Genomic DNA, 461,373 nt, shown 5'->3' with positions numbered 1-461,373 from the left:
TAGTTTTGAAAATGATGATATGGTTTTTGAGAAACTTTGCAAAATAGGGCTTGAGGAAAGATTGAAATTTATTGATGTTGGTAAACATGATGAATATAAGCAAAGACTTGAAACTGAGATTGATATTATTAAAAATATGAAATTTTCAGGTTATATGCTTATTGTTCATGATTTCATTAAAGTGGCCAAAGATAGAGGTATTCCTGTAGGACCTGGGAGGGGTTCAGCAGCAGGTAGTTTAGTTTCTTATTGCTTAAGAATTACAGATTTAGATCCTATTCCTTATAGTTTGCTTTTTGAACGTTTTTTAAATCCTGAACGTGTAAGTATGCCTGATATTGATGTTGATTTTTGCCAAGATAGACGTGCTGAAGTAATTGATTATGTTATTGATAAATACGGAGCAGATAAAGTTGCGCAAGTTATTACTTTTGGTAAGCTTTTAGCTAAAGGTGTGATACGGGATGTGGCTAGGGTTTGTGATATGAGTATTCAAGATGCTGATGAACTTGCTAAACTTGTGCCTGAAGAACTTAAAATTACTTTAGATACAGCTTATGAAAGAGAGCCAAAAATTAAAGAATTTATTAATCGTCATCCTAAAGGATCTGAAGTTTGGGAGTATGCAAAAGCATTAGAAGGTTTAAATCGTAATGCAGGTATGCATGCAGCAGGTGTAGTAATTTCTAATGAAAGTTTATGGAAAAAAACTCCCCTTTTTAGGCAAAGTAAAAATGATGAAAAGCATTTGGTGACTCAGTATTCTAAGGATCATTTAGAAGATGTGGATTTAATCAAATTTGACTTTTTAGGACTTAAGACTTTAACAGTAATTAATAATGCTATGAAGCTTATTAAAAAACGTTACAATAAAGATATTATTTGGGAAACTATTGATGTTAATGATGCTAACGTTTATAAGACTATACAAAGTGGCAATACTTTAGGAATCTTTCAAATTGAATCAGATGGTATGCAAAGTTTAAATGCACGATTAAAACCAGAGCGTTTTGAAGATATTATTGCGGTTTTAGCACTTTATCGTCCAGGCCCTATGGAATCAGGAATGCTTGATGATTTTATTGATAGAAAACATGGTATAAAAAATATAGAATACCCTTTTGATAGTTTAAAAAAAGTTTTAGAACCAACTTATGGAGTAATTGTTTATCAAGAACAAGTTATGCAAATTGTTCAAATTATAGGTGGTTTTTCTTTAGGAGGTGCTGACGTAGTACGTCGTGCTATGGGTAAAAAAGATCCTGAAAAGATGAAAAAACTTAAAAGTGAATTTGCTGACGGGGCTCAAAAGCAAGGTTATGATAGAAGTAAGGCTGAAGATTTATGGGAGTTAATTGTTAAATTTGCTGGATATGGTTTTAATAAATCTCATTCTGCTGCTTATGCACTTATTACTTTCCAAACAGCTTATTTAAAAACTTATTATCCTAGTGAATTTATGGCTGCTCTTTTAACGAGTGAAGAAAATAATGTAGATAAGATTGCAGTTTATATTGATGAAATGAAAAAAATGAATATTAAGCTTTTACCTCCATCGATCAATAAGGCTATGCGTGAGTTTAGTGCTTTAGAGCAAGATGGCAAAGATGCTATTTTATATGGTTTAGGAGCTATTAAAAGTGTAGGAATTCCAGCGGTTGAAAATTTGCTTGAAGCAAGAGAAAATGGAGAATTTAAAGATATTAATGATTTTTTGGGTAAGATAGATCCAACGAAAATTAATCGTAGGACTTTGGAAAGCTTTATTAAAGCAGGATCATTTGATGAGTTTGGTTTTACTCGAAAAACTTTATTTAATAACATGGATAATCTTAGTGAAGCATCGCGTAAAATGGCAGAGTTGAGAAAAAATGCAGCAAATTCTCTTTTTGATCAAGATGATTTAACTTCAGGAATTCAAGTAGATTTTGTCTCTAAAGATGAGGAATTTGAGTTAATGGAAAAATTAGCTTATGAGAAGGAAATTTTAGGAATTTATGTTTCAGGTCATCCATTGGATAGATTTTATGAGCAAATTAATGCTATAGATTATATAAAAAGTTTAGATTTTGAGAATTTAAAAAATAATGGGGAAATTTTAAGTATAGGAAAAATTGAAGATTTTAAATCTATGATGAGTAAAAATAATAAACGTTATGGAAGAATTGAAATTTTAGATTATTATTCTTCTTTTGATGCTATTGTTTTTGAATCCAATGTCGAAGAAATAGAAAATATTTTTAAAGATGAGAAGCTAAGGAATTATGCTTATGGTTTTATTTTAAGTTTTAAAACGCAAGGAGGTGAAAAGCCAAGCTTTTTTTTAAGAGCTATTAAAAAATTAGAAGACCTTGAAAATGGAGAAATTAAAGCTATAAAAAAAATGAGCATGAAAAAAGAATTAAAAAATAAAGACAATCAATTTATCGCAGATCCAAAAGAATTTGAAAAAAATATTATAGAATTAGATCTTAGTCGTTTAAATAGAGAATTGATATATGAAATTCATGAGATTGCTAGAAATGCACATAATCCTAATGAAAAAAACAATAAAAAGCTTGTTTTAAAAGTTATTAGTGCAGGTTCTTGTTTATTATATCATACTGATTTTGTTATTTCTGATAGTGTGGGAAAAGAAATTGCTAGTAAGTATGCTTAAAATATTTTTTATTTAAATTGATCAAATAAAATTTTTCCAAGTCTTATCATATTAGAACCACATTGTATAGCGAGTTTAAAATCACTGCTCATCCCCATTGAGCAAATTTTAGCTCCGTATTTTTGCAATTTTTCATAAATGTTAAAAGTATGTTCAAAACTTTTAATAATTTCATATGTATTTTTACTATGGCTTCCTATGCTCATTACGCCACAAAGATTTAAATTAGGGCATTCTTCTTGAATCTTTAAGTATTCTTCAATAGCAATATCAGGATTTAAACCGCTTTTACTGTATTCATTAGCGCTATTAATTTCTAATAAGGTATCCAGTTTATAATTAAGTCTTTTATTTACAGCTTGGGCTATTTTTATTCCATTGCAAGAGTGCCACAAAATAGGTTTTTGTTTTATAAGTAAGTTAATTTTATTACTTTGTAAAGTTCCTATAAAATGCCATTTTATATTTAAATTTTTATTATCAAGAATATATTTTTTTTGAGCTAAGGCTTGCACTTGATTTTCCCCAAATTCTACAATACCTTGTGTATAGATTTTTTCTATAATATTTGCATCAACATATTTGCTTGCAGCAATTAATCGAATATTTTTTGTTTGTTCTAAAATTTGTTGTACGGTCATTTTAAAAGTCCTTTATTTTTTATATTTAATATATTTGTTTTATTTATATTAAGATTATTATAGCCTATTGTATTTGTAATTTAAGTATTTATTTTAAATTTTATTGTTCGAATTTTAGATGCATTGTATTTAATATATCTTGTAAAATATTTGTAATATTATAGATTGTTATATTGTAATAATACGGATTTATCAATTGTTTTATAGCATTAAAAGGAAATTTTATTTGTTAAATTAGCAGGATTGATTGTTTTTGAAGTATCAATGGTATTTTTTCTAAAATATTTTATTAAGGGTATAATGTAAATAGGTTTTTTATTTGTATACCCTTAAAGATTTCTTAAATATTTATTGAGTATTTTTTATATTTTTAAAGTTTAAAAAATATAAAAAAACTTGCATAATTAAAATGATTTTTATAACAGTTTCGCTTGCATTATGTATACTTATAAATTTTTGTTCATTTATAATTTGTTCTCCTAAATTTTGAAAGTCAATGATGGTATAAGTGAAATAAAAAACAAATATTAAGCTTAAAATTAAAATAAGTATACTTAGCATGAGTTTTGAAAATTTTATATAAAATGGAAAATCATTTTTTATATAAGAATAAAGTTCAAACAAAAAATGAATAGTTGAAATGATAATCAATGAATATCCCATTTTGACAAAGATTTGAGTCATGATTAAACCACTTTGATAATGATTTAAAATTCCTTCTCCTATAAATTTTTGTGGATAAAAAATTGCTGGTGCAACAACTATACCAAGTATTATTTCTATCCCTACCATAGCAGCAAGTAAAAATAAATTAATAGCTTTCAATATTTTTTCCTTTTTTTAATTTTTATCATAACATATTATTTTAGTTTTTGAGCCACAAAAGCGCGATAATAACCTTGTTCATCTTTAAAAAATTCAGCTTTAAATTGATGTTGATCTAAAATTTTTTTTAAAATTTCTTTTTGATCATAACCAAATTCACATGCTAAAAACTGTGCTTTTCTATTTATAGAAAAATTAATAATTTGTTCTAAAATTTCATACCCTTTCTCTCCGCCAAACAAAGCTTCTTTGGGTTCTTGTTGTACCCAAATATCTACAGGATATGATGTTTGAATATAAGGAGGATTTGAAAAAATGAAATCATAATTTTGTTTTATTTGTTTAAAATCGCAAAGTTTGAAATCAATTAAATGATCAACTTGATGTATTTTAGCATTTTCTAATGCTAATTTTAAAGCTTTGGGGTTAATATCGCATGCCGTGATGTGAATCCCAAGTTCTTTGGCTAAAACTATACTTAAAATTCCACTTCCAAATCCTATTTCTAATATATTATTAAAAGTGTGTATTTGACATAATTTTAAAATTTCAAAAAGTAAAATTTGACTATCATAGCGAGGTATTAATACACCTTTTTTTATTTTAAATTCCAAACCATAAAAGTCTGTTTTTTCAAAAATATATTCAAAAGGTTCTCCAAGTTTAAATCTTTCAATCAGTTTAAAATAAGCTTGAAAATCAAATTTTAAATCTTGATTTAAAAAAAGCCAAGCTTTATCTTTTTGCAAATATTCGCAAAGTATAAACACTGCTTCATTTTCGTATTCTTTGAGCATGGCTTTGGCTTTTATAAGAGCATTTTTTATGGTCAAGTAAGAGCCTTAAGTCTATCGCTAATGCTTGGATGTGTAAGATAGAAAAAAGTATATATTTTACTTGTTTTAATAAAAGCTTTATTTTCTTTTGCTAGGCTTATAAGTGCATTTTTCATATCTTCCTTGCTGGTCATTTTAGCGCCATGTCTATCAGCTGCGTATTCATTTTTTCTGCTTAAAGCATTAAGTATAGGAGAAATAAAAAAACTAAAGATATTAGAAAAAATAAATAAAAGAGCAAATACTCCGCTTTTAACACCTTCTAAATGACTTTCTAAATAAACAAATTCAGGTAAATGAGCAAAAACAAAAAAAAGTAAAAATATAGTAAGTGCACTATTGAATAAAGTTTTAATAATATCTTTATGAACAAAATGTCCAAGTTCGTGAGCTAAAACAGCCAAAAGTTCTTTTTCATTTAAAGCTTGCAAGAGTGTATCAAAAAGTACAACTCTTTTGCTTTTAAAAAGTCCTCCAAAATAAGCATTTAAACGTTTATCTCTTTTGCTTGCATCCATAATATAAATTCCATTAGCATTAAATCCACATTGTTGCATTAGTTTATTTATTTTATTAAGCAAGTTTTCATCATCAAGTTTTTGCATTTTATTAAAAATAGGTGTAATCAAAGTAGGATAAATAAGATTGATAATAACAATAATACTAAAACTAAAAATGAATGCTCCAATCCACCATAAATTACCAAAAAAATCATAGCAAAAAAGCAAAGCATATAAGATTAAAAATCCAAAAATTAAAGTTAAAACAAGGTTTTTAAGTGAATCTTTAATAAAAAGTTTTATGGTCATATTTGAAAAACCATGGGCTTTATCTTTAATAAAACTTTCATAGATATTTAAAGGTAGATTTAAAATACTTGTAAGAATTAAAAAAGTAAGCAAAAATAAAGTGTTTTCAAGGAGGGAGTTAGTGGAAATAAATAATTCTTTAAGATAAAAAAATCCAAATCCTATCCATGCAATATTGACTATTAAGGTGTAAAAATTTGAAAAAAGTTTAAATTTTTCATTTTCTATGGCAATATTTGCTGCTTGTTTATAATCTTTCTCGTTTAATATTTGTGCTTTTTCTTGTTTTTCTTTTTCTAAAAAATGAATTTGATTATAAGAAATCCAAGATACAAGTGCTGTGTAAAGACATAAGATTGCAATTAAAGTCATATAATTTCCTTATTAATATTTTTTGTCAATTCTAGCTTAGAAATGATGAAATAAAGTTAATAATTACATAAATTAAAAAATAATTTTCTTTTCAGTAATTTTAAGGTATATTTTGTGATAAAAGGATGAAAAATGTTTTTTTAAAAAAGAATACCTATAAACAAAACAACTTATCTAATTATAGCCAAACTATGTTAGATTATAGATTGTATGAATTTAAAAATAAAATTAAAAAATAAGCAAAGAGGAAGCATCAGCCTATTTACTTGCTAAGTAATTAAGTAAGCTTATTAAGGCTGATAAATTTTAATTTATTTTTTCTTAGGGCGAAAAACTTTGATGATTTCACTATTTTCTTGTATATAAGATCCGCCTATTAAGTCTATACAATAAGGTATTGCTCCAAAAATAGGTTCTAAGCATTCTTTTATAGCTTTAGGATTTCCTGGTAGATTGATAATTAAAGATTGCTTACGAATTCCTGCTGTTTGTCTTGAAAGTATAGCTGTGCTAATAAATTTCAAACTTTCTAAACGCATTAATTCTCCAAAACCAGGCATGAGTTTTTCGCATACGGCTTGTGTAGCTTCTGGGGTTAAATCTCTAGGTGATGGACCTGTTCCTCCGCTTGTAATGATAAGATCGCATTTCTTTTCATCTGATAAGTAAAGTAGTTTTTCAACGATTAAATCATATTCATCGGGTATTAATTCTTTATGATAAAGTATTTCATTTTTAATGTAAGAATTTAAAACCCTTTCTATTTCAGAAGTAGCCTTATCTTCATATATTCCATTGCTTGCTCTATCGCTAAGTGTTAAAATTCCTATTTTAATTATATCCATTTTTTCTCCTTAAATGTTTTATAACCAACCTTTCTTTTTAAAAAAAATAACAGGTAGTATTATGGAGATAATCATAACACCAAGTACTACAGGATAAGCATAATGTAATTCAAGTTCGGGTATAAATTTAAAATTCATTCCATAGACAGTGCCGATTAAAGTAGGTGGCATCATGGCAACAGTTGCGACAGTGAAAAGTTTAATAATTTTATTTTGTTCTATATTTATCTGACTTGCTAAAATAGTTTGTATATTATCTAAAATATTAAGCTGAGAAACACTAAATTCTACTAAAGAATTTAAATCTTTTAATACTATGGTTAAATTTTGTTTAATATCTTTATCAATTTTATCACTTTTTAATAAAGAGGTCATGGTTCTGCGTTTATCAAATAAAGAATCTCTAACTCGCATATTAAGTTCTTGTAAACTTGAAATATCTTTTAACATCGTATCATAATTATATTCGTCTTTTTTTTCTAATACACTTGTTCTTAATCGTCTTGCTTCTTTATCTATCCATTCAAGCAAATCCGCATCTTTTTCTACTCGTACTTCGAACATTTTATCAATAATATCAAAACCGTCTTCAAAATTTTTTGGGCTTGCAAGTATTCTAGCTTGGATTTCTTCAAAGGTATTAAATTCGTTATATCTTATGGTAAATAATATATTTTTTGCTGTAGCAAAGGTGATAATTTCAGAATAAAGTTTAATAGAATTTTCATTAAGATCTTTAATTAAAAAATGAGCATTGATGGTTATAGTTAAATTATCTTCCCAATATTTTGCACTTAGTTCAATTTCTTCTCTTTCTTCTTTTGTTGGAAATTCAAGATCAAATTCATTTGATATAAAAGCAATTTCAGTTGCACTTGGATGAAGTAGATCTATCCATAAAATATTTTGCGGTAATTCTTGGCTATCAAGATTAAAATTGATTTTTTGCACTAAAGCATTTTTGGTTTTAACATAAATATAAAGCATGTTTATTCCTTGTTTTAACTTTAAGATTATACCTTGATTTGCTAAAAAATAGCTTGTATCTAAAATGTTTCCAAAACTTATTAAATTTCTAAAATATTCTTAAAATAAGGAGTTTAATATGAAAGGAAATATTTTTTTTAATTTAAGTATTATGGTTTTATTGTTTTCAAATTTATATAGCATTGATGCAAATTTAGTTCAAGCCGCACAAGAAGAAGGTAGAGTAAATTCTTTAGCTATGCCTGATACTTGGGCAAATTGGAAAGATACTTGGGAGGATCTTGAAAGAATTTATGGTATTAAACATAGTGATACAGATATGAGTTCAGCTCAAGAGCTTGCTAAATTTAAAGCCGAGAAAAAGAATGCTAGTGCTGATATAGGAGATATAGGGATTTCTTTTGCAGACATTGCTTTTAAACAAGGGTTAACTCAGGCTTTTAAAACAAGTTATTGGGATGAAATTCCTTCTTGGGCAAAAGATCAAGAAGGACATTGGATTTTAGCTTATACTGGTACTATTGCTTTTATTGTTAATAAAGAAGTAGTTAAACATATACCTAAAACTTGGAAAGATTTGCTTAAGGGAAATTATAAAATAACACTAGGAGATGTAAGCTCGGCAGCTCAAGCAGTAAATGCGGTTTTAGCGGCAAATTATGCTTTAGGTGGTGATGAAAAAGATCTTAGTTTGGCTTTAGAATTTTTTAATATTTTGGCTAAACAAGGAAGACTTGTTAATAATGATGTTAGTATAGCAAATCTTGAAAAAGGAGAAATTGAAGTAGGTTTAGTTTGGGATTTTAACGCTTTATCTTATAGAGATAAAGTAGGTAAGGAGCGTTATGAAGTTTTAATTCCTGGTGATGGCAGTGTTATTTCAGGTTATACAACTATTATTAATAAATATGCAAAACATCCAAATGCAGCTAAATTAGCTCGCGAATTTATACTTTCTGATAAAGGGCAAATTAATCTAGCTAAGGGTTATGCAAGACCTATAAGAATTGATTATATTATCTTGCCAGATGATATACAAGTTAAGCTTTTGCCAAGTGAACAATATAAAAATGCAAGAGTAATTAAAGATCAAAAAGCATGGGAAAAAAGTGCTAAATCATTACCACGACTTTGGCAAGAAAAAGTTATAGTGGATATGAAATAAAGGAAGATAAATGAAAAAGGTTATTTTAATAAGTGCTATGTTTTATAATATTTTATTTGGAGTTGAAAAATATCAAGCAAATTTAGCAGGACATATTGTTATAGATTCAAAAACTATGGTTGAAATTCCTAATGATGCTCCTGAGTTTTTCAAAACTTATGGAAAATTTTCAAATTTTACAAGAGAAGAAAAAATCGGTACTTTTAAATCCAAAGGCAATAGAGAAACAGATTTTTATTTGCCTTTGAAAAATCAACCCATACAAGGACATAGCGGGATAAAATATATTCCTAATGAAGGTGTTTACTGGGTGCTTAGTGACAATGGTTTGGGTAAAAAACATAATTCTTATGATGCTATGCTTTATGTTCATAAATTTAAATTTGATTTTGAAAATTCAAAATATGAACTTTTAAAAACAGTTTTTTTAAGGATGGTGATAAAAAATATCCTTATCCCATAAGTTCTGAAACAAGCAAAGAAAGATATTTAAGTGGAGCTGATTTTGATTTAGAGAGCATACAAATTATTAATGAAGAATTTTACATAGGTGATGAATTTGGTCCTTATTTGCTTCATTTTGATAAAAATGGGAATTTGAAAGAAGTTTTTGATGTATATGTGGAAGGTAAAAAACTTATTTCTCCTGATAATCCAAGTTTAAAATTGAATGATAAACCTAATGGAGAAAATCCAAAATTTAATGTTAAGCGTTCTAAAGGTTTCGAAGCTATGGCAAGTTCTAAAGATTATTCTAAGCTTTATTTGCTTTTAGAAGGAAGTATTTATGATAACAATGTTTATGAAAATGAAAAGGGTAGAGAATTTTTAAGAATTATAGAATTTGATCTTAAGGCAAAAAAGTTTACAGGTAAAAATTATAAATATTTTTTAGAAAATAATAATCACTCTATAGGTGATTTTAATATGATAGATGATAAATACGGCATTATTATAGAAAGAGATCAAAAAGAAGGTATTAGTAACAAGGCTTGTAAAGAAAACAATATTAAGAATTGTTTTAATAAAATAGCCGAATTTAAAAGAATTTATAAGGTTGAATTAGATGATAAGAATCATGAAGCTCGAAAAATTTCTTATATAGATCTTTTGGATATTAAAGATAAAAATAAAATTTCTAAGAAGCCTTTAGTAAATGATAAATTTGTTTTCCCATTTGAAACGATAGAAGGAGTGGATGTAGTGGATAATGCTCATATTGTAGTGGAAAATGACAATAATTTTCCTTATTCTTCAAGTAGAGAGCCTAATAAAACCGATGATAATGAATTTATTTTACTTGAAGTTAAAGATTTTCTAAGGAGTAAGTAATGTCAAAAGTGATTTTGGTTGTGCTTGATGGTTTAAATTTTATCAGTGCTAAATTTAATATGGGATATTTAAATGCTCTTTGTAAAGAGGATAAGGGTCAGCTTTATGCTTCCTAGCATATCTCGGCCCTTGTATGAATGTTTATTAACAGGAATTAAACCTGTTTTAAGTGGTATTGTAAATAATGAGCTTAGTTTTTCAAAACAAATTAGTATTTTTGATCTTTGTAAAAATCAGGGTTTAAAAGCAGGATCCGCGGCTTATTATTGGATTTTTGAACTTTATAATAAAAAACAATTTCAAGCTTGTTTACATCGTCACGTAGAAGATGAAAATTTAATTTTACCTTATGGACATTTTTATTATGAAGATGATTATTTAGATTCCCATTTATTTGCTGATGGAGAGCATTTAAGAAAAAAATATAATTTGGATTTTACTCTTATACATACTATGAATATAGATGATGCAGGTCATAAATTTGGATCGTATTCTAATGAGTATATTAATAAAATAAAAAAAGCAGATTATATTATTTCTCAATACTTACCTTTTTGGTTGGAACAAAATATCAATGTTGTTATAACAAGTGATCATGGAATGGGAGTTGGTAAAAGTCATGGTGGTTTGAGTGAAGATGAAATTTTAGTCCCATTTTTTACTTTTGGTTCAATTTTTTCTTGTGCTCAAAATATAAAAATAAAACAAGATGAAATTTGTGGCACTATTTGCGAAATTTTAGGTCTTTTGCATGATAAAAAATATAATCAAGAGCTTTTAAAAGGTTAAATAATGAAAAAAGTATTTTTTTTAATTTTAAGTTTAATAAGTTTTGTTTTTTCAAATGATAAAATCATTATAGCTCATAGAGGGGCTAGTGGGTATTTAGTTGAGCATACTTTAGAAAGTAAAACTTTAGCTTATGCTATGGGTGCTGATTATATAGAACAAGATTTGGTCATGAGTAAAGATGATAAACTTATTGTCATTCATGATCTTTATTTAGATCATATTAGTGATGTAGCCCAAAAATTTCCAAAAAGATCTAGGTTAGATGGGCATTTTTATGTTATAGACTTTACTTTAGCTGAGTTAAAAACTTTAAACATGAGTGAGCCTTTTGTGTTTAAAAATGGAATTAAAACTGCTAAATATCCTAAGCGTTTTCCAATTGATAAGGCTCAATTTAGTATTCATACTTTTGAAGAAGAAATAGAGCTTATACAAGGTCTTAATAAGGTATTTAATCAAGAAATAGGACTTTATGTAGAAATAAAAAAACCTTGGTTTCATAAACAAGAGGGTAAAGATATAGCTAAAGCTACTTTGGAAATTCTTAAAAAATATGGTTATACTCAAAAAAATGACAAGGTTTATTTGCAAAGTTTTGATTATCCTGATTTAAAACGTATAAAGAGGAATTATTTCCTATTATGGGTATGAATTTAAAGCTTATTGCTTTGATTGCTGATAATAATTCTAAAGAAACTTTCCAATGGATAAATGGTAAATTAAAGGCTTATGATTTTATGCCTTTTATAGAAGCTAAGAATTTTAATGAAATTGTTAAAGTGGTTGATGGAGTAGGACCTTCTTATAATATGCTTTTTAATGTACAAAAAAGCCAAAAAGGAAACTTAGTTTTTACAGATTTTGTTAAAAAGGCTCACAAAAGCGGTTTGTTAGTCCATCCTTATACTTTAAGAATAGATGCTTTACCTCCTTATGTGAGTTCTTATCATAAGTTATTTGATGCTATATTATTTAAAATTAATGCTGATGGTGTTTTTACAGATTTTCCAGATATTGGTAAGAAATTTTTAAGGTTTTGAGAATGAAGGTAAAAATTTTAGCCTTTTTAAGTATCTTACCCTTCTTTATGGTATTTATTTTTTTTATAGCAGCACCTTTAGTTTGGATAATGATTAATGCTTTTTATATAGAGGATAAGGGATTTTATTCTTTGGATAATTTTATAAGAATTTTTGAGTCTAAATTTTATTTACAAAGCATTGTTAATTCTTTACAAATTAGTTTTGTTTCTAGTATTTTTGGACTTTTAATAGGATTTTTAGCAAGTTATTCTTTTGTTTGTTTTAACTCCTTGTAAAATATGTAAATTTCTTTTTTCTTTAAATACTATGATAAGTAATTTCTCAGGAGTTCCTTTAGCTTTTGCTTTTATTATTATTCTTGGAAGTAATGGTGTAATTAATGTATTTTTAAAAAATTTAGGCATAGAGCCTTTTATTAGTATTTATGCTAATTTAGGTATTAATCTTGTCTATGTGTGTTTTCAAATTCCTCTAGCAATTTTACTTTTATTACCTGCTTTTAAAAGTCTTGAAAATTCACATTTAAATGCTTGTAAGACGCTAGGAGGAGGTAATTTTTTACTGGGTAAAAATAGCTTTACCTTTACTTTTTCCTGCTTTATTAGGTGTTTTTTTAATTTTGTTTGCTAATGCTTTTGGGGCTTATGCTACTATTTATGCTTTAAGCTCTGGGAATTTTAATATTGTTCCTATAAGAATTGCTGCTTTAATTGCAGGAGATATTAATCTTGATCCTTATAAAGCTAGTGCTTTAAGTATTATCATAATTATTATTATGATAATACTTACTTTTATAGTTAATTTTCTTTCTAAAAAATATAATTTTAAAGGTGTTTTAGATGAATGAAAATTTAAGTTTAAAAGTTAGAATTTATCATTATACTGTTTTATTTTTAGTGTTTTTATTTTTAATTTTACCCTTGCTTGCTACTTTTATATATTCTATTTCTAGCTCTTGGGGAGTGAGTGTTTTTCCTGATGGTTTTACACTTAAATGGTATTTGCAGCTTTTTAATGATGAGAGGTTTTTGGTTGCTTTTTATCATTCTTTGTTTGTTTGTGTATCTAGTATTGTATTTTCTATTTTTCTTATCTTTCCTTTGGTTTTTGTGGTAAATTATTATTTTTTAAAGTTAAAATTTTTTGTAAATATACTTATTATTATGCCTTTTGCTATACCCCCTATAGTTACTTGTATAGGACTTTTACAAATTTATGCTAATAGCATAGGAGGTACAGTTTGGATACTTATTTTTACTTATTTTACTATAATTTTACCTTTTATTTATAGGGTTTTAGATAATGCTATATCAAGTATAAAATTAAATGAACTTATTGCATCAAATGCTGTGCTTGGAGGTTCTTTAGTGGGTGCAATTTTTAAACTTATTTTACCTAATCTAAGAAATGGAATTTTAATAGTAGTATTTTTAAGTTTTTCTCTTTTAATAGGTGAATTTTTATATGCAAATATTCTTGTTGGGAGCACTTATGAAACTTTGCAAGTTTATCTTTATAGTATTAAAAATCAAAGTGGACATTATTCTAGTGTTTTGGTGATTGTGTATTTTATCTTGATTTTTATAGCAACTTTCATAGTTTGTTTGATTAAGGAGTGAAAATGGCTTATTTAGAGATTAAAAATTTTAAAAAAACTTATGAAGACAAGGTTGTTTTTCAAAATATTAGTTTTAATGCTAAAAAGGATGAATTTATAACTCTTTTGGGTCCTAGTGGTTGTGGAAAATCAACACTTTTAAGATGTATAGCAAGTCTTAGTCGTATTAATGAAGGTAAAATTTTAATTAATGATAAAGATATTACTAAATTAAGTCCGCAAAAAAGAAATATAGGTATGGTTTTTCAAAATTATGCCCTTTTTCCTAATCTTAATGTTTTTGAAAACATAGCCTTTGGTTTAAAAATTAAAAAAATGGACAAAAAAGATATAGAAAAAAGAGTAAAAAAGATGCTAAAATTAGTTGAGCTTGAAGAATACATAAAAACTTATCCACATAAGCTTTCAGGCGGTCAAATGCAAAGAGTAGCTTTATCAAGATCTTTAATAATTAAGCCCAATTTTACTTTTATTAGATGAGCCTTTATCGGCGCTTGATGCTAAAATTCGGAAACATTTAAGGATGCAAATTAAGGAAATTCAAAAAGAATTGAATTTAACTACTATTTTTGTTACCCATGATCAAGAAGAAGCATTGGAGTTATCTGATAGGATTATTTTAATGAACAAAGGTAAAATCATGCAAAATTCAAGTGCAAATAATCTTTATCTTTTACCAGAATGTCATTTTGTTGCAAGTTTTATAGGAAGTTATAATATTTTAAGTCCTAAAGAATTGGATAATTTGGGTTTACAACATAATTTCAAAAAAGATATGGCCTTGCGTCCTGAAACTATAGAAATTTCTAATAAGGGTTTAAAAGCTAAAATTAAGCAAAAATTACTCCTTGGCAATGTCATACGCTATTTGGTTAAACTTCAAGAAATTGAACTTAAGGTGGATACATTAAATTTTAGTATCTATAGCACTTTTGAAGTGGGCGATAAAATTGCTTTAAGATTTAATCTTTCTTTGGCAAAAGAGTTGAAATGAAGCTTATTTTGTTTGATTTAGATGATACTTTAATACAAGGTGATAGTGCTAAGCTTTGGCTTGAATTTTGTGTAGAGAAAGGTTTTTTATCCAAAGGATATTTAGAAAAAATTGATTTTTATCAAAAACAATATCATGAAAAAAAGCTTAATATGGATGAATTTATGCTTTTTTTCTTGAAAGTATAAAAGGATGAGATGAGGGAAAAATTTCTCTTTTGATAGATGAATTTATTAATAAATATATTAAACCTTATAAAAAAGCCAAAGATCTTATAATAAAATATCAAAATCAACGATGTATTATAATTTCTGCTACAGCCGAATTTTTAGTGAAAAAAATTGCTTCTTATTTAGGAGTAAGGGAAAGTATAGCTATAAAATGTGAACTTGTTGATAAAAAATTTAGTGGAAAAACAGAAGGTATATATAGTTTTAAAGAGGGTAAAGTCTTAAGACTTAAAGAGTATTTAGGAAAAGATTATGAAAAATGGATGAAAGAATCCTATTTTTTTAGTGATTCTATTAATGATTTACCATTATTGGAATGTGTTACCAAAGCTTTTGCATGTAATGGTGATCAAAAACTTTTAAAAGTCGCAAAAGAAAGAAAATATAAAATTTTAAATTTTTGAATAAAGTATAAAATTTATACTTTATTCTAGGTCATATTTTTGAATTAATATATCATAAAAACCATTAGCTTTAATTTCATCTATGCCTTTATTAAATTTTTCTAATATTTCTTTTTGTTTATCTTTATCAAAAGCAAAACTTAAGCCTTCTGCGTTATCCATTTCTTTGTAAAAATCTATTAGTTCTGGATTTTCTTTTAAAAAGCCTTTGGCAGTATCTTGATCTGCAATAATAGCATCGATTTTATTATTTTTTAGTGCTAAAACAGCTATATTTAGATCTTTATTGCTTTGAACTTGTGCATTTTTGATAGCTTTTGCTGTATTTTCTTGCACACTTCCTAATTGAACTCCTATTTTTTTACCTTCCAAGTCAGTTTTTGTTTGAAGAGTTTCATTACTTTTAAGTTTGATATAAAGATTTTTACTCATATAATAGGGTTTAGTAAAATCTACACTTTGTTTTCTTTCATCTGTAGCACTCATGGCTGAAGCAATCATATCGATTTTTCCTGCTTTTAAAGCAGGGATTAATCCATCAAAATTAGTTTCAATCCAAACAATTTCAATACTATTATTTTTAGCAATTTTTTCAACTAAATCAGTATCAAAACCTGTAAGTTTAGAATCTTGCTTATAATTAAAAGGTTTGTAATTAGGAGCAGTTCCAACTTTAAGCTTTATATTTGAATTTGATTTTGAGTTTTCAATATCACTACAAGCATTTAAAAATAAAGTTATTAAATTTAATAAAACAATATTTAGTATTTTTTTCATTATTTTTCCTATAAATATAGTATTTTTATAAAAATATACTATATTTATACTGATATTTAGTTGAATTTAAACTCCAAATCCACACTCAAAGAACTCATACAAAAAGGTCTTTATGTGGTAGTAAGTTCAAGAGTATTATGCACTCATGTTGTACTCAATCAAACAGATTCTCAATCAGGTTTTATTAGTGCTAAAGATTTAAGTCCGCAAAAGGCTAGAGTATTATTAATGCTAGCTCTTACAAAAACCAATGATGCTAAAATTATTCAAGAATATTTTTTAAAATATTAATTTAAAAATATATTGAAAATATTTGGATTAAAAAAATTTTTGTATGCATTTAATTGATTTAATCCAAATATTAGTTTAAAAATCTTTGATTTTAAATCTTTATTTTATCTTTGATTTTAAATCTTATAAACAAACTTTATCTTAAAAAAACCAAGTATAGTAAGTTAATAAAATATATACTTACTATACATTAAAATTATACTAAGTAAATTACAATTACAATTACTAAATTATTAAATTACTAAATTTAAGTTTTTAAATATTCAATCAATGATTTAATATATACTTTTAAAAAATTATTGTTTTAATGATTAAAATAAGTGTTTTAAAAATTATTATTTTTTATAAAAAATACATTATAAGATTAAAAAAATATATTCTTATGAAATCTAAATATAGTGTTTTTATATTTTTAAGATTTAAAATATTGCATTGATTATTATTTTAACATTATCATTCAAATAATTTTAAAAGAAAAGTTTAAATTAAAAAAATAAGATTTATAAAAAAACTTTAAAAGATAAAGCCTAATTTATAAAATCTAGCTGATTGAATTTAATTTAAAAAAAAGAATATGATTTAAAATAATATTTTTAATCATTTTAGTTTTAATAAGTCTTTATTTTCTTTAATTCCTCTTTAAGCTTAATTAGTTATAATTTCATTTCCTTTTTTAAAAAAAGGACTTAAAATCTTTTAAATTATAAAGTTTCACCAAGCTAGATTTTATAAATTAGGCTTTATCTTTTAAAGTTTTTTTATAAATCTTATTTTTTTAATTTAAACTTTTCTTTTAAAAATGATTTTTTGTTTTTGTTCTTGTTCTTTATAATTTAATATTGTTATTTCAATTCTTATGAGTCAATCTTTAAAATCTAAATAAGTGATCGATTGAGCCAAAAAAGATTTAGGCATAAGCAATTATGTAAAATCTATCAATCTAATATTAAGAATAAAAATAAAATTTTATTCTTTAAATATACTTTTTCTTTGAAGAAAAAGATTAAACTATCTATAATTATTATGGAGAGTTTGATCCTGGCTCAGAGTGAACGCTGGCGGCGTGCCTAATACATGCAAGTTGAACGATGAAACTTCTAGCTTGCTAGAAGTGGATTAGTGGCGCACGGGTGAGTAAGGTATAGTTAATCTGCCCTACACAAGAGGACAACAGTTGGAAACGACTGCTAATACTCTATACTCCTACTTAACACAAGTTAAGTAGGGAAAGTTTTTTCGGTGTAGGATGAGACTATATAGTATCAGTTAGTTGGTGAGGTAATGGCTCACCAAGACTATGACGCTTAACTGGTCTGAGAGGATGATCAGTCACACTGGAACTGAGACACGGTCCAGACTCCTACGGGAGGCAGCAGTAGGGAATATTGCGCAATGGGGGAAACCCTGACGCAGCAACGCCGCGTGGAGGATGACACTTTTCGGAGCGTAAACTCCTTTTCTTAGGGAAGAATTTTGACGGTACCTAAGGAATAAGCACCGGCTAACTCCGTGCCAGCAGCCGCGGTAATACGGAGGGTGCAAGCGTTACTCGGAATCACTGGGCGTAAAGGGCGCGTAGGCGGATTATCAAGTCTCTTGTGAAATCTAATGGCTTAACCATTAAACTGCTTGGGAAACTGATAATCTAGAGTAAGGTAGAGGCAGATGGAATTGGTGGTGTAGGGGTAAAATCCGTAGATATCACCAAGAATACCCATTGCGAAGGCGATCTGCTAGAACTTAACTGACGCTAAGGCGCGAAAGCGTGGGGAGCAAACAGGATTAGATACCCTGGTAGTCCACGCCCTAAACGATGTACACTAGTTGTTGGGGTGCTAGTCATCTCAGTAATGCAGCTAACGCATTAAGTGTACCGCCTGGGGAGTACGGTCGCAAGATTAAAACTCAAAGGAATAGACGGGGACCCGCACAAGCGGTGGAGCATGTGGTTTAATTCGAAGATACGCGAAGAACCTTACCTGGGCTTGATATCCTAAGAACCTTATAGAGATATGAGGGTGCTAGCTTGCTAGAACTTAGAGACAGGTGCTGCACGGCTGTCGTCAGCTCGTGTCGTGAGATGTTGGGTTAAGTCCCGCAACGAGCGCAACCCACGTATTTAGTTGCTAACAGTTTGGCTGAGCACTCTAAATAGACTGCCTTCGTAAGGAGGAGGAAGGTGTGGACGACGTCAAGTCATCATGGCCCTTATGCCCAGGGCGACACACGTGCTACAATGGCATATACAATAAGACGCAATACCGCAAGGTGGAGCAAATCTATAAAATATGTCTTAGTTCGGATTGTTCTCTGCAACTCGAGAGCATGAAGCCGGAATCGCTAGTAATCGTAGATCAGCCATGCTACGGTGAATACGTTCCCGGGTCTTGTACTCACCGCCCGTCACACCATGGGAGTTGATTTCACTCGAAGCCGGAATACTAAAATAGTTACCGTCCACAGTGGAATCAGCGACTGGGGTGAAGTCGTAACAAGGTAACCGTAGGAGAACCTGCGGTTGGATCACCTCCTTTCTAGAGTACAAAGTAACTAGTCTCACAACAGTTGCTTCAATATAAACTCAATCATCCTTGTTTAGATTTTAAAGATTGATAAAACAATTAAGAGCAGATGAGTATATCATCTTCCTAATGGGGAATTAGCTCAGCTGGGAGAGCGCCTGCTTTGCACGCAGGAGGTCAGCGGTTCGATCCCGCTATTCTCCACCATACAAAGGGCCTATAGCTCAGCTGGTTAGAGTGCACCCCTGATAAGGGTGAGGTCACAAGTTCAAGTCTTGTTAGGCCCACCATAAATGTCAATCTTAGGCATAAAACTTAAAGCAAGTATATTTATTGCTTATAAAGATAAGTCAAATTCATATATAAGTTTATTTAAAACTTATTGTTTAATTTTGTAATGTATATTTTCTTTAGGTTTTACCTAAATGCAATACTTATAAATTAGAAATTTCTAAACAATAATCTTAAATTTTAATTTTTGAAAATCTTTTAATATTAATTCATTAAAATATTTATAATAATAATTTGTATTGATATGGGTTTAATACTAAATAATATTTATATTTCCAAATAAATTAAATTATAAATTCAATATAAAATTGTAAGATGTAAAATATATAGATAATGTATTAAAATAAAACATAAGATTTATTAAAACCATTCACAAGTTAAAAAGTTATTATGATTTAAATCTTTAAATCTTTAAATCTTTAAATCTTACATGATAGAGAATAAATGAAAAGATTTTTGGTTTGATCAACTGTGGGTAGGATCAGTTGATCTTTGAGAGATATTTTTTAAGTGTATAGTTTTTCTAAACTTTCTTTTGCGATTTGAGTGATTTTATCCCATTGTTTTTCTAAAATTAATTCTTTTGGACTTAACCAAGATCCACCTACGCAAAGGACGTTATTTAAATTTAAATAATCTTTCATGTTGTTGATATTAATACCTCCAGTAGGACAAAATTTAACATTATGAAAAGGTGAGGCAAAAGATTTTAACATATTTATTCCTCCACAAGCTTGTGCTGGAAAAAATTTTAAATTTGTATAACCGCATTCAAGAGCTAGCATTATTTCACTTGCCGTTGCTACGCCTGGAATTAAAATTATATCTATATCTTTAATCTCTTGTGCAAAGATAGAATTAAAACCTGGACTTATGGCAAATTTTGCACCAGCATTTTTAACTTCTTCTAGCATTTTAGAATTTAAAACAGTGCCTGCACCTACAATCATTTGCGGAACTTCATGAGATATGAGTTTGATTGCTTGTATTGCATCTTTTGTTCGTAGAGTAATTTCTAGAATTCTAATTCCTCCTTTTAATAAAGCTTTAGCTAATTCAACACTCGTATTTAAATCATAAATAGTAATTACTGGAATAATCTTGTTTATTTGTAAAATTTGTTGTGCTTGCATTTTTTTCCTTAATTAAAATATCCACCAAAGCTCATTGCACCTGTTTCAGCACTAGAACTTTGTGATCTAAAGCCTGCGAAAAGTTCTCTACCGCAACCAAAAATTTCTTGATTTTTAAATTCATTTATTTTTCTATTTTTCCATTCTTTTTCATCGAGTAAAACTTCAAGAATACCATTTTTTGCATCAAATAAAATCATATCCCCGTTTTTTATTTTTGCTATATTTCCTCCAAGTAATGCTTCTGGACTCATATGTATGGCTGCTGGTATTTTGCCTGAGGCTCCTGACATTCTACCATCTGTAATAAGAGCTACTTTAAAACCTTGATCTTGTAAACTTCCTAAGAGCGGAGTAAGTTTATGTAATTCTGGCATACCGTTAGCTCTAGGTCCTTGATAAGGTATAATGGCAATAAAATCTTTTTGAAGTTCTTTGTTTTCAAAACTTTTGATAAATTCTTGTTGAGAATTAAAGACTAAAGCTGGAGCTTTTATAATTTGATGTTCTTCTTTTACGGCTGAAATTTTTATTACTGCTCTACCTATGTTTCCTTTTAAAATTTTAACTCCTCCATCTTTTAAAAAAGGGTTTTTTATGCTTCTTAATATATTTTCATTTTTACTTTTTTCAACCCCATTTTTATAAACAATTTTATTATCAATGAAAAATGGATTTTGAGTATAGCTTTGCATGCCCTTACCCATAACAGTATCTACATCATCATGTAATAAACCTTCTTTTAAAAGCTCATGAATGATAAAAGCTATGCCTCCAGCTGCTTCAAATTGGTTAATATCTGCTTTACCATTAGGATAAACTCTTGCTAAAAGAGGAATAATATTAGAAATAGCATTAAAATCATCCCAATTTATAATAATACCTGCTGTTCTAGCAACAGCTATTAAATGAATGGTGTGATTGGTTGATCCACCTGTTGCCATAAGTCCTATCATAGCGTTGACAATATTTTTTTCACTTAATAATTCTCCTATGCTTTTGATTTGATTTTTGACCATATGTAAAGCTGCCTGTTTTACTAAAGCTTCTCTTAAAGTGGTATTTGGATTAATAAAAGCTGAGTTGGCTAAATGTAGTCCCATAAATTCGATCATCATTTGATTTGAATTAGCTGTACCATAAAAAGTGCAAGTACCAACATCATGATAAGATTTCATTTCACTTTGAAGTAATGCGTCACGAGAAATTTTACCCTCGGCGAAAAGTTGTCTAGTTTTAGATTTTTCATCATTAGATATCCCGCTAGTCATAGGTCCTGAAGGTATAAAAATACTAGGTAAATGCCCAAAGCTTAAAGCTCCTATTAAAAGACCAGGAACAATTTTATCACAAACTCCAAGATAAAAAGCTCCATCAAAAACATTATGAGAAAGAGCTATAGCTACACTCATAGCAATAACATCACGCGAAAATAAACTCAATTCCATGCCTTCATAACCTTGGGTGATTCCATCGCACATAGCTGGAGTACCGCCTGCAAACTGAGCAAAAGCATTATGTTTAAAAATTTCTTTTTTAATAATATCGGGATAATTTTTAAAGGGTTGATGTGCTGAAAGCATATCATTGTAAGCTGAAATGATGGCATAATTTAGTCCTTCATTTTCTTTAATTTTTTCTTTAATATGTTTTGGAATACTTGCATAAGTATGAGCTAAATTGGCACAAGCTAAATTTTTTCTTTGAATTTTACCTTTATATGTTTGAATACGCTCTAAATAATTTTCTCTTGTTTTTTTGCTACGATCTATAATGTTTTGTGTGATTTGTTTTAGTTTTATTTGTGCCATTATTTAATTCCTTGAAAATTTTTTTAGATTAAAATTTCTTAATCATTGTAATAATTATGCTATATTCTAAATAAAAATTCTAAATAATAGCTTTAATGTTAAGCTTTTATTTGGTGATGAAATTTTTAATATTTATGATATGTACAAGGAAAAATGATGCAAAATTTTAGATTTGTTTTATTTGGAGCTACTGGGGATTTGGCCATGAGAAAAATTTTTCCATCATTATATCAAGCTTTTTTAGATGATTTATTGCCTTCTATGGGAAGAATTATTGCTACAAGTAGGAGTAGTTTTAATACAGAACAATTTATAGGGGAACTAAATAATCGTTCTAAAATACATATTAAAAATTATAATGATAAAAAATGGGAAGAATTTACACATATTATAACCTATTTAAGTATTAATTTAAACAATATGGAAGATTTTTATTATTTGCAAAAAGAGCTTGGCCATACAAATCAAAATATTGTAATTTATTTTTCTGTTTCACCTGAATTTTTTATGAAAGCTTGCAAGAATTTAACATTAGTTCATCTTAATCAAGCTAATGTAAAAATTATTTTAGAAAAACCTTTAGGTATGGATTTGCAATCTTGTCAAGCTATTAACAATGAAATTGCTAAATACTATAATGAAAATCAAATTTATAGGATTGATCATTATCTTGGAAAAGAAAGCATACAAAATCTTTTGTTTTTAAGATCTTATAATCCTATATTTACATCTTTGTGGAATAAAGAACATATTGATTATATAGAAATTAGTGTTTTTGAAACTTTGGGGGTTGAAAGTAGAGGAGAATTTTATGATAATACAGGGGCTTTAAGAGACATGGTTCAAAATCATATTTTACAAATCCTCTCTTTAGTCGCTATGAAAATTCCACAAAATTTTGATGCACAATCTATAAGAGAAGCCAAATTAAATCTTTTAAAAAACTTAAAACCTTTAAGTGATGAAGATATGAAAAATAATGTAATTAGAGCTCAATATATTAAATCAGGTGAATTTAAAGCATATTTGGCTGAAGATAATGTAAAAAATAATAGTCAAACTGAAACTTTTGTGGCTATTAAAGCTGAACTTTTAGAAGAAAATTGGGAAGGGGTTCCTTTTTATATAAGAACAGGTAAAAGAATGGCAGATTCTTTTGCACAAATTGTTATTTATTTTAAAAATAAAGAACTTTTAAATTTACACCCTAATAAACTTATCATACGTTTACAACCAGATAATGAGATTTCTTTAAATTTAAAAGTTAAAAAAATTGGCAAAACTATGGAATATGAAGAAAAAAATCTTATTTTAAATCTTAATAATTCTTCTATTATGCAGCCTTATGAAAGATTAATTTTAGATGCAATAGAAGGAAATCAAACATCTTTTAATCACAAAGAAGAACTTGAGGCAGCTTGGATTTGGATTGATCCTATTTTAGAAAATTGGAAGGCAAATAAAACCCCTTTATATTTTTATCTTGCAGGTAGTTGGGGTCCTAAAGAAGTTTTTGATTTTATTAAACAAGATGGTCATGAATGGCATAATTATTAATTAAACTTTGTTTGTATATTAGTGTTTATTTTTAATGTTTTATATAAAATAAATGTGAAAATTTGAAACAATAATCTTGGTATTTTATTTAAATATAAATAAAACAAATAAAGTTATTAAACAAAGCTTTGCTAAGCTTTAATTATATATTTTAATCAAGGTGTATTAATGGCATTTAAATTATATAATTTTGATAATGCATTAGAATCCAATATTGCATTAGTTAAAGCTATTGTTTCATCACTTGAAAAATATCTATCTTTTAAAGATAGGGTTAATCTTGCTTTTTCTGGAGGAAAATCTCCTATTGATTTTTTAGAGTTATTAAGTAAAGAAGATTGTGCCTGGCATAGATGTAATGTTTCTTTAGTGGATGAAAGAATTGTTGATTTAAATGATGAAAATAGTAATGCTAGATTAATCACAACACATTTTTTAAAAAATTTAGCTCAAAAATCTTATTTTCAAACTTATTTTGAAAATCCTAATATTGCATTAGATAAACTTGTTTGTAAGGCAAACATTTATTATCAACAACCCGATATTGCTATTTTAGGTATGGGGCTTGATGGACATACAGCTTCACTTTTTTGTGATGCTCAAGAATTCCAACAGGCTTTAAAAACACATCAAAATATTGTTTTAATGAGTCCTAAAAATGCACCTTATAAAAGATTATCTATGTCTTTATCTGCTCTTGAAAAATGTAAAGAATTGTTTTTATCAATAAGCACAGAAGAAAAATTAAAGGTTTTAAATAAAGCTCTTGAGGCAATTGATCCAAAATTGCCTATCTCTTATATACTTCATTCAAAAAAGGTAGTATGCAATGTCTATTTCTCAAAATAAAAAAACTTATCCTAGGCTTTTGGCTGATATTGGAGGGACAAATGCTCGTTTTGCATTGGAAGTTGAAGCAAATATTATTGAAAATATAGAAGTATTAGCTTGTAATGATTATAACACTGTTGTTGATGCTGTTAAAATGTATTTAAGTAAAGTTGGTAATCCTGTAGTTAAGTATGCTGCTTTTGCTATAGCAAATCCTGTAGTGGGAGATTGGGTGCAAATGACAAATCATCATTGGGCTTTTTCTATAGAAACTACAAGACAAGCTTTGCATTTAGAAGTTTTAATTTTGATTAATGATTTTACAGCACAAGCTTATGCAATTTCTAAGATGTCTACTGCAGATCTTATTCAAATAGGTGGTACTTCTTGTGAAATAAATGCTCCTAAGGCTGTTTTAGGTCCTGGTACTGGACTTGGTGTAAGCGGATTAATTCCTTGTTATAATGGAGGTTATATTGCTTTAGCAGGAGAGGGTGGACATACTAGTTTTTCGCCTTTTGATGATACTGAAGTAGCTATTTGGCAGTATGCTAAGAAAAAATATGGGCATGTATCAGCAGAACGTTTTTTAAGCGGTTCAGGGCTCGTTTTAATTTATGAAGCTTTAGCAGATAGAGAAAAGGTAAAAAGTTTAAATATGACACCTGAGCTTATTAGTGAATATGCTTTAAGTGGTAAATCACCTTTGTGTCGTTTGACTTTAGATATTTTTTGCGCAATGCTTGGAACTGTTTCTGCTGATTTAGCTTTAACTTTAGGTGCTAGAGGTGGAGTTTATCTTTGCGGAGGAATAATTCCTCGATTTATTGATTATTTTAAAACTTCTCCTTTTAGAGTACGTTTTGAAAATAAAGGGAGATTTGATGCTTATTTAGCAGCTATTCCTATATATGTTGTTTTAGCTAAATATTCTGGGATTTATGGTGTAGCTGTAGCACTTGAAAATCATTTAAGGGATTATTTTTTAAAAAACCGGAGTTAGTGATGAAAACTTTGACACAACTAAAATCTTATAAAGCATTGCAAAGCCATTTTTTGGATATTAAAGATGTGCATATGCGAACTTTATTTGATGAAGATTTAAATAGAGGGTTAAGATATTTTTTACAACTTGGAGATTTAAAACTTGATTATTCTAAAAATCGCATGAATGATAAAACTTTAAAGCTTTTATTTGATTTAGCACATGAATGCTCATTGAAAGAAAAAATTGATGCTATGTTTGAAGGTAAAAAAATTAATAATACCGAAAATAGGGCGGTTTTACATACAGCTTTAAGAAATAAATCAGGCTATGCGGTTATGATTGATGATATGGATATTATGCCAAATGTAAGAGAAGCTTTATTTAAAATGCAGAATTTTTCTGATTCTTTAAGAATAGGTTCTTGGCTTGGTTATACTAATCAAGTTATTACTGATGTTGTAAATATAGGTATAGGAGGTTCTGATCTTGGGGTTTTAATGGTGTGCAAGGCATTAAAAAATTATGCCCATCCAAGACTTCATATGCATTTTGTTTCTAATGTAGATGGTATACAATTACAAGAAGTTTTAGAAAAAGTTCATCCTGAAACAACTTTATTTATTATAGCTTCTAAAACTTTTTCTACTCAAGAAACTTTAACTAATGCTTTTACAGCCAGAAGATGGTTTTTAGATCACGCTTTAGATGAAAAACATATTGCAAAACATTTTGTAGCAGTTTCAACAAATAAAGAAGCTGTTAAGGAGTTTGGTATAGATCTTAAAAATATGTTTGAATTTTGGAATTGGGTAGGTGGACGTTATAGCCTTTGGTCTGCTATAGGTTTAGCTATTATGATTTATTTGGGTAAGGAAAATTTTTCTTCTTTGCTTGAAGGAGCTTATTTGGTTGATGAGCATTTTCATAATGAACCTTTTGAGAGTAATATGCCTATAATTATGGCTTTAATAGGAGTTTGGTATATTAATTTTTTTGATGCAGGTAGTCATATTATAGCTCCTTATGATTCTGTATTAAGACATTTTCCTAAGTTTATACAGCAACTTGATATGGAAAGCAATGGCAAGCAAATAAGAAAAAATGGTAAAAGGGTGAATTATGATACAGGTCCTATAGTTTGGGGAGATGTGGGTATTAATGCTCAACATGCATTTTTTCAGCTTTTACATCAAGGAACGCATTTAAGTCCTATTGATTTAATTGCATCTTTGAGAAAAAAAGGAAATTTTTCCCAGCATCATGAAATTTTGCTTAGTAATGTTTTTGCTCAGGCTGAAGCTTTTATGTTAGGTAAAACTCTTAAAGAAGTGCAAGAAGAAATGACAAAAAGAGGTTTTAGCGAGGATCAAATTGATAAACTTGCTCCTCATAGAGTTTTTTCAGGTAATAGACCTAGTAATGTTCTTTTGCTTGATGAAATTCATCCAAGAAGTATAGGATCTTTAATAGCTTTATATGAGCATAAAATTTTTGTTCAAGGGGTTATTTGGGATATTAATAGTTTTGATCAATGGGGTGTAGAACTTGGCAAAGACCTTGCTAAAACAATTTTAGCAGAATTTCAAGGTGAGATAATAAAAAAGCATGATAGTTCTACACAGCATTTAATTCAAGTTTATAAAAAATTTAATTCAATTTAAGGAGATAATATGCAAACAAAATCGAATAATTTTGCATTGATAACATTGACTGCTTTATTTTTCGCCATGGGATTTATTACAGTATTAAATGATATTTTAATACCACATCTTAAGGCTATTTTTGAACTTAATTATTTTGAAGCAGCTTTGATACAATTTTGTTTTTTTGGTGCTTATTTTATAACTGGAGGTTTTTTTGGAAAACTTTTAGAGAAAATAGGATATCCAATTGGAGTGGTTTTAGGATTCATTTTAACGGCTATAGGTTGTATTTTATTTTATCCTGCTGCTTCTACAGCTTCTTATCCTATATTTTTAGGAGCTTTATTTGTTTTAGCTAGCGGGGTAGTTCTTTTGCAAACCGCGGGAAATCCTTTTGTTACTTTACTTGCACCAGGAAAAGAAGCTAGAATGTTAACTTTGGTACAAGCATTTAACTCTCTAGGAACAACTTTAGGACCAATTTTTGGTGCTATTTTTATACTTTCAGGAACAGCCCAATATGTAAGCAAGGCTCAAGAAGCTCAATCAGTTCAAATCCCTTATTTGATTATAGCGGGTGTTTTAATACTTTTAGCTATTTTAGTTTATCTTTTAAAACTTCCTGATGTAAGAGAAAGAGCTGAGAAAATTAGTGAAGAAAATCATGATGGAAAAATTACTATATTTGAATATCCTCATCTTGTTTTAGGTGCTGCAGCTATATTTTTTTATGTTGGAGCTGAAGTATCAATTGGTTCATTTTTAATTTTAACCATGAAGCAATTTTCTAATGTAGAAGAATTTTTAGGTGCAAAATATATAGCATTTTATTGGGGTGGTGCTATGATAGGAAGATTTATAGGAAGTGCTATAATGAGTGTTATAACCCCAAATAAATATTTAGCTTTTAATGCCATTGTAAGCATTAGTTTAATTATATTAGCTGTTTTAGTGGGTGGAAAAATTGCAATGGCAGCTTTAATAGCTATAGGATTTTTTAATTCTATTATGTTTCCAACTATTTTTTCTTTAGCTACAAAAAATTTAGGTAAATTTACAAGTCAAGCTTCAGGACTTATTTGTATGGCTATAGTTGGAGGAGCTCTTATACCACCAGTTCAAGGTTTAGTAGCTGATTATTCTAATTTGTTAATTTCTTACATAGTTCCTATGTTGTGTTATTTTTATATTTTATTTTTTGCACTTAAAGGATATAAAAATTAGAGATTTTTTTAGCTCAATATAAAATTTTTATATTGAGCTTATTGTATTTCATCTTCCCTTAAGCTTATTCTTGTATAATTTCAACTTTCACTTCTTAAAAATCAATCAATAAAACTTTTTAAGAATATGTTCTTTAACTTATCATTGTTAAGAGTCACAAGCAAGTTTTAATAAAAACAATTTTACTAAACTTGTTAAAGCATAAAATGCTTTTATCTTTTCTTTAGTTAGTACTATTAAGTATTATTAGCTAAATACTTATATAAATACTTATTGAAATTAAATACTTAAATATTTCTATAATTTATAGCAAATATTTCTATATTTATAGAATATATAATTATATGTATTTAAATTAGGAATTAAAATATTTCTATATTTAAATTAAGATTTATTAAGTTAATGCTAATACTATCAAAGAACTTAAACACTAAAGATAAGTTTCAAATTCACAGCTTATATTCTTTGCTTGATTATAAGTATTTGAATGCTTTCCGTCTTAAGATAAAAAACATTTTATTTAAATTATTTAAAAACTTTAACAAGGAAGTGATGCGTTTTAGAATAAAAAAGCTCAAAATAATATTTATATAATCTTTATATATAATCTAATGCTTATATATAAATATGCTTATATGAATCTATTTAATAGCTTTTATGCAAAAACTTTTTTAGTGAATTTAAAACTAAAAAAGATAAAAAGGTAAGCTACTAAGAGCGAATGGTGGATGCCTTGACTGGTAAAGGCGATGAAGGACGTACTAGACTGCGATAAGCTACGGGGAGTTGTCAAGAAACTTTGATCCGTAGATTTCCGAATGGGGCAACCCAATGTATAGAGATATACATTACCTATATAGGAGCGAACGAGGGGAATTGAAACATCTTAGTACCCTTAGGAAAAGAAATCAATAGAGATTGCGTCAGTAGCGGCGAGCGAAAGCGCAAGAGGGCAAACCCAGTGCTTGCACTGGGGGTTGTAGGACTGCAATGTGCAAGAGGTGAGTTTAGCAAAACATTCTGGAAAGTATAGCCATAGAGGGTGATAGTCCCGTATGCGAAAAACAAACCTTAGCTAGCAGTATCCTGAGTAGGGCGGGACACGAGAAATCCTGTCTGAAGCTGGGTCGACCACGATCCAACCCTAAATACTAATACCAGATCGATAGCGTACAAGTACCGTGAGGGAAAGGTGAAAAGAACTGAGGTGATCAGAGTGAAATAGAACCTAAAACCATTTGCTTACAATCATTCAGAGCACTATGTAGCAATACAGTGTGATGGACTGCCTTTTGCATAATGAGCCTGCGAGTTGTGGTGTCTGGCAAGGTTAAGCAAACGCGAAGCCGTAGCGAAAGCGAGTCTGAATAGGGCGCTTAGTCAGATGCTGCAGACCCGAAACGAAGTGATCTATCCATGAGCAAGTTGAAGCTAGTGTAAGAACTAGTGGAGGACTGAACCCATAGGCGTTGAAAAGCCCCGGGATGACTTGTGGATAGGGGTGAAAGGCCAATCAAACTTCGTGATAGCTGGTTCTCTCCGAAATATATTTAGGTATAGCGTTGTGTCGTAGTATAAGGGGGTAGAGCACTGAATGGGCTAGGGCATACACCAATGTACCAAACCCTATCAAACTCCAAATACCTTATATGTAATCACAGCAGTCAGGCGGCGAGTGATAAAATCCGTCGTCAAGAGGGAAACAACCCAGACTACCAGCTAAGGTCCCCAAATCTTACTTAAGTGGAAAACGATGTGAACTTACTTAAACAACCAGGAGGTTGGCTTAGAAGCAGCCATCCTTTAAAGAAAGCGTAATAGCTCACTGGTCTAGTGATTTCGCGCGGAAAATATAACGGGGCTAAAGTAAGTACCGAAGCTGTAGACTTGCACACAACTTAGATTATTTAAGTTTAAAATATAAAACAAGGTAAGTTATATTTTTACTGATTTTTATAGAATTAAAAACAGAAATAAAATTTAAGTCATAATATACTTAAAGCTAAGTAGTTTAAGTTGTGTGCAAGTGGTAGGAGAGCGTTCTATTTGCGTTGAAGGTATACCGGTAAGGAGTGCTCGAGCGAATAGAAGTGAGCATGCAGGCATGAGTAGCGATAATTAATGTGAGAATCATTAACGCCGTAAACCCAAGGTTTCCTACGCGATGCTCGTCATCGTAGGGTTAGTCGGGTCCTAAGTCGAGTCCGAAAGGGGTAGACGATGGCAAATTGGTTAATATTCCAATACCAACATTAGTGTGCGATGGAAGGACGCTTAGGGCTAAGGGGGCTAGCGGATGGAAGTGCTAGTCTAAGGATGTAGGAGCTTATACAGGCAAATCCGTATAAGAATACTCTGAGATCTTAAAGGCTTTTTGAAGTCTTCGGATGGATAGAAGAACCCCTGATGCCGTCGAGCCAAGAAAAGTTTCTAAGTTTAGCTAATGTTGCCCGTACCGTAAACCGACACAGGTGGGTGGGATGAGTATTCTAAGGCGCGTGGAAGAACTCTCTTTAAGGAACTCTGCAAAATAGCACCGTATCTTCGGTATAAGGTGTGGTTCGCTTCGTATTAGGATTTACTCCAAAAGCGAAGAAACTTACAACAAAGAGTCCCTCCCGACTGTTTACCAAAAACACAGCACTCTGCTAACTCGTAAGAGGATGTATAGGGTGTGACGCCTGCCCGGTGCTCGAAGGTTAATTGATGGGGTTAGCATTAGCAAAGCTCTTGATCGAAGCCCGAGTAAACGGCGGCCGTAACTATAACGGTCCTAAGGTAGCGAAATTCCTTGTCGGTTAAATACCGACCTGCATGAATGGCGTAACGAGATGGGAGCTGTCTCAAAGAGGGATCCAGTGAAATTGTAGTGGAGGTGAAAATTCCTCCTATCCGCGGCAAGACGGAAAGACCCCGTGGACCTTTACTACAGCTTGACACTGCTATTTGGATAAGAATGTGCAGGATAGGTGGGAGGCTTTGAGTATATGACGCTAGTTATATAGGAGCCATTGTTGAGATACCACTCTTTCTTATTTGGGTAGCTAACCAGCTTGAGTTATCCTCAAGTGGGACAATGTCTGGTGGGTAGTTTGACTGGGGCGGTCGCCTCCCAAATAATAACGGAGGCTTACAAAGGTTGGCTCAGAACGGTTGGAAATCGTTCGTAGAGTATAAAGGTATAAGCCAGCTTAACTGCAAGACATACAAGTCAAGCAGAGACGAAAGTCGGTCTTAGTGATCCGGTGGTTCTGTGTGGAAGGGCCATCGCTCAAAGGATAAAAGGTACCCCGGGGATAACAGGCTGATCTCCCCCAAGAGCTCACATCGACGGGGAGGTTTGGCACCTCGATGTCGGCTCATCGCATCCTGGGGCTGGAGCAGGTCCCAAGGGTATGGCTGTTCGCCATTTAAAGCGGTACGCGAGCTGGGTTCAGAACGTCGTGAGACAGTTCGGTCCCTATCTGCCGTGGGCGTAAGAAGATTGAAGAGATTTGACCCTAGTACGAGAGGACCGGGTTGAACAAACCACTGGTGTAGCTGTTGTTCTGCCAAGAGCATCGCAGCGTAGCTAAGTTTGGAAAGGATAAACGCTGAAAGCATCTAAGCGTGAAGCTCACTCTAAGATGAATCTTCTCTAAGCTCTCTAGAAGACTACTAGTTTGATAGGCTGGATGTGTAATGGATGAAAGTCCTTTAGCTGACCAGTACTAATAGAGCGTTTGGCTTATCTTTATAAAGCATCACTTCCTTGTTAAGGTTTTTAATAAAGCTTTAAATATTTTTATATGAAATCTTTTAGAAAAATTATATTTTTAAGCTTAATAGAAATCTTACAAGTAAAGTTTATATTAGAACTTGCTCTTAACATTGTTTTTTAAATATTCTAAAATAAAAACTTATTAAAGATAATAATAAATTTAAAAAATAAAAAAGAAGAAAAGAAATAAAAAAGAATAAAAACTAAAAAATAAAAGCTTTATTCTAAACTAGATTTTTCAAAGAATATTTAAATAACAATGTCCGTGATTATACAGATGTGGAAACGCCTTGCTCCATCCCGAACCAAGAAGCTAAGCACATCGTGGGTGATGATACTACGCCTTACTGGCAGGGGGAAAGTAACTCATTGCGGACTTGTTAGACTGCTTTATTATTCTTAGTTTTTCTTTCTTTTATTTCAATCTTTTAAATTATTATTGTGTAGAGGCTTATGGTTTATTTTATAGTATTTATACTTGTATAATATATTATTTATATTTTTAATATTTATGCTTATAGTATTTTTTATTTTTAAATTGAAAAATTAATTTATTTATTAAATAAGTTTTATGTATTGATAGAATTAAATGGTAATGATGAGAATATGAGTTGAATGGTTTTTAGCTTTAAGATTTTTTAATTTATATATTCTAACTTATTGGTTTTTTAATTTATTATAATTTTTAGTATCACTAAAATAGAATTCTTATATATTATTATTGTGTTGTTACTTGTTTATATATTCTTAGCACTTATAATTTATCATGCTTTGGTTTTAATATTTTAGTAAGCATGTTTAAAAGTTTATAGTGTTTTTAAATTTAAATTATTAAATGAGGATTTATAAAGTGTCTTGATAAAATATGAAAATTTATAATTTAAATTTTAAAGTATTTTTACTTGAAGCAAGGAGTAATAGTTTGATTATTAAGGCTTATGATTCTTGTGAAATAGTAGAGTTTAATAAAGAAATGATTGAAGGTTGAAGATAGGTAAAAGAATTATAGAAAAAAAGAAATGCATTGAGTTTAATTTCATCTTTTAAATCATTGGTTAAGGTTTTTAGTATTAATATTACTAAAAGATAGAATTCTTTTGAATTATTTCTTATTGCTTTTATAATAGAGTTAGAATACTTCTTTATTTTTAAAATTATTTTAGTTTTTGTATTTTATGATCAAAATAGTATTAATAATTTATATAAGTTAATAGATAAAAAAGTATTATTATAAATTATATATTTATTATAAAAGTAGAATAAAATTTATCACTTAAATTTTAAACAATGTTTAAGCTTTATTTTTAAAATTTCAATCTTTTATATAGTATATATTTATAAAAGAATGATCTTATAATATTTTGATTAATGGCTTTATTTTTAAATAATTAAAAGATTTCATTCATATAAGCTTTAATATGTTTTTAATAAAATAATATAATAATTTGTATTTTATATTTTTTAATCTTTTAGAAAAAGGCTTAAAGTATTTTAGGCTTAATGATGTTTATTTGGTATTATTTAAAAACAAAAATTATATAAAGTTTATAATGATATTTTTAATGTTTAAAGGTATATTTATTAAGTAAAATAATAATTGCAATATTAAGTTTACTTAATTAAAAAGATAATCTTTATATTTTTTATAAAAAATTTTTATATTATTTTTTAGAATTAAAATTAATAATAAATTTTTAAATATAAAGATTTATTAAAATAAAACGCTTAAATTGTTAATTTATAGTTATTGATAAAATAAAAGTATATATGATTTTATATCCACAAAGGAATTATAAGAAAAGATATTTAAAAATAATAATTTTTTAAATTAACAGATTTAAAGTCTATTCAATAAAAATATTAAAAAAATAATTATGATTTAATTTAAAGTTTTAGATTTAAAGATGAGGATTAATTAGAATATATGATGAAATAAAAATTAAGATTATGATTATATTTTCTTATGATTGATAATGAGCTATTATTAAAAAGATGTTGAATGAAGGGTTTTATAAAGATTTGTGCGAGTGAAAAATATGAAAATAAAAGATGAAATGGTATAAAAAAACAAACTTTAGTCTTATAGACTAAATAAAATTAAGTTATTTTTTTATATTTATACTTGACAAAATAACACTCAAAGTTGTATAATACCTTTAGCAATCTAAAAATAGAGTGCTAAAATTTCAAGGAAATAGTGATGAAAAGCCAAAATAAAAAGGATTTGATTTTAGATTCTATCATTCAAACTTATCTTTTGGATAATGCTCCTATTGGATCTAATGAACTTAATTTAAATCTTTGTATTCCTGCATCAACTATACGTGTTTATCTTAAAAGACTTAGTGATGAAGGCTTAATCACTCAACTTCATATAAGTAGTGGTAGAATTCCTACTATTTTAACAATGCAAAATTATTGGCAGAGTTTTTGGGAGGGTGAACAAAATAAAGATATTTATATAAAAAATGAAGATTGTTTAAAAGAACTTAGTAAAGAATTCGAAATTTATTGTCTTGTTTATGGAGGTAGAAGTTTAGTGCTTACAGAAGTACTTGAACTTAATACTAAATTTATAATACTCGATTTTAAAGAAGAAGAACTTGTTTTAAAATATGAGAAAGAAGCTTGGAATTTTTTGCAAAGTCTTGTAGGACTTGATCTTTTTAGTATAGAAAATATAGCTTTGAAAGTTCATTTTATAGAGCTTATAGAAAAAATAGCTAATTTAAGACAAGGTTTGATTTATTATAGAACTAATGAAGAAAGAGCTTATCAAATTTATCAAAATGATGAATTTGTTAAGCTCTTAGATTGTAGAGTTCATCATTGTTTTAAGGATAGTCTTGAATTTGAACCTTTATTTAAGGAGGGCTTTATGGGACTTAAGATGGATGCGGAATTTTTGGGCGAAGATGTAAATATTATCTTAGCAGGTAGTGTTTATACTGATTATAAAAAGATATTACAGTATTTAAAGGAGGCAGCATGAGCGATCAAAAGCAAGAAATTGAAAGTGAAAATATGGATAATTGCGAAAATTTTCAAGATGAAAATTTACAAAATATTGAAGATAGTGATCAAGATAAATTACAAAAAGAATTGGATGAATTAAAAGATAAATATATACGTGCAAACGCCGAGTTTGAAAATATTAAAAAAAGAATGGAGAAGGAAAAACTAAGTGCTATGGCATATGCAAACGAAAGTTTTGCTAAAGATTTATTAGATGTTTTAGATGCCTTAGAAGCAGCAATAAATGTCCAATGTGATGATGAAATCAGTTTAAAAATTAAAGAAGGAGTGCAAAATACTTTAGATTTATTTCTTAAAAAACTTGAAAAACATGGGGTAGGTATTATTAATGAGGAAAAAGATTTTGATCCTAATTTGCATGAGGCTATGTTTCATGTAGATAGTAAAGATCATCAAAGTGGCGAAGTAGTTCAAGTACTTCAAAAAGGTTATAAAATAGCCGATCGTGTGATTCGTCCAACAAAAGTTAGTGTAGCAAAATAAATTTTTAATAAAAGGATAAAAAAATGAGTAAAGTTATAGGTATAGATTTAGGAACAACCAATTCTTGTGTTGCGGTATATGAGCGTGGTGAAAGCAAGGTAATTCCAAATAAAGAAGGTAAAAATACAACTCCTTCTGTTGTGGCTTTTACAGATAAGGGTGAGGTTTTAGTAGGTGATAGTGCAAAGCGTCAAGCTGTAACTAATCCTGAAAAAACTATTTATTCTATTAAAAGAATTATGGGTTTGATGGTTAATGAAGATGCAGCTAAGGAGGCTAAAAATAGACTTCCTTATCATATTACTGAAAGAAATGGTGCTTGCGCTATAGAGATTGCAGGAAAAATTTATACTCCACAAGAAATTTCAGCAAAGGTTTTAATGAAATTAAAAGAAGATGCTGAAGCTTTTTTGGGTGAAAGTATTACTGATGCAGTTATTACTGTGCCTGCATATTTTAATGATGCCCAAAGAAAAGCAACAAAAGAAGCAGGAACTATAGCAGGTCTTAATGTGTTAAGAATTATTAATGAACCTACTTCAGCAGCTTTAGCTTATGGACTTGATAAAAAAGACAGTGAAAAGATTGTAGTTTATGATTTGGGTGGTGGAACATTTGATGTTACTGTACTTGAAACTGGAGATAATGTTGTAGAAGTTTTAGCAACTGGTGGTAATGCTTTTTTAGGTGGAGATGATTTTGATAATAAGCTTATAGATTTTTTAGCAAATGAATTTAAAGATGAAACAGGTATAGATCTTAAAAATGATGTAATGGCTTTGCAACGCTTAAAAGAAGCTGCAGAAAATGCTAAAAAAGAATTAAGTTCTGCTAATGAAACTGAAATTAATTTACCATTTATTACAGCAGATGCAAGTGGTCCAAAACATTTAGTGAAAAAATTAACTCGAGCTAAATTTGAAAGTATGATTGATTCTCTAGTCGCTGAAACTATTACTAAAATTAATGAAGTCGTAAGTGATGCAGGTCTTAAAAAAGATGAGATTAAAGAAATTGTAATGGTTGGAGGTTCTACGCGTGTTCCTTTAGTGCAAGAAGAAGTAAAAAAAGCTTTTGCTAAAGATTTAAATAAATCAGTAAATCCAGATGAAGTAGTAGCTATTGGTGCTGCAATTCAAGGTGCTGTTATAAAAGGTGATGTTAAAGATGTGCTTTTACTTGATGTTACTCCACTTTCTTTAGGTATTGAAACTTTAGGAGGTGTGATGACTAAAATTATTGAAAAAGGTACAACTATTCCAACTAAAAAAGAACAAGTTTTCTCAACTGCTGAAGATAATCAAAGTGCTGTTACAATCAATGTTTTGCAAGGTGAGAGAGAATTTAGTCGCGATAATAAATCTTTGGGTAATTTTAATCTTGAAGGGATTCCGCCAGCACCACGCGGTATGCCACAAATTGAGGTAACTTTTGATATTGATGCTAATGGTATTTTAACTGTTTCGGCAAAAGATAAAGCTACTGGCAAAGCACAAGAAATTAAAATTACAGGTTCAAGTGGACTTAGTGAAGAAGAGATAAATAATATGGTAAAAGATGCCGAACTTCATAAAGAAGAAGATAAGAAACGCAAAGAAGCAGTAGATGCTAGAAATTCAGCTGATAGCTTAGCTCATCAAGTAGAAAAATCTTTAAATGAGCTTGGAGAAAAAATTCCTCAAGTTGATAGAGAAAATATACAAAAAGCACTAGATGATTTGCGTGAAACTTTAAAAAATCAAAATGCAAGCAAAGAAGAAATTGAAGCTAAAATGAAAGTTTTAAGTGAAGTTTCTCATAAATTAGCTGAAAATATGTATAAAAAAGATGAAACAAATACAGCTAATGATAAAAAGAAAAAAGATGATGATGTTATTGATGCTGAAGTAGAATAAGCTTTTAATTTCTTCAAATCAAGCCAAAATAGGCTTGATTTTTCTACATTTTATCTTTACTTAGTGGTTTTTTAAATGTTTTTTTAGAGTAATTTATATAATATATTTAATACATTTTTATAGAACATTAAGGAAAGATATTTATGGATGTAAACCAGTTTCAAAGTATTGTGAATTTTATATGGAGCGTAGCAGATGATTTGCTCCGTGATGTTTATACAAAGAGTAAATACCGTGATATTATACTACCTATGACGATTATAAGAAGAATAGATGCTCTTTTAGAACCTAAAAAAGATGAAGCCATAAAAATTTATAATCAATATAAGGATCAAATACAAAATTTAGATACTTTTCCAATTGTAAAAGAACTATGGGGGGGGGGGAATTAATTATTCTCAATTTACCTTGCAAACTCTTTTAAATGATCCAAAAAATATAAGAATAAATTTTGAAAATTATCTTGATTGTTTTACTGGTAATATCAAAGATATAATCTCTAAATTTAAATTTAAAAATCAACTTGATACCTTAGAAGAAGCAAATATACTTTTTGGTGTTATAGAAAGATTTTGTTCTCCTAAGGTAAATTTTAGTATAAAAGATATCTTAGATGAAAAAGGTAATATTATTCATAAAGGTTTAAGCAATCTTGGTATGGGATATATATTTGAAGAGCTTATTCGTAAATTTAATGAGGAAAATAATGAAGAAGCTGGAGAGCATTTTACACCAATAGAAATTATAGAGCTTATGACTCATCTTGTATTTTTACCTGTAAAAGAGCAAATCAAACAAGGAACATATCTTGTTTATGATAATGCTTGTGGAAGTGGCAGAATACTTGCTGAATCGAAAGAATTTATCACAGATTCTAATGGTTTTATACAATCAAATGCAAATATTTATCTTTATGGACAAGAAATTAATCCAGAAGCTTATGCTATATGTAAAGCAAATATGCTAATAAAAGGCGAAGATCCAAATCATATTAAATTTGGTTCAACGTTAAGTAATGATCAGCAAAATTTGAAATTTGATTTTATGCTTAGCAATCCGCCTTATGGTAGGTCTTGGGAAAATGATCAAAAGATTTTAGGTGTTGAAAAAAAGGGTTTTAATTCAAGTTGCAATGATCCAAGATTTAACGTGGGTATTACAAGTAAAAGTGATGGGCAAATGATGTTTTTGCTTAATATGCTTAGTAAAATGAAATTTGATACTTCTTTGGGTTCTCGTATTGCAAGTGTGCATAATAGTTCATCGCTTTTTAATTCAGATAGTGGTATGGTAGCTATAAGAAAACATATTATAGAAAATGACTATCTTGAAGCTATAATCGCTTTACCTACAAATATATTTTACAATACGGCAATTCCTACTTTTATATGGATTATTACTAATAAAAAACCAGAATATAAAAAAGGTAAGGTTCAGCTTATAAATGCTGCAAATGATAAATATTTTTCTAAGATGAAAAAATCTTTAGGTTTTAAACAAAATGAAATGAGTAAAGAACATATAGGAGAAATTACTAAATTATTTTTAGAAAATATTTCTAATGAAGATTGTAAAATTTATGATAATGAAGACTTTGGTTATACTAAAATTATTATAGAAAAGCCAAAAAGTATAGAAGTTTTAAAAGATGATGAAAAATTCAAAAAACTTAAAGATAAAGAAAAAATTTTAGAAAAACTAAAAATTTTAGAACAAAATGCACAAGATTTCAAAAATAGAAAAGAGTTTATAGATTTTTTAGGAGTAAAACTTAAAAAAAGCGAAGAAAATCTTATCATTGACAGTGATAAAAATAATAATACAGAAAAAATTCCACTTAAAATAAATATACAAAGTTACTATGATACAGAGGTAAAACCTTATATTAAGAACTCTTGGATAGCTTGGGATAGTACGAGCGTGGGTTATGAAATTTTATTTAACAGATATTTTTATACTTATACTCCATTAAGAAAATTAGATGAGATAAATAATGAATTAAAAGAATTAGAAAAAAAAATACAAGATCTTTTGAGTGAAATTATGTAATGAAAAATTTGAAAAATAGTAGCATAAAATGGCTTAGGTGAAATGCTAAGAGGCGTAAAGACTAAAACATATTACTTTTTTAAAAATCAAAAAAAAGTAATGATGTGAATTTTAGAATCGGGTTTGAAAATATAAAGAGTAGAACGGGTAAATATTTTTAACAAATAAAGTCGCGTTTAAAAGAGACAGGGTAAGATTTCAAAAAAAATATTTTTATGTCTTTATCTTACAAAAATATTTTTTGTTCTTAAAGATCGAGTTTGTGTTAGTAAATTTTTGGCTTTAAGAGTAAAAATGGGAAATGATAAATTTTTAAAGTTTTTAATACTTCTTTTTTATTTATAAATATTGCAAATAGTTCAACTTAGATATAATAATACAACGAATTTTTGAGAAATCTTAAAATTCCTTTTTTTACTACTAAAAAAGTAAGAGCAAATTACAAATTTTTAGATGAAAAATGTAAAGAAAATCTATTTATTAGTCGTATGTAGCACAATTAATTTATAAAATAATAAAATATGAAAAAAGATAGTTTAAGAAATATAAAATAAAATTTTTAATTTATTATTTTGATGATAGTTTTCATTCAATGAATGCTTTTGTTTGTAAACTATTGAATTGAATTAGTGAAGTTTGAAGAATGCTAAATATTGATATATAGTTAGATGGCGAAGTGAAAAGGAAAGTGTTTTAATTTAATATGTGGTGGCGCATTTATATATCTTAAACTATCCATAAAATAAAATTTAAATTATTATTTGATAGATGGAATAAATTTTATGAGTAAAATTGCTATATAGTATTTGAAAATCTTTTGGAAAAGAAAATTGAAGATATTTTTGAATTTAATTTTGGACTTTTTAAATAATTTAATAAAAATAATGAAATTAAAAATAAAATATCAAATATTATATTTAATATAATTTGTAATGATTTTGAAAAATATAATTTTCATATTGAGTATTGAATAAAAAATAGAATTTGAATGTAAGATTTTTTAATAAAACAATGTTTGAAAACTAAGAAAATGAAAACTAAAATAGGGGGTTAATACTTAATGCTTGTTAATTTTTATAAAAGAGAGTTTGTTTTTTGTTGTATATTTGATTTTAAAGTGATGAGATATTTTGTAAAAAATAGTTAATAAAATTTTTATTTAAAATAAGAGTAGAATTAACATAAGTTTATAGTCTATATTTTACTTTTTGTTACAATTTTATAAAAATAAAAAGGAGATTTGATGGAAATGATTCAATGGAACAAGGTTCAATTTATTCCTAAAGAAGTAAAAATCAATGTTTTAATTGATGATGAATACAGTAAAGAAATTCAAATTTTGCTTGCTAAAGATAGCATAATGAAAGAACATAAGGCTCCATTTGCCATTCGTATCCAGGTTTTAAGTGGGAAAATTTGGCTTGAAGCAAAAGATCAAAGATTAGAATTGAACACTTTAGATATGATAAGTTTAAAAGCAAATGTGCCACATTCTTTAGGTGGATTAGATGATACTATAATAAGACTTAGTTTAAATAAACTAGATAAAATTCAAAGAATTAATACAGTACTTAAAAAAAATTAATTTTTATTGTATTTTTTATAATCTTAGCTTTTAAAAAGCTAAGATTTGGGTTTTAAATTTAGAATTATTTATAATTTTTAATAAAATTACTGATTCTTTTTATACCTTTTTCAATAAGCTCATCACTTGTAGCATAAGAAATTCTAAAGTATCCATCCATTCCAAAACCAATACCTGGAACAAGGGCAACTTTTTCTTGTTCTAGTAATTTTTTACAAAATTGCATTGAGTCTTTTTCAATTTTTTGTATATTTACAAAAAGATAAAAGGCTCCTTCTGGTTTATAGACACTAATATTTGGTATTTTATTTAATAAATTTAAGGCTAAATTACGACGTTTTTCAAAAATTTGACGCATCTTTTCTATGTCCTCATCACATTCTCCATTTAAAGCAGGTATAGCAGCATGTTGTGTGATGGAACAAATATTTGAAGTGCTTTGCCCTTGAAGTTTTTTTATAGCTGAAATTAAAGCTTTGTTTTTACTTGCCATATAGCCAAAACGCCATCCTGGCATAGCGCAGCATTTGCTTAAGCCATTTATAGTTATGCTACGTTCAAGTGCATCTTTACTTACACTTGCAAAAGCGGTAAAATGAAAGTTATCATAACAAAGCTTTTCATACATTTCATCACTTAAAACTGTAATATTTGTATTTTTTAAGACCTTAGCAATTTGCACTAATTCCTCTTTAGAATAAATCGATCCTACGGGATTTGAAGGGGAGTTGAGTATTAACATTTTTGTTTTACTTGTAATAGCATTTTGTAGTTGCGTAGGAGTAATTTTAAATCCATTTTCTTCTAAACCTTCTATAAAAACAGGTATTCCTCCAGCAAATTTTACCATTTCAGGATAGCTTACCCAATAAGGACTAGGGATGATAACTTCGTCATTTTTTTCAATTAAACATTCTATGCATTGAAAAAGTGAATGTTTTGCTCCTACATTTGTAATGATTTCGTTAATTTCATAATCGAGTTGATTGTCTTTTTTGAGTTTATTTTGTATGGCTTTTAAAACTTCATTTATTCCTGCAACTGCAGTGTATTTACCACAACCTTTTTCTATGGCAGCTATAGCTGCATTTTTGATAATTTGTGGAGTATCAAAATCAGGTTCTCCTGCTGAAAAACTGATAATATCTTCTCCTTTAGCCTTAAGTTCATTAGCAAGAGCTGTGATAGCTAAAGTAATAGATTCTTCTAAAACCTGAGATCTTTGTGCAAGCATTTTATAATCCTTTATTTTTTTGCTTAATTCTAGCAGAAAAACACATTTTGTAATATAAAATCAAATTAAAATTTCAATTATTGTTTTAATAGTGTAGAGATTTGTTAATAATCAATTATACATAAAATTTTATGTATAATTAAAAATATTCTTTAAAATTAGGTCATCTTATATTTTAAATTAATATAGTGTAAAAATCTCTTTTTGAAAGAGATTTTAGGGAGTTTTATTGTTGTGAGATTTATTTTTTAAACTTCTTTTTTACCTATATTTTTTAAATATCCATTGTCATTTAAAAAAAGATAAAGTTCACCTAAAATATGTTTTTTTTGTTTTTCATTAACCAATTTGGAATTGCCTATACGTTCATTAAGTTTATTCATGATAGTATGAATATCATAGTCTAAATCTTCGAGTGTATCAAGTATGGATTGTGCCTCTATAATACCTTCAATTTCATAACCTTTTTCATTAATGCTAATAATAGCTTCTGTAGGATGAGTAAAAAGATTGTGCTTCATTCCAAGTACTTCTTGATAAGCACCTACAAGAAAAAATCCTAGAAAATAATTTTCTTTTTCTACATCTATATCATGTAAAAATAAAGGTTTATTTTTAGAATATGAAATTTCTCCATCGCTATCACAAGTTATATCCCAAATGCTTGCGCTTCTATTAGGTTTTTCATCTAAACGATCAAGTGGCATGATAGGGAAATTTTGTTCTAATCCCCAAAAATCAGGTATGCTTTGGAAAAGTGAAAAATTCACTAAATATCTTTCTTGTACTTCATCTTGTATAGCGAGTAAATCTGCAGGATTTTGTTTATCACCTAAGAGTAAAATAGCTTTTTTTGTAATTAAATGGGTTAAGATTTCTGCATTTGAACGATCTTGTAAATCGACATAGCCTAAATCAAAAAGCGTTAAAATACTTTCTAGGTGATCTATGCTATCGTGTAAATATTCTAAAGCATTTGAGGGTTTAATGCTTTTATAAAGATCATAAAGTTCATCAATAAGTTTAGGATTTTTTTCTTTAAGTAAAAGTTTATTTTCTGCATATTCTTGTGAGAAGAGTTCTAATACAGGTGCTACTAAAACAGCATGATTTGCTGCAATAAAACGTCCACTTTCTATAAAAATATCAGGTTCAAGATCTTTTTTTTGTTCTGCAATATTTTTTAAGATAAAAACTACATCATTAGCATATTCTCTTAGGGTATAATTTCTATTTTTTTCATTTTTAAATTGTGAATATTCTACGGCTAAACCGCCACCAAGATTAATAGCTTTTAGATTTTTAGCTCCCATTTTTCTAAGTTCTGTATAAATATTACCCGCTTCATTTAAAGCTTTTTTTAAGGGATGAATTTCTGTAATTTGAGAACCTAGATGGAAATGTATCATGGTAAATTGATCTAAGAGTTTATTTTTTTTAAGCAAATTAACTGCTTCTATAAGTTCAGTTGAAGTAAGTCCAAATTTAGAATGTATCCCACCACTTTTAGCCCAAATACCAACACCAGCAGAATGTAAACGTATACGTAAACCTATGTTTGGTTTAGGTTTAAAGCGTTCTTTAGCTATATCAATAATGGCTTCAAGTTCATTAAGTCCTTCTATGGTTAAGGTGATATTATGCCCCATTTCAGCGGCTATGAAGCCTATATTTATAAGTTCTCTATCTTTAAAACCATTAACGCTAATAGGTGCACCTTCGTTATTATAAGCCATAGCAAGTAAAAGTTCTGCTTTTGAACCTGCTTCAAGCCCATAATTATAATCTTTTCCAAGTTTTACTAGATTTTTTACAAAACCAGGATATTGATTTACTTTTAAAGGGTAAACTGCGTTAAAACCACCCTTATAATTAAATTCCTTTCTTGCTTTACTAAAATTTCCATAAATATTTTCAATTTGTTGTTGAATAAGATGAGGAAATCTTAATAATAAAGGACCTTTGTAGCCATCATCTCTTAATTCTTTTACTATATCTATAATAGCAGGTTTTTTTTCATGATTTATGCAAACCTTACCATTTTTAATGATAAAATTGTTATTTCCCCAAATATTAATACCATAGTCCATTATAAAACTTTCTCTAAATCTGAAATTTTAATTATTTGTTCTCTTTTATGTTCTAAATTCTTATAAAATAAAGTTTCATTTTTTGCTTCATTTTCTCCCATACAAAGAAAAATTTGAGTATGATTTTTATCAGCATATTCAAGATGTTTAGTAAGTTTTTTTGCTTCATAACTTAAGATAACTTGATGTTTTTTTCTCAGTTTTGTAGCTATATTAAAAATTTTATTGATATAAATTTCATCTAAGGAACAAAGATAAATTCCTAATCGTTTTTGTTTTTCTTCTTTTTGTTCTAAAATAGCAATAAGTCTTTCTATACCCATAGCAAAACCGATTCCAAACCCACTTTTTCCTCCAAGGTGTTCAATAAGTTTGTCATAACGTCCACCTCCTGCAATAGCAGCTTTTGCTCCAATTTCATCACTAATAAATTCAAAAGCTGTTTTAGAATAATAATCAAGCCCTCTAACTAATTTTGTATCAATTTGAAAATCAATTTTATTTTCTTTTAAAATATTTTGTAAAATTTTAAAATCTTGTTGACAAGAGAAGCATAAATTGTCATTTAAAAGAGGAGCAAGGGTGAGTAAATTTTGACATTGTTCATTTTTGCAATCTAAAATACGAATAGGGTTTAAGTTTTTTCTACGTAAACAATCTTCACAAAAACCTTCTTTAGTATCTAAAAAAAGTAATAATTTTTTACGATATGCTTGCATGCATTGTGAGCAACCTAAAGAATTAATTAAAAGTTTAAATTTAATATCTAAGCGTGAAAAAATTTCTACTAATATCAAAATTATGCTTGCATCTTCATAAACGCTTGCATTTCCAAAACTTTCAACACCAAATTGATGAAATTCTCTTAAACGTCCTTTTTGTGGTCTTTCATAGCGAAACATAGAACCATGATAAAACCAGCGTTTTTGCATGTTTGTTTTATCCATTTTGCTTTCTATATAAGCGCGTACTGCTCCAGCTGTACCTTCAGGACGCATGCAAACATGATTTTCTCCTTTATCAATAAATTCGTACATTTCTTTACCAACTATATCAGAGCTTTCTCCTACACTTCTTTTGAAAAGTTTACAAAGTTCTAAATGAGGTATGTTAATAAAACTAAATCCATAATTTTTTACTACTTCTTCAGAGATTTTTATTATTTTTTCATAGTAGTACGCATCTTTATCTAATAAATCTTTCATTCCTTTTAAGGCTTTTATCATTGTAAAAATTCCTTTATTTCTTGATGTAAAATTTCTTTGTTTTGATTGGCATTTAATTTTAAAATTTTTATTTGAATATTTTGATTTAAGAATTCTAAAACCTTTTCAAGTTTGTTTTGTACGTTTAAAAAATACTCCACCCCACGTTTTTCTATATTATCTAGTTTTTTTTGACCTAAGCGTTCTTTAATGAGTTTTTTATCGGCTTTCAAAAAGATTATTTTTTGTGGAAAAAATTCTTCTAAAACAAAACGATTTAAAGAAAAAAGTAAATGATTATCAAAATCTTGTGCATAAGCCATACCTGAAATAAAACTTCTATCACTAATGATAAGCTTGTTTTTATTGGGTTTTAAGACTTCTTCAAAATGTTGTGCACGATCTGCTAAAAAAAGTAAAAGTTCACTTTTTTTACTGATTTTATTATTCTTATTTAATAAAATTTGACGCAGATATTTTCCAAGTTCTGTTCCACCGGGTTCAAGTGTAAAAATACCATCTTTATAGGTCTCTTTTAAAAGAGTAATTTGTGTGCTTTTACCTACACAATCTATGCCTTCAAATGCTACATACAATTTTCATCCTTTAAAAAAGGTAAAATTTCTTTTGGAACAAGGGAGCTTACATCTCCATGGTGTGCTACTATAGAACGTACTATAGAGCTTGATATGAAAGCATTTTTTAAATTAGGCATTAAATAAATGGTTTCAATTTCATCCCAAAGTGCATGATTTGCATAGCCAATTTGTAATTCATATTCAAAATCACTTACTGCTCTAAGTCCTCTTATAATGGTATTAGTTTTTAATTCTTTAGCTAAATCTATAAGTAAATTATCAAAAGTTATAATTTCAACCTTAGTTAAATTTTGTGTAGCAAGAATAGTTAATTGCTTGCGTTTTTCTAGTGTGTAGCAAGGTTTTTTATATTCGCTTTTTGCTATAGCTATGATCACTTTATCAAAAATTTTTAAAGCACGTTTGATTACATCTAAATGTCCATTTGTAATAGGATCAAAAGTTCCAGGATATAAGCAAGTCATTTTGGCTCCAATTTTTTTTAAAAATATAGCAAATTTAAACTAAAAATTTTGCCATTTTTTATATAAATCATGTTTTATTTCTAAAAGATCTAGCCATTTACCTATAATAAAATTTTCTAAATCTTGCAAATTATCTATTTTAGAATAGCTTGCAAATACAGGGGGGGCTATAATAACATTCATTTGGCTAAGTTTTAGCATGTGTTCTAAATTAAGTGTTGAAAAAGGCATTTCGCGTATAGCTAAAATTAATTTTTTTCTTTCTTTTAAAGCTACTGCTGCTGCACGCATTAAAAGTGTATCAGCAAAGCCTGCATGAATTTTAGCTAAGCTTGAAATAGAACAGGGCGCAATAATGGTTTTTTCTATACCAAAAGATCCGCTTGCTACGCTTAAACTTAAATCATTATCATTTAAAAAATGAGTATTTTTGAATTTTTTTTGGCAAATTTCTTCTAAGTTTGTTTTGTTTTCAGCTTGAAAACTTATTTTTGATCCTTGGGTTAAAATACAATAAAGTTCGCATTTATTTTCTAAATGTTTTAGCAATTTAAGACCTAAATAAACACTGCTTGATCCAGAAATACCCAATAAGATTTTCATTGTAAAATCATCCTATTTTTTCCTATAATAATACCTTGCATGACTTTACCTTCTTTATTTTTTGCACGAATTTTTTCTCCCATATTACCATTTTGTAGAGCTATAAGTTCGATTAAAACATCGACATTTCCTTCACTTAAAACTCCTATAATAGGATCGTTTTTGTGTATTAAAGCGGTGATTTTAAACATATTTGTTTTTAAAATTCTATTTTTATTGATATTGCTTTTAGCTGTAAGATTATTTGCATCATCTAAAGTTAAAGCATTTAAAGGAACTTTATTAAAATCAATTAAGACATTTTTATAATCAAAAGGTTTAAGTTTATCTCCTTTTTTGATTATGCGTTGGCTTTTTAATACTTCTAAATTTGCTTGGATAAAATATCTAAAAAAAATATTTTTTTGGATGTTTTGAGGAGTTTTAAATTCGGCTCTTAAAAAACCTTGAGCTTGGTTAAAACGCCCATTAGCAATTCTTAATAAAGTGTATTGTTCAAAGTCTTTTGGTAGGGATTTTGCTTTTAAATCAATTTGTGAAATGATAATTTTGGGAAAGTTATTTTTAAATTCTTTTTCTAGGGCTATTTTTACTAATTCTAAATTTGATGCTTGAGAGAAATTTAATAAAGTAAAGAGAATTAAAAAAATAATTTTCATTTATATTCCAATGGTTTAAATAATGAAGTATTTTACTTTTATAAACTTAATAAAGTACTTAAAAAGATTTTTTGTATACTTAAAAGATAATGGTAAAAGTCTTGTTATATAATTTTAATTTAAAAATAAATTAATAAAAATATAAATTTATTATAAAATAATAAATTTATAAGATAGTTTTAAATGTTATTTATGATTTTTTAGAAAGTTTGGATTTTGTTATTTATGATATTTTATTGGTTCGAAATTTTTAGTGCCATTATCATAAAGATTGCAAGAAAATTAAATTATTTATAATAATGACATTGATTTTTTAGGTTTATTGAAATTTTAAAAAGCGGGAATTAATATATCTTTGTAATATTTATCAATAATAGCTTTAAATTTATCACTTCTTAAAATTTCATCAATAATTTGAGTTTTAATGCTATTTTTATCTTCTGAGCGTACTACAACATAATTTACATAAGGGCTATTTTTATCTTCTCGAAAAAGAGTATCTTTGCTTGGATTAAGTCCTGCATCAAGAGCATAATTGGAATTAATAATAGCTATATCAACATCATCTAAAGATCTTGGAAGTTGAGCGGCTTTGAGTTCTATAAATTTAAGATTTTTAGGATTTTTATTGATATCAAGTAAGGTTTTTAATGAGTTTTGATTTAAATTGATTAAACCAGCTTTTTCTAAAAGTTCTAAAGCTCTATTTTCATTGGTAGCATCATTTGGTATAGCAACTTTAGAACCTTTTTTAAGGTCTTGTAAATTTTTAATTTTTTTACTATAAATTCCTATGGGTGCTATGATTACAGGTGTTGTTGCAATTAAATTTGCATTTCTTTTTGCATTATATGCTTCTAAAAAAGACTTGTGTTGGTATAAATTAGCATCAAGTTCTTTTTCTTCTAAAGCACGATTAGGTAGTATATAATCTGAAAATTCTATTATTTTTAGCTCATATCCTTTGTTTTGGAAATCATTTTTCATGAGTTCTAGTAAATTGGCAAAAGGATTTGGTGTTACTCCTATAGTAATACTTGCTGCTAATAAATTAGATAAATTTAAAATACAAATAAATAAGATAATTTTATACAATTTCATAAAAATTCCTTAAATTATAAATAAAAAGTCTTAAATGAAGTTAAAAAGCAGGTATAATTGCACCATTATATTTTTCTATAATGAATTGTTTTACCTTATCGCTTTGTAAGGCTTTTGCCAAAGCTTTAATTTTTTCATCATTTTCATGTCCTATTCTTACAACTAGAATATTTGCGTAAGGACTTTGTTTATCTTCTATAAATACGCTATCTTTTGCTGGATTTAAATTTGCAGAAAGGGCATAGTTTGAGTTAATTACTGCAAAATCTACATCATCTAGAGCTCTTGGAAGTTGTGCTGGTTTTAATTCTACGAATTTAATTTTTTTGGGATTTTTAGTAATATCAAGAGGGGTTTTTAAAGCTTTATTATTCAGCTCAATTAAGCCTTTTTTTGCAATGATATCTAAAGCTCTACTTTCATTTGTTGGATCATTAGGAATAGCGATTGTAATGGCTTCTTTAATATTATCTAGGCTTTTATATTTTTTTGAATAAACAGCCATAGGTTCTATATGTACGTTAACAACTTTAATTAATTTGGTATTTTTGCTTTTGTTAAATTCTTCTAGATAAGGGGTATGCTGAAAAAAATTTGCATCTATTTCTGCATTATCAACTGCCAAATTAGGGAGTACATAATCTGTAAATTCTTTAATTTCAAGTTTATATCCTTCTTTTTCTAATTCAGGTTTTACTTGTTCTAGAATTTCAGCATGAGGGACAGGAGTAGCTGCAACTGTGATGGTCTGTGCTGCATTTAAACTAAGACTTAGAGTTAAAATACTTGTTATAATTATAGATTTAATTTTCATTTTTTTCCTTTTTTAGTCATTTTGTGCTTGCTTTATCTTATAAAATCACTCTGACTATCAGGAAGATATAAAATATTTACATTGATAGTCAGACTAACGCATCTGAGACATCATTTTGTTAATCCTTAAAAATTTTTTAAAAATTAATTTTACTTAAAAAAACTTATATTTAGTTTAAAAAAGTGACATTTTTTTATTTTTTAAGTAATTTATAAATAAAATACAGTGAAAAAATACTAAAAATAATAATTTGCCAGAAAAAATTCTTATCATTATTTATAATAATATTTATTCCAAATAAAAATAGTAAAATAGCAAGAATATATGAACTTTTATTATTTTTAGTCCAAGTATAAAATAAATTACCTAGAATTTGGACTATTTGAACTAATATAAGTAAAATAATTACTGTTTGAATCATAATTTCTTTATTAAATCTCTCATAACCATAACGAATGGCAACATCTCCTAAGCCACCACCACCTACAGCTCCAGCAAGTGCTGAAAAACCTATAGTAAAAATCAAAGTTAAAGTAATGCCATTAATTATAGCAGGAAGGGCTTCGCTAAAAATAACTTTAAAAATAATTTGTATATTACTAGCTCCATAGCTTTTTGCTGCCTCTATGACGCCTTGATCTATTTCTTTAAAAGCACTTTCAAGCATTTTAGCTAAGTAAGGAGCTATTCCTATGGCTAGAGGAACTATGGCAGCATTTGTGCCTATGCTGGTACCTACGATGATTTTAGAAAGAGGCAAAAGTACTACTATAAGGATTAAAAAAGGGAAAGCACGTAAGATATTGGTAATAAAATCTAAAATTCCATAAGCTAATTGATTTTCTTTAATTCCATTTTTATTCCAAATAGCAAGTAAAATACTTGGAATGATAGCTAGTAAAAATCCAAAAAATACAGCCATTAAACTCATATAAATGGTTTCATGAAGCGCAGGTTTTAAAATATTTTCATAATTTTGACCAAAGCTTGTGATAGAGTTTAAGCTTATTTCTTGTATATCTTGCCAAGAAAAATCTTTTATAAATTGAGAAATTCTATCATAAAGTGCATTAAACGCAGAGATATTTTCTTTATTCATGATGCTATCTCCCATAATACCCCGCTTTTTTCTATATATTTTAAAACTTTATCTTTGTCTTTTTTATCTATATTTATAACTAAATTACCTAAAGCTTTGCCATTTAGTTTTTCGATTTTACCCCAAACTATATTGCAATCAATATTTAACGTTCTTGCCATGTGGGTAATAATGCTATTTTGTGCAACTTCTTTTGGAAAATAAAGTTTAATATTAAGTCCATGTTTTGGTAAAAAATCATTTTCACCTAAAAATTTTTTCATTTTTTCATTGGGTTTTAAAAAAAGCTCATCAATAGCACCACTTCCTATAATTTGTCCATGTTCTAACAATAAAGCCTTTTGTGCTATATCTTTAACTACATCCATTTCATGTGTTACCAATACAACAGTGATTCCAAATTCAGCATTGATTTTAGAAATAAGTTCTAAGATATTTTTTGTTGTATTAGGATCAAGAGCTGAAGTTGCTTCATCGCTAAGTAAAATTTTTGGATTTAAAGATAAGGCTCTAGCTATAGCAACGCGTTGTTTTTGCCCCCCGCTAAGTTCTTTAGGATAAGCTTTATTTTTGTGATCAAGCCCTACAATTTCAAGTAAAGTATTAACTTTTTGAGTGATTTCTTTTTCACTCATATATGCTTTATTGAAAAGTTTAGCATGAAATTTACATTGAGTATAATGTGTTCTTAAAGGCATGGCAACATTTTCAAATACATTTTTACGTTCCATTAAGGCAAAATTTTGAAAAATCATGCCTATATCTTTTCTTAGCATTCTAAGTTCTTTTGGCTTTTCTTGTCTTAAGTGTTTAATTTCATAATCAAAAACTTTTAAACTTCCTTCTTGATAATTTTCAAGTCCATTAATACATCTTAAAAGTGTAGATTTTCCAGCTCCACTATGTCCTACAATGGCATAAATCTCTCCTTGTTTAATTTCTAAGGAAACATCATTAATTACCAATTCTTTGCCATAATATTTTTTTAAATTTGTTATTTTTATCAAAGTTTCAACCTCTTAAATTTTGAAGTTCAGATGATATTTTTTCAAGTTGATTTTTTATGTTATTTAGGGCTTGTTTATTTTGTTCTATTATATTTTTAGGGGCATGGGCAATGAATTTTTCATTTAAAAGCATAGATTCAAGCTTGATACTTTCTTTTTCAAGTTTATTTTTTTGATTTTCAAGTCTTATTAAAATACCATTTAAATCAACATTCTCTAGCGCTATAAAAATTTCTAAATTTTCACTAAGATCGCATATTGCTTTTGGTAATTTATCTTGAATAAATTCTATTTGTTCACATTTGGCTAACATGGTTATAAAAGCTATATAAGGCTTAAGGATGTTTTGCATTGTTTCATCATGTAATTTAATATAAGCTTTTTCTATCTTAGAATTTCCAAGCTCTATTAAACTTTTAGCACGACGAATGCTAATAATGCTTTCTATTAGTAAAGAAAAAACTTTTTCTATATTTTGATCTTGCTTATTAAATTGGGGATATTTGCTTATCATTATAGAATCATTTGTTTGCAGTTTTGTCCCACTTAATTTGTGATATAAATATTCGCTAATAAATGGCATAAAAGGATTAAGAAGTTTTAATGCTTCTTTAAAAATACTTCCAAGTTCTTTGACGCTTGATTTTTCTGCTTTACTAAGCTCTATACCCCAATCGCAAAAATCATCCCAGAAAAATTTATATAAGGTAGTTGCTGCGTCATTGAAGCGATAGTTGTCTAAATTATCTCTTACATCTTTAACACAAGTTTGAAATTTAAAGTAAATATATTTTGCAAGTTCTGATTGAAGTTTGATGTTTTCTAGATTTTCAAATTGAGTTTCATTTAAAAGTAAATAATTTGTTGCATTATAAATTTTATTAGTAAAATTTCTTATTTGTAATAATTTATCATTACTGAGTTTAATATCGCGCCCTTGTATACAAAGCAACGCTAAGGTAAAGCGTAAAATATCTGCACTATATTCTTCAATGCTTTGATTTGGATCAATAACATTTTGAAGGCTTTTGCTCATTTTTCTACCTTGCTCGTCTTTTATAAGAGCGTGTAGATAAATGTCTTTAAAAGGAAGTTTATCTAAGGCATTAGTACTTTGAAACATCATTCTAGCTACCCAGAAGAATAAAATATCAAAACCAGTAATTAATAAAGAATTAGGATAGAATTCTTTTAAATCATCTTCAAACCAAAATTCATTTTTACCCCAAGTGTTGTTTCCCCAGCCTAATGTACTCATAGCCCAAAGTCCTGATGAAAACCAGGTATCAAGTACATTTTGATCTTGTTTAAAATTTTGACTTTGGCATTTTGGACAGTTTTTTGGTGTGTCTTGGCTAGCCCATTCATAAGAACATTCACAATAATAAACAGGAATTTGATGCCCCCACCATAATTGCCTTGAGATGCACCAATCTTTTAAATCTTTCATCCATGCATTAAAACTATTAATCCAGTGATTTGGATAAAATTTGCTTTCTTCTTGAGATACTTTTTTTATAGCATCTTGTGCAATCTCTTTTTTTACAAACCATTGTTGGGAAATATAGGGTTCTACAATATTTTTACAACGGTAGCAATATCCTATTTGATTATTATATTCTTCTATTTTTTCTATAAAGCCTAGATCTTGTAATTTTGATACAATTTTTTCTCTTGCTTGCAAACGTTCTAAACCTTGAAATTCTAAACAGTGTTCATTTAAAATACCTTTTTCATTAAATATGGTGATAAATTCTAAATGATGTTTAAGTCCTACTTCATAATCATTCATGTCGTGTGCAGGGGTAACTTTAACAACTCCTGTTCCAAATTCTTTTTCTACATGTTCATCAGCTATGATTTTAATTGTTTTTTTGCTTAAAGGTAAAATAACTTCTTGATTGATTAGATGCATATAACGTTCATCATCAGGATGTACCATAAGGGCACTATCACCAAAAAAAGTTTCAGGGCGTGTTGTAGCTACAACTAAAAATTTATCACTATTTTTTAAAAAATATTTTATATAGTAAAGTTTGCTTTTATTTTCTTTATATTCAACTTCTATATCACTTAAAGCTCCATCGTGGGTACACCAATTTATCATATAATTTCCGCGTACAATAAGTCCTTTATTATAAAGTTCAACAAAAGCTTTTTTTACAGCATTGATTAAACCTTCATCCATAGTAAAACGCAAGCGACTCCATGCAGGAGTGATCCCCAATGTTTTCATTTGATCTAGAATTTTTTTACCACTTTGTTCTTTCCATTCCCAAACTTTTTCTATAAATTTTTCCCTGCCTAATTCTTCTTTTTTAATACCTTGTGCAAGAAGTTGTTTTTCTACAATATTTTGTGTAGCAATACCAGCATGATCAAGTCCTGGCTGATAAAGAACTTTATAACCATCCATTCTTTTATAACGGGCTATAATATCTTGTAAGGTAAAGGTTAAAGCATGCCCTATATGTAACACTCCTGTTACATTAGGAGGGGGCATCATGATACAAAAATTTTTACCTTTTTCTTGTATGGCTTTATTGCCATAAGTTTCAAAATATCCTCTTTTTTCGCAAATATCATAATATTCTTTTTCTAAATTTTTATCGTACATTGAATTTATCTTTAATTTGGTTTTTATTAGGTGGTTGTAATTTCTATGATTTCACAAAAAGGAAAAAAATATTGAGCTGTATTAAGTCCAGTTTTTAAGCTTTTTATGTGTTTATAAAATTCACTTCCTTGACCACTTTTTTTAATTTTAAATCTTACTCTTTCTACAATCTCTTCGCGTTCTAAATGTTGGGCTAATTCTTTTGGATTGTTAAGATATGGGCTTAATTGTTCTAATCTTACATATTTATAAGCTTGTTTCATATTTGAAAAAATAATTTCTTTATTGTAGATGGTAAGTTTCATTTCACCTTTTGGCAGCATTTTAACAAAAACACTTAAGCGGTGGTCTTTAGAATTTTTATCTATAATGTTTAACATATCTTTTAAAAGATTTATTCTATATCGACTTAAAAATTTTCCATCTAAAATATAAACTTTCATATTTTCTGTACTTAGTTTTGGTTCTAAGCGGCTGTCTTTTCCTAAAGTTAAATATTCTTGAGCTGGATTTAATTTTTTAATTTTTTTAGTTTTATTGGCTTGAAGTTCTTTTTTTTGCAATGTTTCTTTTTTAAAGATTTTTTCTGTTTTATTGGTTTCTTTTGTTAAGGTTTTCATTTGGGTTTGTTCTAAATTATTTTTATCTTCAAATATTTGTCCATTTTTTATTGTGCTAATATTATTGTCATTTTCTAAATTTTGCTTATTGTCTTTTATTGTTATATTATTATCTTGTTTATCATTGTCTTTTAGCGATGATATATTTTGATTATAGGTAATATTACTATCATATGATGTTGCATTATTAATTATATTTGTAGATGAATAAGAATTATTAAAATCCTTTGAATAAGAGTGATGTTCTTCAGAATAAGTATCAGAATTTAAGGTGTGGCTTTTTGGTTTTGAGTATTCAAAAAGATAAAAATAAGTCCCGCTAAGTATTCCAATTATAATAATTAATACACCAACAATAATAGAAAAAACTTTAAAATTCATTTGTTATGCCTTTAAATATAGAATGTAAAATATTCATGATTATACTATAATGTAATATAAAGTAAATTTAAATTTTTATATTTTTAAGTATTTTTTTTCTATAATTTAAATTTTTTCAAGGTGTAAAATGCCATTTTCAAAATTAAATCATGAACAATACCTTGCTGCTACTGCAAATTTTGGGCACAATCTTATTATTGCAAGCGCAGGAACTGGTAAAACATCTACTATTGTTGCTAGAATTGCTTATCTTTTGCAACAAGGTGTTGCACCAAAAAATATTATGCTTCTTACTTTTACAAATAAAGCTAGTAAAGAAATGATAGGTCGTTTGGGGAAATTTTTTGATAAAAATATCACAAATAAGATACTTGCAGGGACTTTTCATAGCATGGCTTATACTTTACTTAAAAATGCTAATAAAGATATTGCTTTAAAACAAGCAAGTGAGCTTAAAACTTTATTAAAAAGTGTCTATGAAAAAAGAACTTTTAGACATTTAAGTGATGTAAAACCTTATCAAGCAAGTTATTTATATGATATTTATTCTTTATTTCAAAATAAGGCTTATAATCAAGATTTTCATACTTGGTTTTGCCAAAATTATAAAGAACAAAGTATTTATGCTGAAATTTATGAAGATATTTTAAAAGAATACGATAGTGAGAAAAAACGTTTTAATTATTTAGACTTTAATGATTTGCTGATTTCTCTTAAAGAGTTTTTAAGAGAAAAACAATATGAATTTGATGAAATTTTAGTTGATGAATATCAAGATACTAATACTTTACAAAGTTCTTTAATTGAAGCTTTTGAAAGTAAAAGTCTATTTTGTGTGGGTGATTATGATCAAAGTATTTATGCGTTTAATGGAGCAGATATTAATATTATTGGAGGTTTTAAAGATCGTTTTAAAGATGCCCAAATTTTTTCTTTAAATAAAAATTATCGTTCATCAAAAAGTATTTTGGCTTTAGCAAATAAGGTGATTGTGAATAATGAAAGATTGTATCCTAAAGAACTTATTGTAACTAGAAATGATGAATTTAAAGTACCTTCTTTACTTGCTTTTGGGGAATTATTTGATCAATATCAAAATATAGCTAAAATTATACTTACAAGCGGGGTAAATTTAGAGGAAATTGCTGTTATTTTTCGTAATAATTCTAGTGCGGATGGTATTGAAGTGGCATTAAGGGAGCAAGGTATTGCAAGTGTGAGAAAAGGCAGCGGGAGTTTTTTTGAAAGTTTAGAAGTTAAAGCTTTTACTGCTATGTTAGCTCTTGTTATAAATCCTAAAGATATTATGGCTTTTATTCATTTAGTTCAATATACTAAAGGTGTTGGAGGGGTTTTAGCAAAAGAAATTTTTGATGCCCTTTTAAAATTAGGACATGGAAATTTGATAAAGGGTTTTTTAAATCCAGATAAAAGTGTGAATTTACAAAACCATCAAAAGAGAAATTATCAACTTGGACTTTTTGCTGATTTAGAAGAATTAGCAAATGAAGACCGTTTTAATTTAGAAAGTGAATTTAATATGCATCCTATTTTAAAGCTTTCAAAAATTAATGATGCGTGTGCTAAAAATTTAGAAAAAATTTATTTTTTTTTAAAAAAAGCAACAATATTACAACATTCTTTAGCTTTGATTACTTTAATTTATGAAAATTCTTTTTATCAAGAAATCTGTGAAGAACTTGCTATAAAAAGATCAACAAATAAAGCAGGGCAGGTTGATTTATTGAAAAAAAGTGAAAATTTAGAAAAAATATATACTAAATTTAGCGTTTTAAAAGAACTTGCAAAACGTTATAGTGATATTAATAAATATTATAATTTTTTAACTTTAGGTGCTAATGAGATGAGCAGCGGCAAAGGAGTAAATTTATTAAGTGTGCATGCAAGTAAAGGTTTGGAATTTGATCTTGTTTTTATTATAGATCTTATGCAAGGGCGTTTTCCAAATCAAAAACTTATGAGTATGAACGGGAGTTTAGAAGAAGAAAGAAGACTTTTTTATGTTGCAGTAACTAGGGCAAAAAATATACTTTATCTTAGTTATGCAAAGTATGATAAAAATAAAAAAATTTTTTTCAAGCCATCTTGTTTTCTTTTGGAGGCAGGATTTTGTAAAGAAGAATAAGTTTTGTTATTAATACTATTGATTTTATGATATTAATTTTTAAAAAATAAGATGTAGAAATTAAAGATTAAAATAAAAAATCAATAGCTTAAAAATTACTATTTTTTAATTATTTGGTCTTATTTTTTCAATATAAAGCTAAGGTTTGAAAATATAATTTATCAAGGAAAAAGTAAAATAATATTCAAAATTAAAATTGAAAAATAATTAATACTTGTCGGGTATAATTCATTTAAACATTAAATGTAAATTAATGTTTAAATTATGATTAAAAGGAAATAAAATGAGTTCAGTAAATTTTAAAGGAAGTCCTGTAAAACTCAAAGGACATTCTATAGAAGTTGGAGCAGATGCTCCTAAAATAACACTTAAAGCTAAAGATTTAAGTCCAATTGAAGTTGCTGTTTCAGGTAAAACCCAAATTATTTTAAGTCTTCCTAGTTTAGATACACCAGTTTGTGCTACTGAGGCAAGAGAATTTAATAAAAAAGTAGCAAGTTATGATGGGGCTGAAGTACTTGTTGTGAGTATGGATTTGCCTTTTGCTATGGGTAGATTTTGCAGTACAGAAGGTATAGAAAATTTAAGTGTTGCAAGTGACTTTGTAGCAAAAGAATTTGGTGAAAAATATGGTGTTTTAATCGGTGATGGCGCTTTAGAAGGACTTTTAGCTCGTGCTGTATTTGTAGTTAAAGATGGCAAAATAGTTTATAAAGAACTTGTTGATGAGATAACGCAAATGCCAGATATTGAAAAACTTGATGCTTTTTTAAACGGTAGTTGTTGTGGTGGTTGTGGTTGCCATTAAATAAAGCCCTTTAAAAAAGGGCTTGATATTTTTTATAATTTAGCTTTTATTATTTCTTTAAAATATTATTAAATTGATTCTTTAATATTATTCATAATAATAAAAAAGGACAATAAAACTCCTATAATATAGACATTTAAAATTATTATTTTTAATTAAAAAATTTCAAGATATTTTTATTTTTTATTTCTTATAATGAAATGATTTTTTATCTTGGAGGAATAAAAATGAATAGAAGGGATTTTATTAAAAATACCGCTATTGCAAGTGCTGCTAGTGTTGCAGGATTGAGTATTCCAAATTCTATGCTTGGGGCGCAAGAAGATTGGAAATGGGATAAAGCTGTTTGTAGATTTTGTGGGACAGGATGTGGGATTATGATAGCTAGAAAAGATGGTAAAATCGTGGCTACAAAAGGTGATCCTGCAGCACCTGTAAATCGTGGGCTTAATTGTATAAAAGGTTATTTTAATGCTAAAATAATGTATGGTGAGGATAGGCTTGTTATGCCTTTATTGCGAATGAATGATAAAGGTGAATTTGATAAAAAAGGTAAATTTCAACAAGTTTCTTGGCAAAGGGCTTTTGATGAAATGGAAAAACAATTTAAAAAAGCTTATAATGAATTAGGTGTTAAAGGTGTAGGAATTTTTGGGAGCGGTCAGTATACCATTCAAGAAGGTTATGCAGCTTTAAAACTTGCAAAAGCGGGTTTTAGAACAAATAATATCGATCCTAATGCAAGGCATTGTATGGCTTCTGCAGTTGTTGGTTTTATGCAAACTTTTGGAGTAGATGAGCCCTCAGGTTGTTATGATGATATAGAATTAACAGATACTATTGTCACTTGGGGAGCAAATATGGCTGAAATGCATCCTATACTTTGGTCAAGGGTGAGTGATAGAAAATTAAGTAATCTTGATAAGGTAAAAGTTGTCAATTTAAGTACTTTTTCTAATAGAACCTCAAATATTGCAGATATTGAAATTATTTTCAAACCTAATACAGATTTAGCTATATGGAATTATATAGCAAGAGAAATTGTTTATAATCATCCTCAAGCAATGGATGAAAAATTTATTAAAGAACATTGTGTATTTGCAACAGGCTATGCTGATATTGGTTATGGTATGAGAAATAATCCAAATCATCCTAAATTTAAACCAAGTGAAAAAGATACAGTTGAGAAAGAAAATGTTATAACTTTAGATGAAGAAGAAGCTATAGCTCTTTCTTATCTTGGTGTTAAAGCAGGTGATAAATTTGAAATGAAACATTCAAAAGTGGCTGATTATAATTGGGAAATTTCTTTTGAAGAATTTAAAAAAGGATTGGCTCCTTATACTTTAGAATACACAGCTAAAGTTGCTAAAGGTGATGATAATGAATCTTTAGAAGATTTTAAGAAAAAACTTCAAGAATTAGCTAATTTATACATTGAAAAAAATCGCAAAGTGGTTAGTTTTTGGACTATGGGTTTTAATCAACACACAAGAGGTTCATGGGTAAATGAACAAGCTTATATGGTGCATTTTTTACTAGGAAAACAAGCAAAACCAGGTAGTGGAGCTTTTTCTTTAACGGGTCAACCAAGTGCTTGTGGTACTGCTAGAGAAGTGGGTACATTTTCGCATCGTTTACCTGCAGATATGGTTGTTGCTAATCCAAAACATAGAGAAATTGCAGAAAAAATTTGGAAAATACCTTCAAAAACTATTAATCCAAAACCAGGTTCTCCTTATCTTAATATTATGAGAGATTTAGAAGATGGAAAAATTAAATTTGCTTGGGTGCAAGTTAATAATCCATGGCAAAACACCGCAAATGCAAACCATTGGATTGCAGCTGCTAGGGATATGGATAATTTTATTGTTGTTAGTGATTGTTATCCTGGAATTTCAGCTAAGGTGGCTGATCTTATTTTGCCAAGTGCTATGATTTATGAAAAATGGGGTTCTTATGGTAATGCTGAAAGAAGAACACAGCATTGGAAACAACAAGTTTTACCAGTGGGTGCTGCAATGAGTGATACTTGGCAAATTTTAGAATTTGCAAAACGTTTTAAACTAAAAGAAGTTTGGAAAGAACAAAAAGTAGATGATAAGCTTACTTTGCCTAATGTTTTAGAAGAAGCAAAAGCTATGGGTTATAGTGAAAATGATACGCTTTTTGACGTTTTATTTGCTAATAAAGAAGCTAAAAGTTTTAATGCTAACGATTTTGTTGGAAAAGGTTTTGATAATACTGATGTTAAGGGTGATGAAAGAAAGATTGAAGGCAGCGATGGAAAAGAATTTAAAGGTTATGGCTTTTTTATTCAAAAATATCTTTGGGAAGAATACCGTAAATTTGGTTTAGGTCATGGTCATGATTTAGCTGATTTTGATACTTATCATAAGGTTAGAGGTTTAAGATGGCCAGTAGTTAATGGTAAAGAAACGCAATGGAGATTTAATACTAAATTTGATTATTATGCTAAAAAAGCTGATCCTGATTCAGATTTTGCTTTTTATGGCACATTTAACAAAATGCTTGCAAAAGGTAATTTAAAGGCGCCTAAAGATGATAAAAAATATAGTATTGAAAATAAAGCTAAAATTTTCTTTAGACCATTTATGAAAGCTCCTGAAAGACCAAGTAAAGAATATCCATTTTGGCTTGCAACAGGAAGGGTTTTAGAACACTGGCATAGTGGAACCATGACTATGCGTGTGCCTGAGCTTTATCGTGCAGTGCCTGAGGCGCTTTGTTATATGAGTGAAAAAGATGGAGAAAAATTAGGTCTTAATCAAGGGGATTTAGTTTGGGTGGAATCTCGTCGTGGTAAAGTTAAAGCAAGAGTGGATATGCGTGGAAGGAATAAACCACCTATAGGTCTTGTTTATGTACCATGGTTTGATGAAAATGTTTATATTAATAAAGTTACTTTAGATGCAACTTGTCCTTTATCTAAACAAACTGATTTTAAAAAATGTGCAGTGAAAATTTACAAAGCTTAATTATAAGGTTTTAATTGCAATGAAAGATAGAAGAGAATTTTTTGTTGATATTTTTAAAACTTTATGTTTTTGTACAACAAGTGGATTTTTAGTTAATTTTGCGTTAAAAGCTGATGATAATTATATTTTACGTCCACCTGGAGCTGAAAATAAGGCAAGATTTTTAAGCAAGTGTATCCGTTGCGGACTTTGTGTAAAAGCTTGTCCTTATAATACTTTAAAGCTTGCTACTTTACTAGATAGTCCTAAAAATGGTACACCTTTTTTTCAAGCAAGAGAAATTCCTTGTTATCTTTGTGAGGATATGCCTTGTATTAAAGAATGTCCAACGGATGCTTTGGATAAAAAACATTTAAAAAAAGGTATAGAATCTTTAAAAATGGGCATTGCTATTATTGATAGTGCTTCTTGTGTTGCACATTGGGGAATTCAGTGTGATGCTTGTTATAGAGCTTGTCCTTTGATTGATAAGGCCTTAAAACTTGATCTTAGGCGTAATGAACGCACTGCTAAACATGCTTTTTTGTTACCTAGTGTAGATCATGAAGTGTGTGTAGGTTGTGGACTTTGTGAACTTGCTTGTATTACTCAAAAACCTGCTATTCGTGTTTTGCCTCAAGAATACGTTTTAGGTAAAGCAAGTCCTCATTATGTTAAAGGTTGGGATCAAAAAGATGAAGAGCGTATTAAAGATTCTGATACTTCTAAGCATTTTAATTCTAATAAAGCTACTAATTATTTAAATGCAGGAGAGCTATGATGAGGTATTTACTTGCTAGACGTATTGTTCAGTTTGGAATTTTAGCTCTTTTTAGTTTTGAAAGTACTAATTTTATTTTGCAAGGAAATTTAAGTTCTTCTAAACTTTTTAATACTATACCTTTAAGCGATCCTTTTGCTTTTTTGCAAATTGTTTTAGCAAGTTGGAGCATAGATTTCATGGTTTTAATTGGAGCTTTGATTATCTTTTTTATTTATGGTTTGCTTTTAGGAAGGGTTTTTTGCTCTTGGGTTTGTCCTGTAAATTTAATTACTGATTTTGCTGCTTTTATAAGAAATCGTTTTGCTTTTAAAAATAAATTTTTAATTTTACCTAAAAATTTACGTTATTTTGTTTTAGCTTTGGTTTTAATCCTTTCTTTTGTATTTTCTTTGCCTGTATTTGAGAGTTTTTCTTATATAGCCATAATTCACAGGGGGATTATTTTTGCTACAAGTTCTTGGCTTTTTGTAGCCTTTATACTTTTTTGTATTGATGTTTTTTTAAGCCCTAGAGCTATTTGCTCGCATTTTTGTCCACTTGGAGCTTTTTATGCTTTTATTTCTTATTTTGCTTTGCTTAAGATAAAGCATAATAGTGATAAATGTACTCAGTGCTATAAATGTATTCACATTTGTCCTGAAAAACAAGTTTTATGGATGATCGGTAAAAAAAGTGCTAGTGTAACATCAGGAGAATGTATAAGGTGTGCAAGATGTATAGAAGTTTGTAATGATGATGCTTTAAATTTTAATATATTTGACTTAAGGAATAAAAAATGAAAAAGAAATTGATTTTATTTACAAGTGTTGTAATGGCTTATGCAATAAATAATGGAATAAGTTCAGAAGAAATTGGACTTAGAAAAGCGAGTTTAGAAAATGAAAATAAAGTAAAATTAGTAGAAGCAAATTTTACAAGTTTACAACCTGGAGAATCAACACGTTTAGAGCGTTCTTATGAAAATGCACCCCCGCTTATACCTCATGCTATTGAAGACTTATTGCCCATCACTAAAGATAATAATATGTGTTTAACTTGCCATGATAAAAGTGTAGCAGCAGATACTGGTGCAACTCCACTTCCTGCAAGTCATTATTATGATTTTAGGCATAATAAAACTACAGGAAATGTAATTAGTGATGCGCGTTTTAATTGTACTCAATGTCATGTTCCTCAAAGTGATGCAAAACCTTTAGTTGGAAATAGTTTTAAGCCTGAATTTAAAAATAAACAACTAAAAAATAACTCGAATTTACTAGATGTAATTAATGAGGGTGTTAAATAAAATAATGAAAAAATTTCTTTTTATTTTTAATCTTTTATGTGCTATGTCTTTTGCTTATGAATTAAAAATCAACTCAAACCTTACAACATTAAAATTTTATAAGCAAAAATTATATATAGGTACAGATAAAGGTGAAATTTTGGAATATAGTGTACAAGATAAAAGTTTAAAAGAGCTTTTATCTTTACCTAAAATAGAAAATTATTATGGCAATGATTTTGCTAAAATTTATAGCATTGATGTATTTAAAGATATGCTTTTAATACTTAGTGAGGGTAATTTTGGATCTAAAAATTTAAGTTTTTATGATAAAAATTTGCAAACTAAAAAACTTGAGGAAAATAGTATAAGCAAAGCATTTTTTATAAATTCAAATACCTATCTTTTGGTTTCTATAGGTTCTGAAATAGAATTAGTTGATAGAAATTTAACCCATATTAAAAGATTTAAATTTTCTCATTCTAGTCTTAATGATGCAGTATTGAGTGAAGATAAAAATAAACTTGTTGCTGGTTTTGAAAGTGGAGAAGTTGAGCTTTTTGATTTATCAAAATGGAAAATACTTAAAAATTATGATAAAATACATAAAGATAATATTTACCAAGTAGATTTTAAAAACAATACTATTTTAAGTTGCGGGACAGACAGACGCATAGGTTTAATTAAAAATGAAGAAGAAAATTTTTTACAAAAAGATTTTTTAATTTATACTTGTGCTTTAAGTCCTAATGGTAATTTAGCCATTTACAGCGATAATGAAGCTGGTATGAGTGAAGTTTTTGATACAAATAGTCTTAAATTAATTAAAACTTTTAGTAATGAAAAAATAATGAGTGAATTTATTATTTTTTTAAATGATAAAGAATTTGTTCTTTCTGGTTTTGGAGATAAGATAATATTTAGGAGTATTGATGAATAATCTTTCTAGTGTATTGATTTTAACAAAAGAAGAATATATTAATGATTTAAAAAAAGCTATTTCTAAAATTCCTTTATGCTCGGTAGAACTTTGTGAAAATGGAAAAATGATAGTTGTGATTGAAAGTGAAAATTTAGAAGATGAATTAAATTCATATAAAATGCTTGAAACATTACCTCATATTATTAGTATTAACATGGTATTTTCTTATCAGAATTTAGATAAAGATATGCAACAAGCGATTAATAGTGGGGCAATACAAACTATAACAAAGAATGAAAATGCTAAAGATATACGTTATTATGGAAGTATTTTTAATCATTTCACTTAAGTAGATTTATGATATTTTTGATTCCTTTTTTATTGATAATAGCTATTATTTTTGGAATTGATTACATATATTTTAAAGATCAAAATGCTTCAATTCAAAGTAAAATAGAGCAAGTGGATTTAAATTCTAGTTTAGAAAAAGAAAAAAGGCAATATATAAAAAATTTATTTAAAATACAATAATATAGAATTTTATTTTTTCTTAAAGATAAGTTAAAATGCTTTTTGATAAAATCAAAAAAAATATTTAGGACTATTAAAATGAAAAATACAGTCACTGAAGCTTCTATTTATGAAGCTCAAGGGCTTAAAGATGAAGCTTTAGAGATTTATAAAAATATCTTAAAAGAAAATCCTGATAATCAAAATGCCATTGATGCAATTCGCCGTCTTAGCGGATTTCGATCAAAACATAAGGATTTAAATACCCAAATGTTGGATTTTTTTATCAATATGAAAAGTGATGAAGAAATTAATGAATTTAAAAGGTGGTTGATAAAAATATGAATTTGGAAGATTTGGCTAAAAAAACTATTAGTGAAGTAAGTTCTATAATGGAAGAACAAAGAAAACAAAATGAAATTTTAAAAGATCAAGATCAAAAAATTACAATAAAAGATGAGTTTATTTGCGAAGAGATTGAAAATAAAGAAAAATTGTCAAATATCATTTCTTTAGAAGAATTACAGGAAAATCAAATAATACAAAATGATACTATTAAAGATGAGAATATACAACAAAAAGAAATAAAAGCATCTCATTTAAATTTTACAACACAAGTTTCAACTATAAATGAAGATATATTTTTAAAAAATCTTAGAGAAAGAATTTTAGTACTTTTTGAGGGTTTAAATAGTATAGAACAAGATCAAATTGAAAATAGAGTAAATTTAACCATAAACTTTTTAGAGTTTTTGCTTGCAAACATTGAAGATAAACTTAAAAAATAATCCAGATTTAAAATTTATTGCTGATTTTTTAAAATCTTATACTACAAGAGCTTATTTGGTTGGAGGTAGTGTTAGGGATTTGTTTTTAGGTTTAAAACTTTATGATTATGATATAGAAATTTATGATATTAAACCTAGTGATTTTGAAAAAATTATGCAAAAATTAGGAGCACAGGGTTTTGGTAAAAGTTTTTTTGTATATAAATTTAAAAATTATGATCTTGCTCTTGCTAGAACAGAAAATAAAATAGCTTACGGTCATACAGGTTTTAAGGTAGATATTTGTAATGATGAAAAAATAGGTGCTAAAAGACGTGATTTTACTATTAATTCTATGATGATAAATCTTTTTAATAATGATTTTTTAGATTTTTATGGGGGTTTGAAAGATTTAAAAAATGGTTTATTAAGACATATTGATGACCAAAGTTTTCAAGAGGATAGTTTAAGGATATTAAGAGCTGTGGTTTTTGCCTCAAAATTCAATTTTAAAATAACTCAAGAAAGTTTTAATTTAATGCAAAATATGTCTATAAAAGATCTTAGTAAGGATAGAATTAATGAACAATTATATAAATTTTTTAAAAGTCCTAGACTTGATATAGGTTATAAATATTTTCAAGATCTTGGTTTAGAAAAGGAAATTTTTGGTTTTGAAAATTCTTTTTGTACTGTAAAATTTCAAAATTTACTAAAAAAAAGTAGACAATTTGTTCAAGATGAGACTTTATTTTTATATTTATATTTGAATTATTTTCAATTAAATAAAGAAGAATTTTTTAAAAGAACCAAACTTAAAAAAAAATATTTGAAAAAAATTAATCAAGCCTTTTATTTTGATGATATAAGTGATTTTGAATTGGCTAAAATTGCTTTAGAAATACCTTTAAAAGATTGGCTTGGGCTTTGGGATAAAAAGCGTATTATGCAAGCCAAAAGATTAAAGCTTTATGAAGATAAATTTCAAAGTAAAATTAGGGCAAAAGATTTTATAGACTCTGGAATTTGTGGTAAAATATTGGGTTTAGAACTTAAAAAAGCTAAAGAAAATGAACTTCAAATATATATTCAAAGGTTAAATTCATGATTTTTATATTAAAAATTTGCACTCAAGATCAAAAAGGATTGATTTATAAAATTTCTAATGTGATTTTTAAATATTGTATTAATATAGTTAAAAATGATGAATTTGTAGGCGAGGGGATGTTTTTCTTTCGCGCAATTTTAGAGGGTGAATTTGATAAAGAAGAATTTCTTAAAGCACTTAAAGTAGCATTAGGACAAGAAGCTTTAATTGAGCTTTGTGAAAAAAGAAAGAAAAATGTTATTATTTTTGCTACCAAAGAAAGTCATTGTTTGGGTGATTTGCTCATAAGATATTATAGTAATGAGCTTCAAGCTCATATTAAAGCTGTAATTTCAAATTATGATTTACTTAAAGATTTGGTAGAAAAATTTAAAATCCCTTATCATTGTATTAGTACACAAAATTTAGATCGAAAAGAACAAGAAAACCAAATTTTAAATTGTTTAAAAAAATATGATTTTGATTATTTAATTTTAGCAAAATATATGAGAATTTTATCTCCTGACTTTGTTGCATGCTTTAAGGGGAGAATTATTAATATTCACCATTCTTTTTTACCTGCATTTATAGGTGCAAATCCTTATAAACAAGCTTTTGATCGAGGAGTTAAGATTATTGGTGCTACGGCACATTTTGTAAATAATAATCTTGATGAGGGTCCTATTATTACTCAATCAGTTTTACCTGTAGATCATGAATATACTTGGCAAGATATGAAGCAAGCAGGTAGAAATATAGAAAAAAATGTTCTTTCAAAAGCACTTGATTTGGTTTTTGAAGATAGAATTTTTATACATAATAATAAAACTATAATATTTTAATGCGATAATTTATGAATTGTTTGATTTAAGGCTTTAAAAAAATAATCAATATCTTCTTTTTCATGGGTATAATGTAAACTTATTCTTAGCCAACCTGGTTTGGTTTTTAATTTTTCATTGTCTTTTAATCCTAACAAATCATGTCCATAAGGACCAGCACAAGCACAACCTGCACGTGTTTCTATGTGATATTTTTTACTTAATTCGTAAGCGATATCAAAAGGGGAGAGTCCTTTAATATTTAAAGCAAAAATAGGTAAGCGTTGTTTTAAATTTTGTGCATATAGTATTAAATGAGGTATTGTTTTTGCTTTTTTAAAAAAATAATTTTTTAAAAGATCTTCTTTTTTTTCTATTTGTTTTACTCCTATGGCGTCTTTAATTTTAAAGGCCAAACTAGCACGAATGAGTTGTAAAATTCCAGGGGTACCTCCTTCTTCTAAGGCTTCTTCATTACAAAGATAGCATTGAGAAGTACGAGAAACATAACCTACAGTACCTCCAGCAGCAAAACTAGGTTTAGATCCACAAAGATCTTTTTTTATTATTAAAAGACCTGATCCTCCTATTCCACCTATTAATTTATGAGAACTTATAAACAAAGCATCATAATATTTACAAGCTATATTTTTATAAGGGATAAAGCTAGATGCATCAAAGGCAACTATACCTTTAAATTTACGTATCATTTTAAAAATACGTTTGTAATCACTTAATATTCCTGTGACATTCGAGCTTAAGGTGAAACTAGAAATGATTTTTCTTGTTTTATTTTTTTTTAAAATTTTTTCTAAAAAAAGAAAATCGATTTCACCATTTTTATTTAAAGGAATTCTAATACATTCACATAAACCTTCTCGAAAAGAAAGTTCATTAGAATGATGTTCATAAGGACCTATTATAACTAAAGGAAGGGAATTTTTATCTATTTGATTAAAATATTTTTCTTTTACAAGGGGTGGAATATAAATTCCTAATAATTCTTGAAATTTTTTAATAGCACTGCTTGAACCTGATCCACAGGCTATAAGAGCAAAGCTTTCATCAAGCGATAAACTTTTTTTTATATTTTGTCTTGCTTGTTCATAAATTTTTTGGGTTTTAAAGGAATTTAAAGAGCTATCAGAATGTGTATTTGCATAACTTGGAAGAATTTTAGCTAGTTCTTTTTCTACACATTTAAGGGCTAGTGCACTTGCTGTGAAATCAAAGTGTAAAACACCTTTTTTTAAAATAATTTCTTTTTTTAAATCTGAAATTTGCAATTACAATCCTTTAAAATTTTGGTAAAATTATACTATAAAAATACTTTACAAAAAGGAAAAATATAAATTTTAAAGACTTTTCAAGCTTATATAAAAATATTCATTTAGCTCAAATTTTTGATTTTTATAGTGTTTTTGATGGATTTGATCAATTAAAAGAATTGAATCTAGAAAAAGATATTTTTGAAAATATTCAAGAAAAATTGTTAAAAAATTATTTATTTGTAAAGAATCAATTTGATTTTGATGATATCATCTCTTATGCTTTAATTTTGCTTGCTAAAAACAATCGTAAACGTTTTTCTATTAATAAGAAAATACAGCATTTTAAAGCTTTATCTGCACTTCAATTTCTTTTAAAACAAAATATTTTAAAGCTTGAAGTTAGCAAAGAGACTAAGCCAAACAAAGATAAAAAACAAAAAATTAAAAAAGAACTAAGATCTTATGTTATTCAAGATAAACTTATGTTTACTAATCATTTTACACGTTTTTTCTTTTATTTTCTAAAACCTAATGAAAAATTGATTTTACAGGGAAAATATGAAGAAGTTTTAAAAAAAATTAAAGATAAATTTAAACTTTATCAAAGTTTTTGTTTTGAACAACTTTGTCGTGAGTTTGTAGAATATTTTTTTAAAATAGATGGAGTGCAAAGTTATTGGAATAAAGATATGGAGGTTGATCTTTATTATCAAGATGAAAAATTATGTCTTGTGGGCGAGGTTAAATTTAAAAATAAAAAGATTTGTAAAAATATTTTTAATCTTTTAAAATTAAAAGTAAGAAATTTAAAAATAATTCCTGATTATTATATTATAATTTCAAAAAATGGTTTTAGTCAAGAAATGTATAAAATTTGCAAATCGGGTGTATTTTTATTTGAATTAAATGATTTTAGAGGAATGATTAATGAATGAAAGTATTTTAAGAACTTTAGATTCTCATGAAAAAGAAACTTTGCAAAAAGGTCTTGAAAGTTTGATTGAACAAACTTATGTTATAGAAAATGAATATAAAATTTTAAATGAAAATTATAATTTTTTGCGTGCTATGGTTGATGAAATTATAGAAGTGCTACCTAGCGCACTTTGGATTTTAGACAAGGAAAAAAATATTATTTTACAAAATCAAGAAGCTTTAAAAAATCCTAAATTGTTAAATATTATTAGCTTAGATAAGATGCGAGATGAATTAGAATTTGAGGGAAGTTTTTATGCCATTAAAATCATTGATCATAATGAAAAAACAATTATTTCTGCTATTGATATTAGTGATGAAAAACGTAATGAAAGGCTTGCAAGTATGGGAAGTGTTGCAGCGCATTTAGCGCATGAAATAAGAAATCCTATAGGTTCTATTTCTTTATTAGCTTCTACTCTTTTTGCACGCAGTGAGTTTAAAAACAAACATATAGTTCTTGAAATTCAAAAATCTATTGCTAGGGTTGAACGCATAGTTAAATCTACTTTGTTATTTACTAAAGGTGTGCATATTAATACTGCTTGTTTTAATATTTTAGAATTAAAAGAAGAATGCCAAAGTGCTATTAATGCTTATAATTTTTCTGCTTCTATTGACTTTGTAATTGATTTTTTAGATATGAAAATTTGTGCTGATAAGGCTCTTTTGAGTTTGGTGTTGCAAAATTTGATTTATAATGCAATTGATGCTATAGAAGAAAAAGAAGTTGAAAATCCTTATATTCGTATTATAGCTACTTGTGAAAATGATCTTTTGTGTATACGTATTTATGATAATGGTTGTGTTATTAAAGATAAAAATAGAGTGTTTGAAGCTTTTAAAACAACAAAGCTTAAAGGAAATGGTCTTGGTTTATCTCTTTCTAAAGAAATTATTGATGCACATAAAGGAAATTTAGGATTTGAACTTGATCCTAAGAATTTTTATTTTACTTTACCTATAAATTGTTAATTTAAAAATAGCTAGGAGCATCGTTAGAAAAAAGTATTAAATCTCCATCTTTTGTTTCTTTGGCTAGGGTTTGTATTAAATCATTTTTTTCTTTTAATATAATTGTTTTAATTGTTAATTCTTTTTTAAAAATTGCTGCATTAATATGAGCACTTATGATAGCTAGATCAAAACATTGGTTGATAATTTGGCATAGTTTTTGGTTTTCTTCTTGATTGACTTCTAATATGCCAGGAGTGATTAACACTTTTCTACCTTGATAATTTTTACAAAGTTCATAACTTTGACTCATGCCTTTAAAATTTCCATTAAATCCATCATCAATAATTAATTTAGGTTCTTTTGAGATAATACAAAGGCGATGTTCTACAGGAGTGATTTTTTTTATATTTTCTTTGATTTTATTAAGTGTAATTCCTAGAAAATCTGCACAAAATATACAAGCACAAAGATTTTGTGCATTAAAAGCACCTAAAATTTGACTTTTAAATATTTCTTTTTTATTTTGGAATAAAATTTCAAATTTTAAACCTTCAAGATTTGCTTGTATATTAGAAATTTTATTATCATAAATACTTATAGCATCATTTTCTTGTTTTTGTGTACTAGAATGTAAAAAAGCTTTTATAAGTCTTTTTGAGTTTAAAGCTTCTAATTTTGTATTTTTAATATTTTCAATACTTTTAAAATACTGTAAATGAGAATTCCCTATTTCTCCTATAATACAAATATGAGGATTTAAAAAATTGGTAATTTCTAAAATATCACCTCTTGCTCTAGCTCCAGCTTCAACTATATAAATTTGAGTATTATCTTTTAAATTTTCATTAATGTCTTTAATAATGCCCATAAGAGTATTAACGCTTCTTGGAGTTTTGTGGCATAAAAAATCATCTTTTAAGAGTTCATATAAAAAATTTTTCATACTTGTTTTTCCAAAACTTGCACTAATAAGTATGATTTTAAGATTTACATTATTAAAAATCTTTTTTTTAGCTTTATTTTTAAAATATAAATTTGTTATAAAATCGTAAATTTTTAAACTTAATAAACTCGTAGGTAAGCAAGCAAGATTAAAAAGAAAAGAAATTTGTAAGGAAAGTAAAGAAAAAATTGTATTATAAATAAAAACAAAAATAAAAAACCATTTTATTTTTTGTGTTATAACAAGTTTTTTATCAATTTTTTTATTCCAAAAAAACAAAATACTAGTATGAATAAAACAGAAATAAATTAAGCTTATCCATGAAAAACCAAAAGATGAAATATAAATAAAATAAGGAATTAATAAAAAATAAATATGCCAAGAGTATTTATGGTAATGAAATATAACGCGTTTAAGTTTATAAGAATACCATTGTAAAGCACTTATAAAATAAAAAGTTATACAAATATTAAAGATTAAAGTATTAATAAAATATAAAAGATTTAACATATTTTCCCTTGCGATGAAAGTTTTTGACTGATAAAAGCACTGTGTTTTAAAAAGAAAAAATGATCGCCTTCTAAAGGATAAAAAGTGCTATTTTTTATAAGTTTATGTATTTGATATCCACAATATAAAGGTGTAGCTTGATCATCTTTTCCCCAAAAAATTATACTTTTTGCTTTTTGTTTAAGAAAAATCTCGCTAAAATCTTCATCAACTACTTTTTTAAAGGTTGCATACATAATAGGATTGAGATTAGCAGCATCTTTGCTTGCAAAATAATGGTAGAATTTTCCTAAACCGCATAATTTTAATATCTTGAAAATATAAATTTTTAAGCGAATTTTAAAAGATTTTTTATGCAAAATTCCAGCACTTGAAAGTAAAATTAGTATAGTATCTTCTTTGGCAAGTAAAGTGCTTATTTTTCCTCCAAAAGAATGTCCCATAAAAAAACGAATATTCATTTTTTTATTTTTTAAAAAAAGTTCTATAATATTAGCATAATCTTGAGTGTTTAAAACTTCTGCAATACTTGAATTTCCAAATCCAGCTAAGTCTAGATAAATTTGACAAAAACCTTTTAAACAAGGAGCAAAACTTTGTTTCATTAATTCTTTATTAGCACCCCAACCGTGTAAAATTAATATTTGAGGTAAACAAAGATCCCCTATGATTTCATAAGCAATTTGATAGTTTTTATTTTTATATGTTAGATCTGTTAGTGCCATTTTATACCTTTTGATTTTTGTATATATTTTCTAAAAGTTGCATGGCATTTTGTAAGCGTTGAAATTCTTTCATATTAAGCATTACAGCTTCAAATTTATTATTTTTTAAGATCACTATCTTACCGGATTGGCTTTGTTTAAGTTTTTCCATAATAGGACTGAAATTTCTTACTATTTCTGTAGCGGTATAAATTTCATCTTCTTTGAAAGAGAGCATTTTTTATCCTAAATACGTTAAATTTTATGTAAAATTTAACGTATTTTAACTTAAAAATTTATAATTTCCCCTTTTGTCCATGAATAGAATGTAAAAAATTATAATGGATTTGGATTTTATTTTCTAGTGAAATATTCTTAGCTAAAGCATCTAAAGTAGAATTAAAATTATCAAAAAGATAATGTGCTAAAGATCCAGGAGCAGGATTGATTTCGTTTAAATATACTTCATCATTTAATATAAAAAAATCACAACGTATTAAGGCGCCTTTAAATAAAGGATTATAGATTTTACGAAAATTATCTTTTAATTTGATTTTTAATTCAGGATTTAAATTTGCTTCTATTAATCTATCGTGTCTTGAAAAACTAAGGTATTTTTGCTCAAAATCTAAAAATTCTTTCTTTTTAGGTTCTTCTATTATAGAAAAAATAAATTCATCTTTTATCATACAACCTGCAAGATTATATTCTTTGATATCATTTTTAAATTCTTCCACAATAAGTTCATTATCAAATTCGAAACCTACATCTTTAGCATATTCTAAATCTTTTTTATCTTTAACAACACTAATTCCTATGCTACTACCTAATCTTACAGGTTTTATAATGCAAGGAAAGGAAATATTTTCATTGGTGTCTTGTGTTTTGTTTAATATGGTATAATCTAATGTTTTTACCCCTACGCTTTGTGCGTAAATTTTAGTTAATGCTTTATTAAAAGATAATACACTTGCTTCAAGCCTAGGTCCTATAAAATTAATGGAATAAAAATCAAATAAAGCGGCTATTTTTCCATCTTCTCCATCTCTACCATGAATAAGATTAATAATGCAATCAGTTTTTAATTTATTTTCCTTAAAAAATTTTTTATAAAAAAATCCACCTTGTTTTAAAAAAAGTTCCTTTTCTTTTTTATAAGCTTTAGTGCTAAAAGTTTTAGAATTCATTTTTTGTTCTGGGATATGATAAAATTTTCTTTCTTCATCGCAAAAAATAAATTCTAAATGTGTATGGATGACTTTTTTAAGTACTATAGCACTCACTATACTGATTTCATGTTCGTAAGAATTTCCGCCAAAAAGTATTGCATAATTCATATTTTTCCTTCATCCTAGTTTTTTAAGAGCTTCTTTAATCAATTCGCTAGTATTTGTTTGTTTACAAGTTGTTAAAACATTTATAATTTTATCTTGTTTAAAGCCTAGGGTTAATAAAGCAGCTAAAGCTTCGCTTTTATCTTCACTTATATTATCAAGTTTAGTTTTAACATCTGAAAGTTCCACAATAATGCGTTTTGCACTTTTAGATCCTATTCCAGGTACTTTTTTTAATAGATTTTCATCACCTAAACTTAAGGCCCTATAAAAAGAATTGATGTCTAAGCTAGAGCAAATAGCCATAGCAGTATTAGCTCCAATTCCATTAACTTTTAATAGCATTTCAAATATTTTTTGTTCTTCTTGATCTAAAAAACCATAAAATTTATTAGAATCTTCTTTAATGATTTGAGTGATAAATAATTCATATTTTTCTTGAATTTGGAGTTTAGATGAGCAAAAAAGTGAAACAAAAACTCCATAACTTAAACCACTATTACATTTGATAATAATAAAAGTAGGTTCTTTTTTTGTAATTATTCCTTCGATGGCGACAACCATGCTATATCCTTTTGTTCATAATCTGATTTTTTGTTTATTTTTATGTTTTCTTGATTATTTTGTATAATTTTTTCAATACCTATGTATTTAGCATTTTCATTTATGGATGAAGAATATGAAAAATCTTCTTTGGGTGTTAAAAGTGAAAATTTAATTTCATTTGTATTGGTCCATTTTCCACTTTTATTGATAACATTTGCTTTAAAAAGTAATTTTTGTAATTGTGTTAGTTCTAATATTAGAGATTTTTTGTATTCTAAAAGTTCTTTTTCTTTATTTTGTAATTTATTTAATTGCATATTTTGCAAAGAAAAGTTTTTAAGAATTTTAGTATATTGAACAGGGACATTTTGTCCTTGATTTTTAAGTTCTTCAATTTTTTTTTCAATATTTGTGATTCCATTTTGGCTAGATAAAATATATTGTTTTATTGTATTAATCTTAAGATTAAGTTTAGAAATTGTTTCCTCTAAATTACTTAATTCTTGGTCATAATCTTTATCTTCAACTTTAATTTTAGCGTGAAATTTATTATTCTCCCCATTTATATGTTCTATAGTAGTATTTTCAAAAAAGATACAAGAATTATTGCTTTCTAAATTTTCTATGTAAATTTTATCTGCTTGTATATTTCCGCCTAGGCTTTTTTTAATTTTTACTTCTTTGGCTTTAATTGTTCCACCTTCAAGTAAATCTACATTTACGCTTTGTCCTTGTACAAAACCTCTGTGGGTTTTTATATAAGCTTGTTCGGATTGAATTTTGGCTTTAGAATGTGTTGCTCCCTCAATTTTGATTATTTTAGCATGAAGTTGGGTATTGCTAGCTACATTTCCAATTATATTCAATTCTTCGCATTCTATTCCTACTCCAGAATTTACTGCATCTTTAATTTCTGAAGATAATTTTATATTGATTTTAACATTTTTGTCTATTCCTGCTTTCAAGATCCCTATGCTTTTAAAATCAACTCCATTAAATTCTAATTCATTAGCAATATCAAATTTATCACCATCTTGTACAATATAACCTTTTTTTAAGGCTAAATATTCTATATAACCATCTTGTTTTATTTCTTTGAAAGCTTTAGAACAAGAAAAATTAACTTTGTTTTCATTTCCAGATAAAACTTCAATAGTATGCAAATTTAAATCTTTACCTTCTTTACCTTCTTTAAATTGCATATGTTTTAAAACCACTTCATTTTCATCAACGCTAATAATTCCTGATCGTTTTTCATCGATGGAATAATTTTGAGTTTTTTCTTTGTAAACTAATATTAAAGACTCATCTTGGCTTAAAATAGGTTCAATGCCTTGTGCAACTGTAAGTTGTATGGTTTGATTTAAGGGCTTATTTTTGTGTTGATTACAAAAAGATATCAAATCTTTTTTAAAATTAAAAGTGCGAATTCCTATTAAAAATTTAAGCTTTAACATTTTTTTATAGATTGTTTGTAAGAGTTCTAATGCTAATTTATCATGAAAATCTAGATTTTTAAAATCAATTTGAGCTATAATTTTAGTTAAATTTCTATTAGCAATTAATTTTACTGCTTTAGATATTTGATTAGCGTTAATATTATGGAAAATTTCAATTTTATATTTTTGTATAATTTGAAGATCGCTTTTTAAAAAAATTGTATCTTGTTCAAAAAGTATTAATTCTTTTTCAGAAATTTTAGTCCATTTTAAATCTGCAAAACGGTATTGTGTAGAAAATGCTAGGATGTTAAAATCAAGTTCATTTAAGCTAATATGTGTTTGTGAAGATATTTTTAAAAGTTCACGAGCTAGGTTATCTGTGTAGACAATAATTTTTTCATCTAAAGCCAAAATTTTCCCTTTGTTGTAAAAAATTAAGAAAATTATTATAGTAAATTTTTAATCAATTTTAGTTAAAATAATACTTTATTATAGTTTAATTTTTATGAAAAATTTTAATGAAGAGTTTAATATTTAAAAATTTTATTATTAATGCCTTGGGGATTTTATTTTCAAGGATTTTAGGACTTATTCGAGATATTTTAATAGCGCTTTTTTTAGGAGCAGGGCTTTATAGTGATATTTTTTTTGTAGCATTAAAAATGCCTGCTTTTTTTAGAAGAATATTTGCCGAAGGAGCTTTTGGGCAGAGTTTTTTACCTAGTTTTGTAAGGGCAAGAAAAAAAGGAGCCTTTTGTTTAAATGTGATAATACAATTTAGTATTATTGTGTTTTTATTTTGTTTATTGGTAAGTTTTTTTTCTTCTTTTTTTACCAAACTTTTTGCTTTAGGTTTCACTAAAGATACTATAGCTTTAGCTGCACCTTTAGTAGCAATTAATTTTTGGTATTTATTTTTTATTTTTTTAGTTACTTTTTTGGGTGCAATTTTAAATTATAGACAAAAATTTTTTATCACTTCTTTTTCAGCATCGCTTTTTAATTTAAGTATAGTTATAGCTGCTTTTTTTGTTGATAAAAATATGCCTGAAGATACTCTTTATTATTTTTCTTATGCTACGGTTTTAAGTGGTTTTGCTCAATTTGTTTTACATTTATTAGTTTTAAAAAATAATTCTGTAATACGTGCTATGGTTTTAAGTCTTAAATTAAGGAGATTTAAATCAAAATTAAAAGATTTTTATGGTCATTTTTTTCATGGAGTTTTAGGTTCTTCTGCAAATCAGTTAAGTTCTCTTTTGGATACTACTATTGCTAGTTTTTTAGTCAGTGGAAGTATTTCTTATCTTTATTATGCAAACCGTATTTTTCAACTTCCTCTTGCACTTTTTGCAATTGCTTTAACCCAGGTTTCTTTTCCTAAGATTTTAAAGCACTTAAAAAGTGGGCAAGAAGCTTTGGCTTTGCGTTTTATGCAAAGAGTTTTAGTGTTTTTGAGTATTTTGCTCATAGTATCTAGTATTATAGGTTCAGTTTTTGCTTTAGAGATTGCAAAACTTTTATTTGGAAGAGGAAATTTTACAAGTGAAGATAGTACTATTACAGCTTATGTTTTAATCGCCTATCTTGCAGGACTTTTACCTTTTGGTTTGCAAAAACTTTTTTCTTTATGGCTTTATGCTAAATTTAAACAAAAAATAGCAGCTGTTATTGCTTTAAAATCTTTAGTGATTAGCACTTTGTGCTCCATAGTTTTTATTTTTTTAATTCAAGAAGAAAATTTAAAAGTTATTGCTGTAGCACTTTCAAGTTCTATAAGTGCTTTTTATTTGCTTGGAGCAAATATTAAAGAATTTGGTTTTAAGAATTTTTTTAATTTAATATCTATTAAAATTTGTTTTTTAATGATAATAGTTTTGTTTATTTTTGCTGTTTTACTTTTTTTAATTAAGCCTTATATTTTAAGTTTTTTTATGTGGATTTTTGGAAATTTTAAAGGAGTTTTTTAATGAGATTATTAGATAGTGCAACAAAAGAAAAAAAAGAACTTGATAAAAAAAATATTAATATTTATTTATGTGGTCCTACAGTTTATGATCATGCACATTTAGGTCATGCTAGAAGCAGCGTTTGTTTTGATCTTTTACGCAGAGTTTTACTTGCTTGTGGGAATCAGGTTAAATTTGTTAGAAATTATACAGATATTGATGATAAAATTTTAAAAAAGATAGCTCAAAGTGGAAAAAGTATAGACGAACTTGCACAATTTTATATACAAAGTTATGAAGAAGATATGAAAGCTTTAAATGTTTTAGATCCTGATTTAAAACCATGTGCAACTCATTATATACAACCAATGCTTGATTTAATTAAAAAACTTGATAAAAATGGTTTTGTTTATACTTTAGAAGATGGAATATATTTTGATACAAGCAAAGATAGTCAATATTTTACTTTATCTAATCAAAACACTCAAAATCTTTCTCGTCTTAATGTTAAGATACAAAAGAAAAATGAAAGTGATTTTGTGCTTTGGAAATTTGATGAAAAATTTTATAAAAGTGAATTTGGAATAGGGCGTCCTGGTTGGCATACTGAATGCGTTGCCATGATTGATTATATTTTTAAGGATACTCTTGATATTCATGCTGGAGGTATGGACTTATTTTTTCCTCATCATGAAAATGAGGTTGCTCAATACCGTTGTGCTTGTGGTAAAAATTTAGCAAAAATTTGGTTGCATAATGGTTTTGTTAAAATTGATGGCGAAAAAATGAGCAAGAGTTTAAATAATAGTTTTTTTGTAAAAGATGCATTAAAAGAATTTATGGGTGAAGCTTTAAGATTTTATCTTTTAAGTTCTCATTATAGATCTCATTTTAATTATTCTTTAGCGGATTTAGAAAATTCTAAAAAGCGTTTAGATAAATTTTATCGTCTTAAGAAAAGATTGGGTGTGGGTGTAATTTGTGATTTTGATATTTTAAATAATATTTGTATTAAAAGTAAAATTTCTATGCAAATTCTTGATGTTTTAAAGGATGATTTAAATATTTCTAAAGCTTTAGCGCTTTTAGATGATTTTATTAATTATGCTAATTCAAAACTTGATAAAGAAGGTAAAAATAAAATTTTAAAACAAAATATAAAAGAAACATTAGGGGAATTAGCTAGTATTTTTGGTTTTGGTTTTATGGATACGACTTTATATTTTCAATGGGGTGTGAGTCAAAAAGAATGCGAGGAAATTGAAAAATTAATCTTGCAAAGAAATGAAGCAAAAAAAAATAAAGATTTTATCAAGGCTGATGCTATAAGAGAGCAATTAAATCATAAAAAAATTATACTTTTAGATACTCCAAATGGTACAATATGGGAGAAAGTTAATGCATAAAGAAATGAATTTAAAAGAAGTTTTAATTCGTTTTAAACCTTTTTATAAGAGATATTGGAAACAATTTGCTGTAGTTATTTTTGGTATGATTTTAGCAAGTGGAGGAACTGCTGGAAGTTTTTATGCTTTAGAACCTATTTTAAATTATATTTTTGTAGAAAAAAATGAATCTTTGCTTTATACAGTGCCTTTTTTGCTTGTATTGATGTATTTTTTTAAAAATCTTGGAACTTATTTGCAAAGTTTTTATGTTTCTTATATAGGAACAGATATGTTAAGAGTCTTGCGTGCTAAAGTTTTAAAAAATATCTTGCGTTTAGATATGGATTTTTTTAAACGCTATAGAAATGGTGAACTTGTAAGTCGTTGTACTAACGATATTAATGCGCTTCAAAGTATAGTGGCAAATATTATTCCTGATTTTTTTAGAGAATTTTTAACTGCCATTGGTTTACTTATAGTTGTTTTGTATCAAAGTCCTACTTTAGCTTTTTTAGCTTTAGTTATTTTGCCTTTAGCTATTTTTCCTTTACTTTGGTTTGCTAAAAAACTTAAAAATTATGCAAGAAATATACAAGAAACTAATTCAGATTTACTTTCATATTTGGGAGAAATTTTTGCAAATATTGAACTTATTAAAGCTAATGATAATGAAAAAAAAGAAAGTGATAAATTTGCCAAACATAATGATACTTTGTGCACCTTAAATCTTAAATCTGCACGTATTGATGCGCTTACAAGTCCTTTAATGGATATGATGGGTTCAATAGGTGTAGCAGTTGTAATTATTGTAGGGGGTAGAGAAGTTATTAATGGAGTTATGAGTGTGGGGAGTTTTATTAGTTTTGTTTCAGCGCTTTTTGCTATTTATACTCCTTTAAAGCGTCTTTCTTCTTTATACGGGAAACTTCAAGGTGCGGTTGCAGCTAGTGAAAGAACTTTTTATTTATTAGATTTGCAGCCTCAAATTAAAGCGGGTGATAAAGTATTGAAAAAAATTGAAAAAATTATTTTTGAAAATGTTGAATTTTCGTATGAAAACCCTCATAAAAGTGTTTTAAAGGGCGTAAGTTTTGAATTTAAAAAAGGTGAAATGCTTGCTCTTGTTGGAGTAAGTGGAGGTGGGAAATCTTCAATTATTAATTTATTAATGTATTTTTATGAAAAACAAAAAGGTAAAATTTTACTCAATCAAGAAGATATTAGTAATTTTACTATAGAAAGTTTGCATTCTAAAATAGGGCTTGTAACTCAAAATATTTATTTATTTAATGATAGTTTTGCTGCAAATATTGCCTATAGTGAAGAATTAGAAGAAAAAAAGATTATTCAAGCTTTAAAACTAGCCAATGCTTTGGATTTTGTAGAAGAAATGGGTGGAATTTGGGCTGAGATTAAAGAACATGGTAAAAATTTAAGTGGGGGACAAAAGCAAAGAATTGCTATTGCTAGAGCTTTATATAAAAATCCTGATGTATTAATTTTTGATGAAGCTACTTCAGCTCTTGATAATGAAAGTGAAAAAGCTATAGTGAAAACTATAGAAAATTTAAAAAAAGATAGACTTATTATGGTTATTGCCCATCGTTTAAGCACTATAGAAAATTCTGATAAAATAGTGGTTTTAGATAAGGGTAAAGTTTTAGCTATAGGAAAAGATCAAGAACTTTTGCAAACTTGTTCTTTGTATCAAAAATTTAAAAGTAGGGAAAAAACAAAGCCTAACTTTAGTTAATTTTAGTTAGAATTTTAAAAAGGATTAAAAAATGGCTTATAAATTAATAAAACCTTTGCTTTTTAAACTAGATCCTGAGTGCGCTCATACTTTACTTGAATATAGTTTAAGAGCTTTAAATACTACTTGTCCTGGAATTTTGAGTTTTTTGGCTTATCAATATATGATTGATGATGAAAGCTTAAAGCAAAAATTATTAACTTGTGAATTTAATAATCCTGTGGGTTTAGCAGGAGGTTTTGATAAAAATGCTACCATGATAAGACCTTTAAGTGCTTTAGGTTTTGGTTTTTTAGAATTAGGAACTTTTACTCCAAAATCACAAAAAGGTAATGATAAACCGCGTTTATTCAGACTTGTAGAACAAGAAAGTATTCAAAATGCTATGGGTTTTAATAATGAAGGTGCCCAAAAGATTGCTTTGCGACTTGCTAAAATTTATCCTTTTGTATTGCCTTTAGGTGTAAATATAGGCAAAAATAAAACCACCCCAAATGAGAAAGCTTTAGAAGATTATCTTGTTTTATTTAGAGATTTTAAAGACTTATGCGACTATTTTGTAGTTAATATTTCTTCTCCAAATACAAAAAATTTAAGACATTTGCAAAACGATGAGTTTTTAAATATCTTGCTTGAAGAATCTAAAAAAATTACTTCTAAACCTATTTTAATTAAAATTGCTCCTGATATGTCACTTGATAGTGCTTTAAAATTATGCGAAAATGCTTTAAATAAGGGTGCAAATGGTTTTATATTTGCAAACACAAGTACAGATTATTCTTTATTAGATAATAATAGGACTTTTGGAGGAATTAGCGGAAAGCTTATCAGTGAAAAAAGTGGAATTTTTTTTAAAGAAATGGCTAAGGTATTGTTTAACAAGGCTTTGTTAATAGCAAGTGGCGGGATTTATAATGCAGATATTGCTTATGAGCGTATTAAAAATGGTGCTAATCTAGTACAAGTTTATACTGCTTTAGTTTTTCAAGGTCCATCTTTAATAAAAAATATTAATCAAAATATTAGTGAACTTTTAAAAAAAGATGGTTTTTTACATATTAGTGAAGCTGTTGGAGTAAATTTAAAATGATAAATTATGAAAAAATACAACTTGAAAATAAACTTGAAGTTTATACTTTACCTGTAAATAAAAATAGTGATGTTATTAGTGTTGATATTTTTTATAAGGTTGGTTCAAGAAATGAAATTATGGGAAAAAGTGGCATAGCACATATGCTTGAGCATTTAAATTTTAAAAGTACTAAAAATTTAAATGCTGGTGAATTTGATGAAATTGTTAAAGGTTTTGGTGGTATAGATAATGCAAGTACAGGTTTTGATTATACGCATTATTATATTAAATGCGCAAAGAAAAATTTAGATAAGGCTTTAGAGCTTTTTGCAGAGCTTATGGCTAATTTAAATTTAAAAGATGAAGAGTTTCAACCTGAAAGAGCAGTGGTATTAGAAGAACGTAGATGGAGGACAGATAACAATCCTTTGGGATTTTTGTATTTTAGACTTTTTAATCATGCTTTTATGTATCATCCTTATCATTGGACTCCTATAGGATTTTTTAAAGATATAGAAAATTGGAGTATTGAAGATATTAGAGAATTTCATAGTATTTATTATCAGCCTAAAAATGCTATTTTGCTTGTAAGCGGTGATATTGAGAGTCAAGAAGTTTTTAAACTTTCAAAAAAACATTTTGAAAAAATTAAAAATACTCAATCTATACCTAAAATTCATACTAAAGAGCCTAAGCAAGAAGGGGCTAAAAGAATACATTTGTGTAAAAATTCCGATACTGAACTTTTAGCTCTTGCTTATAAGATTCCTAATTTTCAACATAAAGATATACCAGCTTTAAATGCTTTAGCTGAACTTTTAGGAAATGGAAAAAGTTCTTTAATGAATGCAATTTTAGTTGATAAATTAAATTTAATTAATGATTATTATGCCTATGTTAATGATTGTATTGATGAAAATTTATTTATTTTTATTTGTAATTGTAATTTAAATGTGGATGCAAATAAAGTAGAAAGAGAGCTTTTAAAAATTATTGATAAGGTTAAAAAGGGTAAAATTTCTCAAAAAGATTTACAAAGAGTAAAAAATAATGTTAAAAGTGATTTTATTTTTTCATTCAATAATGCTAGTGCAATAGCAAATATTTACGGTTCATATTTGGCAAGAGGTGATATAAAACCTTTGTTGAATTATGAACAAGATATACAAAATCTCAAATTAGAAGATTTAATTTTTTGTGCTAAAAAATACTTTGTTGAAGATAATTCTACCACGGTGATTCTACGAAAGGATGCAAATGGATAAAAATATCATTATTGGAGCAATGACTGCGCTTATTACACCTTTTAAGAATGGTAAAGTGGATGAACAAAGTTATGAAAGATTAATTCAAAGACAAATTCAAAATGGTATTGATGCTATAGTTCCTGTTGGGACCACAGGTGAAAGTGCGACTTTAACCCATGAAGAACATAAAACTTGTATACAAATAGCTGTAGAAGTATGTAAAAAAACTGAGGTTAAGGTTTTAGCGGGTGCTGGAAGTAATGCTACTCATGAAGCTGTAGACTTAGCTAAATTTGCACAAGATCATGGTGCTCATGGCATTTTAAGTGTAGCGCCATATTATAACAAACCTACCCAACAAGGTCTTTATGAGCATTATAAATTTATTGCACAAAGTGTGGATATTCCCGTGCTTTTATATAATGTCCCTAGTAGAACAGCTTGCGAGATTGCAACAGATACTATTATTAGACTTTTTAAAGATTGTGAAAATATTTACGGTGTAAAGGAGGCTAGTGGAAATATTGATAAATGTGTAGATTTGCTTGCACATGAAGATAGAATAATTTTAATTTCAGGAGAGGATGCTATTAATTATCCTATACTTTCTAATGGTGGAAAAGGTGTAATTTCGGTAACTTCAAATTTATTACCTGATATGATTAGTGATTTAACACATTATGCTTTAAAGGAGAATTACAAAGAAGCTAAGAAGATTAATGATGAACTTTATAATATTAATAAAATTTTGTTTTGTGAAAGCAATCCTATTCCCATTAAAACTGCTATGTATATAGCAGGATTGATACAAAGTTTGGAATTTAGACTTCCACTTTGTCCTCCAAGTAAGGAAAATTTTGCAAAAATTGAAAAGACAATGAAAAAATACAATATTAAAGGATTTTAATGAATACAGAATTTCAAGGCAAAACTTTAGTCATTAGCGGCGGAACCCGCGGTATTGGCAAAGCTATAGTTTATGAGTTTGCTAAAGTAGGGGTGAATATAGCCTTTACTTATAATTCTAATGCACAAATTGCTCAAGATATGGTAAAAGATCTTCAAAGAACTTATAAGATTAAGGCAAAAGCTTATGAGTTTAATATTTTAGAACCTCAAACTTATAAAGAGCTTTTTGAAAAAATTGATATAGATTTTGATAGGGTAGATTTTTTTATTTCAAATGCAATTATTTCAGGTCGTGCAGTTGTGGGTGGTTATACTAAATTTATGAAACTTAAACCAAAGGGAATAAATAATATTTTCACTGCTACGGTTAATGCTTTTGTTGTAGGCGCTCAAGAAGCGGCTAAAAGAATGGAAAAAATAGGAGGTGGGAGTATTATTTCTATTTCTTCTACAGGTAATTTAGTTTATATTGAAAATTATTCAGGACATGGTACAGCAAAAGCTGCAGTAGAAGCTATGGCAAGATATGCTGCAACTGAACTTGGAGAAAAAAATATCCGTGTGAATGTAGTAAGTGGAGGACCTATTGAAACAGATGCTTTAAGAGCTTTTACAAATTATGAAGAAGTAAAACAAGCTACTATCAATTTAAGTCCTTTAAATCGCATAGGTCAACCTCAAGATTTAGCTGGAGCATGTCTTTTTTTGTGTTCAAATAAGGCAAGTTGGGTTACAGGCCATACTTTTGTTGTAGATGGAGGAACTACTTTTAAATAGATAATTAAAGAAAAATCTATAGATTTTTCTTGCAAAAATATTTTATGTTTTAAGTTTCCAAGCTAAAAATGCATTTAAAAGAGTCATAAAAAAAATCAAATTAATATTTAAATTACCAAACCCTATGAGTCCTATAGAAAGCACACTATAAAAAAATCCTCCTATGCTTGAGTAAATGCAAACTGTACTTAAATATCCTTGCTCTACCATTTTTTTACATGGACAAATTTTGTAAAATTGATTATATTTTATTTCATTTGTTTTGTTTTTTGTTAAAAACAAACCTAAAAGAGCAAAAATATTTAAAATAATATAATAATATAATAATACAAAATCTAAATCCATTTAAATACTCCTTAAAAATATCTAAGCCAAGAAGGTAGGTGTATTTGTTCAGCTTTAAGACTTGTTTCTTGACCATGTCCTGGTAAGAGCTTATAATCTTGTTCATAAGTCATTATTTTTTCTAAACTTTGTTTCATTAAATTAGCATCAGAATAAGGAAAATCCCATCTTCCTATGCTTCTATAAAATAAAAAATCTCCACTAAACATTATGTTTTCACCTATGATTTCTATCATAGTGCATCCTGGAGTATGTCCAGGTAGAAAGTGGAATTTAAAATTACATCCTACTATATTTATTATTTCTTCATGGTTGATTAAAATATCGGCTTTACTAGGTTTAAAACCTTGATTAAAAGGATCATTTAACATAAAAGCATCGTTTTGATGTATATAAATAGGGATATTATATTCTTCTTTAATTTTTGCATTATCCCATACATGGTCATGATGTCCATGAGTATTTAAAATTGCTAAAGGGTTTTTTACATGTTGCTTAACAAAATCAAATGCATTAAATCCTGGATCAATAATAAATTCTCCTTGTGTGCTAAATAAAATATAACAATTTGTTTCATAAATTCCACAAGCTTGTTTTATAATTTGCATTTTTTTCCTCTTTAAATAAAAATTTGTCTTAAATAAAATATAATTATACATTAAATTTGAATAAGGAAAGCTTTATGCATTGGCAAAAAATTACAGAAAAAATATGCAATTTTATACAACAAAAAATAAAACATTCTCAGACAAAAGGTGTTATTTTAGGTCTTAGCGGAGGTATTGATTCCGCACTTGTAGCAACACTTTGTAGTAAGGCATTAAAAGAAAATGTTTTTGCTCTTTTAATGCCAAGTAAAATTTCAAATCAAGCTAATTTAGAAGATGCTTTAAAACTTTGTCAAGATTTAAATCTTGATCATAAAATTCTACCTATTCAAAATATTTTAGACGCTTTTTTAAAACAGAGTGAAAATACTAATCAAATTGCTATAGGTAATTTTGCAGCACGTATTAGAATGAGTTTGCTTTATGATTATTCTGCTTTAAAAAATTATCTTGTTGTAGGTACTTCTAATAAAAGCGAATTACTTTTAGGTTATGGAACAATTTATGGAGATTTAGCTTGTGCTTTTAATCCTATAGGTGGACTTTATAAAAGTGAAATTTATGAATTTGCAAAATATCTTTGCTTGCATGAAAATTTTATCAAAAAACCAGCTAGCGCAGATCTTTGGGAAAATCAAAGTGATGAAGCAGAATTAGGTTTTACTTATAGTCAAATAGATCAAGGATTAAAAGCTTTAATAGCAGATGATAAAAAAGTTTTAAATTCTCTTGATGTTTCTTTATTGCATATGCTAAAAGATAGAATGCAAAAAAATACTTTTAAAAGACAAATGCCTGAAATTTTGGAAATTTAAAATTATGAAAGAGGAGAAAAAATATCAACTTTGGCTGGATAATTATTTTTTTAAACCTAATTTTTGGCAAAAAATTTTGGCCTTTATACTTTTACCTTTGAGTATTGTCTACACTTTTTGTGCGATTTTAAATACTTTTTTTTACAAGAAAGTTGATTTTAAAAAACCTATAATTAGCATAGGAAATCTTAGTTTTGGTGGAAATGGTAAAACTCCACTATGTAAAGCTATTGCTAGAGAATTTGATGGGGTGTTTGTAGTACTTAGAGGTTATAAAAGAAAAAGTAAGGGTTTGATAATTGTTAAAAAGCAAAATGAAATTTTATGTCATGTCTCTCAAAGTGGTGATGAGGCTATGGAGTACGCTTTTGAACGTAGTATTCAAGGTGTAATTGTAAGTGAAGATAGGGTAAAAGGTATTCAAAAAGCCTTTGATTTGGGCGCTAAAATCGTTTTACTTGATGATGCTTTTTCAAAATTTTATATTAAAAAATTAGACATTTTACTTGAGAGTAAAATTAAGCCTTATTTTAATTTTACTTTACCTAGCGGTGCTTATCGTTTGCCTAAATTTTATGAAAAAAAAGCTCATTTTATTGCACTTGAAGGTAGAGATTTTATACCTTATTCTTTTGTAAAAGAAAATCCAAAAGCCATTTTAGTGAGTGCTATTGCCAAACCTTTTAGATTGCATGAACATTTTGTCAAGGCTAGGGCTTGTTATTTTTTTAAAGATCATTATGAATTTAAAAAAGAAGAATTAAAAAATTTGCTAAAAAAACATAATTGCGATACACTAATGCTTACTTTTAAAGATTTCACAAAAGTTAAAGATTTTGGTTTTAAGTGTCAAATTATAGAATTAAATATGGAATTAAAAGATAGTTTAAAAGATAAAATAAAAACTTATATTCAGGAGTTTGATTATGATGCTAGTTGATAGTAGGAATATAAATAATAAGGTTAGTTTTAAACAAGCTTTGATCGATCCTATGCAAGGTGGACTTTATTCGCCTTTAATATTGCCTTTTTTTGATGGTCAAAAATATGTTCATTTATCTTATAAGGACTTTGCTTTAGAGCTTATAAAAAGTTTTGATTTTGGCGAGGAGGAACTTTTTAGACAAGCTTTAAAAAGTTATGAAAATTTTGATGATAAGCATTTGCCTATTTGTTTGCAAAAAATCGATGAAAAGACTTATATTAATGAACTTTGGCATGGTCCAACAAGAGCTTTTAAGGATATGGCTTTACAGCCTTTTAGTGTGCTTTTAAAGGAATTTTCAAAAGATAAAAATATTTTAATTATTTGTGCAACAAGCGGTGATACTGGTCCTGCTACTTTAAAAAGTTTTGATAATGCTAAAAATATAAAAGTTATTTGTATGTATCCAAAAGGAGGCACAAGCAAGGTACAAGAATTACAAATGCATGCTTTAAATAAAAATAATTTAAAAGTTTTACCTATAGATGGAGATTTTGATGCAGCTCAGAGTATTTTAAAAGAAATGCTCTGTTCTAAAGATTTTCAAGAAAAAATTAAAAATTTAAATTATCAGCTTTGTGCAGCAAATTCAGTGAATTTTGGACGTATTTTATTTCAAATTATTTATCATTATTATGTAAGTGCAAAACTTTATCAAGATTTTAAAGAAGAATTAGAGATTATTATTCCTAGTGGTAATTTTGGTAATGCTTTAGGGGCTTTTTATGCTAAAAATATGGGAGCTAAAATTTCAAAAATTAAAATTGTTTCTAATGCTAATAATGTTTTAAGCGAGTTTTTTAACAAAGGGATTTATGATTTGCGTCATAGAAGTCTTGAAAAAACCATTTCTCCGGCTATGGATATACTTCTTTCTTCAAATATTGAGAGACTTTTGTTTGCAAAATTTAAAGATATTAGGACTAATGAGCTTATGAATTCACTTAAAAATGGGAAATATTTTGAACTTACAAAAGAGGAATTACAAAGTTTACAAGAAGATTTTGAAGCAGATTTTTGCAAAGATGAAGAGTGTATAAAATTTATTAAACAAAGTCAAATTTTAATTGATCCACATACTGCAACTTGTTTTAAAATGTTAGATAAAAAAAAGCTTAGTATTATAACTTCAACAGCTGAATGGACTAAATTTACTCCAAGTATGATTAAGGCTTTATATAATAGAGATTGTAGTGATGAAAAAGAAGATTTAAAATTACTTGCTAAAGAATTTGATGTTGAAGTTAAAGAAGATATTTTATCTTTATTTGAATTAAATGATAAAGAAGAACAAGTCTTTAAAATAAAGGACATAAAAGAAGAAATTTTAGCTTGGATGCAAAAATGATTATTATACCTGCAAGATTAAAATCAAGTCGCTTTCATGAAAAAATTTTATGTGATATAGGAGGTGTTCCTATGTTTGTAGCAACTGCAAGAAAAGCAAACAAAGTTGATGAAGTATGTGTAGCCTTGGATGATGAAAAAGTTTTAAAACTTGCTCAAAAATATCATTTAAATGCTGTTTTAACAAGTAAAGAACATGAAAGTGGCACAGATAGAATTTATGAAGTTTGTCAAAAATTAAATTTAAAAGAAGATGAAATTATTATCAATATTCAAGCTGATGAACCTTTTATAGAATGCGAAAATTTACTTCAATTTAAAAAATTTGCACATTTTTGTTTAAAAAAAGATGCTTTTATGGCGAGTTGTTATAAAAAAATCACTCAAGAAGAAGCTAATGATCCTAATTTGGTTAAAGTACTTTGTGATAAAGAAGGTTTTGCTTTATATTTTTCAAGGGCTAAAATTCCTTATGAAAGAGAAGATTATAAAGATAGCTTTAAAGGTCATTTGGGTATTTATGCTTATAGTGTAAAAGCTTTAAAGATATTTTGCTCATTAAAAAATTCCGCACTTGAAAATGCTGAAAAATTAGAACAATTAAGAGCTATAGAAAATGGTAAAAAAATTAAAATGCTTGAAATTGTAACTGAAAGTATGGGTATTGATACTCAAGAAGATTATCAAAAGGCTATAAAAAAATTTCTTAATTAAATTAAGATATTTTTGATTTATATAATATTAAGAATTATTAAAATTGCAAACCTTAATTAAGTAACAAAACTTTCTACTAATCTTTGTACGAGTAAATTCCAACCATCAACAAGTACAAAAATTAAAAGCTTAAAAGGCAAGGAAATTACAATAGGTGGAAGCATCATCATACCCATAGCCATTAAAACTGAGCTTACAACCATATCTATAACTAAAAAAGGCAGATAGATTAAAAAGCCTATTTCAAAAGCAGTTTTGAGTTCTGAAATCATAAATGCTGGAACTAAAACTGTAAGCGGGACATCATCTATAGTTTTAGGATTGGCTAAATTGCGCATGCGATAAAATAAAGCTAGATCTTTTTCACGAGTATTTTTAAGCATAAAATCTTTAAAAGGTTTCATTCCTTTAGTAAAAGCTTCTTCATAACCTATTTTTTCAGCTAAATAAGGTTTAATTGCTTGATCATAAGATTTTGTTGCTACAGGTTCCATGATAAAAAAAGTTAAAATGAGAGCTAAGGTTACTAAAATAGTATTTGGAGGCATACTTTGTGTACCTACAGCTTGGCGTAAAAAAGAAAATATTACTATAAGACGCAAAAAAGAAGTCATGACAAAGATAATACTTGGGGCAAGGGTAAGTATGGTTAAGACTATAATGATATTTAAAGTGGTAACAAGTTGGTTGGGAGTATTGGGTGCATTTAAGCTTAAATTAACTGTTGGTATAGTTGCTTCAGCAGCAAATAAGCTTATATTAAAAATTAAAAATAATATTATTTTTTTCAAAATTATTAAGACCTTTTTTGAGGGATTTTGATTTTTGTATGAAATTTTATCTATTGATGACTAAAAACTAGTTTAAGGAACTAAAATTTTAACTTTAAATTGTTAAAATAATCTTTTTTAATTTTAGCATTATTAGGGTAAAAAATGAAAGCTTCTGTTTTGATTTTAGCAGCAGGATTTGGCACTAGAATGAAATCTAAAAAACCAAAAGTTTTGCAAGAAATTTGTGGAAAAAGTATGATTTTGCATATTTTAAAAAAAGCTTTTATGATAAGTGATGATGTGAGTGTGGTTTTATCATATCAAAAAGATTATATTGAAAAAGAAATTTTAAAACATTTTCCAAAAACACAAATTTTAGAACAAGATTTGCAAAATTATCCAGGAACTGCGGGGGCTTTAAAAGGTTTTAAAGCAAAAAATGAAAAAGTTTTAATTCTTTGTGGTGATATGCCTTTAATAGAATCAACCAGCTTAGAAAATTTATTAGAAATTAAATCAAGTCTGGTATTAGCAGTTTTTAAAGCAAAAAATGCTAAAACTTATGGTAGGGTGGTTATAAAAGAAAATTGTGTTGAAAAAATTATTGAATTTAAAGATGCAAATGAACAAGAAAGAGAAATAAATACTTGCAATAGCGGAGTTTATGTTATAGATTCAAAACTTTTAGTAGAGCTTTTACCCTTAATCGATAATAATAATGCAGCAAAAGAGTATTATTTGACAGATATTGTTAAATTGGCTAAAAATAAAAATATTAATATTCAAGCGGTTTTTGTAAATGAAGATGAATTTATGGGAATAAATGATAAATTTGAACTTAGTTTAGCTGAATATTTTATGCAAGAAAAAATTAAAAAATATTGGATGCAAGAAGGTGTAATTTTTCATTTACCGCAGAGTACTTTTATAGAAGTGGATGTTGAATTTGTTGGAGAATGTGAAATTTATGAAAATGTGAGGATAGAAGGAAAAAGTAAGATTGTAAATTCTATTATTAAAAGTTCTAGTGTGATTGAAAATTCATTAGTGGAAAATAGCAGCATAGGACCTTTAGCTCATTTGCGCCCAAATTGTGAATTAAAAAATTCTTATATAGGTAATTTTGTTGAATGTAAAAATGCTAAGTTAGATACAGTAAAAGCAGGACATTTAAGCTATTTAGGAGATTGTGAGATACATAGTGGGACTAATATAGGTTGTGGAAGTATTACTTGTAATTATGATGGGATAAAAAAACATAAAACTTTTATAGGTAAAAATGTTTTTGTAGGGTCGCATACACAATTTATAGCTCCTGTAAAAATTGAAGATGAAGTGGTTATAGCAGCTGGAAGTACTGTAAATGTGAATGTAAAAAAGGGATCTTTATTTATCAATAGGGCAGAGTATAAAATGGTTAAAGATTATTATTATAAGAAATTTAAATAATGAAAACCATACTTTTAGCTATTAGCGGTAGTATTGCTTTTTATAAGGCTTATGAACTTATTTCTTTGTTTAAAAAAGAAGGTTTTAAAGTTAAGGTTTTACTCTCTAATGGGGTTTTAAAATTTGTTAGCAAAATAAGTTTTGAAGCTTTAGCGGATGAAGTTTTATGTGAAGAAAATGAAAGCTGGAGTAATACAAAAAATCATATTCTTTTTAGTAAGGATGTAGATATTATTTTATTGGCTCCTGCAAGTGTTAATTCTATAAATAAACTAGCTTTTGGCATAGCGGATAATCTTTTCATACAAACTTTAATAGCTGCTAATAAACCTTTGCTTATTGCCCCTGCGGCAAATACTAATATGTATTTTCATTTTAGCACGCAAAATGCTTTGAAATTGCTTAAAAAAAATAAAGCTTTGATTATTGAGCCTGTGTGTAAGGTTTTAGCTTGTAAAGATCAGGGTTTAGGTGCTTTAGCAGAACTTCAAACTATATTTAATACAGTAAAAAGAGAACTTTTTAAACAAAAATTTTGGTGTGATAAAAATATAATCATTACAGGTGGAGGAACAAGAGAAAAAATAGATGCTGTGCGTTGTGTGAGTAATTTTTCAAGCGGTAAAATGGCAAAAGCTATTAGTGATGCTTTTTATTTTTTAGGCGCTAAGGTAAAATTTTTAAGTTCTATAGATTTTAATACGCCTTATGAGCTTTGTAAATTTGAAAATTCAAAAGATCTAAAAGATTTATTAAACCAGAATTTAGAGAATGATTTTTTAATTATGGCAGCTGCTGTTAGTGATTTTTTACCACAAAATATTAAAGGTAAAATTAAAAAAAGTGAGCATTTAGATGGTTTAAATTTACATTTATCTTTAAATGAAGATTTGCTTGCAAATTGTAATTTTAAGGGTAAAAAAATAGGTTTTAAAATGGAATTAGAATCTAATAATGCCTTAAAAAATGCTAAAAAAGCTTTACAAGATAAAAAATTAGATATGATTTGTCTTAATATTATCAATCAAAATAATTATTTTGGAAGTGACAAGAATGAGCTTTATTTTATCACTTCTAAAAGTCAAAATAAAAGCCTTTTACAAGATAAAAAAACCTTAGCTTTTGAATTAGCTAAAGAGTGTGAAAAATTATGAATATTATTAATTCCACCCTACCTTTGCAAATAAAAGTTTTAGCTAAATCAACTTATGGTCATTATACTCTTTTATTAAATCATAAAAAAATTCAAACTAAAAGTATGATAGAACTTGAAGTTGGTGCACAGTATTTGGCTGAACTTTATATGCAAAATAATGGAGTAATGCAATTTAAACATCTTTGTAAATGTCCTAATTTAGAAGTTTTTGAAGAAGGTTTAACTTTAATTATTGCACTTTTGGAGGATAAAATTTCTTATAAAAAATTTCTTATAAAAAATTTATTAGAATGTAAAGATGCAAGACGTTATCAAATTTTAAAAGAAATGCTTTTTGCAAGTTATGAAAATATTTATCATATTCCCTTTATTTTTGACAATAAATCTTGTTTGCTACAAATGTGTAAAAAATCTAAGTATTTAGAAATTTATTTATATTTTAGTGTTTTTGGAGCTTTAAAAATTTTAATAGATTCTCAAGGAGTAAGTATTTTTACACCTTTTGCAAAGGTGCAAAAATTTTTAAATAAATATTTAGATTTTAATATAACGCAAGAAAATGATATTAAACCTTTATTTGTTTTTAAAAAATTTTTTGATTTTAAAGGATAAAAATGAATCAATTAAAACATCTTGCTGTTGTTATGGACGGGAATAGACGTTGGGCTAGATCGAAGGGATTTTTAGCTAAATTAGGCTATTTTCAAGGTGTTAAAACCATGCAAAAACTTATGGAAGTTTGTGTAGAAGAAAAAATTTCTAATTTAAGTCTTTTTGCTTTTAGCACAGAAAATTGGAATCGTCCTAAAGATGAGATTGATTTTATTTTTGAACTTTTAGATCGTTGTTTAAATGAAGCTTTAGAAAAATTTGAAAAAAATAATGTACGTTTAAGAGCTATAGGCGATTTATGGCGTGTAGATCAAAAAATAAGAGATAAAATTGCCTTGGTTGAAGAAAAAACAAAATATTGCAATAGGCTTTGTGTGAATTTGGCTATAAGTTATGGATCAAGAGATGAGATTGTAAGAGCAGCTAAACGTGTACTTGAAAAAGGTCTTGAATTCAATGAAGAAAATTTAACTCAAAATTTAGATTTACCTTTGGATGTGGATTTAATATTACGTGTAGGAAATGCTAAGAGGCTTTCAAATTTTTTACTTTGGCAATGTTCTTATGCAGAAATTTGTTTTAGTGAGACTTTATTTCCATCCTTAACTAAAAGAGAATTTAAAAAAATTATTAAAGAATTTCACAATAGAGAAAGAACTTTTGGAAAATGATTATTTTTATTATAATTTTAGGAGCTTGTATTGGATCTTTTTGTGCAAGTATAGCTAGTAGAATAATAGAAAAAAAATCTTTATTATTTCCTTATTCTTTTTGTTTTTTTTGTGATGCAAGATTAAAATTTTATGAACTTATTCCTATTTTTTCTTATATTTTTCTAAGGGCAAGATGTAGTCATTGCGCACGTATTTTATCTTTTTCTTTAATTTTAAATGAAATTTTAGGGATAATTTTACTTGTTTTGGTATATTTTTTAAGTTATTCTTTATATGATTTTTTATTTTTATCTTTATTTTTATTTAATTTTTTATTACTATCTTTGATAGATTTTAAATTAAAAGCTGTGCCTCAAAGTTTACTTTTAAGTGCTTTTATATTTGCTTTATTTTATGGCTTTAAAAATGGTGAAATAGAATATCTTTTAATTTTTAAAGAATTTAAAGAAGGTTTTTTTCTTCATGCTTTTGGTTTTGCAGGATTTGTATTTTTACTCAAAAGTTTTGTATTTTACTTAATGCATTTTCAAAAAAAGAATGAAATTTTAGATAATTTAGGAGATGCTGATATAATTATTATGGCATGTATAGCTGGAATTTTAGGTTTTGAATATGCTTTTTTAACACTTTTTTTAGCTTCTTTGTTTATTTTACCTTGTTTTATTTTTTTAAAAAATAAAACAAGTAAAGAACAAGGACTTCCTATGATACCTTTTTTAAATACTGCATTTGTGTTTGTTTTATTTTATAAAAATTCAGGATTATTTTTATGAAACTTAGTTTAAAATACATTTTAAATCAGTTTTTAAGTACTAATTTATCTATTTTTTTTGTACTTTTTAGTATTGTTTCTATGGTGTTTTTTATCCAGCTTGCTAAGCTTACTTCAAGTATAGAAATTAGTTTTTTAGATCTTTTGAAACTTTATGGTTTTATGTTGCCTAGAATTTTAATTTTTACCCTACCTATTTCTTTTTTCATTTCCTTGACCTTGGTTTTATATAGGCTTTCTAAAGAAAATGAAAGTATAGTACTTTTTACCTTAGGTTTTTCTCCTGTAATTTTAGCTAAATTTTTTATTAAAATTGCAAGTTTAATTAGCGTTTTAATGCTTATTGTAGCTTTGGTTATGATACCTATAGTTTTTGAACTTCAGAATAATTTTATAAATTATAAAAGTACTCAGGTGAAGTTTAATTATAAAACAGGAGAGTTTGGGCAAAAATTTTTAGATTGGATGATTTTTATAGAAAAGCAATATAATAATAAATATGAAAATATTATTATGTATCATCCTAAACGTAAAATAGATGATAAAGAACAACTCATTATCGCCAAAGAAGCTTATGTGCAAAGAAAAGATGATGGCCTTGCTTTTAGTTTAAATCAAGGTAAAATATATAATTTTGAGCAAGGAGAGGATATTTTTAGTGGGGAATTTGATACTTTGGTAGTTAATACTCAATTTAATATAGACAATCTTAAAACAAAAAAATTTTATGAATACTGGAATGATTTAAATGAAGACTCTCAAAGGGCGCGAGAATTTGTAATTTATGTAACCATAGCTTTGTTTCCACTTGCTAGCACACTTTTTACACTTTGTTTTGGTTTGGTAACTTATCGTTATGAAAAAGGTTATGTATATTTAGGTATGTTTGGGGTTATTGCTGTATATTTTGGCCTTTTAAGCTCTTTTTCTCAAAATCCTATTTTGGTTTGTTTTGGAATTTTTTCTTTAAGCTTTTTTATTTCTTTTTTATGTTTTAAAAAAATGATTTTAAGCCGTTATTGATGAAACTAAAACTTATTTTTTCTTATGATGGATCATCTTTTTTAGGTTCTGCTATGCAAATTCATAAAAAAAGTGTTCAAGATGCTTTAAGCGAAGCTTTATCGCATTTAGGTATTTTTTCTCGTGTTTTAATGGCTTCAAGAACTGATAAAGGAGTGCATGCAAGTTATGCTGTAGCAAGTGTTGAATGTGGAGAATATTTTAAAGATTTTATATATTTGCAAAAGCAAATTAATAAATTTGCTCATCCTTTTATTCATATTAAAAAAATTGAGAGAGTAAAAGATGATTTTGAAGTAAGATTTGATGTTAAAGCTAGAGAATATCGTTATATTTTTTCTCATGCTAGATATAATCCATTTATGTCATCTTATGTTTATTTTTATCCTCGATTTGATATTATTAAAGCAAATAGACTTTTAAAACTCTTTATAGGAAAAAAAGATTTAAAATTTTTTTGTAAAAGTGGAGGAAATTATAAAACAACTATAAGAGAAATTTTTTCTACAAAGGCTTATGTATATAAAGATTTGAGTATATTTTGTTTTAAAGCTAATGGTTTTTTAAGGGGTCAAATTAGATTGAGTGTAGCAAGTATTTTAAAAGTTTTAGAAGGAAAAATGAGTGAAGAAGAATTAAAAGAGCAAATTGAAGGCAAAAAACGATATCATCACTCTTTGGTTCCTCCAAATGGACTTTATTTAAGTCGCATTTTTTATTAAAAACTTTCATAAAAATTAAAGGTTTTTTGAGTGAGTATTTTTCTTATTTCTTCTTGATGCTCTTTACCTTTTGTTTCTAGGGTAATAAAAATCATAGCATCTCCATAATCAAGTTTTGTAGAAAATCTATCATAATCAATTTTTACTATATTAGCATTTGCTGATTTTAAGCTATCAGTAAGATCTAGTAAAGCACCTGGTTTATCAATTAAAGTAACATGAATTTGCATTTTTCTATAGGCTTTAAAGAGTCCTTTTTCTATGATAATATTTAGCATTTGAACATCAATATTACCTCCACTTAAAACCACGCCAATTTTTTTATAATTTTGAGTATATATTTTTTGATGAAGTAAAGCAGCTACGCTTGCAGCACCAGCACCTTCTACAATGATTTTATGTTTTTCAAGTAAAAATAACACAGCATTAGCAATTTCTTCATCATTAACTAAAACAAAATCATCAACACATTTTAAAATAATATTAAAATTAATAGGATTTACATCGCGTACTGCAATACCATCGGCTATGGTACGCACGCTTTTGGAATTTTTTATTTTTTTTGCATGAAAACTTTCATACATGGCTGGGGCACCTTTTGCTACAACCCCTATAATTTTAATCTTAGGATTAATTTGTTTAGCAGCACTTGCAATACCACTTATTAAACCTCCGCCTCCAACTGGGACAATTATCATATCAAGATCATTAATTTCATCAAGCATTTCAAGCATTAAAGTTCCTTGTCCTGCTATGATAAATTCATCTTCAAAAGGATGGATGAAATTTAAATTATTATCTTTGGCATAAGTTATGGCAAAAGCATAAGCTTCGTCAAAATTGTTACCTTTAAGTATGACTTGTGCGCCTAAAGCTTTAGTTGCAGAAACTTTTAAAAGAGGAGTAGATTCTGGCATAACAATAATGGATTTAATACCAAATTTTTTTGCACTAATGGCTACACCTTGAGCATGATTTCCTGCACTTGCTGCAATAACCCCATGTTTTTTTTGCTCTTTACTAAGATTGGCTATTTTGTTGTAGGCTCCTCGGATTTTATAAGCTCCTGTTATTTGTAAATTTTCATTTTTAAGATAAATTTCGCTTTTACAAATTTCACTTAAACAAGAAGAATATATAAAAGGAGTTTTGTTAATAAAATTTGAAATTTGTTGTTTAGCTTTATAAATTTTATTGAGTTCTAGCATAGTTTATCCTTTATTTTAAAGTTTTATTGTTCTATATAAATTTTGCAATTTTTATATTTTTAAATACATGATTTATTTTATTTATCTTTTACAAAGAAATACTCCACATTCAAGATGCGGGGTGTTTACAAATTGATCAAAAAGAGCAAATTGATGTATTTGATGAGTTGAATTTAATTCTTTTAAATCCTCTTTTAAGCTAAGAGGGTTGCAAGAAATATAGATAATATTTTTGTAATTTTTTATTAATTCAATCACACTTTTATCAAGTCCACAACGTGGTGGATCAACAAAGACATGAGAAAAGTTAAAATTATCCAATTGAATGTTTCTTAAGCGAAAAAATTCCCTTTCTTTTTTAAGAGCTGAACTTAATTCTTGACTTGATAGTCTTATAAAATCAATATTTGAAATATCATTTAATATACAATTTTTTAAAGCAAAATGAATATTATTTTTTGAAATTTCAGTAGCTAAAATTTGATTAAACAAATGGGCTAAAGCTAAGGTAAAATTTCCATATCCACAATACAGTTCAAGTAAATCCATTCTTTTTTGAGTGTTTAAAATTTCACAAGTCCATTCAATCATTTTTTCGTTGATAGCGGTATTAGCTTGTATAAAACAATCATTACTGATTTCATAAAATATTTTTTTATTGTGAATGTTTAAAATTTGTTTTAAAATTTCTGTTTTAAAAATCAGTTTTTTGCCTTTACTTCTTGCAATAAGATTAATATTAAGAGCAGTGCTTAGCTTTTCTAAATCTTGTTTAATATCTTGTATATTTTTATGATAAAGTAAAGTAGTGCTTAAGTCTTCTTTCGTGGCTAAAAATTCAACCCCAAAGAGTTTTTCTTTTAGAGAATGATGAGAGCGTAAATATTCTAAAAGTTTTGGCATTAATATGCAAATTTTTTCATCTGCAAATTCTAAATTTTTAATTATAATTTTTTTTTTAGTTTGAGCATTAAACATGGCATAAAAAAGTGTGTTGTTTTCATGGTAAAATGAAAGTTCAATTTTTGTACGATAATGTTTATTTTTTGAAGCAAAGAGTTTGAAATCTTCTTTATAAAGTTCTTTAAAATATTCTTGCATAAAAGAAGCTTTTTCTTCTAAGCTTAAAAAATTTCCAAATTTTTCAAGACTCATGGAATTTTCTTTCCTATATATCTTAGCAAAATGGCAATAAGTATAAAATTTAAAGGTAAAACAAGCCAAACATTAAGTCCTAAAGATACAGGAATATAGCCTGTAATTAAAGAAATAATACAAATAAATAGAGCATAAGGAATTTGGGTTCTAACATGCTCCATATGATCACATTTGGCACTCATGGATGAGAGAATAACATTATCAGAAATTGGTGAGCAGTGATTACCAAAGATTGCACCTGTTAAAACACAACTGATATTAATAACCATATAATGATGCATAGTATTTGCATCCATGCCGTTAATTTTAGCAATTTCATGGGCTAAAGGTACTGCAAGAGGCATTAGTATACCCATAGTTCCATAACTTGTTCCTATGGCAAAAGAAATAGCTGAAGCAAAAGCAAAGATAGTAGCAGGTAGGATAAATTGCGGTAATTTATCTGCAAGTAAACTTGTGATAAATAAAGAAGTTCCAAGATCTTTAACTATACTTGAAAGTGACCAGGCAAATAAAAGTAAAACGATAGTAAAAATCATAGTTTTCCAACCATAAATCCATGTTTCTACTGCTTCTTTAAGATTAAAAATTTTACGACGCACTCCAATGAAAATTGCCACAATAGCAGCAAATAAAGCCGCTTGAAATAATACTACTGAAGAATCTGCATTTCCAAAAGCTATTCTAAAAGTTTCAAAAGATAAAGGATTTTTATTAGCTTGTAAAAGTTCTTCTCCTTCTAGGGTACTAATTCCATTAAAATAAAATCCTAATATGGCTAAAATAATTAAGGTAAAAATAGGAATAATAGCATCTAATGATCTAATTTTTATATTTTCTTTTGGTGCTAAAAATTGATCTTCTAATTCTGCGGTATTTAAAGTACTTGATTTTGATAAAGGTGCAATTTGTCCTGTAGTTTTTGCACGTATTTGAGCTTGATACATAGAACCAAATTCTCGTCCCATAATTGCTGTCATGATAACAAAAAAAAGCATGAAGATATTATAAAAACGGTAGGGTAGGGTTTCAACAAAAATACCAAAAGCACTAATATTATTAATACCTATATGTCCATAAGCAGTTTTTATTAAAGAAACCTCTAAACCTATCCAAGTTGAAATCACAGCTATACCAGCAACAGGTGCAGCAGTAGAATCAATAATAAAGGCAAATTTTTCACGTGAAATTTTAAATTTATCTGCTAAAGGACGCATGATAGGACCAACAATAAGTAAATTTGCATAATCGTCAAAAAAGATTAAAAGTCCTAAAAACCAAGTATTAATTTGAGCTGATAAAGCTGATTTAGAGCGTTTAGCAAATTTTAATGCTAAAGCTTTGGCTCCGCCCATTTTTGTGATAAGTGCTACAAGACCTCCTATACACAGTATTTGTAAAATAATACCTGCATTAACAGGATCAGAGGTAGAATTTAAAACATAAGAGATAATTTTTGAAAAGGATTCTATAGCAGTGTGATAAAAATTACTAAAAGCTAGATATTGCGCTTGAAAGATGTTTGCCGATAAGCTAAGAAGAAAGGTTCCGCTTAAGACTCCAGCAAAAAGAGATAAGATAACATCTTTTGTGATAAAAGCTAAAGTAATAGCAACTAAAGGAGGTATAATGGTAAATGCACCAAATAAATTAGCATTTACAAGAGCTTGTGAAGAATTGGCAAATGCAAATAAAGGTAATAAAAATAAAATTAAAATTTTTTTCATCGTGTTCTTTCTATATAAAATCCATTCCATGTTTGAGTTATGGGCATAAGTTCAATTTCATTAACATTAATATGTTGTGGTAAATTGATAATAGACATAACTACTTTAGCAATATCATTAGCACTAATAAATTGAGTATTTTCATAAAGAGCGTTTGCTTTTTGTATATCTCCTTTAAAACGTACTTGGCTAAATTCGGTTTTACAAAGTCCTGGGGCAATATTGGTAACTTTAATATTACTTCCTCGAAGATCATTTCTTAAAGCTAGTGAAAATTGTCCTACAAAGGCCTTAGTCCCGCAATAAACATTGCCTCCAAAATAAGGATTACGTGCTGCAACGGAACCAAGATTAAAAATATAGGCATTTTTTTGTTTTCTTAGTATAGGTATAAGAGCTTTTGCGATATATAAAAAACCTTTTATATTTGTATCAACCATGGTATTAATATCTTCAAGAGAAAGTTTATCAAATTCATCTGTACCTAAGGCTAACCCTGCATTATTAAATAAAATATCAATGTTTTTAAATTCTTGAGGAAGTTTTTCTATATTTTGTAAAATGGTATCTTGATTTCTTATATCTATACATAAAGTATAAATTTGATCTTTATATTTTTCTTTGAGTTCTTCTAGACGTTCTTTACGACGCGCAAGAGCGATGACTTTATAATTTTCTTGTATAAAAGCATCTACACAAGCTTTTCCAAAGCCTGAACTTGCACCTGTGATGAATGCAGTTTTCATTTTTGTTGCCTCCATAAAATATTTTTTATCTTTAAAATTTAGAAATTTATTTATATTTTTATATATTTTAATTTTATTTTAAACTAAGATATTTTAAAAAATATTTTTTAAAATCAAATATAAACCAATAAGGTGTATTAATAAAATATCTAATAATACATTCTTGCTTAATAGCTTGTTTGCTAATATTTTTAAAAATAGTTTTATTATATTGAAAAGCTTTAATTTTATAATAAAAAGATATTTTATTTAAATTATAAGTGAAATAATTTTTTATATTTTTTCTAAAATGATTTATGTTTTTATCAGCATGATATAAAAAATATATTTTTAAAATATTATATTTTTTGATTATGTTTTTAATAAGTTTAAGATGAAGATTAAATTGAATCATGATTTTTACAAATAAAAGATTAAGCTCCCTAATTTTATAAATATTTTTTGATATTTTATTAAAAAAATAATTATTTTTATCAAAAAATATTTTATAATTTTTATTATAGCTAATAATGCGATTAATTGTAAAATAAAAAAATGAAATAAACAATAATTTCAATATATTCCTTTAAAAAATTTAATCTTCAAGTTCAAAATTTTCAATTTCATTAAAATTTAAATATTTATATATATTTGCTTTATAATCATCATTTAATTTGTCATTAACAATTTGCAAATATTCTTCTTTGCTTGGAATCTTTCCTAAAATTGCACAAACTGCTGCAAGTTCAGCACTTCCTAGATAAACTTTTGCACCCATCCCCATACGATTGTCAAAATTTCTTGTGGAAGTTGAAAATACTATAGCATTATCAGCTACTCTTGCTTGATTGCCCATACATAAAGAACATCCTGGGACTTCTATTCTAGCTCCTGCAGCACCAAAAATACTATAATACCCTTCTTTAATAAGTTGTGCTTTATCCATTTTAGTTGGTGGAACTACCCAAAGCCTAGTTTGTAACATACCTTTATTTTTTAAAATTTCACCTAAAGCTCGGTAATGCCCTATATTGGTCATACAAGATCCTACAAAAACTTCATCTATATTTTTTGGACGTTTTTCATCAGCTAAAATTTCACTTAAAGTTGCTACATCATCAGGATCATTAGGACAAGCTAAAATAGGTTCTTTAATATCATTAAGATTGATATCAAGAATATAGGCGTACTGAGCATTTTTATCTGCTTTTAAAAGAGTAGGGTTTTTAAGCCATTCTTTCATTTTTGTAGCTCTTCTAATAAGAGTTTGTTTGTTTTCATAGTTTGCTTTTATCATAGCTTCAATTAAAGAAATATTTGATTTAATATATTCGCTTACACTTTCTATGCTTAATTCTACACTGCAAGCAGCTGCTGATCTTTCAGCACTAGCATCACTGAGTTCAAAAGCTTGTTCTACCTTTAAGTTAGGCAAACCTTCAATTTCTAAAATTTTTCCTGCAAAAATATTTTTTTTATTTTTTTTCTCGACACTAAGTTGCCCTTGTTTGATAGCATAATAAGGTATAGCATTTACAAGATCTCTTAAAGTAATTCCTGCTTGTAATTCTCCGCTAAAACGTACTAAAATACTTTGGGGTACATTTAAAGGTATGGATCCTGTTACTGCGGCAAAAGCTACAAGTCCACTTCCTGCTGGAAATGAAATGCCTATAGGAAAGCGAGTATGAGAATCTCCACCAGTTCCTACTGTATCAGGCAGTACAAAGCGGTTAAGCCAGGAGTGAATAACTCCATCTCCTGGTTTTAAGCTTACTCCACCTCGACTTGTTATAAATTCAGGTAGAGTTTGGTGGAGTTTAGAATCGCTTATTTTAGGGTAAGCTGCAGTATGGCAAAAGCTTTGCATAACAAAATCTGCATTAAAACCTAGGCTTGCTAGTTCTTTAATTTCATCTCTAGTCATAGGACCTGTAGTGTCTTGAGAGCCTACAGTGAGCGTACGCGGTTCTATGTACATATCAGGAAGTACTCCTTCAAGATTACAAGCACGACCTAATATTTTTTGAGCTAAGGTGTAATTTTTATTGGAATTTTGAGGTTGTTTAGGTTTAGTAAAGATGTTTTCATTTTCTAAACCTAAAAATTCTCTTGCCTTGGTACAAAGTCCGCGTCCTATGATTAAAGGAATTCTTCCTCCAGCTTTAACTTCATCAAAAATGGTATTAGGATTTAATTGAAATTCTGCTATAACTAATCCATTTTTTACAATTTTACCTTCATAAGGATAAATTTCAAACTCATCACCCATTTCTAAATGAGATGTATCGCAAACAATAGGTAAGGCACCACTATCTTGTGCGGTATTAAAAAAAATAGGTGCTATAGTAGAACCTATGATAATGCTTCCACTGTGTTTATTAGGAATACCTTCTATTTCTTTGCCTAAATGCCATTGTATGGAATTAATAGCTGATTTTCTACTAGATCCTGTTCCTACTACATCTCCTACATAAACCACTTCGCGACCACTTTTTTTGAGTTCTTTAATCTTTTCTAAAGATCCTACTTGTCTTATTTTAAGCATAGCATTAGCATGTAAAGGAATATCACTTCTTGTAAAAGCATCACTTGCAGGGCTTAAATCATCAGTATTTGTTTCACCTGAGACTTTAAATGCTATACAAGAAATCATTTGAGGTAATTTTTCTTTTTTAGTAAACCATTCTGCATCAGCCCAACTTTGTAAAACTTCTTTAGCATAAGGGTTTGTTTTACTAAGTTGAGCTATAGTATGAAAATTATCATGCACAAAAATAATATTTTTTAACATTTGTGCTGCATCTTTGGCTATATTTTCATCTTTTAAAGCATCAATTAAAACTTTAACATTATAACCTCCTAGCATAGTACTAAGCATTTTTAAGGCATGTTTTTTATCTATACTTGGAGTAGTGATTTTATCTTTTAATATAGAATCTAAAAATTCGCATTTTATTAAAGCTGCATCATCCACACCCGGGTTAACACGGTTTTGTAAAAGATTGATTAAATTTTCATCATTTTGGATTTTTAAAAGTTCGCATAATTGTTTAGTTTGTTGTGCATTTAAAGCAAGAGGTGGAATACCTAAAACTGCTCTTTCTTTGACAAGTTTATCATATTCTTGTATAAAAGACATTTTTAACTCCTTGAGTATCTTATTGATATAATTTTAACTTTTTAGAGGATAAAAAATGTTTAAAGTTTATTATAAAATGTCTTTGTGTTACCTATCTTTACACAGTGATGGAAAATTTTTAACTAGGATTGATTTTTGCAAGAATAATGATAATGATTTTAAAACTTGTGCTTTACTTGATTTAGTAATAAATGAACTTGATTTGTATTTTGCACATAAGCTTAAGAAATTTAGTATTCCTATTTTATTACAAGGTACGGAATTTGAGTTAAAAGTATATAAAGCTTTGATGAAGCTTCCTTATGGAAAAGTTGCTTCTTATAAAGAAATAGCTAAGCAAATTGATCATCCTAAAGCTTTTAGAGCGGTTGGAAATGCTAATTCTAAAAATCCTATTCCTATTATTATACCTTGTCATAGAGTTGTTTCAAGTAGGGGTATAGGTGGATATAATGGTGGGTTAAAAATAAAAAAATTTTTACTTAAAAATGAAGGGATTGATTTAAAATAGACTTGGAATTTGATTTTCTTTGTTTTCAAATTCTTGTTCAAAAGTATCATAATTTTCAAAAATTAAACAATATTTAAAATCTTTTATTGTTTTAAGATCTGATATATTATTGTATGTAAAATCGCATAATAAAGAATTTTTAACAGCATATTTGAAACCTTTTATGTTTTGCAATTGTTCTTTCCAAAAGTTAAAAGTATGTTCATTATTGCTGATAATAAATGCTTGAGAGCTTGTTCCAAAAGGAATAATTTCAAATTGATTATTGATAAAATAAATTTTAAAATCATCAATTTTGCTAAAATCAAAATTGATTTTTTGTTTTTTTTCTTTTAAAAAAGCAATGATTTTTGAAAAACTATGAGCATAAAAAAAGGGCAAATTAAGGTTTTTAAAATAGAGGTTTTGGCAAATTAAACTTGTAAAAAATAAGCTAGAATGAGATAATAAAGTAAAATTATTTTTTTTTAAATAACAAGGGTTGGCACACAATTTATTTAAATAATCTTCATCATAGTAACAAAAAAAATCATTTTTTTTTGCTTTAACGAGTTTTTCAAAATCAGCGAAAATATTACCTTGTAAAATATTTAAAGAGAAGGCTTTGCAAAGGCTTAGTTCATAAATTTTAAAAAGTAGAAATTCGCATTCTTGATTTTGACAAAGAAAGCGCAATAATCTTGTTAAAGCTTGTTCTAAATTTTCAACTTTAAAATAAAAAATTTCTTTATCATTGATATTAATATGGTTTTGTGTAATAATGGCATAAGCACCTTTTTTTATAGCTTTGTCAATTTCTTTTTCATCATTATTAAAAAAAGCAAAACCTTTTTTTATATGATTTAAATTTATAGCAAAACCTTCTACGCTTAAGATGCTGCCTTTATGGATTAAAGTTGCATTAAGAAGTTCTCCTAGATTACTAATGTGCATTTTTAACCTATTAAAGATCCATTTTTAACGAGTTCTTCAGGTGTAATTAATATAAGCTTGTCTTCACTTTTTGCACAAAGTATCATACCATCACTTTCATATCCAAAAATTTTTGCTTTTTTTAGATTGCTTAAAATACAAACTTGTTTACCAATTAAATCTTCTGCTTTATAAAATTTAGCTATGCCTGAAAGGACTTGACGTATTTCTTTATTATCTAATTCAAGTTGAAATTTTAGAAGTTTTTCACTCCCTTTTATATTTTGACAATCAAGTACTGTAGCAATTTTAATTTCAATTTTAGCAAAATCATCGATTTTAATTCTAGGGTTTTGTTTTTCTTCTTTTTTATTTAAAAAGTTTTGTTCTATTTTTGGAAATAAAACTTCGCAAGCACTTATTTTAAAATTTAAAAGTTCATTATCGATAATTAATTTTTTATAATTTATCGAAGAAAGTTCGAAATTTAAAGCTTTGGCTACTTTTTGACAAGATTTAGGTAAAACAGGGCTTAATAAAAGACTTGTTTTAGCTAAAATATTTGCACAAAGTCCCACAAGAGCATTAGCTTGTTCATATTTATTTTCTTTAATAAGATTCCAAGGTTCGTATTTACTTATAGCTAAATTGGCTATACTTAAAGCTTTAAAAAGTTCTTCTAAATACCGATTGCATTGTAAATTTTCTAAAAAATCTATAGCTAGGTTTAAATGTTTTTGTGCTTGATTGAGTTCAAGGCTGTAAAATTCTAAAATACCTTCTTTAGAAACATTTTTTTGGAAATATTTTTCACTCATTCCTATAATACGATTTAGTAAATTTCCAAATTCATTACTTAATTCAGTGTTTATGCGATTAATTAACATATGCTCACTAAAATCTCCATCATTTCCAAAAGGCACTTCTTTAAGTAAGAAATATCTAAAAGCTTCATCTCCATAAGCATTGATAAGATCTTTAGGTTTTATAACATTGCCTTTAGACTTACTCATTTTTTCACCTTCTTTAGTCCACCAACCATGAGCTCCAATAAATTTAGGTAATGGTAAATCTACACTCATTAAAAAAGCAGGCCAATAAACTGCATGAAAGCGTAAAATATCTTTACCCACTAAATGTATATGTGCAGGCCAAAATTTTCGATTTTTGTTTTCACTATTATAATCAAGTGAGCTTACATAAATAAAAAGCGCATCTAGCCAAACGTAAATAATGTGTTTATCATCGTGAATTTCTTTGGGTAATTTAATTCCCCAATCAAAGCTTGTTCTAGTAATAGAAAGATCTTTAAGTCCACTTTCTACAAAATTAATCAATTCATTTTTTTTATTTTTTGGTAAAATAGGATCTTCTTTGTTATACCATTGTAAAATTTTATCTTGATATTTTGAAAGTTTAAAAAAATAACTTTCTTCTTTTAAAAGGGTTGTGTTTTTACCACAATCTGGACAAGAATATTCATTAATAAGCTGGCTTTTTGTAAAAAAGCTTTCACAAGAAACGCAATAATGTCCTTCGTATTCGTCTTTATATATATCGCCTTTTTTCCACATTTTTAAAAACATGGCTTTGACAAATTCTATATGTTTAATATCGGTTGTTCTTGCATAAATATCATAGCTTATTTCAAATTCATCCCATAATTTTTTAAATTCAAGACTAATTTTATCAGCATATTCTTTAGGAGTAGAGTTTTTTAATTTCGCTACCTCTTCAATTTTTTGTCCATGTTCATCAGTTCCTGTTAACAATAAAGTTTCATGTCCTTGTAAACGATAAAATCTAGCTAAGGTGTCAGCAATGATAGTTGTATAAGCATGACCTAAATGAGGTACATCATTGACATAATAAATTGGTGTTGTAATATAGCGCATTTTTTTCCTTTAAAAATCAAATCCTCCCTCGGTTTTACCCTTGGACATGCTATTATAAACAGCATCTACATAGTTTTTTCTAATTAAACATGTGAAAATTTCATTGCAATTATAACAAGATTTTAAACCTTTTGAGTTTTGACAAGAAAGTAAATCGTCTTTTTTTTCATCTAAATCTTGTTCAAATTCATCTTTATTTAATAATTCACTCATTTATAAGCCTTTAGAAGTTTTGTAATTTCATATTCTGATCCAAAAAAACAAGGTGTTGTAGCATGAATATTGTTAAATTCAAGATCAAGTAAAGATTTATTGTTTCCATTACTTGTTTTGCCACCAGCTTTTTCTACAATAAAGGCTAAAGGGAATACTTCAAATAAAGCTCTAAGTTTTCCTTGTGGAGCATCTTTAGTGGCAGGATAACTAAAAATTCCACCGCCTTTAAGTAAAATTTGATTAATATCGCTTACCATGGCACCTGAATATCTTAAGCGATAACCTTCAAGAAAAAGTTCTCTGATAAAAGAGGCGTGTTTGGTATCCCAAAATTGTTGAGTTCCTCCTGTGGCATTAATTTTACCTTTTTGATTCATTTTAAGATCCTTTATAAAGGTGAAATTATTATTTGCATCAAGACGGTAAAGTTTTGGGATATCTTGACAAATTACAAGTTCTAAACGTGATCCATACATACTATAAATAGCGGCTTTTAAATTTTTAGCATGTGCTTGCTTTTCATAAATAGCAAAAATAGAACCTATGCTAAAATTTACATCCATTAAACTTGATCCATCTAAAGGATCGTAAGCGATAATAAATGGCGCATCTTCATTAAGTGTTAATATTTCATTTTTTTCTTCGCTAATAAGAGCTTTAATACTAGAACATTGACTCAGGGTATTTGTTATGATTTCATCACTTAAAATATCTAATTTTAATTGAGTATCTCCTGTAAAATTGTGACTTTGATTATAGTTAAGATCTGGAAATTTTAAGGCTTTAGAAATTTGTATAACTGCTTTTTGCACATGATAAATAAGATCTTGCATTTTATAATTCTCCTTTTAAATTTTTAGCGTTTTTAAGTATATATTTGCAAATTTTTTCTATATTATTTAAATCAAGCCAAACTAAATTTGAAGATGTAATTTTTTTATAGCTTGCAATGGCATTAGAATAATTAAAATAGCTTTCATCTATTTCTTTACAAAATACACTAATTCTTGGTAAATTAAGAGTTTTTAAACCTTCTACTAAACAAATATCAAAATCAGAAGCTAATTTTAAAGCCTCTAAAATACTATTTTCTTTGTGTGAAAATAAGGTAGTCCTACTAGGACTTAATACCATTACTTCAGCTCCACTTTGAAAAAAAATAAAGCTATCTTTACCATTATGATCAAATTGAGCTTTATTAGCTGGATCATGTTTAATGATAAGAACTTTTAGATTTTGTTCAATAAATCTTTTAGCTATTTGTTTTATAAGTGTGGTTTTACCTGAATTTGAAGGTCCGCTAAATGCCATAATAAGTTGTTTCATGGAGCACACTCTTAATTTTTTAATAAATTATATCTTTTTAAACTAAAAAATAGGGTTAAAAAGTTACAATAATTATAATAAAAATATAGGAAAAAAATGAAGTTTTATATTTTAGTTTTTAGTATTTTTTTAATGAGTTCTTGTTCATTAAAAGATCAATCTATTGTAGATATGAATTTAAAGTCACAAACTTTAATGTTTACGCAAAAATATAAAATTACTCAAAATAAGATGAATGCTATTGTTAGTATGTCTTATTTAAATCCTGTTTTAGATTATACAAGTCAAGATGATATTTTTGCTCTATCTTTAACTCCAAATACTTTTAAAATTGAAAAATTGGAAGTTTTTATTAATAATAAAAAAGCTAAAATAGAGCAATTAGACAAATCTTATTTAAAGTATCTTATACAAAATCATTATACCCATTATTTTAGGGTATATCTTTCTGAAATGAAAGAAAAAACTAAATTTATAGCTAAGATTTGTTTAAATGATTTGCCTTGTTTTGAATTAAATTTTCAAAAATATCCGAAATCTTTATACTATCGTTCAGAAGATATCGATACACAATATAATTAGCTAGAACTTTTTTTCCATAAATTCTACTTTCTTGATAAGGAACTAATTCCATGGATAAAAAAGGTTCAAATTTACCTGCTTTAAACATGTCTTCCCTTGCAAGCATACGGCTGGTAAATCCTATGCCACCATTATAAGCATAAGCTGTAAAGAGTGGAGATTTTAAGCGTGTTTCTAAATAATTTAAATGATGGTTTCCAAAATAATACGCCATTTCAGGTTTAAACATAAAATCTTGATCAAAATTTGGAATTTTGAGTTCTTTTTCTCCTATGTGATTTGCTAAAAATGGCATAAATTGCATCATACCTAAAGCATAAGAGACTGAAATAGCAGTTGGAATAAAATGACTTTCTTGTCTAGCAATAGCTAAAATTAAAGCTTGTCTTGTTGTATTATAATCTTTTATATTTTCATAATAAGGCATGATAAAATAATGTTTTTTGAAATTATTTTTACGTTCTAATATATAAGTATAAATGGGTAAGGTTTCTTGGGTATTAAATTCTTTTGCTAAAGCATCTAATTCACTTGCATTAGCATCACGGATTTTTTTGTGAAGTTTTTGCCAAGCAAAAGGATCATGTATATTAAAATCATTTTTTTTTCTACTAGGGTTTAAATTTTCTATTTTTGGAAAAGGTGTGTTAGTAAGTTCTTTTGCATAAAGACTATAGATATTTAAAGAAGGGCTTTGGGATAAGGTTTTTAAATCCTGTTCATTATGATTAAGAAACCACATCCAAAAAATGGCGTTATCTTTTTTACTTTGAACTTTAAAAGTTTTAGCTGCTTGTTTGAAAAAATTATAAGCAAGTTCTGTTTTATCATAAGTTAAAGCATTTACTCCTAGGTAAAAAGCACTATCTTCACTTACAAGTTCAGGGTTTATTTGTAGCATAGCATATCTAAAATGAGGGTTTTCTTTTTTAATAATAGTGTTTTGTATAAAATTTTTAAAACCAACATGATAAGATAGTTTATTAATGAAATTAGCATTTAAATCTAAATCATATTTTTTAGAATAATTATAAAGTTTAAAAAAACTATTAATATCTTCTTTTTGTATGATATAAGCCATAGGATTGGGAGTATTAAAAGCAAGTAATAAATTAGCTAAATCAGGTTTTTGTTTTTCAAAAATTTGAGCTAAACTTATTCTATGTTTAGCGTCTAAATCTGCTATAAAAACAAGAGAATTTAAACGTATACTTTGACAAGTTAAATTAGCATCTAAAATAGTTTTTGTAGTGTAAGTATAACATTTAGCATATTTTGGATTGATATAAGGTTTTAAAGGAATGATTTTTTCAAATTCAGTTTTAATTTTTCCTATATAGCGAAAAATATGAGAATTTAAATTTTGTGCCTCTTTTTCACTGATAGCTTTTTTTTCTAAAAGTCTATAAATATAATAATCTTTAGCTAAAGAATTTTCTTCTTTTTTAAGTTTTTCTATATCATATTGTACAGCATTTAAATAAGAAAACACAAATAAAAAAACAAACCATTTATTTTTCACAATATACCCTTTAAAATATTTTGAAGAAAAATATCAAGAAATTTTAATATTAGCACTATGATTAAGGGAGCAAGATCTATACTTCCTATACGAGTTGGAATTTTTCTTACTAAATTATAAGCGGGATAGCTTAATTTATATAAGATTTGTACTATGGGATTATAAGGATCTGGGTTGACCCAACTTAAAAGAGCGGTGATAATGATAATCCAAATGTAAATATTAATAATAATTTGAACAATTTGAAAAATTGAAATAATAAAAGAATCAAAAAACATAATTAAATCCTTGCTAGTTCATGAATAAATTGTTTTATATAAGGATAAAGATCACTAAGTTCTGGACCATAGGTGTTTCCTGTAAGAATAATCCTTAAAGGCATAAAGAATTTTTTACCTTTTAAACCACTTTGATTTAAAAGTTCTTTTTTAAAATCTTCATAATTTTCAAACAATGTTATTCTTTTTAAAATATCTTTTAAAATCGTACATTCTGTTTGAAATTCTTGATAATCTTTAATTTGAAAAATAGTTTGTATTTTTTCTTTAAGTTCTTTAGTGGTGCTTGCTTCTTGAGTATAAAATTTAGCAAGTTCTGCTAGGTCTTTATTAAGATTAAGAAGCTGGTTGAGTTTTTCATTGGGCATTCTTTTGATATGTTCTCGATTAATTTGTAAAAGTTTTTTAAGATCAAATTTAGCAGGGGCTTTAGAAATTTTAGTAATATCAAACCATTCAATTGCTTCTTCTAAAGTAAAAATTTCACAAGGAGTTTTATTGCCTAGCATGATAAGATAATTAGCAATAGAACTAGGTAAAATTCCTTGATCAAGTAACCATTTTACAGAAGAATGCGCTTCTCTTTTACTCATTTTTGTATTTTCTTCATTTAAGATAATGGGTAAGTGTGCATAAGTTATAGTATTAGTATAAGCTAGACTAGCACGAATATGTTCTTGTTTTGGGGTGTTAGAAACATGATCTTCCCCGCGTATGATACAAGTTATATTTTCAAGCATATCATCTACTGCACAAGCAAAATTATAAGTTGGAGTTTTATCAGTTCTCATGATTACAAAAGAATCTATATCTTGAGGTTTGAAATCGAGTTCGCCTTTTATAAAATCTTTAAATTTTATATTATGGTTAGGTTTTTTAATGCGAATAACAAAGGGTTTTTCGCATGTTAAAATATCAATATTGCTTAAATGCTCGCAAGTGCCATCATAGCGGTAAGGTTTGCCTTGTTTTTTGGCTAATTCTTTTTTGCTTTGAAGTTCTTCTTGAGTACAAAAACAAGCAAATGCTTTTTTTTCGTTTACAAGTTTTAGGGCCATTTGACGATGAAATTTTAAATTTTGACTTTGTATATAAAAATGTTGCCATGAAATACCAAAAATATTTAAAATTTCTTTGATTTCTTCTTCTTTACCTTCTATATTTCTTATTTGATCTGTATCTTCAATACGTAGAATAAAATCTGTATGTTTTTGTTTTGCGCAAATATAATTAAATAAAGCTGCGCGTAAATTTCCTATATGCATATCGCCTGTTGGAGAAGGTGCAAAACGATACATTTTATAACCTTTAATTTTATTAAAAAGTTTTATTATAACAAAAAAATTTATATGGATATTTAATTTTTGCTTTGTTATAATGCTTTCATGATATTTTTCATTTTTTCTTTGGGCATATTATTGATTTTTGCTTTGGCTAATGTTTATATTTATAAAAGATTTATTAAAAAAATCATTATTTTTAAACATTTGCACCAATTTTTTGCTTTTATTTTTATTTTACTTTTTTTAGCACAAGCTGTATTTTTAGCTTTTCGTAAAGAAGATTATTTAGGTGATATGGAGTATGAAATTTTGGCTATGCTTTATGCACCTACTTATTGTTTGTTTTTTATAAGTTTAATATTAGATTTAATAAAGTTGATTTTGTTACTTAAAGGAAAAGTGTATGAGAAATACCATTTCATCGCACGTTTATCTTTTGAATGTATGCTTATTTTTATAGGATTTTTTTTAACTTATATAAGCATTAATAATGCTTTAAAAATACCTCAAATTCATAATGTAGATATTAATATAGCTGATTTAGAAAAAAATTTAAAAATAGCTATGCTTACAGATGTGCATTTGGGTAAGAATTTACATGAAGATTTTTTAGAGAAATTAATTACTAAGGTAAATTCAGAAAAACCTGATATGGTAGTTATAGTAGGTGATTTAATAGATACAGATCCTAAAAAATTACATTATATTTCCAAACTTAATCATTTGCAATCTTATTATGGAACTTTTTATGCTTTAGGTAATCATGAGTATTATCATGGAGTTAATCAAGTATTAGATTTGCTTAAAAAGCATACTAATATGAAAATTTTAGTAAACCAAAATTTAGATTTAGATGTGATTAATATTGGAGCAATTGCAGATTTAGCAGGTCTTAATAAGGGTTTTTTGGGTCCTGATTTAGCAAGAGTAAAAGTAGATTTAAACACGAGTAAACCTAGTATTTTGCTTACTCATCAACCTAAAGCAGCTTTGCTTTATGATTTAAGTGATTTTGATCTTGTTTTAAGTGGACATACTCATGGTGGACAAATCTTTCCTTTTATGTTTTTGGTTAAACTCCAACAAGGTTTTATTCATGGACTTTATGATTTAGGAGGAAAAACCAAGCTTTATGTTAGTAGTGGGGCAGGATTTTGGGGTCCAAGCCTTAGAGTCTTTGCTCAAAGTGAAATTGTAATTTTAAATTTAAAAGGAAAAAAATGAGTTTTTCAAAGCAAAGTTCAAGATTATTTGGTTTTGTATCAAAATGTAAATTTCCAAAATTTATACAAAAAATAATTAATGAAAAATATGTAAATTATTTTAAAATTGATATGAGTGAATTTAAAAATTCCTATGAATATGACAGTTTAAATGCACTTTTTACAAGATCTTTAGAAATTCCAAGAAAACTTGATGAAGGCTTTATTAGTCCTTGTGATGGTAAAATTTTAGAATGTGGTCATACTTTTTTAGCTAAAGAAGAGCATTTTGCTTTTTCTATTAAAGGCTGTACTTATAGTGTTGAAGAACTTTTAAGGGACAATTTTGAAAAAGAAGAATTAAAAAATGGACTTGATTATGTTAATATTTATCTTTCCCCAAAAGATTATCATCGTTATCATAGTCCTTGCAATATGCAGATTTTAAGTGCAAGTTATATAAGCGGGATGCTTTATAGTGTAAATGAAAAATCTTTAAAACATGTTGGTAATTTATATGTAAAAAATGAAAGAGTTAGTTTAAAATGTCAGACTCAAAAAGGTATTTTTTGGCTTGTTTTTATTGGGGCACAAAATGTGGGTAAAATGCGTTTTAATTTTGATGCAAGCATACAAACTAATGCAAAAATTTCTCATAATTTTACAAGGAAATATACAGATTTGATGATTAGTAAAGCACAAGAATTGGGTAATTTTGAATTAGGATCCACCATCGTTTTGATTTCTCAAAAAGGTCTTTTTGATTATAAGCTTAAAATAGAGCAAAATGTAAAATTTGGAGAAAAAATTGCTGATTAAGTTTTAGGTGTTTTATTTGCCATTTGATAAATAAAAGCAAAAATTTCAGCTACAGCTTTATACATATTAGGTGGAATTTCATCACCTAAATCAAGTTTGCTTAAAATTTCTATTAAGTCTTCATCTTCTTTAATAGGCACACCATGTTCTTTGGCTAAAGCAATGATTTTAGCCGCACTCTCACCCTTGCCACTAGCTAAAACTTTAGGTGCTGTATGTTTTTCTTTTTGATAGGCTAGGGCAACTGCTTTTTTTACTGATTTTTTAATTTCATTCATACTTTTTTATCCATGCCTATTTCAAGGTCTAAATTTTTTATATTTTTAGCATCAAATTTATTTTTAATAATATCTCCTATAAAGAAATTTCCACTTAAAAGCCCTGCTTTATTAATATTTCTTTTAAGAGTATGCGCATTTTCATAAATGGTTTTTCTAAATTCAATATTTTCAGCCATGATATTAATATCTATATATTTTTCATTATTAAGAGAAAGAAGAATTTCTAAATTTCCAAGTTTTGCAAATTCAAGTTTAATTTGAGCAAAAAATTTATCTTTTTTGCCACGTCTAAATATAATTTTAGAATCGTTTAAATCTTCCCATGAAAAAGGTAAATAAGTATTAATAGAATCATTAGCTAAAGACATGAGTTGATTGATTTCAAGTTGAGCTAAAAGGCGATTTGCTTGATTATATATGGCCTCATTATTTTCATTTTTAGCTAAATTAGAAATTTGTAAAAGTGTAGATTTAACATCATGATGTAAAGAATCTGCTATATCTTCATTAGTCTTGGATTTAATTTGTGCTAGATCTTTAAGGGAGTGATTGAGTTTGTGTTCTAAGTGTTTTAATTCTATTTGATTTGATTTAGCATTTTGACTTTGAGGATCAAGTTCTAATAAACTTTTATTAATTTTTATAAAAAGATGATTTAAATGTTTGCTTAAATCTTGTGCTTGATTTAAGTCAAGATTTTCTGTGCTAAATGCTAAATTTTTTATTATATTTTGTTGTATAAAATCTTGATTTTTTAAAATATTTTGATTATTAGATGTATTTTGTTGCATATTTTGTATATTGTTTGTTTTAGGATATTCTTTGTTATTTGGAGTAAAATCTTTGTTTATTTGATGACTTTCTTTGAAATTATTTTTTAAATCTTTAACTTTATTTTCTATATTTTTTTCATTTTCTTGTTTTGTATTATTTTCTTTAATATTGTTTGATTCGTGATTATTTTTTTGGTATTTTATTTTACCATCATTGTCTTTATTGTCTTTTTTTTCTGTTGAAGTTATTTGTTTATTAGGATTTATTTCGTGATTTTTTTCATCAGGTTGTGATGAATTTTTTGTTTTATTTTCTATAGAATTCTCTTTTATGTTTTGATGTTTATATTTTGAAGGATTTTGCTCATGAATAGAATTTTGTGTTAAATGAATTTTATTTTGGTTTTTTAAATTGCCACGTTCTAAGATATTTTTTAAAGTATTTTCAAGTTTTTCAAAAGCATTAGCAACTTGCTTTAAAATGGTTGTATCTTTAATAAGAAGATTTTCTGATTTATTTAAAGTTTTAGAAAAATGATGTTTTATAGAATTTAATTCTTTTGATATTTTATGAGCCAAAGGGATAATTTTTTCTTGAGCGTGGCTTGGATTTTTACTGATGTAATTTTTAAAATTTTCTAATTTAGTGCTTAATTGTAAAAGTATTTTAAAAGAACTTTTATTTAAGATTGTTTTATTTTGGTTTTGATAATGATCAATAATATTTTTTAGTTCTTTTAAGGCATCTTTTGGACTTAAGTTAGTATCAGCAAGTTGAGCTATTTTATTACTAAGTTCTTTATTGCTAAGTCCTTTAATAGCACTTAAAAGAGAATGAAAACTTTTAGGTAATAATTCTTCATTTAAGGCGTCTTTTAACTTAGCTTCTAAAAACACTCCCGAGTTTTTTAATAAAGGGGCAAGATTATCATTTTTAATTTCACTAGCAGGTTTTAAAATAGTATTGAGTTTATTTAAAACTTGTGTAAAAATATCATTTTTTGCAAGTTCTGTGCTTAAATTTTTTAATTCATTTGCAAAATTGGGTGCTAAATTTAAATTTTTTCCTTGTTTAAGCATAGGTGAATTAGGATTTTTTTGAGCATTAATTTGGTTTAGAAGTTTATTGATAAGTTCTTTTAATTTTTCGTTAATTTGATTTGAGCTAAAATTAGGTGTAATTTCTTCTTTATTTATATTTTTGTTTGAAGTTAAATTTTCTTTTAAAACTTCTGTAAGACTTTGTTTTGAACTGTTTTTTGAACCAGTTTTGTCCTTTAGGGTATTATTATCTGTTTTTGAATCATTTTTTTGTAGATTAGAAATTTGACTTGTGATTTGAGTATTAATCATTTAATAAAACCATGTTTCTAGGTTTTTTTCTTAAATTTTTATTAAGTATATTTGGTTTATTTATGGCAAAGAGAATTAAAAATCCTAAACAAACTATATAAAACCAAATAAAACCTTGAGTTTGAAAATATTGCATTAAAATTCCTAAAATTAAAGGACCAAATAAAGAACCTAAAGAATAACAAAAAAGAACTCCTCTTCCTAATTCTACACTTTTATTTTTATTAATGAGCATATCATTAGCTCTAGCAAGTGCTAAAGCATATAAACAAAAAACTCCTACGCCTAACAAACTTCCTAAAAAGTATTGAAAATATAAATGAAGTTTAAAAAAAGCAAAAATTAACATGGTAAAAAAGGCTATGCTAGAACAAGTAATAATAGCAAATTTTCTTCCTAGTTTATCTGAAATAATTCCCATAATGGTTTGAGCAAAAAAGCCTCCTAAAACTCCACAAAACATAAAATAAGATACAGATTTAGCATCAAAACCTTGCAAAAGTATAAAAACAGAAGCCATGGAGAAAAAACCATTAATAAGCATTCCTGCTATAAAGCTTGTAGTTATAGCTAAGGGTGCGATATCAAAAATTTTTGGTATGGAAATAGGGCTTGGTTGTGGTAAAATAGGTTCTTTGATTTTGATGAGATTTAAAGGTAAGGATGAAAGTAAAATTAAGCTTGCACTTAAAATAAAAACAGTATGCTGGCTTAAATTTAAAGCTATGATTAAAATACCTAATCCAAAAGCAAGATAAAAAACAATTTCATAAAATCCTAAAATTCTTGAACGTACAGCATTTTTACTTTTTTCATTAAGCCATGATTCTATAACCATTAAAAGCCCATAATAACAAATTCCTATAAAAAATCTTAAAAGAGCCCAAAAGATTAAACTATCGCTTATGGTATGAAGCATGGCTGAAATTCCAAATACTGCGCCAAATAAACCAAAAGATCTTATATGTCCTATACGAGAAATAATCTTATGCGCACTTATAGTACCCACAAGTGCGCCTATGAAAAAACAAGAACTTATTATACCTACGGCTAAAGAGCTTTCACCTTTTTCTTTTAGTATAACTCCTATTGAGCTTACTATTAAAGCATTGCCTGCAAATAAAAATACCATACCAGCAAAAAGTGCTGTCATTGATTTAATAATTTTTTTTGGACTCATGTTTTTTTATATATAAAAGAAAAATAAATATACAAACTAGCAAGGATGAAATTCCACAAATATAAGCTAAGATATTAAGTTTATCTTGGCGATGTAAGAATAAAAATCCAGCAACTAATATCATATAAGCTATAAGTTTAAAAAGAGAAAAAAATAAAGTAAAAAAGTGAATTTTATCTTTCATATTTAAATCCTCTTTTATTGCTTTAAAATGAACTTTTTTAGGAATAATTTGTTTTGTTTTTATAAAAATTAATGGAATATTTTTGAAATTTTTTTTATAAATTTCTATCTTTTTCCTTATGGCTTTTTTATAGTTTAAATAAGAAAACAAAACAACTAAAAGAATACTAAAAAAAGCTATTTCATAGCTTAAAAATACCTCTAATTTTAAATTATTTGTTATTAAAAAGATAATCCAAAAAAATAAATGAACACTAACAATGATATAAAACAAAATTGCGTTATGCTTCATAATTGATTTTTTTCTTCTTGAATTTTTTCTTGAATTAAAGCATCTCTTTTGCTAAACTCTTCATAAGTTTGTATTTGATTTTTATAAGCTTTGTAAACATTAAGTATTGCTCCACCAATACCCCAAAATACTCCAAGCCAAAAAAGCCAGGGATAAGGTGTGAACCGTTTAAGCAAATATCCTATTGCTATACCTAATAATATAGCAATTATTATAGAAATTCCAAGACTTAAACCATGAGCAGCTTCAAGGGTGCTGCGTATAATTTTTTGTCTTTTTTTGCCAGTATGATTTTCTTTTAAGGTATTATTCATATTTTTCTAAAACTTTCTTGTATGGCTTGTAGTGTTGTATCTATCATTTTGTGCGTTATTTTTGAACAAATAAAACCTGTTTCAAATTGTGAAGGTGCCAAATAAATTTTATTTTCAAGCATATTTTTGTGAAATTTTGAAAATAATTTAAGATCAGATTTTAAGGCATCTTGATAATTTAATACAGGATCTTTAATAAAAAAATATCCAAACATGGAGCCAATATGACAAATTTGTAAAGGAATTCCTTTTTCATTAGCTAATTTTTTCATTTCTTGAGTAAGTTTTTTAGCTAATTCTCCAAGTTTTTCATAAAGATTGATTTTCTTTTTTGCTTTTGTGAGACTTGCAATACCTGCTGCCATTGCCAAAGGATTGCCGCTTAAAGTTCCTGCTTGATAAACCCCACCTAAAGGACTTAAAATATCCATAATTTCAGCTTTAGCAGCAAATGCACCAGCAGGCAAACCCCCTCCTATAACTTTACCAAAAGTTACTATATCAGCTTGGATATGATTAATTCCATAAGATCCAAGATAAGAAGCTCTATATCCACTCATAACTTCATCAAAAATTAGTAAAGTTTCATTAGCTTTACAAAGTTTATAAAGTTCTTCTAAAAAAGCTTGCTTGGCTGGAACTAATCCCATATTTCCTGCAATGGGTTCAATAATAACACAAGCAATATCTTTATTTTTTTTAAAAAGTTCCTCAACGCTTTGTATATCATTGTATTTTGCAACTAGGGTATATTTAGCTAAATCTTCTAAAACTCCTAAAGAACTAGGGGAGTTAAAAGTAGCAGCGCCACTTCCTGCGCTTACTAATAAAGAATCAGAATGCCCATGATAACATCCTTCAAATTTTAAAATTTTCTTTTTCTTTGTAAAACCACGTGCAAGACGAATAGCACTCATAGTGGCTTCTGTACCACTGCTAACAAAACGAATTTTATCTAAATGAGGAAAGTCAGTTAAAATCAGTTTAGCTAATTCTGTTTCTAATAAAGTTGGAGCACCAAAACTTGATCCTTTTTTTAATGCTTTATAGCATGCTTTTTGAATATCTTTATCACAATGTCCAAAAAGCAAAGGTCCCCAACTTTGTACATAATCTATATAAGCATTTCCTTCTATGTCAAAAATATAAGCTCCTTTGCCATGGGAAATAAATTTGGGTTGACTTTGGACATTTGTAAAAGCGCGAACTGGAGAATTCACGCCACCTGCTATAAATTTACATGCTTGTTCAAAAGCTTTTTCATTAGTCATTTTTCTTCCTTACTAAATTGCTTAATATAATTATATAAAGTCATAACTTCATCATCGGTTAAAGAATAATTTGGCATAATAGATTTAGTATTCTTAGTTTGATTTAAAGAGTTTTTAAATTTTTCAAAATTAAGATTTTGTATACTTGGAATTTTATAAGCTGTTTTGATACCATTTTTTGTATAATATCCTAAAATTTGTTCGCTCCCATCTTTTCCATGGCATTTTTTACAACTAATACCTCTTGGATTTTCATATAACATTTTAGCGTATTCTTTAAGTGTAATAAAATCTGCACTAAAAAGGTTGATATTTAATAAAAAAAACATTAAAGCGAATTTCAAAGCTTAACCTTGTTAATAAAGTTTTAATATGATACAATTTTTACTTTAAAAAAGCTATAAATTTTGCAATAAGGAAAATAATGATTTTACTTGATGGTAAAGCTTTAAGTATAAAAATTAAAGAAGAAGTAAAAGAGAAAAATCAATTATTAAAAAATAAAGGTATTCAAAGTTGTTTAGCGGTTATTTTAGTTGGAGATAATGCAGCAAGTCAAACTTATGTTAGTTCTAAAACTAAAGCTTGCGAAGAATGTGGAATTAAATCTTTACTTTATCATCTTAGTCAAGATACAACTCAAAATGAACTTTTAGCTTTAATTAATACTTTAAATTATGATGATAGTATTGATGGTATTTTAGTACAACTTCCTTTGCCTAAACATATTTGTAAAGATTTAATACTTGAAAATATCATAAGTAGTAAGGATGTTGATGGATTTCATCCTATTAATGTAGGTTATTTAAATTTAGGTTTAGAAAGTGGATTTTTACCTTGTACCCCTTTAGGCATAATGCGTTTGTTAAAAACATATCAAATTAATTTAGAGGGCAAGGATGCTGTGATTATTGGTGCTTCAAATATAGTAGGTCGCCCTATGGCAAGTATGCTTTTAAATGCAGGTGCTACAGTAAGTATTTGTCATATTAAAACTAAGGATTTAAGTTTTTATACCAAAAAGGCAGATTTGATTATAGTAGCAGCAGGTTGTATTAATTTATTGCGTGAAGATATGGTAAAAGAGGGTGTTATTGTAATTGATGTTGGTATTAATCATCTTGAAAATGGAAAGATAACAGGAGATGTAGATTTTAAAGAAGTATCTAAAAAATCAAGTTATATTACCCCTGTCCCAGGTGGTGTAGGTCCTATGACCATAGCCATGCTTTTAGAAAATACTGTTAAATCAGCTAAAAATAGGCTTAATTAGGAACAATAATGGAAATTTTAAGAAAAATATATAAATTTTCTCAATCTTGGACAGGGACTGTAATTATAGTTCTTTTGGTGATTTTTTTCTTTATACAAGCTTTTGTAATACCTTCAGGTTCTATGAAAAATACTTTATTAGTAGGAGATTTTTTATTTGTTAAAAAATTTACTTATGGAATTCCAACCCCTCATATTCCTTGGCTTGAAATCCCTGTTTTGCCAGATTTTAACAAAAATGGCCATTTAATCCAAGCACAAGGTCCTCAAAGAGGTGATATAGTAGTTTTTAGAAATCCTCGTAATGAAAAAGAACATTTTGTAAAACGTTGTGTAGGTGTAGGTGGAGATAGGATAATTTATTCTAATAAAACACTTTATGTAAGAATGCATGAAGGGGATCAATTTATGAAAGAATATTATCCTAATGATCTTGTAAATTTTGGTGGTAATATTTATGTTAAAGAGCCTTATAAGCAAAAAGGTATACATTATGATTCTAATAAAGATATAGAAAATGATATTTTACGTTTTCTTAGTATAGGTAATTTTGCCATGTCTCCAACTTATCTTAAGGAATTAGGTCATCATATAGGTTTTAGCGGTGGCAATGCTTATGTTTTTGATGTGCCTGAAAATGAGTATTTTATGGTTGGAGATAATAGGGATTATTCTTATGATAGTCGTTTTTGGGGTTCAGTACCTTATAGATTAATAGTAGGAAAACCTTGGTTTGTATATTTTTCTTGGGATAAAGATAAAAATGTACGCTGGGAAAGAATAGGACGTTTTGTGGATACTTTAGAAAATGATGAACAATACATTCATAACGATGATGATGAAAATCAACTCAGTTAATAATTTATAATTTTAAAAGTTTGATTTCATCATCTTTTTTTAATTCACTTGTATCTTCATCACTAATAAGCAAAAATTCACTTTTTATAAGAGGAAGTATCATTCCTGAGCCAAATTTGTTTTCATTAAATGGGATGAAAATGTCTTTTTCTAAATTTCCTAAAATAAGATTGTTACGGCCATTTTTAAGTTTTAAATCCATTCCCATTTTAGCATGAAATTTTAAAGGTTCTTCTAAATTTCCATTTAACAAATTGATAATTTTTTTAGCAAAAATAAAACAAGAAAGATAAGCTGCCATAGGATTTCCTGGCAAGATAAGAACTAATTTTTGATTTTTTTGGTAAAGTTTGGTTGGTCTTGCAGGACGTGCTTTTAAACCTTTAAAAAGTGGACTAAAGCCAAGTTCATTTAAAGCTTGTTCGATAAAATCTGCCTCTCCAACACTTGCACCACCTGAAGTTATTAAAAGTTCAAAATTAGTATTTTCTAAAGCTTTCTTAGTGTTTATAAAATCATCTTCAATAATACCAAGATAAGATGTATTATCAAACATGTTTAATAAGGGCAAAGCATTAGCATTATAAATATTATTTTCATCGCATTCTTGCCAAGGTTCTTTAAGTTCATTTCCACTTGAAAAAATACCTATGCGAATTTTTCTTATAACTTCTATTTTATAAATTCCTTGAGAAGCAAGTAAAGCTATGTGTTTATTATTAAGTTTGGTGCCTTTTTTTAGCAAAAAATCATTTTCTTTTAATTCTTCGCCTTTATAGCGATAAGCATTATATTGTTTAGGGGCTTTTTTGATAATAAGTTTACCATTTTTTATGCATTCATCTTCAAGCATTAAAATAGTATCAGCATTTTTAGGCATTATGGCACCTGTCATGATTTTATAGCATTCATTTGTACCAAGTTCATACTTGTTTTTATCTCCTGCAAAAATTACTCCTTTGATGGTTAAAGGATGGTTTAAATGCGCATAATTAAAAGCATAGCCATCAAGTGCAGCATTGTCAAAACTAGGTAGATTTTTTTTTGCATAAAGATCTTTTGCTAAAATTCTATTTTTTGCTTGTTCAAGACTTATTAATTCTGATTCATTTAAACTCGAAATTTGATTGTTTAAATCTTTTAAAGTTTCAAAAATATTTTTCATTCTTCAAGCCTTGTGATTTTAGCTCCTAAGGCTTTAAATTTTTTTTCTAAATTTTCATAACCACGATCTAGATGATAAATTCTGTGGACCTTGCTTGTACCCTTAGCTGCTAATGCAGCTAAAATCAGTGCTGAGGAAGCCCTTAAATCTGTAGCCATAACATCAGCACAGTTGAGTTCTTTTCCTCCTACTATAGTGGCAATATGTCCATTAAGTTTGATATCTGCGCCCATTCTTAAAAGCTCGCTAACATGCATAAAACGATTTTCAAAAAGTTTTTCATCAATAATACTAGTTCCATTGGCTTTTAAAGCTAAAGCCATAAATTGTGCTTGCATATCTGTTGGAAAACCAGGATATTCACTAGTCATGATTTCTACAGGTTTGATTTCTTTGGCTGGAAGTAGGGTTAGGCTATCTTTTTCAACAAGAGTATCAAAACCCATTTGATGAAGTTTGGATAAGACTGCACTTAAATGAGAAGGATTAGCTTGATAAAGTGTGATTTGAGAATTTGTAATAGCTCCTGCACAAAGATAAGTTCCTGCTTCTATTCTATCAGGTATAACTTTAATTTCTTTAAATTCTAAAAGCTCTCCATCTGTACCATAAATTTCAAGTTCATCTGTACCAATGCCTTTAATTGAAAGTCCTGCATGAGCTAAAACTTCACAAAGTTGGACTACTTCAGGCTCTTTTGCAATATTTAAAAGTTTGGTTGTGCCTTTAGCTAAAGCTGCTGCCATAATAATATTTTCACTACCTGTAACAGTAATTTTATCAAAAAGTATTTCACTACCTTTTAATTTCCCATTAGCTACAACATAACCTTGTTTAATTTGTATATGTGCACCCATTTTTTCCAAAGCTAAAAGGTGTAAATCAATAGGTCTTTGCCCTATAGCACAACCTCCTGGTAGAGAGACTTCACAATGTCCAAAACGTGAAAGCAAAGGACCTAAAGCAAGTATAGAAGCACGCATTTTTCTTACTATATCATATTTAGCTATGGTTTGATTTAAAGTATTAGTATTCAATAAAGCGGTATTGTTTTGAAAATGTATTGTAGCTCCCAAATTTTCCAATAAAGATATAAGAGTTTTAATATCAGCTACATTAGGAATATTATGAATGCATACTTCATTTTTAGCTAATATACTTGAAACTATTAATGGAAGTGCTGCATTTTTAGCTCCGCTTATAGTAATAGCCCCATTTAAATGATTTGTTCCTTCTATTTCTAAATAAGTCATATTTTTCCTTAAAAAATTAAAAACTAAATTATTATAGCATTCTTAAACTTTTGAAAAGATATAAAAATTTATTATTTTTTTTAAAATTAGTTTTTTTAATATAATATTTTAAATATATATTTATTTTTTATTTAAAACATTAGATTTTCATGAAATTACTAAGTATTTTTTTTCCATTTTGACTTAATACAGCCTCAGGATGAAATTGTAGACCGTAAATATCATATTTTTTATGTTTAATAGCCATAATAATGTTTTGAGAATTATAAGCTAAAATTTTACATTGTTTTGGCATAGTGCTAATATGTAAAGAATGATATAGACAAATTGTAAATTCTTGTTCTATATCTTTAAAGATAGGATCTTTTTTAAAATAAAGTTTTGAAATTTTTCCGTGCATGGGATTTTCCATTTTAGAAACTTTTCCGCCAAAAACTTCAGCTATGCATTGATGCCCTAGGCAAATACCTAGAATTTTTTTATTTTTTTTAAAATGTTTAATGGCTTTTAAACTCAATTTTGATTCTTTTGGAGAATGAGGGCCAGGAGAAATAATAAGATGGGTAAAATCAAATTTTTCTAATTCTTTAACCTTATCAAAACTATCATTTTTTATAATTTTGCAAGCATAGCCAAGCTCTTTAAGATAATATACAATAATATAAGAAAAAGAATCATAATTATCAATAAATAAAATTTTTTTCATGGCAATTTTACCTTTTTTAAACCTCGTACAGAATTAATACAATAAATATTATCAGCCTTAAATAAATCTTGTTTAAAAAGTTTTTTTTCTTCTATGAATTTAAGTTTTAATAAAAAATTCCTATAAACACCATTTAACATACCACTTTGTAATTTTGGAGTGTAAAAATGTTTGTTTTTTTCTAGTATGATATTGCTTCTAGAACCCTCGCAAAGTTCTTTTTTTTCATTAAAAAAAACTATATCATAGCATAAATTTTCTCTCCATTTATGCGCATGTTTTTCATAAAAAGTACGTAAAGAAGTTTTATGAAAAAGATTATCACTTTTAGAATAAATTTTTTCATTGCTTAAAAACAAAATATCACTAGAATTGCTTTTTAAAATATCTTGTTTTAATTCATATTTTCCATTTTTATGTAAAATAAGTTTTAAAACACCTTCTTTTAGCGAATTTTTAAAAGGTGGAATAAAAGGATAAAATAAAGAATGGTTGTGATGGAAAATTTTTTCATTGAGTTCAAAAAGAGTGAGATTGTGAAATTTTAAGTAAGATTTTTTTTCACTTAAAATATCATGGCAATCTTTAAATATATTATTTAGATTAAAATTATACTTTAAAGCCGAGTTAATGAGTCTTTGCAAATGTTCTTTGAAAAATAAAACAGTATTATTTTTAAAATACATAGTTTCAAAAAGATAAAACTCACATGGATTTAAAATAGCGCTTTTAAGCTGAAGTTCTTCAAATTCCTCTTGCATTTTAGAATCCCAAACTAAACCGCTACCTGTACTGTATTTATAAATTTCATCTTGTTTTTCTAAGGTACGTATGGCTACATTAAATGTAGCTTTATTTTTATGAGCAAGACCTATAGATCCACAATAAATTCCACGTTCTTTTTGTTCTAATTCTTGTATAAATTTTATGCTTTCAAGTTTAGGAGCACCTGTTATAGATCCACATGGGAAGAGTGCTTTAAAAATTTGATATAAAGAAATGTTTTTTTTGAGTTTTCCTTTGACGCTTGAAGTCATTTGATGTAAAGTAGGGTGGCTTTGAATTTTAAAAAGTTTAGTTTTAAGAGTATTTTTTTTAATAATTTTAGCAAGGTCATTGCGTAAAAGATCACAAATCATAACATTTTCGCTAATATTTTTTTCATCATTTTGTAAAAAGAATTTATTATTTTGATCTTTTATAGGATCTTGATCACGTTTTATGGTGCCTTTCATGGGTTTTGTTGTAATTTTCCTATTTTTTATCTTAAAAAAAAGCTCTGGTGAAAATGATAAAATTTCTCTATTTTCGTCTTTTATAAAGGCTTTAAGAGAAGTATTTTGTCTAGAAAGCAAAAGTTTGAAAAGATTAAAAGCATTCATCTTGCTTTTAAAATAAAAGCTTTGAGTGAGGTTTAATTGATAGACTCTGCCTTTGGCAATAGCTTTTTTTACTTCAATGAAATTTTTTTCATAATTTGTTTGATCTAAAAAACTTATAAATTCAGGAATAAAACGTTCTTGATCTAAAATTTTATTTTCAAATCTTTTTCTTTTTGTAAAAGCAAATACTGATAAATAAGGTTTTTTGCTTGTTAGATTCTTATCTTGAAAATATTGATACAATTCATAATCTGCAAACATTAAACAATACAAATCATTTTTATTTTTTTCTATAAAATCAAAGCATTCTTTGGTTTCTTTGAGATTAAAAGCTCTTAAAATATGTTTAAGATCATAATAAAAATATTTGCCAAATACAGCAAAATTGTTAATAATCATGCAATTCCTTTGCAACTTGTGCTGCAAGTTTAAGCTTATCATTATTAAAGTGTGTATAAATTCTTGAAGTATTTAAGCTAGCATGTCCTAAGGCCTCTTGAACTAAAATTAAATCTTTTTGTTTTTTATAAAGTAGGGTTGCAAAAGTATGGCGTAGCATATGTGCACCATTTTTTTGTTTACGTATACCTGCACGAAACAAGATCTGTTCAACAATACGACTGACATAAGATTGAGTAAGCGGGGTGCCTTTTTTGTTTACAAAAAGTAGAGCATCTTTGCTCATATAATTAATATTAACATGATTTAATAAATCACAAATAAGATCTTTTTTAATCATTACTATGCGGTATTTATTACCTTTAGCACGTATTCTTATAATATAAAGATCATTTTCTTCGCTAATATCCCCCATTTTAATGTTAATAGCTTCACTAACTCTTATTCCTGTAAAAATAATGATTTTAATGATGAGTTTATTGCGTATGGTATTATTTTTAAAATTTGCATTATCTACAGCATTGAGAAATTTTTTAAGTTCTTCCTCGCTCATAAATTCAGGCAATTTATTTCCTTTTGAACCTGATATTCCTCCCCAATTTTTAAGAACAATATCAAAAATATGAGCTTTTTGATCTTCTTCATTTTGTTTATCTAAAAAATTAAAAAAATTAATCACTGCAATGCGATAATTTTTTTTACTAGCATCTGATAAAGAAGCGCTTATGCTTGCTAAAACTTCTACAATAAGTTCTTCATCAATTTGCTTTAAAGAATGTAGTTTATAAAAATTTAAATATTCAAATATTTTTTTTAAAGGATTAAAATAAGTATTTACTCCACTTAATCCGGCATTTCTTGCTTTTTTTGTTAAAGCATCAAGTTCTTCGATATTGCTTACACCTTTTGAAAGATGGAAATTTACCTCTGTTAAGACCTTTGGATTTTTAAGTTCTTTATTGGATAGGGAATTAAGTTTAAATTTCACATACTTGCTTAACCAAAATAAAAATGATTTTTCAAAAGTTTCTTCGCAATCTAAAGGATATTTCATTAATGTATTCCTTATTTAAAATCTTTAATTTTAAAACATATTGTAATACTAACTTAGTAAAAAAAAGCTTTTTTATATATTTTTTATAAGGATTAAAAAAGTACTAAAATATTTATATTAATTAAAACTTATAAACTTTGTAAGATAATATGATAAAAGGTAAAAATTGTTTTATTTAGTTATTTTATATTGAAAACTGTAATTTTCAAACTTTTTTATATATATTTATAAATTCTTATACTCTATCATATAAAAGTTCCTATATTTCATGTTTTAAAGACTTTACTTTTTGGTTATTTATAATTTATCCATAGAATATAATGTAAAAAAATTATTATTTTATTTTGTAAATTAAAAATATTAATATAAATTTTTAGAGCTTAAAAATATCATTTTAAAAATTTTATTTTTAATTTTTTATCATTAATAAAATAAAATGATAAAAATATAGTTTGGATAAATATTTATAATTTTTAAAAAAATGATTTTTATGAAGTTTTGAAAATATAAGGATTAAAATTTAAGTATTTTAAGACTAAAATTCGGGACTAAAAGGTTTATAAATGGTTAAATTAAATGATTTTAAAAAGATTTAATCAAGGTATATTTCTACCTTGATTATTATATGTATTTATTTTTTAATCATATCTGTATAAGGTCCAAAGCGGTGTTGAATAATAGAAAAATTATCATCATAAGGTCCTACATCCATATCTAAAGGTTTAACCCTTCTATCTGGAAAATCTTGCTCTCTATTTGCTTTTATAGGACGTTTTTGTAAATTGATATAAGATGCTACATCATAAGCATCTTCAAGACTTAAATCAGGAGATCCTTTAGGCATATTAGTTTTGATAAAATTAGCAGCTTTTATAAGGCGGTATACTCCTGCTCCTGTATTATAGCTATCTTTTCCCCAAAGTGGCGGATAAATATAATAATCTCCTGTATCACTGGTATTTTTAAGCCCTTGTCCATTTTTTTGATGACAAGCAGCACATTTATTCATATAAATAATTTTACCTTTTTTAGGATCAGCTGCTCTTGAGATAAATTCTATTTTTTCGAGCCCCTGCCCTTCTGTTTTAGCTCCCACAGGAATACCTTGAGAAAGCCATTGCATATAAGTTAGCATAGCCATCATTTCAGGAGTATCAGTAGGCATACTTTTTCCATTCATAGATCTTTGAAAACAGCTATTGATTCTATCAACTAAAGCTATAACTCTATCTTCTTTCATATCATATTGAGGAAATCTTCCCCAAATTCCTACAAAAGGTAATTGATTTTTAACTGTCCCTGCATTAGCATGGCAACTTGAACAAGAAAAATTATTTCCTGTAAATCTTTTTTTGGGATCTTTAGCTTGAGGACCTACATATTTACTTGTTTCATTGATGATTTTATTTCCTAAAATAACCATTTTAGAATATTGTGAATTTTTGGGTAATTGATTTTCATCAATAGTGCCATCTTTATTTATGGCTTTGGGTAAAGCCCATTGAGCAGTAGGCAAATCAATGCCTGTTGCACCTTTAGTTTTTTCTAAATTTTCATCTAGAGCAAAAGCGCAAGTTCCAAATAAGAATAAAGCTAAAGCCATAGAAAATTTATTCATTATCCTCTCCTTTTTTATTTATATTTATGCACGTAAGTATAAAATTTTCTTAAGTAAAAGTCAATGAAATTTTTTGTTTTTTATTTAAAAAAATATATTTAAGAATAATATTTATTTATGTTACAATTAAAAAAATATAATAAATTTTTAATATAAAAATAAAGTTTCTATGCTATAATGGCATAATATTTCATAGATGTAAAAGGTAATATATGAAAAATTTAAGTGTTCAAGAAAAAAAAGATTTAGATAATTGTGTTTTTCAAAATCTTCATAAACAAGATTCTCTTGCTATTTTTTTAAAAAATTTTTTTGTAAAAATTAAAACTTTTATTTATTCTAAATAATACCACTTAAAATCTTTTTGTGTATATGAAAGTTCTTTAAAAAAAGGAGCTTGTATAAATATTTTACATTCTTTATCTGAATTTTCTATGCCATAAATTTTCATAGCCATTTTGTTATTATGTTTATTAAGTTCTATACCTATGCAAGCTTGTTGATTGATTTTATATAATAAAACCCCTCCTTCTTTTTCATCTATATTTAAAATACTTAAATTTGTATTTTTACTCATATCTTTTATATCTTTGCTAAAAGCATAGTGGAGTTTGTAATATATCATAATATCTTGCATGGTATTTTTTAAAGCTTTTAAGTTTTGATTTATGTTGTCATTATTATTTTTATAAATTTCTAAAAAATCATTATTTAAAAAATTTATAAAATCTTTATTTTCAACTAATTCTTGACAAGAATGATAAGCTTTTATAATACGTATTTGATCTTTTTCTATTAAAAATTCAAGACAATTTTGTTTATTTTTAAAAAAAGTTACTAGTTGAAGTTCTTGAATTTTGAAATTTTTATTAGACTTTTTTTCGTAGGCAAAATCATTAAATTTTTCATAAGTATTAGCAAAACTTAAAATATATAAATTAAAAAACAATAAAATAATTTTTTTCATTTAAAAAGATCTTTGTGATTCTTTCTTAGAAATTCTACAAGTTCTAAAATTTCATCAACCCCTTCTTTATCAGAATTTTCTAAAACTTTATCTATATTATCTATATAAGCTTGTATTGCATCTTCTAATTTTTCTCTTTTAACTCCTGAATATAAAAGCATAGCTTCTAAAACTATACTTAATTCATATCTTAAATCTTGTATTTGTTTTTTTAAATTTTGATTATTATATTCAGACATTACTTCCCTTTTTAAGTTCTTTATTTTTTATTAAATCCATAATTTGAGCTTTTATATGGTGATAAGGTCCATCTTTAAAAGAAACAAAAAGCCCTCCACTAGCATTTTTATGACCTCCTCCACCGACTAAATTTTTAGCCATTAAACTTACATCTATATTCCCATTAGCGCGAAAGCTTAGAGTTTTTTTAGAACTTATATCAACAAAAAAATCATAATCAGGATTTTTAACTAAAAAATCATTGCCAATAATTGAAGTATTACCTATATTTGAAGTTAAAATGCCTTTATGACCTTGATATTCTATGGTAAATTTTTCTTTTAATTCTCCTAGTTTTTCAACAACAAAATAAGAGATTAAATTGGCTAAAGTATCGTCATGATTTTTCATAAAAAAATCTTTTTTTATATTATGAATAGCATTATCAAGTAAGATATTGGCTTTATTTTTACCTATAAAGCTACGTGCTTTTTCAAGTAAAAAAAACATATAAGCTACTTGTATATCTTTAAACATAATACGATTAATCTCTTTTGCATTAGCAATGAGTCCTAAAAAGACTTTTCCAAGTTCAAAATTTTCATCTTTACTTAGCCAGATATCTACAGCATTTACTACATCAACTAATTTTGAAAGTTCTAAATTAGGCAAACAAATTTTAGAAAAGAAATCATAAACGATTTTAGTGGCACATCTTTTAGAATCAAGTAAATACCAAGGATATTTTTGAGCGCATTCTTCTCCACTTTGATGGTGATCAAGGAGAAAAATTTTAATATTTTTTTCTTTGCAAATCTTATCAAATTCTTCGCATTGATTGAGATTTAAATTTAAATCTGTGATTAAAATAATAGCTTGATTTAAATTATTGTCTTTTTCTATATCGTTTAAAATGGAATTAAAATTTTCATTAATTTCTTTACCATAATTAGAATTATAAAATTGTACATTTTTAAAATAAAAATTCACAACAAATTGACAAGCATAGCCATCAAGATCTGTGTGTGATAAGTGATAAATTTTCATTATTTTCCTTAAAGATCTATTTTAATAATACCTTCAGTATTAAAATTTGTATTTTCTGCAATTTCTGCAAAACTTAATACAACTATATTAATGCTAAAATTATAACAAAGATCGGCAATAAATTTTCTTAGTTGGGGTTCAACACAAAGTATAAAAGGCTTAATGCGTCCATTAGCTACTGCAGCAACTTCAGATCTTAAAGTATCTACTAAAGTTCCTGTTTGGGCTACACTTAAAGGAAGATGATAGGTACCATCTTTAAATTGTACATTTTCCATTAATATAGCTGAACTTGCAGAATCTAATATAAAAATATCTAAATTACCTTTATCATCTAAATACATATTAGTAATCATTCTAGCTAAAGATGCTCTTACGTGTTCTATAATCATATCAAAACTTTTACTTACTTCTGCAATATCACTTATAGATTCTAAAATAGTAAGCATATCTTTAATAGGAATATGATATTTAAGCAAGTCTTTAAGAATTTTTTGGATGAGGCTTACAGGCGCAACATTTAAAGCTCCTTCTACGATAATTGGGTAATCGTTTTTAACTTTGTCTAAAAGATTTTGCACTTCTTGACGTGTAAGCAGTTCACTTGCATGAGCTTTAACAAGTTCACTCATATGAGTTGAAATTACGCTTGCAGGATCTATAACAATATAGCCATTTAAAGTTGCCTCATCTTTTAAGTTTGTATCTATCCAAAGTGCATCTGAGTTAAAAGCTGGTTCTTTAGTGGCAATTCCTTCTATTTCTTCGGTAATAAAGCCACTATCCATAGCTAAGTATTTATCAGGATAAATTTCAGCACTTGCTATAGATACCCCTTTTAATTTAAAGCTGTATTCATTAGGTTTAAGTCTAAGATTATCTCTAATACGAATTTTTGGCATTAAAAAGCCTAAACTTTCAGCAATACTTCTTCTCATAGAACGAATTCTTTCTGTGAGTTCATTTTCTGCAAGCTTTATTAAGCCATACCCTAACTCAAGTTCAAGAATTTCTACTTTAAGTATATCATTAATCTTAAGTTCTTCTTCTTTAAGTATTTCTTCTTCGCTTTTTTTAGCAGGAGCTTTAGCTATCCCTTCTTGAGTTGCAGCTGCAGCACTTGGTTTTTGTTTTTTATGCGTATTAACATCAATTTTACCTTCTTTAACCTGCTTAGTTAAATAACCTAATCCTAAAAATACTAAAGCCATAAAACCTAAAGATAAGGTAGGTAAACCAGGAACTAAAGCAAAAACAAAAAGTACAAAACCTACTATCAATAAAGTACGATATTCGCTTAAAAGTTGGGTTAAAGTCCCCTCAGCAAAATTTTCTTCATCTTTGCTTGCACGGGTGATAATAATGGCTGTAGCAGTTGAAGTAATAAGCCCAGGAATTTGCGATACTAAACCATCTCCTATAGTTAAAATAGTATAAGTAGATGCTGCATTGCTTAAGGTCATATCATGTTGAAAAGAACCTATTAAAAACCCTCCTATCATGTTTATAATAGTAATAATAATACCAGCAACCGCATCTCCTTTAATAAATTTACTAGAACCATCCATTGCTCCATAAAAATTAGCTTCAGCTATAACTTCTTGACGTCTTGCTCTTGCAGCTTGTTCATCAATCAATCCTGCATTTAAATCTGCATCAATAGCCATTTGTTTTCCAGGCATTGCATCAAGTGTAAATCTTGCTTGTACCTCAGAAACTCTTGTACTACCTTTGGTTACAACCATGAAATTAATAAGTACTAAAATACAAAAAACAATGATCCCAATAACCATATTTCCACCAACAACAAATTCACCAAATGCTGCAATGATTTCGCTAACTACTTGAGGTCCATTTTGACCTTCACTTAAAATCATTCTTGTTGTAGCTATATTTAAAGAAAGTCTAAATAGAGTGATAATTAAAATAAGCGTTGGAAAAGTTGTTAAATCTGTAGGTTTGGGTATATAAATAGAAATTAAAATAATTAATACTGACAAAGCTATGCTTAATGCTAAAAAAAAGTCTAAAATAGCGCCTGGTAAAGGAACTATAATAATAGCTAAAATACATACTAAAAAAGCAACTATAGTAAGGCTTTTAGCTTTTAAAATAGGAGCGATTAAAGGTCCTAAAAAAGGAAAAACCAAATGGGCTATTTTATTTTTTGCCATTATTTTTTCATAATATCTTCTAAAGTAATAGAATCTAAAAATTCATCAACTTTATTTTGCAAATTGATTAACATAGGCATTAAGGTACAGTCTTTTTCTTTGTGGTTGGGGCAAACTCCACTACTGCATTCAAATACACTAATATCTTTTTTTTCAGCGCTATTAACGATTTCTTTAATGGTGTATTGATTAGGTTCTTTGATTAAAACAAAGCCTCCTTTTGCACCTTTAAAAGATTTTAATAAATTATCTTTAGCTAGAGTTTGCAAAATTTTAGCTAAAAAGCTTTTAGGGATATCTAGTTCTAAAGCTAAAGAATCTACATCTTGAGGTGTTTTCTTTTGAGAAATATAAATTAAAGACAATAAAGCGTATTCGCTAGCTTTGGTAAATAGCACAGATTCTCCTTATTTTAAGTCACAAAATTTATAAATTATAATAAAAAATTCTTAGAAAAAGACTTAAATTTAAACAAAATATTTTAAAAAATAAATTCAGCTTATTTTTTGCTTTTTTAAAATATAATTAGAATTTTTAAATAAATTTACCAATCAGGAGGTCTTTCATGGCTTTAGATTCGGCCAAAAAAGCACAAATAGTTGCAAAATTTGCTAAAAAACCAGGTGATACTGGATCAACAGAAGTTCAAATAGCGCTTTTAACCGCTAGAATTATAGATCTTACAGAACATTTAAAGATTTATAAAAAAGATTTTTCTTCAAGATTAGGACTTTTAAAACTTGTAGGTCAAAGAAAAAGACTTTTATCTTATCTTAAGAGAAAAGATTATAGTTCTTATAGTAAATTAATTGCTGAATTAAATCTTAGAGATAAATAATTAAAAGCCTAGTTTTAGGCTTTTAAAATTATAAAATTTCTCTTTGTCCTTTTGAATCTGGTTCACTTAAAACCCCATTTTGTGTAAGTTGTTCTATAATATTTGCAGATCTGTTATAACCTATTTTTAAACGGCGTTGTAAATAAGAAATACTTGTTTTTTTATCTTCTAAAATAACGCGTTTAGCTTCTTCATAAAGTTCATCTACTTCATCATCATAGTTTTCATTAGAGAATGTTTTTGTGTTTTGTTGTTCTGTTAAAAAACTTTCGTCATATTCTACACTTTGTTGTTCTTTTAAAAAATCTACTATTTTTTCTATTTCAAATTCACTGGCAAAAGGTGCATGTAAACGTACAATAGAACTAGTTCCAGGAGGAGTAAACAAACAATCTCCTCTTCCAAGTAAATTTTCAGCACCCATGGCATCTAATATAACTTTAGAATCAATTTTTTGCCCTACTTTATAAGAAATTCTACTTGGTAAATTAGCTTTGATAAGCCCTGTTACTACATCAACAGATGGACGCTGGGTTGCAACAATTAAATGAATCCCACTCGCTCTTGCCATTTGAGCAAGTCTTGCTATGTAAAATTCCACATCTTTTCCAGCACTCATCATTAAATCAGCAAGTTCATCAATAATAACGACAATAAAAGGCAATTCTTCACCTTTTGTTTCTTTCATTTTTTCATTATAATTTTCTATATTTTTGGTTTTAGCATCAGCCATTAAACGGTAACGTCTTTCCATCTCTGCTACCATATTTGAAAGTGCGTTAATAGCTTTTTTAGGATCTGTAATGACTGGGGTTAAAAGATGAGGGATATCATTATAAATACTAAATTCAAGCATCTTAGGATCTATCATCATTAAACGTAAAGTTTTTGGTGAATTGCGATATAAAAGACTTAATAGCATAGAATTAATTCCTACGCTTTTTCCACTTCCTGTGGTTCCTGCTATTAATAAATGAGGAAGTTTTTTTAAATCTGTAATAAAAGCATTACCTACTATATCTTTACCTAAAGCTATGGTTAAAGGACTTTTAGCATTTTTAAAAACCTTGCTTTGTAAAATTTCTTTTAAATAAATAGTTTGAATTTCATCATTTGGAACTTCTATACCTACAACATCTTTTCCAGGAATAGGTGCTTGAATGCGTATAGATTTTGCCATTAAAGCCATGGTTAAATCATCTTGCAAATTTAAAATACGGCTTACTTTTACATCTGCGCTTGGACGGAATTCAAAGGTAGTTACTACAGGTCCAACATAAGTACTTATAACATCTCCACCTATTTTAAAACGACGTAATTTTTCAAGAAGATTATAAATTTTTTTATCAATTTCACCCTCATTTATCTCTTGGGCATGTTCTTTTGGGTCAGCAAGAAAATCAAGAGAAGGTAAAATAAAATCTTTAGGTTTTTCTATTTCACCTTGTTCTATTTCACTTAATAAAGCTTGATTAATAGCAATTTCTTTACTTAAAACCGCCTTTTGACTTTGAAAATTTTGAGAATTTACTTGTGTATTTTCATTATCTTGTGTATTATTTATTATTTCATTGATATTTTTAATATCAACAGGTTTAACATAAGGATGATTTAATTCTTCAACAACAGGTGTGAAAGCAAAAACACTGTCTTGTTTTGTCTCTTCTTTTATTTCATTATTTTGATTTAAAGCTTGTTTTGTGGTTTCTGACTTTAAAAGATCGGGTTCTTCTACATTTTGGTTTAAATGATATTTATTGCCTTGTATGATTTCATTTGCATCATATTCTTCTAATTCTTTAATTTCTTGCTTAACTTTATTTTCTAAAATTTCATTTTGATAAGTCTTGTATTCTTCTTCTAGTTTATTTTTTTGTAATAAATTTTCTCTAAGTTCAAGTTCTTTGGTAAAAATTTTTGTTTTTAATTCTTGCTTAGGTATTGAAATTTCAATATTCTTACGTTTATAACTTGGAAGATCTAAATCTTTATTTAGGTCTATTTTATCTATATCTTCAGCTTTTTTTGGTTTTAAAAAACGTTTAGGAATCATATCTACCTCTTCTTCTGAAATAAAATTAAAATCTTCATCAAGATTAATACTTGTTCTACTAGCTTTTTGTGCAAAATTATATACTTGCTCAGAATGTTCATAAAGAAAACTTTTTGATTCTTGTAAACTGTGTTTATCTATTTCTACAAATTCGTCTAAAATTTGATTTTTGAGTTTTGCAAAATTTTCTTTAGCGGTATTAATTGAATTGCAGCTTGCATTAATATTGACATCTTTAATTAATTGTTCTAAATGATCAAGTTCGTTTTTAACTTCTTCATTTGTTGTATTTTCAAAGTTTTGAGTGCTATTTTTTAAGGTATTAGATGTTGAAGTTTTAGGTCTTAATCCATCTTCTTTTTCATTTTCTCCTCCAAAAACTCGCATTAATAAAGATTTAAAAGCTTGTTCCATTTTTAATAATGGGGTAAAGTCTAATTCTATTTTTAAAGTTTCTTTTACAAAGTTAGGAAATAATAAAATTAAAGAAAATAATAAAACTAAAAGTGCAAAAATTCCACTTCCTGTATGTCCTAAAATAGCATAAAAAATTTTATAAATGATTTTTAAAATATATCCAAAATCTTTATAAAAAACAGAAAATAAAAGTAAAATTGAAAAACAGGCCAAATAAAAACCAAAAAGTTCTCTACGCTTAAAATTTTCTATCTTGTAATTTTTTTTATAATATAAGTAATTTAAGATAAGTAAGCAAAAAGGATAATAATACCCTAATTCCCCAAATAAAAATAAATTAGCCTTATAAACCCATTCTCCCATGCTAGGTGCTAGCATACAAAGACAAAGATAAAAAATAAAAAAGGTAGAAATGGTAAAAATGGCTTCTTTTTTAATATTTTTTCCTTAAAAAATAAAATCAAAAAGCAATTATACCATAAAATTTTATAGATAATTTAATAAGCTAAGCTGAGATATAGTAGCACTAGCCTTGAGTGTGGCTTGATATGCAAGCTGTGTTTGCATTAAATTCATCATAGCTTCTCCATAATCAATATCACTAATACTTGATTTAATGCTTTGAACATTAACACTTAAAAAGGTTGAACGCGTATTTACATCTTCTATGGCATTGTGATAAGCACCCATTGCGGTATTAAGTTTATTAATATGATCAGCTAAATGATCAAGTCTTTCTAAAGCTCCTTGCATACCGGTATTTCTTGGGTTTTTACTTGTAGAATCAGCTCTCATATTTCCATTTAAAACGGCTTCAATCATAGCATCAAGATCTTTAATAATATCCACATTAGGCTCATCAATGACTAAAGCATTATTTGCACTAAAACTAAAATTTGGACCATTTTCTATGGATGCTGTTGTTGAAAATGGGGGTGATGGGAAATGTCCACTTTGAGAATCACTAAGGGCGATTTCTATATTAGTGCTTGCTGAAAGTTTATCACTAACACTGATTCTACCTTTATAATCCATGCTAACATCAACGCTAGCTTTTGAATCTTTCATGAGTTGTCTTAAATTTTCATAATCATTAGCACTGATTTTTCCATTTGTAGCATTAATGCTTTGATTTGGAACCTTATCTGAAGCAAACATTCCTATTATGGCATTAATTTGTCCATAGGTAATATCATTTGATCCAGTAACAACCCCACTATTTCCACTTGCAGGATCAGTATGCATAATAGGAAATTCAATAGTTTTATTTGGATCTTTGGGATCTTTAAAACTTACAGTTGAATTTTGTAAATCTATGCTTACATCATAAGAATTTCCGCCTTTAGATTTTACTTTTAAATTTAAAACTGTACCATTTAGGCTATCTTGAGCCATAACTTCACTAAGTTTTGTTGAATCTGTAGCATAAGCATTATTAGATTTTATAACTTGAGAAACATTACCATAAACAGTATTGCCATTTTTTTCAAAATACACATTATCATAATCTGCGCCATTGCTTGGATTTCCTTGAGTATCTGTCATTTTGCTATGGATAAAATCTGTTTGACTAAGATCAAAGCTAAATTCTTTTTTAGTTCCATCTTTAGCAGTTAAAGTTATTTTTACAGGAGATTTTAAATTGCTAATATCTCCATTGCTAGCTTTTAAAGCTTCTGTCATAACCGAATTGGTTATATCATCCCTATTTAAATTATTATCTTTAATAAATTGATTAAGTTCTTTAAGTGCACCAGAATTTTCAAGTTGAGGGGTAAAGGCTACAGCATGAAAATCAAGTTTATTATTGCCTTGTTTTAAATCAGTAATTTGAATTTGACCACTATTATTAATGCTTACTTCAACAACTTTATTATCAGCGGTATTGCCATAAAGAGTTCCAATTTGTTTTAATATATCTTCTATTTTATCATCAGGTTTGATTAAAACCGCACTTTTAAAACTTGTTCCATCAGGTCTAGTTCCTTGAACATATAAGGTTGAAGATAAAAAATCAAGCTTTTGATCCTTATCTTCAAAATCTTTATAAGGATCTAAGTTTCCATCTTTAACATAATTTTGTCCGATTAATTGTTTCCATTGAGAATCCCCATTGAGGTATTCTACCTTATCTTTATAGCGATTATCTTGTAAGCTTACATTAGTAGTGATTTGTTTTTTATAATCTCCATCAGCTTTAAAAAATAAGTCCCATCCAGGTATATTATAAGGGCTTTGGGTTCCAGCACCTGTGACTACATTAATGGTGTTTTTATCCCCATAATAATTTCCCTTAGAATCAAAAGGTTTGTTTTGAAGTTGGGATCCTGAAAAAAGGTATTGACCATTAACACTAGTATTGGCAAGTTGGAGTATAGCATCTTTAATACGCTGCAATTCTTTTGCTATAGCTTCTCTAGAAGTTTGAGAATTGCTATCGCTTGCAGCTTGAGTGACTTTAACTTTAAAGTCTTCTAGTAATTTTACCATATCTTGTAAAGCTTTCATACTATTTTCAGTCATTTCTTTTGCTCTACTAGTTGCTTCTTTTACCTGCTCTAATGTTTTAATTTCATATTCAAGACGTGTGTGATCTATGTAAATACTTGCATCTTCATATGAGTTTTGTATTTTTAAACCAGAAGCAAGTTGTTGAGATATTTTATATAAAGCATTTTGAGCATCCATGGAACTGCTTACACCGCTTGTAAAAGTAAGTTTATTAGTAATTCTCATGCTAATCCTCTAAAAAAATATTAAAGTTAAATCTATAATAAATAAAGCAAAAATTGTTCCAAATTTGCCTTTATTTATATCGTCCGATAAAAAATACTTTTTATATTTAAAGTATTTTTTAATTTAAAACAAAGTATAATCAAATCTTAAAAATTTTGCCCGAGTGGTGAAACCGGTAGACGCGCCAGACTCAAAATCTGGTAAGGGCAACCTTGTGTCGGTTCGAGTCCGACCTCGGGCACCATGATTTTTTACAAATTCTCACTTTTTTCTAATGTTAAAAAATATTCATTTTCTAAAATTTCAAGCTCTTTTTGAGTTTTTTCAAGTTCTTCATAAAGCTTATTAATGCCTAATTCTTGATATAATTTAGGATCGGATAGATTGTGATTTAATTGTTTTATTTTTTGCTCTAAAAAGTCTATTTTTTCAGGATGATTTTTTAAAATTTCATTTTCTTTATAGCTTAATTTTTTAGATTTTTTTTCTTTTTTATGGTTTTGTTCTTCTTGTTGTTGAAAATCTAAAATAAAATGATCTAATTCTTGTATTTCTTTTTCCTTTTCAAGATACTCTGTATAAAGAGTGTGCAAGATATTAATATATGCTTTTTCTTCAAAAGCATACAGTTTTGTTGCTATTTTATCAACAAAATACCTATCATGTGATACTAATAAAATAGCCCCTTTAAAATCAAGTAAATATTCTTCTAATACATTAATAGTATTTATATCAAGATCATTAGTTGGTTCATCTAAGATTAAAACATCGTATTCTTTGGTAAAAAGCAAAGCTAAAGCTATACGGTTTTTTTCACCTCCGCTAAGTAAAGCAATACTTTTATCTAAAAATTCCTTAGGAAATAAAAAATTTTTTAAATACCCATAAACATGCATATTTTTACCACGAACTTCAACCCTATCCCCTCCATTGGGACAAAAAATTTCAAGTAAGGTTTTATCAGCATTGATCAAATTTCTAGCTTGATCTAAATACCCTATTTTTATTTCTCCACGCTTTATATCTCCACTATCTTGCTTGATTTCTCCTAAAAGAATTTTTAAAAATGTTGACTTTCCACAACCATTTTTTCCTACAATAGCAATACGTTCTCCTTGTAAAATACGTGTTGAAAAATTATTAAAAAGATTTTTCTCTCCCATGCTTTTAGTGATATTTTTTAATTCAAAAAGCATTTTTTTACGATTGCCTACTTTTTCTCCATTGAAATTTAAACTTGATCTTGAAAGTTCAAGTTTTAAGCGCTTAATTAGGGCTGGATTTTTCTTAGCTTCTTCACGCATTTTAAAAATACGTTCTTTGCGCCCTTCATTCCTTTTAAGTCTTGCTTTAACACCACGTCTAAGCCATTCTTCTTCACTTTTTAATTGTTTTAATAAAACCTCATGACTTTTAGTAAGACTTGTTAAAATATGTGTTTTTTTCTCTAGATATTGCGTATAAGCACCATTGAAAACACTTAATTTTCCCTGATCAATTTCTACGCATTTTTGGGCTAAAGCATCAATAAAATACCTATCATGAGAGATAAAAATAACACACATTTTAGATTTTTGTAACAATTCTTCTAAAAAATTTGTCATGTAAACATCTAAATGATTTGTTGGTTCGTCTAATAATAAAATATCAGGGTTTTTAAGCAATAATATACAAAGTCCTATACGACGTATCTCGCCTCCACTTAAAGTTGATAAAATACGATTTTCATATTCAAGAAGATTAAATTCTTTTAATACGCGTGTGATTTTAGATTCTATATTCCAAGCATCTTTAGCATCAATTAAGCCCATGAGTTCATCCATTTGCTTAAGATAATCTTTATTTTGAGGGCTTGTTTCTAATTTTTTATGTAAAAGATCATATGCTTTTAGAGCATTATAAATTTCTTCAAGTTCTTGTTTTATAGCTTGTTTGACACTTAAATTTGCGTTAAAATCAACTTTTTGAGAAAACATAGCTATACTTTTTCCATTTTGCTTTATCACTCTACCGCTATCTGGGTTAAGTGTGCCTAAAAGTATTTTTAAAAAAGTAGATTTGCCTTCACCATTTTTTCCTATAACGGCAATTTTTTCTCCTTCATGAGCACTAAAATTAACTTCATTTAAAACTATTTTTTCTCCAAATCTTTTTGAAACATCTATTAAATCTACAAGTGCCATTTTTATCCTTGATTGAGTTTAAAACTAAAGCTAGAACCATAACCTAAAGTACTTGAAATTTCAAGATAACTTTTGTGTATACTTAAAATTTTTTTCACTAAAAATAAGCCTAAACCAAAGGAAGTATCACTTTTTACATCAATTTTATAAAATTTTTTAGTGATAAATTTTAATTTATCTTTTTGTATACCTTTTCCAAAATCTTGTACCGTGATTTTTTGATTTTTTGCTATTAAAATAACTTCTTTTTGGCTATATTTTAAAGCATTAGAAAGTAAATTTATAATCACTTGTTCGATTAAAAACTCATCAGCTTGAACTTTTGTACTTTCTCCTTGCAATATTACTCTTTCAAAACCTGGATTTTTAATAATTTTTTCACATAAAGAAAAAAGATCAAATTCTTGCATTTGTAAGGCTTCACTATTAAGATTAAAAACAAGGTTAAGTTTATGGGTTAAGGTGTTTAATTTTACACTTTGACGCGAAATTTTTTCCAATAATTCAATCTTTAATGTTTCATCTTTTAAATTAGGATCTTTAAGCATTTCTAAACTAAGATCTATAACACTTAGTGGATTTTTAAGTTCATGTGAAATTGCTGAAATCATACTAGCAAGTTGGATATTTTTTAATGCGATTTTATCGTCTTGCTTTTTATTTTTTTGGGTATTTTTTAAAATTTTTTCTTTAGTTTTTAATAGCTTATCATTAAGTAAGCCAAATTCTTTAAATATTCCTTTTTCTAATTTAACAATTTTATGACTATTTATAGAATCTAAAAAATCTAAAATTTTATTAAAGCTTGTTGTTATTTTTTTACCCAGTAAAACCATTAAAATACATATAAATAAAATACATATTCCAAAATTCATGGCTATACTTAATAAAAACAATTCTAAATTGCCAAAGCGAGGATAAACTATGATAATGTATTTATAATCTTTATAAATGAAACTTTTAATAAGAATTTTTTGTGAATTAAAATTTAAAATTTTTTCTTCTTTAAGTTTTAAAAATAAATCAGGATTTTTTACAGAACTTATGTTAGTATCTTTTTTAAAAATAATAAAATCAGCCCTAGTATCTTTGGCAAATTTTTCAATATTGGTGTTATTTAAATGTGGTAAAAGAGAAAATTTTAAAACATCATCAAGACTTTTGATTTTTTGTTCGTATTGTTTTAAAAGTAAAAAATCAAGATAAGAATCAGTAAAAATATAAAAAGCAGAAGTAAAAATTAAAGTTAATAAAATAAAAAAAATTATAAAAACATTCTTAGTTTTTAACATAATTTATAACCAATACCCCTAACACTGATAATATGATTTTTTAATTTTGGAAATTTATTTCTTAATCTTGTTAGAGCAATATTAATCGTTTTATCACTTGTAGTATCATCTTTCCATACATTTTCACTTAAAAATTGTCTTGTAAGCAAGATATTTGGGTTTTGAAAAAAGCATTTTAATAATTCATAATCAAGATTTGAAATTTCTAATTTTTCATCTTTGTAAAAAAGATCATAATTGATTAAATCTAAAACAAATTCATTAAAAACAAGTTTTTCTCTTTCTTTTTTATAGCGTTTTAAAATAGCCTTAATACGTAGCAAAAGCTCATTAAAATCAAAAGGTTTGTAAATATAATCATCACAACCGCCTTCAAAACCCTCAAGTAAATCTTGATGCAAGGTTTTAGCAGTAAGAAAAATAATAGCTTCTTGATAACCTTGCTTTCTTAAATTTTGAATTTTATTTAAAGAATCCCCGCTTGGTAAATTCCTATCGATAATTAAAAGATCAATTTGATTTTCATCAAGCAAATCTTCAACCCCTTTAAAATCTAATAAAGATATAACCTCATATCCATTATTTTTAAGTTTTAAAACAAGCAGATCGTTTAAATCTATATCATCTTCTATGAGTAAAATTTTAAATTTCGACATATTGCACAAAGACACATGCTTCTATTTTTCTTAATTCTTCTAATATCGCTTCTTGAATTTTCTCATCTAATAAAACCACAGCTAAAGCATATCCAAATCCATCTCTGCCAAGTCTAAAATCAGCTATATTAATGCTTTTAGCTGCCAATACAGAACTGATTTTGGCAATCACACCTGGTATATCTTTATTTTTAAAAATGATCATTTTGCCTTTTGGCTTAAAATCAGTTTTAAAACCATTTAAACTTACTATACGTTGATCATTATCATTAAACACTGTTCCTGAAACACTGATATTTGAATTTTCTGTGATAATTTTAACATTGATTTTATTATTATAACCACTATTAGGAAGAATTTCGCAAGATAAATCCACACCTTTTTCTTTAGCTACAAATTCTGCATTAACATAATTAATTCCTTCTCCTAGAATACGACCTAATGCTCCAACAGTTGCAAATGTGAGCATAGAATTAATATATTCGCTAATAATACCCTCAGATTCTAATTTAATACTTTTAATAGGATTTTTATCAATTTGAGCAGCTAAAAAAGCCATTTTAGAAACAAGTTCTATATAAGGTGCAACAAAAGGTGGTAAATCTTCAGTTTTAATCGGTAAATTTAAAGCATTAGGATAAGCTACTCCACGTGCAGCATTAAGAGCTTGTTCGCAAGCTTGTCTTGCTATATTATCTTGACTTTCTAGGGTATTAGCTCCAAGATGAGAAGTAAGTGAGACATTTTCAAAGTCTAATAAAGGATGGTTTATTGCAGGTTCTTTTTCAAAAACATCTATACCAAGCCATGCTATTTTACCGCTTTTTAGCCCTTCGCACAAAGCTTGTTCTACATATAAACCTCCACGAGCACAATTAATTAATCTTATATTGTCTTTCATTTTAGCAATTTCTTTTGATCCTATCATACCGTTGGTTTCTTGAGTTTTTGGAGTATGGATAGTAATAAAATCACTTTTTACTAAAATTTCATCTAAAGTTTTTGCTTGTTCCATATCTAAATCTGTGATTTTAGAAGAAGGGATATAAGGATCATAAGCTAAAATCTTCATACCAAAAGCTTTAGCACGGATAGCTACTCTTGAACCTATATTTCCAAATCCTATAATACCTAGGGTTTTATTCATTAATTCTATGCCATACCATTTTTCTCTTTCCCATTTTCTTTCAATTTTTAAAAAATTATGAGCGTTTACAAAACTTCTTGCTGAACTTAAAAGATGAGCCATGGTAAGTTCTACAGCTGCTATAGTATTTGCAGTAGGGACATTCATCACAATAACTCCACGTTTAGAGCATTCTGCAATGTCAACATTATCTACACCTACTCCAGCGCGTACAAGAGCTTTTAATTTTTTTGCATGATTTAAAAAGTTAACATCAACATCAGTGGAACTTCTAGTAATAGCAACTTCAACATCATCAAGCATTTTCATAAGATCATTTTTTGAAACCTTAGCAGCTTCTATAAGTTCTATATCTTCCGCATTTCTTAAAATTTCTATACCTTTATCTAAAATGGCATCACAAACTATAATCTTTTTTTTCATAGCCAAATTTCCTTTATTTGTGTATTTATTTTATATTTTTTTAATTCTTGTATAATATCATTTATAAGTTTTTCATTACCCGTATCTAAAAAGATTTCTGGACTACTTCCTGAATTTAATAAAAAATATTTTACATGGAAAGAATTTAAAGTTTGTCTTAAACAAAACATAGAATAAATATCGTATTTTCCAATTACAAGTTGATAATATTTGCTTTTTTCTTTAAGTTCACTTGTATCAGCATTAAAATAAAGAGTAAATTTTTCTGCTGCTGGAGTAAAATCTCTTACAGGCCATTTAGCCAGTTCTTCTTGCCAAGAAAGATTTTGATTGGTGTTTTTATTCGGGGCATTTTGTTGAGTATTGATATCTTTAGCAAATTTAGGAGTAAAATTTGCATTAACTTTAAATTTCCAAAGTAAAAGAAAAACAATAGTAAGTAAAATGAGTAACAATGTACTCAAAATACTTATAATAACATATTTTTTCATTAAATCAATTGATCTTTAATGATATCACCTAAAGTTACTTTATCGTCATTATTGATTTCGTTTAAAACTTCTCTTTCTTTTATTTTTACCAGATTTTTAACACTTAGGCGAATTCTATTTTTCTTTTCATCTATAAAGATAATAGCTGCTTCAATACTATCATTAATTTTTAAATTTTCAAAAGTATTAGCACTGATATCTTCTTTATGAATTAAAGCATCAACATTTTTACTTAATTCTACAAATACACCAAAATCTTTAATATCACGAATATTGCCTTTTACAATATCCCCTATTTTATGAGTTTTAGCATATTCTTGTACTGGAGAAATACTTAGCTCTTTTGTACTTAAAGATATTTTTTGATTTTCTTGATCTATTTTAATGATTTTTACTTTAATTTCTTCTCCTGAAGAAAATTTGTCTTTGCATTTATCATTTCTATCCCAAGAAGCATCTTCATTATGTAACAAACCTTCTATGTTGCCAAGTTTTACAAAAGCACCAAAAGAGGTTATAGAGGTAATTTTTCCTTTTACAATATCTCCTATTTTATGAGTTTTTATAAATTCATCAAAAGGTTTAGAAAGTAAATTTCTTAAAGATACTCTTAAGCGTCTTTGATTTGGATCAATTTCAATCACTTCTACATCAATTTCTTGCCCTTTGTTGATATAATCTTTTGGATTTTTAATATTTTTATCCCAAGAAATTTCACTAATATGTAAAAATCCTTCTATATCATTACCCAAATCAACAAAAGCTCCATAAGGTTCTATATTTGAAACAATAACTTTGATAGTATCTCCTACTTCAAGAGTATCTTTAATTTCATTCCATGGATCAGGTAAAGCTGCTTTTATAGATAGCGATAAATGTTTACGTTCTTTATCGTATTTTATAACCTTAACAAAAACCTTATCCCCTTCTTTGTATAAAATTCCAGGATTTACAGGTCCTTTATAAGAAATTTCACTATAATGTACAAGTCCATCAATACCACCGACATCTACAAACATACCATAGGTAGTAATTTTTTTTACAATACCTTCGATTAGATCTTCTTTTTGAGCTATATTATTAATCAATTCTTTGCGTTTTTTTCTTTCATCATCCAAGATTTTTTTACGAGAAACAATAATACTTTGTTCTTTTTGATCTATTTTAATGATTTTAACTTTAAAAGTTTTGCCTATAATATTATTTGATTCTTTAAAGCCATATTGGGATTTTGGTAAGAAAAATTCTACATCATTTTCATCAACTACTATTAATCCGCCTTTATTTTTACTTACTACTTTTACATTAAAAATATCTTCTTGATTATGCTCGTAAGTATTAATAAATTCTATAGCTTTTTCTTTTCTTAAGGCTTTTTTATGAGAAAGTAAAGATCTACCACCACGAGAACCTATAATGGCAACTTTTATCTTATCTCCTGTTTTAAATAATAAATCACCCTTGCCATCTTGTATTTCATCAAGGGCTAAAATACCTTCAGATTTTTTACCTATATCTATATAAACTTCATCATTTTTAATTTCTACAATTACACCTTCTGTTGTAGACTCTTCTCTTGATTTGTCGAAAGCTTCTAAAAGTTGTCCAAAATCTTGATCTTCAAGATAATCATCTATATTGCTTTGAACTTTTGTGTTCACCTCTCTCATCATGGTCCTTTAAAATAATTTTACAAATTTAATTATTTTACCTTATTTTTCTTTAATTAGTGTTAATTTTTTAAATTTTTAGCTTTTTATTTTAAAGAAGCATGTTTTATGATACTGTTTGAAAACTTTTAATACGCATTATCACCTTTTGTATGATCCAATCAGGGGTGCTAGCGCCTGCGCTAATACCACAATGTTTTTTATTTAAAAACCATTGTGGCTGCAATTCATCTTCTGTTTCTATTAAATAACTATCTTTGCAATTTGTTTTTGCAATTAAAAAAAGTTGCTTAGTATTAGCCGAATTTTTACCCCCTACAACAATCATTACATCACTTTTTAAAGAAAGTTCTTTTATAGCATCTTGATTTTTAAAGGTTGCATCGCAAATAGTGTTAAAAACTCTTACTTCTTTAACTTTAAGTATTAAAAAATTAACTATTTCCATGAAATGTTCAGGTTTTTTGGTCGTTTGACTTACTATAGCTATTTTAGAAGGAAGTTTGATGTTTTCAAGTTCTTTTTTATCTAAAACAACATAAGCTTTGGTATTAACATAACTTTTAACTCCTTTAACCTCAGGATGGTTTTCATCTCCAAAAATAACTACTTCATAACCTTCTTTACTCATTTGTTCACAAATTTGTTGAGGCTTTGTTACAAAAGGACAAGTAGCATCAAAAATTTCTATATCTTTTTTTTTCAATGCTTCTAAATCTTGTTTAGTAATGCCATGAGTTCTTATAATGGCTTTTTTTTCATCACTTAAAGCTTGTATGCTTTCTAAGGTTTTAACATTAAAATTCTTTTGTAAGCGAGAAATTTCTTGATTATTATGGATAAGCGAACCTATAGTGGCTGCATCTTTAATTTGTTCAGCTTTTTTAATAGCTCTTTTAACTCCAAAACAAAAACCATAATTTTTTGCCAATTCAATGATCAATTTTAACTCCTAAATTTAATAAAATTTCTATAAAATTAGGAAAGGAAGTTTTTATACACTCACTCTCATCAATTTCCATCCCACAAAGCAAACCCAAAATAGCAAAACTCATAGCAATACGGTGATCTCCATAGCTTTTAATCTTTGCTGCTTTAACTTCACCACCTATTATTTCAAAACCATCTTCAAGTTCTTTAGCATTTATACCACAAAGTTTTAAATTTTCGACCATAACTTTAATTCTATCACTTTCTTTAACCCGAAGTTCTTGAGCATTTTTAAGTGCGGATGTGCCTTTAGCTAAGGCAAAAGCTATAGCTAAGGCTGGAGCTTCATCTATAAGCCAAGCTATATTTTTTTCAATTGTTATGGCGTGCAAAGTGCTAGATTCAGCTATAATTTCTCCTATAGTTTCAAAATTATTTTGAGTAATATTTATAGTCAATTTAGCACCCATTTTTTGTAAAATTTTATAAGCTTGTATACGAGTAGGATTGAGTAAGATATTTTTTAATATAATTTTTGAATGAGGTACAATAATAGCTGCTAAGGCAAAATAAAAAGCAGATGAAGGGTCGTTAGGAATGACAATATTTTGAGCTTTTAAAGGATTTTTTAAAGGACTTATTTCAAGATTTAAACCATTATTGGTAATTTTTATAGGTGCTTTCATAGCTTTTAGCATATTTTCACTATGATTTCTACTAAGAAAATTTTCATGAAAGGTGCATGTATTATCTGATTTAAAAGCAGCTAGTATCATAGCAGTTTTAATTTGAGCAGATGCAATTTTGCTAGTATAATTAAAAGATTTTAGGTTTTGTCCTTCTATACAAAGTGGAGCTAAATTTGCCCCATCGCGTCCATAAATTTTAGCTCCTATTTCTATAAGAGGTTTACTTATCCTTTGCATAGGACGTTTATTTAAGTACTTATCTCCACTTAAAACAAAAAAGCCTGAAACTCCTGCTAAAAATCCCATCATTAAACGCATAGCAGTTCCTGAATTACCGCAATCTAAAACACAATTTGGAGATGCAATTTCACAAGGTGGAGTAATATTTACACAAGTTCCTTGACATTCAACCTTAGCGCCAAGATTTTTTATGATTTGAAGTGTATTTAAAGTATCTTCAGCTAAAAGATAATTTTTAGCTTGATTTTGCCCTTGTGTTAACAAGGAAAAAATACCAAAACGATGCGATATGCTTTTATCTGCTGCTATATTTTGAAGTTCAGCATTAATAGGAGTTTTTATTTGATAAATTTTCATCTTAAATTAAGACCTAATTCTTTAAGACTTTGTATAATTTTATCTATACATTTTGCAACTTGATTATCATCAAGAGTTGTATTTAAATCTCTAAAGGTAAAATTGATAGTTATGCTATAAAATTCTTTAAGATTTTCATCATTATAAATATCTACTAAACGAAAATTTTCAAGTATTTCTAAATTTAAATTTTGAATACAATTTTTAATTTGATTGTATTCAAAATTTTTAGGTATTAAAATACTAAGATCTCTAGTAATAGCCGGGAATTTAGAATAAGGTTTAGCAATTTTAAAATCTGGTTTAATAAGATCTAAATTAAGTTCGCAAATATAAGTTTTTGGTAAATTTCTTGCATTTTCTATTTTTAAATGCAAACGACCTATAAAACCTATTTTAAGATTGGCAATATAAATATCTGCTTGCTCATAGGGACTTAAAATATCATATTTTGAAGCTTTTAATTTAAAATCACCTATAATATTTTTAATATCTAAAAGAAAATCATAAAATTGTACCATCGGAGGTTTTGCTTTATTAGAAATTTTAGCTTCTTCTTTTAAACCTGAATGGATAAATGCTATATGATTTAATTCTTGATTATTACTATTAAAGACAGTTCCAAGTTCAAATAATTTAATAAGTTTTTTAGAATTTTTTGCATTTAAACTAGCTGCGTTTAATAAATGATTTAAAAGCGTTGTTCTTAAGGTATTAAGTTCAGCTGTTATGGGATTTACAAGTTTCATTTTAACAAGATCAAATCCTAAATTTTTAAGCTCTTCTTCATTATCTAAAATATAGTGTAAACTTTCAAAATAACCATTAGCTACGGCTTTTTTTCTTAAATTGACATAATCTATATAATTTTTATAGGTTGTATTAAAACGATTTTTTTCTATGAATTTTAAACCCTTAGAAGAAATATTATCAATACCTATAATCCTTATAACTTCCTCAGATATATCAGATAAATTTTTTATATCAGGACGATGCAAAGGTGCTTTAACATTAACAAGTCCGTCGCCTGAAAGTATCAATTCAAAACCTAATTTTTTTAAGATTTTTAAAATTTCATCCTTATCAATGTTTTGTCCTATTATATCGCTAATACCTTCAACATTTAAAGATATAATAGGAGCTTGTTTATTAGTTACAATTTGTTGAGAAGAACTATAGATAATAAAATTTGGAATATGTTCAAAAATACTTAATAAAAAATCCATACCTAAACTCAATCTAGGTTCACTTCCTCTAAAACTTCTATAAAGTGTTTTTTCATCTTGATTTTTATGATGCATTTTAGCTTCTGCAATCACTAATGGATCAGTATAATTAGCTTCTATGATAACTATTTTAGAATCATTTTTACATTTACTTGCATCATTTTGAAAGATTCCGCTAAAGCTTAAAAGCTTATCTTTGCAAGATACTTTTGTTTCTCCATGAGCTTCTTTGTTTAAAACTATAGTAAATTCTTCACCTTCGCTAGAAAATGAACTTAAATCATAAGCATTAAAAAGCACTCCGGTTGAATGCGTTGCGTAATTGAGTAAATTTTCTATGGCATTGTTACTTAAATTTTCAATTTGGGCAAGTCTTAAACTGAGTAATAAATTTGTTTGAATAGCTTCTTTAAGTTCTACAGCACGATAATTATAAAGTCCATTAAGTTCTTTATCTGCTGCTAAACGTAAAATTCTACCTATGCCCAAAACATTTTCACTTTCTTTAAAAGCTTTTGGTTCTTTTAAATTTAAATTTAAAGCTGTAGCCAAATCACGAGCAATTCCATAAATGCTTAAACAATCTCCTCTATTAGGTGTTAATTCTACTTCTATTAATCCATCATTAAAAATTTCATAAGTGTTTAAAGCTCTTCCAAGTTCTAATTTTCCTATACTTTCATCTAAAACCATAATACCATTATTGATTTTACTAAAACCTAATTCTGTACTAGAACATAGCATACCGCAAGAACTAACCCCGCGTAATGTTACTTCTTGTATTTGCATATTATTTGGCATAATAGCACCTTTGCTTGCAACTGCTACAAACTGTCCAGCATCAACATTTGCAGCACCACAAACAATTTGCAAAGTTTCACCACCTATGTCAACTTGACAAATGCTTAATTTGTCAGAATTTTCATGGGAAATTTTTTCTTTAACATAACCTACTACTATTTTATCAGGTGCTTTTAAAACTTTAATTTTATTAACTTCTATACCTATACAATTAAGCGTTTTTGCTATTTTTTCTAAACTTATATTTTCAAGTTCTAACCAATCATTTAACCAACTTTTAGTAACTATCATCTAAATTGCTCCAATAATCTTAAATCACCTTCAAATAAAGACCTTAAATCAGGAATTTGATGTAAGAGCATAGCAAAGCGTTCTACTCCAAGCCCAAAAGCATAACCACTTACATTTTCATATCCTACAAAATTATATACATTAGGATCTACAATTCCACATCCTAAAACTTCAAGCCAACCTGTTTGCTTACAAACTCTACAACCTTTTGCTTTGCAAAATATACAAGAAATATCAACTTCAGCAGAAGGTTCTGTAAAAGGAAAAAAACTAGGACGAAAACGAATTTTTACATCTTCAAACATATGGTATAAAAAATCTTCTAAAATATTTTTTAAATTAGCAAAGCTGATTTTTTGTCCTTCTTCTACTACAAGTCCTTCAACTTGATGAAACATAGGAGTATGAGTGATATCAAAATCCCTTCTAAATACTGCACCAGGAGCTATCATTCTAATAGGTGGTTTTTGTGCAAGCATGGTACGAATTTGCACAGGAGAAGTTTGCGTTCTTAATAATCTTTTATCATCAAAATAAAAAGTATCTTGCATATCTCTTGCAGGATGCGATTTAGGTAAATTTAATGCTTCAAAATTATGAAAATCATCTTCTATTAAAGGACCTTTTTCTACGCTAAAATTTAAATTAACAAAATACTCTATGATTTTATCCATAGTACTCATAACAGGATGTAAACCACCACTTGTAAGATTCTCATCAAAATAATTAAAATCTTGTATATCTTGTTTCATTTCTTTTTCTAAAGCAAGATTTTCTAAATTTTTAAATTTTAATAAATAAGCTTGATTAAAAGCTTCTTTTTGAGTGTTTAAATGAGCAGCAAATTCTTTTTTTGCCTCACCTTCTAGTTCTTTAAGTTTTGTAAAGTTTTGTGTTAAAATACCTTTTTTTCCAAGAATAGAAACCCTAAGAGCTTCTAAATCGTTTAAATTTTCACATTTTTGAATTTGTTCAATAAAATTTTGCAATTTTCTACCTTAATAAAATATTTTTAAGTATTAATTTTATTAAAAACTATTTTAAATTCAGCATAAAAACCAAAGTTTAAAGATATAATTGTATCAAAATAACACCAAAGTGAGGATAAATCATGCAAGAAAAAACGATTTTTGAACTTATAATCGAAGGCAAAGTCCCGTGCAATAAAGTACTTGAAGATAATGATTTCTTAGCCTTTCATGATATAGCGCCTAAAGCACCTATACATATACTTATAATTCCAAAAAAACATTTTAAAGACTTTCAAGAATTTGATCCAAAACTTATGGCAAAAATGACAAGTTTTATACAAGAATTAGCCATTCTTCTAGGAGTAGATAAAAGTGGATACCGTTTAGTAACAAATTGTGGAAAAAATAGCGGACAAGAAGTTTTTCATTTACATTTTCATATGCTTGGGGGTTTTGAATTGCCTAAAGAAAACTCAACTAAAGAAAACCCTCAAGCCTTATTTTAAAATAAATAGTAGTTAAACTACTATACAATCATTTTGTTAAAGGTACCAACATAGCATGATATAGTTTTTCATAAATTGCATCACCGCATAATTGCTTAGCTAATTCTAACCCAAAAAGTATAGCTGTTGCAGGTCCTGCTGAAGTAATGATATTTTTATTTACACAAACAGCTTTATTAACACGACTTCCTTTAAGTCCTCTTTCACAACCTGGATAAGATGCAAACTTACCCTCTAAAACTCCTGCAGCATCTAAAACTATAGGAGAAGCACAAATAGCACCTATGAGTTTAGATTGAGCATGAAGTTGTTTGATGATATTTAAAATAGCACTTGAATTTTTAAGATTTAACATGCCATTTAAACCACCTGCTAAAACAATACCATCTAATGCTTGTACATTAATATCATTTAAAGAATAATCTGCTTTAATATTAATGCCATGAGCACCCTTAACTAACAATTCTTCATCTAAGGAGCTAATTAGTACTTCTAAATCGCCACTTAATTCACTTGCTCGCTTTAAAACATCAGCAATACCGATAAATTCAGCTTCTTCAAAACCTTGTGCTAAAGGAATTAATATTTTTTTCATTTTTTATCCTCCTTTTTTATTTGTAAATTTCTTTCTCTTTTTTTATTTTTTTCTATCATTTGATGATTAAAACCTAAAACTAAAAAAAAATATTAACAATGCAAAAGCAAGTAAGATAATAAAATCTAAAATTTTCATAAATACAACCTTATTTTGATAAATTTTAACACGTTTTTATAAATTTTTAAAGAAAAATCAAAGATATTTTTATAAAATCTAAATTTTTAAATAAATTTAACATAAAAAGGTCCTAAATTGAATCAAAAAAATATAAGAATTTTTGTTTTTTTTACTATTATTATTTTATGGGGATATTTTTCTTTTCCTATAGAGATATTAAAAATACAAAATTCTAATGGAACAATAACTTATGCTTTTACACAAAACGCAAAAGCTTATTTAATAAGTTATTTTATAACGCTTTTATTAACTGCTTGTGCAGTTATCATAGGAGTACTTGTTGGTTTTAGTTTAGCTATTTTACGTTTTTCTAAATTTAAAATACTCAATTTTATTATTGATGAATACATAGATATTATACGCGGGACACCTGTGATTTTGCAATTGATGATTTTTGCCTTTGTTATTTTCACTTTTATAGACAATCTTTATGCAGCCATTCTTGCTTTAGGGCTTAATAGTTCAGCTTATATTGCAGAAATTGTAAGAAGTGGGATTAATAGCGTTGATAAAGGACAAATGGAAGCTGCGCGTGCCATGGGGCTTGACTATAAAACTTCTATGAAAGAAATTATTTTACCTCAAGCAACAAAAAACATTTTACCTGCACTAGCTAATGAATTTATTTCTTTATTTAAAGAAACTTCAGTTGTAGGATTTATTAGCGTAGTAGATATTACTATGCAAAGTCAAAGTTTACAAGCTATACTTTATAATCCTAAGCCTATTATTTTTACCGGACTTGTTTATTATGTAAGCGTTAAAATATTTAGTTATTTTGCTAAAAAACTTGAATTTAGGGTGAATAAAAATGATTAAAATTAAAAATTTAAATAAAAAATATGGAGATTTACACGTATTAAACAATATCAATACTACTATTTCCAAAGGAGATGTTATTGCCATTATAGGTCCAAGTGGTGGTGGAAAAAGTACGCTTTTACGTTGTATTAATCGTCTAGAATTAGCTCATAGTGGAGAAATTTTAATCAATAATCAAAATATATTAAATAAAGAAAGCGATATTAATACCATTAGGCAAAAAGTAAGTATGGTTTTTCAACATTTTAATCTTTTTGCCAATAAAAACGTTATAGAAAATTTATGTTTAGCCCCTGTTAAAACAGGAATTTTAACTCAAGAACAAGCTCTAGAAAAAGCAAAAACACTGCTTAATAAAATAGGATTAAGCGATAAAGAAAATATCATGCCACATAAACTTTCTGGAGGGCAAAAACAACGCATTGCCATTGCAAGAAGCTTGATGATGAATCCTGATGTGATTTTATTTGATGAGCCCACTTCAGCACTTGATCCTGAAATGATAGGTGAGGTTTTAAGCATTATAAAAGATCTTGCTAAAGAAGGTTTAACTATGCTTGTAGTCACTCATGAAATGGGTTTTGCACGCAATGTTGCTAATCGTATTTTTTTTATGGATAAAGGTCAAATAGCTGTTGATGCTAAACCTAAAGAAGTTTTTCAAAACCCTAGCAATGAAAGATTAAAAGAATTTTTAAATAAAGTCTTAAATCATTAATTCATAAGCTTTATATAAAGCTTATGAATTTTATTCCCAGCATTGAGCATTTTTAATACCTAGCTTGCTAGCGCTAAATTGAGGATCTAAGCCTTTTTTTTGTTGATCGTTAAAATCTTTTAAAACCTTATTAACTATACCCCCTAAAAGCAATAAAGAAATGATATTAGTTATTGCCATAAAAGCCATGGTTAAATCTGCCAAATTCCAGGCAAATTTTAAATTCATCTGTGAGCCTATAAAAATCATAGCTACTGCACTGATTCTAAATAAATTCATGATTAATTTAGAATGGGTTAAATACTTCACATTAGCTTGAGCATAATAATAATTTCCTATTAAAGAAGTTATTGCAAAAAGAACTATAGCAAGGGTAATAAAATGAATCCCAAAACCACCATAATATTCACGCATAGTTTCTTGAATCAAAGGCATACCACCTTCTATTTTGCCTTCACCAAATCCCAAATAAGCCATAGAAAAAAGCACTAAAAATCCTGAACTTGTACAAATAATCACATCTATTAAAACTGAAAAAGATTGAATAAGACCTTGTTTAACTGGATGACTTGTTAGGGCTGCTGCAGCTGCATTAGGGGCTGAACCCATGCCTGCTTCATTAGAAAAAAGTCCTCTTTTTATACCTATAACTAAAGCAGATCCTGCAAAACCACCAAAAATAGCTTTAAAATCAAAAGCATTTTCTAAAATCATATGCACAACCAAAGGGATCTTATCAAAATTGATTAAAACCGCTATGCTAGCAAGTAAAATATAAGCTAAAGCCATAAAAGGAACGATTAAAGAACTTATTTTACCTATTTTAGTATGATGAGAAAAAAACATCCAAGCGCCAAAAAGAGTTAAAATAATACCAATGATTATAGGCCAGGAACTGGATGCAAAATCTATACTAGCATTAGGATAAAACATATCATAATAAACCTTAAAAGAAAAAGTCATTGTTTGACTTTGAAGACCATTAAAACCATAAGCATAGGTGATAATAAGTATAAAAGCAAAAAAAGATCCAAAAAAATGTGAACCTAAAGCTTTTTTAATATAATAAGCTGGTCCACCTTTAAATCCTCCTGTTTTATCTTTGGTTTTATAAATTTGAGCTAGAGTGCTTTCAGCAAAGGCTGAAGCACCTCCAAAAAATGCCATAACCCACATCCAAAACAAAGCACCAGCCCCGCCTGTAGTTAAAGCTAAAGAAATTCCTGCAATATTTCCTATACCTACCCTAGAAGCAGTTGAAATCATTAGTGCTTCAAAAGGAGAAATATGTTCTTTTGAATTTTGTGTATTTTTTTCTGTAAGTATTTTAAAGACAGATCCTAGCATGCGAAATTGTACAAAGCGAGTTAAAAAACTGTAATAAAGTCCACAGATTATAAGCAAAACCACCATAATAATATCTGTATTAGGGACAATTTTATTTGCTATAAGATCAGACATTTTATTGGTATAATTTAGCAAAATTTCTAAATTCATCCAAACTCCTTAAAAAAATAATATTAATTTTACTTTAACATAATTTTTATAAAAAGGACTTTATGATTTTATATCTTTTGCATTCTTAAATATAAATTTACAAACTTTAAACACTAAAATAATTAAAATTTTGTCTTAAAGCTTCATAAGAAATTATACCTACACTAGTTGCTAAATTTAAACTTCTTCCACAAGATTTCATAGGTATACTAATAGCATTATCCCAATTTAATTGCATTAATTCCATAGGTAAACCATAGCTTTCACTTCCAAAAAATAAAAAATCATTTTCTTGAAATTTTGCATTAAAATACGGTTTTTGACTCTTAGTTGTAGCAAAGAAAAATCTATCCTTGTAGATGATGTTTTTTTCTAAAAAATCTTGTATATTTTCCCAAATTATAGGTTCTAATTTATCCCAATAATCAAGTCCAGCGCGCCTGAGGGCTTTATGAGAAATATCAAAAACCGTGGGTTTAACTATATGGAGTTTAAATCCGGCATTAAAGCACATTCTTCCTATGCTTCCTGTATTTTGAGGAATTCTAGGGTGTATTAGTACTATATTAAACATTTATATTAATACCCTTTGAATGCTAGGATGAAGCTTTACTAAAATTTCATAACTAATAGTATGAAAAAAATCAGCCCAAATATCAGCATCTTTAAACACACAAATCTCTTCACCTGAATTTTCACATGAAAAACTATCCATTGACATTTTTCCAAGAATTTGCTTACCATTTGCAAGTTTTAACTCCCCTTTTCCATTATAACGAAAAAGACCGCTAGCATAACCTAAATCATAAGTGGCAACTTCTAAATCTTTTAAAGCATGAAAAACACCGCCATAACCTATACTTTGTCCTTTATACAGTGTTCTTTGACTAAGTCTATGCGCATATAAACTTAAAACTTTTTTTAAATTTTCATCTCCATATCCAAATTGAGCAAGCCCTATTCTACAGTGTTCATCATCAGGAATTTCTCCTCTAAAAAATGCTGCAGAATTACAAGAATGGATCAATAATTTAGAATAATGTTTTTTAACTATTTTTTTAGCTTCTTCAAAATGTTTTTTTTGAACAAAAAAACTAGCATCCATTTCATCAGCGCTAAAAAAATGAGTAAATACACCTTCAAGCTTTAAATTGTGTTGCTTAATAAGACTTAAAGCATATTCTAAATCCTGTATGCTAACACCATTACGATGCATAGCTGTATCTATTTTAAGATGTATTTTGGTATTTTTTTTGTATTTTTGTATATGTGAGATATCATTTAAAGCATAAATAAATCTAGAATTTTCATTCCCATGGGGAATGTGAGAGAGTATGAGTATATTCTCAAAAAAATTTTCAAGTTCTAAAGCTTCTTCTTCGTTTTTAAGTGCGACAAAACAAACTCCTAAATTTTTAGCCACAGGAGCTAAAAGTTTAGCTCCGTGCCCATAAGCATTATCCTTAAAAACACAAATCAGTCTTTTAATATCTTTTATTTTTTTAAGAATATATTTTAAATTATATTCATAAGCTTTTTGATCGATTTTGATTAAGGCCATTTATTGCTCTGCTAGAATTTTCATTTTGCCCTTATTGTCGATTTTAACATATAAAATTTTATTGCCTTTAAATTGATAATTTTTAGTATAATAATCCTCATAAAATGAAATTCTATATATAATCTCATTTTTTAAATTTGGATAAGGACTGATATTAATATCTGAAAATTTGATTTCTTTATCTTCTTTGCGTGAAAAAATCAATTTTTTCATGGCAGTAAATTGTTCAAATTTCATTTTATCAAAACGTTTAAATTCTTTTTCATCATAAAAATCTAAATAAGCATCAATATTATTGTGCGTCCAAGCTAATTTCCAAGTAAAAAGATCAGCTAATAAACCAGCTATTTCATCTTTTTTAGCTCTGATTTTTTCTTTTTCTTCTGTCATAGCAAAAACTTTTTTACCTTGTATAGTTTGTGCAAATTTTTCTAAGTCTTCATTAAGTAAGGCTATACATCCTTTTGTTTTAAACTCATCAAGCCTAGACCCATCAAGAGGATAGCCATGTATCCAAATTCCACCTCCTGTTTTTCCTTGTACCTTATCAAGCAAGTTAGGATAAGTTGTAGCAAAAGCAAAAGGTCCATAGTAAGGATCACCTGGGTTAAACTTACGCCCTAATTCATAAAAACCTACAGGAGTTTTTAAATCTCCTTCTATTTTTTTATCCCCCATGATACCGGTAATAATTTCTTTTTGTTCAAAATCTTTTGTTATTTTTCCATCATTATAAGAATAAACACGAAGAATTTTATCTGTTTTATTGGTAAGCACAATAGTGACATTATTATTATAATACCCTAGTGAAATATTTTTATCCCCTATTTCTTGTAACCAAAAATCCTTTTGAGTCAGCTCTTTTTCGATTGCTATACCAACAGCATCTAAGCCTTCGTTAAGATAAATTTTAACAAGATCTGCAGCATGAAGGAGTACTGAAAAAATTGTAAATAATAAAGCAAATCGTTTCAACAATATTTTTCCTTAATACCATGAATTTTTGAGTAAAAATATTTGCATGATTATAATATCTTTTTTCTTAAAAAATATTAATTGAATCTAAATTTGTTAAGTTATATAAATTTAAAAAATACACATTTTTAAAAAAATTAAATCTTAAATCAAACAATCCCTAGTATTAAATCAAATCATACTCATATTGCATAAAAAATTTTAAATATTTTTTGATATAATCAAAATAAAAATCCATAATAAGGACATATTTTATGAGAAAAATTTTTTGTTTGAGTGTTTTATTTGTTTTTAACCTTTGGGCTAATGATATAGAAATTAAAAATGTTTTTGTAAGACAAACTCCACCCCATGCACAAAATAGTGCAGTTTTTCTTAATATCTATAACAATACCGATAAAGACATTGCCCTAATAAGCGCTCAAAGTGATATTAGCGAAGTTACCCAATTGCATACTCATTTGCATAAAAATGGAACCATGTTAATGCAAGAAATTCCTCAAATCATTATCAAAGCTCATTCAAATACAGAATTTAAACCAGGATCTTATCATATCATGCTTTTAAATTTAAAACAGCCCATACTTAAAGATACAAAAATAAATATCAATTTAAAATTTAACAATAACCAAAATATAGAATTAAAAAATATTAGCTCTAAAGAATATGGCAAATGAAAAAAAATATTTTTATCTTAACCTTAGCCTTTGCAATTATTATTTTATTTTATTTTATTTTTGATATTTATACATCAAAAAGTTCAAAAGAAACAATCAATACTGATATTACAAGCCCTTTAAGTTGTGATCTTAATATTCAAGATTGTAAATACAATTTTAAAGGTAAAGAAGTGCTTATTTCTTTAAACCCTAAACCTTTGCAAGCTTTAGAATCCATAAAATTAAATATTAAAAACTTAGGAGATTATGAAAATTTAAAGATTAAAATTTATGGTTTAAACATGTATATGGGTGAAATAAATCCTAAAATACATAAATTAAACCAAACAGATTATGAAAGTCAAATAGTGCTTGCATCTTGTGTTTTACAAACTATGCGTTTTAGGGCTGAATTTATGGATAATGATAAAGCCATAGGTTTTCATTTTGATTTTGAGTTAAAAAGATGAAAAAAAGCATTATTTTATTTATTTTAATGTTGATTATAAGTGTTTTAAGTATTTTCTTTTTTTTAAAAAATCAAGAAAATCCTTATGATTTTAACTTAAAATCAAGTTTTAAAGAAAATACTACTATTGAGGATTTTAAAGGTAAAAAACTAATAGTTTATTTTGGATATACTTTTTGTCCTGATATTTGTCCTGCAACACTAAGTTTATTAGCTAAAATTTTAAAAGATATTAACAATGATAACATCCATCTTCTTTTTATCTCTTTAGATCTTAATAGAGATAGCAATATTAACAATACAGATGAATGGCTAAGATATTTTTATCCAAAAGCAAATGCTTTAATCGCAAAAGATGAAAGCACTTTACAAAAATTAGCCAAACGATATAATGTTCATTATCAAAAAATAGATCTAAAAGATCCTATTATGAAATACACCATAGCACATAGCAATGAACTTTTTCTTATAGATGAAAACTCTAAATTTTACAAAAGCATTAATGATTTAAATCCTCAAGAAATGTTAAAAGAAATCAAAGACTTTTTAAATTTAAATCCTTAATTTTTTACCTAATTAAAACCCTTATCTTGCTAAGTTAATATATACTTGTTTCAATCTTTTTATCAATAAACTTAGATAGCATTTTTTAATTTATTTTGAAAATATTTTAATCTTATCATTGCAATATAAAATACAATTTTTACGTTTACAACTTAGTGATAATGTTTTAGCTTACGAACTTAAAAACAATGCACAATACAAAAAAATACCTCTTTTAGATAAAAGTATCAATTCTCAAAAAATTCTAGAAGAATACGTAAGCCAAATTTACAAAACTTTAAAAAAAGATACAGATCAAAGTCGTGCAACACATTTAGCTTCTAAGCTTTTTAAGGAAAATTAAAAAACAAAGCATAGCTTTTAAAGCTATACTTTATTCTTTTAATACCTTATTCTTTTACCACAAATAACTAAATTGAGCATAAGCAGTATGAGTAGTAGCATCTTTACTATTTTGAGCATTATAATTCATACTCATAATAAAGCTTTGATTTAAAGGCAGTATTAAAGAAGCATTTGCAAATCTTTGTATTCTTGCTAAGTTTATTTCATCTTCTACTTTAATAGTACCAAAGCGTGCTTTAGTATGTATAGTAGTATTCATATAAAGTTTAGCTCCTAATTCTATAGAAGTCTTTAAATAAGGTAACCAGTCTTTAAAATAAGCAAAGCTAGCCTTAGTAGAAAAAAGATTATTGATATTTTTATATATTCTTTCTCCTTTTTGTACACTAGCCCTACCTTTAATATCTTTTATACTATAAGCTTGCATATAAGATCCTTCATAACCTAAACCTATTTGAGGAGTAAGCATATGAGATCCTAAGATAAAATTCATTCCTAAATCTATACCTCCTCCATAAGTATAAGCATTAGGATTAGCACTAGCTTCATTATTGGCTATTTTCTTTAAGAACTCATTTTTAATAAAAGCTGCTTTAGCTTGAGCTTTAATATAGACTTCTTGATTATTGTCTGTATAAAATAAGGTATTAAAATATTTTATACCTGTATAATAAGTACGGTTTTTTACATCAAAATAATAAGAGTTCATCTTAGTATCTTCATAACCTGCATAAAAACTATAAGTTCCACTTTCTTTTAAGGTAGAATAAGCAAGTATATTACCTTTAATATGTCCTTTACTTTTTTCATTTAAAGAAAGTTCTACACTTTGAGAAGAAAAATAAGGTAGTATAACTAAGGCATGTTCTTTAATATTATCATGAGTATAAGTTTGTATATCACTTTGTATATAATCATTAATACTAGCATATAAATTATCTTCATTAAAAGTAAGATTAGTATTAAGATTAAAATGATTAGGATTAAAAGTTAAACTTAAATTCATATTATTCATTAAGCCATCTACAAAAGCATTTCTTTTAATGCTAGAAGCATTTAAAGATCTAAAGCTTGCTCCTATAATAGAAGCATTAAGATTAAAGTCTGTAGAGATTTTTCCACTTAAAGCATCATAGTTTAATATCATTTCTCCACCACCATTAGTTTTTATTTTTTTTATATTATTTAAACTTACTCCCTTAACAAGATTTTTAATATCATTAAGTTCATCCATATTAAGATTACCTTGATCAACTATAAGGTTTCCAACCATAACAGAATTAGCACTTTTTCCTCCTACTGTAAGGGTTTGGAGTTTATTATTACTTCCTGTACGTATAGTCCAAGAAGTGATATTAACACTACCACTTCCTTCATTGCTTATGTTATAGCCATCAGTATTTGTTCCTATAGAGCCAAAGTTATTAAGCATTAGGGTGCCTGAGCCAGAGTTTGTTATACCTCCACTTATGGTGGCATTTTCTTGGTTGGTTAGGTTTAGATTACCATTACCAGAGTTTGTTATACCTTTTGTTATAGAACCAGTGTTGTTAAGCATTACATCGCCTGAGCTTTCATTGCTAATATTTTCAATGCTAGCACCACTTTGGTTAGTTATCATTAAATTACCTGTTCCTTGATTTGTGATGCCTTGAGTTATAGTAGCACTATTATCAAGTATTACATTACCTGAGTTTGTATTCATGATAGAATTAATAGTAGCACTATTTTTATTTTCTATTTTTAAATCGCCACTTCCATAATTGTATACACTTTTTAAAGTGGAGGAGTTATTAAGCATTAAACTACCTCCTCCTATATTATAAGCACTTCCACTAATGCTTGCATTATTCATGAGTTCTAATTGACCCATTCCTATGTTTGCAACATAACCTGAGATGGAAGTATTGCCATTTTGAGTATTAGTTTGGTTTTCTATAGTTAATTTACCACTTCCATAATTGTATATATTTCCTGTTAAAGTGGAGGAGTTATTAAGCATTAAACTACCATCTCCTGTGTTGGCTATATTTCCACTTATAGTAGCAGTACTACTACCATTGTTTTTATTTTCTATCATTAAATTACCTGTTCCAGAGTTAGATATATTTCCTGTTACACTACCTTGGTTTTCTAGGCTAATGGTATTTGAACTTTTGCTTATGATATTACCTTCTATTTTTCCTTTATCTTTGTTTATTATGCCAGCTTTACCACTAGTTGAAGTGATTTGTCCTGATTCTTTTATAAGAATAGCTGCTTTGCTTTCTTCATCACTTTGTTGGCTTTCATCAAGGGAGCGGCGTTTTCTGCTTTTACCATTAGCATCAGCTTTTATGGTGCCTTCGTTGACTATACCACCTTCACTTCCTCCTTTAACTTCTCCAGCTACTATGATTTGACCTACGGTATTGTCTTTGCCAGTACCATTGCTATTCTTAACTTCTTGACTTTGTCCTATTTTTATCCCTGCTTGACCTCCAGAAACCTTGGCACCTTCTTGGATGTTTATGGAGTCTATAGAGAGGTTTGTGTTGTGAGAATTCCTACTACTTTGTACTAAATTTACATTGATAGCGTTTTGTGTGGCATCTATGCTGCTATCTTTTGTTAGGATGATTTTACCTATTTTTATATCATTTTGAGTATGGTTTTCTGAAATAAAAGTGATACCATCTTTTTGTGCTTTTATGGTTCCTGTATTAAAAAGATTGTTTATAGTGCTTCCTGCTGTTATGAGTATGCCTTGAGATTGTGAGTCAAGAGTACCTGCGTTGATAAGATAATCAATATTTGGTGCTTTACTATCTGTGTTAAATAAATTTATGGCTGCACGTTGTTCACTAGTGCTATCGGTTGATCTTATAAAACCTGTATTGATAAAGGTTGAAATATCTCCTGATAGATTTACACCTATTACTCCTGAGATAATACCTGTATTGATAAAATTATCAATGGTGCTGCGTAAAATGGTAATACCTGATGAATTTGAGGTATTGCCAGAAGTATAAGGTCCATAAGCTCCTATAAAGCCTCTATTGATAAAGTTTGTAATGTGGGTACTTTCAAGATGTATGGCTTTTCCTTGACTTAGGATTAATTGGGTGTTGATGAAGGTAGTGAGGTTTGCACTATTAAAGCCAATGGCATTGGCGTCTTGGTTGCTATTTCCTATTAGACCTTGGTTTTTAAAGTTTTTTATGGTAGTGGTGGTAGAGGAACGCTGTAATGATTCTTGATCTTTTCCTATTTGGATACTGCTTACATTTTGACTGCCAAATATGAGTTTATTTGTTGTTCCTGCGATGAGCCCGGTATTGGTAAAATCAGTGATTTGTACATTTTTTTCAAGATATATTGCTTGATCTTGTGAGTTATAGACAATGCCTGAGTTTGAAAAAGAGTTTATTGTTATGTTTGCTTGTTTATCTCCCCAAATTCCTATGTAGGCATTTTTAAGAAAGCCTTGATTGTCTATGGTGTTAACATTTATGGATGCATCTTTTTGAGTTTGATTTTTGTTTTCTATGTTTAAAGAACCAGCTATGATTCCTTTATTAATTATATAAGGTATATTGATTTTATCAGAATTATCCACATAAGCATAAATTGTTTTTGATCCATCACCATTTTTAACATAAGCATATCTACCTAAAAAGATGCTATTGGTACTTCCATTACCATTTACTTCAATTTGAGTTCCTGGATAATATCCTAAAAGAGTATAGTAGTAATTATTTCCTTGAGTATAAGGTATAGCGTAAGGTGGTCCACTAATTTGAGCTAAGGCTAAAGAGCTTAAACAAGAAATAGTAGCTAAAGATAAAATAAGTTTTTTGGAAGAAGCCATTACCCCCCCCCGTGTTGTATACACTAGACTTTAAATATAATTTTTTCATAAAATATTATCCTTTGCAAAATATAAAGATTATAAATATTTAAATGATTTATCTTATTGATTAATATAAAAGTAAGATAAAATATATAATGCTAATTATAAATAATATAGCTTTAAATAAATATTAAATTGTAAGCTTTGAGTTATAAAATCAGTACTTTCATAAGTTGGATTTTTATCTTTAAAAGAAGATAAATTATAAGATTTAAGAAGGGTTTTTGCATTTTCCTAACTATAAAATTTTAAAAAGATTTGGCAGGGCGTGTAAAAAAGGCTAGAATAAATCTAGCCAAAGGTTTTATTTTTTCTTTTTAGCACTTGATTTTGCAACTGCTTCTTTGAGGTTTTTACCTACTTTAAATTTTGCAACTCTTGTGGCAGGAACTTTGATCGTTTTTCCTGTACTTGGTACTCTAGCTTCTCTAGCAGCTCTTTCTTGAGTAGAAAAAGTACCAAAACCGATAAAACTAATACTATCGCCTTTAGCTAAGACTTCAGTAATAGTAGAAATAACTGCATCAGTAGCAGTAGTAGCATCTTTTTTTGTTAGCCCGGCTGTTTGAGCAACTAATGAAATGAAATCTGCTTTAGTCATAAAAAGCTCCTTTGTTTTAATTGAAACGGCTAATATTAACATATTTCCAAAACAATATCAAGTCTAAAAGAGCTTTTTTTAAGATTTTTTTCAAAAATAAAGATTTTATTGTTTATTTTTATACCTTAGTAATTCTTCACCTTCATCTACTTCATTGCCGATTTTTTCATATAAATCATAATAAAATTTTACAAATTCCTCACACTCTGGCATGGTAGGGAGAAAAATATCTTCTTTTATATAACAAAAACGCATTAGAAAATCTTTAGCATCAAGTTTTAACATATAGTGTTTTGCTAGATTATGATAATTGTTTAAGACAAGATCTTTAAATTTTTCATAATATTCTAGATTAAAATTGATTTTTAAATGATGGTTTTTAAAAGTTAAAACCCCACTTTGAAAAAGTAAGCTAAGGTGGATAAGCCCTTCAGTATAATAAGGCTTAACTTCATCTACTTTTTGCCATGCAATAAGTCCTATAGCTCTTTTTATCACATCATGAAATACAGGTAATTTTAAATCATCTTCTTCATGATAAAAGAAGTTAACAAGCCCTCCTGCTGTAGCTTTGTATTCTTCTATATTTTTAAAAAAACCACTTTTATTCATAGCATTTTCAGTATCACTAGCTATAAAAAATATATGACCAAATTCATGTCCTATGGTTGAAACTTCATAAACACGCTTCCAAATTTTTTCTTGAAAAAACAAAATTTCTCTGCCATAAGTTAAAAATTCTTTATCAAAAATTTGATTAGAAATTTTCATAAAGGGTTGATTTTTAGCATTTTCATAAACGAAATTAATAAAGGCAAAAATTTTTTTACCTGCTTTAGAGCTTACAAATTCATCATTGGGTACAACTTGAGCTGAAAATAAACCCTTTAACTGCGAACCATAAAAAATCATAGGAGTGCAAATATAAAGCTGGGTTTTTTCTATATTGGATAAAACTTCTTTTTCTAATTTACTATCTTTAAATTCTAAATTATTATATACGTTTTGAAAGGTTTGTTTGATCTGTTTATTAAATTCTAAGGCATTAAAATCATTCTCTTCTTCTAGTCTAAGATCCCATTCTAAAGCTACTGCATGGGTGTAATTATCTTCATAGTATTCTAAGGGATGACCTACTTGTAAGGGTGATTTTACTTTCATCCATGCAAATTCAGCTTCTTGCCATGATGATATGATTTTATCTTCATCTTTTTGACAAAAGGCTAATTTTAATTTTTCAAAGTACTCTATATAAGAATGCTCTTCTTCTTTATCAGCCAAAATTTTAAGTTTTTCAATTATACTATCAAATGCAAATTCTAATTTTAAAATTTCATCTTCAAAAAATTTTGCATAAGGAACAAGCTTCCACCAATTGCCTATTTTTACTAAAACCCCATATGATCTTTCACAAATTTCACCTGTTGAAGTTTTTTGATAGAGATGATTTTTTCTTAAAAATTCCATAGCATCATCTAAATTTGGAAACTGTGAAGCTAAAATTTTATTGTTTTTTTCTATGATTTGTTTAGTCCATAAAATTTCAATCTCATTGATAATCAAACCTATATTATGCACACCTTCAACCAAAGTATAATAAAATTCATTTAAAAGCTTTTTTTGTTTTATTTCATCGATAAGATCTTGATGATTTTTTTCATAAAATTTTCTTACTTCTTGATAGAATTTGTGTTTTAACTGTATGATTTTATCTTCTTTGAAATGATTTTTTTTCCATTCTTGGATTAAATTTTCTTCTTTTAAATCAACTAAGCGTCTAAGTATGGCTAGTAAGCTTGTTTTTTCTTCTTTTAATTCGCTTAAAGAAATTAAAAATTTAAAGTATTCATCTTGTTCTTTTTGATCTAAAATTTTATAAAGAGCATTGTTTTTTTCTTTGTATTTTTTTATCAATTTGGATATTTCTTTGAAATTATTCATACTTTTTTTCTCCTTATTTAATTTTTTTTAATTATAATTCATTTTTTAAAATAAGGAGTAAAAATGAAAGACATGGGGGAACCAAAATTAAAAATCGTAGCTATGCCAAGCGATACAAATCCAGCGGGAAATATTTTTGGTGGTTGGATTTTATCTCAAATAGATTTAGCAGGTGCTATTGCAGCAAGGGAGCTTTCTCCTGAACGTGTTGTTACTATTTCTATGGATAAGGTGGTTTTTAAAGAACCTGTTTTTGTAGGTGATGTGATTTCTTGTTATTCAAAAATCACTAGCGTGGGTCACACTTCTATCAATGTTGCAGTTGAAGTTATAGCACAAAGAGTAGATTCTCAAGGTTGTACTTGTTGTATTAATGTTACTTCGGCTTTGGTTACTTATGTAAGCGTTACAAGAGAGGGAAAGAAAAAAGCCATTAACGAAGAACTAAAAAGAATACATGGATTTTTAAACAATGACTAAAGCTTATCTTGTATGATAAAACTTTATCCTTGAAGCTTAGCAGCATTTATTTAAACCGCCTTTGTTGTATTTTTTGTCTAAGCATTCTTTAAAAAATTCCTTTCTGCTTTTAGGAATTTTTCCAGGATGCTTATTTTTCATGTGTTCTATATACTTATCATAGCTACAAAGCCCCACTAAGGGGTGAAAAAACCTTTCAGCTTTTTCATAATAGTATTTGATTTTTTTGAAAATCATCAATTTTGACATATTTGCTTTCTTTTAATGGAATTTTAATCTTACCCAAACAAATTCCTATACAAGAAAGTATGACAAGTAAGGTTGTTAACATAAAAAATACACAAAGAATAGCATTGATAAAATTCCCTATCTTACTTTGACTAGCTAGGGCAATTTCTTTTTTAATAAGAGTGATTTCTTTTTCATCTTTGGCATGATTTAATTTTACTTGCAAGTCTTTGATTTTTTGTTCTTGTATATGAATGGCTGCTACATGAGATACAGCATTGCTTACCTTATCAGTTTCATTATAAGGCATGATTTTAGAAATTCCTCCATATAAAGTAGCAACTAAAACAAATACAGCAGGCGCTAAAGTTACCCAAGTATACTTTGCTTTACCCATTTTAACTAGTATGCTAGTAGCAAGAAGCAATGCCATACCAGCAAGCATTTGATTGCTTACACCAAATAAAGGCCAAAGAGTATAAATACCTCCTTTAGGATCTATGGCACCTTGATAAAGAAAATATCCCCAACCAGCAACACTTAGTAAGGTTGCTAAGAGTCCGGCTGGGTAATTATGGATATCTCCTAAAGGCTTATAAACATTACCCAAGATATCTTGCACTATAAAGCGACAAGCCCTAGTTCCTGCATCAACAGCAGTTAGGATAAATAAAGCCTCAAATAATATGGCAAAATGATACCAAAATGCCATTAAATCTATCCCTCCAAAAAGCTCATGCAAGATCAAAGCCACACCTATGGCAAAAGTAGGAGCACCGCCTGTTCTTGAAAGTATAGTGTACTCGCCTATATTTGTAGTTAAATTTGTAATATCTTCAGGAGTTATTTTAAATCCCCATGAAGAAATAGTTTGGGCTACACCTGCAAGATCTGTGCCTATTAAAGCAGAACTTGAATTGATAGCAAAATAAAGCCCAGGATGTAAAATACAAGCACAAATTAAAGCCATAATGGCTACAGCACTTTCTGCAAGCATAGAACCATATCCCACAGCTAAGGCATGAGTTTCATTTTCAAGCATTTTTGGAGTAGTTCCGCTTGAAATTAAAGCATGAAAGCCACTAATAGCTCCACAAGCTATGGTGATAAATAAAAATGGAAATATAGGTCCAGCAAAAACAGGTCCTGTTCCATCAAAATACTGCGTATTTGCTTTTGGCATTTGCAAATCAGGTGTAACAATGATAATAGCTATAGCCATAAGTAAAATCACACCGATTTTTAAAAAAGTAGAAAGATAATCTCTTGGAGCGAGTAAAAACCATACAGGTAAAATAGCAGCAATAAAACCATAAGCCATGATAATAAGAGCTAAAGTTGGTGCATCTAGGATAAAAATTTTACTCCAGTAAGGATCTTGTGCTATGATACTACCATAATGAATAGCTAAAATTAACAATATAAAGCCTATGATAGAAGCTTCCCCTACTCTACCAGGTCGTAAAAAACGCATATAAACACCCATAAATATAGCTATAGGAATAGTCATAGCTATGGTAAACAAACCCCAAGGAGACTCTGCTAAAGCTTTAACTACTACCATAGCCAAAATAGCAATAATAATAAGCATGATCCCAAAAATAGCGATCATAGCAACACTACCAGTAAAATTACCCATTTCATCTTTGATAATCTCACCAAGACTTCTACCTTTTCTACGAGTAGATATAAAAAGCACAACAAAATCATGCACACAACCTGCTAAAACCCCTCCGATTAAAATCCAAAGCATTGAAGGTAAATATCCCATTTGAGCAGCTAAAATAGGACCAACTAAGGGACCAGCACCAGCAATGGCTGCAAAATGATGACCAAATAATACGATTTTATTTGTAGGAACAAAATCACGACCATCGTTTTGCAAAATCGCAGGTGTAGCGCGATTTTTATCCAGTTGTAAAACTTTATATGCTACAAAACGTCCATAAAATCTATAAGCTATAGTGTAAATACATGCAGCAGCAACTACTAAGTAAATTGCTGAAACGCTTTCACCATTTTGTAAAGCTAGATAAGCAAAACAAATAGCACCCAAAATGGCAATGAAAAACCATAAAATCTTAGTACTTAATTGAGTCATATTTCTCCTATATAAAACGTTTTGTTTAAAGATAGCAAATTTAGTACTTAATTTTACATGATAATATGTTTAGATTTTTCACATTTTATAAAAATATATTATTTTTGTTTCATTAAGTAACATAAAAGAAATAGCCTAAAATCATATTTTAGGCTATGAAAGTTTTAAATAAATAAAGAATTCACGCTTTCATTATGATAAACACGGCGTATAACTTCAGCAAAAACAGGGGTAACACTTAAAACTTTAATATTTGGTAAATGTTGTTTTATAGGTATAGTATCAGTTACAACAAGTTCATCTAAGGCTCCGCTAGCTATTCTTTCATAAGCCTTACCACTTAAAACAGCGTGGGTGCAACAGGCCATTACTGATTTTGCACCTTTTTCTTTTAAAGTTTGTGCGGCTTTAACTATAGTTCCTGCAGTATCAATGATATCATCTACTAAAATCACTTCTTTATCTTTAACATCACCTATGATATTCATCACTTCACTTTCATTAGCTTTTTCACGACGCTTATCTACTATAACTATATCAAGTCCTAAATGCTTTGCAACACTTCTAGCTCTAGCTACACCACCTATATCTGGGCTTCCTATGATAGCATTTTTAAAATGTTTAGTTTTTATATAATCATTAAAAACTATGCTTCCATAAAGATTGTCTACAGGTATGTCAAAAAATCCTTGAATTTGACCTGCATGAAGATCTATGGTGGCTACGCGATCAATACCTGCAGCTTGGATGAGATTGGCTACAAGTTTAGCAGTAATAGGTACTCTAGGATTTGCCTTTCTATCTTGTCTTGCATAACCAAAATAAGGGATAATAGCCGTGATAGAATTTGCACTAGATCGGCGCAAAGCATCTGTAAGGATTAAAAGTTCCATTAAATTATCATTTGTAGGAACACAAGTACTTTGTATGATAAAAACATCTTTTCCACGCACACTTTCATCAATTTGTACACTAATCTCACCATCACTAAAACGCTTTATGCCTGCATCGCTTAAAGGTAAAGAGAGATACTTAGACACTTGTCTTGCAAATTCTATATTAGCAGAACCTGAAAAAATTTTATAACCTCGCATAAAAAACCTTAATTAATAAAATATAAATTAACAAAAAAGATTTTAGTCAAAATTTATTAAAAACGGCTGTAAATTTTAAAAAAAATTATACAAAATATAAACTTTTTTATGAAAGATAAGCTGTTTTTTTAGCATAATATCTTACTAAAATAGAAAGTGAAAAACATATAATAAAATAAATTCCAGCAACTATAGCTATCATGGCTAAAATTTCTTCAAAACTAGTTAATCTAGCTAAAATGGTTTTAGAATTATAGGTAAGTTCAGCTATGCCAAGACCTGCTAAATAAGCTGTATCTTTTACAGTTGTTATAATTTGGGATAATAAAGCAGGAATGATTTTTCTAAAAGTTTGAGGTAAAATGATATAAAATAAAGTAAAAAATTTACTAAAACCCTGAGAATAAGCTGCTTCAAATTGTCCTTTTGGAATAGAGTTTAATCCCCCTCTAATGATTTCAGCCATAACCGAACTCGTATAAAGAGAAAATCCTATAGTACCCCAAAAAGCTTGAGGAAATTGACCAAAAAATACAGGTAAAACAAAACAAGCTGCAAGCATCCATAATAACAAAGGTGTATTTCTAAAAAGATCTATATAACAAGAAGATAAAAAACGACTTAATCTATCTCCATAATTTTTAGTTATTGCCAAAAAAGTACCAAAAAGTATTGAAATAATACAAGTAGCTAAAGCTATTTTCAAAGTAAGGAATAAACCTTGCATTAAAAATTCAATATTTTGAGTATTAAAAATATTTTCCATAATAAGCCTTTATCTTGTTAAGTGTGCTTTTTTTAATTTATTTTCATAAGTTTTTGCAAAATAAGCTAGAGGATAACAAATAATAAAATATAAAATAGCTGCAAATATATAAGCAGGTGCATAATTCCCATAATCAGCTGCATAACTATCAGCAGAATGCATAAGCTCAGCTCCACCTATGATTAATAATACAGAAGTGTTTTTGATTAAATTAACCATTTGATTTGTCATCGGAGGCAAGATAATCTTAATAGTTTGAGGTATGATAATATAACGCATTTGTTGGATATAAGTAAAACCCTGAGAATAAGCTGCTTCAAATTGTCCTTTTGGTACAGCTAAAATTCCACTTCTAACCACTTCACTCACATAAGCTCCATGGTAAGCACCAACACCTAATACACCTATAGTAAAAATATCTAATCTTATACCCAAAACAGGTAAAGCATAAAATAAAAAGAAAATTTGTACCACTAAGGGAATATTTTGAAAAAGTTCTACATAAATTCTAGTATAAGCTCTAATGATTTTAAATTTACTAGTAGCCATAACCCCGCCTATAGTTCCAAAAATAGTTGCTATAAGCAAAGCTAATACGCTTACTTCTAAAGTATAAACAAAACCATTGATAAAAGTATCTTTATTTTCTAAAACATCTAAAAATTTCCATACTGCAAAAGGGTTTATACTGTTTTCATCGTATAAACCCCAAGAGCTAAGAATTTGTTTTAAACTATCAACAAAACCCAGGCTCTCACTCATACTATAATCCCCATTTTTTCGCTAAAGCTTCAATTTCATTTTTATGATCTTTTACGAAATTATCAACATATTGTGCGAATTGAGGATCATCTTTTTTGGTTACTATACCATAACTTTGAGGTTCAAAACTATCAGGCAAAATTTCACTTTTATCATCTACATAACCTAGCAAAATCGATTTATCTACAGAAAATGCATCCACTCTTTTAGCATCTAAAGCCGCTTTTATACTTGGATAATCAGGAAATTCACTAAAGCTTACATCAATATTAATGTCTTTAGCAGCTTGAGCTATAATCTTTTTTGTAGTTGCAGCTTGAGCTACGCCTATATTAGCACCTTTCATATCTGCTAAAGATTTATAATTTTTCTCTTTTAAAACTAAAAGCCCTACAGCATCTTGATAATAAGGTTCTGAAAAATTATAAATTTTTTTTCTTTCAGGAGTAATGGTAAAAGTTGCTATAACTGCATCTATGCTACCATTATCAAGCAAAGGTCCTCTTGTTTTAGCATTAACTGCAACAAGTTTTATTTTACTATCATCACCTAAAATACTTTTAGCAAGCAATTTAGCAACATCAACTTCAAAACCTTTAATTTCACCTGTAGCTTGATCAAGCAAAGCATAATGGGGCACATCATTTTTAACACCAACGATTAATTGTCCTTTGGCTTTAATAGATTCAAGTTTTGTAGATGCATTAGCTGTATTTAATGCAAAACAAACACCTAAAGCTAACATTGCTAATTTAAATAAAGATTTTTTTACAATCATATTTTCTCCTTTTAATAATTTGATTAATTTTTAATAATTTTTCCTAAAAAGAGTTTTGCTCTTTGTGTTTTTGGATTTTGAAAAAATTCACTAGGAATATTTTCTTCTACTATAGCACCATCTTCCATGAAAATGATTCTATCTGCTACTTCTTTTGCAAATCCCATTTCATGAGTAACTACAACCATAGTGGTATTGCTTTGATAAGAAATTTGTTTCATAACATCTAAAACTTCTTGTATAGTTTCTGGATCAAGGGCTGAAGTAGGTTCATCAAATAAAATATAAGGTTTATTTGTGCAAAGAGATCTAGCTATAGCAACACGTTGTTGCTGACCGCCTGAAAGCGTTATAGGATAAACATTTGCTTTATCCACTAAGCCTACAACTTTTAAGTATTTATAAGCGATTTCTTCTGCTTCTTTTTTAGTTTTTTTTTGAAGTTTCATTGGGGCTAAAATTAAATTTTGTAAAACTGTCATGTGTGGATACAAATTAAAATGCTGAAAAACCATAGCACAGTATTTTTTACAAATTTCAATTTTATTTTTACGATTTAAAATAAGATTATTAATAATCACTTCGCCAGAAGTAACTTCTTCAAGTCCGTTCATACAACGGATAGTAGTACTTTTACCACTTCCACTTGGACCTATAATAACTAATTTTTCACCTTCCTTAACTGTAAGATTGACATCTTTTAAAACATGATGGGTTCCATAGTATTTGTTTACATTTTTTAGTTTAATCAAAATTTTTCCTTCTGTATTTAACTACAGAATCATTCTAACATTAAATCAATAAAATTGTTTCAAAAATGTAACTTATTTTTACTAAGAAATTTAAAAATTGTAACTTTTAGTAAAAATATTTTAATTAAATTTTCTCATAATAAATACCCTTTGAAGAAAAAACTTTTTTAAAATAAACAGTTTCAGGAATCAAATCAGCATTACCTACATAAAGCCTTCCTTGATGATTTAAAATTTTATGAAATTGTTCCATAAGTTTTAATTTTGATTCATGATCAAAATAAATAATCATATTTCTAGAAGCTATAATATCAAATTTACCTAATCTTAAAAATTTTTCTTCGAAGACATTGCAAAGTTCAAATTTACAAAGACAAAGTTCATTTTTATTGATGGTATAAAATTTATCCTCATTTTCTGTAAAAAATCTTCTTTTTTCATTTTCACTTAAGCGCTGTAAGGTTCTTCCTTGATATTTACCTAATTTTGCTTTTTCTATGACATTAGAATTAATATCAATACCCAAAATATAAATATCTTTCATAAAATTTTGTGCAGCAAGTAAGGCAAGAGAATAAACTTCTTCACCACTAGAACAAGGAGCGCTTAAGATATTAACTTTTTTTTCTAAACTTTTAGCATAATAAATAATTGCTTTTAGCTGGGCTAATTCTCTTAAAAAATAAGTTTCACCTATGGTTACAAAATCTAAAGTTTCTTGCTTAAGCTGCTTATTAACTTTTAATTTTTCCAAAAAATCTGAAAAATTTTTAACAGAGATGCTTTCTAAAAATTTATTTAATTTTAAAGCTAAAATACTTTTTTTGTCACTAAGATCAATACCGCTTATTTCATTAATAATTTTTATAAACTCATTTAGCTCATATTCGCTAGGAGTTGTTCTACCTTCCATAATAGTCTTCCTTTTATATTTTCCCTTTAAATTAATTACAATTTAAATTTTCAATTGCGAATTAACAACTTTTATTTTTTAACTTTAAACTTTTTCTCATCCTCCTTGTTTTATTAGGTTTGGTTAACAAAATCTAAGATTTCTTTTTTAATTTCTTTTAAACTTTTACATTTTAAATGTGGATTTATATCTTTTGCTCTTTTTGGCATTCCATAAACTACACTATCTGTTTCATTTTCACACAAACATTTAACCCCTGTTTTATAAAGTTCTAATAAACCCTTTGCGCCATCATCTCCCATTCCAGTTAAAATAATGGCTAGTATTTTATTTGTTTTAGTTAGAGAAACTGCAGATTGAAAAAGTAAATCTATACTAGGTTTAAAACTTGATGCAACATCTTGCCAAATAGCTGTAATCGTTAAATTTCCAGATAAAATAGTATTTTTAAGGCAAATATAAATTTTATTACTTAATACTTCTTTATTATTTAACAAACACACTTCACATAGAGCTTCTTTATTAAATTGTCCTACAAAAGATGGAATAAAGCTAGGACTCATATGTTGGGCTATAACTATAGAAGTATTTTTTATATCAAGATCTTTTAAAAGAAATTTAAGCTGATTAGGACCCCCAGTAGAAGATCCTATAAGTATAAGCTTCATTCTTTTTCCCCTTTTTTAAGCTTATTTATATTTATTATTTTAACATAATTCAAAAAAAATAAAGCTTATTTTTAAAAAGAAAAGGTATTTTTATGATTTAATATGATAAAATTAAAATCTTAAATCTTGATTTTACATGTGAGAAAGCGATGCTTAAAAAACAAATTTATATTGCTAGCGATCATGCTGGTTTTGAGTTAAAGGAAAAAATTTGCTTATTCTTAAAGGAAAAAGAATTTCTTTTTCATAATCTTGGAACTCATGATGATGCAAGTTGTGATTATCCTGATTTTGCCCATTTACTCGCCTCTAAAATCGATAATAAAAGCTTTGGTATACTCATTTGTGGAAGTGGTATTGGGATTTCTATAGCAGCAAACCGACACCCACACATCCGTTGTGCTTTGTGTCATGAAAGTTTAAGCGCAGAACTCGCAAGAAAACATAATGATGCTAATGTTTTAGCACTTGGAGGAAGACTTATAGGTATTGAACTTGCTATAAATATCATACAAAAATTCATACAAACACCTTTTGAACAAGGAAGACACACACAAAGAATTCAAAAAATAGAGGTAAAAATATAATGTTTACAAATTGGCTTATTTTAACTGTGCTAATTTGCGCAACTCTTTACTTAAGTGTTATGTTATTTTATTATAAAACCCTACTTAATAAAGAAAAAACATCAAAAGATTTTATTAAAAACAATCTTGATGATACTGAAATTATCATTAGAAAATTACAGATTCAACTTCAAAGAAGTCTTGGCAATATAGACATACTCACAGAAGAATTAAATAAAATTAAAGCAGATCTTACTTCTTTAAGAACAAGAAATTCTCAATATCGTTTAGAAAATGATAAATTAAGACAAAGAATTAAAGAATTAGAAGCAAAAATTGAGGCATTGTTATGATAAAACTAACCCAAGAAGAACAACAGTATTTACTTAATAGCATTAGAATTATTCCTGATTTTCCAAAAAAAGGAATTATTTTTAGAGATATTACTACTTTATTGAATAATAAAGAGGTTTTAAATTTTTTACTCAATCATTTAGAAAAACGCTATAAAAATTATGAATTAGATTTTATAGCAGGAACAGAAAGCAGAGGATTTATCTTTGCATCCATGCTTTGCGCTAAGCTTAATCTTCCTTTTGTACCCATTAGAAAACCAGGAAAACTTCCTTTTGAAACTTTTTCTTGTACTTACGATCTTGAATATGGAAGTGATAAGTTAGAACTTCACAAAGATGCATTTAAAAATATTAAAAATGCAAAAGTTTTACTTATAGATGATTTAATAGCAACAGGTGGAACAGCCATAGCTTCGCATGAACTTATACATAAAACAGGTGCAAAATGTGTTGAGGCATGTTTTTTAATAAATCTTAAAGATTTAAATGGTGCTAATAAACTTGAAAAACTTACTTCAGTTTATAGTGTTTTAAAGATTTAATTTTTTATTTATTAAGGAAGGTAGAATATGGAAGAATTTTTAAAAGACTTACTTTATCAGTATAAAGATCTAGCTTATATTATTATTTTTTTATGGTGTATTTTAGAGGGTGAATTGGCTTTAATTTTAGCAGGAATTTTTGCTCATCAAGGTCATGTTAATCTAGGCTTAATCATTTTTGTAGCAGGACTTGGCGGTTTTGTTGGTGATCAAATTTATTTTTATATAGGAAGATATAATAAACGCTATATTCAAAAAAAACTTAAAACTCAAAGGCGTAAATTTGCAGTAGCACATTTACTTTTACAGCGTTTTGGCTGGCCTATTATTTTCATACAACGCTATATGTATGGTTTTAGAACCATTATACCTATGAGTATAGGCATAACACGTTATAATGCTAAAAAATTTGCTATTATTAACCTTTTTAGTGCTTGGGTTTGGGCTTCTATTACTATACTTTTAGCTTGGTATTTTGGTGAAGAAATTTGGAAAATGGTAGCTTGGGCTGAATCTTATTGGTATTATGCGGCTATTATTATTGCAATTTGCTTATTTTTGTTATTATTTGGATTTAAACAAATAGAAAAAAATATACTTAAAAATAAAAGGAAAAATTATGAAATTTGAATTTAATGACAAAAAATTAGAACTTATACAAGCAGATTTTGAACTTATTTTTATACAAGATAAAAATATCAAAAAATTTGATAAAGAAAAAGATTTTTTTAAATTAAACAATTACGAAGGCGAAGGAACTTTACTTGATTTAAATAATAAAAAATTATATTTAGATCTTAAAAGTCTTGCTTATGAAGATATAAGATTATCACTTTGTACTGCTTATAAAAGCCTTGAAAAACTTAATATTAAAAGCGTTAAACTTCCTAGTATAGTTGGAGATTGCGTGGTTAGAAGTTTTGCTTCTTTAGTTGAAGGTGTGCTTTTTGGAGCTTATAAATTTGATAAATATAAAAAAGAAAAAAAAGTAAGTACTTTGGAAAAATTTATCATTTCTAGCGAAGAGCTCAATGCTAAAGAATTCAATCAAGATGAAGCTAAAATAGGCTTAAAACGCGGAGAAATTTTAGCAAATGCAACAAATTTTACTAAAAATATAGTCAATGAAATTCCAGAAATTTATACTCCTTTAAAAATGGCAGAAGATGCGCAAAATTTAGCTCAAGAAAATAAAAATATTACATGCAAAATTTATGATGAAAACTTCCTTGCTAAAGAAAAAATGGAGGCTTTTTTAGCAGTTAATAGAGCCTCAATACATCCACCACGTCTTATACATCTTAGCTATAAGGGTAAAAATTCTAAACAACGCGTGGTCTTTGTTGGAAAAGGTTTAACTTATGATAGCGGAGGTTTAAGTTTAAAACCTGCAGATTATATGCTTACTATGAAGGCTGATAAAAGCGGTGCAGCAGCAGCCATGGGCATTATAAAAGCAGTAGCTGAGCTTGATTTGGATTTAGAAGTGCATTGTGTTTTAGGTGCTACTGAAAACATGATAGGAGGCAATGCTTATAAACCTGATGATGTTTTAATTTCACGCGAAGGTGTAAGTATAGAAGTAAGAAATACAGATGCTGAAGGACGTTTGGTTTTAGCTGATTGTCTTTCTTTTGCACAAGATTTAAAACCAGATTTACTCATTGATATGGCAACTCTTACTGGAGCATGCGTAGTAGGACTTGGAGAATTTACAAGTGCTATTATGGGAAATAATGAACAATTACAAAACGATTTTTATGCTAGTTCTAAAAAAAGTGGAGAATACACTACTATTTTACATTTTAATCCTTATCTTAGAGATTTGATAAAATCAAACATAGCAGATGTTAGCAATACTTCTACTAGCCGTTATGGCGGGGCTATTACAGCGGGATTGTTTTTAGATAAATTTATACGCAAAGAGTATAAAGATAAATGGTTGCATCTTGATATCGCAGGTCCAGCCTATGTGGAAAAAGCATGGGGATATTCTAATTTTGGTGCAGGTGGTGCAGGAGTGAGAATGTGTGTTAATTATTTGCTTGATATTTTAAGGAAAAATTAATGAATTTAAGTGTTGGTATAGTAGGACTTCCTAATGTTGGAAAATCAACAACTTTTAACGCCCTAGCCCAAACCCAAAGTGCTCAAAGTGCAAATTACCCTTTTTGTACCATAGAACCAAATAAGGCTATGGTACAAGTGCCTGATTTAAGATTAAATGAACTTGCAAAAATAGTAAAACCTGAAAGAATAATGCATTCTTTGATAGAATTTGTAGATATTGCAGGACTTGTTAAAGGTGCAAGCAAGGGCGAAGGTTTAGGAAATAAATTTTTATCTAATATCAGAGAAACAGAAGTGATCTTACACATTGTACGTTGCTTTGATGAAGAAAATATCACCCATGTTGAAGGCAAGGTTGATCCTTTGCGTGATGTAGGAATCATTAATACCGAACTTATTTTAGCAGATATAGAACAAATTAATAAAAAAATAGAAAAACTTAACAAAGAAGTTAAAACTAATCAAAAAAATGCCAAAGAATACCTAGAACTTGCACAATCTTTACTTAAACATCTTAATGAAGGTTTAGCAGCAAGTTCTTATCCTCATAAAGAAAATGAAATGTATCAAACTTTAATTAAAGAACTAAGATTGTTATCTGCTAAAGAAGTTATTTATGGGGCAAATGTTGATGAAAATGGTATCAAAGAAGATAATGCCTATGTTAAAAGCTTAAAAGAATATGCGAAAAAAAATAATCATGAAGTTATAAAACTTTGCGCAAAAATTGAAGAAGAGCTTGTAGGTTTAAGCAAAGAAGAAAGTCAAGAATTTTTAAATTCTTTAGGGATTAATGAAAGTGGTTTAGATCAAATCATTCGCACAGCTTTTGCCAAACTTGGACTTATAAGTTATTTTACAGCAGGAGTTGTTGAAGTACGTTCTTGGACTATTAAAAAAGGTTGGAAAGCTCCAAAAGCTGCAAGTGTGATTCATAATGATTTTGAAAAGGGTTTTATAAAAGCTGAAGTTATTTCTTATGAAGATTATATTCATTATAAAGGTGAAAACGGGGTTAAGGAAGCCGGAAAATTACGGCTTGAAGGTAAAGACTATATCGTTTTAGATGGAGATATTATACATTTTAGATTTAATGTCTAAAAAATATTTTTACAAAGAGGCAATAAATTCTTCTAAAAGTTCAATTTGCTTTTCTACGCTTGCAACAGAACTAGACCCTTGGCTTTGTTTAGCGTTTAAAGAATGTTGAAAATCTAAAATATCCATAGCTTTTGCATCAAAAATAGGATTTATTTTTGAAAGATCTTTAATCTCACTTATGTCTATTTTTTCTTTTTCAGCTTGAGCTACTACATTTCCTACAATAAAATGGGCTTTTCTAAAAGGAATATTTTTTTCTCGTACTAAATAATCAGCCAAATCAGTAGCTAATAAATGTCCTTTTTTACAAGCTTGAGCCATATTGTCTTTGTTGATTTGCATTTGCTTTAATGCGGCATTGAGAATGATTAAGCTATTTTTAGCGCTTTTAACACTATCAAATAAAAGCTCTTTATCTTCTTGCATGTCTTTATTATAAGCCAAAGGCAAGGCTTTCATTGTGGTTAATAAAGCCATCAAATTCCCATAAATGCGTCCTGTTTTTCCGCGTATGAGTTCACAAACATCAGGATTTTTCTTTTGAGGCATGATAGAGCTTCCAGTTGAAAAACTATCACTCATAGTTAAAAAGCCAAATTCTGAAGTAGAAAATAAAATCATTTCTTCACAAAGCCTAGAAGTATGAGTAAAAATCACAGCTATATCATAAAGTAAGTCAAGAACAAAATCTCTATCGCTTACACCGTCCATAGCATTTGGCATAATATCTTTAAAATCAAGTATTTTAGCACTAAAATAACGATTTGTCTCATAACTAGTCCCTGCACAAGCACAAGAACCAAGAGGAGAGAAATCTGCAAGTTCTAAGCTATTTTGCAAACGTTTAATATCGCGCATAAACATAAAAGCATAAGTTAAAATATAAAATGAAAAACTTATCACTTGCGCATGTTGTAAATGTGTAAAACTAGGCATTATAGTATGTTTATGATTTTTAGCATGTAAAAGTATGGTTTGGATAAGATCTTTTAAAAACCTTATAAGTTCTATATGAGTTTTTTTAGTATAAAGCTTAAGATCTGTTGCTACTTGATCGTTTCTACTTCTTGCAGTATGTAATTTTCCACCTACTTCAGTGCCTATGATTTGACTAAGACGTTTTTCTATAGCCATGTGAATATCTTCATCTTCTATATCAAAAACAAATTGTTCTTGTTTGATCTCAGCTTTAATTTGTTCTAAACCTTTTATAATAAGATCTAGTTCTTCTTTTTTTAAAATACCACATTTTTCAAGCATACAAGCATGAGCGATAGAGCCTTGTATATCTTCTTCAAACAAGGCTTTATCTACATTTAAACTTGCATTAAATTCTTTTAAGAGTTCATCACTTGCAAAACTAAAACGCCCAGACCACATTACATTTTTCATAAAAATACTTTAAATTCTAGGTCCAAATTGACTAAATTCTACTCCTTCTTTTACATCCTCATAACGTTTAAAATTTTCTACAAACATACTAGCTAATTTATCTCTTGTTTTAATATAAGCATCTTGATCTGCCCAAGTATTTATAGGATTTAAAAAACTATTTTCTACACCATTTAAAGCCTTAGGAATAGCTAGATCAAAAACTTCAAAATTTTCAAATTCACACTCGCAAATACTTCCATCTAAGATAGCATTGATGCAAGATCTAGTGATTTTAATACTCATTCTTTGTCCTACGCCATAGCTTCCGCCACTCCAGCCTGTATTTACAAGATAAACATTGGCTTGATGTTTATGAATTTTCTCTCCAAGCAATCTTGCATAAACTGTTGGGTGCAAAGGCATGAAAGGTTCACCAAAACAAGCTGAAAAAGTTGCTTGAGGTTCAGTAATCCCTCTTTCAGTTCCTGCTACTTTTGCTGTATATCCACTTAAAAAATAATACATAGCCTGTTCTTTGCTTAATCTACTTACAGGAGGTAAAACACCAAAAGCATCAGCAGTTAAAAAAATGATATTTTTTGGATGCCCTGCTTTTAAACTAGGCTCGTGATTTTTTATATGTTCTATAGGATAAGAAACTCTTGTATTTTCAGTTTTAGAATCATCAGCATAATCTACACTTTTATCTGATCTTAAAACTACATTTTCTAAAAGAGCATTTCTTTTAATAGCACTATATATTTCTGGTTCGTATTCAGGATTAAGATTGATTGTTTTAGCATAACAACCCCCTTCAAAGTTAAATACACCCTCATCATCCCAACCATGCTCATCATCGCCTATGAGTTTTCTTTTTGGATCTGTTGAAAGTGTAGTTTTGCCAGTACCGCTAAGTCCAAAGAAAAGGGCTACATCACCTTTTTCTCCAACATTAGCACTACAATGCATGGAAAGTTTATTTTCTAATGGCAACCAATAGTTCATCATAGAAAAAATACCTTTTTTCATCTCTCCGCCATACCAAGTTCCACCTATAACAGCTATATTATCTTCCATATTAAAAATCACAAAAACTTCAGAATTTAAACCGTCTTTTTTATAGTCTTGATTGACACATTTGCAAGCATTATAAACTGTAAAATCAGCTTTAAAATTTTCAAGTTCTTCTTGACTTGGTCTTATGAACATATTTTTTACAAAATGTGCTTGCCATGCCACTTCAGTTACAAATCTTATAGCCTTACGACTTTGTAAAGAAGCCCCACAAAAAGCATCTTGAATATAAATTTTCTTTCCACTTAACTCTTGTCTTGCCTGGGTTAAAAGCTTATCAAACAACTCTTTTGTGATAGCTTGATTTATTTTTCCCCATGCAATATACTGATTTGAAGGATCTTGCTTTACAAAATACTTATCTTTAGGACTTCTTCCTGTAAAAATTCCTGTATCTACACAAAAAGTATCATTATCGGTGCTTAAACCTTCGTTGTTAGCTTTTTCATGAGTATTTAACTCATCATAGCTTAAATTATGAAATATTTCTTTTATATTTTCTATACCCAAATTATTAAATTTTTCCATTTTTTCCTCGCTTTAATTTTTATAAAGTGCTAAAATTTGACCTTCATTAACTGTGTCACCTATTTTAACACAAAGATCTGAAATTATGCCATCTTTTGGGGCATTTACTTCAATCTCCATTTTCATTGCTTCTAAAATCATAATAACTTGTCCTGATTTTACTTCTTGGTTTTTATTGATATTGATTTTAAAAACATTACCTGAAACATCTGTTATAATTTTATTTTCTATATTATCATAAACATTTAAATCAGAAGATGAATTTGGTATATTTTCTTTTATTTTTTTTACATTTTTAATATTAACATCCTTATCAAAACCATAACTTACTTCAACATGATATTTATTACCATTTACTGCAACAGTAAATTTGTTTTGATCTAATTTAGTAGGAGCAAGATCATTGGTTAAGATTTTGCGTACATTAAGCTTAGCTTCACCTTTTAAAAAGGCTATACCCTTTTCTTTACATGCTGCTGCAATAAAAATATTTTCTTCACTAATTACTATACCTTCTTTTTCAAGCAAGCTTTTAACATAAGCTATACTTTTGGTCTCATCCTTATCAGCTATATCAATAGCAAGTTCTGTGGTAGGTTCTAAATTTAACTCTTTAGCAGCAAGTTCAATGATCTTTGGATCAGGACTAACTGGAGTTTTTCCAAAATAACCTAAGACCATTTTACCATATCCTTGTGCGATTTTTTTCCAAGGTCCAAACATGACATTATTAAAAGCTTGTTGGAAATAAAACTGAGAAACAGGAGTTACAGAAGTGCCAAATCCTCCTTTTTCAACAACTTCACGCATAGCATGGATGATTTGAGGAAATTTATCTAAGATATTGTTATCTCTCATCATTTGAGTATTTGCTGTTAAAGCGCCTCCTGGCATAGGGGAAAAAGGGATAATAGGATTTACCATGCTTGCTTCATGAGGTAAAAAATAGTCTTTTAAGCATTCTTTTAAAACTTCTTCATATTTTAAGATTTTTTCTTCTTCAAGTCCACCAAGATCATAATCTTGCCCTTTTAAAGCATGCATCATGGTTAAAATATCAGGTTGAGAAGTTCCCCCGCTTACTGGAGCAGCTGCTAAATCTATGCCATCAACCCCTGCTTGAAGTGCTGCAAGGTAACAGGCTATACTTACCCCAGCTGTTTCATGAGTATGCAATCTTATATGTGTGTTTTGCGGTAGAATTTTTCTAGCCATTTTAATGGTTTGATAAATTTTATTTGGATTTGAAGTTCCACTAGCATCTTTAAAACAAATACTATCAAAAGGAATTTCAGCTTGTAAAATGTCTTTTAAAATTTTTTCGTAAAAAGCAAGATCATGAGCACCTTTGCAATTTGGAGGTAAATCCATTAAAGTAATAGCAAGTTCATGTTTTAAGCCATATTTTACTATACATTGGGCACTAAATTTTAAATTATTAATATCATTTAATGCATCAAAATTTCTTATAGTTGTGGTACCATGTTTAGCAAAAAGTTTTGCATGCAAATCAATAAGTTCCCTGCTTCCTGTATCTAAAGTCACAGTGTTTACACCTCTTGCTAAAGTTTGCAAATTCATTTCTTTTCCTACTATAGATCTAAATCTATCCATCATGGCAAAAGCATCTTCATTAAGATAAAAATATAAACTTTGAAATCTAGCCCCTCCACCAAATTCAAAATGTGTAATACCTGCTTGTTTTGCTGCTTCAACAGCAGGAAAAAAATCATCCATTAAAACTCTAGCTCCAAAAACAGATTGAAAACCATCTCTAAAACTGGTGTCCATGATATCGATGAATTTTTTAGCCATTTATTTTCCTTGAAATTATTTAAAAATAATAATTATTATACAAAAATTCTGCTATATCTTACAATATAAAATGCAAAAAATTTACATTTAAAAAATAATAATTAAAGTAAGTAAAATATAAAAAATATTTTAATTAAAAAATAAAGACTACTAAAAAGCCTTAGCAAAAACTAAGACTTCTTAATTTATTTAAAAAAAGCAGCTAACATAACTATAACTACAGCCAAAGGCGAGATAAATCTTAAAAAGATATACCAAAGTTCAAAAAATATACCCTTCATATAAGGTTGAAATAAATTTTTTAAAGTTTCTTTTTTCATGATAAAACCTGCAAATATAGCCGCTAAAATTCCACCCAAAGGCATGATAAACTTACTTGAAAGACTATCAAGTAGATCAAAAAAACTCATTCCAAAAATATTAAATTGCGTGCTTTTTAAAGAAGATAAAATACATAGAGTTCCTAAAATATATACAACAATACCTATAAAAACTAAAGCTTTTTTGCGACTGATATTAAAAGTATTAATAAGATAAAAAGTAAAAGGTTCAACCATGGAAATTGCAGAAGTAATACCTGCAAAAATCAAAGAAACAAAAAAAGCAGTTCCTAAAATATAACCTACAAAACCCATTTTTTCAAACAAAGTAGCTAAAGAAATGAAAACAAGTCCAGGTCCGCCTTGATTAGGATCATAACCAAATTCAAAAATAAAAGTAAAAACTACTAAACCCATTAGCAAACCCACTAAAAGATTGATAAAAATAATATTTAAAGTGCTAGAAATAAAATTGGTTTTATCAGGTAAACTAGCAGAATAAGTAATAATAGTTCCAACTCCTAAAGAAAGACTAAAAAAAGCAAGTCCTAAAGCTTCAAGAACATTAGAAATACTAAGTTTAGAAAAATCTGGAACAAAAAGAAATTTAACAGCTAAAGCAAAACCCTCTTTACTTATAGCATAAACAAGCATTAATATAAGTAAAACAAATAAAGAAGGCATCATCCAAACATTAAGTTTTTCTATACCATTTTTAATACCTTTAGAAACTATGTAAAAAACGCTTAAAAATACCAAAGTAAAACAAATAAATTGACTTAAAAAATCCTCACTTGTAAAAAACCCAAACTGGGCTTGGCTTGCTTGTAAATCTAAAGGTAAATTAGCGCTTATACTTAAAAAAGCATATTTTAATACCCAACCTATCACTAGCATATAAAAAGAAACAACTAAAATAGCCCCTATCATGGTAAAGCCAACACAAGACCAAGCTTTTTTATAAGATGGTGCTAATACTTTATAAGCATTAATAGGATCTTTTTCACTTAGTTTACCTATACTAAGTTCAGCCAAAAATATGACAAAACCTACCCCTAAGGTTAAAATAATATAAAGCAAAATAAATGCAGATCCTCCACTTTGCCCTACTAATGTTGGAAATTTCCACGCATTGCCTAACCCCACAGCAGATCCTGCTACTGCCAAAATAAAACCTATTTTTGAAAATTTAGAATTCAAAATTACAACCTTCTCATATTTTAAGAATTATTTTTTAAAAAATATTTTAAAATATTATTAAAGCAAAAAAATTTTTAAGCTTTATTGAAAATTAAAAAAAATTGATAAAAATGTGAAATTTTGTAAATTTCAATAAAAATAAAGATATCTTTAGATAAAATAAAAACTTCATTTTTTAAATCTTAAGTAGGGATACGCAAGCCGAACCGATTTAAATTTTGTATTTTATTTTATAAAGAAAGGTTAAAAAATAATGAAAAAATTTCTTTTTTTATTTTTAGCTTGTATAGCAGTGAGTTTTGCAGCTGAAACTAATACTCCTGTAGAACAAGAAGCTATTAATGTATGGATCAAAGCATTTTCAGTACTTGCAGCAGGTTTAGGCCTTGGAGTTGCCGCTTTAGGTGGTGCTATAGGTATGGGAAATACTGCAGCAGCAACTATAGCAGGTACAGCTAGAAATCCTGGTCTTGGAGCTAAACTTATGACAACCATGTTTATTGCTTTAGCGATGATTGAAGCACAAGTTATTTATGCCCTTGTTATAGCTTTAATAGTACTTTATGCAAATCCTTTTATAGTTTTTCAATAATTTTTACAAGCCTTAAAACAAGGCTTAAATGCGGTTATGGTGGAATTGGTAGACACGCCATCTTGAGGGGGTGGTGCGCCACGCGTGTGCGAGTTCGAGTCTCGCTAACCGCACCATTTATACTTTTTTACCTCTTTTCAATCATCTATAAAATAAGCTTTTTATAGATATATGATTGCTTTAAATTATTTTTAATTAATTTTAATTTTTATACTTGAAAATATTATTGACTTTACTATTGACTTAAACTAAAGAAAAAACATATTAAATCACACTAAAATTAACCCTTTAAATCCTTTAATTTTATTCATCAATTTAAATCATCTATTTTTTTAAGTTTACTTAGCTATAAGAAACTTTTATCCTTTAAAATTCCTTTTTACTCTTTATATAATCTTTAATCAATTAAGATTTAAATTTAAAATCTTATCATTAAATCTTATAAATAAAGATAAGCTTTAAAGTTTTAAAAGAGTTTTTAAGACTTTTTATTAAAAACTAAATGCTTTATATAAACAAAGCATAGCTTTTAAAGCTATACTTTATTCTTTTAATACCTTATTCTTTTACCACAAATAACTAAATTGAGCATAAGCAGTATGAGTAGTAGCATCTTTACTATTTTGAGCATTATAATTCATACTCATAATAAAGCTTTGATTTAAAGGCAGTATTAAAGAAGCATTTGCAAATCTTTGTATTCTTGCTAAGTTTATTTCATCTTCTACTTTAATAGTACCAAAGCGTGCTTTAGTATGTATAGTAGTATTCATATAAAGTTTAGCTCCTAATTCTATAGAAGTCTTTAAATAAGGTAACCAGTCTTTAAAATAAGCAAAGCTAGCCTTAGTAGAAAAAAGATTATTGATATTTTTATATATTCTTTCTCCTTTTTGTACACTAGCCCTACCTTTAATATCTTTTATACTATAAGCTTGCATATAAGATCCTTCATAACCTAAACCTATTTGAGGAGTAAGCATATGAGATCCTAAGATAAAATTCATTCCTAAATCTATACCTCCTCCATAAGTATAAGCATTAGGATTAGCACTAGCTTCATTATTGGCTATTTTCTTTAAGAACTCATTTTTAATAAAAGCTGCTTTAGCTTGAGCTTTAATATAGACTTCTTGATTATTGTCTGTATAAAATAAGGTATTAAAATATTTTATACCTGTATAATAAGTACGGTTTTTTACATCAAAATAATAAGAGTTCATCTTAGTATCTTCATAACCTGCATAAAAACTATAAGTTCCACTTTCTTTTAAGGTAGAATAAGCAAGTATATTACCTTTAATATGTCCTTTACTTTTTTCATTTAAAGAAAGTTCTACACTTTGAGAAGAAAAATAAGGTAGTATAACTAAGGCATGTTCTTTAATATTATCATGAGTATAAGTTTGTATATCACTTTGTATATAATCATTAATACTAGCATATAAATTATCTTCATTAAAAGTAAGATTAGTATTAAGATTAAAATGATTAGGATTAAAAGTTAAACTTAAATTCATATTATTCATTAAGCCATCTACAAAAGCATTTCTTTTAATGCTAGAAGCATTTAAAGATCTAAAGCTTGCTCCTATAATAGAAGCATTAAGATTAAAGTCTGTAGAGATTTTTCCACTTAAAGCATCATAGTTTAATATCATTTCTCCACCACCATTAGTTTTTATTTTTTTTATATTATTTAAACTTACTCCCTTAACAAGATTTTTAATATCATTAAGTTCATCCATATTAAGATTACCTTGATCAACTATAAGGTTTCCAACCATAACAGAATTAGCACTTTTTCCTCCTACTGTAAGGGTTTGGAGTTTATTATTACTTCCTGTACGTATAGTCCAAGAAGTGATATTAACACTACCACTTCCTTCATTGCTTATGTTATAGCCATCAGTATTTGTTCCTATAGAGCCAAAGTTATTAAGCATTAGGGTGCCTGAGCCAGAGTTTGTTATACCTCCACTTATGGTGGCATTTTCTTGGTTGGTTAGGTTTAGATTACCATTACCAGAGTTTGTTATACCTTTTGTTATAGAACCAGTGTTGTTAAGCATTACATCGCCTGAGCTTTCATTGCTAATATTTTCAATGCTAGCACCACTTTGGTTAGTTATCATTAAATTACCTGTTCCTTGATTTGTGATGCCTTGAGTTATAGTAGCACTATTATCAAGTATTACATTACCTGAGTTTGTATTCATGATAGAATTAATAGTAGCACTATTTTTATTTTCTATTTTTAAATCGCCACTTCCATAATTGTATACACTTTTTAAAGTGGAGGAGTTATTAAGCATTAAACTACCTCCTCCTATATTATAAGCACTTCCACTAATGCTTGCATTATTCATGAGTTCTAATTGACCCATTCCTATGTTTGCAACATAACCTGAGATGGAAGTATTGCCATTTTGAGTATTAGTTTGGTTTTCTATAGTTAATTTACCACTTCCATAATTGTATATATTTCCTGTTAAAGTGGAGGAGTTATTAAGCATTAAACTACCATCTCCTGTGTTGGCTATATTTCCACTTATAGTAGCAGTACTACTACCATTGTTTTTATTTTCTATCATTAAATTACCTGTTCCAGAGTTAGATATATTTCCTGTTACACTACCTTGGTTTTCTAGGCTAATGGTATTTGAACTTTTGCTTATGATATTACCTTCTATTTTTCCTTTATCTTTGTTTATTATGCCAGCTTTACCACTAGTTGAAGTGATTTGTCCTGATTCTTTTATAAGAATAGCTGCTTTGCTTTCTTCATCACTTTGTTGGCTTTCATCAAGGGAGCGGCGTTTTCTGCTTTTACCATTAGCATCAGCTTTTATGGTGCCTTCGTTGACTAATTGTCCTTGTATTTGAGCGTCATTTTGTATTGTTATGCCAGATGTTATAGTGCCTTTGTTTTGAATATCACCTATAATTTTGGTATTTGTTCCACTTATGGTTATTTTATCGATAGTTCCTAAATTACTTATAGCTGTATTAGAATATGATTGAATTAATGCTCCATTATTTACATTTATATCTGCTATTTTACCTTTTGCGTTTAAAATAGCTTCTTGTCCTGATTTTATTGTTGAGTTATCAATGTTAAGTCCGCTTAAATTAGCTTGATTTTCTAATTTAATCGCATTTTGTTTTGCTTGAACTACAGCTTGATTTTTTAGTTCTATTTTAGAAGCTTGAGATCCTGTGCCTAAAAAAATTCCATAATGATTACTATAAATTCCACTAGCTATTTGAGAGCTTCCAACTATAATAAGTTCATCTAAATTTTGCCACTGTGCTATGCAAACACCAAAATGTTCTCCATAAACTATACTACCTTCTTCTAAAGTAATGGTACCAAACTTACCATAAGTTACAGAGATGCCAGCTTTTTTGGAGGCTATAAGACCTGTATTGGTTATATGTTTTATGGTTCCACCATTTTCTAATTTTATAGCAGCACCGTAATTTACAGTTTTATCATTGGCAATGATGCCTTTATTGACAAAATGATCAATATTGCCACCATATACATGTACACTTGTGTTGCCACCATATATAATACTTGTATTATAAACATAATTAATTTTTGCTGTTTTGTTAAATCTAATAGTATCATTACCATAAATAGTCCCACTATTAATGAAATTGTTAATAGTTCTATTACCATTTACTTCTATAGCATTACTTTGATCGTTATTAGTACTCTTAATAGTCCCACTATTGATAAAGTTTTTAACATTTGAACCATTAAAAATAATAGCTTGTTTTTTACCTTCTATATTTCCTGTATTAAGAATATTATCAATAATTGAATGTGCAAACTTAATAGCTTCTTGACTTGAACTCTCACTTTTTATAGTCCCAGCATTAATAAAATTAGTAATTCTTGTTTGTTTTAAAGTTTCTATGGCTTTGCCATTTTCAGCTTTAATAGTATCCATATTTAAGAAATCAGTAATAGTAGTATTACTTAAATGCAATGCAGTGTCTTTAGCTTGTATGGTAGCAGTATTGATAAAATGTTTGACTGTAGCTTTGTGACGATTGTTATTGCCACCATTGCTATCATTACCACTATCAAACTTAACCCCATACTTAGCCATATTACTTCCTATTAGACCCTCATTTAAAAAAAGATCTATAGTAGTATTACCATGGTTTTTATCAGGTCTTCCTATAAGTACACTAGCATTATTAGAACTATTACTATGATTACCTACAATAATACCTGTATTAATGAAGTTTCCTATTTGTGTATCTTTGCCTTCAAATAAAATACCATCACCATTTGAAGCATATATAATACCTGAGTTTTTAAAAGAATCTAATTGTATCTTTCCATTATTTTCTCCCCATATACCTATATAAACTTTTTTAATATAACCTTGATTGTCTATATCACCTACATGAATAGAACCATTATTAAAACTGCCCTTATTTTCTATGTTTAAAAAACCAGCTATGATTCCTTTATTTAATATTTTTCTTATGTCTATTTTTTCATCAGTAGTTGCATGAACATAGAGTGTTTTTACGCCATTATTGCTACTACGAACATAAGCGTATTTACCTAAAAAGATGCTATTGGTACTTCCATTACCATTTACTTCAATTTGAGTTCCTGGATAATATCCTAAAAGAGTATAGTAGTAATTATTTCCTTGAGTATAAGGTATAGCGTAAGGTGGTCCACTAATTTGAGCTAAGGCTAAAGAGCTTAAACAAGAAATAGTAGCTAAAGATAAAATAAGTTTTTTGGAAGAAGCCATTACCCCCCCCCGTGTTGTATACACTAGACTTTAAATATAATTTTTTCATAAAATATTATCCTTTATTTTAAAAAAATACAAAAATTGTAAAAACTAAAATATTATAAAAACTAGATATTGATTTTTAGTGTTTAATAAATTATTCAAACACAAACTTAAATGAATCAATTTATATAAAATGTTTCATCTTAAAAGTAAGATAAAATACATAAAGTAAATAAGCAATAATAAGTAATTTTGTTTTAAAGGAAGGTTAATAAAAGCATAGAAAAATAGTTTTTTAATATTTTCGTATGATTTATGGATAAAGTTTAGGTAAATTGTGAATTTTAGTTTTTAAAATTATTCCATCAACTTTTAATTTGTAAAATTTTTCTAAATTTTGCAAGGTATTAGCAAGCATTAAAATTTTACTATCAAAGATATAAAATTCTGCAACTTTACTAGCAAATTGCGCTAATTTAGGATCTTGAAAGATTAAAAATTTTGCTTGTAGGGCATTAGATAAAAAGATTTCATCTTTGTTTTGGACTAAAATAGCAAATTGGGCATGCTTGGCTTTTAAGTAAGAAATAGATTTTTCATCATAAAACACACAATAAATTCTATCTTCTTGAATAATTTCATTTTCTTGAAAAAAATGAAAATCTAGATCTTGCAATAAATCATGCCCTATGATTAACATTTATATCCTTAAAAAATTTAGTTTAAGTAAGCTAAAATGGCGCAGCGGACGGGGCTCGAACCCGCGACCTCCGCCGTGACAGGGCGGCATTCTAACCAGCTGAACTACCGCTGCATTGAAGAGAAAATCTCTATGGTGGTCGCTATAAGACTCGAACTTATGACATCCACCTTGTAAGGGTGGCGCTCTACCAACTGAGCTAAGCGACCTAAATGGCGACCCCTAGAGGATTTGAACCTCTGTTTCCACACAGAGAGAGTGTTGTCCTGGGCCACTAGACGAAAGGGTCATAACCCTAAAACGAAAATGGTGTCCCGTGTTGGATTCGAACCAACGGCCCCCTCCTTAAAAGGGAGATGCTCTACCGGCTGAGCTAACGAGACTAATGGCGCAGCGGACGGGGCTCGAACCCGCGACCTCCGCCGTGACAGGGCGGCATTCTAACCAGCTGAACTACCGCTGCATTGAAGAGAAAATCTCTATGGTGGTCGCTATAAGACTCGAACTTATGACATCCACCTTGTAAGGGTGGCGCTCTACCAACTGAGCTAAGCGACCTAGATATTTAGAAGTTAAATCTTTAATTTAAAAAACTATTAAAAATGGTGTCCCGTGTTGGATTCGAACCAACGGCCCCCTCCTTAAAAGGGAGATGCTCTACCGGCTGAGCTAACGAGACTTTAAAATAAAAATGTGATTATGCCAAAATTAGCTAGATTTGTCAAGATTTTTTCTTTGTTTTGATATAAAAGTTAATGTGTTTAAATTTACTTTAACAAATTTATATAGATATTTCTTTTAGTTTTTTAATTTGATAGTATCTTTTATAAAATGTCAATATTTAAAAAAGCATTATTGTTCAAAATAAAAGTTAAAGGAAAATTAGTTAAGCTTTGTACTTTAGAGGATCTTGCTTTAAAGATCTTAAGCGTATATATAATGCTAGCTTTAAAAAGCATCAAGCAAGTATACCGTTTTTACTGGTTGTGATTTTAGTAGGTGAGTTTTGCAATTTTTTACTAATATAATTTGAAAATTGGATATTTGAAAACTTATTGTATTGGCAATATAAAAAAATATATCTAGCATTATCTTGCAAAATTGCATTATAAGCTTTAGTGAATTTATAAAAATAATACAACTAAAACAATGAAACAATAGCGTAAGTGTTAAGGATATAAAAAAGACTTTGGTCTAAGATGCATCTTTCACATAATAGATGAAAAATTGAAAGATTTAAAATGATTCAATTAGACATTTTTTACATTAAGAAAAGAAGTTTTACAGATTTTAATGTGATAAAAACCATAGTTTGCAAATACGCAAAACAAGAAAATTAAAAGAGTTTAAGTAACTGTGCAAAACTTTGCCTTAAAGGAGATATTGAAAATTTTATAAAAAATATTTCGCACTTGTTGATTTAAATTAACAATATCATCAAGATAATCTTTCTAACACTACAAAAGTATAATTATAAGTTAGTTTAATCTTATTTTTTCCACATGAACCAAACACAATCTGTCATAAAAACTTCATTTTATTCATTTCTTAAAGTATCTAAAACATTGATTTGAGTAGCTTTTTTAGCAGGATAAAAAGATGATAAAGCTATAATGATTAAAGCTCCTATGATGGCTAAAGAAAAATCTAAAACAGATAAATCAAGAGGCAATTTGCTTGTTCCATAAACATCACTAGGAAGGGTAATAATATCAAAATTAGATAATAAGGCCAAAGCTAAAAAAGCCAGTATGATTCCTACTATTATACCTGCGCTGCCTATTAGCATACCTAGGGCAAAAAAAGTTTGCTTTATCTCTGTTTTACTTGTACCTAGGGCAAGTAAAAGTGCTATTTCATTGCGACGATTCATCACTATCATGAGTAAAGAACTTACTATATTTAAGCTAGCTATTAAAATAATAAGCATTAAAACTATAAAAAGTGCTCTTTTTTCAAGCTTTAAGGCTGAAAAGAAATTTTTATTTTGTTCCCACCAGGCTATTACAAGATAATCATCTTTAAGATAAGCTTTTAATTTATCAGCATCTTTAAAAGCATCATCAGTGTATACATGAATGCCATCATAATCTGAATTTAAAGGCATTTTAAGTACCTTTCTTAAAGCATTTACATCAGTATACATATAAGCTTTATCATAAAAAGCAAGTCCTGAATTAAAATATGCTTTGATATTAAAACGTTTTGTTTGAGGGATCAAAGATAAAGCACTTGGATTAAAATTTGAAAAAATTAAAGTTAATTTATCATTTTTTTTAAAATCAAATTCCTTTACTAGTTCACTTCCTACTAAAATATCAAAGCCGCTTAAATTTTCATCTTTTAAAGCTTTAGCAAGCACCTCATTGATCTTTTTTTCCTCTTGAAAATGCACTCCAAAAAGCACACCACCTTCAAAACGATCTTGTGTTTTAAGTACTACTTGGGTGCTAATATAAGGACTAAAGGATAAATTTGTAAAAGTATTTTTTAATTTATTGACTAATTCATCATCTACAGGAGCATAAAATTTAGGCAAAATAGTAAGGGGATAATTCATGATAAAAAAACGCTTTTGAAATTCTTTATCAAAGCCATTCATAATAGCCATAGCTACGAGTAAAACACAAAGACCAACACAAACTCCTAAAAAGGCTAAAAGCATAGAAAGATTGATAAAAGGTTGTGTTTTATCAAATCTTAAATATTTAAAAAGCAAATACTTTAAAATGCTTTTTTTCAAGCTAAAATTCCTTGTTTTGGACCACTTTTTCCATGGCATTCTTTAAATTTTTTGCCACTTCCACAAGGACAAGGAGAATTACGTGGGACTTTTTTAACTTGAACCTGATCTAAAGTGGAATTGGTTTGAGAATTTTGAAGTAATTTTTCATTTTCCTTGCTGGCTTTATTTTCTAAATCTTGTGCTTGTTCTTGATTAAATTGTATACTAAAAAGTAATTTAATACTGTCTGATTTGATACGATTTACAAGCTCTAAGAAAAGATTATAGCTTTCTTTTTTGTATTCTACAAGAGGATCTTTTTGGTTATAACCGCGAAGTCCTATTCCTGTTTTTAAAATATCCATTTGATATAAATGCTCTCTCCAAGCATTGTCTAAAACTTGCAAATATAAAATGCGTTCTATATGATGAGCCTGATTTAAATTGAGTTTTGACATTTTTTCATCATAATGCGTTTGAAGAAGCTGGGTTAATTTATCTTGTGCTTGTAAAATATCTAAATCTTTAAAATCCTCTTCATTGATTTGTATAGCACATTCGCTTAAAAGTCTAGCTTTTAAATTTTCAAAATCAAATTTCATATCATTATCCATCAAAGAAGCATTTAATACAAAAGCGCTGTATTGGGCTATGTTTTGAGAAATTTTAGCTTTGATATCATAATTTTCATCTAAAAGCTCATTGCGATAACGATAAATTGTTTTTCTTTGTTCATTAGCCACGTCATCGTATTCTAATAAATGCTTTCTGCTTTCAAAATGCAAAGCTTCTACTTTTTTTTGTGCATTTTCAACTGCTTTAGTAACGATTCTTGATTCTATACTTTCGCCTTCTTTTATACCCAAACGATCCATAATGGTTTTAATGCGATCACCGCCAAAAATTCTTAAAAGATTATCTTCTAAGCTAAGATAAAAACGGCTTATACCAGGATCTCCTTGTCTGCCTGCACGACCGCGCAATTGATTGTCAATGCGGCGGCTTTCATGCCTTTCTGTACCTATGATATAAAGTCCTCCTAAGGCTCTTATTTCATCATTGATTTTTATATCTACTCCACGACCTGCCATATTTGTAGCTATGGTTACGGCTCCTTTTTTACCCGCATCTTGAATAATCAAAGCTTCTTGTTCGTGATTTTTTGCGTTTAAGACATGATGAGGAATTTTTTCTTTTACAAGCATGTTATGAAAGACTTCGCTTCTTTCTATGCTTGCAGTACCGACAAGAACAGGTTGTCCTTTGGCATTGGCTTTTTTTATTTCTTCAATCACTGCTTTAAATTTTTCGTTTTGAGTTTTATAGATAAGATCGTCTTTATCTTGTCTTTTAATAGGAATATTTGTAGGTATGGAAATAACATCTAGATTATAAATTTGAGAAAATTCTGTAGCTTCAGTTTGTGCTGTTCCTGTCATACCTGCTAATTTATTATACATTCTAAAATAATTTTGAAAAGTAATATCTGCTAAGGTTTGACTTTCTTCTTGAATTTTTACATTTTCTTTAGCTTCTAAGGCTTGATGCAAACCTTCACTAAAACGACGTCCTTCACTTAAACGTCCTGTAAATTCATCTACTATAATGAGTTCATTATTTCTTAAAACATAGTGCACGTCTTTTTCAAAAAGATTGTGTGCTTTTAAGGCTTGATCAAGTTGGTGTGCTAAAATAGCATTATCAAGACTGTATAAATTATCCACTCCAAAAAGTTTTTCAGCTTTTGCAATTCCTGCTTCTGTGATTAAAATCGTACGATTTTTTTCATCTACAACAAAGTCTCCTTCAGCTTTTGCAGGAGGTAAAACTTCTTGAGCTCTTTGCATTTGTTTGGCTACCTCATTTGCTTTAATATAGCCATCTAAGGTGCGATTTGTAGGTCCACTGATAATAAGAGGTGTTCTTGCTTCATCAATTAAGATACTATCTACTTCATCTACTATGACAAAATTATGCCCTCTTTGTACTTTTTCGGCTTTAGAAAATTTCATATTATCACGTAAATAATCAAAACCAAATTCATTATTTGTTCCATAAGTAATATCACAATCATAAGCTTGTTTGTGTTCTAAATCACTATGCTCAGATGAAAGTATAACCCCTACACTAAAACCTAAAAAATTATAAATCGCACTCATTTGCTGGGCATCTCTTTTTGCTAAATAATCATTTACTGTAACTACATGCACTCCTTTACCACTCATAGCATTTAAAACAACAGCTAGAGTTGCTACAAGGGTTTTACCCTCTCCTGTTTTCATTTCTGCGATTTTTCCTTCGTGTAAAACCATGCCACCTATTAATTGCACATCAAAATGACGCATATTTAAAGTTCTTTTACTCGTTTCTCTAACGATAGCAAAAATATCATTTAAAATATCATTTTCATTTTTTGTACCATTTAAAATCTCTTCTTTAAACTTTGCAAATACACTTTTTAATTCTTCATCACTTAGTTTTTCATATTTGCTTTCTAAAGCATTGATTTGAGCTACACGTTTGAAATATTTTTTTATTTCACGGTCATTTTTTGTACCAAAGACGGCTTTTAAGGTATTTAAAAGCATTTTTACACCTTTTACGAATTTTTGAAGTTATCATTATAACTATTATTTAATTAAAATTAGCTAGAATGATATAAAAAAATATCATTTTTAAGGAAATATTAATGCAAAAAATCTTTTTAATATTTTTGATTTTTATGGGAAAAATTTTAGCCTTAGAACTTGATTTTAAAGCATTTTCAAGTGATTTTGTACAAACGGTTACATCTAAGAATTCAAAACTTTCTTATTCTGGACATTTTATCTTCGATCAAAACCGGGCATATTGGGTATATCATAGCCCTAGTAAAAAAGAAATTTATATTCATAATAATGAAGTTACTATCATAGAACATGATCTTGAACAAGTTATTTTTTCACATCTTGATAATATCCCTAATCTTAATGAAATCTTTAAAAAAGCAAAAGTTATTAATAAAGACAAACTAATAGCAAAATACGAAAATATAGATTATACTATTAAGCTGCATCAAGATCAAATTCAAAGTATATCTTATCAGGATGAATTTGAAAATAATGTTGTCATTGTTTTAAGCCATCAGCTTAAAAATCCACGCATTAAAGCTGAAATTTTTCAAGCTCATATCCCTAAAAACTACGATATTATACGTTAATTTTGCATCATATTTTCAGGGGTTAATCCGTAAAAATTTTGTGAGGGATTGTTAAAATGATTTATATCATTTTGATTTAGAATTTCAAAAAGATTGTTAATAAGATTTTGCTGGTTATTTTCTTGCGTTATTTTAGGTATATTTAATCTGTTTATATTTATTTGCTCATCATTTTGTTCTTGTTTTGGCATATCTTTAAAAAGTTCTTCTATAGATTTTGAAGCATTTAAATCTTCAAGATCTTGAGTTTTAGGAGGTTCTAAATCTTGAAGGGTTTGTTTTACTTCTTCGCCTATATTTTCCTCCTGGGCTTGTGTGCTTTGTAAAAAACGTTTAAATTCTTCTAAATCAAATTTTTCTATCCCACTTAAAGAGAGAATATAAATATCGTTTAATTTGATTTTATATTTTTTATCTACAAATTTTTCTAAGGTTTTTTTAAAATTGTTTTTTCCTATTTCTGTAAAAATATCTTCATAAAAAAATCCTGAAATAACAGTGTTTATAGAATCTATTAGCTTATTTTTATTTTCTTGTAAATCATCTCCTTGAAATTCTAAAGAAATTTCAATTTTTTTAAGAATATTTGTACCACTTTTAGAATATAAGTCAGTTCTTAATTTATCTATTTCAAGATTTTGAGCGCTTAAATTTAAAAGTAAAATCATACTTAAGAATATTTTTTTCATTTAAAACCTTATAAAAATATATTTAAAGTTCTATAAATCATGCTTTTCATAAAAGTCAATTACATTAGAATCTATTTTTAAAATATTAGCAAAATAAAGTCTAAAATCAATCTTTTTTGTAAAATAAATTTTAAGAGTGTTGGGATTTGTGGCTCTAGAAAGGGCTACGTAAAGTTGACCTTTTTCAAAAATATGATTGATATTGCAAACTAATTTTTCTATACTCATGCCTTGTGATTTGTGTATAGTAATAGCATAAGCAAGTTTTATAGGAAATTGAGTAATACTAGCAAGAGTATTGATTATAAAATCTTTTCCTACTTGTTCTAGTTCTTGCATAAAAAAGGTATAAGGTTCAAGTAAAATTTGCATACCATCATTTTTTATGATACTAATATAAACTTTTTCCTCTTCATAAATGATATTTTCAATTTTTCCTTGTTCGCCATTGTAATAATTTTTATCCCAGTTATTCACGCAAAAAATGATACGTGATCCGATTTTAAGATTGAGTTCTTCTAAAATGTTTAAACTTTTAATCCAAGAAAAGAGTTCTTCATCTTTGAGTTGAGGATTTTCTTTATTGATTTGGGCTTTAAAACATACAAGAGGGGTATGAAGAGCGTCTAATCTTTTTTTATTGATATCATTTACTTGTTTATTAATACCACAAAGTAAAGTATAATCATCTCCTAAATTTTCTATTATATTAGTTTGTAAAGATTGAAAAAAATCTAAAATATTTTCATCTAAAAAACCTTTTCTAATCAAAGACAAATTATTATAAAATTCAAGATTATGAGTTCTTTTAGATTGAGTAAGCTTGATATTTTTAAAATTTAATTCCTTCCAAAAAAAAGATGCAAAAGCATAATAAGAATTATTAAAAAGGTTTTGCTTTTTTTCTTTAAGCACAGGGGGTAATTGAAAAAAATCTCCAACTACTAAAATTTTTCCATTAAAGTGAGAATTTTTAAGCCTTAATCCTATCATTTCAAAAACATCAGCACTAACCATAGAAATTTCATCTATAATAATAAGTTCTAATGTTTTTAATATATTTTGAAGCTTTATTAATCTTTCTTTTTGTTTTTGACTACGATCTAGCACACTTAATGCTAAGGCATTATCACAATGACCCAAACAAAAAAAACTGTGTAAAGTTATACCACCTATATTAAAGGCTGAAAGAGCGCTAGATCCTAAAGGTATGAATGATTTTTTTTGTTTTTTGTAAGATTGTATAAGTTTATTTATTAAAAAACTTTTACCAACACCAGCCCCACCACTTAAAAAAACATTATCGTGTGTTAAAATTTTTTCTAGTTTATCAAGCATTATATTTCCTTAGATTTAATTATAACTATTATTTTCTAAAAGGTTAATTATGAAAATTTCTTTATATTTGAGTTTCTTGGCATTGTTTTTAGGTGCTTGTGCGAGTAAAAATTTAAACTTATATGAAAATGAAAAAGTTACAAAAGAAGACTCTCACTATGCTAAATTAGAATTTGAACAAAATGTTAGTATTTTGCCTAAGCTTACACAAAATATTAATTTTAATGCAAAAGCATATGAAAAACATTTTTTTAGCCCTTGGCATGATTCTTTTAAAAACTATAAAAAAGAGGATCTTTTTTGGTCTTTTTCTTCATATTTAAATTCAAAAGATACTTATTATTTTTTCAATAAACAACTCATCCCTCAATCTTGGTTTGAAAGTGCTATAGATAATGCAAATATCAAAGATTTAGGAAAATTAAACCAAAAGGCCTTGCTTGTTCAAAATACCATTTCTAAAAATTTTCCAACGCAAAGAGCCATTTTAAAAAATCCTTTTTTTGAAAATGAAGGCATTCCTTTTGACTATGCTAGCGACACTGCATTAAATGCTGGTACTCCTGTTTTAATCTCACATTTTAGCAAAGATAAACGCTATGCTTTTATACTCAGTGAGGCAGGAGCAGGTTTTGTAGAAAGCAAAGATTTAGAATTTTTTTCAGATTCTAGGGCAAAAATTTATGAAAATCTTAATTTTATCACTCCATTAAAAGAAAAATTAGCTATTTTAAGCGATGATAATCAATTCTTCTTTGAAACAAGAATTGGTGCGATTTATCCTTACTATAAGGAAGATAAAAATTATTATTATGGAAAAATAGGATCTAAAAAATACAAAATATCCAAACAAGATGCGGCTTTGTTTCCTTTAAATTTTAATGATGAAAACTTAAAAAAACAAATTGCACAAATTCTTGGATTGCCTTATGGTTGGGGTGGTTATAATCTTGAAAGAGATTGTTCTTTGCTTACTCGTGATGTTTTTTCTGCTTTTGGACTTTATTTACCACGCAATTCTAAAGCACAAAAAAACGCTTTTACGCATTTTAATATAAGCAATTTAGACAATACTCAAAAAAAAGCCTTTCTTGATCGTTTTGGAAAAGCATATTTAAGTTTACTTTATTTACCAGGGCATATTATGCTTTATGCTGGAAATATTGGAGAAAATAATATAGTTGTTCATGATATATGGGGTTTAAGAAAAGGTGATACGCAAAGACTTCTTATAAGTTCAAGCGCTATTACAAGTTTAGAAATAGGAAAAGAAGATATAGCAAAAGAAAATTTACTTTTATCAAAAATTCAAGAAATAAGTTTTGTATTATTAAAACAAGAAGAAAAACAAGAAATCAAAGATTATCTTGATAAGATTACAAGTACACAAGATAGATTTAATCAATAAATCTTCTTGTTAAATCTTGAAAATATTCTATGCGTCTATCGCGTAAAAAAGGCCACCATTGACGCACATTTTCACTTCTTTTTTGGTCTATATCTACAATTTTTACGCATTCATTTTCACTATCTAAAAGACAAAGTTCTTCACCTTGGGGTCCAAAAACAAAAGAATTTCCCCAAAATCTTATACCTTCTTCTACTCCACTTATATCTTTTTCAAAACCTATTCTATTTACTGCAACAACATACAAACCATTGGCTATAGCATGTCCTTTTTGCACATTAAGCCATGCGTTTAATTGTCTTTGTTTTTCTTCTTTTGGATCTTTATCAAACCAACCTATAGCAGTGGGATAAATAAGAATTTGTGCTCCTTTTAATGCCATGATTCTAGCTGCTTCAGGATACCATTGATCCCAACAAATGAGTACGCCGAGTTTACCTAAGCTTGTATTTATAGGTTCAAAACCCAAATCTCCTGGAGTAAAATAAAATTTTTCATAAAAACAAGGATCATCAGGTATATGCATTTTACGGTATTTTCCTACTATAGAACCATCCTTGTCAAAAACCACTGCGGTATTGTGATAAAGACCTGGACTTCTTTTTTCAAAAAGAGAACTTAATAAAACTATATTGTATTGTTTTGCTACATTAGACCAAAATTGTACGTCTTTTTCATAATCATTTGCATAATTAAAAAATTCTACATTTTCACTTTGACAAAAATATTCACTTTGATGAAGTTCACCCAAACAAACGAGTTGAGCACCCTTTTTAGCAGCTTGTTTTATGAATTGACAAGTTTGCTCTATGGTTTTTTCTTTGGTAGAATGAAATTTTTGTTGTATTAAAGCAATTTTCATTGTCTTTGCCTTTCTTCTTCTGCATCATCATAAGGATCTAGATGAATTTGTATTTCCCATTTTTCATTATCAAACATTTTGCGTATGCTATTTTCTATATCATCTGAAATTTTATGGGCATTTAAGAGTGAGATTATAGGACAAAAAACCAAATGCATGCTTAAATAATTGCAATTTGGTGTTTTACGAGTTTTTAATTCGTGATAAGAAATAATTTCAGGATGATTTGAAATTAAAGCACAAATTTGGTCAACTTGTTTTTTAGGCAAAGCCTCGTCCATTAAAAAGGCTAATGCTTTTTTAACGATTTTAAAAGCTGAAAAAACCGTATAAAGGCTAATAATTATACCAAAAATAGCATCAATAATATGCAAATTAGTAAAATAAATCAATATTAAAGAACCTAAAGTACAAGCATTGCTTAAACAATCTGTTTTATAATGCAAGGCATCACTTTCTATAATCAAACTTTTAGTTTTTTTAGCAACATGATTTAAAAAAAGTACAAGTAAGGCAGTGATAATTAAGACAAAAATCATAACATAAATACTTGAATTTAAATCTGTAATTTCTTCTTTATAGTAAATTTTTACTATACTTTCGTAAAAAATAAAAATACCTGCTCCTACAATAAAAACACCTTCTAATAAACCCGCTAAAACTTCGATTTTAGAAAAACCAAAATTATAATTTTCATTAGCCTCTTGAGAACTTTTTTTAAGAGCTAAAAAATTAAAAGCAGAAATGGCAAAATCCATTAAAGAATCAATAGCGCTTGAAAGTACAGCAACAGAACCACTTGTTAAGCCTACTATTAGTTTCATTAAGGCTAGAATCAAAGCACATAAACTAGCTATAAGTGTTGCTTTTTTTTGCAAAATCATCTTAAACCCTTAAAACGGTTTTGACAAGAACAATGCAAAGAACCATTTTGACGCAAAAATACCCTAGCATCTAGTCCTATGATTTGATGATTTGGTAAGGCTTTAGCTAATCTTTTAGCAACAACTTGATCATTTGGATCCTTATAAAAAGGTACGATTAAGGCTTTATTGATAAAAACAAAATTAGCATAAGTAGCCCCGAGTCGTCTTTTTTCATAATACAAGGGTTTAGGCAAAGGAAGTTCTAATAAATTATAAGAGGTTTTTTCTAATTCTTTTTTCATATTTTGTAAGGGCAAATAATGCTCATCTTGAGTGTCTTCACAAATACAATAAGCTATGGTATTTTTATCAATAAATCTTGCTAAAGTATCAATATGATGATCAGTATCATCACCTTTGATAAAACCATGCTCTAACCAAATGATTTGTTTTAAACCAAAAATTTCTTTTAATTTTTGCTCAATTTGACTTTTATTTAAATGAGAATTTCTGTTTTGATTTAAAAGACAATGCGAACTTGTAAGCATAACATCTTCACCATTAAAATCTATGCTTCCGCCTTCTAAAATCAAATCAATTTTTTTAAGTTTTTCTTGAAATTTTTCTTTAAAAAGTTTAGAATTAAGCGCATTATCAAGTTCACTTTCAAATTTATTGCCCCAGGCATTAAAAGTAAAATCAAGGGCTTGTAAACGACCATTTTCTAAAATATCTATGGGACCAAAATCGCGTATCCAAGTATCATTGGTATCGCATTTAAAGTATTCAAGATTTTCTATATCTTTAAAAATTGCAAAATCACTTTCATTAGGAGCTATAAGCAAGACTTTTTGAAAAGCACTGACTATTTTTACAAATTCTTTATAGGCATGTAAGATTTCATCTAAATAAGGATGCCAATCTGTTTTTGCATGAGGTAAAGCGAGTATGAGGTATTCTTGTTGGCTCCATTCAGGGATAGATTTTATCATTAATATACCTTTTTTGATTATTAAAAACTTATTGTCATATTTTTTAAATTCTTAATCAAATAAAAAATTATATTTTAAAAATAAGTCTTATTTAAGAAAAATTTTGATTGAATCATTGCTTAAAACAATGTTTCCATCTTCATTAAAAATTTTAAAAGTTCCTTTAAAATTTGAAAGGAAAGAATTTTCAAAATCCATTACATCTAAAGGATGGCATAACATTTGAGTTGAAGCTACACGCTCACCTTCAATTTGTAAAATATCATTAGCACTTTGATAAGAACCAAAAAAACGGTTACATCCTGCATAACCATAGAATTTATTGTTTTCAAAGCTGATATTAGGGCTTTCTTCTGCATTTTTTGGATCATAAGTTTTGCCATTAAGTATGATTTTTTCTATTTTAAAAAGCCGATTTTGGGTAAGTTCAATGTTTGATTTAGAATTTGAGCTTAAAATAGAAGTACTAGAACATCCTGCAAAAAAAACCAAACCTAAAGCAATTTGAAACACTCTTTTCATGCAATCTTCCTTTAAAATAAAATGTTTTTAAGATTATGACACAATAATTTTAACTTATTTACAACTAAAACTCAAATTTGCAATTTATCGTATGAAAAATTGATATTGTTTAATGTAAAAAATGTCTTATACCTGTAAAATAAAGTGCCATACCATATTCATCAGCAGCTTTAATAACTTCATCATCTCTTATACTACCTCCAGGTTGTATGATAGCTCTTACTCCTACCTTGCTTGCTTGATCTATACTATCTCTAAATGGAAAAAAAGCTTCACTTGCTAAAACACAAGCTTGCAAATCAAGTCCCATATCTTTAGCTTTAGCAAGAGCTGCTTTAGCTGCATCAATTCTACTTGTCATGCCCATACCTATAGCAAGCATGGCACCATTTTTAACATAAACTACATTGTTTGATTTTGTAAATGCAGCAATTTTCATAGCAATTTCTAGATCTTTTAGTTCTTCTTTACTTGCTTTTCTTTGGGACATTAATTTGACATTTTTAAATTCATTTTGACTGATTGTATCGCTATTTTGATACACAAAACCCCCGTTTATGTGTTTAAAATCATACTTGTCAAAATGATTGATTAAATAAGGGCTTTCTTGAGTGATAATTTTAATACGTTTTTTAGATTCAAACACTGCTAAAGCTTTTTCATCAACACTAGCCGCTAAAATGACTTCTATATAATTTTCATTAATTTTTTGTGCTAAAGCTTCATCAAGCGTACCATTAATAGCCATCACTCCACCATAAGCACTTATACTATCGCATTTTAAAGCATGAATATAACTTTGCATTAAATTTTCTTTAATAGCAAAACCGCAAGGATTTGCATGTTTTACTATAGTAACCACTGGTTCTTTTCCAAAACTGCTTGCTAGAGTTAAAGCTGCGTTAATGTCTGTAAGATTATTAAAACTGAGTTCACCTTTAAGGGTTTTAAAATGGGTGCTAAAAAAAGTGTCAAATTCATATAAAGCACCTTTTTGATGAGGATTTTCACCGTATTTAGTATCTAAAACTTTCTTACCTACTATAAATTGAGTTTGACCAAAGCCTAAATGAAAGCGTTCATTCATATAATTTGCTATATAAGCATCATAATTAGCGCTATGCTCATAAGCTTTTATCATTAAATTTAAACGGAATTTTTCATCATTTTCATGATTTTTTAAAGCATTGATCACTGTTTTATAATCTAGAGGATTACAAAGCACTATAACATCTTTATAATTTTTAGCTGCACTTCTTAACATAGCAGGACCACCTATGTCAATATTTTCAATAATTTCATCAAAATCATCACTCATTTGGGTAGTTTTTTTAAAAGGATATAAATTCACACAAACTAAATCAATAGCTAAAATTCCATTTTCTTTAGCTTGTTTAAGATGAGCTTGATTGTTTCTTTGATATAAAATTCCACCATGAATTTTAGGATGTAAGGTTTTAACACGTCCTTGAAAAAGTTCTGGACTTTGAGTAAAATCACTCACCTCAATAAGATCTATCCCATTTTCTTTTAAAAGCTTAAAAGTTCCCCCTGTAGAAAGAATTTCAAAATTTAAATTTTGAAGTTCTTTAGCAAATTCTACTATACCTTCTTTATCGCTCACACTTAATAATGCTCTCATTCTTACCTTTCTAAATGTTTTTTAATTTTCTCATAGGCTTCATTGATTTTTTGAAATTTTTCTACACCTTTTTTAAGTTCTTCTTCGCTTACATTATTAGCATTTAAAATATCAGGATGATATTTTTTAGCTAATAATCTGTATTGTTTTTTAACAAGATTTAAATCAGCATGATTAGAAAGTTCTAAAATCTTATAAGCTTCATCTAAACTGAGTTCTTTATTTGTATTTTTTAAACTGGATAGACTAGAAATTAAAGCATCAAGATCATGTTTTGCTATATCAAAAGCTCTTGCAATATGTTCTAAAATTTCACGCTTTTTAGCACTAAAACTTCCATCAATTAAAGCCATAAATACTAAAACACGTAATACATTAAAACGCTCATTTTTCGGCAAAGGAACTTCTTTTAAAAAATCTTTTGCTACATAAAAAGTATCATTTAAATTTTCTTTATGCTCGTTAAAACTTGCTTTTAAAAAAGCCCTTTCTTGCTCATCTTTAGCATTTGCATCTAAAAGGTCTTTTATCATATTAGCTTCATCTTGACTTACCCTGCCATCACTTTTTGCAATTTTTGCCAAAAGCGCAATAACATAATAATTCATACGCCTTTTTAAAGCATCCATTCTTTCTTCTAAAACACCTCTTTTAAAAGCTTTTGTAAAACCTTTAACACCACGTACACTTGAATTTAAAAAGTCTTGCTTTCCCCAGGTTTTGTAATACCAATAAAAAGCTAAAATGGACAGTATAATTAAAAGTAAAATCATTGAATTTGCTCTTTAAAAGTATCAAAATAAAACTTATCAAGTTCATCTTTACTTAAAATGATACTATCAAGTTTAAATTCTTTTTTAAGTGTAGTTATACCTAGCTTATAAGCTTTAATACCAAATTCCTTGCTTAAATTTAAAAAAGCTTCTTCATTTTCTTTGCGCAATGCTATTATAGCACGGCTTGGACTTTCATCAAAAATCATTTTTTCATCCACAAAAGCACTTTTTAAATCTAGACCCAAATGAGAAATAGCACACATTTTTGCTAAAGTTATAGCAATACCTCCTATACCTACGCTATTGGCACATTCAAGCAAGGCGTTTTGATTTGCTTGATAAAGTAAATGCCAAAGATCAAGTTCAGCTTTATAATCTAAATCTTTAAGCATACCTGCAAGTTTTTTATCTTGCACTTTCATAGCTAAAGACCCGCTAAATTGTGCAAAACTTTCTCCTAAAAGATAAACACATAAATCTTCTTTATCAAAACTTGCTTTTAAGGTTTTATTAGCATCTTCTAAAAGACCCACACATACTATAGTAGGACTTGGATGAATACTTACTCCTTGAGTTTCATTATAAAGAGAAACATTACCACTTACTACAGGAGTATTTAAATGCTTGCAAGCTTCTTTAATACCTTCACAAGCTTGAACAAATTGCCACATGACTTCGGGATTTTGAGGATTACCATAATTTAAACAATCACTTATAGCCAAAGGCTTAGCACCACTACAAGCTACTTTTCTACCTGCACTTGCTATAGCTAGGGCTGCACCTATTTTAGGATTTATGTAATTTAAACGCGAATTACATTCTATAGCCATAGCCACACTAGCCCCATTTTCTTTAATACGCACAACACTAGCACCCAAAGCTCCATCTGCTTTTATAGTATTAGTTTGTACACTAGAATCAAATTGTTCATAAATAAAAGCTTTATTATTTACATTTTCATTTTTTAACATTTGAATGAAAAGTTCTTGTGGACTTAATTTTAACTCAAATTTTTCATCTTTAATTTCATCTAAATACTTTGGTTGGCTTAAAGGACGATTTAAAATAGGTGCTTTCTTACTTAAAGGTTCAATAGGAATAAGTCCAACAAGTTCACCATGCCAAAACAATTCCATTTTTCCACTATCGCTTACTTCGCCTATTACTACTGCATCTAAGCCCCATTTTTTAAAAATTGCTATAACCTTATCTTCATAACCTTTTTTAGCGCAAATTAACATTCTTTCTTGAGATTCACTAAGCATAAGTTCATAAGGCGTCATACCACTTTCACGCATGGGAGTTTTATCTAAAAAAAGCTTCATACCACTAGCACTTTTTCCTGCCATTTCAAAAGAACTTGAAGTTAACCCAGCTGCACCCATATCTTGAATACCTATAATATAATCTGTTTTAAAAAGTTCCAAACAAGCTTCCATTAAAAGTTTTTCGCTAAAAGGATCGCCAATTTGCACAGTAGGTCTTAAGCTTTTGCTTTGTTCATTAAAGCTATCACTTGCCATAACAGCCCCGCCTAAACCATCACGACCTGTTTTTGAACCTACATAAATAACAGGATTTCCTACACCCTCAGCCTTAGCATAAAAAATATCTTCAATTTTACAAGTTCCCAAAGCAAAAGCATTCACTAAAATATTGCCATTAAAACACTCATCAAAAGCACATTCTCCGCCAATTGTTGGCACACCCATGCAATTTCCATAATGAGAAATACCGCTTATTACACCTTTGACAAGGTATTTTTGATATTTACCACAATCTTTATCATAAATATCTCCAAATTTTAAAGAATTAAGCCCTGCAATCACTCTTGCACCCATAGTAAAAACATCACGTAAAATACCTCCTACGCCAGTAGCTGCACCTGCAAAGGGTTCGATAAAACTAGGATGATTGTGGCTTTCTACTTTAAAAACTGCTGCCATACCCTTGCCTATATCAATAACCCCTGCATTTTCTCCTGGTCCTTGAATCACCCAAGGGGCTTTAGTTGGAAAAGCTGTAAGATATTTTTTACTAGATTTATAAGAACAATGCTCACTCCACATAGCAGCAATAACACCAAGCTCAAGTAAATTAGGTTCACGCCCTAAAATTTCTAAAATTTGCTCATATTCTTCATCACTTAATTTATGCGCTCTTATAATTTCTTTATCCATATTTTATCCTTTCATTTTCCTAAACAAAAATTACCAAACATTTCGTCTAAAATTTCACTTCTTTGAAAATCTTTAGTAAATCTTGCAAGCTCTTCTATGGCTAAATTTAATTCAAAAGCAAAAAGCTCTAAAGCATTTTCTTTTAAAAGATCTTTTGCCCTACAAATAGCCTCGCTTGAAATTTTACAAGCATTAAGAAAGGCTAAAGAACTCACCATAATACCCTCACTATCAAAGGAATTGAGATAATTTTGCAATTCTTTTTTTAATAAGGTAATATCTTGTTGAGCGCTTATTTTAATAAAAGCTTTTTTTTGCGTATTTTCAAAAACATTTTTTAAATCATTTTTATTTAAAATCCAAAAAATCTTTTTATCGCTTTTTTCAAGTAATTTTAAAATTACTTTATCTTCCTCATCTTCTTTTGCTGAAGCATCAAAAACTGCTAAGATAATATCTGCATCCTCTAAACTTTTCTTGCTTAATTTTACACCTATTTGCTCTATAGCATTCTCACTTTCTCTAATACCAGCTGTATCAATAATACGCAATAAATGAGTACCTAATTTAAAACTTTCTTCTATAGTATCACGCGTAGTTCCTGCAATATCTGAAACAATAGCTCTTTCATAAGCAAGTAAAGCATTTAAAAGCGAGGATTTTCCAACATTTGGCTTACCTATGATAGCGATTTTAAAGCCATCAATTAAACCTTTTTTACTTTGAGAAAGAGTATAAATTTCTTTAAGAATTTTAGAATTTTCTTCACACATTTGATCAATTTGACTCAGTAAATTGGCTGGTAAATCGTCCTCTGCATAATCAATACTTGTTTCTACAAAAGCTAAAGTTTTTACTAAATCTGTACGGATTTTTTCTAAAAGTTCTCCTAAAGTACCTTGCATATTGCGTGCTATAATTTTAGCTGCAAGGGCAGATTTTGAAAGTATAAGCTCTTGAATATTTAAGGCTTTTAAAGGAGTCATTTTTCCATTTAAACATGCTCTTTTACTAAATTCTCCTGCTAAGGCAAATCTTGCGCCTAAATTAACAAGTTCTTCAAGTAAAATTTCACTCACACTAAAACCCCCATGTGTTTGAAATTCTACTATATCCTCACCTGTAAAACTAAAAGGGGCTTTAAAATAAATCACAATAGCCTCATCTATAATTTCATCTTTTTGATTAAAAATTTTTACAAAAGTAGCTTTACGCGGGATAAGATCTTCTTTTTTGATCAATTTTAAAGCTAATTTTAAAGCTTTTGGTCCACTTAATCTTACAATAGAAATAGATCCTACACCATGTGCGGTGGCTATAGCTGCTATAGTATCATTCATCTTTTTTCAAAAAATCATTAATAATAACAAATCTTTGATCATTAATTTGCTTAATTCCTACATATTTATCTGGAAATTCGCTTCTTAATCGCTCTAGGGCAATTTTAATTAAAACTCCATCTAAGGGTTTAGTTTGACCGCGTCCGTTGATTTTGATTTTTTTAATTATACCTTGTAAATAAAACTGCATACCTTGAATTTGATTTTCTAAAAATTGTGCAATTTCAAGACGCACTAAAAAATTATATTTTAAATTGATCCAATTGTGTAAAAGATAAGAAAGTGCTTTATAACGGTGTGCTTCTTTTCCTATCATTAAAGCCGCATCTTCTCCATCTAAATGGATTAAAACACAATCAGCACTATACATTTTAAGTTCTTTAAGTTCGATTTTAAATTCAGAACTTTGTAAAAGTGCTACAAGGTGTGTACGAATTTCATCTAAAATCTCTTGAGTATCACGCAAATCTTCACTTTGACAATGAAAACTATCAAAAATTTTATCATTTTGCATAAAATATTTTTGAGTATTGGTGTTTTCATTTTTTATTTGAATATCATTGTTTTGATTTGATTGATTATATCTTGTTAAATGATCATTTTTAGAATAAACAAAATCATTTTTAGCAGTTTTTTTCGTTGTTCTTTTTTTTACATTAGCTTCTATAATAGCTTTTTTTCTACCCAAACCCAAAAAACCTTTTCTTGGGTGTTGAAGAATTTCATATTCTAAATCCATTACAGAACACTCTAAATTCATAGAAGCCTCAGTCAAAGCACTTTGAAGATCAACGGCTTGGATTCTCATTTTTTTACTCCATCTATTTTTTTATCATGCTCTTTAGCAAACATTTTATTAATTACCCATTGTTGTACCAAAGAACAAAGATTATTTATAAACCAATAAAGTGTAAGTCCTGCAGGAAAGGTTATAAAGAAAAAAGTAAAAATAACAGGTAAGAATTTCATAATTTTAGCCTGCATAGGATCTTGGATTGTCATAGGGGTGATGAGTTGTTGTAAAAACATTGTCGCTCCCATTAAAATTGGTAAAATAAAATAAGGATCCATTATAGATAAATCATGTATCCAAAATGCCCAAGGAGCTGCTTTTAACTCAATGGCATTGAGCAAAACACGATAAATTGCAAAAAATATAGGGATTTGTAAAAGTATAGGCAAACAACCACTCATAGGATTAGCCCCATGTTTTTTATAAAGATCCATCATTTGCATATTCATTTTTTGAGGATCACCCTTATAGCGATCTTTAATTTCTTTCATTTTTGGTGCAAGATCTTTAAGTTTATTCATAGAAATCATTGATTTATAAGTAAGAGGGAAGAGAATAATACGCACAATTAAAGTCATTATAACAATGGCCCAACCCCAATTTCCTATATATTGATGTAAAAAATTTAAAAACTCAAACATAGGTTTGGCAATAAAAGTAAACCAACCATATTCTACAACTGCTTGAAGACGTGGATCTATGCTTTTTAAGATTATATGTTCTTTAGATCCTATATAAGCACCTGCATTAAATTCATTTAAACTAGAAACAAAAATCAAAGGATTTTCTTTTTCATCTTTACTTATAATAACATTAAAAGGCTTATCGAAATTATAAAAGAAAGTAGCATAGTATCTATCAAAAGCTGAGGCAATAAAAGCATTTTTGATATTTTCATCTTTATCTACTTTTTCATCTTCAAAAGTATGGATACTTTCTTTATCATCCATAACCAAAGCACCATGAACAGTATAAGAATCAAGTGCGATATCAGGACGATAACCTGGAGTGATAAAATAATGCGTATCTTTGCTTAATTTTACTTTTATATCATAATTTCCTTTAGGATAAAAGGTAAGAATTTTCTCTACAAGTAAATTCGATAATTTTTGTTTTAAATGGATAGTATAGCTTGCATTTTCATCAATAAATATATCTTTTTCGTCACTTTGATAATGCGTATTAAATGCTTCTTGATTAATACTAGTATCGCTAAAACGTATTTCTAAAGGATAAAAAGGGGCTTGACTTGAAATGAGATTGATAAATTCACCTTTTTCATCTTGATATTTTTTGTCTTTAAGATAAAAATTGACAATACGACCCAAAGAATCAATTTGAGCTTGAAAATGTTGACTTTGAATATTTACTATAATGTTTTTTGTGGTCATATTTTTTGTAGTCATAGGACTTTGAATATCTTTTTGCACTGGGGCATTGATAGATTTAGAAGCATTTTGTGTTTGATTTTGTTCTGTTTGTATAGGAAGTTTTGGTATAAAAAAATAATCATACACAATAAAAAATAAAAACGAAATCACAACTGCTAAAAGTATGCGTTTTTGCTGAAAAATATTATTTGAATTATTCACTGATTTGTCCTTTTAAAGATAATTTTTATAAGGTAAAAATTGTTATGTTTATAAGGTATATATAAAAAACAAAGTTGCTTTTGTGCTAAAAATATGGGTTTAAAACACAAATTTTTAAAATCAAAATTTTTAGAGATCTTAGGATAATCAAATCCACCTTTAAAAAAAGGGTTGCATTTTAGAATTCTTAAAAAAGTAAAAATAAAAGCTAGAATAAAATTCTTTTTTTGAAACTGCCAAAATGCATATTCAGAGCAACTAGGGTAATATCTGCAAGTAGTAGGTTTTAAAGGACTGAGAAATTTTTGATAAAAACGGAGCAATTTTAGGCATATTATTTGAAACATTTTAGTTTTTTTAATCCCCATTTTAGATTTTTTTCTAACCTGGAAAAGGAAAGTTGAGTGATTTCATTTTTAGCAACAAAAATATATTTACCGCTTTGAAGATAATTTTCAAATCTAAAAAATAAAGATCTTAAAATTCGTTTTGAACGATTTCTAACCACTGCTTTTCCAACTTTTTTACTAGCAACAACTGCTATTTTTTTTTCACAACTACTCAGATAAAAAATGGCTATACCTTCACAATGCCATTTTTTACCTATTTTATATACAGATAAAAATTCTTCATTTGTGCTCAATTTATCAAAATTTTTCACACAGCAAGTCTTTTTCTGCCCTTAGCGCGTCTTGCATTGATGATTTTACGACCATTTTTAGTTTTCATACGCATACGAAAACCATGAGTACGTTTTCTTGGGGTGCCATGTGGCTGATAAGTTCTTTTCATATGATTTTTCCTTAAAAAAGTTATAAAATAGTCTTATATTTTATCTTAATCTTACTTATAAATTGCTTTTAATTAAGAGTAATTTTTAAATTCTTTTGATAAATTTTTATTAATTATTTTTTTAATAAGGTTAAAAATGTCAAAATTGAAAATCACTCATTTAAAACAAGAAGATTTAGATATTTTAGAAGCAATGATAATAGAATTTGCAAAATATGAAAATATGTTAAATGATCTTAAATGTACCAAAGAAAAACTACAACAAATTCTAAACAATGAACACATTTGTGCTTTTTTACTCAAAGAAGATGAAAAAACTATAGGCTATATGATTTATTTTTACACTTTTTCTTCTTTTTTAGGGAGTCGCGGAATATATCTTGAAGATATTTATATACGAGAAAATTTTCGTAAAAAAGGATATGGGCGTCAAGTCTTTAAATTTTTAGGAGAGCTTTGCAAAAAAGAAAAGCTAGCAAGACTTGATTGGGTTTGTTTAAATGAAAATATTTTAGGTATTAATTTTTATGAAAGCTTAAAAGCAGAACATCTTAAACAATGGAGAAATTATCGTCTTAGTGGAAAAAATTTAGCAAAACTGTGTGATTTATGTTAAGAAGTCTTTATTATCTAAAAGCTATGGGATTTGATTTTGTTAATACCTATACTAATTACCGCGGTCAAGTACACAATTTTGAAGAATTAAAAAAAAATATCCAAACTTGCACCCTATGCCACTTTTCTAAAACAAGGAAATTTAGCCTTATAGAACAAAAAATGAAAAAAGTTAAATTATTAATTGTTGATACTCATAGTCAAAAAAGCGAAAATGAAAGTGGAATATTGCTTGATTCAAAAAAAGGAGAAAAATTAAAATACTATATACATAAAAATTTAGGACTTAGCAATGAAGATTTTTATTTTTCTTATCTTTTTAAGTGCTTTTCTAATGGAAAATTTGATGATTTTTCGCTACAATCTTGTTTACCTTTTTTTTGGAATGAATTAAAACTGATTCAACCTTCTTTTTTACTTTGTTTAGGTGAATATGCCTTTAAAAGCTTAGGATTTAAAGATTTTGATATTTTAAGAGGTGAAATTTTTACATATAAGAATTTTTTTATTATGCCAAGTTATGAGTTAAATTTTATAGAAAAAAACCCAAGTTATGAAAAAATATTTATACAAGATTTAAATAAAATTAAAGGATTTTTATGAAAAAGATAATATTAATACTTTTGCTATCTTTTTGTTTTATTTTTGCAAAAGAACAAAAATTGCTAGACATAAAACCTGCGCAAAATTTTTATCCCAAATTAAACACTAAAGAATGTAATATTAATTGTTTATTTGACCTTTTAGAGTCAAGATTATATCTTAGTTTTTTAAGTGAATTTACAGAACAAAATAATCAATTTTTATCCAATATTTATATAAAATTGTTAAATTCCATCACAGATTTTGAAAAAAATATACAAAAAATCACTTCAGTTAAACTTGCTATTATCATTCCTGAAAAAACAATAAAAAGCTATTCTAATACTATAATTAATTCAAGCATTGCCTATCTTTTAAGACAAAAAGCAGAAATCAAGGTAAAAGTTTTTCTTATCGGTACAGAAAATAGCACTTTAATTCAATCAGCTCTTGAGCAAGCTCAAAATCAAGGATATAAATATGCTATAGCTGGATTTACTTTAAAAGGTGTTAATGAATTAAAGAATTATTCAGGAAATATGAAAATCTTTATACCGACAATACACAAAAACAATACTTCAATTTCTAATGAAAATATTATTTTTGGAAGTATAGATTATGACGCACAAATCGCAAGGCTTTTAAATCAAGCTAATGATAATATTGCAATATTTGGTGATGGTTCTACCTTATCAAACAACTTAAATGCAAGAGTACTTAGCCAAAGTACTCAAGCTAAAATTTATACTTTAGAAGGAGAAAAATTTGATTTTAACAAACTCTTAAAATCACAAGGGGGACTTAATAATACTTCTATATTTTTTAACACTCCTTTAATTAAAACAGCTTTAATTAGCTCACAATTAAGAATTTATGATATTTATCCTTATGTGCTTTTATCAACTCAAATCAACTATAATCCAACATTTTTAAGCCTTACTCAAGAAGGAGATAGAAATAATTTTATCCTTGCTAATTCAATCTATAATCATGATGATAATTTAAGCTATCTTAATGAAATTTTTAATCAAAATATCAATTATAATTGGATAGCTTATGCAAGTAGTATTGGAGTTGATTATTTTTATACTGAATTTTTAAACAAAAAAAGCGATAGCTTATTTGATGAAAAAATCAAAAATTCTCAAGTAGAATATAAAGTACGTCTTATGCGAGGAAAACAAGCAAGTTTTGAAGAATTAAAATAATTCTTCAAATACTTTTTTTAAACTTAAATCCATTTTGATTAATTTACCCTTGTTTATATAAGCAAGGGTTGAAACCATGGTAAAAAGCAAATCTTTATCTTTATAGATTTCTTGAAAAAATTCTACAGATACATGTTTAATTTTTAAAATTTTATTTTTTACTTCTATGATATCGCCTAATTTAGCTGATTTTATAAAATTACAATTTGCTTTAGTAAGTAAAAAATGCCCCTTAGTTGTATCAAAAATATCTATTTTTTTAACAAAGAAAAATTCACTTCTTGCTCTTTCACAAAATTTTAAATAATTACTATGATAAACCACACCACCTGCATCTGTATCTTCATAATAAATACGTATTTTCATGTTAAACTTCCTTAACTTAATTAAAAATAGTTATAATCTCATTTATTTTTAAATACTTTTATTTTTTAATATTTTAGCAAATTGACATATTAAAAAGCTAAATAATTTTACATCTTATATAATATTTCATTATATTATGGCATATCTTTAACTTTACTTTGCTATTATTAAGTAGTTTGGCTAAATTTATAACAATAAATTAGCAAATTAAAAACCTAATTCTTTTTAAGCACCATGAAAAAATCAAGATTTTAACAATAAAAAATCTATACAAATAAAATTATTTGAATTTTAAAAGTATTTTATTTACCAAAGGTCTGCACAAAATTCAAAAGACTACAACAATACACTTATACAAAATTTACACTATATGCTGTAATTTTATACTCAATACTTGATTTTATTGTTTCATTTTTAATGTTATAATTTAAACTAAAAAAGCAAATCTTAAGGAATAATATGCAAAAAAATTTGCTCGAAAAACAATTTATAAACCACCCCTTATATTCTAAAATTCAAAAATTAAAAAAATATCATTTTTCCTCTGAATTATCCTTAGAAGAAAGCGTTATTTTAAATACAAATTTTCAAGATAAAGATGAAATTTTAAGCTTAGCTAAAGAACTTAAACCTTGGAGAAAAGGACCTTTTAAAATAGATCAACTTTTTATTGATACTGAATGGCAAAGTTTTATTAAATTTAATATTCTTAAACCCTTTATGCATGAAATTTCTCAAAAATGTGTTGCAGATATTGGTTGTAATAATGGCTATTATATGTTTAAAATGTTAGAATTTCATCCTGCAAAAATCATAGGTTTTGATCCTTGCATTAAATACCGCTTACAATTTGAATTTATCAATGCCCTAGCTAAAACACCTATACAATATGAGCTTTTAGGAGTTGAAGATCTACCACACTATGGATTTAAATTTGATGTTATTTTTTGCCTTGGTGTGATTTATCACAGGAGTGATCCGGTTAAAATGCTAAAAGACTTAAAAGCAGGACTTAAAAAAAATGGTACAGTTTTTTTAGACACTATGTATATAGAAGATGAAAAAGATATTGCTCTTGTACCCAATAAAACTTATTCTAGAATTTCAAATATTTATTTTGTACCTAGTATTAGTGCTTTAAAAAATTGGTGTGAGAAAGCAGGATTTAAAGAATTTGAAGTTTTAGCTACTAAAACAACAGATGAAAACGAACAAAGAAAAACACAATGGATAGATTCTTTTTCTTTGCAAGACTTTTTAGATCCAAAAAATAAAAATCTAACCATTGAAGGTTATGAGGCACCAAAACGAGTTTATGTGCGTATAAAAATATAAATTTTTTTCTCTTCATGTCGATTTAATGCATGAAATATTTTAAAAAGCAAATAAAGGTTTAATATGGCAAAACAAGATAATTTTGAAAAATACACCCAACTTGAAGAATACGCATCTGTAGAAGATATATCACGAATCAAAACAGAATTATTAACTTGCCCTGAATTAAATACTTCTTTTGCAGGAACTATTATAAAACTTGGTAAAAACTATGCTAAATCAGTTTTTATCACCACAAGAGAAATGGTAGTAGATGATCAAGGGTTGATTTTTGATGCTTTTGTTTTTGCTGCAGCAAATTATGTCGCTCAAGCCTCTATCAACAAAGAATTTTCAGTTGTTCTTGGTTCAAAATGCTTTTTTTATGCCCCTTTAAAATTAGGTGATGTTTTAGAACTTGAAGCTAAAGCGCTTTTTGATGAAACTTCTAAAAAAAGAGATATAAAAGTTGTTGGACATGTTAAGGAAATTAAAATGTTTGAAGGAACTGTTCAAATAGTACATACAGATGAGCATATATTTAAATTAAAACGCCCTCCTCTTAATACTCCTAAAACCCAAACTCCTGAACAAGATTCTAAAGTAAATAATCCAGAAGCTTTAGCAGCTGCATTAATGGCTTCACTAGGAGAAAAATAAATCAAGGAGTCATTTTAATATCTACCCAATTTTTTGGACAATCTTTATAATAAGTCCCGCTTGCATCATAATACTCTTTACAATCATCATAAAAACGGTTTGAAACGCCTCTTTCATTTATAAAACATCCAGAAAATACAAAGAGTAATAAAGCTAAAATACATTTTTTCATATTTCCCCTTAAAATTTATTGTGCTTGCGCCATTTATAAGGTTCTATAGGATTTTTTTGCTTCCAAAGCCCTAGACGATTTTTTTTGGCATATTCTTGTTCTTTAATATAAAAACCACTATAATAAACATCAGCCCAAGCATAACCTTGACTTACTAAAAATTGATTTACATCTTTATCATTAAGTTTAACAATAGCTACAATTCTATCATAAATATCTTTATTTTTATAAATAATTTTAACTTGTTTGCCTTTTACAATTTTATTTAGAGCCTCTCTTGCTTGATTGCCAAAATTTTGCTTAAGCTCAGGAGCATCTATACCAAAAAGTCTGACTCTAAAAATTTTATTATCCTGTTTAACTTCTATAGTATCTCCATCAATCACTTTTAAAACTTTTGCTTCAAAACTACTTGTTTGAATCATAAAATTTTGAATAAAAAGCATTACAAGAATAAAAATCAAAATAGAAAAAAATTTCTTAGGATCGCTGAGTATTTTTCTCAAATTTAACAATTTTTTATAATTTATTCTCATTTTTTAGCTATCTCACCCTCAAGTTTTTAAAAATATGTCATAATTTTACCAAAACAAAGGAGATAGAATGCAAAATGTAATAGAAAATTTTAAACAATTGTGTCAAATTCCTCATTGTAGTTATGAAACCAAACAAATGCAAGAATTTTTAAGCTCCTATGCTCAAGATAAAGGTTTTAAAGTCAATATTGACAAAGCAGGAAACATTCATGCTATAAAAGGAAAACCTCATATTTGCTTACAAAGCCATTATGATATGGTTTGTATGGGAAATGCACCCAAATTAGAAGTATATGAAGAAAATGGCTTTTTAAAAGCTAAAGACTCTAGCCTTGGGGCAGATAATGGCATAGGTATTGCTATCATGATGAGTGCTATGGATACATTTAAAGATCTTGAATGTCTTTTTACTAATGATGAAGAAGTAGGACTTATAGGTGTTAATCTACTTGAACACCATTTAGAATCTCAAATGCTTTTAAACTTAGATCATGAAAATGATAATGAAGTTATGATAGGTTGTGCAGGAGGGGTTGATATCAAAGCAAATTTAAATTTTGATACTAGTAAAAGAAAGGGTAAAATTTATGAACTTCAAGCATTAAATTTTAAAGGGGGGCATTCAGGTATTAATATCATAAGCAATAATAAAAATTCCATTAAAGAAATGGCTAAATTTATTAAAGAAAATGATGGAGAAATTATCTCTTTTAATGGAGGAGAAAGGATAAATTCCATACCAAAACATGCTCAAGCCTTAGTATATTTTAAAAATGAAGTACAAAGCAGCAAATATATAAAATGCACATTTAAAGAAGAAGGTGAATTTGAAATTTGTAATCAAAGTACAAAAATTTTAGATACTATAAATGCTTTTTCTCATGGGGTGCGTGCTTATGATGAAAAATTAAATATAGTACAAACTAGCATTAATCTAGCTACATTAAAAATGTATGATAAGCAAATTGAGTTGACGCTTTTTGCAAGATCAAATGTACTTGATGATTTAAAACAAATAGAATTTGAAAGTTTAGAATTTTTTAAAGCTTTTGGTTATGAAGTGAAAAGTTTTAATTTTTACCCACCTTGGGAAGGTGAAATCAATGAACTAAGCACTAAAGTCCTTAAAGTTCTTAAAAAATTTTCACCTCAAGCTAAAATTTCAGCTATTCACGCAGGGCTTGAATGTGGAATTTTGGAGAAAAAACAAAAACTTTTATGTGCCTCTATAGGACCAAATATATATAATCCCCACTCAACTGATGAACGTTGTGAGATTAATTCAATACAAAAAATATCTCAAGTTGTTTTTGAAGTTTTAAAAGACAAAGCTTAACCCTTTTACCCGGCTTCTTGCAAAGTATTTTAATAAAAATACACTCAGCAAGGAGCAAAACCCTACTATAAAAATATAAATACCAAAGTATTCTTTATAAGAAAAATTGACTATAAAAGGGGTTAAAAAACCTAAAATAGCATAAGAAATATTATAAGCAAAACTAAGTCCACTAAATTTTAACTCACTTGTAAAAATTTGTGTCATGAAAATAGGAGCAAAAGCAACAATACCTTGCATAAAACAAGCCAACAAAAAATACAATAAAAAATTTTCATCATAAAAACTAAACAGTATGCCAAAAACTATAAAAGCTAAACTAAAAAAAGAACAAATTTTATAACTTCCCCATTGACTAGCTAACACTCCTTGCAATAAAGATCCTATAATAAGAGCTAAAATAGCAAAATTTTGTATCCATAAAGCAGAAGTTTTACTCATAACTAAAAGATCTTGAAAATACTTTGGCAAAATCATCAAAGTTGCTACACCGCTTGTTAAAACCACAGTCATTAAAAAACAAATAAACATATTCATTTTATGAGTTTTTAAAGCTTGAAGTAATGGAAAAGCTAAAATTTTATTTTCCTTTTGAATTTTAATAAATTCTGGGGTTTCGCTTAATTTATTTCTTAAAAACAAGGATAAAACTCCAAAAAAACCTCCTATGATAAAAGGTATTCTCCAAGCATACTCTTCTACTTCTTGTATACTAAAATAAGATCTAATTATCAAAGTAGCAAGAGAACCTAATAATAAACCTATGGTTAAAGTTGCTGAAATAAAACTAAGAGCCAAAGGGATTTGACGTCCTTTAACAAATTCACTCACATAAATCCACGCTCCACTCACTTCAGCTCCCACAGCCAAACCTTGCAAAATACGAACAAAAAATAAAACAAAAGTAGCAAAAATATGTATTGTTTCATAACTTGGTAAAAAAGCTAAAATAAAACTTGGCAAAACCATTAAAAACATAGATAAGTAAAAAATATTTTTACGTCCATATCTGTCTGCAAAATGCGCCATAACAATAGCACCAAAAGGACGTGCCAAATAAGCAGCTCCAAAAGCTATATATACATTTATTTGCGTCCAAAAAGTATCATGAGGTGGAAAAAACACCTTAGCAAAAACATCCAAAAAAAAGGCAAAAAGAACAAAATCATAAAATTCTAAAATTCCGCCCAAAGAAGCATAAAGAATATTTTTGTATTTTTTTTGCATACTTTATCCTAAGGTTAAAAAGGATTACCCTTTTTAACCTTATTCTTTAATAATAATATCATAAGCTTTAACATCATCACCAAAATAATTTTTCAAAGTTTCATCATAAGCTTTATCAAAAAAATTTTCTTTATTTAATTTAAGTATTAAATGATCAATAAATTCTTTAAGTTCTTTATCACCTTTTTTTACAGCAGGGGCAATAAAGTCTTTATTACCTAATTCTTTAATAGCCATTTTAAAATCAGGATGCTCTTTTACCCAAGCAAAAAGCAAGGTATTATCATGACTTAAAGCATCTCCTCTTGCATCCATTAAAGCAGCAAAAGTTTCAGTATTTTGATCATATTTTAAAGTTTTTATATCAGGATAATTTTGCGTAAAATACGCATCAGCTGTTGTGCCTTTGTTTAATAATAAAGTTTTATCTTTTAATTCTTCTATACTTGTAATATCGCTATGTTTTGGTACAACTACACCTAAAGCAACTTTCATATAAGGCAAACAAAAATCTACTTGCTCAGCTCTTTGAGGAGTTTGAGTAAAATTAGCTAAGATTATATCTACTTTATTTGATTTTAAAAACTCTACCCTATTTGCTGCTTCAACAAGGACAAATTGTACTTTATTTTCATCTCCAAAAAGTTCTTTTGCTATACGTTTAGCTAAATAAATATCATAACCTTGATTAAGACCTTTTTCATCGACATAGCCAAAAGGTGGTTTATCTCCAAATACTCCAATTTTAACTATACCATTTTGTTTAATATTCTCTAGAGAATTCAGTTTTTTAGAATCAGAATTTCCCCCACAAGCAATTAAAATTCCGGCTATAAAAGTTAATACAATACTAAAAAATATTTTCTTCATGATTTATTCCTTTATTTTAAATTACAAAAACTATTATACTAATAAATTACCAATAAAATTTTCTCTATATTAAATAAAAAACATTATTTACAATATCAACTTAATTCATTTTACTATAATATCAATTTTTAAATAAAAACTGATATAATTTTTGTTTTTAAAGGAGTATTAATTGATGAAAAAAAACATTATATTATTGATTTGTTTTGCTATTTTATTTTCAGCTTGCGAGAATTCCATCAATAAAACTACAGTTGAAAAATACCAAACTCAACTCAATAAAAATTTAGCTGAAAAACTTTTAAATATTTCTCAAAATCCTCAAATTAAAATTCAATTGTCTGATTTTTCATGCAAAGCAAATGAAGATTTTATCGAATGTATAAGTCCTGATTTTAAAATACTTATAAAAAATAATAATCATTATGAAGAATTATTTAAGGTAAAAAACCTCCATCTTCAAACTAATGAAATTTACAAAGAACAAAATAATAAATTAATAAATATTAAACAATATTATGAATATTTTTTCAATAAACAAAAAAATATCCAAACAAAATTAAGTTTTGAAAATTTTCAACTTGGTGCAAAATTGATTGATGATATTAATGCAATTTTATGGCAAAAAGATCCAAAAATCAATTCTTTTATTGAAAAATTAACTTCAGATTCTTACACACTTTCATTTGAAAATCAAATCAAAAAAAGAGAAAATGATTATTTAGATAATCTTAAAATAATATTGAATAATACAAGATTTAATTTAAATATTGCTTTAAATATCAATTTAAAAAAAGATTTGCTTAATTACCTTGAATCTAAAGGCATCCAATTTAATACTCAAACTTTAACTATGGATCAAAAAGCTATAAATGAATTTTTTAAAGCAAATCACTTAGAAAAGGATAATATACAACAATATATCGTTTTAAACGATTTTAAAATCAATGCCAAGCTTCAAACACAAGGGATTTTTAGTCATCTTATAAAAACAAGTAAAGAAAATTTACAAAATTTAAGAATGCAAAGTCAATACGAAGAACAAGCCCTTATTTTAGATAAAATTTTAAATATTTTAAATGATATTAGTAAAGATGATGAATATAAATTTTATCTTGACTTGAAATTTAAAAATATAGCTCTTAGTGATTATAATTTAGAAACCATTAATAGCATAGAAAAATTAAGCATCAATAATCAAGATTTAACAGAACTTTTAAAAAGCGTATTGCCATTTTTGATGTTTTCTACTTTATTTCATGATGTTCAATTTTAACAAAAATTCTATTAAGCCTAATTTTATGAGCTTTTAGCTATCTTGTTTTTAAAAATTAAAAAGGATAAATTTTGAATATATTATTTTCTCCTAGTGAAAACAAAAATGATAATTGTAATGAAAAAGCTATTCATAAAAATTCTTTTATATTTAAAGAATTATTTGATTTTAGAATGCAAGCTTTAAAAAAATATGAAGATCATATCAAAGAAGCTAGTTTAGAAGATTTACAAGAACTCTTTGGTATTAAAAATGAAAAAGAAATACTCAAATTCAAACAAAATTTAAAAACCGCACCTACACAAAAAGCTATTACACTTTATAATGGAGTAAGTTATGAGTATTTAAATTTTAAAACCTTAGATCAAAAAAGTCAAAATTACATTTTAAACAATACTCTTATTTTTTCAAATCTTTTTGGGGTAGTAAAAGCAAGTGATCATTTGCCTTTTTATAAATATAAACAAGGAGTTAAACTTAAAAATTTTGCTATAGAAAAATTTTATAAAGAACATTTTAGCAAAAACTTAGATGAGTATTTAAAAGACAAAGAATTATTAGATTTAAGGGCTGAATTTTATAATAAATTTTATACTCCAAAACAAAAATTTAGTACTTATAAATTCATAAAAAAAGGTAAAGTAGTAAGCCATTTTGCTAAAGCCTATAGAGGAATTTTACTAGCCATTAGTGCAAAAATTCAAGCTAAAAATAATCAAGAACTCTTAAAAAATCTTCCTTCAAACTTAAAACTTAAAGAAATTCAAATTAAAGGTTTAAAAGAAGAATTTATACTTGAAATTTTAGATTGATTTTTATTATTGAAGATATTTTAAAACCAATTTTGCATAATAACTTGCTGCTCTAGCTAAAAGATCATCATTAAATACATAATTAGAACTATGCAAATAAATATTATTTTCATTTTCTAAAAAAGCATAAGCGCATTTTTTTATTTCACAAAAAAAGCCAAAATCTTCACTTGCCATTAAAGGGCGATGATTAAATTCACAGTTTTCTTCACCAAATATTTCTTTTGCTACTTCCCATGCTAAATCTACTGCTTGATCATTATTTATAGTTACTGGTGCTCCAATACTTTTATTGATGTTAATTTCTACTGCATTAGCTTGTGCTATTCCTTGACAAATTTGATAAATTCTTTCTTTAGTTAATTTTCTAGTTTCATTATCTAGTGTTCTAACACTCATTTTAATTGTTGCACAATCAGGAATGATATTAAAAGCATGACCTGCATTAAAAGCACCTATACTAACAACTGCTGAATTTTGAGGATCCACATTTCTAGAAACTATACTTTGTAAGGCTAAAACAAGTAAAGAACCTATATATATAGGATCTTTTGCTTTTTCTGGAGCACTTCCATGCCCACCTTTTCCAATGATTGTAATATCATAATCATCACAAGATGCCATCATAGCGCCTTTTTTAAGATAAAATTTTTTATTACTACCAAAGGGCATATTATGCCATCCAAAAATATAATCGCTATCAAATTTTTCAAATAAACCATCTTCAATCATTGCATTAGCTCCACCTAAACCTTCTAAACCCTCTTCAGCAGGTTGAAAATAAAGATTTAAAGTACCATTAAAATCTTGACTTGATAAAAATTTAGCAGCAAGCAAAAGAGAGGCAGTATGTCCATCATGACCACAAGCATGCATGATATTATCTTTTTTACTTTTATAAGCTAAATGAGTGCATTCTTGCATAGGTAAAGCATCCATATCTGCACGTAAAGCTATTTTTTTATTACTATTACCCTTTTTTAAAACACCAACTACTCCTGTTTTTCCTATTTTTTCATACACCTCATAGCCAAATTCTTTTAGTTTTTGTGCTACTAGTTTTGCAGTATGAAATTCATTAAAACCTAGCTCAGGATTTTCATGAATTTGATGCCTAATTTTTTTAAATTCATCTTGTAATTGTACTATTTGAGGTATTAAATTCATTCATTACTCCTTTAATCATTTTAAAAATATATTATCGTATTTAAAATATAAAAAAATTCATAAAAATAAATTTTAATTATAAAAATACTTATGGGTTTAAAACAATTAAATTTCTTATATAATTTTTAATTTATCATTTTTATATAGCTTTTTGTTACTTTTTGAAATTTTAATTAAGATTAAAAGCAAGAAAAAATTAAAATATGAAATAAAAAAATGTATAAAAGATTTTTGAAGCTTTTACATGGTAGTATTAAAAAAACTTATGTTTTATATAAAAAGGAAAAGTATGGAATTTTTATTATTTGTTTTTTTAATTATTATATTTTTATTTATAGTGTTTATTATCGTTATGCGTTATGAAAAAAAGATTAAATTACTAAATCAAAATATACAAAATATTAAAGAAAAAATCATAGAACTTAAAGAAATTACCCAAAAAAATCGATCCTTAATTGAAAAAAATCGATCTAATTTAGAAAATATAATAAAACCATAAAATTATTTTAAGTAGTGAAAATTTACAATATTTCACTGCTTAAAATAGATTGATTTTATTCTAAAGCTTTAGCTATTAATTCCAATGGACTATAAAAAACAACCTTACTAGAATTTTGCTCCAAGGCATTTGAAATTTGCATTCTGCAAGCAGAACATTCAGCACTAACAACACAAGCATTACTTTGATCTATCATCTTAGCTTTTTTTAAACCTACACTTAAAGCTTGTTCATAATAATTTGTTTGCATACTTACTCCGCCAAAACCACAACAAGCATTTGAATTACTCATTTCAACAAAATGATAATTAGTTTTTAAAAAATCTCTTGGTTCTTTAAAAATTGCTTGCATTTTTCTTGCATGACAAGGATCATGATAAGTCACACTATAGTTAAATTTAGTTTTGGTCTTCAAAATTTCTTTTAAAGAGCTAAAATGATAAAAATATTCGCTAGCCATATAAATTTTAGATGAAATATTTTTTGCACGTTTTGCCCATTCTGGTTCATTTCTCATATGAAAAAAATGTTCATAATCTATTTTTAACATTGCCGAACAAGTAGCTTCAGGCACTATAATAAAATCTAATTTTTTTAATTTTTTTTCAAAATATTCTATATTTTTCTTAGCTAAAATTTCAACACTTTCAAAATCACCTGTAAAAAATTGAGGAGCACCACAACACATTTGCTGCTTCATTAAATCTACATTGATCTTAAGTTCTTTAGCAATTTTAAGCACAGAATTTGCTGTATCAATATAAAAATAATTAGCCAGGCAACCTACAAAAAAACCTATAGTTTTATCTCCTTTATTATCAATAAAATCAGGATGAGAATTTAAAAAGCTCCTCTTATTAAAGCTTGTAAGCAATCTTCCTTTTTTAATAAAAGGCATAGAAAATCTAGCCTTCATGCCCGAACTTTTATCCATATCTTGAATTTTAAAAGCGCAACTTTGAAACACATAGCCTAATCTTGCCAATAAATCTAAAATTTTACGCTTTCTTAGAAGAAAAAAAATAAATCTTTTATACCAAGCTATACCAAATTTTTTAGCAATATCATAACGCACTTCTTCTATAGCACTATCTACTCTTAACTTACTAGGACATACTTCAACACAATTAGTACATAAAAAACAAGACTCAAAGACTTTTTTAGCTTCTTTATTAAGTTCTAGTTTTTCCTCTTTATAAGCGCTTAAAAGATCTAAAAAACCTCTTGGACTCGTACTTTCATCAGGATTTATATCATGTATAGTACAAACAGGTATACATTTTCCACATTTTACACAAGCATCACTAATTTGACTGAGTTTCATTATTTACACCGTCTTTGAAAAAACTTTTTTATTTTCACTAATATTTTTCATATAAGCATCAAAACACATTACAATATTGCGTATAAGCAAAACCCCTGTTTCATTGATTTTTATAAAATCATCATTTAAAGATAAAAAATCTTTATACTCTTCTAAAGCTTTTATATCTTCTTTAAAATATGTTTTAAAATCAATACAAAAGTCTTTTTCTATTTGTTTAATATTAAGCTGAAAATTTGCCATTAAACTCATAATTACTGCTTTTCTTATTTCATCATCTTTATTTAATTTTACCCCTTTTTCAAAAGGTAATTTCTTGTTATCAATAGCTAATTCATAGTTTGACATATCTTTAAAATTTTGTGCATAGTGTTTTTCACCCTCTCCTATACTAGTAAGCCCTATTCCTATTAAATCTGCTCCACCTTTAGTCGTATAACCTTGAAAATTTCTATGTAAAGTACCATTTTTTAAAGCTTTAAAAAGATCATCATTTTTTTTAGCAAAATGATCCATACCTATCATTTCATAATTATTTTTACTCAAAAATTTTTCACAAAATTCTAAAATTTGAAGTTTTATATCAGGACTTGGCAAAGTATTTTCATCAAATTTTCTCATATTTTTTTTCAGCCACGGTACATGAGCATAATTAAAAATTGCTAAACGATCAGGGTCTAAAAGCAATGTTTTTTCTAAAGTTTGAGTAAAACTTTCTAAAGTTTGAAAAGGTAAACCATAAATTAAATCCATATTTATAGATTTAACACCTTTATTTCTTACAAGATTTAAAGCATTTTGCGTTAATTCAAAAGATTGAATACGATGAATTTCTTTTTGCACCTTTGCATCAAAATCTTGCACACCAAAACTTATACGATTAAAACCATGTTTTATTAAAACTTCAGCTTGTTCTTCATTTAAAAAACGCGGATCAATTTCACAACTAATCTCAGCATCTTTAGAAAAATGAATAAAAATGGATTTAATTTTTAAGATTAAACTTTCAAGTTGTTTAGCGCTAAAAAAAGTTGGCGTTCCACCACCAAAATGCATTTGGACCACATTACGCTTAAGATCTAAAATAGAACCTAAAATATCAAGTTCTTTAAAAAGATAAGTCAAATATCTTTGCTTGCTTTCTTCTTTAGATGTATAAATTACATTGCAACCACAAAAATAACATGCACTTCTACAAAAAGGCAAATGAAAATATAAAGACAAATCACGTTTTTGATTTTTTAAAATTTCTATATATTCTTCATATTTAAAATTAGTATTAAATTCCACTGCTGTAGGGTAAGAAGTATAGCGTGGTCCTATTTTAGAGTATTTAACAAAAGCCCTATAATCTCTCATTTTGATTAACCTTTTGTATCATTGCTTGCATATCTACAAATAAATTAGGGTGTTCTTTTTTTATCTTTGAAACTAATTTTTCAAGATCAATGCTTACTTCCATAGTTCCATTTTGTGCTTTTTGCTTGATTTCATCCATAGCAACTATCCAAACATCATTAAAATCAACAGGAATTTGTTGATAAATTGCCTTTTCTAAACGCAATTCAAAATTTTCTTTTTGACTTTGTTTTAAATTTTCAAGCATATTTCTAAGACTTTGCAAAGAAACTAAAGTATGAATTTCATTATTTTCATCTATAATAAACCAAGGCTCTGGAGCATCAAAACTACCATTTTTAAGAACTAAGCATTTTTCATTTTCTTTTTCGCTTTGTTTCATTTGAAGAATCGTTTTATCTTCTTTTTTTATACCTAAATTTTGACTAAATTCATCAATACGTTTTAAGCAAATATTATATTTTTCTAGTTCTTTCATTGTTTTCCTTTCTGATCCAAAAAATAAAGCAAAGCTTTTGCTATATAAAGACGATTTCTTGCCTCTTGAAAAATTACTTGAGCATGCTTTTCAAAAATTATCTCACTTACTTCATAACCCCTATAAGCTGGCAAACAATGAAGTAAAATTGCATCTTTATTGGCTGCACTCATAGCTTTTTCATCAATAATAAAGCCATCAAAATCTTTTATTTTAGATTGTTTTTGGTTTTCTTCTCCCATAGAAATCCAAGTATCTGTAATCACCACATCCTTATCTTGCAAAACTTCAAATTTATCATGACTTAAAGAAATTTTTGCTCCTGAAATTTTAGCTTGTTGTTTAACAAATTCCCAAATTTCATCATTAATTTTATAATTTTTAGGTATAGCTACACCAAGTTCATAGCCTAAAATTGCTGATGCTATAAGCCAAGAATTACACATATTATTACTATCACCTATAAAAGCTATTTTTGCTACTGCATTATTTAATTTATTATATTCTTTAATAGTAAGCAAATCTGCTAAAACTTGAGTTGGATGATAAAGTTCACTTAAGGCATTAATTACAGGAGTATTAGAATATTTTGCAAATTCTAATAAAGTTTCATGTTTATGCACCCTAAGTAAAATAAAATCTACCATAGAATCCATCACCCTAGCTGTATCTTTTATAGGTTCTGCACGGCTTAATTGCAAATCATTAGCATTTAAAAATAAAGCTTTTCCGCCAAGCTGCGTAATAGCAAGTTCAAAAGCCAATCTGGTTCTTGTTGATTTTTTTTCAAAAATCATAGCTAAAGTTTTATCTTGTAAAAGTTTTTGAGGATGTTTTTTAATTTCATCAGCATGTTTTACAAGATCTACAATTTCTTCTTTAGAAAAGTCTCTTAAAGTTAAAAAATGCTTCATTCTTGCCCTTTTAATATCTTAGCCATTTCTTTAGCATGGTAACTAATAATAAGTCTTGCTCCTGCTCTTTTAAAAGCCATCATAGTCTCAAAAAGTACTTTTTCATAATCAATCACCCCTGCTTTTTGAGCAGCTTTTAACATAGCATATTCCCCGCTTACATTATAAACACATAAAGGTAAATTAGAATGCAATGAAAGTTCTTTTACCACATCAAGGTAAGCCAAAGCAGGTTTTACCATTAAAATATCTGCTCCTTGCATTTGATCTTCTAAACTCTCTTCTAAAGCTTCTTTAGCATTTGAAAAATCCATTTGATAGCTTTTTCTATCACCATAACTTGGAGTTGATTCTGCTATATCTCTAAAAGGACCATAATAACTTGAAGCAAATTTACTTGAATAACTCATTATAGGCAAATTCTCATAGCCTTGTGTATCTAAAGTTTTACGTAAAGCTTGTACAATACCATCCATCATACCACTAGGAGCTATCATATCTACGCCTGCTTTAGCATGAACTAAAGCTTGTTTAGATGAAAGTTCTAAAGTAGCATCATTATCCACACTTTTTGTTTTAATATCAATAATTCCACAATGACCATGATCGGTATATTCACAAAAACAAAGATCGCTAATAACAAAAAGTTCAGGAAAATGCTTTTTAATCTCTCTTATACTTCTTGCAATAAGACCTTCATGATCTAAAGCATCACTTCCACAACTATCTTTTTTATCTGGTTCAAGAACCCCAAAAAGTATAATAGCTTTAATACCCAAATCACATATATTTTTACATTCTTTTAAAATTTCATCTAAACTCATTTGAAAAACATCGGGCATAGAAGGAATTTCTTTTTTTATACCTATTCCATTAACAACAAAGAGTGGATAAATAAAGTCATTTATATTTAAAAAATTTTCTCTTAGCATAATTCTTAAATTATTATTAAGTCTTAATCTTCTAAATCTTTTAAACATTTTTTATCCTTTTTTGCTACAATCTTAACATAAATTTGATTATAGAGGGTAGTAAATGAAAATAAAAATTTCAGAAATTGCGAATTTGCCTAGTAAATGGGGAAATTTTCAAATGCAAAGTTTTAAAGAAAATGAAAAAGAACATTTATGTATATTTAAAAACATTCCAAAAGACACATTAAATTTAAGAATACACTCAGAATGTCTTACAGGAGATGCTTTAGGTAGTTTAAAATGTGATTGCGGGGAGCAACTGGAATTTTCTTTAAAATATATAGAAGAAAATACTGGAATGGTAATTTATCTTAGACAAGAAGGACGTGGCATAGGACTTTTTAATAAAATCAATGCTTATGCTTTGCAAGATAAAGGTTTTGACACTATTAAAGCTAATCACCAGCTTGGTTTTAAGGCTGATGAAAGAACTTATGAAATAGTAGAATTTATACTCAAACATTATGGAATTTCTCAAGTGAATTTATTAACAAACAATCCTGAAAAATTAAATTCTATTAAAGAAAAAATCATAACACGAGTGCCGATTTTAATCCAGCCTAATCGTTTTAATGCACAATATTTAAATATAAAACATATGCAAATGGGACATTTAGGTCAATGAATTTTAAAAATTACAATTTTTTAAAACCATATAATTTGAAAGATTTAACAAAAAAAATCCAAATTTACAAAGATATTTTAGAAAAATTTAATCGTGTACACAATCTTACACATTTAAAAAATATTGATGAAAATATTTTTGATAGTATTAAAATTTTAGATTTTTATGATTTTTCTCAAGCAAAAAATATTGCTGATATAGGCAGCGGTGCAGGTTTTCCAGCAATATTTTTAGCCTTTTTATTAAAAAATAATTTTCATCTTTTTGAACCCAATGCTAAAAAAGCTGCTTTTTTAAGAAAAATAAAAATAGAATGTGATTTAAAACACTTAAACATTTACAAAGAAAAAATTGAAAATTTTCAAGCTATTTTTAAAGCCGATATCATTACTTCAAGAGCTTTAATGGATACTCCATCTTTACTTAAAATTTGCAAAAATATATCTAATAAAAACAGTATTTTTATTTTATGGAAAGGTAGTGGAATCTATGAAGAACTTAAGCATATAAAAAATTATAAGATTTTTGAAAATAATTTTAGAAAATATTGTATTTTAAGTAGCCCTTAAGGCCACTTTTTATTCTGCTAAATCAGCACTAAAAGTAATGTCTACTAAAGGCCAAGAAATCCCTCCATGTCCTGGGGCAGCATCACTTAATGCTTTTAAAGCTTTAGATCCATTTTTAAAAGTATGTAAATCAAGTTGTCCCTTAGCTTCAAATTTTTTGTCTTTTATTTCATAGCTTAAAGGAATAACAGTGCTTTTTTTATCCATAGTAACCTTTGCTGAAATAAGACCTTTATTTTCACCTTCTACAACATCTTGAAAAACTACTTTAATATCAGTATTTCCTAATAAAACAGGAAAAAATACCTTAGTAATATTATGCGTTATAATATCTTTATCTTCTCCCATATAAGCATCGCCTGGTTTAATAATAGCTTTAGCATTTTTAAGATAAGTTGCTAAATCTTTAGTATTTTTAGAAAACTGATATTGAGCACCTTTAAATTCACCTTCTACTTTTACCTTATCTTTAGTTTTATAACCTTCAAAAGAGATTTTCAAGCTATCTTCTTTAAAAGATACAGCACTTAAGGCTGAAGCCAACAAACAAGAACTTAATACACTTACGAAAATTTTTTTCATTTTATTTCCTTTAATATAAATTAATTTTTAAAATAATAGGACAATTATATTCTTATTTAATTAACAATTTTAATTAAGAAAAATATTTTATAAAAATAATTTTCATTACCAAAGTATACCTTTAAAAGCTAAAGTTAAAAAATAACCTCCAAAAATTAAAACAAGAGCCAAAATAAAAGCTAAACCAAAAACTTTAGAACCGCTTTTTAAAAACTTTTTAAAATCAATTTGTAAACCTAAAGCAGCCATAGCAAAAACAATACATAAAGTACAAAGCATGCGACCTAAAAAAATAATATCACTTGTAGCTACACCCAAAATACTTTCTTTGCTTGCTAAATAAGTATTTAAAACTATCATTGCTAAAAAAGCAAAAGCAAAATAAGGTATAGTAATATTTTTTGTAGTTCTTCCGTGTCTTGAATGTTGGTTTTTGGCAAATAAATAAGTTACAATAAGTAAAAACGGGACTAATAAAATCACTCTCATCATTTTAATAATAATTGCAATATTAGAAGCACTTTGTTCAAAACCTGCCATATCTTTTGCCATTTCAGCTGATCCTGCAACATTTGCCACCTCATGTAAAGTTGCACCCATAAAAACACCCATAGCATTTTGATCAAAATAAGGAAACAAATCTAAAGAAAAAGCTATAGGATATAAAAACATAAATATAAGTCCAAAAATTACTACAGTACCAACAGCCAAAATACCTTTAAAAGGATCGCTTTTTAAACTTGATTCTAAAGCTAATACTGCAGCTGCACCACAAATAGCACTACCTGCACCCACCAACATAGAAGTTTCTTTATCCAGCTTAAAAAATTTTATTCCTATAAATAAAGCTACACTAAAAACAATAAAAATAACTATAGCAGAGAGTAAAAAACCTTTAAAACCCACACTTAAAAGCTCTGTTAAAGTAATATTAAAACCATATAAAATAATCCCTAATCTTAATAATTTTTTAGCACTAAAATGCACGCCTGCTTGAAAATGATGTTGATATTTAAAAAACCAAGGAGAAAGTAACACACCTATAATAATAGCAAAAGCTGTAGCTGCTAAGTGGGTAGTATCTTTAATGCTTTGCATACTAGAAAGATACATGGCAAAAAATACTATACAAGCTGTAAACAATAAACCCTTAAAATTCGAACGTATTATAGCTATACTATGTTTTAAAAAATTTGTTTTCATTGATTTTTTCCTAAATTTAAATTTTTGTTATTATATTTTTTTTATTAAAATTATAAAAATATATTATTTTAATTTTTATAATAATTTTTTTTTATTAAAATAAGGATGAAAATCGCATGAAAATTAAAGATATGGAAGTTTTTTTAGATCTTTTAAATACACAAAGTCCTACAAATACAGCTAATAATTTTTCTATTACCCAACCTAATGTTTCAATAATAATTAAAAATTTAGAAAATAAATTAGGAAGTATTTTATTTGAAAGATTGGGAAAAAAACTCTTACCTACGCCAAAAGCTTTAGAATTAGGAAAAAATTGGATGAAACTTGTTCAAGAATATCACAAAAGTTTAGAAAATTTAAATGAAGAAAACACTCTCTTAGGAGAAATTAAAATAGCTTCTACTCAAAGTATTTGCCAACATTTTTTAGCCCCTATTTTATTTGATTTTAAAACAGAATTTAAAAATATCATTATTCACATACAAACACATAATTCAAAAGAATGCTTACATTTAGTAAAAAATGGAGATATAGAATTTGCCATTATTGAAGCGGAGCTAAATCCAGATTTAACAGAATACGAAAATCTGCAAATAGATTTTTGGAAAAATGATGAACTAGTAGTGGCAACTAGTAATATAAATTTAAGCAAAAAAGAATTTTACATAGATGAGCTTTTACAACAAAAATGGATTTTAAGAGAACAAGGATCTGGCTTAAGGGATAAATTTTTAAATGAAATTGGTATAAGCATAAAAAAACTGAATATTTTTTTAGAACTTGATTCAATAGCTGCCATTAAAGAACTTATTTTGCAAAAGCAAGCCATTTCTATTTTTTCCAAAAAAAGTATAGAAAAAGAATTAAAAAATGGGATGCTTTATGAAATTAAACTTAAAAATATCGATCTAAAACGTAAATTTTATATCGTAAAAAGAAAAGATTACAATTTTAATAGAGCTTTGGAAAAATTTGAAAAAATGTTTAAATAATAAAAGACTTTTATATGGAAAATTAAGAAATTTTATAGTAAAATTTAAAGCTTAATATAAAAGGAAAAATTAATGAATGCCAAAATTCAAGAAACTGAATTAGAAGAACTATTTCAAGAAAATGCAAAAGATTATATTACCTATGAAAAACTTGTAAAATATCTTACCAAACAACCAAATGCCACTATTGCTAAAAAAATACAAACCTTGATGAAAAAACATAAAGTGCAACTTTTTTCAGCAGCTGAAATTGCTCAAATGAAAAATATAGAAGATGCAAAAAGACTTCAAGAAGAAAAGCGAAAACTTCAAGATACTAGCCTTGAAAATGAATTTGATTTAGCTAATGAAAATGATTTATTAGAATGGAGTAGATCAGATTCTCCTGTACGCATGTATTTACGAGAAATGGGACAAATTGCTTTATTAAATAAAGATGAAGAAGTTGAAATTTCTAAAAAAATAGAACTTGGAGAAGATATCATTATCGATGCTTTTTGTTCTGTGCCTTATTTAATTGATTTTATTTTAGACTATCAAGAACCTTTAATCAATAGAGAAAGACGGGTTAAAGAATTGTTTAAAAGTTTTGATGATGAAGATAAAGGCGAAGATAAGCTTGATGAGCTTGATATTGACGAAGATGACAATGAAACAGAATTAGAAGTAGAAGAAGAAAATACTAAAAAAACTCACAAAAAAGAAGATGAAAGAACCCTAAAAGTTATTGAAAAATTTAAAGCTCTTGAAAAAGCTAAAAAAGACTGGCTAAAAGTTGCTAAAGATAAAGAAAGCGGAGATGAACTTTTAGATAAATTAAACATTGCATTTAAAAAAAATATTTTAAAAGAAAAACTTATGGATTTAGGTCCTACTTCAAAACTTATAAGTGAAATTGTAAAATCAATGGAAACAGCTTTAAAAAGTGATGAAGAATTCGATAAAGAATTAAAACGTTTAGAATATCGCTTGCCTATGTTTTCTGATGAACTTAAAAAACGTCATGCAGATATTTTAAAAGATATCACCAAATTAAGCAAAGAAGAAATCACAGAAAGATCTTTAGAAACGACTATGGTAAGCACCTATATGGAAATTAAAAAACTCTTCCAAACTAAAGAAGCTAGTGAAAAAAGTTTTGACCTTGAAAAATCACGACTTAAAGAAATTTTAGAACAAATTAAACGCGGTAAAAAAATCTCTGATGAAGCTAAAGGTAGAATGGCCAAATCTAATTTACGTCTTGTAGTAAGCATAGCTAAACGCTATACAAATCGTGGTTTACCTTTTTTAGATCTTATTCAAGAAGGCAATATAGGATTAATGAAAGCTGTAGATAAATTTGAATATAAAAGAGGCTATAAATTTTCTACTTATGCAACTTGGTGGATTAGACAAGCTATCTCAAGAGCTATAGCTGATCAAGCAAGAACCATTAGAATACCTATTCATATGATAGAAACGATTAACCAAATCAATAAAATTATTCGCGAATACTTACAAAAAGATGGCAAAGAACCTGATGTAAGCATTATAGCCAAAGAAGTGGGATTAAGTATAGATAAGGTAAAACAAGTCATTAAGATTACAAAAGAACCCATTTCCCTTGAAGCACCTATAGGTAACGAAGATGATGGCAAATTTGGAGATTTTGTAGAAGATAGAAACTCACTTTCTCCTATGGAACATATTTTAAAAGATGATTTAAAAGAACAAATTGATGAAGTTTTAGATCAATTAAATGATAGAGAAAAAGCAGTCATTCGCATGCGTTTTGGACTAATGGAAGATGAAAGTGATAGAACCTTAGAAGAAATAGGTAAAGAACTTAATGTTACTAGAGAAAGGGTAAGACAAATTGAAAGTTCAGCTATTAAAAAGCTTAAACATCCTAAAGTAGGAAGAAAACTTAAAAACTATATAGAAGGGTGGAAATAAAAAATATTTTAAAAATCCAAATCCTTCTCTTTTGGTTTTTTTATATGATCAAAAAATATTAATTTTCCACTATGCTCTTTTAAATTTTTAAATTCATTAATATTAAATTCTAAACATAATATGGAAGAAGTTGGAAAAGAAGCTAAACAAAGCGAACTTAATAATTCGCCAAGTTCCATTAAAAGAGGATTGTGCCCTATTACAAATATTTCATCAAATTGTTTATCTATATCTTGCAAAGCTTTTAAAACAAGATTAAAATCACCAAAATATAAATGCTCATTAAATTGAATTTTATTTTTATTAAAATTACAAAATTTAGCTATTTTTTTAGCTGTTTTAGCACTTCTAATAGCAGGACTTGATAATATAAAATCAGGATGTATTTGATATAAAGCGAGTTTTTTACAAAGTTTTTTGATATCTTTTTTTCCTTTTTTGGTTAGTTTTCTATCAAAATCATTAATATTTTTATTTTTACTTGCTTTTGCATGTCTTATAATATAAATCTTTTTCATTCTACCTCTTTAATTTAGCCAAAATATAGCCACAAATAAAACCAAAAATATGACCATACCAAGCAACATTTATACCCATAAATAAGGGGACAAAACTCATAAGCAAAACCGCAACTATCAATCCTTTTGTACTACTTTTATCTACAAAAGAATAAAAGCCCATCAAAACGCAAATTGCACCGCTAGCACCCACAAGTTTGATACTTGTTCTAAAATAAACAAAATCAAAATATACATAAAAAGCACTTAATAATGAACACAATAAACCTCCTCCAAGGTAAAGCAAAGCAAAACGTAAAGAACCCAAATATGTTTCTAAAATACGACCAAATTGAAACAAAACTATCATATTTAAAATAAGATGGGTAAAATTCCCATGTATAAACATAGTGCTTAAAAGTTGCCAATAAGCACCATGGAAAAAGAAAATATTAAGTCCTAGGATATTATGATAATCATAAGAAATTAAAAAATATAATAAAATATTTAAAAAAATTAAAAAAAGTGTAAACAAATATAGCCTTTTATTTTTCTAATATTGTCTTTAAATTCACATAAAATTCACCTAAATTCTTTATAATTTTAACAAAAATATCATTAGGAATGAAATTGAAAGTTAAAATTTTAAGCATTATTCAAATCTTATTTATATATTTAAATGCTGATATTATCATATCTGCTGAAAATTTACCGCCTATTGCTAAAGAATTTTTACAAAATCATTTTAATGCCCCTATAGGCATAGTCCAAAAAGATAAAAATTCTTACGAAGTTTATCTTAGCGATGGTACAGAGCTTGAATTTAATATAGATGGAACCTGGAAAAAAATAGAAAATAAAGCTTTACCTTTTAAATTAGATTTTTTACCTAAAAATCTAGCCAATATTATCGTAAATGAATTCCCTGAACTTAAATCCAGGGAAATTGAAAGAAAAATCAATCATTATAAAATTAAATTTAATAATGGTATAAAAATCCTTATAGATTTTAATGGAACTATTTTACACCGAGAAAAAGATGATTAAAATTAAACTTGCATTATATTTTTAACATCACAATATTCTAATTTTTCCTTTTCAAGTAAGATTTCAGATAATTTTAAAATTTTATCCTTCATAGAATGCAAAAATTCATCTGTTTCTTTTTTTTGTTGATTTAAATTCGATTCTTCTAACATATCAAAACTTATCATATATTCAAGCAATTCCTTAACTTTTAAAAAATCATTTTGTGAATTAGTATAGGTTTCATTATAAATTAATTTCATAGCTCTAGATCCTGATAAATAAACTTTTATGCGATTTATAAGTTCTGATTTTGATCTTATATTATATTCATATTCTTTAAAACGATCTTCTATAAGCGTAATTTTTTCAAATCCTATATCAAAATAATAAGCACTTAATGCCTTTGCAGCTTGATAAGTAGCTTGAATTTTTTTCTCTTCATCATTAAAACTTAAAATCTTTTTCTTACCTAAAAGTACTTTATTTAATACAGCATAAAAATCACTTTCTTCAACCAAAGTACTATTTCTTCTTAAGGCATTAATGGCTGCTTCATTAACCAAAGTTTCAAGACCTGCCCCGCTAAAACCCACACTTACTTTAGCAATTTTATTTAAATTGACATTATTATTCTTATCTTTCATATAAATTTCTAGAATTTTTAATCTATCTTTAAAATCAGGTAAAGATAAAAAAATTCTTCTATCAAAACGTCCTGAACGAAGCAAAGCAGGATCCATAAGCTCAATTTTATTGGTTGCAGCTATAACAATAACTCCGCTATTATCTTCAAATCCATCCATTTGAGTTAAAAGTTGGTTTAAAGTGCTATCCCTTTCTACATTAGACATTTCACCCCTAGCCTTCCCTACAGCATCAATCTCATCTATAAAAACTATACTAGGAGCCATCATTTTTGCCTTAGAAAAAAGCTCTCTTACTCTTTTTGCACCCATGCCTACATAAATTTCAACAAAACTAGAACCACTTTGATAAAAAAATGGTACGCCAGCTTCCCCTGCAACAGCTTTAGCAATAAGGGTTTTACCAACTCCTGGAGGACCTACCATTAAAACGCCTTTTGGCATTTTTACACCAAATTCTTTATATTTTCTAGGATTTTGTAAAAAATCTACAAGTTCACTAAGCTCCATTTTAACTTCATCAACACCTGCTACATCATTAAAAGTAATATTTGAAATCACAGATTTAATATTAGAATTTTCTAAATTAGTATTAGCACTAGGATTTTGATTTTTATTTAATATAGGGTATTTTGCAATCTCTTTTTTACGTGCAAAATAACCAAGACTTAATAAAAGCGTAATAATAAAAATAAATAAAATAAAAAATACCCAAAGAGTATTATCTTGTTTATTTTCTACAGGAACTTTTTCTAAAAGTTCTTTAATATCGACACCTTCTTTAATAATAACATAATTTTCTGCACTGGTTTTTAACCAAATTTCATCCTTATCTATTACAGCTTTTTGTATTAAATTCTGGTTTAATAAACTTTGATAAAGATTTTGATCTATATATTTTGGTTCATTTTTAAAATATAAAATTCCAAAAAGTATGCATATTATTATAAAAGAAATAAATATAATTTTCTTATTTTTCATTAACTAACCTTTTAAATTTGCAAAATTAAATTTTTCTTGTACTTCATATTCAGAAAGAGTAATCCATTTTTTAATTATATTATGATCACTTTTAAGCTTAATTTTATTAAAAAACTGGTCATAACCTTCAAAAAAATCTTCTTTTTTATTTTCTATTAAAATTTCAAGTGGAATACGATTTTTACACCTAAATTCATAATTATTTTTATCTACTATAGTTTTTAAAGTATTTAATCTTTCTTTAGCTAAAGCACCATTAATAGTATTTGTCATGGTAGCAGAATGAGTATTATTTCTAGGGCTAAAAATAAAAGCGTGAATATGAGTTAAAGGAAATGCTTTAAAATGCTCTAAAGCTTCCTTCCATAATACTTCATTTTCCCCTGGATGACCTACTATAAAATCAGTTCCTAGTGCATAACCTTTACTAGCTATAGTATTAAAAAGTTTTAAATCATCACTTGTGTGCGATCTTCTTCTCATTATACGAAGCATTTTTTCACTTGTATGTTGTAAAGCAATATGCAAATGCCTTTCAAGCCAAGGTTCATTTAAAATTTCTAAAAAACTTTCATCAATTTGTGCAGGTTCTAAACTACCCAATCTTATACGTTTTATGCTAGAAATTTTTCCCATTTTTTGCAAAAGCTTACCTAAACTTGTACCCTTTTTCAGACCATAAGATCCTATATTTGTTCCAGTTAAAACGATTTCACTATAACCTTTTTCTCCTAAAATTTCTACCTGTTTTAAAAGTACACTTTCATCAACACTTCTTGACTTACCTCTTACACTAGGAATAATACAATAAGAGCATGCAAAATCACAACCTTCTTGAATTTTAACAAAAGCTTTTGTATGATTTTTATATTCATAAACTATATCTTTATCGATAAAATTTAAATCTCCAGGCTCATAAAAATTTGTTTGCAATCCTAAAAAATCATTAATTTTATGCTTATTAGAAGCTCCAAAAACACCAAAAACTTGTTTATTATTTAAAAGCTCTTTACCCTTGCTTTGGGCTCCACAACCTGTAAGTATAATTTTAATACCTTTTTTTTGCATAGTATTAATATAAGATTTAATACCACTATCAGCCCCATTTGTTACCGTGCAAGAATTAACCACAATAATTTGTGCCATATTTTCATCATTTGTGATCTCATAATCTTTTATATAAGTTTTTAAAAGTTCGGTATCATAAATATTTGTGCGACATCCAAAAGTTTTAAAAAAAACTTTTTCTTTCAATCTTTGTCCTTTATATGAAAATACATTTTATTATCATTCTCAAAAGAATTTTGATTTAAACTTTTTAAATATAAATTTTGAGAAGGATAAGCAATTTTAATATCTTCATGCTTATTAAATTCTTTTATAATCTCTTTACTAATAGCACTTCTAAGCACTAAAGCTGCATAGGCATTAGTCATATACCAAGCTGAAATTCTCATTCCCCAATGTTCAAAAAACATAAAAAACCTTGGTTCAACTTTAGGGTTTTTAATATTATATTCATGTTGCAAACGTGCCATGCTTTTTCTAGCAAGCTCAGTATAACCTTTAGCATTACGTGTAACTATATTTTCTACAATTTCTTGTGCTTTATCTAAATTACTATCAAAAGTAATGCTTATATCTATACCATCAAGTACTGTTTTCATACCATGATGGGTGTAATTTGCAAGTAAATTAGTAAAAACAAAATTATTAGGTATAAATATGATACGCCCGCTGCGGCGATTTTTACTATAAGTTTCAAGTGTAAGATCTTCATAAAGCGTGATACGTAAAAAAGAAATATCTATAATATCACCTATATACATAGTGTCATTTTGAAAAACTTTTACACGATCTCCTACTCTAAAACTACCACCAAAAACTATTACACACCAACCTAACATAGACATAAACATATCCTTCATGGCTATGGCTAAACCCGCAGAAGCAAAACCAAGTATAGTTACTAAATAAGTAATATTTTCTATATAAGCAAATAATAAAATAAGAAAAATAATATTAATATTAACAAAATTAATAATTTTAGTCGCAGTATAATATCTTTCGTGATCTTTAATATATTTTTTTACAATAAATTTTAGCATAAAAGCTATAGCTATAACAATAATAATAGCAACAAATATATTAATAGCTCTTAAAGTTTGCACCTTAATCTCAGCACTTACTCTTGCAAGCTCTTCATCAATTTTTTTCTCATAAACAGAATAAGAAACGCTAGCAAAATTTAAAGCTTGATCAAATTCTTCTAATTTTTTATCCGATGCTTTTAATGCTTTAATATTTTTAACATTGGGTTTTAGTTCAACTAATTCTCTAAGTTCTAAATTTTTTTCTCTAATCTTATCTACTAAATTTTTAAAATCATTAAATTTAAAAGCATATTCTTCTTTTTCTCCTTTTAATTTTTTAATATGAGAAAAAGCACCTATAATAGCTAAAGGATTAGTAAGCTTAGGTAGTATTTCTATACTATTTGGCGTACTAAGACTTTGAGCAAAATTTAAAGCTTTATATTCTTTAAGCAAACTTAATTGTTCTTCTAAATTAGCTATTTTACGTTTTAATTCCTCTTGTTGGTGTATATCAGAAATTTTTTTTAAACTAAGATTTAATATAATTAATTCATCATTAATATCTTGATATTTTATAAAATTTTCATAACGTATATTCCAAATACTAGCACTAATAACTGCATCTAAAGTTTTAATGTTTTCATTAATATCATTAATCATAGTGCGATTTATATCACCAAAAAGACTCATTACAAAAACAAGTAAAATAATAATTTTTTTCATTGAAACTCTCTTAAAATTGCTATAATATCTTCTTTAGAAATATCGCTTTTAATAAGACCTTGACCTAAAGGATTAGCAAGAATAAAATTAAGATTTTTATTCACACTTTTTTTATCCATAAAAAAAGTTTCATAAAATTCATCAATATGATTTATTTTATAATAAATAGGTAGATCAAATTTAAGCAAAATATTTTCTATTCTTTGGCATTCTATCTTAGTTAAATATCCTAATCTTAAAGCTAAACGATTAGCCATATTCATACCTATAGCAACAGCTTCACCATGTAAATAAATTTTATAATCTGTAAGTTTTTCTATAACATGAGCAAAAGTATGTCCATAATTTAAAAGCATTCTAAGATTTGATTCTTTTTCATCTAATTCTACAATTTTTGCTTTAAGTTCTACCCCTTTAGCAATAATTTGAGTAAAAATTTCATTTTTACAGCTAGCATTTAAAAAACTCTTTTGATCAAGACTTTCTATAAAATCAAGCAAATTTTTGTCAAAAATAATGGCCATTTTAATAAATTCAGCCATACCAGCACTAAGTTCTTTTGAACTTAAAGTTTTTAAAAATTCACTTTGGCAATATACAGCTTTTGGTTGGTAAAAGGTGCCAATAAGATTTTTACCAAAATGATTATTAATACCTGTTTTTCCACCTACTGCAGCATCCAAGCAAGCCAAAAGAGTTGTTGGAATATTGATAAATTGAATTCCTCTTTGGTAAATACTAGCCACAAATCCACCCATATCGCTAATAACTCCTCCTCCAAAACTTATAAGTACACTTTTTCTATCAAGTTTAGAATTAAACATTTGATTTAAAATCTCTTCTATAGTGGCTAAATTTTTATATTCTTCTCCATCTTTTATAGTCGCAATAAAAAGATCTTTTGCCTTGATTTTGGCCAATAATGTTTTTAAATGAAAACCTGAAATTTTAGGATTTGAAAGTATAAAAACCTTAGTATCAAATTCTAAATTTTCCAGCTCATCAATATACACTTTATAAGGATTTTGTTTTAATTTTACTTCTATTTGCATCAAACACTCTTTTTTAATTTTATTCTATCACATTTAATTAATTATTTATTCCACTGGTATAAAAAGTTGATAATTTTGTCTCATTTTATAATAATGTCTATTTAAATTCATACTTAAACTTCTACCAAAATTACGATTTAACAATTCTTTTTCAAAACTTATAAATTGTAGTAAATTTTGGCGATATTGCAAATTTAAAAGAGGATTTTCATCGCTTTTATTAATAATTTGTATATTTTTATCATAAAGCTTAGATAAGCTTCTAAAATATTCTTCCATATCTTTAGTATTTTGCAAATTAGGATTATAATAATATAAAATCACTTCAAAACCTAATTGTTTACTTAAATCAGTAATCACATTAGCATTATTTTCAAGCTCACTTTCATTTGCACTTAAAATAATTGCTTCTTTAATCTGATCAAATTCTTTTTCTCCTATTTTCATAATAGGTATTTTCAAATCAAAAAAAACTTTTTTTTCTTTTTCAAAATTATTTATATCAGTAATAATTAAACCAATATCTTGATTTTGTAATTGTGTATAAATTTGTTTAAAATCTGTATGAAAAAAATCAAAAAATACTCCTTGTTTTTCATAGGAAAATTCTTTCAATTTTTTATACATAGGATCTAAACTAGGATTAATTACATGAATAAAAAATTTCTTTGCATTAATTTTTTGAGTTAATTTCAAAGTGGTATTTAATATTTTTTCTTGTATTGTTTCACTCATATTTTTCATATCAATTAAAGCAAAAATATTATTGCCAAAAGGAATAGGAAATTGTCCTGATTTTTCTCTGATATTATGAAAAATACTTTGCAAGACAACAGGATCTCCAACAATTAAAATACTATCATTAGGCTCTAAAACAAAAGAAGGTTTAACAAAATAAATTTTAGAATTTCTATAAATAAGAACAATGCGCCATCTTTTTTGCTGTATAGAACTAATGTGTCTATAAGCAAAGATAGAACCTGCTGGAATTTTCACCTCCATGATTTCGCCCAATCCTAAACCTATATATTGAGCAGTTAAAGCTATATCTGGCAAGAAATCCATAAATCTACGACTTAAAGTCATTCTAGCATCAGCTAAATTAGTATGCGCATCATTAATACTTAAACCCCAAAAATCCATTATTTCTATTTCTAAATTTGGATCTAAAGAACGCAAAGCTTCGTAACTTTTTTTAGTTTCAAATTCATCTTGCATATAAATAAAAGCTTGCTTAAAATCTTTAGTCATAATATTTTCAAGACGCGCTACACTTGTAGGATCAAAATAATACAAATCAATATCTTCACCAAAAATATTTAAATTATTTTTCTGTGCATTGTGACATATAATAGTAAAAAAATATCCCAATCCTTTTTCAAGACAAAGCCTTTCTAAGAAATGCTTTGCTAAAATACCATCTATTATAATTAAAATATTATTCATCACTTCACTCCAAAAAAGGAAATTATAACAAATGGAATTTAAATTAAAGTATAAAGATAATATGGCTAGAGTTTGTCAAATAAATACAGCACATAGTAGTTTTTTAACTCCTATTTTTATGCCAGTTGGCACACTTGGAGCCATAAAAAGCCTTGATGCTAATGATATTAAAAATGAACTTGATGCAAAAATTATTTTAGCCAATACCTATCATATGTATTTACGTCCAGGTTCTAAAATCATAAAAGATTTAGGAGGATTACATGGTTTTACAAAATTTAATAGAAGTTTTTTAACAGATAGTGGAGGATTTCAAGCTTTTTCTTTAAGTAAAAATTCCAAACATTTTGATGAAGGCATAGAATTTAAAAGCCATATTGATGGTAGTCGCCATTTTTTTACCCCTAAAAATGTCTTAAATGCACAATATGATTTTAATTCTGATATTATGATGATATTAGATGATTTAATAGCCTTGCCTGCAGATAAAAAAAGAATAAAAATTTCTGTAGATAGAACTATAGCATGGGCTAAAGAAGCTATTAATTATCATAAAATTATGCAAAATCAAGGTATAGGCTTAAAGCAAAATATTTTTGGTATTATTCAAGGTGGCACAGATTATGAAGAAAGAAAACGCTGTGCCTTGGCTTTAAATGAAATGCCTTTTGATGGAATAGCAATTGGAGGGCTTAGTGTTGGAGAAGAAAATTCTTTAATGTATGAAACCGTACAAAATTTAAATCCTTTTATGGATGAAAACCGTCCTAGATATTTAATGGGTGTTGGTACACCTGAAGATTTAGTAGAAAATGTTGAACGTGGGATTGATATGTTTGATTGTGTTATGCCTACAAGAAATGCACGAAATGGAACTTTTTTCACAAATTTTGGCAAATTTAATATCAAAAAGACCGAATTTATTAACGATCATGAACCCATAGATCAAACTTGTTCTTGTTATACTTGTCGTAATTTTTCACGCGCTTATTTAAACCATCTTTTTAAAGCCAAAGAATTAACCTTTTTTCGTTTAGCAAGTTTACATAATTTATATTATTATCTCGAACTTACAAAACAAATGCAAAAAGCAATACTTTCAAATTCTTTTTCACAATTTAAAAAAGAATTTTATACCAAAAGAAGAAAATAATACATAAAACAAATAAAAATTATATTAAGACAAAATACATAAAAGTCAAACTAATAGGTAAAATTTTGGTTTATTTTAAGGAAATTTATATATAATTTTAACTCATTTTTGCGCTCATAGCTCAGCTGGATAGAGCATTTGATTGCGGTTCAAAAGGTCAGAGGTTCGAATCCTCTTGAGCGCACCACTATACATTCTTTAGCTACTTATTTATATGTAAAAAAATAATTTTGCTTATCGTATAAAGTTTTCGCTAAGCTTTTACATAAAACTTAGCAAAATTCTTTATATTTTATAATTTAGCTATTAAATCACGCTTTCTTCTTGCTAAAAGAGCCAACACTATCATAAGTGCAAAACCCCAATAAACATAATTAGGAATTTGCGCTGCTTCACCTGCTGCATAAGAATGAAGTCCTGTTAAAAAATAATTTACACCAAAATAAGTCATAATAATAACCCAATAAGCAAACATACTCCATAAGGCAAAAATAAACTGATTAGAATATTTTGGAATCATTCTAAGATGCAAAATAGCTGCATAAACAAGAATACTAACTAAAGCCCAAGTTTCTTTAGAATCCCAACTCCAATATCTTCCCCAACTTTCATTAGCCCAAATCGCACCCAAAAAATTCCCTGTAGTCAATAAACAAAGTCCTAAAATCATAGCCATTTCATTAATTCTTGTTGCTTCTGTAATATTCCTTAAAATATTAATATTAACTTGTTTATCTTTTTTAAGAAAACACATTAAAAGCAAAGTAAAGATACCAAGCAAGGCACAAAGCCCTAAAAATCCATAACTCGCAGTAATAACAGATACATGAATACTAAGCCAATAAGAATTAAGCACAGGAACAAGATTTGTAATTTGTGGATTCATTTCACTCAAATGCGCAACCATTAACACAACCCCTGATAAAATCGAAGTCAATGATAAGGCTATAGGACTTTTTCTAGAAAAAAAGATACCAGATAAAGATAAAGCCCAAGCTATGTAAACCATACTTTCATAACCATTACTCCATGGGGCATGATCAGATAAATAAGCACGAATTCCAAGTCCTATTGTATGTAAAACAAAGGCTAAAATATTTAAAATATATACTATTTTAAATATAAAAACAATTTTTAAATTAGGCATGATCATTTTTGAAAAAACAAGAATTAAAAGCAAAAAACCTGCAATTAAATATATAGGAGCAAGTTTGAAAAAAATCTCTGCTTTATTTGAAAAAATTTCCATTTGCACCTTTGTTTGATTAGGCATAACTTTGTATCCTATTTTTTCTTGATATTCTTTAATAAAGCGCAAGGCTTGATCAGCCTTGGTCCAATTTTCATCCTTAAAAGCTTCTTCAACCGTGCTAAAATAATTTTGTATTAAGGCTATAACTTGATATCTTTCTTCTCCTTTAAGGGTTACTACAGCAGAAAATGGAGCAAGCCAAACATTGTTAGGATCATTTTGCACAGGAATAATTTTAAACAATTCGCCGCTAAAAATTAAATTAACAATATTAGCTCTTTCATCTAATTTTAAAATTTCTTTATCAAAAATTCCTCTTGCATTAGGATTTTTACGATTTGCATTTTCAACATATTTTTTAAGCTTATAATTAGCATTATTGTCAAAAAAATCTTTATAGGCAATATATTTGGTACTAGGAACAAGTAAAATATTGGCAATAGCATCACGCACAACTTTATTTTGTGGCATTAAAATAAAAGGCTCCATTTGCCATTTATCCACATTAATCAACATAGAAAGCATAATAGCATTAGAACTTTGCCCTTTATAAGTTTGACTTTGATGAATTTTTTCTAAAATTTCTTTTGATAAAGTATCAAAAGGAACCATTCTTCCATCAGATGATTTTTGAACTATTAAAGTTGCAAGATTTTTAGCATGTTCTGCATTTACTACAGGCAAAGTTAAATTATCTTGAGCAAAAGTTTTTTCTATTCCTAAAAGTATTAATGAAAAAACCAAAATAGCACTAGTATTTTTTAAAGTATCTTTATTAATTAATCGTGCTAAGGTTCTAAATCTAGAATATGGATTTAAAAAATTAGCAAACATACCAAAACAAAGTAAAAAATAACCTATATAAGTTGGAATTTTACCTGGGTCCTTATTAACCGATAAAACCGTACCTTTTTCATCTTGATCATAAGAACTTTGATAAAATCTATAACCATCATAATCTAAAACATTATTCATAAAAATTCTATAGTCAAAACTATTATTACGATCCTTTACAGTAATTTCACTCGCATAAGAAGAAGGAGACATAGATCCTGGATAACGATCTAAAATAAAATCTTTTAAATAAATATCAAAAGGTAATTGTCTATAAGAAAGTGCCCAAGAAACAAAGAATTTTTGTCCTGCAAGTTCAACAAGTACAGGTTTATTGTATTCAAAAACATAAAATTCTTTACTTTCATTTTTATAACTTAATTCTAATTTTAAGGCATTATTTCCTGTTAATTCTATATTATTTTCATTGCTTAATGCAAATTCTTTAAAATGTAATAATAAGGAATTTTTCCAATTTTGAGGCTCACCAAAAGTAGAAATTAACATGGTTCTAACTAATTCCAATCCTACAGATTTTAACCACAACCAAAAACTTTCATCTTGAGGTCTATTAGACCCTTCTAAAACTTCTTTTGCATGCAAAGAAGCAAATTTAACAACAAAGTTGATATCTTTTATTTCATAAAGTCTTTTTTCTCTAACATTAACTTTTTCTCCAGATTCAAGTTTTAAATTGCTTCCATCTAACATATTTAAAAAATGTAAATTTTCACTCGAACTTAAAGTTAAATTTTCATCAATTTTAACAAAGGGTGCTTTAACATTATCATTCATGAAAGCAAAATCAACCCCTCCTATATTTTTAACCTCGCCCTTTTGAAATTTAAGATCAACGCCTTGTTGCGCTTTTTGAGAAAGCATTAAAACAAGCAAAGGTTCAGAAGTATTATTTTCTTTATAAATATAATGAGCATTTAAAATTAAATCTTTATACTTTAACACAGCCTCATCATCTAATTGAAGCTTTAGTTTAAAAAAATTAGCAAAGGGCAAATTTCCAATATAACGATCATTAACAACACTATAATGCTGCCCATCTTTAATAGCAAAAAAATTAAGAGAAGTCTTAGAGCTTTCTATAGATGAATTTTGAGTATGTTCCCTGATTGCTAAAATACCTTCAAAGCCAGCATATCGTGTCATAACAGACCCTACTAAAATAAACAAAAAAGAAAGATGAAAAATTATCAAAGGTAATTTTTTCATCTTAAACATTTTATAGTAAAACATACCGCATAAAAGATTAATACCGAGTAAAAGCTGTATATATTCAAACCAAAAAGCATCATATATCATAGCCCAAGCAGTTGGACTTCCATAAGCACTTTCAATAAAAGTTGCCAAAGCACAAAAAAATGCAAAAAGTAAAAATAATATAATAGAAACTCTTAAATCTCCTATACTTTTTATTATATTTTTCATTATTTATCCTTAAATCTCACAATCCTAAATATTTTTTTCTAATTTCATCATTACCTATTAAATTTTTAGCCTCATTTTCCATAACTATATAACCATTTTCTAAAACATAAGCATAATCACTTATTTTTAAAGCAGAATAAGCATTTTGCTCTACTAAAAGTATAGTTATACCTTCTTCTTTTAAACGTACAATAATATCAAACACTTCTCCTACTATTTTTGGAGCAAGACCCAAAGAAGGTTCATCTAACATTAAAAGTTTTGGTTCACTCATTAAAGCTCTTGAGATTGCAAGCATTTGAGCCTCCCCTCCACTCAAAGTTCCAGCTAAAGCATGTTTTTTACTTGCTAATCTTGGAAAAATTTTATACATTTGTTCTTTTAAATGTTCATAATTTTCACTGTTATTAAAAGCACCTATTTTTAAATTTTCTTCTACACTTAAATTAATAAATACGCGTCTTCCTTCAGGCACTAAAGCTATTCCTTTTTGCACCAAAGTATGAGTTGAATGTCTTTTAGTATCAAAACCTAAAAAAGTAATCTCTCCTGTTTTTTTAACTGAATTTAAAAGTGCATTTAAAGTCGAAGTTTTACCAGAACCATTTGATCCTATAAGCGAAACAATACAACCTGTTTGCACTTTAAAATTAATACCTTTAACTGCTTCAATCAAACCATAATAAACGTGTAAATCCTTAACTATAAGCATCAAAATCCCCTAAATATGCACCTATAACTTCTTTATGATTAATAGCATCACAAAGCTTTCCCTCAAAAATTGTTTTTCCATAATCAAGCACAAGAACACGATCACAAAGTTTATTTACAAATTTCATATCATGTTCTATTAATAAAATACTCATTTTATAATCTTTTTTTAATTTAAAAATAAGTTCAGCAAGATCATCACTTTCAGAACTATTCATGCCAGCAGCAGGTTCATCAAGCAACAATAACTTAGGTTGAGTTGCCATTGCTCTTGCAATTTCGACTTTTCTTTGCTGCCCGTAGCTTAAACTGGTAGCTTTTTCAAAAGCTAAGGATGCAATACCAAGTTCTTCTAAAATAGCATAAGCTCTTTCTTTAAATATTTTTTCCGTTTTTCCAAAACGTCCTAAATGTAAAAAAGCTTCTAAAACATTATATTTCATTTGTTTATTAAAACCGATTAATACATTTTCAAGCACGCTCATACTAGAAAAAAGTCTAATATTTTGAAAAGTTCTAGCTATACCCAAATGAACGATTTTATGGGCTTTTAAATGATCTATTCTTTGTCCTAAAAATTCAACTGAACCCGAACTAGGCTTATAATTGCCTGTTATAATATTAAAAAGAGTTGTTTTACCAGCACCATTAGGACCAATTAAAGCAAAAATTTCTCCTTCATAAATTTTAAAAGAAGTTTCATTAATAGCTTTAACATTACCAAAATTTTTTGAAATTTGTTTTAATTCTAAAATCACTTCTTACCCCTTTTTTCATTAAAACATTTTCCAATCTTTTTTAATAAATCACTTAATTCATAATATCCCATAATTCCTTTTCTTGCAAAAAGCATCACTAAAATTAATATCAAAGAAAAAACAACCATTCTAAAACCTGGAGTTGATTCAATATGAAGATTTAAAAAATTTATTTTTATATTTAGTTCATCCAAAAATCTCAGCCATTCACTTCCACCTATTACCAAAACCGAACCTATAATAGCACCTGTAGTTGATCCTAATCCACCTAAAACAATAATAATTAAAAGTTCAAAAGTAAGTAAAAAATCAAATTGCATTGGAGATACTGTTGTTAAAAGACAAGCTAAAAGCCCTCCGCCAAGACCTTCTAAAAATGCTGAAGTACCAAAAGCTAAAGTTTTAATCCAAAAAGTATTAATACCCATTGCATTTGCAGCATCTTCATCATCTCTTATAGCTTTCATAGCACGACCATATTTAGAATAAACTATATTTAAGATTAAAATAACAGCCACAACAGCAATACCACCTGTCCAATAAATAGTAGAAAATTGCGGGATATCCACAAGCCCCCTTGAACCATTAGTAATAGAAGGGAAATTAATGGCTATGATTTTTATAATAATTCCAAAACCTAAAGTTACAATAGCTAAATAATCACCCCTTACGCGAAATACAGCAAATGATAAAATAAGAGCGAGTAAAGTTGCACAAAATCCAGCTGCAAATAAAGCTAATAAAAAAGAATTTGAATGTATAGCCAAAATAAAAGCACTAGGTCCATCTAAAAAAAACTGATCATTTTTTGCATCGCTGCTTAAAAGAATCAAAGCTGCCACATAAGCACCAATAGCTACAAAACCATTAGGTTCTAATGAAAATTGTCCTGTTACTCCATTAATAAGATTATAGCTAACAGCTAAAATAATAAAAATAGTAATTTGATTAAGAATGTTTAAGCCATAATCTCCAAAAATATATGGAGAAATAAAAATAAAAATAAATGAAATAATTAAAAAAAATAAATGCGAAGTTTTAATTTTAAGCATATATCAAAACCTACTCTTTTCAAAATTTATACCCAAAATACCAGTTGGTCTAAACAGTAATATAAAAACTAAAAATATAAAAGCAAAAGCATCTTTAAAACCTGATAAATCTGGAAAAAAAGCTACAACAACAACTTCACTCAATCCTATAATAAATCCACCTAAAACTGCACCTGCTATAGAACCAATACCTCCTAAAACTGCTGCAGCAAAAGCTTTTAATCCAATTAAAGTTCCCATAGTAGGTTCTACTAAGTAATAATTTGCAGCCCAAAAAACGCCTCCAACTGCAGCCAAAGCTGAACCTAAAGCAAAAACTATAGCAATAATACGATTAGCATCAATTCCCATTAAATTAACCGTTTGTATATCAAAAGCCAAAGCACGAATAGCAATACCATATTTACTTTTATATAAAATCCATAACAATATCATTAAAATAATAAAAGTAAGTACAGGCACTATTAAAGAACCATAAGTTGTTATAACTCCACCTAAATTAATACTTTTTTCAAAATAACTAGGCGGTATAAAAGTTTTAGGAGTTGAAGTAAAAAGCATATTAAATGTATTTTGCAAGAAAAAACTAATACCAATAGCTGTAATCAACAAAGAAATTCTAGGTGCTTGTCTTAAAGGCTTATAAGCAATCTTATCTATAGCAATACCTATACAAATAGAAAAAATCATAGCTAAAGATAAAGCACCTAAAAAAAGGATATTTAAGGTACTCATACAAAAAAAAGCTGCATAAGCACCAACCATCATAATATCACCATGAGCAAAATTTATTAATCTTAATACCCCATAAACCATAGTATAACCAACAGCAATGAGGGCATACATACTCCCTAAACTCAATCCATTAACCAGTTGTTGCAAAAATAAAATCAAATCCATAATATTTTTACTTTTTTAAGGATTAATAGTATCTTTATAATGTTGTTTTTGATTTTTAATTTCTTTAATGACAACTGAACGAATAGCATTGCCATTTTCATCAATACTAATTATACCTGAAACACCTTCATAATCTTTAGTTTGATGAATTTTATCATTCACACATTCACTTGTAAGATTATTAATACAAGCATTCATAGCATTAAACATAACAAAATAAGCATCAGCACCCATAGCAGAAAATGCTGGAAGTTCTTTTGTGCCTTTCATTTTTTCATAAACTGCAATAAAATCTTTTCCTAATTGTGTGGTTGGGTTATTATAATCAAAACTATCTGTGAAAATATAACCCTCACTTGCATCTGCAGATAAATTAATAAAACTTTGATCAGCAACACCATCTGCAGAACCCATAGGTGTATTCAAACCTGCAAGTCTTGCTTGTCTAGCAAATAATGAAGCTTCACTATAATAAAGAGGTAAAAAAATAAAATCAGGATTTAAACCTTTAACTTGAGCAATAATTGCTTTAAAATCTTTATCTCCTGAATTAATCCTAAGGGTTTTAAGAATTTTTCCTCCTTGAGACTTAAATTCTTTTTCAAAAGCTTTTGTTAAACCTAAAGAATAATCTGTACTTTGATCAGCAACTATAACAGCACTTTTATATTGAAGTTTTGAAAAAACATATTTTGCCAAAGAAGAACCTTGAAAACTATCCATAAAACATACCCTAGAAGAATATGATTTTTTATCAAGCAATTTATCTCCAGTTGCTGCAGGAGCAATTAAAGGAATCTTATTATCTTCTGCTACACGCATCACTTGCAAAGTATTAGCAGTAACCATTTCCCCTATAAGCCCTATCACTTTATCTTGAGAAACCAAACGACTTGCACCACTTAAAGATTCTAATTTATCTCCTTTAGTATCAATAATAACAAAAGAAACCTTATCTCCATTATTTAAAGTAGACTGCATAGAATTTGCAATTTTAATTCCTTCTAAAGTACTTTGTCCATAAGCAGCAGTAGACCCACTAAGAGGTAAAACAAGACCTATTTTAAGCTCTGCTGCATTCAAACTTAAACTCAAAATACTTGCTAAAATTAAACTTTTTTTCATTAACTTTCCTTTTATTTTAATTATTATGGATTTATAATTGTTTTATAATGTTGTTTTTGATTTTTAATTTCTTTAATGACAACTGAACGAATAGCATTGCCATTTTCATCAATACTAATTATACCTGAAACACCTTCATAATCTTTAGTTTGATGAATTTTATCATTCACACATTCACTTGTAAGATTATTAATACAAGCATTCATAGCATTAAACATAACAAAATAAGCATCAGCACCCATAGCAGAAAATGCTGGAAGTTCTTTTGTGCCTTTCATTTTTTCATAAACTGCAATAAAATCTTTTCCTAATTGTGTGGTTGGGTTATTATAATCAAAACTATCTGTGAAAATAACTCCATCAACAGCCTTTCCACCAAGTTCAATAAAAGTTTGATTATTTACCCCATCTCCAGCTGTTAAAAGCTTATCAAAGCCTATTTGTCTAGCTTGTCTTGCAATCAAAGCTGCTTCAGGATGATAAATAGGCATATAAACAAAATCAGGATTTAAGCTTTTAAGTTGTGATGCAATAGCTCTAAAATCTTTATCCCCTGAATTAATAATAAGTTTTTTTATAATCGTTCCTTTATAAGCTTTAAAAGAATTTTCAAAAGCCCGTGCCAAACCCAAAGAGTAAACATTGCTTTGATCCATAATAATCACAGCATTTTTAAGACCTAAATATTTAAGAACATAAATAGCAAATTTGTCTCCTTGAAAACTATCTTTAAAACAAACCCTACTTGCATATTTTTTCTTATCTAAAAGTTTATCTCCTGAAGCCACTGGGGCAATAAGAGGAATTTTCTTTTCTTCAGCTATAGAAATAGCTTGAATAGTATTTGGAGTAGTTGCTTCTCCAATAATACCTAAAACCTTATCTGCTGCTATTAAACGATTAACCCCACTTGCAGTTTCTAATTTATCACCTTTAGTATCTATAGTGATGAGTTTAAGTGTATCACCATTTGATAATGTTGGATTTAATTTATTTGCTAATTCAATTCCATTAAAAAGATCTTGACCATAAGCTGCTACAGTTCCACTTAAAGGTAGAACTACCCCTATATGAATATCTTTAGCAAATAAATAATTTGTTAAAGATAAAATACTTAATACTAAAACAATTTTTTTCATATTATTCCTTTAATTATAATTTTATATCCTATTTTAAAAAAGTATTGTGTTTTGTTTTTTGCGCAGGCTCTTCTTCAAGAAGATCTTGTACTTGTAAATCAAGTGCAAAATTTTCACCCTTAATATAAGCAATAATATAATCCATATCATCATGACTTAATTTTCTAGCATAAAAAGCCATTTGAGAAGACCTTGTAGAAGTACTACTATCAAGAGTATAAGATATTAAAGCTGCTTTAATATCTTGAGCAGACATATCTTGCAAAACTCTAGATCCTGCAAGACTTTTTTCACCCTTATCACCATGACAAGTATTGCATTTATTTTTAAAATATATAGTTTGTGCTTTTTGTATATCATATTGTTTATTTGCATCAAAAGTATAGGTAAACAATGATTTTAAATTGATACCAAAAAGTGCAACAATTAAAATTGAAGTGATAAAAAAACAACGTATAAACATAAATTAACCCTCATTATAGAATAATTTTTTATTTTTATCTAAAAATTATTCTTTTATATTATAAAAAACAATGGTTTTTTTTCTTTAAAATATAAAGAAAATAAAAGATAAAACATATTTAATTTATCTTTATTAAAAATATTTTTCATTAATTTAAATCATTAAGAAAAAATTATATCAAAAAAATATAATCCTTACTAGTGACCACCCTTATGTAAAAAATAAAGCCCTATACAAAGCGCTAAAATAGATCCAGCTAAAAAAGACATATCTACAGGGGTCGTAAATTTCATTTGCAAAACCCTTTGAAAAAAATTGACTACTAAAACCATGATAATCACTTTAGCAAGTTTATCTTTTAATTGGTCTAAACTATGAACTTCCAAAACCTTACTTTGTTTAGTATGCTTAAATTCTTCTATCTCACTAATAAAAAGTTCATAAACACCGAAAGAAAAAATAAATAAAACTAAAGCCATTAAATAAAGATCAACAGCTCCTATGATTAAAGCTACAACATCTTCATGTAAATCAACACTTGAGTTAATATTAAAAAAATAATTACTAGTATAAAATATAACTTTTAAAACATCATAGCTTGCAATCAAGAACAAAACAAAAGATCCAATCAAACCAAAAATTACGGGTAAAATTGTAACAATACGGCTTCTAACAAGCAAAGCTTCAAATATTTTTTCTAACATTTTTCTTCCTACTTATTTTCTATTTCTAACCATTTTTGAGCAATACGTACAGCATTAGTTGCCGCACCCACGCGAATTTGATCAGCCACACACCAAAGATGCAGTATTTTTTTATCATATATATCAACACGTATTCTTCCCACATAAGTTTCATTTGTATCACTTGTTATTAAAGGCATGGGATATTTTTTATTTTTAGGCTCATCTATAATAACTATATTTGGAGCTTGTTCTAAAATTTCACGCACTTTTTTTACATCAAGTTCTTTTTCAAAATGCATAGTTATAGCTTCACTATGACTTCTTAAAACAGGTACTCTAACACAAGTAGCTGAAATTTGTAAATTTTTATGTAAAATTTTTTGAGTTTCATTAATCATCTTTAATTCTTCTTTAGTATAGTTATTTCCCATAAAAACATCAATTTGTGGAATAAGATTAAGAGCTAAAGTATGAGGGAAAGCTTGAGCTTTAAATTCATCAAGTTTAAAAGCAAAAAAACTCTGCATAGCATCAACTAATTCTTGCATACCCTTTTTTCCTGCACCACTTGCTGCTTGATAAGTGCTAACATCAACACGTTTTAAACCAAATCTATCGTCTAAGGGTTTTAAAACTTGTACCATTTGTATAGTAGAACAATTTGGATTGGCAATAATCCCTCTTTTTTTCCATTCTTTAATATCATTAGCATTACACTCAGGGACAACTAAAGGTATATCCTTTTCCATTCTAAAATGACTTGTATTATCAATCACTAAAGCCCCTGACTTTACAGCAAATTTAGCATATTTTTCACTTATATCACCTCCAGCACTAAAAAATGCAATATCAACAGGGTTTTTTTCAAAAATATTTTCTGTAAGTTCTTTTATTTTATAAATTTTTCCTTTAAACTCAATATCATTACCTGCACTTTTTATACTTGCTAAAGGTAAAATACTTTCTACAGGAAAATTTAATTCATCTAAAACATTTAAAAGTTCTTCACCAACAGCGCCTGTAGCACCTACAATCGCTATTTTTTGTTTTTTTGGCATTATTTATTCCTTTATTTGATATTTCTTTATTTTTTGATTTAAAATTTTTATATCCATACCTAAAATTTCACAAGCTTGAATTTTATCATAATTTACACTTGATAATATTTCACAAATTAATTCTTTTTCCAAATTTTTAATATCTTTTTTAACACTTCTAGCCTCTAAAAATAAATCTTCTTTGGAAATTTCACAAGCTTGACTTAAAATGCAAGCTCTTTGCACCACAGAAATCAATTCTCTAATATTTCCTGGAAAATCATATTCAAGTAAAGCATTTTTAGCATCCTCATTTAAAAATTTTTCTTCAAAGTCGTATTCTTTACAAGTATTCTCTAAAACTTTTTGAGCTATACCTAAAATTTCTTCCTTGCGCTCTCTTAAAGGAGGTATATGAATAGGAATAGTATTTAAACGATAATACAAATCTGAACGAAACTCACCTTTTTTAATTTTTTCATCCAAATTAGCATTTGTAGCACTTACAATTCTCACATCTATTTTAATACCTTTTGTGCTTCCAAGTCTTGTAATTTCTTTTTCTTGCAAGACTCTTAAAAGTTTTGCTTGAATTTCATAAGGCATTTCACCAATTTCATCTAAAAACAAAGTCCCTTCATGCGCCATTTCAAAAAGACCTATTTTAGTCGTATTAGCATCAGTAAAAGCACCTTTTTCAAAACCAAATAATTCACTTTCTATTAAATTTGCAGGAATAGCTGCCATATTAATAGCAACAAAAGGTTTATTAGCACGTTTAGAATGTGCATGAATATAACGTGAAAAAACTTCTTTTCCTACACCACTTTCTCCAAAAAACATAACAGAAGCATCTGTTTTAGAAACTTTTTGACTCAAATTTAAAATTTTTTCCAAGCCAGGAGAATTCGCAAAAAAAGATTTATTATCTTCTTTTTCCTTTTTTTTATTTTTTTTATTAGCTGTTTTTTCTTGTATAATTTTAGCTCTTTTAATAGCTTCAACCAAAGTATTAATATCAAAAGGCTTAGTTAAAAAGTCTTTCACCCCTAAACGAATTGCCTCAATAGCACGGTTTAATGTAGCATTACCTGTCATAATAATAAAATCATATTTATTTTCACAAGCTTTAACAAATTCTATACCATCAATACCTGGCATATTAATATCTGTGATAATTAAATCTGTATTTTCATCTATTTTTTTTAAAGCTTCGGTAGCTGATTTATAAGATTTAATATTAAATTCTTCATATTCTGATAAAGCAATTTCTAAAGATTTACGCATATTAATATCATCTTCTACAATAACTAAATTCATCCTAAACCTTTTAAAAATTTTCAAGTATCATATCTAATTTGGGCTTAATTTTGAATTTACCTTTTTTTAAGATAATAAATCATTGCACCTTGCTCGCCAAATTCAACTATAAATCTTAAAGGTAGAATTTTAACATAAGTTTCACTTTGGGCCTGCAATAAATTAGCATTTATAATATCTTTAACACTAATTTTAGCACTTATAAAACAATCGCTAAGTTCATCTATATGAGAATTTAAAAAATTAAATTTAATAGTTTTTGGCATTAAATCATCAATCATACCTAAAGAAGTACGCGGTAGGTTTTTTAAATCCATATCACTATAAGCAATTTCACAAACCCATTGTGTTGTAATATCTTCACTCTTTGTCATCGCTAAGGATAGATTTTGTTTTTGATAAAAAAGTATAAAATTTTTGCTAGAAAGTTCTGCCCAAAAAATAAATTCATCTTGGGCAAAAAGTTTAAAGCTAAAAAATATTAATAAGCAAATAATTCTTTCCACTTGTCTGCATCAATTTTAAGCTCTAGATTAATTCTATAAAGCCCTTGATTAAAATTTTCATCAATAATACTAGCATTTTTAATCAAACCATTTACTTGCGCAGTAATAGTTGAACTTCTAAGCATAGCATCTTTTACCGTATCTTTACCATTTACTTTCACCCCATAAAGTTTACTAGCTAATTGCCTATACGCATCTGTAATTGCTGCTCTTTTAGCTAATGCTAAAGCTTGTGCACTAGAAACAGTATTTAATGGAGCAATACCTTCTCCAACCGCAGTAAAACTAATCTCAGCTTCATTAAAATCTGGAGATAACATTTTTTCTTCTTTAATGATATTACGTACATCATCTTTATCAACTTTTTGTACAATAATATCTTGAGATGGAGTTGTACTAGCTGAACTTGAATTTTTATTTGCATTGTTTGCACTTGGCACACAACCAGCAAAAACTCCTGCTACTACTAAAACAAAATAAATTTTTTTCATTTTTACACCTTCAAAATATTGTAATTTATCATTTTAAAAGCAATAAGTGTTCCAATTTATATTATTCTAAATTTAAGCTAAAATCTTCTTCACTCAAATCTTGCTCATCATTTTCTTCTTTAGGACATTTAGCAATACTAACAACTTCATCATTTTCAACATTAACCACTATAACACCACTGGTATTACGTCCTGCTTTTCTAATGCTTTGCATATCTACACGTATCATTTTTCCAGAACTTGTAAGTGCCATTAAATCCATTGTTTCATCTACGATTACAACACTAATAAGATCTTTAGTTTTTTCTGTAAGCTTCATGCAAATTACACCTTTTCCTCCACGACTTTGTAATCTATATTCACCTGCATTTGTACGCTTTCCTATGCCTTTTGCACTAATACTTAAAATTTCTTGCTCATCATTTTCTATTACAACTGCGCCTACTAATTCATCATCTTTTTCTTTAAATTTAATAGCTGTTACTCCACGACTTACACGACCAATTTGACGTACTTTTACAAGTGGAAATTTAATACACATACCTTTTTTAGTAACTGCAAAAAGCATTTTTCCCTTTAAATTTGATTCATCATTTTCTAAATTGCTTACATCCATTAATTCAATTTCTTGATTTTCTAATTCTTGATTTTCTAAATTATCTTCATTTCTAATAAAAACTTCACTTTCATCTTTTTGAACAATAATAGCAGTAACTAATTCATCATTTTCATCAAGATTTATCGCTTTTACACCCACACTCCTAATATTTTGATATTCACTTAAATTTGTACGCTTAATTAAACCATTTTTAGTAAAGAAACATAAAGATTTACTTTCATCAAAATCCGTTGTTGGGATAATAGCCATAATTTTTTCTTCTGCTTGCAAATTAATAAGATTAACTACTGCTTTACCTTTAGCCGTTCTTGATCCTTCGGGAATTTTATAAACTTTTAACCAGTAAAGCTGACCACGATCTGTTACAAACATTAAAGTATCATGAGTATTTGCTGTAAAGAAATTTTCTATAAAATCATCATCATAAGTTGTAACAGCCAATTTCCCCTTACCACCACGTTTTTGTTTTTCATATTGTTTACTAGGCACACGCTTAATATAACCACGATGTGTAATAGTTACAACCATATTTTCATTAGGAATCAAATCTTCAATATCTATATCATCATAATCATCTTCTATTTGAGTTATTCGAGGAACATCAAATTTAAGCCTTATTTCTTTTAACTCTTCACGAATAAGATCCTCAAGCAATTGTTCACTTTTTAAAATTTCTTCAAGTCTTGCAATTTCTTTCATAAGTTCTGCAAGCTCATTTTCAATTTTTTCTCTTTCAAGTCCTGTCAAACGCCCTAATTTCATATCTAAAATAGCATTAGCTTGAAGTTCACTTAATTGAAATGTTTCCATTAAACCCTCACGCGCTTTGTTATTATCTAGACTATTTTTAATAAGAGCAATAACCTCATCTATATTATCAAGCGCAATTTTAAGCCCTTCTAAAATATGTACTCTTGTTCGTGCTTTTTGAAGTTCAAAAATTGTCCTTCTAATAATAACAGTTTTTCTATGGGTTAAAAAAAGATTTAAAAGCTCTAATAAAGAAAAAATTCTAGGTTCTTTATTAGAAATAGCAAGCATAATAACACCAAAAGTACTTTCCATAGTAGTAGATTTAAATAAATTGTTTAACACAATCTCACTCATTGCTTCACGTTTTAATTCTATAACAACACGAATTCCTTCTTTATTGCTTTCATCTCTTACTTCTGCAATACCTTCAATTTGTTTTTCTTTTACAAGATCTGCAATTTGCTCTATAAGTCTTGCTTTATTAGTTTGATAAGGAAGTTCATCAATAACTATTACATCTTTATTTGTCTTTTTCTCAATATGAGTTTTAGCGCGTATTTTTACACGACCACGCCCTGTACGATAAGCTTCTATAATACCTTTTTTACCATAAATAATTCCACCCGTAGGAAAATCAGGACCTTTAATAAATTGCATTAAATTTTCTAAACTTGCATCTTTATTATCAAGCAAATATAAAAGCGCATCAATTAATTCATTTAAACTGTGCGGAGGAATATTAGTAGCCATACCAACGGCTATACCGCTTGATCCATTAAGCAATAAATTAGGAATTCTAGAAGGCAAAACATCAGGTTCACTCTCTGATCCATCATAATTAGGAACAAAATCAACTGTATCTTTATCTATATCTTTTAAAAGTTCATGAGAAAGCTTACTCATTTTAGCTTCGGTATAACGCATAGCTGCAGCACTATCACCATCTATAGATCCAAAATTTCCTTGCCCTGTTATACTTGGATATCTCATAGAAAAATCTTGAGCCATTCTTACTAAAGCATCATAAACTGCTGTATCTCCGTGCGGATGATAACGTCCTATAACAGCACCCACTATACGAGCTGATTTGACAAAATCTGTTCTACTTTTTGTTTCATCATTTTGCATAGCGTATAAAATTCTTCTATGTACAGGTTTTAAACCATCTCTTGCATCAGGCAAAGCACGCCCTATAATAACACTCATAGAATAATCTAAATAGCTACTTTTTATAGAATTTTCTATATCTATAAGTTCAATATCAGAATCTTTATTAAAAATATTTTCCATGAAAATCCTTCTATTAGTTCAAACTTTTGATTATAACACATTAAACTTTTGCATCAGCTAAAACAAGAGCAAAAAGTACAGAAATTTTATTTTTCTCCAAAACTTCTTTAGCTTCTAAAATACTTGATCCTGTAGTAACAATATCATCAACCAAAATAACAGGATGGTAAAGAGTTTTTAAAAGTTTATAATTTCTTTTATTTTTTTGACGGAATTCTAAATTTTTACCAGAATACTTAACCTTGTTTTGAGCTTTTAACACATTAAATATAGGTTTTATAAATCGATTTTGAAGACTTTTTGCTAAAATAGCAGAATGTGAATAAAGCATATTTTCAACTTTATCATCTAAAGCAATAGCATTAATGTGTATTTGCGGATTAAAAAAATTTTTAAATTGAGCAAAACTAAGCTTTGCAAGTGTTTTATAAATAAAATAACCATGAAAATAATGTTTAGAATGAAGCAAATGTTGTATTTCATGGTATTTATAAAAAGAATAAACTTTAAAATTATTTTCTAATTTTCTTACACCTAAAGAAAATTCACCAAGTTCTGCGATACACAAATCACAAAAACCTAGTAGAGCAAAAGCTCCACAATTAAAACATTTCAAAGATCAGAAATTAAACTTGCGGCCTTATTTGCCATTTGTTTTATTAATAAATGAGTATAAAAGGTTATTTCTTTTAAATCATTAAAACCCTGGACTTCTTGTTTGGTACGAATGGTAAATTTTTTGTTTTTATTAATATCGCTAACGTGTAAAACTCCAACAAGTCTTGAATGCAAACCTATTGCATCTTCTAATGCATTATAGGAAACTAAATTTAAATCAATCTTACTTACATAAGGAGAATCTTGCTCATTATTATCAAGCACTATTATGCCTCTAGCCTCTAACTCCTGTTTTAAGTATACATAAAATACCGCATTAAAATTAACATCGACTAATAACTTTTTTCCTTTTACGTTTAAAACCTTTTGATTTTCTTTTAAATCATAAAATCTATGCAAATAAACTTTTTTTAAAGCTACTCCAGTGTCTAAAGTGCGTTTATTAGCACAACATCGAATTCCTATATCACTAATATATAAAAGCCCTTTAATCTTTGCTTCAAAACCTTCAAGACTCTCACAAGGAACACATTGAGTTTTTTTAGCAATTTGATTAACTTGACTAAAAGTATCTTGTTTACTTGCGCAAGCATTCAAAAACAAAATCGACATTGCAAAAATAAAAATTTTTTTCAACACTTTTCTCTCCTTAAAAAATTATTTTAATAATTTTTCTAAATTGTATTTAAAATATAAACAAATTTCAAGCCCTATTTTAAAACCATCTAGTCTATCTTTAATATACTTAAAAAAGCCTCTTGAGGCAAACTAACCTTACCTATAGCTTTCATTCTTTTTTTACCTTCTTTTTGCTTCTCTAAAAGTTTTCTTTTTCTAGTAATATCTCCTCCATAACATTTAGCAGTTACATTTTTACCCATAGATTTAACCGTTTCTCTTGCTATAATTTTATTACCAATACTTGCTTGAATAGCCACTTCAAAAAGTTGTCTAGGTACAATTTCTTTCATGATGCTCACTAATTCTCTTCCCTTACTTAAAGCTTTTTGATTAGGTACAATAATACTTAAAGCATCAACATTTTCTCCAGCTACCTTAATATCGAGTTTAACCAAATCTCCCTCGCGAAATTCAATAGGCTCATAATCAAAACTTGCATAGCCTTTTGTTAAAGACTTTAATTTATCATAAAAATCCATAACTATTTCATTTAAAGGTACATCATATTCTAATAAAACACGCTTAGGTGTAATATAATCCATTTTTACTTGCATTCCCCTTTTACGATTTAAAAGGGTGATTAAATTCCCTAAAAATTCGCTAGGAGTTATAATGGTTGCTTTTACATAAGGCTCTTTAATATAAGCTATTTTATTTATGGGAGGAAGTTCACTAGGATTTTGAATTTTAACAAGCTCTCCATCTGTTTGATAAATCTCATAGGTTACAGTAGGAGCTGTGGCAATTAAATCAAGGTTAAATTCTCTTTCAAGCCTTTCTTTAATCACTTCCATATGTAAAAGTCCTAAAAATCCAACCCTAAAACCAAAACCCAAAGCTAAAGAAGTTTCAGGCTCATAAGTAATAGAACTATCATTAAGTTTTAATTTATCTAAAGCATCTCTTAAATCTTCAAATTTATCTGTTTCTATAGGATAAAGACCTGCAAACACAAAAGCTTTAGCTTTTTCAAAACCTTCTATAGGGAATTTGGCCTTATTTTTCACTAAAGTAATAGTATCACCTACTTGCACATCACCCACAGTTTTAAGTCCTAAAACCACAACACCCACTTCACCTGAACGTAAATTTGAAGTTTTAATAGGGTTTAAAGGATGAGGATAAAAAAGATCTTGAACTATATGTTTTTTTTCCGTACTCATTATTAAAACTTCATCATTTTTAGCAATTTGACCTTCATAAATTCTAACTAAAGCTAAAGCCCCTAAATAATTATCAAACCAAGAATCATAAATTAAAGCCTTACTTGGAGCCTTATCATCGGTTTTAGGAGCAGGAATTTTAGTAATAATAGCTTCTATAAGTTCTTTAATGCCTACACCTGTTTTAGCACTCACACAAATACTATCTTTTGGATCTATGCCAATAATATGTTTAATTTCATGTTTTACTTTTTCTATATCAGCATTAGGCAAATCAATTTTATTAATTACTGGAATAATTTCAAGATTATTCTTAAGTGCAATATAAACATTAGCAATAGTTTGAGCTTCAACTCCTTGACTAGCATCAACTACAAGCAAAGCTCCTTCACAACTTGCTAAAGAACGACTTACCTCATAAGAAAAATCCACATGACCTGGAGTATCAATAAGATTTAAAACAAAATTTTCATTATTTAATTTATAGTTTAAACGCACAGATTGTGCTTTTATAGTAATACCACGCTCTTTTTCTATATCCATAGTATCCATAACTTGTGAACTCATTTGTCTATCACTAATAGCCCCACATTCACTTATAATTTTATCTGCAAGAGTAGATTTTCCATGATCTATATGGGCTATAATAGAAAAATTTCTAATATTTTTAACTGACAAAATATCATCCTAAATAAAAATTTTTAAAATTCTAACCAAATTTACGTTTAAAATAAATTAAATTTTACTTTATACAAGAAACTTCAAAGAAAATTTATATAAAGCATAATAAAATACTCTTTATGTTTGAAAAATATTTAATTTTTATGCAAAAAGTTATTTTTTTAATCCATTTACCTTTATTATCTTTTGCCTCAAATTTACAAGAATTTATAATCTTGAGTCAAAATAATGAACAATACCTCATTAAGCAAATGCAAAACGAACAAGCCTATATCACAAAAAATCAAAATTTTAAAAACTACCTACCAAGCCTTAGTTTAACTTCAGCCTACATAGCAAATAATAAAGACCGTTTTATTACAGATCCACAAGAAAGTTTATTTGCACAATTTTCTCTTCATTTTTTACTTTTTGATGGAGGAGCAAGGGAAGCTCATTTAAAATCCTTAGAAATCAAAGAGAAGTTAAGCTTTTTAGATAAAGAACAAAGCAAAAATTATCTTGCTTTAAATGCCATAACGCTTTATTTTAACACCTTGAGTCTTGAAAAAATTTTACTTGCAAATCAACAAAAGGTAGAATTGCTAAAATCAAATTTTGAAAGATTGCAAAAATTTTATAATGCAGGATTAAGCTCTAAAGAAGAATTAGAAAGTATTAAATCTAAATATCATTTAAGCTTATTAGAATTAAGTCAAAAAGAATTGCAACTTGCCTACATACAAAAAGAAATTCAAATCTTAAGCAATACCGATTTTCATCCCAAAGGTAATGCCTTTTTACAAAATCCCCATGAAGAAAAAAATCAAAATTATGAAATATTAATGGCAAAAGAACATATTAATCTTGCTAAAGAAGGAGTAAAATTAGCTAGAGCACAATATTTTCCAAAATTTTACATACAAAATAATTTTACCTTTTATAAAAACAACCATAATCCAAAAATTCCGCAACCTTATACTAATTTAGCCGATGAATTTTTAAAACAATATTCTCAAAATAATCAGTTTATCATAGCCATGGAATGGAAAATTTTTGATTTTAATGCCAGAAGTCAAGAAGTAGAAAAAAATCGCTTAAATGTACAAATAGCTCATGCTAATGCAAGACTTAATGAAAGAAAAAATAAACAAGAATTAATTTTTATTGATAAAAATCTAAAAGTTTTAATACAACAAATCCATGCTCTTAAGATAAGCTTAAATGCTGCTAATTTAGCTTTTGAAAGTATAAATAAAAAATACCAAACAGGTCTTGTTTCTTACATAGAGTACTTACAAGCATTAGAACTTAAATTTAAAGCACAAAGCGATCTAGAATTAGCAAAAAATGAATTTGAAATCGCTAAAGCAAATTATTATTTTAATCTAGGTATAAATCTTAATTTAAAGGTTAAAGAATGAAAATAATTTTATTTTTATTATTCACTTTTAATCTTGCTTTTAGTGAAACAATTTATGCAAGTTTTAATGTAGAAGCTTTAAAACATAGTAAATTAAGTCTTGAAAGCATAGGATTAGTCGATAAAATTTTTGTCAATATAGGTCAAAAAGTTAAAAAAGGAGAACTTTTACTTATTCTTAATCAAGAGAATGAAAAAATTGCCCTTGAAAATGCACAAAATGCCTATAAAATTGCCCTTGAAAAATATAAAAACATTCAAAGTAAAATGCAAAAAATACAAGCTGTTAAAAATGTAATAGATAAGCAAAGTTATGAAAATATGCAAACTGAATTTAATACTGCAAATTTAAATTTAATCGCAGCAAAAATTAATATAGCACATTATAAAAATATCTTAGAAAAAAAAGAACTTCGCGCCCCTTATGATGCTATTGTTGCAAATAAATTTATACAAGTTGGTGAAGGAGTTAGTGGGGTTGCTCAACCCTTAATAGAAATTTTTTCTTATCCTCAAAATAAACTTGTTTTAAGTTTTGATGAAAAATACAAAAACAAAGTCAAAATAGCAGATGAATTTTTATATAAAATCGATCAAAATCAAACACAGTATAAAGGAAAAATCTCCCTGATTTATCCTAGTATAGAAATAAAAACAAGAAAAATTTATGCTGAAGTTGAAACTCAAAATTTAACACCTGGGCTTTTTGGCGAAGGTAGTATTATTACTAAAGATTAAATCATGTTTAAACTAGCTATAAATAGACCTATTGGTACACTCATGTTTTTTATAGCTTTAATGATTTTTGGTTTCATTTCTGCTTTTAATATGAGTGTTAATTTATTTCCTAATGTTTCTATACCCCTTATAAAAATTACAAATAACATTAATGGTGATATCAATTTTGTAGAATCTAAAATAACCAAAGAAATAGAAAATGCTTTAAGCCAGATTGATGGGATAAAAACAATAACTTCTAGCACATATGATAATTTTAGTATTAGTGTTGCAGAATTTAAACTTGGTAAAAATCTTGAAGTAGCAGCTAATGACGTACGTGATAAAATAGGGACTTTGGATCTAGCTAGCAAACCCAAAATTGAAAAAATCAATTCTGACTCAGGGGCTGTTATTTCACTTTTTTTATACTCTAAAGATAAATTACAACTTATGCATGAAATCAATGATAAAATCAAGCCTTTTTTACAAAGAATAGATGGGGTTGGAAAAATAGAAACCAAAGGTTTTTTAAAACCTCAAATACGCATACAATTAAAACCCAATGAACTTAAAAAATATAATCTTAATGCTCTTGATATAGCTAATATTATCAAAAGTCAAAATTTTAAACAAGCTCTAGGAGAACTTAATAACAATGAAAATAATTATATTATTAAAGGCTATTTTGAAGCTACAAATTTAAAAGAACTTTCTAATATACGCATTAAAACAGGAGTATTTTTAAGCGATATAGCTCAAATTTCAAGTCTTTATGAAGATGAAAAACAAAGCGCTATTTATAATAACAAAGAAGGTGTAATTTTAGAATTAGGTAAAACAACAAATTATAATACTCTTCAAATCATAAAAAATGTTAAACAAGCCTTACCTGATTTAAAAAAACAACTTCACAATAACATAAGCATTGACATTATTTATGATAAAAGTTTAAATATTTATAAACATCTTTCCCAAGTAATTTTTGATATGGTTTTAGGTATTTTTCTTACTCTTGTGATTGTATTTTTATTTTTAAGAAATTTCAGTGCAACACTTATTGCTTGTATAGCCATACCTACTTCTATTATTTCAACTTTTTTTATCATAGATCTTTTATCTTATGATTTAAATCGTTTAACTTTTATTGCTCTTACTTTAAGTATAGGAATCTTTATTGATGATGCCATAGTCGTTATTGAAAATATTGCTAAAAAATTACAAAGTTATCCTCCTTTGGAAGCTGCTTTTTTAGGTATCAATGAGATAGGTTTTAGTGTTTTAAGTATTAGCATAGTTTTACTTTGTGTTTTTATACCTATTTCTTATATGAATTCTATTCCTGGACTTTTTTTTAATGCTTTAGGTATAAGTGTTGCAAGCGGTATTGTTGTAAGTTTTTTGGTTTGTGTATTTTTAATACCAAGCCTTGGAGCTAGATTTTTAAATACCAAAGAAAGTCAATTTTACAAAAAAACTGAATCTTTTTTTCAAAACATGGAAGAAAAATATGCAATTTTACTGGATAAAATTTTAAAAAATAAAATCAAATTTATTATTATTACTTTGATTTTTATATTATTTTCTTTTGTTTTAGCTACACGTATAGGACTTGATTTTTTACCTATGGAAGATGATAGTGAAATACAAATTTTACTAGAAAGTAAAAAAGATTTAAGTTTAGAAGCAATGAAAGTAAAGAGTTTAGATTTGCTTGAAAAAATCCAAACTGATGAAAATGTTAAATATGCTTTTTTACTTGTAGGCTATAATGATTCCAAAGATACCACAAAAGCTAAAATTTATATTAAACTTAAAAATTTAGAAGAAAGAAAACTCAGACAAAGTGCTATTATTAGTTTATATCGTCAAAAATTTAAAGATGAAAATTTAAAAATTAAAATTTTAGAATTACCAAAAATAGAAGGTGCGGGTATTGATGATCCTGTACAATTTTTAATCTTAGGAGATGATTTAAATACCTTAAAAACAGCTGCAAATCGTGCTAAAAATATTTTAGCGAGTAATTCTCATATTGTAGATATAAATGATAACTCAAATGCAACAAAAGATGAAATAAGCTTACATATCAATAAAGAAAAAGCAAAACTTTTAGATGTAAATCCTGAATACATAGCTAAAGTTTTAAGCTATTCTTTTTCACAACTTAGCATTGGAAGCATGGACAGGGGTAATTCAAAAGATGATATCATTTTAAGCTTTGCTCCAGAATTTAAAAAAGATATAGAAGCTTTAAAACGTATTAGTATTAACAATAATCAAGGTGTTAACTTAGAACTTTCAAGCGTTGTAGATTTTAAATATAGTAAAGATTTAAAAATCATTAATCACTACAATAAAAGTCGATCTATTAAAGTTACTGCTGGGGTTAATGATCTTTCCTTAGGAGCAGTACAAAAACTTTTAATTCAAAACATAGATTATATTTTAGATAAAAGCATTGGTCTTAATTATGCTTTTTCAGGTTTTATTAATCTTTTAGGAGAAACCATAAAAGGTTTTGCCATGGCCATTATCTTAGCTTTTATTTTAATCTATCTTGTTTTAGCTGCACTTTATGAAAGCTTTATTTTACCACTTGTCATTATGATAACCATGCCTTTAGCTTTTGGTGGAGCTTGCATAGGTCTTTTTATCACAGGTCATAATTTTTCACTTTTTGTGCTCATTGCTCTTATCTTACTCTTTGGTATGGTGGGAAAAAATGCCATTTTACTTGTAGATCTTGCTAATAAAAAATGCCATGAAGGTTTCAATCCTGATGAAGCATTACTCATAGCTGGAAAATCTCGCTTAAGAGCTATTTTAATGACTACTTTTGCTATGATTTTTGCTATGCTACCCCTTGCATTTTCAAAAGGAGCAGGCTATGAATCAAACTCACCTATGGCTATAACCATTATTTTTGGACTTATAAGCTCAACTATATTAACCTTACTTGTAGTTCCTGCAATTTTTCAATTTTGTTTTAAACTTGATAGCTACCTAAGAAAATTTTACGAAAGAGAAAAACTCAATTAAGTATTATTTTTATAAAGAGCTTTTAAATTATCATAAGCGATTTGTATTTTTTCAAATTGTTCTCTTGCATAAGCTTTTTCTAAAGTACTTTTTCCTTGATAAAAATCAGGATGATAAAGCTTAACCATAATTAAATATTTTTGTCTAATCTCATAAAGATTATTTTGTGGAGTACATTCTAAAATATTAAAATAATTATTAAAAAGCTTAGCTAAAGCATTAAATTTCCATTTCATATTTTCTTTATTATGTATATTTTGACAAAATTTTTTATATTCTTCATAATTTACTTTAAAATCAACACAATACTTTAAATGTTCACTTTCATCCGCAAAAGTTTCAAAAAGTTTAAAAGTATCTTCATCTTTGTATTTCAAAATTAAAATATTTGTCGTTTCATTGTATTCTATAATGTGATCTTTAAAATAATTTCTTATATAAGTAATAAAAAGTTTTTCATTAGAACTTAAATGCATTAAAATTCTATTTGCAGTAAAATCAACTTTAATAAATAGCTTAGATTTAAGCATATTACTTTGTTTGAAATTCAATCTAAAAGTTTTAAAATAAGCATCATGTAAATTTTCTATACACTCATTGGTGCTTTTGCGGTATTTTTGATTTAAAACTTTTAAAAAATAACGGCGTTGCGGAATTTCATTTTCTTCAAAAAAAGAAAAAATTTTATTTTTTCGTCCTAAAACTTTTGTAAAATTTTTAGTAATTAAATCTTTAAAATATTGAAATGCTTTAATATCATCTGTATTAACATGTATAGTTTCTAAAGTTTGGACAATTTGCATTTATTTCTCCCATAAAACCTCATTTTCAAAAAGCGAACTCGTGCCTTTTAAAATTTCATTGGGTGTATAATCGGCTTTATATGATAAAGATTGACATTTTTTTACAAAATATCCTAAATAAATATAATCAAGATTCATTTTTTTGGCTATTTTTATTTCACTAAGCAAGGAAAACTTGCCCAAAGAAAAAGAGGTAAAATCAGGATCATAAAAACAATAAATACTTGAAATTCCATCTTCTAAAATATCAATTAAATCCACACATACAAGTTTGTTTTCTATATAGAATGCAAGCTCATATCCAAAATCCATAAAACCTTCAACATACAAATTATCATATTGTTTAAAATTTAAATCATTTAGTATTAGAATTTTTATTAATAACTCTTCTTTCGCTTTTTGAAAATTCATACTCATGGGCTAAAATTCTAAGACTTAAACATTCATCACAATCTTTACAAATTGGACGAGAAAAATATCTTCCAAAACGACGCCAACCTCGTCTTATTAATTCATTATTCATTTTCTTAGAACAATTTTGTATATATTTATACTCTATACGAGACTGCTTATTTTTTAAATAAGGACACTCATCTTCAAGAGTACAAAAACCTATTTCAAACATTTAAATTTTTTTAATACCTGAGTTTTTAATAAATTCAGAAAATTCATCCTGTAATCTTTCTTGTTTTAAAAAAATTTCTTCCATTGCTTTATCTATTTTTATTTCTTGTGTTGTATTACAAGCATTTTTAAATGCTTTTTCATCATTTTTATTTAATTTTTTTGTTGTGCAATCTGCTTGCATTTCTTTTTTAATATTTTTAAGACTATCTAAAAAATCCATTATTTTCTACCTTCTCGTATTTTTTTAAAGTTGCAGCAATAGCAGCTATAACTTCTTCTTTATTTTCTTGATGATGATCTTCTGTTTTTTCTAATAATTCTTGCATATGCGTTTCTATAAAAGAAGTATCTAAATATCCTCTTCTAAATTCTCTTGTTTTTGTAATAGCAATTAAAAAAGGAATAGTTGTTCTAATATCAGCAATTACAAATTCTTTTAAAGCACGCTCTAGCTTATTAACTGCTAAATCGTAACTTGTTGCTTTAACAATAAGCTTAGCAAGCATAGAATCATAATAAGGTGCAATAGTATAATCTTTATAAATATGACTATCTACTCTAACTGATGGACCAAGTGCTGGATAATATTCTTTTATTTTTCCTGTATTTGGAATAAAATTTTTCCAGACATTTTCAGCTGTAATCCTAGCCTCAATAGCAAAACCTCTAGGTTTAATATCACTTTGTTCTAAATCTAAAATTTCTCCAGCTGCAATACGAATTTGTCTTACAATAAGATCAATACCCGTAATTTCTTCTGTAATAGGATGTTCAACTTGAATTCTTGTATTCATCTCCATGAAATAAAAACGATTATAATCATCAAGTAAAAACTCTATAGTTCCTGCATTCGTATAAGCTACGGCTTTAGCAGCTGCTACTGCACTAACACCCATAGTTTTTCTAAGATTATCTGAAATTCCAGGACATGGTGCAATTTCAATCATTTTTTGATGTCTTCTTTGAATAGAACAATCTCTCTCACAAAGATGGATAATATTACCATAATTATCCCCTAAAATTTGAAATTCTATATGACGAGGATTAAGTATATATTTTTCCATAAATACTTCATCATTATTAAAATAACTCAAAGCCTCTCTTTTGCAAGAATCAAAAGCATTTTGTAATTCTTCTTCTTTATAAACAACACGAATTCCACGACCTCCTCCACCACCTGAAGCCTTTAAAATTACAGGATATCCTATTTTTTCAGCAAAAGCTTTAATCTCTTCTATGGTATAAGAGTTTAATTTTTCAGTTCCTGGAACAACAGGAATGCCATTTTTAGCCATTAATTTACGTGCAATATTTTTATTTCCCATTTTATAAATAACTTCAGATTTTGGACCTATAAAAATAATTTTCGCATCTTCACATGCTTTAGCAAATTCATAATTTTCACTTAAAAATCCATAACCTGGATGAATAGCATCTGCACCACATGCTTTAGCAATCTCAACAATGCGTTTAATATCTAAATAACCTCTTATAGCATCTGTACCTATACGATAAGCTTCATCTGCTATTTTTACATGCAAACACTCACGATCAGGATCTGTAAAAACAGCTACACTTTTAACATGCAAATCTCTACAAGCACGAATAACACGGACAGCTATTTCAGCCCTATTTGCTATAAGAATTTTACGAATTTGATTCATAATCTACCTTTTTTACATGTTTATTTCTAATTCTAGCAAAATTTGCTTACAAAAACTTAGTAAAAATTTTAATTTATTTTAGTTATAATATTTTTTTAAAAAATTATTTCAATATAAAGAAAAGTTATAATTATATATGATTGCTGATAAAAGATTGTTTTATTTAAGTTGCATTTTAATCACTATAGGTGTAGTATTTTCATATTCTCTTACAGCCTTTACTGTCCTTTTTCTTGATTATGGAGAATTTCATTTTTTTATACGCCAACTTTTTTTTGGAATAAGTGGGATATTCATCATGTTTTTCATTTCTAGACTTAATCCTAATAAAACCTTACATAAAAAAATTATACTCGCCATTTTAATTAGTTCTTTTATATTTATTATTGCTTTGCCTTTTTTACCTTCTGCTTTAGCCACAGCTAGTGGCGGTGCTAAACGTTGGATACGCTTAGGTCCTGTTTCAATTTCCCCTGTAGAATTTTTCAAAATAGGACTTATATATTTTTTAGCTTGGAGCTATACAAGACGTATTGATGATACTAAAAAAGCCATTAAACATGAAGTTTTGATTCTTTTACCTTATTGTATTTTAGCATCTATAGTTATAAGTTATATTTATATTACACAAAATGATTTAGGTCAAAGCATTATTTCTTTCTTTTTAATATTAGCTTTAGCCTTTTTTGCAGGTGCTAGTAAAAGACTTTTTGCTTTTGGAACTTTAATCATTATGATGATAGGTATTATGGTAATTTTTAGCAATCAAAGACGTATTCAAAGAATAGCATCTTGGTGGGGTAATATACAAGATGCCTTTTTACCTATGCTTCCTAATTGGATAGCTAATGCTTTACGCGTAAGCAATAATAGCGAACCTTATCAAATCTCACATTCTTTAAATGCTATAGCGCATGGAGGAATGTTAGGTGAAGGCCTAGGGCTTGGGACTTTTAAATTAGGATTTTTAAGCGAGGTGCATACAGATTTTGTTCTTTCTGGAATTACAGAAGAAATAGGACTTTTAGGACTTGGAATTATTTGCTATCTTTATCTTTGGATGATTTTAAGAATTTTTAGAATCGCAGGAAGATGCGAGGAAAAACAAGATTTTATCTTTTGCTCAGGAATAGCCTTACTTTTGCTTTTTTCTTTTTTTATGAATGCTTTTGGTATTATTTCTCTTACTCCATTAAAAGGAATTGCAGTTCCACTTTTAAGCTATGGGGGAAGCTCAATGTGGGCAATTTGCATAGGAATTGGCTATGTATTAATGATTTCAAAAAAGGTTAAATTATGACTATAGTTTTAACAGGTGGTGGAACTGGAGGACATTTAAACATAGTACGTTGTTTACTACAAAGTGCTATAAAAAAAAATATAAATTGTATTTATATAGGCAGTCAAAACGGACAAGATAAAGCATGGTTTGAAAATGAATCCGCTTTTAAAGAAAAATTTTTTTTAAATTCTTGTGGAGTGGTTAATCAAAATAAAATATCTCAAATTTATTCTTTAATTCACATTTTAAAACTTTCTCAAGATTGTAAAAAAATCTTTAAAAGTAATAATATTAAAGCTGTTTTTAGTGTAGGTGGGTATAGCGCTGCACCAGCTTCTTTTGCAGCTTTATTTTCACACTTACCACTTTTTATACATGAACAAAATTCAAAAAGTGGATCTTTAAATTTACTATTAAAACCTTTTGCTAAAAAATTTTTTAGTGCTTTTGAAAAAGAATTTACTCCTTATCCTATAGCTGATAAATTTTTTAATTATGCAAGAATACGTAAAGAAATAAAAAATATCATTTTTTTAGGAGGCTCTCAAGGAGCACAATTTATTAATGATTTGGCTTTAAATTTAGCACCAAAACTTCAAAAACAAAATATTAATATTATTCATCAATGTGGAAAAAATGACTTTGAAAAATGTCAAAAAAAATACCAAAGCTTAAATATACAAGCTGATCTTTTTGATTTTACCCCGAATTTAGAAAAAAAAATGCAACAAGCAGATTTAGCTATATCAAGATCGGGTGCAAGCACACTTTTTGAACTTTGTGCTAACAATCTACCCGCTATTTTTATTCCTTATCCTTACGCTGCTAAAAATCATCAGTACTTTAATGCTAAATTTTTACAAGATCAAGCTTTATGTAAAATTTTTACTCAAAATAATATAAATCTTGATATTTTATTTCAAACAATACTTAATTTAAATTTAGAAGATATTTCTACAAGACTTAAAAATATAGCACAAAAAAATGGTGCAGAACTTTTGCTTAATAAAGCCTTATTTAATGATCCTACTTTTATAAGATAGATATCCAAAAATATTAATTAAAATTCCTATAAAAATAAGCATTAAAATAGAACTTGTAAAATTTTCAAATTTATCATGCATTAAACCTATAAGCCATTGTCCTTGTGCTGCAATTAAATAACCAAAACCTTGAGCTAAAGCAGAAAGCTTAGCTGCTATTTGAGTATTAGAACTTTTTAAAGCAATAAATAATAAAGCTATACCAAAAACTCCACCCCATGGGAATCCCATTATAAAAGCACTAATAATAATAAAAATCTTACCATCAAAAATAAAAAGTATAATAAAAGCAAGCACATACATACTACATAAACTTCCTATATAAATAGTATGTAAATTTTGTTTAAGTTTACCTAAAAGTAAAGGACCAAACAAAGAAATTGGAGCAGCTATGAGTTGAGCAAAAAGCACTATATCTGTAGCAAATTCCCTATCAAAACCTTTTTCAACAATCATTTGAACATACCAAAAAAACAAAGAATAGGCTAAAAAACTTTGAAATCCCATAAAAAAAGTAATTTTCCAAGTGGTTGGATGGGTAAAAAGATTAACTTCTTTAAATTGTTTTTTCTTAGTACGAAAAAATCTACCATTTTTAGCTTGAGGATAATAAACCACTAAAGCAATAAAAGAAAAAACCGCCCAAAAAGCCATTGCTCCTGCTAAATTAAAAACACTAAGCAAAGGTATAATTAAAGCAATTCCAGCTATAGAAGAAATACTTAAGACAAGACTATATACCCCCATCATAGTTGCCATTTTTTTAGGAAATTTCTCTTTAATAAAACTAGGAAGTAAAACATTAGCAATAGCAATACCACATCCTATTCCTAACATGCCTATAAAAAGACCGTATACTCCAGTATAAGAACGCAAAAGCTCTCCTATAAAAATTAAAAAAATCCCAACAATAATAGCTCTAATAGGAGAAAAATATCCAACTACAAATGAAATACTTCCAAAAGCTATTAAAGGTAAACTTGTAAGTATTCCTGCTAAGGTAGAATTTAAACCATAAGCATCTTTAATAGAATCTATAATTGGTCCTATGGTTGTAATAGGTGCGCGAAGATTAAAAGCTATGATTATAACAATAAAAAAATTAAGCCAAAAAATCTTTTTATATATAACACCCATTACATTTCATCTTTATTTTTCTAAAACAACTTTCATTATTTTACCTTCTATCATCTTAGGGATCCATAAATTATTATTTTCTACAAAAATATCTGCAGGACCTTTCATTAATGGTAAATCAAGTTTTATGCTTTGATTTGCCTTATTAATTTTATAAATCACACCTTGTAAATTTTCTCCCCAAGAACTGACCAACAAAGCATCGCCATAAGGAACTATTCCATCATAAGATTCTTTTTCATTTTTAATAATATCAACTTTTTTGCTATTTAAATCATAACTTACAACAAGACCATGACTTACACCATCAATATGATATCCTGCTATAAAAAGCTTATTATTTTTTCTATCTAAATATAAACCATTTGGACCTCCAAATTGATTTAAATCAAGCCTTATAAGTTCTTCATACTCTTTAGTTTTTAAATTAATTTTCAAAATTAAACCTGTACCAGTATCACTTAATAAAAGAGTATTATCATCTAATTTTTCAATATCATTTAAAAAAATTGCACCCTTTATAGGTAAATTAAAAATTTCCTCTTTGGTTTTTAAATCAAAACCACGCAATACATCAATATCTGCTACATAAAGAGTTTGATTAAGCTCTAACATACCTTTAGGAGCATGCAACTTGTTTAAAAATTTATATTCTAATATTTTGCCATTTTTATCTAATTTAGAAATAAAACCATCATTATCTTTACCCAAAGGATCAATTTTTTTACCTAAATTAGATACATAAACAAAATTTTTATCCACAAAAACACTTTCAGGATTTTCAAAACCACTAAATTCTTCATATTTTAAAGTGTTTGCACCCAATAAACTTCCAGCAAGTATTAAACTTAAAACATATTTTTTCATTATTTATTCCTTTCTTATTTTATTTTTTTATTATAGAAAGAAAAATTAAAAAAATGTGCTAGTTTTTTGATAAAAAATACAAGTTTTTTGATTTTTGATATTGTTTTGGACTTTGTCCGTATTGTTCTTTAAATCTTTCAATAAACCAAGCTATAGAAGAAAAAGCACATTCATTTGCAATTTCATTAACATTTTTTTGAGAAAATTCAAGTAAAATTTTTGCTTTTTGCAATCTTTTTTCATCCAGCCATTTTTTAGGGCTTTTTCCAAAACATTTTTTAAATTCCTTAGAAAAAGTTGCTAAATCAAGCTTTGCAAAATCAGCCATTTCATTAACACTTAAAAATTCTATATCATGATATCCAAAAAGTTGTAAAAGATCTAAACGCAATTCCTTTAAAATTGTAGATAAAAAATTAAAAAAATATATATTTTTATTTAAAAGCAAATGTAAAAAAATCTCTTCAAATTTCAAATTTATTATAGGATCTAAAATTTGAGTATTTTCTTCAAAATGTGGTAAAAAACTTTCTAGGATCCCTTGCAAAATTTTATCATTTTTTACCCAAAAAATTTCATTTTCTTTATTTATTTGCACCGATTGAAAAAAGTCTTTATATTTATAAATGAGTTCAATTAAAAATGCATTATCAAAAAAAAATAAATAAGCCTCATAAACACCATCACTAAGTCCTATATTGCTTAAAGTATGATTGCCTGCTTTTAAAAACAAGGTTTGATAAGAATCTATTTTATAATTTTTTGACGCAGTATGTAAAATTTTATATCCTTTACGCACAAAAGTTAAAAGGTGTGTTTTTACATTAACAAAGGAGGAATATGAAGAATTAGTTTGTGTATATTTTGCAAAAGTGCAAGATTTAAAATTTTTATAACTTATACCCTTTAACTGTTTTAGATCTTGAGGTAAAGAAAAAGTTGCATTCATAATAATTTTTCCTTGCAAGCTATGAGATATTTTTTAAGATCTTTTTCTTGTATTAAAATTTCACGCATACAAACTCCTGCCACATTTAAACTCTTAAATTGTTCAATATTTCTTATATTAATACCCCCTATAGCATAAAGAGGAATGGGGCTAAAATCAAGTAAAGATTTTAAAAAATCTATTCCTTTTGGATTTAAATCTTTTTTGCAAGAACTAGTAAAAATATGTCCTACAAAAGCATAATTTACCTTATAATTTATTGCCTCTAAAAGTTCTTCTTTGCTATGCACAGAAGTCCCAAGTACATGAAAATATCTTGCTAATTTAGGCTCTTTTCTTAATAAGACAAGAGGGGCATGAAAATAACGGTGTCCTAATTTTAAACACACTCTATCAAAAAAATGCAAAAAACAAGTGATTTTATGTTTAGCACAAATAGCTAAAACTTCTTTTGCTAAATCATAATACTCAAATTCACTTAAATCTTTTTCCCTTAAAACTATAGCATCTATTTTAGCTTTTGCAAGTTTTTCCATATATTTTAAAAAATCTATTTGTACACATTTTCTATCGCTTATAGCGATAATTTTTTTATCCCACATAAATACTATCACTCATTATAGCTTGTAAATTAGAATTTTTAAGCATGGATAAAATTTCACTTACGCTTCTATTGTCTGAAATTTCAAACTGCTCATCACCCTTTTTATCGCCCTTGTGTTCACCTATACCCACGCTTACTCCTGCACTCATCTTACTTGCACCAAGCTTTATAACCTCATCCCTAAAACCCTTTCTTTCACGACTTGAAATAGTAATTCCAGCATAAGGTAAAAAAAGCCTATAAGCACAAAGCACTTGCAAAAGCCTTGTTTCACTCACATCTTTAGGATGAATTTTAGCATTATTTATAATAGGTCTTAAACGCGGCACCGAAATAGAAATTTCAGCATGCGGATAAAGTTGTTGTAAAAAATATGCATGAAGTGCAGTAGCTAAGGCATCTTTTCTAAAATCATCTATACCCAAAAGCGCTCCAAAAGCAACCCCTCGCATACCTGATCTTAAGGCCCTTTCTTGTGCATTAAAACGATAAGGAAAAACACGTTTTTCACCATCTAGATGAATTTTAGAATATTTAATAGCATTATAAGTTTCTTGAAAAATGGTTACATAATCACAACCATTTTCATGCAAAATTTTATATTCATCTTCATTCATAGGATAAATTTCAACACCTACAACTTTAAAATACTCTCTAGCTATTTTACAAGCATGAGCTATGTATTCTACACTTGCAAATTCTCTACCTTCTCCTGTTAACATTAAAATTTCTTCTAATCCACTTTTGGCAATAACTTCCATTTCTTCATGAATTTCAAGTTCATCAAGCTTAGCCCTTGCAATTTTATTGCCTTTTTGAAAACCACAATACACACATTTAGAATTACAATAATTTGACAAATAAAGTGGGGTAAAAAGAGAAATAGAATTTCCAAAATACTTTTCTTTAGTTTTTGCAGATTTAAAAGCTAATTCTTCTATAAATTTTTCTGCCGCACTTGAAAGTAAAGCCTTTAAATTTTCTATACTTAAATACGTTGCATTTAAAGCTTCTTTAACTTCTTTATAAGTATATTTTGTCTCATCATAGTCTTGAATTTGATTTAAAACTTTAGATAAAACTTCACTCTTTATTTCTTGCATATGAGGTAAATGCTGCATATAATCTTGCATGATTAATCCCTTTTAATAATTTTAGTGAACAATTCAAAAGAATTAATTTTAAATTGCAACATATTTGCACTTATTCTTCCGTTATCTCCACCTTTTCCTTGCATAGTAATTTTACCGATTTTTAAACTATCTCTATTTACATTTGATACTAATTTTACTTGTATATTTTGCACATCTTGTAAATTCTGTAATTTAATTTGCACCAAAATAACAACTTGAACATCAACTTTAAAATTTCTTTCAATCTTTTGTGCTTTGATATTTTGAATATCTTTTATATTGTAATTCATAGCTTTTAGCCAAGATTGTACTAAACTATCATTTTGCCAATTATTAAAAGTATTAACTACAAAATGTTCATTTTTAAAACCATTTTTAGCTGTATTTAAACCAAAGTCTATCTTATTTATCAATTTATTCCTTTAAACTTTTAGCAATACTTTTATCACGTTGACATTCATTGCATACCACATTGTCTTAATATATCGCAAAGCACTAATTAATAAATCAAAATCAGGTAAAAATTCAGGTTTAATTTTAGTTAAATCACCTAATTCAAGTTCATTTTTTGTGTTGAATAGACTTTTATAGGTTTTTATAGCGGCTTTATCAATTTCACTAAAAGCAATGCAACTAAATCCAGCTTTTTCTAAACCGAGGCGTCCTCCTACAATACCACTACAAAAATCTATAAATTTCACATTCAATCCCTTAAAAAGCCTGTTAATGGAGAACTAGCCTTAGCTTCACTCACACTTGCTAAACCTGCTAAATATCCAGCTCTTCCAGCTTGTACTGCCAAAGAAAAAGCTTTTGCCATTAAAGCAATATCTTTAGCTTCAGCTATAGCAGTATTTATCATCACAGCACTCACACCCATTTGCATAGCCTCACAAGCTTGAGCAGGAGTTCCAATACCCGCATCAACAATAATAGGTAAATCAATTTCATTAAGTAAAATTTGTATAAATTCCTTAGCACATAAACCCTTATTGCTTCCAATAGGTGCTCCTAAAGGCATAATAGCTGCTGCTCCTGCATCACGCATAGCTCTAGCAGCATAAAGATCAGCATGCATATAAGCTAAAGGTGTAAAGCCCTCTTTTGCTAAAAGCTCACAAGCCTTAATCGTTTCATAATTATTAGGTAATAAATACTTACTATCAGCAATAACTTCTATTTTTATAAGATCTCCACAACCAAGCTCTTTAGAAAGTCTTGCAATACGCAAAGCTTCATTTGCATTCCTAGCTCCTGAAGTATTAGGTAAAAGAATAATATTTTTTGGGATATAATCAAGTATATTAGCAATTTTACCTGTATTTACACGACGCAAAGCTAAAGTAATGATTTGAGCCTTAGCTTCTTTTATGGCTGATTGTATAAGCTCTAAAGAATACTTACCCGATCCTAAAATAAACCTAGAATCAAACTCATATTTGCCTATTTTTAGCTTATCATACACATTTTACTCCTTATTTGCCAAAAGTTCTAAAACAAGATTGCTTTGATGACCTGCACAAATATTTACACGCGGTGCCATAAGTCCATTTCCTATCTTAGCACCATTAACCAAATCCCCGCACACATAAAAATTTTTTGCAATTTTTCTTGTTTGTATGCTATTACTATCTCCATATCCTGCAAGCCCTGATGCACAAATTAAAATAGTATCAGCATAAAATTTATGAAAATTTTGCGCTATCATTGCTTTTGCCCTAGCACTATCAAAAGCCTCACAAACTATATCTATATCTTCAAATAAATAGGGTAAATTTTCCTCATCAATTTTCAAAGTACAAATTTCAGTTTTAATATAAGGATTAATCTGAACAATTTGTTCTTTTAAAGCTTCAGTTTTAAATTTAGCCAAATCACTTATACGATAAGCTTGACGGTTAAGATTACTAGGCTCAACCACATCAAAATCAATAAGTTTCAAAAAACCCAATCCACTGCGTGCAAGATTAATAGCTATATGAGATCCAAGTCCGCCCAAACCACAAATGGCTACGCTTGAAATTTTAAGTTTATCATGAAGCTTTGGGGTATGTCTTGCTCGCATCATAGCATCTAATGCGTCTTTTGGAGGCATTATATTTTTTTCTATACAAAAAAGTTCATCATTTTGACTTAATTTTACATTTTCTTTAGTAGCAAAACCATTAACAATCCATACATCGTTTTCATTTTTGCTCACACTTTTAAAAAAATCTAAACTTGTCATAAATTGCGTATTTAATTCTTTGCCATTAAATTTGATCCTCATCAACCGCCTCCTACAAAACTAACAATTTCTGCTTTATCATTTTCCTTTAAAACTAAATTTTCAAACTCATTCTTTGGTATGATTTTACCATTTAATTCTAAAGCAATAAATTCAATCTTTAAATCCCTTATTTTAACAAGATCTATAAATTTAATTTCTTTAAAATCAAGCTTTTCTCCATTAATTATCATTAAAAATTCCTTTTTTAATTTTTTAAACTTATTGATTAAAAATTCTCCACTAAATCTTTAAACACAAGACAAAGTTTTTCAAATTCTTCTATACTCACTCTTTCATCAACAGCATGTATTCTATCGTTACAAACACCAAATTCTACAACTTTTATTCCATATTTTGCAAAATATCTTGCATCACTTGTCCCACCTTTAGTATTAAAATTAGGGACCTCTTGGGTAATTTTTTGCACACTTTCATTAAGTTTTTGCGCTATTTTATTATCAGCACCTGTTAAAAAAGCTTCGCTTGATTGTTTTAAATCTAATTCATAATTTAAACCGTAGCAAATTTTTTCTACATAACTTTTTACATCATCTAAATTTGTATCAGGAGAATTGCGAACATTAAACATTAATTTTAAATCATTAGGAGTAACATTACTTACTTGCATACCTGCACGAATATCAGTTATAACTATTTTTGAAGGACTAAATTCAGCACTACCTGGATCAAGATCAAAACCAGCTAAAAGTTTTAAAACTGGTGCAAAATCATGGACAGGATTAATACATTTTTCAGGATAAGCCGCATGCCCTTGTTTGCCACATATTAAAAGTTTACCATTAATAGAACCACGTCTACCTATTTTAATACTATCACCTATTTTTTTTACACAAGTTGGCTCTGCAACTACTGCATAATCAGGTAAAATACCTTTTTCTTCCATCCATTCTAAAACCGCTTTAGTACCATATATAGCCTCACCTTCTTCATCACTAGTAATAATAAGACTCAATCTTGATCCTTTAAAATCAGCATTTTTAACTGCGTATACAAAAGCAGCAACACCACTTTTCATATCCTGTGCACCTCTTGCATAAATATAATCTTCTTTTTCCAAGGGTTTAAAAGGATCACTTATCCATCCTTCACCTGGAGGTACCACATCTATATGTCCTCCAAAAGCTAAATGTTCTCCTTCATCTTTAAATTTTTTAGTAAGCAAAAGATTTTTAATACTTTCTTTTTCTATAAAAAAAGCTTCAAAATCATTAAGCTCCATAGCTATAAAATTTAAAGCTCCATCATCATTTGGAGTAATTGATTTAAATTTTAAAAGCTCAATTAAGAATTCTTTTGCATTCATTTTTTTATCCTATAAAAATTTTATATAATAAGCTTAAAGCAAAATACTCTATAATTATAGCTGAAAATATATTGATTATAAAAATAACTCGCGCATTAAAAAAATAACTATATCTTGCCACCATAAAAGCTAAAGCACAAATCCAAATAAGAATAGCAACAATAAGCCCTAAAGTCATAAAATAATTATGTTTGTTACTTAAAACCACACTTGCTGTACTTAACCAAAAACCTATAACAAAAGGATTAAAACCATTTAAAAAAGCTCCTTTTATATAACTTTTAAAAAGACTTTCTTTAAATTTTTTAGGTTTTAAATTTAAATCTTGATTTTTTCTTCTTAACATTAAATAAGCCATATAAGTTAAAAAACAAAAACCAAAAATTGCTAAAAAACGCATAAAAACAACATAATCTAAAAAATTTAAAAGTCCAAATTGTGCCAAAAACAAATAACACATATCTATACTTAACGCCCCAAAACCTACAGCAATTGAATTTTTAAAAGCTTGTAAAGCATAAGTTAAAATCAAAATATTAACAGGACCAAAAGGAATACTTACCCCAAATCCTAAAAACAAGCCACTTAAAAAAGAATCAAACATTATCACCCTTTATGAATTATTATATTTAATCTTATCGACATTAATATATTTTCCTACATAAAATAAGATAAAATATTTGTAAATACTTTGCTTTAAGATTATTATTAGTTAAAATAAGAATATATGATTTATTTTTAAAACTAAACTAAAAATTTATTTGACATTTATAATTTCACTATTTTAGCACCAAAGCCGCCTTGATTCATAGGTGCATCTTGAAAGCTTTTCACACTTTTATGCGTCTTTAAAAATTCTCTTACAGCAAAAGCTAATTTTCCCGTACCTATACCATGATAAATCAAAACTTCATCAAATCCAGCTATTAAAGCATCTGATATAAATTTATCAAGTCTACTTATAGCTTCATCACTTCTAAGTCCATGCAAATCTAAACTTACGCTAAGCTTATTTGGTTTGGTAATATTAATACTTGTTTTTGGATTTAATTCAGCTATAGGAGTAGTTTTTTTCAGAAATTTTAAAGGAACTCTAAGCTTTATCCCTTGACTTTCAATCATAGCATCATTTTTTACAATGGCTATAATTTTACCTTTAATTTTTTCATACTTTATAAAATCTCCTATTCTTAATTCTTCATTTTGTTGCATGCTTGGTAAAATTATATTGCGTTTTAATTCATTAGCTTTATTTAAACTTCTTTGTTTTTCTTTAATATCTTTTAAATAAATAGTCTTTTTAGCTTCTTGTATAGCCTCATAAAATTTTAATTCCAAATTCTTTAAGCTTATACGCAATTCTTCTTCATTTTTTTCTTTTTGATCTTTTAAAGCATGCAAAATTGCATCTATCTTTCTTTCTTTTTGTTCTACGCTATCAAGTTTAGTTTTAAGCTTTAACTCAAGATCAATATTTTTACCTACGAGCTCTTCTAAATTCTCTTTATCTTCACCATATAATTTCTTGGCTTCACTAACTAAATTAGGTGGAATTTGATAACGCAAGGCTGTTTCAAAAGCATAAGATTTTCCTATAATACCTTTTAAAAATTCATATTTTGGACGTGAAATTTCTTCATCATATAAAGCAGCGATAAGTTCTATTTGCTCATTTTTTGCCAAAAGCATAGCAAGACGTTTATGATGCGTAGTAATAATCATCTTAAGACCACTATCAATAAGCTTTGAAATTAAAACACTATATAAACAAGCTGCTTCTTCAAAATCTGTTCCAAGTTCTATTTCATCAATACCTAGCAATAAACATTTCTTAGAAAAGAGTCTAGAAAAATGCAACATTCTACCTGCAAAAGTTGAAATATCATTTTTAACATTTTGAGGATCTTCTATAATAGCATCAAGTTCTTTAAAAGTTCCAATTTTACTATGGCTAGATTTAATATGCATAGGTAAAAGATATTTAGCTAAAAATGCTGCACTTAATATAGATTTTAAAAGCATAGATTTTCCACCAGCATTCACACCTGTAATAATTAAAACTTGTTTTTTAAATTCTAAGCTCACACTTTTTGGATTTGTTAAAGCAGGATGAATAAAATTTTTAAGTACCAAATCTTTACTTTGATCACACAAAACAAATTCTAAATCTCTTTTTTTGGCCAATAAAGTCCTGGCGCTATAATGGTCAAAAAGATCAAAAGCATTATTAATAAATTTTAAAAAAAATAAATTTTTAGCTAAAAATAAAGAAAAATTGTTAGCATACTCATAATAAATTTCTTCTTTTTGATTTTTAATTTTTTCTATATCATTTTGTAAATTTTCAATACTTAAAGGAAGAATATAAAAACCACCTCCACTACTTCTAGATATAATTTTTGCCTTAATCACGCGGTTAAAACCACCCCTTACAAGCAAAACTTCAAGATCATTAATAAAATGAATTTGTGTATCTATAAGATAAGGCATTAAAGATTTACTATAAACAATTTTTTTAAACTCACTTATAATATTTTCTTTTTTAACTTTCAAAGCTATATTTAAATTACTCAATCTTTCATCTAAACTTTCTTTTAATTCACCCTTTTCATCGAAATTTAAACCCAATTTTAAAATTTCATCATTTAATTGTATTTTTTCTAACCAAGAATTCAAACTAGGTCCAAATTTTATTTTTTTAAGTTTTTCAAAATAACGAAAAATCTTTACAAACTCAAAAATTTCATCTAAATGCAAAATCCCTTGTTTGCTTAAATGTATTAAAGCCTGATCAAGATTATTAAGACTTGGTAAAATAGGAAATTCAACCTTACAAAGCTCATCAATACGTTTAAAATGAAGTTTACTATCACCTTGCAAAAATATATCTTTATCTCTTGCAAAAAAAGTTTTAAATTCTTTTATATAATCGTTTAAATCAAGCTTTACAATTAACTCTTCTTTTAATTCATTCATTAATCAAACCTACAATCTTTAATATCTATAATTAAAGAATTAAAACTTTGATTATTGTCCTTTGAAATAAAGCTTCCTGTTCCAAATTCATAATTAAAATACATCTTAGAAATATTAATATCCTTACATAAAATACTTTTTCCTTGATTAAAAGCGACAATAATATCATTTTTTAAATGACTTTTTTGAGTATTTTTAAATTCAAAAAATACTATTAAAATAATACAAATTACAAATAAAATACCAAAAAAAGGCTTCACTTTTTTACCTAATTTTTTATCCAAAATAAAAATCAAAAAACTTAAAAATAAAATAATAAAAATATAAATTAATATTCTACTCATTTTTTTGCCTTAATTTATTACTAATATCACCTGCACCAAAACCTATAATCAACCCCTCTTCAAAAACCTCTCCTTTAGAAGCTACTAAAAATTTCCCCTCTCTTTTAATATCTTCAACAAATAAAGCTTTAGGAAAAATCTTTTTTAAATCAAGATCTATAACTTGCTCTCCAGCAGCATAAACAGGTAAAATAACAAGCTGATCAATATCTTCAAAAGCTTTTGCAAATGCATTTAAATTTGCTAATAAGCGAGTATAACGATGGGGTTGAAAAATCACAGTAATTTTTTTATATCCTGCTAATCTTGCATATTCTTTAGCTGCGCTTAAAGTAGCTTTAATTTCAGTTGGATGATGTCCATAATCATCAATTAAAGCTAAATTTTCATCTGTATATAAAATATCAAAACGCTTTTTAATACCTTGATAATTTTGAAGTCTTGATTTTATAGTTTTAATATCTACAAAATTTAAAGCTGCTAAAATCGCCAAAGATGCATCTAAAGCTAAATGATATCCCATACCACAAATTTTAAATTCACCCAAATCTTTTAACTCAAAACTTGTAAAAGGTTTAAAATTTTCTATATACATGGTGCAATTTTTAATATCTTTACTAGGATAAAGCTTAATAGAATCATTTAAATAATGTTTTAAAAATTCATCTTCAGCATTAATAACACGTATTTTAGCCATATCTAAGAATTTTGTATAAGCATTATGAAGCTTTGAAATTTCATTATCATAATGTTCTAAATGCTCAGCTTCTGCATTTGTAACTATAGCTAAATAAGGATTTGAATTTAAAAAAGAACTATCACTTTCATCTGCTTCAAAAATAAGATTTTGACTTTCTTTATAAATCATATTAGATCCAAATTCTTTTAAAATCGCACCAATAATCACAGAAGCATTATCAAGCAAAGATACCAAAATACTTGAAGTTGTGCTTTTTCCATGTGCTCCAGCCACTGCAAAAACACGCTTATCTTTTAAAATAAGTGGCAAAGCCTCTTTACGCGAAAGGCATTTAATACCTAATTTTTGAGCATATTTAAATTCAGGGTTTTCTTCTTTAATAGCAGCAGAATATATGATTAAATCTTTATCTAAAACATTATTTTGATGATGAGGAATGCTAATTTGAATACCTTCTTTTTCAAGTTCTTTAGTGATTTTACTTTCCTTAAGATCACTTCCGCTTGCTTGATAACCTTTTTCTCTTAAAAATCTTGCCAAAGCAGAAATTCCTATACCGCCTATACCAATAAAATGAATCTTTTTCATCATTTAACCTTATATGATTTAAGGCTTAAATTTAACATTTTTTTACTAAAAATAAAATATAAAACTCATTTTGAAGGTTTTAAAAAAATCTTAAAAAATTTTACAATTTTAAAATACAAAAATATTTTATAAAATGTTTATATTTTAATTATAAATTTTTAAGTATTTTATCAAAAGCCCAAATTTTCCTTGCCTCATCACTTTTTTTAGGATCAATAATTAACATTTCTTCTTCAAAACCTAATCTACTTTCTATTTCTCCAAAAGCATTAATCCACATAGTATCACCATAAAAATTCCACTCATCTTTTGTTTTACCTATACGATTAACTCTTAAAATATTTGTAGAATTTAAAAAAGCTCTTGTTTTTAACAACTCTTCCCATCTTTGCTTGCTTTGAAAAGTACAAGCACTAGGAATGATTACTAAATCAATTTTTTTAGCCATAATTTGCTGCCAAAAAATATCAAAATGTGCCTCAAAACCAAAAAGTAAAGCGCATTTTAATTTATCATGATTAAAAGTAAAAATTTTTAATTCCTTATTGATTTTATTATTAAAAAATTTTTCTTCATTCCAATGCTCATAAGGTATTAAAATTTGCTGTTCATAAGCTTTTATACCCTTTGGAGTCACTTTTAAACAAAGTTTTTTTAAGGCTTTAGTTTCCACACTGACATAAGGGGCTATAATTTCAAGTTCATATTTTTTAGAAAGTTTGATTAAACTTTCTTTTTTAGCTTCACTTTGCTCTTTTATCATATTTTTTGGCATATGTAAAAGTTCTGTAAAAAAACTATTAATAACATATTCACCTAAAACCACTAAATTTACCCCGCTATCTTTGGAAGCTTTAAGATAATAATCAAATCTTGATTCACTTAAAGCTAAAGTAGGAAACTGTAAAGCTGCTATTTTATTCATCCACTTGTTCCACTTCTAATTTTGCTTTTTCAAGTTCTAATCTTGCTTTTTTAATACTTTCTAAACCTGCTTTATAAATTTTAACACTTTCATCTAAAGCAAGTTCTTGACTATTTAACTTCTCTAAAGCTTCATTAGCTTGTTTTAAATTTTCTTCAAAACTCATTGGTTATTTACCTTATAATTTGGTGCCTCATGTGTAATAATAACATCATGCACATGACTTTCTTTTAATCCTGCAGTTGTAATCTCAACAAATTCAGCCTTAGTTTGAAAATCTTGAATATCTTTTGCACCCACATAACCCATAGAAGATCGCAAACCACCCAAAAGTTGATGCACTACATTTTTTATACTACCTACATAAGGAACACGCCCTTCTATACCTTCAGGAACTAATTTATCTTGCGCTATACCTTGTTGAAAATATCTATCTGAACTTCCTTTTTGCATAGCTCCAAGAGAACCCATACCCCTATAAGATTTATATTGTCTACCCTGATAAGTAAAAAGTTCTCCTGGACTTTCATCAGTCCCTGCAAGTAAAGATCCTATCATAACAGAACTTGCTCCTGCTGCTAAAGCTTTTGCAATATCACCTGAATATTTAATCCCTCCATCAGCAATAACTGGAATCTTAAATTTATTTGCCTCTTCAACACATTCAGCAATAGCTGAAATTTGTGGAACCCCTACCCCTGAAACAATACGAGTTGTACAAATACTACCTGGACCAATACCCACCTTAAGTGCATCCACCCCTGCTTCACAAAGCGATTTGGCTGCAGCTGCTGTTGCAATATTACCTGCAATAAGTTCTAAATTAGGATATTTTACCTTAATAGCTTTAGCTGTATCAATAATACCCTTAGAGTGTCCGTGTGCAGAATCAAGTACTATAACATCCACTCCTGCTTCTACTAAAGCATCCACACGATCAATTTGCCCCACTCCTATAGCTGCACCCACACGCAATCTTCCAAAACTATCTTTATTAGCACAAGGATATTCTTTACGTTTTTTCAAATCTTTTATAGTAATAAGGCCTTCTAAACGTCCTTGCTCATCGACTATAGGAAGTTTTTCTACCTTATTTGTATTAAAAATTTTCTCTGCATCATCTAAAGTACATCCTTTAGGAGCTGTAATTAAAGGCATTTTTGTCATAATATTTTCAACTAAAAGAGAATAATCATTTTTAAATCTTAAATCGCGATTAGTAAGTATTCCTATAAGCTTTTTATCTTTATCTACTACAGGAACTCCTGAAATTCTATATTCTGCCATAATTTCTAAAGCCTGAGCTATACTTGCTTTTGGATCTATAAAAATAGGATCAATAATCACGCCACTTTCACTTTTTTTTACACGTTTTACTTCCCTTACTTGTGAAGCAATATCCATATTTTTATGAATTACTCCAAGCCCTCCAAGTCTTGCCATAACAATAGCTGTTCTATGCTCAGTTACAGTATCCATTGCAGCAGAAATTAAAGGTATATTTAAAGCAATATTTTTTGTTAATTGAGTATAAATTTTTACTTCTTTAGGTAAAACTTCAGAATACCCTGGACGCAATAACACATCTTCAAAAGTTAAAGCACGTTTGACAATTTTCATTTTTCATCCTTAATTTTTAATTATTTGCTCTAAACTTAAAGCACCGTCTAATAAAGTTTGCTCATCATAAGCTTTACAAATAAATTGAGCTGAAATATTAAGCCCATCTTTATCTTGCCCTACAGGTACGCTAATGCCGCCAAGCCCTGTTAAATTCACAGAAATAGTATAAATATCTTCTAAATAAGTTTGCATAGGGCTTTTTTGAGTATCAAATTTAAAAGCAGTAGTAGGTGTTACTGGCATAAAAATAAGATCACATTCATTTAAAATTTCTTCATATTTTGCTTTAATAAAAGCTCTAGCTTTTTGTGCTTTAATATAATAAGCATCATAATAACCACTACTTAAAACAAAAGTTCCAAGTAAAATTCTTCTTTTAACTTCCTCTCCAAAACCTTCACTACGTGTACGCACATACATATCTTTTAAATTATGAATATTTTTAGCACGTTGTCCATAACGCACCCCATCATAACGACTTAAATTAGCACTTGCCTCAGCTGTTGCAATAATATAATAAGCTGCAATATCAAATTTAAAATCAAGCAAATTCTTATAGTTTATTTCATGTCCATATGCCTTTAACATATCTATAGTTTTTAAAAGAACATTTTTTACCTCAATGCTAGCATCATTAACATAGTTTTGAATCACTGTAATTTTTAATTTTTTATTAGCATTAAGATTAGGAGTTGTTTTAATAAATTCTATATTAGCACTTGTACTATCCATTATATCATAACCCCCAATAGCATCATATAAAATTGCAGCATCTTCAACATTTTGTGCCAATACACCTATTTGATCTAAACTTGAAGAATAAGAAGCCAAACCATAACGACTTACTCGTCCATAACTTGGTTTAAATCCCACACAACCGCAAAAAGCTGCAGGTTGACGTACTGAACCACCTGTATCTGAACCTAAACTTGCTAAAGCCAAACCTGAAGCTACCGCAGCAGCACTTCCACCACTTGATCCACCTGGAACACGATCATAATTTAAAGGATTTAAAGTTCTACCATAAAAAGAATTAGCTGTTGTGCTTCCCATGGCAAACTCATCCATATTGCAACGTCCAAAAGGAGTAAAACCATTTAATCTTAAATTAGCAATTGCCGTAGCATCATAAGGAGCAATATAACCTTGCAAAATTTTACTTGCACTTGTAAGTTCCCAACCTTTAACACTAATATTATCTTTTATAGCAATAGGTATCCCATCTCCTGAAGCGCTTAAATCTTTATCTAAAAATTGCTCAATATAAGCACCTATTTTTTTCTCTTGCTTTGCTTTTTTATTTAATTCTTTCTTTAAATTTTTAAGCTCTTCTTGAGAATACCGTAAAGCTTCTTTTAAACTAATCATTTATTCTCCTTCGTTTTTTTTAATTAAAAATATTGCTAAAGCACTAAAAAGTACAATAAATACTATAGTGCCAATAACAAGATTATTTGGAATAGGATTTACTAATATCATTTTAATACTTCTTTGCATCTTAAACAAAGCTCATTATCATTCTCACTTTGAAGCTTCCAACATCTTGGACATTTACAAAGCTTAGCTTTTGTTATTTTAAATCTTTCATCTGCAACTTCAAATTCAGCTAAAACTTCTTCATTTTCATTATCTATTTGACTTACCATAAACCAATCAGCTAATTCTTCATTTGAAATTTGATTTAAAGTACTTTGTAAATTTAATTCTAAAGTTGATTTAATGATTTTATCTTTTTTAAGTTTATCAATTTGCTCAAAAAACTTTTCCCTAGCATGCATCAATAAAGTATCATCAATATTAAAATCATAATTAAAATCTTTTTCTAAGCTTAAATCAAAAACATCTTCTATGCCATCTTTAATTAAAACATTAACATGTTCTAAAGCTTCATCTACAGTATAAGTTAAAACAGGTGCTAATAAATTTAAAAGTTCTTTTGTTATCAAAGTCATAGCCACTTGAGCTGATTTTCTACGTTGAGCATTTTTACCATCACAATAAAGTCTATCTTTACTAATATCAAGATAAATTCCACTTAAATCTGCACTTAAAAAATTCAAAAGCAAGCTAAAACCCTTAGCAAACTCATAGACAAAAAAAGCTTCTTTAGTTGCTTGAAATACTTTAGTTGCACGAGTTAAAATCCATTTATCTATAAAAGAAAATTCTTGTATGGATAAATCTTTTAAATCATTTACATTTGCAAGTAAAAACCTTATAATATTTCTTATTTTACGGTATTGTTCACCTACTTGTTTTAAAATATTATCCGAAATTTTCAAATCACTCGAATAATCACTTAAAAGTATCCATAATCTTAAAATTTCAACCCCATAAGTTTTAGCTATATAATCAGGAGCAATAACATTACCTTTAGATTTAGACATTTTTTGTCCTTTTTCATCAGTAGTAAAACCATGCGTTAAAATACTTTCATATGGGGCCATTTGATTTATTACTACTCCAATAAGCAAGGAACTTTGAAACCAACCACGATGCTGATCACTACCCTCTAAATACATATTTGCTTTTTTCTCTCCAGCATCGTAAAGCCCGCTATTTAAAACCGCATTAAAAGTACTACCACTATCAAACCAAACATCTAAAATATCATAAACTTTTTCCAAATCTTCAGCTTTATATTTTGAATTTTGTGGGATAAGATCTTTAATATCAAATTCCCACCAAACATCTGCTCCATGTTCTTCAAAAATATTTGCTACAAAATCAAAAAGTTCGTTATCAAGAACAAGTTCTTTAGTTTTTTTATCTCTAAAAAAAGCTATAGGTGTTCCCCAATCTCTTTGTCTTGAAATACACCAATCAGGACGATTTTCTACCATAGAACCTATTCTTTTAAGTCCATTTTGAGGATAAAATGTCGTTTTTAAAAGCTCTTCTTTAGCACATTGTCTTAAAGTATTATTTTGAAGTTTTACTTCATCCATTAAAATAAACCATTGCTTAGTTGCTCTATAAATAACAGGTTTATGTGTCCTCCAACAAAATGGATAAGAATGTATAAATTTAGAAGAATATAAAAGTTTAGGACCTAAAAGCTCTAAAATTCTTTCATTAGCTTTAAAAATATGAAGTCCTATAAATTCATCAAGTAAAAAAGAAGGTAAAAGCATTTTAGTTTTTAAAGTTTGATCATAACAACCGCTATCATCCACAGGCATTAATACCTCAATACCATATTTTAAACACGCATAATAATCATCTTCTCCATGTCCTGGAGCTGTATGTACAAGCCCACTTCCACCATCCATTAAAACATGATCACCCATAATCAAAATAGACTTTCTTGAATTTAAAGGGTTGATTGCTTGAAGATTTTCAAAAACTTTAGCATTTAATTTTTTTTGCACTTCACCTTGAGTAAATCCTTTTTCTATCATATTTTCAAGCAAAGCATTTGCAAAAATCAAACCTTCTTTAGTAATCACATAATCTTCATTAGGATTTAATGCTATGGCCTGATTGGCTACTAAAGTCCAAGGAGTTGTTGTCCAAATAACTGCACTTACTTTTGTAACTCCAAGCTTTTTACAAGCATTTTCATCTAAATCAAAAGCTACAAAAATAGAATAATCTTCTTTATCCTGATATTCCACCTCAGCTTCTGCTAAAGCAGATTTTGCTGCCCAACTCCAAAAAACAGGTTTAGAACGTTCACAAAGCAATCCTTTTTTAGCAATATCACATAAGGTGCGATAAATAGATGCTTCAAATTTAAAATCCATAGTCAAATAAGGTTTTTGCCAATCTGCAAGAATACCTAAACTTTTAAATTCCTCTTTTTGAATATTTACAAATTCACTCGCATGTTCTCTACATAAACGGCGAATTTCTTTTTTACTCAATATTTTTTTCTTTTCTCCAAGCTTCATTTCTACTTGTTGCTCTATAGGCAAACCATGACAATCCCAACCTGGAGTAAAGCGTACTTTTTCACCCTTAAAATAATGCAGTTTAATAATAGTTTCTTTTAAAATTTTATTTAAGGCATGACCTATATGAATATGTCCATTAGCATAAGGAGGTCCATCATGCAAAGTAAAACTTTTTTTTGCATTTTTACGCTTTTGTTTCATTTTAGTATAAGCATAGTCTTGTTCAAACCATTTTTCAAACCTTTGCGACTCAAATTCAGCTAAGTTTGCACGCATAGCAAAAGTAGTGCTAGGCAAAAGCAAAGTTTCTTTGTAATCCATTTTTTCCACCTATTTTTTAATAATCTTAAATTTTACTCAAATTAGCTTTAATTTCTACTTTGTTTTTAGATATAATTATAAGAAAAAAAGGAAAATCATATGAAACATTTGCTTTATCTTATAGGAGATGAGCTTATTATCAATGAAAATTTTAAAAATTATATCTATAGGGTTTATAAAAGCAAATTTAAAGAAATTAATGAAATTCGCACACAAAGCAAAACTGACAAAGATCTACCTTTTTTACTTGAAAATTTATTAAATCAATATGATTTTATAACACTTTTTACCAATTCTTCCTATTATGCAACTATAGCTAAAATTTTAGCAACCTTAAATAATGATAATCTCATTTTAAAAGATGAAACTTTAGTACCAAATAAAGCTGAATTTGTTAAAGATAGCTTTATATGTAATTTTGTCAATTCTAGAATTAATGTCCTTAAAACCCACCCTATGCAAACATTACCAAAACTTCTTGGAGATATAAAATTAAATTTTGCGTATTTTTGTATTTTTGGCATGGATGAACAAAGCGCTATATTATTACTTCAAACCTTAACAAAATCTTACGAAGTAGATATTAAATCGAGCAAACTTTTAGATAATCTTACTCTTATTAAAAGCACTTGTATTCATTTTGGTAAATTAAATGGTTTTTTAAATAGCACAAAAAACCTTTTTGGACAAAAAATGTTTTTAGGAAAAGATCCTATAGATTTTATCATTTTTAAACTTTTAGAAAAAAAATTAAAAATTTCTTTTGCTGAAAATTGCACGGGAGGATTATGTGCAAACACCCTAAGCCATATTCCAAAAATTAATGAAATTTTTGAAGGCTCAATTATCAGTTATTCTAATCGTATAAAGCATGAATGGTTAGGCATTAGTGAAAATATCTTAGAAAACGAATGCAATGAACGTTGTATTTACTTTATGTTAAAAGGTATTTTTAAAACCGCTAATCCTGATTTTGCACTTGCAATCAATGGTGCGATCAATCATGATAAAAATAATATTATCAATATAGGAGCCATGTTTAAAGATGGGACATTTATTCAAGAAAGTCTTAGTTTACAAGGAGATATAAATTTTATACAAAAACAAGCTGTTTTAGCAAGTTTTTGTCTGCTTTTAAAATTAAAGCCTGAAATTTTTGAATTTTAATCATACCTTAGATTAATTTTTATCCCATATAATCAAAATAAAAAAGGAATTAATCATGGATTTTAAAACATTAATTTCAAAACGTAGAGCTTGTAAACTTTTTAATGATAAAAAAATTGAACAAAAAGATCTCCATTTTATTTTAGAAGCTGGAATTTTATCACCGAGTTCTCATGGTTTTGAACCTTGGAAATTTATAGTATTAGAACATAAAAAACATAATATTAAATTATCAACTTTATGTTGCAATCAAGAAAATGTAGCAAGTGCAAGCCATAATATTATCTTTTTGGCAAGAAAAGATTTACAAAAAATCATGAATTTGCTCAAAAACAAATACGTCGTTTTGCTGGATCAAGCGAAGAAAATTTTCAAAGGATTTTAGAAATTTATACGCATAAAACTAATGCAATGGATGATAAAGAACTTTATCATTATGCACAACTTCAATGCTATCTTGCAATGATGCAAATGTCTTTAGCTGCTATAAGTTTAGATATTGATTCTTGTATGATAGGAGGTTTTGATAAAACAAAAGTTGATCAATTTTTAAATTTAACTTATCCTTATGAAAGTGCTGTAATTTTATCCTTAGGATATAAAGCACATGAACCAAAATATCCAACCCAACGCTTAAATTTTGATGAAGTAGTAGAATTTTATAAAGGATAAAATATGAAAAAAGAATTCGAATTATTTAATACAAGATATTCTTGTAGAAATTTTCAAAATAAAAAACTCCAACAAGAAGAATTAAGATTTATATTAGAAATAGCAAGATTAAGCCCAAGCTCTTTAGGACTTGAACCTTGGAAATTTTTAGTTATTCAAGATAAAAAGAAAAAAGAAGAACTTTATGAAATTTGTAATCAACAAAATCATGTTAAAGATTGTTCTGCTTTAATCATTATTATATCTAGACTTGATTTTTTAGATTATTTTGAAGAAAAACTTAGAAAAAGGGATATGAGTGAAGCAGAAATTCAAAAACGTCTTGATACTTATATGCCTTTTTTACAATCTTTAAATTATAACCAAAAAATTGCCTATGCAAGAGAACAAGCTCATATAGCACTTGCTAGCATACTTTATAGTGCTAATAGTTTAAATATATCAAGTTGTACTATAGGAGGATTTGATAAAGATAAATTAAATTCTTATTTTTCTTTAGATACAAAAAAAGAAGTTTCTACCTTACTTGTTGCTTTAGGTTATTCTAATGATAAAACAATTCCACAAAAAACACGTTTTAGTTTTGATGAAGTTGTACAATTTATTTAATATTACTTTAAATTAAAGTAATATTAAATAATAAAAAATCATTTCTTTTGATCATTTTTACTAAATCTTTGCCTAATTTTTATATAATTTTAATTTATGCATTTAGTTTAAATAAGGCTTGATATGAATTTACCTAATATCTTAGCAATTTTTAGAATGATTTTAGCACCTTTATTATTTTTTTTGCTAAGTTATAAATTTGAAAATATCCATCCAAGTTGGATTGATTATTTTGCTGCACTAACCTTTTCTTTAGCAGCCTTAAGTGATTTTTTTGATGGTTATATAGCAAGAACATGGAAACAAATCACTAAACTTGGAGCTATTTTAGATCCTTTAGCAGATAAGATGCTTATTTTAGCAGCATTTTTAGGACTTTTACTTGCGCAAAAAGCCAATGAATGGATTATTTATATTATTTTAGTAAGAGAATTTTTTATTACAGGATTTCGTGTTGTGATGATAAGTGAAAATCTAGATATTAGTGCTTCTTTTGCAGGTAAACTCAAAACTACTTTTCAAATGTTAGCTATAGGATTTTTAACTATGCAATGGTTTGGAGGAGAAATTTTACTTTATATAGCTTTAATTTTAACCCTGGTTTCTGGATTTGAATATATATATATTTATATTAAAGCACAAAAAGGAAAAAAATGAAATCTTTATTATTTTTATTTGCCATTTTAGTTTTAGGAATTCAATTTTATTCCATAGAATTTCTAGCTACTGTTTTAGTTATTTCTTTTTTAATTTTTTTTCACGAATTGGGTCATTTCTTGGCTGCACGTTCTTTAGGTGTAAAAGTAGAAATTTTTAGTATAGGATTTGGTAAAAGTCTTATAGAAAAAACAATTAGGGGAACAAAATATCGCTTAAGTGCTTTACCATTTGGAGGATATGTTAAACTTAAAGGACAAGATGATATGCATGCTAATATTGAAAATTTTGATCAAGATAGTTATAGCATTTTAAGTCCTTTTAAAAAAATCTACATCCTTTTTGCAGGATCTTTTTTTAATCTTATTTTAGCTTTTCTTCTTTATATTATTATAGCTCATTTAGGCATAGAAAAATTGAGTCCTCAAATAGGAAGCATAACACCTAATTCTGCTGCACAACAAGCAGGACTTGAAATCAAAGATACAATTTTAACAATTAATGGAATAAAAATTCAAAGTTTTGATGAAATTGCTAAATATCTAACTTTAAAACCTTTAAATATTATAATAGATAGAAAAGGAGAAATATTAGAATTTAATATTACTCCAAAATTAGGACAAGGGTATAATGATTTTGGGCAAACGATTTCTAAGGCTCAGCTTGGTATCACTCCAAGTGGAAACAATGTACTCATTAAGCATCAAGGTTTAGAAAGTATTAAATATGCAGCAAATCAAAGTATTGAAGCTTCTACACTTATTATAAAAGGCATAATTAAACTTCTTAGTGGAGAAATTGAAGCAAAAAATTTAGGAGGTATTATCACAATGACAGATCTTACCTCAAAAGCAGCTCAAAACAGTTTTGCCTTACTTTTATTTATTACAGCTTTAATTTCTATTAATTTAGGTATTTTAAATTTACTACCTATACCTATGCTTGATGGAGGGCATATATTTTTTAATATTTACGAAGTAATTTTTAAACAAAAAATACCATTAAAAGCTTTTGAATATTTAAATTACGGTGGAATGGCTTTACTATTAAGCTTAATGCTTTTTGCAACCTATAATGATATACTAAGGATAATAGGTGGATAAAAAATTTCACTACCCTACTCCAAATTTCAACGATATAAAAAAAAGTATTGTTTTTTGGCGCTATTTACGCTTCCAAGCAAGAAAATTTTTATACTTTCCTCAAGTAAAATTTCTTGAAAAAACATTAAATGATAAAAACAATGTACATTTAAAAGATTTTTTCTCCCAAAGACCTTATGCTTGTTATAATGTAATAAGAAGATTTTGCGATAAAAGTTTTAAAGCCAATAAACGCGTTAAAACAATTATTCACGATGTTAACCGAGGTCTTTTTTATTTTAAATTTTTACCTAAAGATCAATTGATTTTTTCTTTTGACGAAGATTTTAAGCTTTTTTTAGGTTATAATCAACATACTTTTGAAGAAGGTTTTTGGGCTTTTTTTTTAAAATACAAAGAACTCATCATTATACAATGTAATTTTTGCTTTACTTTAGAAAACAATCTTTTACTCTCTTGCATACAAGGCTATCAATATAAAGACTTTAATGTTTTAGCAATCAATAAAATTTTCACTAAAAAATATTATGGCTTGCGTCCCATTGCTTTACTTATAGAATGTTCTAAAATGCTTAGTCAGTCATTAAAACTCCATGCAACTTTAGGCGTACATGAAAAAAATCAAATCCGATCTCAAAAAGGAGAGGAAAAAGGTTATTTTGTAAATTACCAAAAAATATGGCTAGAAAATGGAGGTGAATTGATAAAAATAAACAAACATAAATATTATAAACTAATATATTCTCAAAAAAATATAGAAGAAATTCCCAGTCATAAACGTTCTATGTATAAAAAACGTTTTAACTTATTTGAAGAAATTAAGCAAAATTTAAAACAAATTTTTACATTTTAATATAATTTTTCAAAGTTCCATATACTTAATTTATTCAAGTATAAATTAAGTATATTTTGATATAATTAAGCATTGCATTATGCAAAATCCTTGCTCATTAAAATATGGGCTTAATATCCATAAGGAGAAAAATTGAAACATTACGAAGTTTTATTTATTTTAAAACCTACATTTACTGAAGAAGAAGTAAATGCAAAGTTGGAATTCATTAAAGAAACCCTAACCAAAAATGGAGCAGAAATTGAAACTATTGTTCCAATGGGCACTAGAAAATTAGCGTATAAAATCAAAAAATACGAAAGAGGAATTTATTTTGTAATTTACTTTAAAGCTCCTACAAAACTCATTGCCGAGCTTGAAAGAGTCTTAAGAATCACTGAAGAGATTATAAGATTTTTAATTGTAAAATATGAAAATAAAAAAGAAATCGCAGCTTGGGAGAAATTAAGCCACGGAATCAAGCAATCTAAAAAAGAAATCAAACCTTTAGATGCTCCTGAAAATCAATAAGGAAAAAAATGTTTAATAAAGTTGTTTTGGTTGGAAATCTTACACGTGATATAGAAATGCGTTATGCGCAAAGTGGAAGTGCCATTGGAGCTTCAGCCATAGCAGTTACAAGAAGATTTACTACAAATGGCGAAAAAAGAGAAGAAACTTGCTTTATTGATATAAGTTTTTATGGTCGTACTGCAGAAATAGCAAATCAATATCTTAGCAAAGGTTCAAAAGTTCTAATAGAGGGACGTCTTAGATTTGAACAATGGAACGATCAAAATGGACAAAACCGTTCTAAACATAGCATACAAGTTGAAAATATGGAAATGCTTAATAGCTCTAATATTCAACAAGGGGGAAATAATAATTTTTCAAATAACCCTTATCATTCAAACTATGAAAATCAAAACTATGATCCTTATATGAACGAAAACCAACATGTTAACAAACCTAAATCTTATTCAACTCCACAAAAAAACCAAAATCTACAATATGAAGAAAAATTAAAAGAAATTGATGTCGATGCCTATGACAACGATGATACGAATTTACCATTTTGAAAGGATAAACTATGGCAGAAAAAAGAAAATATTCACGTAAATATTGCAAATACACTGAAGCAAAAGTTGAATTTATTGATTATAAAGACACAGCAATGTTAAAACACGCTTTGTCTGAAAGATTTAAAATCATGCCACGCCGTTTAACAGGAACAAGCAAGAAATACCAAGAAATGGTAGAAACTGCAATCAAACGTGCAAGACATGTAGCACTTATCCCTTATATAGTGGATAGAAAAAATGTGGTAAACAATCCTTTTGAAGGATTATAAAAAACTTTCCTGCTTCTTAAAAAAGCAGGAAAATGCTATTTCTTATATTAAAGCGTATTTTAATACTTGATCAAAAATATCAACTGGTATAATTTGCATATTTTCTTTAACCTCATCAGGAATATCTTTTAAATCCCTATCATAATTTTTCCTTGGAATTAAAGCGATTTTTATATCTGCTTTATAAGCTGCAATTAACTTTTCTTTTAAACCACCTATTGGCAAAACCCTACCTTTTAGATCTATTTCACCTGTCATTGCTATATCAGATCTAACTTTTTTATCACTAAATACTGAAGCAATAGCCGTACTCATAGTAATACCAGCGCTTGGACCATCTTTTGGTGTAGCTCCATCTGGAACATGTATATGAAGATTATAACTATCATACACACGAATTTTAGGATCAATAATCATTTTTTTTGGTATTTTAATCTTATCTTCATCGATTAAAACCTTAATCATACTTAAAGCAATTTGAGCCGACTCTTTCATTACATCCCCCAAACTTCCAGTAAGTGTCAATTCTCCTTTACCTTTGATCTTTATAGCTTCTATTTTTAAAACATCTCCACCTACACTTGTCCAAGCTAAACCATTAACTTGACCAATTTGATTTTCTCCATTGTTTTTTTCTATTTCAAAAACTTTTTTATCTAGAAATTCATTTAAATTTTGATCATCAATATTAACTTTTTTAATATTCTCTAAAAGTAATTTTTTAACACTCTTACGACATAATTCTGCTACTTTACGACGTAAATTTCTAACACCTGATTCACGAGTATAATCACTAATAATTAATTCTATAGTCTCATCATTAATAGACATTTCATTCGATTTTAAACCATGCTTTTTGAGTTCATCTGGAATTAAATATTTTTTCATAATATGAAATTTTTCACCAGGAGTATAAGAACTTAATTCTATAAATTCCATTCTATCTCTTAAAGCAGCTGGAATATTACTAATATCATTAGCTGTAGCTATAAAAATAACCTTACTTAAATCAATATTAAAATTTAAATAATAATCCCTAAATTTAGAATTTTGTTCTGGATCTAAAATTTCTAAAAGTACTGCACTAGGATCACCTCTGAAACTACGATTTAACTTATCAATTTCATCTAAAACTATTACAGGATTAATTTGTTGCGCTTCTATAAGTCCTTGAGTAATGCGTCCTGGCATAGCACCTATATAAGTTCTACGATGTCCACGCAGCTCATTAACATCCTCAAGCCCGCCTAAAGCAATACGAATTAATTCTCTTTTTAAGGCTTTTGCAACAGAATTAGCTAAAGAAGTTTTACCTACTCCTGGAGGTCCATAAAGACAAAGAATCACTTTAGCACCATCTTTATCTGCAATTTTTCTTTTTTCTAAAAATTCTCTTACAGCAAAATATTCCTCTATACGTTCTTTAGGTTTATTTAATGCATAATGATCATTATTAAGTTGTTTTAAAACCTCTTTAATATTGAGTTTTTTCTTAGAGAATTTTTCAAAAGGAACATCTAATGCCGTTTCTATATAAGTTTGAATCATTGAGGCTTCAGAATTATCTTGATGAATGCGTTCAAATTTTTCAATTTGTTTTTTAATTTCTTTATAAGCATCTTCATGCATAAATTTTTTCTTAGATTCTAAACGTTTTTGATATTCTTTTACCTCATCTTCTTTTTGACTATCTGAACCAAGTTCTTTTTGGATTTGCCTTAATTGCTCTTTTAAAAAATATTCTTTATTAACTTTATCTATACGCGAATGCACTTTATTTTTAATCTCTTTTTGGATTTTGTTTGCTTCAATTTCTTGAACAATCAAATCTATCAATTTTAATAATTTTTGTTCAAGATTTATCAATATAAAAAATTCATAAGCAAGTTGCTTTTTCATACGTATAGTATTTAAAATCAAATCACAAATTCTAGATGCATCAAAACCTTCTTCAATAGTTCTTAAAAGATCAGGAGAAAAATAATGACTAATATTAGCTAAATGTTTTACCTTTTCTTTTAAAACATCAAGAAGTGCTTCTTTCTTAGTTGATTCTAAAAAATCTTCTTTTATAAGTTCTATTTTAGCTTCTAAAGGTTTTTTAGAAACTTGTTCTATAATCTTACCCTTAGCATAACCTTGAAACAATATTTTTACTCTACCATCTGGTAAAGGTACTTTTCTCATAATAGTCCCAATAACACCACAATGATAAATTTCATCAAAACTTCTTCCATTTTCAAGCTTAGAAGGAGCAACAAAAAGCATACTATCATTTTTAATAGCTAATTCTAAAGCCTTCATATTTGAAGCATCATTAATAAAAATAGGAGTAATCATAAAAGGATATAAAAATAATTCATCCTCAACCAATACAGGTAAATTTACTGGATAATTTTGTATGTGTTCAATTTGCATATACTATTCCTTATTAAAATCTTTCAAATATACTTCTATACCATGGAAGCTCTGGTTTAATAATATCTTGTTTATAAAATTCATTTTCTTTTAATTTCTCTTTATAAATTTGTGCACTTTGTTCATATCCTATACGCTGATATAATTCTTCTATAGTCATATCTAAATAAAAAACAGCTAAATTAAATTTAGTAAGCATGGTTTGAACCAAAGGCTGATATTGAGTATAAGGATAATCTTTTAAAAAATCATCTATTTCTTTTTGACTTTGAAGCATTAAAGCTTGATTACGATTAGGTACTGCAAAAGCATCAAATTTCGCTTTAATTTTAAGATAGCGAATAAAATCTGCATTGCGAGAATTTCCAAATTTTTTATTATATTCATCTAAATAAAACTCTGCTAATTTATATTCTTCTTCATCTATGTGAGCCTGTGCTAAAATGATTAAAGTGGTTTCTAATAAAGGGTCAGAAACATGTTCACTCGCCATACCATTATAATGATCATCAGCTTTTTCTAAATCTTTATCGTTTAAATCTTTAATGATTTGCTTATACCATTGACTAGCACTAAGATTATACAAACCTTCATTAGTTTTTGTACTACAGGCACTAAAACAAATTCCTATAAAAATTAGCAAAAAAATACTTTTTCTCATCTTTTACCTTGAAATTAATTCTTAAAAAATTTGTATTGTAACTATTTAATAATTATGTTCTTCTAAAATTATAATAAATTTAATTAAATAATTTTAAAATTTCACAACTATTATTACTTATTTTATGCTAGAATATGCACTATTATAAAACCGGAGGAGAAAACATGACTTTAGCGGTTAAATGTCCTATATTAGGTTTTGAAGAAACCAAAAATATGGAATTTTCAACTATTGATGAAGTATTTGTAAGACTTAAAAGTCTTGATGGAAAAGATTTTTCTTTTGTTTTAATTAATCCTTATTTAATTAGACCTGATTATGAATTTGATATACCTACTTATTATCAAGAACTTCTTTCTTTAACACCAGAATCTAATATGAAAATTTTTAATATAGTAGCCATAGCAAAAAGCATAGAAGAATCTACTGTCAACTTCTTAGCTCCTATAGTTATCAATCTTGATAATAATGCCATGGTACAAGTAATTTTAGATACAATCAATTATCCTGACTTTTTCCAGGCTGAACAAATTGCAAATTACATCAAAAAATAAGATCTATATATTAGCCAATGGGTCTATGGCAAAAGCTTTAGCCTATGGATTAAAAAATGATTATGAAATCTACATAGTAGGAAGAAATTTAGAGAAACTTCAAATATTAGCCCAAGAGGGTTTTAAAATTTTACTTTATCAAGATTTTAATATACAAGATAAAGACATAATTTTAGCTTTTAAACCCTATGCTTTAGAAAATATATCTAAGTGTTTAAAAGGTCAAGCACGCATTTTAATTTCTGTTTTAGCTAATACAGATTTTGAAAAACTACAAGTCATTCATGCTCAAAATTATGTAAGAATCATGCCTAATATAGCGGCCAAATATCAAGCTTCAACCACACCTTATATACTTAAAAATTCTCTTTTTAATAATGAAATTTTAGAAATTTTAAATACTTTTGGTTTAGCCTATGAATTAGAAAATGAAGAACAAATGGGTGCTGCTATGGCAATTAGTGGTTGCGCTCCCGCTTTTTTAGCTCTCGTAGCAGAAAGTATTGCTAATGCTGGAGTTTGCGAAGGTTTACCCAAAGAACTTAGCTTAAATCTTACTCGGTCTTTATTTCAAAGTTCAAGTACCTTGCTTAAACATGAACATCCAGCCATTATTAGGGAAAATATTTGCTCTCCTAGTGGTGTTACCATAAAAGGTATTAAAGTACTTGAACAAAAAGGGGTTCGTGGAAGTTTTTTTGAAGCTATAAATGCTAGCAACACTAAATGAAAAAAGCCTTTATACTTATAGAATTAATCAATGCTATGATTATCATATCTTTAATTTTTACCGGTATTTTTTATTATTATACCCATCTTTACAAAAACTATGAAAACTTAAATACCTTTGAAAAACTTTATAAACTTCAAAATCAGTTATATGAAAAACCGATGTTTAAAACCATTATATTAAAAACATCAAATTTAAAAACTATGATCTTACAAGAACAATTTAGTCAAGATCATATATTTAAATTTCAAAAATTATACTTTCAAAATCAAAATTACAATATTTACTTTAAAGAATGACAAAAGCTTTTACACTATTTGAATTTATACTATCACTTATACTTTTTGCTATTATAGCAAGCTTGCTTTCAAAACCCTTAAGTCATTTTTATTTCTTAAATTTTAATATTTTAAAAACACATGATCTTATCACTCAAACCCATCTTAATTTAATTAAAATAGAAAAACTCATACAAAATTGCACTTATATAACTTTTGTCAACCATACTTTAAAATGCTTTTTAAAAGATAGATTAATAAGTCTTAAAGAAAACAAACCCTATTTAATTAACTCTGCTCTTATTTTGGAAAATAATAATACATTTTATTCACCACAATCTGATCTTCAAATACAACTTCAAAACAGAAAAGATCTTTATAATGATCATGAAAGCATTCTTTATGGTTTAAAAAATAAAGCTATTGAAAAAATATTTGTTCAAGAAAATAATACTATTTTAGCAAATTTTACAGGAAATTTCACCCCCTTACAAGGTCAATTAATCATCACTCTAAAAAATGAAGAACTCATCTATGAATTAAAACCAAAATTTAATAATGAGTTAAATCAAAAAGGTTTAATCTCTAAAAATATTAGCTTGTTTAAATTGCACAATAATAAATTAAAAATTTGCTCCAAAGAGCAACACTGTCTTGAAAAAAGATTAATGTTGTGAAAAAAGCTTATATTTTATTTTGGACTATTTTTTTAATACTTCTTATAAGTTTATGGATGAGTCTAAGCTTAAATATATCTAATTATACTCCTAAAATCATTCAAGATAGCTATTATTTTCTTCAAGCTCAAATTCTAAGCCAAAATGCTATAGAATTTTCTAAATATTTTTTATACAAGGCTAAAGAAGAAAACAAAGAATGTTTAAATGATATACATTTTAATTATGCCAAAGCTTTAATTAAAATAAAATATTTTTATCCACTTAGCGAATGCATTGATTTTAAATTTTCTCATTTTAATAAAGATGCAAATTTAAGCAAAGATGGTATTATCATAGCTCACATTAGTATTGCTTTAAATAGTAATAAAAATGTTAATGATGAAATTATACTCACAAAAGATATTATACTTTATCCAAAAGAAAATTTCTGGAATATCAAAAATTAAATTAAAGTTTTAGCAAGTTTAACACATTCTTGAAGACTTTGCTTTTCACATATTAAAACATTATTAAAATTTAAAAGTCTTTTTGCTGTACTTTGCCCTATAGCAATAATTTTATCGTGAGAATTTAAAGTATAAAATTGCAAAAAATTATCTACACTCAAAGGAGAGGTAAAAATAAAAATAGCAGGCTGAATCAATAATATATTAGCTTTTTTAAAAATATTTTCATAAACAATTTTTTGCTCTATATTTATACCTAAATTTTTAAGATCCCAATGTAAAGTAGAAATAATATTTTTTCCTCTTAAATACAAACATTTTTTTCCACTAAATTCTTTTTGAAATTCAAAAAACAATTCCTTTGCATTAGCTTTTTTAGGAAATTTAACCTTTTTAAAGCCCATTTGTTTAGCAAATTCTGCACTCTTTTGTCCCACAGCATATAAATCAAGCTCAAAATTCAATTTAATATTAGCTTTTTTTAAAGCTTTTAAAGCATTTTTAGAAGTATAAATTAAAACCTCATATTTACTTAAATCCACATTAAAATCATAAAAAATCAATTCATTTAAAATAAGATTTTCTACACCTTCAAAAGGAGTTTCATTTAAAAGATAAATTTTCATTAATCTCACACCTTAATTCTTGTGCGGCTAAAAAAGCATCCTTAGCTTCCATAATAGCTCTACATACTGCAATACCTTTTAAATTGATATCTTGTAATTCTTTTACAATTTTTTTATCAATCCCTCCTATAGCTACAACTCCAATAGGACTTTTTTGGCAAATTTGCTTTAAAATTTTAAGATTTAAAAGTGAACTTTTTTTAGTCAGTGTTGTTTTAATAGCCCCACAACCTAAGTAATCCGCTCCTTTTATAAAAGCTAATTGTTCTAATGTTTTAAGACTTAAACCTATAATTTTTTTCTCCCCCAAAAGCTTTCTAGCAAGATTTAATTCTAAATCCTCTTGTCCTAAATGCACACCATCGGCATCTAAAGCTAAAGCAATATCTAATCTATCATTTATTAAAAACGGTATTCCATAATTTTTACAAAGCTTTTTCACTTTTAAACCAAGTTCATAGAAATTTCTTGTATTTAACTCTTTTTCACGTAATTGTATTACACTTACTCCGCCTTTAATAGCATTTTCTAAAATATTTAAAAAAAGCTCATCACTTTTTGTTCCTCTAGTAGCTACTAAATAAAGACTAAGATCTAATTTATCTCTCATTTGAAAAACCTAGAAAATGATTAATAGGACCATGACCTTTTCCTAAATTTACAGAATAATAAATAGCATTTTTTACATATTCTTTAGCTTCTCTTACTGCATGAAATAAATTTTTACCTTGTGCTAAATTACTAGCAATAGCTGAAGAAAGAGTGCAACCTGTTCCATGTGTATTTTTTGTATTTATACGCTCACTTTTAAAAATATGAATATTTTCACCATCAAAAAGCACATCATTAGCATTATATTCACTATGACCTCCTTTAAGCAATACAGCTTTTGCTCCTAAAGAACAAAGATGTTTTGCTGCTTGAATCATTTCTTCTTCATTAAAAATTTTAAATCCACATAAAAATTCAGCTTCAGGTATATTTGGAGTAAGAATATCAGCAAATTCAATTATAGTCTTTTTAAAAAAATCGCAATTTTTTTCAGGCATTAAAGCATAACCATTTTTAGCAAACATAACAGGATCAATAACTACATTTTTAGGTTTAAACTTTTCTAAATTCTTAGCCACACAACTCATTAATTCACAAGTTCCTATCATACCAATTTTAGTAGCTTTTGGTATAATATCTTCAAAAACTGCAAGCATTTGCTCATCTACATTTTTACTTGGTATATGGTGCAATCCAATGACTCTTGTAGTATTTTCAGCCACAACGCTTAAAACAACACTCATACCAAAAAGCTTATGCGCACTAAAAGTTTTAAGATCAGCTTGTATACCAGCACCTCCACTACAATCACTTCCTGCTATTGTTAAAACTGGAATTAAATCACTTCCTTTTGCTTTCATAAAATTTCCTTTAATTTTCTTATATATTGCTCTCCTTGTAAACTTAACCTCATTCCTTTAAAACTCTCTTTGGCAAAGGCCACAATAAGAGCATGAAAAATTTGATAAAGCTCATAAAGAGGGCATTTTTTATTTATAATCTTGCATAAGTTATCTTGCTTATTTTTTATATCACTTTGTAAAAATTCTCTTAATTCTTCATAATGTTCAAATTCATAACCTAAATTTAAAGCCAAACGCATACTATAACTATCTACAACTAAAATTTCTCTTTTGCAAAGATAATTTAAAACACTATCAGCGCTTTCAAAGCCCAAACCTTTAATATCTAAAAGCCATTTTCTATCAACATTAGTTTTAAAATCGTCCCAATTTTCATAAGTATTTAAAATTTTTTGTATTAAATTTTTTAAACGCTTTGCTTTAGTATTATAAAATCCACTCGGTTTAATCAAAGATGCAAGTCTTAAATCTGATAAATTATTAATTTGTTCTATATGAGTAATATTTTCTTGCCTTAAATTTTCTAAAGCTTTTAAAACATTTTTCCAATTTGTATTTTGAGTTAAAATTACAGAAACCAAAAGTTCAAAATCACTTAAACCTTGATTTGCCAACCAATCAAATTCTTGATAATTTAAATTAAATTTTAAAAGTTTTTCAAAAATTTGAGCCCCAGTCATTAAAATTCTCCTTCAAAATTTAAAATACTATTTTTACATCCTATTTCATCAAAGCTAATAAATAAGCACACTATAAATCTACTGTTTTTATTCTTATAAGAAGATTTATTATAAAGTTATTTTTTACTCAAGAATTTAAAATTATTTTTATAAAAAAATGGCAAATAACATATTTAGATAAATCTTCTTTTTAAATCTTTCTAAGGTATATTAAAATAGCTTCTAAAATATCCTCATCATCTTTACTTTTTGCCTTAATAACTTCTTTTTCATCGTTTAAAGTAACAAATTGTATATTTTGTTCAAAATTACCTATGCTTTTAAATTTATTTAAAGCCAAAATTTTAATAATAATTAAAGATAAAAACTGTTTAGTATAAGTATCAAGTTTACCAAAACGATCTTCTATTTCTCCTTCAATTTCATAAACATCATGAAGCTCTTTACACCTACTTAATCTTCTATAAAGCTCAAGCCTTAAACGATCTTCACTAATAAGCTCACTATTTAAAAAAGCATTAATATTAAGTTTTAAATCAAGTTTATTTTCTTGTAAACCTAACTCACTTTTACTTAAAGCATTAAGCTCATATTCTAGCATTTTAAGGTATAAACTATAACCAATTTGCTCTATATGACCACTTTGATCTACGCCTAATAAATTACCGCCGCCACGAATTTCAAGATCATGATAAGCTAGAATAGAACCTGCACCTAAAAAAGAATTGCTTTCTAAAGAAACTAAACGTTTTAAAGCATCTTTAGTAATTATATTCTTATCTTCAATTAAAAAATAACAATACCCTTGTTTATCACTTCTTCCTACACGTCCTCTTAATTGATGCAAATCAGCCATACCAAAATGATCACTTTTTTCTACAATAATAGTATTTGCATTTGGCAAATCAATACCACTTTCTATAATAGAAGTACTTAAAAGCATATCATATTCTTTATTTTCAAATTTTAACATTTCTTCTTCTTGAGTCTTAGCATCAATTTTAGAATGCAAGATTAAAATACGCAAAGTAGGAAAAAGTTCTAATAAATGCTTTTTACACTCTTGTATACTTGCAATATGATTATGAATATAAAAAATTTGTCCATTACGCCTTAATTCTCTTGCTATAGCTTCTTTTAAAAGAGCATCATCATTTTCTCTAACAAAAGTCCTTACATCCATCCTATCCTCTGGAGGAGTTTGTAAAATACTATAAGATTTTATAGAACTTAAAGCTTGATTTAAACTTCTTGGTATAGGAGTTGCTGACATAGATAAAATATGAGAATTTTGAGCAATTTCTTTAAGTTTTTCTTTTTGTTTTACTCCAAATTTATGTTCTTCATCAATAATAACAAGAGCTAAATTATCACATTCTACATTTAAAAGTGCGTGAGTGCCTACTACAACACAAGCTTTATTTTCTTTTAAAAATTTTAAAAGTTGTTTTTTTTCTATACTACTTGTGAAACGATCATATTTAAAAACTTCTATATTAAAAGGAGTAAAACGCTTTTTCAAAGTTTTAAAATGTTGATGAGAAAGCAAAGTTGTTGGCACAAATACAAAAGCACAAAACCCACTTTTAACAACAGGATAAATAGCATTCATCGCTACCTCGGTTTTGCCAAAACCCACATCACCGCTTAAAAGTCTATCCATGATTTTTTGACTTTGAAAATCTTTTAAAATTTCATTACAAGCTTTTTCTTGATCACTAGTATAAGAAAAACCAGCTTTAGCGACAAAATGAGCTTGATAATCTAAATTAATTTCTATTTTTTTAGCTTGTATTAAAGATCTTTTAGCAGCCATTGCGGTGATTTCACAAGCAATAGCTAGAAGCTTAGTTTTAAGTTTTTCTTTTAATTTAATAAAACTTGTTTTACCTAGCTTGTCTAAATTAGGAACACCACCACTTACCCCTAAGTATTTATCAATTAAATATAAATTTTCTACTGGTAAAAGAAGCTTATCTGAATTTTGATATTCTATAGCAACAAACTCTTTTTTTGCACCACCTACAATAATCATTTCAAGACCTAAAAATCTTCCCACTCCATAATCTTCATGTACTATATAATCGCCATTTTTTAATTCATCTATAATTAAAGTATTTTTCTTTCTTATTTTTTGTTTTTCTTTTTGATTTAAAGAAATAATTAATTCTTTTAAACCTATAAGATTAAGCCTTAAATCACTTTTAATAAAATGAATATTTTGCATATTTTCAAGTTCTAAAGCCTTAAAAAGTGCTTCATTTTTAGCTAAAAGAATTATTTTTTTATCTTTATGAAATTGGAAAAAATCTTTATTATAAACACTTTGTAATTCTTTAAAAGTTTTTGCCTGAGGTAAAATTTTAGCATTAATAAAGCTAACATCCTTTTCATATTCACTAGTATCAAATCGTTCACAAGCTAAAAAATCAAGCTCTAAATAATCAAAAAAATCATTAATACACCAAAATCCTAGTGAATTAATATCGTGTATTAAAACATCACTTTGAAACTCTTCTAATTTTTCTTGGAAATTGTTATAACTTTCTTGATCAAAATATTTTAAAAAAGGACAAATTGCAACAAAATTTAATTCCTTAGGAATAGATTTTTGTGTTTGCAAATCAAAATATCTAATACTTTCAACTTCATCATCAAAAAGTAAAATTCTTATAGGCTGATCTTCATTAATACAAAATATATCGATAATATCTGCACGTATAGAAATTTCACCCTTATCTTGCACCATATCCACAAATTCATAACCTAATCTTAAAATTTCATCTTTAAAAGCATGTAATTTAAGTTTTTGCTTCTTATTAATAAAATAATTTTGTAGATGTTTTTTTGCTGGAAGCTTATTTAAAACCGTATGCAAAGGAGAGATAAGAATTTTCTTATCTTTTTCTTGATGATAAAAATTTAAAACCCTACAAAGCTCAAAAAGTTCTTTAGAAAAAGCTCTTAAATCATCGCCAAATTGTGCTCTAAAATCTGGTAAAACAAAAGTTTTTAAACCCTTAAAACAAGATACTTGTGCAAGTAAATCAGCTTGCTTGCTATCTTTGCAAAGTATAAGTTCACAAGATTTATAATTGTTTAAATATTCATAAAATGATGCTTGCATTATTCTTCATTATTATTTTCAATCAGTCCAATGGTTCCTTCTTTAATCCTACTAGTCCCATTAAAACGACCTCCATTTTCTATAGAAATTTTTTGTATGATAATATCACCATTAACTACCCCTCCTGATAAAATTTCTAAACTACTTGCCTCAAGTTGTCCTTCAAAATAACCATTTACTACAATTTTATCTGCTTGCAATTCACCTTTTAAATTCCCATTTTTTCCAATCACAACTATACTTTCAGAATGAATAACACCGCTTAATTCACCATCTACATGAAGCATAGAAGCAAAATAAAATTTACCTTCAATCCTAGCACCTGAAGAAATTACAGTTGTTTCTGAATTAGAGCTGGATGTTGGGCTGACACTGCTTTTATTAAAGATTGCCATGGCACTCTCCTTTCTTGATTAAAAAAATCATCTATATTTTTTCTTTGTAATTTTAAAAAATATAAAGGTTCTAAAGTTTTATTAATAAACCTTACCTCATAATGTAAATGCGGTCCAGTTGAAAGACCTGTATTTCCAGTATATCCTATCAATTGTCCCTTACTTACAAATTGACCCGCTTTAACAACTTCTTTGCGCATCATATGCGCAAATACAGTTTTAAAACCAAAGTTATGCAATAAAATCACATTATAACCATAACCATTATCACTATAGCCTGAAAATTCTACCACTCCACTTGCTGGAGCATAAATAGGAGTTCCAATTTCAGCTCTTAAATCTATTCCTGGATGAAATTCTTTTCTTTTTAAAAGAGGATGCTCCCTCCATCCAAAATTACCAGTAACTCCTTTATTTTCAATAGGCCATCCATTAGGAATTTGTCCTAAAATACTAAGCTGTTGCTCATTAGTAAGCTCAAGATTATCAAGCCTTGCACTTATTGTAAGATTATTTTCTGACTCCAAACCTAAAACTTCTTCAAAAGAAGCTATTTTATCTTCAATAGCTGCATATTGTTGAGCCTTCTCCTCTATACTTTTTTGCATTTGCACATTAACTAGTTCTAATTCTTTACTTTTTTTTAAAAGCTCTTCTCTTTTTTGATTAATGTGATCTAATTTATTATCAAGATACTTAATATAAAAACCACTAAAAATCAAAAATAAAACAATAAAAGCTAAAGTGTAAAAAACTATTGTTTTAATAATTTGATTTAAATAAAAATGTTTTGAACCGTTAATATCCGTAATGGTAATAGTGAACTTATTTTTTACCATACCACTCCTTTAAAAAATTTTCTACTAACATAAAAGATCCAAAAACTAATTTCTTTTTATTTTCTTCTAATTTTTTAAATTCTTCACATTTTATTTCTAGTTTTGATGCAATGCTATAAATTTGATCATCAGCTAGTTTTCGTTCTATACTTTTATACTTATATATTTGTATTGTATCAATAATAGGCTTTAATGTTTTTAAAATTTGAAAAATATCTTTATCTAAATAAGAATTATAAATAAGAATCAATTTTTCACCTTTAAATTTCTCAAGTAAAGCTTGAGCAGCCATAATATTATGTCCAACATCAATAAAAATATCCTTATCAATTTGTTCACATCTAGCTCTTAAATTTAAAGCTTGTAATTTCCTCAAAGCTCTTAAAGTTTGTTCTTTAGAGCTTAAAATTTCACAAGCTCTTAAAGCAAGCTTTAAATTATGTTTTAAAAAATAAGGTAAAGAATATTTTATACAATAAATTTCAAAATCTTTCTTTAAATCAGCACTTAAAGAAGCTATTTGTAAATTAACATTCTTTAATAAAGCAATTTTTTTTGCTAAATTTAAAACACTTTGTTCTTGTTCATCACTAATGAGTGCCAAAGGTGCCATAACTTTAAGTTTTGTTCTTGCAATAAGTTCTAAAGAATGACCTAAAATTTGAGTATGATCTAAACCGATTTTTGTAAAAATATTCATTTTTCTTTCAAATATAGAAGTAGCATCGTATTCTCCACCCACACCTGCTTCTAAAATAATAAAATCACATTCTTCAAATATAAACATAGCTAAAAAAGTAGCATATTCAAAATAACTCAATCTATATAAATCTTTTTGAAAAATTTTTTCAAGTTTTTCATGTGATTTTTCCAATTGTTCATCACTTACAATTTCACCTTTAAGATAAAACCTTTCATTAAATGTAAAAATATGAGGACTAGTATAATGACCTATGGTATAATTTAAGTTTTCTAAAAGTTGAGTTAAAAATCTACCTGTACTACCCTTACCATTAGTACCTACAAGTTGAATTATAGGTATATCTTTAAAAAAATTTTTATATTTTTCATACATTTTAAACATCAAAAAACAATCAATTTTATCATAATTCATAGTTTTCTGAAGCAAAAAACTCTCAACTTTCATCATTTTACTCACTTTATTATTGTAATTTGCTTCATTAGTTCTTCTAAAAGATTCATATTAGGTTTACTTTGTTTATCAAGATAAGTCACATGAATTTTAGGGGTGATAATATCTTGCTTATGAATAAATCTAAAATTTTCTATAGCTCTAAGATTTTTTGCAATAAGCTGAGTCATTTCATCTTTACTTTTTCCAGGAGATATGATTAAATAACTTTTTTCATCTATCATCCAAAGCTCATCCAATTCACTACAAGAATCTTTAAGAATTTTTTTAAAACGCACAAAGATCTCATTTAAACTTCCTATACCATATTTTTCCATAATAAAAAGATAATTAGTTATAGAAAATAAAACTAAAGAATAATTAACCTTATATTTATTAAAATTTTCATCCATCTTATCAAGTTCTTTAAACACATTCCAAGCTTCTCTTTCTTCTATATTTTGAGCAAATTGGATTTGATTGTGTAAAGATGTAATTTTTTCTCCAAGTCGTTGAAATTTTAACTTCAAATCTTCAAAACTAAGCCTTATTTTCCCATTTTCATCAGCTTTTAAAGAATGAATAAAATCTATATTACTTTCATAAGATTTATCAAGTAAAAAAAGTAATTCTTCAATTTTTTTTAAATTATCATTAAAAAAATTTAAATTTTTTTGTACATACATATTATCAACTGCTAAACGGTAATTAATTAATTGCATCAATTCAGTTTTAAAATTATCTTCATTTATTATAAAAGGTTTTTGCATTAAATTTTGCATAAAAGTTTGAATTTTTAAATCTTGTACCAATGAAGGTTTCAAACCTAAAGATAATAAATGAGCAAAATACTCATCACCGTGTTTTTGAAGTTTTGTTAAAAGCTTTTTAATGACACTATCATAATCATCATGTTTATTAATACCATATTTTCGAAGTTGCTCTTCTAAATCGCTTTCTTCATAACTATTTTCAAGTTCTTTCCATTTTTTAGAAAGTAAATAAATATTTTCACTATCCATTGTTTTAGAAATCCGAATTGAAGTTATTCTAGCTAATTCTTTTATTTTTTTATCTTTACTTATTTGCAAAATTTTAGATATCAAAGTTAATAATTCAAAAAATTCACTAAATTGCTTTCCACTTTGTCTATTTAAAATAGAAATCAAAAAACTCACCAATTCTTCTAAATTCCGCACTGTTTTTAAATCTAATTCTTGCTGATAAATTGGCAAAAGCAAGGCTTTATATTTATCAAGCTTTATCTTATTTGAACTTGTAATACCATATTTTGAAGAAATTTCTTCAAAAATTTCTGTATAATTTTCAGGAGTAGGTTTTAATTTTCTTTCTTTTAATACAATTAAAGTTTGCTTTGCTATTTCATTAATATTTGGTATCACGCCTTTGCCCTTTGATAGCTATTACTGAAATAAATTCATCAAATGCTTCACCAGAAGCTGATCGAATAGCCTCATATCGTGCAGAATCGCTAATAATGCTATTAGGCGAAATTTCAAAATTATAAGTCCCACTTGTACTAAAAGTTTGACTTGTTCCATCTTTAAAAACTACATTAAAATCTAAATTTAACTTAGCTTTATAGCTAATAACATAACCATGCTTATCATAGGCTAAAGGAATAAATTCTAAATTATTCATTTTAACATTAATCACATCATCAGCTTCATGTTTTAAAGCAAGCTTGCGTCCTAATTTTGAAATCACCATTTCTTTTAAAGTATCTGCCACAAAAATACTATTTCTTGGATCTTGTTGGCTTAATTCAACATTAACATAAACTTTTTCATCAAAAATATTATTAGCAATTTTTGAAGTAGGAATATAACCACAAGCATGTAAAAATAAAACTATACAACAAACTAAAATTTTTTTCATTTAATCACCAAATTAACTAATTTATCCTTTACATAAATCTCTTTAATGATACTTTTACCTTCAAGCCATTTTGCTACATGTTCTTTTGCAAGCATTAAAATTTCTTTTTCACTAGTTGTATTTGAAACCTCAAATTCAACTCTTTTTTTGCCATTAATACTTACTACTAAAATTACACTATCTTTAATAAAAACCTCTTCTTTTAATTCTAATTTTGTAAAATTTTTACAATCAAAAAGTTCTTTGCTAAGTTCAAAACAAATATGAGGAATAATAGGTTCTAAAATATTTAAAATAATATAAAATGCTTCTTGTTCTAAAGCTTCATTTTTGCAAACTCCTAATGCATTTAAAGCTTCCATACAAGCTGCAATTAAAGTATTAAAAGCAAAACTTTGGTGATATACTTCAAAAGATTTTTTTAAAGCTTCATAAACTTTTAACCTTGCATATTTTTCTTCTTTATTTAAATCTTCTTGATTTAATTTTAATAATACACCTTTTTTCACATTTTGCGCCCTATCATAAAGCTTACAAATAAATCTATAAGCACCTTCAAGTGCATCATCATTCCATTCTAATTCTTTAGCCGGGGGTGCAGCAAAAAGTATAAAAAGTCTTGCCGTATCAGCACCATATTTTTCAACAATTTCATCAGGATCTACAACATTTCCTTTAGATTTTGACATTTTAACCCCATTTTTTAAAACCATACCCTGAGTTAAAAGTCTATTAAAAGGTTCATCTTGAGTTAAATACCCTAAATCTCTTAAAACTTTTTGAAAAAATCTAGCATAAAGTAAATGCAAAATAGCATGCTCAATACCACCTATATATTGATCCACATTCATCCAATATTGCACACTTTTTTCATCTAAAACTTTATCTTCCCAAGTATTTTCATCACTTGCAAAACGTGCAAAATACCATGAACTCTCAAAAAATGTATCTAAAGTATCACTTTCTTTTTGTGCTTGTTTACCACATTTTGGACAAATGCACATTTTCCAAGTTGGATGCCTATCTAATGGATTTCCTTCACCTGTAATTTCAACATCATCTGGCAAAATAATAGGAAGATTTTCTAATTTTTGAGGAACTACACCACAATTTTGACATTGAATCATAGGAATAGGTGCACCCCAATATCTTTGGCGTGAAACACCCCAATCACGAATTTTAAAATTAATAACTCTTTTTCCTATTTTTTCATTTTCAAATTTAGATATAATTTTTGATCTTGCCTCATTACACTCAAGATTATCAAATTCTTCACTATTAATAAGAGTACCTATTTTATGAGTATAAGGTAAATTTTCTTGAGTTTTAATGACTTCTTTTATATTAAGATTATATTTTTTTGCAAATTCAAAATCCCTCTCATCATGAGCTGGAACTGCCATTACCGCACCACTACCATAATCAAATAAAACAAAATTAGCTACCCATAAAGGAATTTTTTCTTTTGTTAAAGGATGAATGGCATGAATTCCTAAAAAATATCCTTCTTTTTGTGCACTTTGTCTTTCTCTTTGGCTTTGATTACAAATCATTTTAATTTTATTTATTACATTTTGATCTAAAACAGCTTTTAAAAGCAAATTTTGAACAATTTCATGTTCTGGTGCTAAAGCAATATAAGATACTCCATAAATAGTATCTGCTCTAGTTGTAAAAACTTCTAAAGATTTTACACCAATTTTTTGTTGACTTTCTTCATCTAAATTTAAAGAAAACTTCAAACCTTCACTTTTTCCTATCCAATTTTCTTGCATAGTTAAAACTTGATTTGGCCACTTGTCTTTTAATTGATCTAGATCTTTTAAAAGCTCTTGTGCATAAGCAGTAATCTTAACATAATATCCTGGCATTTTTTTTTGTATCACCTCATGGCCACAACGCCAACATTTTCCATCTTCTACTTGCTCATTAGCCAAAACAGTTTGATCTTTTTCACACCAATTTACATTAGCTTCTTTGGTATAAATCAAACCCTTTTCAAACATTTTAATAAATAATTCTTGTTCAAATTTTGTATAAATAGGATCTGAAGTTGCAAGTATTCTTTTTTTAGAAAAAGAAAAACCTAAATTAAAAAGCTCATTTTTCATATAAGCTATATTTTCATAAGTCCATGTTTTTGGATGAATTTTATGTTTGATTGCAGCATTTTCAGCAGGCATACCAAAACTATCAAAACCTATAGGATGTAAAACATTAAAACCTATTTTACGATAATATCTAGCTAAAGCATCTCCTATAGTATAATTTCTTACATGCCCCATATGAATACGACCACTAGGATAAGGAAACATAGATAAAATATATTTTTTAGGCAAAGTTAAATCATCTTTTGGCTCAAAACATTTATTTTCATCCCAAATTTTTTGCCACTTTTTTTCTATTAAACTTGCTTTATAAGCCATAATTTCTCCTTACACCATCCCTTTTTCATACATAGCACGATGACGTTCTTTTTCTTGCTTTCTTTTTATTTTTTCTATTTCTTTATTTCTAAAATCAAGCACACTAAATTTAAACCATAATAAAGTTGGACTTGCTACAAAAATAGAACTCAAAGTCCCTATAGTTATACCCACAATTAAAGCCAAAGAAAAACCTTGTATCATTTCTCCACCAAAAAAATAAAGTATAATAACTGTAGCTAAGGTAAGTCCTGAAGTTAACACTGTTCTTGATAAAGTTGCTGAAACACTTTCATTAATAATAGATGCAAGTTCATTTTTTTTACTTGTCTTAATATTTTCTCTAATTCTATCAAAAATAATAATAGTGTCATTTAAAGAATAACCAAGTACAGTTAAAACAGCGGCTAAAGTATCTAAATTAACATCAATTTGAAATAAAGCAATGGCTCCTAGAGTAATAACAACATCATGAATTTCACTAATAATAGCCGCAAGAGCAAAACGCCACTCAAAACGCACAGCTATATAAATTAAAATTGCCACTAAAGACACCACTATAGCCATTAAACCTTTATTTCTAAGCTCATCACCTACTTTTGGTCCCACTATATCAGCACGACGTATTTCAAATTTTCCTGTATCTTTTAAAAGAAAACTCATATGTTCACTAATATCACTACTAACATTATCATTGCTTCCTAAAAAACGTATAGTTACTTCCTCATTGCTTCCAAATTCAGTTACAGATAAATTTTGAAAAGTGCCTTGTTTTTCTAAAATTTCACGAATTTCTTCTATAGGAGCTTTGTTGTCATATTTTATTTGAACTAAAGTTCCTCCACTAAAATCGATACCATACTGCAATCCTCTATCTAAAAGCAAATAAATAGAACCAAAAAACAAAATAAAAGAAAAAGAAATAGCAATAAAACGTATTTTCATAAAATCATAAATTTTCTTTTCCCTAAAAAATTGCATTATTTTCTCCTATAAGCAAACCAAAATCTTGTATTTTTACTTTTCTCAATATAATCCATAAAATAATCAAACATTCCATGCGTTCCCCAAATTGCTGTAATCATAGAAACAACAATACCAATACCCAAAGTCACAGCAAAACCTTTAACTGCTCCTGTTCCATAAGCATAAAGAACCACAGAAGTTACAAGAGAAGTAAGATTTGAATCTATAATTGCACTCATAGCATTTTTATAACCTTGCTCTATGCTTGATCTTATACCCACTCCATCACGTAAAAGCTCTCGAATACGCTCATTTATAATAACATTGGCATCAACAGCCATTCCCACAGTTAAAACCAACCCTGCCATTCCTGGTAAAGTTAAAGTAGCTCCAAACATTGCCATAATAGCTATAACCACTAAAACATTAACAAGCATAGCAATATTAGCAAAAATTCCAGCTACACCATAATACATTATCATAAATATAACAATAAATACAGATGCACCCATTAAAGCTATCATACTCATTTTAATACTATCAGCACCTAAAGATGGACCTATACTTCTTTGCTCAAGAAGCTTTACAGGTGCAATTAAAGCTCCACTTCTTAAAGCCACAGCCACATCATGCGCTTCTTCTTGAGTAAAAGATCCACTAATTTGTCCACTACCTCCACCTATACGCTCATTAATAGAAGGAGCAGAATATACCTTATTATCAAGCACAATTGCAAGACGCTTTCCAATATTAGCTCCTGTATAATCAGCAAATTTTCTAGATCCCTCTGCATTTAAAGTAAAATTAATCACAGGATAAGTGCTTTTATCACTAAAACCTACTCTAGCATCAGTAAGCATAGAACCATCAAGTACGGGGATACTTTTTAATGGATATTTTATATTAGGATTACGAGAATCAGGAAGTAAAACAATGCCATAACTTGCTGCTTCAGCATCACTCATATTTGAAGCTTGATTCATTTTTGAATCATCTACTTCCATTAATTGCAAATGAGCTGCTTTTGTAATACGTTCTTTTGCCCTTAATTCATCCTCTTTAGTTTTAATACCTGCAAGTTCAACTAAAATCTTATCTTCACCCTGTTTAGCTACAGTTGGCTCTGCTAAACCAAACTGATCTAAACGATTTCTTATAGTTTCAACTGCTTGTAAAAGTGCAAAATTTTCTATATTTTTTACTTCTTCAGGAAGAAAAGAAATTTTATAATGCATATTTTCACTTTGCACATGAATTCCTTTAATTTCTTGAAGTAAATTTTCAACCTTTGCAATATCAGCATTATCAAGTAAAATAAATTCTAAAATATTATCATGGATACTTAAACCATCATTTAGTATGTTTTCTTTATTAAAAGAATAATTTAATGAAGATGCAATTGATTTGATTTTTGAATTTACAGCTTCTTTATTATCTACACCCAAAAGCATATAAAGACCACCTTGTAAATCAAGTCCTAGGTTAATTTTAGCTCCATATTGTGATTGAAAAAAAGAAGGGAGTGAAAATATTATTCCAAAAACAAATACCCCTATAAAAACAATCAAGCGATAGCTGATTTTAACACTACGCATCAATTTTCTTTGCTATAAATTCTCGTGAAATTTTTACAATAACATTATCTTCATTAAGCTTAACTTTGATAAAATCTTGCTCTGGTTTAACCACCTCACAAATTAATCCACCGTTGGTGATGATTTTATCTCCTTTTTGCAAGGATTCAAGCATTTGTTTATGTGCTTTTGCTTGTTTTTGTTGAGGTCTAATAACCAAAAAATAAAAAATCGCAAATAACACTACAAGAGGTAACAATGAAGTTAAAATTGAATTTTCTGCCATATTTTTCCTTTATCCCAAAAAAAATAAATACTAATTCTATCATTTTTAAAATAATAAAAGTCTTTTTTATTGCAATTTTACTCTCAAATTCTATTTATTTATCATTTTTTGAAAATCTTTTTACCCAAACTATAAGTCCTTTTCTTGCAATTTGGGGCTTAATTTTATTATTGAAAAATAAAAATGCTAAAAATTATTTTTGGATAGGTTTTTTTGTAGGAATTCTCTGGTTTTGGTGGCTAGGCTTATCTTCAATTTATTTTAATTTAAACTATTTAACCTTCATCATACCTCTTATTATTGGTCTTGTTTATGGCACACTTTTTAGTTTATGTTATTTATTAAAATTTGACTTTTTAAGGCTATGTGGAATTTTTTGCTTAAGTTTTATTCATCCACTTGGTTTTGATTGGCTTAATTGGGGTATTTTTACAGTATATGGTTTTTTTGATCCAAGTTATCGTGGTATTATTTCCTTATTTTTAATGGCTTATTTTATTTACGAAGGCTACATTTCAAGATATTACAAAATAGCTATAATTATTATTTTATTTTTTATAGGATTTCAATATAATGAAAAAGTTGCCTCAACCCTTAATGTAAAATACAAACTTATCAATACCAACATTTCTCAAGATCAAAAATTTTTACAAGCAAATCTTATCTTTCATTCTAATGATTTAATCAAACAAATTATACAAGCTATAGAAGAAAAAAAACAACTTATAATCTTGCCTGAAACTGCCTTTGCATTTAATTTAAAAAATACCCAATATGAATCTATACTTAAAAATTTATCTCATCGCATTACTATTATCACAGGAGCATTTAATGTCGAAAAAAATCTTGTTTATAATAGTACTTATATTTTTAAACAAGGTCATGTTTATATTTTAAATAAACATTTTCTAGTTCCTTTTGGAGAGAAAATTCCATTTTTTGCAAATTTTATAAAAAAATACTTTTTAAAAAATATTGAAGAATTTACACCAGGTCCAATACAAAGCAAATATCAACTTAACAATCAAATCATTACTAATGCCATTTGCTATGAAGCTACAAAAGAACGTAATTATAAAAATTCACAAATTATTATAGCTTTAAGTAATAACGCCTGGTTTAATAATAGTACTGAATATAAATTACAACAACTCTTAATGAAATTTTATTCAAGTAAATATGGTGTTAGTGTTTATCATGCAACAAATGCTAAAGAAAGTATAATCATATTACCAAAAAAAAGATTGATTGAAGAATGGAAAAAATTCTTGAATGAAAATTTTAATTTTTAAAAAAAATAATATTATCATTTTGGTTTTAAGGTAATTTAAGTTATTATGTTTTATAATTACATAAAGCATTTGACTTAGAGGGGTTTTTGCCCCAGCTAAATAAAAAATTTATTTAGCCTCCTTCCTAACTTTTATATTTATGGGGGATATTTTTATAAATATCCCTCTAAGTCAAATTAATTATTGACTAATATGCAAACCTAGATTTCTTAAGTTTGCATATTTAAAAAATTAAAGTAGACTTTTAAATTTTTCTAAAGCGTCAAGCTTCTCCCAAGGATAATCTTTTTGTCCTACTTGTCCACGTGCTGCTACATCTGCATAAAGAAAAGTATCTTTACTTGGTTTATCTAAATGGAATTTATCACGGATCCAATTTGGTGTTAATGCAAAATTTTCCATTACAAATTCACTTAAAATATCATCGTTTACACTTGCATTTGTCCCCATACAATCAACACTGATAGAAGTTGGTTTTGCAACACCTATAGCATAACTAAGCTGAACTATACATTTTTTAGCAAGCCCTGCTGCAACTATATTTTTAGCAAGCCATCTAGCCGCATAAAGACCACTTCTATCTACTTTAGTATAATCTTTACTAGATTGTGCACCTCCACCTATTGGTGAATAACCCCCAAAACTATCAACTATAAGCTTTCTTCCTGTTAAACCGCTATCATGCAAAGAAGAATGATTAACATATTTACCTGTTGGATTAATTAAAATTTTAGTTTGCTCAGGGTTAAAAAGCTCTTGCGGCAAATTACTATCTAAAATCAATTTCATTACTAAAGATCTTAAATCTTGTATATTCATACTTGCAACACAAGGTGCAGAAACAACTATAGTATGAATACTTTGAGGATTACAATTTTCAAAATTTGCTTTAGTGCCATAATCAATCGTCACTTGGGTTTTAATATCTACTCCAAGTTCATGTGGATGAGTTTTTGCATAAGCATACACCTTATCACAAAGCATTCTAGCATAACTAATAGCTGCTGGCATATATTCGTCTGCTTCACAACTTGCAAAACCAAACATAATACCTTGATCTCCTGCACCTGTTTCTCCATCTTCTTGATCTACGCCTTGATTGATATCTGGACTTTGTTCATTTAAAAACACCATTACATCAACCTCATCAGGATGTAAACATTGATCCTTGCTAAAGTATCCTGCTCCATCATATCCTATGTTTTTTAAAACATCTTTAACTAAATTATCGTAATCAGCTTTACTAAGCTTGTGATTTGATTTTACCTCACCACCTATCACAACCTTATTTCCTGCGACAAAAACCTCACTCGCCACTCTTGAATTTTTGTCATTTTTCAAGAGTATATCCACTATTGTATCAGCGATTATATCAGCACATTTATCTGGATGACCTGCGCTTACGACTTCTGAAGTGAATAGATACATAAAAAGTCCTTTTGTTTAAATTAAAAAATAAAATGACATTCTAACTTAATTAAACTTGCTAAAGCTTAATTTTAATAAACTTTAATTGTTTATTTAATTTATTAAAATAAAAATATCTTATAAAAAGCACTATAAACTATTTTTATAAAAATAATAATTTTACTTATTTTCAAAATTAAGTGGCACAAAACACCCTCTTAACAAAGTAATATTTACAAAAATTAAGCTTAAGTTAGATAAAATCAAAACTATAATTTTGTTTAAAGGTTATCATGTTTTCAAAATGGATCCAAAAATATGCTAAAGGAAATTTAATACTCCAAATTTGCACAAGTATTGTTCTAGGAACTATACTAAGTATATTTTCAAAAGATTTAGCTCAAATAGCTAATTTATTAGGAATTTTATTTATCAATGCCTTAAAAGCTATTGCTCCTATACTCGTTTTTATCTTAATTTTATCTTCAATTTGTACTAAAAATTTCTCTGGACAGAGTCGTAAGATTAAAAATATTATTATACTTTACATTATAGCTACTTTTATTGCTTCAGCATGTGCAGTTTTTGCTAATTTTTTCTTTCCTGTAACTCTTGTTTTAGAAAATATTCAAATTGCTACAAATCCCTCTCCTGCAAATATTGCCGAGATTTTTAAAGAACTTTTATTAAAAATTGTTGACAATCCTGTTCATGCTCTTGCTAATGGAAATTACCTTGGTATTTTAACTTGGGCTATAGCTGGAGGTATTGCTTTAAGACATTGTTCTATACAAACTAAACAAATCTTTACAAATCTTAATGAAGGAGTTTTAAAAATTGTTCAATTTATCGTAAAACTTGCACCTTTTGGAATTTTTGGGCTTGTAGCTAATTCTGTCGCACAAACAGGAACACAAGGTTTATTAAGTTATGTTAAAGTATTATTTTTACTTGTAAGTACTATGCTTTTTGTTAATTTTGTAATTAATACCTTAATAGTTTTTTGCTATACCAAAAAAAATCCTTTTCCCCTAATTTTTATTTGTCTAAAACACAGTGCATTTTTTGCTTTTTTTACAAGAAGCTCAGCGGCAAATATTCCTGTAAATATGACACTTTGTTCCAAACTCGGTATAGATAAAGAATTTTATAGTCTTGCTATACCTTTGGGCGCAAATATCAATATGGCTGGAGCAGCCATTACTATAGCAATTTTAAGTTTAAGTGCAGCTAATACTGTTGGTATAGAAATTAGTCTTTTACAAGCTTTTTTATCAGGTGGTTCTTTATTACTTGTACCTCTAGCTTGTTCTTTGTTTAACATTGATTATGATATAACAATGAAAGTTGTGGCTATAGGTTTTATTATAGGCATTATTCAAGATAGTGTTGAAACTGCTTTAAATAGTTCTACAGATGTTCTTTTTACTGCAATTTGTTCCAAAAATAAATTAAATTATAATATAAAATAAGGTAAAAAATATGCGTCATCTCCTTAGCACAAAAGATTTAAACAAAAATGAAATCATGCAAATTTTTAAAGAAGCGAAAGATTTCTTAGATGAACAAGCTAGAAGCTACCTTGAAGGTAAACAAATTATAACTATTTTTTTTGAAAACTCAACACGTACACTTTCATCGTTTGAAAGTGCCGCACAAAGATTAGGCGCTAAAGTTTTACGTCTTGATGTTTCAAGATCAAGCTCAAGCAAGGGCGAAACACTTTATGACACTGTTGCAAATTTAGATGCTATGAATCCTGATGCTATTATAATAAGACATGCAAATTCAGGCGCCCCTTTCATGCTTACAAAATATGTACACTGTCCTATTATTAACGCAGGAGATGGAAAACATGCTCACCCTACTCAAGCTTTATTAGATTTATTTACTATTTATAATCATTTTAATGGCAATATCAAAAATAAAAAAATTAGTATAGTAGGAGATATTAAAAATTCACGCGTTGCAAGCTCTAATATAGAACTTTTAACAAGATTTGGTCTTGATATTAATTTAATTGGACCTCCACATTTTATGCCTAAGACTCATCTTAAACAATTTTATCAGTTAGATAAAGATATTATAGAAAACTCAGACATTATTATGAGTCTTAGAACGCAAACTGAAAGGCACAATAAAATTGTTTATGCTTCACTTCAAGACTATGCTAATGATTTTTGTATTCAAAAAAATCTTATTAAAAACAAAAAACTCATTTTATTACATCCAGGTCCTGTAAATCGTAATATAGATATCAGCGATACAATGATGCAAGATAAAAGAACTTTAATTTTAAAACAAGTAAAAAATGGTATTGCTATTAGAATGGCTATTCTTAAAAAATTAATATTAGAAAACAAAGGATAAAATATGTTAGAATGGGATTTAAGTACTTTATTTAAAAACAAAGACGAATTAAAAAATTTTACTCAAAAACACATCCAAACCAGTTTAAATTTTAAAAAAAATTATGAAAATAAACTTCAAACATTAGGTACTAAAGAATTTTTACAAGCTTTAAAAGATTATGAAAATTTAAATCAAGCCCTTGGCAAAATTATGACTTATGCCTATTTGCTTTTTGCAAAAAATACTCAAAATGGATCTTTTTATGCTAAATATGAAGAAGAATGTAAAAAAATTGAAGAAAATTTGCTTTTTTTTGAACTTGAATTTTGTGAATTAGAATCTAAAAAAGCTCAGGAATTAGTGAATTTTTGTCAAGATTACAGTTTTTACCTTGCTAATTTACTCCAAAATAAACGCTACAATCTTAGTAAAAATGAAGAACGCATCATGCTTTATCTCTCCAACACAGGTGCAAACGCTTTTAGCAGACTATTTGATGAAAACATGAGTGCTTTAAAAATTCCATTTGAAGGTAAAAAACTTAGCGAAGAAGAAATCTTAAGTAAAATGTATGATGCAGATAGAACAATACGTAAAAAAGCAGCTAAAAAATTTACCAAAGCTTTACAAAAAAATAGCAAACTTTTAAGTTTTATTATTAATATGATTAAAACAGAAAGAAAAAATATATCCTTACTAAGAGGTTATGAAAATGCTGAAATTTCAAGGCATATTAGCAATCAAATTTCTCAAAAAAGCGTAGACTCCTTAATTTTAAGTGCACAAAAGCATTTTAACTTAGTATCACAATTTTATAAAAGAAAAAAACAAATTTTAGGTTATGATGAATTAAAAGATTATGATAGATATGCACCCATTGGCAAAGAAGCTCATTTTGATTTTCAAACCAGTAAAAATATTATTTTAGAAGCCTTTAAAACTTTTTCACCTCAATTTTATGAAATAGCAAACAATGCTTTTAATCAAGGTTGGATAGATGTCTATCCTCAAGAGAATAAACAAGGTGGAGCTTTTTCACATTCTGCTACTGCAGATGCTCATCCTTTTATTTTATTAAATTACACTAATAAAAGACGTGATCTTTTTACACTTGCTCATGAATTAGGGCACACTATTCATCAACAACTTTCTTATAATGTAAGCTATTTAAATCAAAACACACCTTTAACTACAGCAGAAACCGCTTCAGTTTTTGCTGAAATGTTAGTTTTTGACTTTATTAAAGATAAACTCAAAAAAGAAGAACTTTTATCACTATATGCAAATAAAATTGAAGATATTTTCGCAACTTTTTATAGGCAAATTAATTTTACTTGTTTTGAAAGACGTTTACATGCCCAAGAAAACGAACTCAGCACTGAAGAATTAAATAAAATTTGGATAGAAGAATCACAAAAAATGTTTCAAGATAGCGTAAAACTTACAAAAAACTATGCTTTTTGGTGGAGCTATATTCCTCATTTTATTCATTCACCTTTTTATTGTTATGCTTATGCTTATGCACAACTTTTAGTCTTAGCGCTTTATGGACTTTATAAAAGTGAAAAATGCCCTAATTTTAAAGAACTTTATATAAAAATGCTCTCTTTAGGTGGTAGTGTAAGCCCTAAAGATCTCGTAAAAATGTTTGGTTTTGACATAGAAGATGAAAATTTTTGGGAAATAGGCATAAAAGAAATTAAAAAATTAATTGATGAATTTATGGAGTTAAAAACATGTTAGATAAAATTTTACAAGATAATGATTTTATCATTACCATGCAAAAATATTGTTATGAAATTATTACGATTTTAACTCAAAAAAATATAGAATTTTCTATAGTTGTTAATACAAAATTTATAGATTTTAATCCCGAGCTTCCCAAAGAATTAGATCTTAAACAAAACCCTTATACTCTTTTTGCTCTTGGAGGATATACTTTTAAATCCATCCAATTGACAAAAGATTATATTCAATTTCATGCTGGTTTTGGTAATGATGATTTTGACAGTTTTGTAAAAGTTGATTTAGGGGCAATTACACAAATTCAGGTAGAAAATAATATTATTTTTGTTAATTTTAGCTTATATAAACGCAAACAAAATGACAGTTCTGAAAAATCAAAAACAATATTTCTTAATAATCCTAAAAATAAAGATATTTTTAAAAAATGAATTTGTTCAAAGACTTAAATAAAAATCAAAAAGAAGCTGTAACGCATATTGATGGAGCTATGCTTATCTTAGCAGGCGCAGGTAGCGGAAAAACAAAAACCATTACAACACGTCTTGCTTATTTAATTGGTGAAGTAGGCATACCCTCTTATAACACTCTTACTCTAACTTTTACAAATAAAGCAGCAAATATTATGCGAAATAGAGCACTAAGTTTTCTAAAAGGAAACGAAAACCCTTTACTTTGCACTTTTCATAAATTTGGACTTTTATTTTTAAAACTTCATTTTGAAAGATTACAACGAAAAAATAATTTTGTTGTTATAGATACTGATGATACTAAAAAAATCATTAAAGATTTAATTTTTGATAAAAATCAAGATAATGTTTATGATATTATTAAATATATATCTTATTTTAAAAATGAAAGCAAAAGATCCAAAGATATATTTCAAGATTTAAATTTATTAAAAGAACATAGTTTTGAAAAATATCAAATTATGAATAAAATTGCTAATTATTATCATGCTTATGAAGAATACTTATTAAAATATAATTTTGTAGATTTTGATGATCTTTTATTATTGAGCAATATTATTTTAGAAAACGACAAGAATTTTGCTAAAGAACAAAGCTTACTTTACCGCTATATTACAGTTGATGAATATCAAGATACAAATACCCTACAATATAAAATTCTAAAAAATCTCTCCTATGCCCATGAAAATATTACTGTTGTAGGTGATGATGATCAAAGTATTTATAGTTGGCGTGGGGCTAAAATTGAAAATATTTTAAATTTTAAAAATGAATTTAGCAATGTTAAACTTGTAAAATTAGAACAAAATTACCGATCTGTAGGAACTATTTTACAAGCTGCTAATAACCTTATAGCTCATAACAAACAAAGATTAGGAAAAAATTTAATTTGTACCAAACAAACAGGTGAAAGCGTTAAAGTTTTAAAAAATGAAAATGAAAAAACTGAAAGCTTATGTATAGCACAAAAAGTAAAAAATTTATTAAATTCTGGAATTGAAGCTAGAGAAATTGCTATTTTATTTCGTGTAAATGCTCTATCAAGAGCTATAGAAGAAACTTTCATGAAAGAAAAAATTGCTTATAAATTACTTAGTGGGATGCGCTTTTATGAAAGATTAGAAATCAAAGATCTTATTTGTTATCTAAGACTTGTTTTTAATCCTAATGATGATCTAGCATTTAAACGTATCATTAATCGCCCTAAAAGATCTATAGGTTCAAAAGCCTTAATAAAACTAGAAGAATATGCACAAAAACATCAAATTTCACTTTTTGATGCCCTATGCGAAAATGACAATGGTATAGGAATTTTATCTAGTAAAAAAGCTCAAAATGAAGCAAATATCTTTATACAAAATATCCATATATTAAGGAGTTTTGATAATTTAAAAGATCTTTTTGATAATATAGAAAAATTATTTAAAATTAAAGATTATTTTTCAAAACAAGATGAAGCAGATGAAAGAGTTCGCAATCTTGATGAATTTTATGCTAACTTAAAGGATAAACTTAAAGAAAAACCTGATGCCACTTTAGAAGAATTACTAAGCGAAATTTCTTTATTAAGTGATCAAGATGGCTTGGATGAAGAATGTGTTTGTTTAATGAGTATTCATGCTAGCAAAGGCTTAGAATTTGACCATGTTTTTATAATAGGTTTTGATGAGGGTTTTTTTCCTTTAAATCACGAAGCAAATCTTGAAGAAGAACGTCGTCTTGCCTATGTTGCTATTACTCGTGCTAAAAAATCTCTAACCCTAAGTCTTGCAAATTCCCGTTTTCATAATGGTTTAAGAACAAATATCAGTCCTAGTCGTTTTCTACAAGAAAGTCTATTAAATAACACTGATTCATCGCACAAGAATAAAACTTCTTTTCATAAAGGAGATTTAGTAAAACATAAAATTTTTGGTATTGGTAGAATTGTTCAAATCAATCAAAACGATAAAGAAACAAAACTTAATATTAATTTTGGAGGCATAATGCGTATGATTATAGCAAGTTTTGTAGAAAAAGTTATATGAATAAAATTTTTGTAGCCTTTAAACCTAGAACTTTAAGCTCTAATGCTTTTTTAAATCAACTTAAAAAAAAATATCAAAATAAAAAAGCAGGTTATTCTGGCACTTTAGATCCTTTTGCAAAAGGAGTTTTAATCGTGGCCTTTGGACAATATACAAAATTATTTCGTTTTTTAAGAAAAACTCCAAAAACTTACAAAGCTACCTTATGGCTTGGTACACATTCTTTAAGTCTTGATGATCAAAATATTCAAGAAATTAAAATCTTACAAGCATTTAATCTTGAAAAATTAAATCATCTTATTCATCAAATGCAAGGAAAAATTTCTTACATACCACCGCAATTTAGCGCTAAAAAAATAAATGGGATTCGGGCTTATAAATTAGCAAAAAAAGGTTTAAAAGCTAATTTAAAATCTTGTCAAATGGAAATTTTTAATTGCAAAATTCTAAGCTATAATCATCCTTTTTTAAATATAGAAATAACTGTTAGCGAAGGAGCTTATATAAGATCTTATTGTGAACTTTTTGCTAAAAAATTAAATATTCATGCTACTTTAAGCTCTTTAGAACGGATTAAAGAAGGTGATTTTATCTATGAAAATGAAAAAAGTTTAAATATATTAAAATATCTTAATTTAAAACCTAATTTTATCAAAGATTTAAATAAACTTGAAAATGGTACTAAAATTTTCATTGAAGATTTACAATTTCATGATGAAGGAGATTATTATATTCAAACAAAAAAATACTTTAGTATAATCAATATTAAAGAAAATACAGTAAAATATCTTTTAAATAAGGTTGAAAAATGTTAATATTATCAAGAAAAGAAAATGAAAGTATAATTATTGGTGAAGGCATAGAAATAAAATTAATACAAACAGGTAAAGGTTATGCTAAAATAGGCATACAAGCTCCAAAATCTCTTATGATTTTACGTAAAGAACTTGTACAACAAGTTAAAGATGAAAACCTACATTCTGTAATTCAAAATGATATAAAATTAGATGTTTTGAGTAAAAAACTAATCAAATGAAAGCTTATGCTAAAGCAAATATTTTTTTAAAACTTACTGGATTTGACTTAAGAAAATATCATCTTTTAGAATCACGTTTTATACTCTTAAAAGATCTTTTTGATGAACTTGAACTTGTAGACAAACCAGTAAATTCTAAACAAGAATTCCAAATCATTAGTGATTTTAAATGCGAAAATAATATTATTAACAAAGCGTATTTGCTGCTTTGTAAAACATATAAGAATGAATTAAAAGAATTATTTAGTACTAAAAGCTTAAAGCTTACAAAAAATATTCCTATATGTGCTGGACTTGGAGGTGGTAGTAGTGATTGTGCTACTTTTTTAAAGCTTATGAATGAAACTCTTAATTTAAAATTAAATACACAAAAACTTATTGATTTAAGCATGGAATTAGGAAGCGATATTGCTTTTTTTCTGAGTGGTTTTAATGCAGCTAATGTTAGTTCTTGTGGAGAAATCATACAAGAATTTGAAGATGATATACCTCAATTAAATTGGATTTTTCCTAAAATATCCTGTCATACTAAAGCCGTTTATGATGAATTTGATAAAACAAATTTTGATTTTGAGAAAAATAATAAGGAAGCTAAAATTTATAAAAAACTTAGTACAAAAGAATTATTACATAATTTTAAAAATGAAAAACTAAATGACTTATTTACTCCTTGTGTAAATTTATACCCTAAAATGAAGTCTTATTTAAAACAAGATTTCTTTTTAAGCGGGAGTGGAAGTACCGTTTTTAAGGTTAGCAAATGAAAATTATTGTAAGAAACAAAAAAGCTTTATTTGATTATAGTATTATTGAGCGCTTTGAAGCTGGACTTGTTTTAAAAGGAAGTGAAGTGGTAGCTTTACGAGCTGGAAGGGCAAATCTTAAAGATTCTTTCGTTCGTATTATAAAAGGTGAAATTTTTCTACTTAATGCCCATATTTCTTTGCTTAATACAAGTCATTATTTTTATAAACATGAAGAAAAAGCGCCTAGAAAGTTATTAATGCATAAAAAACAAATTGATAAATTATTAGGTAAAGTAAGCATCCAAGGATATACTATCGTGGCTTTAGATTTTTATTTTAATACAAAAAATAAAGTTAAAACAACCCTTGCTTTAGCCAAAGGAAAAAATTTACATGATAAACGTGAAAGTTTAAAGAAAAAACAAGCTGATTTAGAAGCTAAAGCTGCAATGAAAAATTATAAATAAAGGATATAATCTTGATGAAAAAACAATTAAGTGTAATTTTAATAGGTTTAGCATTTTTTTTAAATGCTTGCTCTAAGGAAAAAATTCAAAATGATTTTATGTTTGAAGAATATCATAAAGGTGACAAAATAGTTTTAAATAGTATTAATGGTGGTAGCAAAACTTTAATAAGAACGCAAAAAGGTTTTGTAGTAGAAGGCGAAGAAAATAAAATTCTTATGTTTGATTTTTTTGGAACTTTTTGCACACCTTGTAAAGAAGAAGCTTTAGATCTTAGTAAACTTTGGAAAAGCAATTCTAATAAATTTATTATCATTGGATTAACTCATTTTGAAAATGTTAGTGATGAAACAGTTAAAAAATTTGCCAATGATTATGGAGCTTATTATTTTTTAAGCAATGATAAATCTAATGATCGCATTATTGCTCAAATTTTAAAAGACATAGATTATCAAAATATGGAACAACTACCTTTTAAAGTTGTATTAAAAAATGGAATTTACCAAGAACTTAGCGATTATTGGAATAATTATACCCCAACCCATTTTTATCTTGGTAAAATTCCTACAGAACTTATGCAAGAAGATTTAAATAAGATTTATAAAGGAAAATAATGCCAAAAATTCAAATTTTAGATCAAACAAAACTTAATGAACCTAAGATGTATAAAGTTATACTTCTTAATGATGATGTAACCACTATGGATTTTGTTATAGAAGTATTAATGAATATTTTTCATCAAGATTTTGAAAAAGCTAGCAAAATTATGCTAGAAATTCATCATAAAGGGTCTGGAATTTGTGGTATTTATACTCAAGAAATAGCACTTTCAAAACAAAAAAAAGTTATAGATAGTGCTAAACTTGCTAATTTTCCCTTACAAGTAAAGGTAGAAGAAGAATGAAATATGAAGAAAATTTACAAAAATATCTTGATAATGCTAAAAATTTAAGTTTAATAAATCATCATGAATTTGTTACTTGCGAGCATGTATTATTTGCTTTATTAAAACTCAGTATAGATTTTAAAGACATTTTTGAGGAATTTTCACATGGAGATTTAAATCTTTTAGAAAATGAATTAAAAAATTATATTTCAAAAAATAATCAAGTAATAAAACAAGAAATAGAACCTACATTATCTATTGTTTTAAATGATATCTTAATATCATGTAAAAATAAAAATGATGAAATAAAAATTATAGATTTCATAGAGCAACTCATACAAGATCAAAGATCTTATTCAAGTTATCTCTTAAAAAAACATCACATCAATCTTGAAAAAATTCAAGAATTTAAAAATAATAAAGATACACAAAATTTAAATACCTACACAAGCGATTTAACATTATTAGCTCAAAATGGCAAAATCGATCCTTTAGTAGGAAGAAAATTTGAATTAGAAAGAATATTGCAAATTCTTTCTCGTCGCAAGAAAAATAATCCTATTTTAGTTGGAGAAGCAGGTGTTGGAAAAACTGCTATCATAGAAGGATTAGCACTAGCTATTAGTGAAAAAAAAGTACCTAAAAATTTACAAAATGCAAGAATTTTTAGTCTTGATATGGCTAGTATACTTTCAGGAACAAAATACCGTGGAGACTTTGAAAAAAGAATTAAAGAAATTTTAAATGAACTTCAAAAAATACCTAATGCTATTTTATTTATAGATGAAATTCATACTATAGTAGGAGCTGGAAGTACAGGTGAATCACATACAGATTTTTCAAATCTTTTAAAACCAGCTTTAAGCAATGGAAGTTTAAAATGTATAGGTGCAACAACCTTTATAGAATACAAAAACACCTTTGATAAAAATAAACCTCTAAGTCGTCGCTTTGCCAAAATCAATGTTGATGAACCTACTCAAGAAGAAAGTTTAGAAATTCTTAAAGGTCTAAGAAGCAAATACGAAAATTTTCACCATATAAAATTAAGTGATGAAATTCTTGAATATGCTGTTATTTGGGGTAAAAAATTCTTTAACGATAAATTTTTACCTGATTGTGCCATAGACTTAATAGACGAACTTGGAGCCTCTTTTGCCTTAAAAACAAAGGCTAAAAAAAATGCAAATTTAAAAGATTTAGAAAATGTTTTAACAAAAATGACACATCATCATAAAATGTTTGAATTTGATCAAAATAAGGCTTTATTCAATTTAAATACCAACTTAAAAACAAAAATTTTTGGACAAGATGAAATTATAGATAGTCTTGTTTTAACATTAAAACAAAGTTTTGCAGGATTTAAAAATTCTAATACTCCACGTGGAATATTTTTATTTACTGGTTCAAGTGGAGTTGGAAAAACAGAACTTTGCAAAGCATTAGCTCATTATTTAGGATTAAATTTAGAACGTTTTGATATGAGTGAGTATGCAGAAAAACATGCCTTAAGCAAACTTATTGGATCTCCTGCTGGATATGTAGGTTATGAAGATGGTGGACTTTTAAGCAATGCTATACGAAAAAATCCTTTCACATTAGTACTATTTGATGAAATAGAAAAAGCACACCCTGATTTAACAAATACCTTTTTACAAATTTTTGATAATGCCCAACTTACAGATAATGCAGGATTAAAAGTAGATTTTAAAAATACCATTATTATAATGACTTCAAATTTAGGTCTTAAAGAAAGCAATGAATTAGGATTTTTAAGCCAAAATGAAGAAAAAAGCAAGCGTGCTATTAAGGATTTTTTTGCCCCTGAATTAATTAATAGAATTGATAAAATCTTGCATTTTAACAATTTAAATGATGCAATTTTATCAAAAATTATTGAAAAAGAATTGAATGAAATTTCTAAAAATTTAAAAAATATCACTCTAATTGCTGATGAAAAAACAAAAACATATCTTGCCAAAAAAGCCTATAATAAAGAATTTGGGGTCAGGCTTTTAAAACGTATTATTTCAGAAGAAATTGGAGAAAAAATTAGCGATGAAATACTTTTTGGAAAATTAAAAAAAGGTGGTATAGCCAAAATCAAACTTGGGAAAAATGGACTTGAACTTATATTCTAAATTACTTCATGCTCCTAAAGATAAACCTGTATTTTTAAGTCCAAATTTAGAACTTAATTTTCTTTTAAAAGCTTATAGCTTTGGTCTTTTTCCATGGACAAGCAAACCTGCAACTTGGTGGTGTCCTGATCCAAGATGTATTTTAAAACCTGAAGAAATTCATATTCAAAAAAATATAAAAAAATTTATCTCTTTTTATGAAATACGCCTTGATGATAACTTCTTAAAATTAATCACTCTTTGCAAAAATCAACGTGATCAAAGCTGGATAGATAATGAATTTATTGAAATTTACAACAAACTTTTTCATCAAGGTTATGCACATAGTCTAGAACTTTATGAAAATAATGAACTCATAGGAGGAATTTACGGCTTAATTTTAGGCAAAGTTTTTTTTGGGGAAAGCATGGTAAGTCTTAAAAAAAATGCATCTAAAATTGCCATGATTGAACTTTGTAAATTGCTAAAACCTTATGATTTTATAATAGATTGTCAAATTTATAATAAACATTTAGAATTTATGGGTGCAAAAAATATTCCTAGGAAAGAATTTTTAGATATTTTAAAACAAAAATGTAATCAAGACAGCGGATTTAATAATTTTAAAAATTTAATATAAAAACATATTTATTTTAATTTGCTTATGTTAAACATTTTTTATCATTTTATTTTAAAAATAAAATGATAAAAATAATGTCATATAAAAATATATTTATTTTTTAATATTATTTAAAACAAATTCTTTAAGCTTCTCATCATTAGGTATTCTACCATAACAAATCACTTTTTCATTGATAATTAAAATAGGCATAGTCGTAATATTATAGCTTGCAATAAGTTTTAAATCTGTAATATAAATTAATTTTACATCTAAATTAAGTTCTTCAATAAGTTTTTGAAGTTTAACATACAATGTTTTACAAGAAATACAACCTAAACCCAAAACTTTTACAATATTTTACTATATTGCATCTCTAAATTACAGCTTGAATTTTCTTTTTCTTTACAAGAAGATGGGCTAGGTTTTTTAAATAAATTAAATATTTTCATTGCAATTCTCCTTATTATTTTAAAAATGGTGCTAAAAAATTAAATAAATAACCAAGTAAAATTATTCCCATAACACAAATAAAAACAAATAATGATAATAATTGAGGCTTAAGTGCGCGCTTTAACATAATAATAGAAGGTAAACTCAAAGTAGTTACTGCCATCATAAAAGATAATACAGTTCCCAAACCCACACCTTTTTCTAATAAACTTTGAGCAATAGGAAGAGTACCAAAAATATCTGCATAAATAGGAATACCGCATAAAGTAGATAAAACAACAACAAAAGGATTATCTTGACCTAATATACTTTGTATAAAACTTTGAGGAATCACTCCATGAATTAAAGCTCCTATTAATACCCCTATAAAAATATAAATATACACTCTTTTAATAGTAAAAATTACTTGTTCTTTTGCATAAACTAATTTTTCAATCTTACTTTGCTCGATAATATCTATTTGAGTTGATTGCATATTTTTTATAAAATCTTCAATATATCTATCCATTTTTAAATATTCAATCAAACTTCCACCAATAACTGCAAGTAATAAACCAAAAAAATATATAAAATTGCAATTTTAAAATTAAATATTGAACTAAGTAGTATAATTGATGCTAAATCTACCATAGGAGAAGATATTAAAAATGCAAAAGTTACACCTATTGGCAATCTTGCACTTGTAAATCCCATAAAAATTGGAATAGATGAACAAGAACAAAAAGGGGTTATTGTTCCTAATAAAGCTGAAAATATTCTTGCCTTTAAACCGCTATATTTTGAAAGTATTTGCTTGGTTTTTTGTGGTGAAAAATAACTTTGAAGATAAGAAATGATAAAAATTAAAACGGCTAATAAGATAAATATTTTTATACAATCATAAATAAAAACTTGATCTATATTAAAAAAATATAATAATTTAGTAATTAATACACTAAGCCACTCCATTCCTAAAATTTGAGACTCAATAAATTGCCAAACAATATACAATTTTTCCATTTTTACTCCTTATTAAAAGATTTTAATGTATCAATAATCACATTTAAATTATCTTTATTTAAAGAATAATACATCCATTTACCCTCAGAACGCGCATAAATAATTTTAGACTCCGCAAGGAATTTCATATGATAAGAAAGTGTAGATTGCTTAAATTGAAAATTATCCAATAAAACACAAGCACATTTTTCTCCTTCACTTAATAAAGAAACTATTTTTAATCTATTTACATCAGATAATGCTTTAAATATTATTGATATTGACTCAAAATCCATTTTTTCTCCTTTATATAGATATTTATCTATATATTATAATCTTTTATATTATAATCTTTTATATAGATAATTGTCAATATGTTATTTCAAATAATTTTTATATAAGTAATTTGATATTCTTGATTTTAAAGTTTTATAGTAGATAAATTGATAAGCAATAAATTAAAAAGTTATATATTAAAAATAAAAACACCTAGTAAGATATTTACAAATTAAATATATCTTTTAAACCTGTAATAACCATTTTAATTCCCATAGCAACAATAAAAACTTGAGCTATACGAGAAAAAATATGCAAAATTAATTTTCCAACTATTTTTTCTATGGTTGCTGCAAAATGAAAAAGAATAAACATAAAAATAAAAGCTATAACAATACCCCCAAGTGCAATATCAACTCCCTTATCTTCTGATATAACTATAACACTAGCCAAAGTTCCAGGGCCAACAAGCATAGGAAAAGCCATAGGAATTAAACTCTGTCTTAGAAGTTCTTCTTCATCCATATTTTGATAATTACTAAAGTCTTTCATAGCAATCTTAGTTGAAAAAAGTAAATTTTTAATAGCCATTATAATAAGTACTAAACCACCAGAAATTCTTAAATCATCCAATGAAACCCTAAAAATATAATTCATAAATAAAGGTCCTGATAATAAAAATATTAAAACTATTGCAAAAGCAGTATAAAGTATAGTTCTAAAAAGTTTTTTCCTAAGTTTTAAAGATAAACCATCACTCATAGCTAAAAACTGTGTTAAATTTCCAAAAGGATTTAACACAGCAAGCAAAGTAATCCCAGCAAAAAACATTAAATGGATTTGAAATTCCATATTAAAAAGCATATTTTAATTCTCACTTTTTACAAATTCCAAAGAAATAGAATTCACACAATGTCTTGTATTTTTAACAGAAAAACCCTCTCCTATAAAAACATGTCCTAAATGTCCTTTACAATTTGCACATATAATTTCTGTTCTAATTCCATCTTTATCAGGAATTCTTTCAATTGCTCCTTTTATTTCATCATCAAAACTAGGCCACCCACAACCTGATTTAAATTTATCTTCAGATTTATAAAGTTCTGCATGACATTGTTTACAATGATACATCCCTTTTTCATAAAAATCATTATATTTTCCGCTAAAAGGAGCTTCCGTTCCTTTATTTAAAATAATATTTTTTTCTTCCTCATTTAACTTTCTCATACTTAATCCTTGGTAAAATCATTTTTTATATTATATAATTAAAATTTCAATTTTAAAATATGATTTTATAATTTTTAAGAAAGTTTTCAAATGCAAAAAGAATTTTTTAATCAACTTCAAAATATACTCTATCAAAAAGATATAAAACAAAAAATTGATCATTTTAAAAATTTTTATGAAGATTTTAAAAGTCATAAATTTATTTTTAATCATGAATCTTTAAGTATTTTTCAAAAAAATACACCCCAAAATATAACCTTATTACATCCTACACGTATAAGAAGACCTAAACTTGTTAATTCAACCCATGCTCTTGCTAAAATCATACATTCTATTGCCCATATAGAATTTAGTGCTATTAATTTAGCCCTTGATGCAAGTTACCGTTTTAAAAATTTACCCATGCAATTTTATCAAGATTGGCTTGAAGTAGCTAGTGAAGAAATTAAACATTTTCAACTCTTAAATTCTGCGCTTGAAGAACTTGGCTATAAATACGGATCTTTTGCAGTTCATGATAATTTAGAAGCTGCTTTAGAAGCCACTAAAGATTCTTTAAATTTTAGAATGGGCATTGTTCATAGAGGCTTAGAAGCAAAAGGATTAGATGCTAATCCTTATATTGTAAAAAAACTTCAAAGCTCTAATCATCCTATTAAAAAGCTCTTAATAGAATATTTAGATATCATTCTTAATGATGAAATAAAACATGTAAAAAAAGGAGATACTTGGTGGAAATTTGCTAATGAAAATCAATATGACTTCATAGATCTTTGCAAAATCTTTAAGCAATTTCCTCTTGCAGGTAAAAAAATAAACCTCAAAGCAAGAATAAAAGCTGGTTTTAAACAAGAAGAATGTGAAAAACTTGAGAAAATTTATTCTTAATTTTTTACTTTCAATTTTGAAATAATAATAGTATATAAAACACGTACAATACCATAAAGTACGTACAAACTTGCCAAAATTACCAAACTTTCAAGTGGATAAAGATATAAAAATGAAAATACAATTATTAATAAAACCAAAACCTTCAAAACACTAGAGCGATTAAAGTCAACTTTTTTAAAACTTGGATAACGTATATTGCTTACCATTAAAAGACCTAAAATAGCCTGTAAAATTAAAAAAACCACCCCATAAGGTTTTAAAAAATCATAACTAAAAAAAGCATAAGTCCATATAGCACTTACTACAGCTGCTGTTGGTATAGGTAAACCTATAAAAACAGAAGGCTCATAAGCGCCTGTGGTAACATTAAATCTTGCTAAACGAATAGCACCAAAAACAACAAAAAAAGCTGTAATTAAAGAACCTAACTTTTCAAAATGTATTCCTATACACATATAAAAAAGTACTGCAGGTGCAACACCAAAAGCTACTAAATCCGCTAAAGAATCAAACTCTACACCAAATTTAGAAGTTGAATTAGTAAGCCTAGCCACACGACCATCAAGCCCATCACAAATTAAAGATAAAATAATGTAAATCAAAGCCATGCAATAATTTTGATGCATAGAAGCTATAATAGAAATAACACCTAAAAATGCTGAAGCAGCCGTAAAAAGATTTGGCAAAATATAAATTAGTTGTGGTCTATTATTCATAATTTTCCTATACAAGATAAGCAAGCAAGGAGCCTGCTTTAATTTCATCATGTATACCTATATGAACTCTAGTGTCTTTTGGCAAAAGCAAGCTTATAGAGCCATTAATTAAAAATCCCATTCTATGCCCTACTTTTAAATCATAGGAAATATTTTCTAATTTTAATTTCCTATCAAAACAACCTGCATAAATACGTAAAGCTATGATTTTATCATTTTTAGTTTTTGCTAAAATACAGAGTCTTTCATTCATGATTTTTGCAAATTTTAACTCACTGCACAAAAAAAGTCCATGTTTTAAGCGAATATCTATAAGATCCATATTACAAGGTGCATTAAAAGTTCCAGCATCATAAAAAGCATTTTTGATATTAATTTCTACACATTCGCCAAGATCTTGATAATAAACATTTTCTATTTTGGTTATCTTACCATCTATAGGAGAAAAAATAGCTTTTCCATCATTACAAATAAAATCTCTTTTAGGTATTCTAAAAAGAAAAAAACAAAATAAAATTATTAATAATAATAAAACAGAAAAAGAATAAAAAATCCATATAAGGATAAAAAGCAAAATTATAAAAATTAAGCTTAAATATCCTTCTTTGGCAATATATTCTTTCATTCTTTTACTTCACTACTAACTTCATCAATTTCTTGCAAACGTGTTGGAAGATTATTTTGAATTTCAAAATCTTTAATAATTTCGCGTACTTTAGCACCCTCAATAGTTTCTTCTTCATACAATACTGCCACCATGGCTTCAATTGCTCCCTTATAAGTACTTAAAGTATTTTTTACATCCTCATAACGCTCATCTAAAGTTTTTTTAACATAATCATCTAAAGATTGTGACATTTTTTCAGAATAGTCTTTTATAGTTTGCCCACCATTTAAAAAAGTATTTCTTTGTTTTTCAAGAACCATAAGTCCTGCAATTTCACTCATACCATATATAGAAATCATAGCTTTTATAATATCAGTAGCTCTTTCTAAATCATTGCTTGCCCCAGTTGAAATTTCACCAATAAACACTTCCTCAGCTGCACGTCCACTCAAAAGTACATCTATTTCAGCAATAAGTTCATGCTTTTGCATTAAAAATTTATTTTCCTCTGGTGTATTTAAAGTATAACCTAACGCTGCAAGACCACGAGGAATAACAGAAACTTTGCTAACACGTTTAGCACCTTTAGTAGTTTCAGCAATCAACGCATGTCCGCATTCATGATAAGTAACGATTTTCTTTTCTTTTTCATTGATACGTCGTGATTTTTTCTCAAGTCCAGCAATTGCTCTTTCAACAGCTTCTACTAGATCATTTTGTTCTACATATTTTTTAGAATCTCTTCCTGCTAAAAGCGCTGCCTCGTTAATAATATTTGCAAGATCAGCTCCTGCAAGTCCTGCAGTCAAACGTGCAATATCTTCTACTTTAACCTTGGAAGAAATTTTAACATCTTTCATATGTACTTTTAAAATATCACATCTACCTTTAAAATCAGGTTTATCAACTAAAACTTGACGATCAAATCTTCCTGGTCTTAAAAGAGCCGCATCTAAAACTTCAGGACGATTTGTAGCCGCTAAAACAATAACAGGAGAACTTTCCGTTCCAAAACCATCCATTTCAGCTAAAAGCTGATTTAAGGTTTGCTCTCTTTCATCATTTCCACCCATCATACCGCTTGCAGCACGACTTTTACCTATAGCATCTATTTCATCAATAAAAATAATAGCTGGTGCTTCTTTTTTTGCATTTTCAAATAAATCTCTTACACGAGAGGCACCTACACCTACAAACATTTCTATAAAAGATGAACCTGATACACTAAAAAACGGTACATCAGCTTCACCAGCAACAGCTTTAGCAAGTAAAGTCTTACCTGTACCTGGAGGTCCAACAAGTAAAAGTCCTTTTGGAATTTTTGCTCCAAGTTTAATATATCTTTCAGGATATTTTAAAAAATCTACAATTTCTTTAACTTCTTCTTTCGCTTCTTCTACTCCAGCCACATCACTAAATTTAACTTTTGGTTTTTCTGAATTTACAAGTTTTTTAGAACTTCCTATACCAAGTATAGAACTACCCATATTTTTTTGCATACGACTTGCTAAAAACATCCAAATACCAAAGAAAATAAATACTGGTAAAACCCATGAAACAAGTATGTCCATTAACCAATTTGTTTCAGAATAAGCTCCATAACCAATATTTTTACTATCTAACAAATTCACAAGTTCAGGATCATTAACTTTTTTAGCTATATAAATAATATTATGTGAACTTGAAATTGCTTTAATAGTAGTTTGACCTATACTTACTTGATTAATTTGTCCATTTTCAATAAGTTTTTTTAATTCTGAATAAGGAACATTTTTACTTGTTTCATTTCCAGTTAATGCTCCACCAAAAGAACCATTTCCGTCAAAAAATCCTTTAAAAATAATTATCATCACAATTGCAAAAATCGCAAAAATAACAATAGGATTTTTATTAAAAAAATTACTACCTTGTGGATTACCCTTATTATTTTGGGTGTTATTATTCATTATTTATCCTTTTTATTATTTTTATATACAAAACTATACCACTCATTGATTTGCAATTCATCAATGAGCTCTAAATCTTGAAATTTTTTCTTAATTCTCATCTTATATTTATCCAAAATTCCTGATAAGATAAGTATAGCATTATCTTCTAAATGGTTTTTAATATCTTTTTCTAAAATTAAAATTACATCAGCAACGATATTTGCAACAATTAAACCATATAAACCTTTTGCCTTATTTATAGAACCACACCATGTTTTTTTAAAATTTATTTTATTTAATCTTGCATTTTTTAAAGCACTATCAATAGCCAATTCATCAGTATCACAAATTTCAACTTCACAAGATAATTTTGCCATAACAATACCTAAAATTCCACTACCACAACCAAGATCTAAAACTCTTAATTTAGGTGTAGCAAATTGCTGTAAAAATTTCACACAAGAATACGTACTTTCATGATGACCTGAACCAAAAGCTAAAGCTGGATCAATTTTTATATTAATATATTCTTTTTTCTCTTCTTGCCAACTTGTATGAATATAAACACTATCAATTAAAATAGGTTTTATAGCTTTTCTATATTCATTTATCCAATCTTTGTTTTCTTTTTCTTTAAGTGTTAAATTAGAAATAATATCATGGTTTAAATTAAAAGATATTGCAAGTTTTTGAGCAAATATTTCAAGTGCCCATGAGAGTTCATTTAAACTCTCATTAGATCTTATATAAATACCGTTATCTTTTTCCTCTATAGCTTCTACACCTAAGTCAAAAACAAATTCAAGAAATAGATTTTTATACCGGTTTTCTACGATAAAAAATAATTCATAATATTTTTTCTGCATTTAAAATTTCAAAAATGAGTCTTACTCTGCTGCACCTTCTGCGCTACCAGTTCCTAAAACATCTTCAAGTTTTTCTTTTAAAACTTGCGGAGTAAAAGGTTTTACAATATAATTATTTACACCAGCTTTTAAAGCAGTAATCACTTCAGCTTTTCCACCCTCAGTTGTAACCATAATAATAGGCATATCTTCATATTTTGCTTCAGCTCTTACTTTTTTTACAAGCTCTAAGCCATTCATTTCAGGCATATTCCAATCTGTAATTAATACTTTAACATCTTCATTTTTAGTCAATAAATCCCAAGCTTCCACTCCATGCTCAGCTTCTAAAACATCATCGTGTCCAAGTCTTGTTAGGGTATTTTTAATAATCCTTCTCATAGTAGAACTGTCATCAACAACTAACAATTTCACAATCTCTTCCTTTCAAAGTTTTGTACTCTTATATTTTACCCTTTTTGGTCTTATTAATCAAGCCAAAAATTTACAAACTAAATTATATCATCTTTTACTTAAAATTTAACTCAAATACTATTATTTTTATATTTAACCATAAACAAATATACGCTTAATCCCAGTAAAAGTAAACTCACTCCACTAATAAGATAAATAGCATAAATCATTTGAGATAAATCCCCAATAGCAAGTTTAAATACTAACATTAAAGCCTCAATTGCTAAAGCTATAATAATAGAACCTAGAAATTTTACCATGGTTTTTTGCATACCACCTTCTTCTTCTTTAGTCCTACCCAAAACTTCTTGCTCAATCAAAGTTTTTGCTAAATCAAAAATAGCCAAGGCTAAAGTTATAGCAATAGTACTTTCAAACATATTTTCTATACCTATAGCTTGATTATCAAATAAACTTAAAAAACCTTTTTTAAATAAAAAACAAGTAATAATAAATAAAACTAAAGCAAAACAAAAATATATAAAACGACTAAATTGAGTAAAGATAAATTCAAATTTTCCCGCTTTGATAATTTTTAATATATCTTCAAGCTTTATATCAATACATACAACAAAAAGTAAATTATTTTTATCATCATAAATAGGCATTGATGCTGTAACACATAATTCATTATTTAAAACAGAAGGATAAGGATCGCTTAAAACACAACGCCTTAATTTTACCACTCTATAAAAATAAGATTTCAAGCTCCTATCTTCACCCTTTCCTGTTTCATAAATTTTATTTAAAGAAATAGTATTTTCTATTTGTATGCCTGAAGCATCTAAAACATATAAAGCATCAAAAACACTCACATCATGTACTATTTTATCTAAAGCTATTTTAATACTATCTAGATGAATATTTGGAAGTTTATTGGGTAAATTTCTTGTTAAAATATAACTCATGTAAGCTCTAGCACGATAACGATTCTCTTCAAATCTTTGTATATCTTTTATATACATTTATATTCCTTCTTTATTATGCTTAAATTCAGGAACAATCTTCAATAAAGCATTGCAAACATCTTCACTAATTTGCAAATTTTGAATTTCCTCATTAAGCCAAACTAAATCCACTTTATCAGTTTTTGTAACAAAAATACTTTCATATTGCGTTTTAACATCATCTTCATTAATCAAAAGTTCTTCATAAAGCTTTTCACCTTTTCTTAAACCCGTAATTTTAATTTCTAAATCATTATGATTAGAAAGTAAAAGCATTTTTTTAGCTAAATCCATAATTTTCACAGGCTTGCCCATATCAAGTACAAAAAGCTCCCCTCCTTTTGCAATTGCCCCAGCTTGCAAAACAAGTTGAACTGCCTCATCTACAAGCATAAAATAACGCACTATATCAGGATGAGTTAAAGTTAAAGGTTCGTTATTTGCAATTTGTGCTTTAAATTTAGGTATAACACTCCCGCTTGAACCTAAAACATTACCAAAACGTACACAAGCAACTTCAAAATTTTCATCACTCATATTCAAAGTATAAAGCTCACAAACCCTTTTAGTGCAACCCATAATATTAGTAGGACGCACAGCTTTATCTGTGCTTATCATTACAAATTTAGCTACTTTGTTTTTTTTAGCACTATCACACAAAATTTTAGTACCTAAAATATTATTTAGTATAGCTGCATGAGGATTTTGTTCACAAAGTGGGACATGTTTATAAGCTGCTGCATGTAAAATAAGATCAGGTTTATAAGATTTTAACACCTTATCTAAACTTTGTTGATCTAAAATACTTAACAAAACAGGGGTAATTTTTTCTTTATATAAAGCTAATTTCTCATTAATTTTATAAAGATTATATTCGCTATGATCAATCATTATAAGATGTTTTGCTCCAAATTGAAGACATTGTTTGCAAAGCTCACTTCCTATAGTTCCACCTGCCCCACTAACTAAAACCACTTTATCTTTTAAAAATGTAGCTACAACCCTATCATCTAAATCCTTAGGTTTTCTAGCAAGTAAATCTTCTATACTAATATCTCTTGCTTCATTTTGCGTAAAAGAAAAAATTTTTACATCACAAATTCCATAGTGAATTAATTCTTCAAAAAGTTTTTTTAACTCTTCTTGCTCAAGTTTTAAAGCAATAATAGCCGTCTTAACGCCTTTTTCTACATAAGATTTTATTTTTCCTTTTTCCTCTACAATGAATTTATCGCAATAAGTCCCTATAAGTTCTTTCCTCGCATCTACAACACCAACAGGAAAAAGTCCTAAAGTTCCTTCCTTTGCACCTTTTAACAAATGCAATGCTTTAGAAGTAGCTCCTACAACAATACAAGGCATCTCTTCTTTTATTTTTGAAGGTTTAAAATCAACAAGCATTCTTTTGCTAATCCTTAAAGTACCTATGAACATATAAGAAAGTGCAAAATCTATAACAATAATACTTCTTGGGAAAGGATTAAAAAAATCACTAAAAAAATAAAAAATCACTAAAAAACAAAGCTCTGCTAAGATTAAAGCAATAAAAATTTTTCTCGCTTCATTAAGAGAAAAAAATCTCCAAGCTACCTTATAAATTCTAAAAATAAATAAAAAAATAAGTTTTAAGCAAAGCAAAATCATAGCACAAGTTAACATACCATGATAAAAAATACCAGGAATATCACCACTAAATCTTAAAGAAAAAGCTAAATAAACACTAAGCAAAATCAAAACAGTATCAAAAATCAAAAAAAAGGTCAACCTTTTGCTTTTATGAAAAATCATACTTAAGCCTTTATACTCTTTAAAATTAATTGTGAAATTTCATAAACATCATCTTGACTCATTGAAGTAGCACTTGGTAAACAAATTCCTTTTTTAAAAAACAACTCGCTATTACCATTAACATAAGCTTTTTGATTTTTAAAAAGTTCTTGAGTATGCATAGCTTTCCATAGTGGGCGCGTTTCAATTTGTTGATTTTTTAAATCATCTATAATCCTAGTAATTTTAGGATGCAAAAGAATATTTTTTTGAGTAATTTTAATATTTTTTTCATAAGCATTAAGTTCATTTTTATCAAAATCTATCAAAGCCGTACTAAGCCAACGGTTACTTCTTGAATTAGCCAATTCATCTAAAAAAACAAAATAATCCCCTAAAAATTCTTGATACCATTGATAAATTTCTCTTTTTTTAAGCACTCTTTGCTCTAGAACCTCCATTTGCGCTACCCCAATAGCTCCTAAAACATTACTAAGACGGTAATTATAACCATAATCTAAATGTTCATAGTGCAAACAATTTTCTCTTGCTTGAGTACTATAAAATCTTGCTTTTTCAATTTTTTCTTTATCCTTACCTATAAGCATACCCCCACCTGAAGTGGTAATGATTTTATTGCCATTATAAGAATAAACTCCAAATTCCCCAAAAGTTCCTAAAGCTTGTTTTTGATAAAAACTTCCCAAAGCTTCTGCTGCATCTTCAATCAAAATAATATTATTTTCTTTGCAAATTTGAACAATTTCATCCATTTTTGCAGCATTACCATAAAGATGAGTTAAAATAAAAGCCTTTGGTTTTTTTTCACATTCATTAATAGCAAGTTTTAATAAATTAATATCAACATTATAAGTTTCATCACAATCAATAAAAATAGGTCTAGCCTTAAGATAACAAATAGGAACTACTGAAGCTATAAAAGTAAAAGATGAGGCTAAAACTATGTCATCTTGTTTCACCCCTGCCACCCTTAAAGCTAAATGCAAAGCAGCTGTAGCTGAATTTAAAGCCAAAGCATTCTCACTTTTAGTATATTCTTTTACACTTTGTTCAAAACGATCTACAAATTCACCCAAAGGAGCTATATAATTACTTTTAAAAACTTCCTCTATGTATTTTAATTCATTGCCACTCATATGAGGCGAAGAAAGAAAAAATCTCATTATTTGTCCTTTTATATAAAAGAAATATTGTATCAAATCAAATATATTCTAGCGAAAAAAATTGATAAAAAAGAAAAAATTTTTATAAGATTTTCATATTGATATTTTTCTTTTTGCAGGAACTCCTATAAAAACCCCTTTTTCATTTTCACTTTTAACTAAAGTTGCTCCACCACCTAAAATACTATTATCAGCCAAACTTAAATTAGGCAAAATACAAGAATTAATACCCAAAAAACAATTTTTTCCTATTTTAACATTTCCTGCACATTTAGCACCTACGCTTATATGAGTAAATTCTCCTATAACACACTCATGCTCAATTACACTTGCAGTGTTTAAAATAACACCTCTTTCTATCTTAGCCTTAGCATTAACTACTACATAAGGCATAATTAAAATTCCAGAATTTTCTTCTATATTTGCACTAGGACTTATAAAAGTATTTTTGTCAATAAGATTAACAATCTTAAAACCACTTGCTAAAACTTTTTTATAAATTTGCTTTCTAATAATATTATCTCCTATGGCTATAAAAAAATCATATTTAGGTAATTTAGGATGGAATTTCATTCCTTTAAAATCATCCAAAAAAATACATTCTTTATAACCTATATTTTTAGCTATATCTTGACAAACAAGTCCATGTCCACTTGCACCATAAATATAAATTTTTTCAGTTTTTGCCATTAAATTTCTCTGTTGTAACATAACCTTTTTTATTTACCCCGCTTCGCTTTAAAACTTTTAAAACCGTTAAAAACATAATTTTTAAATCAAACCAAAAAGAAATATGTTCTACATAATAAACATCAAGTTCAAATTTTTTATACCAAGAAATAGCATTTCTCCCATTTACCTGAGCCCATCCTGTTATACCTGGACGCACCTTATGACGCATTTTTTGCTCTTTAGTATAAAGAGTTAAATATTCGACTAAAAGAGGTCTAGGACCTACAAAACTCATATCGCCTCTTAAAATATTAAAAAGCTGTAAAAGTTCATCCAAGCTTAAATTTCTAATAATTTTCCCAAGAGTTTTTAAACGCAACTCATCACTTAAAAGTTGGTTATTTTCATCTTTTTCATCACTCATAGTTTTAAATTTATAAATCTTAAAAATTTTCTCATTTAAACCAGGTCGTTCCTGAGTAAAGACCACCGCCCCTTGAGTAATTTTTAAAAGTAAAGCAATCAATAAAATAATAGGAGAAAAAAGTATTAAAAAAACCAAAGCTAAAATAAAATCAAAAATTCTTTTCATAAATTTTTCATACATTTTTTACCTCTTCATCATAAAGTGCTAAGTATTCTTGTGCAATTACATTTTCATCATATTTTAAAGCATCTTTAGCAGCATTTTTGGCTAAATTAAATCTTAATGTTTCATCCTCTAATAAAAGTACAATTTTATCAATTAAATCTTGAGTATCTTTTGTTTTAACCCAAAGTCCATCATAAGCATTAGAAATTACTTCTACACAACCCTCACAATCACTTACTATTATAGCCTTAGCACAAGCTTTTGCTTCTAAAACACTTACAGGAAAACCCTCTTTATAACTTGGTAAAACAAAAATATCACAATTATGTAAAAAATTTATTACATCGTCTTTAAAACCTAAATAATACACATTACCTGAAGTTAAAAATTCCAAACTTGCACAAGAAGGATTATCATCTCTTTGACCTATTAATACAAAATTAGCCCTATCTTTTAACATTTTAGCACTTTGATAAAATTCTTTCACACCCTTATGCCATAAAGTCCTTGCAATCATAAGTACAATAGGCTTTTTATCTATATCAAACTGTTTCCAAAATAATTGTTTTTGCTCTTGTCCTATATAAAGAGGAAAAAATTTTTTTAGATTAATTCCCACTGATTTTATTATGCAAATTTTACTCTCATCAAGTCCTAAATTTTGCATAAATTTTGCATTACTTTCATTAACAAAAATAAATTTAGAGGCTATTTTAAAACTAATTTTATAAAGCATATTAACCACAAAACATATTAATCTTGATTTTATATTTCTTTCTATATAAAAAGATCCTAAACCTTCTACAAGAGCAAAACGATAAGGAATTTTAGCCCATTTTGCCGCTAAAATTCCAAAAGTATTGCTTTTATGCGCTGCACTTTGAATAAAATCTAAATTTAATTTTTGCAAAATCTTAACAAGATGAAAAAAATTCTTTAAAACCACTAAAGGATTCAAACTTGATCTTTTAAGCTCATAAATCACCAAATTTAAACCGAGTTCTTTAAGTTTTTGCGTGTATTCATCTTGCGGAACTATGATAAAAACTTCATCTCCTCTAGCTTTTAAAGCTTTAATAATAGGCATTCTAAAATGATAAATACTTGATCCTACGTGCGATAAAAAACCTATTCTCATTTTTATCCTTAAATTTTAAGTTTAAAAACTTTAGCATCTTTAGAATTAAGAACTAAATCAAATAAATTTTTATCATAATTTCCTAGAAAAAACATTTGCACATAAGCACTATTAAACATAAGCTTATCCATTAAAATAAACTGAGTATATCTTGTGGCATTATCCTTAAAATAAAAAATATAAAATTGGGCTTTATCATCAATTGGAGTAATTTTATACTCACCTTGTTTAATAGAATTAATTTCTATAATACTGTTGATTGAAATCACGCTATCACCTATTTTAAAACTGCTAAAATCATCACTTAAAATCGCTCCGTTACTTAGATAAATTTCACCATTTTTAATATCAATAGTATAAGCAGTACTAAAAGTAAAAGGTTTATCCAAAACACCTGTATTTAAATTAATCAAAGAAAAACTCGCCACAGTAGAAAAAATCAAAGACATTCTAGCGGGCATATAAAGATAAACATCACGAGTTTTTGGAGTATGAATTTCAAATCCAGGTTTAGATAAAGAAGCTAAAAATAAATCTACATTGCTTTGATTATAATCTTTCATCATAGCTTTTAAAATATCTATTTTTAAAATATCATGTCCTAAAGCATAAAAACTTTTTTCCGTATACTCAACACTAAGTCTTGCCATATTAGCAGCAGCTTGCTGATCTTTACTTAAAACAAAAGATGGGAAAAAATTATCTTTACCCAAATGCTTTCCTCCATCTACTAAAGTTTTTACATCGCTATAATAACGCACAGGATAACCATAATCCCACCAAGTTACTACATAATCTTCTCTATCAGCTATATTTTTTAATTGACTTAATAATAAAACCTCTTTTTGAGAGAAAACAGTTGGAGCTTTATAATTGTAAATATGAATCAATATAGGAATTAAAGCCACAACAGCAATAAAAATACAAATATTTAAAGCTGATTGATGATATTTTTTAAATACTATATTTTTTAATTCACTCAATAAAAAACCAAAACCTAAAGCCATTATAGGCACAGCATATATAGTAAATCTTAATCCACTTTTTAAAGCTAAAAATCCAAGAAAAAGCATAGGTAAAGCCATTATAATACTTTTACGTTCTTTCATTAATAAAACAAAACCCAACAAAGAAAACACAAAAACGATTTGACTACCGCTAATTCTTTTCATAAATTCACTCAAATCTACATTTTCAACCTCTTGTATGGTTTGATTAACATTAAAATACATAAATCCTTGAGTCAAACCTACACTCTCATCACTTCTAAAAATATAAAATTTAAGCTGATACAATATAGGATCTACTCCTCCACTTAAAATCAAAAATACCAAAGTTAAAAATCCCAAAATACCTATGGTTAAAAAATTTAAACGTTTTTGTTCTAAAACAAACAAAACAAAACATATCGTTATAATAGCACTTTGATAAAACCATGCTATCTTAGAAAGTGTAAAAGAAGATAAAATAAGAGCTAAATAAAAAATCTTTTCACGCCTATGAAAAATCAAAGTATAAATAAAAAAAAGACCAATTAATGCAACATTTAAAGTATAACTTGAAGGATACCACCAAAGATACACTTCTACAAATAAAGGTAACATAATTAAAGAAAAAAGATCTTTTTTTAAAATAATTCTTATCATAAAAAATACAATAAACATAGGCAAAACAATCACAAGCATATCAGTATCATAATATCCACTCATAGTGCGATTATAATAACTATTTGCTATACTTGCTAAAAGAGCAGCAATAAAACCCATTAAAGGTCGCTTATATTCATGAGCTATTAAAATGATAGGAATAACCACCAAAGAAGATAAAAAAACACTCATATACAAAATAATACTTTCAAATGAAAAAGGTAGTATTTTATAAAACCAATAAGTAAGAGTAGATAAAGAAGAACCATAATAGCTCAAATCATTAGGCTGATGAAAACCTGCTATCATATCTCTTGCACCTTCAGCAAAAGCATAGCCATCATTTGAAATAATCATTAATTGATTATTAAAAAAATACTCATCAAATTCACTCGCCCACCAAATCCAATAAAGCCTACAAATCACACTAAAAACATAAGTAAATAAGATCGTTAAACCTAAAAGTAAGTATGGATTTTTTAAATATTCTCTTTTTAACATTTTTTACCCTAATAAATATTTCAAAGCATCACGTGCAATCTTCACTTTATCAAAAGCTAAAGCTCTATTTTTAGCTTTATTTTTATACGCTTGCCTTAAATTATCATCCTCTAGCATGATTTTTAAACCATTAAACATAGAATTTTCATTATCAACTTCAACTAAAAGTCCAAATTCATCATTACCAAAAAGTTCTCTTGCCCCACTTTTATGATCAGTGCAAACTACAGCACATCCACAAGCAAGGCTCTCAATTAAAACATTTGAAAAGCCTTCGAACACTGAAGCAAAAGCAAAAAATTCACACCTAGACATATATTTATAAGGATTATTATCAAAACCCAAAAGCAAAACTTTATTTTGCAAATTTAATCCTTTAATTAAAGCTAAAAGTTCATGTTTTAATACACCTTCGCCTAAAATTACAAGCTTTAAGTCAGTTTTTAATCTAGCATAAGCACGAATTAACAAAGCATGATTTTTCCCTTCATCAAGTCTACCTACACTTAAAATAAATTTATCTTCTAAGGAGATTTTTTCAAGGGATTTTTGTTCTATATTTTCTAAATCAATAGCATTATATAAAATTTCACATTTTTGAGAAGGTATGTTAAAATTTTGGATTAAATCTTTTAAATTTCCTTGAGAATTAGCTAAAATCAAATTTGCTCTTGGATAAAGTAAAGAAATTAACAATTTATTTATTAAAGCATTAAGATTATTTTTTGCATACATAACACTTGGAGTCGTGCATTCATTGATCACAAGACGTGTTTTATTTCCTAAAATTTTCGCTATTAAAGCTACATAATTGGGACGATTTAAAAAAACAAATTCTGTATCAATGCATAATTGTTTACAAATTGTTTTATATTTTAAAGCTAAAAAAGGTAATTTTAAAAATTTTAAAATAGGATTTTCATTGGGTTTTGAATATTCTAAAAAATGAATTTTACACTCAGGAATTTCATAAGAGATTTTATCATTCATTAAAATCAAATGCACTTCAAACTTCAAACTCAAAATAGGTAACAAAGTTGCCACAACCCTTTCAGCTCCACCACTTCCTAAAGAATAAATAAAAATTGCTAGTTTTTGCATAAAGCCACCCGAATTTTTGATAATTTTACAATCCACTTACTTGGAATTATACTTAAAATGAGTAATATCAAAGCAGGAGTATTTATTTTTATACTCAAACTTTTAAATAAACATTGATATAATTTTTTATAATTTTGAGCAAGTTTTGCATAGTATGCTGCCATTTTATAATGCCTAGCACAAACTTTTTTATAATCCTTATCTTTACTCACTTTAAATTCATTTTCTAAAATTTTAGCAAGCTCTAAATAACCTAAATACACCCTATAAGCGTGTTTATTTGATCCTAAAGTCACACTATCTTTTCTAAAAATACGATAAATTCTCAAAGCTTTATGAATGTAAAAACTTTTTTCTTGATATAAATTCACCCAAAGAGTAACTTCATTTCCATAAAATTCCTCATTAAAGCGTTTATTGTCTAATAAGGTTTTTTTAAAAATAGAAAAAAATTCTCCATGAAATTTCTCCATTAAAAAATCTTTTTTTGAAATTTCACTATCTTGATTTAAACCTTTTCCGCTAAACTCATTGCTTAAAATACCTTCTTTTTCTATCAAACAATTTCCAAAAACATGAGCATAACCTTCATCAATTTTTTGCATTAAAACACTTAAAGCATGAGGTAAAAGCTCATCATCATCATCTAAAAAACTTACAAATTCACCTCTAGCTTTATCTAAACCATTATTTTTATTGCCATTTGGTCCTTGTTTATAAGTTTCATTTAAAAAATATTTGATACGCTGATCATCTTTTTGTAAAGCTTTAATCACGCTTTGAGTATTATCATTAGAATTATCATCACTTACAATAATTTCTAAATCTTTAAAATCTTGATTTTGAATACTTTCAAGTGCCTTTTTTAATAAAACTGAACGATTATAAGTAGGAACGATAATAGAAAGTTTAGGCATTTTTTACCTCATTTATAAGCTCAAGCCACTGATTTTTAATATTTAAAATTTCAAAATCTTTACATCGTTTTTTAGCATTTAATACTATTTTTTTTCTTAAATATTCATTTTTTAAAACAAATTCAATTTTTTTTGCCAAAGCTATTTCATCATCACAAGCAACCAAAAACCCATCATAATCATGCCTAATTAAATCCTTAGCTCCACTATAATAAGTACTTGAAATTCTACAAACTTCAAAATATAAACTTTCAATTAAAACGGTTGGCAAGCCCTCCATAAAAGAACAAAGACAAAGTATTTTTGCTCTTTCATAAAGAACTTGAACATTTTCAATATGACCTAAAAATTTAACTCTTATTTTTAAAGATTTTGCCTTATATTCAAGCTCTTGTTTTAATTGCCCATCTCCTACTACAATAAATTCACAACTTTCTTGCAAAATTTTATCTAAATGGGCTATAGCCTTTAAAAACATTGCAGGATTTTTATTTTGATCTAGGCGCCCGATAAATAAAACTAAATTTTCTTTTTTCAAATCAGAATCTAAAAAAACAGCATCGCTAAAATGGCAAGGATTAAGCAATACTCTTACATTTTTAACAAATTTTTCATAATATTTTTTATCATCATTTCCAAGCACAGTTAAAGCATCACAAAAAGGATAACTTATGCGTCTTAAAAAATACCAAATTTTAGATTTTAAATAAGCTTTATTACTATGTTCGCAAATAATTAAAGGAATTTTAAGCCCCAAACTCGCAACAATACAGGCAATATTTGTTGTATCTAAAAAAGAAATAAAAATATCGGCTTCGCTTTCTTTTAAAGCTTTTCTTAGGGCAAATATTTTTTTAAAACGACTAAAAATTTTATGATACAAGCTATCAAATCTAAATTGCTTCAAAGTAATAATTTTAATATTTTCTTCAAGCTTATAAAAAGAATTTTCTGGATGAAATTTAATAATACTTACTTCATGTTCTTTGCAAAATGCATTTGCTAAAGTTACCAAAACACGTTCAGCTCCACCAGAATTTAAAGTTGCTATAATAAAACTTATTTTCATCACTATTTCCCCTCTTTAAGTTCACCTTGATCCAAACAATAAATCCTATCACATTCTTTTATTGTCGAAAGACGGTGAGCGATAACTATCATAGTTTTATCTTTTGAAATTTTATAAAGCTCATCCATAATTTTTGCTTCACTTTGAATATCAAGTGCTGAAGTTGCTTCATCAAGGACCAAAATTTCAGGTTTTAAATACAAAGCCCTTGCTATAGCAATGCGTTGTTTTTGTCCCCCACTTAAATTATTACCCCCATCACCTACTTTAGTATATACCCCTTGTTCTAGACTTTTGATAAAATCTTCTAAATTAGCTTGTTTAATAACCTCATAAAGTCTTTTTTCATCAATTTTATCTCCAAAAGTAATATTTTTAGCAATACTATCATTAAAAAGATAAATATTTTGAGGAATATAACCTATTTTTTGACGATAATTTTTAACATTTTTTGCACTTAATTCTTGATCATCAATGAAAATTTGTCCTTCTTTAGGTTTTAAAAGTCCAATAATAAGATCTACTAAAGTACTTTTTCCACAGCCACTTTCTCCAACAAAAGCAATTTTTTCACCTTTTTTAATCTTTAAATTTAAATTTTTAAATAAATATTTTTTACCCTCATAAGCAAAACTAAGATTATCAATTTTTAACTCTTTATTAAAATCAATCTTTTCTTCCCCTAAATTTTCTTCTTCTTGTTGCAAATTTTGATAAATAATATTTAAAGAAGGATAATAATACAATAAATCATGATAACTTGTAATAATGCGATTAGCACTTGGCATTAAACGATAAAGAGCTAAAACAAAAATAGAAATTGTAGATAAAATTCCAGAAATATCACCCTCATTTTTTAAAACCAAAAAAACCACAATAAAAACCAAAACACAAAAGCCCATGCCTTCAAGATAAATCCTAGGAATAGCTCCTATACTTTCATTAATAATATTTGCCCTAGAAAAAACTTCACTTTGTTTTTTAAAAAGGCTTAACACTCCTTCTTCTTTGGTTTTAAGTTTAATAAATTTAAAATTATTCAAATTAGTATTTAAAATTTCAAAAAAATTTTTCATAGATTCTTCACGTTTATTTCCAGCTTTTTTAATAATAGGACTTAAAATTTTAACTAAAATAAAAGCATTAAATATCATAAACACACTCAACAATAAAGTGATCTTATAATTAACAAAAAGCATTAAAGAATAAAGTAAAAATACTACAAAAATTTCACTCATTAATAATAAAAAGGATGAAATCATAGTACTTAGATTATAAACCTCACCTGTTATAGATTTTAAAACTTCAGATTGATTTTTTGCACTAAATTTTTCATAATTAATGTTTAAAAATCTAGAAAAAACCTTATAAGCTATAACATGATAACGCCCTTTAGAAAATTTTGCCAAAAGATAAAAATAATAAGCATTTAATAAAGATCTAAAAAGGTAAAAGATAATCAATCCTATACCAAAATAAACAACAATTTCAAAAATAGGGATATTTAAATACTCTTTTATCCTAATAAGATAATCATTTTTATCAAAATAAGAAAAATCACTCGCTAAAGCAATAAAAGGCATTACCAAAGAAATTGAAAAAGTTTCTATAAAAGAAATAAATACTGAAAAAATAAGTAAAAAAAATAAAAATTTTTTATCCTCTTTATTTAAAATAAAAAAAAGTTTTCTTAACACTGTTTTTCCCATTCAAAAGCAGACTTACAAATAAGCTCTAAATCATCATATTTTGGCTGCCAAGAAGTAAGACTTCTTATTTTACTTGCATCAGCAATCAATACACTAGGATCTCCAGCGCGACGTGGGGCAAACTCAACTTTAAAATCAACCCCACTAACCTTTTTCATAGTCTCAATAACTTCTTTCACACTAAAACCATGTCCATAAGCTACATTAAAAATATTACTTTCATGATCTTTTAAATATTCTAAAGCTGCTAAATGTGCACTAGAAATATCATCAACATGAATAAAATCTCTAATACAAGTACCATCTTTTGTATCGTAATCATTTCCAAAAATAAAAATTTTATCTCGTTTTTTCGCAGCACATTCAGCTGCAACTTTTATAAGCAAGGTTGCCTTTTCATAACGTTGACCTAATTTATAATCCATACAAGCACCTGCAACATTAAAATATCTTAAAATACAATATTTAAACTCAGGATGTGCCATGCTTGCATCGCGTAAAATATCTTCACTCATTAACTTACTACGCCCATAAGGATTAATAGGCATCAAAGCACTTGTTTCACTTACAACAGAACTTTGAGGCTCTCCATAAGTAGCTGCTGTTGAAGAAAATATAAAATTCTTCACCCCTGTTTGTATACAAGTTTGTATTAAATTACTTGTATTTGCAGTATTATTCATATAATATTTTAAAGGATTTTGCATGCTCTCAAAAACTTCGATACTAGCAGCAAAATGAACAACAGTGTCAAATTTTTCCCTTTCAAAAAGAGTTTTTATACTTTTAAAATCACTTAAATCTTGTTCAAAAAAATCAAAATGACGTATACTTTTTAAATCCTCTATTGCAATTTTAGATCCTTTAGAAAGATTATCTAAAACACTAATTTCATAATCGGTTTTTAAAAACTGCCTTAAAGTATGAGAACCAATATAACCTGCACCACCGCTAATAAGAATTTTCATTAATCTTTCCTTATCTTAAAATTTAGACTAAAAGAAATTTTAATATATTTTTTTTAATATTCAAGATTGAAAATTTAAGATTTCAGTCTCACAAGCCTCAATAAAAATTTCCATATAAGACCTATTTGCCTTTTTTAAACGTAAATAATCACACATACAAGTAAGAAAATAAATATAATCTTCTTGATTCACATTAGATTTAATCAATTCATACTTTAAAAAAAGCATATAAGTGTTTAAAACATCGCTTTCACAATATTCATGAATTTTTTCAAGTTTATCTTGATAAAAAAGTTCCATCACCGCATCCCCATGTATATCATATTTTCCTGGTAAACCTGCCATAGAACATATAAGATCAAGTTTAATTCCACGCCCATTTACCCCCAAAGATTCATACAAATCACAATGTTTAAGTTCTGAAAATCTTGTTTTATAATTATTCCATTTATCACTTTGCGTATCAAGATAAGTAGCTGCTTTAATATTATATTTTAAAGCTCTTAAAACAAGTACAGGCATATCGAAATTTTTACCATTAAAGCTCACTAATTTTGGTTCATATTTTTCAATAAAATTAAAAAAACTAGCAATCATTTCTTTTTCGCTATTTCCCTCAATTTTATTGACTTTTATAAATTTTCCAAAACTATCGCTTAAAACCGCACAAATGCTAATAATTTTATGATAAGGTAAAGGCAAAAACTCATTCCCGCTTTGTTCTTTTTGCCATTTTAATGCTTGTAAACTTACTTCTAAATCACTTCCTTGAAAATTTAAAGTTTTACGAATAAGATCAGCATCAGGTACACTTTCACAATCAAAAACACAAATATAATCTTTATTTTTTATCATTTTTTAACCTTTTTTTAAATAATTTTGCTAAAATCATATCAGAAATTTTCAATAATTAGGTTCTTTCATGAAAATAGCAATCGTTCGTTTATCAGCGCTTGGAGATATTATACAAAGTGCAGCAGTTTTACAATTTATCAAAAAGTTCAAAAAAGATATAGAAATTCATTGGTTTGTAGATATCAAATTTGAAGGCATACTTAAAAATCATCCCTTAATAGATAAACTTTATGCTTTACCTTTAAAAGATAAAAAAATACTTAAAAGTCTCAAAATTCTTTTAAATGCAAGAAAAAACCATTATGATGCTGTTATGGATTTACAAGGACTCATAAAATCTTCTATTGTAAGTAGAATTTTAAGTAAAAATAATTTTGGCTTTGATAAAGCAAGTTTAAAAGAAAGTTTTGCACATAATTTTTATAATCAAAAGCTCAGCATTGATTACAATGAAAATGTTTTTGTGAGATATTTAAGTCTTGCTTCTTTTATGCTTAATACAGACTTTAGTGCTAAAGATTTAGCCTTTAAACAAGATGTTTTTAAAATTAATAATAATTTAAAAGAAGCCTTAAATGAAAAATTACAACTTGATAAAAATAAGCAAAATATACTCATACATGTAGGTTCAAGCGTAGAAAATAAAATTTATCCAAAAACCAAACTTGCTATATTATGCAAACTTTTAATCAATGAATTCCAAAAAGCAAAAATTTGGCTAGCTTGGGGTAATACAAAAGAACATAATTTTGCCAAAGAAGTTTTAAATCTTAGTGGTATTGATGAAATTCATATAAGCTTAGCACCCAAATTCAACCTTGAAGAACTTATGGCTTTTACTAAAATGATGAACTTGATCATAGGAAATGATAGCGGACCAACACACTTAGCTTTTGCTTTAAACAAACCTTCTATTACTATTTTTGGTGCTACACCTAGCCATAGGAATGCTTTTAAAACTAATATTAATAAAATTATTGATGCGGGTAAAAAGATCCAAGATGCTAAACACATTGATAAAAGTGATTTTTGCATCACACTTATAGAAGAAGAAGATATCTTTAAACTCGCTAAAAGCCTGCTTAATGAAAAATAAAGATAATTTATACCTTAGTCTTTATTTCATTTTAAAATTTTTTATTATTTTTATGCCTCATTTCATATTAAATTTTTTAGCCTTAATCACTGCAAGAATTACTTTTTATCTTAATAAAAAACACCGTAAAATTATTGATACTAATTTACAAATTTGCTTTCCCGCTTATGATAAAAAAAAACGCGATAAAATTGCTCTAAAAATCTATAAAAATTTTGCCCAACTTGGTATTGACTGCTTAAAAAATCAAAATACTACAAAAGAAAAAATACTCAATAAGGTTCAATTTATCAATGAAAACTTTTTAACGCAAGCTTTAGCAAATAAGCGTCCTATCATTTTTACTACAGCACATTATGGAAATTGGGAAATTTTAAGTCTTGCTTATGCGGCAAAATATGGACCTATATCTATAGTAGGGAAAAAACTAAAAAGTGAAGTTATGTATAAAATTTTAAGCCAAAATCGCACTCAATTTAATATACAACTTATTGATAAAAAAGGCGGCTTAAAACAAATGCTAAGTGCTTTAAAGCGAGGAAGATCTTTAGGATTGCTAACCGATCAAGATTGCACAGACAATGAAAGCATAAAAATCAGTTTTTTCAACAAAGAAGTAAATTATCAAATGGGTGCAAGCTTTATAGCACAAAAAAGTGATGCTCTAATCATTCCTGTTTATGTTTATAAAAATAAATTCAATCAATTTTGTATAGAATTTTTCAAACCCAAAGATCCAAGAAATACTACCCTAGAAGAACTTACACTTTATCAAGCACAAACTTGTGAAGCAATGATTAAAAAAAGACCTTGGGAGTATTTTTTCTTTCATAGACGCTTTGCTAGTTATAGTGAAGAATTATATAAATAAAACAAATTTTTTATGTTTTTAATCTTTTTAGGATGTCTTATCAAATAATATAAACAATGTTTTAATAAATATAATTTATTTGGATGAGCCATTTTGACTAGTTTAACTATGTTTAATGGATCTATTTTTAAATTAATTTTTAATAAATTACAATGCCAAGCAAGAGAATTGATAAAAAAACAATCATATTTATATTGCTTATTCTTTAAATAAGAATTATAAAAATTATTAATAATAATACCAGATCTAACTATACAATAACAATGATAATATTTTTTTAATAAATCACTGTCATTAAAATAACAACTTATTTCTTCTAAATATTTAGGCATTTTGCATTTTTTATCAATATTTTTAGAACTTGAAGAATCCTTTCTTACCCTATAAACAAGCAATGTTTCATTTAAAAATAAAATTTTATTAGCCATTGCAAAAAGTATGATTCCAAAATCATTATCTTCATTGTATATACCATGAGTAAAACGAAGATTGTATTGGTTTAAAATATGAGATTTAAAACTCCCTTGCCAAGTAAACACAAATGAATATTTATTGCAATCAATTATTGCGTCTAAAGCATAATTATAATTACTTTTTGGTATATTATTTGGTATTTCAAAATAATGATTCTTATCTATTTTATTTTCATTTTGAATATATCTACAAAGATTGTGCGCGCAAATATCTAAATCTTTATCTAACATTTCTTTTGCACAAAGTTTAATGCAATCTTTTAAAAAATAATCATCAGAATCTAAAAAATGTATTATACAATCAGGCAATTCTTGAATGATAAAATCATTGATATTTTCTATTTTTGTTTTGATATATCTTTCTTCAATTAAAGTAAAATTAGATTTAATATACTCTTTTTTTATTATTTTTGTATTTTTTTCAAAACTATGTGTTGAAGTAAAAGAAAGTATATCTTGTTCTTCTTCAAAAAAAGATCTTAATTTAGTTCCTTTAAGAAATTCTAATCCCATATTTCTTGCTGAAGATTGCCCTCCATTTTCCTTGGAAATCAAAAATATTCTTTCATCTTTTCTTAAATATTGAAGTGCTATATCTAAACTCTTATCCGTACTTCCATCATCTATTAAGATAATATCTAAATTAGCATAACTTTGATTTACAACACTATCTAAACATTCTTTTAAATAAGACTCAACATTATAAATAGGTATGATAATAGAAATTAAAGGATTGTTCATATATACTTTCTTTTTTATTTTTTAAATTATACACAAATAAAGATATAAAATTATGAAATTAAGAAAAAACTTCATCAACTTATTGCTTGTATTTATACCTATTAGTTCATTAAGAAAAAAAATAAGACATAATTTAAATAATAAACTTATTAGCTTGGAAAAAATAAATTCCAAACTTCCAAAAAATATTCTCAATCAAATACAAAATCATACTAACGAATATTTTTACAAGATTAATAAAAATATTTATGGGGGGGAATAAGGGTTTTTTTGACTTTGATCCTAAAGCTAAAGACATTAAATCTCCACTTAATCCTTGGGCTTTTATTAGAGTAAAAAATGAAGCTATTACTTTAAGAGCATCCTTAGAAAGTATATTACCTGCTATACAAAGAGGAGTTATAGGATATAATGATTGTGATGATGGGAGTGAAGAAATTATTTTAGAATTTTGTAAACAATATCCTTCTTTTATACCCATTAAATACCCTTATGAAATTCAAATCCAAAATCAGAAGAAAATAAATTATATCATTATTATAATTATGTAGCTTCTTTTATACCTCAAGGAGAATGGCTTATTAAAAAATAGATGTAGATCATATTTATGATGCTCAAAAATTATATAAAAGTTTTTATATACCTAAGAAGGACAATGATGTGGTTAGTTATGCAAGAATAAACATTGCAATTGATAATTAAAAAGTGTATATAACACCTCATTATTTTATAGATGTTATAGACCATTGATTATTAAAAAAAGATGAATGTATAATTTGGGAAGAAGTTGCACTTGATAGCGACAATCCTGATTGGAATGAGATAAAAAATAAAACACAAGTTAATAATTATTGTTCATATGAAATACTAAAATTTCAAAATAAAGATGTTTACCACACAGAATTAAATAATTATCACTTTCCTTTTGCAAAACATAGGAGATTAAATTTACAAAATAACTGGCTTAGCATCGATCAATTTATAAACAAATATCCAAAACTCTTACAAACAAGAATAAATAAAAACATGCTAAATGAAGATAAAATCATAAATATATATCATCAGTTTCATTTTTAAATATTAATGTGTCTAAACTTTATCATAAGCTGTTTTAAATAAAACCATTGCCTTATTTTATAAATTCTTTGTTGATTTTTATATCTTAATTTATAAAATAATTTATATAAAATATAATTTTTCTTTCTATAAAAATCTATTTGCTTTCCCGTATTTGCGATATACATTTTGCACAATATACTTTTTGAAAAAATATAGGTAACATTATTTAACACATGATGGTTTAAATAATTTAATATAATTGAAATTATCATTTTTTCATCATCAATACCTTGCTTAATTAATTTTAAATCTTTACTTTGTGTAATACTAGTATCATTACGCATATAATTATAAATTATCTTAGAACTAGTAATAATATGCTTAGAATTTAAAACAATAAAATAATACATTAATGCATCCTCTGCCATATTTAACTTACAATGACAATAGGATTTTAACATATTAAAGCTTGTTCATAAGTGCGCTTACTAATTAATTTTGAACAAATATTCCATAAATATGATATATTTCCAACAAGCGCATATTTTATGTATTCCTCATGAGTTAAAAAAAGATCTTTTAATGGTTTTTCTTGTAATTTATTATCAAATTTAAGATTAAACCATATAAAATCAAAATTTTTATCAAAATATAAAGAACATATTTTACAAGCATCAAGCTCTAAATAATCATCAGGATCTAAAAACATAATATAAGGGGAACTAGCTGCTTTTACTCCTTCATATCTTGCTCTTAAAAGTTTTAAATTTTCATGATTGTGAATAATTTTAATCCTAGAATCTTGTTTAGCATATTCTTTAGCTATAGCTATACTTTTATCTTCTCCACAATCATCAACCACAATAATTTCTATATCTTTAAAGGTTTGATTTATACAAGTATGTAAAGCTCTAGCTATATATTTTTCTACATTATAAGTTGGAAGTATAATTGAGATTTTACTCATCTTTTATCCTAAAAATTTTTTTAGGATGACGTACATACATTCTTATATTTCTATATAATTTATAAAAATATAAATTTTTAATAAAGAATTTAATTTCTTTATTTAAATTTAAAGGATCCTTATCAATTTTAATATCAAAATACGGCATACAATAAATTTTAACACTTTTTTTAAGAAATGCATCATTAATGCTTTTGTTAAAATTTTGTATTCGTTTTGCAATAACAATATCACAATATATTTTAAAATATTCTCTAAGTTTTATATAATCATTAAAGTATTTTCTTAAAGGATTTAAATATTTTGGCAAAATATTAGGCATTTTCTTATTATAAAAATTAGTTATAGATCCTTGTCTAATTCTATAAATCAATAAAGATTGTTTAATATAAAATATTTTGCTGGCTAAACAAAATAAAATAGTTCCAAAGTCATGATCTTCATGATATATACCATGAGTAAAACGAAGATTGTATTGGTTTAAAATATGAGATTTAAAACTCCCTTGCCAAGTAAAATAAAAATGCAAAAAATGATTTTCTTTTAATAAATTCAAAGCTTTATCAAAAAACACTTTATGGCTTTTTTGTAATAAATCAGTACAAGGATTATTTACAAAATCACATTTTTCTTCATTATATTCACTAAATCCATGCGCGCAAATATCTAAATCTTTATCTAACATTTCTTTTGCACAAAGTTTAATGCAATCTTTTAAAAAATAATCATCAGAATCTAAAAAATGTATTATACAATCAGGCAATTCTTGAATGATAAAATCATTGATATTTTCTATTTTTGTTTTGATATATCTTTCTTCAATTAAAGTAAAATTAGATTTAATATACTCTTTTTTTATTATTTTTGTATTTTTTTCAAAACTATGTGTTGAAGTAAAAGAAAGTATATCTTGTTCTTCTTCAAAAAAAGATCTTAATTTAGTTCCTTTAAGAAATTCTAATCCCATATTTCTTGCTGAAGACAAACCTCCATTTTCCTTGGAAATCAAAAATATTCTTTCATCTTTTCTTAAATATTGAAGTGCTATATCTAAACTCTTATCCGTACTTCCATCATCTATTAAGATAATATCTAAATTAGCATAACTTTGATTTACAACACTATCTAAACATTCTTTTAAATAAGACTCAACATTATAAATAGGTATGATAATAGAAATTAAAGGATTGTTCATATATACTTTTATATTTTAATTTTATTTTAAATCTAAATTGTAATAAAAAAAGGCTTAACATGGATTTAAAAAAAATAAGCGTAGTGATAATAGTTAAAAATGCGCAAAATACCTTAGCACAATGTTTAAATTCTATAAAAGATTTTGGCGAAATCATACTACTTGATAATCAAAGCACGGATAATACTTTAAAAATTGCAACAAATTTTCAAAAACAATTTAATAATTTAAAAATATATAAAAGTGAATTTATAGGTTTTGGAACATTAAAAAATTTAGCCATTTCTTATACAAGCAATGATTGGATTTTCAATATAGACTCAGATGAAATTTTAGAAAAAACAACCTTAGAAGAATTAAAAACTATTAAACTCCAACCTAATGATATTTTAAGTTTTCCTAGAAAAAATTTATACAATAACAAATGGATAAAAGCTTGTGGATGGTGGCCTGATAGAGTTTTAAGAATTTTTAATAAACATCATACTTTATTTAATGACAATTTAGTTCATGAAAGTTTAATCCTAAAAAAAGACAGCAATAAAATTGCGTTAAATAATGCTATTTTACACTATGCTTTTAACAATATAGAAAATTTATTAGATAAACTTCAAAGATACTCTAGCCTTTGGGCCAAAGAAAATATTCACAAAGAAAGTGGAATTTTAAAAGCTTTTATAAGAGGATTTTGGACATTTTTTAGAAATTATTTTTTTAAAAAAGGAATTTTTTATGGATATAAAGGTTTTATCATAAGCACTTGCAATGGACTTGGCACTTTTTTTAAATATATGAAATTATATGAATTAAAAACAAATAAAGCAAAAACTTGTTCTTTAATCATAACCACATATAACCAAAAAGAAAGATTAGCTCTTGTTCTAGATAGTGTTAAAAATTTATCTCCTTTACCCAATGAAGTTTTAATAGCAGATGATGGAAGCAAAAAAGACACTGCAAAGCTTATACAAAAATATCAAAAAAATTTTCCTTGTATATTAAAACATGTTTGGCAAGAAGATCAAGGCTTTCGTGCTGCTGCTAGTAGAAACAAGGCTATAAAAATATCAAATAGTGAGTATATTATTTTAATAGATGGTGATATGATTTTAGATCAAAATTTCATCAAAGATCATTTAAAATTTTCATGTAAAAAAGTTATTTTACAAGGTTCAAGAATTATCTTAAATGAAAAAGAAAGTCAAGAACTTTTAAATAAAAATAATTTTGCTTTGGCTTTTGATAAAAAAACCTTAAAAAATATAAGAAATATTTTTTTAGCAAAACTAATTTACAAGTATTCTAAAATTGATAAAAGTTTTTTTAAAAAATCTTCTTTAATCAAAGCAAGCAAAACATGCAATATGAGTTTTTATAAAAGCGATTTTGAAGCTATCAATGGTTTTAATGAAAATTTTACTGGCTGGGGAAGAGAAGATAGCGAATTTGTAGCCAGATTTTTATTTAATAATGGAATTTTTAAAAGATTAAAATTTAATGCTTTAGCTTATCATATTTATCATAAAGAAAATTCCAAAAATATGCTTGAAATTAACCATGAAATTTACTTAAACACACTAAGAAATAAAAACATAAATTGGAATATATCATGAAAATAATGCTTTTAATAGGCGATATTACCACGGGGGGGGGTGCTGAAAGAGTCGTTGTAAATTTAGCAAATGCTTTAAAAGAAGCCGGTCATGAAATACATATACTTAGCTTTTACAAAAAAAATAAAACTATAGCTTATAATTTAAATGAAAACATAAGGGTAAATTTCTTACATCAAAAATCCCAAAAACAAGTAAAAAATATTTTTTTTAAACTTTATTATAAACATTATGAAAGCTATATTTTAAAACAAAAATATAAAAATATTGACATTATGATTTATAACAACTGCTCTCATTTTCCATTTTTTAAAAATAAAAACACTAAATACATTAATTTAATACATTTAAATTTTAAAAAATATAAAAAAAGAAATAATTTTTTTGATCACTTAGTAATACTTTCTGATAAACAAATTGATAAATGGAAAAAATATCATAAAAACATACATGTAATACCTAATTTTATCCCTTTTATATCTCAAAAAGAAAGTAATTATAAACAAAAAAATATCCTAAGCATAGGAAGAATGGTTTGTAATGATGAAAAAGGTTTTTTAAGACTTATTGAAATTTGGAAATTGATACATAAAAAATATCAAGATTGGACCTTAACTCTAGTAGGAGAAGGAGAATTAAAATATTTAATTCAAGAAAAAATCAAAGAAAATCATCTTAAAAATATTATTTTAAAACCATTTACTAAAGAAATAGAACAAGAGTATTTAAACGCTAGTATTTATCTTATGTGTAGTTATTATGAAGGCTTTCCCATGGTTTTAATAGAGGCTAGCTCCTATGCCCTTCCTTTACTTGCCTTTGATATACATACAGGTCCAAAAGATATCATAGAAGATCAAAAAAGTGGATTTTTAATTCAAGATGGAAATTTAAAAGATTTTGCTCAAAAATTATGCATCTTAATGGACAATGAAAATTTAAGAAAAACCATGGGAAAAAAAGCTAAAGAAAAAATAAAAAAAGAATTTAGCAAAGAAGTAATCATGCAAAAATGGGAAAAACTCTTTACAAATTTGAATACTTTTTAAAATGATAAATAATCTTTAAAGCTTTCAAATAAACACTAAAAAAATTTTTATTATAAGCTCTAGCATATAAAACTGCAACTCCTAGTATACAACAAACTCCGAAAATATCATTTTGTATACTTTTTGCTTTTTGTATATATTTTTGATCATGAGATGTATTTTTGACTAAAAATTTAATCTTTAATAAATTACAACGCAAAGTTGCATTTAAAAGTTCATAACCTAAACCAGCACATAATAAATGATTTATTATTTTATTTTTATTTTCTAATAATTCTTTATTAAAAATAGGTGTTTTATAAGCAATATCCCACCAATAATCATTTATATTTTTACCATTATAATCAAAATAAGATTTTAAATATTTCCAAGGTTTTTCTCCATAATGAAGTATTTTAGGATTTTTTATACTTTGATTAAATTCATCTCTTGTATAATTTAATTTGTATTTATTTTCATCTTTGCAAACAACATAACAAAAGGCAATAACACTAAAATTATAAGAAAAATCTAATTTTACAAGATACTGAGATTGTATAGTAGCATTTAAAAGATCTTGATCAGCAGCTTTTATATAATAACACTTACTAGCTAAATTTTCACATTTTTTCTCTATATTTTGTTTTTTATATTCTTCTAAATTTATAAGTAAAAGACCAGAATTAAAATAATTTTCATTAAATTTAAAAATCATTTTTTTATTATCTTTTATATATTTTATTTTACTTTTCTTAGATCCAATATCCCCCACAGCACCTATAATTTTATCTTTTAAATCTATAGCAAAAAGTTCTCTTATATCGCACATACAAAGCATATCAGAATCTAAATATAAACACTTTTTAACACTATTATCAAAAATAGAGCTTAATTTAAGCCTATAATAAGGAATTTTTGAATTATGTGCAGCTCCAGAAAATGGAAATTTTGCAAAATCATGATCATCATATATATGAATAACAATCTCACATGAAAAAATTTTATTTAAATTATTTTGCAATTTCAAAAGCTTCTTTTGAGTAGAATTACTAACAAGATTACTTAAAATATGAAAAAAATATTTCTCATCTTTACAATTAGAATTTTGTTTTGTATTTAAAACTATACTTGTTATTAAAACAGCAGTATATTTTATGTAATTTTCATCAGCACTAAAAACTATATGATACATTAAAAACCAATATCTTATTAAAATAATAAACACTATTCATTTTTTTTAAATAATAAAGAATAATATCTAAATTAGCATAACTTTGATTTACAACACTATCTAAACATTCTTTTAAATAAGACTCAACATTATAAATAGGTATGATAATAGAAATTAAAGGATTGTTCATATATACTTTCTTTTTTATTTTTTAAATTATACACAAATAAAGATATAAAATTATGAAATTAAGAAAAAACTTCATCAACTTATTGCTTGTATTTATACCTATTAGTTCATTAAGAAAAAAAATAAGACATAATTTAAATAATAAACTTATTAGCTTGGAAAAAATAAATTCCAAACTTCCAAAAAATATTCTCAATCAAATACAAAATCATACTAACGAATATTTTTACAAGATTAATAAAAATATTTATGGGGGGGGAATAAGGGTTTTTTTGACTTTGATCCTAAAGCTAAAGACATTAAATCTCCACTTAATCCTTGGGCTTTTATTAGAGTAAAAAATGAAGCTATTACTTTAAGAGCATCCTTAGAAAGTATATTACCTGCTATACAAAGAGGAGTTATAGGATATAATGATTGTGATGATGGGAGTGAAGAAATTATTTTAGAATTTTGTAAACAATATCCTTCTTTTATACCCATTAAATACCCTTATGAAATTCAAATCCAAAATCAGAAGAAAATAAATTATATCATTATTATAATTATGTAGCTTCTTTTATACCTCAAGGAGAATGGCTTATTAAAAAATAGATGTAGATCATATTTATGATGCTCAAAAATTATATAAAAGTTTTTATATACCTAAGAAGGACAATGATGTGGTTAGTTATGCAAGAATAAACATTGCAATTGATAATTAAAAAGTGTATATAACACCTCATTATTTTATAGATGTTATAGACCATTGATTATTAAAAAAAGATGAATGTATAATTTGGGAAGAAGTTGCACTTGATAGCGACAATCCTGATTGGAATGAGATAAAAAATAAAACACAAGTTAATAATTATTGTTCATATGAAATACTAAAATTTCAAAATAAAGATGTTTACCACACAGAATTAAATAATTATCACTTTCCTTTTGCAAAACATAGGAGATTAAATTTACAAAATAACTGGCTTAGCATCGATCAATTTATAAACAAATATCCAAAACTCTTACAAACAAGAATAAATAAAAACATGCTAAATGAAGATAAAATCATAAATATATATCATCAGTTTCATTTTTAAATATTAATGTGTCTAAACTTTATCATAAGCTGTTTTAAATAAAACCATTGCCTTATTTTATAAATTCTTTGTTGATTTTTATATCTTAATTTATAAAATAATTTATATAAAATATAATTTTTCTTTCTATAAAAATCTATTTGCTTTCCCGTATTTGCGATATACATTTTGCACAATATACTTTTTGAAAAAATATAGGTAACATTATTTAACACATGATGGTTTAAATAATTTAATATAATTGAAATTATCATTTTTTCATCATCAATACCTTGCTTAATTAATTTTAAATCTTTACTTTGTGTAATACTAGTATCATTACGCATATAATTATAAATTATCTTAGAACTAGTAATAATATGCTTAGAATTTAAAACAATAAAATAATACATTAATGCATCCTCTGCCATATTTAACTTACAATGACAATAGGATTTTAACATATTAAAGCTTGTTCATAAGTGCGCTTACTAATTAATTTTGAACAAATATTCCATAAATATGATATATTTCCAACAAGCGCATATTTTATGTATTCCTCATGAGTTAAAAAAAGATCTTTTAATGGTTTTTCTTGTAATTTATTATCAAATTTAAGATTAAACCATATAAAATCAAAATTTTTATCAAAATATAAAGAACATATTTTACAAGCATCAAGCTCTAAATAATCATCAGGATCTAAAAACATAATATAAGGGGAACTAGCTGCTTTTACTCCTTCATATCTTGCTCTTAAAAGTTTTAAATTTTCATGATTGTGAATAATTTTAATCCTAGAATCTTGTTTAGCATATTCTTTAGCTATAGCTATACTTTTATCTTCTCCACAATCATCAACCACAATAATTTCTATATCTTTAAAGGTTTGATTTATACAAGTATGTAAAGCTCTAGCTATATATTTTTCTACATTATAAGTTGGAAGTATAATTGAGATTAAAGGATTATTCATAGGATATGCTTTGTAATAAAAAATTTATTTATAAAATAATATTTTGAGCAAATTGAATTAATAATTTTTTTATACTTATATAAAATATAACAATACTTTAATTTATATTGCTTTACCTCTCTGCTTAATTTATTAATTTTTAATTGCATGATCATAATTTTTAAAAATGCTATGATATGTTTATTTAAACATCGATTTGATTTTAAAAATGATGATAAAATCATAATAACTTTTTTCTCATCATCTAAACTTTCTTCAATTTTTAATATATCATTTGTATTCACATAACTTTGAGAATTTTTAAAATAAAAATATATAAATTTTGAACTAGTAACCACGATTTTAGAATTTAAAACTATAAAAAAATAGATTAAAGCATCTTCTGCCATATTTAATTTTATATTTAAATTTTCAATACATAAAAAAGCTTTTTTATAAACATCAGTTTTAATGATTTTTGAACAAAGATTCCAATAAGAAATATCTTTTTGAGTTAAAATATATTCACAATACTCAACAATAGATAAATATTTATCTTCTAAAAAATTATCTTTTTTAAGATTTTTACCCGTATCATATATAAAATCAAACCATATAAAATCTAGCTCATCTTCATCATTTAAAATCTTTATACAAGTCTCACAAGCATCAAGCTCTAAATAATCATCAGGATCTAAAAACATAATATAAGGGGAACTAGCTGCTTTTACTCCTTCATATCTTGCTCTTAAAAGTTTTAAATTTTCATGATTGTGAATAATTTTAATCCTAGAATCTTGTTTAGCATATTCTTTAGCTATAGCTATACTTTTATCTTCTCCACAATCATCAACCACAATAATTTCTATATCTTTAAAGGTTTGATTTATACAAGTATGTAAAGCTCTAGCTATATATTTTTCTACATTATAAGTTGGAAGTATAATTGAGATACGTGGCACCTAATTTCCTTATTATATTTATTTAAGATAAAATTATAATATATTTTTAAAAATATGGAGAAAAGATTGAAAATTTTAATTATAGATATTGATATAACCCTTATAGGTGGGGTAGCTAAAGTGGTAAGCAATTTAGCCAATTTATTATCAAAAAAACATCAAGTTGATATATTAAGCATGTACAAACAAAATGAATTATTTTTTAAACTTGATAAAAAAATTAATCTTTATTTTTTCAATCAAAAAGGATATAAGCATATAAATAAAAATACGTATAAAAAATATAAATATAACATTATATTATATCTAGTATTTAAATTCATATTTAAGCATAAATACTATTGTGAAAAAATCAAAATATATTTTCAAAATCAAAAAATCAAACAAATCATTTCACAATATGATATTGTTATTAACAATAATTATTTTTTATTCAATACAATCAAAATCAAAAATGTTAATTTAATTCAAATTATGCATGGAAATTTTATATATTATTCAAAAGATTTATTAAAAAAATTACATTTTTTTGATCACTTAGTAATACTTTCTGATAAACAAATTGATAAATGGAAAAAATATCATAAAAACATACATGTAATACCTAATTTTATCCCTTTTATATCTCAAAAAGAAAGTAATTATAAACAAAAAAATATCCTAAGCATAGGAAGAATGGTTTGTAATGATGAAAAAGGTTTTTTAAGACTTATTGAAATTTGGAAATTGATACATAAAAAATATCAAGATTGGACCTTAACTCTAGTAGGAGAAGGAGAATTAAAATATTTAATTCAAGAAAAAATCAAAGAAAATCATCTTAAAAATATTATTTTAAAACCATTTACTAAAGAAATAGAACAAGAGTATTTAAACGCTAGTATTTATCTTATGTGTAGTTATTATGAAGGCTTTCCCATGGTTTTAATAGAGGCTAGCTCCTATGCCCTTCCTTTACTTGCCTTTGATATACATACAGGTCCAAAAGATATCATAGAAGATCAAAAAAGTGGATTTTTAATTCAAGATGGAAATTTAAAAGATTTTGCTCAAAAATTATGCATCTTAATGGACAATGAAAATTTAAGAAAAACCATGGGAAAAAAAGCTAAAGAAAAAATAAAAAAAGAATTTAGCAAAGAAGTAATCATGCAAAAATGGGAAAAACTCTTTACAAGTTAATAAAAATCTTATTTTTTAATAAAAATTCTTTTAAGATTTTTTATATATCCTTTAAGAGAATAAAAAATAAAAAAGATTTTACAATATTTATCTTTAAATGAAAATACCAAACCTAATTTTATTGTCAAATCTTTAATTTCATGCTTTTTAAGCAATTTACCATAAATACTATTCTCATAAAAACAATTTTTATTTAACTTAAAAAACTTCCACATTTCAGAATACAAATGTAAAAAAGCTTGACTCGTGTCAAATTCTGATTTTTTTACAAAATCTTTGGCTTTACACCACGATATTTGACAAGTTTTTTTATAATCCCAAATAAATTCTTCAAAATCATATTTTTGTACTTCTTTAGCTAAAAAATTAGGTCCTATAAGTCCCCATTTGATACACTTTTTATGATTTATAATTTTTTTAGCTTCATCAATTAAGTTTTTCCCAAATTTACTTCCTTTAGGAAATTTTAAAAATGAAGTAGTTATCCTAGCTTTTGTTTCATCTTCATCAACTTCTTGAGAAAAAATATATTCTTGATTTAAATCTATATGATTTAAACAAATCATATCAAGATCTGCCCATACCCCCCCCCTAAGGTAAAGCAAATTAAATCTAAAATAATCTGAAAAAGCAGCAACACCAGCACTTCTATCATCGCTAAAATAATTTTCAAAAGCTATGATTTCATTAGCATCTTTTAATTCAAAATCAACAAATAATTCATCTAGTTTTTTAAAAATTTTATCATCTAAATTGTAAGTGTATAAAATAAATTTATAACCATTATCTATAAAAGATTTAATAGATAAAATTTCCATCACACCTATACCTTTAAAGCCTTTAGGCGTGTACCAAAAACTACTAATTTCTTGTTTCATCAATCCTCTTTTTTAAATCCATAATTTCTTTTTCTAAAATTTGAAAGAATTTTTTATGAAATTCATCTTGTTTATAAACTAAAGAAAGTTTTTTGACAAGCTCTTTACTTTTTTGTTTATCTTTGTAATTTTTACATAAAATCGCTTTATTTTTATTTTCATATCTTCCATTTATATTAAATTCATAATGATATATACAATCTTTAAAAACAGCTATTTTCTTACAAAGCATAAAATTCATATAAGAAAAAAGTATATCCTCTCCATAACTTAAATTTTCATAAATATTTATTTTATCAAAACTTTGCAAAATTAAATCTTTTTTAAAACATTTAGCCCAAACCGACCAGCAAAAATGTCTTTGTCTACTCAAAAATTCTAAAAACTCTTCTTTAGAAAAAATTTCATCTTGCTTAAAACGATAAAAACGTTTGGTTTTAACCCTATGGACAAAAGCATCAAAGCATAATAAATCAAAACCTTGATTCATTTTTTCTAAAGCCAATTCACAAGCTTTTAAATTTAAAAAATCATCACTATCTAAAAACATCAAAAAAGGTGATTTTACTTCCAAAACTCCTAAATTTATACTAGCAAAAGTACCTAAATTACTATCATTTTTAAAAAGTCTTATTCTTTTATCTTTTTTAGCAAATTCTAAAACTACTTTAAAACTCTCATCCTCACTCTTATCATCGATAATGATAATTTCAATATCTTTTAAAGTTTGATCAATACAACTTTGCAAAGCTCTTTTAATAAAAATTTCAGAATTAAATAGCGGGATAATAATAGAAAGTTGTGGCATTTTTTTCCTAATTTTGCTAAAATAACAAAAATAATTTTATCAAAAATTTAGGAAATTTTATGAAAATTCTTATTCATCTTCCAACTTGGCTAGGTGATGCAGTTATGGCTTCATCGGCTTTATATGGTATTTTAAATCATTTTAAAAATGCACACTTTATCCTTTATGGATCTTTTGCTTCAACAGCATTGTTTAAAGAATTTCCTAATGCACAAATTATAATAGAAAATAGAAAAACACGCTACAAACAAGCTTTAATTTTACGTAATCAACTTGGCAAAATTGATCTTGGTATTTCTTTTAAATCAGCCTTTTCTTCTAAAATCATTTTACATATTTTTAAAATACAACAAAGATTTTTTTTCAATAAATACAAATTTAAAGAAGAGCATCAAGTTTTAAAATATCTTTATTTTATAGAAAATTCACTCTCTTGTAAAATTGATTCTAAACAATTACAACTTCCTTTTAAATTAAAATCTAAAGCTCCTCTTGTATTAAAAAATGGTAAAAAAATTTTAGGTTTAAATCCAGGTGCGCATTTTGGAAGCGCGAAAAGATGGGATGCAAATTATTTTGCAACAGTAGCTTTAAATTTTGCCAAAACACATGAAATTTTAATCTTTGGCGCAGGAAAAACTGAGCAAGAACTTTGTGATAAAATTGCTAGTATTTTACAAAAATCAAATATCAAGGTTAAAAATCTTTGCAATAAAACTAGCATTAAAAGACTTTGTCAAAATATAGCTTTTTGTGATATTTTTATCACTAATGATAGCGGTCCTATGCACATTAGTGCTGCATATAAAATTAAAACCGTAGCTATTTTTGGCCCAACAAAATTTACCCAAACCTCACCCTGGCAAAATGAAAATGCTAAATTAGTACATCTTAATCTTGATTGCATGCCTTGTATGCAAAAAATTTGCCCTTTAAAACATCACAAATGTATGCAAGATTTAAAACCTCAAATGGTTATAGAAGAAGTTAAAAAATTAATTTCTATTTTTTAATATTTTCTAAATTATGTAAATAATAAACACTTAATTGTAATTAAATTTGAAATTTTATTTAAATTTAGTAAAAGATAAAACGTGCTTAGCTATAATCAATAAGCAAATAAATTAGAAAGGTAAACGTGAGAAAAGCCATTATCGCAGGAAATGGACCTAGTTTAAAAGAAATTGATTATACCAAGCTTCCTATAGATTATGATGTTTTTAGATGCAATCAGTTTTATTTTGAAGATAAATATTATCTTGGTAAAAATTGCAAAGCAGTATTTTATAATCCTAGTCTTTTTTTTGAACAATACTATACCTTAAAACATTTAATAGATAAAAAAGAATACAAAACTGATTTTATCTTTTGTTCTACTTTTAATCTAGTTCATTTAGAAAATGAAAATTTTTCTAAAATTTTTTATAATTATTTTCCTGATGCTCATTTAGGTTATGATTTTTTAAAAACACTAAAAGAATTTGATGCTTATTGCAAATTCCATGAAATTTATTTAAATCAAAGAATTACTTCTGGTATTTATATGTGTGCCATTGCTATTGCTTTAGGATATAAAGAAATTTATTTAGCAGGGATAGATTTTTATCATAATGGTTCATTTTATGCTTTTAATACCAAACAAAATAATCTTATAAAACTATTGCCTAATTTTAAAAATGATAATTCTCATAATATTAAACACACTAAAAATATGGATATAAAAGCTTTAGAATTTTTAGAAAAAACTTATGAAGTTCAATTTTATTGTTTATGCCCTAATAGCCCTTTAAGTCATTTTATAAAAACACCCCCCCCCGTAAAAAATTCAACTTTTAAATTAGAAGAAAAATCAAACTATATTAAAGATATATTAATACCTTCTAAAGAAGCTTATGATATTTTTTCAATTAACTTTAATGTCTCTAAAAAACCTAGACTTAAACAAAATATTTATTATAGATTGATAGAAAATTTACTAAAATTACCTAGTGATATAAAACATTATTATAAATCAAGGAAATTAAAATGAAAGAAATAACAATACAAAATATTACGATAAATGAACAAAATCCACCTTTAGTAGTACCTGAAATTGGAATCAATCATAATGGCAGTTTAGAACTTGCTAAAATCATGGTAGATGCAGCTTTTAGCGCTGGAGCAAAAATCATTAAACATCAAACTCATATTATTGAAGATGAAATGAGCAAGGCTGCAAAAAATGTCATACCAGGAAATGCTAAAATAAGTATTTATGAGATTATGCAAAAATGTGCTCTAAATTATAAAGACGAATTAGCCCTAAAAGAGTATACTGAAAAATTAGGACTTGTATATTTAAGCACTCCTTTTTCTCGTGCAGGCGCAAACAGACTTCAAGATTTAGGAGTAAGTGCTTTTAAAATAGGATCAGGAGAGTGCAATAATTATCCTCTTATTAAGCATATTGCAGCTTTTAAAAAACCTATGATCATAAGCACAGGGATGAATAGTATACAAAGTATAAAACCTACAGTAAAAATATTATTAGACTATGAAATTCCTTTTATTTTAATGCATACAACCAATCTTTATCCAACACCTCATCACTTAGTAAGACTACATGCCATGCTTGAACTTAAAAAAGAATTTTCTTGCATGGTTGGATTAAGCGATCACACTACTGATAATCTTGCATGCTTAGGAGCAACAGCACTTGGAGCTTGTATACTTGAAAGACATTTTACAGACTCTATGCATAGAAGTGGACCTGATATAATTTGTTCTATGGACACACAAGCCCTAAAAGAACTTATACAGCAAAGTGAACAAATGGCAATAATGCGTGGACTCAATGCTAAAAAACAAGCAAGCAAAGAAGAACAAGTTACCATTGATTTTGCTTTTGCTAGTGTTGTAAGTATCAAAGATATTAAAAAAGGCGAAATATTATCCATGGATAATATTTGGGTTAAACGTCCAGGTCTTGGTGGAATTAGTGCAAGCGAATTTGAAAATATTTTAAATAAAAGAGCTTTAAAGGATATAGCCAATGATACACAATTACAGTATGAGGATTTTGAGTGAAAAAAATTCTGTTTATAACAGGTACTAGGGCTGATTATTCTAAAATTAGATCTTTAATGCAAAAAGTTGCTTGTTCAAACGAATTTGAACTTTTTATTTTTGCAACAGGAATGCATCTGAGTAAAAATTTTGGCTATACAGTTAAAGAAATTTACAAAAATGGCTTTAAAAATATTTACGAATTCATAAATTATGATAAATACTATCAAACTGATAAAGCTTTAGCTGCTACAATAGATGGCTTTTCAAGATATGTAAATGAAATCAACCCTGATTTAATCGTAGTGCATGGAGACAGGATTGAACCTTTAGCCGCTGCTATTGTAGGAGCTTTAAATAATATTTTAGTAGCACATATTGAAGGAGGTGAAATTTCAGGTACTATTGATAATAGTTTACGTCATGCCATATCAAAACTCGCTCATATTCATTTAGTAAATGATGAATTTGCAAAAAAACGCTTATTGCAACTTGGAGAAGATGAAAAATCTATCTTTATCATAGGATCTCCTGATTTAGAACTTTTAAATAGCAATAAAATTTCACTCGATGAAGCAAAAAAATACTACGACATTCCATTTCAAGATTATGCTTTACTTATGTTTCATCCTGTTACAACTGAAATTACAAGCATCAAAGCACAAACTGATAATTTGGTAAATGCTTTAAAATTAAGCAATAAAAACTATATTGTAATCTATCCTAATAATGATTTAGGTTTTGAATTGATCTTACAAAGCTATGAAGAACTTAAAAATGATTCTAGATTTAAAATTTTTCCATCTTTACGTTTTGAATATTTTATAAGTTTTTTAAAGCACGCTGATTTTATCATTGGCAATTCAAGTTGCATTTTAAAAGAAGCTTTATATTTAAAAACCCCAGGAATATTAGTTGGCACAAGACAAAATGGAAGATTAGGTACTCAAAACATACTCAAAACCAATGCTAATACCCAAGAAATTCTTAATGCAATCAATAGCATTCATAAAAAACAAGATTTGTTCGATTTTAAATTAGAAGTCTTAGATAGTTCAAAATTGTTTTTTAAATACCTACAAAGTGGAGTATTTTTTAAACTTAATAAACAAAAGATTTTTAAAGATATATAATATGGATTTTATCTTAAATAAAAATGCAATTTATAAAGCAAATCAATTTCATTAGGATATAAAATGACCTTAGCTATTATTCCTGCTCGTGGTGGCTCAAAAAGCATTAAAAATAAAAATTTAGTTTTATTAAACCATAAACCCCTAATTTACTACACCATAAAAGCAGCACAAAAAGCTAAATGTATTGATAAAATAGTCGTAAGTAGTGATAGTGAAAAAATTTTACAATACGCTAAAACTCATAATATTGAGTGCTTAAAACGTCCTGATAACTTAGCCAAAGACAACACTACAAGCCAAACAGTACTTTTGCATGCTTTAAATTTTTACAAAAATTATAAAAATGTAATTTTACTTCAACCAACTTCACCTTTAAGAAACAATATCCATATTGATGAAGCTTTCAAACTCTACAAAGAAAGTAAAGCAGACGCTTTAATTAGTGTATATAAATATGATAATAAAATTTTAAAAGCCTTCATTTGCGATAAAAACAATAATCTACAAGGTATTTGCAATGATAATTATCCTTTCATGCCTAGACAAAAACTGCCTAAAACTTACATGAGTAATGGCGCTATTTATATTTTAAATATAAAAAAATTTTGTCAAAAACCTAGTTTTTTACAAAAAAATACAAAATATTTTTTAATGGATGAAATAACAAGTTTAGATATAGACAATTTAACAGATTTAAAAAAAGCAGAACAAATTTTAAACCATTTTTAATATTTATAGATTCAATTTCACAAACTCTTAGTGCAACAAATAGCAATAAAATTAATCATTTTATTGCTATTTTAAAAATAAATTTTCAAACTCGTAGATTAAAATCCCTCATCAATTATTTGACAAAGAGTATGTATGATTAAAATATGCATTTCTTGAATTCTTGCTGTATCACTACTTGGCACAACAAGATTATAATCACAAAGCTTATTCATCATTCCTCCACCTTTTCCACTAAGTCCTATACAAAGCATATTAAATTCTTTAGCTTTTTTAAAAGCTTCTAAAACATTTGGACTTTTTCCACTAGTTGAAATACCTATTAAAACATCATTTTCTCTTGCTAAAGCTTCAATTTGTCTTGAAAAAACAAATTCAAAACCATAATCATTTCCTATAGCAGTTAAAGCCGAAGTATCAGTTGTTAAAGCAATCCCTGATAAAGCTTTACGCTCTTTTTTATAACGTCCACTTAATTCAGCAGCAAAATGTTGCGAATCAGCAGCACTTCCACCATTTCCACAAATGAAAATTCTTCTATCTTGTTTTAAATTCTCACATAAAAGATCTGCTACTTTAGCAATTTGTCCTTTTAAAATTTCACTTGCTTCCACAATCTTTTTATGCTCTTGCCATTCTTTTTCTACTAAATCTATCATTTTTTATCCTTAATTTGTTTTATAATATTACTGGTACTAAAACCCTCTTCAAAATCTATGAGTTCAACTTTTGAAACTAAATTTGAACCTATTATATCCTTATCTTTATAATCTGCACCTTTAACTAAAATATCAGGTTTTAAAAAACTTATAAGTTCTAAAGGTGTATCTTCTTCAAAAATTACAACAAAATCTACAAAATAAAAAGCTGCCAACATACAAGCTCTTTGAAATTGCGAATTTATAGGACGTTTTTCACCTTTTAATCTTTTTACACTTGAATCTGAATTTAAACCTACCACTAAAATATCTCCAAGCCTTTTAGCTTTTTCAAGGTATTTAATATGTCCAAAATGCACTATATCAAAACAACCATTTGTAAAAACAACTTTTTTAGTATTTTGCTTTAAAATCTTTAAAAGCTCTTCCCTATTTTTAATCTTTTTTTCAAAATTCATTTGTTTTAAACTTTGAATTTCATCAAAACTTACACTCACACTACCTATTTTACTCACTACAACCGCAGCTGCTTCATTTGCAATTTCACAAGCTTTTAAAATTTCAATCCCATTAGCCAAACAAAAAGCTAATACAGCAATCACACTATCACCCGCTCCTGTTACATCATAAACTTCTAAAGCCTTAGCAGGAACTATATGTAAACTTTCATCAAAAAAAGCAATCCCTGCTTCTGAAAGTGTGATAATAGAATAACGCAAAGAAAAATTATCTTTTAATTTTTTAATACCTTTTTCTAAATTTTCACCCTCTAAATTATCAAATTTTAAAGCTTGTAAAGCTTCTTTTTTATTAGGTGTGAGTAAAGTTGCACCATTATATTTACTAAAATCATTTCCTTTAGGATCTACTAAAATAGGGATATTTAAAGCATTAGCCTTTTTTATCATAGCCTTGCAAACTTTAGGAGTTAAAACACCCTTAGCATAATCACTTAAAACCACAGCTGTAAAATCTTTAATTTCTTCATTAAATAAAGCTATAAGTTCATTTTCAAGCAAAATAACACTTATATCCTCTTCATCAAGTCTTAAAACCTGTTGATTACGCGCCATAATGCGATTTTTAAAAGGTGTTTTACGTCCTTTTTGAGTTAAAAATTTTCCTTTTAAATTCTTTTTTAAAAAATCTCCACCCTCATCATCCCCTACAACTCCAAGTGAAAAAACTTCAGCACCAAGACTTTGTAAATTAATATAAACATTTGCAGCTCCACCAAGTCTTTTATCTTCTTTTAAAGTTTTTGCTACCAAAACAGGAGCTTCAGGACTCACACGTGAACAATCACACCAAATGTAATTATCCACCATAAAATCCCCTACAACTAAAATTTTAGGTTTTTGCTGACTTAAAAATTCAAGCATTCACTTCCTTTTCAAAAAGCCTTTTTATCTCTACTAAATAATCTTTTATTCCTTCTTCAAGACTAAATTTTGGCTCATAAAGCCAAGTTGAATCAAGTTTAGCTTGAGTGTGAAATTGATAAGATTTTACATAAGGATTTGGAATATATTCACAAGGCAAATTTGTATTAAGTTCTTTTTGTAAAATATCAACGATATCTTGAAAAGTTCTTGCTTGACCACTTCCTACATTATAAACCCCACATTTTGAAGAAAGGGCTACCAAATTGGCACTAATAGTATCTTTTATATAAGTAAAATCCCTATAAATTTTATCACTACCTTCAAATAAACGTGGGTTTTTTCCTGCTAAAATTTGATGGGCAAATTGTAAAATCATAGAAGCAGTTTTATTTTTATAAAATTCTCCCTTACCATAAACGTTAAAATATCTAAGCCCTACCAAATGTGCCTTATCATAGTATTTACTAGCAAGCTTATCCATCATAAATTTTGAAAAAGCATAAGGATTTTTTGGTTCTTCATCTTTTCCTACAGTTTGTGGGCTTAAAGCATCACCATAAACAGAAGCTGAACTAGCATAAATTAATTTTGCATGAAGTTTAATGCTAAGCTCTATAAAATCTTTAAAAGTATTAAGATTTGTTTGCAAAACCTTAGTTTGATCAAAAACTGTTGTATCTGAAATAGCTGCTTGATGAAAAATCACCTCAGGTTTAAAATCTTCAATTTTTTTCAACACTTTTTCATCGCTAATATCACCTACAAAAAGCTCTCCATTAAATTCAAGTAAATTTTTAAAATGCCCAAAACTTTGCAAATTACCGTTTTCAAAAACAGCACTACTACGCATTTTATCTATAATTAAAATTTCATGTTCTTCTTGCAAATTTAAAGCAAGTTGAGATCCTATAAATCCTGCACCACCTGTGATTGCTATTTTCATTTACTTTCCTTTTCCTTAAAAAAATTTAAAATTGCTTTTAAATTATCAAACTGTTTAAAAAAATCACCTTCTTTCTTTTGTGTATTTACTAAAAATAAATTATTGATGCATGCATTTTTTCCTGCTTGCATATCACTTAAATTATCTCCTACTAAAATAGAATTTTGCATATCGATTTGAAATTCATCTCTAGCTTTTAACAACATTCCAGCTTTAGGTTTGCGACACTCACAATCTTGTAAATGTGGGCAATGATAAATTTTTGTTATTTTTACATTTTGCTCTTGAAATTTGTTTAACATAAAATTACATAATATAAAAAAATCCTTTTCTTTATAATATCCTCTTGCAATACCTGATTGATTAGTAACGACAAATAATAAAAAATCTTTAGCTAAAAAATATTTGCAAAATTCAAAAATTCCATCACAAAATTCAAAATCTTCTATCTTATAAACATATTTTTTATCTATATTTATAACACCATCTCTATCCAAAAACAATGCTTTAACTTTCATAATGAGTATTATAATATAGCTTTTTTAAAAAGAAAATAAACATTATCTTATAATTCTTAAGAATTTTATAAAAATAAAGATATATAATATCTCACAACCTAAAATTTTCATCAAGGAGAAAACAATGAAAAAGTTCTTAGCAGTTTCTGCTTTAGCATGTCTTGGGGTTTCAGCTTTTGCTGCAGACGGTGCTACTTTATTTAAAAAATGCGCTATATGTCATGGTGCAAAAGCTGAAAAAGTTTATTTAAATAAAGTTCCAGCTCTTAATACTTTAAGTGCAGAAGAAATCACTCAAGCGCTTAAAGAATATAAAGCAGGTACAAGAAATAAATTTGGTCAAGGCGGTATTATGAAAATACAATTGACTTCTTTAAGTGAAGCTGATTTAGAAGCTATTGCTCAATATATTCAAACCTTAAAATAATTATTAGGCTTTCTTAGGAAAGCCTTTTTTTATCTAAAAGTTCTTTTTTACGCTTTTCAAGTATTATAGCATCATGCAAGGCATCTTCATCATCATTTAAACTGGTAAATTTATAATCATCATCAAATTGTTTATTTTTAATCCCCCAAAGTAAAGTCCCTAAAATAACAAAAAACATAAGAATTGACACCCCTATCATCATCATGATTACATTATTCATTCTTTAATCCTTAAAGTATTTAAAATCACTATTATACTACTAAAAGACATAGAAATAGCAGCAAATAAAGGGTTAATCATACCAAAAAAGGCTAAAGGTATAGTGCAAGCATTATAAACTAATGAAAAAGCAAGATTTTGTTTAATGATTTTAAAAGTATTTTTAGATAATCTTATGGCTTTTTCTAAAGAAAATAAATCATTTTTTAAAAGCAAAACATCACTGCTTTCTATAGCCAAATCACTCCCTTCTCTTAAAGTGATAGAAACACTAGAGTATTTTAATGCTAAAGCATCATTAACCCCATCTCCTATAAATAAAACTTTATATTTTTTACTTAATTTTTCAATCATTGTCATTTTATCTTCGGGCAAACAAGAAGCTTTAAAATTTGAAATTTGTAATTCTTGAGCGATTTTTTCTACAGCTTTTTGATTATCCCCACTAAGAATCATAAGTTCTTTTTTTTGCTTTTTAAGATAAGCAATAAGTTCTTTTGCTCCTTCTCTTAAAACATTATCAAATTCAAAAAAAGCTAAAACCTTTCCTTCTTTAGCAAAAATAAAATGTGTGCCTTCAAAATCTTTAACAAAAATATGATTTTCTTTTAAAAACTGAGTATTTCCTCCTAAAAATAATTTTCCATCCAAAAAAGCACTTAAACCTTTAGCTTGGATATTCATAAGCTTTTTAAAGTCAAAATTTAATTCTCTGGCTCCTATTTTTTTTAAATATAAAGCAATATTTTGAGAAATAGGATGTTTAGAAAGTTTAACAAAATTATACAATTCATCTAAATTTAATTCTTTGTCCAAAAATACCTCTTTAAGCTCTAATTCTAACTTAGTTAAAATACCTGTTTTATCAAAAACTACACAATTGCATTTACTTAAATCTTCTATAACACTAGAACTTTTAAATAAAATATGTTTTTTCAAAGCCCTTCCTAAAGCCACAAGATTACTCACAGGAGTTGCCAAAGCTAAAGCACAAGGACAAGCGATAATTAAAACTGAAATAGCATTGACAAGTGCAATTTCAAAATCCATTTTTTTATAAAATAAGAAAAAAGAAAAACATATAAAAGCTAAAAATAAAACAGTTCTAGAAAAATAAGCTGAAAGATTATTTACCAAGCTTTCAAGTTTTGCTTTTTTTGAACTAGCTAATTCTAAAAGCTGGATAATTTTACTTAATTTTGAATCTTTATAAAGCTTTGTCGCTTCATATTGTGCACTACCATCAAGCACTATAGAAGCTGAAAAAATTTCATCATTTTTTTGTATTAGCTTAGGAATATTTTCCCCATTTAAAGAAGAAGTATCTATACTTATTTCTCCGCTTTTACAAATACCATCAATTAATACCTTATCTCCTGTTTTAAGCAAAATCATATCACCTATGCAAACCTTTTGTACTTGTTTAGGTACAAATTCCTCTCCATTAAAAACCAAAACTTCATTTTGCAAAAAATCATTTAAACCATCAACAGTATCTAAGGCACGTTTTTTACTAAACATTTCAAGATATTTACCTATAAATACAAAGCAAATTATCATAGCTACCGAATCAAAATACACCTCTCCCACTCTAAAAAACATAGCCCATAAAGAATAAATATAAGCTAAGCTTGCTCCGCTAATAACCAATACATCCATACTCAAACTACGCATTTTTAAAGTTTTAAAAGCGCTTTGATAAAAATGAGATCCTGTATAAAAAAGCACTGGAGAACAAAGAATAAATTCTGCAAAATTTAAAACATCTTTAGTGTCTTTATCCATACCTGTAAAAAATCCTGCATATTTTGCCACAGCAATCCACATAATATTCATCACACAAGCAATAGCTACTACAAGCTTAGCATAAAATTTTCTTTTTAATAAATCGGCTTTTTTAGAAGCTTTGCTAGGATCATAAGCACTTGCTTTATAACCTATGCTTTCAATAAGTCTTAAAATTTGCATTAAAGAAATGCTATGCTCATCAAAAACAATATGTACCTTATGATTTACATGATTCATATCAAGTTCTAAAATTCCCTCTTGTTTAGCCAGAATTCTCTCATTAAGCCAAATGCAAGCAGCACATTCTATACCATGAATCATCAAATAAATCTCACTAAAACCCTCTTTAGTCTTAATAATAAATTCATCATAACTTTTAATATCATTTTCAAAATTAACAGGACTTAAAGTCTGATTCCCAAGTTTTTTATAAAATTCATCCAATTTATTTTCATGCAAAATTTCCCAAACATTTTGACAACCCTTACAACAAAAAAACTTATCGCTATAAGCTATCATTTGAGTTTGCTCATAATCAAGTCTGCAATGTTCACATTTCATAAGCATTCTTTATAAAATATTTTTTATAATTATAAACAAAAATTTGACAAAAAGTGCATTTTTTTACTAAAATCATACTTTCAAAAAAAATATTCTGCTAAATCTTACGAGGACTTATGGAAAAAGAAAAAAAACAACATCAAAGAACCCACACTCCAGTGGAAGGTTATAAAATTGAAGAATTAAAATTACTAGACTTAGAAAATCTAGTTAAAATTGCCAATGAATGTGAAATTGAAAATCCACGCGAATTTCGCCGCCAAGAATTAATTTTTGAAATTTTAAAAGCACAAACTAAAAAAGGCGGATTCATACTTTTTACAGGAATTTTAGAAATTTCTCAAGAAGGCTATGGTTTTTTAAGAGGCATGGATTCTAATCTTAGTGATAGCGTTAATGATGCTTATGTTTCTAATTCACAAATCCGTAAATTTGCTCTGCGTGTAGGTGATATAGTAACAGGACAAGTAAGAGAACCCAAGGATCAAGAAAAATACTATGCTCTTTTAAAAATTGAAGCTATTAATTATCTACCCTTACAAGAAGCCAAAGAAAGACCTTTATTTGATAATCTAACCCCTATTTTTCCAACAGAAAAAATCAAACTTGAATATGATGCAAATAAACTCACAGGGAGAGTTTTAGATCTTTTCACTCCTATAGGAAAAGGACAACGTGGTCTTATTGTGGCACCTCCTAGAACCGGTAAAACAGAACTAATGAAAGAACTTGCAAGTGCTATTGCTAAAAATCATCCTGAAATGCATTTAATTGTTCTTTTAGTCGATGAAAGACCTGAAGAAGTTACTGATATGCAAAGATGCGTTAAAGGTGAAGTCTTTAGCTCAACTTTTGATCTGCCAGCTTATAATCATGTGCGTGTAGCTGAACTTGTTATAGAAAAAGCTAAAAGAATGGTGGAAATGGGTAAAGATGTTATTATTTTACTTGATAGCATTACAAGATTAGCAAGAGCTTATAATACAGCTACTCCAAGTAGTGGAAAAGTATTAAGCGGTGGGGTTGATGCTAATGCCTTACATAAACCAAAACGCTTTTTTGGTGCAGCAAGAAATATAGAAAATGGCGGATCTTTAACCATAGTAGCAACAGCCTTAATTGATACAGGATCAAGAATGGATGATGTTATTTTTGAAGAATTTAAAGGTACAGGAAATAGCGAAATAGTCCTTGATAGAAATATTTCAGACAGAAGAATCTACCCTGCAATTAATATTATTAAATCAGGAACAAGAAAAGAAGAATTACTCCAAGGCACAACAACCCTGCAAAAAATTTGGGCTATTCGATCGGCAATTTCTCAAATGGATGATGTAGAAGCATTGAAATTCTTATATTCTAAAATGCTTAAAACTAAAGACAATGTAGAACTTTTATCCATTATGAATGAGTAAAATATGCTCCAAGCTCTAGCTATTAAATACAGACCTAAAACCTTTGATGAACTCATAGGTCAAAAAACCGTTAGCATAAGCTTAAAATACGCTCTTAATCATAATCGTTTAGCTCATGCTTATCTTTTTTCAGGCCTTAGAGGTAGCGGAAAAACTTCTAGTGCTAGAATTTTTTCTCGTGCCTTAGTTTGCGATAAAGGTCCAAGTGATACCCCATGTGGAACATGTAAACAATGCCTTGCTGCGCTTGAAGCTAAGCATATAGATATCATAGAAATGGATGCTGCTAGTAATAGAGGACTTGAAGACATACAAATCTTAATTGAACAAACTAAATATTCTCCTTCTATGGCAAGATTTAAAATTTTTATTATTGATGAAGTACATATGTTAACTTCTCAAGCTGCTAATGCACTTTTAAAAACCCTAGAAGAACCGCCCAATTATGTTAAATTTATCCTTGCAACCACTGATCCTTTAAAGTTACCTACTACAGTACTTTCAAGAACACAACATTTTCGCTTTAAGCAAATTCCACAAAATGAAATTTTAAACCATTTAAAAGAAATTTTAATTAAAGAAAATGTTGAATTTGAAGAAGAAGCTTTAAAATTTATCGCAAGAAGTGGAAATGGATCTTTAAGGGATACCTTAACCTTGCTTGATCAAGCTATTATTTTTTGTCAAAATAAAATTAATATAGACAAAATTACAGATATGCTAGGATTTTTAAACCCTGAAAAAATTAAAGCTTTTTACCAAGCCATTTTAACACAAAATAAAAACAAGGTTTTTGATTATTTAGAAGAATTACAAGACTATGAAGCTTCAAGTGTTATTGATGAAATGATTTTTTATTTAAAAGAAAGTTTTTTTGCCAAAAGTACAGAATTTTCTACTTTAATTTATGAAAGGTTTTTTCGTATTTTATCAAGAGCAAAAAATATGCTTAGCGATGATGATGGTTTTACACTATGCATTATGGCTTTTATGATGATAGAAGCAAGCCATTTAAAAGAAATTGATTTACAAATTCAAGAAATACAAGAAAAAAATAGTTTTGAGAATACATCAAAAACAATTCATACAAATCCTATTATACCTCAGTTAGAAAAAAAAGAAAAAGAAAAAAATGTTTATGAAATTTTACTTGAGAGTATTTATGATAGAGATTTTGAATTAGGAGAGTGTTTTAAACAAAATACACAATTTATTAGTTTTGAAAATAATATTTTAAACATAAGTTCAAATGCTCAAGGGCAAGATCGCCATATACTCAATAAAGGTTTTAAGCTTATACAAGAACTTTTCAAAATCAAATTTGGAGAAAATGCAAATATTAAAGTACAAAAAGCTCTTTTAATTGATGAAAGTAAACTCCAACCACTTACACAAGAACTTCCTAATAATAAAAATATAAATATACAATCTTCTATTAATATGCTTAAAGAAGGGGCCAAAAAATTTGACCCTCAAGAAGATCTTAAAGAAGCCCTAAAAGACTGTTTTGGAGAACCTAGTATAGAAAATTAATCATCATTTTTAAGAGAAATAAAAATTAAAGCTAAAAACATATAAGTTACCAATCTTGTAGCATCAAATAAACCATTCCATACTTTACTCATCCACATACCAAACCATTCTGCAGCAAGTACTTGAAAAGCAAAAAACCATAAAATACAACAAGAAGTTAAAGAAATAATACCAAAAGTTTTAGCATTATGAAAAGTTTGAGCATCCAAATTTCTAGCCTTAAACATATCAATAGCACCTTTTAAAGCCGTAAAAGCAATAAAAGCTTCAAACAAAATAATCATAATATAACTTATATGATGTACAAAAGAAGAAGTAATAGCCCTATAAACAATAGCATTACCCAAATAATCAGGTTTTGTATCCATACTCATAACATGAGAAACAAATAAAAAATTAGAATTATAATCTGTTATATTTCCAAAAACAACGATAAATGCCAATGATGCAACCGTGAGTAAAATAATCACTTTTGAGAGTCTAATCATCTTGCTTATACAAAAACATTTTGATTGCATTTATACTCCTTAATAATATATTTTAGTAATATTAATTATATATAATATATTATTAACAAAATTTTAAATATATTTTAATCTTAAAGAATTAAGAACCACACTAATAGAACTAATTCCCATAGCAAGAGCGGCTATATGAGGACTTAAAGAGATAAAAGGCACAAAACCTGCTGCAACAGGAATGCAAAATACATTATATGAAAAAGCCCAAAAAAGATTCAACTTAATAATTTTTCTTGTTTTTTTAGCAAGCTTAAAACAAAAAACAATGGCTTTTAAATCTTCTTGTATTAATATAAAATCTCCTGTTTTTTTAGCAAGTTCATTAGCTTTTGAAAAACTCATACTTACATTGGCTGCATTTAAAGCTGGTGCATCATTAATTCCATCGCCTATAAAAAAAGTTTTTGCAACTTCTTTAATTTTTTGAAGTTTTTCCTCGCTTTTAAGTTGAGCATAAAATTCATCAACTTGTAGTTTTTTGGCTATTTTTTCTACATTTTTTTTATTATCTCCGCTTAAAATAATTGTTTTTAAACCTTGTTTTTTTAAATCTAAAATCAGTTCTTTAGCTCCATTTTTTAAAGCATTGCTTAATAAAACACCTCCTAAACATTGTTTATTTTTAGCAAAATAAACCCTAATATCTGCGCGATCTTTAAAAGAATCAAAAAATATATCTGCTTCTTGAGTTTTAATATGATTCTCATGTAAAAATTGTGCATTTCCTGCTAAATATATATCATTATCTTCTTTATAACTAATACCTGATCCTATGATAACTTTGCCTTCGCCTTGTAAACAAAAAGTCTTATTTTTAGATAATGCTTTAGCTATAGGATGAGAACTTAAACTTTCAATTTGACATAATTTATCAAAATCATGTTTTAAAAGATTATGCGCAAAGACATTTAAAGTATCTTGAGTTAGCGTACCTGTTTTATCCAAAAAAACATATTTAGTTAAAGCTAATTTTTCTAAAGCAGCAGGATTTTTAATAAGAATAAAATTTTTTGCAGCTTTAGAACTTGCTACTACTAAAGCAATAGGAGTAGCAAGCCCCAAAGCACAAGGACAAGAAATTAAAAGTACTGCACAAGCATGTAAAAAAGCCGTATTCATATCTACTCGTATCAACCAAAAAACAAAGACAAAAAAAGCAAAAAGAATGATAATACCAACAAAATATCTTGAAACACGATCTACTAAATGAACTAAAGGACTTTTTATATTACCAGCTTGGAAAACCAAATCTTTAATTTGCTCTAAAGTACTATCTACAGCTTTTTTGCTTGCTTTAATCTCCAAAACACCATTTAAAACTATAGAACCTGCTTGTACTTCATCACCTTGTTTTTTAAATACAGGAAAAAATTCCCCATTTAAAAAACTCATATCAAGTTCTGCACTACCTTCTTGTATGATTCCATCAACAACAATACTTTCGCCTTCTTGTACTAAAAGCACATCATCACTTTTAACAAAAGAACTTGTAATTTCTTTAATTTCCCCATTTTCAAGTAAAATTTTTGCTTTTTTAGTATCTATTTTTTCAAGCATTTTTTGATAAGATTGGGCTTTAAATTTTACCTTGCTTTCAAAATATTTACCCAAAAGCACAAAAGAAATAATCATCATAGCCCCACTAAAATATAAATCTTTCACATTAAAAATACTCAAATACACTAAAAAAGAATAAATCAAAGCACTTAAAACACCTAAAGATACTAAAGTATTCATATCCAAATTCTGATTTTTAAGTCCTAAAAAAGCATGATAAAAAAAATCTCTACCACAATAAAATATTCCAAAAAAACTCAAAAGCATTTGAAGATGCTTAGACAAAGAATTTGTCATAAACATTTCACAATACATAACAATCGCACTTAAAACAATACTTATAATTAAATTGTTTCTTAATTTTAAATGTTTTTTGATTTTATATTCAATTAAACTTTGTTCATCTTCTAAAATTTCAAAACCTAAATTTTGAATCTTCTTTATAATATCTTGACGTTTTTGTAGATCTTTAAGTAAAAAAACACCGCTAGAATTGATATAAGACACACTAGCTTCCTCAACACCATCAAGCTTTTTACACGCTCTTTCTATAGCATTAGAACAATTTACGCAAGTCATTTTTCCTATTTTAAGATGTAATTCTTCCATTATAAACGCTCTATAATTTCAAATCCCAATTCTTTAATTTCTTTTGTAAAATCAAGAATTTGCTCTTCTTTTAAATCAATACTTAAAATTTTGCTATCTAAATCTATTTGTATTAATCCAAATTTATACTCAAGCGAATTTTTTATTAAATTAACGCAATTTATACAATTAATATTTTTTACTTTAAATTGCATCTTCTCTCCTTATAACTTCTTATAAATAAATTATATTAAATTCATACAAAAGTTTATAAGATAATTCCTGAGATAATTTTTAAAATTCTTTTCAATTTTCAAGCTCAAACTTAAAATATGAACAAAAAAATAAAGTTTATTTATAATTTAAAATACAAATTTTAAAAACAAAACTTCACTTTATTTATTAAAAAAAGCATGTTAATTGATTTTATTTCATGCATAATTAACTTACTTTTATTTTAATGTTTTTTAGCATTCCTGCTCATCATAAAATTTTGTTCAAAAAAGATTAATAAAGTAACGCTCACTCCTATAGCTAAAGCTAAAGTTATAGAAAGTGTAGTAAAAAAATAATCAAAAAATTGCACTAAAAATTCAGATCTAGCTTTTAAGTCTTCACTACGTATAAAAGAAATCAAATACAAAATAGCTTTATAAGCATAAATTCCTGGTATCATAGGAATAAGTGCAGGAAAAACAATAATTTCAGCTGGAATTTTAATGATTTTTGCTAAACCAATACCTAAACAACCGATGCAAAAAGAAGCAATAAAAGTAGCAATAGCCAAAGTTTGAAAATAAAAATATTCTATTAAAACAAAACGCAATCCATGAGCAATAGCTGCTAAAAATGCAGATAAAATAAGAGTTTTAAAAGGAGGATTGCACGCATAAGAAAAACCAAATCCCGCCACCGCAGCAAAAAACATATCCTTTAAAACAAATTCTATCATTGTAAAATCCCAAAATTAGAAATGCTAAGAGTAATATAAATTCCAAGTGCTATACAACAAACAAGAATAGCTACGTTAATAATACGGCTTAATCCCATTAAAATATTATCTTTTAATATATCAATCACAGAATTGATAAAAAATACCCCAGGTATAAGATATAAAATACTAGAACCTAAAGCTATATCAGAAGTATTTGTATACTCCATATCAAGTCCAAAAAATACAAACCAAGAAGAAATAAAAGAGCAAAGAATATATTGCATTCTTAAATCTATATTAAATTTTGTTAATACAAATCTTAAAATTAAACCTATAAAAGTTGCAAAAAAAACTAAAACTCCTGCACCAAAATCTCCTCCAAAAAGCCTACAAAAAGCAGAATTAGCCATAGAAACAAATAAAAGATTAAGTAAATAAGAATGCCTTTTTTGTTCACAAATTTGCTCAAAAACTATTTTAGCTTTATCAAATTCATATTTATGATCGTAAATTGCCCAACTTAAAGCACTTAAATCAAAAATAAGTCTAAAATTCACATAAGCATGGTTATTAGAGACTATATAAGTTCTTTGAATAGAACTATTTTGCTTATCTACAATATTTAAAGTAATATGATGAAAAAAGAAATTAATATTAATTTCATAATCATAAATCTCAGCTATACGTCCTACACATTTTGCAACCCTAGCTGTATAAGTTCCAGCACTCAATAAAGTTTTAGTATATTTAATCAAAAAATCACTTAATTCTTGTATATCAGGTTTTTGCATTTTATCACCAAAAAAGATAATAATTAATCAAGATTTTTAAAACAAAACCTAAAATCATCTTACAAAAGATATATTTTTAAAAAAATATAAGAGTTTAAAAGCGGTAAAAACCGCTTTTTATTTACCTGCAACTGAAACTTGGTTTGGATTATCTGCTGCACGAGCTATCATACATTCTTTTAAAGCAGCTGCATCAGTTGGATCGCTAACTTTTTGACCAATCCAGCGTTCAACTTGCTTCATAGTTTTAGACTCTGGATCAGGGGCTTCATATTTTGCCATCAAATTTGCACAATCAGCTAAAGCAATAATAGGTAACAAACTTATATAAAGTATTTTTCTCATTTTTTGCTCCTAGAATTTTACATTATACATTAACATAATATTATCAGCTCTTACTTTGTCTTTTTTTGATCCGCCAAATGGTAAACCACGATTGCTCCAAATATTTTGGATATTAGTATAACTTAAACGTAAAAACTGATATCTATCTAATTGATAAATGGCATAAAAATCATGGGCTGTACCCCTTGTCATTCTTAAATTAAGAGGATCATTAATACTTGGACGACTCATAGTATACCAATACTTACTACCCCAAAAAAACTCATATCCTATTTTTAAAGCCTTGGTAAAATCATAACGTCCACCTATATGTACAGCATAACTGTCTTTTTCATTGAATTTACCATTACCATATCCCCTACTAGCAAGAATACCGCTTAATATAGGATTGATTTCATTATTAGAACCTCTAGAATAACCCAAAGAAGTAAACCAATTAAAATTAGTTCCAAAAGCATCATAATTTTCAAAATGTATATTAGCTAAAGTAAGATTACCTAAATTTATTACCTCATCATCATCACCTAGAGCTTTAGAACCAGGAATTGGCAAAGAAAAATCTGTCATATGAGCTATATTTAAAATAATAAGATTATCCCCCATACCTTCTATAGGAAGCTCTCCTTCTATAGCAGCATAATAAAGATTTGAATCCGCATCTTTTTGATCACCCATCCAATCTCTTACCTTGCCTTCTTTATCCCATTGATAAGTTTTACCATAAGCTGTACGAATAGCTACTTTATAATCTTGCAAACTCTCAGGTTTATAAGTAAGTACTGCAGCATCTCCTAAAGCATTGATAGCTAAAACAGGATAAGTTGATTGTCTTAAAGCATTATTTCTAAGATTGCTTCCTGGACCATCTGTACCTGGTTGTCTACCCACAGTTGTAATCCACTCAGGTGTAATATGATAATCAAGATAGGCTCTATCTACATAAAGTACAGGACCACTAGTTTGGGTATTTCTTCCTGCATCTAAATCATAAGAAGTCCCTGACCATCCCATTTGAGACCAATTTTTAGCCATAGATAAACGACCATAAAATTTAGTCTTATCATTAATAGCAGCATTCATATTTAAATGCAATTCATTTAGCCATTTATTATTAACACTATAATCTTGTCCACTAACTTTATAATTGGTATTTGAAACAGCAGTTGAAAATTCAAGTCCAAATTTAACCTTGCTTAAAGCAGCTTGAAATTCAGTTTCATCAGTTCTGCTACTAAGATCAGCAAGTTCAGCTTTTACAGCCTCATTTTGTTTAGCTTGAGCTTCTCTTTCTTTTCTAATTTCTTGAATTTCAGCTTGAATTTGTGCAAGTTGCTTTTGAAGCCTAGTGATTTCATCATTAGTATTTTTAGCAAAAAGCGATGATGAAAGCAAACACATACTTAAAACACATGAAAACCTTGTTTTCATAATCATAACTCCTTCTAACTTTACTTCATATTTATCAAAATGAAGTTATGATTATATAAAAAAAAGTTTAAAAAAAAATTATATATTAATTATTTATAAACACCATCATTAAAAATTAAATCACTAAGTATTAGAAATTTCTATATCTAAAATTTTATCTCCCTCAAGTATAGAATCTAAAACTTCTAAACTCTCATCATCTTTTAAATCAATTTGCCCAAAAACAGTATGCACTCCATCTAAATGGGCTTGTGGACTATGACAAATAAAAAATTGAGAACCTCCTGTATCACGTCCTGCATGTGCCATTGACAAAGTTCCTCTTTGATGCTTATGTTTTTGATCATCACATTCGCAAATAATTTCATATCCAGGTCCTCCCATACCATTACCATAAGGACAACCTCCTTGTATAACAAAATTTGGAATAACACGGTGAAAAATTAAATTTTTATAAAACCCTTCATTAGCCAAATGAACAAAATTGCAAACCGTTTGAGGCGCTTCATCTCCAAAAAGTTCTAATTTCATTATACCTTTTTGAGTTTTTATAAAAGCAAATTTGTATTCATTTACCTTACTTGTATCAATTGTTTTTATCATATTTACTCCTTAATCTATATTAGTATAAACAGCTTGAACATCATCATCTTCTTCTAATTTATCCAAAAGCTTTTCTATATCATTTAACTGATCTTCATTTAATCTAAGAGGATTATTTGGCAAATATTCAAGTCCTGCTTTTTTAAGCAATAAACCTTTAGATTCTATAGCACAACTAAGTTCTCCAAAAGCAGTATAATCGCCAATAATTACCAATTCTTCTTCATTTTGCTCCAATTCTTCAAGTCCAGCATCAATCAAATCTAATTCTAATTCTTCTAAATCTTGCGTAAATTTTTCAAGATGAAAAACAGCCTTTTTAGAAAACATAAAAGTTAAAGATCCATTTTGCAAAACTTCTCCACCATTTTTGCTAAAAATAGCTTTTACATTAGCTACAGTCCTAGTAGGATTATCTGTCATACACTCAACCATAAGTAAAACTCCATGTGGAGCTTTACCTTCATAATAAATGTTTTTAATATCTATACCATCCTTACCACTAGCACGTTTTATAGCTGCTTCTATATTATCTTTTGGCATATTATTAGCTTTTGCAGTAGCTATAGCACTTCTTAATTTAGGATTCATATCAGGATCACTCCCGCCTTCTTTAGAAGCTACTTGTATAGCTTTAGCAAGCTTAGGAAAAAGCTTACTCATTTTATCCCATCTAGCTTCTTTAGAGGCCCTTCGATACTCAAATGCTCGTCCCATAATCTCTCACTTTCCCTAAAAAATTTTCAAGTTATCGAAGTATAAACTAAAAAGACTAATTAAAGCTTTAAATGATATGATTTTATAATCTAATTAAAGGATATTTTTGTGCATATGGCAAAAAAAGGACTCTTTATTGCTTGGTTTTTTTTAATTCTTGCTATAATATTTGAAGTTTTAGGAACTAGCTTTTTAAAAATAGAAAATCAAATTTTAGGCTATTTTTTTATGACTTTATTTATCATTTTATCTTATTTTTTTATGAGTAAAGCCATTAAAACAATTCAAATAGGGCTAGCTTATGCTGTATGGGAACTTTTAGGTATTATATTCATACTTCTTACTTCTTTTATTATTTTTCAAGAACATATTAATTTAATCCAAACCATAGGAATATTTCTTTCTATTATTGGAATTATAATGATAAATAGCGGAGAGATTAAAAAATAATGTACATACTTTTCATAATAGCATCAGCATTTTTAGATATTATAGCTAATTTACTACTTAAAAAATCTCATGGTTTTAAATATAAAATTTGGGGTATAGCTGCTATTATTAATGCAGTATTAGCATTTTTCTTACTCTCTCTTTCTTTAAAACACATACCTTTAAGCATTGCTTATTCAACCTGGGGTGCGATAGGAATTATAGGAACTTGTTTAGGTGGATGGATTTTTTACCAAGAAAAATTAAATAAAATAGGCATTTTAGGCATCATTATAGTCATTATAGCAGTATTTTTACTTAATTATTAAAATTACTGCTATTTTTCCATCTTATTTTTTGCCTCAATCCCCATTAATGAGAGCGCGGTTTTAATACTAAGAGCAATTAAAGCAAAAAGTTTAAGTAAATCATCTTCATTAAAAGAACCTATGACTTTATTTTCATTATAAAATTTATGAAAATTAGCAGCTAAATTCTTAAGATAATCAGGAATTTTCTGCAAAGTTCTTCCTTCAAAAGCATCATTTAAAACAGATGTTAAATTTAAAGCTTCAAAAAGTAAATTAACTCCATCTTGATTTAAACTTTCTAAATTAGCATTTAAAACGTCACTTATTGTTTTATTTGCTCTAACAAAGACTTGATGAATTCTAGCATGAGCATAATTGATATAATATACAGGATTAGAACTATCTTCTTTTTTTAAATCACTTATATCAAATTCTAAATGCGTATCACATTTTTTACTTAAAAAAATATAACGTAAAGCATCACTTCCTATTTCATCAATAACTTCACTCATTAAAATAAAATTTCCAGATCTTTTACTCATTTTATAAGGTTCTCCGTCTTTAAGCAAAGAAACCATTTGCGCTAAAATAATTTCAAGATCACTAGGATTAAAACCCAAAAATTCCATTGCTGCTTTCATTCTAGAAATATAACCATGATGGTCCGCACCCCAAATATTAATACACTTATCATAAGAACGACTCATTTTATCTTTATGATATACAATATCTGCTGCCAAATAAGTTTCACGTCCATCTTCACGAATAATCACGCGATCTTTTTCATCGCCTTTTTGCGAAGAAGCAAGCCAAATTTTTCCTTCTTGCTCATAAATACCTTTATGTTTTTTTAAAGTATTTAAGGTTGTATTTAAATCTTTATAATAAGACCTTTCGCTAGCATAAGTATCAATTTTAATTTTTGCTTGTTCTAAATTTTGTTTAATTAAAACAAGCATCTTATCTTTTGCCCAATAAGATAGTGTAGAAATATTTTCTTCATTAAAAAATTCTTTACCAAAATTGTCAAAAGCTTCCTTAGCCAAATCTAAAATATATTCACCTTTATAGTATTCTTGAGGATATCTAACATCTTCTTTTAAAATATTTTCTTTTACAGCTAAAAAAATAGAAAGTCCTAATAAATAAATTTGATTACCTGCATCATTAACATAATATTCTGTATCAAATTTATAACCCAAGTGCCTTGCAAGTCTTGCTAAAGTATCCCCAAAAACAGCACCTCTTGCATGTCCTATATGCAAAGGTCCTGTGGGATTAGCGCTTACATATTCAAGCAAAAAACTTTTTTGCTTTTTCTCTCCTTTAGCAAAATTATGAGGATTTTTCAAAGCCTTAGTAGCAAGTTCATTTAAAAAAGTTTTTGAAATTTTAAAATTTAAATATCCATTAAGAGTTTCAACTTTTTCAAAACAAAAATGATTTTTAAACTGACTTGCTAAATCATCAGCAATAAGCACGGGAGATTTTTTTAATTCTTTAGCTAATGAAAAAGCTAAAGGGGTGGCAAAATGTGCCAAATTTTTATCTTTAGGATTTTCAAGCACAAAATCATAGTTTAAAACTTTCTTAATCTCATTAAAAATAATACTCTTCAAAAAATCAAACCTTAAACTTTTTTAACTTCGTCTAAATTAGCATCAGTTGATTTCTTATCTAAATCTTGTTTTTCCTCAATTTTTTGAGTATTTTTTGCTAATTCATCATTATTCATTTCATCTTTAAAAGTTTTAATACCTTTACCCAAACCTTTTGCAAGTTCTGGAATTTTTTTTGCTCCAAAAAGTAATACAACAATCAACAAAATCACCAACCAATGACTAGGACTTGACCAACCACCCATTTTATCCTCCTTTATTCCAAATATTTTGAATTTGTTCTAGATTTTGCCCCTTGATTTTGCATTTATGGGAGATTAAAATCGCTCGTAATGCTTCATAACTTTGCTCTAACTTATCATTAATAATCAAATAATCATATTCACAAAGTTCTTTCATTTCATTACTAGCATTTTGTAATCTTTTTTCTAGTTGTATTATTGTATCAGTATTTCGCTTAATAAGTCTTTTTTTTAACTCATCTTTACTTTTTGTAGTTACAAACACAGAAACAAGATTATCTTGCATTTTTGCTTTAACAATCTTAAAGCCTTGCACATCTATATCAAAAATAACTATTTTTCCATTATTTAAAGCATTTTGAGTATGTTTAAAAGAAGTACCATAAAAATTTCCATGTACTTTTGCCCATTCTAAAAAACAACCATCATCTATATCTTTTTGAAACTCTTCATACGAAATAAAATGATAATGTATGCCATTTTTTTCATCTTCTCTAGGTTTTCGAGTGGTTGAAGAAATAGAAAAATAAAGCTCTTCTTTAAATTCATCAAAAAGTTTTTTTAAAAGAGTCGATTTTCCAGCCCCACTAGGACCTGAAATCAATAAAATAAAACCTTTCAATTTTTTTAATCCTCATTAAAACTAACATGAATATTTATATTCATATTCATACCCTTAAGAGCAGCTTTTAAAGTATCATCTTTAATGCTAGAAGTAATAGCCCCTGCTATACTTTGAGTAAGCTCATTGACTATTGCCTCATTATTATTGTTTATATTTATCATATCAGATTTTTGATCTTTTTCATCTTTAATTACCACAGCTTCTCCAAGAGCTTCTTGTATCTCACTCTCTTTTAAAATATCAAAATCACTTATATTTAAATTTGGCACAATAACTTCTTCTTCACTAAGACCTAATTCTTTATCCAAAATAGGATCATCTTTAAAATCTTCTAAAACTTTAACACCATTATCTTTTTCAATATCATAATCAAGTTCATCAAGCTCGGCAAGTTCTTCTTTAATTTGTTCTTGGGTGCTTAAATGAGCAAAATCTTGTAAAGACTCTTGATTTTCTTTTGTAATTTCTTCTTCTACAATAGGAGAGAAATCTTGTAAAGACTCTTGAGCATTATTTTCTTTTATCTGACCCAAAAATTCAGCATCCTTAGGAATATCATCAAAATCAATTTCTTTTTCTTGCTCTTCAACCACAAGAATATCATCAAAATTATTTACATTTTCTAATAATTCTTTTTCATCAACTTGCTCATCTTTATTTTCCAAATTATTTAAATCTTCAAGTTCATGAGTTTGTATATTTTGCTCTTTTTCATCCTCAACTAAATCTTGTTTTAAATCATCTTCAATTTGCTTTTGATTGCAATCTTCTTGCTTTAAATTATCATCTTGAATTACTTCATTTTCTACTTGATCAAGCGTATCTAAAGCATCTGAATTTCCACTATCTAAACTTAAATCTTCTAAATCATTATCTAAATTAATATCTAAAGAACTATCATCAATATCTTCTAAATGCAAATCAGTATCTTCACTTTCATTTACAACAGATATATATTCTTTAATCTCTTCATTATTAAATAAATTAAGAAAATCTGTAGGTAAAAAAGGTTTTTGTAAAATTTGTGCATCAATATCTATATTTTGATTACGTGGTGCTAAAAAAATCAATTTTTCGCATTTTTCTTTAAGAATTTTTAAAGGTGCTGGCGTATCACTATCTACTACAATTACATCATAATAAGGTAAATTTTCATCATAAGCACTAAGCTCTTCAAAATCATAAGACATTTTTTTTGCACTTAAACTCACAAGCCTTGAAACCACAGGGTTTTCGTTTAAAAGTAAAATTTTCATCACTTTAGTCCTTGAAAAATAATTGCTATTTTACGATAATTTCATTTATCCTTTCCTTAGGAGAAAAAAAGAGTTTGCATATGGGTTAAAACTTCTAAAATTAAATTTTTAAAATACTGCATCATCACAAGTAAAATAGCTATTAAAACTATAAAACCTATAGCAATTTTTATAGGATATCCAATCACTAAAAGATTAAATTGTGGCATAGTTTTCATCAAAAGTCCAAAAATTACATCTGATAAAAGCGAAATCGCAAGTATAGGAAAACTCATAGCAAAACCTATAATAAAAATATTTAATATACCCATATTTAAATAATGCATTAAATTTTCATGCAAATAAAATCCACCTAAAGTAATATATCCTAAAGAATAACTTAAAAATAAAAGTATTAAATGATGTCCATCAAAAGCTAGAAAAAATATAAGAGCAAGTAAATGTAAAATTTGTGCTATAATAGGCATATTAATTCCTGAATTAGGATCTAATACATTTGCTATAGTATAACCCATAGTAAAAGCAATTTGTTCACCTGCCATCATAATAATACCAAAAATAATTTGCAACATAAATCCAGCTATCATTCCAAAAACCACTTCGCTAATCAATTGCAAAACAAAAAAACTATCTAAATGCAAAGATTCCAACTTCGCAAAAGGATATAAATACATAGTTAAAAAAAGGGCTATAGTAGTTTTTATAATGATAGGAATTGAATTATGAGAAAAAAAAGGGAAAAAAACTACAAGACCACTCATCCTAGCAAAAAGCAACATAAAAGTGATAACATTTTTATCCCCTAAATAATTAACAAATTCCATTTGTATTTACAGTATAAATTTTATCACAAAAACTTGCAAGTTTAACATCATGGGTAACGAAAAATAAAGCTGCATTATTTTCTTTAACATAAGAAATTAAAAGTTCTATCACATTTTGAGCATTTTCAAAATCTAAATTTCCAGTAGCTTCATCAGCAAAAATAATTTTTGGTTTTTTGCAAAGCACACGTGCAATACTAACACGCTGCTGCTGTCCTCCACTTAATTGACCTATATTATAATCTAAAAGTTTATCAATACCTAATCTTTTTAAAATTTTTTCATCTAAATTTTCACCCGATAAAACACTAGCAAGTTCAATATTTTCAAAAGTAGAAAAACCTTTAAAAAGATAATGTGCTTGAAAAATAATACCAAAATCATAACGGCGTATTTTAATTCTTTTGTTTTCATCCATTTTGTAAAGATTATGATTTTTAAAAAAAACTTCACCCTTTCTAGGATTTAATAAAGAGGAAAGTATATGCAAAAGGGTAGATTTTCCACAACCGCTAGTACCTTGTATGGCAATACAATCTTTTGCTTTTAAAATTAAATTTAAATTATTAAAGAGCGGATAATCAAAACTATGACCAATATTTTCCGCTCTTAAAAGTTCCATTTTATATTTTTAAAGCTGGGCAGCAACTTCAGCCGCAAAATCTTCAACCTTTTTTTCTAAACCTTCACCGACTTCAAAACGGATAAATTCAATAATTTTAATTTTTCCGCCAAATTCTTTTTCTTTTTCAGCAAGTACTTGCTCTATAGTTTTTTTATCATCTAAAACATAAAATTGACCCATTAAAGTAAGCTTGCTATCAAGTTGAGAATTATCTGCAATAAAGCTATTTATTTTACCTGGAATAATATTAGCCCAAATTTTTTCAGGTTTACCTTGAGCCTTAAGTTCTTCTTTAATTTCTTCTTCAACCTTTTTTAAAATCGCATCACTAAGTTGTTTACGACTTGCAAATTGAGGAATTTTAAGTTCAGGTTTATTAGGATCTTTGAGTCTACGTCTTTCTTCATTTTCCTTTTCAAACTCTGCAACCAAAGCCTTATACTCATTTTCTATAAAAAGCATATCTAAATCTTCATAACTTAAATAACTTGGCTTCATCGCTGCAATATGCATACAAATTTGTTTTAAAAAACCTCTTAATTTTAAAGCAACTTCTTCATTATCACAAGCTGCAGCAATCACAACACCTACACGCCCATTAGTATGAATGTAACCATTAACAACACCATGAACACCTGCTTTTAAAGTAGCAAATCTTCTTACAACTAAATTTTCACCTATAGTAGCAATTTGACTTTTTAAATATTCTTCAAATTTTACCCCATTAATAGTACTTGAATAAAGCTCTTCTACACTTTGTAAATTATTATCTTGAATATGAAGTGTTGTATCTTTTGTTAAAGCAATAAATTGATCATTTTTAGCTACAAAATCTGTTTCAGAATTAATTTCACTTACAGTTGCACTTGTAAAATCATCACTTATTTTTACACTAATTAAACCTTCAGCTGCAAGTCTATCTGCTTTCTTAGCGGCTTTACCTAAACCTTTTTCTCTTAAAAGCTGAACTGCTTTATCAAAATCTCCATTTGTTTCGCTTAAAGCATTTTTACAATCCATCATCCCCGCTCCCGTACTTTCGCGGAGTTCTTTTACCATAGCAGCAGTAATTTCAGCCATTATTCTTGCTCCTCATCAAAATCTTCTTGACCCATCGCTTCATCTAAAACTTCTTTTTTTTCTTCATCTGTAATTTCTTTTTCTTCATTTGGTAAAACTTCTCCATCTTGCTCTCTTAAAGCTTTACCTTCATTAATAGCTTCAGCCATTTCTTGACAAAAAAGTTGTACTGAACGAATAGCATCATCATTTCCAGGAATTGGATAAGTTACCAAATCAGGATCACAATTTGTATCAAGTGGAGCTACTACAGGAATTTTTAAGCGATTTGCTTCTTGCACTGCAATCTTTTCTTTTACTGTATCAATAACAAAAATCATATCTGGTTGCGTTTTCATATAGCGAATTCCACCAAGATAAGCCAATAATTTTTCTTTTTTTCTAGTAAGCATTAAAGCTTCTTTTTTAGTTAAAAGCTTAATACTTCCATCTTCTTCCATTTTTTCAATAACTTCTAATTTTCTAATTGATTGACGAATGGTTCCAAAATTAGTCATCATGCCGCCAAGCCATCTATGATTAACATAAGGCATACCGCATTTTTCAGCATATTCTTTTATAGCACCACCTGCTTGCTTTTTAGTTCCTACAAAAAGTATAGTTTTACCTTCAGCAGCAGCATCACGAACGATATTATAAGTATATCTAAAATATCTTAAGGTTTTTTGCAAATCAATGACATAAATTCCTTTTCTTTCACCAAAAATAAATTTTTTCATTTTTGGATTCCAACGCCTTGTTTGATGACCAAAATGTACACCACATTCTAATAAATCTCTCATGCTAACCATGAACTTTCTCCTTAAACATTTAGCTTTATTCCTCCGCATCCTTTAATTTATATAAGCTAAAAGGATAGATGCGTGTGAAATGAAGCTAAAATTATACTAAATTTAAGTTTAGTTTTTACTTATAAATATATTCTTTAGTAAGACTTAATTTATTATTAATTTCTTTTGTAATTAAAAATTGAAATAAATCTACACTTCCTATACGAAAAGCAGATGCACAAGAACGTAAATATAAATTCCACATTCTTATAAATTCTTCATCATATTGTTTCCTTACTTCTGTTAAAACTTGATTAAAATTTTGCTCCCATAAATCTAAAGTTTTTGCATAATGAATCCTTAAACTTTCAGCTAAAAGAAGATGAAAATCCCATTCACTCATAGTACTTACAACTTCTCTTAAAGAAGGTAAATATCCTCCTGGAAAAATATATTTATCTATCCACGCATTAGTATTGCCTTCAAACATAGCTAAAATTGAATGCAAAAGCATAGATCCTCCTGGCTTTAACACTTGTTTAACCTTCATAAAATAAAGTCCTAAATTTTCTTTACCCACATGTTCAAACATACCAACTGAAACAACTTTATCAAAATAATCTTCAAATTCTAAATCTTGATAATTTTGCAATCTAATTTCTATTTGATTTTCAAGACCTAATTCCTTAACCCTTTCTTGAGCTTTTTTACATTGTTCTTTAGAAATAGTAATACCAACAACCTCAACTCCATATTTTTGTGCTGCCATAACAGAAAGCCAACCCCAACCGCAGCCAATATCTAAAAGTTTTTCATTGGGCTTTAAATCAAGTTTTTTAAGAGTATGTTCTATTTTATTAATTTGAGCTTGATAAAGCGTATCATTAGAATTTTTAAAATAAGCACAAGAATAACTCATAGTATCATCAAGCCAAAGTTTATAAAAATCATTACCTATATCATAGTGGCTTTTAATATTTTTGCTTTCTTGTTTTTGATTAATTTTGCTTAACACTTGTTCTTTTTTCTTTAAAAAAGATTGATTAGAAAAATAATATAATATTTTAGCAATTTCATCATAATCGCCTTCTATATCAAGTTTAGCCTCCATATAATGTTTTGCAAAAACCAAACTTGTATCGCTAAATAATTTTAAAAAAGGAATTTTTTCTTTAAAAATCAAAGAAAATTTACTAGGTTGTTTTCCAATCACAATTTCTTCTTTATCCCAAAAAACAACTCTAAAATTTCCATAATTCCATTTTTTTAAAATTAATTTAATTAAACTTTTTTCCAGCATCAAAATACTCCTGATATTATAAAAAATAATTTTATGTCTGAAGAGTATCTCTATTTGAATATTAAAATTTAATAAAAATGTAAAAAAAATAAGATTTTTTACCACTATAAATTATATAGTGGTAAAAATGTAATATGAAAATATAATATTAATGCAATTTAGACCAGATATAACGCTTCCAAGCTATAGCAAAAACACTTAAAATCACAAAGAAAATTATGATATAAACCCCAGTATTTTGTCTTTGTTCTTTTTTACTATCTCCCACTTGTTCGATATAAGAAACAACTTGCTCTTGTGCATTTTGCGTTAAACCCACTCTTGGCATAGCAGTTCCTGGAAGAAGTTTTTGAGTATTGTTAATAAAATTATGTAAATACTCTTCTCCTCGAGATCTAATCATCATAGAAAGATCAGGTGGAATAGATCCTAAATAGGTTTTTAAATCCTGTTGATTAGATGAGGCAAAAAAATTATCATATTTCATATCATGGCAACGACCACAAGCTTCAATAAAAGTAGCCTTGTTTTTAGCAAAACTTATCTCTTTTTCCACTAAAGCCATTTTTTGTGCAGAGTTTTCCATTTTAGCATATTTAGCTTCAATCTCTTTTTTAATAACTAAATCTTCATTGGCTTCAAATCTAGCACCTATCTCTTTAAGATAAGCAATAACATTAGCTACATTTGCATATACAAGTTCTTCATTTTCACCCGAAGTTTCAGTATTATAAGCTGTCATGATAAAAGCATCTCCAAATTTATGATCCACTTTTAAAGCAAGTGCAGGATGCATAATTAAAGCTGCTAAAAACTTCTCATCAAAAATAACTCCTGCTGCACTAAGATCAGGTGGAACAACACCTAAAGAAGAATCTGTAATATTAGCCATAATACCATCTTCTTTTATACCATGACATGCAAAACAATTATTTTGAAAAAATTCTTTTCCTTTTTTTGGATCACCTTTAATAAAATCTATCTTTGCAACATCTGCCCAAAGCGCTTCTATTTTATTTAAATTTTCTCTAGCTTGATCAAGTTCTTTTTGAGCACTTTGAATTTTTTTAGCATCTCCTAAAGCTTGAGCTTCTTTTAAAGCTAATTCCTTATTTTCAACTATATTTTTTGCAAAACTAGTATCTTCTATAGCAAAATTAAAATTTGCAGGGGCAACATGAGGCTTCATAACTGAATGTGCATAAGGCTCAACTCCCCAATATACAAGAGCAGTAAAAACTACTACCACTAAAAATATTTTTAATTCTCTCATTACTTAGATCCTTTTCTTTCCATAATTGTAATAATAGGTAAAACTACAATCAACAAAAGTAAAAATACAACAGAAGCATAAAATCCAACCCAAGCGTTAAGACCTGTTGGAGGAAGTTTTCCATAAATCGTAAGAACAATTAAATCAAGCAATAAAACCCAAAACCAAATAAAAAATAAAGGTCTTTCATGAGCTGGTTTTACAACTTCACTTCTATCAAGCCAAGGAAGTAAAAAGAAAATTACTTGAGCAATACCAAAAGCAAGCAAACCTATGTCAAAAGCCTTAATACCTGCAATATCAAAGAAAAATCCTCTTAAAACCTCGTAGCTCCATAAAAAATACCATTCAGGATAGATATGAGCTGGAGTTTTAAGAGCATCTGCAGGATCAAAGTTAATAGGATCCATGGCAAAATCAAATTTAAAACATACTAAATAAAAAAAGAAAACCATAAAAAAACTTATATACATAAAGTCTTTAGATAAAAATCCTGGCCAAAAAGGGATAACTTTAGAATTTTTTGTATCACCTGCTATATATTTTTCAGCTTCTAAATCAAAATCTAACTCTTCAGCAATTTCATTATTTACATGAGGAATTCTTAAAGAATAAAAATGAAATACAATAATTCCTATAATCACTATAGGAAGCAAACACACATGCAACATAAAAAATCTCGTTAAAGTTGGATCAGAAACAGCATAATCACCACGAATCCAAATTACAAGCTCAGGTCCAATAAAAGGAATGCCTCCAAAAAGATTAGTAATAACTTGAGCTGCCCAATAACTCATTTGTCCCCAAGGAAGCATATAACCACTAAAAGCTTCGGCAGAAAATACCACAAATAAAAGCATACCGCTAACCCAAATCATCTCACGGCCTCTTTTATAAGAACCATAATAAATTCCTGTTAACATATGTATATATATAATTAAAAATACAACAGAAGCGGCAACACCATGCATATGGCGCCAAAGCCAACCATAATCAACTTCTTGCATAATAGTTTTATTTACGCTATCAAAAGCAAGGGCGGTATCTGGTTTGTAATACATTACAAGTAAAAGTCCTGTAACAAAAAGCACAGTAAAAAGAGTGGTTAAAATCACTCCCATAGCCCAAAGAAAATTAATTTGCTTTGGTATCCAATATTTAACCATTAAAACATCAAGTAATTTATGGATTGCAAGTCTTTGATCTAACCAATCTACAAGACCATTAGCTTTTCTAATTTGCGCCATTTTAAACCCCTTCTGCCATTTTTTTATATTCAGAACCTTCCTCACCTAAAACAAGTTTAGTGCCATCGATTCTAAAAGGAGGAATTTCAAGAGGTTTTGGAGGAGGTCCAAAAACATTTTTTCCACTAACATCAAATTCTCCACCATGACAGGCACATTTAAATAATTGCTCACTTGCTTGATAAGCAGGAATGCAACCTAAATGCGTACAAAGCCCTATAACTACAGTATAAGCTGAGTTATTAACTATAACATCGCGTTTAAGATCCTTTGGCATACTTGCGTCTTTTTTTAATATAAAAATAGGCTTTTTACGCCATTCTATAGTTCTAAGCTCTCCATCTTGCATTCCAGATAAATCTACTGTAGTAAAACCTGCAGCTTTAACACTTGGAAGAGGATCCCAAGTTTTTTTCATCGCAACAAGCGAGAAAACACCGCCCACAGCAGCTACGCTTCCAAATGCGAAACCCATAAAGCTTCGTCTACTCTTAGATGTAGCCATAACTTGTCCTTTCGATTTTTATTATTTATTTTAGGAAAGTTAAAAGTTTATCTAAATTAAAATTAATTTTTTCTTTGTTTTATAAGTTTTAATTATTAAGCAAAAAGAAAGAAATTATGTTAATTCAAAATTATTCAATTAAAATAATCACAAGCTGATAAAAAATGTTTATCTATATTTTATATATTATATAATTAAAATATTTTAATTCATTAAATTTTTTAAAATAAAACTTTATAGTTAAAAGATTTTTATACATCAAAATCCCAAACTAAATAAGTTTATTTTAATAAATTATAAACAAAATATAATTTTAAAATTAAAATCAGTTCTTAAAAAGTACATTAATATTTAAAATAAAAAATTTATTTTAAATATTTTAAAACTCTAAATCAAAATTTTAAGCTTTTTTCTTTTGCATTTTAATATAAATTTGTAAAATATCAAGCGCAGCAGGAGTAATACCACTAATTTGACTTGCAGCAAAAATAGTAAGAGGCTTATAATGATTAAGTTTTTCAACCACTTCATTACTTAAACCACTTACATTTTTAAAATCAAAATTATCAGGAATTTTAAGCTGATTTAAGTTTTTCATTTTTTCTACCTGAGCTTTTTGCATACTAATATAATGATAATACTTAGCCTCATTTAAAATTTCTCTTAAAGAATATTCATCCATGGTTTCAAACATAGGGTCAAGTTTAATTAATTTTTCTATATTAAAACTAGCCCTTGCAACAATTTTTTGAAGGCTAACAATAGAAGAAATTTTATCTTCTGCTAAACTCTGTAAAAAAGCATTATTTTGATTATTAGGAGTTAATTCTTTAGAAAGTAAAAATTTTATTCCTTTATCAGCATTATTTTTAATATTTTGTATATAATTAAAATCTTCTTCGCTTAAAAGCTTAAAATCATGACCATATTTGCCAAGCCTAAGTATAGCATTCTCCTCCCTTAAAAGTAATCTAAACTCAGCCCTTGAAGTAAACATTCTATAAGGCTCTTTTGTACCTTTAATAACTAAATCATCGATTAAAACGCCTATATAAGCTTCATCTCGCCTTAAAACAAAAGGTTCTTTTTTATCTATACTCAAACACGCATTAATGCCTGCAATAAAACCTTGTGCTGCAGCTTCTTCATAACCTGTTGTTCCATTAATTTGTCCAGCACAATAAAGATTATTAATTTTTTTAAGCTCTAAAGTATGCTTTAATTCTGTTGGATCAATATAATCATATTCTATAGCATAACCAAAACGTGTAATCTTAGCATTTTCAAAACCTTTTATAGAACGCAACATTTGAATTTGAACCTCATAAGGCAAAGAAGTTGAGAAACCATTAATATAATATTCTGTAGCATCTATAGTTTGTGGTTCTATAAAAAGATGATGACTTTCTTTATCAACAAAACGATTAATCTTATCTTCTATAGAAGGGCAATATCTTGGTCCCACACCTTCAATCTGTCCTGTAAACAATGGGGCACGATAAAAATTATTCTTAATAATTTTATGAGTAGTAGTATTTGTACGCGCTATATAACAAGGAAGTTGTTTAGGATGAAAATTTTTTGAACGGAAGCTAAAAGCTTTAGGATTTGTATCCCCATTTTGAATCTCAAGTACACTAAAATTAATACTTTTTGCATCTACTCTTGGGCAAGTTCCTGTTTTTAAACGCCCCATTCTTAAACCTAAAGTTTGCAAATAATTACCGAGTTTTATTGAAGAAAGTTCACCAACCCTTCCTGCTTGAAGTTTATTTTCACCTATATGAATAAGTCCATTTAAAAAAGTCCCTGCTGTAAGTATAATTTTTTTAGCAAAATAATTATTCTTTAAGTTTGTTTTTACGCCTTTAACTTCATTGTTTTCTAAAATTAAATCACTAACTTGCTCTTGAGAAATTTCTAAATTAGATAAATTTAAAAGCTTATTACGTGCAATAATGCGGTATTTATCCATATCAATTTGAGCCCTACTACCTTGAACAGCTACACCCTTACTTTCATTTAAAATGCGAAATTGTATCCCTGCTTCATCAGTAATCTCTCCCATAAGTCCGCCCATAGCATCAAGCTCTTTTACTAAATGCCCTTTTGCAAGACCACCTATAGCAGGATTGCAACTTGGAGCTCCTATTTGATCTATTAAGGTAGTTAAAAGTAGGGTTTTTTTTCCCATCCTAGCGGCTGCTGCACTCGCTTCAATTCCTGCATGACCACCACCTATAACAATGATATCAAACATATTATACCTTGAAAATTGATGAATTTTAAAAAAATTATATAATATTTAGACTTAAAACAAAGCTGTTTTAAATTTTTATAACAATACTATTTAATCTCTTGAAGAGAAAAAATAAATTCATTGTAGGTTTTACCTTTATCTTTACAAAATTTTTCAAGCATTTCTACACCTTTATTCAAACCTTCTTGTTTTTCAATTTTTAAAAGTTCCCTATAAAGTCTTTCTATAATAGTAATAGCACTTTTATTTGGCATACGTCTTACAGAATAATAACCTATGATTTTATTATTTATATCCACAGAAGGAGTAACATTTGCAAATACCCAATAAAAATTATTATTTTTAGTTTTATTTTTAACATAAGCAAAAATTTCCCTACCTTCTTTTACGTGATCCCACAAATATTTAAAAACTGTTTTTGGCATTTCTTCATGTCTTACTATATTATGAAGCTTATTTAAAACTTCTTTCATGCTATGCATATTTTAAAAAATCATCATTTGCATAAATTATTCTGCCTTTTAAATCTGTTTTAGAGGTAATTAAACTATCTTCTTGTAAAAAAATTTCTTGTGACATTTCCATCCTTAATTTATAATTTTAATTTATTCAAAATTTCACTACTTTTTTGCTCAAATGCTTTAACATCTCTTACAATAATATCATACATCTTTTGATCTATATAATCTTGATTTGAATTTTCTATAGCTTTTTTAGCACTATTTCTTATAAATTCTTTTCCTGAATTTAATTCTATTTCAGAGCTTAGTTCATTAATAATACTTTGAATTCTCTTATCTTCACAAAGACTAGAAATTGGATGCATGGTCTTAAAATCAAATTGCTTACCTCCATTTAAATTTAAATATACATTTGATTTATAAAGAATATGATCAATTTTTACCACAGATAAAATTAATCTTTTGGCAAAAGATCCAAAACTAACACCAAGTTTAGCACTATTTTCCTCTAAATGTTTAAAAGCTTGAGAAAATTTATCAATCCTTTTTTCGGATTTACTAACAATATTAAAAACCTGCTCACTACCATTTTGAATATTTATAAAATCTTGTTGCATGGTATGCATTACAATAGTAATTTCATAAGTTAACTTTTGAGTTCTTTCTGCTAATTTCCTTATTTCATCAGCCACAACTGCAAAACCTCTACCATATTCTTTAGCTCTTGCTGCTTCAATAGCCGCATTTAATGCTAAAAGATTTGTTTTTTCAGCAACACCATGTATTATTTCAACAATAGAAGTGATATTTTGAGAATTAGTCACAAAAGTTTGTATCATATCCTTACTTAGATTAACACCTTCCATTAAAGAATGCATTGCTTTACTCAAAGAATGAATTTCTAAACCATTTTCTGTCGCTGTATGAGTAATCACATCAACTATTTGATATACTTCTTGCATTAAATTAATATCTTCATTTAATGAAAAGGAAATTTCAGACATATCTTTATTTTGACTTCCAAGACTTAAATCCATTAAAGTTTTCGATAAAGCATTTTTAAAAATAGTTTTTGCCCTAAGTTCGATATTAAATAAAGCTTGATTAATAAATTTAATATTATAAGCAAAAATTCCTTTTAAACCTTCAGGCAAAGCTTTACGGTAAAATTCACCTTTTTGAGAACATAAAATAGAAGTATTGATTTCTCTTAAATATGCTTCAAGTCTATCAATAGTATTATTAAGATTATTAGCTATTTTAGCTAATTTCTTATTTTTTGTTTTAATATAAATGATTCTATTATCAAAATTACCCTCTTTTAATTCTTTAGAAAGAATTTGAAATTTATCTATCATTATTTGCTCATCTTTATAATAAATAATAAGATAAATTATTAAAATAGCAATTAAAATCAAAATCAATATTCCAAGATAAATTATGAATAAAAGCAATACTTAAAATACTTAAAATAATTAAAAAAATAGCAAGTAGCAATCCATTTTTTATCATAAAACAATCAATCCTTAAATTTTAAAAAATTTTTGAAGTTTTATAAATTAAAGTAATCTTTTAGTAATATATTACTTTAACTTTAAGTATAGAAAATTATATAATTAAAAGATTAAATATATCTTAATTTGATATTTTATTGTAAATTAAAAGTAAGCTTGCAATACTCTTTTAGATAAGTTATACAACACTTAAATTAAAGTTTTTTATATCTACTAAAATAAAATTAAAAATCAATTGGATTTGATATATTATTTTAATAAAAAACTTCATATTGATTATCCATGATACATAATTTTAATTATTTAGACTAAATTTTTAATGTATATTTTTCAACTAAAAAATATACATTTCACATTTATTTTATTAAATATTATTATATATAATTGATTAAAAAAATTATAATTAAAATATTTTTAAAAAAAGATTTTTTATAATTTTATAAAATTTATTTTCTATTAAAATTAAAAATTTATTAATTAAACATTAAACTTACTTTTTGTTTAAAATTTTAAGGAGCGTATTAATCTTGGAAAATTTAAATCAAACTTTCATACAAAATAAACCTTCCCTGAAACGCATCTTAAAAAGTCTTGGATTTTGGGTAATTATAGGTATCATAGCAGATATTATACTTGGTTATACTAATAAAGAATTAGCTCTTATTAGCAAACCAGGAGTTGATTATTTTATCCATGCTTTAAAAATTCTCATTGGTCCTATTATTTTTGTAACTTTAGTTTTAGGTATTATAAGCCTTGAAAGTTTAAAAAAAGTTGGAAGCTTAGGTATTAAAGCAGTTATTTATTTTGAAATAGTAAGTACATTTGCTCTAGCTATAGGTATTTTTATGGCAAATATTATGCAACCAGGGCAAGGTATGAATCTTGATCCTAATCAATTAGATTCTAAACTTGTAGAAAAATATATTCTTCAAACTAATCAAATAAGTGCTAGTTCAGAAATTATGCATATTTTACAAGATGCAATACCTACTGATATTATCACACCTTTTACAGATGGAAAAACTATACAAGTTTTAATCATTGCTATTATTACCGCTTTAATCATTTCTTTAATGAAAACACAGGATAAGCAAGCCATACAAAGAGTTTTTGAAGTTATTCAAAATTTTAATTTTTAAAATTTTACAAATTATCATGTATTTTAGTCCCATTGCTGCATTTTCAGCTATGGCAGTACTTATAGCACAATATGGTATTAGCTCTTTGATCAATTTAGCTTATTTACTTTTAGTTATGTTAATTTCATGTTTAATATTTATATTTGGTATTTTAGGCTTAATTTGTTATTTTGCAAAAGTAAATATATTTAAATTTATGAGGTTTATTTCAAGAGAAGTATTAATTGTCTTTGCAACTAGCTCAAGCGAATCTGCTCTTGCTCCTTTAATGCGTAAACTTGAAAAAGCAGGAGTATCAAAACAACAGTAGGACTTGTTTTACCTACAGGATATAGCTTCAATCTTGATTGCACTAATATTTATTTAGCTATGAGTCTAATTTTTTTAGCACAAGCTTTTAATGTCAATTTAAGTCTGACTCATGAAATTAGCATTTTAATTGTATTGATGATAGCCTCAAAAGGTGCAGTAGGTGTCACTGGATCAGGTTTTATCGTACTTGGAAGTACTTTAGCAGCTTTAGGGAATATGCATATTTCTGAAGCAAACGCAAGTTTAGCACAAGTTTTACCAGTAGCTGCTATAAGCATTCTTTTAGGAGTTGATAAATTCATGTCTGAAATAAGAGCTGTAGGCAATCTATGTGGCAATAGCGTTGCTGCCTTAATTGTTGCAATTTGGGATAAACAAATTGATTGGGAAAAATTTAACTATGCTATTAATCATCCAGAAGAATTTTACAATGCAGGAATGAATTAATGTATCCTTTGGAGGAAATCATATCGATTAATTTCTTTTAAAGTATTATCTTTCTTTTTAAATTGCTTTAAAAAATCCTCCTTAAAATTAAATTTAAATCCAATCTGAATTACAGTATCATCAATATTTTCAGGTGTACTATAATCACGATGCAATAAATTTAAAGTAAATACTTTATAAGGAGAATATGATATTTGATAATTTATCTTATCATTATCTTTACTAATATCAAAAATTAAAGCTGTATAAGTAGGAATTATAAAACTTACTCCAAGATATAAATTATTATCTGCTTCATTGGGTATACAATAATTACTATAAGCTTTTATTAAATTGCTATAAGCTAATTCCACTCCAAAACTTTTAATATCTTTTTGTTCTTTTTGCTTATCTATAAAACCATTAACTCCAAGTAAAAAATTTTCCGTTTCATAACGATTAATTAAACCGCCAGAATAATTATAATCATTTTCAGCTATAAAAAATTCTTTTTGAAAAAGCAAAGAATTATTCTCTCCTTCATAAAGAGAATTTAAATTTTTAATGCGAGCATTTTCATTTTTAAAATCCAAATTCCCATCTGTTTTATCTATACCATTGCTATTTTCTAAAGTTTTTGAAAGCAAATTATTAAAAATATTTTTAAAATCTATATCTTCTTCTGGAATTTTTGGTGCTTTTTTAATATTTTGATAATCAAAATGCTTCCAAGAATTTTTATGTTTATTTTTCATTAAAGCATCTTCAAGCTCATCAGAATTTAATAAAGAAAACAATATTATTATACAAAAAATACTCTTCATCTTCATTATATTCCTTCTTTACTTATATATAAAAATTTATTATAGAAAAATAGCATAAATAAAAAATTACATCTTGTAAAACTTAAAAAATAAATTTGCAAATTTAAAGTAAATATGTGTATAATTACAATTAAAAAAGGTTTATCAATGCAAAAAGATAATTTAATAGCTTTGATTATTTTTGTTATTAGTATTATTGCATTTATGACATGGGGCTTTGGTTATATTTCACAACACCAATTAATTCTTTTTATTCTTGCTTCTATATTCGGTATTTTTATGGCATTTAACATAGGGGGAAATGATGTTGCTAATTCTTTTGGAACAAGTGTTGGCGCTAAAACAGTAACAATTAAACAAGCTTTAATTATTGCTGCTGTATTTGAACTTAGTGGCGCAATTTTTGCTGGAGCAGAAGTTACTAAGACTATACGTAGCGGTATTGTCATTTTCCCAAATTCCCTTGATCCTATACTTTTTGTCATCATCATGCTTGCTGCACTCTTAAGCTCTGGAATTTGGATTTTTATTGCAACAAAAAAAGGCTTACCTGTATCAACTACCCATAGTATAGTAGGTGGAATTGTAGGAGCTAGCATTATGATGGGACTTTTAAAATTTGATGGTATTCAAACTCTTTCAATGGTTCAATGGAGTGAAATTTTAAAAATTGTTATTTCATGGATAGCTTCTCCTCTTTTAGGTGGAATTGTAGCTTACAGTATTTATTCTTATATAGATAAAAAAATTCTAAAACCATCAGAAAAACTTAACAATAATTTAAAAAATATTAAAAAAGAAAAAAAGAAATTTAAAGAACAATATCTTTTAGATCTTAAAAACAAAACTCTTCAAGAGCAAGTTAAAGAACTTACTTCTATAGCTTTAGAAGAAGAAGATCAAAACAATAGCGTTTATAAAAATAAAATGAAAAATTTCAAAGAACAAGAAAAAAATATCGATATTTATTCTATTTTAAAAACTCATATACCTATTATTGCTTGCATTGGTGCTATTATTATTTGCACTATGATTTTATTTAAAAGTTTAAACAATGTAAATACCCTAAATATTTTACAAAATTTTTGGATTATAGGAACCGTAGGAACTATAAGCTATGTTGGAACATTTGCTATAGTTAAAATTGTAAAAAAAACAGAACTTAATAAAACCACAGACAGAATTTTTTCATGGTTTCAAATCTTTACCGCATCAAGTTTCGCCTTTTCTCATGGTGCTAATGATATAGCCAATGCTATTGGACCCTTTGCAGCTATTTTAGATGTTTTAAAAAATAGCACTATAAACGCAAGTTCTCCAGTACCTTTTGCAGCTTTAGCAATGTTTGGAGTTGCTTTAGTCACAGGACTTTGGTTTTTAGGTAAAGATGTTATTACTACAGTTGGTTCAAAACTAGCAAACATACGCCCTACTACAGGATTTTCTGCAGAACTTGGGGCAAGTATTGTTATACTCCTAGCAACACAATTTGGAATTCCAGTAAGCTCTACACATACACTTATAGGAGCAATTTTAGGCATAGGAGTTTATAATAAAAATGCAAATTGGATGATGATGAAACCTATAGGATTGGCGTGGATTGTTACTTTACCTGCTGCAGGTATTATGGCAGCATTTATATTTTTAGCTTTTAAATTATCTTTAAAAATTTAAAAAATCTATTTTATAAAATTTTTCCCTCAATCATATGCATCTTAACACTTCCAAAAAGTCTATCCTGTGCATAAAGAGAATTTTGCGGAAGATTAATTTTTTCATTTTCATCAACAAGGATTAAATTTGCATCTTTTCCTTTTTCTATAATACCGCTATTAAGCCCTAAAAATTCACTAGGATTTTTACTTGTAAAACGACAAAGCTCATACCAAGTTAAAAAATCATCTTTAATTAAAAAAGTATAACAAAGACTCACAAACTCACAAATGCTATGTATACCAAAAGCTGCTTCATCAAAAAGCAAATCTTTTAAAACAAAGGATTTAGGACTATGCAAAGAAGTTAAAAAATTGATTTTTCCTTCTTTTAAAGCATTTTTTAAAGCTAAAGCATCTTCCTTACTTCTTAAAGGAGGCATAAGCTTAGCAGCTGTATTAAAATTTTGGCAAGCTGTATCATTTTTAATAAGATGATGTATACTTACAAGTTTTAAATCTGTATCATGCAATAATTCTAAAGAGTCTTGCAAACTTAAAAGATCAAAAACTACCTTATTTTTATAAAATTTAGCAAGCTCTTTCATCTTAGCTACTTGACTTGTTTCAGCAATCTTACTCATGCCAGAAAGCCCCAAATCAAAACTTGTTAAACAATCATTCATCACCCCATTATCATCAAAATCTTCATCATAACAACGCACAAATAGTGGCACATTTTTCATAAAAGCATATTGAGAACTTACTTTTAAAATATTTGCACTTAAAGAACTATCTAGCTCTAAAGCACAAGCTCCTTTATTTAAAAAAGTAGCTAAATTTTTAAGTTTATCTCTAGAATCAGTAACGCGTATGCTTAAAAAAAAATTCAGTCTTCTTTGTCTAATATTTTGTAAAAATAAAACAAAATTTTCTTCATCAAAATGCATACAATCACGCAAAACTATACAAGAAATTCCAGCTTTTAAACATTCATTTTCAACAAGATCTAAATGAGTTAGAGAAAATTTATCATTTTTTAAATTCACGCATAAATCTACAAAAGAAGGAAGTAAAGTCATACCCTTGGCATCTATTACTTCCTCATCTTGTAATTTTAAACCAATATTTTTAATCTTTCCTTCTTGAATTTCTACATCTTGTAAAATATCTCCATAAAGTTTTGCATTTTTAATTACCATGCTTACCCTTAATTATAATTTTGTTTTAATAAATTTTGTGTTGCCTCATATACACTTTTACCTTTAAAAATTTCTACAATTTCATTAACAATGGGGGTATAAATCCCATTAAATTTTGCTAATTTTTCAATAGCATAAGCAGTTTTTACTCCTTCTGCCACTTCTTGTAATTCTTGTAAAATTTCTTTTAAACTTTTATTTTGAGCCAAAGCTAAACCTACACGATAATTTCTAGAAAGCACGCTAGAAGCTGTTAAAAACAAATCCCCCGCGCCACTTAAACCCAAAAAAGTTTCTTCTTTGGCCCCAAAAAATTTTCCAAAACGATGCATTTCTATAAGTCCTCTTGAAATCAATGCTGCTCTTGCATTATTACCCAATTTTAAACCATCACTAATCCCACTTGCAATAGCTAAAACATTTTTATAAGCACCGCAAATTTCAGCACCACGCACATCATCATCGATATAAATTTTAATAAAATCAGGAAAAAAACTTGCAAATTTTGCACAAAGATCTAAATTTTTACCGCTAATCATTAAAGCTGTAGGAAGTTTTTGCATTACTTCGCTAGCAAAAGAAGGTCCACTTAAAACACAAAAATCATCTTTTGATATAAAATCTAAAAAAATTTCATCTAAAAACTGACAAGTTTGATCTTGTATCCCTTTTGAAGCTATTAAAATTTTTTGCCCTTTGTAAATAAAATGTTTTTTAAGCCATGTATAAATTCCTTGAGAACTCAAAGCAAAAACAAGGTATTCACAATTTAAAGCTTCTTTAATACTTACAAAATCTTTTACATTACGCCCACAAGCAGAACTAAGCGAACAAGTATGGTTTTCTCTTAAAGCCACATGCAAAGCACTACCCCATTTTCCTGCACCAATAATTGCTATATTCATCAATCAAGCTTTGCTTTTAAAATAGTATTAACTTTAGTAGGATTAAAAGCACCTTTACTTTCTTTCATAATCTGACCTACAAAAAAACCAAAAAGCTTATCTTTACCATTTTTGTATTCTATAACTTTGCTTGGATTTGCATTTAGAATTTGTTCAACCACTTTTTCTATAGCCAAATCATCACTAACTTGTTTAAGTCCTAATTGATCTATAGCTAAATCAATATCAATATTTGTATTTTCAAATACATAAGCTAAGACATCTTTAGCAGCTTTTGCACTTATAATACCCTCTTCTATACGTTTGATTAAACTACCAAGCTTTTTTGCATCAATAGGAGAATTTTCTATAGTGAAATCACCTTTTAATAAACCCATAAGCTCAGTATTTAACCAATTCACACAAAGCTTAGGATTTAAATTTTGAGAAATTAAATCTTCAAAAAAACGACTCATCTCAAGCGAACTAATCAATACTTCAGCATCGCTTTCTTTTATCCCTAATTCATTTACAAAACGTATTTTTTTCTCATCAGGCAATTCAGGAATTTTTATATTTAAAAATTCATCTTTTAATAAAACTGGCAACAAATCAGGATCAGGAAAATAACGATATTCTGTAGCCTCTTCCTTATCACGCATGCTTTTTGTAATCAAATAAGTGGTATCAAAAAGTCTAGTTTCTTGCACTACTTTTTCTTTATAAATCCCATCTTCCCAAGCCTCACTTTGTCTTTTTATTTCATATTCTATAGCTTTTTGAATAAAACGAAAAGAATTAAGATTTTTAATTTCCACCCTAGTATAAAGTTTAGTATCACCTTTTGGTCTTATACTGACATTTGCATCACACCTAAAACTTCCTTCTTGCATATTTGCATCAGAAATATTTAAAAAACGTATAATAGCATGTAATTTTTTAAGATAAGCTACAGCTTCATCACTGCTTCTAAGCTCTGGTTCACTAACTATTTCAAGCAAAGGCGTTCCTGCACGATTTAAATCAACTTTAGAAAACCCACTTTCATGAATACTTTTACCCGCATCTTCTTCTAAATGCGCCCTTGTAATCCCTATACGTTTTTGCTCTCCATTTATATTAATAACAAGCTCTCCATTTTCTACTATAGGAATATCAAATTGTGAAATTTGATAAGCTTTAGGTAGATCAGGATAAAAATAATTTTTACGATTAAAAATACTTTTTTTGTTAATAGTTGCGTTTATAGCTTTTCCAAAAGCTATAGCTTTTTTTACAGCTTCTTCATTTAAAACAGGTAAAGCACCTGGCAAAGCTAAACAAGTAGGACAAACATTAATATTTGGATCTTCTCCAAAAGAAGTTGCACATGAACAAAAAATTTTTGTTTTAGTATTAAGTTGAGCATGAACTTCAAGTCCTATAACGACTTCAAACATTATTTTTCCTTCAAAGAAAATATTATAATAATTTAAATTTTATCGTTTTTTCTTTTAGAAAGGCTTTAAATATTAGTTTTAAATGCTATAATCTTTTAAAAAACAAAAATATAAAGGAGTTAATATGCCATTACTTGATAGTTTTAAAGTTGATCATACTAAAATGTCAGCACCTGCTGTGCGTTTAGCTAAAATCATGCAAACACCAAATGGTGATAATATTAGTGTATTTGATTTACGTTTTTGTACACCCAATAAAGATATAATGAGTGAAAAAGGTACACACACTTTAGAACATTTATTTGCAGGTTTTATGAGAGATCATTTAAATTCGAATTCAGTTGAAATTATCGATATTTCACCTATGGGATGTCGTACAGGTTTTTATATGAGTCTTATTGGCACACCAAATGAAAAAAATGTTGCTAAAGCTTGGGAAGCCTCAATGAAAGATATTTTAAATATACAAAATCAAAGTCAAATTCCTGAACTTAATATCTATCAATGCGGAAGTTATAAAATGCATTCTTTGGATGAAGCTAAAGAAATTGCACAAAAAGTTTTAAACTCAAATATAGGAATAATGGATAATGAAAAATTAAAGCTTGAATGTTTAAAGCTTAATCCTTAAAAATTTTAAGGATTAAGCTTTTTTTAATATATTTTTTTTTATAATTTTTAATATTTATTTCAAGGAGAAAATAATGCAACTGATGTACGAGATGTGTAGCATATAATATCTCCTTTGGCTTAACATTATGTTTCCAAAGGTCCAAAACAAGGTAAGGAGATATAATGTATAAGAAATTCAAAAATTTTATATTAATCTAAAATTTTTTAAATACTTAAAAAATTTTAACTTTTCTATCTTCTTATTTTAAAAATTTTAAGAAAAAATGATTTTATTTATATTTATAGTTAAAAAATTATAAAAAATATGAGAAAATTTAAATAAAAAAATACTTAAATTTAATTAATTTTTATTATAACTTAATATATAAATTCAAAATCACAATTTCTTTAAGACTAAGATAAAGGTGTCGATTATTTAAATTTCGACTTTTTAATCATTAAATACTAAAAATTATTAAAAAAAATATATTATATTTAAATATAATATATTTATTACAATAATTTAACTAAATACAAGGAGTACAAATTGACTGTATTTACAAAAGCTTTTTGCATAGCTACTCTTTTTAATACTTTTATATGGGAAAATGAAGAAATAAAAATTTCTATACCTAATAATCCTACAGACGAAAGTCATGCTCAAAAAATTAATACTCAACTTGCAAAAAGTTTAAAAGATACAGATTATACTCTTATTAATAGTAATTTCGCTATTTTAACAGGTTTAAATCCCATAAAAGATGGGTTTTATATAGAAAATGAGTATAATCGTAATATCATTACTGTCAAACAAGGAAATGAAGAGCTTCCTAAAATTAAAGCTTTGACTAAAACCTTACAAAGCAATAAAGTTAAAAATTTATCAAAGAAAAATCAGGGCACTTTAATCCCTACATTTTAAGGAGAAACCAATATGAACAATTCAATCATTTCTTATCCAAGAATAGGTGCAAATAGAGAATTAAAATTTGCTATTGAAAAATATTTCAAAAATCAAAGTTCAAAAGAAGAACTTATAGAAAATGCTAAAAAATTAAAAATTAAACATTGGCAAGAAATTCAAAGTTCAGGTATTGATTTTATACCTAGTAATGATTTTTCATTTTACGATAATGTTTTAGATGCTGCTGTACTTTTTAATATTATCCATACAAAATATAAAAAATTACATTTAGAACCATTAGATGAGTATTTTGCTCAAAGTCGTGGATACCAAGGTGAAAAAGGAGATACCACAGCCCTAGCAATGAAAAAATGGTTTAATACAAATTATCACTACTTAGTGCCCGAATGCGATGATGCCAATGCTATAGCATTAATAGGAGATAAAATTTTTAAAGATTACCTTGAAGCAAAAGAACTTAACATAGAAACAAAACCTGTTTTAATAGGTATTTTCACTCTATTTAAACTTATTTCGTTTAAGGATGAAAATGCTAAAAAATTAGCCAAAGAAAAACTTTTAAAAGCTTACATAGAACTCTTTAAAAAATTAAATGAATTAAAAGTAAACTGGCTTCAACTTGATGAACCTTATTTAGTTTATGATTTAAATGAACAAGATATATGCTTATTTGAAGAATTTTATACTCAACTTTTAGATCATAAACAAAATCTTAAGATTTTACTTCAAAGCTATTTTGGAGATCTAAGAGATATTTACCCTAAATTGTTAACAAGTCAATTTGATGGTCTAGGAATTGATTTTGTAGAAGGAAAAGAAAGTTTAAATTTAATCCAAAAATACGGATTTGCTAAAGATAAGATACTTTTTGCAGGAATAATAAATGGCAAAAATATTTATGCTAACAATTATGCTAAAAGTTTACAACTTATCAAAGAACTTAAGCAATATACTAAAAACATAGTTTTAAATACTTCTTGTTCGCTTTTGCATGTACCTTATAGCACAGAATTTGAAAATAAATTAAACCCAAATTATCTTAAAATTTTTGCTTTTGCTAAAGAAAAACTTAAAGAATTAAAAGAACTTAAAGAAATTTTAAATACAAGTGAAGAAAATCCTCTTCTTAAAGCCAACCAAGCTCTTTTTGAAAATATCCCTAATCGCACCAATGAAGAAGTTAAAGCTAGACTTCAAACTCTAAAAAAAGAAGATTTCATTAGACAACCTGAATTTAAAAAGCGCATAGCAATTCAAAAAGATTTCTTACAACTTCCACTTTTACCTACTACAACCATAGGATCTTTTCCCCAAAGTGCTGATGTAAGATCTAATCGTCTTGCCTTTAAACAGGAAAAAATTTCAGCTCAAACTTATACTGATTTTAATCAAAACAAAATCAAAGAATGTATTCAAATTCAAGAAGAAATAGGACTTGATGTTCTTGTACATGGAGAATTTGAAAGAAATGATATGGTGGAATATTTTGGAGAAAATTTAGAAGGATTTTTATTTACCCAAAATGGCTGGGTACAAAGTTATGGAACAAGATGCGTAAAACCTCCTGTAATTTGGGGAGATGTCTCACGTATAAAACCCATCACTTTATCATGGTCTAAATTTGCTCAAAATCTAAGCAAAAAAATTGTAAAAGGCATGCTTACAGGTCCTGTTACTATACTTAATTGGTCTTTTCCGCGAGAAGATATTAGTCTAAAACAAAGTGCCCAACAAATAGCTTTAGCCTTAAGAGATGAAGTTTTAGATCTTGAAAATGCAGGTATTAAAATCATACAAATTGATGAAGCTGCTCTAAGAGAAAAATTACCTTTAAGAAAAAGTGATTGGCATAGCGAGTATTTAGATTGGGCTATTCCTGCTTTTAATCTTGTACATAGTGGAGTTAAATCTACAACACAAATTCATACTCATATGTGCTATAGCGAATTCAATGATATTTTAAAAGAAATTGATGCTATGGATGCAGATGTTATATCTTTTGAAGCCTCAAGATCAAATTTAAATCTTTTAGATACCCTAAAAGCAAGTAAATTTCAAACCGAAGTAGGACCAGGTGTTTATGATATACACAGTCCTAGAGTACCTAGCGTAGAAGAATTAAATTCAACCATAGAAAAAATACTTGAAAAATTACCTAAAGAACAAATTTGGATCAATCCAGATTGTGGTCTTAAAACAAGATCTTATGAAGAAGTTGTAGCAGCTCTTAAAAACTTAGTTATTGCTACACAAAAAATAAGAGAAAAATTATAAAGGAGACTTTATGTGTAGCTTTTCTTTTGAAATTTTTCCACCAAGAAAAGATGAAAATATTAAAAATCTTGATGCAATTTTAGATGATTTAGGGCAATTAAGCCCTAATTTTATTAGTGTAACTTTTGGTGCTGGCGGATCTATTAACTCAAAAAATACTTTAGAAACAGCAAGCTTAATTCAAGAAAAATATAAAATTCCTAGTATAGTACATCTACCTTGTATTCATTCTAGCAAAGAAAAAATCACACAAATACTCCAACAATGCAAAGATAGACAACTTAATAAAATTCTTGCCTTAAGAGGAGATGTATGTAATAATCTTGAAAAAAGCAAAGATTTTTCTTATGCAAGTGATTTAATTTCTTTCATACAAAAATATAAAGATTTTGAAATTTATGCAGCCTGCTATCCTGAAAAACACAATGAATCTAAAAATTTTATTGAAGATATACACTATCTTAAAAATAAAGTTGATTTAGGAACAAATAAACTTATTACCCAGCTTTTTTATGATAATGATTTTTTTTATACTTTTAAACAAAATTGTGCCTTAGCTAATATCAATATTCCTATTTATGCAGGAATCATGCCTATTACCAATAAAAGACAAGTTTTAAAAATCACACAACTTTGTGGGTCCAAAATTCCGGCTAAATTTACTAAAATTTTAGAAAAATATGAAAACAATACCTTAGCTTTAGAAGATGCTGGAATTGCTTATGCAATAGATCAAATCATTGATTTAATTACAAGTGGGGTAGATGGAATCCATCTTTATACTATGAATAAATCTAGAGCAGCTATTAAAATTTATGAAGCTATTAAATATCTCATTAAAGTAAGTTAATTTTTATGATTTTTTAACTCATAATTTTTTAAAAGTAAAATAAAAATTAAAGTTAATAATAAGCCTGGGATAATTCCCAAGCAAAAATAAGTAAAAGAATTAAATTGAAAAAAGAAAAAGGCGCTAAAAAACATTAAAGCCAAAGAAGCACCTTTAAAAAATTCCAAAATATAAATCAATGACCTTCCTCAACTATAGTTGCACCAGCCAAATACACATAAGTTAAAATCATAAAAATAAAAGCTTGTAAAAAAGCCATGAAAGTCAAAAGTACATAAGCTGGAAGTGGAGCTATATAAGGCACAAGAGCTAAAATTACCATTAAAAATAAATCATCACCTTTAATATTTCCAAAAAGACGAAAAGATAAAGATATTACACGAGAAAGATGAGAAACGAGTTCTATAGGAAACATTAAAGGAGCAAGAAATTTAATAGGACCCATAAAATGAGCAAAATATTTAATAAAACCTTGCGCTCTAATCCCTTCAAAATGATAATAAATAAATACAATAATAGCTAAAGAAAGAGTCAAATTTAAACTTGCCGTTGGAGCGTGAAATCCTGGAATAATCCCTATAATATTACTAAAAAAAACTATAATTCCTAAAGTTGCTACAAGAGGAAGATATTTTCTTGCACCTTTTTCATCTCCCATAGTATCACGCCCCATAGATAAAACACCTTCTAAAAATACTTCACCTAAATTTTGCATACCACGTGGAACAAGTTGCATAGAACGAGTAGCCATTGAAACACAAATAACAGCAATCAAAGCAACCAAACCAAGATGAAAAAAATAAGAAAAAGTATGACTAGAATCTATAAAAGAGCTAAACAAGAATAAATCTTTCATCAAAAATCCTTAAAACTAAATAATTTAAAGCTATGATTATATAATGAAATTACTTATATTTTAATGAAAAAAATGTAGTTAAAATATATGAAAATAAATTATATAAACTCCTTTTCTTAGATTTTAAAAATAACTTTCTTCATATTGCTTTTAATTATGTTTATAATTATAACAATAATATAACAATGTTTCATAATGTAATTTTTTTATATAAATTTAAATCAAAATTTATTTTAATTAAGCTAAGTTAAAAATATCTAAAAACTAAAATTGATTTTATATTTAAAGCAATATGCGATTTTTAGAAATTTATTATAAGGAGAAAATACATGAGTTATTATACCGATAGTACTAAAGTATTTAAAACAAGGTATGAAAATTATATTGGTGGCAAATGGTTTGCACCCTTAGATGGACAATATAGCAAAAATACCTCTCCAATCAATGCCCAGGTATTGTGCGAAGTCCCCCTTTCAAGCAATCAAGACATTGAAAACGCTCTTGATGCAGCTCATAAAGCAAAATGTGCATGGGGAAAAACAAGTCCTCATGAGCGTGCAAATATTCTTTTAAAAATTGCAGATAAAATAGAAGCTAATCTCGAATTGCTTGCACATGCTGAAACTTGGGATAATGGCAAACCTATTCGCGAAACCATGGCTGCAGATATTCCCTTAGCAGCAGATCATTTTCACTATTTTGCATCATGCCTTCGTGCTCAAGAAGGTAGCACAGCAGAATTAGATTATGATACAGTAGCTTATCATTTTCATGAACCCTTAGGGGTAGTAGGTCAAATCATTCCATGGAATTTTCCCATCTCATGGCGGCTTGGAAACTAGCCCCAGCACTTGCAGCAGGCAATTGTGTCATACTCAAACCTGCCTCAGCTACACCTGCTAGCATACTTGTTTTAATTGAATTAATTAGTGATTTAATCCCACCAGGGGTTATAAATATTGTCAATGGAAGTGGTGAAAAAATAGGTAAATATCTAGCCACTAGTCCACGCATTGCAAAAATAGCCTTTACAGGCTCTACTGGTGTTGGTAAACAAATCATGCAATTTGCAACGCAAAATCTCATCCCTTGTACACTAGAACTAGGAGGGAAATCACCTAATATATTTTTTGAGGACATTTATGATTACGAAGATACTTTCTTAGATAAAGCTATTGAAGGTCTAGTTCTTTTTGCTTTCAATCAAGGAGAAGTTTGCACTTGTCCAAGTAGAGCTTTAATTCATGAAAAAATCTATGATAAATTCATGGAAAAAGTTTTAGAAAGAATCAAAGCTATAAAAATAGGTAATCCGCTTGATCCAAATACTATGATGGGTGCCCAAGTGAATAAAAATCAAGTTGATATTATTTTAAATTACATAAAAACAGGCAAAGCTGAAGGTGCTCAATGTCTTATTGGAGGAGAAGAAAATAAGCTAGATGGAGAATTATCAAAAGGTTGCTATATCAAACCTACTATCTTTGAAAGGGCATAATAAAATGAAGATTTTCCAAGAAGAAATTTTTGGACCCGTATTTGCAGTTACAACCTTTAAAGATGATGAAGAAGCCTTAGAAATTGCTAATGATACCATTTATGGTTTAGGTAGTGGAATTTGGACAAGAGATATCAATCGTGCTTATCGTTTTGGTAGAGGCATTAAAGCAGGTCGTGTTTGGACTAATTGCTATCATGCTTATCCAGCACATGCTGCATTTGGAGGATACAAGCAAAGCGGCATAGGCAGAGAAACACATAAAATGATGCTTGAACACTATCAACAAACCAAAAACATTCTTGTAAGTTACTCACCGCATAAATTAGGATTTTTTTAACTATGAAGTTTAAATTTAAAAAATTTCTACAATTAGGAGGATAAAATGTCAAAAACAATGAAAGCAGCTATAGTAAAAGAATTTGGCGGTCCATTACTTATTGAAGAGGTTAAAATTCCAAAAGTAGGCAAAAGACAAATCCTTGTTAAAATAGAAGCTTGTGGAGTTTGTCATACAGACTTACACGCTGTTAATGGAGATTGGCCTATTAAACCTAAACTACCCTTAATCCCAGGCCATGAAGGTGTAGGTTATGTTGTAGAAGTTGGCGAAGGTGTTAATCATATCAAAGAAGGTGATGCAGTAGGGATTCCATGGCTATATAGTGCTTGTGGGCATTGTGAACATTGTATGTCTGGTTGGGAAACCTTATGTCAAAGTCAACAAAATGCAGGATACTCAGTAAATGGTGGTTTTGCTCAATATGCCTTAGCTGATGCTAATTATGTTGGAATTTTAAAAAAAGATTCCAATTTCTTAAATATAGCACCCATACTTTGTGCAGGGGTAACCGTGTACAAAGGTCTTAAAATGACACAAGCTAAACCTGGTCAATGGGTTAGCATATCAGGTATTGGAGGTTTAGGACATTTAGCTATACAATATGCAAAAGTCATGGGTTTAAATGTAGCAGCCATAGATATATCAGATGATAAATTAGAACTTGCTAAAAAATATGGAGCAAGTGTTGTTGCAAATGCCAAAAAACTAGACAAACAAGGAACCATAGATAAAATTAAAGAAGAAACAAATGGAGGTACTCATGGAGTTTTAGTAACCGCTGTCCATCCTATAGCCTTTAAGCAAGCAGTGGGTATTGTACACCGAGGAGGTACTATTGCCATGAATGGTTTACCACCAGGTGATTTTCCTGTTAATATCTTTAATATGATTTTAAATGGAATCACCATTAGAGGCTCCATAGTAGGAACTAGAATGGATTTACAAGAAGCAATCAATTTTGCAGAAGATGAAAAGGTTCACGCTCACATCACTCCAGCAAAACTTGAAGATATTAATGATGTATTTAAAAAAATGAAAGAAGGTAAAATCGACGGTCGCATGGTTTTAGATTTTAAAGCTTCTTGAAAAAGACGCAGATTTTCTGCGTCTTAAATATTTGCATCAAAATAAAAATATTAGCCTTAAAGTTATCCTGAAAAAAACAAATAATCAATAAAATTTCTTTAATAATTAAATTTATACTCAACTATAATAATTTAATATTATTTATCTTAAAAAAATACGTAAAAATCATCATATAAAATCAAATATCTTTAATAAAATTTAAGTTTTATATAATTTTTACAATAATTTATTATGATTTTTAATCACATCCATTCTAAAACCTGAATAAGCTCTTTCATCACAAAACACTTAAGCCCTGTATCTTCTAAAGGCTTAGAAGGAATAATAGCATTTTTAAATTTTTGCATCTTAACTTCTTTTAAACGCGTATCAAGACTAAACACTTCTCTAATTTCTCCATTTAAACTAAGCTCACCTATAAAAACACTATCCTTACTTAAAGGACGATTTTTAAAACTAGAAATAATAGCTGCAACCACTGCTAAATCAGCTCCAGTTTCATTTACTCTTACCCCACCGCTTATATTTACAAATACATCATAATGTCCTAAAGAAATTTCAAGTTTTCTTTCAAGTAAAGCTAAAAGCATATCAAGACGATTTTTTTCATAACCTGTAGCACTGCGTTTAGGATAAGAACTTTCACAAACTAAAGCTTGAATTTCTAAAACCAAAGCACGAGAACCTTCCATTACAACACCTAAAGCACTTCCTGAAGTAGCTTTTCCTCGAGTAAAAAATCGATTTGCTAAATCTTTTGCACTCATTAAACCCTTACTTGTCATTTCAAAAATTCCTACTTCACTAGTACCTCCAAAACGATTTTTAAACCCTCTTAAAAGTCTAATTTCCTTAGTTGCATCACCTTCAAAATAAAGCACTACATCAACCATATGCTCAAGCACCCTAGGACCTGCAATAGCTCCTTCTTTAGTAATATGACCTATGATAAAAGTACTAATATTAAAAGCTTTGCTAACACGCATGAGTTCAAAAGTAATTTCACGCACTTGAGTAATACTGCCTGCTGCTGAAGTGATTTTATTAGAATACAAAGTTTGTATAGAATCAATAATAAGAATTTTATAATCATTCTTATGCAATTCTTCTAAAATATTTTCAAGACAAAGCTCAGTAAGTAAAAATAAATTAGGTGTATTAGCTTCAAGTCTATCAGCTCTTAATTTAATTTGAGCCTTACTTTCCTCCCCGCTAACATATAAAACTTTTTTAGCTTTTTTAGCTAAATTTGAAGCAATTTTTAATAAAAGCGTAGATTTACCTACTCCAGGGCTACCGCCTATAAGTACTAAGCTTCCCTCAACCAAACCTCCACCCAAAACCAAATCAAGTTCATTATCGCCAGTAGCACATCTTGTAAAATGTTCAAGTTCTACATTTTCTATACAAACAGCTTGACTAGGCTTATGAGATAAGCAAGCTATATCTTTTAAGACTTTAATTTGTTCAGCTTTTAGTTCTACAAAGCTATCCCAAGATCCACATTCTGGACATTTTCCAAGCCACTTACTTTGTTGATTTGCACAAGCTTGACATTCAAAAATTACTTTATGTTTTGCCATTAATCAAAAATAGGATCTAATAAAGTATCTAAATAAGCATTTGCATCAAATTCTTGCAAATGTGTCATTTGCTCACCCACTCCCATATATAAAATAGGAAGCTCAAGTTCTCTTGTTACGCCAAAAAGTGCTCCACCTTTAGCTGTGCCATCAAGTTTAGTAATAATAACTCCATCAAGCTTTACAAGATCATTAAAAGCTTTTGCTTGTAAAATTCCAGCATTTCCTTGAGTACCATCAAGAACTAAGATTTTTCTATGTGGAGCACCTTCTAAAGCTTTATTAGAAATTCTCACAATCTTTTCAAGCTCACTAGCTAAATTCTTTTGATTTTGCAAGCGTCCGGCTGTATCAATAATAACCCTATCAAAACCTTTTGCTATAGCCTTACTAATAGTATCATAAGCTACAGCAGAAGGATCATGACCTTGTTGGGTTAAAACTATTTCAACCCCAACTTTCTCAGACCAAAGTCTCAATTGCTCAATAGCCCCTGCTCTAAAAGTATCACAAGCTCCTAAAATAACTTTTTGATTTTGTTCCTTATAAAGATATGCAAGCTTAGCAATACTTGTTGTTTTACCTGCACCATTAACACCCAAAATAAGATCTACAAAAGGTTTATTATAAGGTTTTTTCAACGTTTCATAAAGAAAATAAGAACTCATCACGCGTTTTAAATCCGCTTTTTTAACTTCATTTTGAGGCGGTAAATAATAAATAATTTCTTCTACTATCTCATAACTTACATCTGCTTCAAGCAAAATTTCTTCAAGCAACTCCTTAGTTATTTTTTTATTTTCACCTTTAATGTTAATTATACTTTCAAGAGTTTTACCTAATCCTTTTTTTAAAAAATCAAACATTAAAATACAGCCTTTTGTATATCAATTTCTAACATTTCCTCAGGAATGAGTCCTAAATATTGATTAATTAATTGAGAATCTTTGTTGTAAAGAAACATAGTAGGAATGCCATTTATTTTACCTAAAGCCTTAACTAAAAGATAATTATTTTCACCATTAGCTATTTTATAAACTATTTTGTGCTGATTTATGAAATTTTTAATTTCATCATTTGTCTTATCTTCTAATAAAACTCCTATTATATCAAAATCATTTTTATATTTTTCTTGCAATTTATTAAGATGTGGAATTTCAGCAATACAAGGACTACACCAAGTTGTAAAAAATACCAATAAAATAGCCTTGTTTTTATAAATAAAATTTATATCTTGATCTTCTTTTTTTATTAAAAAAGAAGATCCATCAATTAAACTAAGATTAAATTTCATATCATCACTTTGTGATAAGGTAAATTCCATGCTTATATTTGTATCTTTTTGTTGCTTTTTTTTATCATCACCACAGGCAACAAATAAATAAATTATCAGCATTAATGAAAATATTTTTTTAATTTTCATAGATTATATTTATTCCTTTTTAATTCTCAATTTATAAAAAATGGTAAAATTATAACATATATAAGATAATAAGTTTTTAAAAGGCATTTATTCATGAAAAAAACAGAATTTAGAAATTTACAAAAAATGCGTTTGTTAAAACATAAAAAACAAAATTTTAAGCAAGATTTTAAAATATTTCAAGAATGCTTAAAAATTATTAAATTACTTAAACCTAAAAATATTTTAATTTTTATTCCCTTAGACTATGAACCTAATTTCTTAAAATTTCGTCATATTCTTAATAAAAATTATAAACTTTTTGTTCCATTTATGCAAGATAAAAGTTTAAAAATTGTAAAATTAAGACTGCCTTTTATTAAAAAAAGGTTTGGGGTTTTAGAGCCCATGAATTCTTTTTTAAAAACAAAAATTGACATGGCTATTGTGCCTGTTATTGGCGTTGATAAAAATTTAAAAAGAATAGGACATGGACAAGGTTTTTATGATAGATTTTTTGAAAATTTAAACTACAAACCTCATATAATATTTGTCCAAAGTATTGATGCTTTAAGTCAGTATAATTTAACGCAAAAGCATGATATTTCTGGAAAATTATATATAAACCCTTATAAAAAATATTATAAGAAAGAAAGAAAAAATGATAGAAGCACTTATCGCATGTATAACCGCTATAATTGGACTTGGTGTAGGATATTTCATTGCAAAAAAAATCAATGATACTAAATATGAAATTTTTGTAGAACAAGCTAAAGCTAAGGCTAAAGCCATAGAATATGAAGCAGAGCTTATTTTAAAAGATGCTAACAATTCTATTTTAAATGCAGAATTAGAAGTGAAAAAAAAATATGAAGAAAAAGCTCATAAAATTCAAAAAGATTTTAATCAAAAACTTGATGATCTTTCCAAAAAAGAACAAAAACTTCAACAAGAAGAAGAGAAATTAAAAGAAGACAAAGAACAACTTTCTAAATCTAAAAAACAAATACAAGATTTAGAATTTGATGTGAATAAATTGAAAATGAATTATCAGGCAAAACTTGATGATGTTTTAAAAATTTTAGAACACTCCACAGGATTTACACAAAACGAAGCTAAAGAAATTATTCTTAAAAAAGTAGAAGAAAATTCTCGTGAACAAATCGCACATATAGTAAGAAAATATGAAGAAGAAGCAAAAAATGAAGCCAAAAAAAAGGCAAATTATATTATAGCACAAGCTACTTCTCGTTTTGCTGGCGAATTTGCTGCTGAAAGGCTTATTAATGTTATTAATATTAAAAATGATGATCTTAAAGGTCGTATTATTGGTAAAGAAGGACGTAATGTTAAAACCTTAGAAATGGTTTTGGGAGTAGATATTATCATTGATGACACCCCAGGGGCTATCATTGTAAGCTGTTTTAACCTTTATCGTCGTGTTATTGCTACGAAAGTTATTGAACTTTTAGTTGAAGATGGAAGAATTCAACCTGCACGTATAGAAGAAATTCATGAAAAAGTTTGCAAAGAATTTGATAATGCTATTTTAGAAGAAGGTGAAAACATAATTATGGATTTAGGTTTAAGTAAAATACATCCTGAAATTGTTAAACTCATAGGCAAATTAAAATACCGTGCAAGTTATGGACAAAATGCTTTAGCTCATTCTTTAGAAGTAGCTCATTTAGCAGGAATTATTGCTGCTGAATGCGGTGGTGATGAAAATTTAGCTCGCCGTGCTGGAATTTTACATGATATAGGTAAAGCCCTCACTCATGATTTTGAAGGATCCCATGTAGACTTAGGAGCTGAACTTTGTAAACGCTACAAAGAACATCCAGTAGTGATTAATGCTATTTATGCACACCATGGACATGAAGAAGCAATAAGCATAGAATCTGCTGCTGTTTGTGCGGCTGATACTTTAAGCGCTGCAAGACCTGGAGCTAGACGAGAAGTTTTAGAAGTTTTTCTTAAAAGAGTAAGCGAACTCGAAGAGATTGCTAAAAGCAAAGAAGGGATTAAAAATGCTTATGCAATAAATGCTGGAAGAGAAATTCGCGTTATAGCAAATGCTCAATTACTCAATGATGATGAAAGCGTGCTCTTGGCAAAAGAAATAGCAGCTGAGATTCAAGAAAAAATGCAATATCCTGGAGAAATTAAAGTTAATGTTATACGTGAATTAAGAGCTGTAGAATACGCTAAGTAAAGGTCTATAATGCAAGATATGATAGATACTTTAATTAAATATGGCTATATTATTTTATTTTTTTATTCTTTAGGTGGAGGAATGGTTGGAATTTTAGCCGCAGGGGTTTTAAGCTCTCAAGGTAAAATGGATCTTAGCTTTTGCATTATTTTAGCTTTTGTTGGTAATACTATAGGCTCAACCTTGCTTTTTATTCTTGGTAAATATTATAAAAAAGATATTATGCCTTATTTTAAAAAACACCGACGTAAACTAGCCCTTGCCATGATAAAAATTAAACAATATGGAATAATTTTACTTATTAGTCAAAAATTCATTTATGGCTTAAAAACTTTTATTCCCATAGCAGCAGGTATAGCAAAATATAATTTTACTCATTTTTTTATAATTAATACTTTAGCAAGTTTAGCATGGGCTTTTATTCTAGGTCTTATTTCTTACCTTTTTGGGCATGTTATTCAAACTATTTTTAATAAGCTTAGCTTATATCCTTATGCTGCACCTTTATTTTTATTTGTACTTGCAGGAGCAATCTGGCTTTACCTAAATAAATTTTCTAAAAAATAATGCCTTTATGGAATTCTTTTTATTTAATTTTAAAAGAATTTCGTTATTTCTTTTTATGTGTTTTTATTATTTTCACTTTTAATATTATTTTAGAATATTACAATTTTTTAAATTTCAAAAGTCAAAAACATTATTCTATAGATAATGCTTTGTTAATAAATCAATACACAAAAAATAATAAAAATAATAAAAAATACTGGGTTTTAAAAATACAAACTCAAAATTTTACCCTTTATACAACAAGTTTTAAGGATTTAAATTTAAACAAAAATCAATACCTTAATCTTAAAATCATAACCAAAAATATCAATTTTAAAGATTATCTTAGTAAAAATTTTTATGCGCCTGCTTATGATTTTAAGAAACTCAAGGAGAAAAAATATAATTTTATTATTTCTTATTTTTTAAACCAACACAGCAATAAAAAAATACGTGAATTTTATGGCGCATTATTTTTTGCATTACCTGTATCTTTAGAATTAAGAAATGATGTAAATTATTATGGTATAGCTCATTTAATAGCAATTAGTGGTTATCACATAGGCTTGCTTTTTAGTTTAATTTTTTTTATTTTAACTCCCTTTTATAGTTTTTTACAAAAAAGATATTTTCCTTATAGAAATTTACGTTTTGATTTAAGTATTTTAGTTTTTTTATTATTATTATCTTATTCTTATTTGATAGGCTTTGTTCCTTCTTATATCCGCTCTTTAATTATGAGTATTTGGATTTTTTATTTAGCATGTAAAAATATAAAAATTATTAATTTTTTCACTCTTTTTTCTAGTATTTTATTATGTATATGCCTTTATCCTAGACTTTTATTTAATATAGGATTTTTATTTTCTATTTTAGGGATTTTTTATATTTTTTTATACATACATCATTTTTCAAAACAATTTAATAACTTTATAAACATCATTTTTATTAATATTTGGACTTTTTTTGCTATGGTTTTACCAGTACTTTATTTTTTTCCCTTAATAAGCTATCAGCAAATTTTAAGTATTATTCTTAGTGGATTTTTCATTATATTTTACCCCTTAGTATTGTTCTTACATTTTATAAACCATGGAAACTTATTTGATTGGATTTTAAATGATTTTTTCAAATTTAAACTTTATGGGACTTATATAAATATTCCTTTTTGGATCTTTATAAATTATCTTCTTATTTCTTTAATATCAATACGTTTTAAAATTTTATCGCTTTTTTGTATTTTTGCGAATTTTATTCCCTTCATTATAATTATGATTTAAAAAATAATAAAATTTAAGCCCAAAAAGATAAATAATCCAAGAAATATAAATCCAAATGAAAAAAAATAAAATAGTAGAAAAAGATCCATAAACACTAGCATAAGTTTTATTATAAACCACATAATATACAAATAAATTTTTCACTATATACCAAATAGCTCCAGCACCAAAAGAAACAAAAAATAAACTTCTAAAACTACCTTTATGAACAGAACTTGAATAAGATATCAAAAACAAAATCCAAATAATAGCAAAAGGTAAAATTTCAAAAAAATTAAAAGCTATGTGATAATCATCTAAGGTTTTTTGAATAAAACCTGAAATATAAAAACTAAGTCCAAGACCTAAAGGCACAAGAGTTAAAAGCGTCCAGTATGAACTAATACTTTGCCAAAGACCTTTAGATTCATTTTTAGTAATACTTTTAATCACAAAATCATAGCCTGAAAAAAAGGCTAAGGATGTGAAAACCATAGCAATAAGTCCAACTATACCTAAATTAACACTATTTTTTAAAAAAGTATCAATATAAGTAGCTACGAGATCTTGTTGCGCAGGTATTAAAAAAGTAAAAATGACTTGTTTAGCCCTTTCATAATAAGCCTTAAAGCTAGAAATTTGAGTAAATACTGAAAAACATACAAACAATATAGGTATTAAAGATAATACAGTATAAAAACTTAAAGATGCTGCATAATTTAAAATCTCTTTATCACGTAAATAAAATAAAATAGTAAAAATTTTTTTCAATTTTTTCCTTATTAAAGTCCCATTTTAAAGGGATTAAGAATATTCTTTGGATCAAAAGCTTTTTTAATATTTCTCATTAATTCCATTTCAGCATCAGAAAAAGCTAAATTCATAAAAGGGGCTTTAGAAAGTCCTATTCCATGTTCTCCACTTAAAGTTCCTCCAAGATCTATAGTCAGTCTAAAAATTTCCTCAACAGCCTCATAAGCTCTTTTTACTTGTTCTTTATCATTTTTATCACAAACCATAACATTTGTATGCACATTTCCATCTCCAGTATGCCCAAAACATGGTATCTTAAAACCATATTTTTTAGAAATTGCATCTATACCTTCAAGCAAATCAGGAAGTTTAGAACGAGGAACAGTAATATCTTCATTAAGTTTTAAATTCCCATATATAGCTATACTTTGAGAACAATTTCTTCTAATAAACCAAATATCTGCAGCTTCTTTTTCATCTTTTGCTATTTTAAATTCGCTAGCTCCGGCTTCTAAAAAATGATATTCTAAATTTTTTAAATCTTCATCAATAGCTTCTTTAACATTACCATCTACATCAGCTATTAAAATAGCACCCGCATCCATAGGTAAACCTTTTTGAAATTTTTGCTCCACTGCTTGAATGCTAAGTTTATCTAAAAACTCCATAGATACAGGGCTTATACCACTTGCAAGGCTTTTATAAACAGCATTCATAGCACTTTTTACACTTGGAAAAATAGAAAAAGTTGTTTTTGTAAATTTAGGTAAAGGGACAAGTTTTAAAGTAAGTTCACTTAAAACTGCCAAAGAACCCTCGCTAGCAATCAAAATACCTGCTAAATTATAACCTGCAACATCTTTAATAGTTCTTTTACCTGCACGAATTAATTCTCCACTAGGCAAAATAGCTCTTAAAGCCATTACATAATCTTTTGTAATCCCATATTTTGCAGCTCTCATACCACCAGCATTTTCACTCACATTCCCACCTAAACTTGAATATTCCATACTAGCAGGATCAGGTGGATAAAAAAGACCATATTTGGCTACTTCTTTTTGCAAATGCATATTAATAACACCAGGTTGCACAACTGCTACTAAATTTTCTAAATCAATTTCTAAAATTTTATTCATATGCTTTTCAAAAGCAAGTACTATGCCTCCATTAACAGCTAAAGCACCGCCTGTAAAGCCAGATCCAGAACCTCGAGGTATGACTATAATATTATTTTCATTACAAAATTTTAAAATCTTAATAATATCTTCTTCAGATCTTGGAAATAGCACTCCATCGGGCAAATAATGCTTTCTTGTTGCATCATAACTATAAGCTCTTTTATGAATATCATCAAAATAAGCATTTTCATCACCCAAAAGTGTTTTAAAATATTGCTCAAATTCTTTTTTCATTGATTTATTGCCTTAGTTAAATTAATTAAAGCATTATAATATTGATAATAATTTCCTATTTCTTGAGAAGAAAAATCAAAAAAATTAGCTTTATAACCTTCTATACGCGAATAAAATGGTATTTGAACACTATTTGCTTTTTGTATAGGTACTTCATAAAGTTTATTAAAATTTTGACAATCCACAAATTGTGCTTTATTTTCTAAAGCTATAACCAAAATTCCAACTGCATTATCAGCACAAAAGCGTCTAAAATCTGAACGCTTAGGAGAAAGGGTCGCTGTTTTAATTAACTGTGCCCCAAAAATATCAATGTGAGTAAAATATATCTGAGGAAATTTTTCAACAAGTTGTTTATAAATTTGCTCATTAGGTGCAATAATTAAACCTCTATCGTAAAGAAAATTTAAAATAACCTCATCACCTATTTGAGGCAATACATTTGGTAAAGGTAGCGCTTCTTGTTGAAGATCAGAAAAAACACCAAATTGCAATTTCGCTAAACCATTTTCTTTGGCAACAACATTTACTCTTGCTATAATACTTTGCGAGTTTTTAAAATGCTGTACTACTATTCCACTTGAATGAAGTTTAATATTAGAACTATCTTTAATATAGCCGTAAATATCATCAACTTTTAAAAGTTTATCTTTTACAGGTTTTAAATCAAATTCAAATGCAAAAAGACTTAAATTTAAAACCAAAAAATACACCATAATCTTAAGCAAATTTGCTCCTTAAATAAAAAATTAAAATTCAAATTATAATCCTTTTTTGTTAAGTAATTGTAAGAAAAATAAAGTAAAATATAGCTTTATAAATTCAAAAAATTCTTTATAAATTAAGGTTATCCCATGAAAAAATTATTATTTTTATTTATCTTTGTAGTCCAAAGTTTTGCAGCTTTAAGCGTTGAAGAACTTACTTGGGACAATGGAGATACCCTTCTTAAATTTCTACAAAGAAATTCTATACCTATGTCACTTTATTATGGACTTGACAAAGAAGATCAAGAACTTGCTTCTGATATAGCTTACAAAATAAAATATCAAGTTTTAAAAGATGAAAATAATAATATAGAACAAGTTCTAATACCTATTAGTGATGATTTACAAATTCATATTTACAAAAATAAAAACGGACAATATACCCTTGCTTTTGCCCCTGTTTCTTATGAAAAAGAAAACAGAATTTTACATTTAACCATTAAAAATTCTGCTTATCAAGATGTCTACGAAGAAAGTGGAAGCAGCACTTTAGCACGCGCCATGGTTAGAGCTTTTAGAGGAAGTATAAATTTTCGCAATATTCAAAAAGGCGATGAAGTTATTCTTTATTATGAACAAAAAAGACGTATGGGAAAACTTTGGGGGGATATTAATATAAAAATGGCAAAAGTTGAAATTAATAAAAATCCTCAAGAAGTATTTTCCTATAATGATATCTTTTACAATCGCGATGGAAAAGAATTAGAATCCTTTTTGCTTACAAAACCTCTTAATTATACTAGAATTTCTTCTCATTTTACAACAGCAAGATACCACCCTATACTCAAACGTTATCGTGCTCATCTTGGCATAGATTACGTAGCCCCTACTGGTACACCCGTAAAAAGTGCAGGAAAAGGAGTTATCACCTTTGTAGGTACAAAAGGGGGATATGGAAATGTAATTCAAATCAAACATGATTCAGGTTATATGACTTTATACGCACATTTAAGTCGCTTTGCAAAAATCAAAAATGGACAAAAAGTCAACCAAGGACAACTTATAGCTTATGTAGGTTCAACAGGTATGAGTACAGGTCCTCACTTACATTTTGGCGTATATTTAAATAATAAAGCTATCAATCCAGCATCAGTTGTAAAAATTGCCAAATCAGAACTTAATGGAAAAGCAAAAGAAAATTTTAAACATACCATAGCTGGTTATGAAAAAATACTAAAACATGCCTTGCTTTCAAATCAAGACAACCCTCCAAAAGAAACAGAATTTGAAAATTATATAGAATTTTAATTGCTTAACAATGCTTTATCTTTTGCAGTAACTAAAGAATGAAGAAGTTTTATCAAATCTTCTTTTTCTTTATGGTCTATTTCTAAAAAATTAGCATGAATTAATTGAGTAATTAAAGCTTCATTCAACAAATCCTCATCTCCAAATTCTCTTGCTTTTTGAATAATTTTTAATACCCTTAAATCTCTTTTTTCATACATTATTATTCCTTTAAATATATTACACTTACAAAACGTTTTGTAGTTTGATTGCGACGATAAGAAAAAAAATCTTCATTTTCGAAGCTACAAATTTTACAATCTTGAATATGTCTAATACCTAAATTTTTAGCTTGAAATTTTACCAAAGCTTTTAAATCCAATTTATTTTCTTTTATAAAAGCTTGAAAATTCTGTTTAGCAAATTCTAAAATTTCTCCACTAAGCTCATAATTTTTAACACAAATACCTGGCAAAATAAAAAGATGCAAAGCATTAAAATCCAAGATTAAATTTTCTAAACAGATTTTATCCAAACATACCTTTAAAATATTTTCAAAACTTCCTTTTCTACCAGAATGTAAAGCTGCTATAATACCACTTTCATGATATAAAATTAAAGGCAAACAATCCGCACTTAAAACACACAATGCCGTATTTTTTTCCCTACTAATTAAACCATCACAAGCAAAACAATGAAAATTTTTATCATAAACCATAACCCGATTTGAATGAATTTGATCCATAAAAACACAATGTTTTATACCTTTAATACCCAAATGTGAAAAAATATTTTCATAATAAATTTTAGCCCTAAAAGAACTATAATCTTTATCATAAGCACAAAAAATACCTACTTTTTCATTGTCTAATAAAGATAAGAAATTCTGTCTATATCTTCCCATGACAATCCTTGTTTATTTTTTAGCTGGGTATAAATATAACGTGCAAATAGATCACTTTCTATATTAATTTTTCTACCTATTTGATATTTTTTAAACAAAGTTTCTTTAAAAGTAATAGGTATAATAGTTAATCTAATGCCATTATGCATAACTTCGTTAATAGTAAGACTTACTCCATCTACACCTATACTGCCTTTTTGAGCCATAAAAGGCATAGCCATCTTAGGCAAAGAAATAAAAAAATCTATACCATTTTCTTCTTTTTTAATATTTTCAAGCACACCTATAAAATCAATATGTCCTTGCATTAAATGCCCATCAATTCTATCTCCGTATCTTAAAGCAGGCTCTATATGAACTTCATTTTTTAAATTTTCAATAACAATATGCTTACGCGTCTCTTTAGAAAGTTCTACCTTAAAACCTTCTTTATCGATATTTACCACACTCAAACAAGCTCCATTAACAGCCAAACTATCCCCTAAATGTGGACGATAATTAGCCTTTAAACTTAAAATATTATCTTGATAAAATCTCACCTTTGCAATTTCTCTAATAAGTCCATTAAACATTATATTTATCCTAAAAAATACTATTTAATAATTGATCAAATGTTTTATCTATTTTATTAGATTTTTCAAGACCCTCATCTGTCTTATCCTTAATTATATTCTTAATCGAATTTATCACACTTCCTGCATTTAATTTAATCTTAGGATTTTGCACATTTCCTTTAACACTACCTTTAAAATTAGCTTTATCTAATTTTATATCAAAAGGCAAATTTAAATCCCCATTTTTTAAATTTAATATACCAGATTGAATCAAAACATAAGAACGATTTGCTTGCATATCTAAATTTAATAAGATTTTTTCTTTATTGATTAAAGCTCGAGCACTAGCCATATTATAAACATCTTTTGTAATATCTTTAAGCGTTAAAATTTTCAAAGTATTGGTAATAAGATTAGGCTTTAATTTACCTTCTTTTACATCTAAATCTACTTCTCCTTGTTGGTTTAAAAGATGGTAGTTGGCTTTAATACTTGCTTTACCTTCATATATATCTATCAAATCCAAACCTTGAGCCAAACTACTTAAATCCACATCATTTAAATTTACAAATAAAACATCATCTTTAAAGCTACTTTGAAGTTTTCCTTTAAATAAATCTGAACTATTTAAAACTAATTTTAAATTTTTATCAAAACTTAATATTCCATTAAAATCTGCCCTACCCTTTAATTTTCTATTGAATAAAAAACCTAATTTTGAAAAATCATCTATGTTCAAAACAAAATTAGAATTTAAAAGCATTTTACTTGTGTCAAAATCACCTTTAAATTGACTTAAATTAGCCAAAGAAGAATTTAAAATCGTATTAAAATAAATCATATTCTTTTTAAAATTAAATTCTGAATTTAAATTATAAACAATATTTTTAGGAAATTTTTTATTAAAAATTTTATCTAAAATTGTAGAATTCATCATACCTTTAGCTTCTAAATTCATCACACCATTTAAATGATTTGAATCTACATTGTCTAAATGTGCTTTTGCATTAATTACTCCGCTAGCATAATTTGGCATACCTGCTATAATAAAAAGCTGAGATAAGTCAAGTTTATCAATATTTAAATCAAGTTTTTTACCATTTGAATTTGCCTTTATAGTACTATTTGCCAAATTAGCATTTATATCTAAATTTTTTATTTGGACACCTAAAATGTGGATTGAAGCATCTAATTTAGCCTTAGCTTTTAAATTAGTATTTATAGCACTAAATTGAGATAAATCATCCATAAAAGCATTTAAATTAGCATTAAAATCTTTATTTTTTAAATTATAAGTACCATTTAACGCTTTAATATTTAATAAATTAGAATTTAAAATAGTATTATAAACAATATCATTATCTTTTGCATTTGCTTTAATATTTAAACTAAAAATAGTCTCTGGAAATTCTAATTTAGTTATTTTTTTAAGCTCATTTGTATTTAATTTTGCATTATCGATTTCAGCGTTAAAATCAAAATTTGAAAAATCTAAATCTGCATCAATTAATCTTGCATTTAAATTTCCATTCATTAAGCCGCCATATCCTACAAGTGCTAATATTTTTTCAAGACTTGCATTATTTATATCAACAAAAATTTTATTATTTGTTAAACCAGTCTTTATTTTGCCGCCCATACCCAAAACTTCAGCATTTAAATCAGATAAAACATAATCAATCACATGTGCTTTACCTAACACAGATACAGCTCCACTAAGTTTTGTTTTTGTGAATTTTTCTAATTTTTCAAGTGAAGGAATGTATAAGCTAAAATCTGTATCTAAATTATTATTGCTAATATCATAAAGAGTTTTTTGCGTTTGAAAAACAAGACAATCATTATAAGCTTTAGTAAGTATATAAATTTTATCATCTTTAATTTTAGCTTTTATTTGGGCCTCAAAATTAGAATTTAAGGGCAAATTTAAAGAAAAATCTCTTTTTATAGCCTCATAATTGATATAATGTGTATCAAGTTTTATGATAACATCTCCATTAGGTTTTAAATCTTGTTCTAAAATTTTAGCTTGAGCGCTTAATAAACCTTTAACATAAATAGGATAAGACAAAAATTCTAAAAAATCTTCTATTTTAAAGCTTTTTGCATCTAAATTTAAAGCAATAAGCTTATAATCATGTAATCTCATATTCAATTTTGCTTCACAACCAAATAAATAACCTTGTCCATCAACAACAAAATCATTTATTTTACCTTGAATGTTTCCCGTAAAATTTGAATTTAAAATTGAATTTTCAATAGAGTTTTGGTTTAAAGAAATTATATAATCTAGGTCAAAACCAAGTTTAAAAAAACTAATCCCACCCTTTAAACTCAAATCAACTTTATCTTCAAGATTTGCCTTGATATCAAGATTTGAAAAACCTAGTTTAATATGTGTAATATTGACATTTAAACCTGTACTTTGTTTAATTTTATTTTGGGCTATATTTGCAATTATATTATTACCAAAACTTGTAAAAAATATAATATATAAAACCATAAAAATAACAAATATTAAACTTATAAAACCATAAAAAAATTTTTTCATTTTTTTATCCTTTAGTTTATTTTATAAATAAATCTTAGTCTATTAAACTAAACTTTTATAAATATTTTTATTTAAAGTATTGACAAAATTCATTTTTTATAGTATGATTTTATCACTCAAAATTAAAGAGTGCTAAAAATTATTTTTTTAAGGATGGACAAAAATGAATTTTCAACCTTTAGGAAAACGTGTTTTAGTCAAACGCGTAGAAGAAACCAAAACAACAGCTTCTGGAATAATTATACCAGATAATGCTAAAGAAAAACCTTTAATGGGTGAAGTAGTAGCAATAAGCAAAGAAATCAATGATATATCAAATGGAGATAAAATTGTATTTGCTAAATATGGTGGAACAGAAATCAAACTTGATAATAATGAATACTTAGTTTTAAATTTAGATGATATCTTAGGAATTTTAAAATAAAAGGATAAAAAATGGCAAAAGAAATTATTTTTTCAGACGAAGCAAGAAATAAACTCTATGAAGGAGTTAAAAAGCTTAATGATGCAGTTAAAGTAACTATGGGACCACGCGGACGCAATGTATTAATTCAAAAAAGTTTTGGTGCTCCAAGTATTACTAAAGATGGTGTTAGCGTTGCAAAAGAAGTAGAACTTAAAGATGCTCTTGAAAACATGGGTGCTTCTCTTGTAAGAGAAGTAGCTAGCAAAACAGCAGATCAAGCAGGAGATGGAACAACAACTGCTACAGTATTAGCCCATGCAATTTTTAAAGAAGGTTTAAGAAATATTACAGCAGGAGCTAATCCTATAGAAGTAAAAAGAGGTATGGATAAAGCCTGCGAAGCCATTGTAAATGAACTTAAAAAACTTTCTCGTGAAGTAAAAGGTAAAAAAGAAATTGCACAAGTTGCAACAATTTCAGCTAATTCTGATGAAAAAATCGGTGCTTTAATTGCTGATGCCATGGAAAAAGTAGGTAAAGATGGGGTTATTACTGTTGAAGAAGCAAAATCAATTAATGATGAATTAAATGTTGTTGAAGGTATGCAATTTGACAGAGGCTATTTAAGTCCTTATTTTATTACCAATGCAGATAAAATGATAGCAGAGCTTTCAAATCCTTATATTTTACTTTTTGATAAAAAAATCACTAATTTAAAAGATTTACTACCTGTATTAGAACAAATTCAAAAAACAGGCAAGCCTCTTTTAATTATCGCTGAAGATATTGAAGGTGAAGCACTTGCAACCTTGGTTGTAAATAAACTTCGTGGAGTATTAAATATCTCTGCTGTAAAAGCTCCAGGTTTTGGTGATAGAAGAAAAGCCATGCTTGAAGATATAGCAATTTTAACAGGTGGAGAAGTCATTTCTGAAGAGCTTGGAAGAACACTTGAAAGCGCTACTATACAAGATCTTGGACAAGCCTCTAGTGTAATTATTGATAAAGACAATACTACTATAGTTAATGGTTCAGGTCAAAAAGCTAATATTGATGCAAGAATTAATCAAATTAAAACACAAATTGCTGAAACAACTTCAGATTATGATAAAGAAAAATTACAAGAAAGACTTGCAAAATTAAGCGGTGGAGTTGCAGTTATAAAAGTAGGTGCAGCAACAGAAACTGAAATGAAAGAGAAAAAAGATCGCGTTGATGATGCTTTAAGCGCTACTAAAGCAGCAGTTGAAGAAGGTATAGTTATTGGTGGTGGCGCAGCCTTAATTAAAGCAAAAGCTAAAATCAAACTTGATTTAAAAGGCGATGAAGCCATAGGTGCAGCTATTGTTGAAAGAGCCTTAAGAGCACCTTTAAGACAAATTGCTGAAAATGCTGGCTTTGATGCAGGAGTAGTTGTTAATAGCGTAGAAAATGCTAAAGATGAAAATACAGGTTTTGATGCTGCAAAAGGTGAATATGTTGATATGCTAGAAAGTGGCATTATAGATCCTGTTAAAGTAGAAAGAATAGCTTTACTTAATGCAGTTTCAGTAGCTAGTATGCTTTTAACAACAGAGGCAACTATTAGTGAAATTAAAGAAGATAAACCAGCTATGCCTGATATGAGTGGCATGGGTGGCATGGGTGGCATGATGTAACCCTTTTTTCAGCAAGGTAAAACCTTGCTGATTTTACCAAGTTAATGTAAAAACACTTCCTTCATTCTCTATAGATTCACAAACAATTTTAATAGCATTCTCATCACAAATTTTTTTTACCAAAGAAAGACCTATGCCAAAACCACCCTTATCAGTATTAAATCTTGCATATCTATCAAAAATACGTCCTAAATGTTTCTTGCAAATCCCATAACCTGTATCAGCAATACTTAAAAATCTCTCTTTTAAAACAATAACAATTTCTCCATTTTTTTTATTATATTTAATAGCATTACTTAAAAGATTATCTATTAATTTAGAAATTTGACTTTTAGGTGCAAAAATATATGAATAGTGCAAATCAAGCTTCAAAGTAATTTTCTTTTGCTCAAAAAAGATTTTAAAATATTCTAATCTCTCTTGAAGCAATACTTGCATATCAAATTCTTGTTTTTCATTTTCTAAAGTATGGGGAAAATTATAAAAAACAAGATCAGAATACACTTGAGATAAAGTTTTTGCAGCTAGTTTTATTCTTAAAAATTTATGATTATTTTCTAAATCTTCATGTTTAAGTTGCTCTATACTTGTTAAAATAACGCTTAATGGGGTATTTAATTCATGTGTTGAATCTTTAATAAAACTATTAAGTGTAATAATCTTATCTTCTAAAGGTTTTAAAGCAATTTTTACTAAAATATAAGCTACCAAACCCAAAATACAAAAAGCTACCAAAGAAACACCAAAAACTTTCATTCTAATCCAAAATAAATCTTTACTCACATCTTCACCTTGGATTAAAATTTGTAAGCTACCATTTATATCAATTTTTTTATTATTAATATGCCTTAAAAAATAATAATCTGTACTCATAGGAGCGAGGAAAAAAATTTTACCATCATAAATACCTTTATCTTTAAATTCAGGTTTTACTTTTTTAAGATCAAAATCTGCATTATTAAAAAGAATATTATTAACATCAAATATAGCAAATTTTAAACCTGTACTTTGAGCGATATTTTTTGCACTTAATTTTATAGGCACAAAACGAGAATTTAAAATACTAATCACAATATTTCTATGACTTTCTCTTAAAGACAAACCTTTAGATACTATCAATTCTTCATTAAGTTTTTGATACCACAAGATAAAAAAAATTGTTAAAAAAATACCTGTAGTAGTAAGGTAAATCAATAAAATTTGTCGTATAACTTTTTTAGCCATAACAATACCCTCTTCCCCTTTGATTAATAATTTTTTCTTTTCCTAAAATTTTACGTAAATTTTTTATATAAGCTCTTAAACTTAACTCACTTGGTTCTTCATCATAATCCCAAAGCTCTTCAAAAATTCTTTCTACACTTAAAAAATGATTTTTATTTTTAAGTAATAAAGACAAAAGTTTAATCTCTTTACTTGGTAAAGTCAGAGCCTTATCATTAAAATAAAGAATTTGGGAAACTAATTCAAATCTAAAACCATCTCCTAATTCTTCAAAATCTTGATTTTTATGAAAAAAAGTTCTTTTAAGCAAAGCTTTAATTCGAATAGAAAGTTCGGCTAATTCAAAAGGTTTTTTTATATAATCATCACAACCCACACTAAAACCTTCCTTTAAATCATTAGTTGTATTTAAAGATGTCATAAAAATAGCAGGAGTTTGTTTGCCACTTTCTCTTAATTCTTTAAGTAAAGAAAAACCATTACCCAAGGGTATTTTAACATCAAAAATCCAAAGATCAAAATGTTTTTCATAGGCTAAATTTAAAGCCTCTTGGGCATTATCACATAAAAATACTTCATACCCCTCCTCATTTAAGAACTCTTCAATGATTTCACTTAAGCTTAAATCATCTTCTAAAAGTAAAATTTTAGATGCCATGTTTTATCTTTCTTAAATTTGTATTCTTTATAAAAATCATTATATCAAAATCTTATAAAAATATTAAATAAAATATAAATACTATATCATATCAAGATCATTTCTTAAAATAATTCAATTTTAATCAAAGCGCTAACAAAGTATAAATCGAATAAAATTATAAGTTATTTTATAGACAGTTAAAAGAAGTATTAAAATAAAAAAAAATTAATATATGGCTCCGGATGTAGGATTCGAACCTACGACCAATCGGTTAACAGCCGACTACTCTACCGCTGAGCTAATCCGGAATGAAATAAAATGTGATTATATTGAAATTAAAGAACTTTGTCAAGGGTTTTTTACTTAAAAATACATTTTTATGTAAATTAATTATTCTTTTACAATAATATTTCTTAGATTCCTAAAATAAAATAAATTCACCCCATTTTCATATAAATAATCAAGCTTCATTCCATGGGATTCTAAAATAGTATTAACAATATAAAGTCCAAGACCAAAACTTGATTTTTGTTTTGAACCTTGAGTAAAAGCTTGAGTATAATATTCTAAAGTATTATTTAATTCCGGTCCACGATTTTTAAAACAAATATAATCATCTATAATATCAATTTGTACAAAACCATTAGCAGAGTGTTTAATACCATTATCTATCATATTTTTAATAGCAGTAGTAAAAAGCTTAAAATCTACATTAACAAAAAAACTTTCATCCATAAAAATACGTATATTATTATCATCTCGCATGGCTATTTCTTTAGCTTCATCTAAAATATCTAAAATATTATATTTTTTTCTATTGATAAAAGCTGCACCTGAAGTAATTTGCTCAATGGCTGCAAACTCATTAATAAGAATTTCAAGTCTATTAAATACACTATTTAAACGTTGTTTATACTTATTATCTTCTATCATTTCAAGAGTTAAAAGACCTTTAGTTATAGGAGTTTTAAGCTCATGCATAATATTTCTTAAAAAAAACTGACGCGATTGATTTAACTTTCTAATTTGAACAATAGCTTGATAAAAAGCTTCACTTACTTGCGAAATTTCATCCACTCCAGTACTTACATCTTCAATATCATTAAGCTTGCCTTGTGCAAATTTATCAATTTGCTTTTTTAACCTTTTAAGGGGTTTTAATTTTTTAAATATATAAATATAAAGCAGTATAAGAATGCAAATTACAGCTACAGCTATAGCCTTAATAATAAAATATCTATAAGTTTGATAATCTTGATCTTTATAAAGATGCACCTTACCATCATAAATAATATTTAAATAAACTTGCCTATTATAAGAAATAATTTCAATAAGACCATTATTAACTTCAACTCTAGCTAAAACTTCTCCTTTAAAAAGAATCCTTCGAATATATTTAGCTTCTGTTATTTCATCCATTTTATTATAATTTTTAGTTTGATCTTCAAATTCTTGTTCACTAATAACTCCTGCAAAATTTAAAAGCCTTGCATTAGCTATTAAAGAATATTTTGTATTTAATTCTCTTGTATAATTTTGCTGATCGTATTCTATTAACCATAAAAAACCTAGTATAACACTAACGCCAGCAAAAATAAAAATAAAAGTTATAGTATAAAAAATTGAAGACTTATTCATTGAGTAAGCTTATAGCCTATTCCACGAATAGAATGGATATATTTTGGAGTTTTTGGATCATCACCCATTTTTTGACGAATTCTGCTAATAATTACATCTATGCTTTTATTACTAGAATCTTCACTAATAGAAGAACAATTATAAACGAGTTCTTCACGGCTTACTACACCACCTTCTTTTTTAATTAAATAACTTAAAATATCAAATTCAGCATTAGTTAAAGTAAGTTCTTGCCCTTTCATAGTAATAATGTGCTTATATTGATCATAAACTAAATCTTTAACACTTTTTGCTATCGCACTTTTAGTATTTGAAATACGTCTTAAATGGCTTTTAATGCGCGCTTGAAGCTCTTTAGGATTATAAGGTTTTGGTAAATAATCATCAGCACCTAATTCTAAAGCATTAACTTTATCTGTAATATCATGTCTTGCACTTGAAATAATAATAGGAGTATCATATTTTTTACGAATTTCTTCACACACCTCAAGCCCATCAAGCCCTGGTAAAGAAAGATCTAAAATAATGAGCTGGTATTCTTTTAATGCAAGTTTAGAAAGCCCTATATAAGGTTCATGAGCTATATCTACTTTCATATCGAATTTTTCCAAATACTCAGCTGTAATTTCTGCTAATTCTAAATCATCTTCTATCATAAGGATATTTGTCATTACGTTCCTTTATTTTAAACTGAATTTTAATTTTAAACTAAAATTTATAACGAAAGGAAAATCCTTTCGTAAATTTTATTTAAGTATAAGTAAAGTTGCAAAACCATTACGATACACCCAAACCTTAGCAAACTCTTTTTTATTTACTTGTTTTAATGCTTGTTCTAAATCTTTTAAATTTTTAATTTCATTTTGTCCAATACCTATAATAATATCACCTTCTTGAAAACCAGAATTTTTTCCCTTGCTTTTTTCTTTAACATTATCAACTAAAACACCATTGATATCTTTTGGAATTTGTAAACGTTCTTTTAATCTAGAGTCTAAATTTTTTAAACTTAAACCATCTATTAAACCACTTTGAATTTCTTTTGGATTTTCTTTTTCTCCTTTAAGCGTAAAATTAACTTGTTTATTTTCCCCATCTCTTTCATAACTTAATGAAATTTTTTGTCCAATTTCTAATGTTCCTATATAATTTTTAAGATCAACAGGACTTTTAATCACCTTATCGTTAACTTTAATAACCAAATCACCACGTTTAAGTCCAGCTTCATCAGCACTTGATCCTTTTTGAACATCAGTGATTAAAGCTCCTTCTTGATTTTTATAAGCTTTTTTTGTATCGCCTTGTAAAGCTAAAATAGTTACACCTAAAAATCCTCTATCAATTTTACCTTTTTCTATAAGTTTTTTTGCTATATCTTTTACCATATTTGAAGGTATAGCAAAACCTATGCCATTATTTCCACCACCGCGTGATAAAATTGCAGAATTAATACCTACTAAGTACCCACGACTATCAACTAAAGCTCCCCCTGAATTGCCTGGATTAATAGACGCATCTGTTTGAATAAAGTTTTCATATTGGTTTAAACCTATATTATCCTTATTTAAAGCAGAAATAATACCACTTGTCACACTAAAACCAACTCCAAAAGGATTACCCAAAGCAAAAACAACATCTCCTTCCATTAAATCATCTGAATTACTAAAAGTAATAGCTGAAAGATTATTAAGATCAATCTTAATAACAGCTAAATCAGTTTTTGGATCCTTACCTATTAATTTAGCCTTATATTCAGTATCACTACCTAATAAATTCACACTAATACTATCTGCATCATCTACAACATGATTATTAGTTACAATATAACCATCTTTTGAAATAATCACACCAGAACCCAAAGAACTCACTACTTCCTTATCACTTTTACCTTTTCTTTGAGGAAAATCAAAATCAAAAAATTGCTTAAAATACGGATCATTAAAAAAATCGTCTAATGGACTTGGACGATTAATCCTAGTAATAGTTTTAGAAGTAGATATGTTAACAACGGATTTTTTAGCATCTTTAATAGCATCATGATAAGAAAGCACAATATTATTTCCAGCTGCTGGATTAACGCGATTAACACTTGTAGTTGACTCATTAAAATGAATATTTGCAGCAAATAGCGCACTAGCTAAACCTAATAATAAAATAATTTTTTTCATTTTACTTCCTTTACTTTTTAAAATACATTCATTGCGTAAAATATTTTACTATGTCTATAAGTATAAAACTTAAAATTTACAAAATTGTAAATAAAAACTTGAGTGATAAAAATTTATAAAACTTGATTGACTTAGGCTAAAGTTTATGCTATAATTATTTTTTATAATCAAAGGACAATATTTTTCAAGGAAATATAATATGAATAGTTTATATCAAACCCTAGGAGTCAACAAAAACGCTAGTGCAGACGAAATAAAAAAAGCTTATCGCCGTTTAGCTAGAAAATATCATCCTGATATCAATAAAGAAAAAGATGCTGAAGAAAAATTTAAAGAAATCAATGCTGCTTATGAAATTTTAAGCGATGAAAAAAAACGTGCACAATATGATCAATATGGTGATTCCATGTTTGGAGGACAAAGCTTTCATGATTTTTCAAAAAGTACTGGTGGAGTCAATTTAGACGATATTTTAAAAGATTTATTTGGTGGCGGTTTTGGTGGACAAACAAGAACTGGTTTTAGTGGTTTT

At 27.4% G+C, this 461,373-nt stretch carries 420 protein-coding genes, 13 tRNA genes, 3 rRNA genes and 23 pseudogenes (2 of these 459 cut by a window edge); 172 read left to right on the top strand and 287 right to left on the bottom strand.

Going from position 1 to position 461,373, the window contains the following annotated elements; all coding sequences use genetic code 11:
* Nucleotides 1–2,659 carry the 3' portion of a DNA polymerase III subunit alpha gene (dnaE, locus tag A2J15_RS03095; RefSeq protein WP_066776825.1) on the top strand. The gene continues 941 nt to the left of window position 1, outside the view, so 2,659 of the gene's 3,600 nt are visible here — the last part of the coding sequence; its start codon lies beyond the left edge, outside the window; the stop codon is at nt 2,657–2,659.
* A gap of 8 nt (nt 2,660–2,667) precedes the next feature.
* Here the strand turns inward: dnaE and A2J15_RS03090 are convergent, their stop codons facing one another.
* From A2J15_RS03090 to corA, 6 genes are all read right to left on the bottom strand, one after another.
* Nucleotides 2,668–3,300 (bottom strand): YggS family pyridoxal phosphate-dependent enzyme, encoded by a 633-nt coding sequence (locus A2J15_RS03090; protein ID WP_066776828.1) that lies wholly within the window; start codon nt 3,298–3,300, stop codon nt 2,668–2,670.
* A gap of 348 nt (nt 3,301–3,648) precedes the next feature.
* A complete protein-coding gene (locus A2J15_RS03085; RefSeq protein WP_066776829.1) occupies nt 3,649–4,125 on the bottom strand; it encodes a DUF4149 domain-containing protein in 477 nt (158 codons plus the stop codon).
* Nucleotides 4,126–4,160: 35 nt separating this feature from the next.
* Nucleotides 4,161–4,958 (bottom strand): HemK/PrmC family methyltransferase, encoded by a 798-nt coding sequence (locus A2J15_RS03080; RefSeq protein WP_066776832.1) that lies wholly within the window; start codon nt 4,956–4,958, stop codon nt 4,161–4,163.
* Nucleotides 4,955–6,142: a M48 family metallopeptidase gene (locus A2J15_RS03075; RefSeq protein ID WP_066776835.1), complete on the bottom strand. Its 1,188-nt coding sequence runs from the start codon at nt 6,140–6,142 to the stop codon at nt 4,955–4,957. The genes A2J15_RS03080 and A2J15_RS03075 overlap by 4 nt, the downstream gene beginning before the upstream one ends.
* A 311-nt stretch (nt 6,143–6,453) precedes the next feature.
* Complete coding sequence (gene mog, locus A2J15_RS03070; RefSeq protein WP_066776837.1) at nt 6,454–6,987, bottom strand: molybdopterin adenylyltransferase; 534 nt, start codon at nt 6,985–6,987, stop codon at nt 6,454–6,456.
* Nucleotides 6,988–7,005: 18 nt separating this feature from the next.
* Entirely contained in the window at nt 7,006–7,974 is a 969-nt protein-coding gene (gene corA, locus A2J15_RS03065; protein WP_066776839.1) for a magnesium/cobalt transporter CorA, read from the bottom strand.
* Nucleotides 7,975–8,092: 118 nt separating this feature from the next.
* Here corA and A2J15_RS03060 point away from each other — a divergent pair, with 118 nt between their 5' ends.
* The 9 genes and pseudogenes from A2J15_RS03060 (at nt 8,093) to A2J15_RS03025 (ending at nt 15,552) form a co-directional block, all read left to right on the top strand.
* Complete coding sequence (locus A2J15_RS03060) at nt 8,093–9,139, top strand: ABC transporter substrate-binding protein (protein ID WP_066776843.1); 1,047 nt, start codon at nt 8,093–8,095, stop codon at nt 9,137–9,139.
* Between the two features lie 10 nt (nt 9,140–9,149).
* Nucleotides 9,150–10,471, top strand: a pseudogene (locus tag A2J15_RS03055) (esterase-like activity of phytase family protein).
* A pseudogene (locus A2J15_RS03050) lies at nt 10,471–11,260 on the top strand (alkaline phosphatase family protein). Before A2J15_RS03055 ends, A2J15_RS03050 begins: the two co-directional pseudogenes overlap by 1 nt.
* A 3-nt stretch (nt 11,261–11,263) precedes the next feature.
* Complete coding sequence (gene glpQ, locus A2J15_RS07875; RefSeq protein WP_227655833.1) at nt 11,264–11,914, top strand: glycerophosphodiester phosphodiesterase; 651 nt, start codon at nt 11,264–11,266, stop codon at nt 11,912–11,914.
* Nucleotides 11,905–12,303: a glycerophosphodiester phosphodiesterase family protein gene (locus A2J15_RS07870; protein WP_253689735.1), complete on the top strand. Its 399-nt coding sequence runs from the start codon at nt 11,905–11,907 to the stop codon at nt 12,301–12,303. Before glpQ ends, A2J15_RS07870 begins: the two co-directional genes overlap by 10 nt.
* Nucleotides 12,304–12,305: 2 nt before the next feature.
* Nucleotides 12,306–13,153 (top strand): annotated as a pseudogene (locus A2J15_RS03040) (ABC transporter permease).
* Nucleotides 13,146–13,925 (top strand): ABC transporter permease, encoded by a 780-nt coding sequence (locus tag A2J15_RS03035; protein ID WP_066776845.1) that lies wholly within the window; start codon nt 13,146–13,148, stop codon nt 13,923–13,925. The pseudogene A2J15_RS03040 and the gene A2J15_RS03035 overlap by 8 nt, the downstream one beginning before the upstream one ends.
* 2 nt (nt 13,926–13,927) lie before the next feature.
* Nucleotides 13,928–14,918 (top strand): annotated as a pseudogene (locus A2J15_RS03030) (ABC transporter ATP-binding protein).
* A pseudogene (locus A2J15_RS03025) lies at nt 14,915–15,552 on the top strand (HAD family hydrolase). Before A2J15_RS03030 ends, A2J15_RS03025 begins: the two co-directional pseudogenes overlap by 4 nt.
* A 21-nt stretch (nt 15,553–15,573) precedes the next feature.
* On the opposite strand, the gene A2J15_RS03020 reads toward A2J15_RS03025, so the two are convergent.
* Nucleotides 15,574–16,329, bottom strand: a complete 756-nt coding sequence (locus A2J15_RS03020) for a transporter substrate-binding domain-containing protein (RefSeq protein ID WP_066776846.1) — start codon at nt 16,327–16,329, stop codon at nt 15,574–15,576.
* Nucleotides 16,330–16,398: 69 nt separating this feature from the next.
* Between A2J15_RS03020 and A2J15_RS03015 the strand changes: the two are divergent.
* The 4 genes and pseudogenes from A2J15_RS03015 to A2J15_RS03000 form a co-directional block, all read left to right on the top strand.
* Nucleotides 16,399–16,620 (top strand): annotated as a pseudogene (locus A2J15_RS03015) (L-asparaginase); the annotation flags it as partial.
* Between the two features lie 1,020 nt (nt 16,621–17,640).
* Nucleotides 17,641–19,154, top strand: a 16S ribosomal RNA gene (locus tag A2J15_RS03010).
* A gap of 119 nt (nt 19,155–19,273) precedes the next feature.
* A tRNA-Ala gene (locus tag A2J15_RS03005) sits at nt 19,274–19,349 on the top strand.
* Nucleotides 19,350–19,355: 6 nt separating this feature from the next.
* Nucleotides 19,356–19,432: transfer RNA gene (locus tag A2J15_RS03000), tRNA-Ile, on the top strand.
* Nucleotides 19,433–19,939: 507 nt separating this feature from the next.
* On the opposite strand, the gene A2J15_RS02995 is transcribed toward A2J15_RS03000, so the two are convergent.
* Nucleotides 19,940–20,566, bottom strand: a complete 627-nt coding sequence (locus tag A2J15_RS02995) for a bifunctional 4-hydroxy-2-oxoglutarate aldolase/2-dehydro-3-deoxy-phosphogluconate aldolase (RefSeq protein ID WP_066778075.1) — start codon at nt 20,564–20,566, stop codon at nt 19,940–19,942.
* 8 nt (nt 20,567–20,574) lie between these two features.
* Nucleotides 20,575–22,377 (bottom strand): phosphogluconate dehydratase, encoded by a 1,803-nt coding sequence (gene edd / locus A2J15_RS02990; protein WP_066778078.1) that lies wholly within the window; start codon nt 22,375–22,377, stop codon nt 20,575–20,577.
* Nucleotides 22,378–22,533: 156 nt separating this feature from the next.
* On the opposite strand from edd, the gene zwf reads away from it, so the two are divergent.
* The 13 genes and pseudogenes from zwf (at nt 22,534) to A2J15_RS02930 (ending at nt 41,428) form a co-directional block, all read left to right on the top strand.
* Complete coding sequence (gene zwf / locus A2J15_RS02985; protein ID WP_066778081.1) at nt 22,534–23,934, top strand: glucose-6-phosphate dehydrogenase; 1,401 nt, start codon at nt 22,534–22,536, stop codon at nt 23,932–23,934.
* 168 nt (nt 23,935–24,102) lie between these two features.
* Nucleotides 24,103–24,783: a 6-phosphogluconolactonase gene (gene pgl / locus A2J15_RS02980; protein ID WP_066778084.1), complete on the top strand. Its 681-nt coding sequence runs from the start codon at nt 24,103–24,105 to the stop codon at nt 24,781–24,783.
* Nucleotides 24,764–25,768, top strand: coding sequence for a glucokinase (locus A2J15_RS02975; protein WP_066778087.1), 1,005 nt, complete (start codon nt 24,764–24,766; stop codon nt 25,766–25,768). Before pgl ends, A2J15_RS02975 begins: the two co-directional genes overlap by 20 nt.
* Before the next feature lie 2 nt (nt 25,769–25,770).
* Nucleotides 25,771–27,414 carry a glucose-6-phosphate isomerase gene (pgi, locus tag A2J15_RS02970; protein ID WP_066778092.1) on the top strand — a complete coding sequence of 548 codons (1,644 nt, stop codon included), beginning with the start codon at nt 25,771–25,773 and terminating at the stop codon, nt 27,412–27,414.
* A 9-nt stretch (nt 27,415–27,423) separates the two neighbouring features.
* Nucleotides 27,424–28,620, top strand: a complete 1,197-nt coding sequence (locus A2J15_RS02965) for a sugar MFS transporter (protein ID WP_066778095.1) — start codon at nt 27,424–27,426, stop codon at nt 28,618–28,620.
* 701 nt (nt 28,621–29,321) lie between these two features.
* A 23S ribosomal RNA gene (locus A2J15_RS02960) occupies nt 29,322–32,355 on the top strand.
* 286 nt (nt 32,356–32,641) lie between these two features.
* Nucleotides 32,642–32,758: ribosomal RNA gene (rrf, locus tag A2J15_RS02955) — 5S ribosomal RNA — on the top strand.
* 487 nt (nt 32,759–33,245) lie between these two features.
* Nucleotides 33,246–33,368 (top strand): hypothetical protein, encoded by a 123-nt coding sequence (locus tag A2J15_RS07865; RefSeq protein WP_260338681.1) that lies wholly within the window; start codon nt 33,246–33,248, stop codon nt 33,366–33,368.
* Between the two features lie 1,209 nt (nt 33,369–34,577).
* Nucleotides 34,578–35,372: an HrcA family transcriptional regulator gene (locus tag A2J15_RS02950; RefSeq protein ID WP_116980480.1), complete on the top strand. Its 795-nt coding sequence runs from the start codon at nt 34,578–34,580 to the stop codon at nt 35,370–35,372.
* Nucleotides 35,369–35,899, top strand: a complete 531-nt coding sequence (gene grpE, locus A2J15_RS02945) for a nucleotide exchange factor GrpE (RefSeq protein ID WP_066778139.1) — start codon at nt 35,369–35,371, stop codon at nt 35,897–35,899. Before A2J15_RS02950 ends, grpE begins: the two co-directional genes overlap by 4 nt.
* A 23-nt stretch (nt 35,900–35,922) precedes the next feature.
* Nucleotides 35,923–37,794 carry a molecular chaperone DnaK gene (dnaK, locus tag A2J15_RS02940; protein ID WP_066778141.1) on the top strand — a complete coding sequence of 624 codons (1,872 nt, stop codon included), beginning with the start codon at nt 35,923–35,925 and terminating at the stop codon, nt 37,792–37,794.
* Nucleotides 37,795–37,937: 143 nt separating this feature from the next.
* Nucleotides 37,938–39,843, top strand: a pseudogene (locus tag A2J15_RS02935) (type I restriction-modification system subunit M).
* 1,243 nt (nt 39,844–41,086) lie between these two features.
* A complete protein-coding gene (locus tag A2J15_RS02930; RefSeq protein WP_066778145.1) occupies nt 41,087–41,428 on the top strand; it encodes a cupin domain-containing protein in 342 nt (113 codons plus the stop codon).
* 64 nt (nt 41,429–41,492) lie between these two features.
* Here the strand turns inward: A2J15_RS02930 and A2J15_RS02925 are convergent, their stop codons facing one another.
* From A2J15_RS02925 to A2J15_RS02865, 13 genes are all read right to left on the bottom strand, one after another.
* On the bottom strand, nt 41,493–42,662 hold the full coding sequence (locus A2J15_RS02925) for a pyridoxal phosphate-dependent aminotransferase (protein ID WP_066778147.1): 1,170 nt from the start codon (nt 42,660–42,662) through the stop codon (nt 41,493–41,495).
* A 248-nt stretch (nt 42,663–42,910) separates the two neighbouring features.
* A complete protein-coding gene (gene speA / locus A2J15_RS02920) occupies nt 42,911–44,755 on the bottom strand; it encodes a biosynthetic arginine decarboxylase (RefSeq protein ID WP_116980479.1) in 1,845 nt (614 codons plus the stop codon).
* Nucleotides 44,752–45,978: a histidine--tRNA ligase gene (hisS, locus tag A2J15_RS02915; RefSeq protein WP_066778152.1), complete on the bottom strand. Its 1,227-nt coding sequence runs from the start codon at nt 45,976–45,978 to the stop codon at nt 44,752–44,754. The genes speA and hisS overlap by 4 nt, the downstream gene beginning before the upstream one ends.
* Nucleotides 45,975–46,553, bottom strand: a complete 579-nt coding sequence (gene tmk, locus A2J15_RS02910) for a dTMP kinase (RefSeq protein WP_066778156.1) — start codon at nt 46,551–46,553, stop codon at nt 45,975–45,977. The genes hisS and tmk overlap by 4 nt, the downstream gene beginning before the upstream one ends.
* The gene (coaD, locus tag A2J15_RS02905; protein ID WP_066778158.1) at nt 46,544–47,020 is read right to left on the bottom strand and encodes a pantetheine-phosphate adenylyltransferase; all 477 of its coding nucleotides are present in this window, start codon (nt 47,018–47,020) and stop codon (nt 46,544–46,546) included. The genes tmk and coaD overlap by 10 nt, the downstream gene beginning before the upstream one ends.
* Nucleotides 47,021–47,059: 39 nt before the next feature.
* Nucleotides 47,060–47,623, bottom strand: a complete 564-nt coding sequence (locus A2J15_RS02900) for a UbiX family flavin prenyltransferase (protein WP_066778161.1) — start codon at nt 47,621–47,623, stop codon at nt 47,060–47,062.
* A complete protein-coding gene (flgA, locus tag A2J15_RS02895; protein WP_066778162.1) occupies nt 47,620–48,282 on the bottom strand; it encodes a flagellar basal body P-ring formation chaperone FlgA in 663 nt (220 codons plus the stop codon). Before flgA ends, A2J15_RS02900 begins: the two co-directional genes overlap by 4 nt.
* 330 nt (nt 48,283–48,612) lie before the next feature.
* Entirely contained in the window at nt 48,613–49,383 is a 771-nt protein-coding gene (locus tag A2J15_RS02890; protein ID WP_066778164.1) for a MetQ/NlpA family ABC transporter substrate-binding protein, read from the bottom strand.
* Between the two features lie 40 nt (nt 49,384–49,423).
* Nucleotides 49,424–50,197: a MetQ/NlpA family ABC transporter substrate-binding protein gene (locus A2J15_RS02885; protein ID WP_066778165.1), complete on the bottom strand. Its 774-nt coding sequence runs from the start codon at nt 50,195–50,197 to the stop codon at nt 49,424–49,426.
* Nucleotides 50,198–50,390: 193 nt separating this feature from the next.
* Nucleotides 50,391–51,296, bottom strand: coding sequence for a methionine ABC transporter permease (locus A2J15_RS02880; RefSeq protein WP_066778166.1), 906 nt, complete (start codon nt 51,294–51,296; stop codon nt 50,391–50,393).
* Nucleotides 51,293–52,303, bottom strand: coding sequence for a methionine ABC transporter ATP-binding protein (locus tag A2J15_RS02875; RefSeq protein ID WP_066778167.1), 1,011 nt, complete (start codon nt 52,301–52,303; stop codon nt 51,293–51,295). Before A2J15_RS02875 ends, A2J15_RS02880 begins: the two co-directional genes overlap by 4 nt.
* Before the next feature lie 4 nt (nt 52,304–52,307).
* Nucleotides 52,308–54,920 (bottom strand): valine--tRNA ligase, encoded by a 2,613-nt coding sequence (locus tag A2J15_RS02870; RefSeq protein WP_066778169.1) that lies wholly within the window; start codon nt 54,918–54,920, stop codon nt 52,308–52,310.
* Nucleotides 54,921–54,946: 26 nt separating this feature from the next.
* Nucleotides 54,947–55,921, bottom strand: coding sequence for a hypothetical protein (locus A2J15_RS02865; protein WP_066778171.1), 975 nt, complete (start codon nt 55,919–55,921; stop codon nt 54,947–54,949).
* Between the two features lie 127 nt (nt 55,922–56,048).
* Here A2J15_RS02865 and A2J15_RS02860 point away from each other — a divergent pair, with 127 nt between their 5' ends.
* The 13 genes from A2J15_RS02860 to purU all read left to right on the top strand — a co-directional run bounded on the left by A2J15_RS02860 (nt 56,049) and on the right by purU (nt 68,029).
* Nucleotides 56,049–58,067, top strand: a complete 2,019-nt coding sequence (locus tag A2J15_RS02860) for an ATP-dependent helicase (protein WP_066778173.1) — start codon at nt 56,049–56,051, stop codon at nt 58,065–58,067.
* A gap of 283 nt (nt 58,068–58,350) precedes the next feature.
* Nucleotides 58,351–58,875: a thiol peroxidase gene (gene tpx / locus A2J15_RS02855; RefSeq protein WP_066778175.1), complete on the top strand. Its 525-nt coding sequence runs from the start codon at nt 58,351–58,353 to the stop codon at nt 58,873–58,875.
* A 227-nt stretch (nt 58,876–59,102) separates the two neighbouring features.
* Complete coding sequence (gene napA, locus A2J15_RS02850; RefSeq protein ID WP_066778177.1) at nt 59,103–61,874, top strand: periplasmic nitrate reductase subunit alpha; 2,772 nt, start codon at nt 59,103–59,105, stop codon at nt 61,872–61,874.
* Between the two features lie 19 nt (nt 61,875–61,893).
* Nucleotides 61,894–62,634, top strand: coding sequence for a ferredoxin-type protein NapG (napG, locus tag A2J15_RS02845; protein WP_066778179.1), 741 nt, complete (start codon nt 61,894–61,896; stop codon nt 62,632–62,634).
* Nucleotides 62,631–63,416, top strand: coding sequence for a quinol dehydrogenase ferredoxin subunit NapH (gene napH / locus A2J15_RS02840; protein ID WP_116980478.1), 786 nt, complete (start codon nt 62,631–62,633; stop codon nt 63,414–63,416). The genes napG and napH overlap by 4 nt, the downstream gene beginning before the upstream one ends.
* Nucleotides 63,413–63,922, top strand: a complete 510-nt coding sequence (locus A2J15_RS02835) for a nitrate reductase cytochrome c-type subunit (protein WP_066778181.1) — start codon at nt 63,413–63,415, stop codon at nt 63,920–63,922. Before napH ends, A2J15_RS02835 begins: the two co-directional genes overlap by 4 nt.
* Before the next feature lie 4 nt (nt 63,923–63,926).
* Nucleotides 63,927–64,841 carry a WD40 repeat domain-containing protein gene (locus tag A2J15_RS02830; RefSeq protein ID WP_066778183.1) on the top strand — a complete coding sequence of 305 codons (915 nt, stop codon included), beginning with the start codon at nt 63,927–63,929 and terminating at the stop codon, nt 64,839–64,841.
* Nucleotides 64,834–65,172 carry a chaperone NapD gene (locus tag A2J15_RS02825; RefSeq protein ID WP_066778185.1) on the top strand — a complete coding sequence of 113 codons (339 nt, stop codon included), beginning with the start codon at nt 64,834–64,836 and terminating at the stop codon, nt 65,170–65,172. The genes A2J15_RS02830 and A2J15_RS02825 overlap by 8 nt, the downstream gene beginning before the upstream one ends.
* Before the next feature lie 8 nt (nt 65,173–65,180).
* Nucleotides 65,181–65,354, top strand: coding sequence for a hypothetical protein (locus A2J15_RS07585; protein WP_162876104.1), 174 nt, complete (start codon nt 65,181–65,183; stop codon nt 65,352–65,354).
* Between the two features lie 78 nt (nt 65,355–65,432).
* Nucleotides 65,433–65,678: a tetratricopeptide repeat protein gene (locus tag A2J15_RS02820; RefSeq protein WP_066778187.1), complete on the top strand. Its 246-nt coding sequence runs from the start codon at nt 65,433–65,435 to the stop codon at nt 65,676–65,678.
* Nucleotides 65,675–66,121, top strand: a complete 447-nt coding sequence (gene ciaD / locus A2J15_RS02815) for an effector protein CiaD (protein ID WP_066778189.1) — start codon at nt 65,675–65,677, stop codon at nt 66,119–66,121. The genes A2J15_RS02820 and ciaD overlap by 4 nt, the downstream gene beginning before the upstream one ends.
* Nucleotides 66,090–67,208, top strand: a complete 1,119-nt coding sequence (locus A2J15_RS02810; protein WP_066778191.1) for a tRNA nucleotidyltransferase/poly(A) polymerase family protein — start codon at nt 66,090–66,092, stop codon at nt 67,206–67,208. Before ciaD ends, A2J15_RS02810 begins: the two co-directional genes overlap by 32 nt.
* Nucleotides 67,205–68,029, top strand: coding sequence for a formyltetrahydrofolate deformylase (gene purU, locus A2J15_RS02805; protein ID WP_066778192.1), 825 nt, complete (start codon nt 67,205–67,207; stop codon nt 68,027–68,029). Before A2J15_RS02810 ends, purU begins: the two co-directional genes overlap by 4 nt.
* Here purU and A2J15_RS02800 read toward each other — a convergent pair.
* The gene (locus tag A2J15_RS02800) at nt 68,026–69,294 is read right to left on the bottom strand and encodes an aminotransferase class V-fold PLP-dependent enzyme (RefSeq protein WP_066778193.1); all 1,269 of its coding nucleotides are present in this window, start codon (nt 69,292–69,294) and stop codon (nt 68,026–68,028) included. The genes purU and A2J15_RS02800 overlap by 4 nt on opposite strands.
* 98 nt (nt 69,295–69,392) lie before the next feature.
* Between A2J15_RS02800 and A2J15_RS02795 the strand changes: the two genes are divergently transcribed.
* Both A2J15_RS02795 and A2J15_RS02790 read left to right on the top strand, forming a co-directional pair.
* Nucleotides 69,393–70,214, top strand: coding sequence for a DUF234 domain-containing protein (locus A2J15_RS02795; protein WP_066778195.1), 822 nt, complete (start codon nt 69,393–69,395; stop codon nt 70,212–70,214).
* Nucleotides 70,207–71,229, top strand: coding sequence for a fla regulon two-component system sensor histidine kinase FlgS (locus A2J15_RS02790; RefSeq protein ID WP_066778197.1), 1,023 nt, complete (start codon nt 70,207–70,209; stop codon nt 71,227–71,229). The genes A2J15_RS02795 and A2J15_RS02790 overlap by 8 nt, the downstream gene beginning before the upstream one ends.
* A gap of 1 nt (nt 71,230) precedes the next feature.
* Here A2J15_RS02790 and A2J15_RS02785 read toward each other — a convergent pair whose 3' ends face one another.
* From A2J15_RS02785 to A2J15_RS02760, 6 genes are read right to left on the bottom strand one after another with little or no spacing between them, the layout of a single operon-like run.
* Complete coding sequence (locus A2J15_RS02785; RefSeq protein WP_066778199.1) at nt 71,231–72,664, bottom strand: Mur ligase family protein; 1,434 nt, start codon at nt 72,662–72,664, stop codon at nt 71,231–71,233.
* A complete protein-coding gene (locus A2J15_RS02780; protein WP_066778201.1) occupies nt 72,658–73,389 on the bottom strand; it encodes an alpha/beta fold hydrolase in 732 nt (243 codons plus the stop codon). The genes A2J15_RS02785 and A2J15_RS02780 overlap by 7 nt, the downstream gene beginning before the upstream one ends.
* Before the next feature lies 1 nt (nt 73,390).
* On the bottom strand, nt 73,391–73,606 hold the full coding sequence (locus A2J15_RS02775; protein ID WP_066778203.1) for a type II toxin-antitoxin system Phd/YefM family antitoxin: 216 nt from the start codon (nt 73,604–73,606) through the stop codon (nt 73,391–73,393).
* 58 nt (nt 73,607–73,664) lie between these two features.
* Complete coding sequence (locus tag A2J15_RS02770; protein ID WP_066778205.1) at nt 73,665–74,705, bottom strand: D-alanine--D-alanine ligase; 1,041 nt, start codon at nt 74,703–74,705, stop codon at nt 73,665–73,667.
* Between the two features lie 9 nt (nt 74,706–74,714).
* Nucleotides 74,715–75,266, bottom strand: coding sequence for a Holliday junction branch migration protein RuvA (gene ruvA / locus A2J15_RS02765; protein ID WP_066778207.1), 552 nt, complete (start codon nt 75,264–75,266; stop codon nt 74,715–74,717).
* Nucleotides 75,242–77,101 (bottom strand): flagellar assembly protein A, encoded by a 1,860-nt coding sequence (locus A2J15_RS02760; RefSeq protein WP_066778208.1) that lies wholly within the window; start codon nt 77,099–77,101, stop codon nt 75,242–75,244. Before A2J15_RS02760 ends, ruvA begins: the two co-directional genes overlap by 25 nt.
* A 107-nt stretch (nt 77,102–77,208) precedes the next feature.
* Between A2J15_RS02760 and murJ the strand changes: the two genes are divergently transcribed.
* From murJ to A2J15_RS02725, 7 genes are read left to right on the top strand one after another with little or no spacing between them, the layout of a single operon-like run.
* Nucleotides 77,209–78,660, top strand: a complete 1,452-nt coding sequence (murJ, locus tag A2J15_RS02755; protein ID WP_066778209.1) for a murein biosynthesis integral membrane protein MurJ — start codon at nt 77,209–77,211, stop codon at nt 78,658–78,660.
* Complete coding sequence (gene cysS / locus A2J15_RS02750; protein ID WP_066778211.1) at nt 78,660–80,045, top strand: cysteine--tRNA ligase; 1,386 nt, start codon at nt 78,660–78,662, stop codon at nt 80,043–80,045. Before murJ ends, cysS begins: the two co-directional genes overlap by 1 nt.
* Entirely contained in the window at nt 80,038–81,780 is a 1,743-nt protein-coding gene (locus A2J15_RS02745; RefSeq protein WP_066778213.1) for an ABC transporter ATP-binding protein, read from the top strand. The genes cysS and A2J15_RS02745 overlap by 8 nt, the downstream gene beginning before the upstream one ends.
* A gap of 31 nt (nt 81,781–81,811) precedes the next feature.
* A complete protein-coding gene (locus tag A2J15_RS02740) occupies nt 81,812–82,870 on the top strand; it encodes a quinone-dependent dihydroorotate dehydrogenase (RefSeq protein ID WP_066778215.1) in 1,059 nt (352 codons plus the stop codon).
* Entirely contained in the window at nt 82,867–84,117 is a 1,251-nt protein-coding gene (locus A2J15_RS02735) for a M16 family metallopeptidase (protein WP_066778218.1), read from the top strand. The genes A2J15_RS02740 and A2J15_RS02735 overlap by 4 nt, the downstream gene beginning before the upstream one ends.
* Nucleotides 84,110–85,006, top strand: coding sequence for a 4-hydroxy-tetrahydrodipicolinate synthase (gene dapA, locus A2J15_RS02730; RefSeq protein WP_066778220.1), 897 nt, complete (start codon nt 84,110–84,112; stop codon nt 85,004–85,006). The genes A2J15_RS02735 and dapA overlap by 8 nt, the downstream gene beginning before the upstream one ends.
* Nucleotides 85,006–85,785: an enoyl-ACP reductase gene (locus tag A2J15_RS02725; protein WP_066778222.1), complete on the top strand. Its 780-nt coding sequence runs from the start codon at nt 85,006–85,008 to the stop codon at nt 85,783–85,785. Before dapA ends, A2J15_RS02725 begins: the two co-directional genes overlap by 1 nt.
* 42 nt (nt 85,786–85,827) lie before the next feature.
* On the opposite strand, the gene A2J15_RS02720 is transcribed toward A2J15_RS02725, so the two are convergent.
* Both A2J15_RS02720 and A2J15_RS02715 read right to left on the bottom strand, forming a co-directional pair.
* A complete protein-coding gene (locus A2J15_RS02720; RefSeq protein ID WP_066778224.1) occupies nt 85,828–86,130 on the bottom strand; it encodes a hypothetical protein in 303 nt (100 codons plus the stop codon).
* A gap of 11 nt (nt 86,131–86,141) precedes the next feature.
* Nucleotides 86,142–86,738 (bottom strand): MBL fold metallo-hydrolase, encoded by a 597-nt coding sequence (locus A2J15_RS02715; protein ID WP_066778226.1) that lies wholly within the window; start codon nt 86,736–86,738, stop codon nt 86,142–86,144.
* Nucleotides 86,739–86,812: 74 nt separating this feature from the next.
* On the opposite strand from A2J15_RS02715, the gene A2J15_RS02710 reads away from it, so the two are divergent.
* The 4 genes from A2J15_RS02710 to kdsB are packed head-to-tail and all read left to right on the top strand — an operon-like array spanning nt 86,813 to nt 90,599.
* A complete protein-coding gene (locus A2J15_RS02710; protein ID WP_066778228.1) occupies nt 86,813–87,553 on the top strand; it encodes an NAD+ synthase in 741 nt (246 codons plus the stop codon).
* A 4-nt stretch (nt 87,554–87,557) separates the two neighbouring features.
* On the top strand, nt 87,558–88,493 hold the full coding sequence (locus A2J15_RS02705; protein ID WP_066778229.1) for a tetraacyldisaccharide 4'-kinase: 936 nt from the start codon (nt 87,558–87,560) through the stop codon (nt 88,491–88,493).
* Nucleotides 88,480–89,886, top strand: coding sequence for a threonine synthase (thrC, locus tag A2J15_RS02700; protein ID WP_066778231.1), 1,407 nt, complete (start codon nt 88,480–88,482; stop codon nt 89,884–89,886). The genes A2J15_RS02705 and thrC overlap by 14 nt, the downstream gene beginning before the upstream one ends.
* Entirely contained in the window at nt 89,883–90,599 is a 717-nt protein-coding gene (gene kdsB, locus A2J15_RS02695) for a 3-deoxy-manno-octulosonate cytidylyltransferase (protein WP_066778381.1), read from the top strand. Before thrC ends, kdsB begins: the two co-directional genes overlap by 4 nt.
* 56 nt (nt 90,600–90,655) lie before the next feature.
* On the opposite strand, the gene fliP is transcribed toward kdsB, so the two are convergent.
* On the bottom strand, nt 90,656–91,390 hold the full coding sequence (gene fliP / locus A2J15_RS02690; RefSeq protein WP_066778233.1) for a flagellar type III secretion system pore protein FliP: 735 nt from the start codon (nt 91,388–91,390) through the stop codon (nt 90,656–90,658).
* Between the two features lie 144 nt (nt 91,391–91,534).
* Between fliP and glmU the strand changes: the two genes are divergently transcribed.
* From glmU to truA, 7 genes are read left to right on the top strand one after another with little or no spacing between them, the layout of a single operon-like run.
* Complete coding sequence (gene glmU / locus A2J15_RS02685) at nt 91,535–92,821, top strand: bifunctional UDP-N-acetylglucosamine diphosphorylase/glucosamine-1-phosphate N-acetyltransferase GlmU (RefSeq protein ID WP_066778235.1); 1,287 nt, start codon at nt 91,535–91,537, stop codon at nt 92,819–92,821.
* On the top strand, nt 92,821–93,975 hold the full coding sequence (coaBC, locus tag A2J15_RS02680; RefSeq protein WP_066778237.1) for a bifunctional phosphopantothenoylcysteine decarboxylase/phosphopantothenate--cysteine ligase CoaBC: 1,155 nt from the start codon (nt 92,821–92,823) through the stop codon (nt 93,973–93,975). The genes glmU and coaBC overlap by 1 nt, the downstream gene beginning before the upstream one ends.
* Nucleotides 93,972–94,589, top strand: coding sequence for a hypothetical protein (locus tag A2J15_RS02675; protein WP_066778240.1), 618 nt, complete (start codon nt 93,972–93,974; stop codon nt 94,587–94,589). Before coaBC ends, A2J15_RS02675 begins: the two co-directional genes overlap by 4 nt.
* Nucleotides 94,590–94,591: 2 nt before the next feature.
* Nucleotides 94,592–95,260 (top strand): polyprenyl diphosphate synthase, encoded by a 669-nt coding sequence (gene uppS, locus A2J15_RS02670; protein ID WP_066778242.1) that lies wholly within the window; start codon nt 94,592–94,594, stop codon nt 95,258–95,260.
* Entirely contained in the window at nt 95,257–96,036 is a 780-nt protein-coding gene (locus tag A2J15_RS02665) for a prepilin peptidase (protein WP_066778244.1), read from the top strand. The genes uppS and A2J15_RS02665 overlap by 4 nt, the downstream gene beginning before the upstream one ends.
* On the top strand, nt 96,033–97,058 hold the full coding sequence (locus A2J15_RS02660; protein WP_066778246.1) for an LptF/LptG family permease: 1,026 nt from the start codon (nt 96,033–96,035) through the stop codon (nt 97,056–97,058). The genes A2J15_RS02665 and A2J15_RS02660 overlap by 4 nt, the downstream gene beginning before the upstream one ends.
* Entirely contained in the window at nt 97,055–97,780 is a 726-nt protein-coding gene (gene truA / locus A2J15_RS02655; protein WP_116980477.1) for a tRNA pseudouridine(38-40) synthase TruA, read from the top strand. Before A2J15_RS02660 ends, truA begins: the two co-directional genes overlap by 4 nt.
* Here the strand turns inward: truA and ilvA are convergent.
* The 5 genes from ilvA to A2J15_RS02625 form a co-directional block, all read right to left on the bottom strand.
* Nucleotides 97,777–98,988 (bottom strand): threonine ammonia-lyase, encoded by a 1,212-nt coding sequence (gene ilvA, locus A2J15_RS02650; RefSeq protein ID WP_066778251.1) that lies wholly within the window; start codon nt 98,986–98,988, stop codon nt 97,777–97,779. The genes truA and ilvA overlap by 4 nt on opposite strands.
* Before the next feature lie 81 nt (nt 98,989–99,069).
* Nucleotides 99,070–100,143 carry a tRNA (uridine(54)-C5)-methyltransferase TrmA gene (gene trmA / locus A2J15_RS02645; protein WP_066778253.1) on the bottom strand — a complete coding sequence of 358 codons (1,074 nt, stop codon included), beginning with the start codon at nt 100,141–100,143 and terminating at the stop codon, nt 99,070–99,072.
* A complete protein-coding gene (locus A2J15_RS02640; protein WP_066778254.1) occupies nt 100,140–101,873 on the bottom strand; it encodes a Na+/H+ antiporter NhaC family protein in 1,734 nt (577 codons plus the stop codon). The genes trmA and A2J15_RS02640 overlap by 4 nt, the downstream gene beginning before the upstream one ends.
* The gene (locus A2J15_RS02635) at nt 101,870–102,619 is read right to left on the bottom strand and encodes an SDR family NAD(P)-dependent oxidoreductase (protein WP_066778257.1); all 750 of its coding nucleotides are present in this window, start codon (nt 102,617–102,619) and stop codon (nt 101,870–101,872) included. Before A2J15_RS02635 ends, A2J15_RS02640 begins: the two co-directional genes overlap by 4 nt.
* Before the next feature lie 574 nt (nt 102,620–103,193).
* Nucleotides 103,194–105,740: a bifunctional aconitate hydratase 2/2-methylisocitrate dehydratase gene (locus A2J15_RS02625; RefSeq protein ID WP_066778262.1), complete on the bottom strand. Its 2,547-nt coding sequence runs from the start codon at nt 105,738–105,740 to the stop codon at nt 103,194–103,196.
* 55 nt (nt 105,741–105,795) lie between these two features.
* Here A2J15_RS02625 and A2J15_RS02620 point away from each other — a divergent pair, with 55 nt between their 5' ends.
* Complete coding sequence (locus A2J15_RS02620) at nt 105,796–106,251, top strand: methylated-DNA--[protein]-cysteine S-methyltransferase (protein WP_066778264.1); 456 nt, start codon at nt 105,796–105,798, stop codon at nt 106,249–106,251.
* Here the strand turns inward: A2J15_RS02620 and A2J15_RS02615 are convergent.
* The 5 genes from A2J15_RS02615 to mobB are packed head-to-tail and all read right to left on the bottom strand — an operon-like array spanning nt 106,243 to nt 110,600.
* Complete coding sequence (locus A2J15_RS02615) at nt 106,243–107,184, bottom strand: hypothetical protein (protein ID WP_066778266.1); 942 nt, start codon at nt 107,182–107,184, stop codon at nt 106,243–106,245. The genes A2J15_RS02620 and A2J15_RS02615 overlap by 9 nt on opposite strands.
* Nucleotides 107,185–107,186: 2 nt before the next feature.
* Entirely contained in the window at nt 107,187–109,058 is a 1,872-nt protein-coding gene (gene metG / locus A2J15_RS02610; protein WP_066778268.1) for a methionine--tRNA ligase, read from the bottom strand.
* A 9-nt stretch (nt 109,059–109,067) separates the two neighbouring features.
* Complete coding sequence (locus A2J15_RS02605; protein WP_066778270.1) at nt 109,068–109,271, bottom strand: hypothetical protein; 204 nt, start codon at nt 109,269–109,271, stop codon at nt 109,068–109,070.
* Nucleotides 109,268–110,107 carry a class 1 fructose-bisphosphatase gene (locus tag A2J15_RS02600; RefSeq protein WP_066778273.1) on the bottom strand — a complete coding sequence of 280 codons (840 nt, stop codon included), beginning with the start codon at nt 110,105–110,107 and terminating at the stop codon, nt 109,268–109,270. The genes A2J15_RS02605 and A2J15_RS02600 overlap by 4 nt, the downstream gene beginning before the upstream one ends.
* Nucleotide 110,108: 1 nt before the next feature.
* Entirely contained in the window at nt 110,109–110,600 is a 492-nt protein-coding gene (gene mobB / locus A2J15_RS02595) for a molybdopterin-guanine dinucleotide biosynthesis protein B (RefSeq protein WP_066778275.1), read from the bottom strand.
* Between the two features lie 96 nt (nt 110,601–110,696).
* On the opposite strand from mobB, the gene A2J15_RS02590 reads away from it, so the two are divergent.
* Nucleotides 110,697–111,182, top strand: a complete 486-nt coding sequence (locus tag A2J15_RS02590) for a hypothetical protein (protein WP_066778277.1) — start codon at nt 110,697–110,699, stop codon at nt 111,180–111,182.
* Here A2J15_RS02590 and A2J15_RS02585 read toward each other — a convergent pair.
* Genes A2J15_RS02585 through gltX form a run of 3 tightly spaced genes read right to left on the bottom strand, consistent with a single transcriptional unit; the run spans nt 111,079 to nt 114,280 of the window.
* Nucleotides 111,079–112,704, bottom strand: a complete 1,626-nt coding sequence (locus A2J15_RS02585; protein WP_066778279.1) for a lytic transglycosylase domain-containing protein — start codon at nt 112,702–112,704, stop codon at nt 111,079–111,081. The two genes, A2J15_RS02590 and A2J15_RS02585, sit on opposite strands and share 104 nt — an antisense overlap.
* On the bottom strand, nt 112,701–112,982 hold the full coding sequence (locus tag A2J15_RS02580; protein ID WP_066778281.1) for a YggT family protein: 282 nt from the start codon (nt 112,980–112,982) through the stop codon (nt 112,701–112,703). The genes A2J15_RS02585 and A2J15_RS02580 overlap by 4 nt, the downstream gene beginning before the upstream one ends.
* Nucleotides 112,983–112,984: 2 nt before the next feature.
* Complete coding sequence (gene gltX, locus A2J15_RS02575) at nt 112,985–114,280, bottom strand: glutamate--tRNA ligase (protein ID WP_066778283.1); 1,296 nt, start codon at nt 114,278–114,280, stop codon at nt 112,985–112,987.
* Nucleotides 114,281–114,367: 87 nt separating this feature from the next.
* Between gltX and A2J15_RS02570 the strand changes: the two genes are divergently transcribed.
* Both A2J15_RS02570 and A2J15_RS02565 read left to right on the top strand, forming a co-directional pair.
* Nucleotides 114,368–115,489, top strand: coding sequence for a metallophosphoesterase (locus A2J15_RS02570; protein WP_066778382.1), 1,122 nt, complete (start codon nt 114,368–114,370; stop codon nt 115,487–115,489).
* A complete protein-coding gene (locus A2J15_RS02565) occupies nt 115,486–116,286 on the top strand; it encodes a phosphatidylserine decarboxylase (RefSeq protein ID WP_066778286.1) in 801 nt (266 codons plus the stop codon). The genes A2J15_RS02570 and A2J15_RS02565 overlap by 4 nt, the downstream gene beginning before the upstream one ends.
* On the opposite strand, the gene A2J15_RS02560 is transcribed toward A2J15_RS02565, so the two are convergent.
* The 7 genes from A2J15_RS02560 to A2J15_RS02530 are packed head-to-tail and all read right to left on the bottom strand — an operon-like array spanning nt 116,283 to nt 122,277.
* Nucleotides 116,283–116,564 carry a FlhB-like flagellar biosynthesis protein gene (locus tag A2J15_RS02560; protein WP_066778288.1) on the bottom strand — a complete coding sequence of 94 codons (282 nt, stop codon included), beginning with the start codon at nt 116,562–116,564 and terminating at the stop codon, nt 116,283–116,285. The genes A2J15_RS02565 and A2J15_RS02560 overlap by 4 nt on opposite strands.
* A complete protein-coding gene (locus A2J15_RS02555) occupies nt 116,561–118,693 on the bottom strand; it encodes a flagellar hook-length control protein FliK (protein ID WP_066778290.1) in 2,133 nt (710 codons plus the stop codon). The genes A2J15_RS02560 and A2J15_RS02555 overlap by 4 nt, the downstream gene beginning before the upstream one ends.
* Nucleotides 118,686–119,873 (bottom strand): MFS transporter, encoded by a 1,188-nt coding sequence (locus A2J15_RS02550; RefSeq protein WP_066778292.1) that lies wholly within the window; start codon nt 119,871–119,873, stop codon nt 118,686–118,688. Before A2J15_RS02550 ends, A2J15_RS02555 begins: the two co-directional genes overlap by 8 nt.
* On the bottom strand, nt 119,851–120,348 hold the full coding sequence (locus tag A2J15_RS07580; protein WP_066778297.1) for a hypothetical protein: 498 nt from the start codon (nt 120,346–120,348) through the stop codon (nt 119,851–119,853). The genes A2J15_RS02550 and A2J15_RS07580 overlap by 23 nt, the downstream gene beginning before the upstream one ends.
* Nucleotides 120,345–120,662, bottom strand: coding sequence for an AtpZ/AtpI family protein (locus A2J15_RS02540; RefSeq protein WP_066778300.1), 318 nt, complete (start codon nt 120,660–120,662; stop codon nt 120,345–120,347). The genes A2J15_RS07580 and A2J15_RS02540 overlap by 4 nt, the downstream gene beginning before the upstream one ends.
* A complete protein-coding gene (hemL, locus tag A2J15_RS02535; protein ID WP_066778302.1) occupies nt 120,659–121,933 on the bottom strand; it encodes a glutamate-1-semialdehyde 2,1-aminomutase in 1,275 nt (424 codons plus the stop codon). The genes A2J15_RS02540 and hemL overlap by 4 nt, the downstream gene beginning before the upstream one ends.
* On the bottom strand, nt 121,930–122,277 hold the full coding sequence (locus A2J15_RS02530; RefSeq protein WP_066778304.1) for a c-type cytochrome: 348 nt from the start codon (nt 122,275–122,277) through the stop codon (nt 121,930–121,932). Before A2J15_RS02530 ends, hemL begins: the two co-directional genes overlap by 4 nt.
* Before the next feature lie 80 nt (nt 122,278–122,357).
* Here A2J15_RS02530 and folD point away from each other — a divergent pair, with 80 nt between their 5' ends.
* Both folD and lepB read left to right on the top strand, forming a co-directional pair.
* Entirely contained in the window at nt 122,358–123,206 is an 849-nt protein-coding gene (gene folD, locus A2J15_RS02525) for a bifunctional methylenetetrahydrofolate dehydrogenase/methenyltetrahydrofolate cyclohydrolase FolD (protein WP_066778307.1), read from the top strand.
* A gap of 8 nt (nt 123,207–123,214) precedes the next feature.
* Nucleotides 123,215–124,063, top strand: coding sequence for a signal peptidase I (lepB, locus tag A2J15_RS02520; protein WP_066778309.1), 849 nt, complete (start codon nt 123,215–123,217; stop codon nt 124,061–124,063).
* A 4-nt stretch (nt 124,064–124,067) separates the two neighbouring features.
* On the opposite strand, the gene A2J15_RS02515 is transcribed toward lepB, so the two are convergent.
* The 6 genes from A2J15_RS02515 to A2J15_RS02490 form a co-directional block, all read right to left on the bottom strand.
* Nucleotides 124,068–125,228, bottom strand: coding sequence for a molybdopterin molybdotransferase MoeA (locus A2J15_RS02515; protein ID WP_066778311.1), 1,161 nt, complete (start codon nt 125,226–125,228; stop codon nt 124,068–124,070).
* Nucleotides 125,225–126,481, bottom strand: a complete 1,257-nt coding sequence (gene murA, locus A2J15_RS02510; protein ID WP_066778313.1) for a UDP-N-acetylglucosamine 1-carboxyvinyltransferase — start codon at nt 126,479–126,481, stop codon at nt 125,225–125,227. Before murA ends, A2J15_RS02515 begins: the two co-directional genes overlap by 4 nt.
* 139 nt (nt 126,482–126,620) lie before the next feature.
* Complete coding sequence (locus tag A2J15_RS02505; RefSeq protein WP_066778315.1) at nt 126,621–127,187, bottom strand: anthranilate synthase component II; 567 nt, start codon at nt 127,185–127,187, stop codon at nt 126,621–126,623.
* Nucleotides 127,184–128,968 (bottom strand): chorismate-binding protein, encoded by a 1,785-nt coding sequence (locus A2J15_RS02500; RefSeq protein WP_066778317.1) that lies wholly within the window; start codon nt 128,966–128,968, stop codon nt 127,184–127,186. Before A2J15_RS02500 ends, A2J15_RS02505 begins: the two co-directional genes overlap by 4 nt.
* Nucleotides 128,958–130,022 carry a tyrosine-type recombinase/integrase gene (locus A2J15_RS02495; RefSeq protein ID WP_066778319.1) on the bottom strand — a complete coding sequence of 355 codons (1,065 nt, stop codon included), beginning with the start codon at nt 130,020–130,022 and terminating at the stop codon, nt 128,958–128,960. The genes A2J15_RS02500 and A2J15_RS02495 overlap by 11 nt, the downstream gene beginning before the upstream one ends.
* 631 nt (nt 130,023–130,653) lie before the next feature.
* Nucleotides 130,654–131,640, bottom strand: a complete 987-nt coding sequence (locus A2J15_RS02490) for a c-type cytochrome (protein ID WP_066778322.1) — start codon at nt 131,638–131,640, stop codon at nt 130,654–130,656.
* A 212-nt stretch (nt 131,641–131,852) separates the two neighbouring features.
* On the opposite strand from A2J15_RS02490, the gene A2J15_RS07735 reads away from it, so the two are divergent.
* Nucleotides 131,853–131,987, top strand: a complete 135-nt coding sequence (locus tag A2J15_RS07735; protein WP_375732428.1) for a hypothetical protein — start codon at nt 131,853–131,855, stop codon at nt 131,985–131,987.
* Here the strand turns inward: A2J15_RS07735 and A2J15_RS02485 are convergent.
* From A2J15_RS02485 to A2J15_RS02465, 5 genes and pseudogenes are all read right to left on the bottom strand, one after another.
* Nucleotides 131,975–132,607 carry a hypothetical protein gene (locus tag A2J15_RS02485; protein ID WP_066778323.1) on the bottom strand — a complete coding sequence of 211 codons (633 nt, stop codon included), beginning with the start codon at nt 132,605–132,607 and terminating at the stop codon, nt 131,975–131,977. The genes A2J15_RS07735 and A2J15_RS02485 overlap by 13 nt on opposite strands.
* Complete coding sequence (locus A2J15_RS02480; protein WP_066778324.1) at nt 132,604–132,846, bottom strand: hypothetical protein; 243 nt, start codon at nt 132,844–132,846, stop codon at nt 132,604–132,606. The genes A2J15_RS02485 and A2J15_RS02480 overlap by 4 nt, the downstream gene beginning before the upstream one ends.
* Nucleotides 132,839–133,873 carry a DHH family phosphoesterase gene (locus A2J15_RS02475; RefSeq protein WP_066778325.1) on the bottom strand — a complete coding sequence of 345 codons (1,035 nt, stop codon included), beginning with the start codon at nt 133,871–133,873 and terminating at the stop codon, nt 132,839–132,841. Before A2J15_RS02475 ends, A2J15_RS02480 begins: the two co-directional genes overlap by 8 nt.
* An 8-nt stretch (nt 133,874–133,881) precedes the next feature.
* Nucleotides 133,882–136,047 carry a flagellar biosynthesis protein FlhA gene (gene flhA / locus A2J15_RS02470; RefSeq protein ID WP_066778326.1) on the bottom strand — a complete coding sequence of 722 codons (2,166 nt, stop codon included), beginning with the start codon at nt 136,045–136,047 and terminating at the stop codon, nt 133,882–133,884.
* Nucleotides 136,034–136,445 (bottom strand): annotated as a pseudogene (locus tag A2J15_RS02465) (Rrf2 family transcriptional regulator). The gene flhA and the pseudogene A2J15_RS02465 overlap by 14 nt, the downstream one beginning before the upstream one ends.
* A 167-nt stretch (nt 136,446–136,612) precedes the next feature.
* Between A2J15_RS02465 and rpsO the strand changes: the two are divergent.
* Nucleotides 136,613–136,885 (top strand): 30S ribosomal protein S15, encoded by a 273-nt coding sequence (rpsO, locus tag A2J15_RS02460; protein ID WP_066778328.1) that lies wholly within the window; start codon nt 136,613–136,615, stop codon nt 136,883–136,885.
* A 28-nt stretch (nt 136,886–136,913) separates the two neighbouring features.
* Here rpsO and A2J15_RS02455 read toward each other — a convergent pair whose 3' ends face one another.
* Both A2J15_RS02455 and flgL read right to left on the bottom strand, forming a co-directional pair.
* Nucleotides 136,914–139,733, bottom strand: coding sequence for a DNA translocase FtsK (locus A2J15_RS02455; RefSeq protein ID WP_066778329.1), 2,820 nt, complete (start codon nt 139,731–139,733; stop codon nt 136,914–136,916).
* Nucleotides 139,734–139,841: 108 nt separating this feature from the next.
* Nucleotides 139,842–142,091 (bottom strand): flagellar hook-associated protein FlgL, encoded by a 2,250-nt coding sequence (flgL, locus tag A2J15_RS02450; protein WP_066778330.1) that lies wholly within the window; start codon nt 142,089–142,091, stop codon nt 139,842–139,844.
* A 157-nt stretch (nt 142,092–142,248) separates the two neighbouring features.
* On the opposite strand from flgL, the gene A2J15_RS02445 reads away from it, so the two are divergent.
* Nucleotides 142,249–142,335: transfer RNA gene (locus tag A2J15_RS02445), tRNA-Leu, on the top strand.
* A gap of 7 nt (nt 142,336–142,342) precedes the next feature.
* On the opposite strand, the gene A2J15_RS02440 is transcribed toward A2J15_RS02445, so the two are convergent.
* From A2J15_RS02440 to pheS, 10 genes are all read right to left on the bottom strand, one after another.
* A complete protein-coding gene (locus tag A2J15_RS02440; protein WP_066778333.1) occupies nt 142,343–144,274 on the bottom strand; it encodes an ABC-F family ATP-binding cassette domain-containing protein in 1,932 nt (643 codons plus the stop codon).
* 2 nt (nt 144,275–144,276) lie between these two features.
* Nucleotides 144,277–145,566: a sensor histidine kinase gene (locus tag A2J15_RS02435; RefSeq protein ID WP_066778337.1), complete on the bottom strand. Its 1,290-nt coding sequence runs from the start codon at nt 145,564–145,566 to the stop codon at nt 144,277–144,279.
* Nucleotides 145,560–146,222: a response regulator transcription factor gene (locus A2J15_RS02430; protein WP_066778338.1), complete on the bottom strand. Its 663-nt coding sequence runs from the start codon at nt 146,220–146,222 to the stop codon at nt 145,560–145,562. The genes A2J15_RS02435 and A2J15_RS02430 overlap by 7 nt, the downstream gene beginning before the upstream one ends.
* Entirely contained in the window at nt 146,209–147,792 is a 1,584-nt protein-coding gene (gene serA, locus A2J15_RS02425; RefSeq protein WP_066778340.1) for a phosphoglycerate dehydrogenase, read from the bottom strand. The genes A2J15_RS02430 and serA overlap by 14 nt, the downstream gene beginning before the upstream one ends.
* Nucleotides 147,789–148,283, bottom strand: coding sequence for a hypothetical protein (locus A2J15_RS02420; RefSeq protein ID WP_066778342.1), 495 nt, complete (start codon nt 148,281–148,283; stop codon nt 147,789–147,791). The genes serA and A2J15_RS02420 overlap by 4 nt, the downstream gene beginning before the upstream one ends.
* Nucleotides 148,283–149,953: a 30S ribosomal protein S1 gene (locus A2J15_RS02415; protein WP_066778344.1), complete on the bottom strand. Its 1,671-nt coding sequence runs from the start codon at nt 149,951–149,953 to the stop codon at nt 148,283–148,285. Before A2J15_RS02415 ends, A2J15_RS02420 begins: the two co-directional genes overlap by 1 nt.
* 106 nt (nt 149,954–150,059) lie before the next feature.
* Entirely contained in the window at nt 150,060–150,896 is an 837-nt protein-coding gene (locus A2J15_RS02410) for a 4-hydroxy-3-methylbut-2-enyl diphosphate reductase (RefSeq protein ID WP_066778346.1), read from the bottom strand.
* Nucleotides 150,886–152,169: a 3-phosphoshikimate 1-carboxyvinyltransferase gene (gene aroA, locus A2J15_RS02405; protein WP_066778350.1), complete on the bottom strand. Its 1,284-nt coding sequence runs from the start codon at nt 152,167–152,169 to the stop codon at nt 150,886–150,888. The genes A2J15_RS02410 and aroA overlap by 11 nt, the downstream gene beginning before the upstream one ends.
* Nucleotides 152,166–154,487: a phenylalanine--tRNA ligase subunit beta gene (pheT, locus tag A2J15_RS02400; RefSeq protein WP_066778352.1), complete on the bottom strand. Its 2,322-nt coding sequence runs from the start codon at nt 154,485–154,487 to the stop codon at nt 152,166–152,168. Before pheT ends, aroA begins: the two co-directional genes overlap by 4 nt.
* Complete coding sequence (gene pheS, locus A2J15_RS02395; RefSeq protein WP_066778356.1) at nt 154,484–155,476, bottom strand: phenylalanine--tRNA ligase subunit alpha; 993 nt, start codon at nt 155,474–155,476, stop codon at nt 154,484–154,486. The genes pheT and pheS overlap by 4 nt, the downstream gene beginning before the upstream one ends.
* Before the next feature lie 122 nt (nt 155,477–155,598).
* Here pheS and A2J15_RS02390 point away from each other — a divergent pair, with 122 nt between their 5' ends.
* A complete protein-coding gene (locus tag A2J15_RS02390) occupies nt 155,599–155,964 on the top strand; it encodes a histidine triad nucleotide-binding protein (protein WP_066778358.1) in 366 nt (121 codons plus the stop codon).
* Nucleotides 155,965–155,992: 28 nt separating this feature from the next.
* Here the strand turns inward: A2J15_RS02390 and A2J15_RS02385 are convergent, their stop codons facing one another.
* Nucleotides 155,993–156,559 (bottom strand): DJ-1 family glyoxalase III, encoded by a 567-nt coding sequence (locus A2J15_RS02385; protein WP_066778360.1) that lies wholly within the window; start codon nt 156,557–156,559, stop codon nt 155,993–155,995.
* Nucleotides 156,560–156,814: 255 nt separating this feature from the next.
* On the opposite strand from A2J15_RS02385, the gene A2J15_RS02380 reads away from it, so the two are divergent.
* Both A2J15_RS02380 and A2J15_RS02375 read left to right on the top strand, forming a co-directional pair.
* Complete coding sequence (locus A2J15_RS02380; protein WP_066778362.1) at nt 156,815–157,558, top strand: amino acid ABC transporter permease; 744 nt, start codon at nt 156,815–156,817, stop codon at nt 157,556–157,558.
* Complete coding sequence (locus A2J15_RS02375) at nt 157,551–158,279, top strand: amino acid ABC transporter ATP-binding protein (RefSeq protein WP_066778364.1); 729 nt, start codon at nt 157,551–157,553, stop codon at nt 158,277–158,279. The genes A2J15_RS02380 and A2J15_RS02375 overlap by 8 nt, the downstream gene beginning before the upstream one ends.
* A gap of 30 nt (nt 158,280–158,309) precedes the next feature.
* On the opposite strand, the gene A2J15_RS02370 is transcribed toward A2J15_RS02375, so the two are convergent.
* The 4 genes from A2J15_RS02370 to pgp2 all read right to left on the bottom strand — a co-directional run bounded on the left by A2J15_RS02370 (nt 158,310) and on the right by pgp2 (nt 162,315).
* Nucleotides 158,310–159,776 carry an alanine/glycine:cation symporter family protein gene (locus A2J15_RS02370; protein ID WP_066778366.1) on the bottom strand — a complete coding sequence of 489 codons (1,467 nt, stop codon included), beginning with the start codon at nt 159,774–159,776 and terminating at the stop codon, nt 158,310–158,312.
* Between the two features lie 106 nt (nt 159,777–159,882).
* Nucleotides 159,883–160,350 (bottom strand): tRNA (cytidine(34)-2'-O)-methyltransferase, encoded by a 468-nt coding sequence (locus tag A2J15_RS02365; protein WP_066778367.1) that lies wholly within the window; start codon nt 160,348–160,350, stop codon nt 159,883–159,885.
* Nucleotides 160,351–161,337 carry an alanine racemase gene (locus A2J15_RS02360; protein ID WP_066778368.1) on the bottom strand — a complete coding sequence of 329 codons (987 nt, stop codon included), beginning with the start codon at nt 161,335–161,337 and terminating at the stop codon, nt 160,351–160,353.
* On the bottom strand, nt 161,338–162,315 hold the full coding sequence (pgp2, locus tag A2J15_RS02355) for a cell shape-determining L,D-carboxypeptidase Pgp2 (protein ID WP_066778370.1): 978 nt from the start codon (nt 162,313–162,315) through the stop codon (nt 161,338–161,340).
* Nucleotides 162,316–162,566: 251 nt separating this feature from the next.
* On the opposite strand from pgp2, the gene A2J15_RS02350 reads away from it, so the two are divergent.
* From A2J15_RS02350 to A2J15_RS02335, 4 genes and pseudogenes are all read left to right on the top strand, one after another.
* Nucleotides 162,567–162,989 (top strand): copper chaperone PCu(A)C, encoded by a 423-nt coding sequence (locus tag A2J15_RS02350; protein ID WP_066778373.1) that lies wholly within the window; start codon nt 162,567–162,569, stop codon nt 162,987–162,989.
* Nucleotides 162,986–163,441: a hypothetical protein gene (locus tag A2J15_RS02345; protein ID WP_066778375.1), complete on the top strand. Its 456-nt coding sequence runs from the start codon at nt 162,986–162,988 to the stop codon at nt 163,439–163,441. The genes A2J15_RS02350 and A2J15_RS02345 overlap by 4 nt, the downstream gene beginning before the upstream one ends.
* Nucleotides 163,438–164,004, top strand: coding sequence for an SCO family protein (locus A2J15_RS02340; protein WP_066778378.1), 567 nt, complete (start codon nt 163,438–163,440; stop codon nt 164,002–164,004). The genes A2J15_RS02345 and A2J15_RS02340 overlap by 4 nt, the downstream gene beginning before the upstream one ends.
* 133 nt (nt 164,005–164,137) lie before the next feature.
* A pseudogene (locus A2J15_RS02335) lies at nt 164,138–164,347 on the top strand (RNA degradosome polyphosphate kinase); the annotation flags it as partial.
* Between the two features lie 54 nt (nt 164,348–164,401).
* Here A2J15_RS02335 and A2J15_RS02330 read toward each other — a convergent pair.
* From A2J15_RS02330 to ciaB, 3 genes are all read right to left on the bottom strand, one after another.
* Entirely contained in the window at nt 164,402–168,199 is a 3,798-nt protein-coding gene (locus tag A2J15_RS02330) for an autotransporter outer membrane beta-barrel domain-containing protein (protein ID WP_116980475.1), read from the bottom strand.
* 346 nt (nt 168,200–168,545) lie between these two features.
* Nucleotides 168,546–168,842, bottom strand: coding sequence for an HU family DNA-binding protein (locus A2J15_RS02325; protein WP_066777538.1), 297 nt, complete (start codon nt 168,840–168,842; stop codon nt 168,546–168,548).
* 105 nt (nt 168,843–168,947) lie between these two features.
* Nucleotides 168,948–170,783, bottom strand: a complete 1,836-nt coding sequence (gene ciaB, locus A2J15_RS02320; protein WP_066777535.1) for an invasion protein CiaB — start codon at nt 170,781–170,783, stop codon at nt 168,948–168,950.
* A 63-nt stretch (nt 170,784–170,846) separates the two neighbouring features.
* Between ciaB and A2J15_RS02315 the strand changes: the two genes are divergently transcribed.
* The gene (locus tag A2J15_RS02315; RefSeq protein ID WP_066777533.1) at nt 170,847–171,263 is read left to right on the top strand and encodes an acyl-CoA thioesterase; all 417 of its coding nucleotides are present in this window, start codon (nt 170,847–170,849) and stop codon (nt 171,261–171,263) included.
* Between the two features lie 36 nt (nt 171,264–171,299).
* Here the strand turns inward: A2J15_RS02315 and kcuS are convergent, their stop codons facing one another.
* From kcuS to A2J15_RS02270, 9 genes are all read right to left on the bottom strand, one after another.
* A complete protein-coding gene (gene kcuS / locus A2J15_RS02310) occupies nt 171,300–171,512 on the bottom strand; it encodes a KCU-star family selenoprotein (protein ID WP_375732429.1) in 213 nt (70 codons plus the stop codon).
* Complete coding sequence (locus A2J15_RS02305) at nt 171,469–173,592, bottom strand: carbon starvation CstA family protein (protein ID WP_066777531.1); 2,124 nt, start codon at nt 173,590–173,592, stop codon at nt 171,469–171,471. The genes kcuS and A2J15_RS02305 overlap by 44 nt, the downstream gene beginning before the upstream one ends.
* Before the next feature lie 164 nt (nt 173,593–173,756).
* Nucleotides 173,757–174,686 carry a ribose-phosphate pyrophosphokinase gene (locus tag A2J15_RS02300; protein ID WP_066777530.1) on the bottom strand — a complete coding sequence of 310 codons (930 nt, stop codon included), beginning with the start codon at nt 174,684–174,686 and terminating at the stop codon, nt 173,757–173,759.
* 106 nt (nt 174,687–174,792) lie between these two features.
* Nucleotides 174,793–175,452, bottom strand: a complete 660-nt coding sequence (locus tag A2J15_RS02295; RefSeq protein WP_066777528.1) for an amino acid ABC transporter permease — start codon at nt 175,450–175,452, stop codon at nt 174,793–174,795.
* Nucleotides 175,453–175,461: 9 nt separating this feature from the next.
* Nucleotides 175,462–176,214 carry an amino acid ABC transporter permease gene (locus tag A2J15_RS02290; RefSeq protein WP_066777526.1) on the bottom strand — a complete coding sequence of 251 codons (753 nt, stop codon included), beginning with the start codon at nt 176,212–176,214 and terminating at the stop codon, nt 175,462–175,464.
* Between the two features lies 1 nt (nt 176,215).
* Nucleotides 176,216–176,992, bottom strand: coding sequence for a transporter substrate-binding domain-containing protein (locus A2J15_RS02285; RefSeq protein ID WP_066777525.1), 777 nt, complete (start codon nt 176,990–176,992; stop codon nt 176,216–176,218).
* A 23-nt stretch (nt 176,993–177,015) separates the two neighbouring features.
* Nucleotides 177,016–177,744 (bottom strand): amino acid ABC transporter ATP-binding protein, encoded by a 729-nt coding sequence (locus tag A2J15_RS02280; protein WP_066777523.1) that lies wholly within the window; start codon nt 177,742–177,744, stop codon nt 177,016–177,018.
* 124 nt (nt 177,745–177,868) lie between these two features.
* Nucleotides 177,869–178,657: a CheR family methyltransferase gene (locus A2J15_RS02275; protein ID WP_066777520.1), complete on the bottom strand. Its 789-nt coding sequence runs from the start codon at nt 178,655–178,657 to the stop codon at nt 177,869–177,871.
* Between the two features lie 113 nt (nt 178,658–178,770).
* Entirely contained in the window at nt 178,771–179,325 is a 555-nt protein-coding gene (locus tag A2J15_RS02270) for a CheB methylesterase domain-containing protein (RefSeq protein ID WP_066777518.1), read from the bottom strand.
* A gap of 149 nt (nt 179,326–179,474) precedes the next feature.
* On the opposite strand from A2J15_RS02270, the gene rpiB reads away from it, so the two are divergent.
* From rpiB to ychF, 6 genes are read left to right on the top strand one after another with little or no spacing between them, the layout of a single operon-like run.
* On the top strand, nt 179,475–179,912 hold the full coding sequence (gene rpiB / locus A2J15_RS02265) for a ribose 5-phosphate isomerase B (protein ID WP_066777514.1): 438 nt from the start codon (nt 179,475–179,477) through the stop codon (nt 179,910–179,912).
* Nucleotides 179,912–180,244 carry a hypothetical protein gene (locus A2J15_RS02260; protein WP_066777511.1) on the top strand — a complete coding sequence of 111 codons (333 nt, stop codon included), beginning with the start codon at nt 179,912–179,914 and terminating at the stop codon, nt 180,242–180,244. The genes rpiB and A2J15_RS02260 overlap by 1 nt, the downstream gene beginning before the upstream one ends.
* A complete protein-coding gene (gene apt, locus A2J15_RS02255) occupies nt 180,241–180,789 on the top strand; it encodes an adenine phosphoribosyltransferase (protein ID WP_066777507.1) in 549 nt (182 codons plus the stop codon). The genes A2J15_RS02260 and apt overlap by 4 nt, the downstream gene beginning before the upstream one ends.
* Nucleotides 180,790–180,816: 27 nt before the next feature.
* On the top strand, nt 180,817–181,419 hold the full coding sequence (locus tag A2J15_RS02250; protein ID WP_066777504.1) for a DedA family protein: 603 nt from the start codon (nt 180,817–180,819) through the stop codon (nt 181,417–181,419).
* Nucleotides 181,409–182,857: a leucyl aminopeptidase gene (locus A2J15_RS02245; RefSeq protein ID WP_066777501.1), complete on the top strand. Its 1,449-nt coding sequence runs from the start codon at nt 181,409–181,411 to the stop codon at nt 182,855–182,857. Before A2J15_RS02250 ends, A2J15_RS02245 begins: the two co-directional genes overlap by 11 nt.
* Nucleotides 182,857–183,960 (top strand): redox-regulated ATPase YchF, encoded by a 1,104-nt coding sequence (ychF, locus tag A2J15_RS02240; protein ID WP_066777498.1) that lies wholly within the window; start codon nt 182,857–182,859, stop codon nt 183,958–183,960. The genes A2J15_RS02245 and ychF overlap by 1 nt, the downstream gene beginning before the upstream one ends.
* A gap of 9 nt (nt 183,961–183,969) precedes the next feature.
* Here ychF and argH read toward each other — a convergent pair whose 3' ends face one another.
* From argH to A2J15_RS02220, 4 genes are all read right to left on the bottom strand, one after another.
* On the bottom strand, nt 183,970–185,352 hold the full coding sequence (argH, locus tag A2J15_RS02235; RefSeq protein ID WP_066777494.1) for an argininosuccinate lyase: 1,383 nt from the start codon (nt 185,350–185,352) through the stop codon (nt 183,970–183,972).
* 9 nt (nt 185,353–185,361) lie between these two features.
* Nucleotides 185,362–186,936, bottom strand: a complete 1,575-nt coding sequence (gene pckA / locus A2J15_RS02230) for a phosphoenolpyruvate carboxykinase (ATP) (RefSeq protein ID WP_066777492.1) — start codon at nt 186,934–186,936, stop codon at nt 185,362–185,364.
* Between the two features lie 12 nt (nt 186,937–186,948).
* The gene (locus tag A2J15_RS02225) at nt 186,949–188,751 is read right to left on the bottom strand and encodes a biotin/lipoyl-containing protein (protein WP_066777488.1); all 1,803 of its coding nucleotides are present in this window, start codon (nt 188,749–188,751) and stop codon (nt 186,949–186,951) included.
* Nucleotides 188,752–188,936: 185 nt separating this feature from the next.
* Nucleotides 188,937–190,271: a sodium-dependent transporter gene (locus tag A2J15_RS02220; protein WP_066777486.1), complete on the bottom strand. Its 1,335-nt coding sequence runs from the start codon at nt 190,269–190,271 to the stop codon at nt 188,937–188,939.
* Between the two features lie 253 nt (nt 190,272–190,524).
* Between A2J15_RS02220 and A2J15_RS02215 the strand changes: the two genes are divergently transcribed.
* Both A2J15_RS02215 and A2J15_RS02210 read left to right on the top strand, forming a co-directional pair.
* Nucleotides 190,525–190,863 carry a F0F1 ATP synthase subunit C gene (locus tag A2J15_RS02215; protein WP_066777483.1) on the top strand — a complete coding sequence of 113 codons (339 nt, stop codon included), beginning with the start codon at nt 190,525–190,527 and terminating at the stop codon, nt 190,861–190,863.
* 30 nt (nt 190,864–190,893) lie between these two features.
* Nucleotides 190,894–190,979: transfer RNA gene (locus tag A2J15_RS02210), tRNA-Leu, on the top strand.
* 450 nt (nt 190,980–191,429) lie between these two features.
* On the opposite strand, the gene A2J15_RS02205 is transcribed toward A2J15_RS02210, so the two are convergent.
* The 11 genes from A2J15_RS02205 to secA form a co-directional block, all read right to left on the bottom strand.
* On the bottom strand, nt 191,430–195,650 hold the full coding sequence (locus tag A2J15_RS02205; protein WP_116980474.1) for an autotransporter outer membrane beta-barrel domain-containing protein: 4,221 nt from the start codon (nt 195,648–195,650) through the stop codon (nt 191,430–191,432).
* A gap of 298 nt (nt 195,651–195,948) precedes the next feature.
* A complete protein-coding gene (locus A2J15_RS02200; RefSeq protein WP_066779690.1) occupies nt 195,949–196,335 on the bottom strand; it encodes a hypothetical protein in 387 nt (128 codons plus the stop codon).
* A gap of 37 nt (nt 196,336–196,372) precedes the next feature.
* Nucleotides 196,373–196,449: transfer RNA gene (locus A2J15_RS02195), tRNA-Asp, on the bottom strand.
* 19 nt (nt 196,450–196,468) lie between these two features.
* Nucleotides 196,469–196,544 (bottom strand) — tRNA-Val (locus A2J15_RS02190).
* A gap of 4 nt (nt 196,545–196,548) precedes the next feature.
* A tRNA-Arg gene (locus A2J15_RS02185) sits at nt 196,549–196,624 on the bottom strand.
* An 18-nt stretch (nt 196,625–196,642) separates the two neighbouring features.
* Nucleotides 196,643–196,718 (bottom strand) — tRNA-Lys (locus A2J15_RS02180).
* A 3-nt stretch (nt 196,719–196,721) separates the two neighbouring features.
* A tRNA-Asp gene (locus tag A2J15_RS02175) sits at nt 196,722–196,798 on the bottom strand.
* A gap of 19 nt (nt 196,799–196,817) precedes the next feature.
* Nucleotides 196,818–196,893: transfer RNA gene (locus A2J15_RS02170), tRNA-Val, on the bottom strand.
* A gap of 45 nt (nt 196,894–196,938) precedes the next feature.
* Nucleotides 196,939–197,014: transfer RNA gene (locus A2J15_RS02165), tRNA-Lys, on the bottom strand.
* 858 nt (nt 197,015–197,872) lie between these two features.
* Entirely contained in the window at nt 197,873–199,078 is a 1,206-nt protein-coding gene (locus A2J15_RS02160; RefSeq protein ID WP_083074313.1) for an ABC transporter permease, read from the bottom strand.
* Nucleotides 199,075–201,648 (bottom strand): preprotein translocase subunit SecA, encoded by a 2,574-nt coding sequence (gene secA, locus A2J15_RS02155; protein ID WP_066779686.1) that lies wholly within the window; start codon nt 201,646–201,648, stop codon nt 199,075–199,077. Before secA ends, A2J15_RS02160 begins: the two co-directional genes overlap by 4 nt.
* A 101-nt stretch (nt 201,649–201,749) precedes the next feature.
* Between secA and lolA the strand changes: the two genes are divergently transcribed.
* Complete coding sequence (gene lolA, locus A2J15_RS02150; protein WP_066779684.1) at nt 201,750–202,259, top strand: LolA-like outer membrane lipoprotein chaperone; 510 nt, start codon at nt 201,750–201,752, stop codon at nt 202,257–202,259.
* Here the strand turns inward: lolA and A2J15_RS02145 are convergent.
* Both A2J15_RS02145 and A2J15_RS02140 read right to left on the bottom strand, forming a co-directional pair.
* Nucleotides 202,256–202,948, bottom strand: a complete 693-nt coding sequence (locus A2J15_RS02145; RefSeq protein ID WP_066779675.1) for a hypothetical protein — start codon at nt 202,946–202,948, stop codon at nt 202,256–202,258. The genes lolA and A2J15_RS02145 overlap by 4 nt on opposite strands.
* Nucleotides 202,949–202,978: 30 nt before the next feature.
* Nucleotides 202,979–204,286 (bottom strand): ATP-dependent DNA helicase, encoded by a 1,308-nt coding sequence (locus A2J15_RS02140; RefSeq protein ID WP_066779672.1) that lies wholly within the window; start codon nt 204,284–204,286, stop codon nt 202,979–202,981.
* Nucleotides 204,287–204,335: 49 nt separating this feature from the next.
* On the opposite strand from A2J15_RS02140, the gene A2J15_RS02135 reads away from it, so the two are divergent.
* Entirely contained in the window at nt 204,336–205,694 is a 1,359-nt protein-coding gene (locus A2J15_RS02135) for an SH3 domain-containing C40 family peptidase (protein ID WP_066779669.1), read from the top strand.
* Here the strand turns inward: A2J15_RS02135 and A2J15_RS02130 are convergent.
* From A2J15_RS02130 to rpmH, 13 genes are all read right to left on the bottom strand, one after another.
* Complete coding sequence (locus A2J15_RS02130; protein ID WP_066779665.1) at nt 205,684–206,556, bottom strand: N-carbamoylputrescine amidohydrolase; 873 nt, start codon at nt 206,554–206,556, stop codon at nt 205,684–205,686. The two genes, A2J15_RS02135 and A2J15_RS02130, sit on opposite strands and share 11 nt — an antisense overlap.
* Nucleotides 206,553–207,440: a cation diffusion facilitator family transporter gene (locus A2J15_RS02125; RefSeq protein ID WP_066779663.1), complete on the bottom strand. Its 888-nt coding sequence runs from the start codon at nt 207,438–207,440 to the stop codon at nt 206,553–206,555. The genes A2J15_RS02130 and A2J15_RS02125 overlap by 4 nt, the downstream gene beginning before the upstream one ends.
* Nucleotides 207,437–208,414: an agmatine deiminase family protein gene (locus A2J15_RS02120; RefSeq protein WP_066779661.1), complete on the bottom strand. Its 978-nt coding sequence runs from the start codon at nt 208,412–208,414 to the stop codon at nt 207,437–207,439. Before A2J15_RS02120 ends, A2J15_RS02125 begins: the two co-directional genes overlap by 4 nt.
* An 87-nt stretch (nt 208,415–208,501) precedes the next feature.
* Nucleotides 208,502–208,936 carry an META domain-containing protein gene (locus A2J15_RS02115; RefSeq protein ID WP_066779659.1) on the bottom strand — a complete coding sequence of 145 codons (435 nt, stop codon included), beginning with the start codon at nt 208,934–208,936 and terminating at the stop codon, nt 208,502–208,504.
* A gap of 109 nt (nt 208,937–209,045) precedes the next feature.
* Complete coding sequence (gene purH / locus A2J15_RS02110) at nt 209,046–210,578, bottom strand: bifunctional phosphoribosylaminoimidazolecarboxamide formyltransferase/IMP cyclohydrolase (RefSeq protein ID WP_066779657.1); 1,533 nt, start codon at nt 210,576–210,578, stop codon at nt 209,046–209,048.
* Nucleotides 210,579–210,580: 2 nt separating this feature from the next.
* Nucleotides 210,581–211,351, bottom strand: a complete 771-nt coding sequence (locus tag A2J15_RS02105) for a TerB family tellurite resistance protein (protein WP_066779656.1) — start codon at nt 211,349–211,351, stop codon at nt 210,581–210,583.
* Nucleotides 211,348–213,534: a phosphoribosylformylglycinamidine synthase subunit PurL gene (gene purL / locus A2J15_RS02100; RefSeq protein ID WP_066779653.1), complete on the bottom strand. Its 2,187-nt coding sequence runs from the start codon at nt 213,532–213,534 to the stop codon at nt 211,348–211,350. The genes A2J15_RS02105 and purL overlap by 4 nt, the downstream gene beginning before the upstream one ends.
* A gap of 11 nt (nt 213,535–213,545) precedes the next feature.
* Nucleotides 213,546–214,874, bottom strand: a complete 1,329-nt coding sequence (mnmE, locus tag A2J15_RS02095; RefSeq protein WP_066779650.1) for a tRNA uridine-5-carboxymethylaminomethyl(34) synthesis GTPase MnmE — start codon at nt 214,872–214,874, stop codon at nt 213,546–213,548.
* Complete coding sequence (locus tag A2J15_RS02090) at nt 214,867–215,682, bottom strand: Jag N-terminal domain-containing protein (protein WP_066779647.1); 816 nt, start codon at nt 215,680–215,682, stop codon at nt 214,867–214,869. The genes mnmE and A2J15_RS02090 overlap by 8 nt, the downstream gene beginning before the upstream one ends.
* A complete protein-coding gene (gene yidC / locus A2J15_RS02085; RefSeq protein ID WP_066779644.1) occupies nt 215,679–217,259 on the bottom strand; it encodes a membrane protein insertase YidC in 1,581 nt (526 codons plus the stop codon). The genes A2J15_RS02090 and yidC overlap by 4 nt, the downstream gene beginning before the upstream one ends.
* The gene (gene yidD / locus A2J15_RS02080; RefSeq protein WP_116980516.1) at nt 217,256–217,597 is read right to left on the bottom strand and encodes a membrane protein insertion efficiency factor YidD; all 342 of its coding nucleotides are present in this window, start codon (nt 217,595–217,597) and stop codon (nt 217,256–217,258) included. The genes yidC and yidD overlap by 4 nt, the downstream gene beginning before the upstream one ends.
* Nucleotides 217,594–217,920 (bottom strand): ribonuclease P protein component, encoded by a 327-nt coding sequence (rnpA, locus tag A2J15_RS02075; RefSeq protein WP_066779636.1) that lies wholly within the window; start codon nt 217,918–217,920, stop codon nt 217,594–217,596. Before rnpA ends, yidD begins: the two co-directional genes overlap by 4 nt.
* On the bottom strand, nt 217,917–218,051 hold the full coding sequence (rpmH, locus tag A2J15_RS02070; protein WP_066779634.1) for a 50S ribosomal protein L34: 135 nt from the start codon (nt 218,049–218,051) through the stop codon (nt 217,917–217,919). Before rpmH ends, rnpA begins: the two co-directional genes overlap by 4 nt.
* Nucleotides 218,052–218,187: 136 nt before the next feature.
* On the opposite strand from rpmH, the gene A2J15_RS02065 reads away from it, so the two are divergent.
* The 3 genes from A2J15_RS02065 to A2J15_RS02060 are packed head-to-tail and all read left to right on the top strand — an operon-like array spanning nt 218,188 to nt 220,456.
* Nucleotides 218,188–218,667, top strand: a complete 480-nt coding sequence (locus A2J15_RS02065) for a GNAT family N-acetyltransferase (RefSeq protein WP_066779631.1) — start codon at nt 218,188–218,190, stop codon at nt 218,665–218,667.
* Nucleotides 218,661–219,269, top strand: a complete 609-nt coding sequence (locus A2J15_RS07575; RefSeq protein WP_066779627.1) for a uracil-DNA glycosylase family protein — start codon at nt 218,661–218,663, stop codon at nt 219,267–219,269. Before A2J15_RS02065 ends, A2J15_RS07575 begins: the two co-directional genes overlap by 7 nt.
* Nucleotides 219,266–220,456 (top strand): hypothetical protein, encoded by a 1,191-nt coding sequence (locus A2J15_RS02060; RefSeq protein ID WP_066779624.1) that lies wholly within the window; start codon nt 219,266–219,268, stop codon nt 220,454–220,456. The genes A2J15_RS07575 and A2J15_RS02060 overlap by 4 nt, the downstream gene beginning before the upstream one ends.
* Here the strand turns inward: A2J15_RS02060 and A2J15_RS02055 are convergent.
* Nucleotides 220,448–220,822 carry a YbgC/FadM family acyl-CoA thioesterase gene (locus A2J15_RS02055; protein ID WP_066779622.1) on the bottom strand — a complete coding sequence of 125 codons (375 nt, stop codon included), beginning with the start codon at nt 220,820–220,822 and terminating at the stop codon, nt 220,448–220,450. The two genes, A2J15_RS02060 and A2J15_RS02055, sit on opposite strands and share 9 nt — an antisense overlap.
* Before the next feature lie 444 nt (nt 220,823–221,266).
* On the opposite strand from A2J15_RS02055, the gene cmoB reads away from it, so the two are divergent.
* Together cmoB and A2J15_RS02045 are read left to right on the top strand one after the other, a co-directional pair.
* Nucleotides 221,267–222,157 carry a tRNA 5-methoxyuridine(34)/uridine 5-oxyacetic acid(34) synthase CmoB gene (gene cmoB / locus A2J15_RS02050; protein ID WP_116980473.1) on the top strand — a complete coding sequence of 297 codons (891 nt, stop codon included), beginning with the start codon at nt 221,267–221,269 and terminating at the stop codon, nt 222,155–222,157.
* 63 nt (nt 222,158–222,220) lie between these two features.
* Entirely contained in the window at nt 222,221–222,796 is a 576-nt protein-coding gene (locus A2J15_RS02045) for a hypothetical protein (RefSeq protein ID WP_066779617.1), read from the top strand.
* Between the two features lies 1 nt (nt 222,797).
* On the opposite strand, the gene A2J15_RS02040 is transcribed toward A2J15_RS02045, so the two are convergent.
* Together A2J15_RS02040 and A2J15_RS02035 are read right to left on the bottom strand one after the other, a co-directional pair.
* Nucleotides 222,798–222,968, bottom strand: coding sequence for a hypothetical protein (locus tag A2J15_RS02040; protein WP_116980472.1), 171 nt, complete (start codon nt 222,966–222,968; stop codon nt 222,798–222,800).
* 8 nt (nt 222,969–222,976) lie between these two features.
* A complete protein-coding gene (locus A2J15_RS02035; RefSeq protein ID WP_066779614.1) occupies nt 222,977–223,504 on the bottom strand; it encodes a thermonuclease family protein in 528 nt (175 codons plus the stop codon).
* Nucleotides 223,505–223,571: 67 nt separating this feature from the next.
* On the opposite strand from A2J15_RS02035, the gene A2J15_RS02030 reads away from it, so the two are divergent.
* Entirely contained in the window at nt 223,572–224,840 is a 1,269-nt protein-coding gene (locus tag A2J15_RS02030) for a M20/M25/M40 family metallo-hydrolase (RefSeq protein ID WP_066779611.1), read from the top strand.
* Here A2J15_RS02030 and A2J15_RS02025 read toward each other — a convergent pair.
* Nucleotides 224,823–226,067, bottom strand: a complete 1,245-nt coding sequence (locus tag A2J15_RS02025; RefSeq protein WP_066779608.1) for an MFS transporter — start codon at nt 226,065–226,067, stop codon at nt 224,823–224,825. The genes A2J15_RS02030 and A2J15_RS02025 overlap by 18 nt on opposite strands.
* 39 nt (nt 226,068–226,106) lie before the next feature.
* Complete coding sequence (locus A2J15_RS02020; RefSeq protein WP_066779606.1) at nt 226,107–226,937, bottom strand: cysteine ABC transporter substrate-binding protein; 831 nt, start codon at nt 226,935–226,937, stop codon at nt 226,107–226,109.
* Nucleotides 226,938–227,112: 175 nt separating this feature from the next.
* Here A2J15_RS02020 and A2J15_RS02015 point away from each other — a divergent pair, with 175 nt between their 5' ends.
* Both A2J15_RS02015 and A2J15_RS02010 read left to right on the top strand, forming a co-directional pair.
* Complete coding sequence (locus tag A2J15_RS02015) at nt 227,113–228,213, top strand: JlpA family lipoprotein adhesin (protein WP_066779603.1); 1,101 nt, start codon at nt 227,113–227,115, stop codon at nt 228,211–228,213.
* Nucleotides 228,214–228,284: 71 nt separating this feature from the next.
* Complete coding sequence (locus A2J15_RS02010; RefSeq protein WP_066779600.1) at nt 228,285–229,025, top strand: YaaA family protein; 741 nt, start codon at nt 228,285–228,287, stop codon at nt 229,023–229,025.
* 6 nt (nt 229,026–229,031) lie between these two features.
* Here the strand turns inward: A2J15_RS02010 and A2J15_RS02005 are convergent, their stop codons facing one another.
* A complete protein-coding gene (locus tag A2J15_RS02005; protein WP_066779597.1) occupies nt 229,032–230,192 on the bottom strand; it encodes a M20 aminoacylase family protein in 1,161 nt (386 codons plus the stop codon).
* Nucleotides 230,193–230,481: 289 nt separating this feature from the next.
* On the opposite strand from A2J15_RS02005, the gene A2J15_RS02000 reads away from it, so the two are divergent.
* On the top strand, nt 230,482–230,691 hold the full coding sequence (locus A2J15_RS02000; protein WP_066779594.1) for a hypothetical protein: 210 nt from the start codon (nt 230,482–230,484) through the stop codon (nt 230,689–230,691).
* A gap of 55 nt (nt 230,692–230,746) precedes the next feature.
* On the opposite strand, the gene A2J15_RS01995 is transcribed toward A2J15_RS02000, so the two are convergent.
* From A2J15_RS01995 to hemB, 5 genes are read right to left on the bottom strand one after another with little or no spacing between them, the layout of a single operon-like run.
* The gene (locus A2J15_RS01995) at nt 230,747–232,015 is read right to left on the bottom strand and encodes a (Fe-S)-binding protein (RefSeq protein ID WP_066779591.1); all 1,269 of its coding nucleotides are present in this window, start codon (nt 232,013–232,015) and stop codon (nt 230,747–230,749) included.
* A 3-nt stretch (nt 232,016–232,018) separates the two neighbouring features.
* Complete coding sequence (gene hemN, locus A2J15_RS01990; RefSeq protein ID WP_066779588.1) at nt 232,019–233,374, bottom strand: oxygen-independent coproporphyrinogen III oxidase; 1,356 nt, start codon at nt 233,372–233,374, stop codon at nt 232,019–232,021.
* Nucleotides 233,361–233,852 (bottom strand): DUF2603 domain-containing protein, encoded by a 492-nt coding sequence (locus tag A2J15_RS01985; RefSeq protein WP_066779585.1) that lies wholly within the window; start codon nt 233,850–233,852, stop codon nt 233,361–233,363. Before A2J15_RS01985 ends, hemN begins: the two co-directional genes overlap by 14 nt.
* Nucleotides 233,849–234,766, bottom strand: coding sequence for an ornithine carbamoyltransferase (gene argF, locus A2J15_RS01980; RefSeq protein ID WP_066779583.1), 918 nt, complete (start codon nt 234,764–234,766; stop codon nt 233,849–233,851). Before argF ends, A2J15_RS01985 begins: the two co-directional genes overlap by 4 nt.
* Nucleotides 234,763–235,746, bottom strand: a complete 984-nt coding sequence (gene hemB, locus A2J15_RS01975; RefSeq protein WP_066779581.1) for a porphobilinogen synthase — start codon at nt 235,744–235,746, stop codon at nt 234,763–234,765. Before hemB ends, argF begins: the two co-directional genes overlap by 4 nt.
* A 55-nt stretch (nt 235,747–235,801) precedes the next feature.
* Between hemB and ribA the strand changes: the two genes are divergently transcribed.
* Nucleotides 235,802–236,365, top strand: a complete 564-nt coding sequence (gene ribA / locus A2J15_RS01970; RefSeq protein WP_066779578.1) for a GTP cyclohydrolase II — start codon at nt 235,802–235,804, stop codon at nt 236,363–236,365.
* Nucleotides 236,362–236,934 (top strand): 16S rRNA (guanine(527)-N(7))-methyltransferase RsmG, encoded by a 573-nt coding sequence (rsmG, locus tag A2J15_RS01965; RefSeq protein ID WP_066779572.1) that lies wholly within the window; start codon nt 236,362–236,364, stop codon nt 236,932–236,934. The genes ribA and rsmG overlap by 4 nt, the downstream gene beginning before the upstream one ends.
* 9 nt (nt 236,935–236,943) lie before the next feature.
* On the opposite strand, the gene A2J15_RS01960 is transcribed toward rsmG, so the two are convergent.
* Both A2J15_RS01960 and A2J15_RS01955 read right to left on the bottom strand, forming a co-directional pair.
* A complete protein-coding gene (locus tag A2J15_RS01960; protein WP_066779569.1) occupies nt 236,944–237,516 on the bottom strand; it encodes a hypothetical protein in 573 nt (190 codons plus the stop codon).
* Between the two features lie 105 nt (nt 237,517–237,621).
* Nucleotides 237,622–238,719 carry a YeiH family protein gene (locus A2J15_RS01955; RefSeq protein WP_066779566.1) on the bottom strand — a complete coding sequence of 366 codons (1,098 nt, stop codon included), beginning with the start codon at nt 238,717–238,719 and terminating at the stop codon, nt 237,622–237,624.
* Between the two features lie 116 nt (nt 238,720–238,835).
* Between A2J15_RS01955 and A2J15_RS01950 the strand changes: the two genes are divergently transcribed.
* Together A2J15_RS01950 and rpoD are read left to right on the top strand one after the other, a co-directional pair.
* The gene (locus tag A2J15_RS01950; RefSeq protein ID WP_066779564.1) at nt 238,836–239,714 is read left to right on the top strand and encodes a LysR family transcriptional regulator; all 879 of its coding nucleotides are present in this window, start codon (nt 238,836–238,838) and stop codon (nt 239,712–239,714) included.
* Between the two features lie 72 nt (nt 239,715–239,786).
* A complete protein-coding gene (gene rpoD / locus A2J15_RS01945) occupies nt 239,787–241,652 on the top strand; it encodes an RNA polymerase sigma factor RpoD (protein WP_066779561.1) in 1,866 nt (621 codons plus the stop codon).
* Between the two features lie 8 nt (nt 241,653–241,660).
* On the opposite strand, the gene A2J15_RS01940 is transcribed toward rpoD, so the two are convergent.
* Together A2J15_RS01940 and A2J15_RS01935 are read right to left on the bottom strand one after the other, a co-directional pair.
* Nucleotides 241,661–242,170, bottom strand: a complete 510-nt coding sequence (locus tag A2J15_RS01940; protein WP_066779558.1) for a SixA phosphatase family protein — start codon at nt 242,168–242,170, stop codon at nt 241,661–241,663.
* Between the two features lies 1 nt (nt 242,171).
* On the bottom strand, nt 242,172–242,684 hold the full coding sequence (locus tag A2J15_RS01935; protein WP_066779556.1) for a rhomboid family intramembrane serine protease: 513 nt from the start codon (nt 242,682–242,684) through the stop codon (nt 242,172–242,174).
* Nucleotides 242,685–242,779: 95 nt separating this feature from the next.
* Between A2J15_RS01935 and A2J15_RS01930 the strand changes: the two genes are divergently transcribed.
* Complete coding sequence (locus A2J15_RS01930) at nt 242,780–243,196, top strand: PepSY-like domain-containing protein (protein WP_066779555.1); 417 nt, start codon at nt 242,780–242,782, stop codon at nt 243,194–243,196.
* Between the two features lie 2 nt (nt 243,197–243,198).
* Here the strand turns inward: A2J15_RS01930 and A2J15_RS01925 are convergent, their stop codons facing one another.
* From A2J15_RS01925 to A2J15_RS01905, 5 genes are read right to left on the bottom strand one after another with little or no spacing between them, the layout of a single operon-like run.
* Nucleotides 243,199–244,803, bottom strand: coding sequence for an AAA family ATPase (locus tag A2J15_RS01925; RefSeq protein WP_066779553.1), 1,605 nt, complete (start codon nt 244,801–244,803; stop codon nt 243,199–243,201).
* Between the two features lie 3 nt (nt 244,804–244,806).
* Nucleotides 244,807–246,057 (bottom strand): tRNA (N(6)-L-threonylcarbamoyladenosine(37)-C(2))-methylthiotransferase MtaB, encoded by a 1,251-nt coding sequence (gene mtaB / locus A2J15_RS01920; protein ID WP_066779551.1) that lies wholly within the window; start codon nt 246,055–246,057, stop codon nt 244,807–244,809.
* Nucleotides 246,054–247,622 (bottom strand): mechanosensitive ion channel family protein, encoded by a 1,569-nt coding sequence (locus tag A2J15_RS01915; RefSeq protein WP_066779546.1) that lies wholly within the window; start codon nt 247,620–247,622, stop codon nt 246,054–246,056. The genes mtaB and A2J15_RS01915 overlap by 4 nt, the downstream gene beginning before the upstream one ends.
* On the bottom strand, nt 247,619–248,674 hold the full coding sequence (aroB, locus tag A2J15_RS01910; RefSeq protein WP_066779544.1) for a 3-dehydroquinate synthase: 1,056 nt from the start codon (nt 248,672–248,674) through the stop codon (nt 247,619–247,621). The genes A2J15_RS01915 and aroB overlap by 4 nt, the downstream gene beginning before the upstream one ends.
* A gap of 45 nt (nt 248,675–248,719) precedes the next feature.
* Nucleotides 248,720–250,120 (bottom strand): COG3400 family protein, encoded by a 1,401-nt coding sequence (locus A2J15_RS01905; protein WP_066779539.1) that lies wholly within the window; start codon nt 250,118–250,120, stop codon nt 248,720–248,722.
* Nucleotides 250,121–250,151: 31 nt separating this feature from the next.
* On the opposite strand from A2J15_RS01905, the gene tgt reads away from it, so the two are divergent.
* The gene (tgt, locus tag A2J15_RS01900; protein ID WP_066779536.1) at nt 250,152–251,273 is read left to right on the top strand and encodes a tRNA guanosine(34) transglycosylase Tgt; all 1,122 of its coding nucleotides are present in this window, start codon (nt 250,152–250,154) and stop codon (nt 251,271–251,273) included.
* A gap of 110 nt (nt 251,274–251,383) precedes the next feature.
* A tRNA-Arg gene (locus A2J15_RS01895) sits at nt 251,384–251,460 on the top strand.
* 105 nt (nt 251,461–251,565) lie between these two features.
* On the opposite strand, the gene A2J15_RS01890 is transcribed toward A2J15_RS01895, so the two are convergent.
* From A2J15_RS01890 to lepA, 17 genes are all read right to left on the bottom strand, one after another.
* The gene (locus A2J15_RS01890; RefSeq protein WP_066779534.1) at nt 251,566–254,802 is read right to left on the bottom strand and encodes a cytochrome c biogenesis protein; all 3,237 of its coding nucleotides are present in this window, start codon (nt 254,800–254,802) and stop codon (nt 251,566–251,568) included.
* Nucleotides 254,803–254,818: 16 nt separating this feature from the next.
* Entirely contained in the window at nt 254,819–255,514 is a 696-nt protein-coding gene (locus tag A2J15_RS01885; protein WP_066779530.1) for an ABC transporter ATP-binding protein, read from the bottom strand.
* Nucleotides 255,501–256,271 carry an ABC transporter ATP-binding protein gene (locus A2J15_RS01880; protein WP_066779527.1) on the bottom strand — a complete coding sequence of 257 codons (771 nt, stop codon included), beginning with the start codon at nt 256,269–256,271 and terminating at the stop codon, nt 255,501–255,503. The genes A2J15_RS01885 and A2J15_RS01880 overlap by 14 nt, the downstream gene beginning before the upstream one ends.
* Nucleotides 256,268–257,323, bottom strand: a complete 1,056-nt coding sequence (locus A2J15_RS01875; RefSeq protein ID WP_066779524.1) for a branched-chain amino acid ABC transporter permease — start codon at nt 257,321–257,323, stop codon at nt 256,268–256,270. Before A2J15_RS01875 ends, A2J15_RS01880 begins: the two co-directional genes overlap by 4 nt.
* 3 nt (nt 257,324–257,326) lie before the next feature.
* A complete protein-coding gene (locus tag A2J15_RS01870; protein WP_066779522.1) occupies nt 257,327–258,223 on the bottom strand; it encodes a branched-chain amino acid ABC transporter permease in 897 nt (298 codons plus the stop codon).
* A 15-nt stretch (nt 258,224–258,238) separates the two neighbouring features.
* On the bottom strand, nt 258,239–259,348 hold the full coding sequence (locus A2J15_RS01865; RefSeq protein ID WP_116980471.1) for an ABC transporter substrate-binding protein: 1,110 nt from the start codon (nt 259,346–259,348) through the stop codon (nt 258,239–258,241).
* A gap of 23 nt (nt 259,349–259,371) precedes the next feature.
* The gene (locus A2J15_RS01860) at nt 259,372–260,487 is read right to left on the bottom strand and encodes an ABC transporter substrate-binding protein (RefSeq protein WP_116980470.1); all 1,116 of its coding nucleotides are present in this window, start codon (nt 260,485–260,487) and stop codon (nt 259,372–259,374) included.
* 28 nt (nt 260,488–260,515) lie between these two features.
* Nucleotides 260,516–260,950, bottom strand: a complete 435-nt coding sequence (locus tag A2J15_RS01855; protein WP_066778862.1) for a c-type cytochrome — start codon at nt 260,948–260,950, stop codon at nt 260,516–260,518.
* Nucleotides 260,951–261,147: 197 nt separating this feature from the next.
* A complete protein-coding gene (locus A2J15_RS01850; protein ID WP_066778860.1) occupies nt 261,148–261,654 on the bottom strand; it encodes a YqhA family protein in 507 nt (168 codons plus the stop codon).
* An 8-nt stretch (nt 261,655–261,662) separates the two neighbouring features.
* Nucleotides 261,663–262,694: an aspartate-semialdehyde dehydrogenase gene (locus A2J15_RS01845; RefSeq protein WP_066778859.1), complete on the bottom strand. Its 1,032-nt coding sequence runs from the start codon at nt 262,692–262,694 to the stop codon at nt 261,663–261,665.
* A gap of 3 nt (nt 262,695–262,697) precedes the next feature.
* Nucleotides 262,698–263,993 (bottom strand): sigma-54-dependent transcriptional regulator, encoded by a 1,296-nt coding sequence (locus tag A2J15_RS01840; RefSeq protein WP_066778858.1) that lies wholly within the window; start codon nt 263,991–263,993, stop codon nt 262,698–262,700.
* A 56-nt stretch (nt 263,994–264,049) separates the two neighbouring features.
* Nucleotides 264,050–264,499: a flagellar assembly protein FlgQ gene (gene flgQ, locus A2J15_RS01835; protein ID WP_066778857.1), complete on the bottom strand. Its 450-nt coding sequence runs from the start codon at nt 264,497–264,499 to the stop codon at nt 264,050–264,052.
* On the bottom strand, nt 264,475–264,990 hold the full coding sequence (flgP, locus tag A2J15_RS01830; protein ID WP_066778855.1) for a flagellar assembly lipoprotein FlgP: 516 nt from the start codon (nt 264,988–264,990) through the stop codon (nt 264,475–264,477). Before flgP ends, flgQ begins: the two co-directional genes overlap by 25 nt.
* Before the next feature lie 61 nt (nt 264,991–265,051).
* Entirely contained in the window at nt 265,052–267,652 is a 2,601-nt protein-coding gene (gene gyrA / locus A2J15_RS01825; RefSeq protein ID WP_066778853.1) for a DNA topoisomerase (ATP-hydrolyzing) subunit A, read from the bottom strand.
* Between the two features lie 40 nt (nt 267,653–267,692).
* On the bottom strand, nt 267,693–268,268 hold the full coding sequence (locus A2J15_RS01820; protein ID WP_066778851.1) for a ComF family protein: 576 nt from the start codon (nt 268,266–268,268) through the stop codon (nt 267,693–267,695).
* Complete coding sequence (gene mapA, locus A2J15_RS01815) at nt 268,265–268,909, bottom strand: outer membrane lipoprotein MapA (protein ID WP_066778849.1); 645 nt, start codon at nt 268,907–268,909, stop codon at nt 268,265–268,267. The genes A2J15_RS01820 and mapA overlap by 4 nt, the downstream gene beginning before the upstream one ends.
* Nucleotides 268,910–268,995: 86 nt before the next feature.
* Nucleotides 268,996–270,792, bottom strand: coding sequence for a translation elongation factor 4 (gene lepA, locus A2J15_RS01810; RefSeq protein WP_066778846.1), 1,797 nt, complete (start codon nt 270,790–270,792; stop codon nt 268,996–268,998).
* A gap of 122 nt (nt 270,793–270,914) precedes the next feature.
* Between lepA and A2J15_RS01805 the strand changes: the two genes are divergently transcribed.
* Genes A2J15_RS01805 through A2J15_RS01795 form a run of 3 tightly spaced genes read left to right on the top strand, consistent with a single transcriptional unit; the run spans nt 270,915 to nt 275,956 of the window.
* Nucleotides 270,915–272,198 carry a TolC family protein gene (locus A2J15_RS01805; RefSeq protein WP_066778844.1) on the top strand — a complete coding sequence of 428 codons (1,284 nt, stop codon included), beginning with the start codon at nt 270,915–270,917 and terminating at the stop codon, nt 272,196–272,198.
* Nucleotides 272,195–272,935, top strand: coding sequence for an efflux RND transporter periplasmic adaptor subunit (locus A2J15_RS01800; protein ID WP_066778842.1), 741 nt, complete (start codon nt 272,195–272,197; stop codon nt 272,933–272,935). Before A2J15_RS01805 ends, A2J15_RS01800 begins: the two co-directional genes overlap by 4 nt.
* A 3-nt stretch (nt 272,936–272,938) precedes the next feature.
* Nucleotides 272,939–275,956 (top strand): efflux RND transporter permease subunit, encoded by a 3,018-nt coding sequence (locus tag A2J15_RS01795; protein ID WP_066778839.1) that lies wholly within the window; start codon nt 272,939–272,941, stop codon nt 275,954–275,956.
* On the opposite strand, the gene A2J15_RS01790 is transcribed toward A2J15_RS01795, so the two are convergent.
* The 4 genes and pseudogenes from A2J15_RS01790 to A2J15_RS01775 all read right to left on the bottom strand — a co-directional run bounded on the left by A2J15_RS01790 (nt 275,953) and on the right by A2J15_RS01775 (nt 279,050).
* Nucleotides 275,953–276,759 carry an adenylosuccinate lyase gene (locus A2J15_RS01790; RefSeq protein WP_066778838.1) on the bottom strand — a complete coding sequence of 269 codons (807 nt, stop codon included), beginning with the start codon at nt 276,757–276,759 and terminating at the stop codon, nt 275,953–275,955. The two genes, A2J15_RS01795 and A2J15_RS01790, sit on opposite strands and share 4 nt — an antisense overlap.
* Nucleotides 276,760–277,384: pseudogene (locus A2J15_RS01785) on the bottom strand (arginyltransferase).
* On the bottom strand, nt 277,385–277,606 hold the full coding sequence (locus A2J15_RS01780) for a hypothetical protein (protein WP_066778837.1): 222 nt from the start codon (nt 277,604–277,606) through the stop codon (nt 277,385–277,387). It abuts the pseudogene before it with no gap.
* Entirely contained in the window at nt 277,590–279,050 is a 1,461-nt protein-coding gene (locus tag A2J15_RS01775; protein WP_066778835.1) for an acetyl-CoA carboxylase subunit A, read from the bottom strand. The genes A2J15_RS01780 and A2J15_RS01775 overlap by 17 nt, the downstream gene beginning before the upstream one ends.
* Before the next feature lie 136 nt (nt 279,051–279,186).
* Between A2J15_RS01775 and ftsW the strand changes: the two genes are divergently transcribed.
* The gene (ftsW, locus tag A2J15_RS01770) at nt 279,187–280,350 is read left to right on the top strand and encodes a putative lipid II flippase FtsW (RefSeq protein WP_066778833.1); all 1,164 of its coding nucleotides are present in this window, start codon (nt 279,187–279,189) and stop codon (nt 280,348–280,350) included.
* A complete protein-coding gene (murG, locus tag A2J15_RS01765; protein ID WP_066778831.1) occupies nt 280,347–281,375 on the top strand; it encodes an undecaprenyldiphospho-muramoylpentapeptide beta-N-acetylglucosaminyltransferase in 1,029 nt (342 codons plus the stop codon). Before ftsW ends, murG begins: the two co-directional genes overlap by 4 nt.
* Here murG and A2J15_RS01760 read toward each other — a convergent pair.
* From A2J15_RS01760 to ileS, 21 genes and pseudogenes are all read right to left on the bottom strand, one after another.
* Nucleotides 281,346–282,512, bottom strand: coding sequence for an MFS transporter (locus tag A2J15_RS01760; protein ID WP_066778830.1), 1,167 nt, complete (start codon nt 282,510–282,512; stop codon nt 281,346–281,348). The two genes, murG and A2J15_RS01760, sit on opposite strands and share 30 nt — an antisense overlap.
* A 12-nt stretch (nt 282,513–282,524) precedes the next feature.
* Nucleotides 282,525–283,379: a YncE family protein gene (locus tag A2J15_RS01755; RefSeq protein ID WP_066778829.1), complete on the bottom strand. Its 855-nt coding sequence runs from the start codon at nt 283,377–283,379 to the stop codon at nt 282,525–282,527.
* A gap of 58 nt (nt 283,380–283,437) precedes the next feature.
* Nucleotides 283,438–284,328, bottom strand: coding sequence for a helix-turn-helix domain-containing protein (locus A2J15_RS01750; protein ID WP_066778828.1), 891 nt, complete (start codon nt 284,326–284,328; stop codon nt 283,438–283,440).
* Entirely contained in the window at nt 284,325–284,930 is a 606-nt protein-coding gene (locus tag A2J15_RS01745) for a thiamine phosphate synthase (RefSeq protein WP_066778871.1), read from the bottom strand. The genes A2J15_RS01750 and A2J15_RS01745 overlap by 4 nt, the downstream gene beginning before the upstream one ends.
* Nucleotides 284,920–286,065 (bottom strand): 2-iminoacetate synthase ThiH, encoded by a 1,146-nt coding sequence (thiH, locus tag A2J15_RS01740; protein ID WP_066778824.1) that lies wholly within the window; start codon nt 286,063–286,065, stop codon nt 284,920–284,922. The genes A2J15_RS01745 and thiH overlap by 11 nt, the downstream gene beginning before the upstream one ends.
* Before the next feature lie 2 nt (nt 286,066–286,067).
* Nucleotides 286,068–286,478 carry a PDDEXK family nuclease gene (locus A2J15_RS01735; protein ID WP_066778822.1) on the bottom strand — a complete coding sequence of 137 codons (411 nt, stop codon included), beginning with the start codon at nt 286,476–286,478 and terminating at the stop codon, nt 286,068–286,070.
* Nucleotides 286,479–286,487: 9 nt separating this feature from the next.
* On the bottom strand, nt 286,488–286,766 hold the full coding sequence (locus A2J15_RS01730) for a DNA cytosine methyltransferase (RefSeq protein WP_066778820.1): 279 nt from the start codon (nt 286,764–286,766) through the stop codon (nt 286,488–286,490).
* A gap of 2 nt (nt 286,767–286,768) precedes the next feature.
* On the bottom strand, nt 286,769–287,530 hold the full coding sequence (locus tag A2J15_RS01725) for a thiazole synthase (protein WP_066778818.1): 762 nt from the start codon (nt 287,528–287,530) through the stop codon (nt 286,769–286,771).
* 3 nt (nt 287,531–287,533) lie between these two features.
* Nucleotides 287,534–288,337: a thiamine biosynthesis protein ThiF gene (gene thiF / locus A2J15_RS01720; RefSeq protein ID WP_116980469.1), complete on the bottom strand. Its 804-nt coding sequence runs from the start codon at nt 288,335–288,337 to the stop codon at nt 287,534–287,536.
* Nucleotides 288,334–288,525, bottom strand: coding sequence for a sulfur carrier protein ThiS (gene thiS / locus A2J15_RS01715; protein ID WP_066778814.1), 192 nt, complete (start codon nt 288,523–288,525; stop codon nt 288,334–288,336). Before thiS ends, thiF begins: the two co-directional genes overlap by 4 nt.
* Before the next feature lie 35 nt (nt 288,526–288,560).
* The gene (dapE, locus tag A2J15_RS01710; RefSeq protein WP_066778813.1) at nt 288,561–289,658 is read right to left on the bottom strand and encodes a succinyl-diaminopimelate desuccinylase; all 1,098 of its coding nucleotides are present in this window, start codon (nt 289,656–289,658) and stop codon (nt 288,561–288,563) included.
* Between the two features lie 4 nt (nt 289,659–289,662).
* A complete protein-coding gene (locus A2J15_RS01705) occupies nt 289,663–290,262 on the bottom strand; it encodes a LysE family transporter (RefSeq protein WP_066778812.1) in 600 nt (199 codons plus the stop codon).
* A 164-nt stretch (nt 290,263–290,426) separates the two neighbouring features.
* A complete protein-coding gene (locus A2J15_RS01700; RefSeq protein ID WP_066778811.1) occupies nt 290,427–292,634 on the bottom strand; it encodes an endonuclease MutS2 in 2,208 nt (735 codons plus the stop codon).
* Nucleotides 292,634–292,978, bottom strand: coding sequence for a hypothetical protein (locus A2J15_RS01695; protein ID WP_066778810.1), 345 nt, complete (start codon nt 292,976–292,978; stop codon nt 292,634–292,636). The genes A2J15_RS01700 and A2J15_RS01695 overlap by 1 nt, the downstream gene beginning before the upstream one ends.
* Nucleotides 292,971–294,269, bottom strand: coding sequence for a UDP-N-acetylmuramate--L-alanine ligase (gene murC / locus A2J15_RS01690; protein ID WP_116980468.1), 1,299 nt, complete (start codon nt 294,267–294,269; stop codon nt 292,971–292,973). The genes A2J15_RS01695 and murC overlap by 8 nt, the downstream gene beginning before the upstream one ends.
* A gap of 145 nt (nt 294,270–294,414) precedes the next feature.
* Complete coding sequence (locus A2J15_RS01685) at nt 294,415–295,191, bottom strand: carbon-nitrogen hydrolase family protein (protein ID WP_066778807.1); 777 nt, start codon at nt 295,189–295,191, stop codon at nt 294,415–294,417.
* The gene (gene xseB / locus A2J15_RS01680) at nt 295,184–295,357 is read right to left on the bottom strand and encodes an exodeoxyribonuclease VII small subunit (RefSeq protein ID WP_066778805.1); all 174 of its coding nucleotides are present in this window, start codon (nt 295,355–295,357) and stop codon (nt 295,184–295,186) included. The genes A2J15_RS01685 and xseB overlap by 8 nt, the downstream gene beginning before the upstream one ends.
* Complete coding sequence (gene guaB / locus A2J15_RS01675) at nt 295,354–296,811, bottom strand: IMP dehydrogenase (RefSeq protein ID WP_066778803.1); 1,458 nt, start codon at nt 296,809–296,811, stop codon at nt 295,354–295,356. Before guaB ends, xseB begins: the two co-directional genes overlap by 4 nt.
* A gap of 9 nt (nt 296,812–296,820) precedes the next feature.
* Nucleotides 296,821–298,182: an Asp-tRNA(Asn)/Glu-tRNA(Gln) amidotransferase subunit GatA gene (gene gatA, locus A2J15_RS01670; protein WP_066778801.1), complete on the bottom strand. Its 1,362-nt coding sequence runs from the start codon at nt 298,180–298,182 to the stop codon at nt 296,821–296,823.
* Nucleotides 298,179–298,290 (bottom strand): annotated as a pseudogene (locus tag A2J15_RS07730) (hypothetical protein). Before A2J15_RS07730 ends, gatA begins: the two are co-directional and overlap by 4 nt.
* Nucleotides 298,290–301,031, bottom strand: a complete 2,742-nt coding sequence (gene ileS, locus A2J15_RS01665) for an isoleucine--tRNA ligase (protein ID WP_066778799.1) — start codon at nt 301,029–301,031, stop codon at nt 298,290–298,292. The pseudogene A2J15_RS07730 and the gene ileS overlap by 1 nt, the downstream one beginning before the upstream one ends.
* A 99-nt stretch (nt 301,032–301,130) precedes the next feature.
* Here ileS and A2J15_RS01660 point away from each other — a divergent pair, with 99 nt between their 5' ends.
* From A2J15_RS01660 to rpsR, 9 genes and pseudogenes are all read left to right on the top strand, one after another.
* Entirely contained in the window at nt 301,131–302,198 is a 1,068-nt protein-coding gene (locus A2J15_RS01660; protein WP_066778796.1) for a CinA family protein, read from the top strand.
* A 55-nt stretch (nt 302,199–302,253) separates the two neighbouring features.
* Nucleotides 302,254–302,870, top strand: a pseudogene (locus A2J15_RS01655) (nitroreductase family protein).
* Nucleotides 302,871–302,873: 3 nt separating this feature from the next.
* Nucleotides 302,874–303,479: an NAD(P)H-dependent oxidoreductase gene (locus A2J15_RS01650; RefSeq protein WP_066778794.1), complete on the top strand. Its 606-nt coding sequence runs from the start codon at nt 302,874–302,876 to the stop codon at nt 303,477–303,479.
* Between the two features lie 123 nt (nt 303,480–303,602).
* Nucleotides 303,603–304,136: a CDP-diacylglycerol--glycerol-3-phosphate 3-phosphatidyltransferase gene (pgsA, locus tag A2J15_RS01645; protein WP_066778793.1), complete on the top strand. Its 534-nt coding sequence runs from the start codon at nt 303,603–303,605 to the stop codon at nt 304,134–304,136.
* The gene (rseP, locus tag A2J15_RS01640) at nt 304,133–305,239 is read left to right on the top strand and encodes an RIP metalloprotease RseP (RefSeq protein ID WP_066778790.1); all 1,107 of its coding nucleotides are present in this window, start codon (nt 304,133–304,135) and stop codon (nt 305,237–305,239) included. The genes pgsA and rseP overlap by 4 nt, the downstream gene beginning before the upstream one ends.
* Entirely contained in the window at nt 305,232–306,092 is an 861-nt protein-coding gene (locus A2J15_RS01635) for a VirK family antimicrobial peptide resistance protein (protein WP_066778788.1), read from the top strand. Before rseP ends, A2J15_RS01635 begins: the two co-directional genes overlap by 8 nt.
* 132 nt (nt 306,093–306,224) lie before the next feature.
* A complete protein-coding gene (gene rpsF / locus A2J15_RS01630; RefSeq protein WP_066778787.1) occupies nt 306,225–306,602 on the top strand; it encodes a 30S ribosomal protein S6 in 378 nt (125 codons plus the stop codon).
* 8 nt (nt 306,603–306,610) lie between these two features.
* Nucleotides 306,611–307,150, top strand: a complete 540-nt coding sequence (locus tag A2J15_RS01625) for a single-stranded DNA-binding protein (protein ID WP_066778784.1) — start codon at nt 306,611–306,613, stop codon at nt 307,148–307,150.
* An 11-nt stretch (nt 307,151–307,161) separates the two neighbouring features.
* Entirely contained in the window at nt 307,162–307,422 is a 261-nt protein-coding gene (gene rpsR / locus A2J15_RS01620) for a 30S ribosomal protein S18 (RefSeq protein WP_066778782.1), read from the top strand.
* A 42-nt stretch (nt 307,423–307,464) separates the two neighbouring features.
* On the opposite strand, the gene lon is transcribed toward rpsR, so the two are convergent.
* Nucleotides 307,465–309,840, bottom strand: coding sequence for an endopeptidase La (gene lon / locus A2J15_RS01615; RefSeq protein WP_066778780.1), 2,376 nt, complete (start codon nt 309,838–309,840; stop codon nt 307,465–307,467).
* A gap of 13 nt (nt 309,841–309,853) precedes the next feature.
* Nucleotides 309,854–310,501: an outer membrane protein assembly factor BamD gene (gene bamD, locus A2J15_RS01610; protein ID WP_066778777.1), complete on the bottom strand. Its 648-nt coding sequence runs from the start codon at nt 310,499–310,501 to the stop codon at nt 309,854–309,856.
* Nucleotides 310,502–310,665: 164 nt separating this feature from the next.
* Here bamD and fliW point away from each other — a divergent pair, with 164 nt between their 5' ends.
* The 5 genes from fliW to A2J15_RS01585 are packed head-to-tail and all read left to right on the top strand — an operon-like array spanning nt 310,666 to nt 313,189.
* Nucleotides 310,666–311,055, top strand: a complete 390-nt coding sequence (gene fliW / locus A2J15_RS01605; RefSeq protein WP_066778774.1) for a flagellar assembly protein FliW — start codon at nt 310,666–310,668, stop codon at nt 311,053–311,055.
* A 25-nt stretch (nt 311,056–311,080) separates the two neighbouring features.
* The gene (locus A2J15_RS01600) at nt 311,081–311,785 is read left to right on the top strand and encodes a pyrroline-5-carboxylate reductase (RefSeq protein ID WP_066778869.1); all 705 of its coding nucleotides are present in this window, start codon (nt 311,081–311,083) and stop codon (nt 311,783–311,785) included.
* A complete protein-coding gene (locus A2J15_RS01595) occupies nt 311,782–312,084 on the top strand; it encodes a transformation system protein (protein WP_066778773.1) in 303 nt (100 codons plus the stop codon). The genes A2J15_RS01600 and A2J15_RS01595 overlap by 4 nt, the downstream gene beginning before the upstream one ends.
* Nucleotides 312,081–312,740 carry a hypothetical protein gene (locus A2J15_RS01590; protein ID WP_066778770.1) on the top strand — a complete coding sequence of 220 codons (660 nt, stop codon included), beginning with the start codon at nt 312,081–312,083 and terminating at the stop codon, nt 312,738–312,740. Before A2J15_RS01595 ends, A2J15_RS01590 begins: the two co-directional genes overlap by 4 nt.
* Nucleotides 312,737–313,189: a hypothetical protein gene (locus A2J15_RS01585; RefSeq protein ID WP_066778768.1), complete on the top strand. Its 453-nt coding sequence runs from the start codon at nt 312,737–312,739 to the stop codon at nt 313,187–313,189. Before A2J15_RS01590 ends, A2J15_RS01585 begins: the two co-directional genes overlap by 4 nt.
* On the opposite strand, the gene A2J15_RS01580 is transcribed toward A2J15_RS01585, so the two are convergent.
* From A2J15_RS01580 to yajC, 14 genes are all read right to left on the bottom strand, one after another.
* Entirely contained in the window at nt 313,186–313,815 is a 630-nt protein-coding gene (locus A2J15_RS01580) for a uroporphyrinogen-III synthase (RefSeq protein WP_066778766.1), read from the bottom strand. The two genes, A2J15_RS01585 and A2J15_RS01580, sit on opposite strands and share 4 nt — an antisense overlap.
* Nucleotides 313,793–314,425: a thiamine phosphate synthase gene (gene thiE, locus A2J15_RS01575; RefSeq protein WP_066778764.1), complete on the bottom strand. Its 633-nt coding sequence runs from the start codon at nt 314,423–314,425 to the stop codon at nt 313,793–313,795. Before thiE ends, A2J15_RS01580 begins: the two co-directional genes overlap by 23 nt.
* Nucleotides 314,415–315,227, bottom strand: coding sequence for a bifunctional hydroxymethylpyrimidine kinase/phosphomethylpyrimidine kinase (gene thiD, locus A2J15_RS01570; RefSeq protein ID WP_066778763.1), 813 nt, complete (start codon nt 315,225–315,227; stop codon nt 314,415–314,417). The genes thiE and thiD overlap by 11 nt, the downstream gene beginning before the upstream one ends.
* Entirely contained in the window at nt 315,224–315,910 is a 687-nt protein-coding gene (locus tag A2J15_RS01565) for an endonuclease III domain-containing protein (RefSeq protein ID WP_066778760.1), read from the bottom strand. The genes thiD and A2J15_RS01565 overlap by 4 nt, the downstream gene beginning before the upstream one ends.
* A gap of 190 nt (nt 315,911–316,100) precedes the next feature.
* Nucleotides 316,101–319,037 (bottom strand): transcription-repair coupling factor, encoded by a 2,937-nt coding sequence (gene mfd, locus A2J15_RS01560; protein ID WP_066778758.1) that lies wholly within the window; start codon nt 319,035–319,037, stop codon nt 316,101–316,103.
* Entirely contained in the window at nt 319,037–319,432 is a 396-nt protein-coding gene (locus A2J15_RS01555; protein WP_066778757.1) for a bactofilin family protein, read from the bottom strand. The genes mfd and A2J15_RS01555 overlap by 1 nt, the downstream gene beginning before the upstream one ends.
* On the bottom strand, nt 319,369–320,271 hold the full coding sequence (gene pgp4, locus A2J15_RS01550) for a peptidoglycan metallopeptidase Pgp4 (protein WP_066778756.1): 903 nt from the start codon (nt 320,269–320,271) through the stop codon (nt 319,369–319,371). The genes A2J15_RS01555 and pgp4 overlap by 64 nt, the downstream gene beginning before the upstream one ends.
* Nucleotides 320,258–321,418 (bottom strand): Mur ligase family protein, encoded by a 1,161-nt coding sequence (locus A2J15_RS01545; protein WP_066778867.1) that lies wholly within the window; start codon nt 321,416–321,418, stop codon nt 320,258–320,260. The genes pgp4 and A2J15_RS01545 overlap by 14 nt, the downstream gene beginning before the upstream one ends.
* Nucleotides 321,419–321,426: 8 nt before the next feature.
* The gene (locus A2J15_RS01540; protein WP_066778754.1) at nt 321,427–322,806 is read right to left on the bottom strand and encodes a hypothetical protein; all 1,380 of its coding nucleotides are present in this window, start codon (nt 322,804–322,806) and stop codon (nt 321,427–321,429) included.
* Nucleotides 322,790–323,302, bottom strand: coding sequence for an LPS assembly lipoprotein LptE (gene lptE, locus A2J15_RS01535; protein ID WP_066778751.1), 513 nt, complete (start codon nt 323,300–323,302; stop codon nt 322,790–322,792). Before lptE ends, A2J15_RS01540 begins: the two co-directional genes overlap by 17 nt.
* The gene (gene leuS / locus A2J15_RS01530) at nt 323,299–325,728 is read right to left on the bottom strand and encodes a leucine--tRNA ligase (protein ID WP_066778750.1); all 2,430 of its coding nucleotides are present in this window, start codon (nt 325,726–325,728) and stop codon (nt 323,299–323,301) included. Before leuS ends, lptE begins: the two co-directional genes overlap by 4 nt.
* 9 nt (nt 325,729–325,737) lie before the next feature.
* Entirely contained in the window at nt 325,738–326,709 is a 972-nt protein-coding gene (secF, locus tag A2J15_RS01525; protein WP_066778746.1) for a protein translocase subunit SecF, read from the bottom strand.
* Complete coding sequence (gene secD / locus A2J15_RS01520; RefSeq protein WP_066778745.1) at nt 326,709–328,289, bottom strand: protein translocase subunit SecD; 1,581 nt, start codon at nt 328,287–328,289, stop codon at nt 326,709–326,711. The genes secF and secD overlap by 1 nt, the downstream gene beginning before the upstream one ends.
* Nucleotides 328,282–328,554: a preprotein translocase subunit YajC gene (yajC, locus tag A2J15_RS01515; protein ID WP_066778744.1), complete on the bottom strand. Its 273-nt coding sequence runs from the start codon at nt 328,552–328,554 to the stop codon at nt 328,282–328,284. The genes secD and yajC overlap by 8 nt, the downstream gene beginning before the upstream one ends.
* On the opposite strand from yajC, the gene A2J15_RS01510 reads away from it, so the two are divergent.
* On the top strand, nt 328,527–329,846 hold the full coding sequence (locus A2J15_RS01510; protein WP_066778740.1) for an apolipoprotein N-acyltransferase: 1,320 nt from the start codon (nt 328,527–328,529) through the stop codon (nt 329,844–329,846). The genes yajC and A2J15_RS01510 overlap by 28 nt on opposite strands.
* Before the next feature lie 231 nt (nt 329,847–330,077).
* Here A2J15_RS01510 and metK read toward each other — a convergent pair whose 3' ends face one another.
* Nucleotides 330,078–331,274 (bottom strand): methionine adenosyltransferase, encoded by a 1,197-nt coding sequence (gene metK / locus A2J15_RS01505; protein ID WP_066778736.1) that lies wholly within the window; start codon nt 331,272–331,274, stop codon nt 330,078–330,080.
* Between the two features lie 272 nt (nt 331,275–331,546).
* Here metK and sstT point away from each other — a divergent pair, with 272 nt between their 5' ends.
* From sstT to aat, 13 genes are read left to right on the top strand one after another with little or no spacing between them, the layout of a single operon-like run.
* On the top strand, nt 331,547–332,725 hold the full coding sequence (sstT, locus tag A2J15_RS01500) for a serine/threonine transporter SstT (RefSeq protein WP_066778729.1): 1,179 nt from the start codon (nt 331,547–331,549) through the stop codon (nt 332,723–332,725).
* Nucleotides 332,726–332,735: 10 nt separating this feature from the next.
* On the top strand, nt 332,736–333,623 hold the full coding sequence (locus A2J15_RS01495; protein WP_066778727.1) for an aspartate carbamoyltransferase catalytic subunit: 888 nt from the start codon (nt 332,736–332,738) through the stop codon (nt 333,621–333,623).
* 3 nt (nt 333,624–333,626) lie between these two features.
* Nucleotides 333,627–335,348, top strand: a complete 1,722-nt coding sequence (locus A2J15_RS01490; RefSeq protein WP_066778721.1) for a M3 family oligoendopeptidase — start codon at nt 333,627–333,629, stop codon at nt 335,346–335,348.
* Nucleotides 335,342–335,779, top strand: a complete 438-nt coding sequence (locus A2J15_RS01485; protein WP_066778719.1) for a hypothetical protein — start codon at nt 335,342–335,344, stop codon at nt 335,777–335,779. Before A2J15_RS01490 ends, A2J15_RS01485 begins: the two co-directional genes overlap by 7 nt.
* Nucleotides 335,776–337,845: an ATP-dependent helicase gene (locus tag A2J15_RS01480; protein ID WP_066778716.1), complete on the top strand. Its 2,070-nt coding sequence runs from the start codon at nt 335,776–335,778 to the stop codon at nt 337,843–337,845. Before A2J15_RS01485 ends, A2J15_RS01480 begins: the two co-directional genes overlap by 4 nt.
* On the top strand, nt 337,842–338,660 hold the full coding sequence (gene truB / locus A2J15_RS01475; protein ID WP_066778714.1) for a tRNA pseudouridine(55) synthase TruB: 819 nt from the start codon (nt 337,842–337,844) through the stop codon (nt 338,658–338,660). The genes A2J15_RS01480 and truB overlap by 4 nt, the downstream gene beginning before the upstream one ends.
* Nucleotides 338,654–338,881: a carbon storage regulator gene (locus tag A2J15_RS01470; RefSeq protein WP_066778713.1), complete on the top strand. Its 228-nt coding sequence runs from the start codon at nt 338,654–338,656 to the stop codon at nt 338,879–338,881. The genes truB and A2J15_RS01470 overlap by 7 nt, the downstream gene beginning before the upstream one ends.
* On the top strand, nt 338,878–339,645 hold the full coding sequence (locus tag A2J15_RS01465) for a 4-(cytidine 5'-diphospho)-2-C-methyl-D-erythritol kinase (RefSeq protein ID WP_066778710.1): 768 nt from the start codon (nt 338,878–338,880) through the stop codon (nt 339,643–339,645). Before A2J15_RS01470 ends, A2J15_RS01465 begins: the two co-directional genes overlap by 4 nt.
* On the top strand, nt 339,642–340,094 hold the full coding sequence (gene smpB, locus A2J15_RS01460) for an SsrA-binding protein SmpB (protein ID WP_066778708.1): 453 nt from the start codon (nt 339,642–339,644) through the stop codon (nt 340,092–340,094). The genes A2J15_RS01465 and smpB overlap by 4 nt, the downstream gene beginning before the upstream one ends.
* Before the next feature lie 14 nt (nt 340,095–340,108).
* Nucleotides 340,109–340,708 (top strand): thioredoxin domain-containing protein, encoded by a 600-nt coding sequence (locus A2J15_RS01455; protein WP_066778707.1) that lies wholly within the window; start codon nt 340,109–340,111, stop codon nt 340,706–340,708.
* On the top strand, nt 340,708–340,998 hold the full coding sequence (locus A2J15_RS01450; RefSeq protein ID WP_066778706.1) for an ATP-dependent Clp protease adaptor ClpS: 291 nt from the start codon (nt 340,708–340,710) through the stop codon (nt 340,996–340,998). Before A2J15_RS01455 ends, A2J15_RS01450 begins: the two co-directional genes overlap by 1 nt.
* Nucleotides 340,995–343,121: an AAA family ATPase gene (locus tag A2J15_RS01445; RefSeq protein WP_066778703.1), complete on the top strand. Its 2,127-nt coding sequence runs from the start codon at nt 340,995–340,997 to the stop codon at nt 343,119–343,121. Before A2J15_RS01450 ends, A2J15_RS01445 begins: the two co-directional genes overlap by 4 nt.
* Nucleotides 343,099–343,740 carry a leucyl/phenylalanyl-tRNA--protein transferase gene (gene aat / locus A2J15_RS01440; RefSeq protein ID WP_066778701.1) on the top strand — a complete coding sequence of 214 codons (642 nt, stop codon included), beginning with the start codon at nt 343,099–343,101 and terminating at the stop codon, nt 343,738–343,740. Before A2J15_RS01445 ends, aat begins: the two co-directional genes overlap by 23 nt.
* A 93-nt stretch (nt 343,741–343,833) precedes the next feature.
* Here aat and A2J15_RS01435 read toward each other — a convergent pair whose 3' ends face one another.
* From A2J15_RS01435 to A2J15_RS01415, 5 genes and pseudogenes are all read right to left on the bottom strand, one after another.
* The gene (locus A2J15_RS01435; protein ID WP_152778851.1) at nt 343,834–344,064 is read right to left on the bottom strand and encodes a thioredoxin family protein; all 231 of its coding nucleotides are present in this window, start codon (nt 344,062–344,064) and stop codon (nt 343,834–343,836) included.
* 121 nt (nt 344,065–344,185) lie between these two features.
* A pseudogene (locus A2J15_RS01430) lies at nt 344,186–345,120 on the bottom strand (permease).
* 53 nt (nt 345,121–345,173) lie between these two features.
* The gene (locus tag A2J15_RS01425) at nt 345,174–345,446 is read right to left on the bottom strand and encodes an ArsR/SmtB family transcription factor (protein WP_066778696.1); all 273 of its coding nucleotides are present in this window, start codon (nt 345,444–345,446) and stop codon (nt 345,174–345,176) included.
* A gap of 205 nt (nt 345,447–345,651) precedes the next feature.
* Nucleotides 345,652–346,278 carry a MarC family protein gene (locus tag A2J15_RS01420; protein WP_116980515.1) on the bottom strand — a complete coding sequence of 209 codons (627 nt, stop codon included), beginning with the start codon at nt 346,276–346,278 and terminating at the stop codon, nt 345,652–345,654.
* Between the two features lie 15 nt (nt 346,279–346,293).
* Nucleotides 346,294–346,653, bottom strand: a complete 360-nt coding sequence (locus A2J15_RS01415; protein WP_066778691.1) for a methionine-R-sulfoxide reductase — start codon at nt 346,651–346,653, stop codon at nt 346,294–346,296.
* 90 nt (nt 346,654–346,743) lie between these two features.
* Here A2J15_RS01415 and A2J15_RS01410 point away from each other — a divergent pair, with 90 nt between their 5' ends.
* Nucleotides 346,744–347,541, top strand: coding sequence for a ferritin-like domain-containing protein (locus A2J15_RS01410; protein WP_066778690.1), 798 nt, complete (start codon nt 346,744–346,746; stop codon nt 347,539–347,541).
* On the opposite strand, the gene pssA is transcribed toward A2J15_RS01410, so the two are convergent.
* From pssA to A2J15_RS01320, 18 genes are all read right to left on the bottom strand, one after another.
* Nucleotides 347,538–348,260, bottom strand: coding sequence for a CDP-diacylglycerol--serine O-phosphatidyltransferase (gene pssA / locus A2J15_RS01405; RefSeq protein WP_066778688.1), 723 nt, complete (start codon nt 348,258–348,260; stop codon nt 347,538–347,540). The two genes, A2J15_RS01410 and pssA, sit on opposite strands and share 4 nt — an antisense overlap.
* Before the next feature lie 7 nt (nt 348,261–348,267).
* The gene (locus A2J15_RS01400; RefSeq protein WP_066778685.1) at nt 348,268–348,885 is read right to left on the bottom strand and encodes a phosphatidylserine decarboxylase; all 618 of its coding nucleotides are present in this window, start codon (nt 348,883–348,885) and stop codon (nt 348,268–348,270) included.
* Nucleotides 348,882–350,813, bottom strand: coding sequence for an ATP-dependent zinc metalloprotease FtsH (ftsH, locus tag A2J15_RS01395; protein WP_066778684.1), 1,932 nt, complete (start codon nt 350,811–350,813; stop codon nt 348,882–348,884). Before ftsH ends, A2J15_RS01400 begins: the two co-directional genes overlap by 4 nt.
* Nucleotides 350,813–351,661, bottom strand: coding sequence for a 50S ribosomal protein L11 methyltransferase (locus A2J15_RS01390; protein ID WP_066778682.1), 849 nt, complete (start codon nt 351,659–351,661; stop codon nt 350,813–350,815). Before A2J15_RS01390 ends, ftsH begins: the two co-directional genes overlap by 1 nt.
* A 21-nt stretch (nt 351,662–351,682) precedes the next feature.
* A complete protein-coding gene (locus A2J15_RS01385) occupies nt 351,683–352,075 on the bottom strand; it encodes a chemotaxis response regulator CheY (protein ID WP_066778680.1) in 393 nt (130 codons plus the stop codon).
* A gap of 110 nt (nt 352,076–352,185) precedes the next feature.
* Nucleotides 352,186–353,079 carry a PDC sensor domain-containing protein gene (locus tag A2J15_RS01380; protein WP_066778678.1) on the bottom strand — a complete coding sequence of 298 codons (894 nt, stop codon included), beginning with the start codon at nt 353,077–353,079 and terminating at the stop codon, nt 352,186–352,188.
* Nucleotides 353,080–354,849 carry a UDP-N-acetylglucosamine 4,6-dehydratase (configuration-retaining) gene (gene pglF / locus A2J15_RS01375; protein WP_066778676.1) on the bottom strand — a complete coding sequence of 590 codons (1,770 nt, stop codon included), beginning with the start codon at nt 354,847–354,849 and terminating at the stop codon, nt 353,080–353,082.
* A 2-nt stretch (nt 354,850–354,851) separates the two neighbouring features.
* Nucleotides 354,852–356,012: a UDP-N-acetylbacillosamine transaminase gene (pglE, locus tag A2J15_RS01370; protein WP_066778674.1), complete on the bottom strand. Its 1,161-nt coding sequence runs from the start codon at nt 356,010–356,012 to the stop codon at nt 354,852–354,854.
* 93 nt (nt 356,013–356,105) lie between these two features.
* A complete protein-coding gene (gene pglD, locus A2J15_RS01365; RefSeq protein WP_066778672.1) occupies nt 356,106–356,702 on the bottom strand; it encodes a UDP-N-acetylbacillosamine N-acetyltransferase in 597 nt (198 codons plus the stop codon).
* A complete protein-coding gene (gene pglC, locus A2J15_RS01360) occupies nt 356,689–357,291 on the bottom strand; it encodes an undecaprenyl phosphate N,N'-diacetylbacillosamine 1-phosphate transferase (RefSeq protein WP_066778670.1) in 603 nt (200 codons plus the stop codon). Before pglC ends, pglD begins: the two co-directional genes overlap by 14 nt.
* Nucleotides 357,284–358,414, bottom strand: a complete 1,131-nt coding sequence (locus A2J15_RS01355) for a glycosyltransferase family 4 protein (protein WP_066778668.1) — start codon at nt 358,412–358,414, stop codon at nt 357,284–357,286. Before A2J15_RS01355 ends, pglC begins: the two co-directional genes overlap by 8 nt.
* Nucleotides 358,415–358,422: 8 nt before the next feature.
* Nucleotides 358,423–360,561 carry an STT3 domain-containing protein gene (locus tag A2J15_RS01350; protein ID WP_066778666.1) on the bottom strand — a complete coding sequence of 713 codons (2,139 nt, stop codon included), beginning with the start codon at nt 360,559–360,561 and terminating at the stop codon, nt 358,423–358,425.
* 3 nt (nt 360,562–360,564) lie between these two features.
* A complete protein-coding gene (gene pglJ / locus A2J15_RS01345; RefSeq protein WP_066778664.1) occupies nt 360,565–361,662 on the bottom strand; it encodes an N-acetylgalactosamine-N,N'-diacetylbacillosaminyl-diphospho-undecaprenol 4-alpha-N-acetylgalactosaminyltransferase in 1,098 nt (365 codons plus the stop codon).
* On the bottom strand, nt 361,650–362,579 hold the full coding sequence (gene pglI, locus A2J15_RS01340; protein ID WP_066778662.1) for a GalNAc(5)-diNAcBac-PP-undecaprenol beta-1,3-glucosyltransferase: 930 nt from the start codon (nt 362,577–362,579) through the stop codon (nt 361,650–361,652). The genes pglJ and pglI overlap by 13 nt, the downstream gene beginning before the upstream one ends.
* Nucleotides 362,572–363,651, bottom strand: coding sequence for a GalNAc-alpha-(1->4)-GalNAc-alpha-(1->3)-diNAcBac-PP-undecaprenol alpha-1,4-N-acetyl-D-galactosaminyltransferase (pglH, locus tag A2J15_RS01335; RefSeq protein WP_116980467.1), 1,080 nt, complete (start codon nt 363,649–363,651; stop codon nt 362,572–362,574). The genes pglI and pglH overlap by 8 nt, the downstream gene beginning before the upstream one ends.
* A complete protein-coding gene (pglK, locus tag A2J15_RS01330; RefSeq protein ID WP_066778659.1) occupies nt 363,651–365,345 on the bottom strand; it encodes a BC-type lipopolysaccharide transporter PglK in 1,695 nt (564 codons plus the stop codon). The genes pglH and pglK overlap by 1 nt, the downstream gene beginning before the upstream one ends.
* Complete coding sequence (galE, locus tag A2J15_RS01325; RefSeq protein ID WP_066778657.1) at nt 365,339–366,325, bottom strand: UDP-glucose 4-epimerase GalE; 987 nt, start codon at nt 366,323–366,325, stop codon at nt 365,339–365,341. The genes pglK and galE overlap by 7 nt, the downstream gene beginning before the upstream one ends.
* 60 nt (nt 366,326–366,385) lie before the next feature.
* A complete protein-coding gene (locus tag A2J15_RS01320; RefSeq protein WP_066778655.1) occupies nt 366,386–367,180 on the bottom strand; it encodes a 3'-5' exonuclease in 795 nt (264 codons plus the stop codon).
* 67 nt (nt 367,181–367,247) lie between these two features.
* On the opposite strand from A2J15_RS01320, the gene waaC reads away from it, so the two are divergent.
* The gene (gene waaC / locus A2J15_RS01315) at nt 367,248–368,276 is read left to right on the top strand and encodes a lipopolysaccharide heptosyltransferase I (RefSeq protein WP_066778654.1); all 1,029 of its coding nucleotides are present in this window, start codon (nt 367,248–367,250) and stop codon (nt 368,274–368,276) included.
* On the top strand, nt 368,266–369,147 hold the full coding sequence (locus tag A2J15_RS01310; protein WP_066778651.1) for a lipid A biosynthesis lauroyl acyltransferase: 882 nt from the start codon (nt 368,266–368,268) through the stop codon (nt 369,145–369,147). Before waaC ends, A2J15_RS01310 begins: the two co-directional genes overlap by 11 nt.
* Here the strand turns inward: A2J15_RS01310 and A2J15_RS01305 are convergent.
* Nucleotides 369,123–370,361: a glycosyltransferase family 2 protein gene (locus A2J15_RS01305; protein WP_116980466.1), complete on the bottom strand. Its 1,239-nt coding sequence runs from the start codon at nt 370,359–370,361 to the stop codon at nt 369,123–369,125. The genes A2J15_RS01310 and A2J15_RS01305 overlap by 25 nt on opposite strands.
* A gap of 52 nt (nt 370,362–370,413) precedes the next feature.
* Between A2J15_RS01305 and A2J15_RS07965 the strand changes: the two are divergent.
* A pseudogene (locus A2J15_RS07965) lies at nt 370,414–371,438 on the top strand (beta-1,4-N-acetylgalactosaminyltransferase).
* Here A2J15_RS07965 and A2J15_RS07620 read toward each other — a convergent pair.
* The 3 genes and pseudogenes from A2J15_RS07620 to A2J15_RS01290 all read right to left on the bottom strand — a co-directional run bounded on the left by A2J15_RS07620 (nt 371,435) and on the right by A2J15_RS01290 (nt 373,582).
* Complete coding sequence (locus A2J15_RS07620) at nt 371,435–371,830, bottom strand: hypothetical protein (protein ID WP_083074287.1); 396 nt, start codon at nt 371,828–371,830, stop codon at nt 371,435–371,437. The pseudogene A2J15_RS07965 and the gene A2J15_RS07620 sit on opposite strands and share 4 nt — an antisense overlap.
* A 247-nt stretch (nt 371,831–372,077) precedes the next feature.
* A pseudogene (locus A2J15_RS07960) lies at nt 372,078–372,387 on the bottom strand (glycosyltransferase family 2 protein); the annotation flags it as partial.
* Complete coding sequence (locus A2J15_RS01290) at nt 372,380–373,582, bottom strand: glycosyltransferase family 2 protein (RefSeq protein WP_116980465.1); 1,203 nt, start codon at nt 373,580–373,582, stop codon at nt 372,380–372,382. The pseudogene A2J15_RS07960 and the gene A2J15_RS01290, both read right to left, overlap by 8 nt.
* A gap of 59 nt (nt 373,583–373,641) precedes the next feature.
* On the opposite strand from A2J15_RS01290, the gene A2J15_RS01285 reads away from it, so the two are divergent.
* Together A2J15_RS01285 and A2J15_RS01280 are read left to right on the top strand one after the other, a co-directional pair.
* Nucleotides 373,642–375,195, top strand: a complete 1,554-nt coding sequence (locus A2J15_RS01285; protein ID WP_066778099.1) for a glycosyltransferase family 2 protein — start codon at nt 373,642–373,644, stop codon at nt 375,193–375,195.
* On the top strand, nt 375,192–376,244 hold the full coding sequence (locus tag A2J15_RS01280) for a glycosyltransferase family 4 protein (RefSeq protein WP_066778102.1): 1,053 nt from the start codon (nt 375,192–375,194) through the stop codon (nt 376,242–376,244). The genes A2J15_RS01285 and A2J15_RS01280 overlap by 4 nt, the downstream gene beginning before the upstream one ends.
* Here the strand turns inward: A2J15_RS01280 and A2J15_RS01275 are convergent.
* Both A2J15_RS01275 and A2J15_RS07715 read right to left on the bottom strand, forming a co-directional pair.
* Nucleotides 376,222–377,415 (bottom strand): glycosyltransferase family 8 protein, encoded by a 1,194-nt coding sequence (locus tag A2J15_RS01275; RefSeq protein WP_066778107.1) that lies wholly within the window; start codon nt 377,413–377,415, stop codon nt 376,222–376,224. The two genes, A2J15_RS01280 and A2J15_RS01275, sit on opposite strands and share 23 nt — an antisense overlap.
* Before the next feature lie 55 nt (nt 377,416–377,470).
* Nucleotides 377,471–377,584, bottom strand: a pseudogene (locus tag A2J15_RS07715) (glycosyltransferase); the annotation flags it as partial.
* 52 nt (nt 377,585–377,636) lie between these two features.
* On the opposite strand from A2J15_RS07715, the pseudogene A2J15_RS07955 reads away from it, so the two are divergent.
* Both A2J15_RS07955 and A2J15_RS07840 read left to right on the top strand, forming a co-directional pair.
* Nucleotides 377,637–378,177 (top strand): annotated as a pseudogene (locus tag A2J15_RS07955) (hypothetical protein).
* Nucleotides 378,174–378,662, top strand: a pseudogene (locus A2J15_RS07840) (hypothetical protein). The pseudogenes A2J15_RS07955 and A2J15_RS07840 overlap by 4 nt, the downstream one beginning before the upstream one ends.
* On the opposite strand, the gene A2J15_RS07610 reads toward A2J15_RS07840, so the two are convergent.
* From A2J15_RS07610 to A2J15_RS01255, 3 genes and pseudogenes are all read right to left on the bottom strand, one after another.
* Entirely contained in the window at nt 378,659–379,054 is a 396-nt protein-coding gene (locus tag A2J15_RS07610; protein WP_083074287.1) for a hypothetical protein, read from the bottom strand. The pseudogene A2J15_RS07840 and the gene A2J15_RS07610 overlap by 4 nt on opposite strands.
* Nucleotides 379,055–379,301: 247 nt before the next feature.
* A pseudogene (locus tag A2J15_RS07950) lies at nt 379,302–379,617 on the bottom strand (glycosyltransferase family 2 protein); the annotation flags it as partial.
* Nucleotides 379,614–380,558: a glycosyltransferase family 2 protein gene (locus A2J15_RS01255; RefSeq protein ID WP_066778115.1), complete on the bottom strand. Its 945-nt coding sequence runs from the start codon at nt 380,556–380,558 to the stop codon at nt 379,614–379,616. The pseudogene A2J15_RS07950 and the gene A2J15_RS01255, both read right to left, overlap by 4 nt.
* A 66-nt stretch (nt 380,559–380,624) precedes the next feature.
* Here A2J15_RS01255 and A2J15_RS01250 point away from each other — a divergent pair, with 66 nt between their 5' ends.
* Complete coding sequence (locus tag A2J15_RS01250; RefSeq protein ID WP_116980464.1) at nt 380,625–381,740, top strand: glycosyltransferase; 1,116 nt, start codon at nt 380,625–380,627, stop codon at nt 381,738–381,740.
* A gap of 8 nt (nt 381,741–381,748) precedes the next feature.
* On the opposite strand, the gene A2J15_RS01245 is transcribed toward A2J15_RS01250, so the two are convergent.
* Nucleotides 381,749–382,618, bottom strand: a complete 870-nt coding sequence (locus A2J15_RS01245; protein ID WP_116980463.1) for a glycosyltransferase — start codon at nt 382,616–382,618, stop codon at nt 381,749–381,751.
* Nucleotides 382,602–383,426, bottom strand: a complete 825-nt coding sequence (locus A2J15_RS01240) for a glycosyltransferase family 2 protein (protein ID WP_066776439.1) — start codon at nt 383,424–383,426, stop codon at nt 382,602–382,604. Before A2J15_RS01240 ends, A2J15_RS01245 begins: the two co-directional genes overlap by 17 nt.
* Nucleotides 383,427–383,485: 59 nt before the next feature.
* Here A2J15_RS01240 and waaF point away from each other — a divergent pair, with 59 nt between their 5' ends.
* The 5 genes from waaF (at nt 383,486) to A2J15_RS01215 (ending at nt 388,336) form a co-directional block, all read left to right on the top strand.
* The gene (waaF, locus tag A2J15_RS01235) at nt 383,486–384,439 is read left to right on the top strand and encodes a lipopolysaccharide heptosyltransferase II (RefSeq protein ID WP_066776437.1); all 954 of its coding nucleotides are present in this window, start codon (nt 383,486–383,488) and stop codon (nt 384,437–384,439) included.
* A 125-nt stretch (nt 384,440–384,564) separates the two neighbouring features.
* Complete coding sequence (locus A2J15_RS01230) at nt 384,565–385,455, top strand: alpha-2,3-sialyltransferase (RefSeq protein WP_066776435.1); 891 nt, start codon at nt 384,565–384,567, stop codon at nt 385,453–385,455.
* Nucleotides 385,452–386,492 carry an N-acetylneuraminate synthase family protein gene (locus A2J15_RS01225; protein ID WP_066776433.1) on the top strand — a complete coding sequence of 347 codons (1,041 nt, stop codon included), beginning with the start codon at nt 385,452–385,454 and terminating at the stop codon, nt 386,490–386,492. The genes A2J15_RS01230 and A2J15_RS01225 overlap by 4 nt, the downstream gene beginning before the upstream one ends.
* A complete protein-coding gene (neuC, locus tag A2J15_RS01220) occupies nt 386,489–387,604 on the top strand; it encodes a UDP-N-acetylglucosamine 2-epimerase (RefSeq protein WP_066776431.1) in 1,116 nt (371 codons plus the stop codon). Before A2J15_RS01225 ends, neuC begins: the two co-directional genes overlap by 4 nt.
* Before the next feature lie 63 nt (nt 387,605–387,667).
* Nucleotides 387,668–388,336, top strand: a complete 669-nt coding sequence (locus tag A2J15_RS01215) for an acylneuraminate cytidylyltransferase family protein (protein ID WP_066776429.1) — start codon at nt 387,668–387,670, stop codon at nt 388,334–388,336.
* Nucleotides 388,337–388,434: 98 nt separating this feature from the next.
* Here A2J15_RS01215 and gmhA read toward each other — a convergent pair whose 3' ends face one another.
* The 4 genes and pseudogenes from gmhA to A2J15_RS01195 form a co-directional block, all read right to left on the bottom strand.
* Nucleotides 388,435–388,995 carry a D-sedoheptulose 7-phosphate isomerase gene (gene gmhA, locus A2J15_RS01210; RefSeq protein WP_066776426.1) on the bottom strand — a complete coding sequence of 187 codons (561 nt, stop codon included), beginning with the start codon at nt 388,993–388,995 and terminating at the stop codon, nt 388,435–388,437.
* Nucleotides 388,992–390,377 carry a D-glycero-beta-D-manno-heptose-7-phosphate kinase gene (gene rfaE1 / locus A2J15_RS01205; RefSeq protein ID WP_066776423.1) on the bottom strand — a complete coding sequence of 462 codons (1,386 nt, stop codon included), beginning with the start codon at nt 390,375–390,377 and terminating at the stop codon, nt 388,992–388,994. The genes gmhA and rfaE1 overlap by 4 nt, the downstream gene beginning before the upstream one ends.
* Nucleotides 390,370–391,323, bottom strand: coding sequence for an ADP-glyceromanno-heptose 6-epimerase (gene rfaD / locus A2J15_RS01200; protein ID WP_066776420.1), 954 nt, complete (start codon nt 391,321–391,323; stop codon nt 390,370–390,372). Before rfaD ends, rfaE1 begins: the two co-directional genes overlap by 8 nt.
* A pseudogene (locus A2J15_RS01195) lies at nt 391,320–391,884 on the bottom strand (D-glycero-alpha-D-manno-heptose-1,7-bisphosphate 7-phosphatase). The gene rfaD and the pseudogene A2J15_RS01195 overlap by 4 nt, the downstream one beginning before the upstream one ends.
* Before the next feature lie 81 nt (nt 391,885–391,965).
* Here A2J15_RS01195 and A2J15_RS01190 point away from each other — a divergent pair.
* Nucleotides 391,966–392,268 (top strand): c-type cytochrome, encoded by a 303-nt coding sequence (locus A2J15_RS01190; RefSeq protein ID WP_066776416.1) that lies wholly within the window; start codon nt 391,966–391,968, stop codon nt 392,266–392,268.
* A gap of 13 nt (nt 392,269–392,281) precedes the next feature.
* On the opposite strand, the gene ccoS is transcribed toward A2J15_RS01190, so the two are convergent.
* Complete coding sequence (gene ccoS, locus A2J15_RS01185; RefSeq protein WP_066776407.1) at nt 392,282–392,488, bottom strand: cbb3-type cytochrome oxidase assembly protein CcoS; 207 nt, start codon at nt 392,486–392,488, stop codon at nt 392,282–392,284.
* A complete protein-coding gene (locus A2J15_RS01180; RefSeq protein WP_116980461.1) occupies nt 392,485–394,842 on the bottom strand; it encodes a heavy metal translocating P-type ATPase in 2,358 nt (785 codons plus the stop codon). The genes ccoS and A2J15_RS01180 overlap by 4 nt, the downstream gene beginning before the upstream one ends.
* Before the next feature lie 110 nt (nt 394,843–394,952).
* Here A2J15_RS01180 and rho point away from each other — a divergent pair, with 110 nt between their 5' ends.
* Both rho and A2J15_RS01170 read left to right on the top strand, forming a co-directional pair.
* Nucleotides 394,953–396,251 carry a transcription termination factor Rho gene (rho, locus tag A2J15_RS01175; RefSeq protein ID WP_066776401.1) on the top strand — a complete coding sequence of 433 codons (1,299 nt, stop codon included), beginning with the start codon at nt 394,953–394,955 and terminating at the stop codon, nt 396,249–396,251.
* Nucleotides 396,252–396,254: 3 nt separating this feature from the next.
* Entirely contained in the window at nt 396,255–397,784 is a 1,530-nt protein-coding gene (locus tag A2J15_RS01170) for a DNA polymerase III subunit gamma/tau (protein WP_066776398.1), read from the top strand.
* Here A2J15_RS01170 and A2J15_RS01165 read toward each other — a convergent pair.
* The 9 genes from A2J15_RS01165 to A2J15_RS01125 all read right to left on the bottom strand — a co-directional run bounded on the left by A2J15_RS01165 (nt 397,781) and on the right by A2J15_RS01125 (nt 405,268).
* Nucleotides 397,781–398,302, bottom strand: a complete 522-nt coding sequence (locus tag A2J15_RS01165) for a DUF2165 family protein (protein WP_066776395.1) — start codon at nt 398,300–398,302, stop codon at nt 397,781–397,783. The two genes, A2J15_RS01170 and A2J15_RS01165, sit on opposite strands and share 4 nt — an antisense overlap.
* A gap of 63 nt (nt 398,303–398,365) precedes the next feature.
* Nucleotides 398,366–400,471 (bottom strand): heavy metal translocating P-type ATPase, encoded by a 2,106-nt coding sequence (locus tag A2J15_RS01160; protein ID WP_066776392.1) that lies wholly within the window; start codon nt 400,469–400,471, stop codon nt 398,366–398,368.
* Entirely contained in the window at nt 400,471–400,665 is a 195-nt protein-coding gene (locus A2J15_RS01155) for a heavy-metal-associated domain-containing protein (protein ID WP_066776390.1), read from the bottom strand. The genes A2J15_RS01160 and A2J15_RS01155 overlap by 1 nt, the downstream gene beginning before the upstream one ends.
* Nucleotides 400,666–400,907: 242 nt before the next feature.
* The gene (locus tag A2J15_RS01150) at nt 400,908–401,402 is read right to left on the bottom strand and encodes a threonine/serine exporter family protein (protein ID WP_066776388.1); all 495 of its coding nucleotides are present in this window, start codon (nt 401,400–401,402) and stop codon (nt 400,908–400,910) included.
* Complete coding sequence (locus A2J15_RS01145) at nt 401,399–402,175, bottom strand: threonine/serine exporter family protein (RefSeq protein ID WP_066776385.1); 777 nt, start codon at nt 402,173–402,175, stop codon at nt 401,399–401,401. The genes A2J15_RS01150 and A2J15_RS01145 overlap by 4 nt, the downstream gene beginning before the upstream one ends.
* Nucleotides 402,176–402,292: 117 nt before the next feature.
* Nucleotides 402,293–402,520 carry a hypothetical protein gene (locus A2J15_RS01140; RefSeq protein ID WP_066776383.1) on the bottom strand — a complete coding sequence of 76 codons (228 nt, stop codon included), beginning with the start codon at nt 402,518–402,520 and terminating at the stop codon, nt 402,293–402,295.
* Between the two features lie 9 nt (nt 402,521–402,529).
* A complete protein-coding gene (gene omp50 / locus A2J15_RS01135) occupies nt 402,530–403,948 on the bottom strand; it encodes an outer membrane tyrosine kinase (RefSeq protein ID WP_066776381.1) in 1,419 nt (472 codons plus the stop codon).
* Between the two features lie 123 nt (nt 403,949–404,071).
* Nucleotides 404,072–404,551, bottom strand: a complete 480-nt coding sequence (locus A2J15_RS01130) for a peptidylprolyl isomerase (protein WP_066776379.1) — start codon at nt 404,549–404,551, stop codon at nt 404,072–404,074.
* A gap of 9 nt (nt 404,552–404,560) precedes the next feature.
* Nucleotides 404,561–405,268, bottom strand: coding sequence for a YebC/PmpR family DNA-binding transcriptional regulator (locus A2J15_RS01125; protein WP_066776377.1), 708 nt, complete (start codon nt 405,266–405,268; stop codon nt 404,561–404,563).
* A gap of 108 nt (nt 405,269–405,376) precedes the next feature.
* Between A2J15_RS01125 and A2J15_RS01120 the strand changes: the two genes are divergently transcribed.
* Both A2J15_RS01120 and A2J15_RS01115 read left to right on the top strand, forming a co-directional pair.
* Entirely contained in the window at nt 405,377–405,718 is a 342-nt protein-coding gene (locus A2J15_RS01120; RefSeq protein WP_066776375.1) for a DMT family transporter, read from the top strand.
* On the top strand, nt 405,718–406,026 hold the full coding sequence (locus A2J15_RS01115; RefSeq protein ID WP_066776373.1) for an SMR family transporter: 309 nt from the start codon (nt 405,718–405,720) through the stop codon (nt 406,024–406,026). Before A2J15_RS01120 ends, A2J15_RS01115 begins: the two co-directional genes overlap by 1 nt.
* 8 nt (nt 406,027–406,034) lie before the next feature.
* On the opposite strand, the gene argS is transcribed toward A2J15_RS01115, so the two are convergent.
* From argS to A2J15_RS07945, 15 genes and pseudogenes are all read right to left on the bottom strand, one after another.
* On the bottom strand, nt 406,035–407,627 hold the full coding sequence (argS, locus tag A2J15_RS01110; protein ID WP_066776370.1) for an arginine--tRNA ligase: 1,593 nt from the start codon (nt 407,625–407,627) through the stop codon (nt 406,035–406,037).
* An 11-nt stretch (nt 407,628–407,638) separates the two neighbouring features.
* Nucleotides 407,639–407,872: a Sec-independent protein translocase subunit TatA/TatB gene (locus tag A2J15_RS01105; RefSeq protein WP_066776367.1), complete on the bottom strand. Its 234-nt coding sequence runs from the start codon at nt 407,870–407,872 to the stop codon at nt 407,639–407,641.
* A gap of 1 nt (nt 407,873) precedes the next feature.
* Nucleotides 407,874–408,491 carry a guanylate kinase gene (gene gmk, locus A2J15_RS01100; protein ID WP_066776364.1) on the bottom strand — a complete coding sequence of 206 codons (618 nt, stop codon included), beginning with the start codon at nt 408,489–408,491 and terminating at the stop codon, nt 407,874–407,876.
* Nucleotides 408,492–408,496: 5 nt separating this feature from the next.
* Nucleotides 408,497–409,750: a hypothetical protein gene (locus A2J15_RS01095; protein ID WP_066776359.1), complete on the bottom strand. Its 1,254-nt coding sequence runs from the start codon at nt 409,748–409,750 to the stop codon at nt 408,497–408,499.
* 56 nt (nt 409,751–409,806) lie between these two features.
* Nucleotides 409,807–410,574: a flagellar biosynthetic protein FliR gene (gene fliR, locus A2J15_RS01090; RefSeq protein ID WP_066776357.1), complete on the bottom strand. Its 768-nt coding sequence runs from the start codon at nt 410,572–410,574 to the stop codon at nt 409,807–409,809.
* A complete protein-coding gene (locus A2J15_RS01085) occupies nt 410,561–411,196 on the bottom strand; it encodes an ABC transporter ATP-binding protein (protein ID WP_066776354.1) in 636 nt (211 codons plus the stop codon). Before A2J15_RS01085 ends, fliR begins: the two co-directional genes overlap by 14 nt.
* A gap of 9 nt (nt 411,197–411,205) precedes the next feature.
* Nucleotides 411,206–412,279, bottom strand: coding sequence for a translation elongation factor Ts (gene tsf, locus A2J15_RS01080; protein ID WP_066776352.1), 1,074 nt, complete (start codon nt 412,277–412,279; stop codon nt 411,206–411,208).
* Nucleotides 412,279–413,070, bottom strand: a complete 792-nt coding sequence (rpsB, locus tag A2J15_RS01075; RefSeq protein ID WP_066776349.1) for a 30S ribosomal protein S2 — start codon at nt 413,068–413,070, stop codon at nt 412,279–412,281. Before rpsB ends, tsf begins: the two co-directional genes overlap by 1 nt.
* 115 nt (nt 413,071–413,185) lie before the next feature.
* Entirely contained in the window at nt 413,186–414,349 is a 1,164-nt protein-coding gene (locus A2J15_RS01070) for an SAM-dependent methyltransferase (RefSeq protein WP_066776347.1), read from the bottom strand.
* A 148-nt stretch (nt 414,350–414,497) separates the two neighbouring features.
* The gene (locus A2J15_RS01065; protein ID WP_066776345.1) at nt 414,498–415,622 is read right to left on the bottom strand and encodes a c-type cytochrome; all 1,125 of its coding nucleotides are present in this window, start codon (nt 415,620–415,622) and stop codon (nt 414,498–414,500) included.
* Complete coding sequence (locus A2J15_RS01060) at nt 415,622–416,869, bottom strand: cytochrome b (RefSeq protein WP_066776342.1); 1,248 nt, start codon at nt 416,867–416,869, stop codon at nt 415,622–415,624. The genes A2J15_RS01065 and A2J15_RS01060 overlap by 1 nt, the downstream gene beginning before the upstream one ends.
* A 1-nt stretch (nt 416,870) precedes the next feature.
* Nucleotides 416,871–417,374: a ubiquinol-cytochrome c reductase iron-sulfur subunit gene (petA, locus tag A2J15_RS01055; protein WP_066776339.1), complete on the bottom strand. Its 504-nt coding sequence runs from the start codon at nt 417,372–417,374 to the stop codon at nt 416,871–416,873.
* 400 nt (nt 417,375–417,774) lie between these two features.
* Nucleotides 417,775–419,634, bottom strand: a complete 1,860-nt coding sequence (mnmG, locus tag A2J15_RS01050) for a tRNA uridine-5-carboxymethylaminomethyl(34) synthesis enzyme MnmG (protein ID WP_066776337.1) — start codon at nt 419,632–419,634, stop codon at nt 417,775–417,777.
* 86 nt (nt 419,635–419,720) lie between these two features.
* Nucleotides 419,721–420,213 (bottom strand): annotated as a pseudogene (gene cetB, locus A2J15_RS01045) (bipartate energy taxis response protein CetB).
* Nucleotides 420,214–420,226: 13 nt separating this feature from the next.
* Entirely contained in the window at nt 420,227–420,973 is a 747-nt protein-coding gene (locus A2J15_RS07945; RefSeq protein WP_243273567.1) for a methyl-accepting chemotaxis protein, read from the bottom strand.
* Nucleotides 420,974–422,136: 1,163 nt separating this feature from the next.
* Between A2J15_RS07945 and A2J15_RS01035 the strand changes: the two are divergent.
* Nucleotides 422,137–423,510: pseudogene (locus A2J15_RS01035) on the top strand (cation:dicarboxylate symporter family transporter).
* On the opposite strand, the gene A2J15_RS01030 reads toward A2J15_RS01035, so the two are convergent.
* Nucleotides 423,507–424,313 carry an inverse autotransporter beta domain-containing protein gene (locus A2J15_RS01030; RefSeq protein ID WP_066776450.1) on the bottom strand — a complete coding sequence of 269 codons (807 nt, stop codon included), beginning with the start codon at nt 424,311–424,313 and terminating at the stop codon, nt 423,507–423,509. The pseudogene A2J15_RS01035 and the gene A2J15_RS01030 sit on opposite strands and share 4 nt — an antisense overlap.
* Nucleotides 424,314–424,460: 147 nt before the next feature.
* Here A2J15_RS01030 and A2J15_RS01025 point away from each other — a divergent pair, with 147 nt between their 5' ends.
* Nucleotides 424,461–425,987, top strand: coding sequence for an inorganic phosphate transporter (locus A2J15_RS01025; RefSeq protein WP_066776334.1), 1,527 nt, complete (start codon nt 424,461–424,463; stop codon nt 425,985–425,987).
* Between the two features lie 10 nt (nt 425,988–425,997).
* Here A2J15_RS01025 and A2J15_RS01020 read toward each other — a convergent pair whose 3' ends face one another.
* The 3 genes from A2J15_RS01020 to gatB are packed head-to-tail and all read right to left on the bottom strand — an operon-like array spanning nt 425,998 to nt 429,490.
* A complete protein-coding gene (locus A2J15_RS01020) occupies nt 425,998–427,167 on the bottom strand; it encodes a metal-dependent hydrolase (protein WP_066776332.1) in 1,170 nt (389 codons plus the stop codon).
* A gap of 8 nt (nt 427,168–427,175) precedes the next feature.
* A complete protein-coding gene (locus A2J15_RS01015) occupies nt 427,176–428,075 on the bottom strand; it encodes an NAD(P)H-dependent glycerol-3-phosphate dehydrogenase (protein WP_116980460.1) in 900 nt (299 codons plus the stop codon).
* On the bottom strand, nt 428,072–429,490 hold the full coding sequence (gene gatB / locus A2J15_RS01010) for an Asp-tRNA(Asn)/Glu-tRNA(Gln) amidotransferase subunit GatB (RefSeq protein WP_066776313.1): 1,419 nt from the start codon (nt 429,488–429,490) through the stop codon (nt 428,072–428,074). Before gatB ends, A2J15_RS01015 begins: the two co-directional genes overlap by 4 nt.
* A 124-nt stretch (nt 429,491–429,614) precedes the next feature.
* Between gatB and luxS the strand changes: the two genes are divergently transcribed.
* The 4 genes from luxS to metF all read left to right on the top strand — a co-directional run bounded on the left by luxS (nt 429,615) and on the right by metF (nt 434,151).
* Nucleotides 429,615–430,121: an S-ribosylhomocysteine lyase gene (gene luxS, locus A2J15_RS01005; protein WP_066776310.1), complete on the top strand. Its 507-nt coding sequence runs from the start codon at nt 429,615–429,617 to the stop codon at nt 430,119–430,121.
* A gap of 528 nt (nt 430,122–430,649) precedes the next feature.
* Nucleotides 430,650–431,024: a MetQ/NlpA family ABC transporter substrate-binding protein gene (locus A2J15_RS01000; protein WP_066776304.1), complete on the top strand. Its 375-nt coding sequence runs from the start codon at nt 430,650–430,652 to the stop codon at nt 431,022–431,024.
* Between the two features lie 12 nt (nt 431,025–431,036).
* On the top strand, nt 431,037–433,301 hold the full coding sequence (gene metE, locus A2J15_RS00995) for a 5-methyltetrahydropteroyltriglutamate--homocysteine S-methyltransferase (protein WP_066776301.1): 2,265 nt from the start codon (nt 431,037–431,039) through the stop codon (nt 433,299–433,301).
* Between the two features lie 10 nt (nt 433,302–433,311).
* Nucleotides 433,312–434,151: a methylenetetrahydrofolate reductase [NAD(P)H] gene (gene metF, locus A2J15_RS00990; RefSeq protein WP_066776298.1), complete on the top strand. Its 840-nt coding sequence runs from the start codon at nt 433,312–433,314 to the stop codon at nt 434,149–434,151.
* Here the strand turns inward: metF and A2J15_RS00985 are convergent.
* Nucleotides 434,148–434,330, bottom strand: a complete 183-nt coding sequence (locus tag A2J15_RS00985; RefSeq protein ID WP_066776295.1) for a hypothetical protein — start codon at nt 434,328–434,330, stop codon at nt 434,148–434,150. The two genes, metF and A2J15_RS00985, sit on opposite strands and share 4 nt — an antisense overlap.
* Nucleotides 434,327–435,007, bottom strand: a complete 681-nt coding sequence (locus A2J15_RS00980) for a F0F1 ATP synthase subunit A (RefSeq protein WP_066776292.1) — start codon at nt 435,005–435,007, stop codon at nt 434,327–434,329. Before A2J15_RS00980 ends, A2J15_RS00985 begins: the two co-directional genes overlap by 4 nt.
* A 329-nt stretch (nt 435,008–435,336) precedes the next feature.
* On the opposite strand from A2J15_RS00980, the pseudogene A2J15_RS07940 reads away from it, so the two are divergent.
* From A2J15_RS07940 to adhP, 3 genes and pseudogenes are all read left to right on the top strand, one after another.
* Nucleotides 435,337–436,505 (top strand): annotated as a pseudogene (locus A2J15_RS07940) (aldehyde dehydrogenase family protein).
* A gap of 4 nt (nt 436,506–436,509) precedes the next feature.
* Nucleotides 436,510–436,845: an aldehyde dehydrogenase family protein gene (locus tag A2J15_RS07980; RefSeq protein WP_275051820.1), complete on the top strand. Its 336-nt coding sequence runs from the start codon at nt 436,510–436,512 to the stop codon at nt 436,843–436,845.
* Nucleotides 436,846–436,890: 45 nt separating this feature from the next.
* The gene (gene adhP, locus A2J15_RS00970) at nt 436,891–437,934 is read left to right on the top strand and encodes an alcohol dehydrogenase AdhP (protein ID WP_066776289.1); all 1,044 of its coding nucleotides are present in this window, start codon (nt 436,891–436,893) and stop codon (nt 437,932–437,934) included.
* A 242-nt stretch (nt 437,935–438,176) separates the two neighbouring features.
* Here adhP and radA read toward each other — a convergent pair whose 3' ends face one another.
* Genes radA through A2J15_RS00955 form a run of 3 tightly spaced genes read right to left on the bottom strand, consistent with a single transcriptional unit; the run spans nt 438,177 to nt 440,940 of the window.
* The gene (radA, locus tag A2J15_RS00965; protein ID WP_066776288.1) at nt 438,177–439,517 is read right to left on the bottom strand and encodes a DNA repair protein RadA; all 1,341 of its coding nucleotides are present in this window, start codon (nt 439,515–439,517) and stop codon (nt 438,177–438,179) included.
* The gene (ftsY, locus tag A2J15_RS00960) at nt 439,517–440,383 is read right to left on the bottom strand and encodes a signal recognition particle-docking protein FtsY (protein WP_066776286.1); all 867 of its coding nucleotides are present in this window, start codon (nt 440,381–440,383) and stop codon (nt 439,517–439,519) included. Before ftsY ends, radA begins: the two co-directional genes overlap by 1 nt.
* Nucleotides 440,383–440,940, bottom strand: coding sequence for a TlpA family protein disulfide reductase (locus A2J15_RS00955; RefSeq protein WP_066776284.1), 558 nt, complete (start codon nt 440,938–440,940; stop codon nt 440,383–440,385). The genes ftsY and A2J15_RS00955 overlap by 1 nt, the downstream gene beginning before the upstream one ends.
* A gap of 93 nt (nt 440,941–441,033) precedes the next feature.
* Between A2J15_RS00955 and A2J15_RS00950 the strand changes: the two genes are divergently transcribed.
* The 4 genes from A2J15_RS00950 to A2J15_RS00935 are packed head-to-tail and all read left to right on the top strand — an operon-like array spanning nt 441,034 to nt 444,960.
* The gene (locus A2J15_RS00950; RefSeq protein WP_066776282.1) at nt 441,034–441,660 is read left to right on the top strand and encodes a 5-formyltetrahydrofolate cyclo-ligase; all 627 of its coding nucleotides are present in this window, start codon (nt 441,034–441,036) and stop codon (nt 441,658–441,660) included.
* On the top strand, nt 441,581–443,134 hold the full coding sequence (gene rny / locus A2J15_RS00945) for a ribonuclease Y (RefSeq protein WP_066776280.1): 1,554 nt from the start codon (nt 441,581–441,583) through the stop codon (nt 443,132–443,134). The genes A2J15_RS00950 and rny overlap by 80 nt, the downstream gene beginning before the upstream one ends.
* Nucleotides 443,135–443,143: 9 nt before the next feature.
* Entirely contained in the window at nt 443,144–443,701 is a 558-nt protein-coding gene (locus A2J15_RS00940; RefSeq protein WP_066776278.1) for a DedA family protein, read from the top strand.
* Nucleotides 443,701–444,960 (top strand): ComEC/Rec2 family competence protein, encoded by a 1,260-nt coding sequence (locus A2J15_RS00935; RefSeq protein ID WP_066776272.1) that lies wholly within the window; start codon nt 443,701–443,703, stop codon nt 444,958–444,960. Before A2J15_RS00940 ends, A2J15_RS00935 begins: the two co-directional genes overlap by 1 nt.
* On the opposite strand, the gene A2J15_RS00930 is transcribed toward A2J15_RS00935, so the two are convergent.
* Genes A2J15_RS00930 through A2J15_RS00920 form a run of 3 tightly spaced genes read right to left on the bottom strand, consistent with a single transcriptional unit; the run spans nt 444,904 to nt 447,820 of the window.
* Entirely contained in the window at nt 444,904–445,710 is an 807-nt protein-coding gene (locus A2J15_RS00930; protein WP_066776270.1) for a YihY/virulence factor BrkB family protein, read from the bottom strand. The two genes, A2J15_RS00935 and A2J15_RS00930, sit on opposite strands and share 57 nt — an antisense overlap.
* 11 nt (nt 445,711–445,721) lie before the next feature.
* The gene (locus A2J15_RS00925; protein ID WP_066776268.1) at nt 445,722–447,104 is read right to left on the bottom strand and encodes an FAD-linked oxidase C-terminal domain-containing protein; all 1,383 of its coding nucleotides are present in this window, start codon (nt 447,102–447,104) and stop codon (nt 445,722–445,724) included.
* Nucleotides 447,101–447,820 (bottom strand): plasminogen-binding N-terminal domain-containing protein, encoded by a 720-nt coding sequence (locus A2J15_RS00920; RefSeq protein ID WP_066776448.1) that lies wholly within the window; start codon nt 447,818–447,820, stop codon nt 447,101–447,103. The genes A2J15_RS00925 and A2J15_RS00920 overlap by 4 nt, the downstream gene beginning before the upstream one ends.
* A gap of 138 nt (nt 447,821–447,958) precedes the next feature.
* Here A2J15_RS00920 and pgp5 point away from each other — a divergent pair, with 138 nt between their 5' ends.
* Nucleotides 447,959–449,119: a peptidoglycan metallopeptidase Pgp5 gene (gene pgp5, locus A2J15_RS00915; RefSeq protein WP_066776266.1), complete on the top strand. Its 1,161-nt coding sequence runs from the start codon at nt 447,959–447,961 to the stop codon at nt 449,117–449,119.
* On the opposite strand, the gene A2J15_RS00910 is transcribed toward pgp5, so the two are convergent.
* Genes A2J15_RS00910 through A2J15_RS00895 form a run of 4 tightly spaced genes read right to left on the bottom strand, consistent with a single transcriptional unit; the run spans nt 449,116 to nt 453,107 of the window.
* On the bottom strand, nt 449,116–449,319 hold the full coding sequence (locus A2J15_RS00910) for a hypothetical protein (protein ID WP_066776263.1): 204 nt from the start codon (nt 449,317–449,319) through the stop codon (nt 449,116–449,118). The two genes, pgp5 and A2J15_RS00910, sit on opposite strands and share 4 nt — an antisense overlap.
* A gap of 2 nt (nt 449,320–449,321) precedes the next feature.
* Nucleotides 449,322–450,002: a purine nucleoside phosphorylase YfiH/LACC1 family protein gene (locus A2J15_RS00905; protein WP_066776260.1), complete on the bottom strand. Its 681-nt coding sequence runs from the start codon at nt 450,000–450,002 to the stop codon at nt 449,322–449,324.
* Nucleotides 449,966–450,574: a riboflavin synthase gene (gene ribE / locus A2J15_RS00900; RefSeq protein WP_066776249.1), complete on the bottom strand. Its 609-nt coding sequence runs from the start codon at nt 450,572–450,574 to the stop codon at nt 449,966–449,968. The genes A2J15_RS00905 and ribE overlap by 37 nt, the downstream gene beginning before the upstream one ends.
* A gap of 10 nt (nt 450,575–450,584) precedes the next feature.
* Nucleotides 450,585–453,107: a translocation/assembly module TamB domain-containing protein gene (locus tag A2J15_RS00895; RefSeq protein WP_066776246.1), complete on the bottom strand. Its 2,523-nt coding sequence runs from the start codon at nt 453,105–453,107 to the stop codon at nt 450,585–450,587.
* A 163-nt stretch (nt 453,108–453,270) separates the two neighbouring features.
* Here A2J15_RS00895 and groES point away from each other — a divergent pair, with 163 nt between their 5' ends.
* Both groES and groL read left to right on the top strand, forming a co-directional pair.
* Entirely contained in the window at nt 453,271–453,531 is a 261-nt protein-coding gene (gene groES, locus A2J15_RS00890; protein WP_066776243.1) for a co-chaperone GroES, read from the top strand.
* Nucleotides 453,532–453,542: 11 nt separating this feature from the next.
* The gene (groL, locus tag A2J15_RS00885) at nt 453,543–455,171 is read left to right on the top strand and encodes a chaperonin GroEL (protein WP_066776238.1); all 1,629 of its coding nucleotides are present in this window, start codon (nt 453,543–453,545) and stop codon (nt 455,169–455,171) included.
* 33 nt (nt 455,172–455,204) lie between these two features.
* Here groL and dccS read toward each other — a convergent pair whose 3' ends face one another.
* The 6 genes from dccS to htrA form a co-directional block, all read right to left on the bottom strand.
* Nucleotides 455,205–456,395: a two-component system sensor histidine kinase DccS gene (gene dccS / locus A2J15_RS00880; protein WP_066776236.1), complete on the bottom strand. Its 1,191-nt coding sequence runs from the start codon at nt 456,393–456,395 to the stop codon at nt 455,205–455,207.
* The gene (gene dccR / locus A2J15_RS00875; protein WP_066776233.1) at nt 456,388–457,053 is read right to left on the bottom strand and encodes a two-component system response regulator DccR; all 666 of its coding nucleotides are present in this window, start codon (nt 457,051–457,053) and stop codon (nt 456,388–456,390) included. The genes dccS and dccR overlap by 8 nt, the downstream gene beginning before the upstream one ends.
* A gap of 215 nt (nt 457,054–457,268) precedes the next feature.
* A tRNA-Asn gene (locus A2J15_RS00870) sits at nt 457,269–457,343 on the bottom strand.
* Between the two features lie 82 nt (nt 457,344–457,425).
* Nucleotides 457,426–458,673 carry an ArsS family sensor histidine kinase gene (locus A2J15_RS00865; RefSeq protein WP_066776230.1) on the bottom strand — a complete coding sequence of 416 codons (1,248 nt, stop codon included), beginning with the start codon at nt 458,671–458,673 and terminating at the stop codon, nt 457,426–457,428.
* Complete coding sequence (locus A2J15_RS00860) at nt 458,670–459,344, bottom strand: response regulator transcription factor (protein ID WP_002777451.1); 675 nt, start codon at nt 459,342–459,344, stop codon at nt 458,670–458,672. The genes A2J15_RS00865 and A2J15_RS00860 overlap by 4 nt, the downstream gene beginning before the upstream one ends.
* Before the next feature lie 75 nt (nt 459,345–459,419).
* Complete coding sequence (gene htrA, locus A2J15_RS00855; protein WP_066776227.1) at nt 459,420–460,841, bottom strand: serine protease HtrA; 1,422 nt, start codon at nt 460,839–460,841, stop codon at nt 459,420–459,422.
* A gap of 199 nt (nt 460,842–461,040) precedes the next feature.
* Between htrA and A2J15_RS00850 the strand changes: the two genes are divergently transcribed.
* Nucleotides 461,041–461,373: the 5' end (the start) of a DnaJ C-terminal domain-containing protein gene (locus tag A2J15_RS00850; RefSeq protein WP_066776223.1), read on the top strand. Its footprint extends 561 nt past the window's final position; only the first 333 of its 894 coding nucleotides appear in the window; it begins with the start codon at nt 461,041–461,043; the stop codon falls past the right edge of the window.

This window comes from Campylobacter hepaticus (genome assembly GCF_001687475.2).
GTDB lineage: Bacteria > Campylobacterota > Campylobacteria > Campylobacterales > Campylobacteraceae > Campylobacter_D > Campylobacter_D hepaticus.
The sequence above is the reverse complement of the archived record's forward strand: the minus strand, read 5'-3'. Positions and strand labels throughout refer to the sequence as shown.

What these genes read in the sequence shown, in the direction of transcription:
- A2J15_RS03090 (WP_066776828.1), bottom strand. Translation starts at nt 3,300, where the DNA reads ATGACCGTACAACAAATTTTAGAACAAACAAAAAATATTCGATTAATT.
- A2J15_RS03075 (WP_066776835.1), bottom strand. Translation starts at nt 6,142, where the DNA reads ATGACTTTAATTGCAATCTTATGTCTTTACACAGCACTTGTATCTTGG.
- mog (WP_066776837.1), bottom strand. Translation starts at nt 6,987, where the DNA reads ATGGATATAATTAAAATAGGAATTTTAACACTTAGCGATAGAGCAAGC.
- corA (WP_066776839.1), bottom strand. Translation starts at nt 7,974, where the DNA reads ATGCTTTATATTTATGTTAAAACCAAAAATGCTTTAGTGCAAAAAATC.
- A2J15_RS03060 (WP_066776843.1), top strand. Translation starts at nt 8,093, where the DNA reads ATGAAAGGAAATATTTTTTTTAATTTAAGTATTATGGTTTTATTGTTT.
- glpQ (WP_227655833.1), top strand. Translation starts at nt 11,264, where the DNA reads ATGAAAAAAGTATTTTTTTTAATTTTAAGTTTAATAAGTTTTGTTTTT.
- A2J15_RS07870 (WP_253689735.1), top strand. Translation starts at nt 11,905, where the DNA reads ATGGGTATGAATTTAAAGCTTATTGCTTTGATTGCTGATAATAATTCT.
- A2J15_RS03035 (WP_066776845.1), top strand. Translation starts at nt 13,146, where the DNA reads ATGAATGAAAATTTAAGTTTAAAAGTTAGAATTTATCATTATACTGTT.
- A2J15_RS03020 (WP_066776846.1), bottom strand. Translation starts at nt 16,329, where the DNA reads ATGAAAAAAATACTAAATATTGTTTTATTAAATTTAATAACTTTATTT.
- A2J15_RS02995 (WP_066778075.1), bottom strand. Translation starts at nt 20,566, where the DNA reads ATGCAAGCACAACAAATTTTACAAATAAACAAGATTATTCCAGTAATT.
- edd (WP_066778078.1), bottom strand. Translation starts at nt 22,377, where the DNA reads ATGGCACAAATAAAACTAAAACAAATCACACAAAACATTATAGATCGT.
- zwf (WP_066778081.1), top strand. Translation starts at nt 22,534, where the DNA reads ATGCAAAATTTTAGATTTGTTTTATTTGGAGCTACTGGGGATTTGGCC.
- pgl (WP_066778084.1), top strand. Translation starts at nt 24,103, where the DNA reads ATGGCATTTAAATTATATAATTTTGATAATGCATTAGAATCCAATATT.
- A2J15_RS02975 (WP_066778087.1), top strand. Translation starts at nt 24,764, where the DNA reads ATGTCTATTTCTCAAAATAAAAAAACTTATCCTAGGCTTTTGGCTGAT.
- pgi (WP_066778092.1), top strand. Translation starts at nt 25,771, where the DNA reads ATGAAAACTTTGACACAACTAAAATCTTATAAAGCATTGCAAAGCCAT.
- A2J15_RS02965 (WP_066778095.1), top strand. Translation starts at nt 27,424, where the DNA reads ATGCAAACAAAATCGAATAATTTTGCATTGATAACATTGACTGCTTTA.
- A2J15_RS07865 (WP_260338681.1), top strand. Translation starts at nt 33,246, where the DNA reads ATGAAAATTTATAATTTAAATTTTAAAGTATTTTTACTTGAAGCAAGG.
- grpE (WP_066778139.1), top strand. Translation starts at nt 35,369, where the DNA reads ATGAGCGATCAAAAGCAAGAAATTGAAAGTGAAAATATGGATAATTGC.
- dnaK (WP_066778141.1), top strand. Translation starts at nt 35,923, where the DNA reads ATGAGTAAAGTTATAGGTATAGATTTAGGAACAACCAATTCTTGTGTT.
- A2J15_RS02930 (WP_066778145.1), top strand. Translation starts at nt 41,087, where the DNA reads ATGGAAATGATTCAATGGAACAAGGTTCAATTTATTCCTAAAGAAGTA.
- A2J15_RS02925 (WP_066778147.1), bottom strand. Translation starts at nt 42,662, where the DNA reads ATGCTTGCACAAAGATCTCAGGTTTTAGAAGAATCTATTACTTTAGCT.
- hisS (WP_066778152.1), bottom strand. Translation starts at nt 45,978, where the DNA reads ATGATAAAAGCCTTAAAAGGAATGAAAGATTTATTAGATAAAGATGCG.
- coaD (WP_066778158.1), bottom strand. Translation starts at nt 47,020, where the DNA reads ATGACTTGCTTATATCCTGGAACTTTTGATCCTATTACAAATGGACAT.
- A2J15_RS02900 (WP_066778161.1), bottom strand. Translation starts at nt 47,623, where the DNA reads ATGAAAATCTTATTGGGTATTTCTGGATCAAGCAGTGTTTATTTAGGT.
- flgA (WP_066778162.1), bottom strand. Translation starts at nt 48,282, where the DNA reads ATGAAAATTATTTTTTTAATTCTCTTTACTTTATTAAATTTCTCTCAA.
- A2J15_RS02890 (WP_066778164.1), bottom strand. Translation starts at nt 49,383, where the DNA reads ATGAAATTGTATAAAATTATCTTATTTATTTGTATTTTAAATTTATCT.
- A2J15_RS02885 (WP_066778165.1), bottom strand. Translation starts at nt 50,197, where the DNA reads ATGAAAATTAAATCTATAATTATAACAAGTATTTTAACTCTAAGTCTT.
- A2J15_RS02880 (WP_066778166.1), bottom strand. Translation starts at nt 51,296, where the DNA reads ATGAATAAAGAAAATATCTCTGCGTTTAATGCACTTTATGATAGAATT.
- A2J15_RS02870 (WP_066778169.1), bottom strand. Translation starts at nt 54,920, where the DNA reads ATGTACGATAAAAATTTAGAAAAAGAATATTATGATATTTGCGAAAAA.
- A2J15_RS02865 (WP_066778171.1), bottom strand. Translation starts at nt 55,921, where the DNA reads ATGAATTTTAAAGTTTTTTCTATTATTGTTGGTGTATTAATTATTATA.
- A2J15_RS02860 (WP_066778173.1), top strand. Translation starts at nt 56,049, where the DNA reads ATGCCATTTTCAAAATTAAATCATGAACAATACCTTGCTGCTACTGCA.
- tpx (WP_066778175.1), top strand. Translation starts at nt 58,351, where the DNA reads ATGAGTTCAGTAAATTTTAAAGGAAGTCCTGTAAAACTCAAAGGACAT.
- napA (WP_066778177.1), top strand. Translation starts at nt 59,103, where the DNA reads ATGAATAGAAGGGATTTTATTAAAAATACCGCTATTGCAAGTGCTGCT.
- napG (WP_066778179.1), top strand. Translation starts at nt 61,894, where the DNA reads ATGAAAGATAGAAGAGAATTTTTTGTTGATATTTTTAAAACTTTATGT.
- napH (WP_116980478.1), top strand. Translation starts at nt 62,631, where the DNA reads ATGATGAGGTATTTACTTGCTAGACGTATTGTTCAGTTTGGAATTTTA.
- A2J15_RS02835 (WP_066778181.1), top strand. Translation starts at nt 63,413, where the DNA reads ATGAAAAAGAAATTGATTTTATTTACAAGTGTTGTAATGGCTTATGCA.
- A2J15_RS02830 (WP_066778183.1), top strand. Translation starts at nt 63,927, where the DNA reads ATGAAAAAATTTCTTTTTATTTTTAATCTTTTATGTGCTATGTCTTTT.
- A2J15_RS02825 (WP_066778185.1), top strand. Translation starts at nt 64,834, where the DNA reads ATGAATAATCTTTCTAGTGTATTGATTTTAACAAAAGAAGAATATATT.
- A2J15_RS07585 (WP_162876104.1), top strand. Translation starts at nt 65,181, where the DNA reads ATGATATTTTTGATTCCTTTTTTATTGATAATAGCTATTATTTTTGGA.
- A2J15_RS02820 (WP_066778187.1), top strand. Translation starts at nt 65,433, where the DNA reads ATGAAAAATACAGTCACTGAAGCTTCTATTTATGAAGCTCAAGGGCTT.
- ciaD (WP_066778189.1), top strand. Translation starts at nt 65,675, where the DNA reads ATGAATTTGGAAGATTTGGCTAAAAAAACTATTAGTGAAGTAAGTTCT.
- purU (WP_066778192.1), top strand. Translation starts at nt 67,205, where the DNA reads ATGATTTTTATATTAAAAATTTGCACTCAAGATCAAAAAGGATTGATT.
- A2J15_RS02790 (WP_066778197.1), top strand. Translation starts at nt 70,207, where the DNA reads ATGAATGAAAGTATTTTAAGAACTTTAGATTCTCATGAAAAAGAAACT.
- A2J15_RS02785 (WP_066778199.1), bottom strand. Translation starts at nt 72,664, where the DNA reads ATGTTAAATCTTTTATATTTTATTAATACTTTAATCTTTAATATTTGT.
- A2J15_RS02780 (WP_066778201.1), bottom strand. Translation starts at nt 73,389, where the DNA reads ATGGCACTAACAGATCTAACATATAAAAATAAAAACTATCAAATTGCT.
- A2J15_RS02775 (WP_066778203.1), bottom strand. Translation starts at nt 73,606, where the DNA reads ATGCTCTCTTTCAAAGAAGATGAAATTTATACCGCTACAGAAATAGTA.
- A2J15_RS02770 (WP_066778205.1), bottom strand. Translation starts at nt 74,705, where the DNA reads ATGAATTATGCAATACTTTTTGGCGGAAATTCTTACGAACATGAAATC.
- ruvA (WP_066778207.1), bottom strand. Translation starts at nt 75,266, where the DNA reads ATGGTTGTCGCCATCGAAGGAATAATTACAAAAAAAGAACCTACTTTT.
- murJ (WP_066778209.1), top strand. Translation starts at nt 77,209, where the DNA reads ATGAAGAGTTTAATATTTAAAAATTTTATTATTAATGCCTTGGGGATT.
- cysS (WP_066778211.1), top strand. Translation starts at nt 78,660, where the DNA reads ATGAGATTATTAGATAGTGCAACAAAAGAAAAAAAAGAACTTGATAAA.
- A2J15_RS02745 (WP_066778213.1), top strand. Translation starts at nt 80,038, where the DNA reads ATGCATAAAGAAATGAATTTAAAAGAAGTTTTAATTCGTTTTAAACCT.
- A2J15_RS02740 (WP_066778215.1), top strand. Translation starts at nt 81,812, where the DNA reads ATGGCTTATAAATTAATAAAACCTTTGCTTTTTAAACTAGATCCTGAG.
- A2J15_RS02735 (WP_066778218.1), top strand. Translation starts at nt 82,867, where the DNA reads ATGATAAATTATGAAAAAATACAACTTGAAAATAAACTTGAAGTTTAT.
- dapA (WP_066778220.1), top strand. Translation starts at nt 84,110, where the DNA reads ATGGATAAAAATATCATTATTGGAGCAATGACTGCGCTTATTACACCT.
- A2J15_RS02725 (WP_066778222.1), top strand. Translation starts at nt 85,006, where the DNA reads ATGAATACAGAATTTCAAGGCAAAACTTTAGTCATTAGCGGCGGAACC.
- A2J15_RS02720 (WP_066778224.1), bottom strand. Translation starts at nt 86,130, where the DNA reads ATGGATTTAGATTTTGTATTATTATATTATTATATTATTTTAAATATT.
- A2J15_RS02715 (WP_066778226.1), bottom strand. Translation starts at nt 86,738, where the DNA reads ATGCAAATTATAAAACAAGCTTGTGGAATTTATGAAACAAATTGTTAT.
- A2J15_RS02710 (WP_066778228.1), top strand. Translation starts at nt 86,813, where the DNA reads ATGCATTGGCAAAAAATTACAGAAAAAATATGCAATTTTATACAACAA.
- A2J15_RS02705 (WP_066778229.1), top strand. Translation starts at nt 87,558, where the DNA reads ATGAAAGAGGAGAAAAAATATCAACTTTGGCTGGATAATTATTTTTTT.
- thrC (WP_066778231.1), top strand. Translation starts at nt 88,480, where the DNA reads ATGATGCTAGTTGATAGTAGGAATATAAATAATAAGGTTAGTTTTAAA.
- kdsB (WP_066778381.1), top strand. Translation starts at nt 89,883, where the DNA reads ATGATTATTATACCTGCAAGATTAAAATCAAGTCGCTTTCATGAAAAA.
- glmU (WP_066778235.1), top strand. Translation starts at nt 91,535, where the DNA reads ATGAAAGCTTCTGTTTTGATTTTAGCAGCAGGATTTGGCACTAGAATG.
- coaBC (WP_066778237.1), top strand. Translation starts at nt 92,821, where the DNA reads ATGAAAACCATACTTTTAGCTATTAGCGGTAGTATTGCTTTTTATAAG.
- A2J15_RS02675 (WP_066778240.1), top strand. Translation starts at nt 93,972, where the DNA reads ATGAATATTATTAATTCCACCCTACCTTTGCAAATAAAAGTTTTAGCT.
- uppS (WP_066778242.1), top strand. Translation starts at nt 94,592, where the DNA reads ATGAATCAATTAAAACATCTTGCTGTTGTTATGGACGGGAATAGACGT.
- A2J15_RS02665 (WP_066778244.1), top strand. Translation starts at nt 95,257, where the DNA reads ATGATTATTTTTATTATAATTTTAGGAGCTTGTATTGGATCTTTTTGT.
- A2J15_RS02660 (WP_066778246.1), top strand. Translation starts at nt 96,033, where the DNA reads ATGAAACTTAGTTTAAAATACATTTTAAATCAGTTTTTAAGTACTAAT.
- ilvA (WP_066778251.1), bottom strand. Translation starts at nt 98,988, where the DNA reads ATGCTAGAACTCAATAAAATTTATAAAGCTAAACAACAAATTTCAAAT.
- trmA (WP_066778253.1), bottom strand. Translation starts at nt 100,143, where the DNA reads ATGAGTCTTGAAAAATTTGGAAATTTTTTAAGCTTAGAAGAAAAAGCT.
- A2J15_RS02640 (WP_066778254.1), bottom strand. Translation starts at nt 101,873, where the DNA reads ATGAAAAAAATTTTAATTTTATTTTTATTACCTTTATTTGCATTTGCC.
- A2J15_RS02635 (WP_066778257.1), bottom strand. Translation starts at nt 102,619, where the DNA reads ATGAAAACTGCATTCATCACAGGTGCAAGTTCAGGCTTTGGAAAAGCT.
- A2J15_RS02625 (WP_066778262.1), bottom strand. Translation starts at nt 105,740, where the DNA reads ATGTCTTTTATACAAGAATATGATAAACTTGTCAAAGAAAGAGCAGTT.
- A2J15_RS02620 (WP_066778264.1), top strand. Translation starts at nt 105,796, where the DNA reads ATGTTTAAAGTTTATTATAAAATGTCTTTGTGTTACCTATCTTTACAC.
- A2J15_RS02615 (WP_066778266.1), bottom strand. Translation starts at nt 107,184, where the DNA reads ATGCACATTAGTAATCTAGGAGAACTTCTTAATGCAACTTTAATCCAT.
- metG (WP_066778268.1), bottom strand. Translation starts at nt 109,058, where the DNA reads ATGCGCTATATTACAACACCAATTTATTATGTCAATGATGTACCTCAT.
- A2J15_RS02605 (WP_066778270.1), bottom strand. Translation starts at nt 109,271, where the DNA reads ATGAGTGAATTATTAAATAAAGATGAATTTGAACAAGATTTAGATGAA.
- A2J15_RS02600 (WP_066778273.1), bottom strand. Translation starts at nt 110,107, where the DNA reads ATGCAAGATCTTATTTATCATGTGCAAAAAGCAGTTATACAAATTTCT.
- mobB (WP_066778275.1), bottom strand. Translation starts at nt 110,600, where the DNA reads ATGAAACAACTTATTATGGCATTTAGCGGACCTTCAAATTCAGGTAAA.
- A2J15_RS02590 (WP_066778277.1), top strand. Translation starts at nt 110,697, where the DNA reads ATGAAGTTTTATATTTTAGTTTTTAGTATTTTTTTAATGAGTTCTTGT.
- A2J15_RS02580 (WP_066778281.1), bottom strand. Translation starts at nt 112,982, where the DNA reads ATGTTTTTTGATTCTTTTATTATTTCAATTTTTCAAATTGTTCAAATT.
- gltX (WP_066778283.1), bottom strand. Translation starts at nt 114,280, where the DNA reads ATGTATCGTTTTGCACCTTCTCCAACAGGCGATATGCATATAGGAAAT.
- A2J15_RS02570 (WP_066778382.1), top strand. Translation starts at nt 114,368, where the DNA reads ATGATATTTTTCATTTTTTCTTTGGGCATATTATTGATTTTTGCTTTG.
- A2J15_RS02565 (WP_066778286.1), top strand. Translation starts at nt 115,486, where the DNA reads ATGAGTTTTTCAAAGCAAAGTTCAAGATTATTTGGTTTTGTATCAAAA.
- A2J15_RS02560 (WP_066778288.1), bottom strand. Translation starts at nt 116,564, where the DNA reads ATGAATGAAATTAAAAAATCAGTAAAAAAAGCAGTTGCCCTAGCCTAT.
- A2J15_RS02555 (WP_066778290.1), bottom strand. Translation starts at nt 118,693, where the DNA reads ATGATTAATACTCAAATCACAAGTCAAATTTCTAATCTACAAAAAAAT.
- A2J15_RS02550 (WP_066778292.1), bottom strand. Translation starts at nt 119,873, where the DNA reads ATGAGTCCAAAAAAAATTATTAAATCAATGACAGCACTTTTTGCTGGT.
- A2J15_RS07580 (WP_066778297.1), bottom strand. Translation starts at nt 120,348, where the DNA reads ATGAAGCATAACGCAATTTTGTTTTATATCATTGTTAGTGTTCATTTA.
- A2J15_RS02540 (WP_066778300.1), bottom strand. Translation starts at nt 120,662, where the DNA reads ATGAATAATACCTTAAAAGAAAATCATACTGGCAAAAAAAGACAAAAA.
- hemL (WP_066778302.1), bottom strand. Translation starts at nt 121,933, where the DNA reads ATGACTAATGAAAAAGCTTTTGAACAAGCATGTAAATTTATAGCAGGT.
- folD (WP_066778307.1), top strand. Translation starts at nt 122,358, where the DNA reads ATGATTTTACTTGATGGTAAAGCTTTAAGTATAAAAATTAAAGAAGAA.
- lepB (WP_066778309.1), top strand. Translation starts at nt 123,215, where the DNA reads ATGGAAATTTTAAGAAAAATATATAAATTTTCTCAATCTTGGACAGGG.
- A2J15_RS02515 (WP_066778311.1), bottom strand. Translation starts at nt 125,228, where the DNA reads ATGAAAAATATTTTTGAAACTTTAAAAGATTTAAACAATCAAATTTCG.
- murA (WP_066778313.1), bottom strand. Translation starts at nt 126,481, where the DNA reads ATGACTTATTTAGAAATAGAAGGAACAAATCATTTAAATGGGGCTATT.
- A2J15_RS02505 (WP_066778315.1), bottom strand. Translation starts at nt 127,187, where the DNA reads ATGAAAAAAATTTTATTTATTGATAATTATGATTCTTTTTCTTATATT.
- A2J15_RS02500 (WP_066778317.1), bottom strand. Translation starts at nt 128,968, where the DNA reads ATGATTATTAACAATTTTGCTGTATTTGGCAAATATTTTTATTATGAT.
- A2J15_RS02495 (WP_066778319.1), bottom strand. Translation starts at nt 130,022, where the DNA reads ATGAAATATCCTTTAGATTGCGAAGAAACTTTTGAAAAATCATTTTTA.
- A2J15_RS02490 (WP_066778322.1), bottom strand. Translation starts at nt 131,640, where the DNA reads ATGAATAAATTTTCTATGGCTTTAGCTTTATTCTTATTTGGAACTTGC.
- A2J15_RS07735 (WP_375732428.1), top strand. Translation starts at nt 131,853, where the DNA reads ATGAAAAATTTAAGTGTTCAAGAAAAAAAAGATTTAGATAATTGTGTT.
- A2J15_RS02485 (WP_066778323.1), bottom strand. Translation starts at nt 132,607, where the DNA reads ATGAAAAAAATTATTTTATTGTTTTTTAATTTATATATTTTAAGTTTT.
- A2J15_RS02480 (WP_066778324.1), bottom strand. Translation starts at nt 132,846, where the DNA reads ATGTCTGAATATAATAATCAAAATTTAAAAAAACAAATACAAGATTTA.
- A2J15_RS02475 (WP_066778325.1), bottom strand. Translation starts at nt 133,873, where the DNA reads ATGAAAATTTATCACTTATCACACACAGATCTTGATGGCTATGCTTGT.
- flhA (WP_066778326.1), bottom strand. Translation starts at nt 136,047, where the DNA reads ATGGCAAAAAATAAAATAGCCCATTTGGTTTTTCCTTTTTTAGGACCT.
- rpsO (WP_066778328.1), top strand. Translation starts at nt 136,613, where the DNA reads ATGGCTTTAGATTCGGCCAAAAAAGCACAAATAGTTGCAAAATTTGCT.
- A2J15_RS02455 (WP_066778329.1), bottom strand. Translation starts at nt 139,733, where the DNA reads ATGCTAGCACCTAGCATGGGAGAATGGGTTTATAAGGCTAATTTATTT.
- flgL (WP_066778330.1), bottom strand. Translation starts at nt 142,091, where the DNA reads ATGAGAATTACTAATAAACTTACTTTTACAAGCGGTGTAAGCAGTTCC.
- A2J15_RS02440 (WP_066778333.1), bottom strand. Translation starts at nt 144,274, where the DNA reads ATGGCACTTGTAGATTTAATAGATGTTTCAAAAAGATTTGGAGAAAAA.
- A2J15_RS02435 (WP_066778337.1), bottom strand. Translation starts at nt 145,566, where the DNA reads ATGTTAAAAACTAAGAATGTTTTTATAATTTTTTTTATTTTATTAACT.
- A2J15_RS02430 (WP_066778338.1), bottom strand. Translation starts at nt 146,222, where the DNA reads ATGTCGAAATTTAAAATTTTACTCATAGAAGATGATATAGATTTAAAC.
- serA (WP_066778340.1), bottom strand. Translation starts at nt 147,792, where the DNA reads ATGAAAAAAAAGATTATAGTTTGTGATGCCATTTTAGATAAAGGTATA.
- A2J15_RS02420 (WP_066778342.1), bottom strand. Translation starts at nt 148,283, where the DNA reads ATGAAAAAATATGTTATTATAAGTATTTTGAGTACATTGTTACTCATT.
- A2J15_RS02415 (WP_066778344.1), bottom strand. Translation starts at nt 149,953, where the DNA reads ATGAGAGAGGTGAACACAAAAGTTCAAAGCAATATAGATGATTATCTT.
- aroA (WP_066778350.1), bottom strand. Translation starts at nt 152,169, where the DNA reads ATGAAAATTTATCAAATAAAAACTCCTATTAATGCTGAACTTCAAAAT.
- pheT (WP_066778352.1), bottom strand. Translation starts at nt 154,487, where the DNA reads ATGATAGTTACTAAAAGTTGGTTAAATGATTGGTTAGAACTTGAAAAT.
- A2J15_RS02390 (WP_066778358.1), top strand. Translation starts at nt 155,599, where the DNA reads ATGCAAGAAAAAACGATTTTTGAACTTATAATCGAAGGCAAAGTCCCG.
- A2J15_RS02385 (WP_066778360.1), bottom strand. Translation starts at nt 156,559, where the DNA reads ATGAAAAAAATATTAATTCCTTTAGCACAAGGTTTTGAAGAAGCTGAA.
- A2J15_RS02375 (WP_066778364.1), top strand. Translation starts at nt 157,551, where the DNA reads ATGATTAAAATTAAAAATTTAAATAAAAAATATGGAGATTTACACGTA.
- A2J15_RS02370 (WP_066778366.1), bottom strand. Translation starts at nt 159,776, where the DNA reads ATGAATTTAGAAATTTTGCTAAATTATACCAATAAAATGTCTGATCTT.
- A2J15_RS02365 (WP_066778367.1), bottom strand. Translation starts at nt 160,350, where the DNA reads ATGTTTAATATAGTACTAATACACCCTAGAATTCCTCAAAATACAGGA.
- A2J15_RS02360 (WP_066778368.1), bottom strand. Translation starts at nt 161,337, where the DNA reads ATGGCCTTAATCAAAATCGATCAAAAAGCTTATGAATATAATTTAAAA.
- A2J15_RS02350 (WP_066778373.1), top strand. Translation starts at nt 162,567, where the DNA reads ATGAGAAAAATTTTTTGTTTGAGTGTTTTATTTGTTTTTAACCTTTGG.
- A2J15_RS02345 (WP_066778375.1), top strand. Translation starts at nt 162,986, where the DNA reads ATGAAAAAAAATATTTTTATCTTAACCTTAGCCTTTGCAATTATTATT.
- A2J15_RS02340 (WP_066778378.1), top strand. Translation starts at nt 163,438, where the DNA reads ATGAAAAAAAGCATTATTTTATTTATTTTAATGTTGATTATAAGTGTT.
- A2J15_RS02330 (WP_116980475.1), bottom strand. Translation starts at nt 168,199, where the DNA reads ATGGCTTCTTCCAAAAAACTTATTTTATCTTTAGCTACTATTTCTTGT.
- A2J15_RS02325 (WP_066777538.1), bottom strand. Translation starts at nt 168,842, where the DNA reads ATGACTAAAGCAGATTTCATTTCATTAGTTGCTCAAACAGCCGGGCTA.
- ciaB (WP_066777535.1), bottom strand. Translation starts at nt 170,783, where the DNA reads ATGAATAATTTCAAAGAAATATCCAAATTGATAAAAAAATACAAAGAA.
- A2J15_RS02315 (WP_066777533.1), top strand. Translation starts at nt 170,847, where the DNA reads ATGAAAGACATGGGGGAACCAAAATTAAAAATCGTAGCTATGCCAAGC.
- kcuS (WP_375732429.1), bottom strand. Translation starts at nt 171,512, where the DNA reads ATGTCAAAATTGATGATTTTCAAAAAAATCAAATACTATTATGAAAAA.
- A2J15_RS02305 (WP_066777531.1), bottom strand. Translation starts at nt 173,592, where the DNA reads ATGACTCAATTAAGTACTAAGATTTTATGGTTTTTCATTGCCATTTTG.
- A2J15_RS02300 (WP_066777530.1), bottom strand. Translation starts at nt 174,686, where the DNA reads ATGCGAGGTTATAAAATTTTTTCAGGTTCTGCTAATATAGAATTTGCA.
- A2J15_RS02295 (WP_066777528.1), bottom strand. Translation starts at nt 175,452, where the DNA reads ATGGAAAATATTTTTAATACTCAAAATATTGAATTTTTAATGCAAGGT.
- A2J15_RS02290 (WP_066777526.1), bottom strand. Translation starts at nt 176,214, where the DNA reads ATGAGTGAGAGCCTGGGTTTTGTTGATAGTTTAAAACAAATTCTTAGC.
- A2J15_RS02285 (WP_066777525.1), bottom strand. Translation starts at nt 176,992, where the DNA reads ATGATTGTAAAAAAATCTTTATTTAAATTAGCAATGTTAGCTTTAGGT.
- A2J15_RS02275 (WP_066777520.1), bottom strand. Translation starts at nt 178,657, where the DNA reads ATGGAAGGTAGAACAACTCCTAGCGAATATGAGCTAAATGAGTTTATA.
- A2J15_RS02270 (WP_066777518.1), bottom strand. Translation starts at nt 179,325, where the DNA reads ATGAAGCTTATACTTATAGGATCTTCTACTGGGGGTCCTAATCAGCTT.
- rpiB (WP_066777514.1), top strand. Translation starts at nt 179,475, where the DNA reads ATGCTTAAAAAACAAATTTATATTGCTAGCGATCATGCTGGTTTTGAG.
- A2J15_RS02260 (WP_066777511.1), top strand. Translation starts at nt 179,912, where the DNA reads ATGTTTACAAATTGGCTTATTTTAACTGTGCTAATTTGCGCAACTCTT.
- apt (WP_066777507.1), top strand. Translation starts at nt 180,241, where the DNA reads ATGATAAAACTAACCCAAGAAGAACAACAGTATTTACTTAATAGCATT.
- A2J15_RS02250 (WP_066777504.1), top strand. Translation starts at nt 180,817, where the DNA reads ATGGAAGAATTTTTAAAAGACTTACTTTATCAGTATAAAGATCTAGCT.
- A2J15_RS02245 (WP_066777501.1), top strand. Translation starts at nt 181,409, where the DNA reads ATGAAATTTGAATTTAATGACAAAAAATTAGAACTTATACAAGCAGAT.
- ychF (WP_066777498.1), top strand. Translation starts at nt 182,857, where the DNA reads ATGAATTTAAGTGTTGGTATAGTAGGACTTCCTAATGTTGGAAAATCA.
- argH (WP_066777494.1), bottom strand. Translation starts at nt 185,352, where the DNA reads ATGAAAAATGTAATGTGGTCTGGGCGTTTTAGTTTTGCAAGTGATGAA.
- pckA (WP_066777492.1), bottom strand. Translation starts at nt 186,936, where the DNA reads ATGGAAAAATTTAATAATTTGGGTATAGAAAATATAAAAGAAATATTT.
- A2J15_RS02225 (WP_066777488.1), bottom strand. Translation starts at nt 188,751, where the DNA reads ATGGCTAAAAAATTCATCGATATCATGGACACCAGTTTTAGAGATGGT.
- A2J15_RS02215 (WP_066777483.1), top strand. Translation starts at nt 190,525, where the DNA reads ATGAAAAAATTTCTTTTTTTATTTTTAGCTTGTATAGCAGTGAGTTTT.
- A2J15_RS02205 (WP_116980474.1), bottom strand. Translation starts at nt 195,650, where the DNA reads ATGGCTTCTTCCAAAAAACTTATTTTATCTTTAGCTACTATTTCTTGT.
- A2J15_RS02200 (WP_066779690.1), bottom strand. Translation starts at nt 196,335, where the DNA reads ATGTTAATCATAGGGCATGATTTATTGCAAGATCTAGATTTTCATTTT.
- secA (WP_066779686.1), bottom strand. Translation starts at nt 201,648, where the DNA reads ATGCTTTTAAATACCTTAAAAGCCGTCTTTGGTACAAAAAATGACCGT.
- lolA (WP_066779684.1), top strand. Translation starts at nt 201,750, where the DNA reads ATGCAAAAAATCTTTTTAATATTTTTGATTTTTATGGGAAAAATTTTA.
- A2J15_RS02145 (WP_066779675.1), bottom strand. Translation starts at nt 202,948, where the DNA reads ATGAAAAAAATATTCTTAAGTATGATTTTACTTTTAAATTTAAGCGCT.
- A2J15_RS02140 (WP_066779672.1), bottom strand. Translation starts at nt 204,286, where the DNA reads ATGCTTGATAAACTAGAAAAAATTTTAACACACGATAATGTTTTTTTA.
- A2J15_RS02135 (WP_066779669.1), top strand. Translation starts at nt 204,336, where the DNA reads ATGAAAATTTCTTTATATTTGAGTTTCTTGGCATTGTTTTTAGGTGCT.
- A2J15_RS02130 (WP_066779665.1), bottom strand. Translation starts at nt 206,556, where the DNA reads ATGAAAATTGCTTTAATACAACAAAAATTTCATTCTACCAAAGAAAAA.
- A2J15_RS02125 (WP_066779663.1), bottom strand. Translation starts at nt 207,440, where the DNA reads ATGATTTTGCAAAAAAAAGCAACACTTATAGCTAGTTTATGTGCTTTG.
- A2J15_RS02120 (WP_066779661.1), bottom strand. Translation starts at nt 208,414, where the DNA reads ATGATAAAATCTATCCCTGAATGGAGCCAACAAGAATACCTCATACTC.
- A2J15_RS02115 (WP_066779659.1), bottom strand. Translation starts at nt 208,936, where the DNA reads ATGAAAAGAGTGTTTCAAATTGCTTTAGGTTTGGTTTTTTTTGCAGGA.
- purH (WP_066779657.1), bottom strand. Translation starts at nt 210,578, where the DNA reads ATGAGAGCATTATTAAGTGTGAGCGATAAAGAAGGTATAGTAGAATTT.
- A2J15_RS02105 (WP_066779656.1), bottom strand. Translation starts at nt 211,351, where the DNA reads ATGATTTTACTTTTAATTATACTGTCCATTTTAGCTTTTTATTGGTAT.
- purL (WP_066779653.1), bottom strand. Translation starts at nt 213,534, where the DNA reads ATGGATAAAGAAATTATAAGAGCGCATAAATTAAGTGATGAAGAATAT.
- mnmE (WP_066779650.1), bottom strand. Translation starts at nt 214,874, where the DNA reads ATGAATGATACTATAGCAGCTATAGCCACCGCACATGGTGTAGGATCT.
- A2J15_RS02090 (WP_066779647.1), bottom strand. Translation starts at nt 215,682, where the DNA reads ATGAGAATCCAAGCCGTTGATCTTCAAAGTGCTTTGACTGAGGCTTCT.
- rpmH (WP_066779634.1), bottom strand. Translation starts at nt 218,051, where the DNA reads ATGAAAAGAACTTATCAGCCACATGGCACCCCAAGAAAACGTACTCAT.
- A2J15_RS02065 (WP_066779631.1), top strand. Translation starts at nt 218,188, where the DNA reads ATGTCAAAATTGAAAATCACTCATTTAAAACAAGAAGATTTAGATATT.
- A2J15_RS07575 (WP_066779627.1), top strand. Translation starts at nt 218,661, where the DNA reads ATGTTAAGAAGTCTTTATTATCTAAAAGCTATGGGATTTGATTTTGTT.
- A2J15_RS02060 (WP_066779624.1), top strand. Translation starts at nt 219,266, where the DNA reads ATGAAAAAGATAATATTAATACTTTTGCTATCTTTTTGTTTTATTTTT.
- A2J15_RS02055 (WP_066779622.1), bottom strand. Translation starts at nt 220,822, where the DNA reads ATGAAAATACGTATTTATTATGAAGATACAGATGCAGGTGGTGTGGTT.
- A2J15_RS02045 (WP_066779617.1), top strand. Translation starts at nt 222,221, where the DNA reads ATGGCAAAACAAGATAATTTTGAAAAATACACCCAACTTGAAGAATAC.
- A2J15_RS02040 (WP_116980472.1), bottom strand. Translation starts at nt 222,968, where the DNA reads ATGAAAAAATGTATTTTAGCTTTATTACTCTTTGTATTTTCTGGATGT.
- A2J15_RS02035 (WP_066779614.1), bottom strand. Translation starts at nt 223,504, where the DNA reads ATGAGAATAAATTATAAAAAATTGTTAAATTTGAGAAAAATACTCAGC.
- A2J15_RS02030 (WP_066779611.1), top strand. Translation starts at nt 223,572, where the DNA reads ATGCAAAATGTAATAGAAAATTTTAAACAATTGTGTCAAATTCCTCAT.
- A2J15_RS02025 (WP_066779608.1), bottom strand. Translation starts at nt 226,067, where the DNA reads ATGCAAAAAAAATACAAAAATATTCTTTATGCTTCTTTGGGCGGAATT.
- A2J15_RS02020 (WP_066779606.1), bottom strand. Translation starts at nt 226,937, where the DNA reads ATGAAGAAAATATTTTTTAGTATTGTATTAACTTTTATAGCCGGAATT.
- A2J15_RS02015 (WP_066779603.1), top strand. Translation starts at nt 227,113, where the DNA reads ATGAAAAAAAACATTATATTATTGATTTGTTTTGCTATTTTATTTTCA.
- A2J15_RS02005 (WP_066779597.1), bottom strand. Translation starts at nt 230,192, where the DNA reads ATGAATTTAATACCTCAAATAGTACAATTACAAGATGAATTTAAAAAA.
- A2J15_RS02000 (WP_066779594.1), top strand. Translation starts at nt 230,482, where the DNA reads ATGGAATTTTTATTATTTGTTTTTTTAATTATTATATTTTTATTTATA.
- A2J15_RS01995 (WP_066779591.1), bottom strand. Translation starts at nt 232,015, where the DNA reads ATGAAACTCAGTCAAATTAGTGATGCTTGTGTAAAATGTGGAAAATGT.
- hemN (WP_066779588.1), bottom strand. Translation starts at nt 233,374, where the DNA reads ATGAGAGATTATAGGGCTTTTGTTAAATACTCTAAAATAGGACCACGC.
- A2J15_RS01985 (WP_066779585.1), bottom strand. Translation starts at nt 233,852, where the DNA reads ATGAAAGAACTAGAAAAATATAATATTTGCTTAAAACGTATTGATGAA.
- argF (WP_066779583.1), bottom strand. Translation starts at nt 234,766, where the DNA reads ATGAAGCATTTTTTAACTTTAAGAGACTTTTCTAAAGAAGAAATTGTA.
- hemB (WP_066779581.1), bottom strand. Translation starts at nt 235,746, where the DNA reads ATGTTTAAAAGATTTAGAAGATTAAGACTTAATAATAATTTAAGAATT.
- ribA (WP_066779578.1), top strand. Translation starts at nt 235,802, where the DNA reads ATGAAAATAAAAATTTCAGAAATTGCGAATTTGCCTAGTAAATGGGGA.
- rsmG (WP_066779572.1), top strand. Translation starts at nt 236,362, where the DNA reads ATGAATTTTAAAAATTACAATTTTTTAAAACCATATAATTTGAAAGAT.
- A2J15_RS01960 (WP_066779569.1), bottom strand. Translation starts at nt 237,516, where the DNA reads ATGAAAAAAATTTTCGTAAGTGTATTAAGTTCTTGTTTGTTGGCTTCA.
- A2J15_RS01955 (WP_066779566.1), bottom strand. Translation starts at nt 238,719, where the DNA reads ATGAAAACAAATTTTTTAAAACATAGTATAGCTATAATACGTTCGAAT.
- A2J15_RS01950 (WP_066779564.1), top strand. Translation starts at nt 238,836, where the DNA reads ATGAAAATTAAAGATATGGAAGTTTTTTTAGATCTTTTAAATACACAA.
- rpoD (WP_066779561.1), top strand. Translation starts at nt 239,787, where the DNA reads ATGAATGCCAAAATTCAAGAAACTGAATTAGAAGAACTATTTCAAGAA.
- A2J15_RS01940 (WP_066779558.1), bottom strand. Translation starts at nt 242,170, where the DNA reads ATGAAAAAGATTTATATTATAAGACATGCAAAAGCAAGTAAAAATAAA.
- A2J15_RS01925 (WP_066779553.1), bottom strand. Translation starts at nt 244,803, where the DNA reads ATGAAAAATAAGAAAATTATATTTATTTCTTTTATAATAATATGCATA.
- A2J15_RS01915 (WP_066779546.1), bottom strand. Translation starts at nt 247,622, where the DNA reads ATGAAAAAAATTATTATTTTACTTGTTTTTGTAATGAGTCTTTTTGGT.
- aroB (WP_066779544.1), bottom strand. Translation starts at nt 248,674, where the DNA reads ATGCAAATAGAAGTAAAATTAAAACAAAATCCTTATAAAGTGTATATT.
- A2J15_RS01905 (WP_066779539.1), bottom strand. Translation starts at nt 250,120, where the DNA reads ATGAATAATATTTTAATTATAATAGATGGTATTTTAGCAAAGCATTTC.
- tgt (WP_066779536.1), top strand. Translation starts at nt 250,152, where the DNA reads ATGGAATTTAAATTAAAGTATAAAGATAATATGGCTAGAGTTTGTCAA.
- A2J15_RS01890 (WP_066779534.1), bottom strand. Translation starts at nt 254,802, where the DNA reads ATGAAAAATATAATAAAAAGTATAGGAGATTTAAGAGTTTCTATTATA.
- A2J15_RS01885 (WP_066779530.1), bottom strand. Translation starts at nt 255,514, where the DNA reads ATGCTTATAGTTAAGGATTTACACGTTTATTATGGTTTGATTGAAGCA.
- A2J15_RS01875 (WP_066779524.1), bottom strand. Translation starts at nt 257,323, where the DNA reads ATGCTTAAAATTAAAACTTCGCATTTATTTTTTTTAATTATTTCATTT.
- A2J15_RS01870 (WP_066779522.1), bottom strand. Translation starts at nt 258,223, where the DNA reads ATGGATTTGATTTTATTTTTGCAACAACTGGTTAATGGATTGAGTTTA.
- A2J15_RS01865 (WP_116980471.1), bottom strand. Translation starts at nt 259,348, where the DNA reads ATGAAAAAAAGTTTAATTTTAGCAAGTATTTTGAGTTTAAGTTTGAAT.
- A2J15_RS01860 (WP_116980470.1), bottom strand. Translation starts at nt 260,487, where the DNA reads ATGAAAAAAATTGTTTTAGTATTAAGTATTTTATCTTTAACAAATTAT.
- A2J15_RS01855 (WP_066778862.1), bottom strand. Translation starts at nt 260,950, where the DNA reads ATGTTTATACGTTGTTTTTTTATCACTTCAATTTTAATTGTTGCACTT.
- A2J15_RS01850 (WP_066778860.1), bottom strand. Translation starts at nt 261,654, where the DNA reads ATGTTAGAAAAAATATTTGAAGCTTTGCTTGTTAGAAGCCGTATTGTT.
- A2J15_RS01845 (WP_066778859.1), bottom strand. Translation starts at nt 262,694, where the DNA reads ATGCCAAAAAAACAAAAAATAGCGATTGTAGGTGCTACAGGCGCTGTT.
- A2J15_RS01840 (WP_066778858.1), bottom strand. Translation starts at nt 263,993, where the DNA reads ATGAATTTAGTTATTGTAGAAGATGATATTAATATGCGTAAATCTTTA.
- flgP (WP_066778855.1), bottom strand. Translation starts at nt 264,990, where the DNA reads ATGAAAAAAATTTATTTTGTTTTAGTAGTAGCAGGAGTTTTTGCTGGT.
- gyrA (WP_066778853.1), bottom strand. Translation starts at nt 267,652, where the DNA reads ATGGAAAATATTTTTAATAAAGATTCTGATATTGAACTTATAGATATA.
- A2J15_RS01805 (WP_066778844.1), top strand. Translation starts at nt 270,915, where the DNA reads ATGTTTGAAAAATATTTAATTTTTATGCAAAAAGTTATTTTTTTAATC.
- A2J15_RS01800 (WP_066778842.1), top strand. Translation starts at nt 272,195, where the DNA reads ATGAAAATAATTTTATTTTTATTATTCACTTTTAATCTTGCTTTTAGT.
- A2J15_RS01795 (WP_066778839.1), top strand. Translation starts at nt 272,939, where the DNA reads ATGTTTAAACTAGCTATAAATAGACCTATTGGTACACTCATGTTTTTT.
- A2J15_RS01790 (WP_066778838.1), bottom strand. Translation starts at nt 276,759, where the DNA reads ATGCAAATTGTCCAAACTTTAGAAACTATACATGTTAATACAGATGAT.
- A2J15_RS01780 (WP_066778837.1), bottom strand. Translation starts at nt 277,606, where the DNA reads ATGGATTTTTTAGATAGTCTTAAAAATATTAAAAAAGAAATGCAAGCA.
- A2J15_RS01775 (WP_066778835.1), bottom strand. Translation starts at nt 279,050, where the DNA reads ATGAATCAAATTCGTAAAATTCTTATAGCAAATAGGGCTGAAATAGCT.
- ftsW (WP_066778833.1), top strand. Translation starts at nt 279,187, where the DNA reads ATGATTGCTGATAAAAGATTGTTTTATTTAAGTTGCATTTTAATCACT.
- murG (WP_066778831.1), top strand. Translation starts at nt 280,347, where the DNA reads ATGACTATAGTTTTAACAGGTGGTGGAACTGGAGGACATTTAAACATA.
- A2J15_RS01760 (WP_066778830.1), bottom strand. Translation starts at nt 282,512, where the DNA reads ATGGGTGTTATATATAAAAAGATTTTTTGGCTTAATTTTTTTATTGTT.
- A2J15_RS01755 (WP_066778829.1), bottom strand. Translation starts at nt 283,379, where the DNA reads ATGAAAAAATATGTTTTAAGTTTAATACTTGCTGGAAGTTTATTGGGT.
- A2J15_RS01750 (WP_066778828.1), bottom strand. Translation starts at nt 284,328, where the DNA reads ATGAATGCAACTTTTTCTTTACCTCAAGATCTAAAACAGTTAAAGGGT.
- A2J15_RS01745 (WP_066778871.1), bottom strand. Translation starts at nt 284,930, where the DNA reads ATGTGGGATAAAAAAATTATCGCTATAAGCGATAGAAAATGTGTACAA.
- thiH (WP_066778824.1), bottom strand. Translation starts at nt 286,065, where the DNA reads ATGCAAGATTATATGCAGCATTTACCTCATATGCAAGAAATAAAGAGT.
- thiS (WP_066778814.1), bottom strand. Translation starts at nt 288,525, where the DNA reads ATGATAATTAATGGAGAAAAGCTTGATTTTAAAGAAATTAAATTTATA.
- dapE (WP_066778813.1), bottom strand. Translation starts at nt 289,658, where the DNA reads ATGAATGCAAAAGAATTCTTAATTGAGCTTTTAAAATTTAAATCAATT.
- A2J15_RS01705 (WP_066778812.1), bottom strand. Translation starts at nt 290,262, where the DNA reads ATGTTTGATTCTTTTTTAAGTGGCTTGTTTTTAGGATTTGGGGTAAGT.
- A2J15_RS01700 (WP_066778811.1), bottom strand. Translation starts at nt 292,634, where the DNA reads ATGAATGAATTAAAAGAAGAGTTAATTGTAAAGCTTGATTTAAACGAT.
- A2J15_RS01695 (WP_066778810.1), bottom strand. Translation starts at nt 292,978, where the DNA reads ATGAGTAGAATATTAATTTATATTTTTATTATTTTATTTTTAAGTTTT.
- murC (WP_116980468.1), bottom strand. Translation starts at nt 294,269, where the DNA reads ATGATGAAAAAGATTCATTTTATTGGTATAGGCGGTATAGGAATTTCT.
- A2J15_RS01685 (WP_066778807.1), bottom strand. Translation starts at nt 295,191, where the DNA reads ATGAATAAAATAGCAGCTTTACAGTTTCCTACTTTAGCTTTAAGTGAA.
- xseB (WP_066778805.1), bottom strand. Translation starts at nt 295,357, where the DNA reads ATGAGTTTTGAAGAAAATTTAAAACAAGCTAATGAAGCTTTAGAGAAG.
- guaB (WP_066778803.1), bottom strand. Translation starts at nt 296,811, where the DNA reads ATGAAAATTGTCAAACGTGCTTTAACTTTTGAAGATGTGTTATTGCGT.
- gatA (WP_066778801.1), bottom strand. Translation starts at nt 298,182, where the DNA reads ATGATTAGTTTAAAAGAAGCTTTACGGTATTCTCAAGAAGAGCTTAAA.
- ileS (WP_066778799.1), bottom strand. Translation starts at nt 301,031, where the DNA reads ATGGATTACAAAGAAACTTTGCTTTTGCCTAGCACTACTTTTGCTATG.
- A2J15_RS01660 (WP_066778796.1), top strand. Translation starts at nt 301,131, where the DNA reads ATGAAACATTTGCTTTATCTTATAGGAGATGAGCTTATTATCAATGAA.
- A2J15_RS01650 (WP_066778794.1), top strand. Translation starts at nt 302,874, where the DNA reads ATGAAAAAAGAATTCGAATTATTTAATACAAGATATTCTTGTAGAAAT.
- pgsA (WP_066778793.1), top strand. Translation starts at nt 303,603, where the DNA reads ATGAATTTACCTAATATCTTAGCAATTTTTAGAATGATTTTAGCACCT.
- rseP (WP_066778790.1), top strand. Translation starts at nt 304,133, where the DNA reads ATGAAATCTTTATTATTTTTATTTGCCATTTTAGTTTTAGGAATTCAA.
- A2J15_RS01625 (WP_066778784.1), top strand. Translation starts at nt 306,611, where the DNA reads ATGTTTAATAAAGTTGTTTTGGTTGGAAATCTTACACGTGATATAGAA.
- rpsR (WP_066778782.1), top strand. Translation starts at nt 307,162, where the DNA reads ATGGCAGAAAAAAGAAAATATTCACGTAAATATTGCAAATACACTGAA.
- lon (WP_066778780.1), bottom strand. Translation starts at nt 309,840, where the DNA reads ATGCAAATTGAACACATACAAAATTATCCAGTAAATTTACCTGTATTG.
- bamD (WP_066778777.1), bottom strand. Translation starts at nt 310,501, where the DNA reads ATGAGAAAAAGTATTTTTTTGCTAATTTTTATAGGAATTTGTTTTAGT.
- fliW (WP_066778774.1), top strand. Translation starts at nt 310,666, where the DNA reads ATGACTTTAGCGGTTAAATGTCCTATATTAGGTTTTGAAGAAACCAAA.
- A2J15_RS01600 (WP_066778869.1), top strand. Translation starts at nt 311,081, where the DNA reads ATGGCAAAAGCTTTAGCCTATGGATTAAAAAATGATTATGAAATCTAC.
- A2J15_RS01595 (WP_066778773.1), top strand. Translation starts at nt 311,782, where the DNA reads ATGAAAAAAGCCTTTATACTTATAGAATTAATCAATGCTATGATTATC.
- A2J15_RS01590 (WP_066778770.1), top strand. Translation starts at nt 312,081, where the DNA reads ATGACAAAAGCTTTTACACTATTTGAATTTATACTATCACTTATACTT.
- A2J15_RS01580 (WP_066778766.1), bottom strand. Translation starts at nt 313,815, where the DNA reads ATGAAAATTTATCTTTTAAATGAAACTCCTTTTGAAGGTGTAGAAAAT.
- thiE (WP_066778764.1), bottom strand. Translation starts at nt 314,425, where the DNA reads ATGAGAGATAAATTAGATCTTAGTCTTTATTTAGTAGCTACTAGAGGA.
- thiD (WP_066778763.1), bottom strand. Translation starts at nt 315,227, where the DNA reads ATGAAAGCAAAAGGAAGTGATTTAATTCCAGTTTTAACAATAGCAGGA.
- A2J15_RS01565 (WP_066778760.1), bottom strand. Translation starts at nt 315,910, where the DNA reads ATGACTGGGGCTCAAATTTTTGAAAAACTTTTAAAATTTAATTTAAAT.
- mfd (WP_066778758.1), bottom strand. Translation starts at nt 319,037, where the DNA reads ATGCAAGCATCATTTTATGAATATTTAAACAATTATAAATCTTGTGAA.
- A2J15_RS01555 (WP_066778757.1), bottom strand. Translation starts at nt 319,432, where the DNA reads ATGGCAATCTTTAATAAAAGCAGTGTCAGCCCAACATCCAGCTCTAAT.
- pgp4 (WP_066778756.1), bottom strand. Translation starts at nt 320,271, where the DNA reads ATGGTAAAAAATAAGTTCACTATTACCATTACGGATATTAACGGTTCA.
- A2J15_RS01545 (WP_066778867.1), bottom strand. Translation starts at nt 321,418, where the DNA reads ATGAAAGTTGAGAGTTTTTTGCTTCAGAAAACTATGAATTATGATAAA.
- lptE (WP_066778751.1), bottom strand. Translation starts at nt 323,302, where the DNA reads ATGAAAAAAATTTTAGTTTGTTGTATAGTTTTATTTTTACATGCTTGT.
- leuS (WP_066778750.1), bottom strand. Translation starts at nt 325,728, where the DNA reads ATGGCTTATAAAGCAAGTTTAATAGAAAAAAAGTGGCAAAAAATTTGG.
- secF (WP_066778746.1), bottom strand. Translation starts at nt 326,709, where the DNA reads ATGCAATTTTTTAGGGAAAAGAAAATTTATGATTTTATGAAAATACGT.
- secD (WP_066778745.1), bottom strand. Translation starts at nt 328,289, where the DNA reads ATGCGTAGTGTTAAAATCAGCTATCGCTTGATTGTTTTTATAGGGGTA.
- A2J15_RS01510 (WP_066778740.1), top strand. Translation starts at nt 328,527, where the DNA reads ATGAAGTTAAAATTGAATTTTCTGCCATATTTTTCCTTTATCCCAAAA.
- yajC (WP_066778744.1), bottom strand. Translation starts at nt 328,554, where the DNA reads ATGGCAGAAAATTCAATTTTAACTTCATTGTTACCTCTTGTAGTGTTA.
- metK (WP_066778736.1), bottom strand. Translation starts at nt 331,274, where the DNA reads ATGTATCTATTCACTTCAGAAGTCGTAAGCGCAGGTCATCCAGATAAA.
- sstT (WP_066778729.1), top strand. Translation starts at nt 331,547, where the DNA reads ATGTTTTCAAAATGGATCCAAAAATATGCTAAAGGAAATTTAATACTC.
- A2J15_RS01495 (WP_066778727.1), top strand. Translation starts at nt 332,736, where the DNA reads ATGCGTCATCTCCTTAGCACAAAAGATTTAAACAAAAATGAAATCATG.
- A2J15_RS01490 (WP_066778721.1), top strand. Translation starts at nt 333,627, where the DNA reads ATGTTAGAATGGGATTTAAGTACTTTATTTAAAAACAAAGACGAATTA.
- A2J15_RS01485 (WP_066778719.1), top strand. Translation starts at nt 335,342, where the DNA reads ATGTTAGATAAAATTTTACAAGATAATGATTTTATCATTACCATGCAA.
- A2J15_RS01480 (WP_066778716.1), top strand. Translation starts at nt 335,776, where the DNA reads ATGAATTTGTTCAAAGACTTAAATAAAAATCAAAAAGAAGCTGTAACG.
- truB (WP_066778714.1), top strand. Translation starts at nt 337,842, where the DNA reads ATGAATAAAATTTTTGTAGCCTTTAAACCTAGAACTTTAAGCTCTAAT.
- A2J15_RS01470 (WP_066778713.1), top strand. Translation starts at nt 338,654, where the DNA reads ATGTTAATATTATCAAGAAAAGAAAATGAAAGTATAATTATTGGTGAA.
- A2J15_RS01465 (WP_066778710.1), top strand. Translation starts at nt 338,878, where the DNA reads ATGAAAGCTTATGCTAAAGCAAATATTTTTTTAAAACTTACTGGATTT.
- smpB (WP_066778708.1), top strand. Translation starts at nt 339,642, where the DNA reads ATGAAAATTATTGTAAGAAACAAAAAAGCTTTATTTGATTATAGTATT.
- A2J15_RS01455 (WP_066778707.1), top strand. Translation starts at nt 340,109, where the DNA reads ATGAAAAAACAATTAAGTGTAATTTTAATAGGTTTAGCATTTTTTTTA.
- A2J15_RS01450 (WP_066778706.1), top strand. Translation starts at nt 340,708, where the DNA reads ATGCCAAAAATTCAAATTTTAGATCAAACAAAACTTAATGAACCTAAG.
- A2J15_RS01445 (WP_066778703.1), top strand. Translation starts at nt 340,995, where the DNA reads ATGAAATATGAAGAAAATTTACAAAAATATCTTGATAATGCTAAAAAT.
- aat (WP_066778701.1), top strand. Translation starts at nt 343,099, where the DNA reads ATGGACTTGAACTTATATTCTAAATTACTTCATGCTCCTAAAGATAAA.
- A2J15_RS01425 (WP_066778696.1), bottom strand. Translation starts at nt 345,446, where the DNA reads ATGGATTTTGAGTCAATATCAATAATATTTAAAGCATTATCTGATGTA.
- A2J15_RS01420 (WP_116980515.1), bottom strand. Translation starts at nt 346,278, where the DNA reads ATGGAATTTCAAATCCATTTAATGTTTTTTGCTGGGATTACTTTGCTT.
- A2J15_RS01415 (WP_066778691.1), bottom strand. Translation starts at nt 346,653, where the DNA reads ATGAGAAAGTTAAATGAGGAAGAAAAAAATATTATTTTAAATAAAGGA.
- A2J15_RS01410 (WP_066778690.1), top strand. Translation starts at nt 346,744, where the DNA reads ATGCAAAAAGAATTTTTTAATCAACTTCAAAATATACTCTATCAAAAA.
- pssA (WP_066778688.1), bottom strand. Translation starts at nt 348,260, where the DNA reads ATGAATAATAGACCACAACTAATTTATATTTTGCCAAATCTTTTTACG.
- A2J15_RS01400 (WP_066778685.1), bottom strand. Translation starts at nt 348,885, where the DNA reads ATGAAAGAATATATTGCCAAAGAAGGATATTTAAGCTTAATTTTTATA.
- ftsH (WP_066778684.1), bottom strand. Translation starts at nt 350,813, where the DNA reads ATGAATAATAACACCCAAAATAATAAGGGTAATCCACAAGGTAGTAAT.
- A2J15_RS01390 (WP_066778682.1), bottom strand. Translation starts at nt 351,661, where the DNA reads ATGCAGAAAAAATATTATGAATTATTTTTTATCGTAGAAAACCGGTAT.
- A2J15_RS01380 (WP_066778678.1), bottom strand. Translation starts at nt 353,079, where the DNA reads ATGTATATAAAAGATATACAAAGATTTGAAGAGAATCGTTATCGTGCT.
- pglF (WP_066778676.1), bottom strand. Translation starts at nt 354,849, where the DNA reads ATGATTTTTCATAAAAGCAAAAGGTTGACCTTTTTTTTGATTTTTGAT.
- pglE (WP_066778674.1), bottom strand. Translation starts at nt 356,012, where the DNA reads ATGAGATTTTTTCTTTCTTCGCCTCATATGAGTGGCAATGAATTAAAA.
- pglD (WP_066778672.1), bottom strand. Translation starts at nt 356,702, where the DNA reads ATGGCAAAAACTGAAAAAATTTATATTTATGGTGCAAGTGGACATGGA.
- pglC (WP_066778670.1), bottom strand. Translation starts at nt 357,291, where the DNA reads ATGTATGAAAAATTTATGAAAAGAATTTTTGATTTTATTTTAGCTTTG.
- A2J15_RS01355 (WP_066778668.1), bottom strand. Translation starts at nt 358,414, where the DNA reads ATGAGAATAGGTTTTTTATCGCACGTAGGATCAAGTATTTATCATTTT.
- A2J15_RS01350 (WP_066778666.1), bottom strand. Translation starts at nt 360,561, where the DNA reads ATGTTAAAAAGAGAATATTTAAAAAATCCATACTTACTTTTAGGTTTA.
- pglJ (WP_066778664.1), bottom strand. Translation starts at nt 361,662, where the DNA reads ATGCAAAAACTAGCAATTTTTATTTATTCTTTAGGAAGTGGTGGAGCT.
- pglI (WP_066778662.1), bottom strand. Translation starts at nt 362,579, where the DNA reads ATGCCTAAACTTTCTATTATCGTTCCTACTTATAATCGTTCAGTTTTA.
- galE (WP_066778657.1), bottom strand. Translation starts at nt 366,325, where the DNA reads ATGAAAATTCTTATTAGCGGTGGTGCAGGTTATATTGGTTCTCATACT.
- A2J15_RS01320 (WP_066778655.1), bottom strand. Translation starts at nt 367,180, where the DNA reads ATGATAAAAAATAAAGATTATATTTGTGTTTTTGATTGTGAAAGTGTA.
- waaC (WP_066778654.1), top strand. Translation starts at nt 367,248, where the DNA reads ATGAAAATAGCAATCGTTCGTTTATCAGCGCTTGGAGATATTATACAA.
- A2J15_RS01310 (WP_066778651.1), top strand. Translation starts at nt 368,266, where the DNA reads ATGAAAAATAAAGATAATTTATACCTTAGTCTTTATTTCATTTTAAAA.
- A2J15_RS01305 (WP_116980466.1), bottom strand. Translation starts at nt 370,361, where the DNA reads ATGAACAATCCTTTAATTTCTATTATCATACCTATTTATAATGTTGAG.
- A2J15_RS07620 (WP_083074287.1), bottom strand. Translation starts at nt 371,830, where the DNA reads ATGTATTATTTTATTGTTTTAAATTCTAAGCATATTATTACTAGTTCT.
- A2J15_RS01290 (WP_116980465.1), bottom strand. Translation starts at nt 373,582, where the DNA reads ATGAACAATCCTTTAATTTCTATTATCATACCTATTTATAATGTTGAG.
- A2J15_RS01285 (WP_066778099.1), top strand. Translation starts at nt 373,642, where the DNA reads ATGGATTTAAAAAAAATAAGCGTAGTGATAATAGTTAAAAATGCGCAA.
- A2J15_RS01280 (WP_066778102.1), top strand. Translation starts at nt 375,192, where the DNA reads ATGAAAATAATGCTTTTAATAGGCGATATTACCACGGGGGGGGGTGCT.
- A2J15_RS01275 (WP_066778107.1), bottom strand. Translation starts at nt 377,415, where the DNA reads ATGTATCATATAGTTTTTAGTGCTGATGAAAATTACATAAAATATACT.
- A2J15_RS07610 (WP_083074287.1), bottom strand. Translation starts at nt 379,054, where the DNA reads ATGTATTATTTTATTGTTTTAAATTCTAAGCATATTATTACTAGTTCT.
- A2J15_RS01245 (WP_116980463.1), bottom strand. Translation starts at nt 382,618, where the DNA reads ATGAAACAAGAAATTAGTAGTTTTTGGTACACGCCTAAAGGCTTTAAA.
- A2J15_RS01240 (WP_066776439.1), bottom strand. Translation starts at nt 383,426, where the DNA reads ATGCCACAACTTTCTATTATTATCCCGCTATTTAATTCTGAAATTTTT.
- waaF (WP_066776437.1), top strand. Translation starts at nt 383,486, where the DNA reads ATGAAAATTCTTATTCATCTTCCAACTTGGCTAGGTGATGCAGTTATG.
- A2J15_RS01225 (WP_066776433.1), top strand. Translation starts at nt 385,452, where the DNA reads ATGAAAGAAATAACAATACAAAATATTACGATAAATGAACAAAATCCA.
- A2J15_RS01215 (WP_066776429.1), top strand. Translation starts at nt 387,668, where the DNA reads ATGACCTTAGCTATTATTCCTGCTCGTGGTGGCTCAAAAAGCATTAAA.
- gmhA (WP_066776426.1), bottom strand. Translation starts at nt 388,995, where the DNA reads ATGATAGATTTAGTAGAAAAAGAATGGCAAGAGCATAAAAAGATTGTG.
- rfaE1 (WP_066776423.1), bottom strand. Translation starts at nt 390,377, where the DNA reads ATGCTTGAATTTTTAAGTCAGCAAAAACCTAAAATTTTAGTTGTAGGG.
- rfaD (WP_066776420.1), bottom strand. Translation starts at nt 391,323, where the DNA reads ATGAAAATAGCAATCACAGGTGGTGCAGGATTTATAGGATCTCAACTT.
- A2J15_RS01190 (WP_066776416.1), top strand. Translation starts at nt 391,966, where the DNA reads ATGAAAAAGTTCTTAGCAGTTTCTGCTTTAGCATGTCTTGGGGTTTCA.
- ccoS (WP_066776407.1), bottom strand. Translation starts at nt 392,488, where the DNA reads ATGAATAATGTAATCATGATGATGATAGGGGTGTCAATTCTTATGTTT.
- A2J15_RS01180 (WP_116980461.1), bottom strand. Translation starts at nt 394,842, where the DNA reads ATGCTTATGAAATGTGAACATTGCAGACTTGATTATGAGCAAACTCAA.
- rho (WP_066776401.1), top strand. Translation starts at nt 394,953, where the DNA reads ATGGAAAAAGAAAAAAAACAACATCAAAGAACCCACACTCCAGTGGAA.
- A2J15_RS01170 (WP_066776398.1), top strand. Translation starts at nt 396,255, where the DNA reads ATGCTCCAAGCTCTAGCTATTAAATACAGACCTAAAACCTTTGATGAA.
- A2J15_RS01165 (WP_066776395.1), bottom strand. Translation starts at nt 398,302, where the DNA reads ATGCAATCAAAATGTTTTTGTATAAGCAAGATGATTAGACTCTCAAAA.
- A2J15_RS01160 (WP_066776392.1), bottom strand. Translation starts at nt 400,471, where the DNA reads ATGGAAGAATTACATCTTAAAATAGGAAAAATGACTTGCGTAAATTGT.
- A2J15_RS01155 (WP_066776390.1), bottom strand. Translation starts at nt 400,665, where the DNA reads ATGCAATTTAAAGTAAAAAATATTAATTGTATAAATTGCGTTAATTTA.
- A2J15_RS01150 (WP_066776388.1), bottom strand. Translation starts at nt 401,402, where the DNA reads ATGATAGAATTTGTTTTAAAGGATATGTTTTTTGCTGCGGTGGCGGGA.
- A2J15_RS01145 (WP_066776385.1), bottom strand. Translation starts at nt 402,175, where the DNA reads ATGCAAAAACCTGATATACAAGAATTAAGTGATTTTTTGATTAAATAT.
- A2J15_RS01140 (WP_066776383.1), bottom strand. Translation starts at nt 402,520, where the DNA reads ATGAGAAAAATACTTTATATAAGTTTGTTACCTATTATTGCTTTAGCT.
- omp50 (WP_066776381.1), bottom strand. Translation starts at nt 403,948, where the DNA reads ATGAAAACAAGGTTTTCATGTGTTTTAAGTATGTGTTTGCTTTCATCA.
- A2J15_RS01130 (WP_066776379.1), bottom strand. Translation starts at nt 404,551, where the DNA reads ATGATAAAAACAATTGATACAAGTAAGGTAAATGAATACAAATTTGCT.
- A2J15_RS01125 (WP_066776377.1), bottom strand. Translation starts at nt 405,268, where the DNA reads ATGGGACGAGCATTTGAGTATCGAAGGGCCTCTAAAGAAGCTAGATGG.
- A2J15_RS01115 (WP_066776373.1), top strand. Translation starts at nt 405,718, where the DNA reads ATGTACATACTTTTCATAATAGCATCAGCATTTTTAGATATTATAGCT.
- A2J15_RS01105 (WP_066776367.1), bottom strand. Translation starts at nt 407,872, where the DNA reads ATGGGTGGTTGGTCAAGTCCTAGTCATTGGTTGGTGATTTTGTTGATT.
- A2J15_RS01095 (WP_066776359.1), bottom strand. Translation starts at nt 409,750, where the DNA reads ATGAAAATTTTACTTTTAAACGAAAACCCTGTGGTTTCAAGGCTTGTG.
- fliR (WP_066776357.1), bottom strand. Translation starts at nt 410,574, where the DNA reads ATGGAATTTGTTAATTATTTAGGGGATAAAAATGTTATCACTTTTATG.
- A2J15_RS01085 (WP_066776354.1), bottom strand. Translation starts at nt 411,196, where the DNA reads ATGGAACTTTTAAGAGCGGAAAATATTGGTCATAGTTTTGATTATCCG.
- tsf (WP_066776352.1), bottom strand. Translation starts at nt 412,279, where the DNA reads ATGGCTGAAATTACTGCTGCTATGGTAAAAGAACTCCGCGAAAGTACG.
- rpsB (WP_066776349.1), bottom strand. Translation starts at nt 413,070, where the DNA reads ATGGTTAGCATGAGAGATTTATTAGAATGTGGTGTACATTTTGGTCAT.
- A2J15_RS01070 (WP_066776347.1), bottom strand. Translation starts at nt 414,349, where the DNA reads ATGCTGGAAAAAAGTTTAATTAAATTAATTTTAAAAAAATGGAATTAT.
- A2J15_RS01065 (WP_066776345.1), bottom strand. Translation starts at nt 415,622, where the DNA reads ATGAGAGAATTAAAAATATTTTTAGTGGTAGTAGTTTTTACTGCTCTT.
- A2J15_RS01060 (WP_066776342.1), bottom strand. Translation starts at nt 416,869, where the DNA reads ATGGCGCAAATTAGAAAAGCTAATGGTCTTGTAGATTGGTTAGATCAA.
- petA (WP_066776339.1), bottom strand. Translation starts at nt 417,374, where the DNA reads ATGGCTACATCTAAGAGTAGACGAAGCTTTATGGGTTTCGCATTTGGA.
- mnmG (WP_066776337.1), bottom strand. Translation starts at nt 419,634, where the DNA reads ATGTTTGATATCATTGTTATAGGTGGTGGTCATGCAGGAATTGAAGCG.
- A2J15_RS07945 (WP_243273567.1), bottom strand. Translation starts at nt 420,973, where the DNA reads ATGCATTCTTTAATGGAAGGTGTTAATCTAAGTAAGGATATGATACAA.
- A2J15_RS01030 (WP_066776450.1), bottom strand. Translation starts at nt 424,313, where the DNA reads ATGAAGAGTATTTTTTGTATAATAATATTGTTTTCTTTATTAAATTCT.
- A2J15_RS01025 (WP_066776334.1), top strand. Translation starts at nt 424,461, where the DNA reads ATGCAAAAAGATAATTTAATAGCTTTGATTATTTTTGTTATTAGTATT.
- A2J15_RS01020 (WP_066776332.1), bottom strand. Translation starts at nt 427,167, where the DNA reads ATGGTAATTAAAAATGCAAAACTTTATGGAGATATTTTACAAGATGTA.
- gatB (WP_066776313.1), bottom strand. Translation starts at nt 429,490, where the DNA reads ATGTTTGAAGTCGTTATAGGACTTGAAGTTCATGCTCAACTTAATACT.
- luxS (WP_066776310.1), top strand. Translation starts at nt 429,615, where the DNA reads ATGCCATTACTTGATAGTTTTAAAGTTGATCATACTAAAATGTCAGCA.
- metE (WP_066776301.1), top strand. Translation starts at nt 431,037, where the DNA reads ATGAACAATTCAATCATTTCTTATCCAAGAATAGGTGCAAATAGAGAA.
- metF (WP_066776298.1), top strand. Translation starts at nt 433,312, where the DNA reads ATGTGTAGCTTTTCTTTTGAAATTTTTCCACCAAGAAAAGATGAAAAT.
- A2J15_RS00980 (WP_066776292.1), bottom strand. Translation starts at nt 435,007, where the DNA reads ATGAAAGATTTATTCTTGTTTAGCTCTTTTATAGATTCTAGTCATACT.
- A2J15_RS07980 (WP_275051820.1), top strand. Translation starts at nt 436,510, where the DNA reads ATGAAGATTTTCCAAGAAGAAATTTTTGGACCCGTATTTGCAGTTACA.
- adhP (WP_066776289.1), top strand. Translation starts at nt 436,891, where the DNA reads ATGTCAAAAACAATGAAAGCAGCTATAGTAAAAGAATTTGGCGGTCCA.
- radA (WP_066776288.1), bottom strand. Translation starts at nt 439,517, where the DNA reads ATGGCAAAACATAAAGTAATTTTTGAATGTCAAGCTTGTGCAAATCAA.
- ftsY (WP_066776286.1), bottom strand. Translation starts at nt 440,383, where the DNA reads ATGTTTGATTTTTTAAAAAAAGGATTAGGTAAAACTCTTGAAAGTATA.
- A2J15_RS00955 (WP_066776284.1), bottom strand. Translation starts at nt 440,940, where the DNA reads ATGAAAATTAAAAAAATATTTTCATTAATGCTGATAATTTATTTATTT.
- A2J15_RS00950 (WP_066776282.1), top strand. Translation starts at nt 441,034, where the DNA reads ATGAAAAAAACAGAATTTAGAAATTTACAAAAAATGCGTTTGTTAAAA.
- rny (WP_066776280.1), top strand. Translation starts at nt 441,581, where the DNA reads ATGATAGAAGCACTTATCGCATGTATAACCGCTATAATTGGACTTGGT.
- A2J15_RS00940 (WP_066776278.1), top strand. Translation starts at nt 443,144, where the DNA reads ATGCAAGATATGATAGATACTTTAATTAAATATGGCTATATTATTTTA.
- A2J15_RS00935 (WP_066776272.1), top strand. Translation starts at nt 443,701, where the DNA reads ATGCCTTTATGGAATTCTTTTTATTTAATTTTAAAAGAATTTCGTTAT.
- A2J15_RS00925 (WP_066776268.1), bottom strand. Translation starts at nt 447,104, where the DNA reads ATGAAAAAAGAATTTGAGCAATATTTTAAAACACTTTTGGGTGATGAA.
- A2J15_RS00920 (WP_066776448.1), bottom strand. Translation starts at nt 447,820, where the DNA reads ATGGTGTATTTTTTGGTTTTAAATTTAAGTCTTTTTGCATTTGAATTT.
- pgp5 (WP_066776266.1), top strand. Translation starts at nt 447,959, where the DNA reads ATGAAAAAATTATTATTTTTATTTATCTTTGTAGTCCAAAGTTTTGCA.
- A2J15_RS00910 (WP_066776263.1), bottom strand. Translation starts at nt 449,319, where the DNA reads ATGTATGAAAAAAGAGATTTAAGGGTATTAAAAATTATTCAAAAAGCA.
- A2J15_RS00905 (WP_066776260.1), bottom strand. Translation starts at nt 450,002, where the DNA reads ATGGGAAGATATAGACAGAATTTCTTATCTTTATTAGACAATGAAAAA.
- ribE (WP_066776249.1), bottom strand. Translation starts at nt 450,574, where the DNA reads ATGTTTAATGGACTTATTAGAGAAATTGCAAAGGTGAGATTTTATCAA.
- A2J15_RS00895 (WP_066776246.1), bottom strand. Translation starts at nt 453,107, where the DNA reads ATGAAAAAATTTTTTTATGGTTTTATAAGTTTAATATTTGTTATTTTT.
- groES (WP_066776243.1), top strand. Translation starts at nt 453,271, where the DNA reads ATGAATTTTCAACCTTTAGGAAAACGTGTTTTAGTCAAACGCGTAGAA.
- groL (WP_066776238.1), top strand. Translation starts at nt 453,543, where the DNA reads ATGGCAAAAGAAATTATTTTTTCAGACGAAGCAAGAAATAAACTCTAT.
- dccS (WP_066776236.1), bottom strand. Translation starts at nt 456,395, where the DNA reads ATGGCTAAAAAAGTTATACGACAAATTTTATTGATTTACCTTACTACT.
- dccR (WP_066776233.1), bottom strand. Translation starts at nt 457,053, where the DNA reads ATGGCATCTAAAATTTTACTTTTAGAAGATGATTTAAGCTTAAGTGAA.
- A2J15_RS00865 (WP_066776230.1), bottom strand. Translation starts at nt 458,673, where the DNA reads ATGAATAAGTCTTCAATTTTTTATACTATAACTTTTATTTTTATTTTT.
- A2J15_RS00860 (WP_002777451.1), bottom strand. Translation starts at nt 459,344, where the DNA reads ATGACAAATATCCTTATGATAGAAGATGATTTAGAATTAGCAGAAATT.
- htrA (WP_066776227.1), bottom strand. Translation starts at nt 460,841, where the DNA reads ATGAAAAAAATTATTTTATTATTAGGTTTAGCTAGTGCGCTATTTGCT.